The following is a 451006-nucleotide window of genomic DNA, read 5'->3' on the forward strand; positions in this document are numbered from 1 at the left end:
TCGAAGGCCGGTACCAGGAGCAGATCGCCCAGATCAAGAAATTGGTGGATGTCGAGAACACCACCGTCAATGTCATGCAGGGCAATCAAGGGGTGTTCTACGTCACCCACACCTATGGCGGTCTCGGCAAGATCCTGCGCGACGCCGGCTTCACCTTCCCTGAAGCGGTCGAAGCCCTGGGCGAAGGTGGCGAGGGCGAGTTCACCGGCGAGCGCCTGCCTGAACTCGATGCAGACGTCATCTTCGTCACCTATCGCGCAGAAGGGGGCGAGACAGCCGCTATCGCCGAACAGGCCCTCGAAGCCGTCATGCCGGGCTTCTGTGATTTCCTCCACGCCTGCCGCGAGGGGCAAATTCTCTACCTGCCGCGCGACGAGGGACATTCCAGCTCCTACGCCGCCCTCAGCATGACCAGCTTTGCCGTGCTCACCCAGCTCTCCGGCCGCAACGTCGTCCGCCGCCAGCAATAGCAGGTGTCAAATGAGCGAAATGATCATTGGGCGCATTGCGCCCGGTGATTGATGTGAGTTGACCACGAACAAGCACCAGCGCCGCGTGACCTTAATGGTTTGGGGGCGCTGGTGCGTTTGCGGTTAGTTCGGCGTTTCGTCGGTGAACGGATCGCCTTCAGAGTGAACTTCGCAAATCGTGCCGACCTTCCTTCCGTTATCGTCTGTCAGGTCGATGACGCCGGGTTCCAGATCGCCGTGAGCACGGTGCTGATGATGCCAGCGTAAGCGGCCAGCGTGAGAAATTGGGTAAGGTCCAAGTGCTACCTCCCCTCAGGAGGCACATACTTGCGTAACTCCGTATGACCGCAGCTTGAATTGTCACAAGTCAAGGTTCTCTCCTGGTGGCCGAATACGCCAAACTGTGGGTGCGCGTTGGATGCCGTGACTTTGAGGCGTCCGGACTGGCAGATCGGGCAGCTTTCTCCGGACTTCAACGTGGCAATTTGTGCCTTGAGGGCGGCGATCTCTCGGTCGCGTGCTCTCAGCTCCTCTCGCGCATCGGTCAGTGCAATCTTTGCATCGCCTAGGTTGCTGTAAAGCTCAGCCATCTGGGCCTTGTAGGTGGAAGAGTCCAAGTCGCGCTCAATGTCGCGAAGGGCCTTGGCGATCTTGGTCGCCTCGCCCAGTGCCGTGAGGCCGGTCATCAGGTCCATAGAGGTATCTCCATCTCCGAGAAGAATGGACGATTCACGCAAGTCAGCCCAGCCGCTTTTCCACACCTCGAAATGCTAGCGAAAGGTGCTAACGAACCCTGCGAATGGGTTTGGCTAAGCCGTCGATTTCACCGCGAAGAAAAAGATTGGCTGGGGAACCTGGACACTCCCAATGTCGATAGTAGTATAGTCTTTTCAATGGGTTATCAAGATCATCGTTCAGAAAAGTGGGCCAAAGTGGGCCACCTTTGTGAGACGCTCTCTAAGGACGAAGAGCGCCGATTGGCACGGCAAAAGATGGATTCGGCACCCTACTTTGCATTCCGTAATTGACAGACAAGGGGCTTTCTAGAAGGTTAGAATTCTTATTCTTCCCAATTGCTTAAGCACTAGGGGGCTTGAGTTACGAAGTATTGTCGGCACGAGAGGGGGCACAGTGCGTCGAATAATCAGCTCATCGGCCTTATTATCACTAGTCTGTGTCGCTTGTGCACCCGCTTCAAAGGTCGTTGCCTTCGAAGGGTTTTTTCCTATCGCCGAGACGGTCTTCATCTCCGATTCTCACGAACGAGAGGATCGAAGACTTAATTTCGGAGGCGGCATTAGAATTGTCCAGATGACAGTAATCAACGCGGTTGCTGGAGGTGGCGAAGGTTCCCAGATCACAAGAGTCGAGTTTATCTGTGAAACAGGCGAGGGACGCATCCTGTCCGGTCTTAACTATAGCGGTCCAAATCTGACTGGCGCCAGTAGCGCGATGCGTGAAGAGACCCCGTTTGAGCGGCGTCAATTTGATGAGCGAACAGCAATAAAGCTTGCAATCGATTTTGGCCGTGATTCTGACGCTATATGTCAGAGAGAATGAACATAATGGAAGTTCGATGACTTTGTTTTGGGTGGGCCAATGAGTGATCCTTATCAAATAATAAAAGAACGTCTTGCTAGGGGCGAGATTACAGCCGCGCAATATGATGATCTGGCGAAACAGCTGAGAGAACGAGAGGGTAAAGAACCGTTGCCGCCGGGAGTGACGGTTTACAATGCTCTATGGTGCTAATCGGGGGGCCTCTGGTTGCCTTCTTCGGCTATACGTCTTTGCCAGGCGTCCTTGGGCTTGGCCTTGCCGTGATTGGGGGGGCACTGTTCGTCGTAGGCGGGATCGCGATGGGAATGATCGAGAACAAAAAACGCTAAATTTCCACTATGGGAGATTCACATTTCGTTCTCGCTCAGGCATAGTGCGGTATTAGAATACCGCAAGATCAGAGAATTTGCCGTTACCGAAGCCTATTGCAGGCCTATTCCGAAAAGCCGACCCTGAGCCGACCACACCCGCGCCGGTGAGCCTCACCGACCCTCTGGCCGCTTGGATATTCGGTGCCCAGTCGGCCTATTCGAATATTTCGGTGACGCCCAAAACGGCGATGCAGGTGCCAGCCGTCTCGCTGGAAGTGCAGCCCATCGCCAATGACTTAGGGAGAATTGGCTGGGGAACCTGGATTCGAACCAAGATCGACGGAGTCAGAGTCCGCTGTTCTACCGTTGAACTATTCCCCAGCATGAGCCTCATGGCTGGGCGGCGCGCGGGGCAGCGGGGCTGTTTGGCGCGGCGCGGGGTCTCATTAGACAAACTGGCGCCGGATTGCAAGCGGCCAGCGTGCCGCAGTTGGGGACATCGTTTTCATTGCGCTGCGGCCCCCCTTGCTCTACCGTCACCGGTGACACGTAACGCGAAGTGCATTTCGGGCGCGGCCAGCTAGGGCCTGGCGACCGGGCACGAAGGAGACTGAAGTGACCGAGTCTGATCGGTCCGCCGCTGACTCGGCCGTTTTGGCCGGGGCAGGGTCCGGTGAATCGTCCGGGACGCCCCGGAGCGATCGCGGCGCCTTGGCGCCTCCGCCGGCCGGTTCGCGGCAGACCCATAATTCAGCGCCACGCCGCGCCCGGGGCCCGCTTTATGCGGCACTCGACCTGGGCACCAACAATTGCCGCCTCCTGATCGCTCGCCCCCACGAACGCGGTTTCCGCGTCATTGATGGCTTTACCCGAATCGTCCGGCTGGGCGAGGGCGTCTCGGTCACCGGGCGGTTGTCCGACGCGGCCATGGAGCGCACCATCGAGGCTTTGCGCCAATGCCGCAACAAGCTGCGTGACCACCAGCCCGCGCGGATGCGCCTCATTGCCACCGAAGCCTGCCGCGCCGCCGAGAACGGTCCCGCCTTTCTGGCGCGGGTCAGGGATGAGCTTGGCATCGAGCTCGAAATCGTCGATCGCCGCACCGAGGCCGAACTTGCCGTCACCGGATGCGCCGATCTCATCGATGCGGGAGCCGATGGCGCCCTGATGTTCGATATCGGCGGCGGCTCTTCGGAATTGGCCTGGCTCGATTTCCGCGGCGGCCGTCCCAAGCAGCAGGGGCGCATGTCGGCATCCATCCGCTCCTGGCAGTCGCTGCCCGTGGGCGTGGTTTCCATTGCCGAAAAATTTGGTGGCGTCGATGTGACGCCGCAGGTCTTCGAGGCCATGGTGGCCTATGTCGCCGAGCAGTTGCGCCAGTTTCGCGGGCGCGAAAAGCTGCGGCAGATGATCAGCACCAACCCGGTGCATCTGATCGGCACATCTGGCACGGTGACCACCCTTGCCGGTCTTCACCTGGGCCTGGAGCGCTATGAACGCCAGAAGGTCGACGGGCTCTGGCTGCGGCGGGACCAGGTGGACGACACCATGCGCATCCTTTTGGGCATGCCCTTCGAGCGGCGCGTGGCCCATCCCTGCATCGGCAAGGATCGTGCCGACCTGGTGCTCCCCGGCTGCGCCATTTTCGAGGCGATCCGGCGCGAATGGCCGACCGAGAGGGTGCGTGTGGCCGATCGCGGACTGCGCGAAGGCATCCTGATCTCGCTCATGGACCAGGATCGGCCTTACAAGCGGCCCAACCGTTATCCGAGGAGGCAGTCCAATGGCCAATAACAAGGCGCTGGGGACCGGCGGCCGCAAGTCCGACAAGGACCTCAAGATCCGCGTGAAAACGGCCAAGGGGCGCACGGTCGCCTCGACCAAATGGCTCGAGCGGCAGTTGAATGATCCCTATGTGGCGCGCGCGCGCTCAGAGGGTTATCGCTCCCGAGCCGCGTTCAAGATCAAGGAAATCAACGACAAGCACCGGCTCTTCAAGAAGGGCATGCATGTCGTCGATCTCGGCGCGGCGCCGGGCGGTTGGTCGCAGGTGGCCGCGGCCGCCGTCGGATCGACCGTCGAAAATCCCCTTGTGGTCGGCATCGACTATCTCGACATGGACCCGATTGCCGGGGTGACCCTGCTCAAGAAGGATTTTACCGAGGATGACGCGCCCGCCATGCTGATCGAGGCCATGGGCGGGCATAAGGCAGATGTGGTGATGAGCGACATGGCCTGGCCCACCACCGGCCACCGCGCCACCGATCACCTGCGCATCGTCCATCTCATCGAGATCGCCGCCGAATTCGCCATTGAGGTTCTCAAGCCCGGCGGTTCTTTCGTCGCCAAGGTGTTTCAGGGCGGCACGGAGCACGAGCTCCTGCACATGCTCAAGCGGCATTTTGCCACCACCTTCCACGTCAAGCCGCCATCGAGCCGCAAGGATTCGGCGGAAGCCTACCTCGTCGCCAAAGGCTTTAAGGCTTCGCAGCCGGTCCGCTCTGCGGACGAATAGCCCCGGTGGGGCTATTCGAGGCAAGAAGGCCATGAGAGCTGTGCTCGAATGGCAGCAGCCGGTTCGCTCTGCGGACGAATAGCTCCAGTGGAGCTATTCGAGGCAAGAAGGCCATGAGAGCTTTGCTCGAATGGCAGCAGCCGGTCCGCGAAGCGGATGAATAGCCCCGGTGGGGCTATTCGAGGCAAGAAGGTCATGAGAGCTACGCTCGAATGGCAACAGCCCATTCTCTTCACCACCGCTTGACACCCATAGCTGATCAGCTATAAGTCAATTCATAGCCAATTGTGCATGGATTGAAATGTCCGAGCAGGAAGACGCCATTTTCAGGTCTCTGGCCGACCCAACCAGGCGGGCGCTGTTCGTGCAGCTCTGTCGCGGGGGCGAGCAGACCGTCGGCGCGCTCACCCGGTGGGCGGGCGTGTCCCAGCCGACCGTGTCCAAGCATCTCGCCGTATTGCGCGACGCTGGCCTCGTATCCGACCGGCACGAGGGCCGGCAGACCCATTATGTCGCGCGTCAGGCGGCCCTGGCGCCGCTGCTCGATTGGACGCGCACCATGGCCGGCTTTTGGGAAAGCCGGTTCGACGACCTCGAAAACCTCTTGAAAAGGATGGATCAATGATCGCCAAGTGGATGAGGCAGAGCCACCGCTGGTTCTCCATGGCCTTTACCTTCGGCTTCCTGGCCAATGTCGTGGCCATCATGCTGGCGGGCAGCGAGCCCGTGCCCACCTGGGTCTATTTCCTGGCCCTGGTGCCGCTGTTCCTGCTTTTCGGCAGCGGGCTCTATTTGTTTGCCGTGCCATATCTGTCGCGCTGGCGGTCCGCCCGCCGGGTGGCGAGCTGATCCATGCCCGGCAAATCCGATACGTCCCGCAAGACCCCGCCGCAGCGGCAGCCCGATGGCACCGTCCTGCTCTCCGGCGGCAATCCCCAGATCGCCAAGGGCTATGGCGACGCCGTGGTGCAGAGCTATATCGCCGCCATGCCGGGCTGGAAACAAAAGGTAGGCCGCCAACTGGACACCATCATCACCGATGCCGTTCCAACGGTACAAAAGGCGGTCAAATGGAACACACCGTTCTACGGCATCGAGGGGCAGGGCTGGTTCATGGGCTATCACTGCATGACCAAATACGTGAAAGTCTCGTTCTTTCGCGGCCAGAGCCTCGATCCGATCCCGCCCGGCGCCTCAAAGCAGGCCGAGGTCCGCTATCTCGATATCTATGAGGATGACGAGATCGACGCGGAGCAGATCGCCGATTGGGCTGTCCAGGCCAGCCGCCTGCCCGGCGAAAAGATGTAAAGCGGGAGAAACAGATGCCTTCAGAAAAGACGGCCGCACAGCATATCGACGACCGTATCGCCAAATACGACGATTGGCGTGGTCAGACGCTGGCGCGGCTTCGCGCCCTGATCCTCGAGTCCGATCCGGCTATAGTCGAAGAATGGAAATGGGAAAATCCCGTTTGGTCCTGCGACGGCATCATTTGCACCGGCGAGGTCTATAGGGCGGCGGTAAAGACCACTTTCGCCAAGGGCGCAGCGCTGGACGATCCCACTGGCCTGTTCAATTCCAGCCTCACCGGCAATGTCCGCCGGGCCATCGACTTTCGCGAGAAGGACAGCATCGACGCCGCGGCCTTCAAGGCTCTCGTGCGCGCTGCCATCGCTCAAAACCGGAATCCAAAATGACAGAACACACCGATCTGCGCACCGTCACCATCGAGCGCGAATTTCCCTATCCGGCCGCGAAGCTGTGGCGGGCCCTGACTCAGAAGCATCTCGTCGCCGAGTGGCTGATGAACAATGACTTTGCGCTCGAAACCGGCCACGAATTCAAGCTGCGCGGCGAGTGGGGCGGGGTGCTCGACTGCAAGGTGCTGTCCTTCGAGGAAGAGCGCAGCCTCTCCTATTCCTGGGATTTTCCCAATGATGACCCGCTCTATGCGCTGAAGAGCACCGTGACGTTCACGTTGACGCCCTCCGGCTCGGGCACGCATCTGCGCGTCGATCAATCCGGATTCCGTCCGGACCAGAAGCAGGCCTATGGCGGCGCCCATGCCGGCTGGAAGCAGTTCCTCGACAATCTGGAGCCGGTCCTCGGCAAGCTGGACTAAACAACGGGATTTGCGGCATTCGCCCCCCTGCTGTTGACGAAGAGGCCATAAGCCCGATCGTCAATGCAGGTGCGGGTTGTTGCGCAGCTGGTGACCGGCATTGTTGGGCAGGCGCAGGAACAGGAAGGTTGCCACCGTGCCCACTGCCGCGACCACATAGAAAGCAATGTGGAAGTCGGACAATTCCAGCGAGCCGCCGCCCCGCAGGCGGTGCGCCAGCTCCAGCGTGCCGCCGCCCAGGGCAACGCCCATGGCGAACATCAGCTGGCCCCACACCTGGCTCATCACATTGGCCTGTCCCGCATCCTTGTCCTCGACATCGGCAAAGGTAAAGGCGTTGGATCCGGTCCAGAAGGTCGACTGCCAGAAGCCGGTAAAGACCAGGATTGCCAGCATGAGCGGTATGGGCGTGCCGGGATAGTAAAAGCCCATGACCAGAATGCCGGCCGCTGAAATCGCCGTCGAAATCACCAGCGGATACTTGAAGCCCCAATGCGCGAAAATCCAGTTCGCCACAAACTTGGCGACCAGGGCCCCCACGGCGCCGGCAAATGTCACCATGCCGCTTTCAAAAGGCGTCAGGCCGAAGCTCAGTTGCAGCATCAGGGGAAACAGGAACGGCGTGGCGCCCTGTCCCAGCCGGAAGAACGTGCCAGCCACCATGGTGATGCGGAAATTGCGCACCGCCAGCAACCGCAGGTCCAGCAGCGGGTATTCCGTCGAAAGCGCGTGCCGGACATAGAGATACCCCAGCCCGATCCCCACCGACGCGGCAATCACCCCATAGATCGGCGGCAGCGCCGGCAGGCTCACCACCGAGCAGCCGAAGGCGAAGAGCGCAAAGGCAAGGCCTGCCAGCACAAAGCCCCGTCCATCGATATTGCGCGGCTTGTTGCGCTGGTCATTGGGCAGCGCGAAGCCCACCAGCGCGATCCCAAGCAGGCCGATTGGAATGTTGATGATGAAGATCCAGTGCCAGGAGAAGAACGTGGTGAGGAAGCCCCCGAATGGCGGCCCCACGATCGGGCCGATCAGCCCGGGAATGGTCAGCCATGCCATGGCGTCGACGAGTTGATGGCGCGGGGTCATGCGCACGAGCACAAGGCGCGCCACCGGGCCCATCATCGCCCCACCCATGCCCTGGATGAAGCGGGCGACCACGAATTGCGCCAGTGAATCCGACAGGGCGCAGCCGATTGAGCCGAGCATGAAGACCAGCATGGCAATCCGGAAAACCTTGCGCGCGCCGAACCTGTCCGCCATCCAGCTGGAAATCGGAATGAAGATGGCCAGCGCCACGAGATAGGCGGTCAGGGCCAGCTTGAGCGAAATCGGATCGCTGCCGATGTCTGCGGCGATGGCGGCCAGCGAAGTGGCGATCACTGTGGAGTCCATGTTCTCCATGAAGATCGCGGTGGCGAGGATCAAAGGGGTAGCGCGTGACACTGTTCATCCGGCCCGGAATAGGGGCCATTTACTCCCTGGCAACGGCGCGATGGCCGGAAACATTGCTGCCCGCGTCTGCCGGCAGGAACCAATAGATCAAACCCGCCAGCGCGCTCAGCCCGCCAACGGTGAAAAAGGCAATCTGAAAATTGAAGAGGCTCAGGTGGCCGCCGGTCATGCTGCTGGAAATTTCTAGCACGGCGCCGGCCACCGCCACCCCGAAGGCCACGGAAATCTGCTGCGCCACGGCCACGATCGCCGTGGCCTGACTGGCCTCTTCATCGCTGATATCGGCATAGCCGATGGCGTTTGAGCCGGTAAAGAACATGGACCGCAGCACGCCACCAACGAGCAGGATCAGCATGATGACCGGCACGGGCGTTTCAGTTGAAAACAGTCCATGGGCGCCGATGAGCAGACCCCCCAGGGTTGCGGCGAAACCCAGGAGACGCGGAAAGCCGAACCGGGCGAACAGGCGTTCGACAAAGAGCTTGCTGATAATCGCGCCGATGGCCGAAATGAAGGTAATCGCGCCCGACTGGAACGGGTTGAGACCGAATCCGAGTTGCAGCATCAGCGGCAAAAGGAACGGCACCGCGCCCACCCCGACCCGGAACAGCGAGCCGCCGGTGATCGAGGACCGGAACAGCCGATGGCGAAACAGCTTTGGGTCGAGCAGCGGATACTTTGTCCGCCTGGCATGGAGCAGATAGAGCAGGGCGGCTGTGGCCCCCACGGCAAGCGTCAGGTAGCCATAGATGATCGGCAGCGCCGGCAGGCTCACCACCGACAGTCCGAAGACGAGACCCGAAAAGGCCACGGCCGCGATCACGAAACCCACGAGGTCCACCGGCCTCGGCGTGCGCTCGTCCGGCACGTCGAGATAGATTCCGGCGAGGATGATCCCCGCAATGCCGATGGGAATATTGATCCAGAAGATCCAGTGCCATGACAGGTAGGTGGTGAGAAATCCGCCGATGAGCGGGCCTGTTACCGGTGCCACCAGCGCCGGTATGGTCAGCCAGGCCATGGCGCTCACCAGCTCGTTGCGGGGCGTCGAGCGCACCAGCAGTAGTCGGCCCACCGGGGTCATCATCGATGATCCAATCCCCTGGAAGAACCGGGACAGGACGAATGTTTCCAGCGAGAACGCGAAGGAACACGCCAGCGACCCCAGCATGAAGACGAAGATGGCAAGCCGGAAGATGTTCTTGGCGCCAAACCTGTCCGCCATCCATCCGCTGATCGGAATGAAGATCGCCAGCGCCACGAAATAGGCGGTCAGCGCCAGCTTCAGCGCAATGGGGTCCGATCCGATATCGGTAGCAATGGCCGGCAGCGAGGTGGCGATGACGGTCGAGTCCATCTGTTCCATGAACAGGGCGACCGCCAGGATGAGCGGGGTAACGCGGATCAAGGCAGGGAACCGAAGTGAGTCGGAGGGGCCCGCGAATGCGAGCCCACTTACTATGAACCCATAACGTGCAGAGGCAAAGTCAAAACCGGCTGGGCCGCGGCTCAGCGCATCCAGTCGGGGGCTATGTTGCGGCAGGCTTTCCCGGTGACGGGGTGCAGCAGGAACGTCTTGTCGTCGACGCCAGCTTCGAGCGGAAACGTATCCGCCTCATCCCCGCCCGCGCATTCGCCGTCCAAACGGATATAGCCATAGTGCTCGAGGTCGACGAGCACCGATCCGTCATCTCGAATGCCGACGGCTACGCCACCGCCGTCGCAGTCGATGCCGCACACCATGCCGGTACCATCGCCCGAAGGCGTGCAGGTGCCGCTGCCATTGCCGGATTTGCCGCCGCGCAACGTCGCGTCGAGACTGAAATCGTAAAAGCTGGAAAACTCGCGTGCTTCCGCTTCGGTCGGAAAATCGACCACGAGGCTCATATTGGTGACCAGCTGGTCCGGATGGCTGGCCAGATGGGCCGCATCATAATCGCGCTTCCAGCAGGCATAATTGCCGCTCTCGGTCGGCCCGAAGACGCCCAGTTCCTGGGCTGTCACCGGCGCCACCACAAGGGTCAGGAGCAGGCTCAACTTCACGTGCATTGCCGTCATTGTCAGTCTCCTCACATCCGGGCCAGATCGGCGACAAACGAAGCCCGCACCCGCCCCATGGCCGCGTCGGTGCTGCTCAGCATCGCTTCTAGCATGCCGATGGTTGCCGCGCACAGATGGGGATCGGCTCCGTCCATCTGCGCCAGGGCTGTGAGCGAGGGAGCGCCATGCCCTGCCTCTCCCATTGCGCTCATCAACCCGTCCCAGTCCGCGTCCTGCGCCAGCTTCCGCTTGATCCCGTCGGCTCGCCCAGAGGCGATGGCGCGCATCACATCCCTGATCGAAGCCGTGTGCAGGTCGCCAAATCGATCCAGTTCTGCCGCGGTCAGTGCAGTCGCCCCACCCAGAGCGTAGCGGTTGCAGGCGTCCTGCGCGCCGATCGAATGCAGCAGGCGCAATGTCTGCAGATTGCCCGCGATCACCTGGCGCAGAATGTTGTCATCGGCTCGCTGGATCAGGTGGGCATTGGTCTGCCGTAGGGACACCAGATGCCGGGTCGTGGTGGCCGCGATGCTGGCGCTGTCCTGTGGTCCCGACACCAGCTCGGCGAGATAGGTGTCGTATTCTGCAGGAAACGCTGTTTTGAAAAGGCCGAAAACCTCCGGTACGCTTCCCTGCACGATCTCGTCCATCCGCTCCGCAGATGGCGCGCCCCGGGCGTCCACCACCTTGATGATCAGCAGCGCCAGTAGCGCGCCCACGGCGCCCATGGCCAATCTCACCCAGACATTGCGACTCTTGAGCATGGTCTTGTTCTCCGGCAGCCCCAACAGCGGGGCGCGATCACAATCCCATCTGGCGCAGGGCAGGGCTGTTCCGTGGGGAACAGTTGGGCTCTAGGCAAAGCCTGTCCCCGGTGCTATTGACCCTCGCCAACCTGAGCCGGCCTCTCCATCTTCCGGCTCGCATTCCAATATCTCTGGTTTCATCAGAAGGCAGGAAGGGTCTGGCCTTGGCGAAGATTATTACCACCATCACTGGCGATGCGGCGCTCACCTTCGATGACGTGCTCCTGCAGCCGGCGCGCTCCGACGTCCTGCCCACGGCGACCGACATTTCGACCTATGTCACCAAGGACATAGCGCTCAATCTTCCCATCCTGTCTTCGGCCATGGATACGGTCACCGAGGGCCGCATGGCCATTGCCATGGCCCAGGCCGGCGGTCTCGGCGTCATCCACAAGAACCTGACCCCGTTCGAACAGGCCGAACAGGTGCGCATGGTCAAGAGCTTCGAATCCGGCATGGTGGTGAACCCCATTACCATCGGCCCCGACGCCAAGCTTGCCGACGCTTTGGCACTCATGGAGCAGAGCCGCATTTCCGGCATTCCAGTGGTCGAAAATGGCGGCAGCGGCGGCCGGGCGATCGGCAAGCTGGTCGGCATCCTGACCAACCGCGATGTCCGCTTCGCCTCCAATCCCAATCAGCCCATTTCCGAGCTGATGACCCATCAGGATCTCATCACGGTCCGCGAAGGCGTTTCCAAGGAAGAAGCCAAGGTGCTCTTGCACCGTCACCGCATCGAAAAGCTGCTGGTGGTGGACGAAGACTATCGCTGCATCGGCCTCATCACCGTCAAGGACATCGAGAAGGCCCAGCTCAATCCCAATGCCGTCAAGGACGAGCAGGGGCGCCTGCGCGTCGCCGCGGCCTCGACCGTCGGTGATGGCGGCTTCGAGCGCTCGCTGGCGCTGATCGACGCGGGCGTCGATCTTCTCGTGATCGACACCGCCCACGGCCATTCGGTGCGCGTCGCCGAGGCGGTCGAGCGCGTCAAGCGCGAAAGCAATTCGACCCGCATCGTCGCCGGCAATGTCGCGACTTCGGAAGCCACAAAGGCGCTCATCGATGCCGGTGCCGATGCGGTCAAGGTCGGAATCGGGCCCGGTTCGATCTGTACGACCCGCATTGTCGCCGGTGTCGGCGTGCCCCAGCTTGCCGCCGTCATGGCTTGCGCCGAGGAAGGCGCCAAGGCCGGCATTCCGGTCATTGCCGATGGCGGCATCAAGTTTTCCGGTGACATGGCCAAGGCCCTGGCCGGTGGCGCCTCCTGCGTCATGGTCGGCTCGCTGCTGGCGGGTACCGACGAAGCGCCCGGCGAGGTTTATCTCTACCAGGGACGCTCCTACAAATCCTATCGCGGCATGGGTTCGGTCGGCGCCATGGGTGCCGGTTCGGCCGACCGTTACTTCCAGCAGGACGTGCGCGACCAGATGAAACTCGTGCCCGAAGGCATCGAAGGCCAGGTGCCCTACAAAGGCTCGGTCGGCGCGGTGCTCCATCAGCTTGCAGGCGGTCTCAGGGCCTCAATGGGTTATACCGGCGCGCACACCCTGCAGGAATTCCGCGACAATTCCGTCTTCGTGAAAATCTCCGCCGCCGCTCTCGGCGAAAGCCACGTCCACGACGTGACCATCACCCGCGAAGCCCCCAACTACCGCAGCGGCCGCTAGCAGCGGTGCCGGGTCTGCAATGTACAACGCCCCCCGCCAACACCGGGGTGCGGCCGGGTGATTGTTAGTCCATGCCTCTTCTCTGCAGCATCAGCTCATCGCCTCCCTCCCCTTGATGGGGAGGGACCGAGGGTGGGGTGACTGAGCGTCAGAAAGTCTCTGGCATATGGCGGACCCACACTCGCGCGACAGCGAAAGTCCCGACAAACTAAATTCGCCAAAAGGCGTTGCTAGAAAAACCTGCCCATCGAGCCGAGCTGAGCCATGCCCCTGATCGAAAAACTGCTGATCCTTGCCATCACCTTCCAGGCGTTGCTGGCAGTGATCATCCTTGTGCTCATGGGGCGGGAACGTGTCCCGCGCGTCATGTCCGGCGAGATCGCGGTGAAGGACATTGCTGTCGACCGATCGGCCTATCCGCTCAAGGCGCGGCTCCTGTCCAACAGTTTTGACAACCAGTTCCAATTGCCGGTGCTGTTCTATGTTGTGGCCATTTTCGCGCTGTGGTCCGGCGGCACCAATTGGTCGGAGCTGGCCCTCGCCTGGGGTTTCGTAGCCCTGCGCTACGCCCATGCGGCCATCCACGTCACCACCAATCGCGTCCATCGGCGCTTCATGGTGTACTCCGCCGGCCTTGCAGTGCTGTGCCTGCTTTGGCTATTGGTCCTGCTCCGTCTCCTGCTGTCCTGAGGACATTCCATGCGCCTTCCCGGCCGTCTTGCCGCCGCCATTGAGGTTCTGACCGATGTCGAGCAGCGCAAGCGCCCGGTATCCGAGGCTCTCAAGGCCTGGGGCATCAACAATCGCTTTGCCGGTGCAGGCGACCGCGCCGCCATCGGTAACCTGGTTTACGACGCCCTGCGGCGCCGCGCCTCCCATGCCTATGCCATGGGCAGCGACAGCCCGAGGGCGCTGGTCCTGGCCGTGGCCATGTGGGATTGGGGCGAAACCCCAGACGCCCTGAACACTGCATTTTCCGGCGACGCTCACGCACCCGGGGCCTTGAACGAGGAAGAAGCGCGGGGCGCAACGGCCGATCTTTCCGCCGCGCCCGCTACCACCCGCGCCGATTTTCCGGATTGGCTTGCCCCCTCGCTCGAGCGGGCCTTTGGGCCGGACTGGGTTGCCGAAGGGCAGGCCATGGCAGGACGGCCTTCGCTCGACCTGCGCGCCAATGCGCTCAAGGCGGCGCCCGAAAAGGTGATGAAGTCGCTGGCCAGGTTTTCGCCGCAGCCGACCACCATCGCCCCATTCGGCATCACCATGCCGGCCGGTCCGCGCGACGCCCGCACGCCCAACGTCACCACCGATGAGGCCTATCTCAAGGGTTGGTTCGAAGTGCAGGACCAGGGCAGCCAGATCGTTGCGGCCCTCGCCGGCGCGCGCGAGGGCGAACAGGTGCTCGACCTCTGTGCCGGGGCAGGGGGCAAGACCCTGGCCCTTGCGGCGGCGATGGGCAATTCCGGGCAGGTCTTCGCCTATGACAGCGATCGCAATCGCCTGGCGCCGATTTATGACCGGCTCAAGCGCAATGCCGTCCGCAATGCGCAGGTGCGGGCGCCCAATCCGGGGGCGCTGGACGATCTTGTCGGGCGCATGGACCGGGTAGTCATCGATGCGCCCTGCACGGGCACCGGCACCTGGCGCCGGCGGCCCGATACCAAATGGAAATTGTCGGCAGACCTGCTCGCCCAGCGGCAGTCCGAGCAGGCTGCGCTGCTGGTCGAAGGCATGCGCTATCTCAAGCCGGGCGGCACCCTGGTCTATATCACCTGTTCCATTCTGCCCGAGGAAAACGACGACCAGATCGCCGCTTTCCTCGCCAATCATGCCGATATGCAGTCTGAGGACGTGGCCCAGGCCTGGCGCACCGCGCTGATCACCGACATGCCGGCTGGCCTCGGCACCCCGCTCGGCGGTGTCTGCCTCACGCCGCATCGCACCGGTACCGATGGCTTTTATTGCCACCTGCTGAAAAAGGCCTGATCCCCACCAGCAGGTGAACCACGAAGGCGGCTGCTCCGTTCAAGGTTGAGAACAGCATACGGAGCTCGCAATGACCGCCCTTGCACACGACTACCGCACCCCCCGGGCCTGGATCGCCCTGGCCGTTTTCCTCGCCCTGGTGATCGGCATCGGCGCCCTGATCGGCACACAATCGGTCCCTGGCGTCTGGTATGAATCGCTCACCAAGCCACCGCTCAATCCGCCCAACTGGGTCTTCGGCCCGGTCTGGTTCGCGCTCTATGTGATGATCGCCGTCGCCGGCTGGCGCATCTGGATCGCGGCCCCGGCGTCTTCGGCGATGAAATTCTGGGGCGCCCAGATGCTGCTCAATTGGGCCTGGTCACCAATCTGGTTCCTGGCCCAGCTCCCCTGGGTTGCCTTCGCCGTATTGGTTGCCATGTGGCTGGCGATCCTGGGTTTTATCCTCACCGGCCGCTGCAACGATCACATCGCGCCGTGGCTGTTTGCCCCCTATCTGGCCTGGGTCAGCTTTGCCGGTTATCTCAACCTCTCCATAGCCATTCTGAACTAGTCCGGGAACCGGCGGGTCAGCTCCCGCCATTTGTGCATGGCGGGTTCCGCAACACCCATCTTGCGGAATCCGCGCTGTCTGGCTAAAGCCTCGCCATGCAGCACCCAGACACCGCCCTCCGCAACGACACCATCCTGATCGTCGACTTCGGTTCGCAGGTCACGCAATTGATCGCGCGCCGCATCCGGGAGACGGGGGTCTATTGCGAAATTCACCCCTTCCAGTCCGCTGGCGAAGCCATGGCGGCGCTCAATCCGAAGGGCGTGGTGCTGTCCGGCAGCCCGGCATCGACGCTGGACGAAAACGCCCCCACGATTGACCCGGCGGTCCTCGCCGCCAATGTCCCCATCCTGGGCATCTGCTACGGTCAGCAGGCCTTGTGCATGGCGCTGGGTGGCAAGGTCGAAGCCGGCCACCACCGCGAATTCGGACGCGCCGAGCTCACCGTGCAAAAGCCGTCCTCGCTTTCCGAAGGCGTTTGGGACGTGGGCACATCCCACCAGGTCTGGATGAGCCATGGTGACCGCGTCGTGCAATTGCCCGAAGGGTTTGAAGTTGTCGGCACTTCGCCCAACGCGCCCTTTGCCATGATCGCCAACGAAGCGCGCCGCATCTGGGCGGTGCAGTACCACCCGGAAGTGGTTCACACGCCCGATGGCGGAAAGCTCTACGCCAATTTCGTGCACCACATCTGCGGCATTGCCAGCAATTGGACCATGTCCGCCTATCGGCAGAAGATGGTCGAGAAGATCCGTGAGCAGGTCGGCTCCGGCCGCGTGATCTGCGGTCTGTCCGGCGGGGTGGATTCGTCCGTCGCCGCTGTCCTGATCCACGAGGCCATCGGCGATCAGTTGACCTGTATCTATGTCGATCACGGCCTGATGCGGCTGAACGAGAGCGAACAGGTCGTCACCATGTTCCGCGATCAGTTCAACATCCCGCTCGTGCATGTCGATGCCGCCGGCAAGTTCATCGGCGAGCTCGAAGGCCAGTCGGATCCCGAAACCAAGCGCAAGATCATCGGCCGCCTGTTCATCGAAGTTTTCGAGGAAGAAGCCAAGAAGCTCGGCGGTGCCGATTTCCTGGCCCAGGGCACGCTCTATCCGGACGTCATCGAGTCGGTGTCGTTCAGCGGCGGTCCCTCGGTCACCATCAAGAGTCACCACAATGTCGGCGGGCTGCCCGAGCGCATGAACATGAAGCTCGTCGAGCCCCTGCGCGAATTGTTCAAAGACGAAGTCCGGGCGCTGGGCCGCGAACTCGGCATTCCCGACAGCTTCATCGGCCGCCACCCATTCCCGGGCCCGGGCCTCGCCATCCGCTGTCCGGGCGGCATCACCCCCGAAAAGCTCGACATCCTGCGCCAGGCCGATGCGATCTACCTCGATGAAATCCGCAAGTCGGGTCAATATGACAAGATCTGGCAGGCCTTCGCGGTTCTGCTGCCGGTGCAGACCGTCGGCGTCATGGGCGATGGCCGCACCTACGAATTCGTCTGTGCCCTGCGCGCCGTAACCTCCGTCGACGGCATGACGGCCGATTTCTACCAGTTCGACATGAACTTCCTTGGAAAGACCGCCACCCGCATCATCAACGAAGTCCGCGGCATCAATCGCGTCGTCTATGACGTGACCAGCAAGCCGCCCGGCACCATCGAGTGGGAATAAGCCCGCGCATCCATTGCCTCTAACCCGCCGCAAAGGTAGCGACGAAATGGACCAGCTCGCTTTGGCGTGAGGTGTCCGTTTTCTGGAAGATGTGCTGCAGATGCGTGCGGACGGTGGATTTGGCCACCTTCAGCGCCGAGGCGACTTCGACGGTGTTGAGGCCCTTGAAGATCAGGTGCAGCACGTCGGTTTCCGCGCCCGTCAGTCCGCAGCGAGAGCGGATCTGAACCAGCGGGTCCGGCGCCACGTCGCGCTTCTGCAGCAGGATGACCGCGCGTCCGCCCGTCCGTTCTCCCGGCACGGTCACCGGCAGCACCGTCAGGTCCATGCCCAGTCGCGGCAGGGTCATCCGGGCACTGAGGCCAGACCGCACATGCACGGATAGCTCGGCGTCGAGTTGCGCGCTGCGCAAGGTGACCTTGCCAAAGACAATCCCGAGCGGTCCGAGCTCGATACAGGCATCGGGCCTGCCCCCCTCTACGTGCAGGTGTGCATCCACCACCAGGGTCAGCACGGGCCCGGCGTCATTGTGATGGACGCTGGGAATGCCCGGATCGGTTGCAAGCGCGGTGTTGAACATGGTGCCCTTCCTCCTGGGGTTACACCAGGGAAGACGGGAACGGGTGCCCCAATCCGGACATGACCGGCGCAATTTTTTCGTTCGCGACCATCTGCCTCCTTCATATGGATGATCCCCGGCCCGGCGGGCGTGTCTAACCTCAGGCTCGACAAGGAGGGGACTGATGGCCGAGCCACCCAACAATGCCTGGCGACAATTGAGCGCTGTCGATCGGGCCCGCCTGCAGGACAAGCTTCAGCGCTACCTGCCGATGGTCCTGATCTCGGTGCTGGCCGTGCCGGTCATCGGCTTTGTCATCGCCGCGACGACAGGAAACATTTTTGCCGCACTGCCTTTCATGCTGATCGGCGTCCTTGGCCCTGTCGGCCCCTTCATCCTGGTCGGCGTGGTGATGTTCGTTTTCGCCAAGAAATTCATGGCCGCGCGAAGCGGCGGTGGCGGCGATGCGGCCGACCTTGGGCTGCCCATTCCAGAGGCGCCGCAGCCATCCGGGCAGCCCGGTGAGGAGCCTCCTCTCGCCCCGGAATCTGCCGCGCTTCTGGCCGGTATCGACGGGCGGCGCGCCGCTCTCGGCGAACAGGCGCAGGCCATGTCCCGGCTGATCGATCTGGCGGCCATGGTGCTCGTCCCCTGTGCCCTGGCGCTGGGACTGTTCACCGATGGCGGCAACAATCTCCTGCCGGCCGCCATCATCTCCGCGGTCTGCTATTTCCTCGCACGGGGCCTCACGACCCAGCATTTCCAGAAACAGTTCAGCGCCCTGTTCAAGCAGACCATGCTGCCCCAATTGCTGGACCGCCATGACCTTGCCGCTCTCGATGCTGCCGAGCCATTGGCCCTCGAGGGAGCGACGCAGTTCGGCCTCATCCCGGCCTACGATGTCATTCGTCGGGACGATGCCTTTCGCGGGGCCCATCGCGGCGCAACGGTCACCATCGCCGAGTTCGCGGCCCTTTATGGCAGCCGTGTTGCCAAGCCGGGCCAATGGCGCCCCAAAGGTGCGCATGTGGTTGCGCAGGGCCTCCTGGTTCAGGCGCAGTTTCCCGGCAACGTCGCGGCCGTCACCATCGTCAAGCGGGCCCTGGACAAGCCTCCGCCGGACCTGCAGCGCATCGGTCTCGAAGACCCCGAGTTTGAGGAAATCTATCGGATCTGGGGCAGCGACCAGATCGGCTCCCGGGCCGCGTTGACCCCGGCCGTGATGCAGCGCCTCAAGCTCATGGCCAACAGTACCGATCTTTTGCCGCCGATCCTCCTATTGGAAAGCGACACACTGACCCTGATCTTCGGCAAGGCCAATGCCCGCAACCTCTTCGAGCCGGGTGATGTCACCGACGCGGACATGTCGCGCCACCTCAAGCAGATCGTCACCGATCTGGACGAAGCCATGATGCTGGTGGACGAGCTGCTCGATGTCATCGCGCAGATGCCGGGCGTTCGCCTCGATCAGACCCCCACGGAGATACATCCATGACCACCATCCTGATCATCGTCGCGGCCCTCGCCGCTATCCTCTACGGCTGGTACGCCGCCGTCATTGCCGCCCGCAACAAGGTGGGTGAAGCCCTTGGCGGCATCGATGCGCAATTGCAGCAGCGCCACGATCTCATCCCTAATGTGCTCACCATTGCCCGCCGGTTCATGGAGCACGAGGCGACCCTGCTCGAGGAGATCACGAACCTCCGCGCCCAGGCCCAGCCCCGGATCGGCGAGCGGGATTTTTCGCGCATTGCCGAAAAATTCCAGACCGAAGCGGCCTTGACCGCCGACATGACGCGCTTCTTCGCCCTGGCCGAGAATTACCCGCAACTGACCTCGTCAGGCCCGATGATGGAGGCCCAGCGGACCTATCGCGAGGTCGAGGCCCATATCGCGGCGGCCCGGCGCTTCTACAACAATGCCGTCAACACGCTGAAAAACCGCGTCGAGACTTTCCCGGGACCTGTGGTTGCCGGAGTGGCCGGGGTGCGCACCCTGCCGCCCTTCTATGAGGCGGTCGAGGGCGCCGAAAAACCGGTGGCAGCGGCCGATCATCTTTAGTCCTTGCTGGCGGGCAGGTTCTGCGACACAGTCGCTTCATGTCTGCCGCAAGTGCCGTTTCAGCCGACGATCTGGTCGGACAGCTCTATAACAGCCTGCGCGAAATCGCCCATCGCGAGCGGCTGCGCGCGGGCCGTCCGCAGACCCTGCAGACAACCGCGCTGATCAGCGAGACATATGTCAAGCTCAGCCGCCATGGCCACTGGGAGAGCCGCGAGCATTTCCTGGCTACCGCCGCCAAGGCCATGCGCCATGTGCTGGTGGACAATGCCCGCGCTCGACTTGCGCAGAAGCGCGGTGGCGGCCAGATCGCGGGGGACCTCGAGGAGGCCGAGGAGGCGACGGGCATTCAGGATCTGGAACTGCTGAAGCTCGATGAAGCCCTGGCCGCTCTTGAACAGCAGGATGCCCGCCTCGCCGCCGTGGTGGAGTGCCGGTTCTTCGCCGGCTACACCGATGAGGAAACAGCCAGGGTTCTCAAGGTCAGCGACCGCACGGTCCGCCGGGACTGGCTGCAGGCCCGCGCCTGGCTTTTCCGCGAAATGACCAGCGAGGATTAGGCTCGCTCGGTCAGGGCTGGTTGTTGTCGATCAGTGACTGCAACATGTCGAGACCATCGAGATATTGCTGGCCGGAAGGCCCCATGGCCGCGAAAAGCGGCCGTGCCGCGTCGATGGCTGATTGGGCCACGCCATTGTCGCCCTTGAGGACGGCAACATTGGCCCGCGCCATCAGCGCCAGCCCGTAATACTGGCTTTGTTCGCCAAAGGTCGCGGCAACGCCGGCAATGGCCGCCTCGGCATCGGCTTCGGCCTCCGCCACCTGGCCCAGCGACGCATGGGCGATGCTGCGCTGCGCCAGCAGCACCAGGTGGATGGCCCCATTGGCCGTGCCCGATGTCTCCGATACAGCAATGGCTTCGTCAAATACCGGCAGGGCCTCCTCGAACCGGCCAAGCCCGGCAAGTCCGCGCGCATAGTTGAGCTCGAGTGCGGCCAGGGATGCCGAAGGTGGAAAGATCTGCTTTCGCACCGTGACAGCCTGGCCGTAGAGATCGACCGCAAGTTCGACATTGCCGCCAAGCTGGGCGATCTGGCCGAGGGCGGAGATGGAGGCCAGGGCCACCGGGCTGCGCTCGCGCCCGGTCTGGCGCAGCATGTCCATGACATGTTCCAGCGTCACCGACGCCCTGTCCCTCTGACCATTGCTGAGGTAATGGACGCCCAGGTTCTGCTCCAAGGTCAGCACATCAAGGCTCGTTTCGCCCAGCCAGGTCTTGAGTTCGGCAATCGACTCCTCGAGCAGGGCAATGGCGCTGTCCCGTTCGCCCCGCTCACGCAGCATGGCGGCGCGAAAGGCATTGAGCTCGGCCCTTTCCCGCGCATAGAGGCCGGGATTGCCATCAAAGAAGGCCGTGGCTTCTGCGATAAAGTCATCGGCAGCCTCAAGATCACCGCGCCGCAAGGCTCCGGCGGCCAGCAATCGTTGCGTTTGCGCCGCCAGCGCGGCATCGCCCGTCCGGTTGGCCGTCCCGATGAACTGTTCGAGGAACGGCGTAGCGGCCGAAAATTCCTCCACCTCGAAATAGAGCTCGCCCAAGGCCCGCACCGCCTGCGAATCCACCCGCCCGGCGGCAGCATCGGCCTCGAGTTGCTCGGCCGCGACATCGAGCAATTGTCTGGCGTCGCGGACGCCCTCGTCGCGATGGGCGTAGATGCCGCGAAACAATACGGCCATGAAATCCCGCAGCGACTCGCCGCGCAGGGCCTCGACCCGGGCCTGCACGCGATTGCTTTCTGCCCGCTGCATGTTCCAGCCGATCCCGATGGAGCCGGCGACAAGTGCCAATACCAGTGCCGCAGCCATGCCAACGGGCAGGGCATTGCGGCGCAGGAAGCGTCCAGTGCGATAGAGGGCATTGCCATGGCGCGCCTGCACCGGTCGATGGGTGAGGTAGCGCTCGATATCCTCGCTCATCGCGGGCACGGTCGCGTAGCGGGCCTCGGGTTCCGCCCGCAAGGCACGGGCGGTTATGGCGTCGAGATCGCCTTTCAGCTTCTGCGCCGGGATTGCAGGCAGCAGGCACCTGGTACTGGCAAGAGGTGGTTCGTCGTTGAGAATCCGGGACGCCCAGGACACCGGCACGTCGGCCATCTGCCAGGCTGGTCTGCCCGTGAGCAGCTCGAACAGCACCGCGCCAAGCCCGTAGATGTCGGTCGCCGTGGTCGCGCGCGCCCCGATCAATTGTTCCGGCGCGGCATAAGCGGGCGTCGACAGCGCCGTCGTCGTGCGGCCGGCCAGGTCTTGCGCTGCAAGAACCCGCGCAATGCCGAAGTCGAGCAGTTTTGCCGCGCCGTCGCGGTTGACCAGAATATTGCCGGGCTTGATGTCGCCGTGGACAATCAACTGCCCATGCGCATAGCCGACGGCAGCCGCCACCTCTTGTATCAGCCTGAGGCGGGTTTCGAGGCCGGCGCCTGTGCGCGCGCACCAGGCATCCACCGGCTCGCCATCGATGAAATCCATCACCATGTATGGCCGCCCGTCCTGGGTCACGCCGCCATCGATCAATCGGGCAATGGCGGGGTGATCGAGACTGGCGAGCAATTGCCGCTCGGCCCGGAACCGGTCGAACTGCGCCAGAGCCTCCGGGCGCAGCAGTTTGACGGCTACACTCTGCTCGAACTGCCCGTCGTCGCGCTCGGCGCGATAGACTTCACCATGCCCGCCACGACCGATCAGCTCGGCAATCCGAAAGGGTCCCAGCATGGTTCCCTGGGGCAGGGACTGATAGTCGGATTTGATCTCCCCATTTGCGTCGAACAGCGGCAGGAACCCTTGGGCCCCATCCATGGCCGCGAGCAGGTCGCGTGTTTCCGCCAGCACGGCAGGCTCCAGAAACAGCGCCGACAATCGCTCATGTTGTTCCGGTGGCGACAGGTCCGAAAGGTCATCCAGAAGCTGGCGCACCTGCGACCATTGGGTCGGCTCGAGTGTGTTTTGCCTGCGCATTGAGCACTCCGATCAATGCACCAGTCTATCACCCGCGCGCTCGAGGAAACCATGCATATGCAGGAGGTCGACTGCGCGCGCATGGCTCAGAATGATGGCCACCGCAATCACCGCAGGATTTCCACCATGGTCATCACAAATCGTCTGGGGTGCCTCTGCGCCCTCCTTGCCGGTACGGCCCTCACGACGCCCCTGTTGGCGCAGGAAGGGCTCGACGCCGCCGCCAGTGCCTATGTCTCGGAAAAGGCCTATGAACCCATGGCTCTCGAACACATCGAGGGTGCCCTCCAGGATCTGCTGGGCGGTGACATGGACGCCATGATCCCTGCCGATCGGGATATCTCGCCCATAGAAAAGGCCATGCTGCTGATCGACACTCAGGAAGAACCTCTGACCCGGGTCCGCTACGTGCTGCGCTATCACTGGCAGACCTTTGAAAATGTGGAGGCCTCCTTCGTCGACGTTCAGCGCTTCAACCTCGGGCCGGTGACGCGCCTCGAGGCCATCGAGGCCTATGGCGAAGAAAACGTCGCTGACCCTGAAATTTTCGGGATTGGCCCCAATGTCGGCTGGCGCTTCGTCACCGTACCCAGTGCCAAGTCGGCCTCTGTGCTGCTGGCAGCAGGGCGGCGCGAGATCGCGGACGACGTCGCGGCAGCCACCAGTTGCCTTGCCAGAACATGCCTGTCGACCGAAACCGTCGACGGCCTTGCCGAATGGCAGCAATGGGAAGAGTGGCCGGAGGCGGTTCTGCCCGTCGCCTATCCCGCCGCGATCAATGTCGACGGCGAAGAGGTGTCTCCGGCCTATCTGGCTCTGGAACTGGGCGTCGCAGCGCGGCTTGCGACCGTCGATGACAGCGGCATCACCTGGGACATGCCTCGCCCGATGGGCCCTGAAACCAGCGAGCCCAGCCTGATCATCATCATCGACCGCAATCTCGGGCAGGAAATCATGTCCGACGGAATCCTGGGCATAGCGCCCCTCGACAAGAAGGACGACATGGATTGGACCCGCATTTCCGGTGGTGTCTATGCCGGCACATTCCGTCAACAGGAGACCCGCGCCACCGGACCACTCTGGCCGGAGGACAACTGATATGCGCCGTCCCATCCTATCCCTGCTCGTGGGTCTGCTGGTCGCGAGCCCTGTGCTCGCACAATCGTCCGCTGACCCGCGCATGACAGTCGGGCACCTCTCCGGCAATTTCACGCTTCATTATTACGGTCAGCTCGATAGCGGCACACCCTGTCCGCCCGCACCCAATTTGCTCAAATACGGCATCGAGCAGAATGGCCGGGTGACCTATGTCCATAATGCCGGACTTGACCCAGCGACCGATCCCCACCTGGCACCCGCCTTTACTCGAGGTTCATTCTGTCACCTGGAGTTTTCCGGGGAGGTGATCATCCGCACCCATCACGGCAGTCAGGCGACCATCCTGCCGGCGTCGGTGGGTACCGTCGACGCCACCACCCGCCCGCCGGATTATTCCGGCCCGTTTCAGGTCGAATTTGCGCCCATCATGTGCCAGATCCCACCCTGTCCCCCCGGCAAATATGAGATCGACACTGGGGCAGGGGACATCGTGCGCGTCGACGCCCTGGTCGTCGTCGACCCCACGGGGCTGACCCGGCGCTACCAGGACAGCTTCCCTGATTTCGGTGGCACCGTGCGCGGCGCATTATGGCTGGCTTCTGGCGGCCGTGAGGCCTTCATCCGCCTTGACGACGCCGGCAACGGGAACTGAGAGCAAGAAAAAACCGGCCGGAAACTCCGGCCGGTTCGAGGGGATTTGGAAGCGGCTATTGCCGGTGCATTTCAAAGTCCATGGTCGAGAACGTATCCTCGTCCACCTTGACATAGCTGCTGGTCGAGCTGCCGGACACCGAAAAGCCTTCGCCCTCCTGCACCGTTTCCATGGTGACGCTGCAGGCCTCGATCGCGCTGGGATCAATATCCTCGGGCAGGGGCCCATCGACTTCCGGGTCATAGACTTCCAGTTCGGTGGTCCAGGTGCCCGTGGCCACCTGCTCGGTCCAGTCATCGTCGCCCGATTTGTAGCGGTTGACCGTCTCGAATGTGCCGTCGTCGTTGAACGTGTAGCGATTGTCCAGTTCGACGCTCTGGCCGAAGCCGGAGAATTCGCCCTGGCCCACCCATTCTCCAACCATGAAGCTCGTGCAGTCGAGCGGCGCCGGCGCGGCGTCCTGGGCCATTGCCGGGACGCATAGCGATGCCAGGGCGGCAGTCGCCAAGAGGAAGCTGTTGAGCTTAGCCATGGATCGTCCCCCGGAACACGATATAGGCATCGGTCATGAAGCCTGTCGGGCCGCCGTCCTGCTGCTGGATGACGCACCAGCCCCGCGAACAACTCTTGACGATGAAGAACTCCCCCCGGCCGATCGTGTCGATCTGCGGGAAAAAGCTTCCGGGCCCGGCCCGGAGTTTGACGGTGATCCCGCCCGCAGTCGCCCCGAGCTGGGGATACTGGCGGACCACGGTCAGTGACGCTGATGCCGGGATGGCCCATAGCGGAAATGTGGCCAGACCGAACAGTGCGGCGGCCCTGAGGCAAGTTTTGAACATCTGGCACTCCTTTGGCGTGCATTGCGATGAATGCAGGCTAGACCGCCGCCACGGGCCTTTCGTCCTTCAAGTGAAGGAGTGGAAACGTGCGGGAGGAGCTTTGATCCTTCACTTGAAGGACGCGGGACGCGGCGGGGAGGAGCAGCATGGACCCATCGAACGACAATCGGAGGTGTTCCAAATGAAACTACGTCAAACCATGCTGCTTGTTGTGGCCCTGGCCGGATTGGGTGCTGGCGCCGTCCAGGCGCAGCAGATCATGCTGCCCGGCCAGATGAGCCGCGATTTCGTCATCAAGCCCATCCCCGGCACCATGCCCATGAGCATGCGCAACAAGGGCTGTACCTTTTACGAGCACGCCAATGGTGGCGGCGAAAGCTGGAAGAAAAATGTCGGCTGGCTCGCCCAGCGCTACGACAACCAGGACAGTTATGCCGAGTATGTCACCACGGTCGGCGAGTGGTGGGACAACCGCATTTCCTCGCTGAAATGCGACGACAGTGCGGCCGTGCGCTGCTCGATCGGCGTCTATCGCGACCCCAACAAAGGCGGCGGCGAAGCCATCTTCTGGGGCTCCCAAGGCATGGTGAACCTGGCTTCCTACGGCTGGGACGACACCATCTCGAGCTACATGATCTTCTGCAACCTGATGAAGTGAGTTGCGCCTGGCAATCCTTCCGTCCGCGCCTCGGCGACGGCACCGCTGTTGCCAGCCCAAAAACGAAAATGGCCGCCTCTCGGAGGCGGCCATTCATCGTTGACGGTTCGAACGAGCTCTGCGGCTAGAGCAGAAAGTCCGCAGCGCTCAGCAGGTTCTTGTCGAAGTCCTTGAGGACAATGACATCGGTTGCCGAGAGGCGGATTTCAACGTCGTCGCCGACCTGGAAGGCCTTGGCGAGCACGCTGCTCAGGCTGGAGAAATTGTACGACCGCAGGTTGATATCATCGATATTGTTCTCAAAGTCGGTGATGGTGTCGCGGCCATAGCCCTTCTTGAAATAGAAGTCGTCGGCGCCGGCCCCGCCGGTCAGGGTGTCGTTGCCCTTGCCACCGGAAATGCTGTTGGCCCCGCTGTCGCCGATGAGGCGATCGGCATAGCTTGTGCCGCTAAGGTTCTCGATCGAGAAATATGTGTCGCCCTTGGCATTGTTGGTATTGATCGACGGGTCGGCAAGGCTGGCAACGACACCCTTCGAACTGCCGCCATAGGCAGCCGTGTCACGGCCCGAGCCGCCGTCGAGTCGATCCCCGCTGGAGCCACCATACAACCAATCATTGCCCGACCCGCCGAAGAGCCGGTCGGAACCGCTATTGCCGTACAGGCGATCATCGCCGTTTCCGCCGCTCAGACTATCGTTTCCGCCGTTGCCATAGAGGCGGTCATTGCCGCTCTGACCCCAGATCAGGTTGCGGATATTATCGCCATAAAGCCGGTCTCCATAGGAGGTGCCGCTCAGGTTCTCGATGGAATTGTAGGTATCGCCCGCCGCATTGTTGGTGTTGATCGAACGATTGATCAGGCTGGCGACCACTCCTCGGGAACTGCCGCCATAAGCGGCGGTGTCGGAGCCGGAACCGCCGATCAGCGCATCGGCACCCGATCCGCCATACAACCAGTCATTGCCCGAGCCGCCATCAAGCGTGTCGTTGCCGCTATTGCCGTAGAGCTTGTCATTGCCGGCAAGGCCGCTGAGGTCATCGGCACCGCCATTGCCATAGAGCTTGTTGGCGACCTGGTTGCCGGTAATGGAGTCATCGCCGCTGCCGCCCTTGGCGTTTTCGATCAGGGACCTGAGATCACCTTCGAACAACAGGGCGTTGAAAATATTACCGCGCGCGAACCCGCCGTTCGGACCGCCGCCGAGATAAGCCAACTGGGCAGCGCCGAACTTCGAGAAGCCGCCCGCATTGAGGTCAAGGCTAAGATCGCTGCTATAGGCGGTGAGGTCATAGGTGTCGTTGCCGCCGCCATCCCAGATGGTCGCGAAAATCCGGTTGCCGCCGGCGTCGATCCCAACCTTGCCGTTGACCAGTGTGTCACCGCTTCCCGGGTTCCACTTGTAGACGGTATTTCCGGCATTGGTGCTGTAGTCCGCGCCATACATGGCTTGCAGGGCGGCAATGTCCAGCATCATAAAGGTCTGGGCGAAGCCGTACTGTTCGTTGACATAGCCCGAACCGTCCGACGCACCGATATAGGACCGGTAACTCATGACGGAAAATTCCATCGAGTTCTTGTCAAAAGACAGGTTCGGAAAATCGCCACTGACTTCGTGAGTATGCTTCAGACCCAGCGCGTGCCCGATCTCATGGATCATGGTCAACCAGGCATAATCCCCGGCCTGCGGCTTGGTATAGTCGTAGTTTCGCCCGAACCAGACGTCGCCGCCCCTTTCGAGGGTGCTTGGATAATAGGCGTGCGCCGTTCCGGAATCGTCCGTTTGGGCGAACCGGAGGTTGGACGTGTTTGCAGAGCCTTCCGAAACGCCTAGACCTGTGAAGCCTTCCACCGAAAAGCCATCGTTGGCGGCGGTGCCAAACGACTTGTCGAGCGCAAACCGCGCGGCAGCTTCCATCTCCGGTGTGAAGATGCCGAAATTGTCATCCGGCTCGCCCGTATAGTCATAACTAACGCTCGACAGCGGGAACGCATAGGTGATGCTGCCGTCCCAGGCGCGCCCGGAAAGGATGCCGTCGATATCGGCATTGCCGGTCGGAGTCATGGTCTTGGTCGTCTTGCCAATGCCAGTCATATATGGATGTCCCCATCGCTGTTTTGCGTCGCCCTACGGCGCGCATGCCCGCCCGCTATTCTGGGATATTTCGCCCTTGACCATAAAATTGGTACAATTCGGTAGTATTGGCAAACAGAAAATCGCCACGACAAGTCTAAAGACGAAGATGTGATCGCCGGAGAGTAATCATGGAACGGAAGCCTCAAACCTCGTCGAATGACGTTCGCGGCGGTGTCGTTCCGCCTGCGCGTGATCCGGATGTCGCGGTGACCGAAGAATACGCGCACTTCAAGGCGCTTGGAACGCGCGAAGCCCTCGAACTCTTCATCCAGCGACACCCGAAACACAGGCTTGCCGAGCAGGCCCGCCAGGATTTGAAGCTTCTGGACTGACCCCGCCTACTGCTCGGCGCCGTCCTTGCCATAATAGTTCTGCCCCAGAACGATCCGCTCGCGACCGGTCGCCACGCGGTGTTCGTTGGTGTCGCGCAGGGAATAGACGCAGCCGCAATATTCCTGCTGGTAGAACTCTTCGCGCTTGGAGATTTCGATCATGCGGGCCGAGCCGCCGCCCTTGCGCCAGTTGTAGTCCCAATAGCTGAGGCCCTCATAGGGCGACGCCGCGCGGTGACCGCAATCGTTGATCTGCGCCATGTTCTTCCAGCGCGAAATCCCCAGCGACGAGGTCATCACCGGAAAATCGTGCTCGTGGGCATAAAGCGCGGTGCGCTCGAAGCGCATGTCAAAGCACATCGTGCAGCGGATGCCGCGCTCGGGCTCGTGTTCCATGCCTTTGGCCCGGGCAAACCAGTTGTCGCGATCATAGTCGGCATCGACGAAGGGCACGCCGTGCTTTTCCGCAAACCGGATGTTCTCGTCCTTGCGCAGCAGATATTCGCGCTTGGGGTGAATATTGGGATTGTAGAAGAAGATCGTGTACTCGACCCCCGAAGCCAGCATCGCCTCCATCACCTCGCCGGAGCAGGGCGCGCAACAGGAATGCAGCAGCACTTTCTTGTGGCCGTCGGGGGGCAGCAGTTCTGGGCGTTCGAAATCACTCATGAGGCGCTGACTAGCAGGTTTGGCGAGCCGATTCCAGCGTCGCGCACCGGGGGCTATTCGGCCGGTCGTGCCATGGGCGCCACGCGCAGCCCGGAAAGCGGCCGGATGGAGCGGCCCACCCAGTCGAGGCCAGCCACCGCCAGGCGTTCGACCGGCTTGCGGAAGCGCCATTCGAACAGGCTGGCAAAGACCAGTGCGATGAGAAATGTCGACACGAGGACCAGGACCAGCGTGACCCCGGCGGGCAGATAGAGGTTGAGCGTCGCCAGCATGCTCATGCCGATATTTTCGTGGATGAGATACCAGGAGAAGCTGAGTAGGCCGATGTGCGATACCGACCAGGTCACCCCGGCAATACTGGGCACCGACCAGCCGCGCACGAACCGCACGAACAAGAGCGCCAGGCCGAGATAGACCAGCGCGCAGACGCTGGCGGTGATCCAGCCATCATGCAGTTCGAACGAATAGGCCTCGATCCAGACAACCACGGTGGAGACCGCCACATTTGCCGCCAGCAGGCGGCCCGCACCGGCAGTTCCCGATTCATATTGGCGGCCGAGGATACCGACCGCGAAGAAGCTGAGATAGGGCGCGATGGCCAGAAATTTCAGCATGGATTGCGGTGTGATGGCACCGGCACCCGAGATCAGCGTCGAGAAGGCCCAGATCGGCGCCATGATCAGCGCCAGCCAGGCGAAAAACAGCGTGAAGCGGCGCTTGTCGTGGATGAAGCCGGCGAGAATGGCGACGAGCACGTAGAATTTGACCTCGACGGCAATCGACCAGAATGCCCCGTCCACCCACTCGCCGATTTCCCCGATGAACAACAGGTTGAGGATCACGTCGAACGGCCCCGGCGCGACCTCGTGGAAATTGGCCTCGGGCACGGACGGGACGTAAAACACCATGCCGAACACGAAAAGCGCCAAAACGGCCGCAGCAAAGGCCGGATAGATACGCGAGAAGCGCCGCGCCAGATAGATGCCAACGGTTTCTGACCGCTCCAGCGTCATGAAGATGCAGTAGCCCGAGATGATGAAAAAGAAATAGACCCCGACCCAACCGAAGAACAGGGGCAGGGGGGCGCCTTCGGTGATGTTGAGGGCATAATCCGGCAAGCGCGCGGTAAAATGAAACAACACGACCAGGAGGATGGCCGTGCCTCGAAAGAAGTCGATGGTCTGGTCGCGCTGGCCGCTCATTCGGGCACCCCGGTCAAGTGAGCCAATCTACCGCGTATCCGGGCGTTCGCGGCATCCGGAGTGCTCCCAAGGTTAATGCGGCGCTGCCGCTGCGCGCGGTTTGCATTCCGGGGGGCGCATGATAAAGCTGCCGCGATTTCAAACCGTTTCGGACCGCTCATGTCGCAGGACAATCTATTTCGCGAGATCGATGAAGAGCTTCGCTCAGACCGGATGCGTGCGCTCTGGCGGCGTTTCGCGCCCTTCGTCATCGGTGGCGCCATCGCCATTGTTGCCCTGGTCGCGGTCAATGAAGGCTGGGCCTGGTACACCAACAGCCAGTCCGCGCAATCGTCCGAAAAGCTCTACGCTGCCCTCGATACGGCCGAAAGCGGGGACCTCGCTGGCGCGACGGCTGCGCTCGATACCGTCGTTGCCGAAGGGTCCGGTGGCTATCCGGTTCTCGCTGAGTTCCGCAAGGCCGGCCTTCTGGCCGAGCAGGGCGACAGTGCCGGTGCCGTCGCGGCCTATGATGCGCTGGCCAATACGCAGTCCAATCAGCGCCTGCGCGAACTGGCGCTTGTGCTGGCCGCGAGCCTGCTTGTCGACAACGGCACCCTGGCCGATGTCGAGGCGCGCGTCGGCACGCTTGCCACCCAGGACAGCGCCATGCGCCGCGTGGCGAACGAACTGATCGGCCTCGCCCAATACAAGGCAGGCGACTTTGCCGCTGCCCAGGCCAGTTTCGAAACCGTGCTCAATGATCCGCTGACGCAGAACGCGGCGCGCAACCGCATGGCTTACTACGTCGCTCAGTTGACCTCCTCCGGAGCTGTTGCGGCGCCGGAAACCGAGGCCTCGGCAGACGCAGAGGCGGAAGCCGCCAGCCCCGAGCTGGAAGCAGCCCCGGCCGAAACGCCGGCCGCCGACGCTCCGGCCGCAGAACAGTAGGCGCATCAGCGCCGGGAACACACCATGACGGTTACGCTTGCCATTGTCGGTCGCCCCAATGTCGGCAAGTCGACCCTGTTCAACCGGCTGGTCGGCCGCAAGATCGCTCTCGTGGACGATACGCCGGGCGTTACCCGCGATCGCCGCGAGGCCGAGGGCCGCATTGCCGATCTGACCTTTCGGGTGCTCGATACGGCTGGCTACGAGGACGTCAAGGACGGCAGCCTCGAAGACCGGATGCGCCAGCAGACCGAGCTAGCCATTCGCGAAGCCGACATTATCCTATTCATGATCGACGCCCGCGCCGGGGTTGTGCCCCTCGATCAGCGCTTTGCCCAGGTTCTGCGCAAGGCCGGCAAGCAGGTGCACCTGGTTGGCAACAAGGCCGAGAGCTCTTCGGCCGAAGCGGGTCTGGTGGAAGCCTTCAAGCTCGGCTTTGGCGAGCCTATTCCCTTGTCCGCCGAGCATGGCCTGGGCCTGTCCGAGCTCTACTCCATCGTCTCGGCCGCAATCGACAGGGCCGAAGAGCAGAAGGCAGAGGCCGAAGCGTCGGGCGCCGACGATCTCGATATCCTGCCCCAGGTGGATGTCGACATCACCCCGGACATGCTTGAAGGAGAGGGCGACGAGGCCACCCTGCGCTGGAACCCCCGGCGCTATCTCAATGTCGCCATTGTCGGCCGTCCCAATGCCGGCAAGTCGACCCTGGTCAACCGCATGGTGGGTGAAGATCGCGTTCTGGTCGGTCCGGAAGCCGGTATCACGCGCGACAGCATCCTCGTCCCCTGGGAGTGGGAGGGGCGCACCATCAACCTGGTCGATACCGCAGGTATCCGCCGCCGTTCCCGCGTGACCGAGAAGCTGGAAAAGCTGGCGGTCAGCGACAGCCTGCGCTCCATTCAATATGCCGAAGTCGTGGTGCTGCTGCTCGATGCCACCATCCCCTTCGAAAAGCAGGATCTTGCCCTGGCCGATCTCGTCGAGCGCGAGGGCAGGGCCATGGTCATCGCCCTGAACAAGTGGGATCTGATCGAGGACAAGAACCGGGCCCTGTCGGAACTGCGCGAGGCCTGTGAGCGTCTGCTGCCGCAATTGCGCGGCGTGCCGCTGGTGACCCTTTCCGGCCTCACCGGACGCAATATTGACCGGCTGATGGACGCCATCTTTGCCATTGAGCGCAGCTGGAATTCCCATGTGTCCACCGCGCGCCTCAATCGCTGGCTCGCCGGCATGACGGAGAGCCATCCGCCTCCGGCCGTGTCCGGCCGCCGCCTCAAGATGCGCTATATGACGCAGGCCAAGACTCGCCCGCCCAGCTTCATCGTCTTCGCCTCGCGTCCGGATGCCGTTCCCGCCTCCTATCAGCGCTATCTGGTCAATGGCCTGCGTGAAGCCTTCGATATTGCCGGCACGCCGATCCGGCTTTGGATTCGCGGCGGCAAGAACCCGTACGCCGACAAGAAGAAGTCTTAGGCCGCACGACGTCTGCCGTTGATGGGCGGTCTGGGAGAAGCAGGGCGGCTTGCCGCAGGCCAATCGCCCGGCGGCCCCTTCACATCACCGCGCCATCCCCTATAGTGCGCCCGTCGTAGCACCCCGCCATTGGTCGCGGCGTGTCAATATTGCACTTTGTTGCTTACAGAAATCATCATCGTCGTCGTTCTGATCCTCGTGAACGGCGCCCTGGCCATGTCCGAACTGGCCGTCGTTTCATCCCGTCCCGCCCGCCTCAAAGTCATGGCCGATTCCGGCAATCAAGGTGCGGCAACCGCCATCCGCCTGGCGGAAGATCCGGGCAAATTCCTTTCCTCCGTACAGATCGGCATCACCCTGGTCGGCATCCTGTCCGGTGCCTTCTCCGGCGCAACGCTGGGCCTGCGGCTCAGCGAGGGCCTGCGGGCCGCTGGCGTGCCCAGCAATATCGCTGATGTCGGCGGCGTTGGCGTCGTCGTCGTGCTCATCACCTATTGCTCGCTGATCCTGGGCGAACTCGTCCCCAAGCAGATCGCCCTGCGTAATCCTGAGGGCGTTGCGTCGCGCGTGGCCATGCCCATGTCCATCCTGGCGCGGATCGGCACGCCCGTCGTCTGGCTGCTCGATATTTCGGGCAAGGCGGTGCTGCGCCTTCTGGGTCAGAGCGGGCAATCGGAGGAATCGGTGACCGAAGAAGAGGTCCGCACCATCATCGCCGAGGCGACGACGGCCGGTATCCTTGAGACCGAGGAGCATTCGATGATTTCGGGCGTAATGCGCCTGGCCGACCGCTCGGCCCGGGGCATCATGACGCCCCGGCTCGATGTCGTGGCCATCGACGTGACCGACTCCTACGACGACAATCTCAAGATCATCCTCGAAAGCCGCCATTCCCGCGTGCTCGTGCAGGATGGTGACGCCGATTCCATTCTCGGCGTGCTCGAACTGTCCGACCTGCTGCCGTCCCTCGCCGGCGGCGCGCAGCCCGATCTGCGCAAGCTGGTAAAATCCATTCCCGTGGTCATGGAACACGCCGAGGCGCTCGACGTTGTGGAAACCATCCGCAAGTCCGATTCCCAATTGGCGCTTGTGGTGGACGAGTACGGGCACTTCGAGGGCATCGTCACCTTCGGCGACGTGCTTGAGGTCATTACCGGCGTCTATAATGGCGATCCCGGTGACGAACCCGCCCTCGTCCATCGTCAGGACGGCTCATGGCTGGTCGCCGGGTGGATGCCCGTCGACGACTTCAGCGAGCGCTTCAAGGTCGCCGTGCCCAAGGATGCCCGCTACGAGACCCTGGCAGGCTATGTCCTGGCCCAGCTCAATCATCTGCCCGCGGTCGGGGAGACGTTTGACCGCGACGGCTGGCGGTTCGAAGTGATCGATCTCGATGGCCACCGCATCGACAAGATCCTGCTCGCCCCGCTGGTCGTACCAAGCTGACGATCCCCGTCCCGTCGCCCCCCCTGCAGCTACCAAGCCACCGGCTCCATCGCCCCCTCGCCCCTTAGGGGAGAGGGTAGCGATGCCGGAAGCGTAGCGACCTGGCAAAGCTGGGGTGAGGGGTGAAGGCCCCTCGCTTGTGGCAACAGGCCCATTCTTGTTCCGCTGTGCAATCCGGATCAGGTTCGGTTTCACCAATCACGTGAACCACCGGCTCCATCGCCCCCTCGCCCCTACGGGGAGAGGGTAGCGACGCCGGAAGCGCAGCGACCTGGCAAAGCTGGGGTGAGGGGTGAAAACCCCTTTGCTGCCGCGACATGGCGCACTCATTCGACGCGTCCCGCCAAACAGGCTCCAGGATCAGAGACGCATCCCGAACCACACCGCGCCGTCCTCGCGCAACCGCTCGAACGACTTGCCCCAGAAGGCGATGCCTCCGGCATTGCTGCGGCTGGCCCCGAGGTGAATGCCGCTCACCCCCGCGTTTCTTGCCTGGTCGACCCACATGTCGAGCAGGCGCGATCCCACCCGCTGCCCGCGCAGGCGCGGCAGCAGGTTCATATGGATATGGGCTGGATAGTCGGCGACGATGTCTGCGGGGTTCTTGTGCGGCCGCATAATCGTGGCAATCCGGTTCCGGTCGGCTTCGGTCATGCCGTGGGCATCCGCATAGCGCGTCCGCAATTCTGGCCACCACTCGGCCTCGAGCCGCGCCACGAAAGCATCGGTATCGTGCGTGCCCACGAGATAGCCGGCCACGCCCTGCTCGTCCTCGGCGACAAGTGCATTGCCGGGCTCCAGCACGCCATAGGGCGCCGCATAGACATGGCCCACAAGCTGCGGGTCATTGTGCAGCGGGGTAGCGTCGGCGCCGGCATCCCCGGTTTGCACGCAGATGCGGTAGAGCGCATCGAGGTCGCTTGGCTGATACCGGCGCAGCACGACCATGTCAGATATCTTCGAACCGGCCAGTATCGACGTCGAACAGGCGTCCGTTTTCGTCAAGGCCCGGATCGAGCAGGTCCAGCAGCTTTGGCGCGATTTCGGCCGGTGCCGGCAGGGTGTCCGGGTTTTCGCCCGGCATGGCCTTGGCCCGCATGGCAGTCCTGACCGCGCCGGGATAGAACACGTTGGCCTTGACCCGGGTCTGGGCAATTTCCCCTGCATAGGATTTGGCCAGCGCGTCGAGCGCGGCCTTGCTGGCCGCATAAAGCCCCCAGAACGGGCGGGCCGAGCGCGCCGCGCTGGACGATACGAAGACCGCCCGCCCGGCCTCGGATTGCCGCAACAGCAGGTCGAGCGACCGCAGCAGGCGATAATTGGCGGTCACATTGACCGCCAAAACCTTGTCGAACTCGTCTGGCTTGATGTGCGACACCGGGCTCAGTACGCCCAATTGGCCGGCATTGGCAATCAACCCGTCAAGGCGTCCCCAGCGGTCGAATATGGCAGCGCCCAGCCGGTCGACGGCCTCTCCGTCACGCAGGTCGAGCGGCACCAGCGTGGTCGACCCGCCGCCGCCCTGGATTTCGTCGTCGAGTTCCTCGAGTCCGCCCACCGTGCGCGCCACGGCGATCACATGCGCGCCGCGCTTTGCCGCTTCCAGCCCGGCCGCATAGCCGATGCCGCGCGACGCCCCCGTGACCAGCACGACCTTGCCGGCCAGTTCCTTGTTTTCGCTCATCAACCCGCTTCCTTGAGCAGCGATATCTGCTTGGGGTCGCTCATGGTCCGCCCGTGCAGATCGGTCAAGACCGTGGGATAGTCGCCGGTGAAATAATGGTCGGTAAATTGCGGCGCCTGCGCATTGCGCTTTTCGCCGCCGACGGCCTGGTAGAGCCCGTCGATGGACAGGAACTGCAACGAGTCCGCGCCGATGAACCGGCACATGGCGTCGAGGTCGGTATATTGATTGGCCAGGAGCTTGTCCGGGTCCGGCGTGTCGATGCCGTAATAGTCCGAATGGAAGATCATCGGGCTGGCGACGCGAATGTGGACTTCGGTTGCGCCGGCGTCGCGGATCATCTGCACGATCTTCACCGATGTGGTGCCGCGCACGATCGAATCATCGATCAGCACTACGCGCTTGCCGGCAATTTCGGCGCGGTTGGCCGAGTGCTTGAGGCGCACGCCGAAAGCACGGATGGATTGGGTCGGCTCGATGAAGGTCCGCCCCACATAATGGTTGCGGATGATCCCGAGCTCGAACGGAATGCCGCTGGCCTGGGCAAAACCGATGGCCGCTGGCGTGCCGCCATCGGGCACCGGCACCACCACGTCGGCGTCGACGGGCGCTTCCTTGGCCAGGTTAATGCCCATGTTCTTGCGCGCCACATAGACGCTGCGGCCCGAGACCACCGAATCCGGGCGGGCGAAATAGACATATTCGAACAGGCACGGCCGTTCCGGCGCCTTGCGGGCAGGCTTGCGCGCATCGATGCTGATCGAGCCATCGGCCTGCATCTCGCAGATGATGACTTCGCCATTCTCGACATCGCGCACATATTTCGCGCCGATGATGTCGAGGGCGCAGGTTTCCGAGCAGAAGATCGGCTTGCCGTCGAGTTCACCCATGACCAGCGGGCGGATACCGATGGGGTCGCGCGCCGCAATCAGCTTGGTGCGGGTCATGGCCAGCATGGCATATCCGCCCTCCATCTGCCGGATGGCGTCGATGAAGCGGTCGGTGCTGGAGGAATGTCGCGAGCGGGCGATGAGATGCAGCACGACTTCTGTATCGGAGGTCGACTGGCAGATGGCGCCGGTGGCGATGATCTGCCGGCGCAGGGTCAGGCCATTGGTGAAATTGCCGTTATGGGCGATGGCGATGCCGCCGGCTTCGAGTTCGGCAAACAGCGGCTGCACATTGCGCAGCGCCACCTCGCCCGTGGTCGAATAGCGGGTGTGGCCGATGGCGATATGGCCGGGCAGCTTCGCGAGGACCGCCGGGTCGGTATAGTGGTCGCCCACCAGCCCCATGCGCTTTTCCTGATGGAATTGTTGGCCATCGAAGCTGACGATGCCGGCCGCTTCCTGGCCGCGATGCTGCAGTGCATGCAGGCCCAGCGCGGTCAGCGTTGCCGCGTCGCTATGGCCCAGAATGCCGAACACGCCGCACTCTTCATGCAGCGTGTCACCGTCGAGATCAAAAACCTCATCGCTCGCAGGAATCACCGGGGTCTCCATGCCAATCATGCCGCCTGTTCGTGCGTTTTAGAGAGAAAGAGGATACCACTCTTCTGCTTCGAAAACGTCCCAACTCAAAGACTTGGAGCACCTGCTCTGACCCAATCAGATCACAGAACGCTCCCGCCCAAGGTCGCCTCCCGGAAACGGGAAGCGCTCTGGGCCCGCAAATAGCGCATTTTCCGGCCCCGCACCAATGACAAGTGCGACCAGCGGGTTTGAGGCGGATGCGCATCTCCCGCCTGCAGTGTTTCAGGCTCCGGTGAGCGGTCTTAGGTCTGTGTCTCGGTTTCGGGCACGGGATCGGTGGGGTCCACGGTGCCGTCCATGCTCGGGTCGACCGGCTCGGTCCCTTCCAGCGGCGTTGCCGGCACGTCGGGATCCTCGGTCAGGTTGGCGCCGCCGCCCTGGATGATGTCGGTGACCTGCTGCTCCAGGCCATCGGGCAGCATGGAGATCAGCGTGTTGCCCATGTTCTGCAGATAGGGCAGGGACTGCGACCGCGCGGCCCAGTCCGGCAGGTTTGTACCCAGCAGCCAGACGCCGAAAATGGTGATGACGATGGCGATCAGGATGCCGCGCAACACGCCGAACACGAAGCCCAGCGTGCGATCGATCGGGCCGACGCGGCTGTCGACGACGAAATCGGCGATGCGCATGGTGAGCAGGTGCAGCACGATCAGCGAGACGATGAAGCTGACGACGACGGTGGCGATATCGGCCACCAGCGGCTCGTCGATATAGCCGCGGGCGATTTCGGGGTGGAACTGCCAGGCATAGACGGCAATTGCCGCCGAACCGGCCCAGGTGGCCAGCGACAGGACCTCGCGGGTCAGGCCACGGGCCGTCGCCAGAATTGCCGAGATCAGCACCAGTACGCCCACACCAACGTCAAACGCAGTCAGCATATGTCTTTTCGCCTGTTTCTAGCCGCCCCGGCTTTCCCTGGCATCGCCCCGACGGGCACGTCCGCCACTGGGTGCCGATGCGCAACACATGAAAACGCTCCCCAATGCCCCGTGTCGAGGCCCGGATGACGCTCCTGCGCGACCTTTAACGATTTTGAAACGCCCTGCCAAGGGCGGGTGCAGTGCGCAAGGGCGATCTCCCCGAAAACTGATGATTTACCATGAATCCGGCTCCGGTTCGGGAATGGCTCTCTTGCCCTGCGCCGCGATCCGGCTGACCATGTCGCTCAAGAGAGCATATTCGGTCACCGCGAGGCCCCCGCCACGGTCGGCATTGCCGAGCTTGCCGGTCACCACCGATCCGAAGCCGAGCTTTTCCGCCTCGCGCAGCCTGAGGCCGGCATGGACCACCGGCCGCACGCCACCGGCCAACGAAATTTCCCCGAAATAGACGGCATCGGCGGGCAGGGCGGACCCCGTCAGCGAAGAAATCAGCGCTGCCGCCACCGCGAGGTCGGCCGCGGGTTCATTGATTTTGAGGCCACCAGCGACATTGAGATAGATGTCGTTGGCCCCGATCCGCACCCCACACCGCGTCTCCAGCACAGCCAGCACCATCGACAGGCGCGAAGAATCCCAGCCGACGACGGCGCGGCGCGGCGTGCCCAGCGGCGAGGGCGCGACCAGCGCCTGGATTTCGATCAGCAGCGGCCGCGTCCCTTCCATGCCGGCAAAGACGGCCGAGCCCGCCGCGTCCTTGTCGCGCTGGTCGAGAAACAGTGCAGAGGGGTTGGCCACCTGCTCCAGTCCGCGTTCGGTCATGGCAAAGACGCCGATCTCGTCGGTTGCGCCATAACGGTTCTTCACCCCGCGCAAAATGCGGAATGTGTGGCTGCTGTCGCCCTCAAAATAGAGCACGGCATCGACCATGTGCTCGACGACGCGCGGCCCGGCGATCTGCCCATCCTTGGTGACGTGGCCGACCAGTACAACGGCCGCCCCGGTCTTCTTGGCGACGCGCGTCAGCGCCTGTGCGGAGGTGCGCACCTGGGTCACCGTGCCGGGCGCCGAATCCACCCGGTCGGTCCACAGCGTCTGGATCGAGTCGATGATGACGAGGTCCGGCGCCGGGCCGCTTTCCAGCGTCGCCAGGATGATCTCGACATTGGTTTCCGCCGCCAGCAAGACGCCCGCTTCCCCCAGTCCCAACCGCTGCGCCCGCAGTCGCACCTGCGCCACCGCCTCCTCGCCCGACACATAGATGACGCGCTTGCCCCGGGCCGCCAGCGCCGCAGCCGATTGCAACAGCAGGGTGGATTTGCCGATGCCCGGATCGCCGCCGACGAGCAGGGCCGAGCCCTTGACGAAGCCGCCGCCCGTCACCCGGTCCAGCTCCGCAATGCCGGTGACGACACGGGCCGCGCTCTCGGTTTCCCCGCTCAGGGGCACCAGGTTCGCCGGCCGTCCTCCCGCCTTGGCGGCCTTGGGCCCAGCACCGACGCCGGAATCCACCAGTTCCTCGACGATGGTGTTCCATTCCCCGCAGGAATCGCATCGGCCCTGCCAGCGGCTCGATACCGCCCCGCAGGATTGGCAGATGAAGGAGGATTTGGATTTCGCCATTACGCTAACGTGCCACCTGAATTGAAACGTCTTTCCCGGCCCACCGGGGCATTCCCCAGCACTGGCTCATTTCCGGCCACCGGGTCATTCCCGACCGCCGGTTCATTCCCCGCCTCCGTGTCATTCCCGCGAAAGCGGGAACCTCCGTTTCGCGACACCGCCGGGGAAAACAGGAATCCCTTTCCACAGCAATGACAGCCTTCATCCGAGACGTTTCGAACCGGCCCCATTATTACCCCTCTCTGTCCCGCGCCATGACCCGCTCGGCCAATTTGCGCGTCGTGTTCCAGTTGCGTGACGTATTGAGCCCGCAATGCTTGTCGATCTTGCGGATCAGCTTGCCGGACTTGGCCACATCCTGCGAAAAATCGACAATGAGGTGATCGGCGATGATATGGATCGCTTCCGGTCCGTCATGTTGCTCTGCCCAGCCAAAGTCGGGCTTTGCAGCGGCAAAGAAATAGACCCCGGTTTCGCTTGGCTTTGTCGCTGCGTCAGAAATCGGGTCGGCCTTGACCAGGCGCCGAAGCTGATTGGGTGTCCTGATGATGGCCGCGACGTTTTCACCAAGCCCGAACCCGCGCAGCACCGGCTCCATGGCCTTTCGCGCCGCCCCCGCACCAGCGGCAAATCCGGCGATCATGTTGCCGGTATTGACCACAGTCTCCGGCCGGACGAATCCGGCCCGCTCGGCCGCGTCGCGCCAGTCCGCCATGCTCATGAGCCGATGCGTCGCCGGCCCGATGGCGCGCAGCAGAATGATGTAGAGGGGCACAGAATTGGCCAAGGCTGTCTCGTATCGTCAGTCCGTAAGGTTTAGCAGCAGGTCGGACGATCGACAAGAACAAATAAGGAACAAGGTGTGCCCGCCTATTGGGGGGCGAGGATCGCGTCTATCACCTGTTCAACGCTCATCTCGGAACTGTCCAGCCATAGGCCAATTCTTGGCGTTTCGCGCACCAGCGCTTCGGCGAGGACGCTGGGGGAAAAATTGTCCGAATATCCGGTCTTGGGCCGATCGCGATCCCGCTGGGCGAGCACGTCCGCTGACGGTGTCAGGACAACGACGCGCGGTTCAAAGTCGCTGAGCCGATCGACGGCGCTTCTCAGGTCATCCCCGATCAGGATGTCCTCATAAACTACGGCAAATCCCGCCTCTGCGAAGCGACGCACACTATCGGTGGCGGCTTGCTGCCGAAGGCTGAGCTGGGCGCGCGCATCGGCATCGAGAACTGGTCCCATGACGGCCTCGCCGCGCACGATCATCCGCAGAAAGGCGTCGCCTTCGACGTAGGCGGCTCTGTTGAACCTTTGGGCCAGGGCTTTGGCTATGGTGGATTTGCCGGCCGCCATGGCGCCGGTAATGATGAATACGGGCTCGGTCATATGCGCTACTCCGGCACGTGCCCGTCGCCGACATAGATGCGGTTGTAGCGGCCCTTGAGGCTGGTCAGCAGTTCGTAGCCGATAGTACCGGCCGCGTCGGCCTGGTCATCGACCCGCACATTGGGCCCGAAAACCTCCGCGCCCTCGCCGGGGCCGGGCAGGTCGGGGCCGAGTTCGGTAATGTCGACAATGGTCAGGTCCATTGAGATCCGCCCGACAATGGGGCAGAGCTGGCCACGGATGAACACCTTGCCGCCCGGCCGCTGATTGGTGCCGGAGAGGGATCGCAATCCGCCATCGGCATAGCCATAGCCGAGCACCGCCAGCCGCGAATTGCGGTTGAGCGTGTAGGTGGCGCCATAGCCGACCGTTTCCCCGGTGCGCCCTTCGGTGACCTGCAGAATGGGCACGTGCAGCGTCGCCACCGCCTGCATGGGGTTCTTGCGTCCGGCCACTGCACGGCCGCCATAGAGCGCAATGCCCGGGCGCACCATCTGGAAATGATAGTCGCGCCCCGTCATCATGCCGGCCGAATTGGCCAATGATGCCGGAATGCCAGGGAATTGCGCCATCACCGAGCCGAACAGGGCCAGTTGGGTGCGGTTCTTTTCGTGGTTGGGCGTGTCGGCGCAGGCCAGGTGGCTCATGATCATCTGCGGCGCATAGCCCAGTTGCTCGATGCGCTGGCGCACGGCCGAAACCTCGCCCAGCCGGAACCCGAGCCGGTTGATGCCGGTATCGAAGTGAAAAGCGGCGCGATAGGCTTCGTTGCGCTCGATGCATTTGGCGAGCCATTCTTCGAGCATCGACATCGAGGAAAGCACCGGCATCAGGTTTTGCCGGATATAGAGATTGGCCGCGCCGGGATAGAGCCCGTAGAGAATGAAGATATGCGCATCGGGCAGGGCGGCGCGCACAGCCATGCCTTCATCCGGCGTCGCCACGAAGAAGAAACGGGCCCCGGCGGCGTGCAGCGCCTTGGCCGCCATGTCGATGCCCATGCCATAGGCGTCTGCCTTGACCACGGCAGCGGTCAATGCCCCCGCGCTGATCTTGTCCAGCGCGCGCCAGTTGCGGGCCAATACGCCCAGGTCGATGCTCAGTTGGCCGCCCAGGCCAGAAGTCAGCGCCATGCCTATTCCATGCGTTCGGGCAGGTAGTCTGCCCGAGCAAGGTTACCAAAGCGGGTAAACTGCGCCTCGAAACTCAGCTGGACCGTGCCGGTGGGGCCGTGGCGCTGCTTGGCGATGATGACCTCCGCCTTGCCGTGCACTTTCTCCATTTCCCCCTGCCAGGCCAGATGCTCGGGCGTACCCTCCTTGGGCTCCTTGTTCTTGAGATAGTATTCTTCGCGATACACGAACAGAACCACGTCCGCGTCCTGCTCGATAGAGCCCGATTCGCGCAGGTCTGCCAGTTGCGGATGCTTGTCGTCGCGCGCTTCCACCTGTCGGGACAGCTGGGAAAGCGCGATGATGGGCACTTCCAGTTCCTTGGCCAGCGCCTTGAGCGTGGTGGTGATTTCGGTCAGTTCCTGCACGCGGTTCTGGCTCGACGCCTTCGACGAGCCCGAGAGCAATTGCAGGTAGTCGACGATCAGCAGGTCGAGCCCTCGCTGCCGCTTGAGGCGCCGGGCACGGGCCGCAAGCTGCGCCACCGAAATGCCGCCGGTATCGTCGATATAGAGCGGCACCTTGCTCATCATGTTGGAGACGTCGACCAGCTTGGCGAACTGGTTGTCGTGGATGCGCCCGCGCCGGATATCGGAGGATGAAATCTCCGCCTGTTCGGCCAGGATACGGGTGGCGAGCTGTTCGGAACTCATTTCGAGGCTGAAAAAGCCCACCATGCCGCCATTGACGGTCTTGCTGTGCCCGTCGGGCGTCACGTCGCCGCGCCAGGCCTTGGCGACATTGTAGGCGATGTTGGTCACGAGCGAGGTCTTGCCCATGGCCGGGCGGCCGGCCAGGATGATCAGGTCGCTGCGCTGCAACCCGCCCATCTGCCGGTCGAGATCGTGCAGGTCCGTGGCAATGCCCGACAGGCCTCCGTCGCGCTGGAAGGCCTCGCCGGCCATCTGGATCGAGGCGCTGAGGGCCGACGAGAAAGCCTGGAAGCCGCCATCATAGCGGCCCTTTTCGGCCAGCTGGAACAGCTCGCCTTCCACCTTTTCGATCTGCCTGACCGGCGTCATCTCGACATCGCTGTCATAGGCGACCGAGACCATTTCCTCGCCCACCATGATCAGATTGCGGCGAATGGCCAGGTCATAGATGGCCTGGCCATAGTCGGCCGCGTTGAGCACCGTCGTCGCTTCCGCCGCCAGCCGCGAAAGATATTGCATCATGGTCACGTCGGGCAGCAGCTGGTCGGGCAGGTGGGTCTTGAGCGTGGCCGGTTCCGCCGCCTTGCCGGCCCGGATGATCTTGCCCGCCAGCTCATAGATTTCGCGGTGGACTGGCTCGTAGAAATGCTCTGGCAGCAGGAAATCGGCCACCCGGTAGAACGCGTCATTGTTGATCAGGATCGCGCCCAGCAGCGCCTGCTCCACATCCACATTGTGCGGCGCGGTGCGAAAGGACTTGTCTTCGGCAGGGTGAAGGCGTGCGATCTCGGCCATGGGTCTTTCCGGGGTGTTAACCTTTCTTAATCACGCGACTCGGCGCGGAGTCTTGGGCTAGCGGCGATCCGGTTAATGTACTGGAAACGTTCTGTGTGAACAGCGGGGACAACGGGGATTGTGATCATAAGCGATTGCCCGCCCAAAGCGCGATTCTCTCTCGCCCCCCACCGCGACATTCCCGCCTTCCTCATGTCATTCCCGGCTCCCCACCATGTCATTCCCGCGAAAGCGGGAACCCCACGAACCGCACCAAAACAAAAAAGGCCGGGCACCGGGCCCGGCCTTTCAATCTCGATCGTGGGCTGGAGCCTACTCTTCGAAGCGGTCGTCCTGTGCGGCGTCCTGCTGGCCGGCGGCGAAATCGCCACCTTCATCGGCCTCGAACGTATGCACGGTCACGTCTTCACCGGCAGCCTGGCGCTCGGCTTCGTCGGCCGAACGGGCAACGTTGACGGTCACGGTGACTTCAACTTCCGGATGCAGCGACAGGGCCACGGTGTGAACACCGACCGACTTGATCGGATCAGGCAGTTCGACCTGGTTGCGCTGGATGGTGAAGCCGTCCTTGGCCAGGGCCTCGACGACGTCACGGGCAGCGACCGAACCATAGAGCTGGCCGGTTTCGCCGGCCTGGCGGATCATCACGACGGCGTGGCCGTTGAGACCCTCGGCAATGCCAGCAGCGGCATTGCGGCGCTCTTCGTTGCGCTGTTCGATATGGGCGCGCTCGTTTTCGAAACGCTTGCGGTTGGCTTCCGTGGCGCGCAGGGCCTTGCCCTGGGGCAGCAGGAAGTTACGGGCAAAGCCGTCCTTGACGTTGACTTCGTCGCCGATGGTGCCGGTGCGGCCAACGCGCTCGAGCAGAATGACTTTCATTTGGGTATTCCTTGTGGCTGTCCCGCCTGTGGGGCGGTTAGGAGCCGCGGACCATTCCGCGACCCCAGCGATTCACCCGTGTGGGTGAGGGGGCAAGAAGCCGTCGGGACGCCGCTAGATCGCCGTCCCAGCGCGCTTATTGCACGGCGTACGGCATCAGGCCGATGAAACGGGCACGCTTGATGGCACGGGCCAGTTCACGCTGCTTCTTGGCAGAAACGGCAGTGATGCGGCTCGGCACGATCTTGCCGCGCTCGGACACGTAGCGGCTCAGCAGACGCACGTCCTTGTAGTCGATCTTGGGCGCGCCCTCACCCGAGAACGGGCAGGTCTTGCGACGACGCTGGAACGGGCGGCGGGCCTGGGAAGTGGTAAGGTCTTTAATGGCCATAACTATCGTTCCTTATCTTAGAACCGGCGGGGACGACGGTCGCCCGAGGGGCCGCCACGATCACCACGGCCGCCGTCACGGTCGTCGCGGTCACGCTTCTGCATCATGGCCGACGGGCCTTCTTCCAGCTCGTCGACGCGCACGGTCATGAAGCGCAGGATGTCTTCATTGATGCGCATCTGGCGTTCCATCTCGGCAATGGCCGGGGCCGGAGCTTCGATGTTGAGCAGGGTGTAGTGCGCCTTGCGGTTCTTGCGGATGCGGTAGGAGAGGCCCTTGAGGCCCCAATATTCGTTCTTGGTGACCTTGCCGCCGCCCTGGGACAGGACTTCGGTCAGCTGAGCGGTCAGCTCTTCCACCTGCTGCTGGGACACGTCCTGGCGAGCGAGATAGATGTGTTCGTAAAGGGCCATCGATGCGCCTTCCTTTGCGGTTTCCATAAGCAATGCCTGGCGCGGAGCCTCCTTGAAGCCGGAAAGGCGTCAAAGCAGTCTTGCAAAGAGCGGGAACACGGGAGGCCGGGTTCGATGAACCCTATCCGGCAAAGCCGAACCCTCCGTTCAGCCCCCGGCCAAACGAATTGCTGGCGTCCCTATAGGGGAACGCTGCCCACAAAGCAAGCCTGGCTCACCGCGTGGCGATGGTGCGCTCTACAATGTCGACGGCACTGGCCGTGCCGTCTTCGGCACGGATCAGCCTGCCGAGTGCACTGGCCCGGTCTTTCACTGCTTCGTCGTCCATGAAGGTGATGGCGGCGGCGATGTCTTCGGCACTGAGACGGCGCTTGTCCAGCGCATCGGGGCCCACCCCCAGCCGGGCCACCTGGCGCCCCCAGAACGGCTGGTCGCCCAGGAACGGGCAGATCGTGGTCGGCTTTCCTGCCCGGAGGGAGGCACCGGTCGTGCCGGCTCCGCCGTGGTGTATGGTCGAGGCCACCAGCGGAAACAGCGCGTCATGCGGCGCGCTCTGGATGAAGTGGATGTCCTCCCCGGCAGGGATCTCGGTCAGCGCCCCGCCGACAATGCCGAGCAGGCCGCGCTTGCCCGCCAGCCTGACACCGTCGATCACGCGGCGCGTCAGGCCCTCCGGGTCGGCCTCGGGCATACTGCCGAACCCGATATAGACAGGCGCCTCGCCTGCTTGAAGAAACCTGGCGAGGCCGGGGTCCGGGGACCATGCCGGCGCGGTCAGGGTCCAATATCCGGTCACCGCGACATCTGCACCCCAATCGGCCGGTTTTGGCAGCACGCTTGGGCTATATCCAAAAAGCACGGCGGCAGGCGGATTGATGCGCCCGCGCGGCGGCAGGCCGAGGCTGTCCACCCGCCATTTGCGGATGGCCTTGCCGAACAGGACGCCACCGCCATGGATCATCAGGCCATGGCTGAGCCGGTTGAGCGGCCCCAGATTGCCGAAGGGCAGGATAGGCGTGGGAAAAGCCGAGGTGGGGGTAAAGCCGGGCAGGGGTGAGGCCAGAATGGCCGGAATGCCCAGCTTTTGCGCAATGTGCGGGGACACCAGCGATTTGGGGTGAAACAGGATGGCGTCGGGTCCGAAATCGCGCGCGGCGGCCCATTCGCGGTCAAATATCTCGCTCATCATGCCCACATAGTGCTTGATGAGCTTGAGGCCGGCGCCGAACCCGCCACCTGACCCCCCAATGACCGACTTCGCCTCCGATGATTCCAACGTTTCCAGGAACTCCGCGGGCAGTGGGGCAAACCCGATCTGTTCGGCCGCCGCCATGTCGGCAAACTGGGCTGGAGCCACCAGCATCACCTCGTGGCCGCGGCTGCGCATTTCGCGCGCCAGCGCCAGATAGGGCTGAACGTCCCCCCGCGTCCCCAGAGTATGGATTGAAACGCGCATGATGCATCCTCCGTGTGGGACGCTACCCGAGGCGAGCCGACCGCCTTTCGGGGGGTGGCCCAGGCTCCGGAGCCAAGGGCACGGCGACCCGGTTGCGCCCGCTGTTCTTGGCGACATACAGAGCAGCGTCCGCCTCGGACATCAAAGCCTCGAGTGAGCTGGCCTCGTTGCTTTCGGCCACGCCGATGCTGACGGTCATCCGCAGCGGCGGGTTGCCGGGAGAGTTGATCGATCGGGTCTGTACCGCAATGCGCAGCCGCTCGGCCGTGGCCAGCGCGCCGATCAGGTTGACGCCGGGCAGGATGATCGCGAATTCCTCCCCGCCGATCCGTGCCACCACGTCGCCTTCGCGCAGGTTGCCGCGGAGCGCATTGGCCGCGGTCACGAGCGCCTCGTCCCCGGTGGCATGTCCGTATGTATCGTTGATGGCCTTGAAGTGGTCGATGTCCACCATCAGCACGCTGACTGGATAGCGCCGCTCGATATCCGCAAAGATTGACCTGGCGCTGTCGAAGAACGCCGCGCGGTTGAGCAGGCCCGTCAGCAGGTCATGGTTGGCCGAGTGGCGAAGGGATTCGTGCACGTGGCGCCAGGCCTGGTTGAGCCCGGCGACGATGAACGGCATCAGGGCCACCATGGCGACGCCGAGCCGGAATGACGACGTCTCCGTCGTGCTGGAAAAGTCGAAGCCCAGCGCAATGAAACCGGTTTGGCCTGAGATCAGCAGCAGGACGGTCACGATCAGGGTTATGGCCGTGCTGGCGACAGGCCGGAATCGCAGGGCGCACCAGACCAGGCCCGGCATCAGCAGCAGGATGGCGCCCGGTCCCCCCAGCAGATGTGCCGCAAAGTATGAAACCGCAAGGAAGAGAAGCGAAGCCACCTGCCGCATGGCGACGCGGGAACTGCGCGAAAATATGCGCCAGCGGTCCTGGCCCGGGCCGGTGATGGCCAGGACGAGCGGGAAGACCACGATGTAATTGACGAATTCGGTCGAGAACCACAGCAAGCCGCTTTCCGCCAGCGGCACGTCGAACAGGAGCGGGCCGGTGGCCGCGCCGACCAGTGCCGCACCACCAGAAGCCGCCGAAACCAGCACGAGCACGACGATGGCGCTGGCCGGGTGATGGCTGCCCACCAGGTGATAGGGTATGGCCCGTGCTGTCATCACGCCCACGGCGACTCCCGCCAAGTTGGCTGCCGTCAGCAGCAGCAGCGCCGGGGCCGGTGTGCCGGCCAGCATGTCTGCCGCGAGGAAAGCCAGCGTCGCGGCAATCCAGGTCATGGGCCGGTTGATTGCCGGTCTTTGGGTAAGGATGCCGAGAAGCAGGGCATTGGCCGGCCAGAAACTGGCCAGGTCGAGAAACCAGCGCGTCCCGATACCGACGATGCAGGCGCCAAGAACCAGCAACCCGACAACGGCGGATTGCCCGGAAGGCGTGTCTGGCAGGTATCTGTTCTGGGAGGCGGTCTGGCTCATTTGCCGGTAGTAAAACTTGTCTGACGAATTCACCTTCGCCCGGCAATGTTAATATTCTCTCGTTTCGACGCCTGCAACTCGCCGAAATCTCCCTTAGCCTTGACTCTGCCACACAGTCCCTGCAATGCCCGAACAGCACCTGCAAGCCTCAATGAGCCAGCAGCGGTCAACGAAACGAGGGGGACGAGCATGTCCAGTTCTGCATTCACCTTTCCCGGCCAGGGCAGCCAGGCCGTGGGCATGGGCAAGGATCTGGCCGCAGCCTTTCCCGAAGCGCGCGCCGTTTTCGAAGAGGTCGATGACGCGCTCGGCGCCAGCCTTTCCACCATCATGTTCGAGGGCCCCGAGGACGAGTTGCGCCTGACCGAGCACGCGCAGCCCGCCCTCATGGCCGTCAGCGTCGCCGTGGTCCGCGTGCTTGATGCGCATGGCATCGCCCTGCGCGATCACGCCAAATATGTCGCAGGCCACTCTCTGGGTGAATATTCGGCCCTCTGCGCTGCCGGCACCTTTTCCCTGGCTGACGCCGCCCGCCTGTTGCGGACACGCGGCCAGGCCATGCAGAAGGCGGTTCCCGTCGGCCACGGCGCCATGGCCGCCTTGCTGGGGCTCGATCTCGCAACCGCCCGCGCCGTTGCCGCAGAAGCCGGGCAGGGCGAAGTCTGCGAAGTTGCCAATGACAATGCGCCCGGCCAGGTCGTCGTCTCCGGCGCTACCGGCGCAGTCGAGCGGGCGCTCGAACTGGCCAAGGCGCAGGGCGCCAAGCGCGCTCTGCTGCTGCCTGTTTCCGCGCCCTTCCATTGCTCGCTGATGCAGCCCGCCGCCGAAGCCATGCAGGCCGCCCTGGCCGAGGTGGACATGCAGGCTCCGGTCGTGCCCGTTGTGTCCAACGTGCTGGCGGCGCCGATTTCCGACCCGGCCGAAATCCGCCAGCGCCTGGTCGAACAGGTTACCGGCGTGGTGCGCTGGACCGAGAGCGTGACCTGGCTCACGAGCGAGGGCGGCGTGACCAACCTGGTTGAACTGGGGTCGGGCAAGGTGTTGACCGGCCTTGCAAAACGCATCGCGCCGGAAGCCAGCGGCCGTGCCCTGGGCACCCCGGCAGACATCGAGGCCTTCGTGGCCGAAACCAAAGCCTGAAGCAGCGGAATCAATTTCCGAAGCCGTTGAATCACTTTCTCCCCGGAGGAGACCTAAATGTTTGATCTTTCTGGCAAACGTGCCCTTGTTACCGGCGCCAGCGGCGGCATCGGCCGCGAAATCGCCAAGGCATTGGCAGACGCTGGTGCCACCGTCGCCCTCAGCGGCACCCGTGTCGGTGCGCTCGAGGAAACCGCTGCTGCCATCGGCAAGGATTGTCCGATCCTCGTCGCCAATCTCAGCAAGCTCGACGAGGTCGACAAGCTCGTGCCGGCAGCCGAGGCGGCCATGGGCGGCGTCGATATTCTGGTGAACAATGCCGGCATGACGCGCGACAACCTGTTCATGCGCATGAAGGACGAAGAGTGGGATGACGTCATCGCGGTCAATCTCACCGCCGCCTTCCATCTCAATCGCGCCGTTCTGCGCGGCATGATGAAGGCCCGCTGGGGCCGCATCATCGGCATTTCTTCCGTTGTCGGCGTGACCGGCAATCCCGGGCAGGGCAACTATGCCGCCTCCAAGGCCGGCCTCATCGGCATGAACAAGGCGCTGGCCCACGAAGTCGCCAGCCGCAATATCACCGTCAATTCCATTGCACCCGGCTTCATCGCCTCGGCCATGACCGACGAGCTCAATGACAAGCAGCGCGATTCCATCTTGGCTTCCGTGCCCATGGGCCGCCTGGGTACGGCTCAGGAAATCGCTGCCTGCGCCGTATTTCTGTCCAGCGATGCTGCCGCCTATATCACCGGTCAGACCCTCAACGTGAACGGTGGCATGGCGATGATCTGAGGGGTAAAACCCTTGGAAACCCGCGGCATTGCGGCTGGATATGGCGAAAGAAACATGATAGTTCGCGCCCCGGTTGCACATGCCGGTTCGCCTTGCAGGCGCTGGCAAGGCCGCTTACATTGCCCCGGTGCGGGCCAACACAGTGCTTGATGATTTGGCGCTGCGCCAATAAGAAGCGAAACGAAACCTCGATTTCTAAAAGGGAAGTCTAATATGAGCGATGTCGCTGATCGGGTCCGCAAGATCGTTGTGGAACACCTCAATGTGGATGCCGAGAAGGTCACCGAAAAGGCCAGCTTCATCGACGATCTGGGTGCAGACTCGCTCGACCAGGTTGAGCTGGTCATGGCTTTCGAAGAAGAGTTCTCGGTTGAGATCCCCGACGATGCCGCTGAGTCGATCCAGACCTTCGGCGATGCGGTTGCCTTCCTGACCAAGGCCACCAGCTAAGCCAAGGGATTAGGCCGCTGACCATGCAATTGCGCCGAGTTGTCGTAACCGGGCTGGGACTTGTCACGCCTCTTGGGTGTGGTGTTGAATCCACCTGGACCAATATCCTCGCCGGCAAGAGCGGTGCCAAGCGCATCGACGACTTCGAGATCGACGATATTGCGTGCCAGATCGCCCACCGCATTCCGCTCGGGGACTATGCCGATGGCAAGTACAACCCCGACGAATGGATGGAGGTGAAGGAACAGCGCAAGGTTGATCCTTTCATCGTCTATGCCATGGCTGCGGCTACCCAGGCCATCGAAGATGCCGGCGTCGAACCCAAGACCCCTGAAGAGCAGGAGCGCACCGGCGTTCTGATCGGTTCGGGGATCGGTGGTGTCGGCGGTATCTATGATGCGTCAATCACCCTGCATGAAAAGGGGCCGCGTCGCATCAGCCCCTTCTTCATTCCCGGCCGCCTGATCAACCTGGCCTCCGGCCAGGTCTCGATCCGCTTCGGGCTCAAGGGTCCGAACCATTCGGTGGTCACCGCCTGTTCGACTGGCGCGCACGCCATCGGCGATGCTGCCCGGCTCATTGCCCTCGGCGATGCCGATGTCATGGTCGCCGGCGGCACCGAAAGCTGCGTCAATCGCCTGGCCCTGGCAGGTTTCTCGGCCGCTCGCGCCCTGTCCACGGGCTTCAACGACAATCCGGTCGCCGCATCCCGCCCCTATGACAAGGACCGCGATGGTTTCGTCATGGGCGAGGGCGCCGGTATCGTCGTGCTCGAGGATTACGAGCGGGCCAAGGCCCGCGGCGCCAAGATTTATGGCGAAGTGATCGGTTATGGCCTGTCCGGCGATGCCTATCACATCACCGCGCCGTCGCCCGATGGCGATGGCGGGTTCCGCGCCATGAGTGCTGCCGTCAAACGCGCCGGCATTTCGGCCTCGGAGATCGACTACATCAATGCCCATGGCACCTCGACGCCGCTTGGCGACGAGATCGAACTGGGCGCGGTGACCCGCGTTCTGGGCGATGCCGCCTCCACGGCCGTGATGAGTTCCACCAAGTCCGCTGTTGGCCACCTGCTGGGTGCCGCCGGGTCTGTCGAAGCCATCTTCTGCCTTCTGGCCATGCGCGACAATATCGCGCCGCCCACGCTCAATCTCGACAATCCCTCCGTCGAGACCGAGATCAATCTGGTGCCGCACAAGGCACTCAAGAAGGAAATCAACGTGGCCCTGTCCAACAGCTTCGGCTTTGGCGGTACCAATGCCACCCTGGTGATGCGCAAGGTCAGCTGACGGCGTCCGGGCGATCACTTTTCCACGAATTGTCAGGGGCATGTCGCCGGAACAGGTGACGTGCCCCTTGTCATTCTGGCCGGGCTTGCAAATTATGCCGATGCTTCGCCATAGTTCGGCGCAACGATAAAACAAACGGGCGCCTGCCAGATGGGTGGCCCAATGCGAGTGATGCACTATCCATGAATGAACGCAGAAGGCGGCGCCGCCGGCGCAGCAATGGCTTGATCGACATTCTCAATGGCCTGTTGACCCTGGTTGTCATCGGCCTTGTCGTTCTCGGTGGCGGTTTCATCTTCATCGCGTCGCAATATTATGGCGATGGTCCGACCGCCGAAGAACGGGTGTTCCGGGTCGAATCGGGGAGTTCGCTCACCACCACCGCCGGCCGGCTGGAAGATCAGGGCTTCATCACCAATGCGCTGATTTTCACCCAGTTCGGCAGCCGCGTGGAGCAGAGTTCGGTGGTCAAGGCCGGTGATTTCAGCATTCCGGCCGGCGCCAGCATGTCCGAAATTCTGGTCGAACTGACCGAGGGCAACCCGATCCGCTATGCCGTGACCGTTCCGGAGGGCTGGACCGTCTGGCAGGCCGTGCAACGTCTTCAGGACAATGACGAGTTGACCGGCCAGATCGGTACCCTGCCGCAGGAAGGCTCGATACTGCCGGGCAGCTATGATTATACGCCCGGCGATACCCGCCAGTCCGTGCTTGAAAAGATGCAGCTGGCCATGACCCAGGCCCTGGCCGAAGTCTGGGAGACCCGCCAGCCCGACCTGCCGATTGCCTCGGCGGCGGAAATGCTCATTCTCGCCTCCATCGTCGAAAAGGAAACCGGCGTGGCCAGCGAGCGCCCACAGATTGCTGCGGTGTTCGTCAATCGCCTGCGCGTGGGCATGCGCCTGCAGTCGGACCCGACGATCATCTACGGCATCACCCTGGGGCAATCGACGCTGGATCGCGGCATTCGCCGCTCCGAGATCGAGGCGACGACGCCCTACAACACCTACCAGATCGACGGCTTGCCGCCGACGCCGATTGCCAATCCGGGCATCGAGTCGCTGCGGGCCGTGGCCAACCCGGATAGCCACGATTACCTCTACTTCGTGGCCAAGGGGGCGACACCCAGCGAGGGCCATGTCTTCGCCGAGACCTATGCCGAGCACCAGCAGAACGTGGCCAGGTATCGCGAGATCGCCGCCGAAGCTGCTGCCCAGGCCGAAGCGGAAGCGGCCCGGCAGGCATTGGAAGCAGAAGAGGCCGAACAGGCCGGAAGCGGCGCCGAGCAGTGAGCGCAGCCCTTTCGAGCATGACCGGTTTCGCCCGCGCCGAGCGGCAGGCCGGCGGCCTGCGGGTGCGGCTCGAACTCAAGTCGGTCAATGGACGCGGCCTCGACATGCGCCTGCGCCTGGCGCCGGGTCTCGACGCGGTCGATATCCCGCTGCGCCAGATCGTCTCCCGCGCCCTGAGCCGGGGGTCCATCAATCTCGTCGTCACCCTGGATCAGCCCAGGGGCGGCGGCGCACCCCGCATCAACCAGAAGGTGCTTGGGGCCGTGCTGCTGGCCCTCGACGACCTCAAGCACAGCATCGAGTCCGCGCCGCCTCGCGTCGACGGGATCCTAGCCCTTCCGGGGGTACTGGAATTCGACGATGGGGCCGGCGATCTCGATGAAGACGAACTGTCGGCGCTGATCCTCGCCTGCGCTGGGGAAGCCGTCGACGCCCTCAAGGCCGCCCGCTGCGAAGAAGGCGCGGCCATTGCCGGTGTCCTTTACAGCCAGCTGGATGTCATTGCCGAACTGGTTGAACGCGCCGCCGTCCACCCCGCACGGTCCCGCGAGGCCATCGAGGCGCGCCTCCGCCAGCAGGTGTCCCTGTTGCAGCAGGAGGCGGGCCTGCCGCTCGAACGCATCGCCCAGGAAGCGCTGCTCCTGGCTACCAAGGCCGATATCCAAGAAGAACTCGACCGCCTGCGCGCCCATATCGAGGCCGCCCGCAAACTCATTGCCGAAGGTGGTCCGGTTGGCCGCCGCCTCGATTTCCTGGCCCAGGAATTCAACCGCGAGGCCAATACGCTCTGCTCCAAGTCGAACGCGGTGGACCTCACCGCCATCGGCCTTGACCTCAAGGCGGTGATCGATCAACTACGCGAGCAGGTTCAGAATATCGAGTAGAGTGGGGATCATGGAATTTCAGCGCCGCGGTGTCATGCTGGTGATTGCCTCGCCATCGGGTGCAGGCAAATCCTCCATCTCGCGGTCGCTGTTCGGCGCTGATCCCAATATTCGTCTGTCGGTCTCGGTAACGACGCGCGCCCGCCGCACCGATGAGGTGCACGGCAAGCACTACTATTTCATCGACGTGCCCACCTTCCAGAAGATGGCCCGCGATGGCGAACTGCTGGAAAGCGCCGAAGTCCACGGCAATTTCTACGGCACGCCCCGCGCGCAGGTCGAGGAGCAGTTGGCCGTCGGCAACGACATCCTGTTCGACATCGACTATCAGGGCACGCTGCAGCTTTATGAAAAGTGCCGCGCCGACATGGTGACCGTGTTCATCCTGCCGCCCTCGATCAAGGAATTGCGGGCCCGTCTCGAACGCCGGGCCCAGGACAGCGTCGGCACCATCGAAAAGCGCCTGCGCAATGCCCGCGTCGAGATGGAGCACTTTGACGAATACGACTATGTCATCGTCAATCGCGACCTCGAAGAATCCGTCGCCCGCGTCCGCGCCATCCTGGCCTCGGCCCGTCTCAAGCGTGAGCGCCAGGTGAATTTGGCGAGCTTCGTCAAAGACTTGCAGAGCCAGATAGATTCTCTCTAGCAACTTGAACATGTCCCCCTGTCCAGTCCACCAAGCCGTCATCCCCGCGAAAGTGGGGACCCCTGTTTGGAGCCGCAGGATGACGGAGGTTCCACCCTTCGCGAGGCTGATCCGGTGAGCGATCAGGCCCCCGCCATCCGCCGTGGCACGCTGGAATTTGTCCGGGCCAATATCGCGTTCTTCCTCTCCGCCTTCTCCGTTTTCGCCTCGCTCTATTCCGTGCAGCCATTGCTGCCCATGTTTGCCGAATATTGGGTGCGCGATGCCGGCACTGCCTCGCTGGCGCTCTCGGCAACCACCGCCACCATGGCCGTCGCGCTGATACCGGCCAGCATGCTGGCCGACCGCCTGGGGCGCCGCCGGCTCATCGTCGGCGCCCTGCTGATCACCGCCGCTTTGGGCATGCTGCTGCCGCTGGCCCAGGTCTGGTGGCAATTGATCACCCTCCGCACCCTGATGGGATTTACCCTCGCCGGCATCCCCGCCGTCGCCATGGTCTATCTTTCCGAGGAGATGGACCCCGAAGCGCTGGGCTTTTCCATGGGGCTCTATATCGGCGGCACCGCCATTGGCGGCATGGCCGGGCGGGTGATTTCGGGCATTCTTTCGGATCTGCTCGGCTGGCGACTGGGCACCGGCATCCTGGCCGGAATGATCCTTGTTGCCGCCATTGCCGTTGCCTTCCTCCTGCCAAGGCCGCGTCACTTCGTGCGTGATCCGATCCGGCTCACCGAACTCTGGCGCCGCTGCCGCGCCAGCTTCGACGACGCCGCCTTGCCGTGGCTCTTTGCCGCTTCGTTCCTGCTCATGGGCGGCTTTGTCACGCTCTACAATTATGCCGGCTTCCGCCTGGCCTTGCCGCCCTTCGCGCTCAGCCACTCGGCCATTGCTGCCATTTTCCTCGTCTATCTCTTGGGCAGCGCCAGTTCGACCTGGGCGGGCAGCCTGTCGCAGCGGCTGGGCCGCAGGCTTGTATTCTGGGCGCTTGTGGCCTTGATGACCTCCGGCATGCTGATCACCGCTGTGCCCTCGACCCCGGTCATCATCCTCGGACTCGCCATCGCCACCATGGGGTTTTTCGCCGCCCATGGCGTCGCCAGCGCCTGGGTCACCCGCCGCGCCCGCATCGGCAAGGCCCAGGCCTCGGCCATGTATCTGGTCGCCTATTATCTCGGCGCCTCAATTCTGGGGACCTTGGGCGGCTATGCCTGGACGGCCTGGGGCTGGGCCGGCGTGCTCGCCGTCTGTGGCGGCGCCGCCATCCTCGCGCTTCTGGTCGCCATCCGCCTCGTCTTCGTCGCGCCCTTACCGCTCCCGGAGCGGGCGGCTCCTGCACACCCTCCCCCTTGAGGGGAGGGTAGCGAAGCTAGGCCCAAAGGGCCCTAGCACAGCTAGGGAGGGGGATTCAGCGCAACGCGGTTGCGCGCAGGTATTTCCTGGCTACCGCAACCCCGGCAGCGCCCGTGCCATGGCCAGAAACGCCTCGATCGGCAGGTCCTCGGCCCGCTCGTCGCCCTTGAGCCCGGCAGCGGCAAGCAGCCCCTCGACCGGTACGCCCAGCGATTTGAGCGATTGCCGAACCATCTTCCGACGCTGCCCGAAGGCGGCCTTCGTCACCTGTTCCACCAGTTTGACCGGCAATCCGGCCTCCACCGGCTTGGGCACGATATGCACCACGGCCGAGGTCACGTTGGGCGGCGGCACGAAAGCCTGCCGGCCGACATTGAAGGCGATCCGGGCCTCGCTCCGCCACCCGGCCAGAACGCCCAGGCGTCCATAGGCATCATCGCCCGGCCGCGCCACGATCCGCTCGGCCACCTCCCGCTGGAACATCAGCGTCAGGCTCTCGAAAAACGGCGGCCAGGGCTCCATGGTCAGCCACCCGGTCAGCAATTGCGTGCCGATATTGTAGGGCAGGTTGGCCACGATCCGGGTCGGGCCATCGGCCAGCAGCCGGTAGTCCATTTCCATGGCATCGCCGCCGATCACCGTCAGCCGGCCCGGATAGGCGTCCGAGATTTCCGCCAGCGCCGGCAGCGCCCGCGCATCGCGCTCGATGGCGATCACCTCGCGCGCCCCTTCGGCCAGCAGGGCGCGGGTCAGGCCACCCGGGCCGGGGCCGACTTCGATGATCCGCACGCCCTCGAGCGATCCGCCCACCCGCGCGATCCGGGCGGTGAGGTTGAGATCGAGCAGGAAATTCTGCCCCAGCTCCTTCTTGGCGCGCAGGCCATGCGCCGCGATCACCTCGCGCAGGGGCGGCAATGTATCGATCTGGCTCATAGGTCCTTCGCCGTCATCTGGTGTGCCATGGATATGGCGGCCTCAAAGCTCGATGTCGAGGCCTTGCCGGTTCCGGCCAGGTCGAATGCCGTGCCGTGGTCGGGCGAGGTGCGTACGATCGGCAGGCCCAGCGTGACATTGACCCCGGAGTCGAAAGCCACGGTCTTGATCGGGATCAGCGCCTGGTCGTGATACATGGCCAGAACCGCATCATATTGCCGCCAGTGCGGCGGGTAGAACAGCGTGTCGCCGGGCAGGGGACCCATGGCCTCGATACCCTCAGCCCGCGCATCGGCAATGGCGGGTCCAATGACCTCCACGTCCTCGCGACCGATCGTGCCGCCTTCCCCGGCATGGGGATTGAGCCCCGCCACGGCAATGCGCGGCATGCCGATGCCAAAGCGCTGGCGCAGGTCGTGCGCCATGATCCGCAGCGTGTCGAGGATCAGCCTGCGGCTGATCAGCCCCGGCACGTCGCGCAGCGGCACATGAATGGTCAGCGGCACGGCGCGAAGATCGTCATGCGCCAGCATCATCACCGGCAGCCGTGCCGGGCCGGAACCGGCGCAGAGATCGGCCAGGAACTCGGTATGGCCGGGATGCCGGAAACCGGCGGAATAGAGCGCACCTTTGTGGATTGGAGCAGTGACCACGCCCCGGCTCTTGCCGGTCAGCACCGAGGCCACCGCGGCCTCGATGGCGCCGATGACCACGCGCGCCGAGAGCGGACTGGTCTGCCCCGGATGATCCGGCACCAGGCCCTCGATACTGCGCACGGGCAGGGCGCTGGCGAATGCGTCAGGGGCGCCGGCTTCATCCGTCTCCACCACGGCGATGTCGAGCCCCAGCCGCTGAGCCCGGCTGGCGAGAAAGTCGCGGTGCCCGAAAACGATGAAGGGCGGGAGCTTCAGCGCGGCGCGGCGCGCGAAAACGGAGAGGATGAGGTCAGGGCCGATCCCCGCCGGCTCTCCCATGGTCACGGCCAATGGCTTGGTCATCTTCGCCCCCGAATGTGAAGAGCCGCGCCTCTTGGGCGCGGCTCGCAATGGCTTGGCGCTGGCACCAGCGTCAGATCAGTTGAAGATGATCTTGGCGCTGCTGCGCAGGCGGGCCAGCAGGGCGTCGGCTTCGCGTTTCACGGCATCGCCACCGCTGGCTTCGCGGATTTCGTCCTTCACGAAAGTCAGGTCCTGCGCCTGCACCTTTTCACACACGGCGAGCATGGAAACCCCGTTCTCGACGACGCGCGGCTTGGTGATGCCGCCCACATTGAGCCCGGCCAGTTCCTTGGCGATTGCATCGGGAACCTGGGTGGCGTGGCGGCGGCCCACATCGACGACTGCCGCGTCGGTAAAGGCCAGCGACAGTTCAACGGCGCTGTCGCAGCCGGCAAAGCTGGAGCGGTAGCGATTGGCCTGGCCCTGGCGGCCGCTGCCCACGAAGATGATTTCCTTGAGGATATAGTCGAAGTTCTGATAGGCGGCGACCTGCTGGGCGGCCTGCTGGTCGAGTTCGAGCTCGGAGATCTGGGCGCTCGAGGCCACGGTCTGCTGCACCACGCTGTTCCAGGCAATGGCTGCGCGCAGCCGGACCTTGAGCGTGTCGATATTGACGCCCTGCTGGGTCAGCATCTGTTCGAGCCGGTCCCGGCTCACCTTGACGTTGCGTGCCACCTGCAGGAAGGCCTCGTCCACCTGCGAATTGGAAACGCTGATGCCAAGGCGGCTGGCTTCCTGCAGCTGGATGGCCTCGTTGATCAGCTGCTCCATGGCGCCGTTGCGCCCGGTGCTGTTGCCTTCCAGCCGGAACAGGCGCAGGCGCTGGTCGATCTGCACGTCGCTGATCGCCTCGCCATTGACGGTCACCACCGTGGCGGCGAATGCCGGCAGCGCTGCGGTCAGCGCCAGCGTCAGTCCGAGAACCAGGGCGCCGACAGCGCGCCGAAAATCAGCAAAGGTCATGATAGTTTCCGCTCGTTCCTGAGAACGCCTTCAATGCGGCGTCCGTCCCTCGGTGTCAATTGCCGCACGAATACGGCCAAAATCGGTGTGGCGCGGGCCATCGGGCCCGGTCATCACGTCCATCCATCTTCCTTGTACAACAGCACGGACAGGCCCGCCACTATCGCGACCAGTGCCGGGCCCACGGCCGCAAAGGTCGGGTTGAGCACGCCGGACGTGCCCGCCCGGTCTGCCATTTCCGTGATGATGAACACCAGAAACCCCAGCACGATGCCATAGAGCACCGAGGGCCCGAGTTGCGTATTGCGGCTATAGCCCGCGGTGAAGGCGAAGGCGATGAACAGCGAGCCGGTCAGCACCAGCGGCAATGCCAGAAGTTTGATCAGCCGCATGCTGGCCGCGGCCAAGATGTCGGGGTCTTCGACGCCCTCGGCCAATAGGGCCGAAAGCTCGAAGAACGTCATGTCCTCGGTCGAGGCAAGTTTCAGGCTGATCTCGGCGGCGGTGGAGCTAGTGGGAATGCGGTAGTCGCTGACGACAGTCGCCGGCCCGTCCGAACGCTGGATCGCGGCGACCGGAAACACCCAGTTCCCGCCTTCGAGCGTGGCGGTCGTTGCTTCCAGCCGGGGGATGTTGCTCTCGCCCAGCGGAAAGACCTGCACATTCTGCAATTCCTGCCCGCCATTGACCATGGCGAGCGCCATCAGCACGTAGTTGGCATCGCCGCTGCGCTGTTCCAGCCAGACTTCGCCCGTCGGTGTCGCCTGCGATGTCTGGCCGGGCGGCGTCGGGCTGAGTTGCCGGTTGATCTGGGTACTGACTGTCTCGGCCCCGAGCGCGATGGCGAAACTGGCCAGCACCAGCGCGATGGTGGGCGCGCGGATGATCTTCCAGATGGAAATGCCCGTCGCCTTGATCACCGTCAATTCGCGGCGCAGCTTGAGATCGACAATACCCAGAATGGCCCCGAGCAGCACCGTCACCGGCAGGGTCTTGATGGTCCAACGCACTGCGCTCATCGCCACCATCACGATAGCCATGAAGGTGCCGTTCTCGCGCGACACCACGGTGAAGCGCCAGGTGTCGAGCGACTCCACCAGCGCGATGATGCCGTAGAAGATGAATACGGTGGCGCCGATGCGCGAGGCCAGCCGGGCCAGTACCAGTCGGTCGATACGGGTCATGCCGGCACCGCCTCTTCGGGAATGGGTCTGCGCGGCCAGAGACGCATCGCCAGCACACCGCCCGATCCGATGATGAGCAGCACGGAGCCCGTCGCGACCCCCAGGGGACTATACGAACCGATGCCCCGCTCGGCGAAGGCGACCAGGAGGACGATGGCCTCGAGCGGCAGCCGGAAGCGGGCGCGCCGGCCGCTGGGAAAAGCCGCGAGTGCCAGGACGAACATGCAGATGCCGATCACCCGCACGGCCTCGGCATTCCGGGTCGTCAGGCGCTGCACCACCGATTCCCGCCACTTCCCTGATTCCATCGTCTCGGCGACGATGTCGAAGGAGTTCATCTGCCCGAGACGGTCGGCAACCGCGACCTGCTGGGCCAGGCTTTCGACGCTCAGATTATAGCGGGAGAACCGCACCTCCGAATAAGCCCCGTCCTTGTCCTCGGATTGGATGACACCATTGCGCAGCTCCAGCAGATACTTGTCGCCATCGGCCAGCACGCGGGCGCTTTCGGCGACATAGGTCCGGCGCTGGTTCTCGACCCGCCGGTCGTCGGCAAAGAAATTGACGATCTCGCCGTCCATTTCGCGCCCGCCGATCAGCAGCACCACATTGGGCGTCACCTGGGTGAAGCGGTTGGGACGCAGGGTCGAACTGACCAGGTCCGCGGCCACGCTTTCATTCAGCAAGTTGAGTTGTCGCTTTGCCATCGGCTCCACGAAATTGGACAGGAACAGCACGAATACCGCAGCCAATACTGCCACCAGCGCCGTGGCCCGCCAGATGGCGCCAATGCCCCCGCTGGTGTGGATGATGTGCAGTTCATGGCTGGTCTGCAGCGCCGACAGCGCCCGCGCCAGTCCGATGCCGACGCAGATGTAGAAGAAGGAGATAGCCAGCTCCGGCATGGCGTAGAGGGCCTGAATGGCCAAGGTATCAAAACCCTGGCCCTTGACCGACACGATGTCGAAAGCGCGCAGGCAGTTCACCAGCCACAGCAGCAGGCAGACGATGGCAAACAGGGCCAGCGCGTCGATGGCAAAGAGCCGCGTCAGGTAGAGGGTGAGCTTCTTCATGCAGGCGGCGGGGCGTCCGTTCGGATGTGGCGCGAGTCGGCGCAGACCTTGCTGGTTTTCGCCGTCGTGGGCAAGATCGCGTCAAACCGCGGCCAAACAAAGTCGCATCCTCGACATGCGCTGGGCCATATGGAGAATCCATGAGCCTGACGCTATGGTCCGCGCATGGCTGAGATCTTGTTCTATCATCTGGAAGCGCGCCCGCTGGAAGCTGTGGTGCCGCAATTGCTTGAAAAGACCCTGGAGCGCGGCTGGCGGGCCGTGGTCGAGGTGGGATCGAGCGAACGCGCCGAAGCGCTCGATGCCCATCTCTGGACCTTTCGCGACGATGCCTTTCTGCCCCATGGCCTGGCGGGAGAAGAGCATGAGGCCAGCCAGCCCATCCTGCTCACCACCGGCACCGACAATCCCAACGGTGCCAATGTGCGTTTCTTCGTCGATCGCGCCGTGCCGCAGGACGCCGGCACCTATGAACGCCTCGTCTATCTGTTTTCCGGGCACGATCCCGACGCGCTGGCCGAGGCCCGCCTCGCCTGGAAGGCCCTGCGCGACGGCAATGCCGTGACCTACTGGCAGCAGGAAGGCGACGGCCGCTGGGTGAAAAAGGCATGACGCCGGACCTTACCTCCCCCAGCCACCATCGCTGGTACGAAGACATTTTCGCGATTTTCATCGGCACGACGCTGGTGTCGCTGGGCATCGCCTTCTATGCCGAAGCGCAGCTGACCACCGGCTCCAGCGCCGGTCTCGCCCTGCTGCTGCAATATGTGACGGGCATTCCCTTCGGCTGGCTGTTCTTTGCCATCAACCTGCCGTTTTACGGCCTGGCCTTCATGCGCATGGGCTGGCCCTTTGCGGTCAAGACCATCGCCAGCGTTGCCATCGTGTCCTACTTCAGCGGCCAGTTCCCCGGCTGGATCGGCATTGATCGCATCGATCCGCTCTTTGCCTCGCTTGTGGGCGGGGGCCTGATGGGCCTGGGCATCCTGTCCCTGTTCCGTCACAAGGCCAGCGTTGGCGGCATCAATATCCTGGCGCTCTATCTCCAGGACAATTTCGGCATCCGCGCCGGCTATTTCCAGCTTGGGGTCGATGCCGTCATCCTGGTCGCGGCCTTCTTCATCCTGCCCTTCGATCGGGTGATCTATTCGATCCTGGGGGCGCTTGTGCTCAACATGATCATCGCCCTCAACCATCGTCCAGGGCGATATGTCGGGTTCAGCTGAAGCCTATTCCCGCAGGTCGGCCGCATAGAGATCGATAAAATCCTGCATCAGCTCGTAGCAGAAGATGATCTCGATGGTGTTGGGGTCATAGAAGGCATTGGCCTCGTCGCAGCGCCGGGCGGTGAAGGTCACCGGATTTTTCAGGCGATAGCCGTGCCGCAGGTGGTCGGCCACCTTGTCGAAGACGCCGCTGGCCCGAAAGGCGCGCTCTGCCAGCCGCAGCCGCCGCCCGCCATCGCGATAGGTCACATTGACCTCGGTGCCGCCATTGGCCCCCGCCACCTTGTCGGCGAGCAGAGAGGCCAGGCTCCGGTCCACCAGGTCATAATCCCAGCGGCATGAATCCTGGCGCTCGCGCGGGATCTGGTGGAAGGTGGCCATCTCGCGGAAGGCGGCGCCATTGCTGCCGACCATGAGACACAGGATCTGCATGGCCCTTTCCTTGTCGAGGCTGTAGCCGTCCGAATAATCTTCTTCATAGGTGCCGCTGCCATAGGCCACCCCCGAAAGCAGCCAGCCCTTGATCGACCGCTCCAGCGTGTCATAGGCATCCGGCGTGCCCTCGCTGATCAGCGTCCAGGTCGCGTAATTGTCGGCGGCGTCTTCCTCATAGCCGAGAACCGGCAGGCCCAATTGGTCGATCAGCACATGGCCGACTTCGTGATAGAGCACGAACAGGCTGTTGCTCTCGGCAAAGCGCAGGATATCGGCGCGCTCCGCCTTGCTGAAGCTGGAGAGGTCCTGCGCTTGCGCCGGCGCTGCGAGCATCATCGCCTGAACGGCGAAAACCAGGGCAGTAAGCAGACGCATGGACTAGTCTCCGGTCTTGGGAAGCATCATCAAGAGGGTAAGGTCACGGACCTGTCAACGCGCGTCCCCGGGTTTGGTGAAGGCGCCCGGTTCCCAGCCGGGCGGCGCCATCTCGAAGCCGGAAAAATCGAAACCCGGCGCCACGGTGCAGCCCACCAGTGTCCAGTCCCCGGTGCTGCGCGCCGACTGCCAGATACCCTTTGGCACCACAAATTGCGGACGCTGCCCCGCGCCCAAGTCCGGGCCCAGCTGGCAGGTGTCGAGGCTCACCCCATCGGACACGCGCAGGTCAAGCGGCGCCCCCGAATAGAAATGCCAGACCTCCACCGCATCGACCCGATGCCAGTGCGATTGATCTCCGGATTCCAGGAGATAATAGATCGCCGTGGACTGCGCACGCCCCGCGCCATTGGCTTCATCCTTGAAGGTTTGCACGAACCAGCCGCCTTCCGGGTGGCGCTCCATGCCCAGGGTAAAGATGATGTCCTTGGCGGTGAGCCGGGTCATGCACGCTCCGCGGTTTCGAGCTCGGCGCTCAGCGCCAGCCAGTTTTCTTCGGTGGTCGACAGGTCGGCGCTGTAGCGCGCCTTGTCCTTGCCCAACGCAATCACGCGCTCGGGCGATCCGTTGTAAACTTTGGGATCGGCCAGCTGCGCCTCGATTTTCTCGATTTCCCCGTTCAAACGGGCCATTCTGGTTTCCGCATCCTTAATGGAGGCCTTGAGCGGCGCCAGTTCGGCCCGCCGGGCCGCCGCCTCCTGCTTGGAAAGCTTGCGCGCGCCGGTGCCGCCACCGCTGCCCTTGCCATCCTTGCTCGACGTGATGCTGCGCTGGTAGCTGTCGAGATCCTCGTCCAGTTCGCGGATCGTGCCGCCCTCGGCGATCCACAGCGTGTCGCAGGTCGCTTCGATCAGGTGCCGGTCGTGGCTGATGATCAGTACCGCGCCCTCATATTCGTTGAGGGCGTGAACCAGCGCGTCGCGGCTATCGATGTCGAGATGGTTGGTCGGTTCGTCCAGGATCATCATCGAGGGGCCCGAAAAGGTGATGAGCCCCATCAGAAGCCGCGCCCGCTCGCCGCCGGAGAGGTTCTTCGCCTTGGTGTCCATGCGGCTGGTGGTCAGCCCCATCTGGGCCAGCCGGCTCCGGCGCTTGGCCTCGTTGTCCATCGGCATCAGCGAGGCGACGTGTTCCAGCGGCGTCTGCTCGGGCACCAGCTTGTCCATCTGGTGCTGGGCGAAATGGGCAATGTCGAGCTTCTTGTTGATCCGCATCGTGCCATCGATGGCCGGAATGTCGCCGGCCAGCAGTTTGGCGAAAGTCGATTTGCCATTGCCGTTGACGCCGATCAGCGCAATGCGGGCATCGGGGTCGATGCGCTGGGTGACATGGCGCAGGATGACCTTGTCGCCATAGCCGGTGGAAACACCGTCCAGCGTGATCATCGGCGTCGGCAGCTCGACCTTGGGCTGCTGGAAGCGGAACGGGGCGGAATGCTCGTCGAACATGGCCGCGGGCGGGCGAAGCTTTTCGATCATCTTCACGCGCGCCTGCGCCTGCTTGGCCTTGCTGGCCTTGGCCTTGAAGCGGTCCACGAACTTCTGCAGATGCGCGATCTGGTCCAGCGTCTTTTCGCGGCTCTTGTTGTTGAGCTCCATCTGCATCCGGCGGGTTTCTTCAAACGTGTCGTAATTGCCCTTGTAAAAGGTCAGCTTGCGATGCTCGAGATGCACGATGGAATTGACCGCCTTGTTGAGCAGGTCGCGATCATGGCTGATGAGAAAGACCGTATAGGGGTAGGTGGCCAGGTACTTTTCCAGCCACAGCGTGCCTTCGAGGTCGAGATAGTTGGTCGGCTCGTCCAGCAGCAGCAGGTCCGGCTGGCTGAACAGCACCGCCGCCAGCGCCACGCGCATCCGCCAGCCACCGGACAATTCGCGCGTCGGCCCGTTCTGCCGGTCCTGCTCGAAGCCGAGCCCCTTGAGGATCGCCGAGGCCCGCGCTTCGGCGGTGTGGGCATCGATATCGGCCAGGCGCGTATAGATTTCCCCGATCCGGTCCGGATCGGTCGCCGTCTCTGCCTCGGCCATCAGCGCCGTACGTTCCTTGTCGGCGGCCAGAACCACGTCGAGCACGGACTCATCCCCGGCCGGGGCTTCCTGCGCCACGGCCCCGATCCGCGCCTTGCGGTTGACGTCCGTCGAGCCTGCGTCCGCAGCCAGATGCCCCTGGATCAGATGGAACAGCGTGGTCTTGCCAGTGCCGTTCTTGCCGACGAAGCCGGCCTTGGTGCCATCGGGCAGCGTCAGGTTGGCGTCTTCGAGCAGCACGCGGCCCTGGATGCGATAGGTGAGGTTATTGATGGTCAACATGGCGAAAGGCACGATCCGGAAATGGCGTGTCGGCAGGCGAAAGCGCTGGCAGGCAGCGGAGCCGCGACATCTGGTGCTGGCTGGATACGGTTATCCCGCGGCTTAGGCAACCGCCGGACACGCTATCGCCGAATTTGCCGCGCATCCAAGTGATGGGGCGGGTGTTTTGAACGCAAAACCATTTCGACAGGAAAACCCATGTCTGCCAATCGCATCGCCGCCATCGCACTTGCAGCAACGGCCCTGGCCCTGCCGGCTCTGGCCCAGGACAAGTCCCCCGAAAAATCCAAGGACGCACCCGCGCCGGCAGAGACAATGCCCCTGCGGGACCTCGACGCCACCCGCATCAATCCCAATCAGATCACCATCGAATTCGAATATGACGGCGGCGCCTGCGAGGAGGTTGGTCCCGCAGAAGTCGGTGAACTGGTCGATGGCACGCTGGCCGTGACCTTCCCGACCATTTCCACCGCCGAAGTCTGCACCATGCAGGTGGTGGAAATCGAAGTCGAACAGACCATCCAGGCCGAGCACATCATCTCGCTCATCGACGTAACCCTCACTCGCCCCGACGGCTCGGTTCTGGCCACCGGATCAACCGACGTCGACGCGGACTGATCACAGCAGTCCCCAAACGCGCCCGGATGACACAACAAGCACCGGACTCTACCTCCCCCTCGATGGGGGAGGTAGCGCAGCTTGGCCAACGGCCTAGCAAAGCTAGGTGGGGGTGCTCTGAGGGGCGCCCACCCGCACCAGCAACATACAACCCCTGCCAAAGCCCCGTCTTGCGCGCGACACAAGCTCCCGCTAAAAGGCGCCACCTTTCCCAAGAAAAACTAGGACTGACCGCCATGGCGATCGAACGCACCTTCTCCATCATCAAGCCCGATGCCGTCCGCCGCAACCTGATCGGCAAGATCGTCGCCAAGTTCGAAGAGAACGGCCTGCGCCCGATCGCGATGAAGAAGATCCACATGACCCGCGCCCAGGCCGAAGGCTTCTACGCGGTTCACAAGGAACGCCCCTTCTTCGGCGAACTGGTCGAGCAGATGATTGCTTCCCCGGTTGTCGTGCAGGTCCTCGAAGGCGAAGGCGCGATCCTCAAGAACCGTGAGATCATGGGCGCCACCAATCCGGCCAACGCCGCCGAAGGCACCATCCGCAAGGAATTCGCCCTGTCCGTCGGTGAAAACTCGGTCCACGGCTCCGACGCCCCGGAAACCGCCGCCCAGGAAATCAAGTTCTTCTTCGGCGATGATGAACTGGTTGGGTGAGACCCGACGGCTGGTTCTGACCAGCCGGCAAATCGCTCCGGTGGAGCGATTTGAGGGTCGAACGCCCTGAGCCCTGCGAAGGGCTGGGGCGATCTTTCCTCCAGCACCAAATCCCAGGCCGCCCGCCGGGCGGCCTTTTTGCTTGCTTGCGCAACAAATGTCATAGTCACCCACACCGAGCGGAAATGCGCATTTCGCGCAGCACCGAAAGCCCCTGATGTCCCTGCCCGAAACCATTTCCGCCCCCATCGCGCTCGCCCTTGCCGCAAAAGGCTATGACAGCCTGACGGCGGTCCAGTCCGCCGTGCTCGAAGCGGAAGCCGATGGTCGCGACCTGCTCGTCTCCGCCCAGACCGGTTCGGGCAAGACCGTCGCCTTCGGCATGGCCATTGCCCCCACGCTGCTCGGCGCCACCGATATGCCGCCGCCGCCCGGCGCGCCGCTGGCCCTTGTCATTGCCCCGACACGCGAGCTGGCCATGCAGGTTCGGCGCGAGCTTGACTGGCTCTATGAAAAGACAGGCGCCCAGACTGCGGCTGGCGTCGGCGGCATGGATCAGCGGACCGAGCGCCGGGCGCTCGAACGCGGCGCCCATATCGTCGTCGGCACCCCCGGCCGCCTGCGCGACCACATCACCCGCGGCGCCCTCGACATGTCCGAGTTGCGCGCCGTGGTGCTGGACGAGGCCGATGAAATGCTCGACCTGGGCTTTCGCGAAGACCTCGAATTCATCCTCGCCGCCGCGCCGGAAGATCGCCGTACCCTGCTGTTTTCGGCGACCGTGCCGCGCCCCATTGCTGAACTCGCCAAGACCTTCCAGCGCGATGCCCTGCGCATTTCGGCGACAAGCTCCAGCGAGCAGCATGCCGACATCGACTACAAGCTCATGGCCGTTCCCGCCGCCGAGCGCGAAAATGCCGTCATCAACACGCTGCTCTGGTACGAAAGCACCAATACCATCGTCTTCGCCTCCACTCGTGAGGCGGTGAAGCATCTGTCGGCCCGCCTCCACAATCGGGGTTTTGACGTCGTCACGCTGTCGGGCGAACTGACCCAGGCCGAACGCACCAATGCACTGCAATCCATGCGCGATGGCCGTGCCCGCATCTGCGTCGCCACCGACGTCGCTGCGCGCGGCATCGACCTGCCCAATCTCGATCTGGTCATCCATGCCGACCTGCCGATGAATGCCGAAACGCTCCTGCATCGCTCCGGCCGAACCGGCCGGGCAGGGCGCAAGGGTACCTGCGTCGTCATCGCGCCCGCTCATCGCAAGCGCGTCGCGCTCTCCATTCTCCGGACTGCAAAAGTCGAGGCCGAGACCATCGCGCCGCCCTCGGCTGAGGCCATCGACACGCGCTATCGCGAGTCCATTCTCACAAATTCGCTTTTGAGTGACCAAATCACCGAAGATGAGCAGGTCAGTGTTAGCAGTCTGCTAGCCAAATGGGCCCCGGAGGCACTGGCTGCTGCCTACCTGCGCCTGCAATTGGCGGCCCGCCCGATCCCCGAAGAGGTCACCGAACTGGCGCTCGACGACCAGCGGACGCCCCGCACCCGCGAGGCATTTGCCGGGGGGTCGTGGTTCAAGATCAATGTCGGCCGCAAGCAGCGCGCCGAGCCGCGCTGGCTCCTGCCGATCATCTGCAAGGCGGGCGGGGTCACCAAGCAAGCCATTGGTTCCATTCGTATTTTCGACACCGAAACGATTTTCGAGATCGCCGCCGACAAGGTGGATTCCTTCCTGCGTTCGGTCGGCAAGAACGGCACAGGCGAAAAGGGCGTTTATATAAACGGCGTCGATGGCCCCGGTGAACGCCCCGAGCGTCCTCAGTCCCGCCGCCGCCCGCCCGGCCCGCCGGAAAAATACGACCCGATGAAGCCGCGACCGGAAAAGGCCGACCGCAAGGAACGCTACGCAAAACCGAAGTCCGATGACTTCGAAAGCTTCATGGAAACGCCGCGTCCGCCGCGTGAGGCGAGGCCTGCGAAAGCCGCAAAGCCTTATGCGGCAAAGGAAAAACCCGTATCCAAGGACAAGGGCAAGCCGAAATGGTCAAAGCCCACGGCCGAGGGCGAACCACGCCCGCCCAAGAAAAAGCCGGCCAAGTCCAAGGATCACAAGAAGAAGCGCGCAGACGACTGAGGGGGAACTTATCCCCCTCGTAAACGCTCGCATTAGAGTGCGGGCCAAAAACGGATCAGGGCTCGTGGTGATCAGGCCGCAGCATCGGCTCCCGCGCCGGCTGGCGAAAGTGCCGCTATTTCCGCCGCGTATTTCTCCGCTGCCGCATCAATGCCGTCTGTCCAGCCGGCAAACCGCTTGAGTAGCGGCACGAAACTGGCGACGTCCTCCGCAGGCCATGCGTTGAGAAAATCACCCATGATCAGGTACTTATAGGCCCGCACCGCCTCCACCACAGCGCGGCCCTTGTCGGTTAGCTCGATGATCGTCCGCCGCGCGTCAGCCTGGCTGACGGCCCTGCGGGCAAAACCCAGTTCGACCATTTCGCTGACCAGCCTGCTCGCCCGGGACGGGTCGATGTTGAGCCGCTCGGCCACGCTGGCCACCATGGTTTCCCCTTCCACGGCGCCGAATTCCGGTGTCGGCCCTTCGATGGCCACCAGCACGTCAAGCTGCGCCAGATCGATGCCGATTTTCAGGTCGGTAAGAGCCTTGTGACCCAATTCGCGCTTCATGGCCCGCCGTCGCCATTGCTGCAACATGCCGTCGATATCCATGACGGCCTCGGCCGTTGCGGCATCGATACCAGCATTGCGCAGCAGCGCGTTCAGTTCGGTCTTGTCACTCAAAGGCATGGCAGCTCTCGCTGATTTGCATGAAACGAGCAATTACGTGCTATTGACATGTAATTGCCGAGGGCACATGTATGCCCGCACATGATTTTCCGCAAGGGCCGACGCCGCACGCCGACCCATTCGTGCCAAGGATTGCCCTAATGTCCCAAACCGTTCAACCGGCCGAAGAGCCGCAGGACCAGTCTGTTCGGCTGGTCATCGGCGCTGTCGCCGTCACTCTCCTGCTCGCCTCGCTGGGCCAGACCATCGTGTCCACGGCGCTGCCGTCCATCGTCGGACAGCTCGGCGGGCTCGATCACCTCACCTGGGTCGTGATCGCCTATCTGCTGAGCTCCACCGTTGTGGCACCGATCTACGGCAAGCTCGGTGATCTCTACGGTCGTAAGATCGTGCTGCAGGTGGCCATCGTCATCTTCCTCGGCGGCGCCGTGCTCTCGGCCATGGCAACATCCATGACCTTCCTGATCGTGGCGCGCGCCATCCAGGGCCTGGGCGGTGGTGGCCTCATGGTGGTAGCGATGACCGTTGTCGCCGACATCATCCCGCCCCGTCAGCGGGGCAGGGTGCAGGGCCTGTTCGGCGCGGTCTTCGGCGTCGCAACGGTGGTCGGCCCGCTGCTGGGTGGTTTCATCGTCGAACACCTGTCCTGGCAGTGGATTTTCCTCATCAACCTGCCGCTCGGCATCATCGCGCTCGCTGTCATCGCCGTGGCCCTCAGGCCCCGCGCCGACAGGGTGAAGCACGCGATCGACTATTCCGGCTTCGTATTGCTTTCGGGTGGCCTGACCGCATTCGTGCTGGCCACGTCCCTGGGCGGCAATACCTTTGCGTGGGCATCCGTCGAAATCATCGGATTGATCGTGGTCGCCCTGGTGTTTCTCGGCGCCTTCCTCTGGGTCGAGTCTCGCGCGCCAGAGCCGGTTCTGCCGCTAAACCTCTTTGCCAACAACACCTTTTCCGTCACCAGCGCCGTCGGTTTCCTGGTCGGCATGGCCATGTTCGGCTCCATCACCTTCCTGCCCATGTATCTGCAATTGGCCAAGGGCGTGTCGCCCACCGATTCAGCGCTGCAACTGGTGCCGATGATGGTTGGCCTGATTGGCGCTTCCATGCTGTCCGGCTTCCTCATGACCCGCACCGGCCGCTACAAGCTGTTGCCACAGGTTTCGACCTTCGTGCTGATCATCGGGCTGGCCCTGCTGGCCAATATGCAGCTCGATACGCCTTCCTGGCAGGTCGCCATCTACATGTTCCTGGTGGGCGCCGGCATTGGCCCGGTCAACAGCGTCAGCGTGACCGCCACGCAAAACGCCGTGTCGCGCGATCAGGTTGGCGTGGCCACAGCGGGCAATACCCTGTTTCGGCAGATCGGCGGCTCCATAGGCGTCTCGGCCTTCGGGGCGATCTTTTCGAGCGGTCTCGCAGCGCGGATGGGCGAACTGCTGCCGGCCGGCAGCAGTGGCGGTACCGGCAGTTTCAATGCCCAGATGGTCGCTGCGCTGCCCGAACCCACGCGCAGCCTGGTGCTCGAAGCCTTTGCCAGCGCGCTGCACCCGGTGTTTTATACTGCGGCCGGCGCGGCCCTGCTGGCCTTTGCGCTGACCTTCTTCCTCGAAGAGCGCCCGCTGTCCAACAGCCTCCGGCAGGAGCCGGAAGCCGAGATCGACGCCGAGGAAACCGCCGCCGCATCTGTCGTTGGCGCACCGGCAACTGCTATGCGTTGATCGGCCTGTTCGCCGAGGCCGCTACTTCTTCGCCTTCGGCTCGACCGGTGACGACTGGGTTACCGATGAGGCCAGTCCATCCAGCGTGCCGCCGCTGAGGCCGAGTTCCCCCATCAGGGCGTCGATCAGCGGCGCCTGGCTGCGATAGCGCAGGGCGGCGGCGACGGCCTGGTCGGCCAGTCCGCCATTTCCGGCAGCGCTTTCGCCGCTGCCGCCATTGGCACCGGCGCCGTTAAGCCCATCGACATGCAGGATCTTGATCCCGTCGATATTCTGCATCGGCTTGACGCTTTCGGCGATGATCTGCGGCAACGCCTCGATCAGGCGCATACGCACCTGCATCGCGATCTGCTCGGCGCTGAGGGTGTTGCTGGCTTCGTTGACGGACCGCTTGCCTTCCGCTTCCACCTTGTAGGTCGCGGCCAGAGCGTCGGCCTTGAGCTTTTCCGCCTCGGCCTCACCCGATGCGCGCAACCTGGCCTGCTGCGCTTCTGCCTCTGCTGCGATGCGCAGGGCTTCGGCGCGGTCGGCAGCAGCCTGCTTTTCGGCTTCAGCGGCCACGGTCACCGAAATCGCCTGCTGCTCGGCCGCCTTGCGCGCCTCGATGAGCTGAATGGCCTTTTCGCGCTCCGCTGCGGCGGTCTGGCGGGCCGTGTTGACCTCTTCGGCAGCCTTTGCCGCCACGGCGCGCGCCTCGTCGGCCGCTGCATCGGCCACCGACTTCTCCTTGCTCTTCACCGACACGGCGATGTCGCGCGCCTGCTCGGCCAGGGCGATCTGCTTGGCCTTGTCGACGGCGGCGGCCTCCACGGCCAGTGCGGTGGCGATTTCGCGTTCCTTGACGACCTGGCCGGAGGCGATGTCGGCCTCACGCACCTTCTGGTCGGCAACGATGCGCGCCTGTTGGGCCTCGCGGTCGCGGTCCGCCTGTTGCTGCGCGATCAGCGCCGCCTGCTCGGCCGTGCGGATCTGGATTTCCCGTTCCTGCTCCAGCCGCGCAAACTCCTTGTCGCGCGAAATCTGATACTTCTGCTGCTCGGCATCGAGGTTCTTGCGCTCGATCAGGACCTGGGTTTCCTGCTCGATATCGTTGCGTGTCTTGCGGCGTTCTTCGATCGCCTGCGTCAGCTTGGTCAGACCCTCGGCGTCAAAGGCATTGTCCGGGTTGAAGAATTCGCGATTGGTCTGGTCGAGGCCGGTCAGCGAGACCGATTCCAGTTCGAGACCATTCTTGAGAATGTCTTCGGATACGGCCGCCTGCACCTTCTGTACGAAGTTGACCCGCTGCTCATGCAGTTCTTCCATGGCCATTTCGGCAGCCACGGCACGCAGGGCGTCGACGAACTTGCCCTCGACCAGTTCCTTGAGGGCCGAAGGCTCCATGGTGCGCCGGCCCAGTGTCTGGGCGGCATTGGCGATGGATTCGACCGTTGGCTGCACCCGCACATAGAACTCGGCCTGCACATCGACGCGCATCCGGTCCTTGGTGATGAGGGCCTGCTCATTGGCGCGGCGGACTTCGAGCCGCAGCGTATTCATGTTCACCGGGATCTGTTCGTGCAGCACCGGAAAGACCAGCGCGCCGCCGTTCATGATCACCTTCTGCCCGCCAAAGCCGGTGCGCACGAAACTCACCTCCTTTGAGGAGCGGCGGTAGAGGCGGGCGAAGATCAGGCCGATGGCAAACAGCGCCACCACGATCACCACAATGATGATCAGGACGTCGTACAGGGACTGGAACATTGCGGCGGGCTCCTCTGCGGGCAATGGCGGCGGTGAAATCTCTTGAATGGGTTGATCGTCTATGGGGGCGATGGCCGGCGGATCGGGGTCGATCATCGCCGGGGTGGTTTCGGACGGGTTCTGCCCGCCCGGCGGTTCCTGTTCCCCTTCATCCGGGGGCGGGGTCTTGGTCTTGACCTTGGTGACCATCAGTCCGCCGGTTTCAGGCGGGTGATGGCCCTGTAGATGCTTCCCTTCTGGCGCACGATCACCACTTCCGAACCGGTTGGCAGGGTTTGCTCATGGTCGTCCGGTTCGACCAGCACGTAATGCGTATGGCCGTGAATATCGGTCAGCTTTGCTTCTGCCGGATGACCGGCGCTGGCGGAACCCCTGAATATGGTGGCCACCCGGCCAATGAAGGCCGAGGTGCTGACGGCGTCGCTTTCCTCGCGCGGCATGATGCGGGCCAGGCCGTGACCGATAAAATGGGTGGTATAGAGGGCGCCGATGGCGGCCGGAACGCTGGCAATCCAGGGCTGGAGTGCAAAGCCGAAGACATTGCGCAAGCTCTGCTGGCCAAAGAGGCCCAGAAGCCCGAAACTGGTGAGAAAAAGGATCAGAACCACAAGGGCAGGGAGCCTGCCGAACGATATCCAGCTGAGAAACTGGCTGAGCGGCGCCAACTCGATCTCAGGCGCGTCGACGTCCACATCGACGTCGAGGTCGGGCAGGCTGCTGTCGATGGCCGCGCTCGGATGCAGGCCCATCATCAGGCCGCCGAACTCAAGGATGGCGAGTGCGATCGTGATGCCGATTGCGGCCGTGAACGGCACCATTTCGGGCGTGAAAAAGTCCATCGTGTCCCTCCTACGATGGGCGCTCGGGCAGCTCGACCCCGATCGCTTCCTATATTGTTTTCCTGGTGTTGCCGGTCAAGCACGCATACCCGATTTCGTGCCAAGGCGACATATTGACTGACCCGGACTGCGCAAATTGTCCAGCCAATACAACAAGTTGACGCAATATCCAGAATCGCATGTCCAAGCCCTTGAATCGATCTGCCAAGAACTTGAATCGCCGTGTGAGGCTGGCCCAGGGCCAACCGCGCCAATTCTGGCGAAATTGTGAATGGCCAAATCAGACCGTTCCGGCAATATCTTGGATGTTAGCAGCCGATTTAGCGTCACCGGCCTTCATATGGAGACTTACGCGTGCCCTTGCGTTGGCAGGAAGTGGCTTTGCCGCTGTTCACGATCCTCGTGCTGATTACCCTCAAATACATTCCCATGACCGCCCATCTGCCCTTGTCCCGCGCCGCCGGCGTCGTGGCATTCGGCTATGCGGCTTTCCTGGCCCTGCGCCTGGTGCAGCCGGAGGATGGGGTCATGGTTGAAGGCGGTTGGGCCGAGCTGCGCCCCTCGCTGGTGGAATATTTCGCCTGCTATGGCGCTGCGGCGCTCGCGGCCGTCCTGCTGTTTGCCGTGATCGTCATGGGCAGCGTGGCGGACGCCACCCAGCTGATTGCCACCTATGTGGCCGTGCTGCTCCTGGCGCTTGGCTCGGTGGGCATCGGCATGGCGGGCCTGTTTACGCAGACGCGCTGGGACAACCGCCAGGTGCGCCACCGCTCGGCAACCGGGCGGGAAACGGTGCTGGATTGGGCCGATGTCCGGGCAGTGCGCCCCAACTGGCGCGGCGTGACCATTGCCGGCCCCACCGGCCGTATCACTTTTTCGCAGTTCCACGGCGGCGCCGCCCAGTTGGCCACCCACGCAGCCACCCGCGCCCGGCGCAATGCCGAAACCGCGACCAGGGCGTTTGCGGCCTGACTGACGCATTGCAGGATCGGGGCGTGTATCCATCACTCGCCCTGATCCAACCCATCACCACAATCCGTTTGCCCCCATGCCGCCGCTCATCTAGCCTCTCGGCATGAACGCCCCCACGCCCGCCCGCACCATCCGCTCCGTCTGCCCGCATGACTGTCCATCGGTCTGCGCGCTCGATGTCGACATTCTCGCCGATGGCACTGTCGGGCGCGTCCGCGGTGCCAAGGACGACCCCTATACCGCTGGCGTGATTTGCGAAAAGGTCGCCCGCTACGCCGAGCGCATCCACCATCCCGATCGGCTTCTTTACCCGATGCGCCGCATCGGTCCCAAGGGCGCAGGGCAGTGGCAGCGCATATCCTGGGATGACGCGCTCGACGAGATTGCGACGCGCTTTCTGGCCGTTGAAGCAGAGCAGGGGCCCGAAGCTGTCTGGCCCTATTTCTATGCCGGCACCATGGGCCATGTGCATCGCGACGGCATCGAGCGCCTGCGGGCCGTCCGGGGCTATTCGCACCAGTATGACACGATCTGCGTAGGGCTCTCCTGGCCCGGCTATATCGCCGGAACCGGCTATCTTGGCGGCGTCAATCCCGAACAGATGGCCGAGGCCGATTGCGTGGTTATCTGGGGCACAAACGCCGTGCATACCCAGGTCAATGTGATGACCCACGCCATGCGCGCCCGCAAAACGCGTGGCGCCAAGGTGGTTGTCATCGACATTTACCGCAATGCCACTATGGAACAGGCCGATATGGGGCTCGTGCTCCGGCCCGGTACCGATGGCGCCCTTGCCGTCGCCGTCATGCATGTGCTCCTGCGGGATGGATTGGCGGACCGGGACTACATGGCCCGGTTCACCGACTTCGGACCTGAATTCGAGGCCCACCTGCAGTCCCGCACCCCGCAATGGGCCGCCGGTATCACCGGCCTCACCGTCGCGGAAATCGAAGCCTTCGCCCATCTGGTCGGTAAGACTGCACGCACCTTTTTCCGCCTCGGATACGGCTTTTCCCGCCAGCGCAACGGCGCCACGGCCGTTCACGCGGCCCTGTGCATCCCGGCCATGACGGGGGCCTGGCAGCACCGGGGTGGCGGCGCTTTCCACTCCAATTCAGGCACCTGGGCCCTGGACAAGTCGCGGCTTGAGGGGACGCATCTGCAAAAGGGCACGCCGCGGGTGCTCGACATGTCCGAGATCGGCCCCATTCTGACCGGCGACGCCAAGGCCCTGCAGGGCGGGGCCCCGGTTCGTGCCATGATCGTGCAGAATACCAATCCCGCCGTTGTTGCCCCGGACCAGTCCAGGGTGCGCCAGGGGCTGATGCGTGATGATCTGTTCCTCGTCGTCCACGAGCAGTTCATGACCGAAACGGCGGAGCTTGCCGACATTGTCCTGCCCGCCACCATGTTCCTCGAGCACAACGACTATTACACCCGCGGCGGCCATACCCGCGTCCTATACGGTCCGCAGGTGATCGATGCGCCGGGTGAAGCTCGCTCGAACCACGACGTCATCAACGCCATCGCCTTGCGTCTGGGCAGCGACGATCCGAGCTTCCACACCAGTGACCGGGATGTCGTCGCCGACACCTTTGCCCGCTCGAACTATCCGCCGCTCGCCGTGGTGGAAGAAACCGGCTTTGTTGACCGGGAACGGCCCGATGAGGCCGCCCGCTTTGCCACCGGCTTCGGCTGGCCCGATGGGCGCTTCCGTTTCGCGCCGGATTGGCAGGCTGTTGCTGATAAGAAGGGCTATCGCTGGAGTTGCGATCCGGCCGATATGCCGCGCTTCGCCGATCATTGGGCGGTCAATGAGGCGATCAATGCCGAACACCCGTTCAAACTGGCGACCAGCCCGGCGCGCGCCTTTCTCAACTCGTCTTTCAATCAGACTGCCGGGAGCCTGAAGCGCGAGGGTGAACCTTCCGTCTTCATTCACCCCGAAGACGCTGTCCGCCTCGGCATTGTCGAAGGCGATATGGTGCTTGTTGGCAATCGCCGCGGACAGGTGCCGCTCATGGCCCGCTTGCATACGGGCCTGTGCACCCGCGTGCTCATCGCCGAGGGGCTGCACCGCAACAAGGCACATCGCGGCGGGCAGGGCATCAACATGCTCACCAGCGCCACCCCGGCTCCCCCCTTCGGCGGCGCCGCCTTCCACGACGCGGCAGTGTGGATCAGAAAGGCTTGAGGAAGTGCGGTAGCCCACAAGCAGGCGTTCTTCTCAGGCGCTGGCGCCACAATTATCGCGATGTCATCCCCGCGAAAGCGGGGACCTCCGTTTTCTGAACAGAGGTTCCCGCTTTCGCGGGAATGACCCATAGCAGGTGAGGGGGCCTGTTCGATCCTCCCAAGTTTTAGGTAGCCCAACCAGGGCCTGGCGTCGCTCGGGAGAGGGTTTTGCTAGCCTGGGACCTGCCGCCTCCAGCTACGCATACGCGGTCCAGAAAAAATACCCTGTCATGCCAATGCCATAGACGATCACCCCGATGCGGATCCATTGCGTCGGAATATACTGCGCCAGACGGGCAGCCGCGTATCCGCCGATCGTCACCCCCACAAGCGCGATCGAGCCGTGATACCAGTCGATTGAGCCGCTGATGGCGAAGCGCACGACGGCCACCAGGGCGACCACCGTCGAAACATAGAGTTTCAGCCCGTTCATGGCGTGGATATCGGTCATGCCGGCCATGGCCAGAAAGGCCAGCAACAGAATGCCGAGGCCGGCATTGAAGAAACCACCATAGACACAGACGGCCGCCAGCAGCGCCAGCAACAAGACTGTGCCCAATGTCTTCATGCCGCGCCGCTCACCCGTGCGGGCGCGTAGCGCAGCATTGATGCGATTGCCAAACACGAAGAGGGCCACGGCAAAACCCATCAGCCAGGGCACCGCCTTGGAAAACACCTCATCGGAGACCACCAGCAGCAATTCAGCGCCGACATAGCCGAACACCACGGAAATGATCCCATAGAGCACCAGCCGGTCCTTGTAGCCGGCCATGGCCTTCCAGTAGCCCAGGGCGCCGCTGGCATAGCCCGGCAGGGCCGCATAGGTATTGGAGGCATTGGCGAGGATCGGCGGTACGCCCGAAAACAGCAGCGCCGGAAAGACGATGAACGAGCCGCCACCCGCCAGCGAATTCAGGGCACCACCCAGGATGCCGGCCACAAACAGCAGGAATTCGGTCATCTGCCTCCCCCTTTGGTCACGCCTCTCCTAGCCGTTTCGCGCCGCTGCGCCTAACGCATTTGCCTGATCGGCTCATCACCGTGATTGATCGGCCCCTGACTTGGCCCCTTGACTTGGCCAACCGGCGGGCGCATTTAGCGCTTCGGTTGCTGGCGCCTGCCGCTCGCGGATCGTCTGATCCATGGTGAAGCCCAGCCTCGAAATGATCCCTTTGGTTGTTTTCTCCCAGGGCGCATCATGGCAAAGCGGGCACCCATGGTTAATGTCGCCTCCTTCTTGGAGAGACCAAAGATGTCTTTTTCCCTCGATACCCCCTCCGCCCAGACTCTGAAGTCCGAGGCCAAATCCCTGCGTGAAGAACGCGCCCGTCAGGGCGAGACACTGACGCATGGCGCCGCTCTCGAAGCCGTTGCCCGCGCCCATGGCTACCGCGATTGGAACACGGCCCGCGCAGCGTTGCCGGAAAGGGTGGCCGTGCCCTTCCAGGTCGGCATGCGCGTCAAGGGTTTCTATCTCGAGCAGCCGTTTCGTGGCCTGCTGATCGGGGTGCAACTGTCGGGCAATCGGCAGTATTTTACCGTCACCATCCAGTTCGACGAACCGGTCAATGTGACGCCGACCTTCATGTTTGCCGCCCATCGTCACCGCGTAACCGCGACGGTCGATATACGCGGCATCTCGCCGGACCTGCGCGGCAATGGCGCGCCGGTCATGCAGCTCCTGCGGGACTGATCAACTCCCCGAAGCGGCCGCCGCCGCTTCGGCCTCGAACCGCAATTGCAGTTCTTCGGCCGGCACCCGTGTCCAGTCCTCGCCCCGGCAGATCGTATTGAACAGCACGCAGCCATTCAGCCGCACGGTGTCCGGCCCCACCATTTCGAGATAGCCCGAATAGGTATTGCCGTCCTCCGGATTGTAGATCTCGCCGTCAAAAATGTTCGGCTTGTCGGCAGGGCGCAGGGTCAGGATCTGTAGGCCCAGCATGGGCCTGTTGCGCAGGTTCGGATCCTTGTTGCGCTGGTCGGTGAATTCTTCCACGGCCATGCTAGAGGCAGCAGCGGCCTCTTCCGGGCTCAGGTTCTCGGTCGGCACCACGATACGGGTCAGATGCCCACAGTATCCTTCCGGGCAAGGATAGATGGTTACTTCCGATTCCAGCACGGTGCGCCAGACGCCTTCGATCGCGCTCTGGGCCTGTGCCGAAGGGGCCCAGCCCATTGTCGCGACAAGTCCGGCAAGGCCGGCCCATCCCCATGCTTTTCCCATTCCATGCTCCTGCAACTGCGCTGCGGACCGGCATTGAAGGTGGAATCGAGTGGCCGCCGCCGAAGGCTATGCGCCCGGCAACGATTGCACCAGCCCCCGCCGGCGGATCGCCGCTGTCCACGCGTTGCCCGCCCCACTGGGGAAATTGCCCCCTCCGGCGACAAACCCCTTGCCTTGTGCCAAGGTTATCCCGTATCAGCCTCGTGCCGGAGAGGTGGCCGAGTGGTCGAAGGCACACCCCTGCTAAGGGTGCAGATCGGGAACGGTCTCGAGGGTTCGAATCCCTTCCTCTCCGCCACTCCATCCCGATGCGCTTTATTCGAAAGCCTGTGTAGGACGAACCGTGGTCGCGGCCGCGCCCGGTGGGCAAGGCTTCCCATTTCGGTCACCGCAACCGGTCAGCCGGTGCCCAAAGCGCAGCCGGGCTTCCGCCTCTTCTTCGCAGATGGTCGCGGTGCCTCAACGGCCGCTCAGGTTCCGACGTCAATCTGGAGCATCAACCACGACCCCGCCCGGGGTGAAGTTGAAGACTTCCAGGCGCATTTCCTCTTCTCCGGGCTTGCTGGCGAGCATTGAAAGGCTGGCCGGCCCTACGGGGATGATGCGCTTGGGTGGAAGACCAAGCAGTGACTGCAGCAAGGCCCGGATGACGCCACCATGGCAGACAACGAGCAGCCGTTCGGAGCTCTCGAAGGCAGTCCGTGTGACGGATACGGTGCGCGCCACGAATTCATCCCAACTTTCGCCGCCCGGGGGCGCGTAAGTGCCAGCGCGCCAGTCGCGATAGGCCTGCGGCTGCTCGGCAGTCAGCTGGCTGATCTCCAGACCCGTCCAGTCGCCAACATTGACCTCACGAAGCGCTGGCTCGTCTTGAGCACTGGAGAAGCCCAGCAGTTCAGCCGTGCGTCTGGCGCGTTTGAGGTCCGAGCAAATTACCCGGTCTGGCCCGAGCTGCGCGAGGGTCGGCTTGAGAGCCAGAGCCTGCTGCTCACCCCGAGCGGACAAATCTATGTCCGCCTGGCCCTGCAGACGGCGGGAGGCATTCCATTCGCTTTCGCCGTGGCGAACAAGCAGCAGACGCCTCATGGCAGCACCTCGCCATCGGCGCCAAAAAGGGCGGCCGGTGTTTCCGGCAGCACCATATGGACCGTGTCGCCGACAGTGAACGATGGGGCGGCGTCAACAACGGCAGTCAGGCGGAGGGCGCCCTTGATGCCTGTCAGCATGGCGCGGCCCGCGACCGGGCTGGCTTCGGCAAAGTCGAACGCCATGCTTCCCGGAACAGGTGTGGCGCTGACCGAAACGTCCTCCGGCCGATACATGGCCAAGGCATTTGGCGGCAAGCCGTCCCCACGCTCGGGCGGCAGCAGGTCGACCGGCACGAGATTGGCCGGCGGTGTGCCGACAAAGGTTGCCACGAAGGCGGTGGAGGGGCTCCGGACCAACTCCTCGGGCGTTCCAAACTGCTCGACCCGACCGTTGTTGAGCACGGCCACATGAGTGGCCATGGTCATGGCTTCCACCTGGTCGTGGGTGACATAGACCGAGGTGGCGCCGGTCGCGCGGTGGACCCGGAGCAGTTCGGTACGCATCTCCACGCGTAGCTTGGCATCGAGATTAGACAGCGGTTCGTCAAACAGGAGGATGGAGGGGCGCGGCGCGATCATGCGGGCAATGGCGACCCGCTGCTGCTGGCCGCCCGAGATTTCGTTGGGATAGCGGGTCGCCAATGCCTCGATGCCCAACATGCGCAGCACTTCGGTGACCCGGGCCTGCCGCTCTGGCTTGGCCAAGCCTGCCACTTTGAGCGGCCAGTCGACATTTCCGGCCACGGTCATGTGCGGCCAGAGCGCGTAGGACTGGAATACGAGCCCGGTATCGCGCTGGGCCGGATCGATGGTCCAACCCTTGTTTCCGTCGGATACGACCTTGTCACCGAAGGACACGGTGCCGCCGCTGGGCTGCTCAAGCCCGGCCAGCATGCGCAGCATGGTCGACTTGCCGCAGCCGGAGGGGCCGACGAGGACAAGGAAGGCGCCCTGCGGCACTTCGAAGGAGATGTCATCGACTGCGTTGTGCAGGCCGAAGGTTTTGACGAGATTTTGGATGCGGATCATGGGCGCAACTTACGATTTGAGCCAGGGCTGCGATTTGGCCTGCAACTGATTTGCAAGCAGGGTCGCAGCGATCGAGATCACGAGGATCACGACGGTTATGGCATTGGCGAATTGGGTGAATCCTTCCGAGGCGTAGCGGTAGGCAAGGACCGAAAGCACCGGCATGGTGGGGGTGAACAACAGCACGACGAGCGAGAGGTCGCGCATGATTTTGACGAAGACGATCAGCCCGCCTGCCGCGAGCCCCCGGCTGGCCAGCGGCACGGTGATGGCGGTGAGACGGCGCAGGAAGCCCGCGCCGGTCATGCGGGCACTCTCGTCGAGATCGCCCGAGACCTGCTGGATGACGGCGCGGCCGGTCTGCACCGAGAAGGGCAGGAGATAGGCCGTGCCGGCAATCAGCAGCAGCGCAAAGGTGCCGTAGAGGGCCGGGAATGGACCGATGGGCGCGCCGAACAGGGCAATATAGGCGGCGCCGAAAGCGATCCCGGGCACAAGAAGCGGAAGAAAGCTCACCTGGTTGATAATGCCGCCCAGCGGACCCTTGCCGTCCCGCGCCAGCACCAGGGCGACGATCAGACCGATCGCCGTCGTTGTGATGGCGACCGCGACACCCAGACTCATGGTGAGGCCAGTCGCCGAGACAATGAACGGGTTGGAGAAGATGCCAGCCTGCCCCTGTGCGATGGACGGGTCGGATGCACCGGTCCAGTAGTGAAGGGTCCAGTTGGAGAACAGTGCTGAGGACGAGGGTGCCAGCGAGGAGGCGATCAGGATCCCAACCGGCACGACGGTGGTCAGAATACAAATCAGCGCGGCCAGTGAGAACAGTGGCAGTCGGCCGGAGCCAAGGGTGAAGCGCTTGGCGCGGCCGCCTTTGCCAGTGATCGTGGCATAGGAGCGGCGACCAGAAATCACCTTATTGCCCAACCACAGGAACAGGGCCGAGACAAGGATCAGCAGGATGGCAATGACATAACCACGCGCCGTCTGCCCGACCTCGATTAGGCCATAGAGGCGCGTGGCCATCGTCTGCATGCGGACCGGCAGGCCGAGCAAGGCAGGGGCGGCGAAGTTGGAGACCGCACCGGCAAAGGTCAGCGAGGCACCGGCAACCACGGCGGGCAAGGCCACGGGCAGGACAATGCCCATCAGGATGCGCCCGCGCTTCGCGCCGGCCATCTGGGCGGCTTCAACGAGATCGGAATTGACGGTCGCGAGGGCGGCCGCAATGACAGTGAATGCGAGCGAATAATAGTGCGCGATCAGAACGATCAGGGTCGGCACCATGCCCCAGGACAGCCAGTCGGGAATGGTGAGGCCGAGACCTTCAAGAAAGCCGGATTGTCCGCCAACGCGTGAATTCCTGAACAGAGATCCCCATGCGAGCGAGGTGGCGAAGCTGGGGATCATGAAGGGCAGGGTGGCCATCAGTCCGATCGTGCGACGGAACGGAACATCGGTCATCACCACCAGCCAGGCGAGGAACCCACCGATCAGCACGCAGCCGCAGGCGACCCCCACGCCCAGGATGAGCGTATTGCCCAAGGGTACCCAGAGCAAATTGCGCGCGAGGCGGCCGGAAGTGACATCGCTCCAGGCCTCGATGGCATCCGGCGAGAGCGTTTCGAAAAGGATGCGCAGCAGCGGCGCGACGATGAGCACACCCAGTATGGCCAGGACGGCCAGCTTGAGCACCAGCCGGCCATCAAGGCGAAGGGGCCGCGCCGCAGCGCGCGAAGAAACAGTAGGCATTGGAATGAACCGCCGAACGTGGCTCCCGGCCGTGCCGGGAGCCGTTGCAGGGACTATTGCAGACTACTGCAGGGAGAGGACCAGGTCGCCCACTTCCTGGCGCAGGTTGGAGGTCGCGACCGGGTCAATCGACCAGGCGCTGAAATCTTCCAGCGGCACGGCATCGGGATGGCTGACAATGTCGCTGCGGGTGGCGTAGTCGCCCGCCACGTAGAACGGCTTGAAGCCTTCGCCACCGGTCTCGCTGTCGTCGCCCATCAGGAAGTCGATGACGAGACGCGCCGCTGCAGGATGGGTCGCGGTGGACGAGATGCCCAGTACCGCCGGGAAGATGATGCCATTTGACGGGGTTACGTCATTGGCCACCTGCAGCGCCCAGCCTTCGTCTTCATTGTCGCGGCGATCGGAATAGGAGGTGAAGCCGACCGGCGGATTGTCCTGGCCGAGCGCGCCGACCGCGGCGTTGACGTCATCGGTCGAGGATACAAGGATCAGGTCGTTTTCAAACAGGTCGACAATGAACTGCTGGCCGGCATTTTCGACGCCGTCATCGAGGGCGATGGGCGAGCCGAACTGAGCCTCATAGGCGCTGGCCATTTCATCCGAGCGCAGCACGATTTCGGTCATCAGGTCGAGATAGTCTCCGCGCTGCAGCGGATCCACCATGATGACGCGGCCGGTCCAGTCGGGCGTGGTGAGTTCCCATAGATTGCTGACTGGCGCGCCGTCGGGATTGGCTTCCTCATTGTACATCAGCACCTTGGTCGACAGGCGCTGGGCGAGGAGCGGCTCGCGCTCCTTGGTATCGAGCAACGGCACGACACGTGGCGGCACATAGGGCGTGACAAGGCCGGGGCCGAGCAGTTCAGCAAAAACCACCGGGGCATCCGAAATATACACCACGTCGGCGCTGGCGATCCCGGCAGCCGCTTCGGCCTTGAGGCGGGTGATCTGTTCGGTCGAGCTCATGTCGTGGCTGACCATGTCGATTCCAGGATAGGCGGCTTCGAATGCGGCCTCGACTGCGGCGATGCGGCTGGTAAAGGCATAAACCGTGACTGTGCCTTCTGCCTGCGCAAGCGGCAGCAAGTCTTCGGCGCTCATCGCGTCGAGTGCGGGATCATATGACTGCGCCAGTGCCGGGGTCGCCAATGCGACGAAAGCCGTGGAAAGCAGAAGCAGTTTCTTGTCCATTTTTTCCTCCTCAGGATGGTGCCCCATGCACCCATTTGACGCAAATCCACTTGCACAACTAATATAACATGCATGTGAACTTGCAGGATTTAGGCGTGCAAGATCCTCTTCTCGCGCTGCCCCTAGTCGAAAGCGTCGATCAGTTGCCCCAGTGTTTCGAGGCGTTCAAGTGAAGCGGTCGTATTCTCGTTGACCATCGCCAGCACAAGGCCATTGCAGATCGCCATGGGCACGGTGAGTGTCTGGAACGCATCTTTCGATCCAGCGCGCGGCGCGAACAGAAGATGGTCGGCGGCCGGCACCAGTGACGGCCCGACGCTGCCGGAAACCATGACAGATTTGGCGCCGAGTGCGCGCGCATGATTGAGCAGAGCCGCCAGATGCCGGGGCTGCCGCCGGAAGGCAAAGGCGATTATGGCATCGTCGCTGGTCATGCCAACGATCTGCTCAGCGATGTCGCGTCCTTCGCCGTGCAGCATGACGGTATTGAGACCCATGCGGCGCAGGCGACGGTCGACCAGCACCGCGAGCGCGGCGGCATTGCCGCGCGCAAACACAAATATCCGGCGCGCTTTGTACAGGTCGCGGGCCGCGCCCAGCAGGCGAGCGTCGTCGACATAGTGCTGCAAGTTTGCCAGCGCCTCGATTTCACGCGCGACCAGATCAGTCAGAAAGCCCGCCTCGGACGTCTGCTGCAGGGTATTGCGCACGCGTGTCGCCGGATCGGTGCGGACAATGAACTCGTCCTGGATTGCTGTGCGGAACCCGGCAAAGTTGGGATAGCCAAGCTTCTTTGCGAGCCTGGACACCGTGGCCTCGTGTACGCCGATGCGCTGTGCCAGATTGTTCGCGGTCCCCAGCGCAATGTCGCGGGGGCTGGCGATCACCTGCTTGATCAGCAATTGTTCAGCAGGCGTCAGCGAATCGGCTGCGTCCTTGACGCGATCCAGCACAGACATCGGTTCCTCCAATGGAATGCCAACTTAAGGTTGTGCATGAAAAATTGCAACAACTAAATGATATGCAAGTTTTCTTGCGTTGCAGGCCTGTCAACCTGGCGCCCGGCATCGGGTAGGGCAGGCGAGTGCCGCGTGGGTGTCAGCCTGGCATTGAGCTGAGGTGGGACAATAGCTCGGCCACGTTGTGGGCATTGTATTTCTTGAGGAGGCGCGCCCGGTAACTCTCCACCGTGCGTGGGGAAATATCGAGCGTGCGGGCGATTTCCTTTGATGTGCGGCCTTCGCCCAGATGCATGACGATCTGCCGTTCGCGGCCTGACAGATTGAGCACATTGCGGGTTTCCGACAGGTCGGCAAAGCTCCAGACCGCACGGCGCAGCGGATCGTCGTCGCGGGTCAGTGAATGGCCACGCACCCGGCACCAGAAAAGGGTGCCATTCTTGCGAGCCATGATGCGCTCGTCCGAGTAGCGATTGGTGCGTTTGAGGGGTTCCACTCCGACATCGCGGATACGCTCGAACTCTTCCATCGACGGATAGAGGATGGCGAAGGATTTCTCGATCAACTCATCCGGGCCATAGCCAAACATCGCGGCAAAGGCCGGATTGCAGCCTTTGATGACGCGGCTTTCGGTGACCACCAGGCCGATCGGCGCATTCTCGAAGGCCAGAAGGCCAAGCTCATGTGGATCGATCATGTGGTGTGTTTCTACGGTATTGTCCGTGGTCGAGGGGCTCAAGAATAATAGCCAGCAATTCGCTCCGCGCCAGTCAAAGCCGAAACCGGCACGCCGGGGCGAACCAGAGGAGAGGCATTTGGCGGGATGTGATTCCGCCCGGGTGTCACTGGGATTGCAGAGGGTTGGACCGGGCGCGAGGCGCCGGGAAAGACCCAAGTGGGAGGAAAGACATGAAGACCATTCTGGCCGCATTGGCCCTTTCGACGGCGCTGACAGGGGGTGCCCTGGCGCAGGATGCGGCGCGCATTGCGCTGCTGCACGGCCTGTCGGGTTCGCCGCTTGAAGCCTATTCCAAGCAGACCCATACGGGGTTCGAAATGGGGCTTGAATACGCGACCGGCGGCACGATGCAGGTCAAGGGCAAGCCCATTGAGCTGATCATCAAGGATACCCAGTTCAAACCCGATATTGCCCGGGCGCTCTTGGCGGAAGCCTATGGCGACGACGATGCGCTGATCGCAGTGGGCGACACGTCGTCTGGCGTGGCGCTCTCCATGTTGCCGGTTGCCGAGGAATATGAGCGCATCCTCCTGGTCGAGCCGGCCGTGGCCGATGGCCTCACGGGGGCGGACTCGAACCGCTACGTGTTCAAGACGTCACGCAATTCCTCCATGGACATGCAGGCGCAAGCCCTGGCGCTGGCGCCGGACGAAAATCTCTACGTCGCCACCCTGGCGCAGGATTATGCCTTTGGCCGCGATGGTGTGGCAGCTTTCAAGGCGGCGCTTGAGGGCACCGGGGCGAACCTGGTAGCGGAAGAATATGTGCCGCAACAGACAACGGACTTCACCGCCACGATCGAGCGGCTGTTCAATGCGCTCAAGGATCAGCCGGGCCGCAAGGTGATCATGATCTACGTGGCGGGCATCGACGCGATGACGCCGCTCGCCTCCGCCGACCCGGGGCGGTTTGAGATCGAGCTTTCGACCGGTGGCAATATCCTGCCGGCCTTGGCGGCCTACAAGCAGGTGCCAGGCATGGAAGGGGCGATCTACTACTACTACGAAGCGCCCGACAACGAGGTGAATGACTGGCTGGTCGAGGAGCACATGGCGCGCTTTGGCACGCCGCCGGACTTCTTTACTGCCGGCGGCATGGCTTCGGCCATGGCGGTGGTCAAGGCGCTCGAAACCGCACCGGATTGGGAAACCGAGACGCTGATCGAGACCATGGAGGGCATGAGCTTCGAAACGCCCAAGGGCACCATGACCTTCCGGCCTGAAGATCATCAGGCGCTCCAGGACATGTATCACTTCAAGATCAAGGTCGAGGACGGCGTCGATTGGGCCATCCCCGAACTGGTCCGGGTAATCGCTGCCGACGAGATGGATATTCCGGTCGGCCGCAACAACCAGGAATAGACTGCGCCAAACGCAGCCTTGACGATGCGCCCGGCGGGGTTCCTCCTCCCCGCCGGACGTGTCCTTCACATGGGGATCCCGTGAACACTTCGCCTTCCATCCGCACTGAAAACCTGACCATCCGCTTTGGCGGGCATGCTGCGGTGAACAACGTCACCTGTGCCTTTCATCCGGGCGAACTCACCGTGATTGTCGGGCCCAACGGGGCAGGCAAGACCACGTGGTTCAATCTGGTTTCAGGGCAGTTGAGGCCGACTTCGGGCAGGATATTTCTCGGCGAGAAAGAGATATCCGCGCTGTCACCATCGGACCGGGCCAAGGCGGGGATCGGCCGGGCGTTTCAGCTGACCAATCTTTTCCCAAAGCTCACGGTTTTCGAGAATGTCCGGCTGGCTGTGCAGGCGCGTGCGCGGCAGGGGCATCGGATGTTTGCGCGAGCCGGATCGCTGAAGGGGCTGGCCGGCAAGGCCATGAACTATCTGGAACAAACCAATCTGGCAGCGCTTGCCGATCTGCCGGCCTCGGCGCTGCCGCACGGGGACCAGCGCAAGCTCGAAGTCGCGATGCTGCTTGCCATGGAGCCGGATATTTTCATGTTCGACGAGCCGACGGCAGGCATGTCGGTGGACGAGGCACCTGTAATTCTCGACCTCATCGCGCAAATCAAAAAGGACACCACGCGGACCGTGCTCCTGGTCGAGCACAAGATGGATGTGGTCCGCGCATTGGCCGACCGGATCGTGGTGCTGCACAATGGCGAACTGGTGGCCGATGGCGATCCGGGCGAGGTGATGGCGCTTGACCTGGTGCGCGACATTTACCTCGGCGTCGGCGCCGAGGAGGTGGCGTGATGGCCCCCATCCTCTCACTCAGCGGCGTTCACACCAATATCGCACAATATCAGATCCTGCATGGCGTCAGCCTCGACGTGCCCGAAGGAGGCGTGCATGTGATCCTCGGGCGCAATGGTGCAGGCAAGACCACGACCCTGCGTACCATCATGGGCCTCTGGAAGGCGCGGCAGGGCGAAATCCAGTTTCGCGGCACCGATATTACCCGTCTTGCCACGCCGGACATCGCGCGGTTGGGCATCGCCTTCGTGCCGGAAAATATGGGCATCTTCGGCGGTCTCACCGTCGAGGAGAACATGCGGCTGGCCTCCAATACCGGCAGTTTCGATGCAGACCGGCTCGAACGCATTTATTCCATTTTTCCGGCCATCAAGCAGTTCTGGCAAAAGCCGGCGCACGCCCTTTCGGGCGGACAGAAGCAGATGTTGGCCGTTTCGCGCGCCATTGTCGAAAAGCGCGACCTTATCCTGATCGACGAGCCGACAAAGGGCCTGGCGCCCTCGATCATCCGCAACATGATCGCGGCGTTTCGCGAGATCGCTGAGGAGACCACCATTCTGCTGGTCGAACAGAATTTCCACTTTGCCAGTGCGCTGGGGCAGAGCGTCGCGGTGATCGACGACGGTCGCATCGTCCATAGCGGATCGATGAGCGAACTCGTCAATGATCCGGCTTTGCAGAGCCGTTTCCTCAGCCTGTCGCTCGAAGCCCATTGAGGAGAGCATGACCGATACTTCGCTTCCATTTCGGGCCAGGGTTTCGGCCGGAATCGACCGCTTTGGCGGCGTTCTGCTGCTGCCCTTCGCCCTGGCAGGCATCGCCCTGCTTCTCATCGGCCAGCCCTCGACCTGGGCGACGCTGACCATTGCCGGGCTTGCCATGGGCATGATGATCTTCCTCATGGCCTCTGGCCTGTCGCTGATCTTCGGGCTCATGGATGTTCTGAATTTCGGTCATTCGGCCTTTGTCACTGCCGGCGCCTTCATCGGTGCGACCGTTTTGGGTTGGCTGGGCTTCTGGGTCACGGGGGGCAATCCGGCCCTCAATCTCACAGGCCTCCTATTGGCCATTGCGGCAGCGACGATCTTCGGGGGGCTGGCAGGCTGGTTCTTCGAGCGCGTGGTTATCAAGCCCGTCTATCAGGACCACCTGCGGCAAATCCTGATCACCGTCGGTGCGCTGATCGTCGCCGAGGAATTGATCCTGCTCATCTGGGGTGGGGCGCCCATTCCCGTGCCGCGTCCGGCGGTGCTGACGGGTTCAATCATCCTGGGCGGGGTTTCGGTCGAGATTTACCGCATCTTCGCCTTCGCACTGGGGCTGATCGTCTATATCGCCATGCATATCGTGCTCAACCGCACGCGATTGGGCCTTCTGATCCGGGCAGGCGTCGAGAACCGCGAAATGGTCGAGGCGCTGGGCTTTCGCATCGACCGCTTGTTCATCCTGGTCTTCATGGCCGGATCGGCACTGGCCGCCATGGGTGGGGCGATGTGGGCAGGATATCAGGGTCTGATCACCGCGGCCCTGGGATCGGAAATGATGATCCTGGTCTTCATCGTCGTCATCATTGGCGGCCTTGGTTCGATCCAGGGCTCGCTGTTAGGCGCAATCCTGGTTGGCCTCATGGCCAATTACGTGGCCTTCCTCGTTCCGAAAATGGCGCTGGCCTCCAACATGCTCCTGATGATGGCCATACTGCTCTGGCGGCCCTATGGGCTGTTGCCGGCAGTCAAGCGGTGAGGCGGCGATGACCATGGCACAAACCAATCCCGCACTGGCCTCGACCGATTTGCGCAAGGCAGCGCGAACAGGCCGTCCTGCCGCGCGCCTCGTTGTCTATGGGGTCGTCTTCCTCATCGGGTTGGCGCTGGCCTTCGCGCCCTTCCTGTTCCCCGATATCCGCAGCCAGGAAGTGGCGGCGCGCATCTGCGTCTTCATTGTGCTGGTTGCCAGCTACGATCTGCTCATCGGCTATACCGGCATCGTGTCCTTCGCCCATACCATGTTCTTCGGTCTGGGCGCCTATGGCACGGCCATTGCGCTCAAGACCATGGGGCCGGGTTTTGAGGCCATCCTGGTGGGTGGCGGGCTCGGGATTGTCGCCGCCCTCGTCCTGGCGCTGCTGATCGGGCTCCTTTCGCTGCGGGTCAAAGCCATATTCTTCGCCATGGTGACGCTGTCGGCCGCCTCGGTGATGATGGTTCTGGCCAGCCAACTCTCGGACTTTACCGGCGGTGAGGATGGCATCACCTATTCCATCCCGAAGCTCTTTTCGCCTGCCACCGAGTTGCTGACCGATGCTGATGGCAAGGCCCTGCGTGTGTTTGGCGTGGCTCTCAACGGCAAGCTGGCGCTCTACTATTTTGTCTTCATCTCAGCTCTGGTCCTGTTCCTCGCGATGATGCGCGTGGTTGCCTCTCCGCTAGGCTCAGTGTTGCAGGCCATCCGCGAGAATGAGATGCGTGCCGAGGCGATCGGCTATCGGGTGGTGTTCTACCGCACGACCATTTTCTGCATCGCCGCCGGGATTGCGGCCAGTGCCGGCATACTGCGCGCCGTATGGCTCAAATATACCGGGCCAGATGTCGTGCTCTCGTTCGATATCATGATCGACATCCTGCTCATGGTTGTGATCGGTGGCATGGGCACCATGCTTGGTGCCGTCATCGGCGTCGTCCTGATGACGCTGGCGCAATACTACCTCAAGGACCTCATGGCCCTGGGCGCCGAGGCGACCGCCAATATTCCGCTGGTACCCGACCTGCTCAATCCCGAACGCTGGCTGCTCTGGCTGGGTCTGGGGTTCATCCTGCTCGTTTATTTCTTCCCCTCGGGGATAGTCGGCACGCTTCTGGGCAAGGGAGGCCAGAAATGACCTCTCCGCGTTCCACCTTCATCACCGCCGCCGGCTTTGAAATGCACGTCACCGAATGGGGCGAGGTAACCAATCCCGCCCTGGTCATGTGGCACGGGCTGGCCCGCACCGGTCGCGACTTCGACGAGGCGGCGCGGGCATTGTCGTCCGATTATCTGGTGCTGTGCCCCGATACGCTGGGCCGGGGTCTCTCGGCCTGGGCCCAACGGGGCGCCGCCGACTACACCTTTGCCACCTATGGCGCCATGACCGAGGCCATGCTGGATCACTACGGGATCGAGCGGCTTCGCTGGGTGGGCACGTCTATGGGCGGGCTTCTTGGCATCACCCTCGCCGCCAGTCTCCTGCGTGACCGCATTACCCACCTGGTGATCAATGATGTTGGGCCCGACATCCCGCTCAACAGCGCCAAACGCATCGCGGACTATGTCGGCAACCCGCCGCTTTTCGATACGATGGGCGAATACGAGGTTTGGCTGAGGCGCACCTATGCGACCTTTGGCGACAATTCCGACGCCTTCTGGCGCCGTATGGTCGATACCTCCATGCGCCGCACTGATGCGGGCAAGGTGACGGTGCACTATGATCCGGCGATTGTGTCCACCATGGCGGAGAACAAGGCCGATCTCGATGTCTGGAATGCCTATGATGCGGTGGTTGCCCGGACCCTGCTCATTCGCGGCGAGAATTCCGATGTGCTGCCGCCCACCGTTGCCAGCGCCATGCGCATGCGTGGGCCATGTCCGCAACTGGTCACCGTGCCCGACTGCGGACATGCCCCAACGCTTTCCGATGAAAAACAGATCCAACTGCTGCGAACGTTCCTGCGGGGCTGAAGACGGCGGCAGAAGTTGGCTCCCCCACTCAGAGATTTACCAGACCGCTTAGCCGTCGGGAGTAGGCTGGTCTGTGGGGCGCCCGGCCATGGCCGGGCGCCCATGACGATTAGTGCGCGATCATTTCTTCGACGATCTCGTCGGCGCTGAGCGCGGACGGGTAGTAGGTCGGCCAGTTGGTCAATTCGTCCAGGAGGGCAGCGCGATCATTGCCCCAGTAGAGGTGATAGTGGCCTGCCTCCTGCGGTGCGATGGCGTGGTCGCTGAACTGAATGAACTTTGGAGCCGCCTCGTCACCCCCGGTCTTGGCAAAGATGAAGCGAACGCCGCGATTGCCCTTTTCGTAAGTCAGCACTTCATAGCCGTCATAGGCATATTGGGCCGCGGCAGGTTCACCTGTACCGAAGAAGGTGACGGTATCGCCTTCGATGGTGATCCGGTTGACGTCCGTCTTGTAGCCAACATCGTAATAGGCGGTGTACTCCTCGGCCGTCATCGTGCCAGCCTCGGCCTTGTGTTCCATCACCGGGGCGAGTGTGCCTTCGAGCAGCAGCGGATAGACCGACTGCCAATCACCCTCCCAGTCGGAAAGGGTCCGGTCCGCAATCTGGCTGTCCTCGAAGTAGCCCTGATAAACCTTGTCGTCGTGATCGTGGCCGTGCCCTGCGTGGTCATGGTCGTGATCTTCGCCATTGTCGTGATCCGCACCTGAGCCTCCAACGGCGACAAGGTTGAACGGCTTGCCCTCGACGGCGATCTCGCCGTCCTCGACAAAGCTCTCGGCATCGATGACATGCAGCTTTCCGGCCAGCGGGTCGCTGACATAGATGTGGTCGCCGGCGACGGCGACGCGCGGACGCGGATCGCTCCAGTGACCGTCCATGGAATAGGGCTCTGTCAGGGCGAGCGAGTTGGTGATCTCCCCGGCAATGACGTCAAGCTGGTGAAGCTGGCCATCTTCAGTGAACACATAGGCAAAGCGGGGCCGCACGGGGTCAACCACGAAGTGGACGCGGCGGGTCGGCAGGTCGACGAGGCGATAGGGTTCGTCGGCCTCCGGTTCAATGAGCGAAACCGTGTCCGCGTCCCAATTGCCTAGGAAATACTGCAGGCCCCGGCCACCGATAATGGTCGAAACGCGACCTTCGCCCAAGCCTTCCTGGAACGGCAGCAGTTCGGCGTGCGGCTGGCCGCCCACTTCGGAGATCACCAGAATGCCGCCCTCGCAGCCGCCGATGACGCCCAGATTGCCCGAGAAGGCTTCGCCGTGGAGGCCAACGCATTCGACCACGTCACCGACCGGATTGCCTTCGGCATCGACGATCTGCACGCCTGCGACTGAGCCATCACCCTCGGGGTTCCAGACGGAAACCACCGAATAGTCATGGTAAGGCACAACGACGCCATGATGCGGCGCATTGGCCTTGACCTCGGTGAACTCGGCGTGGCTTTCGAGCGCGTCCCTTTCGCTGAAGACGCGGGCGATGCCCTCGCCATCGAAGAAGGCGGCGAAATGGCCGTCATGTTCGACGAAATGCGAGGGGCTCTGGCCTTCGACCGCAAACCCGGGCAGACCCGGTTCGGACACCGAAATATCGGCATGGTCGCCGTGGTCATCGAGGCGGATGCCGCTCGAAATGGCGGTCACCGTGTTAGCGGCGCCCTGCACGGCATAGACAGTGGCGCCGCTCTCGCTGCGATAAAGGCTTGCCGGACCCGCGATGTCGAAGTGGGTCAGTTCCTCATTGGTGAGCGCGTCAAAGACATGCACGATCGGTTCGGCATGGTCGGAAACGAAGAGGCGCCAGGCGGTGACACCTTCCTCGGCCAGTGCGGTACCGCCGAGCCCTGCACTCAGCGCCAGGGCGGAAACACCCAAAGCCAGTTTTTTCATTGCTTTTCTCCAGTTGGATAGGGGGGACGACGCACCCCGCGCCGTCAGGGGACGCTCACCCGGCCGCAATGGCTTGGGTGATCGTGGAAACATTGCTGCGCATCATCTCGACATCGGTCGGCGCCGGGGCACCGGGCTCGGACAGCGCGTCTGAACAGCACGCGGCGCCCAAATCTGGCCCGCGCGAAACCCAAAACAAATGATATAACAGAACAGACTTGGGCCAGCTTTGGGCGCGATACATGGCAAAGTCCGGTCAAGCGGTGCTATGCGCCGCGCGCGGCGCGAGGGTGGAAATAACGTCGCCCGGCCCGCAAGGATCGAGATGGCATAGGCGGCGCCGGTCAGAGACTGTCTCGCTTGCAGCCTGCAAGGCGATCCAGAATCCGGCTCGAAAGTTGTGACGTTATTACATTACGTTTTGTCGCTGGCAAGACCGGAATTGATGTGAACAGCGCGTGGCTCTCGCGCCGAACCAACACCAGGTTTGAACCCTGCTGCTCGCTGCCGGGGTGCTTGTTCCGAGCTTCTTCGCCCCGGCGGCCGAAGTATGGGCAAGACCAGCCACTATCAAAAGTCGCTGGAAAGCTTGCTGCGGACGCCCAGGCCTGGCGGCCCTAGCCGTGGAGATATCGGCGCATGCAATAGAGCAGCGTTGCCCGCTCTTCGTTCTCGCGAATGTTGACGACGCGTCCGAAGAGAACCCGGTGGGTTGCCTCATCGACCGCATTGGTCAGTTCGCATTCGAAATTGACCGATGCATTGGCGAGCAGAGGAGCGCCGGTGAGGCCCGTTCCCCATTCGCCATGCGCGAAGCGGTCCGTGCTCGATATCTTGCCACCGAACACGTCTGAGATCTCTTCCTGGCCGGGCATCAGGGTGTTGACGCAGAAATGGCGGGCCCCGTCGAAGGCCGGGAATGAGGAACTCGACCGGTTGATGCAGACGAGCAGTGTCGCCGGGGAGTCGCTGACGCTGCAAACCGCCGAGGCGGTAAAGCCATAGCGCTTGCCATCCGAAAGCGTGGTGACGACACTCACGGCCGAGCCGAGCCGCGACATGCCATTGCGATAGGTGGCCTTGTCGACGATGTCGAAACGATGGTTCAGCATGGTCATGGCGGTCTCTCGAAAACTTGCAGGATGGACGAGGCCGAAGCCTTGCCACATCCAGCGATGGTAATTGGGCGCAGCAAGGCACCCGGCGGCCGCGGACGACCGTCGTTAGATTGCAGAAGGTGAAATCTAGTATTCCCCGCCGTGCCCATGGGGCAGGGCGGTGGGCATCATCCCATGAGTTCTTTGCGCACGATTGCCGCGCCGGCGCTCAGGGCATTGAGCTTGCCGGTGGCTACCTTGCGTGACAGCGGCGCCATGCCGCAATTGGTTGCCGGATAGAGATTGGCCGCATCGACGAACTGCAACGCTTTGCGCAGCGTATCGGCCACTTGTTCGGGCGTCTCGACGGTGTTGGTGGCCACATCGATGGCGCCGACCATGACCTTCTTGCCGCGAATGAGCTCGATCAGGTCCATGGGGACATGCGAGTTCTGGCATTCGAGCGAGACCATGCCGATGCTCGACTTCTGCAGCTTGGGGAAGGTGTTTTCATACTGGCGCCACTCTGCCCCCAGCGTGTTCTTCCAATCCGTATTGGCCTTGATGCCGTAGCCGTAGCAGATGTGCACGGCGGTCTGACACTTGAGACCCTCGGCCGCACGCTCCAGCGTGGCGATGCCCCAGTCATTCACTTCATCGAAGAACACGTTGAAGGCTGGCTCATCGAACTGGATGATGTCGACGCCTGCGGCTTCGAGTTCCCTGGCTTCCTCGTTGAGGATTTTTGCAAACTCCCAGGCCAGTTTTTCGCGGCTTTTGTAGTGCGCGTCATAGAGCGTATCGATCATCGTCATCGGGCCAGGCAGGGCCCATTTGATGGGCTGGCTGGTCTGCTTGCGCAGGAATTTTGCATCTTCGACAAAGACCGGCCGCGGACGCGACACGGCGCCGACGACCGTGGGCACGCTTGCATCGTAGCGATTGCGAATGCGGACCGTTTCGCGCTTCTCGAAGTCGACGCCATCGAGATGCTCAATGAAAGTGGTGACGAAGTGCTGGCGCGTCTGCTCGCCGTCGCTGACGATATCGATGCCCGCTTGGCTTTGATCGGCGAGGGTCACACGCAGGGCATCCTGCTTGCCCTCGATCAGTTCATCGCCCTCCAGTTTCCAGGGGGACCAGAGTTTTTCCGGTTGCGCCAACCAGGAGGGTTTGGGCAGGCTGCCGGCGGTTGAGGTGGGAAGCAACTTGTTCAAGATGGTATGACCTTGTCTGTCTGTGTCGATCAGGCGGCGCAGCTCGCCGACCACTGCTCAAGAATGGCCTTGTGCGGCTTGATGAAATGCTCTTCGGCAAACTTGCCCTGCTCGACCCCCAGCCGGCTGCGCTCTTCGCGGTCGTAGACGATGCGGGTGGTCGAAAAGTCCTGGTGCTTGAGGTTGGGCTGGTAGATCGCCCCGGCAACGGAATTGGCGTTGTAGATTTCGGGACGATAGATTCGCTGAAATGTCTCCATCGTGCTGATCGTACTGATCAATTCGAGATTGGTGTAGTCGCCCAGAAGGTCGCCCGCGAAATAAAAGGCCAGTGGCGCAACGCTGCCTTCGGGCATGAAGAAGCGCACTTTTAGACCCATCTTGCCGAAATACTGGTCCGTCGACGAGGGCTCGTCCTGCAGATATTCGGTGCCCATGATCGGGTGATGGTTTTCTGCACGGCGATAGGTTCTGCTGCTCGAGGCGCTGATGCAGATGACCGGCGTCTTGCCGAAATGCGACGTGAAAGCGCTTGAGTTCAGGAAAGCCTTGAAGAGGTTTCCATGCAGATCCCCAAACCCCTGGGGGATGCTGAACTTGGGCTGGTCCCTGTTGTGCTCGGGCAGTACGACGCTGAAATCGTAGTCGCGCACATAAGACGAGAAATTGTTTCCCACGATGCCGTCGGTGCGCAGGTTCGTCACCCGGTCGAGGACGCTGGTCTTGAGCATTTCGATCAGGGGGAAGGTGACGGTTTCTGCGCCAAAGCCGATCTCGACGGAAATGATCTCGAGGCCAACGCCATAGCGGTCGCCCCTGGGATTATCCCAATGCGCCAGCGCATTGAACCGGTTGTCGATCATCCGCAGGGCGTTGCGCAGATTTTCCTGACGGTGCTCGCCCCGGGCCAGATTGGCGAAGTTGGTGGTGAGCCGCGTATTTTCGGCCGGGCGATAGTTCTCGTCGAACAGGACGCTCTTGATGGCAAAATTGAGTTGGCTGGTCATGCTCTGGTGCCCCAAGCGGCTTGAATTTCAGTCTGGGACGCAATGGCCCCAATGAGTTGGGACGGGTCGGCGGACGCATAGCAGAGCAAGCCGGAAAACGGCTTCTGCTGCGACACACCGGGACACCCCGCCCGTGGACGTTATCGTGCCTCAGGCAGGTCTCCTGACTCACGGGTCACCGCCTCGATCCGTCTTCCCGGGGGCCTCCCAGTGACATTGTGGACGTCGGCTCGCCGCTTACAGTTGCGGGGGCAGCGTCGGCTTTTCCGGCAGTTCCGGAGCACCGACTTCCCTCTTAGCCCCGGCACGCTGCATGCACCGACCGGGGAACCTTGGCAGGTGGACATTCCCGCAAAAGGTGGATCGTGTCAACTGGAATATAAAGATATCTTTATATCATGATATAATGGCCAAAATGAGCGAAGGCATGGCCCTCCAAGGAGCCGATCCCTTGATCGCCATGTTTGCTACTGCTGACGTCGGATTTGATCTCGGCATTCGCCGGGCGCACGACCCACAAATGGAAACACGCGCTTGGCCGGTCGAACGGAGCCTTGAGCCATCCCCCGGATGGATGCCCGGAGGAACACCGCTAGCGCTTTGGCCGGATGACCGAACTAGGTATTGGCCCAGCCTGCATCCACGAGAAACTGCTGCCCGGAGATCATTTTGCTGTCCTCGGCGGCGAGGAACAAAGCCATGCGGGCAATGTCGTCCGGATAGACCCGGCCGGTCAGCGGCTGGCTCTGGTCGATGAGGCGTTCCGCAGCCTGATCAATCCATTCGGCCAACTGTCGCTCGGTCATCACCCAGCCGGGAACCAGCGTATTCACGCGGATGCCGTGGCCGCCCAGTTCGCGCGCCATGGAACGGGTGAGGCCATGCATCGCCGCCTTCGCCGTCTCATATACGGGCAGGCGCGGCACCATGATCATCCAGCTGATCGAGCCCATATTGATGATGGAACCGCGCCCGGCTCCTATCATGCCGGGTGCGACCGCCTGCGTGGCGAAGAAACCGTGCTTGAGATTGGTGGCCATGTGCTGGTCCCAATCCTCAGGCGTCACTGCATTCCAGTCGTGCCGGTCGTCGTGGGCCGCGTTATTGACGAGGACCAGGGCGTCGCCATGTTCTTCCGCGAACGCAGCAATGGCGTCCTGATAGGCGGCGATGTCGCGAATATCGCAGGGCCTGAATGCAACGGTCTGGCCTGTTGCGGTCAGTTCTGCGGCAAGGTTTTCTCCGGCTTCGGCCTGAATATCGACAAAGCCAACCCTGGCGCCCTGAGCTGCAAAATTGCGCACCAGCGCCGCGCCAATCCCCGAGGCGCCCCCGGAGATGATGACCGGGGTGTCGCGCAGGCTGGGATAGGAAGCGTAAGAACTCATGGCCGTCTAGACGAACAGGCTTGCATGCTTGGTTTCAAGGGTAGGCAGCTGATCGAGTATGCTGCCCAGATGCGTGGCCATGGCCGCCTTGGCACCCTCGACGTCGCGCGCGTCGATCGCGGCCATGATGGCGCGATGTTCCCTGACCCGGCGGGCCATGTCCGCCTCGTTCTGCAGTGTGAGATTGCACACACGGTCCATGTGCGACTTCATGTCGGCAATGGCGATCCATGCAATCCCCACCCCGGCGCCCTTGGCGATGGCAATGTGGTAGGCCTCGTCATGCTCGCGAAACCCGGCGTGGTCGAGCTTGGCTGCATCCTCTTCCTGCTGCGCCATCAGTGTTTCGATGCGCTTGCGCTCCCAGGGGTCAAAATTCTGCGCCGCCCGCTCGACGACTGAAATCTCCACCGATTGCCGGACGAACAGAGCCTCTGTCATTTCCCGGGCCGAAATCCGGGCGACGACCGTGCCTCTATGCGGACGAATCTCGATCAGCCGCGAATTGGCCAGGCGAATCATGGCTTCGCGCACGGGCTGGCGGGAGACGCCGAGCCGCGTCGCTATATCCTGCTCGGACAGCCGCATGCCGGGCAGCATGTCGAGTTCGACTATGGCGCGCCGGAGATCTTTTTCGATCGATGCAGCGGCGCTCTCAGCCGTCTCAGCCACCGGAAAATCGAGGGTCATATGACAACACACTCCGCCCATTGACATCCAAAAGCAGGATGCCATACGGTACCATACAATTCCATACAGGTCGTAAATGCAACGGCCGGATCGATCAGGAGGGGCGGGCTTGGGCCCACCGATGCAATGACTTCACAGGCGCGCATTCAGGACAGTTTCGTTGTGCCGAACCTTAGTGATCCGCGGCTGGGCAATCAACGCACCTATCGCATGCTGATCGACGGAAAATCCCGCGATGCACTGTCCGGGGAAACCATCGAACGGCGCAGTCCGGGCCACCGAACCAGTGTCATAGCCAATTGGCCGGCGGGATCGACCGCCGATGCTGAACTTGCCATAGCCGCGGCTCGCAGGGCCTTCGACGGCGGCCCATGGCCGAAAATGAGCGGCGCGGAGCGCTCGGCCATCATGCATGCGGTGGCCGCCGGCATTCTCGCCAATCTGGATGAACTCGCCCTGGCTGAGTGCCTTGAAACTGGCAAGCCCCTGGCTCAGGCCCGTGGTGAGATCGACTATTGCGCCGACATGTGGCGCTACGCTGCCGGTCAGGCTCGGGGTCTGGAAGGGGACACCCACAATGCGATCGGGGATAACCGCCTCGGCCTCGTATTGCGCGAGCCCGCGGGTGTCGTGGGCATCATAACCCCTTGGAACTTCCCCTTCATCATCGTCTCCGAACGCGTTCCATGGGCACTGGGAGCGGGTTGCACCGTTGTCGTCAAACCCAGTGAGTTCACCTCCGGGACCACAGTGCGCCTTGCCGAAATCGCTCTTGAGGCCGGCGTTCCACCGGGTGTTTTCAACGTCATCACCGGCACCGGCCCGTCAGTGGGTCAGATCCTTGCCGAAGATCCGCGCGTCGATGTTCTGGCCTTTACCGGCTCGGTGCGCGTGGGCCGGCAACTGGCCGGCATCGCCGCGTCCAACATCAAGCGCGTCGGCCTGGAACTCGGCGGCAAGGGACCGCAGGTTGTCTTTGCCGATGCCGATATCGAGGCGGCGGCCGATGGCATCGCCTATGGCGTCTATCACAATGCGGGTCAGTGCTGCATTTCCGGCAGCCGGCTCATTGTCCACAATGCGGTGCGGTCCGCACTACTGGACCGGTTGCTCGAAATTTCCCGGCAGCTGCCCTATGGCGATCCCCTGGGGGCGACGACGCGCTACGGCGCCATGGTTTCGGACCAGCACCTCGACAAGGTGAGTGCCTATGTCGAAAAGGGCGTGGCCGAGGGTGCTGAGCTGCTGTTGGGCGGCACGCGTATGGCTGCGGAGGCCGGCAATTTCTTTGCGCCGACCGTCTTCGACAAGGTTCAGCCAGGCATGGCCATTGCCCAGGAAGAGATATTCGGGCCGGTTCTTGCCACGATTGGTTTCGACACGCCTGAGGAGGCGGTGGCGCTGGCCAATGGTACGCCCTTTGGGCTTTCCGCCAGCGTCTGGTCGCGCGATCTCGAAACGGCCATCCAGACGACCCGCCGCATTCGCGCCGGGCGCTGCTGGATCAACTCGGTCATCGACGGCACGCCGGAAATGCCCATCGGCGGCTACAAGAAAAGTGGCGTGGGCCGCGAACTCGGCCGCTACGGCTTCGATGAATACAGCCAGTTCAAGGGTCTGCACATGACCCTTGGGCGGCCGCAGCCATGGTTCGAGACCCCATAGCGGAGACTGAGCCATCGGAGGGATTGGGTGCTGCGCTCTCTGGTCAGACGCATCACTCGAAGCGGGGTCAGAGGAGACCCGCATCTGAATCCAAGGGAGGATCATGCGATGCAATTGACCAAATCAAAGACGGCCCTTTTGGCTGGCTGCGCTCTGTTTCTGAGTGTCGGTGCGGCGATAGCTCAGGATCAGGAGCCGGTGTCGGCCACCATGATCATCTATCTCGACCCGTCCGTGCAGTTCTTCAATCCGGTGGTGAAGGGGGCCCAGGATGCTGCCGCGGCCTTCAATGTCGATCTCGACGTGCAATATGCCAACAATGACCCGGTGCGCCAGAACGACCTGATCGAAAGCGCTATCGCGACCGGTGTCGATGGCATCGCTGTGTCCATTTCGAGCTCCGACGCATTTGATGACAGCATTTGCAACGCGGTCGATGCGGGCCTCATCGTCATCGGTTTCAACAATGACGATCTTGAAGGTGCCGACGGGAACTGCCGCCAGGCCTATGTGGGCATGGACGAGGAGGCGTCGGGCTACGAGCTGGGCAAGCGCATGATCGAGGAGTTCGGCCTCAAGGAAGGCGACGTGGTTTTCAACCCGCGCGAAATTCCTGAAGCCAGCTTTGCGGTCGCGCGCGGTGGCGGCATCGAGCGGGCCATGGGCGAGGTGGGGATCACGGTTGAAACTGTGCGGGCGGGGCTCGATCCGGCCGAGGCCCAGAACATCATGGCCCAGGCCCTCATTGCCAATCCGGACATCAAGGCCGTCTTCGGCACCGGCTCAGTGACCTCGACTGTGGGCGCGGGCGCTATCCGCGATGCGGGTGTCGACGTGCCCTTCGGTGGGTTCGATCTGGCCGTTGAAATCGCCGATGCGGTTGAGTCGGGCGAAATGTTCGCCACCATGGATCAGCAGCCCTATCTGCAGGGCTATCACCCGATCGCCATGATCGCCCTGGCCGCCCGCTATGGCCTGACGCCCACCGATGTCGATACCGGCCAGGGCGCGTTCCTCGACCAGTCCCGTATCGGGGCAGTCAAGCCGCTGATCGGCACCTATCGCTGATCGCTTCAGACCCCGGTCAAGTCCTCCGGCCGGGGTCGCTCCTTCATTGGACCTGGACATGACCGTGACCGACTATCCCGACGCGCGCGCCGGCACGCAGCGGCGCTCCCCATCCGACTGGCTGCATCAGATCCTGACCATGCCGGCCGGCGCCATTCTGCTGGTTTTTCTCGTCGTGCAGCTGGCCTGCATCCTTGCCGGGCTGCTGTTCCCCGACGACTTCCGTTACCTCTCGAGCCAGAACATGGGCATCATGATGCGCTCGGTCCCGGTGCTTGGTTGCCTGGCTCTGGGCGCCGGCATTCTGATGATAGCCGGTGAGTTCGATCTCTCCATCGGCTCGGTCTATACCTTCACCGCCGTCATCATGGCCGTTCTCGTGGGCAATGGTGTCGATGCTTTCTTCGCGGCCCCCGCCGGGATCGCGGTTGGCGCGCTGATCGGTCTGCTGAATGGCGCCCTGACCCTGCGCTTCAACCTTCCCAGTTTCATCGTCACGCTGGGCGGGCTGCTGTTCTGGCGCGGGGCGGTGCTGCTTATCAATGGCGCCGTGCAGGTTCGGTTCGATCCCAATCCGGTCTTCGACGCCATGTTCGGCGGCACCGTCCTTGGATTCAACGCGGCATTCCTCTGGTTCCTTGGACTATGCGGCGTGTTCTACCTGCTGCTACATCGCCATCGCTTCGGCAATCATGTTTTCGCCACGGGCGGCAATCGTGCTGCCGCCACCGCCATCGGCGTCAACACCGGGCGCATAAAGCTCATCGCCTTCGCCATTGCCGGTGGCATGGCCGCCTTTGCCGGCATTCTGGCCACCACCCGCGTCGGCTCGGTGCAGCCGGGGCAGGGGACCGGGCTGGAATTGCAGGCCATAGCCGCCTGCGTCATCGGTGGACTGTCACTGCGTGGCGGGCGCGGATCGATCCTGGGCGTGTTCCTCGGTGTCATGTTGATCTTCACCATCACCGATGTGTTGCTGCTGATGCGGGCGCCGGGCTTCTATCTCGACATGTTCATCGCCACGCTCATCGTGGTCGCCTCGATCTTCAACCACGGCCTCGACCGTCGCGGAGGTACGCTGTGAGCCTTCTCGCCCTGCACAATGTCAACAAGTCCTTCGGACCGCTAAAGGCCCTCAGTGACCTGAGCTTCGAAATCGGGGAGAACGAGGTCGTCGGGTTGCTCGGCGACAACGGCGCCGGCAAGTCTACGACTGTGAACCTGATCTCGGGCATTCATCAGCCGACTTCGGGTCATATCTCCGTCGACGGCAGGAAACAGGTCTTCACCTGCCGCCGGGACAGCGCCGAAGCCGGCGTCGAAACCATCTATCAGAACACGGCCCTGGTGGATTCGCTCTCGATCTCCCGCAACATCTTTCTGGGGCGCGAAATCACCAACCGGTTTGGTATGCTCGACCTCAAGCAGATGCGCGAGATTTCCATGCATGTCCTGGAAAGCGCAGTGCACATTTCGGGCATCGACAGCCCGGAACAAATGGTCGGCGATCTTTCAGGCGGGCAGAAGCAGGCCGTCGCCATTGCCCGCGCGGTTTACTTCAAGCGCCGCGTTCTGCTGCTGGATGAACCGACATCAGCGCTTTCCGTGCGCGAGACCGAAGCGCTGCTCAACCAGGTTCTGAAACTCAAGGCAGAGGGCGTGTCCAGTGTCTTGGTGACACACAATCTCTATCACGCCTTCCAGGTCTGTGATCGTTTCGTCATCATGAGCCACGGCACCAAGGTCCTGGATGTCGCCAAGGCAGACACCAATATCGAGGAACTCACCCGCCACGTCGTGCTGACGTGAGCGGGTGGCGCTGTCAGATCCGCTCGCTCGAGGACAGAAATTCGAGCACCATGGCTGCGGTCCAGGTGAAGCGTCCACCGCCACAGGGTTCGCCGGTATAGGGGTCATAATATTCGGCGAAGCCTGATTGTTCGATCAGGTCCAGGCTCGACCGGGAGATCAGGTCTGCCTCCTGGTGCCGGCCGGCGCGTAGCAATCCATCAACGATGAGGAAATTGCAGACCAGCCAGACCGGGCCGCGCCAGTAGCGCTTGGCGTCGAACCGGGCGTCGTCCGGGTCATGACTGGCAATGATGTATTTCAGCTTCCGGGCCTGCCTGCTGATAACCGCACCGATGGCCTCGGCCCGGGCCGCCGGAATGGCCGCAAAGACCGGGATCAGCCCGCCAATGGACGCGCTGTCCACAAGCTTGCCTGCCACACGATCGAGGCAGAGATACTGCCCATGCTTGTCGCTCCAGAGTGATTCGAGCGCGGCAAGGCCCTTGGCTGCCCGCTCGCGATTGCGGCGTGCGGTATCGGTGTCTCCCAGGGCTTCGGCGACCGCCGCCAGATCTTCGCAGCCTCGGATCAGGATGGCGTTGAATCCGGGGTCGACGAGTTGGAAAGGCGAAGCATCGTGCAGTTTCGAATTGTCCCAACCGAGGCTCCGGAAATGCTCCACCAGCCAGAGATAGCGGTCATACTGCTCCTTGGTCGGGCGGTGGGCCGGGTCGGCGTGCTGGGTGTCGCGGCGGGTATAGGGCGCAATGCCGTCGGTGGGAACGCGCTCGAAAGCTTCGTCCCAGTCGATTGAGTTGTCGCGACCGGCCTCCCACGGATGCAGGATGGCGACGAGGCCCTCTCCGTGCGGGTCGCGGTTTGCGTAGAACCAGTCTGCCCACTTTTCGATCTTGGGTAGCAGGGCCCGCGCACGCCGATCCGCCATGTCGCGGTCGCTCGTGCGCTCGTAAAGCTGGCGCAGGGTGAACCCGGCAACGGGCGGCTGGGTAATGCCCGAGGTCGGGGTCGGGCGCTTGGTACCCCACACATTGGCCCCCGGAAAGTAGCCATCGTCCAGCACGTGGAACACGATGTGCGGCACCATGCCATCGGGCCATTGGTGCTCGAACAGCGTCTCGATTTCTGTCCAGGCCCGGTCCTCGTCAAAATGCGCCTGCCCGAGGGCCGTGAAACAGGAGTCCCAGTTCCATTGAAAGGGGTAGAGGCCCTTGGTCGGCACCGTATAGTGCCCGCGATCGTTCTCCTTGAGCACGTCAATTGCCAAGGCGCGTATTTTGGTCGTGTCCTGCGCGTTCATGATGGTCTCCAGCGCTGATTCATATCATCTGGGCGGACGCAAAGGCCGCGGCGATGACCGCGTGGCCCTTGTCGTTGGGGTGAATTCCGTCGGGCAGGATCAGATCCTTGCCTTGTGCGGCGGTGGCTTCGTGGACCGGGGCATAGTAAGTGCCGAAGCGTTTGGCGATGGCGCGGACGCTTTCAACATGGCGGTCATATTCGGCCCGGGATTGTCCCGAAAATTCCGCCCCGCCTATGCCAAAACCCTCGTCCGTGACATAGGCCGGGCTGCCAATGCAGATGTCGTCGGGGTCAAATCCGGCAGATAGCAGTCCTGCCACCACGCTCACATAGTCACGTTCCAGTCCGGCCCGGTTGAGAGTTTTCGGCGCGGCGGTGTAGCGGGCGTCGTTGCAGCCATAAAGGATGGCCACGAGATCGCTTCGGTCGGCACCCAGCAGGTCGCTTCGGTATCGGCCGACGCCATTGCCGGGGCGCGGCGCGCCGCTCGCATCGACCGATCCCTGCATGACTGTGCCGCTGATCCCCTTGTTGCGCAGCACCAGTCCCGCCTCTGCGGCGAGCAGGTTGGCCCATCGGGCATTTTCGGAGACGGAAGCGCCTGCGGTCATGCTGTCGCCGAAGGCGGAGAGCGACGACCTGGTTCGCGCGTGGTCGAGAAAAGTCCTCATGTCGCCTGCGCTGTAAATTCCAGCACCATTGCGGCGGTCCAGCTGAACCGACCACCGCCCAGGGGCGCCCCGGTGAGAGGATCGTAGTATTCTGAAAACCCGCCGGCTTCGATCAGCCCCATGCTGTCGGCACTGATGCGGTCGGCCAGATCGTGGTCGCCTGCCTGGCGCAGGCCATCGGCGATCAGGTAGTTGCACACCAGCCAGACAGGACCGCGCCAATAGCGTTTGATATCGAAACGCCCGTCGCGCGGATCGTGGCTGGGGACGAGGAACCGCACATGCTGGCTGATCACAAGCAGGGTTTCCCGCAGGGTCGACGCGCGGGACGCTGGTATGGGCGCGAAGACCGGGATAAGGCCGCCGATCGAGGGACTATCCAGGAGTTCTTTCCCGATCCGGTCATAGGGTTGGTACTGCCCGGCCCCTTCGTCCCACAGGGTTTCCAGCGCATCGAGACCAGAGGCGGCCCATTGCGCATTTCGGCTCGCGATGGCTTGCTCGCCGAGCGCTTCCGCCAGGGCCGCGGTATCGCGGGCGGACCGGATAAGGATGGCATTGAATCCCGGATCAACGATCTGGAACGGTGACGCATCGTGGGTTTGAGTGGAGTTCCAGCCCAGAGACCGGAAATGCTGCACCAGCCAGAGATAGCGGTCGTACTGCGCTTTGGTCGGGCGTGTTTCGGGGTCCGCATGCTTGGTGTCGTTGCGGACATAGGGCATGACGCCCTCGGTCGGCACACGCTCGAGGCCCACATCCCAGTCGATTGTATTGTCGCGCGACTCCCAGGGATGGATGACGGCGACCAGCCCGGTCCTCTTCGGGTCACGCGTCCGGTAGAACCAGTCATGCCATCGGTCCAGCTTGACCAGCAGCGCACGGGCCCGCGCGTCGCGGTCGGGGCGCTGTGCCGATCGTTTCCAGAGTTCACGCACGGCAAAGCCGGCGACAGGCAATTGGGTGATCCCAGATGTCGGCCTGCCGGCACGGTTGGTGCCCCACACATCCGGACCGGGGAAATAACCGGGAGCCGCCTCATGGAACACCATGTGGGGAACCATACCGTCGTCCCACTGGGCCGCGAAAAGGGTTTCGATCTCGGTCCAGGCGCGGTCCAGATCGTAGTGCGATTGTCCGAGCGCGGTGAAGCAGGAGTCCCAGTTCCACTGAAAGGGATAGAGCCCCTTGGTCGGGACCGTGTAGGTTCCCCGGTCGTTCTCGCGCAAAATCTCGATAGCCGTGTCCCGCATGGCGCTTCGGGTGGTCATGCCATGGCTCCCATGGCTGGATTGTCGAGGCGATAGACGACATGCGCCCTGGCAGGATGCGGGCCGTCGAATGTGGGCCGCTGATAGTCATCGGCGCGGTCGTATTGCATCCCGATCTTTTCCATGACCCTGCGGCTTGCCACGTTGACCGCTGCCGTCGTGGCGACGACTTCGGCAAGCCCGATGGACCAGGCATAGTCAAGCCAGGCCGCCGCACCCTGAGGCGCCAGGCCCCGGCCCCAGAATCGGGGTGACAGAACCCAGCCAATCTCCACCTGAGGCCGGCTCGGAATTGCCTCGCGGATAAAATCCGGGATGCGCCCGAGACCAATCAGGCCCACCAGTTCACCTGTGTGCCTCAGTTCGGCTGCCTGGGTGTGAAAACCGTTCACTCTGGCCTTCTCAAGCGCCAGGTCGATGTCGTCGCTGACCTGCTGGTAGGTCATCACCCTGGGAAAATAGCGTCGAACCAGCGGGTCGCCCTGAATGGCGGCCATGGGCGCGCGATCGCGGTCTTCCCATGGCCGCAGGATCAGGTCGGCGGTCTGGAGGACAATGCCGGCGGCTGTGCTCGTGGTCTGCAAGGCTTCAGGCATGGCGCGTGCATGTTCCTCAACTGGCCATCAGGCCCGTTTCAGGGTCGAACCAGCGAATGCGGTCGGCCTTGGGCGCGAGGCGCAATTCGTCACCCGGCGCAATCTTGAGATCGCTGTCGAGCACCGCGCGGAACATCTGTCCGCCGACCTCTGCCGTCACCAGGGTGTGCGCGCCCAGGGGTTCTACGACCCTTACCACCGCGCCGAATCCATCGGCCGAAACCGAGACATCCTCGGGACGAATGGCAAATTCCAAGGCCTCGCCTGCCGCCGGCCCAGCAACATCTAGGCCCGCAACCGACCATTGTCCGCTTGCCGAGCTCTTTGCCGGGAGGAAATTCATCGGCGGATTGCCAATGAAACTACCCACAAACCGCGCCGCCGGGTTGCGATAGACTTCAACGGGGCTGGCCGCCTGCACGATCTTGCCGCCGTTCATCACCGAGATGCGGTCGGCCAGCGACATGGCCTCAACCTGATCATGGGTGACATAGATCGTTGTGGTCTTGGAATTGGCCAGGACGCCCTTGAGTTCGGCGCGCATTTCCAGTCGGAGCAGGGCGTCGAGATTGGACAATGGCTCGTCCATGAGGATGACGTCGGGCTCCATGGCCAGGGCGCGGGCAACAGCCACGCGCTGACGTTGCCCACCGGAGAGCTGGCCCGAATAGCGCTTGAGCAATTGCTCGATATGCATCAGTTCGGCGGTTCGGGTGACGCGCTTTTCCACCTCGGCTTGCGGGAGCTTTTTCATGCGCAGGCCAAAGGCAATGTTCTCGAACACCGTCAGATGCGGAAAGACCGCATAGTTCTGAAAAACCATGGCGATGCCACGCTCGCGCGGCGGCAGATGGTCCACGCGCCGCCCGCCGATCCACACCTCGCCCTGGCTCGGCGTTTCCAGCCCCGCAATGATGCGCAGGAGCGTGGTCTTGCCGCACCCCGACGCCCCCAGCAGCACCATGAACTCCTGGTCGGAAATAGTCAGGTCGATGGAGTGCAGGGCAGTGAAGCTGCCAAAGCGCTTGGCGACATTCTTGATGACGATTTCGGCCATGTGGTCCTCCTTACCGGTTGGCGATGCCCCACATCGCAAACAGGTATTTGCGAACGGCGAAGATGAAGATGAGCGCGGGGATGACCATGGCGGCCCCGCCGGCGAATTTGAGATGGAGCGGCGAAACGTTGAGGTTCTGGATCAGGAACGCCGGGAGCGTCCGGTTCTCGATCGTCAGCACGGCCGCGGCGAATACCTCGTTCCATGAAATGGTGAAGGCAAACACGGCCGACGCCGCAATGCCGGGCAGCACCAGCGGCAGCACGACTTTGTGAAAGGCCTGCCAGCGATTGCAGCCCAGCGTCCAGGCGGCCTCCTCAAGCTCAAGCGGAATGCCGGAGAACAGCGAAAAGGTAATCAGCACCGCAAATGGGATCGCCAGGACCGTATGCACCAGGGCCAGCCCGAAGGCCGTATCGTCCAGGCCGGTGCGGATGAACATCACGGCCAGGGGCAGGGCCAGCAGCGGCAGCGGAAAGGCCCGGGTCATCACCACCAGCATGCGGAACACTTCCTTGCCGGGAAAGTCGAACCGGGACAGGGCATAACCCGCCGGCGCGCCGATGCCGATGGAAAGCGCCATGGTCAGCACTGCCACCAGGATCGAGTTCCACAGGGCTTTGGCCACGCCGGCAAAGCTGGCAAAAAACTGCAATGAGCCAAAGTCGAAGCCCGGCAGGCCAGTCTTCGGAAAGGCGCTGACCTGTTGCGGGGATGACAGGGCATTGACCATCAGCAGGTAGATGGGAACCAGGACCCAGGCGCACAGCAGTACGATGGAGGCCCAGATCAGGAACCGCCCTGCGCCACCCGACGATACGGGCCGCGGCATGTCGACCGGGGAGGTGCTCATATCGTTGCTCCTTTGGGCACGCGCAGCGCGCGCAGGAAGAACAGCGTGGCGGCAATCGAAATGGCCAGGATCACCAGCGCATAGGCCGAGGCCACGTTGCGGTCCTGCAGTGCAAACTGCCAGTTGAAGGTCTCGCCCATGAGGACGGGCAGGGTGGTTCCGCCCAGAGCGGTCACCACGGCGAAAACTTCAAACGCCGCCAGGGTGCGCAGGATCAGCGCCGATTGCAGGCTCGGTCGCAGGAGCGGCAGCGTGATGCGCCAGAAGCGTTGCCAGCCATTGGCGCCGAAAACTTCACCGGCCTCGTAATATTCCTTGGGGATCAGCCCCATGCCCGAGACCAGAATGACCATGACAATGGCGGTGGCGCGCCACAACTCGGCCAGGACCACGGCGAGAAAGATCACCCATATGTTCTGATAGCCGAGGAACAGGATGGGCTGTTCGATCACGCCCAGTCCCGCCAGCATGGAGTTGAGAAACCCCGACTGCTCGAAAATCGCCAGCCAGACGATGCCGGCGGCGAGGTCGGACAGACCCAGCGGGATCGAGAAGATGTAGAGAACGGTGCTGCGCCCGGTCTTGAGCTTGGTGACGATGGTCGCCATCGAGAGGGCCATCACCAGTTGCAGCGGCACAACAACCGCCGCAAGCAGGAGTGTCCAGCCCAGCGCGGTGTTGAACTTCCAGTGCGTGACCATCGTCGTGATCGGCTGCAGCGAGAAACCGCCATCCCGCGTCACCGCCAGAATGGCAATCTGGATGAACGGATAGACGAAGAACACCAACAGGAAGATCGTCGCCGGCAGAAGCATCAGATAAGGCAGGAACCTGGCTGGCATGGCGGCACTCCAAAATGGGGCGGATCACTGCCCGGCGATGAACCGTCGGGCAGTGAGCTTGAAAGGAGGGCGGTTTAGTCGACCGGGCAGGGCCCTTCCGATGCGGCATCAGGCAGCCAGCACGGTGCATTGGCCTGTTCCATGATGCTGCGCAACGTGTCCGCCTGCTGGGGCAGCACATCGGCAACCGGCTGATTGCCCAGCACGATGCGCTCGAACGTGTCGGTATAGACCTGGTTGAACTGGCCACCCATGTCGCCCAGTCCGACCGGAAGAAGCGCCGGCAGCGCGTCAGCCGAGCTGGTCATTGCCGTGATGGCAGGGCCGAGCGCGCGGGCTGAAGCGGGCAGTTCCGCCGGAAGCGCCGCATCGGTGACCGGATAGAAATTGGTGGCCAGCAGCGTTGCGACCTGGGTGTCCGGCTGCAGCATGTACTGAACCAGTGCCTTTGCAGCATCAACGTCCGGCGCGCTGGCGGGAACGGCTACACCGGCCAGCACCGGCATGAAGCCGCGACCCTTGGGGCCGGCAGGCGCAGGGAAGGCGACAAAGTCATCCGGGCGCTGGTTGAAGGCATCGGCCAGGCGGGCAATGTGGTCGAACGCCACCCACACATCGCCACTGAGCAGCGGCTCCTGCATGAAGGAGTAGTTGGTCGAGGCAGGGTTTGTGTACTGCCAGAGTTCCTTGAACACTTCCCAACCGGCGGCAGCATCGTCGGAAGCGAACTTGGTTACGGTCGAGCCCGCGAAAGAGGGCAACAGGAAACCCTGGAAGAAGCGATGCTTGAGACCCTGAGGGCCGGCAGGGAAACCGAACTTCGGCGAGCCGGTGCCTTCGGCCAGGGCCTGGGCCCAGTCGACGAGCTGCTCATAGGTCAGCGCATTGATGTCGGCGCCTTCCGGCAGGTATTCGAGTGCCTGCTTGTTCGCGGCCATGACGTAGTTGGCCTGCATCCAGGGCAGATATTTCTGCTCGTCCGTGCCCAGCTTGCCCAACTCGAGGAAGGCGTCGCTGACTGTTATGCCTGAAAGATCGACGTCGGAAAGATCGACCCACGCATCGGCATAGGTCGACAGGTCGCCGTGCAGGGCGCCAACAACCCCGATATTGCCCGAACCGGAGCTGATTTCAGCTTCGAGACGTGTGATGAAGGGGCCCACTTCCTGCGGCTGGAAGTCCACGCCGCCTTCAAAGCCGGCCAGCACGTCCTCGCGCATTTTCTGGGTTTCTTCGACGGGCGCCGCCTGGGTCGACCAGAACAGCACCTGGGCCTGGGCAGGGGCGGCCGCCATAAGGGCGAGCGCGGCTGCGCCGAGCAGTATTTTTGTCGTCTTCATCAGGATTCCTCCCTTGGCTTTCCTGTTTTTAGATCTCCTTGGGTGCGGGGCCATGGCTGGCTCTGAGCACCAGTTGAGGGCGGACCAGCCGGGTTATCGGCGTCGCCGCGCGTCCCTCAATGACGTCGACCAGCATGTTCGCGATTTCGCGCGCGCTGGTGCGGATATTGGCATCGAAAGTGGTCAGGCCCGGCGGCGCATAGGCCCCGGCAATGATGTTGTCGAAGCCGACGACCGACAGGTCGCGGGGCACCGAAAGACCTGCCCTGGCCGCTTCCTCAAGGATGGTCATGGCGATCTCATCGAAGAGACCGATCATGGCCGTGGGCCGGTCCGGCGAAGCCAGCATCCGGTTGACGGCGGCAACGCTGGCGCCGCGATCAAACCGCGGGAAACTCTCGATGGATAGGCGCACCGAGCGGTCGCCGCGCCGGGCAATGGCATTCTGCAAGCCGGCCTCGCGGTAGTGCCGGAAGGTCATCTTGTCGGAGATGGTGACCAGGCCGATATGGCGATGGCCGTGCTCATAGAGCAGGTCGAAAATCTCGCTGAACGCCGCTTCGCCGTCTGAATCCAGCCAGTTGTAGGAAATGGTGGGGTTCAGCAGGCGCCCATGCGAAACGGCCGGAAAGTCGTGCATTGCCAGATAGGTGAGGCGCGGGTCGTCCTCGGCGATGCGCGGCACCACGATACCGTCGGCCCGGCCGGACTCCACCACATGCCGAAGCACGTCGAGTTCGTTCTGACCCTGTTGAACGGTGGCGAGAAACAGGTCGAGCCCGTGCGAGACGAGACCCTCGCCCAGGCCGGTGACGAATTCTCCAAGATAGGAATCGATGAAATTCGGTCCGCGCAGCGGCATCAGGAAACCGACGAAATTGCTACGCCCGGAGACCAGTTGCCGCGCAGCCCGGTTTGGGATGTAGCCCAGTTCGCGCGCGGCCGCGGCCACCCGATTTCTTGTCTTGAGCGCAATCTGCTCATGCCCGGCAAGCGCACGCGAGACGGTCGTGATCGACACGTCCAGGCGTTCGGCGAGCTCCTTGAGCGTCTTTGCGCGGTTTCCCACCAAGACCAGAAACCTCCCATTTTTTAACGTTTGCATTGTTGTGTTTTTGAAATTGCAAACGCTTTAAATTGATTGCATGAAGGAATTGGCGCTGTCAATACGCGCCCTATCAGCTCAACGAAGCATTGGAGGAGGCCATGACGTCCGGACGATTTCTGGTCACAGGGGCAGGCATGGGCATTGGCGAGGCGGTGGCCCATCGATTGGCTGCGGACGGACATCGCCTGGCCCTCTTTGATATCGATGCGGCAGCGCTGGCGCGCGTTGCTGCCGCCCTGCAAAATGACCCCGTAACCACTGTCGGCTCGGTCGGCGACGAAATGGCCTGCCAGCGGGCCGTTGCCGAAGCCGTCGCTGCCTTTGGTGGCCTCGACGGCGTTTCGCACAATGCTGGAATCCAGCGCTACGGCGACGTGACCACGACCAGTCTCGATCTCTGGAACGAGGTTCTGGCGGTCAATCTCACCGGTGCATTTCTCGTTGCCAAGGCGGCCATGCCGGAATTGCGCAAGTCACGGGGCTCTGTGGTTCTGACCGCTTCCGTTCAGGGCATGGCCGCGCAAAAGGGCGCCCTGGCCTATGTCGCCGCCAAGCACGGGCTGGTCGGCCTGGTCGCCGGCATGGCGATGGACGAAGCGCCAAACAATGTGCGCATCAATGGTGTTGCGCCGGGATCGGTCGACACGCCCATGTTGCGCAATGCCATCGCCCAGGATCCCAATCCGGATCGCCTCAACCGGGAAATCGATCTCATGCATCCACTCGGGCGCCGCGCACGTCCGGAGGAGGTTGCCGATGTCATTGCGTTTCTGCTGTCGCCGCAGGCTTCCTTCATGACCGGCGAAGTCGTGCGGGTCGATGGCGGCTTGCTTTCCAGGATCCCCGGCGCGCCGGAGACGGACTGATGCCCGAGCCAATAGGGCGGATCGGAAACGCCACAGACCAGGTTGGTGAAAGCCCGGTCTGGGATGAGCAGACCGGCAGGCTTTACTGGGTCGACATCGTCGGCAGGGCCGTGCGGCGATGGACTCGGGCCACCGATGTCATCGAGAGCCGCGCTGTTGCCGATTTTCCCAGCGCAGTCGCGCTTTGCCGCTCGGATGCGCGCCTGGTTTTGACGGTCGGTCGGACCTTTGGCTATTTCGACTTTGACGCCAATCGCTTCGCGCCGGAACATTTCCTCGAAAGCCGTGAGGACATGCGGCTCAATGAGGGAAAGTGTGATCCAGCCGGGCGGTTCTGGTGTGCCAGCATGGAAAACAACCTCAACGCCGATGGCTCGCCGCGCCAGCAGGCCCATTGGCGCGGCCGCCTGTTCAGCGTCGCTGGAAATACTGTCACGGGACCAGTCGAAGAGGGGTTCGGCATCCCCAACACGATGGCCTGGTCTCCTAATGGTGACCGCTTCTACTTCGGCGACAGCGCCCGCAATGTCATCTGGACCTGCGCCTACGATGGCCAAACAGGCCGTCTGGGAGAGCGGGAGGTGTTCACTCAGGGCGGTCCGGGTGTCCCGGACGGATCGGCAATCGATGCCGAAGGATGTCTCTGGAATGCCCGCTTCGGCGCGAATTGCATCATACGTTATCGACCCGATGGCCATGTGGATCGCGTGGTCGACCTTCCGGCAAGTAATCCCACCTCATGTTGTTTCGGGGGCGAGACCCTGACAGAGCTTTTCGTCACAACTGCCTGTTATGGCGTTGAAAAACCGACCGCATGGGACGGTGCGGTGCTCCTGGTTCAAACCGGGACCATGGGGCAGGCCGGACATCGCTATCTGTTCACGGCCAGGCCAATAGCCACGCCCGGCTAGAGCGTTTTCAGGAAAAGTGGACACCACTTTTCTCCTCGGGCATCGCCCCGAGGATCGAAAACGCGACAAATCAACAACCTAGAGTACTCGTTTTGATTCAATCAGAACGCGTGCCTAGTACACCTGTACGAATGGTCACAGAGACCGCCTGCGCATACTTACCTGCCATTGCCTGAGTTCAATGGAGGGACGAGAGATGTTGAGCAAATTCGGATCCACGGCCATAGCGGCAGGCCTCGTTTTGGCCACCGCCAGCGCGGCTGTTGCAAGTGATTACTATACTGTCGAGTGTGATGGATCGGGCCAATCCATGGCTACGCTTCAGCCCTCGGCAGACAAGGTGAATCGCCACGAGTTCTGCGGGTACACAATGTTTCTCAGCGACTATCAGGTGAGCAAGATCAACGACATCTGTGCCGGAAAGACCATCTACATTTCCTATGTCAGCAACAACAGGCCGGGCCCTACGCTGTGCCAGCTTGATGTGGGGTACAATTGATCCCGTCGGCCGCCTAAGGTGACCCTGGATCTGCGGGCTGCCGATTTTCAGGCGTCCTGTTTGATCGCCGTGTCAGTCACCACTTTCTGAAGGCCTGCCGCTTGCTGCCCCAAACGAACCCATTTCGAACGGAAACCTGGCAGGTCCGGTATCTGTTCGATCTGGGCTTTCAGGGATGGCTGGTGCATATCGGCGTCGTTGGCCTCACCGGCTGGCTGCTCGTCGGGGCCAACCCCGATGCCATGTGGCCGGTGCTGTGGACCGGCCTCATGCTGGTCCTGTCTGTCCTTATGGCCCTGCTGTGCAAGACCCATGCGTCTGGCACGCGCCATAGCGAATATGAATTCCGGCGGGCAGGCTGGGGCCATACCATCCTGACAGCGCTGGTCGGATTGACCTGGGGCTACGGCGCCATAGTCGTTTATCTGAACAACGACTTCGAAATTCTGGCCGTCTATTCGCTTGCCCTGGGTGGCACTGCTCTGGGCGCCGTGTCTTCGCAGCACGCGGTTCCGCGCTCGGCCTTCACCAGCATCTGGACTTCGGTCCCCTTGTTGGCCCTGGCTCACAAGTTGGAAGCCGGCGATCCAGCCATCGGCGCCATGGTGATGCTCTATGCGCTCATCTTGTCAATTCTGACAGCGCGCATGCACCGGTTCCTGGCCACCAATCACAACCTGACACAGTCCCTCGATGAGAAAGTCGGGCAACTGACGCGCGCGTCCGCCGATCTCATCAAGGCTCGGGAAGAGGCCGAGGAGGCCAATCTGTCGAAATCGCGGTTTCTCGCGCAGGCCAGCCACGATCTGCGCCAACCGATCCATGCAATCGGCCTATTGACGGCATCGCTTGAGGAAACGCGGCTCAACCGCGAGCAGCGGCAGATGGTCGAGAGCATTGAGTCTTCGGTCGAATCTGTCACCAGCCTTTTCGGGTCGCTGCTCGACATTTCACGCCTGGATGTCGGTGGCGTAACCGCAAAGCCGGCGCCCGTGCAACTCGGGGCATTCCTCGACCAACTGGTTACGCAAAATCGGGAACTGGCAGCAAAGGCCAATTGCACCCTTGCGCATGTCCAAACGTCCGCCTGGGTCGAAACCGACGGCAATCTGCTGTTCACAATGGTCCAGAACGTGCTCGGCAATGCGTTCAAATACGCCCCGGGCAGCCGGGTGCTGATCGGGCCGCGGCGGGTTGCTGGGCACTTTGCCCTGCAGATATGCGACACCGGCCCGGGGATAGAGCCAACCCAGATCGAAGCCGTATTCAGTGAGTTTTACCGTCTCGAAACGGCGGAGGCAGGCAACACCACGGAAGGTATGGGCCTGGGACTGGCCATTGTGCGCGGCCTTGGCGACCTGCTGGACCTCGACGTCCGCCTGGCTTCCGTACCAGGCCGGGGCACGTCGGTGATCATATCCGGGCTTGTGCCAACGGTTCCTGCCAGCGCCGCCCCCGCCAGGAAGTCGCGATCCCATTTGCTTTCTGGCAAACGGATTTGCCTGATCGATGATGACGAAACCGTCCGCAATGCAACCGTCGGCCTGTTGGAGCGCTGGGGCTGCATTGTCGATACCGCCGCCTCTTCCGGCGACGTCGCCGGCCGCTACGACGCTATACTGGCCGACATGCAATTAGGCGACGGCCAGACCGGGATAGACGCGATAGAAGCCATTCGCCGGCAGGCAGGCAGGGATATCCCCGCGGTGGTGCTGACTGGCCATAGCGACAGCCAGACCCGGACAGTCATCTCGGCGGCCAACCTGCCTGTTCTGAGCAAACCTGTGCGGCCTGCCGAACTCAGGGCCATGCTGACCCGTCTCTGCCTCGGGCTGTGATTTCCTAGAGGCCAAAATCCTTGGCGGCGGCCACGGCAGCCGCCCGGGATTTGACATTGAGCAGCTTGAAAATCGCTGACACATGCACGCGAACGGTGAACGGAGAAATGCCCAGCTCGCGGGCGATTTCCTTGTTGCTGAGACCAAGGACGAGCTGGCCCAGAATCTGCCGCTGGCGTGGGGAAATGCGTGAGATGTCGCTGCTCTCGGTATCCAGATGGGAACTGGCCGCAGTCTTTGCGTCCACCACCACGATCTCGCCGTCGATCACACTGGCGATGGCGTTGCCGATGGTGGCCGGACTGGCTGCCTTGGACACAAACCCGTCGGCGCCCTCGGCCATCACCCGCTCGATCGTTTCATCCTCGTCATCCATGGAGACGACAAGGATCGAACTGGCCGGATAGTCCCGGCGCAATCCCAGGATCGAGGTTTCCAGTGCGAATCCAGGAAAATGAAGGTCCAGGACAAACAGGCCGGGCGCGTCTGCATTGGCAAGTTCTACCACGCGGGAAAAACTGTCAGCCTCCGACACGCTCGAACCGGGTAATGCCCGCAAGACAAGCCGGCGCAGGCCATCCCGGAAGATCGGGTGGTCGTCTGCAAGAATGATCCTGGTCTCTGTCATGCCGTCCCGTCCCTGGACAGTTCCTATCAATTTGAGGGCGGGGGTGCCATTAGTACACCCGTTCTATGAGACCGGGCTTGTGCGGATGCGCCCGCCTCAGGCTACTCTGGTGTCAGGCCCCTGTGGCAAACGGAACGGATCGCCTGTTCCACCCGGCGCGAGCCGTTCATGGAGAACCTCGCAACCTCCCGGCTGTCCATACTGAGGATGCGCAGGACAGAGGCGCCGCCGAACGAATCAAGCACGCCCGCCTCGAAGTAGAGCGAACCGGTCCAGGCCTTGTCTGGCGCAAAATACCAGACATCCGACCAGCCATCCGCCGCGAAGTCCTTTCCGGTTCCCTCGAACCGGAAGATCAGCTGTGTTTCAGCATCGTCGATACTCTCGAGATGCGGAAACTCATCGGCCACGAATGTCAGCTGATAAACACCAGGGTCATCCCCACTGTCGCATTGAAGGCTGAGGTAAAATCCTGCCTCCTGAACACTTGCCGAGACACGCACGCCACCATTTGGACTTGCGCCCGTGGCATAGTCCCAACCCGCTATCGCGTGAGGGGCGGTCGTCAGGAACAGGCTTGTCGAGAGCCAGATCGCATGGCAACGGACATTCATGGATGTTTCCCCCGTCGTTCGGGTCCATCCTGCCCCCTGTTCGCGGCCAGGGCCACTAGTACAGAAAGACTAGGGCCGCCCGCATCGAAAACAGCAAGACCATCCATAGGAGCCTAGCCCATGCAGCTCGACGACACGACACTCCTGCGCCAGAGCGCGCTTGTCGGAGACACCTGGATCGACGCTGATCCGGCGTCAGGCATTGCCGTGACCAATCCGGCCACCGGCGAGACCATCGGCTATGTGCCCAGGCTCGGCGCGGAAGAAACGCGCGCGGCAATTGCTGCGGCCGAGGCGGCGCAAAAGCAATGGGCTGCCCGCACCGCCAAGGAGCGCTCAGGCATTCTGCGCCGCTGGTTTGAGCTGATGATGGAGAACCAGACCGATCTGGGGCGCATTCTGACGCTTGAGCAGGGCAAGCCGCTGAAAGAGGCAATCGGCGAGATCGCCTATGGCGCCAGTTTCATCGAGTGGTTCGCCGAAGAGGCCCGGCGCGTCTATGGCGATCTTATTCCCGGCCATCGCGCCGATGCGCGCATCATGGTGATGAAGCAGCCGATTGGCGTGGTTGCGGCGATCACGCCGTGGAACTTCCCCAACGCCATGATCACGCGCAAGGCCGGTCCGGCATTGGCCGCCGGCTGTGCCATGGTCCTGAAACCCGCCAGCCAGACACCGTTTTCTGCCATTGCGCTGGCCGTGCTGGCCGAGCGCGCCGGCTTGCCGAACGGCCTCTTCAGCGTCGTCACCGGATCGGCCCGGGAGATCGGCGCGGAAATGACCGCGAGCCCCATCGTGCGCAAGCTGACCTTTACCGGCTCCACCGAAGTCGGTGCCGAGCTCTACAAACAGAGCGCGCCGACCATCAAGAAGCTCGGCCTCGAGCTGGGCGGCAACGCGCCCTTTATCGTCTTCAACGATGCCGATCTCGATGCCGCGGTCGATGGCGCCCTGATCGCGAAATTCCGCAATAACGGCCAGACCTGCGTCTGCGCCAACCGCATCTATGTGCAGGATGGCGTCTATGATGCCTTCGCCGAAAAGCTCGCCAATGCCGTGGGAACGCTCAAGACCGGCAATGGTTTTGACGAAGGCGTCATGCTTGGGCCGTTGATCGACCAGGCGGCGCTCGACAAGGTCGAAGAGCACGTGGCCGATGCCACGGGCAAGGGCGCCAAGGTGTTGCGAGGCGGAAAACAGCACCCCCTGGGCGGCACCTTCTACGAACCGACGATCCTGACGAACGTTACGCCTGATATGGCCGTCGCCCGTGAAGAGACCTTCGGGCCCCTGGCGCCGCTTTTCCGCTTCACCGACGACGCCGACGTCATCGCCCAGGCCAATGACACCGAGTTTGGTCTTGCGTCCTACTTCTACGCCCGTGACCTCGCACGCGTCTGGCGGGTGGCCGAAGCGCTCGAATATGGCATGGTCGGAGTGAATACCGGCCTGGTCTCGACTGCCGAGGCCCCCTTTGGTGGGGTGAAAATGTCGGGCCTTGGCCGCGAAGGCTCGCGCTACGGCATCGAGGATTTTGTCGAGATAAAATATGTCTGTCTGGGCGGTATCGCCTGACCATTCCACTGCGCGCTCGCAGGTAGCGAGGCGGCCAAATTCCGCCTCGCGCCTGTTGCGGCCTACTTGCCGATGAGGGCGTTGGTGTAGAATGCACCCGCGTCGGGCACGCTGGGCAGCGGCTTGCCATCTGCGTCCAGCAGCAGGCCGGCATCGAACAGATAGTCGGCCATCGCCTGCATCTTGTCCGCGTCGATGGTGCCGATCTGGCCATCGGCGCTGCGCAGATAATGCCCATCCACCAGTGCGGCCATTGAGGCGTGCACCAGGGCGGTGTCGGTCAAAACATCGGCATTGGCGGCCAGAAGCAGTTCGGCCGCCTCCTCGGGATGATCGGCCGCATATTCATAGCCGCGTGCGGTTGCGTTGATGAAGGCCCGGCCGGTTTCCTCGTGCTCGGACAGATAGGCGCCGCTGGTGCCTATAAAGGTGGTGTGCTGGTCAGGTACACCGAAATCGGCATATCGGAAGGCACCCTGGGGCCGGCCATCGATTTCGGCTTTCACACCCTCCCAGGTATAGACTTCGAGGGTGAAATCCACAGCGCCATTGGCCAGTGCTTCGTAGGCGGACGTGCCGAGGGTAACCGTTTCATACGCGCCTGAACCGCCATCGTGGCGGATCATTTCCCCGATGAGGGCGTCTTCCCAGGCGCTGCCGAAGCCTGCATAAATCTTGCCGTCGAGATCGGCCGGGCGGGTGATGTCGTCGCGTTCGCCATCAAACACCAGGCGCCCGGTTTCCGTTTGCACGACAGCATAGGTCGCTACCAGGTCCGCCCCCGCCGCACCCAGCGTGAACAGCGATACCCCGCCAAGGATGCCGAAATCGGCCACGCGATTGGCAACCAGCGTCGAGGCGGAGGCGTCCGAATAGGGGAGAATGGTCACGTCCAGCCCCGCATCGGCATAGTAGCCGAGGCTTTCGGCCACATAGATGCCGACATGGTTGGTATTCGGCGTCCAGTCGAGCGCGATGCTCACGCTCCGGTCTTGCGCCCAGGCCGCCGGGGCGAGCAGCGTTGCGGCAAGGGTCAGTGACGGCAGAATAAGTCTGCGGGTCATCGTGTCAGGTCTCCATTTTGAACAGGGAATCGAGGATTTCGCCCTCGATCGCGCCGGCCTCGGGCAGGCGGTCACGCGGTCGGGAAAGGGGGATGGCGATCTCGCGCACGACCCGGGCCGGGCGGGCCGAAAGCAACACGATGCGGTCGGAGAGAGCGACGGCTTCGCGCACGTCATGGGTCACGAGCAGCACCGACCAGCCAAAGTCCGTCCACATGCGCGCCAGCCAGCGTTGCATCTGGATGCGGGTGAGAGCGTCGAGGGCGCCGAAGGGTTCATCGAGCAGCACCGTGTTCCGGCCCTGCACGGCCGTGCGCAACAAGGCCACGCGCTGCCGCATCCCGCCGGACAATTGCGCGGGAAAATGGTGCTCGAAACCCTTGAGCCCGAATGTCTCGATCAGCGGGGCAACCATGGCGCGGGCATCGCGCCGCTTGATGCCCCGCACTTCAAGCCCGACCGTCGCGTTATCGAGAACTGTGCGCCAGGCCATCAGCGCGTCGTGCTGGGGCATGAAGGCGAAGGGGAATTGCCCCGCAGCCAGCGGTGCGCCATCCACAAAAATCTGGCCCTGATCGGGCCGGATTCGCCCTGTGAGAATGTTGAGGATGGTCGATTTCCCGGAGCCGGATGGGCCGAGGATAGAGACGAACTCACCCTTGCCGACCGTCAGGTCGAGATTGTCCAGAACCTTGAGCCCATCAAAGCCTTTGCCCACGCCCTTCAGGGTCAGCGCGCTGCTCATGGCTTTGCCGCCCGCGTGGCGCGCAGCCAGGGCATGGTCAGGGCCTGGATCGCCAGAGTCAGGCCGAACAGGACCAGCGTCAGCGTCGCGCTGACTGCGACCGCCGCCAGCACCAGGTCGGGTCTGAAATTGTTCTTCGCGCTCAGGATATAGATGCCGAGGCCCTTCGCCGCGCCGGCATATTCAGCAAAGATGGCGGCGACGACGGCATAGGTGATCGAAATGCGCAGGCCCGCAAAGAAGTAAGGCAGGGCCGAGGGCAGGCGGGCCATGGTGAACATGCGCCACCGCGGCGCTCCCATGCTGGCAAGCAGGGCGGAAATGTCGCGATCCGTCGACTCGAAGCCTTCGACGAGCGCCACGAGCATCGGAAAAAACGTCACCAGCGCGACGAGCAGGATCTTCGGTGCCAGCCCGAATCCGAACCAGAGCACCACCAGCGGTGCGATGGCGACCAGCGGCAGGGTCTGGCTGATGATGAAGATCGGGAACAAGGCGCGCCGCACACGCGGGTGAAAATCCACCAGGACGGCGAGGAAAAAGGCCGAGAGCAGCGAACACGCAAAGCCGGCCACGGTCGCCTGCATGCTGGCCAGCGCATGATCCGCCAGCGCCAGCCGGTGCTCGATCAACTGCTGGCCGATGCGGCTCGGCGCCGGCAGGACCGTTGGCGCAATTCCCCCCAGGCGCACGCTCGCTTCCCAGGCCAGCAGAACCGCCGCGACGGAGAGTACTGGCGGCAATGCGCGCACCAGAAATGCCGCGCCACCGGCGCGACCATCGGGACTGGTCATGGCTTGCCCCTAGGCCGTAACGGAGGGGCTGTTGGCCGAGACAGTCAGGTCGATGGTGACATGGCCCTGCTTGCTGCCAAACGCGCAGAACGCCTGCTCGAGGGTCGCGAAAACCAGCCCGGCATCGCCCTTGAGCCTGGTGCAGAAATTCTTGGCGCGGTCGAAGGCACCCGACTGCTTGACGAAGTCAATGCAGCCATAGATTTCGTCCATGTGGTGATTACTGCCCAGCACGTAGAGCGAAAACTGGGCGCTCGCGTCTACGCCCTTGTGCGGCGCATCTTTCAAGGCCGCCAGCGCCGTTTCCATCCGCTCCGCAAGCGGTTCTTCAGGGCCGTCGAACCCGGGTGCGTTGCAGATGGCATCATCGGGCTCGCCCGGGCATCCCCGCGAGATTGTGGCCGACAGCACGCAGTGCACGCCGCCCTTGCCGGCAACGCTGTAGAGGTCGCGCATGGCGGCAAAAACCACCTCCGGCGGACCGACGATGAGGGTCGAAATATCGTCCGTCTCGATCCTGAGATGTTCGCGGTAGGGATCGAGTGCGCTCAGCGCATCGGTGATGATCCAGATGAAGTCACTGGACATCGGATAAAGGGAAATTTGTGCGCCTGAAAACATGCCGCCTCGCTCCGCTGGTATTACCCAGATCAGCTTGAGGGTCCGAAGGCATGCCGCCCTCATCTCAGCCCCGACTGTACGGAGCACCCCTGTGGTTGGAGCTTCAGCATAGCGATTCGAATTCTGTCCGCAAGACCCGAAACGCGACTAGAAATCTTTAGAAATTAATGAATGTATATCAATGGCATAGTCGAAGATCAGTAACGGATGGATTGCGGGTTGGGCGGCCCTGGAGCAGCAGGATTTAGCTGCCCAGCGTCGCGAGCGCGGCCCGGATTTTCCCGCCATGACTGGCCAGAAGTTGCGTGGCGTGGCGCGCATCCCTGGCGCCGGACGACAGCAGGATCGCGGCCTTTACCGAGCCCCCGCAGGCGTCGAGTGCGGCGGCGGCCCGAGCCGCGTCCACACCCGTCACTTTCGCGACGATTCCCTGCGCCCGCTCACGCAGCTTTTCGTTGTCGGCAACGAGATTGACCATATAGCCGTCATGCACGTGCCCCAGGTGTATGGCCATCAGCGTCGAGAGCATGTTGAGCGCGATTTTTTGTGCCGTGGCGGCTCCCATGCGGGTCGATCCGGCAATGACTTCCGGCGGCGTCGGCAGGCAGATGGAAACATCGACCGCCTCGAACAGCGGTGCCCCGGAATTGTTCGCAATGCCGATGGTTTTGGCGCCCGCCGCTCGCGCCGTTTTCGCCGCGGCCATGGGGAACCGCGTCTGACCGCTGGCAGTGACCGCGATCAGGCAATCCCGTTCCGTCGGCGCCAGTGCCGTCACTGCCTGTTCTGCGGCCGCTCCGTCGTCTTCTGGCCCACCGCGCATGTCAACGAGGGATTCAGGCCCGCCGGCCAGCACGATATGGATGCGCTCGCGCGACAAACCATAGGTGCCCGGAAGTTCCAGGGCGTCGGCAAGGGCCATCAGCCCGGAGCTGCCGGCTGCCGCGTAGATCAGCCGGCCATCGCTTTCCATCGAGCGCGCCATCAGGGCGGCCCCGGCGCCGATCTGGTCTATGGCGCAGGCGACGCTGGCCGCGGCATCCACCTGGCTTTTGGCCAGCAGGGTGAGGATGTCTCCGTCACCGCGCAGCTCGAGTCCATCGGCATCCGCATGGTGCATTTCCGTCTGCCGCTGCGTCACTCACCCCTCCCGGCCATAATGCCAAAAAAATACCACTTTTCCGAATTTGCTGCGCAATGATCGGGTCGGTAGCCAATTTTGTAAAAGCTATCCAGCCAGATATGCACATCTGCCTGTGCTGCAGACTTGCGAACGGGCGAATGGTATTTTATTGGTATTACACCCGGCATGCGGGTGTCAAAGGCGTTGCCGGTGCCGTTTGCGGCGGCAGGTGTGCCAAGGAGGCAGGGTGTCAGAGCAGTCCGAAGTCTTGTTCGGTAACGGGCCGGTTACTTTGCCGCCGGGCGGTCCGCTCTATCTGCAACTCAAACGCTGGATTGAAGATGCCATAGAACGCGGCACAATCAACCCCGGAGATGCATTGCCGTCGGAGCGTGACTTGGCTCTGCGCGCTGATGTTTCCCGCGTCACCGTGCGCAAGGCCGTGCAGGAGCTTGTGCAGGATGGCGTACTGGTCCAGCGCCACGGCTCGGGAACCTTCGTGGCGCCGCAGACTCAGCGCGTCGAACAGTCCCTGTCACAGCTCACGTCCTTTACCGAAGATATGGCCCGGCGCGGCATGGCCGTGCGGGCGGAATGGCTCGATCGCGGCATCTATACGCCCTCGCCGGACGAAACCGTCATCCTGGCCCTGGGCGCTGGCGAAGACGTCGCGCGCATTGCCCGGCTCCGCCTGACCGGTGACATGCCTCTGGCCATCGAGCGTGCCAGCCTGTCCGCCTCGGTCCTGCCGCGGCCGCAGGAGCTGGGGGACTCGCTCTACAAATACCTCGATCGCTTCGGCAATCGCCCGGTGCGGGCCATCCAGCGTATTCGGGCCGCCAACATCACCGAAGCCGACGCGCATCTCTTGCAGGTGCCCACCGGCGCCGCCGGCCTGCACATCGAGCGCATCTCCTACCTGCCCACGGGCCGTGCCATCGAATTCACCCGCTCCATCTACCGGGGCGATACCTACGACTTCGTCGCTGAGCTGCGGTTGGGCGACGCCAATAATACGAGCAAGAAGAAATGACCGATCAGACCCATATGCGCCGGGAAATCAATGAAATCCCAGACGTCGTCGCGGGATTTCTCTCGAATTCGGCCACGGTCCTCGATGCCGCCGCGAAGCGCCTGCAAGACGTTGATCCGCGCCTCGTGGCCACGGTCGCGCGTGGTTCTTCCGATCATGCCTCGACCTATCTCAAATATGCCATCGAACTGGTGCTCGGCCTCCCGGTTGCTTCGGTCGGGCCGTCCATCGCCTCGATCTATGGCCGCGATCTCAAGCTTGATCGCGCTGCTGCCATCGCCGTGTCGCAGTCCGGAAAGAGCCCGGATATCGTCGGGATGGCCCAGTCCGTGCGCCGCTCGGGCGCCGTCACCATCGCCATCACCAACACGGCCGGCTCGCCCCTCGATCAGGCCTCCGATTTCACCATCGACCTGCAAGCCGGCGTCGAAAAGAGCGTTGCCGCGACCAAGACATTCGTGACCTCGATCGTCGCCGGCCTCGCCCTTCTGGCGCGCTGGGCCGATGATGATGCCTTGACCGCGGCCGTACACAACCTGCCCGAAAGCCTGGCGCGCGCAGTGACCTGTGACTGGTCGGAACTGATCTGCGCGCTCGATGGCCACGACTCTCTATATGTTCTGGGCCGTGGACCCGGATTTGCCATCGCCAATGAAGCGGCGCTCAAGTTCAAGGAGACCTGCGGCATCCAGGGCGAGTCCTATAGCGCCGCCGAAGTCATGCATGGTCCGGTATCCATCGTCACCAAGGGCTATCCGGTTCTCGGCCTTGCGGCCCGCGATGCTGCCGAGGCCTCGGTGGCCGATATGGCGCATAAGCTCGCCGGGCAGGGGGCCAAGGCATTCCTGACCAGCGACAGGCCCGGCGCTGCTGCCCGCCTCGACTTTGCGCCCACCGGTCATCCGATTACCGACCCCCTGGCGCTGATCGTCAGCTTCTACGGCTGCGTTGAAGCCTTGGCCCGGCATCGCGGGCTGAACCCGGACGAGCCCCCCATGCTGAAAAAGGTCACCGAGACGGTATGAGCGAACTACAGGCCATATGCTGCCCCCGGATCTTTGACGGCGAGGTCTGGCACGACAGCGCCGCCCTATTGATCGAATTCGGCTTCGTCTCCGGCATCGTGCCAGCGGATGCCATTCCGGCCGGGGCAACCAGGGTCGATCTCGGGCAGGGCATGATCGTGCCGGGCTTCGTCGATCTGCAGGTGAACGGCGGCGGTGGGGTGCTGTTCAACAACGCGCCCGATCTCGATTCCATCCGCACCATCTGCTCGGCTCATGCCCAGTTCGGCACCACCGCCCTCTTGCCGACGCTGATCACCGATACGGTCGCGGTGAACGTCGCTGCCATGGCCGCCGGCGTTGCTGCCGCTGGTCAATCGGTTCCTGGTTTTCTTGGCCTGCACCTTGAAGGGCCGCACCTGTCACTGGCCCGCAAGGGCACGCACGACCCGGCATTGATCCGTCCGATGGACGATGAGGACCTTGCCCGCCTCGTGTCCGCCGCGGCCGCGTTGCCCAATCTCCTCTGCACAGTCGCCCCGGAATCGGTGTCCCCGGAACAGATCAGGACATTGGCCGGTGCCGGCATCGTCGTCAGCATCGGCCATTCTGACGCGAGCTATGCCGCGGCGCGGGCCGCCTTCGATGCAGGGGCAAGCATGGCCACGCATCTGTTCAACGCCATGAGCCAGATGGGCAATCGGGAACCGGGCGTGGTCGGGGCCGTGCTCGACGCGCCCGGCGTCACTGCCGGCCTCATCGCCGATGGTATCCACGTGCATCCGGCCGCGATCGGCGCCGCCCTCAGGGCCAAGCGCGGTGAAGGCGGGATATTCCTCGTCACCGACGCCATGTCACAGACCGGCACCGATCTCACCAGCTTCACTCTCAATGGCCGCCTCATCACCAGGTCCAACGGCGCCCTGCGCCTTGATGATGGCACATTGGCTGGTGCCGACCTCGATATGATCGACGCCGTCAACTATACGGTCGACACCATTGGCCTGCCGCTCGACGAGGCCCTGCGCATGGCCAGCCTCTATCCCGCCAGAGCATTGGGCGTGGATGAAACGCACGGACACCTGCGCCCGCAGGCCCGCGCGGATTTCGTGATTCTCGATCCATCCCGCAGCGTGAACAGCACCTGGATCGGCGGCGAACAGGTCTGGTCCGCCTGATCAAAACTCTCTGACGACGAACCAAGCCATCGCCTCCATCGCCCCCTCGCCCCTCCGGGGAGAGGGCCGGGGTGAAGGGAGACAGGCGAATATTCCCCGGCTCCGGCCCTCTTCACCTCCCCCTTCAAGGGGGAGGCAAGCGCAGCTTGGCCCGCAGGGCCTTAGCGAAGCTCGGAGGGGGTGTTCGCGCCACCAACTCAACCGCGCGAAATGCCTACCCACGCCCGATATAGGGCATCGTCGTGGCCATGACGGTCATGAACTGCACATTGGCCGCGAGCGGCAGGCTTGCCATGTAGGTGACTGCGTCGACCACATGCTTCAGGTCAAAGGTCGGTTCCGGCATCATGGTGCCATTGGCCTGGAGCGACCCCGCGTTCATCGAACTCGTCATGTCCGTCGCCGCATTGCCGATATCGATCTGGCCGCAGGCGATATTGTAAGCCCGGCCGTCGAGCGAGATCGACTTGGTGAGCCCGGTGATGGCGTGCTTGGTCGTGGTATAGGAGGCCGCCTGTGGCCGCGGCACATAGGCCGAGATCGAACCGTTGTTGATGATCCGCCCGCCTTGCGGAGCCTGCGCACGCATCGTCCGGAAAGCCTCGCGCGCGACATAGAAGGCGCCGTTGAGATTGGTATCGACCATCTCGCGCCAGGTTTCGACCGCCAGATCGCCGAACGGCGTGGCCGGGGCAAAGCGCCCCGCATTGTTGAACACGAGGTCGATGCGCCCGTAGCTGGACCGAATCTCATCAAACAGCGCCGCAACCGAACCCGGGTCGGTGACGTCACACACGGCGCCGTCCAGCCCATGCTCGCTTCGGGCCTGTTCAACCAGTTCCGCCCGCCGGCCGCAGATCATGACCGTCCATCCGGCAAGTTTGAGGCCCTTGGCGCTGGCGAGTCCGATGCCGGATGTGCCGCCGGTGACCAGTGCAAAACGCGTTCCCGCCATCATTGTCTCCACATTTTCACCACTTCGGCGCCCACGATTGGGCGAGAGTGCTGGATCATCGATTTACCCCGCGCGGACGCCACGATGTGCCGGGGCCAGGCGCCAACCCGCGCAAACGCGGGCTTTTTAACCACTTGTTCAGTCGTCTTAACAGTCCGTTTCGAACTGTGTGCTGAATCTGCAACAACCGCTTCGCAACCATATTGTGGCGGCATGAAAAGGGGCTTGCCGCGATTGCGTCGGCTTTCTGCATGCGTAGAGTGGGTCTTGCGAATCCATGCATGGGATCGTTTGTCGGTCGCAACGCGACGGCAACACACTGCACCACGAATAGTGTGGTCGCGTTTCGACAAACCGCTGGGGAACCGGCACCAAAAAATGACTGACTTTGGAGGTCAATTAATGAAACTCAAGAGCCTTATCCTCGGTTCTGTTGCCGCTGCCGGTCTCTCGACTGCTGGCTACGCTGCCGACCTGGGCGTCCTCACCTCGCTGGACGTCTGCGACGCTCTCGGCCTCTCCGGCCTGACCATTTCGTCCGACACCAACTGCCTGCAGATCACCGGCGGCGTCTCCTACTCGTTCGAGTGGGGTGATTACCGTGGTTCCTGGCCGACCGCTGGCGTGCTGCACAGCCCGCGTTCGACCATGGACAACGATGAAATCGCACCGGGCGTGAACAACGACTGGCGCTCGAAGGTTGAAGCCTGGCTGAAGTTCGTCGGCACTGCCGATTCCGAGTTCGGTCCGGCCTCCGTGACCCTGAAGCTCAAGGAAGTCCAGGACGTCCGCGTCACCAACGAAACCGTTGTTGACTCGCCCGATGGCGCTGCCCTGACCTTCGACGAAGCCTTCGTCTCCATCGGTGACACCACTGTCATCATGGCCGGCAAGAAGGGTTCGATCGCCAACTTCGGCGACGACGAGCCGCTGAACTGGCTTGGCACCTTCGGTTCCGACGCTGCCGACAAGGGCGTTCGTTGGGACATGATCGACGGCAACCTCGACACCGGTGGTCACGTGATCCAGGTCGTTTCGAGCCTCGGCAACGGCGTTACCGCCAAGATCGGCCTCGAAAACCTGAACGACTCGCTGCCGGCCTATGCTGGTACGCTGGTTGGCGTTCTCGAATATGCTGGTGACGGCCTGTCCGCTCACGTGACCGGTCTTGCCGGTGGCATCCTCGACGGCGTCGTGGAAGCTTGGTCCGTCCATGCTGGCTTCACCGCCACCCTCGACACCTTCAAGATCGTCGGTGCTGCTGCTGCTCAGCATGACGGTGTTGACACCGACTGGAACGCTCTGCTGTCCGCTTCGGCAACCTTCGACATGTTCACCATTGCCCTGTCGGGTGAAGCTCTGGGTGGCAACATCCACAACACCGACTTCGGCATCGGCGGCTCCATCGGCGCCAAGGTTACCGACACCGTCAGCCTGAACCTCGGCGGCAAGTACTACGACTCCAACAACGGTGGCGACGACGCCTACCAGATCGCCGCTCAGATCGTTGCTGCGGTCACCGAGACTGTGAAGCTCACCGGTGAAGTTGGCGTCTATGGCAACATCACTGCTGCCACTTCCGACTTCTACGGCAAGGCCGAGCTGGCTTGGGCTCCGGGTGGTGACTTCACCTCCTCGCTCGCTGGCGAAGTCCACCAGAACGGTGCCTACAAGGTCACCTTCAAGGCTGCCAAGGAATTCAAGTAATCCTTGGATTACTCCTGAATTGGGAAAGGCCCGGCTTTGCCGGGCCTTTTCTTTTGTCCAGCTGCCGGGGCGAGGGCATTTTTGTTTGTTGCGCCGGGCAAATCATCTACCTTGCAGGCAACGGCGGCTTTCCAACGGATTCGGGATGAAAAAGAACCTGCTTGTGCAGGCAGTGCCAGGCTTGGCAATTGTCTTGGGTTGTTCCATGAGCGTCTTGGCCATGGCGGCTCCCGCGGCGTCGGTGGACGTCGCGCCCGGTCAATTCGCCGGTGGAGGACAGATCGGGTCCCCTTCAAACGACCAGTTTGCGCGCGATTTGCCCCTGTTGCTGGCGCAGTCGTCGACTCCGTCCACATCCGGCTCGGTGATATCGCTCGCGTCCCCGCAGATCGCCGACTACTGGGTGACCGTCAGCCGCCAGGATAGTGGCGTTCTGGTCTTCGATGGCTATGTTCCCGACGAACAGACGCGCCAGGCCTTGGCCAAGATCGCCGGCGCCGACGCGTCCTACCTCAAGCTCGGCCGGGGTGCGCCCGCCAATTACCGGGCAGCCGTCGATTTTGGCGTCACTCTGCTCGCCCGAGTGTCCGAAGGGCGCTTTTCTCTCCGCGGCGGCGCAATGTCACTCGAGGGAACGGCCCGGACATCTGCCGACTACGCGGCATTGACCGCCGATCTTGAAACGGGGGCGCCGGTCGAGCTCGAACTGGCCACATTGGATGTGAAAGCGCCCGCAGTCAGTCCCTACAGGTTTGGCATCGAAAAGACTGAAACTGGCGAAGCCCGGCTGCGCGGTATCTTGCCTACTCCCCAGATTGAGAACCAGTTGCTGGCGCTTGCAGGCGGTAACGCCGTGTCCAATGTGGGATATGCCTCGGGCGAAGCGCCCAATTTTGTCGCCTCCGCCGAACAGGCGGTGCAGTTTCTCCCCCACCTGGCCTCCGGCATGGTTCGATTTGACGGTCAGTCCTGGTCGGTTTCGGGCCAGCCGACCTCCGAGGCCGGCAAAGCCGCCATCGAAACCGAGTTTGCCATTCAGCAATTGGCGCAGGCCGGCTGGACCCTTGACCTTGCCCCGGTCGTTCCAGCCGCGCCGGAGCCGTCCTCTGCCGAAAATGATCAGGCTCCGGCCACGGCCGAGAGTGCGGCAACAGGTTCCGGGCCATATACATGGTCACTTGCTCGATCCGCTGACGGTGCGGTGACTGTTTCCGGCTTCATCCCGGCCGAAACTCTGGGCCGGTTCCTGGACGTTCGCCTGGCCGGGCAGGGCCCGGTAGTCAACACAATGCAGGTGGCCGATGGGGCTCCCGAAGGATTCTCGCGGGACGTCTTGATCGCTTTAGACATGCTGGACCTGTTGGGTTCGGCCCAGATTGATTTTGACGGGCAGGGATGGCGGGTCACCGGCCAGGCCGCCGAAGACACGTTCGAAAGTGACGCCGCTTTGGTTCTTGGCGATCAGGCAGCCAATTGGCAGATCGCGGTCGAACCGGTTGCGGTTGCGCAATCCATGGTCGAAGAATCCGAGCCGGAGATCGCCGAAGCGGTGACGCCAACGGCCGAAGTCGAGCCCGCTGCGGCCTCCACCCCGGTTGTCGAGACTGCCACGGCGCCCGCCGCCGAAAACCCGGCGGCGATTGAACAATGCCGCGCCGAGCTTGCCGAACTCACCTCGCACAATGCCATTCTGTTCCAGTCTGGTGCCGCCATCATCGCCGATAGCGCCCGGAGCGAACTCGATAGCTTCGCTGCCACACTCTCCCTTTGCCCTGAGGCGCCGGTCTATGTGGAGGGCCATACCGACAGCGACGGCGAAGCGACGGCCAATCTGGTGCTCTCGGTGTCGCGTGCTGAATCGGTCGTCCAGGCGCTGATCGAGCGGGGCGTCGACGCCGCGCGCCTCTACGCCATAGGTTACGGCGAGTCGCAGCCGGTGGCCGACAATGCCACCAGCGAAGGCAAGCGCAGCAACAGGCGCATTGTTATTTCGATACCCGATCAGCCGGAATAACGGGAGCTGCCTGCCCTTGCTACACGCGGGGTGTCAGGCGGCTTTTCCGGCTCTGTCGGCGTTTACCGCGAAGACAAATCCGGCAACCGCCTCGATTTCATCCTGCTGGTCAAACAGCGCCGGAGATCCTTGGCCCGACAGGGTGAGGGCTGTGGCATCCGGCCGGCGCCGCACCATTTCGTCAAAGGTTTCGCGCCGCACCTGATCGGTCAACTGGGTCCGCATCAGCATGAGCGGCGCGCAACTCAACGCGTCGAACAGGCGCCATTGCGGAACCAGCACATCGTCGAAGCGGAAGCCGGAGATAGCCTCGATCAATCTTCGATCGAAGAGCGGGCGCGGGCGGTTACGCTTGTCAAACCAGTGGCTTCTATGCGCCAGCTCATCCAGTGCTTCATCTGAATGTCCCGGGTAGTCAGCGCCGAGGATGCGTCTGAATCCGGCGGTGACGGCCTTGCTGCCCCGCAGGCTTTCCACATGGGCCAGGTTGTTTCTCAATCGCACCAGCCCCCGCGAATCCGTGACCGGTCCCGCATCGAGCAGCACTGTCCCGCCAATGAGCAGGGGGTGCGCGGCCGCCAGGGCCATGGCCACCTGTCCGCCATGGCCCTGGCCGACCAGCACGATCGGTCCGGTGCCGAGCGCCGCCAGAATGTCGGCGGTGTCGCGGGCATCACTGAGCGAGCCATAGGCGGTGCCGGCCGGCCTGTCGTCGCCACGGCCGCGACCCGGCAGGTCGATCAGCACCAGCGGCCAGTCACCACCGCTCAGCCTCTGGAACGCAGTCGCAAAATCCGTGAAGTCGCTCATATTGCGGTGATAGCCGGCCAGGCACACAACCGGCATCCGTCCACGGCCGAGTTTGCCGCGCACATGGACAGCGGCACGGGTGGCGCCATCGCTCAGCGTGATCATCTGCACCGGCAGCCCGGCAAAGGCTGGGTGGTCGGCCGGGACCTGGCGGCGTTTGCGCATCAGCTTCATGGGGATTGTTTATCGGGCCGCAGCACTGCGCCACAAGCCCGATTTGCTTCCTTGTCGCTGGGCGTCGATGAAAGTATGGTGCGCGCTGTCCGCGCCGCGTGGTGGCGGATCGATCATGGACGTACCAACCGGCTATGAGCCGGCCATCCAATTGAGGAATTTCGACAAATGCTGCGTGGTTCGATTACGGCTCTCATCACTCCCATGCGCGATGGGGCTGTGGATGAGAAAGCCTTCGCGCGCTTTGTCGATTGGCAGATTGGCGAAGGCACGCATGGCCTGGTGCCGGTGGGCACGACCGGGGAAAGCCCCACGGTGAGCCACGAAGAGCATCACCGCATCGTCGATATCTGCATCGAAGTGGCCAATGGTCGGGTGCCGGTCATTGCCGGGGCAGGGTCCAATGCCACTGCCGAGGCCGTGTCGCTGGCCCAGCATGCTGAAAAGGCCGGCGCCGATGCCGTGCTTTCGGTTGTGCCTTACTACAACAAGCCCAATCAGGAAGGCCTGTTCCAGCATTTTTCCGCCGTGGCGCGAGCCGTCGGCATTCCGGTCGTTCTCTACTCGGTGCCGAGCCGGACGACGGTCGACCTCACCGTCGACACCATCGTGCGCCTGCGCGAGGCCCATTCCAACATCATAGGGGTCAAGGACGCGACTGGCAGCATGGAGCGGGCCAGCATGCAGCGGGTGCGTCTGGGCAAGGACTTTGTGCTTCTTTCAGGCGATGACAGCACCGCCCTTGGCTTCAATGCCCATGGCGGTCATGGCTGCATTTCCGTCACGGCCAATGTCGCGCCGCGCCTGTTCTCGCAAATGCAGGAACTGTCCCTGGCGGGTGATTTCGTCGGCGCGCGCGAAATCAACGACAAGCTGGTTTACCTGCATCGGGACCTGTTCATGGAGCCCAATCCGTCACCGGCCAAGTATGTGGCGAACCGGCTGAACCTCTGCGCCAACGAAATGCGCCTGCCACTGGTGCCGGTCAGCAAGTCCACCCAGGACGCCATGGACTTTGCAATGGGCCACGCAGGCCTTATCTAGGGTCGGAAGGCAACCTTTATTGCCCCCGCGCGTCAGTGTTCGAGCCCTTCGCACACCGCGAAGGGCTACCCATTTACTCAAGCAACCGACCCATGGCCGCCAGCAAGAACGACAAGAACAAGAACGGATGGATCAGCCACGGCCAGGTGGCTGAAAACCGGCGTGCGCGGTTCGACTATGAGATCGGCGACACCATCGAGGCCGGGATTGTCCTCACCGGCACCGAGGTGAAATCGCTTCGCCTCGGCAAGGCGCAGATCGCCGAGTCCTATGCGTCGCCGGAAAAGGGCGAACTCTGGCTGATCAATGCCCACATTCCCGAATACCTCCAGGCGAACCGCTTCAACCACGAGGAAAAGCGGCCGCGCAAGCTGCTGGTGTCCAAAAAGCAATTGTCCAAGCTCGATCAGGAAGTGGCGCGCGCCGGCAATACCATCGTGCCGCTAAAACTCTATTTCAATGACCAGGGCAAGGCCAAGCTGCTGATCGGCATCGGCAAGGGCAAGAAGAACTTCGACAAACGCGCCACCAGCCGCGATCGCGACTGGAACCGCGACAAGGCCCGCATCATGAAAGAAGGCGGCCGCGGCTAAACGAGCCGGCGCGCACGGCCGTCACCTCTTCTCCTCCCCCTCCTTCAGGGGGAGGCCGGGTGGGGGTGCTCCCCGGCACACTCTGAATTCTGTGCCTAAGCCCTCACAATATAGCCGCCACACCAATTCCTCGGCTCCATCGCCCCCTCGCCCCTCTGGGGAGAGGGCCGGGGTGAGGGGTGCAGACCCTCGGCAGAGGCACGACTCTGCCCCCATCCGGCACCCTCGATCCGGCACTATCAGACCAAAAAAGCCTAAGCCTCGACCGGCCTCTGCGCCTGCGGGCGTCCGACGGTCTTCGCCAATTCGGCCACATCCAGGAAGTAATCCGCCTGCCGCCGCAGGTCGTCCGAAATCATCGGCGTGGATGTCGTCAGCGTCGAAACGACTGTCACCCGTTTGCCCTTGCGCTGCAGCGCGGCAACCAGTGCAGTGAAGTCACCGTCCCCGGAAAACAGGATCAGGTGATCGAAATAGGGCGATAGCTCGAGGGCATCCACCGTGAGCTCGATGTCCATGTTGCCCTTGACCTTCCGGCGCCCGGCGGCATCGGTGAATTCCTTGGCCGGCTTGGTCACCACCGTATAGCCATTGTAGTCGAGCCAATCGATCAGCGGCCGTATCGAGGAATATTCCTGATCCTCGACCAGCGCCGTATAATAGTTTGCCCGCAGCAGATAGGCCTTGCTGCCGAACTCGGTCAACAGCTTCCGATAGTCTATGTCTATGCCGATTGCTTTAGAGGTGGCGTATAGATTGGCGCCGTCGATGAAAAGCGCGATCTTTTCTCTCGGATCAATAGCCATGCTGAAATGTGTTCCTGAAAAATGGCTTGTGCGGCAGGTGGATACTTCCATCTACCCTGAAAAATAGCGGCGCAGCCCGCCCTTGCCGCTTAAGTTCGGTATTCGCATATTTTCGCTGCTGCGACAAGTTGGACGCTGGGCGGGGGAGGGCGTCCTTGTGTTTGCTGGCTGCATGATGTATTGCGAGCCTTCATTTCCGAAAAATTTTGGAGACGTTCGTGGCACGCGTCACCGTTGAAGACTGCATTGAGAAGGTCGACAATCGTTTCGACCTCGTTCTGATGGCCGCTCATCGCGCGCGCATGATTTCGTCCGGCGCGCAGATCACCGTGCCGCGCGACAACGACAAGAACCCAGTCGTTGCCCTGCGCGAAATCGGTGATGGCACCATTTCGCCCGAAGACCTGCACGAGGATCTGATCCACTCGCTGCAGAAATATGTCGAGGTCGACGAGCCCGAGAACAGCGCCGCTCCGATGATCGAGAGCGCCGGCGACGATGATTCGATCAATTTCGACACCATCAGCGAAGAAGAGCTGCTGCGCGGCATCGAAAGCCTCGCCCCGCCCGAACGCCGGGATGACTAGTCTGCGTCTTGCAAATCTCTCCAGTGGAGAGATTTGAGCAGACTAGGCCATGAGACTTCGATCCGTGCCGAAGGCAAAATCGTCCCTGTGGGACGATTTTAGGTGAGAAGGCCACGAGAGCTATGCTCGAGTGGCACGCACCAGCCTTGCGGCGCCAGCCGATCCGATTATATCAAGAGCGTCCGGCATGCGTCGGACGCTCTTTTCATTTCCAATCAAAGCGCTAAGCTCATTCCCGAGAGCGAGCGGCTACCCCAATGATGCGTCAGTACGAACTCGTCGAGCGCGTTCAGGCCTATAACCCGAACGCCGACGAGCAGTTGTTGAATAAGGCCTATGTGTACGCCATGCAGAAGCATGGCTCGCAAAAGCGCGCCTCCGGCGATCCCTATTTCAATCACCCGCTGGAAGTCGCGGCCATCCTCACCGAGCTCAAGCTCGATGATGCGTCCATCGCCGTGGGGCTCCTGCACGATACCATCGAGGACACCGACGCCACCCGCGCTGAGATCGATCAGCTGTTCGGTTCGGAAATCGCCGCCATCGTCGATGGCCTGACCAAGATCGAGCGGCTCAATCTGATGTCGCGCGAGGAAGCCCAGGCCGAAAACCTGCGCAAGCTCCTGCTCGCCATCAGCCAGGATGTGCGGGTTCTCCTGGTCAAGTTGGCCGACCGCCTCCACAACATGCGCACCCTGCAATATGTGCCGCCCGAAAAGCAGCGCCGCATTGCCCAGGAAACCATGGATATCTATGCCCCGCTCGCCGGCCGCATGGGTATGCAGGATTTGCGCAATGAGCTCGAGGACCTGTCCTTCCGCATCCTCCAGCCGGATCACTATGAAGCCATCACGGCGCGTCTCGAGCAGATGCAGGCCGACTACCGCGAAACCATCGATACCATCACCGCCGAATTGACCGACCTGCTCGGCGAAGCCGGCATCGCGGCGCGGGTCAAGGCGCGGGTGAAGTCACCCTATTCGATCTTCTCCAAGATCGAGCGCAAGTCGATCGCCCTCGAACAGCTGTCCGACATGATCGGCTTCCGCGTCGTGGTTGGATCGCTCGAAGAGTGCTACCGCACCGTGGGTCTCATCCATACCCAGTGGAAAGTCGTCCCGGGCCGCTTCAAGGACTATATCTCGGTCCCCAAGCACAACGACTACCAGTCCATCCACACCACCATTGTCGGGCCCAGCCGGCAGCGCGTCGAGCTGCAGATCCGCACCGAGGACATGGATCGCATTGCCGAATTCGGCATCGCCGCCCATGCCCTCTACAAGGATGGCGCCTCGGCCAATCTCGGCCGCATCGAGATGGAGTCGCACGCCTATGGCTCCCTGCGGCAGACCATCAGCCACCTGACCTCGGGCATCGCCTCCGAGGACTTTCTCGAATACACCAAGCTTGAGCTGTTTCAGGATCAGGTGTTCTGCTTCACCCCGCGCGGCCGCCTGATCGCGCTGCCACGTGGCGCTACCCCGATCGATTTCGCCTATGCGCTGCACACCGACATCGGTGACACCTGCGTCGGCGCCAAGATCAACGGCCTGATCCTGCCGCTGGTGACCCAGCTGCGCTCCGGCGACGAAGTCGAAATCCTGCGCGATCAGAATCATCGCCCGCCGTCCAACTGGATCGGCATTGCCGCCACCGGCAAGGCCCGCGCCGCCATCCGCCGCGCCGTGCGTCAGGCTGCGGCTCAGCGCGCCTTTGCCCTGGGTGAGCACGTGCTCAACATGATGCTCGAACGCGAAGGCGTCATGCTCGACGAGGCCGAGGGCAAGGCCCTGGCCGAGGCGCTGGCGCAGCCCAGCAAGCGTGACCTGCTGGTCGCCGTGGGCGAGGGCAAGGTCGGCTCGGAACCTCTGGCCACGGCGCTGGAGCAGGTCAAGGGCATCCGCAAGCGCCGCCGCAAACTCGACCTGCCGGTCGCCGATACGGCGGACGGGTGGTTTGCTCTGCGCGCCGTCGAGCATTTCCGCTTCCGCGTGCCGGGCGGCCAGAAAGCCGGGCCCCAGGCGACCGCAGCGCTCAACCAGCTCGATTTCCACACCCCGGTGCAATTGTCCAATGAGGGCGTCGTTCCGGGCGATCGGCTTGTGGGGATCCTGCAGCCTGATGAGCCTCTGCGGGTCTTCCCGATCCACTCCGATGCGCTCAACGCGCTTTACGACAGCGACGTCGCCTGGGTCGATGTGCGCTGGAACCTTACTGGCTCCGAGGAGCGCCTTTACCCCTCGGTGATCTCCATGGAATCGGTGAACAGGCCCGGTTCCCTGGCGCAGATTTCCTCGGCCATTGCCGCCTGCGACGCCAACATCAACAATCTGGTCATGCGGATGATTTCGCCCGACTTCCACCAGATGATCTTCGAAATCGAGGTGCGCGACCTTGCGCAACTCACCGATGTTCTGGCAACCCTCAAGCGCAGCCCCGGCCTTTCCGCCGTCCAGCGGGCGGGACTGCGTGAGGCGGGGATGATCTCCACGCTGGAATGGGATGGCAGTATCGACAGGAGTTCGCGCGATGACTAGGGACGAAGTATTGGATGTCTTCCGCCGGTGCGGCGCCATGCTGGAAGGTCACTTCATTCTGTCCTCCGGCCTGCGCTCCCCGGTTTTCCTGCAGAAGGCCAAGGTGTTCCAATACGCTGCGGAAACCGAAGTGCTGTGCAAGGCGCTGGCCGATCGTGTCCGTGCCGAAGTCCCGGGCGTCACCAAGGTGGTTTCTCCCGCCATTGGTGGCATCATTCCCGGTTACGAGACCGCGCGCCACCTCGGCGTGCCCGCGCTCTACACCGAGCGCGTCGAAGGCCAGTTCGAGCTGCGTCGCGGCTTTGAGATCGCCGCCGATGATGAGGTCGTCGTCGTCGAGGACATTGTCTCGACGGGCCTGTCGATCCGCGAATGCGTTGCCGCCCTGCGTGGTATCGGCGCCAATGTCGTTGCCGCCGCCTGCCTTATCGATCGCTCGGGCGGCGAGGCCGACGTGGGCGTGCCGCTGATCAGCCTCATCGAATTCAAGGTCCCCGCCTATCCCGCCGATCAACTACCCCCCGAACTGGCCGCCATTCCACCCGTCAAACCCGGCAGCCGTGGCATTCAGGGCGTGAAGTAGATGACGATTTCCCCCTCATCCGGCGCTTCGCGCCACCTTCTCCCCGAGAGGGGGAAGAATGGCATCGCGTCCGCCTCTATTCCTCTCCCTCTCGGGGAGAGGGTGGATCGGTCGCAGACCGAGACGGGTGAGGGGGGGGCCTCGCCAAGTACGGAGCCAACCTCATGATCGTCGGCCTCGGCTCGGACCTGATCCAGATTCACCGCGTCCAGGAAACGCTGGACCGCCACGGCGAGCGCTTCACCAATCGCTGCTTTACCGAGATCGAGCGTCGCAAGTCCGACCGGCGCGCCCAGCGAGCCGCATCCTACGCCAAGCGCTTCGCTGCCAAGGAAGCCGTGTCCAAGGCCCTCGGCACCGGCATCAGCCATGGCGTCTATTGGCGCGACATGGGCGTGGTCAATCTGCCGTCTGGCAAGCCGACCATGCATCTGACCAATGGAGCCGCGCGGGCATTGGCCCGGCTTGTACCGGCCGGGCACGAGCCCCATATCCACCTGACCATCACCGATGATGCGGGGCTCGCACAGGCCTTCGTCATCATCGAGGCCCTGCCTACCGCGACCCGTTGACCCGGCGCCGGCAAACGCCTAACCCTTGCCCACCGCATTTTCGGGGACATCCATGAGCCAGCCTGCCGATAAGACCAAGGTAAAATCCGCCGCCAGCGAGTGGTGGGATACCTTTATCGTCATCATCGAGGCGCTGTTGATCGCCATCGTGCTGCGGTTCTTCCTGTTCCAGCCGTTCTCCATTCCGACGGCGTCCATGCAACAGACCCTGATGATCGGCGACTATTTCATCGCCAACAAGTTCGTCTGGGGCTACGGCAAGCATTCCTTCTCGCTCGGCCGCTACGGCGATTTCGCGCTGCTCGATTTCGAACTGCCGATCTCCAACCGCATATTCGGGCGCGAGCCACTGCGCGGTGATGTCGCCGTATTCCGTCCCGTCCCGCAGAACCTTGAATATATCAAGCGCGTCGTCGGCATGCCGGGCGACACCATTCAGGTGCGCGAGGGTCGCCTCTACATCAACGGCACCATGGTCGAGCGTGAACTGCTCGGCACCCGGCTCGATACCGACAGCAATGGTGATACGCGCGAAGTCAGCGTCTATCGCGAAACCTTCCCCGAGGGATCCACGCACGTCATTCAGGAAATCGGCGACAACCTGCCGCTCGACAACACGCCCGAATATGTCGTGCCTGCCGGTCACTACTTCATGATGGGTGACAACCGCGACCGCTCCGCCGACAGCCGCGTGCTCAGCCAGGTCGGCTACGTTCCGGCCGTCAACCTGATCGCCAAGGCCGAGGCGCGCTTCTTCTCCATCGCGGACAACCTGCCGCCCTGGCAGATATGGCAGTGGCCGGCCAATGTGCGCTGGGATCGCATGTTCCAGTCCGTCTATGGCGATCAGCCATATGACACGACGGCAGCGCCGTGAGCCGCCGGGACAAAACCCGCGAAAAGCTCCAGTTCCGCCTCGGCTACAATTTTGCCGATCCCGATCTTCTGGAGCGGGCGCTGACCCATTCCAGCGCCATCTCGCCGGCGCGGCGCGTCGAGCAGTCCTATCAGCGCCTTGAATTTCTAGGCGATCGGGTGCTCGGCCTTGTCGTCGCCGACATGGTCTATCGGCGCTATCCCAAATCCAATGAGGGCGACCTCAGCCGCACGCTCAATACGCTGGTGCGCAAGGAGACCTGCGCGGTCATCGCCCGCCAGCTCGATCTGGGCAGCGAGATGGTGCTGGGCGACAGCGAGGCGCGCTCCGGTGGCGCCGACAAGGACGCCATTCTCGGCGATGTCACTGAGGCGGTGATCGGCGCGATCTATCTTGATGGCGGTCTCGATCCGGCCCGGAAATTCGTCGAAACGCTGTTCGAGGAATTCCTTGCCGATGGCCAGGCCAGCCGCGCCGACGCCAAGACCACCCTGCAGGAATGGGCCCAGGCGCGCGGCCTTGAGCCGCCGGCCTATGAACTGGTCGAGCGCACCGGCCCCGACCACGCCCCCGAATTCACCATCGCGGTCGATCTGTCCGGCTTCGAACGCATCGAGGCAGTAGGGACATCCAAGAAAATCGCCGAACACAAGGCCGCCGAGGCCTTCCTGCTGCGCCAGAAGGTCTGGAAGGAACGCCCATGAACGATCCCGCCGAACTCAGCCAGACGTCCTGCGGCTTCATCGCCCTGGTCGGCGCGCCCAATGCCGGCAAGTCGACGCTGCTCAATGCCCTCGTCGGCACCAAGGTGTCCATCGTCACCCACAAGGCGCAGACGACCCGCAGCCAGGTGCGCGGCGTCCTCACCCTTGATCAGGCCCAACTGGTCTTTGTCGACACGCCCGGCATTTTTGCGCCCAAGCGGCGGCTGGACCGGGCCATGGTCGAAAGCGCCTGGGGCGGGGCAGGGGATGCCGACATCGTCGCCTTCATCCTCGATGCCGATCGCGGCATCACCCCCGAGATCGAAGCCCTTCTCGAAGGCCTCGAAAACATCCGCCAGCCCAAGGTGCTGATCCTCAACAAGATCGACACCGTCAAGCACGAGAGCCTGCTGAGCCTCTCGCAAACGCTCAACGGGCGCCTGCGCTTCGAGGCCACCTTCATGCTCTCCGCGCTCAAGGGCCATGGCGTCAAGGATTTCATCGACTGGTGCATCAAGCACGTGCCGCCGGGCCCTTGGCATTTCCCGGAAGATCACCTGACCGACCTCACCATGGCCATCACCGCCGCCGAGGTTACGCGCGAAAAGCTGTTCCTGCGCGTCCACGATGAAATTCCCTACAATTCCACCGTCGAGACCGAGAGCTTCAAGATCCAGAAGGACGGCTCCTACAAGATCGACCAGGTCGTCTATGTCACCCGCGACAGCCACAAGAAGATCGTGCTGGGCGCCGGCGGACAGACCATCAAGGCCATCGGGGCGGAGTCGCGCAAGGAACTGATGGAGATGTACGAGGTGCCCATCCACCTCTTCCTCTTTGTCAAAGTCCGCCAGAAATGGGCCGACGACCCCGAGCGCTATCAGGAAATGGGGCTGGAGTTTCCCGGTGGGAAGAACTAGCGCGACTGGCTTGCCCCCCTCCCTAACTGCGCTAAGGCCCTGCGGGGCCAGCTTCGCTACCCTCCCCTCGAGGGGGAGGGTGACATGGTGTTCCCGGATGCATCTGGCCTCGGCCACTGCCTCCACCTCCCCCCTTGTGGGGGAGGCAAGCAAAGCTTGGCGCGCAGCGCCTAGCGGCGCTCGGAGGGGGGTATGCCTCCGCACACTCCCGGGCTGCTAGATGGAATGGACCGGTGAAGCCCTGCTGATCGGTGTCCGCCGCCACGGCGAGTCCAGCCTCATTGCCGAGGCCATGGTGGCCGGTCGCGGCCGCTATCTCGGTCTGGTCCGCGGCGGTCGCTCGAGCAGGCTTTCGGCAACCCTGCAACCCGGCAATACCATCCAGCTCACCTGGCGCGCCCGCCTTGAGGATCACCTGGGCACCTTTTCCGTCGAACTGCTGCAAGCCCGCGCCGCCGGCCTGATTGCCGATCGCAAGCGGCTCTACCTGTCCCAGGTCGTGTTCGAGCATCTGCGCCTGCTTGCCGAGCGCGATCCGCATGACCGTTTGCTGGCCATGGCGCTCGATCTCATCGATCACGACCCCGATGGCGCAGCGCTGGCCCGCTTCGAACTGGCGCTGCTCGACGAACTGGGTTTTGGGCTGGATCTCGAAAGTTGCGCCGCTACTGGCGTTACCCAGGACCTCACCCACGTGTCGCCAAAATCGGGGCGCGCTGTGTCCCGGGCCGCCGCCGAACCCTACAAGGACCGCCTGCTGCCGCTACCGGCCTGCCTGGTCGGCCGCGGCAATGGCTCGCCATCCGAAATCGCCGCCGCCTTCCGCCTCACCGGATATTTCCTCGACCAGCATGTCTGGTCAGCCCGCCGGATCGATCCCCCGACCATCCGCGACAAGCTGATCGAACTGCTGACACTTGGATAGGGAACGCCCCGCGTCCACCGGCTACCCTCCCCCTTGAGGGGAGGGGAAGCAGAGCTTGGCGAGGAACGAGCCTAGCGGCGCTCGGGAGGGGGTGTTTGCCACTCGTTCTGCCCCCAAACCCGTGCAAAACCGCGTGTCTCCGCACCGTTCGCGCCCCTTCCGCTATACTCTGCTCCTGATTCGTTCCCCTGAATTGAGCCGAGCATGTCTGACGCCGATACCCTTCCGCCGCCTGACGATCAACGCATCGTCGATCTCAAGCAGGCGCTCGAAGAGCGGTATCTGTCCTATGCCCTGTCCACGATCACCCAGCGCGCCCTTCCCGATGCCCGTGACGGGTTGAAGCCCGTTCACCGCCGCATCCTGCACGCCATGCGCCTGCTGCGGCTCGATCCGAACCAGGGCTACAAGAAATCCGCGCGCATCGTCGGCGACGTCATCGGTAAGTTCCACCCCCATGGCGACCAGTCCATCTATGATGCGCTGGTCCGCCTCGCCCAGGATTTCGCCCTGCGCTATCCGCTGGTCGATGGTCAGGGCAATTTCGGCAATATCGACGGCGATAGCCCGGCCGCCATGCGCTACACCGAAAGCCGCATGACCGACGTGGCCACGCGCCTGCTCGAAGGCATCACCGAGGATGCCATCGACTTCAAGCCGACCTATGACGGCGAAGACGAAGAGCCGGTCGTCCTGCCCTCGAACTTTCCCAACCTGCTCGCCAATGGCTCCACCGGCATCGCGGTCGGCATGGCCACCTCGGTGCCGCCGCATAATCTCGTCGAGCTCTGCAATGCCGCACTCAAGATCATCTACACGCCCGGCGTCGAAACGGCCGACCTGATCCACCCCGATCCGTCCGCGCCGCCCAGCATGGACGACCTAGTGCGCGGCCCCGATTTCCCCACTGGCGGCCAATTGGTCGAAAGCCGCTCCTCCATCATCAATTCCTACGAAACCGGTCGCGGCTCGTTCCGCGTCCGCGCCATCTGGGAAAAGGAGGAAAAGGGCAGGGGCGTCTATCAGATCGTCGTCACCCAGATCCCGTACAGCGTGCAGAAATCGCGGCTGGTCGAAAAGATCGCCGAACTGCTTCTTGCCAAGAAGCTGCCGCTGCTCAAGGACGTTCGCGACGAAAGTGCCGACGACATCCGCCTGGTGCTCGAGCCGCGCGCCGGCACTGTCGATGCCGTCATCCTCATGGAGCAATTGTTCAAGCTCACCGAGCTCGAAGTCCGGTTCAGCCTGAATCTCAACGTCCTCGACCATGGCACGGTCCCCCGCGTCATGAGCCTCGCGGATGCTCTCAAAGCCTGGCTCGATCACCGCAAGGTGGTGCTGGTCCGCCGCTCCGAACATCGCCTGCAGCAGATCGCCAATCGCCTCGAAGTGCTCGAGGGCTACATTGTCGCCTACCTGAACCTCGACGAGGTCATCCGCATCATTCGCGAGGAGGATGATGCCAAGGCCAGCCTCATGGCTACCTTCAGTCTCACCGACAATCAGGCCGAAGCCATCCTCAACATGCGCCTGCGTTCCCTGCGCAAGCTTGAAGAGATCGAACTGCGTCAGGAGCACAAGAACCTGACCGAAGAACAGGGCAAGCTCGAAGCCCTGCTTGCTTCCGACAAGCGCCAATGGGGCGAGATTGCCAAGCAGGTCGAGACCCTCAAGAAGGCCTATCCGCTGTTCGAGGCCGATGGCACCACGCCCCATGCGCTCGGCGCCCGCCGCACCATTCTGGGCAATGCGCCCGCCGCCGATGCTGCCGAGATCACCGAAGCCTTTATCGAGCGCGAGCCGATCACGGTCATCCTGTCCGAAAAGGGCTGGATTCGCGCGCCCAAGGGCCACAACGCCACCATCGACGAAAAGGGTTTCAAGACCGGTGACCGGCTGAAACTGGCGCTCAATTGCGAGACCACCGATAAGCTGTTGATGCTCACCACCGGCGGCAAGGTCTATACAATCGGCGCCGACAAGCTGCCCGGCGGCCGCGGCCAGGGCGAGCCGGTGCGCATCATGGTCGATATCGAAGAAGGGCAGGATATCGTCGATCTTTTCGTCTATCGGCCCGGCCAGAAGCGCATCATCGCCTCGTCGGCGGGCTATGGCTTTGTCGTGGCTGAAGATGACCTGATCGCCAATACCCGCAAGGGCAAGCAGATCCTCAACGTGTCCCTGCCGGACGAGGCGCGGCTGATTGCGCCGGGCGATGGCGACCGTGTCGCCGTCATTGGCCAGAACCGCAAGCTTCTGGTCTTCCCCATGGCCCAGCTCGCGGCCATGAGCCGGGGCAAGGGCGTGCGTCTGCAGCGCTACAAGGACGGCGGCATTTCCGACATCAAGGCCTTCTATGCCGCCGATGGCCTGACCTGGACCGATTCCTCGGGACGCACCTATACCAAGCCAGCGGAAGAACTGACCGACTGGCTCGGCGACCGCGCCTCCGCCGGCCGCCAACCCCCAACCGGCTTCCCCAGAAACAACAAGTTTGTGGGGTGAGGGCCGGCGCACCCGCAAAATTGCTCCGGTGGAGCAATTTTAGGCCCGAACGCCCGAAGCGCTACGCGCGCAGGGCCGGGCCACTTTCCAGTTGAACTTCCCAAATGGGCGCGCGCCCATATGGACGTGTCTGTCAGTCAACGCGCCACACCCACCTACCCACCCACCGGGTCATTCCCGCGAAAGCGGGAACCTCTGTTGGCACGACGCAGGCCCTCACATCGACGACCCAACCGACCCGGATTTGCCACCCCAGACCGGACTCACCCCCTCAGCATCCCCTCCCAACCGATTCAAAGGACTCACGAAAATGATCCGCCACATCGTCCTTGTCCGCTTCCGGCCGGACGTCACGGCCGAGCAACGTCAAGTCATCTATCAAGATCTTGAATCTCTGCGTGAAGTCGTGCCGGGCTTCCTCGGCATGAGCGCTGGGCCCAATCTGTCGCCCGAAGGCAAGGATCAGGGCTTTGCCGAAGCGTTCACCATGGACTTCGCCGACGCCGCAGCCCGCGACGCCTATCTGGTCCATCCCGACCACCAGGCCGCCGGCGGCAGGCTTGTCGCCGCGCTCGAAGGCGGCCGCGACGGCCTGATCGTTTTCGATATCGAAGTCTGACGCAGATCCACACGGGATGGCGACAACATCCGTTGGACAACTACCGCCCGCGCATCGGACCCAGAAACAGACCTCATGGTGAGCTTGTCGAACCACGAGGTCGTGGCACGAATGGCATCCCCACGCCCGACTTCGTGGTTCGACAAGCTCACCATGAGGTCTCTGAAGCGCTGTTGCTCGGCTCAATCGCCCCCCGCCCCTCCGGCGAGAGGGCCGGAATGAGGGGCAAAGGTCCACCAGCCAGCCTAGTCAACCATGTCCGTCCAGCCGAGCGAGCCGCGCTGAACCTGCAGGGGCCGATAGTCGCCCTTATAGGCCATTTTGGGCGAGTCCTTCACCCAATAGCCGAGATAGACATAGGACAGATTGGCCGACCGGACCTGGCTGATATGGTCCAGGATCAGATAGGTGCCCAGGCTTCGATGGGCGTGGTCCGGATCATAGAACGAATAGACCATGGACAGCCCGTCGGGCATCACATCGGTCAGGGCAACGGCCAGCAGCGGCTGATCGGGCAGGTCGCGCAGGCGGTATTCGACCAGCACGGATTGCACCGGCGTGTCCTCGACCATGTACTCATAGTCCTGGTAGGTCATCTGCGTCATGCCGCCCCCATCGTGGCGGGCGCTGAGATAGCGCTTGAACAGCGCGTATTGCTCGCTTGTCGCGACGGTCGGCTGCACCGACACGGCAATATCGGCATTTGCCCGCAAGACCCGGCGGAACCTTTTGTTGGTTGCAAAGCCGCCCGCCACGATGCGGACCGACTGGCAGGCGCAGCAGCCCTCGCAGGCGGGGCGATAGATCAGGTTCTGGCTGCGGCGAAACCCGTTGTCGCTCAGCAGGTGATGCAGCGTCGAAGCCCGCCGCCCCGACAGGTGCGTGAAGAGCTTCCGCTCCATGCGGCCCGGCAGATAGGGGCAGGGCATGGCAGCGGTCAGGAAGAGTTGGGTGGTTTCGGGAGACTGGTCCGTCATCGAAGACCTGTTGGAGCCGGAAAGCCCAGTGTAGCGCTACCCGCTCCCGGCCGCAATGAGTCAGGCGCTGAACTGCCCGGCGCCATGCACGCGCTGCCAGTGACGCATCATCGGCGAGCGCCGCACCATCAGCGTGCCCATGATGAGGTCATGGATCATCTGCCGGCGCGGGGTGAACAGCGCGAAGAGGATGGCGACCGGCCAGGAAATCCAGAAGGTCACCCAGAATAGCAGGGCATGGAAAATCGCCATCCAGCCATCAAGCGGCTGGCCGCGCGCCGGCGTCAGCACAATATCCATCGCCTGCATCCCGACCGTGGCGCGCCGCGGCGAACCCAATGTTGCCGCGTAATAGATGACAACCGCCGCCGGCAGAACCAGCGCCAGGGTCAGCCAGGCCAGACCGAAGGTGAGAAAGCCGAGCACGACACCGACAAGGCCGAGAACCAGCGTCAGGGCGCCGATAATCACCAGGTCGATGAGATAGGCCATCACCCGGCGCGTCAGCAAACCCTCGAACAGTTCGGGGGCCGTATTGGGGTCGGGCAGGTTCGGGCGATTGGCATATTGCTGTGTCATGGACCACAGATTGTCACGACATGCCCGGCTTGCAAGAGGGTAGGGCACGCAAATGTGACCTTGAACCGGTCAGCACGTTTTCCAATAGCGCCTTTGCGCTGTCCAATCCCCGGCGGGGCAACCAGAGCGTTTTCAAGAAAAGTGGACACCACTTTTCTGGTTCGAAAACGCGACCAATCAAAATCTTGGAGCGCTCGTTCTGATTTATTCAGAACGACAAGTGCTCTAGTCTGGCGCATCTCCCGCTCAATCGAGTCGCAATCCGGGTTCGGATTTTCGCTCGCCGGACACCACGACATGCCAGCCCCCACCGTGCCGCCCCCGGCGCTCACCCATCAGCCATTGCGCGGCCTTGTGCTCATCGTCGGCGCAACGCTGCTGTTCGCCTATAACGACACCACCAACAAGCTGCTGATCACCGAATACAACGTGCCCATGGTGACGGCGATCCGCTACATCACCCATTGCCTGCTGATGCTGGCCATTCTGGCGCCCCTGAAGGGGCGCGAACTGGTCCACACCCAGCGGACGGGCCTCGTGATCGTGCGGGGCATAAGTCTGGCGCTGGGCTCGTTCCTCATGAGCCTTGCCCTGCAGCGCATGCCGGTGGCCGAGACCACCGCCATCATCTATCTCTGCCCCGTGCTTGTCGTGCTGCTGTCCGGCCCCCTGCTCAAGGAAAAGGTAACTCCGATTTCCTGGGTCGCGGCCCTGCTGGGTTTTACCGGCGTCCTGCTCATCGCGCGTCCGGGCGGCGGCCTTGATCCGCTGGGCGTCCTGTTCGCGCTGGGCAATGTCGGGCTGGCGCTGGCCTACAATCTGCTGTCCCGCGTGCTGGCTCACACCGAGCGCACCATGGCCATGCTGTTCTATTCGGCTTTGGCCGGCGCCATCGGTTTCGGCATTTTCCTGCCCTGGACGCTCCATGGCGCCGCGCCAACCGGGCTGCAACTCGTCCTCTTCGCCGGGCTCGGCATTTCCGCCTGGCTCGGCCACTATCTCTTCACCCAGTCCTACCGCTATGCCCCCGCGGCGCTGGTGGCTCCTATGACCTATCTGCACCTGGTCTGGGCCGGCATTCTCGGCTGGCTGGTCTTCAACCATGCGCCCGAGCCGATCGCGCTCGGAGGCATGGGGCTCGTTGCCTGCGCCGGCGCGCTCAGCGCCATCCGCCCGCGAAAAGGCAAACGCCCGGCCCAGCTGGCCGCCGAAGACGGAACCACGGAAAGGGCTGGCTAAGCCGTCAGCTTGCGCGCCATTTCCAGCGCGTAATAGGTCAGCACCCCGTTCACGCCGGCGCGCTTGAAGGCCCAGAGGCTTTCCAGCACCGCCGCGTCGCGATTGATCGCTCCGGCGGCGCCCGCCATCTCGATCATCGCGTATTCGCCGCTCACCTGATAGGCATAGAGCGGCACGTTGAATGCGTCTTTCGCGCGCCGGATGACATCGAGATAGGGCATGCCAGGCTTGATCATCACACTGTCCGCGCCCTCGGCAATATCCTGTTCGATCTCGCGCAGGGCCTCGTCGGAATTGGCAAAGTCCATCTGATAGGTGCGCTTGTCGCCCTTGAGCCGGCTGCCCGAGCCGACCGCCTCGCGGAAGGGGCCGTAGAAGCACGACGCATATTTGGCCGCATAGGACATGATCTGAACCTGCTCGTGCCCCTCGGCATCCAGCGCCCGGCGGATCGCGGCCACGCGCCCATCCATCATGTCCGACGGCGCGATGATGTCGGCGCCCGCCGCCGCCTGCACCAGCGCCGACTTGACCATGGCCTCCACCGTTTCGTCATTGAGGATTTCGCCGTCGCGCACCAGCCCGTCCTGCCCATTGGCCGAATATTCGTCCAGCGCCACATCGGCGATCAGCCCGATCTCGGGCACCGCGTCCTTGATTGCCGCCAGCGTCCGGCACATCAGGTTGTTGGCGTTGTAGGCCTCGGCGCCGTCTTCGCTGCGCAGGTGGTCCGGCGTATTGGGAAAAATGGCCAGCGCCGGGATACCGGCATCGCGCGCCTCGCGCGCAGCGCCGATCATCAGGTCGATAGACAACCGCTCCACCCCCGGCATGGTCCGGATCGGCGTCCGCTCGTTCTGTCCCTCGATCACGAAGAGCGGCCAGATCAGATCACGCGGAAGCAGTTCGGTTTCGCGCACCATGGCGCGGCTCCATGCCGTCTGGCGCGTGCGCCGCAGGCGCTGACCAGCCAGAAAGCTCATGTCGTGCCGGGGCCAGTCGTGCGCCATGATGAAAATCCAGTCCTGCAGTCGGTTTCGTGAGCCGGGTGCCCGGCCGTCCGGTCCTAGCAGAGCAAACCGCCCCCACCAAGGCAAAGCTTGTCGCAGCGCATTGGCCGGGCTATCACACCGGCCATGCTTTTCCAGGCCTCCAGTCTCGGCATCTATGTCCGCATCCTCGCCATTCTCGCCCTGTTCCTCGGGCTGAGCGATGCCGCCCGCCTGCTCGGGGTCAATGCCGGTGACACCAGTCCGGTGACCTCCATGGGCTTCACGGCCTTTATCAGCCTCGGCGTGTTCTCGCTGGCCCGGCTGTTTGCGGCGGTGGGTCTATGGATCAAGGCCAGTTGGGGCGCGGTGCTTCTGGTGGGCGCGACGGCCGTCGAATTGCTGCTCAATGTGCTCGGTAGTGGCGACGTGCGGATGAGCGCCCTGGGCTTTGCCATGCGCATCGTGCTGCTCGTCTCGATGCTCGCCATCTTTGCGCTGAGCCTGCGCTTCAGCCGGGCCCTGGCCGACTAACACTCAGCTCCGATCCCACCTCACCCTTGAAGGGGGAGGCAAGCGCAGCTTGGCCCGCAGGGCCTTGGCGAAGCTCGGAGGGGGTGTTCCCGGCCCCGGCTCTGCCGATAGAGCAGAAGGTGCCCGCGCCGCTCGCAAGGTCACCATGACATTCTCCGGCCTCTCCGCCAGTTAGCGTGAAGGCTCCGTAAAGGGGGCTTTCACGCCTTGGAAAGGTTACAGTTTTATCACCAGGTGTAAGGTGCCATTAAGCCAAATTCTCATTGCATTCCAGTAAGATGCTCTTAATCACGCTGCTTAGGGCGATCTTAGAAAGCGTGCCGTAGTTTGGCCTCATGAGATGCGAAAAATCGCACACAAATTGAACAGTGAGGCACAAATGGCAATCAAGTCGAACGCGGCCGAGGCGCTCATCCCGGAAACTGGCGGCAGTCTCAAGCCGCTCTATCTCGAAGCAGTTTCCCGTGTCGAGCGCCTCCACCGGCGCCTGCTCGATCTGATCAAGGACGAGTTCGACCGCATGGGCTGGGATGACATCAATCCCGTTCAGGCCCTGCTGATGTTCAACATCGGCGATGCCGAACTGACTGCCGGTGAGCTGCGGTCCCGCGGCTACTATCTCGGCTCCAATGTGTCCTACAATCTCAAGAAGCTCGTTGAGACCGGCTATATCTTCCAGGAGCGTTCGCGCACCGATCGCCGTTCGGTCCGCATCAAGCTGACCCCCAAGGGCGAGGAAGTGGCCGAGGTCATCGACGAACTCTATGACCGTCACCTCAAGTCCATCGACAAGGTCGGCGGACTGGGCGACGAGGAATTCGACAATCTCAACAAGGCCCTGGCCCGTCTCGAGCGCTTCTGGGTCGACCAGATCCTCTACAAGCTCTGATCCTTCCGCAGGGCGGAAATAAGAAACCGGCTGGTGGTGCGTGTTGCCTCCATGCCACACTTGCTGGGCAGCGCTGACCTCCGGGTCGGCGCTTTCTTATTTGTGCCTTATAGTGCGTGCAGCGGAAATTGGGGTGTTGGAAACCATTTCCCGCTTATATGTGCCGACTTCACAGTGTGGTTCACAACCGGTTGAGACTGTTGTGGGCCGCGCAACGCAAATGATATCGGCGCATTGGGGCGGCGCGATGCTTAGGTGACGGAATGCGGCTGAACAGAAGAAAATTCATCGGATCAATGGCTCTGGCGGGTGCGGCGGCAGCGCTGCCGGCGCGGGCCCAGGAATCCTTGTCGGACATGATGAACCGCAATCGCGTGCTGCGCGATGCGGACCGCGATGGCAATACGGCTGCGGCCGAGGCGCTCATCGCCACCAATGAACCAATTCTGTCCTTCGATACCGTGCACAATCTGCAGCTGGCCATCTCCCAGTACGAGCCCTTCGTGGCCGCCGGTGGTTGGGAAGAAATCCCCCAGCAGGCCTATCAGCTCAATCTGGGCAAGGCGTCCCCGGCGGCGGTTGCGCTGAAGCGCCGGCTGATTTCCTCGGGCGACATGGTGCTCGTGGAATATGCCGACGACGTCTTCGACCAGAACACCGATCGCGCCGTCCGCGCCTTCCAGGCCCGGCACGGCCTGCAGGTAACCGGTGTCGTCGATGAAGCGACCTGGTATGCGCTCAATGTCCCGGCCGCCACGCGCCTCCAGCAGCTCTACCTCAACTTCACCCGCGTTCAGAACATGGCCGCGCAGCTGAGTGAGCGCTACGTCGTCGTCAATATCCCGGCGGCAACGATCGAGGCTGTTGCCGGCGGCATGGTCGAGCAGCGTCACACCGCCGTTGTTGGCCGCGTGGACCGCGCTACGCCGATCCTGGCCAGCAGTATCCACCAGATCAATTTCAATCCCTACTGGCATGTTCCCAAGTCGCTGGTCCGCAAGGATCTGACCAAGTACATGATGGAAAACCCGAACTACCTCGCTGAGCAGAACATCTTCATCTACGATGGCAGCGGCAATACGATTGATCCGTCCACGATCAATTGGGCCAATATCAGCGATTCCGAAGTCAACTACATGTATCGCCAGGAGCCCGGCGCTGCCAACTCCATGGGCCACTGCAAGATCAACTTCCACAATCCCCATGACGTCTATCTCCACGACACGCCGTCAAAGGCGCTGTTTGGTGAAAACGCCCGCTTCCATTCCTCCGGTTGCGTGCGCGTGGAAGGCGTCAACCAGCTGGTCAATTGGCTGCTGCGCGACAATGGCGATTGGGATCAGACCAAGGTCGATGCCACCTTCGACTCCCTGCAGCGTCTCGATGTCGACGTCAGGGGCAAGGTTCCGATCCACACGACATACATCACCGCCTGGGCCAACCGCCAGGGCACCGTCAGCTTCCGCGACGACGTCTACGAATTCGACGCCCAGGGCAAGGTCAGCTTCGGCTAATCGGCCGCAGGTCCGGGTGTGATTTCCATGCGGAGGTTCGCGAGCGCGCGGACCTCCGTTTTCTTTGTGCCGGAATGTTTTGTCGCGCGACTCGGCCCGAAGATTTCGTAAGGTGCCTGGGGGAGGGGAGCGATGCCCGGCGACGTCCTGTTCGAATTCGTCCAGATCGGTCAGCAGATGCGCGTGTCAGCCATTGATGAGGCGACCGGGGTCGAAGTCGTCGTCATCACGCCGCTCAACGCCACGCGCCTGCAGATGCAGCGTGTCGCCATGGCCAAGCTCAAGCGCAAGCTCGAGCAGGACGACACTGGTTCTACCCCGCCGGCGCGCGGCAAGTTCGCCTGACTGCGCTTTCCTCTTTTCACCGCCCCAGTTCTCCGCCATAAAGAACGCGTTCGCGCAACTGGCGAGAAGAGATGGGCAACCATCGGGGAACGCGAACCTCAGTGAGCCGCTCGCCTGGGCACCCATCCGCAACCACGGGAGCCCGATGAACTTCGTTCCACCCCGCATCACTGGCCTTGGAATCGCGGCGAGCCGCGTGATAAAGGCACGGCAGGCCCGAACGCCCTCATCACCCGCGACCCCAACGTTCAGTGAGTAGCGCAATGACCTCTTCGCTTTTCCCGAAATTCTTCACCAATTCCGTTGCCGAGACCGATCCGGAGATCGCCGACGCGATCGCAAAGGAACTGGGTCGCCAGCAGCATGAGATCGAGCTGATCGCCTCGGAGAACATCGTGTCCCAGGCCGTGCTGGAAGCGCAGGGGTCGGTGCTGACCAACAAATATGCCGAGGGCTATCCGGGCAAGCGCTACTATGGCGGCTGCCAGTTCGTCGACATCGCCGAATCCCTCGCCATCGAGCGCGCCAAAGAGCTCTTTGGCACCAGCTTCGCCAATGTGCAGCCCAATTCCGGCTCGCAGGCCAACCAGGGTGTCTATCAGGCGCTGATCCAGCCCGGCGATACTATTCTGGGCATGTCGCTGGATGCTGGTGGTCACCTGACGCACGGCGCCCGCCCCAATCAGTCCGGCAAGTGGTTCAACGCCATCCAGTACGGGCTGCGCCAGCAGGATGGCCGCGTTGACATGGATCAGGTGCGCAGCCTGGCCCGCGAGCACAAGCCGAAGATGATCGTCGCCGGCTTCTCCGCCTATTCGCGCATCATGGACTGGGCCGAGTTCCGGGCCATTGCCGACGAGGTCGGTGCCTATCTCTTCGTCGACATGGCCCATGTGGCCGGCCTTGTTGCCGGCGGCACCTATCCGAGCCCGTTCCCCCATGCGCATGTGGCGACCACCACCACCCACAAGACCCTGCGTGGTCCGCGCGGCGGCCTGATCCTCACCAATGACGAGGACATTGCCAAGAAGATCAATTCGGCCATCTTCCCGGGCATCCAGGGCGGACCGCTCATGCACGTCATCGCCGCTAAGGCCGTGGCCTTCAAGGAAGCGCTGCAGCCCGAGTTCAAGGCCTATGCCCGCCAGGTCGTCGCCAACGCCCAGGTGCTGGCCGAGACCCTGGTAAAGGGCGGTGTCGACATCGTCTCCGGGGGCACCGACAATCACCTGATGCTGGTCGACCTGCGCCCCAAGGGCCTCACCGGCAAGGCCACCGAGAATGCCCTGGGCCGCGCCCACATCACCTGCAACAAGAATGCCGTTCCCTTCGATCCGGAAAAGCCGGCCATCACCTCCGGTGTCCGCCTCGGCACCCCGGCAGGGACGACCCGTGGTTTCGGCGAGGCCGAATTCAAGCAGGTCGGCGAGCTGATCATCGAGGTTCTCGATGGCCTCAAGACCAATGGCGACGACAACAATGGTGCCGTGGAAGCTGGGGTTCGCGAAAAGGTACAAACGCTGACCGAACGCTTCCCCATTTACGGCTAAGTGCGAGAGTAAACGCTAACAATGCGCTGCCCTTATTGCGGCAATGACGATACCCAGGTGAAGGATAGCCGCCCGACCGAAGATTCGGGGGCTATCCGTCGCCGCCGCGTGTGCAATGCCTGCGGCGGCCGCTTCACCACCTTCGAACGCGTGCAGTTGCGCGAGTTGACCGTCGTCAAGAAAACCGGCCGGAAAGTCCCGTTCGACCGGGAAAAATTGACCCGCTCGGTCAGCACCGCCACCCGCAAGCGCGCGGTTGATCCCGAGCGCGTCGAGCGCATGATTTCCGGCATCGTGCGGCAACTCGAAAGCCTGGGTGACGTGGAGATCACCTCCGACCAGATCGGCGAGTTTGTCATGGAGGGGCTGAAGGGTCTCGACGACGTGGCCTTCGTCCGTTTTGCGAGTGTTTACAAGAACTTCGCCTCGGCCGACGACTTCCGGTCCTTCCTTGCCGAGCTGGCGCAGGACGACGCCATTTCCCCCGACGAATACTGACCCCATCGAGACAGGCGGCAACGGATCATTCATTGCCCGCAAGGGTTTGAGTGCTCCCGGTGCATCTTTTGCGCTAGGATGGTTCAATACCCGCCGCACGGGTCAGCATGGAGGTCGCCGTGGATTCCTATGGTGTCAAATTCACCTTGCCCGAAGGCGCCGGCAAGGGATTGCATTTCCTGATCGTCGAGGGCCGATCCTACCCTGCCATCGTCGATGAACTGAAGCGGGGCGCCCAGGCCGTTCTCGAAAAGGCCGGTGCGACGCACGAGTCCGTCGCCGTCCCCAGCGCCATGGAAGTACCGGTCGCTATCGCAATGGCACTTGAGACTGGACGCTTTGACGGCTATGTGGCTCTTGGATGTGTTATTCGCGGCCAGACCAACCACTATGTTGCGGTGGCCGGTGAAAGCATCCGCGCTCTTGCCGAACTCGCCGTCGTTGACGCCCTGCCGCTCGGCATCGGCATTCTGACGGTGGAGAACGAGGCTCAGGCCTGGATCAGGGCGCATGTGAACGATCAGGACAGGGGTGGCGATGCGGCGCGGGCCGCATTGGCCCTGGCCGATGTGAAGGCGAAGCTGAACGATTAGATGACTGAACACCCCAAACGCGACCCCGGCGCCCAGCGCCCGGCCAATCAGCGCGGCGCTGCACGCCTTGCTGCAGTGCAGGCGCTCTACCAGATGGATGTGGGCCGCACGACCCTTGAGGATACGCTGGCCCAGTTCGGCGCCTTTCATCTGGGTCGCGAGATCGAGGGCGAACAGTACCTGCCGGCAGACGCCGACTTCTTCCGGCAGATCGTCACCGGTGTAACGCGCCACCAACTCGACATCGATCCGGCGGTCGACAAGGCCCTTGCCGAATCCTGGCCTATCGAACGCGTTGATGCCACCTTGCGAGCCATTCTGCGCGCCGCCACTTTCGAATTGCTGCGTCGCCGGGACATTCCCGCCCGTGTCGTCATCACCGAATATGTCGACGTGGCCCGTGCTTTCTACGAGGACGACGCCTCGGGCCTGGTGAATGCAACGCTCGACGCGATTGCCAAGCAGGTTGGCTCGGACCTCGTCTGAGAGGGAAATCGGCATTGACGCGATTTGGCCGGCGGCGCACGGTTTGGGCTGCCAGCTAAGGAACAAAGATGCCCGACAGTCGCAGCCAATCCATTCGCAATATCGGCTTGCTGTCGGTCGTCCAGGCGCTGGGCGGCTCGAACTCTTCGATCATCATGTCGGTCGCCGCCCTGGCGGCCGTCAATTTCGCACCTGATCAGGCGGCGGCGACCTTGCCGGTCACGGCCATGATCGTGGGGCTGGCTCTGGCGACCTCCACGGCCACAATGATCATCTACCGCCTGGGGCGCACCCGCGGACTGATGCTGGGCGCCGCCATCGGTATTCCGGCCTCGGTCGTGGCGACAGTGGCGGTGATCCTGGGCCAGTTCTACCTGTTTGCGGCCGGCCTTTTCCTTGTCGGCGTATCGGGCGCCTTCATGCAGCAGGTGCGGTTCGCCGCTGCGGATAGCGTCGCGCCCCAGTTCAAGAGCCAGGCGATTTCCTGGGTCATGTTCGGCGGCGTCGCTGCAGGATTCTTTGGCCCGCAATTGAGCGCATTGACCCGCACCTGGATCCCGGGCGCCGAGTATGCCGCCAGTTTCATGGTCATCGCGGCACTGTCCCTGGTGTCGGTTCTGGTCCTGTCCGGAACCAGACTGGCGCCAACAGTGGCGCCGGGCGGAGCGACAGATGTGGGGCGCCCCCTGTCGCAATTGTTGCGTTTGCCGGAAATCGTCCTGCCGATGCTGGGCGCTTCGCTGAGCTATGCGCTGATGACCCTGATCATGGTCGCGGCCCCACTGGCCATGGTGCATTTGTGCGGGCATTCGCCCAGCGAGGCGGCGGGCGTGATCCAGTGGCACGTGGTCGCCATGTTCGCGCCCAGCTTTGTGACCGGTGCCATCATCAAGCGCCTCGGTGCCGCATTGGTGACGGCCCTGGGATTACTGCTGATCATTGCCTGCGCGGTCATTGCGCTCAACGGCATCACAGTGGCCCATTTCACCGCGACCCTGGTCCTGCTGGGTATTGGCTGGAATTTCGGCTTTATCGGCTCAACGTCCATGCTCGCCGCGAGCTACCGGCCACAGGAGGCGGGCAGGGTGCAAGCGGTCAACGAGCAGGTGGTGTTTGGCGCCAGCGCGATTGCCTCGCTCAGCTCGGGCTTTCTGCTGCAATTGCTGGGTTGGGAAGCCATCAACGTGATCGCCATTCCCGTCGCCTGCCTTGCGATCGTCCTGCTTGGCCTGGGCACCTGGCGCCGCGCCCCCGCCTGAACAAAAAAGGCCCCGGGGGAAGCCGGGGCCTTCATTGAAATCTGTGCGCCGTTCCTAGAACGAGGACATGATCGATTCGATAAATGTCCGGTCTTCGCCGAATGACGGCGTGCGGCGGCTTTCGATGGTCACGACCTTTCCGTCGGTCAGGCCATAGACGGCCTTGTCGACCACCTTCTTGTTCCGGTCGAAATAGACCGCGAGAACGGTGCGTTCCTGCACCATGGTCATGCCGAACGAGGTCTGCTGTACTTTGGTCTCGACATAGTACCACGCGGACTGGTCGCCGAATGTATTGGTCGACTGCGGCGAGCCCAGCACCAGGGTAACGAGTTGCTGGCTCTGGCCGGGACGAATCTGCTGCAGTGCGCTGTCGGGAATCTCATAGCCCTGTGTGCGCTTGGTGACGAGCGACGTGCTGCTGGTGCAGCCGGCAAGGGCAACGGCCAGCACGGCGGCGGCAACGGAAGCTTTGGCAAGACGCAAGGGCATGAATTTGACTTTCCCAGTGGCTCTCGACTATAGGCGTGACAATCAGGCGCGTGCCCAATGGCCGCCGGAATGTGTAGCTGTCAACCTGCTGATCTGGCAAGCTGGCAATGGCCCGGCAGCCTCATTTGCCCGTGTTTGACCCACAAAGGTGCCGAGCGCAATCCCATGATCTGGTCCTTGTTTCGCAAGAACTCTGCCACAGAGCCGGTTTACGCCGTCTATAATTCCATTGTGGCGCAATCCCGGCAGCCGCTTTTCTATGCCGAGTGGGGCGTGCCGGACACGGTCACCGGCCGTTTCGACATGATCAGCCTGCACCTGGCGCTGCTGTTTCGCCGGTTGCGCAAGGAATCCGAGGAGTCCAAGGCCTTCAGCCAGGCGGTGTTCGACCTGTTTTTCAAGGACATGGACCGCTCCCTTCGCGAAATGGGTGTGACCGATCTCGGCATTCCCAAGAAGATTCAGAAGATGGGCAACATCTTCTTTGGCATGTTGGCCGCGATGAGCGAGGCCATGGATAGAAACGATCGCGATGCTTTGGCGGGCGTTTTGGCGCGCAACGTCTTCGACGCCGATCAGCAGGTCCATGCCCAGGAATTGGCGGCCTATCTGTTGGCCCGGGACGCCGATCTGGCCGCACAGAATCCGGCGGGCATTCTCGCTGGGCACCTGAACTTCGGCATTGCCGCATGAGCGAGAAAAACGCACCGCTGTTCGATGCCGTCGTTCGCATCGACAAGCTGCCTGCCTCGGGCAGGTCGGTGTCCATCGACGCGGACGCGGCAACGCGCGCCGCGATTGCCGAGGCGATGAACATTCTCTCGGTCGAGCAATTTGTGGCCAAGCTCACCGTGGTTCCGCTGAGGGGCGGCTTGCGGGCCCAGGGACGGCTTGAGGCGAGGGTCACTCAGGCATCGGTCGTCACCCAGAGCCCGGTGTCCCAAACCGTTTCCGAAGAGATAGACCGCGTCTTCCTGCCCGCCGGCCGGGACAAGCCGGCGGCCCCGGGTTCGGAAATCTATGTCGATCTAGAAGATGATGACTTCCCCGATCATATCGAGGGGCCCGAAGTAGATTTGAGCGCCCTTGTACTCGAGACGCTGGCCCTTGCCCTCGATCCCTATCCGCGCCTTGAAGGCGAATCCCTGACCGATCTCGATCTCAAGCCGGAGGGGCCGGAAGGCGGAGCCTTCGCCAAGCTTGCCGCGCTAAAGCGCGATGATGGCGAGAAATCCTAGAGTTCCCATCCCCCAATTCACTGCAGTGTCTGCCCGGTGGCGGCCGGGGCAGGTGGTCTCCTGGGGATCGGGGCTTGCACCGACTCGATGATGGGATATGTTGCAGGCCTGCCCTAAGGGGCCAAAATACGGGCTGAAATGACCGATTCTATTACGATTTCCGTGGATGCCATGGGTGGCGACAATGCGCCCCGCGCGGTTATCCATGGCGCCCATCTGGCCCTCAAGGAACGCAAGAATACGCGCTTCGTCTTTCATGGCCTGAAAGACCAGATCGATCCCTTGATCGAGGAGTTTCCTGCGCTGAAGCCGGTGTCCACAGTGCGTCACTGTGAGACCGTCATCGCGATGGACGAGAAGCCCAGCCAGGCCCTGCGCAAGGGCAAGGGCACGTCATCCATGTGGATGGCAATTCAGTCCGTGAAGGACGGCGAGGCTGATGTGGCCATTTCCGGCGGCAATACCGGTGCCCTGATGGCCATGGCGACCTTCTGCCTCAGGCCAATGGAGGGGATTTCCCGCCCCGGTATCGCTGCCATCTGGCCGACGCTGCGCTCCGACATCATCGTGCTCGACATGGGCGCGACCATTGGCGCCGACGCCCAGCAGCTCGTGGACTATGCCATTCTCGGATCGGCCCTGGCTCGCGCATTGTTCGATTCTGACAGTCCCTCCGTGGGGTTGCTGAATGTGGGAACCGAGGAAGTGAAGGGCCTTGAGTCCATCAAAGAAGCCGGCCGCGTCCTCACCCAGGCCAGTGGGGCCGGCTTCACCTATCACGGCTTCGTCGAAGGCGACGACATCGGCAAGGGTACTGTCGATGTGGTGGTGACTGAAGGTTTTGTCGGCAATATTGCCCTCAAGACTGCGGAGGGTACGGCCCGCCAGGTCGGCTACTATCTGCGCAGCGCTCTCAAATCCAACCTGATGAGCCGCATCGGCGCACTCTTTGCCACCTCCGCGCTCAATGCGCTGCGGCGCAAAATGGACCCCAGGACCGTCAATGGCGGCGTGTTCATGGGTCTTAACGGCATTGTCATCAAGTCCCACGGCGGAACAGACGAAATCGGCTACAAAAGCGCCCTCGGTTTGGCCTATGAAATGGCGCGCAGCAAGCTCATGGACAAGGTCGGCGACACGATGCAGCGTTTCCCTATCAACAAGGCGGAGCCAGTCCCGCCCAATGATTCCGAGGCAAAGTCGGCGTGACCAGAATACGTTCCGTCATTCGTGGAGTTGGCAGCTACCTGCCGGCACGGGTCGTCTCCAACGAAGAGTTGGCCAAGACCGTCGACACCTCCGACGAGTGGATCCAGCAGCGGGTCGGTATCCGGCAGCGCCACATCGCGGCCGAGGGCGAATTCACGTCCGACCTTGCGGTTGCCGCGGCGCGCAATGCCCTGTCCGATGCCGGTCTGACGCCGGACGACATCGATCTCATCATCGTCGCCACAACGACACCGGACTATACATTTCCCTCGGCTGCGACCCTTGTGCAGAACAAGCTCGGCATGCGCCACGGCTTTGCCTTCGACATCCAGGCCGTCTGCTCAGGATTTGTCTATGCGGTCACGACCGCGGACAGCTACATCAAGAACGGACTGGCCCGCCGCGTCGTGGTCATCGGCGCCGAGACATTTTCGCGGCTGCTGGATTGGACCGATCGCACCACCTGCGTCCTCTTCGGCGACGGCGCCGGGGCGGTTGTCATGGAGCGCGTGGACCTGGCCGAAGATGCGCCCGAGCAGGGGGTTCTTGCATCGGCGTTGCGCTCGGACGGGCAATATTGGGACAAGCTCTATGTAGATGGCGGGCCGTCCACGACCGGCACGACCGGGCACGTCCATATGCAGGGTCCAGAGGTCTTCCGCCATGCGGTCGGCAAGATCACGGACGTGGTCTATGCCACGCTCGAGCAGTCCGGCTACACGGTGGATGATCTCGACTGGTTCGTGCCCCACCAGGCCAATAAACGCATCATCGACGGGGCCGGCGCCAAGCTCGGCTTGCCGACCGAGAAGGTTGTGGCCACCGTTGACCGGCACGCCAACACTTCGGCCGCCTCCGTCCCTCTGGCGCTCAGCGTGGCCGTGGCTGACGGCCGGATCAAGCGGGGCGATTTGGTGATGATCGAAGCCATGGGCGGCGGCTTCACATGGGGTGCCTCCCTCATTCGCTGGTAGCGATCAAACGTGCATTGACCATAGACGTTTCAAGGCGTTAGTCTGATTTCCGGGTGGAACAATTGTGGGCACCAGGCGCTTAAGCGTTTGCGGTCCTCGATCGGGCAGGGTCGTTTCTGGTCGGCGCCACGGAAGGTCACGTGCGTCGTCTGGAGGGAGGTCCTGCCTAAACCGCAAGGCCAATCGATCCAGGCTCACTTGAGGGGGATATGAATGACGCAGAAGACCGTAACGCGGGCCGACCTTGCGGAGGCCGTGTATGGCATGGTTGGTCTGTCCCGAACCGAATCGGCAGAACTTGTGGAGCGCGTGCTCGAACTGGTCACGGACGCTCTGGTTGCCGGTCAGAACGTGAAATTGTCGTCATTCGGGTCTTTTCAGGTTCGATCGAAAAACGAACGAATAGGCCGCAATCCCAAGACTGGCGAGGAAGTGCCGATCCTGCCCCGGCAGGTTCTTGTGTTCAAACCGTCCAATGTGTTGAAGTCCAAGATCAACAAGTCTATGGTCACCTCTGGTAAATAAGGCTTTCTTTCCAGGGGGAGTCGCTGTTTGGACAAGTCGCCGGACGCGTTCCGCACCATTTCGGAGGCCGCTGAGGAGCTCGATCTGCCTCAGCACGTGCTCCGTTTCTGGGAGACACGCTTCGCCACCATCAAGCCACTGAAGCGCGGTGGCGGGCGCCGCTATTATCGCCCTGACGATGTCATGCTGCTGCGCGGCATTCGGCATCTGCTCTACGATCAGGGTTTTACCATCAAGGGTGTCCAGAAGATCCTCAAGGATCAGGGCCCGCGCTATGTGATTGCCGTCGGCGAAGGCAAGGGACTGGATGAAATCCTGCCCCTGATCGAACAGGCCGAGGCCGCGGGAGACGAGGCGGAGCTCGAAGAAGCCACCATGCTCGCCAGTCCTGCCCTGGACGAAGAGTCGCGAAACAAGCTCTCCGAAGTCCTTCGGGACCTGCTGGAATGCAAGCGAATCCTGGAGCGGGCGCGAGAGCACTAGCACTCAAGAACGCCCAAACAGGAAAGGCCCGACTTACCTGCTCGCCATGGAATTTCTGTTCCATTGATCGGCAAAACAGTCTATCTGTTCCATCATGTTTTGGGCGGCAGCGTGCCGGCTCACAGGGTGGAGTTTTCCCCGAATGACTGTTCGTTTTGGGCTTCTGGGCGCCGGCCGCATTGGCAAGGTTCATGCAAAGGCTGTCACGTCCACCCCCCAGGCAAGTCTCGTTGCCGTAGCGGATGCCATGCCCAAAGCGGCATCCGATCTGGCCGCGCAATACGGCGCCGAAGTCCGCACGATAGACGCAATCGAAGCGGCCGCTGATATCGACGCCGTTATCATCTGTACGCCCACGGATACCCATGCCGACCTGATCGAGCGCTTCGCGAGAGCGGGCAAGGCGATCTTCTGCGAGAAGCCGATTGACCTCGATGTCGAGCGCGTCAAACAGTGCCTCAAGACCGTCGATGCCGAAGGCGCCACGTTGATGGTCGGCTTCAATCGCCGCTTCGATCCGCACTTCCAGGCGGTCAAACAGGCTATCGAGGCCGGTCAGATCGGCGATGTGGAAATGGTCACTATCGTTTCCCGCGACCCCGGCGCGCCCCCGGCAGACTATGTGAAGCGGTCCGGCGGCATTTTCCGGGACATGACCATCCATGACCTGGACATGGCACGTTACCTGCTCGGCGAGGAAATCGAGTCGGTTTCCGCGCAGGCCTCGGTTCTGGTGGACAAGGCAATTGGCGAGGCCGGCGATTACGACAGTGCCTCGCTGATGTTGTTCACGGCCTCGGGCAAACACGCGACCATTTCGAACTCGCGCCGTGCCACCTATGGCTATGACCAGCGAATCGAAGTGCATGGGTCAGGGGGCGCTGTTTCCGCCGAAAACCAGCGTCCGGTCTCGATCGAGATTGCCAATGGCAACGGTTATACCCGTCCGCCGCTCCACGATTTCTTCATGACCCGCTACACCGAAGCCTATGCCCGCGAAATCAGCGCGTTCATCGATTGCGTTGAGAGCAAGTCCCCGGCTTCGCCCAGCGGTGCCGATGGGCTGATCGCCCTGGCGCTTGCCGATGCGGCGCTGAAATCGGTGCAGGAGGGCAGGGCAGTCAAGCTCAGCGAAGTCACAGGACCGCTGGCCGATCGTTCGGTCTTCCAGGGACGCTAGCGTCCCGGTTGATCCATTGTGCCGGCAATCATAAAATTGCCGGCAAAGGGAGAACCGCGATGCAGATTGGCGCCTTTTCCGTAAGCCTTGCCGTCAAGGATATTGCCGCCTCGAAAGCCTTCTACGAGAAACTAGGTTTTGTCTCTTACATGGGAGACGAGACCCAAAATTGGCTCATCATGAAGAACGGCGACCACGTAATCGGACTGTTCCAAGGCATGTTCGACAGCAATATTCTTACCTTCAACCCCGGCTGGAACAGCCAGGCGCAACCGCTCGAGAAATTCACGGACATACGAGATCTGCAGTCGCAGTTGGAGCAGCACGGGGTCGAGTTCGTCACCAGAGCAGATCCGTCAACGAAGGGTCCGGCCAGCTTCATGCTTGCAGATCCGGATGGGAATGCCATCCTCTTCGATCAGCACGTCTAGGCGCCAGAGTTACTTCAACATCCACTCATGCTCCGGCGCATTGTGGAATTTCCACACACGCTTCGGTCCGGCCATGACGTTGAGGTAGTAAAGATCGTAGCCCGCGGTCGTCGCCACCGGGTGATAGCCACGCGGCACCAGCGTCACGTCGCCATCGTCAATGGCCATGGACTCGTCGAGGTCGCGCTCGTCGGTATAGACACGCTGAAATGCGAAGCCCTGCGGCGGGTTCATGCGGTGATAGTAGGTCTCTTCAAGCTGGCTTTCATGGGGCAGGTTGTCCTGGTCGTGCTTGTGCGGCGGATAGGACGAGGTATTGCCCTGCGGGGTAATGACCTCCACGACCAGCAGCGAATGGGCCGACCCGTCATCTTCAGGCATGATGTTATAGACGTGACGCACATTGGCGCCCTTGCCCCGGCTGATGCGCGGATGCGTACCCGGGGGAATGACCTTGGCGTGGAAGTCGCCACCGCCCGGCGCCGAACAGATGGCCAGTTCCAGGTCAGTTGACGCAACGACGGCCCAATCGCGGCCTGCCGGAACGTAGATGGCCCAGGGGGCACCATCAAAAGGGCTCATCCGCTCGCCCAGTTCGCCAAAGTTTTCGCCGTCGACGGCAAACCGGCCCTTGCCCGCGACGATCACGAGGCACACCTCTCGCCCGTCGGTGCTCTCGCCATAAGCCTGGCCAGGCGTCAGCCGATGCAGCCCGAAGCCCACATGTGACCAGCCGGCCGAGGCCGGGGTGACGTCATGGATCCTGCCGGTCGTTCTCGTCGGACGGACGAGGAGGGGGGATTTGCTCATTGTTCGGCTCCTCCTTGGGAAACTTGTAGAAGAAATTCCACAGCACATAGGCCAGTGCCAGGCCGACCAGGACCGACCAGAACTGATCGCGCGTATAGAGCAGTTCCCAGCCGAGCCAGACGGCCAGGAAAATGGCCACCGCAGCCCGGCGCCAGAGCGGCCGGAACCAGTTCACGTCATTTTCCTTCAGCGCCATGCTGTCCCCCGAGTGATTCACTTTGGCAGGGCTTTAGCACAAGTGCCTCGAAAGACTCAGCCTTTCGGGAAACCCTCGGTTTCGACGTCATATCCTGCTGCTGTCATCACGCGCATGAGTTCGGCATGGCCGACCTGCGCCATCTTGAGCGGCGGGTTCTTGATCGGGTCCTGCTCGGCTTCGACGACGAACCAGCCCTCATATCCATGACCGGCGAACCGCTGCACAATGGCGCCGAAATCGAGCGAGCCGTCGCCGGGCACGGTGAAGGCGCCCAGCGCCACGGCATCGAGAAAGCTCTGCCGGCTGCGATCGAGACCGTCAACGACGTCCCGACGGATGTCCTTGACGTGGACGTGATTGATGCGAGCGTGGTGATTGTCGATGGCGCGCAGCACGTTCCCGCCGGCAAAGGCCAGGTGCCCGGCATCGAGCAGCAGGGGAATGCCTTCCCCGGAGGCCGCCATGAAAGCATCGAGTTCCGGTTCGGTCTCGACCACGGCCGCCATGTGGTGATGATAGGACAAGGGCATCCCTTGTTCGGCACACCATTCGCCAAATGCGGTGACCTTCCGGCCATAGGCCTTCATATCGTCGTCGGACAGCTTGGGCTTTTTGGCCAGAGGGATATCGCGCTTGCCCTGTATCGAGCGGCCGACTTCGCCATAGACGATGCAGGGCGCATTGACGGCCTTGAACAGCTCGATCATGGGCGCGATGCGATCCTTGTTGGCAGACAGGTCCTCGTCCACCAGGGTTCCCGAGAACCAGCCTCCGCAAAGCGTCACATCGGCCGCCTTGAGGATGGGCAGCATCACGGCCGGATCGTCGGGAAACCGGCGACCCTTTTCCATGCCGGTAAAGCCGGCCGAGCGAGACTGGCGCAGGCACTCTTCCAGCGACACGTCATCGCTCAGTTCAACCAGATCGTCGTTCCACCAGGCGATGGGCGACATGCCAAGTTTGGCTTTCATTCAAGTTCTCCTGCGCCCTTGGCGCTGAAATTCCGCAGACTCAAAGCTGAGGTCGAGGCTTACCCCGCCCGCTGTGCCTTCAGCGCCTTTACATAGGCTTCGCGCGCCGCATTGACCGCCGGTCGCTCGCTGACTTCCGGCACGGCCACGTCCCACCAGTGACCACCGGCTTCCGTGGTGATCAACGGATCGGTGTCGATAACGAAGACATGCACACCGGGCGCACCTTCACTGTCGGCCAGCCCCGCCTCGAGTTCGGCCACGGATGCCACTTTCCTGGCCTTCGCCCCCATGGATGCCGCGTGTGCGGCAAAATCCACATTCGGCAATTCCAGGTGATAGGTGTCGCGGAAGAGATTGTTGAAGTTCGCCCCGCCGGTAGCCATTTGCAGCCGGTTGATGCATCCGAAACCGGCATTGTCGAGCACGACAATGGTGAGCCGCACGCCCATCATCACCGCCGAGACGATTTCCGAGTTCATCATCAGGTACGAGCCGTCGCCAACCATGACGACGACATCCTGGTCGGGCCGGGCAATGGCTACCCCGAGGCCCCCCGCGATCTCGTAGCCCATGGTCGAAAAACCATAGTCCAGATGGTACGTACCCGGTCCATCCGCGCGCCAGAGCTTGTGCAACTCGCCGGGCAGCCCGCCCGATGCGCAGACCAGCGTGGCCCTGCCGCGACCGCGTTGCACGGCGCCGATCACCTGGGCGTCAGAAGGCAGCTCGACATTGGACGCCGCCCGGGCGGCATCCGCGTCTTTCAGCCAATCTTCCTTTGCATTCAAGGCCTTATTGGTCCACGCGGAATCAACCTGCCAGCCCAGCAAAGCAGCATCAAGGGCTTCAAGCCCGACACGCGCATCGGTCACCAGCGGCAGAGCATTGTGCTTATGCGCATCGAAGGGCTGAACGTTGAGGCCCACGATCTGGAGATTTTCGTTCTTGAACAGCGCCCAGGACCCGGTGGTGAAATCCTGAAGGCGCGTGCCGACGGCCAGGACCAGATCTGCCTCCTCGGCCAGGAGATTCGACGCGGAGGTGCCGGTGACACCAACGCTGCCCATGTTGAGCTCGTGCGCATGGGGCAGGGAACTCTTGCCGGCCTGCGTTTCCATGACCGGAATGCCATGATCTTCGGCAAACGCTGCAAGGCTTTCTGACGCCTGTGAATACAACACGCCGCCTCCGGCGATGATCACGGGCTTCCTGGCCAGCTTGAGCGCGGCAGCGGCGGTGGCGAATTCGTCGGCGTCCGGCATGATGCGGCGCGGAACCCACACCTTCTCGGCAAAGAAGCTCTCCGGATAGTCGTAGGCCTCGGCCTGGGTGTCCTGGCAGAGGCTCAACGTAACCGGCCCGCACTCCGCCGGATCGGTTAGCACCTGCATGGCGCGCCGCAGGGCCGGAATGATCTGTTCCGGCCGCGTGATACGATCGAAATAGCGGCTGACCGGGCGGAAGCAGTCATTCGCCGACACGGTGCCGTCGCCAAATGATTCCACCTGCTGGAGGACCGGGTCGGGCAGGCGATTGGCAAAGACGTCGCCCGGCAGCAGCAGCAGCGGGATGCGGTTGACATGCGCCAGCGCCGCGGCCGTCACCATGTTGAGCGCACCTGGTCCGATCGAGGATGTTGCGGCCATGAAGCGCCGCCGGAAATTAGCCTTGGCATAGCCAATAGCCGCATGGGCCATGCTCTGCTCGTTCTGTCCGCGATAGGTCGGCAACTCGTCCTTGACCGCGTGCAGGGCCTCGCCGAGACCGGCCACATTGCCATGGCCGAAAATCGCCCAGACGCCGCCAAAAATCGGCACGGTCTCGCCATCGATCATGGTCTTCTGCGCAGCCATGAACCGCGCGACGGCCTGCGCCATGGTCAGGCGAATAGTGTTCTGGCTCATGGCCGCTCCCAAATCTCCACAAGGGCCCCAAAGCGTTGCGCCATGTCGGCCACGGCGTCGTCGTCGCTCATCGTCCCGTTCAACCATGCTCGGGCGGCATCCGCAAAGATGGTCCGGCCGACTGCAAAGCCTTTCACAGACCGCGCGCTCTTGGCGGCGCGAAAGGCGGATTCCAACTCCGCCTGCGGCGCATCCAGCCCGAGCAGCACCACGCCGCGGCACAACTCGTCGCGCTCCGCGATCACAGCATCAATCCGGGTCCAGGCAGCTTCATCGCCCTGGGGCTCGAGCTTCCACCAGTCCGGCTTGATACCCGCATCATAAATCTCGGTCAGCGCGCGCGCCACCGTGTCGGGCGCCAGAGGGCCATTCTTGCCGGCAATGATCTCGATCAGAATTTCGCGGCCGATCTTGCGGGCGGCATCGAAAGCGGAACGCAGCTTCTCGATCTGCTCATTTCGCAGTTCGGCCGGGTCGTCCGGATGAAAGAAGCACAGAACCTTGATGCAATGGTCCACCGGCCAATCGACCAGCCGCGAGCCGAGATCCTGCGTGAATTCGAATTTTAGCGGACGCGAGCCCGGCAATTCGATTGGTCGGCCCACCCAGAAGTCCTTCAACCCTTCCGCAGCGTAAAGGGCATCGCGGCCATACTTGTCGTCAAGGAGCATTCCGAACCCATCGCGCGCCCCGGCGATCTGGGCGGCAGCCCTTACGGCCAGTACCTTGAATTCCGGTATGCGGGCGAGCTTGCCGGCATCGTCACCGGCCATGTCTTCCAGCTGACTGCGATGGTCGATAGCCAGCGCCATGAGTTTCGGAATAGCCCGTCGGCGGGTGGTTGCCCAATGAACGTGGTTGATGTCCGCATCCTTGCGCAGGGCGCGCTCAGAGCTGCCGCGCTTCAGGAAAAACTGGAGCTCGGTCCAGGTCGGGATTTCCGGCGCGCAGAGAAGGCGCGACACCGCAAATGCCCCGCAGGCGTTGGCCCAGGTGGCACTGGTGGCATGTGGCTCGCCGCGCAGCCAGCCGCGCAGATAGCCGCTCATGAACGCATCGCCTGCGCCCAGAACATTGTACACCTCGATCGGAAAACCCTTCCCGACAATGCTGTCTTCGAGGTTTTCAGGAATGGCGTCGTCATAGACGATGCAGCCCATCGGTCCGCGCTTCAGCACGATCACGGCCTTGGACAGGGACCGGATTGTATGCAGGGCCGCATGGAGGTCGTCGGCACCGGCGGCGATCAGCACCTCTTCCTCGGTGCCCACGATCAGATCGCACTCTGGCAACACCGTCCGCAGATGCGCGGAAACCGCATCCGAGGCAATATAGCGACTGTCGCCGGCATCGTGCCCGGCAAGGCCCCAAAGATTGGGGCGATAATCGATATCGAAAATGACCTTGCCGCCATTCTCCCGCGCGATGCGCATCGCCTTGCGCTGGGCCTTGTCCGTTTGCGGCTTGGCGAAATGCGTGCCTGTGACCAGTACCGCCCTGGCCGAGCGCACAAAGGCTTCGTCGATATCGTCTTCGTTGAGCGCGGCGTCGGCGCAGTTGTCGCGATAAAAGATCAGGGGAAATGACGTATCGGTTTCGACCGAGAGCAGGACGAGAGCGGTCAGTCGTTCCGGATCGGTGACGATGCCGGCTGTCTCCACGCCCTCGCGGGTCAACTGCTCACGAATGAACCGGCCCATCTGCTCGTTGCCGACGCGGGTAATCAGCGCCGACTTGAGTCCCAGTCTCGCTGTGCCAACGGCGATGTTGGTGGGGCAGCCGCCGACGGACTTGGCAAAGCTGCCAACGTCTTCGAGGCGCGTGCCGATCTGTTGACCGTAGAGGTCGACCGAGGCCCGCCCGATGGTGATGACGTCCAGCTTTTTCTCGGGACGGTCGATTTCACCTGCGGCCACGCCAAACCTCCATGCGTAATGACAGGTGCAACGTATATGAAACGGACATTCCCCGGAAGTCCGTTTTGGAACAAAAATTCTAAATATGACCAGATCAATGCTGGCGGCGCTGCTCCGCGACCATGACCGTCAGGGCCATGGCGAAGGCCATGCTTGCTGAAAGCGAACGGAAGCCGGCGTGATCGGTCTCGACCACCTCGAACCACAGGCTGGCGCACTCGGCCAATGGCGAGAAGGCAGAATCAGTCAGCGCCACGATTGGAACGCCACGGGCCGCCAATGCCCGCGCCTGCCCGGCGCTTTCGGAGGCATAGGGGGCAAAACTGACCGCGAAAGCAGCATCGCGCGGTGTGGCAAGCGCAAGCAGGTCGTCGTCGATACCAGCGGCTGAACCGGCGAGTTGGCAGCGGATGCCGAGCTTGCCAAAGGCATAGGCCATGTAACTGGCGATCGGGTAGGAGCGGCGCTTGGCGACGAGGTAGATGGTTTCGGCTTTGGCCAGCAATTCCGCCGCCAGGGCCAGGGTTTGAGGGTCTATGGACGATGCCAGCGTGTCCAGGCTCTGCTGCGCCGCGACAACGAAATTGTGCAGGACTGCGGAGCCATGGGGTAGTCCCGCGCTCCCCTGTTCAAGCTGGCGCAACCGGTCTTCATAGCTGGATGTGCGCTCGCGCAGTCGCAGTCGGAATATCTTTTGCAGGCCCGAAAACCCGTCGAACCCAAAAGTCTGGGCGAAGCGTACGAGGGTGGAGGGCTGCACATGGGCAGCCGCCGCAATCGTGGCGGCCGTGCCAAAGGCAATGTCGTCCGGATGGTCGAGGGCAAAGACGGCGACCTGCATCAGGCGCTTGGGCAATTCGCCCCTGCGCTCAATGATTGCGCTGCGAAGCGCTTCAAAATCCTGAGGGGCTGGCTGTGTGGCGCCGTCCGGCATGGAACCTCCCGATTTCTTCGGTGGTACCATAGGGCAGGGGCGCATTCCAGAAAGTTTGTTCCATTTCTGGAATGCGCTGTTTTGCTCGGCAGACTAGGCAGCGGCCAGTCTTGGGCTGTCCTGACGTTCGGCCCAGAAGATGAAGGCAGAGGCGGCAACGATCAGCAGCGCCCCAGGCCAGAACCACACGGTCGGCACCTGGCCGAGGGCGATCCACGCAACGAGGCCGCCCAGGAACACTTTTACGTCCGAGAACGGCTGCAGATACGTGGCGTCGGCACTGCGATAGGCAAAAGCGAGCAGATATTGCGCGCCGGCAGTGAGCGCGCCCAAAAGCAGCAGGAGCCACAGGCCGGTGCCATCGGGCAGGGCAAACGGAAAGCCCGTCGCAACGCCCGCAGGCAATACGCCGGCAAAGGCGTTGACCAGCAACAGGATCGCCAGATGGTTCGGTGTCATCAGCACCAGCAGGGAAACTGTCAGCGTTTGCGGGCTTTCACCCTTGAGCGACAAATGCTTGGTGAGCACGTCGGTTGTGGCCCAAAGGGCGGCTGCGACAACCGGGATCAGCGCCTGCAGCCCCAGGCCGTCAGTGCCCACGCCCGACACAAAGATGGCGCCTACAAATCCCAATAGGCCAGCGGCGATCCGGGCCACCGAGACCTTTTCGCCGAGGAACAGCACCGAACCGACAATGACGAAGAGCGGACCGGTGGCCAGCAGCGTCACCATCTGCCAGACAGGAACGCCCGAAGCAAAACCATAGACGAAAACATGGACGCCCAGGGCAGAGACAAAGGCCCTGACTTCATGGGCAAGCGGGTGACTGGTGCGCAGATTGCTGACCCCGATCCGCAGGATCAGCGGCAAGGCAAGGATCGAGGCGATCAGGTATTGCCAGAAGGCCATGCCGGTCGAACTCATGCCGAAGCCGCCATATTCGGCGGGTGTCGGCAGAATGGACTGCAGCGTGTTGGAGCCGGCAAACACCAGACTGGCGGCCAGCATGAAGAAAGCGCCGGTTGCGGCGGCATTTCGGGTAGAGGAAATCTGGTTCATGTGTCGTCCTTTCCGTAACCAGTTTCCTCAGGGTTACGGGAGACGACGGGCCGGGAGCAGCGCGGCACGAAGTGGCGCGCGCCCGGCAAGGCGCTTGGTCCCGTTCTCTTTCATCCGGACTATACCGTCGGCCCCGGAATTGCACCGGATCTGCTGACCTCTCGAAGCCGAGAGCGCTCGCGGGCTTGGCATTGCTGCCTTTACCGCCGGTGGGGAATTTCACCCCGCCCTGAGAACAATGCAGGCGAACCTGCGACCGGCAATTTATGCAAGCCAGGCCCGGCGAGCAAGTGCGCACAAAGGTGTAACCGTGCGCAGTTCGCGAACAGCAGAGAAAATTTGTTCGTGATTCTGGCAATGCGCACCGGCCTCCGGAAACGACATCACCTGCTCAACGATTGGGCACTCACCCCTTGCTTTCCTCCCGAAAAAGATTAAACAAGGAATTGCTTGTTTAATAGGACATCATCATGTCGGACACAGTCGAAGGCCGTTGGGCCGAGATTTTCGGACCCCGCTATCTGCCGGTCACCACCATCCTGGCGCTTGGTGTGACCCTGTTTGCGTTCAACGCTTTCCTGTCCGCCGCGGCTTTGCCCTCGGCGGTGCAGGACCTGGGCGGGGTGGAAGTCATCTCCTGGGCGACGACGCTATACCTGGTCTTCGCCATTGTCGGCGGTGCCGCCGCAGCGCTGCTGAAGCGCCGGCTTGGCTCGCGCGCGTCCCTCATTGGCCTGGCCGTGATTTTTCTGGTCGGCACGCTGATCGCCGCCATTGCCAGCGATATGACCCAGGTCCTGATCGGCCGTTCGGTGCAGGGGTTTGGCGAAGGCGTGGTGGCAGCACTTTGCTTTGCCCTCATTCCCGAGCTTTTTCCGAGCCGGCTGGTGCCCAAGGTCTTTGGAATGCAGGCCGTTGTCTGGGCGGTGGCGGCGTTTGGCGGCCCGGCCGGGGCAGGGGCGTTGACCGAGTTGATCTCCTGGCGCGCGGCCTTTTTGATCAATGTGCCGTTCGTGCTGATCTTCGTCGTCATGTGCATGCTGGTGGTGCCGCGTGGTGAAAAGTCTGCCGAAGCCGAGAGCTTTCCCGGCCTGCGCCTGCTGACCATTGGCGCAGGAACCATGCTTGTGGCACTGGCCGCCGTGGCGCCGCCGGTGCAGGCCGTCCTGCTTTTGATCGGTGCTGCGATCCTGCTGGTCATCGCCGTGCTGCTCGATCGCCGGGCGATGCAGCGGCTCATGCCTACGGACGCTTTTTCCCTGCGTACGGCCGTCGGTTCCGGCCTGTGGGTCTTTTTGCTGATGCCGGTGGCAGGGGCTGCGACCGCCGTCTATCTCATCATGCTGCTGCAGCAACTCTGGGGTTTCGGACCCACCCAGGCCGCGATAACCGCCGCCGTTATGGCCGTCGCCTGGAGCCTGTCGTCGGTGACTGTGGCCAATGTCCGCCAGCGCTCGACACGCCGCATTCTGATCCGCACCGGTCCCTTGCTCCTTGGGGCAGGGCTCATTCTGGTGCTTTTGGGCCTCGAATGGTCGCAGTTCTGGGTGCTTGTGGTCGGTCAGGCCATGGTCGGCCTCGGATTTGGCATATCCAATGGCTACATCATGCTGACCATCATGGAGGCCAGCAGCGCCGAGGAACGTGATCGCACATCGGCCCTCCTGCCGACAACCCAGTCGGCCGGAAACGCGCTCGGTGCCGCCCTTGCCGGGGTCGCCGCCAATGCCGCCGGCTATCCCCTCGCGGTCGGCAATGCCGAAGTCCTGGCCTCTATCGTGCCGCTTTTCATCATGGCAGCTTTGTTCGCTGTCCTGGCCTTCCTTGCCGCGCTGCGCCTGGTGCAACTGGCCAAGGTGACGCCTTTGGCAACATTCGCCGAAGAATAACCAAAACGGCCCCCGGACGACTTAGCCGGGGGCCGTTCTTTCTAATGCTGAAGAAGCGGAGGCCGCTAGGCCTCAGCCCTGCTCAAGCCATTTCACCTGTTCTGCCGTCAGCTCGATTTCGAAAGCCTTGAGGCTGTCTTCAAGTTCGACCAGGCGCCGTGGCCCAATGAGCGGAACACTCGGGAAGGCCTGCGCCAGCACATAGGCCAGCGCCACGTGGATCGGCGAGTGGCCCAGTTTTTGTGCAAGCTCGATGGCCCGATCGCGGCGGCCGAAATTCTGGTCGTTGTACCAGCAGCGAACCAGTTCCTCATTGTCGCGCTTGTCCCGCCCGGCCAGATCGGTGAAGAAACCACGCGCCTGGCTGGACCAGGAGAAGTTGGTGATCTGGCGATCGATCAGCCACTGCTTGAAGTCCGGCGTGGAGGCGGTGACGCAACCGGCCCATATCGGGTCGAGCATTTCGGCCAGCGCGAAATTGTTCGAGAGGGCCTGCGGGGCGGTCTTGCCATTGGCCTTGGCATAGGCAATCGCCTCGTCCATGCGTTCGCGCGTCCAGTTCGAGCCACCATAGGGCCCACGGATGCGCCCGGCCTTCACCTCGGCATCCATGGCATCGACGAATTCGCCGACCGGCACGTCCAGGTTGTCGCGGTGCATGAAATAGACGTCGACATAGTCGGTCTGCAGGCGCTCCAGCGATTGGGTCAACTGCTTGGCGATGACGTCGGGATAGACCAGCGGCGAGTGGGCGCCCTTGCCGATCAGCACGGCCTGTTCGCGCACGCCGCTCCGCTTCTGCCAGTCGCCGAAGAGCTTTTCGGTGTAGCCGCCGCCGTAGATAAAGGCCGTATCGAAGACATTGCCGCCCCTTTCCCAGAAGGCGTCGAGCAGGATGGCGCCCGAGGAGAAGGTCTTGAAGTCCTCAAAGCCCAGCGCAACCGCCGAAGCCTGCTTGGAGAGGCCCGGAATGGAGCGCTTGGGAATGACGCCCTGATTGGCGCCGAGCGTGCGGTTGTCGAGCGTCTTGGTACGGACTGCGGGCTTTTCGATCGAGAATTCGATCCCCGCATCGGCGCGCCACTTGTCCAGAACGCGCAGATTGCCAAGTGTGTCGGCCCAGCTCATGCCCGGCGCGTCAAACTCCTGGCGGCCACCGAGAATGGCCAGCGAGGCCGCTTCCGCCTCGAAGGAATAGACATGGGCACTTTCGTTGACGCTGATCGTCTCCGTCTTGCCGCCCTTGACGATATCGATCTGCCCGAGACCCTGATCACGATTGCCGCCGGCAAACCAGAAGTCGGGAACATCGATCCGGCCTTCAGAGCCGTGGATGCGCAGGACATTGTCCAGGTTGGCCATGACGGCGCAGGACACCTGGGCAACCACACCATTTTCGAAGGTGAGGAGCGCCGCCGCGAAATCATCGGTGCCTTCGGCATTGAGTCGGGCGGTACCGGCAATCTTGACCGGGTCTGCGAACGGCTTGCCGGTAATGGCGCCGGCAAGCAGCCGGGCCATGGACACCGGATAGCAACCGACGTCCATGATGCCGCCACCCGCCAGGGCCGAGGCGAACAGGCGGTGCTGCGGCTGGAAAGAGCCCATGTTGAAGCCGAAGCTCGACTGGATCATGCGCACTTCGCCAATCACACCGGACTTCACCAGTTCGAGGATTTTGGCCGTCTGCGGATGCAGGCGATACATGAACGCTTCACCGGCAAAGGTGCCGGCCTTGCGATGGGCGTGGAAGACGGCATCGGCTTCATGGGCTGACAGGGCAAGCGGCTTTTCGACGAGCACATGCTTGCCCGCTTCCGCCGCCTTGATGGCCCATTCGGCGTGGCCCGTGTGCGGCACGGCTATATAGATGGCATCGACGTCCTTGTCGGCCAGCAGAGCCTCATAGCCCCCGACGATTCGGGCGCCCGGAAAGGTTTCGGCCAGGCCCGGGCGGTTCGGGTCGCGCGTGGCGATGGCGACCAGCTCACCATGGGCTGCGGCCGCAACGCCGTCGCGGAATGCCTTGGCAATGCTGCCTGGCCCGATAATGCCCCAACGAACTTTGGTGTCGGTCATGGCAGGTCCTTATGCTTGGGGCGCTCGCCCGCATGGGCGCGCCTCTGGGGAAACTGAAGTGGAGAAGGATAAAGCGGAAAGTGGCCGCAATCCGCCCATGCGGTCGCCGGCATCCCTCCCTTTTTAATTGCTCTTCTCCGGAGCGGTTCATAAGTTAGCGCGCATCTCGTAGGGGTCGCGCCGCAAGGGCACACCGATAGCGCGGAAAGTAAGATGGTCGAGCGTAGTTTTTACGAGCCGTCGGTCAATGGTGTTGAACGCCTGCCAACAGCGCTGCATGTCTTTTACGGTTCGCCCCGCATCATGCTTGCATCCCACTGGCACGCCCAGGTCGAGGTCAACTACATCGTGCGCGGCTGGGCCCATTATCGCATGGGCGGGCACGAGGTTACCTTTTCGGAGGGCGATATCGCGCTGTTCTGGGGCGGCCAGCCACACCTGCTCGACGATGCGTCCGATGATGTCGTCTATGCTGGCGGCCACCTCCCTTTGGTCCATTTTTTCCGGCTGCGCCTGCCTGAAGACGTGCAGACCCGGCTGATGCAGGGTGCGACCCTGGTCAGCCAGGCCACCGACGCCACCGATCCGGTCAATTTTGCGCGCTGGCGCGACTATGCGCGCTCGGGCGATCCCATGCAGGCCAGTGTGGCCGTGGACGAACTTTTGCTGCGCATCGAGCGCCTGCGGTTCTCGCCCTATGCGCTCCTGCCGGACCGCACCCTGCAGCGCGACGCCAGCGGTTTTGACCAGCACGTTTCCCCGATTGTCGTCCGCATCTGCGACTATATTGGGGACAATTTCCGTGAAGAGATCGATTCAACAGACATCGCTGTGGCTGCCGATATCCACCCCAAATACGCCATGACCGTGTTTCGGAAGTGTACGGGCATGACCCTGGCTGACTATGTCACCCTGCTGCGCCTGTCCTATGCACAGGCCCTGCTGATGCGCGATGAGGCCAACGTTCTTCAGGTAGCCATGGACAGCGGCTTTGGTTCGCTCAGCGCTTTCAACAAGTCTTTCCGCAAGATCGCCGGCATGTCCCCGGGGGATTTCCGCCGCGAAGTGCGCACGAGGCCCAGTGTCGGCACCACACCCATGGTGCCCCCGCCCACGCATGTGAACTGAGCCGCCAATGGGTCGGCGCTGGACATCGCTCCTGTTCGGCCTTGCGGTCATCATGGCGCTGGGCGCGCTCAGGATCAGCGATCCCTATCCGGTGCGGGTCGCGCGCGAGACAACCTTCGACCTGTTTCAGCAGATCAAACCCCGTGACACGCCGCCACAACTGCCCATCCGCATCATCGACATCGATGAGGCCAGCCTGGCGGAACTGGGCCAATGGCCGTGGCCACGGGATATGCTGGCCGATTTGACCACCCGCCTGGCCGAGCTTGGCGCCGCCGCCATCGTCTTCGACGTCCTGTTCAGCGAGGCCGACCGGCTGTCGCCAGCCAGGTTCGTCGACCGTGGGACCGATAATGACGAGATCTTCGCCGAAGCGCTCGCCGGCAGTCCCTCGGTCCTCAGCCTGGCGCGCGGAGTCGGTGGCGCACCACCAGACGCCGGGCCCAAGGCGGGCGTTGCCATGACCGGGGAGGACCCCCTGCGTCAGGTGGCAGAAATCGGTGGCGCGGCGCAGCCATTGCCGGACCTGTCGGCAGCAGCGCAGGGCGTTGGCGTCGCCAATCTCGGCCGGGACAGCGCCGGCATTGCCCGCCGTCTGCCGCTCATCTGGCGCCAGGGTGAGCGCGTCTATCCCGCCCTGGCCATAGAGGCCCTGCGCGTGGCCCAGGGGGCCTCGACCCTGGTGGTCCTGGGCGATACCGCCGGGGGCGGCACCGTGGAACAGGTGCGGGTCGGTGACCTCGTCGTGCCGACCGGGCCATCGGGGGACATCTGGCTCTATTACCGGGAGCTGCCGGAGGACCTGGCGCTCCCGGCCCGCGAAATTTTTGTCGATGGCTATGGACAAATGGCAGACCGCATTGCCGGCCACATTGTGCTGATCGGGTCGTCGGCAAGCGGACTTCTCGATATCCGCGTCAACACGCTTGGCGAAGCCGTCGCCGGCGTCACCATCCATGCCCAGGCCCTCGAGCAGATGCTCACGGGAATTTTCCTCCAGCGTGCCGATTGGGTGGTCGGGCTTGAACTGCTGATATTTGCGATAACCGCCATGATCATCGTCCTCGCCGTGGTCATGACCGGGCCCATGTCGGGCCTTGCCGTCTCGCTCACCGCCGGCATCGCCATCGTCGTTGTCTCGTGGGTGGCCTTTGTGGGGCCGCGCCTGCTGATCGACCCGAGCTTTTCCCTCTTTGCAGCACTGATCGTCTATGCGGCCATGGCGTTCTACCGCTTCGCAGTGACCGACGCCGACCGCCGCCGCATCCGCCGGGCCTTTGGTCATTATGTCGAGCCGTCCCTGCTGACCCGCATCGAGGCCGATGCCAGCCTTTTGCGGCTGGGTGGCGATCTCCGGGATCTGACGGTGATGTTTTCCGATGTCCGCAACTTCACCACGCTGGCAGAAAAGACCCCGCCCGCCGAACTTGTCGCCAAGCTGAACCGGCTGTTCGCCATTCTCGGCAAGTCCATCGTTGGCCACCATGGCACGATCGACAAGTTCATGGGCGACGCCGTCATGGCCTTCTGGAACGCCCCCGCGGAACTGGATCGCCATGCGCTGATGGCCTGCCGCGCCGCCCTCGACATGCGCCGGTCGCTGGCCGAGCTCAATGCATCGAGCAATGACCCGATGACCATCGGCATCGGCATCGCGACCGGCCCGGCGCTGGTCGGCAATATGGGGTTCGAACAGCGCTTCGACTATTCCTGCATCGGCGACACCGTCAACGTCGCCAGCCGCATCGAGGGCGCCTGCAGACGCGTGGGCCACGACATCCTGGTTACGCAGCCCACTGCCCAGGCCGCCCCCGAATTTGCCTTCCTCGATCTCGGCTCGGTCGAACTCAAGGGCATGTCCGAACCCGAACCGGTCCTTGCCTTGGTCGGCGACGAAACCATGCGCGCAAGTCCCCCCTTCGCGCGCCTCCTCGACGCGCACGCGGCCCTTCTCGACCTGCTGAGCGCTGGCGGGACGCCTAGCGCAGAAATCGAACCGGCCCTGCACAACTGCGCAAAGCTGGCCGACGCCACCCAACCCGGCCTCAGCGCAATCTATCGGGCCATGCCCGAACGCCTGTCGGATTTCTCTGGCCAGCCTGTACCCCAGGAAACAGACCTAGTAATGCGCGGTGGTCACAATGTCGTTTAGTCGCCGTTGCTTCCAGGCGGTGTCAAACTTACTGCAGAGGGCTGGCCTTGCAAAAACATGTGGCCTTGGTCATTGATCGGGTAACTACTCTGCGAAGGCACGACAACAGGATTGGGCTTTGGCCATAACCAGTTCAGACCAACCCGGATTTCTAAAGTTGCGCCTTACGGGACCGGCTATGGGTCTTTTTGCCGTGAGCATGGTGTCCAACCTGCTCATGCTCACCGGCCCCATGTTCATGCTGCAGATCTATGATCGGGTGCTGGCCAGCCGCTCAGTGCCGACGCTGATCGTGCTGACCGTACTGATCTGCGCGCTTTTTGGCTTCTACGCATTTCTCGAGACACTGAGGAGCCGCATGGCGGCCCGCTTCGCTGACGTCCTGGACGCCAGGATATCAGGGCGGCTTTTCGATGCTTCCGTCCACTACAGGCTTTCCAGCGGCAATGCCCGCTCATCCGACCCGGTTCGCGACAGCGACCAACTCCGCCAGTTCCTCTCTAGTCCCGGTCCGCTCAGCCTTCTCGATCTGCCATGGGTGCCTGCTTATCTTGGCGTCGTCTTCATCCTTCACGTCTGGCTGGGTTGGCTGGCCGTGGCGGGGGGACTGGTGATTGTCGTGCTGATGATCTGCAACGAAGTCGTGTCACGCAAACCGTCCAGCGAACTCACCAGCCATCAGCAGGTCCGTCAGCGCCAAAGCGATGACGCGCGCAACAATGCAGAGACGGTCATGGCCATGGGCATGCTGGACACGCTCCGCACCCGATGGACCGCGCAATCTCGCCAAATGCTTTCGGCCCAGCGGCGGGGCGGTGACCGGGCATCGCTCTTCTCTTCGCTGACCAAGGGGTCGCGCCTGCTTCTGCAGTCGCTGGTCCTGGCGCTCGGCGCCTACCTGGCGATACATGGCGATATCAGTCCGGGCCTGATGATCGCCGCGTCGATTATTACGGCGCGTGCCCTTGCTCCGGTTGAGCAGATCGTGGGTCAATGGCGCAGCTTTGTCGGTGCCCGTCAGGCCTGGGGCCGCATCCGCCGGGTACTTGATATCAAACTCCCGGGCGAGCGGGCCGTCAGCCTGCCGTTGCCGACACGCAGTATTGCCGTGCGCAATCTGGCGACGGCCCCCGCCGGTCTGGATGGTGCGCTGGTGGCCGGCATCAATTTTGAACTGCATGCCGGTGAGGGCCTTGGCATTATCGGCGCCTCTGGCTGCGGAAAGTCCTCTCTGGTGCGCGCCATCATGGGGGTCTGGCCCGCCCGGGCCGGTGAAGTGCGATTCGATGGCGCGCCACTAGGACATTATCGACCCGATCAGGTCGGCCGGATGATCGGATACCTGCCGCAGCGGGTGGACCTGTTCGATGGTACGATTGCCGAGAACATCGCGCGTTTCCGCCCCGACGCGACGAGTGAAAAGATCATTGCGGCGGCGCGGCTTGCCGGCGCCCACGACCTCATCAATGCACTCGAGGACGGCTACAATTCGCCGGTAGGCGAACAGGGAGACCGCCTGAGCGGTGGTCAGAAGCAACGCGTGGGACTGGCGCGGGCCCTCTATGACAACCCGTTCCTGATTGTTCTGGACGAACCCAATGCCAATCTCGATTCCGAGGGCGACGCCGCCATGACCCACGCCATCCAGCAGGCGCGTGCGCGCGGCGCCATCGTCATGGTCATTGCTCATCGCCCGAGCGCCATCGCCGGGGTCGAGAAAGTCCTCTACATGCAGGCCGGTCGCCAATTGGCTTTCGGTGCCAAGCACGATGTCCTCCCGCAGATACTCGAACCAGCCGGAAACGTCCGCCCGATGAAGGCGCCGGGCTCATGACGGGCGATGGGGGCGGCATTCGCGAGGATCTCGGCAGTCTGAGGCGCCATGGTCTGGTGGGCCTGATCGCCGTTGTCGTCCTCTTCGGCGGCATGACGGCATGGGCGGCTGTCACCGAGATTTCGGGAGCCATCATTGCCCATGGCGTGCTGGAAGTCGAAGACAGCGCCAAGCGCGTGCAACATCCCGATGGCGGCGTTGTCGAGCAGGTTCTCGTGCGCAACGAGGACGTGGTCGAGGCCGGGCAGTTGATCGCGGTTCTGGAGCGCACCACCATGCTGGCGGCGGTTGCCCTGGCGGAAAACCAACTGCGCGAGGCCTATGCCCGCGAGGCTCGGCTGGTTGCCGAACTGGCCGGCGCAGCAGAAATAGCGCGTCCGGACGCAGCCCTCGAAATTTTCTCTGAAGCCGAAATGGCTCCCCTGCTTGCCCTCGAGCAGGAGGTGCTGACCGTGCGCCTCCAGGCTCGGGATGGCCGTATCAACCAGCTCAATGAGCAGATCGTCCAGCTTGATCGCCAGCGTGAGGGTATGCAGACGCAGCAGGTGGCGGTGGAAAACCAGATCGCTCTGGTAGAGACGGAGATCGAGGATTTTGAATCCCTGTTCGCTGATCGCCTTGTGCAGGCCAGCCGCGGCTCTGCCCTGAACAAGGAACTGGCGCTGGCGCAGGGGCAGTTGGGGCAGTTGACTGCTTCGATAGCGGCGACCGCGGCCGCCGGAGCCGAGCGGGCTCTGCAGATCGAGCAGATCCGCGCCGAATTCGTGTCGTCGGGCCTGGCAGACCTGCAACAGGCGCGGAGCGTGATCGGAGAGGCCAGTCAGCGGCGGATCGCCGAGCGCGAGCGACTGCGCCGGGCCGAAATTCGTGCGCCCCATGCTGGCGTAGTCCACGAATCTATCCTGCACACGGTTGGCGGCGTGGTCGGCGCCGGGGAAACACTCATGTTGATCGTACCGCAGGACGAACGTCTGCTTGGCGCCGTACGGATCAGTCCGATCGATATCGACAAGGTGGTTGCCGGGCAGGAGGCCGTGGTGCGCTTGCCTGGGCTCAATCCGCGCACGACGCCTGAACTTTTCGCGACTGTAACACGCGTCGCGCCGGACCTGACGCTCGATCGCGTCTCGGGGCAGTCATACTACGCAGCTCGTATCACCATTCCCGCCGAGGAAATCGCACGGCTGCCAACTGGCACCGCATTGCTGCCGGGGATGCCGCTCGATGTCTATGTGCAAACCGGCGACCGGACAGTCCTGTCATACCTGCTTCATCCCGCGACTGAGCAACTCAGCCGCGCGCTGCGCGAGGAATAGGCGAACCTGAAATGAAAAACCCCGCCGTGGCGGGGATTTAATGGTCGGAGCGGCCGGATTTGAACCGACGACCCTTTGTCCCCCAGACAAATGCGCTACCAGGCTGCGCTACGCCCCGACTGCGCGGAGACATAGAGATATAGGTCCGCAGAGGCAAGCCCGTTTTTTGTTCGCGGGGATCAATCTCGTCTGCGGAACCTACTTCGCGGCCGGCATGCCTTGGCTCGCACGGATAGATGGGTATCCGCGACAGTCCCGCCCATCAGCCCTACCACGGTGAGCGCGCCTGGAACGACGACTAGACGAGCACGCGCTCGCCGTTCCGCGCTTTTCCGCCCGCCATGCCCACCGCGCTGGACAATCCCCAAACCAGGCCGATCAACAGGTAGATGTGGCGCCAGTGATCGGAATCGATGATCACCGACTCGGCCATGACGATTGGAAATGTTGCGGCCACGGGAATAGCGAGGAGGCGGTACGGGGAGGGGCGTGCCACCATGGTGAAGCACTTCCACAGCGTGACCGCGATCAGCACGTAAAACATGGCGCCGCCGCCCCACCCATAGACATGCAGGACCGAGACATAGACGTTGTGCGGCTCTTCGACGATCCGCAGGTTGCGGAACTCGCCCGGCCCCAGGCCCCAGGGATTGTTGAGCGCCAGCTCGAATGCATAACCCTGGCGGCCGAACCGACCCGTCTCGCCGGTATCGTAGTTCTGCGAACTTGCCCGCGCTTCGAACAGCGAGCCTACGGCCGGAATCGAGAGCAATCCGCCCAGGGCTATGATGAGCATGAAGCCACCGGCCAGAGCCATCAGCATGATCCGTACCTTCTCGCGGGCATTGGCCTCGAGAAGGAATACCAGCGCCAGCACGATCAGTGAGGAGACGGCGAAATGGCCCCAGGCGGCGCGTGAAAAACTGACAAAGACGCCGACGAACAGCACCATGTAGATGCCGCCCGCCGTGATCACCTGCCAGCCTTTGCCGAGCAGGATGCGCTGCAGCGCAAACATCGCTGGCAGCACGAGGAAGGGACCGAAGACGTTCGGGTCCTTGAACATGGCCTTGGCGCGGCCATAGCGCAGGAACAGGTCGGCCGCCGGCATGAGGCCCAGATAGGCCAGTGTGCCGATGATCGCTGCCATGACGGCGGCGGCCGTATAGCCGATGACCACGATGCGCATGCGCCTTTCGGGGGCTTCGGCGATGTAATTGGCCAGAAAATAGGAGGTGACCATGAGGAAGATGGTCACGATGGTGAAGATCAGCGCGTCGCTGACCGTGCTGTACTTCACCTGGAAGCAGGCGATCAGGGCGAAGGGCGAAAAGGCCAGCATGATGGCCATGAGGCCGAAGGTGGATCGGTAGAGCCCAAGCCCGGCCATCAGCGCCACGGGCAGCAGGAGCAGGAACGTCAACTCATAGGGTGAGGGCTCGAACAGCACCACCCCGCCGGAAAAAATCCAGACGCCGACCAGGATATCCATGAGCCGGGTGGCGCGGCTGTGCATATAGGAGAGGCCGGGTCTTGCGGACCCGGCCCCAACCAGACCGGCATCGAGTGTGCCGGTGGCGGTCAATAGGCGTTCTCGTTCTTGGCGACCAGCGACACCGGCGTCATCACCAGGATGTAGAGATCGAGCAGGATGGACCAGTGCTCGATGTAATAGAGGTCGTGATTGACGCGCTGCATGATCTTGTCGATCGTGTCGGTCTCGCCGCGCCAGCCATTGATCTGGGCCCAGCCGGTAATGCCGGGTTTGACGCGGTGCCGGGCAAAATAGCCTTCAACCGCTTCATAGTAGAGCTTGTTGTCGGCCTTGGCCTGCAGCGCATGGGGACGCGGGCCAACGATGGACAACTCGCCCTTGAGCACATTGAACAGCTGCGGCAACTCGTCAATCGAGGTGCGGCGGATGAACTTGCCAACGCGGGTGACGCGCGGATCGTCCTTGGTCACCAGCTTGGCCGCTGCCGCGTCCAGCATGTCGGTGCGCATCGAACGGAATTTGTAGATGCGGATCAGCTCGTTGTTGAAGCCATGCCGGTGCTGCACGAAGAACACGGGCCCCTTGCTTTCGAGCTTTATCGCAATGGCGGTGATCACCATGATCGGCGACAGCAGGATCAGCGCGGAGAGGGCGACGACCTTGTCGAACACCCATTTGAACACCAGGTTCCAGTCCGAAATAGGCCGGTCGGCCATGTCGAGCACCGGAACATCGCCCACATAGGAATAGGCCTTTTCGGTGAATTTCAGCTTGCTCATATGGGCCGACAGGCGAATGTCCACCGGCAGCACCCAGAGCTGGGTGAGCATGTCGAGCACGCGCTTTTCGGCCGAGAGCGGCATGGAGACGATCACCAGGTCGACCGGCGTGCGGCGCGCAAACTCGATGAGTTCGGCAACCTTGCCCAGCTTCTGGTAGCCCGCAACGAAATCGGGCGAGCGGTCGTCAATGCGGTCGTCGAACAGGCCGAGCAGGTTGATATCGCGATTGGCGCCGGCTTCGATGTGGTGAATGAGGTCTTCGGCATCGGCACCGCCGCCGACAATGACCGTGCGGCGCTTGAGCCGACCCTGGGCCGTCCAGTGCTGCACCATGGTGCGCAGCAACAGCCGGAACGCGATCAGCAGGACTGCGCCGGATGCGAACCAGGTCAGCAGCCAGACGCGCGACACCATGTCGGATGCCTTGAAGAAAAAGATGCCGGCCGTGAGCACCACCATGACCACGGTCCAGGCGCCCAACACCCGGCCGATCTGCGAGAGGAAGGTGCGATAGGCGGCTACGCGGTGCGAGCGCACGGCATTGAACAGGATATTGGCCAGCAGCGTCGTCGCAAGGATGACGGGAATATAGAACGCATCCTGCTGCGGCTCGATATAGGCGGCGTGAATGCCATAGCCGAGCAGGGCCAGCAGAGCGGCTTCCGCCACCTGCGCGACACCGGCAACCACGGCGCTGGACATGGTGCGCTCGACCGGCGCGCGGATAATCGCTTCGGCCTGTGGCCTCAGACGAACAAAACCATCGTCATCGCCGGACGGGCGCGACGCATGGTCGAGAATGGCCTTCTTGGGATCGACGCGAAACATTTTACCCCTGCTGGCACGCAAGTTTGCTGGGGGCATTGTCCACAGGAGGAGTTTAAACTCGGTGAAGCCTGTTCGGGTCTTTGTGCGGATCGCCACGATAGAGGCCTGCTATGGCCTCGGTCATTCGCCCGACCGAGAAGTGCTCGCTGACGCGGGCGCGCAGGAGCTGCATGTCGGCGATTGCGGCATCCGGTGCGGCAAGAACGGCGCCCATGGCAGCGCGAAGCGCCTCAGGGTCGCCGGCCGGAATCAGCCTTTGTGCATAGGGCCCGAAGATTTCGGGAATACCGCCCACGCCCGTCGTGATCACGGGGAGCCCGGCGGCTGCGGCCTCCAGAACGATATAGGGCAGGGACTCGGCCAGCGAGGGCACGACGGCGCAGCGCGCCTGCGCAAACGCCTCCCGGGCAGGGCGGGAGCCGAGAAGGGTCACGCGCTTTGTGAGGCCGGCCTGCTCTAGCCGTGTTTCCAGTTCCGCGCGGTCGGGCCCATCACCAGCCATGACCAGCGTTGCGGGCGTGCCGTCGGGCCGCTTGAGCGGCGCCAGCGCTTCGACCAGCGGAAAGATGCCCTTGAGTGCCCGCAATTCACCCACGAACACGAAGTCTGCTGCATCGGGGCGGATCGTGACAGGCTCGAATTCAGTATCAACCAGGCCATTATGGATGATCGCACTGCGGCAGCTGGGCGCCGCGATCAGACGGGAATAGGCCTCCCCTGCGAAAGCGCTCTCGAAAATGATGGTGTTGGTGAACCCCATGAGCCGGCGTTCGAGCGCATGGAATAAACGGCCGGACATGCCCCTTGGGTCAAAGTGCAAGACGCCGCCATGCGGGGTGTAGAATATCTCGGCCCTTGCACCGGCCAGCTTGGCCAGTCGCGCATAGAAACCGCCTTTGGCGCCGTGGCCGTGCATGATGTCGATGTCGAGACGGCGCGCCAGGCCAGATACCGCAAAGGGCGTGGTGAGGTCGCCGCGACCCAGTACGCGGGGCATCGGATAGCGGTGAATGCCGAGCGCGGCATGAGGTTCAAGCTCTGCCAGCCTGCTCTCGGTCTGCCCATCATTGGCCAGGGTGTCGACGATAAGGCCAATGCTGTGCCCACGCGCCGAAAGGGCGCGGGTGAGGTCGGCGACGTGGCGAAACAGCCCGCCAACAGGCGCGCGCATGACCTGCAGGATCCGCATGGGTTTTTCGGCCACGCCTAGAACCACCGCTCCTCGATGACGATGGTATCGCCCGGCGCAATCGGGAAATCGAGATCGACGACGCCTTTGACCATCTGATTGTTCTGGCGGCGATAGACCACGGCCCGCTCGCGGTCGGCGGTGTCGCTGAAGCCGCCGGCGGTGCTGACGGCGCCCCGGACGGTCATGCCGTAGAGATAGGTAAACTGCCCCGAACTCGTGACCTCGCCCTGGATGAAGAACGGGCGATACTGCTCGATCTCCACCGCCACATCCGGGTTGCGCATATAACCGTTGGCCAGGGCCGAGGCCAGGCGGCCGCTGGCCTGTTCGGTCGTTGCGCCACGGACGGGGACGGGGCCGACCAGCGGAAACGCAATGGCGCCATTGTCGTCCACCCGGTAGGACTTGCTGAGCTCGGCATCGCCATAGACGGAAACGCGCACCACATCGCCCGAGTCGAGCTGATAGGGGCCCTTTGTCTCCACCAGATAGACGTCCGGGCGCGTCGTGGCGCAGGCGCTCAGCGGCGCAGCCAGGGCGATCAGCAATAGCGGCAGAAAGCGCATAGGAATCCCGTGCGTTCGAGATGAGCCGACTGTGGTTACTTATGGTTAAGAATTTCCTTACTCGCCGACCGGATTCACCCGAATTGCCAATTCGATTAACCGATTATTGACTACGCCCGGGCTTAGTTTGTCGGCATCGAGAGGATGGCCATGGCCAATGAGTCGATGGGAAATGGGGATGCGCGCATAGATGTGCGTGCGGTGCTGACGGCGATCGTGCGCCGGCTGCCGCGGATCATCGCCGTTACCCTGCTGCTGCTGGCGGCCACCTTTGTTTTCCTGATGTTCCAGCCCCGTCTCTATGAGTCGTCGGCCTCCATCCTTGTCGAGCCGCGCTCAAATCCCTATGCCCGCGCCTCCGGCGAGCAGGCGCCCAGCCTGACGGGCGGAGAGGCGGGCGTCGTCTCGAGCCAGATCGAGCTGCTGAAATCCCGCGACACGCTGCTGACCGTCATTGACCAGCTGGACCTGCGGTCCGAGGCCGAGTTCAACGGCAGCGGCGCCAGTCTCTCGCCACTCGGTCTCGTCTTTCAGTTGATGGGACGCACCGGCGCGCCCGTCAGTGTCGACGAAACGGTTCTCGCGACACTCTACGATCGGCTCACTGTGGTGCAGGAGCGCGATTCCCGCATCATCTCCGTCCTCGTTCGCTCGACCAGCCCGCAACTGGCTGCCGAAATCGCCAATGCTGTGGCCAATGCCCACGTGAACCGCCGCGCTTCGCTGTCCATCGCCGATACCGCCGATGCCTCCGGCTGGCTGCGCTCGGAAATAGATCGTCTGCGCGTCTCGGTGCAGGAAGCCGAGTCGGCCGTGGCCGAGTTCAAGGTCAACAACGACCTCTTCACCGGCCAGAACAATACCAGCCTGCTCGATCAGCAGCTTTCCACTATCTCCTCGCAGATCACCGCTGCGCAGGAGCGCAAGAACACGGCCATGTCGCGGGCCACCCTGATCCGCGAACTGATCCAGCGTGGCCAGCCCATCGAGGCCATTGCCGATGTGCGCAATTCCGCCGTCATCCAGCAACTGAGCCAGGAAAAGGCCCGGCTGCAGGGTGAGCGGGCGCAGCGTTCGGCGACCCTGTTGTCCAATCACCCGACGATTCGCGCGCTCAATGCGCAGATTGGCGAACTGGACACCCAGATCCGCCTAGAAGCGCAGCGCGTTGCCGATGGATTCGAAGCCGAAGCTGAGATCGAGGCCGATTTGGCGACCTCGCTTGAGGCCGAATTGGCGCGCGCAAAAACCTCCGCCTCCACCGCCACCCGCGATACCGTCGCGCTGGATGGCCTGGAGCGGGAGGCGAAGGCACAGCGCGATCTGCTCGAGGCCTATCTCGCCCGTTACAACGAGGCATCGTCTCGCGTGGAGGCCAATTCGGCGCTGCCCGATGTCCGCGTCGTCTCGATGGCCGCCCCGGCCGTCTCGCCAGCCTCGCCCAAGTCGTCGCTGATCCTGCTGGCCGTCGGACTAGTTGCCGTATTGGGGCAGGTGGGCGCCGTGATTTTCAGCGAACTGATGTCCGGCCGCGCCGTAGTGGAAATCCAGCGCCGGCCCGCAGGTGATGCCGGTTTTGCGCCGGAATTCGTTGCCGAGGCCGAACCTGTCGAAACAGCAGCGATTATTGAGGCAGAACCCGCAGCCGCAGTCGTTGTCACAGCCGAGCCGGCCTTGTCTTCCGCTGCGACTACCGAGCCGCTGCCCGCGGCTGAAAAGCCGGGCAGGGCACGGAGCCTGTTCCGGTCGTTGGGCGCTATCCTGCCGAAACGTTCCGCGCCGCCAGTCGATACTGACGCCGAACAGTCCGTCGCCCCTGCCGTCGAACCGGCACGTCCGGAAGCGCCCGCCCAATCCAATCAGGCCGCTGCAGCTTTCATTCGCACGCTGACGACCCCCCAAGCATCAGATGACGGCCGCTCTCGAGACCACTCTGGTGGTGAACCTCAGCCCTCCCGCAGCGCGCCGCTGATGGCAGACCCAACGCCCCAGGCCGATCAGGAATGGGCTGCTGCCTCGGACTGGCATGATGAAGCCGAGCCACCCACGCCCCCCGCCACCGCTGCATCGCGCCGGGCCACGACCCTGGCCTATGGCGAATTGATCGGCGATCTCGTGATGGGGCGTAACCATCTGCTGCTGCTGGCCGACAATGGCGCCAGCCAGCCCGCTGCCCACCTCGCGGAGGACATCGCGGCCGATGCTCTGGCCAAAGGCCTCAGCGTGGCGCTCATCGATGCCGGCACCGGCCGGCAGAGCGACGAGCCCGGCATCAGCGACCTCAGCCTGGGTCTCGCCGGTTTTGGCGATGTGGTTCAGAAATCCGCCGACAACACCTTTGCCGAAGTGAACTGGGGCGGGGGCGCCCGCATCGATACGACGTCCTCCCGCCCGACGACGCTGGTGGAGGCACTTGGCGATATCTACGAGGTCGTCCTGGTGCTGACCGGTCCATTGAGCCGCGCGTCGACCCTGCCATTGTTTGCCGATCTGGATGGCCGGGTGGTTCTGGTCGGGGCTGACGAGCAGGACGCCGACGCACTCGAAGAGGCGCGCGAACAATTGCAGCGCGCCGGGCTGGGCCGGGTCGATATCGCCACGGTGAATGCGGCGGTCGCGGCCTGATGGTGGCCCCATGTCGCTGAAATATACGGCCATCCGGGCAGCTTTCGACCTGCTCTGGCTGACCGGCGCCCCCCGTTTGAGCCAGATGCTGTCGCGCTCGCGCGGGGTGATCTTCACGCTCCATCGCGTGCTGCCCGGTGAACCGCCGCCATTCTCGCCCAACGCGATCCTCCAGGTGGAGCCGGACTTTCTCGATTACTGCCTTGAGCGGCTGCGCGATCTCGAAATCGATATTGTCTCGCTGGACGAGGCGCTCGACCGGCTGGCGGAAAAATCGAAGCCCCGGCCGTTCGTGGTGCTGACTTTCGATGATGCTTATCGCGACAATCTGCAATATGCGCTGCCCATTCTCCGCCGGCACGAGGCGCCATTCACGCTCTATGTACCCACCGCCTTCGTCGATGGCGTTGGCCAGATCTGGTGGCAGGCGATCGAAGACATCATCGCCAGCCAGGAAGCCGTGGCCTTCACCGAAAACGGGGAGACCGAATATGTCGACACGGCGACGCTGGCGCAAAAGCGCGAGGCCTTCGATCGTCTCTACTGGCAGATGCGCAAGATCGACGAGCCGGCGCGGCTGAAGCTCCTGTCCGAATTCGCGGCCAATTATGGGTATGATCTGGACCGCCAATGTCGTGACCTGATCATGGGCTGGCCGCAGGTCCGCCTGTTCGCCGGCGAACCGCTGTGCACCATTGGCGCCCATACGGTGAACCACTACGAACTGGCCAAGCTGCCGCTGGATCAGGCCCGCAATGAGATCAAGGGCTCGGTCGACGTCATCGAGGCGCAGTTCGGCATCCGGCCGAAGCACTTTTCCTATCCATTGGGCGGGCCCATGTCCTGCGGGCCGCGTGAATTTGACCTGGCGCGGGACCTGGGCTTCCGTTCCGCCGTCACCACAAGGCCGGGCGGCCTCTATCCGCACCACCTGAAAACACCGACGGCGCTGCCGCGCGTGTCGCTCAATGGCTACTTTCAGGAGCGGCGCTATGTCGACGTCTTTGCCAGCGGCGGCCTGTTTACCCAGCTTGGCCGGCTGATGGGCTGACGGTCAGGATTTGGTCGGCGCGTCCGGCCGGCTCATCCAGCGAACCAGCACCATGGCCGGAAAGATCCAGCCCATGCCGGCAACGATGAAATAGGCAATCAGCACCAGTCCCGGCAGGCCCTCGGGAAACAGCAGATAGATCCATGTGGCCAGGATCGACCAGACGACTATCGAGGCCACCAGGGCGAATCCACCGATCAACTTGCGGTTACGCTGGGTCATGTGCGGCATCTCTGCAGTTGCGGGATAGCTGGGGTGGGATTACCACTCCGGCGTCTAGATCGATACCGGAAACAGCGCCGTGACCACAACGCAAGATGCCGCACAGGGCCAGGTTCGCTTTGCCAGTGACAGGCTGCGCCCGGTCCGCATCTGGCTCTACGGCCTTGCCGCCTTCGTGCTGCTGATCGTGGTTGTCGGCGGGATTACCCGCCTCACCGAGTCCGGCCTGTCTATCACGTCGTGGAAGCCGGTTTCCGGCGTCATCCCGCCGCTGAACCAGGCGGAGTGGGAAGCCGAGTTCGAGGCCTACAAACAGATTCCGCAGTACAACGTGCTCAACTCCTGGATGAGCCTGGACGACTTCAAGTTCATCTTCTTCTGGGAGTGGTTCCATCGTCTCCTGGCGCGGGCGCTTGGTATTGTCTTTCTCATTCCCTTCGTTGTTTTCCTGGTTCAGAAGCGGCTGTCACGCGAACTGGCATGGCCGCTCTTCGGCCTTTTCGTGCTGGGCGGCTTTCAGGGCGCTTTGGGCTGGTGGATGGTGACCTCTGGCCTGACCGAGTTGACATCGGTGTCTCAATACCGCCTGGCCGCGCACCTGACGGCGGCATCGCTGCTGTTCATAGCGCTGGTCTATGTCGCGCGCTCCCTCACGCCGGGACGCGTTCTGGGCCACGTCACCCGCTTTCACATGCTCACCGCCGGCCTATTGGCCGTGCTGGTGATCCTGCAGATCGGGGCAGGGGCCTTCGTTGCGGGGCTGGACGCCGGCATGGGCTACAATACCTGGCCGCTCATGGATGGTGCCATCATTCCCAATGGCCTCTTTGCCATGGACCCATTCTGGCGCAACCTGTTCGAGAACGCGCTGACCGTTCAGTTCATTCATCGCGGTATCGCCTATCTCCTTGTCGCCTATGTCGCCTGGCTGATCTGGGTGCGCCATCGCGATGGTGGCTTTTCCGGCGTCCACGGCTGGCTGCCGCGTATCGGCGTGGTCGTGCTGCTGCAGGTGGCGCTTGGGGTGATGACGCTTCTGCACAGCGTGCCCATCTCCCTGGCCGTTGGCCACCAGAGCCTGGCCTTCATGCTCGCAGGTCTCAGCATCGGCTATATCGCCGATATGCGGCGCGCCAGATAGCGCGCCCCAAGCTGCCACAATTACAGAGTCATTCCCGCGAAAGCGGGAATCTCATCCGCCACCATAGTATTGCGGTATTATCATACCGTACATTTAAGGTGTTGATTTAACACACGAAATTATTCGTGCTTGACGGCAATATGAATCTCTCATAGAGACGCCGCCGAACTGGCCGGTTCCTGCGGGAGCCGGCTGCTTGAATCTTAGGGAATTCGATTATGAGCACGTACTCGGCAAAACCGAGCGAGATCGAAAAGAAGTGGGTCCTCATCGACGCCGAAGGGCTGGTCGTGGGTCGCCTGGCCTCGATCATCGCCTCGCGTCTGCGCGGCAAGCACAAGCCGACCTTCACCCCGCACATGGACATGGGTGACAATATCATCGTCATCAATGCCGAGAAGGTGAAGCTGACCGGTCGCAAGCTGGACCAGCACCGCTTCTACTGGCACACCGGCTATCCCGGTGGCATCAAGGACCGCACCGCGCGTGAGCTGCTGGAAGGCCGCTTCCCGAACCGCGTCCTCGAGAACGCCGTGCGCCGCATGATGCCGGGCGGTCCGCTGACCCGCGCCCAGCTCAAGAACCTGCGCGTCTATGCCGGTGCTGAGCATCCCCACGAAGCGCAGAACCCGACCAAGCTCGACGTCGCTGCGATGAACTCCAAGAACGTCCGGGTGAAGTAATATGGCCGAAACCATCAACTCCCTCGAAGACCTCGGCACCACTGCCGCAGCACCTGCTGCCAATTCCGCGCCGATCCATGAGCAGAAGCTCGACAGCCTCGGCCGCGCCTATGCCACCGGCAAGCGCAAGAACGCCGTGGCCCGCGTCTGGATCAAGCCGGGCAAGGGTACCGTGACCGTCAACGGCCGCGAATTCGCCAAGTACTTTGCCCGTCCGGTTCTGCAGCTGATCGTCAAGCAGCCGATCGTCGCCTCCGAGCGCCTCGACCAGTACGACGTCAACGTCACCGTTGCCGGTGGTGGTCTGTCCGGCCAGGCCGGTGCTGTCCGTCACGGCATCTCCAAGGCTCTCACCTACTTCGAACCCGCCCTGCGCCCGGTTCTGAAGAAGGGTGGCTTCCTGACCCGCGACAGCCGCGTGGTCGAGCGTAAGAAGTACGGCAAGGCCAAGGCCCGCCGCTCCTTCCAGTTCTCCAAGCGCTAATCGCTGGACTTATCGACTTTGCGAGGGGCCGGGAAACCGGCCCTTTTGCTTTTGGAGGGGCCGATGTTCAGTCATGTGACGGTAGGCAGCAACGACCTTGATCGTGTTGGACGATTTTATGATGCCGTGCTGTTGCCGATCGGTCTGCGCCAAAGGGCTGTCGAGCCCGATGGCGGTCCGAAGTCCCTCTGTTGGGTGGGGGCGGCTCCCTATCCGCGCTTCTATGTCTATTCGCCATATGATGGACAACCGGCCATCCCAGGCAATGGTGCGATGCTGGCCTTCATCGCGCCAAGCCCGGAAGCGGTGGTCGCAGCCCACTCCGCGGGTTTGATGGCAGGTGGGACGGATGAGGGGGCGCCGGGTCTGAGGCCGCAATATGCCGAGGATTATTTCGGCGCCTATTTGCGCGATCCAGATGGCAACAAGGTCCATCTTGTGCACAGGCCTGCCCTGCTTGGATAAGCCATGCCCAGCCTCGTGTCCCGTTTCCATCTCCTCCTCTTCGGCGTCACCCTGGCCATTGGCGGGGTAGCCCTTGTCCATGTTCCCGAGGGTTATGCGTTTCCGGCCCATTGGCAGGGCAGTGGGGCGGACTGGCTGTGGCCGCGGGATATCGCCCTGGCCACGGCGCCGCTGGCCGAACTCCTGTTGATGGGCGTGTTCTTTCTGCTGGGGCGGGCACTGACAAAAAACCATCTGGCCAAGACGCGGCACATACTGGACCCAGCGCTGACGCTCCTTCTGGCCGTCGCAACCGGCTGCCAGCTCGGACTGCTGCTGATGGGCATCGGGTCCGACTTCGACATGTTCCGGATTACCGCCGGCGGCCTGTCCGTGGTTCTGCTGGTGCTTGCCGTGGTGATTTTCGAGGCCGAGCGGCATTCTTATGCCGGCTTGCGAATGCCCTGGCCAATTGCGTCCGATCGGGCCTGGACCCTCGTCCATCGCATTGCCGGAATCGGCAGCGGCCTCTGCGCGGCCATTTTGGCCTATCTCGCCTGGGCGGACCCCGGCGCCGGCGTGCTGGCAATTGCCCTGGTGGCGAGCCTTGGGGGACTGCCCCTGCTTGCCGCCCTCGCCACTTTGCTCACGCGTGGGCTGCGGTAAGCATTTTCCGGCAACTTGCCGTTTGAGGTAGAAAAGTTTCACCTCCCCTTGCAGCCAAGCAACGCGATACGCTGCAAACCGGCCCGATCAGGCGTAGTGTGCGCTCAATTGTGAGGCGCTATGCTCATCAATGAGCAGGTGAGTCTCGCTCCACCGAAAGGTCAAACCATGCCCACTTCCGTATCGGCGGGTGCTGCACCACGTGCGCCCAAGCCACTTTATCTCAACTTCGGCTTTCAGGTGTTGGCCGCAATGGTCATCGGCCTGATCCTGGGCTTCATCGCCCGGAACATGGGCCCCGATGCGGCCGGCAATGCCAATTGGCTGACCCAGACGCTTTCGACCGTGGGCTCGTCCTTCGTCTCGCTCCTGCGGGCGCTGGTGCCGGTGCTGGTCTTCACCGCCATCGTCGCCTCGATCGCCAATCTGCGCGAGTTGAACAATGCAGCAAAGCTCGTCTGGCAGACGCTGCTCTGGTTCGCGATCACGGCCCTCATTGCCGTCGCGATTGGTATCGCACTCGGGCTGATCATCCAGCCCGGTCTTAATACCGAAGTCGCCGCCGAGGCCGCTCGCGCCCCGTCCTCGACCGGCTCGTGGCTCGATTTCCTCAAGGGTCTAATCCCCTCGAACTTCATCGGGCTGCAGGCTTCGACCCGCGTCACTGATAGCGGCGCGACGACCAGCCTCAACTTCAATGTCCTGCAGATCCTGATCGTCTCAATCGTTGTCGGCGTTGCCGCCCTGCGCGTCGGCCCGGCAGCCGATCAGTTCCTGGCCTTCAACCGGTCGTTCCTCAAGATCATCCACAAGGTGCTCTGGTGGGTCATTCGGCTGACACCGATCGGCACGATCGGCCTTCTGGGCAATGCCGTCGCGGTCTATGGCTGGGATGCCCTGGCGCAACTGGGCTGGTATGCCGCGGCGATCTATATCGGGCTGTTCCTCGTGCTGTTCGTGGTCTATCCGGCGCTGCTCCAGGCCCATGGCCTCAATCCCATCCGCTATTTCCAGAGCGCATGGCCGGCCATTCAGCTTGCCTTCGTATCCCGTTCGTCGATCGGCACGCTGCCGGTCACCGAGCGCGTGACGGAGAAGAACCTCGGCGTGCCGCGCGAATATGCCGCCTTCGCCGTGCCGCTCGGCGCCACCACCAAGATGGATGGCTGTGCCGCCATCTATCCGGCGATCTCGGCCATTTTCGTGGCCCAGTTCTTCGGCGTACCGCTTGGGATCGAGCACTATCTGCTGATCGTCTTTGTGTCGGTCATCGGTTCGGCAGCTACCGCCGGCCTCACCGGCGCCACCGTCATGCTGACCCTGACCCTCTCGACCCTGGGTCTGCCGCTTGAAGGTGTCGGTCTGCTGCTGGCAATCGACCCGATCCTCGACATGGGCCGCACCGCGGTCAACGTCGCCGGTCAGGCGCTGGTGCCCACCATCGTCGCCAAGCGCCAGGGCATGCTCAATCAGGCTGTCTATGACAATGGCAAAACCATCGAAGACCTCGATGCCGAGGCCGTTCCGGCCGAATAGCCTTGGTCTTGCACAAAATTGCTCCTCCCCCGGCTTCGGGGGAGGCTGGGTGGGGGCTCTATTTCCACTCCACCACAAGCTTCTCCAGCCCATGGAAGTGATAGACATTGCCATAGTGGGGTGGCTCGGCAATCCGCAATCGGGGCAGGCGCTCGAACAGAACCTTCATCGACTCCTGCAATTCGATCCGCGCCAGCGGTGCTCCGATGCAGAAGTGGATGCCGGCGCCAAAGCTCACATTGGCGCCATCGGTGCGGAATGGGTCAAAAATGCCCGCATTGGCAAAGCGGGCCGGATCGCGATTGGCCGCTCCGAGCATGAGCCCAACCACATCGCCCTTGCGCAGGGAGATGCCGTCGACTTCGGTGTCCATCAGCGCATAGCGCGTGAACAGGTGCAGCGGCGCGTCGAACCGCAGACATTCCTCGACAGTCTTTTCGGCCTGTTCGGCGGTCACGAACAGGCTTTGCGGGTCGAGCCCGCTTTCGAGGATGGACTTCACGCCGTTTCCGGTCGTGTGCACCGTCGCTTCATGCCCGGCATTGAGCAGCAGGATGGCGGTTGAAATGACCTCTTCGTCGCTCAACACATCGCCGTTGCGGTCGCTGGTCAGCATGTGGCTGAGCAGGTCCTCGCGCGGTGCCCTGCGGCGCTCCGCGATCACATCGCGCAGATGCGCCATGAAATCGGCGGCAGCCTGGTTGGCGTCGAGTTCCGTCTCACGGCTGACATTGTACATGTACATGGTCACCATGCGGTTGGACCAGTTGAGCAACTGCCCTGCCATGTCTGCCGGAAGGCCGATCATCTCGGCGATAACGATCGCCGGAATGGGCGCGGCAAAGGCCTTGATGAGATCGACGCTGTCTTCGCCCTCGAACTGGTCGATCATCTCATGGGCCAATTGGCGAATGCGCGGACGCAACTGCTCCACCTGCCGCGACACGAAGGCCCGGTTGACCAGCGTGCGCAACCGGGTGTGGTCCGGCGGCTCGAGGTTGAGCAGCGAGTATTTTTCCGTCAGGTCGAACTCTGCCGTATGCGCCTTGGGTGCCGGCAGTCCGATTTCCTCGCGGCTGGCCACATGCAGGATATCTCTGCCGAAGCGCTTGTCGCGGAGCAGGGCGCTGACGGCCTTGAAGTCGGCAAAGCACCAATGACCATATTCTTCCCAGAAGAAGGCGGGATGGCTGGCGTGCTGCCGCGCGTAGAAGGGGTAGGGATCTTGGTAAAAGCTCGGGTCCTGCGGCTGAGCGCTCGCCCGCAGCGGCGCTGGAACATCGAGGATCGGCTTGACTTGCAGTATGGCGGCCATAATCGTCCGTAAGGGTCGTTCGCCGCTACAATAAGCATGCGCTGACGCCTTGCAATTGCACTGCGCGACGGGATCGAAAAAAGCTGCGGGAAATAGTCGACCCGGTGAAAACCCATCCGTCGGACAGGTGTTCAACCAAGGAGACTGAACATGAAGTTCCTTTGCCTGTTTCACTTCCGCGACGATGCCTTCGCCGGTGTCACCCCACGGGAGATGCGCCGCATCGACGATGCGACCATCGAGCATGACCAGCGCATGCGTCAGTCGGGGCATCTGATTTTTGGCTCCCCACTCACTGGGCCGGAGGAGGGGGCCGCGATTGATCGCCGTCGCCGCCTGGACGCCGCCGTCATCGACGGACCTTTTCCCGAGGCCAAGGAGGTGGTCGGCGGCTTTGTCCTGCTCGAAGCCCGCGACATGGACGATGCCTTGGCCGTCTTTGCCGATGATCCGATCGCGCGCTATGCTCGCCTGGAAATCCGGCCGCTGCGCAATTCAGACAGTGACCGGCACAGCAAGACCGGCGAGGGACGTCCGGACATCAAGCTGACCTGAGCGTGTGCGTGCGCTAGGAGGCTCTTCATCTCGATTTGCGGCCTCCTAACACTCATTGTCACGCACCTCCTTCAGCGTCATCCCCGCGAAAGCGGGGACCTCCCTTCCCCCAGAACGGAGCCCCGCTTTCGCGCCAGCGCCCCCACTACAAGGCTAAAATCCCTTGGCAAATGGCGCACAATGATGTCTTGAGAGCGCCAAAACGCGACGAAGGAAATCCGCACGTGAGCGACATCACCGTTTCCGCAGCGATCGACGCCATCTACGCCTCGATCAAGAACGACAACGAAGACATCGACCTGCACATCGCCGCCCTCAAGGCGGCCATGGCGCGTGAAGGGGTCAAGCAGGCGACCTTCGAGACTGCAAAGCTCGCCCAGCCCAATCGGCAGGGTCGCAAGCTCATGCAGGCCTATTTCAAGAAAAAGGGCGTTGCCGTCGATTTTGCGTAATCGGCAGCATCACGTTCACCCTAAGCAAGGGGAACCGGCCTGGGGCTATTGAAGAGCGCCTCATTGCCGCCTATCTGTGCCTTTACCGCCCGTTAAGGCGGCGTCGCCTGCAATCGGCCAGTCGCGCTGATTCGAATTTCCGGCATGTCGGTCCGTCCCGCCAGTGTGCGTATGGGGCATCGGCATGATCCAACCAAACAAGCCGGCCTGCGGTCCGCGACCCGCAAGGCCAGGCCAAGGGGCTTTCTTATGCGGGATCCGCACGATCTTTACATGAACACGCTCGTTCCCATGGTGGTCGAGCAGTCGAACCGTGGCGAACGCGCCTTCGACATCTACTCGCGCCTGCTCCGCGAGCGCATCATCTTCGTGACCGGCGTGGTCGAGGACAACATGGCCTCGCTCATCGTGGCCCAGCTTCTGTTCCTCGAATCAGAGAATCCGAAGAAGGAAATCGCCATGTACATCAACTCGCCCGGTGGCGTGGTGACGGCTGGTCTTTCCATCTACGACACCATGCAGTTCATCCGCCCGGCGGTTGCCACCATGGTCATGGGCCAAGCTGCCTCCATGGGCTCGCTCCTCCTCGCCGCTGGTGAGGCCGGCATGCGCACCAGCCTTCCGAATTCGCGCGTCATGGTCCATCAGCCCTCCGGCGGCTTCCAGGGTCAGGTCACCGACATTCTGATTCATGCCAAGGAAGTCGAAGGCTTGAAGCGGCGTCTTAATCAGATTTATGAGAAGCACACCGGCCGCACCTATGAGGAAATCGAGAATGCGCTCGAGCGCGACCGGTTCCTGTCGCCCGAAGAAGCCAAGGCGTTCGGCCTGATCGACACCGTGCTCGAAAAGCGCATCGTGCCGGAAGCATCCGCCTGAGCGTGACCCGCGTTAAGCACAAAGCTGCTGCGCCGTGGACTGTGATCCAAGCGCAATTGCACCAAGCCGGAACGGCCTTTAAGGTCGTTTCGGCTTAGACTTTCTTTATGTCTTGAGCGTTACGATTTGCGGTAACGCTTGAATATGGGGGCGCAAGCTCCCGGGAGTGACTTGATGTCCAAAGAGACAACGAACGGCGAAACCTCCAAGAACACGCTTTACTGCTCGTTCTGTGGCAAGTCGCAGCACGAAGTGCGCAAGCTGATCGCCGGCCCGACCGTGTTCATCTGTGATGAATGCGTCGAACTGTGCATGGACATCATCCGCGAAGAGAACAAGACCTCCATGGTCAAGTCCTCCGACGGCGTGCCCACCCCGGCTGAAATCTGCAAGGTTCTCGATGACTACGTGATCGGCCAGTCGCGCGCCAAGCGCGTGCTCTCGGTGGCCGTACACAACCACTACAAGCGCCTGCACCACGCGACCAAGAACCAGGACGTGGAGCTTTCCAAGTCGAACATCCTGCTCATCGGCCCGACCGGTTCCGGCAAGACCCTGCTGGCGCAGACCCTGGCGCGCATCATCGATGTGCCCTTCACCATGGCCGACGCCACGACACTCACCGAAGCCGGTTATGTCGGCGAGGACGTGGAAAACATCATCCTGAAGCTCCTCCAGGCTGCCGACTACAATGTCGAGAAGGCCCAGCGCGGCATCGTCTATATCGACGAAGTGGACAAGATTTCCCGCAAGTCCGACAATCCGTCCATCACCCGCGACGTCTCCGGTGAAGGTGTGCAGCAGGCCCTGCTCAAGATCATGGAGGGCACCGTCGCCTCCGTGCCGCCGCAGGGCGGGCGCAAGCATCCGCAGCAGGAATTCCTGCAGGTGGACACCACAAATATCCTGTTCATCTGCGGCGGCGCCTTTGCCGGCCTCGAAAAGATCATCTCCGCACGCGGCGAAGGTTCGGGCATCGGCTTCGGCGCGACCGTCAAGGACCCCAATGACCGCCGCGTCGGCGAGCTTCTGGCCGTGGTCGAGCCCGAGGATCTGGTCAAGTTCGGCCTCATCCCCGAATTCATCGGCCGTCTGCCGGTTCTGGCCACGCTCGAAGACCTCGACGTGCCGGCCCTGATCGAAATTCTGACCTCGCCCAAGAACGCCTTGGTGCGCCAGTACCAGCGCCTGTTCAACATGGAAGAGGTCGAGCTCAACTTCCACGAGGACGCCCTCAAGGCCATCGCCGAGAAGGCCATCGAACGCAAGACCGGCGCCCGCGGCCTGCGCTCGATCATGGAAGGCATCCTGCTCGACACCATGTACGACCTGCCTTCGCTCGAAGGCGTCGAGGAAGTGGTGATCTCCGAAGACGTGGTGCGCGGCAAGGACGTCCGCCCGCTCTACATCTATTCCGAGCGCAAGAAGGAAGACGAGCCGGCCTCGGCCTGATCCGCCTCCGAGCGACAAACATGACGCCGGGCCCAGTGCCCGGCGTTTTTTTGCCTTTAGGTGCGGTGACCTGTTTCTGGCTCGGTGTCATTCCCGCGAAAGCGGGAACCTCTGTTGCCGTCAGTGTCATTCCTGCAGTCGCGGGAATGACGCGGTGGCACCCTCCGGGTCGAAATACGCTTGTGTGTCAGGCCTCTCCGGTCACGAACTCCACCGGTCCCGGTTCCTCGCCCATGATCGAGCGGCCGAAAAGGCTGGCGACGAGATCGACCATCAGGGTTGCACTCTTGCCGCCATGGTCGAGGAACGGGTTGAGTTCCACCACATCGAGCGAGCCAACGACGCCGCTGTCGTGCAACAGCTCCATCACCAGATGTGCCTCGCGATAACTCAGCCCGCCGGGCACCAGCGTGCCGCCGCCGGGCGCGATCAGCGGGTCGATGCTGTCCACGTCAAAACTGACATGCAGATGCGCACCGGCCGCCCTGGCCTTGTCGATCACTTTCTGGATACTCGCGACCACCCCATGCTGGTCGATCCGCTTCATGTCGATGACGTCAACCCCGCGCGCCTGCACCAGGCGCCGTTCCTCCCGGTCGACCGAGCGAGCGCCGAAAATGGTGACATTGCGCGGGTCGATCCGGCCCAGCCAGTCGCCCTTGAAACTGTCGTCGAATTCAGGCTCGCCGCAGAGCAGAGCCAGCGGCATGCCGTGCAGGTTGCCGGAAGGCGAGGTCTCGGGCGTATTGTAGTCGGCATGGGCGTCGATCCACAGCACATGAACGGGCCGCTTGTCCTGGGCGCAATGGCGCGCAACCGCAGAGACGGTGCCCATGGCGATGGAATGATCGCCGCCGAGGAACACGGGAAAATGCCCCCGTGCAAGAATATCCAGCCCGGCATCGCTGACGCGCGCGGCGAGATCGAGCACATCGGCCTTGCGCTCTTCCGGCAGGCGGGCGCTGCTCGGATTGGTCGATACCCCGTCTTGCGGCCGCCTCAGGTCGCCATGATCGGCCACGGCCAGATCGAGATCGACCAGCGCCTCGACCAGCCCCGCAACCCGCAGCGCCTCCGGACCCATGCCGCATCCGCGAACGGAGGCCCCTGACGCGGTGGCCACGCCGATGAGATCGATGCGCTTGATGGGGGAGGGATGTGCCATGGATTCTGCCTTCTTCTAGGTGGACACAGTCTAGTTCCATTCCCGCTGCCGCATCAAACGCCGATAGCGCGAGCTGTGTGATACCTGGGCACACAGGTGTTCCCGCCAGCGGGCGCATATCTCCTGTGCGAAGTCCGGACAATGGTCACAAATCCGCAAAGCTTGACTTGCGGCCAGTGCACTCCACCCTATTTATTAACCTGAATCACCCAGCATTTTTTAAGACTGGGTAGTCGCAACGGGCGTGCCACCTCCTTCCTCCCTCCGGCGCGCCCCGGAAAGGAAATGTGATGTCGGAAGTTACCTCCACTGGCGAAGCGAGCCGGGACCGGGTGTATCCGGTTCTGCCCCTGCGCGACATCGTCTGCTTCCCTGGCATGATCGTGCCGCTCTTCGTGGGCCGCGAGAAATCGGTCAAGGCCCTGGAAGAGGTGATGCGCGACGACAAGCACATCCTGGTCGTGACGCAGAAGAACGCGCAGGATGACGACCCCGCTCCGGACCAGATCTATCCCACGGGCACCATCGCCACTGTGCTGCAATTGCTCAAGCTTCCGGACGGCACCGTAAAGGTGCTGGTCGAGGGCCTGCATCGCGCCACCATCGATCGCTACCTGCAGACCGAGGAATATTTCGAGGCCGAGGCCTCGATCCTGCCTGAGCCCGAAGAAGACGCGACTGAAATCGAGGCGCTGGCCCGTTCGGCACAGTCCGAGTTCGAAAACTACGTCAAGCTCAACAAGAAAATCTCGTCCGAGGTCGTGGCCGCCGTCGGCCAGATCGAGGATTCGAGCAAGCTGGCCGATACCATTGCCAGCCACCTGGTCATCAAGATTCCAGAGAAGGAAGATCTGCTGCAGACCGTGTCGGTCATCGACCGGTTGCAGAAGGTCATCGGCCTCATGGAAGGCGAGATCGGTGTGCTGCAGGTGGAAAAGCGCATCCGCTCCCGCGTCAAGCGGCAGATGGAGAAGACGCAGCGCGAATACTATCTCAACGAGCAGATGAAGGCGATCCAGCGCGAGCTGGGCGACGGCGAGGACGGGGTCAACGAGATCTCCGAACTCGAAGAGCGTATCGCCAAGACCAAGCTCAGCAAGGAAGCGCGGGCCAAGGCCGACGGCGAAGTCAAAAAGCTCAAGGCCATGAGCCCCATGTCTGCCGAAGCCACGGTCGTCCGTAACTATCTTGATACGCTTCTGGGCCTGCCCTGGGGCAAGAAGACCAAGGTCAAGCGCGATCTGGCGCTGGCCGAAAAGGTGCTGGACGAAGACCACTACGGCCTCGAAAAGGTCAAGGAACGCATCCTCGAATATCTGGCGGTGCAGGCCCGGACCGGCACGCTCAAAGGCCCGATCCTCTGCCTCGTCGGCCCTCCGGGCGTCGGCAAGACCTCGCTCGGCAAGTCGATCGCCAAGGCCACCGGCCGCGAATTCGTGCGCATGGCCCTTGGCGGCGTGCGCGACGAAGCCGAAATCCGTGGCCATCGCCGCACCTATATCGGCTCCATGCCCGGCAAGATCATCCAGTCGCTCAAGAAGGTCGGAAAATCCAACCCGCTCTTCCTGCTCGACGAGATCGACAAAATGGGCCAGGATTTCAGGGGCGATCCGTCTTCGGCCCTGCTCGAAGTGCTCGATCCGGAGCAGAACAACACCTTTGCCGATCACTACCTTGAGGTTGACTACGACCTTTCGGACGTGATGTTCGTGACCACCTCGAACACGCTCAACATCCCCGGCCCGCTGATGGACCGCATGGAGATCATTCGCCTCTCGGGCTATACCGAGCAGGAGAAGCACGCCATCGCCAAGCAGCACCTCATCCCCGAGGCGGCCAAGGAAAATGGCGTCGCGCACGGCGAGTTCAAGCTGTCTGACGACATGCTGATGAAGACCATTCGCGGCTATACCCGCGAGGCCGGCGTCCGCAATCTCAAGCGCGAAATCTCCAAGCTGATGCGCAAGGCGGTGACGGACATCGTGCGCACCAAGGTCAAATCTATCGAGATCGATGACGAGCGCCTGGCCAAGTATCTCGGCCCCGCCATCTTCAAGCATGGCGAAATCGAAGCCGAATCCCAGGTGGGTCTGGTGACCGGTCTCGCCTGGACTTCGGTTGGCGGCGAGTTGCTGACCATTGAAGGCGTGATGACGCCGGGCAAGGGCCGCATGTCGGTCACCGGCAACATCAAGGAAGTGATGAAGGAATCACTGACTGCGGCCACCGCTTATGTGCGCTCGCGCTCCATCGATTTCGGCATCAAGCCGCCCATGTTCGACACCCGCGATATCCACGTCCATCTGCCCGAAGGCGCCACGCCCAAGGATGGTCCTTCCGCTGGTATCGGCCTGGCCACGGCCATCGTGTCGGTGATGACCGGCATTCCGGTGCGCAACGATGTGGCCATGACGGGCGAGATCACGCTGCGGGGCAGGGTACTGCCTATCGGTGGCCTCAAGGAAAAGCTCCTGGCGGCCCTGCGTGGCGGCATCAAGACCGTGCTGATCCCTGAGGAGAATGTCCGCGATCTCGCCGAGATCCCGGATATCGTCAAGGATGGCATGGAAATCGTGCCGGTCAGCCGCATGGACCAGGTCATCGAGCGCGCCCTGGTGCGCAAGCCCGAAGCCATCGAATGGAACTTTGACGCCGAACCCGCCGTGGCGACCAAGGTCGACCCCGCCGAGGACAGCACTGCCAGCATCACCCACTGATCCTGGTGTCATAATCGCGAAAAGGCCGGGACACATGTCCCGGCCTTTTTCTTTTGATGATCCCAGCAAACCTCGTTTGTGCCACGTCTCGCGCACGCAAATCGCGCCCTGCTCACAATGTCATCCCGGCGCAGGCCGGGATCCATGCACGGTCCTATGGGCGGGCCCTGGCCAACCACCACGCGCCGCCTCGACGAGACCCCAAGCGGGGCGAAGGGCGGAATAAACCCTAAACCGAACGCGGGATGAACAGGTGTTCCACCCCGATCCCCTTCGGAACATATTTGCCCCGATGCAGCCAGAAGGCATTGCCGCAGACATCGCGCGCGAGGTCCACCAGGGCATGCATCATCTCCGCGTTGCGCGATGTCATCTCCACCCAGACAAATCCGCGGCCGGTGGCCGGATGGCGGGTAAAGCGCACGCCGACGCCCTGACCAGGCGGCAGCCGCATGCCCGGAAAAGCCTGGCGCAACCCGGCTATGAATCGTGCCGCACAGGTATCGGGCACGCAGATTTCCATGTTGCGCATACGCCGCCGCCCATTGCGAAACACCCGGCCGACCAGTTGCTTGGCCGGCATCCCGGTCCATGGGGCCAGCACCCGCTCGGACCAGCCGACGATCCGCAGGCGCCCGCGTAGTCTTAGGGTGAGCAGCAGCTTCTGGATGGCGGCCGGCGACCCCCGCAGGGGCGCGAAGGGCCCGCGATCCTTGGGCTGATCCTCGCGGGCGGGGTTGATGTTATAGACCATCAATTCCCGGCTGCGCGGAAACCAGTGCACGGTGGTGCTGTGATTGACGCGATAGCCACCAGCCACAAAGGACTCGAGTTCGCTGTCCGGGCGCCATTCGATGACATTGGCCAGCCTGTAGTTCGGACAGCACTGGAAGGTGACTTCCGTTACCACGATGCCATTGCCCTCGCGCATCCTGTCCCAGGCGACATCATCGCGGGTGGCCACCTTCTCCTCGCCATCGCCGTCGACATAGCGAATGGCGGTGATCAGGTCATAGACCGAGACAAAGTCGGAACTGCTCCCATGCACTTCCGCGAAGAAGCAGGCGCCCGCCGAGATATCGACGAATTCCGGCAAGGTCCCCAGCGTCATCCCATATGGCCCGAGATAGGCGAGGATCGCCCGCAGCGTCGTGCCGGCGCGCACGGTGAGCCTGTCGCCATCGAGGCTGACAATGCCCGCATAGTGCTCCATGACCAATTGATCAGAGGTCAGCCGGTCGTTGAACCACAGAAAATAGCCCCGCCCGATGGCATGGTAGGGCCGGCTGCCGCGAACGGTCTCCTGTATCACCGCCAGCGAATGGGCATGAATGGTCCGCGACGGCGCCTCGAAGAAATCTGCAAGTGTCCGACCGGTGGTAACCCCGCTGAGGCGGCGGACCTTTTCGCTGGCCACCGTCACGTCATGAGACAGAAACCACAGGGTCGAGGGAATGGCCTTGCCGGCCAGGCCGGCCAGCCAGTCCGGCGCAAAGAAGATCGGTCTCTTGGCCAGCCCGGCGGCATGGCGGAAATAGTCGTCCGATGACACATCCAGGTCGCCCAGGTTGACCACGTCATTGACCACGCCGCGCTCGATCAGCGCGAGCAGTTGCTGGGCGAGATCCTCCACATGGATCAGGTTGATGGTGCGCTTGCGCAGCCCCAGCGGCGCCATGCGCATCGCCGCCACGATCCCGCTCGACCACTGCATATTGGGGCCCATCACCACGGTGGGCCGCACGATGAGATAGGCGATATTCTTGGCCCTGCAGGCCGCGATAACCCGCGCTTCCTCGTCGAGCTTGAGCCTTGTGTAATTGTCGAGCCCCGGGCGCGCCGCGAGCGTTGCATCTTCGTCCTGGATCGGGTGTTCGCGGGCGTCGAGCGCCGCATAGACCACCTGTGAGCTGAAATAGACAAACAGCCGGCAGTTGCCAGTGCCGATCAGGTCCAGTAACCGCTCGGTCACGCGATTGTTGGCGGCAATGAAGTCGCGGGATTTGGCCTTGGTATTGAGTGCGGCGTGGACCACGACATCCGCCTGGCCGACGGCCTCTGCAAGCCCGGCCTCATCCTCGAACCGCACAGCCACGCCGGAATCCCCGAACTTCTGCGGCAGGGTGCGATAGACGGGGGTGACGGCGTGTTTGGTGGAAAAGGTCGTCAGCAATTGCCGGCCTATTCCACCACCCGCGCCCACCAGGCAAATCTTCAATACGCTGTCCCTTCTGGTCTGTCGGCGGCGCATTCCTTGGCCGCAATCGGCAATGCCGGCTTAACCGATCACTGGCGACCGGCGCGATCCGGCCTTTGCCCCGTCAATGGTCGCCTCGATGAAGTTGACCGCGGTTTCCAGCCCTTTCTCCTCCGAGAGAGCCTTGCCCACGGAAAGCGCGTTGGCGGCCATGGCCTTGTCCGTCGTCAGTTCACGCAGGGCCTGGGCCAGTTTCTCGGGCGTCAACGTCCGCAGCCGGGCCGGTTTCGGCCCGCAGCCAAGCGCGCGCACGCGGCGGCCCCAATAGCGCTGGTCATAGGCCTGGGGCAGGGTAAAGGTCGGCTTGCCCGCCCGCAGGCCGGCAGCGGTCGTGCCGGCGCCGCCATGGTGCACCACCGCGGCGCAGAGCGGAAACAGCCGGTCATGCGGCGCCTCGGAAACGGCGTGAACCGTATCCGGCAGGTCGTCGGCATTGATACCGCCCCAGCCGCGCGACACGATGGCTCTTCCGCCCCATTGCAGGATGGCGTTGCGCAACAGTTCAGTGTTGCGCTCCGCCCCGAACGGCATGGACCCAAAGCCGATATAGACCGGCGGCGGGCCGGCATCGAGAAAGCGCTGCAGGTCCGGATCAGGCTTCCAGTCCCTGTTGTCGTCGAGGAACCAGAACCCGGTGACCACTGCCGTCTGCGGCCAGTCGCGCGGGCGCGGCGAGACGATGGACGAGAAATTGTAGAGGGTCGGCAGGTTGTTGCCGTAGCTGTCCTTGAACAGCCCACCACGCCGCCGCGGCCCAAGTCCCATGACCTGCTTGCGGACCCGGTCGCGCGGCAGGTCGTAATAGGCCTGCTGGATGTTCATGGCGATATAGCTGAGCTTGTTGAACGTGGGCCCCAGGTCCGGCACCTCATAGGCGCAGATCGGAAATTCCCGCGTCGGATTGAGCGGCTGCATCGCGGTCATGATCACCGGGATGTTCAGCGCCTCGGCGACGTCGATACCAAAGCTGGTATTGATATTGACGATCATGGCGTCGGCGCCCTGCGCCATGGCCCATGAATTGCGTGCGGCGCGTTCCACCAGCGCCTGTCCTTCCCGCAGCAATTGCGGAAAGTGGTGCAGCTTCATCTTGCTGATCGCGTTATCGAATCGCGATTCCTGCAGCCAGTCCTGGATATTGGTGCCCAGGTCGTGGAACTCGATTCCATGGGACAGGACCAGATCCTCGAAATCGGCATTGGAGCCAAGGACGACATTATGTCCCTGTTCCTTGAGGGCGACGGCAAGGGCCAGATAGGGCCTGACATCCCCGGCGGTACCAATGGTGGCGATCGCGACGCGTTTGCTCATGCACCTATCCGAAACACAACTCTGCGGCTTGAACCGATCCGTACATGTAAAGACTTGATGGCATTTACAAGGGACTTCAGAGAACATATTAAGTCTCTGGCCGCGCCTCGACGTGGTACCAGAGTTCTTTTCTCAAGGGCAAGAGACATGCCGTCCCCGTTCGCTTTTGCAGGGTTTGGAGCTTGGCTCGCCGGCAATATTGCGGCGGCCCCAAACGCATTTGCGGCGGCAAGCGCCCGATAGCTCTTCCCAGTGGCCACGAGGTGGCCGGGAAGAGCCGAATATCGATGTCTCCGTCCGATTTTTCGGGCGCTTAACCCGTCTAAAACCATAATTCCGCGATAATCAGCGCCGATCAGATTGGCGCGGCGCCGCATTCGGGCGCATCGCGGTCAGGCACGGTCCCAAGGGGACCTTCGAGGAACTCATGAGCGCAGATTTTCACCGCATTCGCCGCCTTCCGCCCTACGTGTTTGCCCATATCGATCCGATCAAGGCTAAGGCCCGCGCTGAAGGCGTCGACATCATCGACCTCGGCATGGGCAATCCCGATATGCCCACGCCCGATCATATCGTGGCCAAGCTCCAGGAAACGGTGAAGGACGGACGCACCCACCGCTATTCCACCTCCCGCGGCATTCCCGGCCTGCGCAAGGCCCAGGCCAGCTATTATGGCCGCCGTTTCGGCGTAAAGCTCAATCCAGACACCCAGGTCGTCGCGACACTGGGCTCCAAGGAAGGCTTTGCCAACATGGCCTCCGCCATCACCGCTCCCGGCGACGTGGTGCTGGTGCCCAATCCGACCTATCCCATTCATTCGTTCGGCTTCATCATGTCCGGCGGTGTTGTCCGCTCGATGCCCGCCGATCCCAATGAAGATTTCATGCGCTCGCTCGATCGGGCCGTTCGGCACTCGATTCCCAAGCCGATCGCGCTGGTGCTGAACTATCCGGCCAATCCCACCGCTTACACCGCCGACCTCGATTTTTACACCGAGGTGGTGCGCTACTGTAAGGCCAACGACATCTTCATCCTCTCGGATCTGGCCTATTCCGAGATCTATTTCGACGACAACAATCCGCCGCCGTCCGTGCTGCAGGTGCCCGGCGCCATCGACATTTCCGTCGAGTTCACCTCTATGTCGAAGACCTATTCCATGCCCGGCTGGCGGGTGGGTTTTGCCGTGGGCAACGAACGCCTGATTGCGGCCCTGGCGCGGGTCAAATCCTATCTCGATTATGGCGCCTTTACGCCGATCCAGGTGGCCGCCGTCGCGGCGCTCAACGGCTCGGACGAGGTTATTGCCGAAGTCCGCCAGGTCTATAAGCACCGCCGCGACGTGATGGTGGAGAGCTTTGGCCGTTCGGGCTGGACCATTCCGGTGCCGAAAGCCACCATGTTTGCCTGGGCCCCGATCCCCGATCAGTTCGCCCATCTCGGCTCGCTCGAATTCGCCAAGCTCCTGGTGCAGGAAACCGGCGTCGCCGTGGCGCCGGGAGTGGGGTTCGGCGAATACGGCGATCAGTACATCCGCCTGGCCTTCGTCGAAAACGAACAGCGCATCCGCCAGGCCGCCCGCAACGTCAAGAAACTGCTCGGCGGCAAATCGGGTCAAGGCAACGTCGTGCCCCTCAAGGCCTGAACTGCCTCGCCGGTCCTTTTCGAAGCACGCGACTTTGCCGAGGGGCAAGAATGTCTCCGGCGCATCTCACCTGAACGGTGCTGCCCTCGGACGTGATCCGAGGGCCTCCTGCCTCCCAATAGTGAGCCTCGGCGTGAACTCGGTGTGGTCAACGCGTCTAGCCCGGGGACAAAGCAGCGTGCCCGCCTTCCAGCCCCACTTCGCCCTCCCATTTGTGGGGAGGGTAGTGCAGTTCGGCAGCAGGCCGTAGCGGAAGTAGGGCATTTCAACTGTGCACGGAACCACCGGTTCCATCGCCCCCTTGCCCCTCAGGGGAGAGGGCTGGGGTGAGGGGTGAAAGCCTCTCGGTAAGAACCGCGTGTGTCCCCGCACATCTCGCTTGATACGGCGCTGCCCTCGGACCCGATCCGAGGGCCTGTTGCCTCCCAGTAGGGAGCCTTGGCATGTATCCAGCCCCCTTCTCCCTCCCCGTTGTCGGAACTAGGGTGGGGGAATATTACGCAAGAATCTTCAGTCAAACGCCAATCCAGGCGCCGCCCTCTGAACCTCCCACCAAATTATACATGACATTTGAAATCAGCTTTTGTATGGAGAACCATCTCCAAGCAAAGGGTGATCCATGTCGCTCCGTACAATACTGCTCGCCGCTGCCCTGAGCCTCGGCACCGTCGCCGGCGCCTTCGCGCAGGCTTTCCCCGTCACCATCACCCACGCCCATGGCGAGACCGTCATCCCGGCCGAACCCCAGCGCATTGTCACCTGGGGCTGGAGCAACGAAGATGCTGTCATCGCGCTGGGCAAGATCCCCGTTGGCATGCCATTCCAGTCTTATGGCGGCGGCGACAACGGCATTCACAAATGGGTCGAAGACGCATTGGAAGCCGCCAATGCCGAGACCCCGACCATCCTTGACGCATCGGGCGAGCCTCCCATCGAGCAGATCGCCGCGCTGCAGCCGGATCTGATCATCGCCGCATTCTCGGGCATTACCAAGGAACAGTATGAGGTGCTTTCCGGCATTGCCCCGACCATCGCCTATAGCGACGCACCCTGGTCCGCCTCCTGGCAGGACCTGACCCGCGTCGTTGGCAAGGCGCTGGGCAAGGACGCCGAAGCCGAGCAACTGGTTGCCGATACCACCGCCTGGGTCGAGGCCGAATTTGCCAAGTATCCGGCCCTCAAGGACGTCACCTTCGCCAGTGCCAATGACTATGATGGCTCCATGGCCGTCTATGCGCCGCTCGACGCGCGCATGAAGTTCCTGACCGACTTCGGCATGACCATGGACCCGAGCGTGGCTGCGCTCTCGCCGGGCGGCGATGCCTTCTATTATTCGCTGAGCTACGAACTCTTCGACCAGCTCGAGGCCGATATCTTCGTCACCTATTTCGAAGAGCAGGACCTGCTCGACAAGTGGCTCGCCACGCCTTCGGCGCAAACCTATCCACCCATCGTCAACGGCGGCTTGGCTGCGCTTGTCGGCACCGAGAATGTCGCATCGGTGTCCCCGCCAAGCATCCTCTCCCTCCGCTGGGGCGTGCCGGGCTACCTCGAAATCCTCGGCGCCGCCGCCGAGAACGTGGCCGGCAAGTAAGAGGGCAGGGGGCTGGAATCATGAGGAACCTGTTTTCCCGCGTGTTGGCGATTTTGGCCGTGTCAGTCCTTGGGGCCCCGGCCATCGCCGCCGACACGTTCCCCGTCACTATCGAGCATGCACTGGGCACCACCACCATTGAGGCCAAGCCCGAGCGGGTGGTCACCTGGGGCTGGTCGGCGCAGGATGTGGTGATCGATCTGGGCATCGCGCCCGTAGGCATGCCGTTCTTCGCCTATGGCGGCGGTGACGATGGCGTGCTGCCCTGGACCGAAGCCGCGATCGCCGAGCGTGGCTTTTCCATGCCAACAGTTCTGCCCAATGTGACGGAGCCGCCGCTCGAGGCCATTGCGGCACTCGCACCGGACGTGATTATCGCGCCCTATTCCGGCCTGACGCCGGAAGAGTACGAGGTGCTGAGCAATATCGCACCGGTGGTCGCCTATCCCGGCAAGGCGTGGTTCGCGTCCTGGCAGGATGTAGTGACCCTGACCGGCGCTGCACTTGGTTTGTCCGAAGAGGCCGCGGGCCTGATCGCGCAAACCGAGGGTGAGCTCAAGGCCGAGGTCGCCAAGTATCCGGAGGCAGAAGGCGCGGTCTTCGCCAATATCGTCAACCGCAGCGATGGCCAGGTTGCCGTCCGTCTGGCAGGCGATCCACGCGTGCAGTTGTTTGCCGATGTCGGGCTTGTGCCCGCCCCGGTGCCGGACAACATCACGCCCAACGATACCGGCATTTCCTATTTCGTCTCCTATGAGAATTTCGACCGCATTCCCGCCGATCTGCTGGTCAGCTTCTTCAACGACCAGAAGTCTGCGGACGACTTTTTCGGCCTCGATCTCATCGGTCTGTCGCCACTCGTGGCCAAGGGTGCCTATACCAATCTGGTGGGCGAGGAACTGACCATGGCCGTCAGCGGCGCCGTCACGCCGGTCTCGCTGCGCTGGGGCTTCCCGCGGGTCATGGCCGAGGTCGGCCGTGCCGCGGCGGCCGCCAAAGCCAATTAGGCAAGACCGAACAGGCAAGAACGGGGCCGCGCAGCGCGGCCCCAATTCCTCTCAAAACTCCTATTGACGGCTAGGCGAAATCCTATGCACATGTCGCCCACCATGAGCGATATCCAGTCTTTCCGCCAATCCGTCGAATCCTTCATCTCCGCGCGCGGCTGGACGCCCACCCGCTTCGGCCGCATTGTGGCTGGCGATCCGCTCTTCGTGTTCGATCTGCGCGATGGGCGCGAACCGCGAACGGAAACGCGCAGCCGCATTCTCAAGGCCATGGCCGATTTTGGTGAAACAGACCGTCAGGCGCCGCTGCGCATCGGTGTTGCCGGGCTTGGCAATGTCGGAGCGACTCTGGTGCGCATCCTGCAGAAGGATGGCGCCGAGCTGACCCGCAAGCTGGGTCGCCAGCTGGAAGTCGTGGCCGTCGCCGCCCGCTCGCGCTCCCGCGATCGCGGCATCGATATTTCGGGGCTCGAATGGTTCGATGATCCCGTGGCCCTCGCCAAATGGGACGGCATTGACCTGTTCGTCGAACTGATCGGTGGCGAAGACGGTCCCGCCTTTGCCGCCGTCAAGGCTGCACTGGAAATCGGCCGCCCTGTCGTCACCGCCAATAAGGCGCTGCTGGCCAAGCACGGTGTGACCCTGGCACGCCTCGCCGAGGAAGCCGGTGCGCAGCTGGGTTTCGAGGCTGCCGTTGCCGGTGGCATTCCGGTCATCAAGACCCTGCGCGAAGGCCTCGGCTCGGCCCGCATCGCCAAGGTCTTCGGCATCATGAACGGCACTTGCAACTACATCCTGACCCGCATGGGCAATGAAGGCATTTCCTTCGCCGATTGCCTCAAGGACGCGCAGGCGCTGGGCTATGCGGAAGCCGATCCGACCTTCGACGTCGAGGGTTTTGACACGGCCCACAAGCTGGCGATCCTCGCCACACTCTGCTTTGGCTACGAAATCGCCCCGGACAAGATGCGTGTCGAGGGCATTTCCAATATTACCCAGCACGATATCCAGGTGGCCTCCGAGCTCGGCTACAAGATCAAGCTCCTCGGCATTGCCGAGCGCGTCGACAATGGAATCGAGCAGCGCGTGCATCCCACTTTCGTGCCCAAGGGCAGCGCCATTGCCGGCGTCGACGGGGTGATGAACGCCGTGGCTCTGGAAACCGACCACGTCCACGAACTGCTGCTTGCCGGCCCCGGTGCCGGTGGTCCGCCCACCGCCTCATCGGTACTTTCCGACATTCTCGACATCGCCCGCGGCACCCGCGTGCCGCCGCTCGGCGTGCCCAGCGATGAGCTTCTGCCGTTTTCCGGCGCCCCGCTTCGGGCCCATGAAGGCGGGTTCTATATCCGCCTCAGCGCCAAGGACGTACCCGGTGCGCTGGCTGCCATTGCGACCCGTATGGGCGAGAAGGCGATCTCGATCGACAGTGTCATCCAGCGGTCCGATCTCAGTGCGAAAACTTACGACGCGGATGGCTCGCCGACCCGCACCGTGGTGTTGATTACCCAGCAGACTTTGGAATCATCGGTGCGGGAAGCGCTTGCGCAGATCGCCGCGGATGGGTTCATAGTCGGCGAACCGCAATTGATCCGCATCGAACAGCTTTGACCTCCTCAAAAGGGGGCGTGACCACCCCGGGAGGAACCAGCACCATGAAGTTGAGCAAGGCCGAAACCACCAAGGGTCCGGCCAACCTTCATCGCACCCTGACCCTCGAAATGGTGCGCGTCACCGAGCGTGCGGCTATTGCCGCGGCGGCCTGGCGCGGCAAGGGCGACGAACGCGCGGCCGACGAAGCTGCCGTCAAGGCCATGCGCGAGGAGCTGGACCGCGTCCATATTTCCGGTCGCATCGTGATCGGCGAGGGCGAGCAGTTCGAATGTGACGAGCTTTTTGTCGGACAGCCGGTCGGCATGGGCGAGGGGCCTGAGGTCGACATCGCCGTCGACCCGCTCGAGGGTGTCACCCTCTGCGCCAAGAATCAGCCGGACTCTCTGGTGGTTCTGGCCATGGCCGAACGTGGCGGCCTGCTCAACGTGGCCCGCAATGTCTATATGCACAAGATCGCCATCGGCCGGTCCTATGCGCCGGAAACTGTGCATGTGGAGTGGTCGGCCACCGAGAACGTCAATGCCCTGGCCCGGGCCAAGGGCGTGCCGGTCTCCGAGATCACCGCCATCGTGCTCGATCGTCCGCGCCATGCCGGGCTCATCGAGGAACTGCGCACCTCTGGGGCTTCGGTGAAACTGCTCAGCGATGGCGACATCGCCGGCGTCATCCATGCGGTCAACACCGAGGATACGGGCGTTGATATCTATCTCGGCTCCGGCGGCGCGCCCGAAGGGGTTCTGGCGGCTGCGGCTTTGCGCTGCATTGGCGGCCACATGCAGGGCAAGCTCATCCTCGATACGCCCGACAAGCGCCTCCGCGCCAAGGAAATGGGCATCGAGGACGCCAACCGCATCTACACCGTCACCGACCTGGCTTCGGGCGACGTGCTGTTCTCGGCCACGGGCGTAACCGATGGCTCGCTGGCCGAGGGCGTACGCCTGCGTCGCGAAACCGTGGATACCTCCACGGTCGTCATGCGCAGCTGGAGCCAGACAACACGCTGGATCAGGGCCCGCCACGCGCGGTAGCGAAGCCATGGCAGAGAAGCGGTTTCGCTGGATGAGCGTGCCAGGGATGCTTGTTCTGATCGTTGGGTGCGCGATAATATCCAGTGACGATGGCGAAGAGAGAATTCGCCAATTCGTAGTATCGTCGGATATGGCAGATATTCATGCGGAACCCTCTTGGAGATCTACCGTGTTGGCGGAGGTCAGAAGAGGAACGCAGATCAGGGCCACGGGGCGATCTGGCACGTGGTATTCAGTTAGAATGCTGGACGGGACTGTTGGTTGGCTTTCGGCCAAGGTTCTCATCGCAGAAAAGTAGAGCGAACCTTCGAACCGGGCGCCCCGCCATGGCGTTGAGATGAGCGGAGGAGCAAGCATGACCGATCGCCACCTTATTGTCTGCCAGCGCGACAACGCCTGGCTGTTCACCCTCAAGGGCACGATAACCGCGCCGTTTCAGACGCGCGAGGCGGCCGTGAAGGCGGCAATTGCCGAGGCCCGCGCGCAGGATGACCCGCAGATCGAGGTCATCGTGCAGGATCAGGACATGACGCAGGAAACCGTCTGGCGGCGTCAGGACGGCGAATAGGCGTGCGCAGAGGGTCCGGCGGCCTTTTCAGCAGGCGGAAAATCCCCTAACCCTCGCTCATGCCAGAGACGCAGCGCCCTTTTCTCGACGTTTCCCGCTCGGTGACCGGCCGCGCCTGGCAGGATCGTCTCGATCCGGCAACTGCCCGCATCGCCGGCGCCATCGCGCAACGGACTGAAATCCCCGACATTCTGGCGCGCATCATGGCCGGGCGCGGTGTCTCCATCGACGAGGCGCAGTCCTGGCTCGAACCCACCATTCGCGCCCTCATGCCCGATCCCTCGACCCTGACCGCCATGGACGCCCTGGCCGAGCGTCTCGCCAGAGCCATTGCCGACAACGAATCCATAGCGCTCTTTGGCGATTACGACGTCGACGGCGCCTGTTCCTGCGCGCTGATGGCCCGCTATCTCGGCCATTTCGGCATCGACGCGCAGGTCCACATTCCGGATCGGATATTTGAGGGCTACGGGCCCAATATCGCGGCCATGGACAAGCTGATCGATGCGGGCGCCAGCCTCATCATCACGCTGGATTGCGGCACCACCAGCGACGGTCCGATCGCACATGCGCGCCAGCGCGGCGCGGATGTTCTGGTGATCGATCATCACCTGGCCGATCATGACCTGCCGCCCGCCACGGCCCTGGTCAATCCCAACCGGCCGGATGACATTTCTGGCCTCAACTATCTCTGCGCCGCCGGCGTGACGTTCATGGTGCTGGTCGCCGCCAACCGGGTGCTGCGGCAGCGCGGCGATACCGGCCTGCCGGATCTGCTGCAATTGCTCGACCTCGTGGCGCTGGCCACCGTGTGCGATGTCGTGCCGCTGATCGGGCTCAATCGCGCCTTCGTGCTGCGCGGGCTCGAAGTGGCGCGCCGTGGCGAAAAGCCGGGGCTGTCCTCGCTTGCCCTCGCGGCGCGGGTCAGCGGCCCGCTCAATCCCTATCACCTGGGCTTTCTCATCGGGCCGCGCATCAATGCCGGTGGACGCATTGGCGATGCTGCCCTCGGCACAAGGCTGCTCACGCTGGACGACGATCATCAGGCCATGGTCATCGCCGCCCGGCTGGACGAGTTGAACAATGAACGCCAGCGCATCGAAGTCGAGGCGGTTGAACAGGCCACGGCCGTTGCCGAGGCCGAAATCGGCAGCGGGGAGGGGCCCCCGGTCCTGGTTCTGGCGTCGGCCGACTGGCATCCCGGCGTCGTCGGTCTCGTCGCTGCGCGTTTGCGCGAACGCTTCGAGCGGCCCAGTTTTGCCATTGCCTTGCATCCCGATGGCACCGGCACCGGATCCGGCCGCTCAATGCCGGGCGTCGATCTGGGCAGCGCCGTCATCGCTGCCGTCGAGGCCGGCCTCATCCCCAAGGGCGGCGGACACGCCATGGCGGCCGGTATCTCCCTGCGCCCTGGCGACCTCGGACCGCTGCGTGCCTTCCTGTCCGATCAGCTCGGCAGCAGCGTGGCCAGCGCCCGCGCCGCCACGGCCCTCAAGATCGATGCGGCGCTGTCCGCGCGCGGCGCCAGCCTTGATCTGCTGCACAATATCGAGCGCGCCGGTCCCTTCGGTGCCGGCAATCCCACTCCCACTTTCGCTTTTCCCGCCCATAGGGCCCGCTTCCCCCAGATCGTGGGGAAGGGCGGTCATATCAGCTTCTCCCTGACATCGGACGACGGCGCCAAACTCAAGGCCATCGCCTTCCGTGCGGCAGGCACAGCGCTCGGCGATACGCTGATGCGCGACGCTGATCGCCCGCTGCATTTTGCCGGCGGTTTGTCGATCGATCACTATCAGGGGCGCGAGCAGGTTCAGTTCCGCTGCACCGACATCGCAGCCCCCAGCGCCTGACATCGGAAAACACGAAACTTCCTGCTGATCCAACCCGTTGCTTGACCCGTATCCAAAGCGTCATTCATCGGAGTAGCCCCTGCATATGACCCAATCGTCCATTGCCGTCATAGGCGCAGGTATCTCTGGCATGTCAGCAGCTTGGCTGCTTTCCCGGACTCAAAATGTCACCCTGTTCGAAAAGGGCCCCATCCTGGGAGGGCATACCAACACGGTCATGGCCCGCACGCCCGAGGGCATGGTGCCGGTCGATACCGGCTTCATCGTCTATAACGAGGCGAACTACCCCAACCTCACGGCCTTCTTCAAACATCTTGGCGTCGAGACCACGCCATCCTGCATGAGCTTCGCTGTCTCCATCGGCGAGGGCCGCATGGAATATTCCGGCAAGCACCTGGTGGGCCTGTTCGGCCAGCGCCGCAACATCATCCGCCCGGAGCACTGGGCCCTGGTGCGCGATATCATGCGCTTCTTCCGCGAGGCGGAAAAGCAGGTGGCCAAATGCCCCGAAGACATGTCGATTGGCGACTTCCTCAAGGCGCACAAATATTCCAATACCTTCATCGAGGATCACATCCTGCCGATCTCGGCCGCCATCTGGTCGACCCCATCGCGCGGCATGCTGGATTTTCCCGCGAAGACATTCATCGCCTTTTTCGCCAATCACTCCCTGCTCAAGGTCTCGGGCCGCCCGGTCTGGCGCACCGTCCGAAACGGATCGCGCAATTATATCGAGCCGCTCCTGCGCGACAGCCGTATCCAGGCCGTGACCAATGCGCGGATCGCCTCGGTTCGCCGTCACGCACAGGGCGTCGAAATCTACATGACCGACGGCACGCAGCGCCATTTCGATGAGGTCATCTTCGCCTGCCATGCCGATCAGGCGCTGGCCATGATGGCCGATGCCACCGATACCGAGCGCAAGGTGCTATCCGCCTTCCGCTTCACGCCCAATCGGGCGGTTCTGCACACCGACAAGAGCTTCATGCCAAGGCGCAAGCACCTCTGGTCGTCCTGGAATTACCTGCGCGGCGACGAGGGCGAGGACCAGTTGAGCCTCACCTATTGGATGAACCGCCTGCAGCCATTGCCCACAACGACTCAGCTTTTCGTTACCCTCAACCCGCACCGCCCGATTCCCGAGGATCAGGTGCTCTACGAAGCCAATTACGAACACCCGCTTTTCGACGAGCAGTCGGTCAACATGCAGAGCGAGCTTTGGCAGATTCAGGGTCAGAACCGCCTCTGGTTTGCCGGGGCCTGGATGGGCTACGGTTTCCACGAGGACGGCATCCAGGCCGGGCTCGAAGTGGCCGAGCGCCTGGGTTCTGCCACCCGGCCATGGGCCGTCGCCAACCAGCGCAAACGCATTGCGCATAACTGGGCCGGTGGAGACCAGCAGCTTTGGGCAGCCGAGTGACATCCCCGATCGTTGAAGACATCGGCTGCGTATATATCGGCGATGTCGTGCACAAGCGCGCACGGCCGAAAAAGCACGAGTTGCGCTATCGCGTCTTTTCCATGCTGCTCGACGTCGACCGGCTTGAATCGCTGGATGAGAAACTGCGGCTCTTCTCCCTGAACCGATTCAACTTTGTGTCCCTGTTCATCCGCGATTTCGGCCCGCGCAACGGCACCAGCATTGGCGAGTTCATCCGCCACAAGGCGCGCGCTTCCGGCGTGACCGGCATTGCCCGTATCCGGATGCTCGCCTATCCGCGCATCTTCGGCTACGCCTTCAATCCGATCACCGTCTATTTCTGCGAAGACGCGGAAGGGGTGGTGCGATGTCTGGTCCACGAAGTGTCCAATACCTTCGGGGAACACCACTTCTATGTCTCGGCGGTGAGCCCCGCTGTGGATGGAAAACTCCATCACCAGGCGCGCAAGGCCTTCTACGTTTCGCCCTTCAATACCATGGAAGGCAACTACCGCTTTTCCGTCCTGCCGCCCGGCGATTCCGCCTTTGTCGGCATCACCCTGTCCACCGGCGAGGGGGCCTTGCTCACCGCCTGGTTCAAGGGAGAACGGCGCCCGCTCACCGATTCCGGGCTTGCCAAACTGCTGCTTGCATATCCATTTTTGACCGCTAAAGTGGTCCTTGGCATTCATTGGGAAGCGATGAAGCTGCTTCTCAAAGGCTTGCCACTGACGCTGAAATTGCGGCGGCGGCTGCAAGCCGGCCGTCCCCTATCGCGATAGTTGGAATAAGCGGCGCAATGAGCAAAACAGCCGTAGACCAGTCTTCCTCCGGTCCCTCCCTGGGCACCCGTATAGCCTCCTGGTTCGTCGAACGCGTCGGCATGGCGCTGATCGGCCATCCCAGGGTCGGCGCGGTGACCGTGATCTTCCCCAATGGCCGGACGCGCACCGCCGGCAACCCGTCGACCGGTGAACACGCCGTTCTCCGGCTCAACAATCTCCGCGTCATTTCCGAAGCCATGAAGCGCGGCACGGTCGGCTTTGCCTCGGCCTATATGAATGGCGATATCGAGGTCGATGACCTCACGGCGCTGTTCCGCTTCTTCCTGCAGAACCGGGACATGTTCGATCGCGCCAATCTCGGCTTCTTCCGCCGCGCCGCCTCGGATCTGCATTACCACCTGTCCCGCCGCAACACGCTGGAAGGCTCCAAGAAGAACATCGCCGAGCACTATGACCTGGGCAATGATTTCTACGGTCAGTGGTTGGACCCGTCCATGACCTATTCCTCGGCCCTGTTCACCTCCGGCAACCAGAGCCTCGAACAGGCGCAACTGGCCAAGTATCGGCGCGTCGCCGACATGGCCGGCATCACCGAAGGCTCCTCCGTGCTCGAAATCGGCTGCGGCTGGGGCGGCTTTGCCGAGACCGTCGCGCGTGACCACAAGGCCCATCTGCGCGGCATCACGCTGTCCGCCGAGCAACTCAAATATGCGCTGGAACGCCTGGCCAGCCAGGGCCTCGACAGCCACGCCACCCTGGTTTTCGAAGATTACCGCCACACCGAGGGCCAGTTCGACCATATCGGCTCCATCGAAATGATCGAGGCGGTGGGCGAAGACAATTGGCCGAGCTATTTCCAGACCATCCATGACCGCCTGAAACCCGGTGGAACGGCGGCCATCCAGGCCATCACCATCAACGAGGCCGATTTCGAGGGCTATCGCAGCGGCCCCGATTTCATCCAGCGCTACATCTTCCCCGGCGGCATGTTGCTGACCAAGTCGGTGATGAAGGATTTTGGCGACCGCTACGGCCTCGTGCTCGAAAATGTCGAGACCTTCCGCCTCAGCTACGCGAAAACGCTGAAACTCTGGCGTGAGCGCTTCCTCGAGCGCTGGCCGGTCATCGCCCCCATGGGCTATGACGAGTATTTCAAGCGCAAGTGGGTCTATTATCTCAGCTATTGCGAAGCCGGCTTTGCCGAAGGCTCCATTGACGTCGGCATCTACCAATACCGCCGGCCAGCCTGATCTTACCCGCACATAAAGAAAAGCTCCGGATCGCTCCGGGGCTTTTTCTTTGGAACAATTTAGAGCGTTTCACCCGAGAACCGATCTATCGCCTCCATCGCCCCCTCGCTCCTCAGGGGAGAGGGGCGGGGTGAGGGGTGCGCGACTATCGGCCTCGCAAGCCATCACTTCCCAACCATCTTGCCCGTCAGCCAGAAGAACACGGGATAAGGCAGCCAGCGCACCGTCTTCATCAGCCACACCATCCGCTTTGGAAAGGCGATCTCGAACCGGTCCGAGCGGGTGAGCCCATCGACGATGCGCTCGGCCGCGTCGTCGGTTTCCATGAGAAACGGCATCGGAAAGTCGTTCTTGTCGGTCAGTGGCGATTTGACGAAGCCCGGCGCAATCATCCGGACCACAACGCCGCTTGGCCGCAACTCTGTCCGCATGGTCTCGAGCAGGTTGATCAGCGCGGCTTTCGTCGAGGAATAGGCCGCCGAGCGCGGCAAACCGAAATAGCCTGCCACCGAGGCAATCACCGCCAGATGTCCGCCACCCTGCGCCTGCATCTGCCGGATGACCGGATTGGCGAGCCGGATAAAGCCGAGATAATTGGTGTCGACCACGGCGTTGAACTTGTCAAAACTGTAGTCACCCACCTTCATCGGCTGCCAGGCCGCCGCCCCGAAAATGAAGAGGTCGATCCGCCCCAGATCACCGGCGATGCGGGCAGTCGTGGCCTCGCCTGCCTCTGCATCGGTCACGTCGAGCGGGTAGGGGCGAATGGCCGGATCATCCGAGGCGACGGCTGCCAGTTTGGCTTCGTCGCGCCCGGAGATGGCCACCGTCCAGCCGCGCTTTGCCAATAGCCGCGCCACGGCCGCGCCAATGCCCGAGCCGCCGCCGATGATCCAGGCAATTCCCGGTTCCATCGCTCAGATCCCGAAGAGCGGTTGCAGGGCGCGCATCAGACGCCCGCGGAATGTCAGCCGGGCATCGACGGCGACGAGGCATATGCAGTCGGGTCCCGGCTCGGCAATGGGCTGGTGCTCCACGTCCTCGTCATGGTCGGCGATGTCGCCGCGCGCAAAAAGCCCGAACCGGTCGCGATAGGCGCCGGAGAGGATCAGTGTCAGTTCCTGGCCGCCATGGCCATGCTCGGGCACCTGCCGCCCGCCCGCTACCCGCAGCAGCATCAGCCGTGATTTGCCGTCACGGCCCCATGCCAGGTCAGCAGTGGCGACACCGGGCCCGGTCCATTTCCAGCGAACCGCCTCCATGCCGCCGGGCAGGTAGCGCCGCAGGGGCAGGGGGATGTCGTTGTCATTGGCCGCCGGCGCAATCACTGCTGTCTCGGCGTCGTCGTCGAGGCGGTCCATGAGCCGGTCGAGCGCGCCGCTCGCCATGGGCGCTGCGCCTTCGGTCTCCAGAAGCGCCCCGCCGATAGTCTCGAGCTGCCGCAGGGCCCGGCGCCCGGCCTCCGACATGGCCAGATGGGTCGCGATCACGGTGGCATAGGGTTCTTCCAGCGCGCCGGCGCTGAAGGCCATCAGGGTTGCAGGGTCGGGGTGATGATTGATTGTCATTGCAGATCCTCCAGCAGAGGCCGGAGCCGTTCATAGGCCAGTCTAAGTCTTGATTTCACGGTGCCCAGCGGAATGCCGAGCGTTTCCGCGATCTGGGCATGCGCCATGTCGTGCAGGAAGCTCAGCCGCACCACTTCCTGCTGCTCGCTCGAAAGCGCCCGCAGCGCGATCTTGACCTTTTCCACGGCCTCGACCTGCTCGACATGGGCGATGCCGATGGGCTCTTCGCTTTCCAGTTCAACCTGCTCCAGGTCCTCATAGGGCCGGTTGGATTGGCGCCGCACCTGGTCGATGCGCAGGTTGCGGGCAATGGTGAAAAGCCAGGTGCTCGCCGCGCCGCGCTCCGGCGAATAAAGGTGCGCCTTACGCCACACGGCCAGGAATGTTTCCTGCACCAGGTCCTCGGCCATGGCATCGCCGGTGCCCAGGCGCAGCATCATGGATTTGATCCGCGGGCCGAAATGGCCGAATAGCGCCGAAAGCGCCGATCGGTCCCGCAACTCGGCGATGCGCTGCACGAGGCTCGCCGCATCCTGGCTGTCCAGCGGCGCTGCGGACCGCTCCACGTTTTCATGTGTCATGGCCAGTGAATACATCCCCGGCTCCTCTGCTGCCAGCCTCTCTACGCGCAGAATTCTCGGATGGATCACAGATGGCCCGATTTCAATAACATGACTTGACCGCTCTACATTATAGGATGTATCCGTCCGCTCATCGAAAACCGGATATTTCCTGCCATGTTTCGCATTGCTGCAACTGCCCTCATCCTATTGTCGTCGACAGCAATTCCGGCCTTTGCCGAAGGCTGGACCTATACCGGCGGCGATGGCAAAACGGTCACGCTTGACGCGGCGCCCGTGCGCATCATTGCCAGTCAGGATGCTGCCGCAGGCCTGATCCCGCTCGGCATTCGCCCCGTCGGCATCTACGCAGACAGCGCCGTAGCCGATGCCAAGGCATTGCAGGGGCTCGACCTTACGGGCATCGAGATCATCGGTCAGACCTGGGGCGAGGTGGACATCGAAAAGGCCGCGGCCCTCCAGCCCGATATCATCATTGGCGAATATTGGCCGCTCGATACGACCTGGTCCGGCGGCGATGAAGTGGTTGCAGCGCTCAGCCCGCTGGCACCGATTACCGGCCCGATCCAGGGCGATTCCATCCTCACCCTGATCGAAGACTACGAAGCCCTTGCCGAAAGCCTGGGCGCCGATCTGTCGGCTCCGGAAATCGCCGGCCAGAAGGCCACCTTTGAAACATCGCTTGACGGCTTCAAGGCCGCCGTTGCCGCCAAGCCCGATCTGACCGCGCTCGCCGTCTGGGCTGGCCCCGACGCACTCTATGTGGCGGCTACCCCCGGCTCGGCTGAGCTGATGGATTTCGCCAATTGGGGCCTGAAGCTGATCGACCCGGAAGTCGCGGATGATCGCGGCTACTGGGAAACCCTGTCCTGGGAAAATGCCGACAAGTACCAGCCCGATCTCATCCTGGTCGACAACCGCTCCGCTTCGACCATGGAAACGGCTCTTGCCCAGCCGACCTGGACGCTGATGAAGGCCGCCGAAGCCGGTCAGGTGACCGATTGGCCGGCATTCTGGCTGCGCAATTATGCGGTCTATGCGGCCGAGCTCGACAAGCTGACCGCCGCCATCACCGCAGCCGACGCTGAACTGGCACCCTGATCCGGGTCATGGCTGTCGGGGCGACCCATTCCACCACGAGAACGGCCCGGCTGACGCTGGGCCTTCTGGCCTTGATCGTCATGCTCTGCGCGGTTGGTCTGCTGTCGCTGACAACGGGCGCGCGCGCCATCCCGGTGGAAAATGTCTGGGCGGCGCTCACCGCCTATGATCCGTCGGCCACCGAGCATCGCATCATCTGGGATCTGCGTCTGCCGCGGACCGTGGCCGGGCTCCTCGTCGGTGCCGCCCTCGGCCTTGCCGGTTCGGTGCTGCAGGGCGCCACGCGCAATCCGCTGGCCGACCCCTCGATCCTGGGCATTCATGCCGGAGCGTCGCTCTTCGTGGTACTGGGGATTTCGCTCTTCGGCCTTGCCCAGCTCAGCCAATATGTCTGGCTGGCCTTTGCCGGGGCAGGGGCGGCTATGTTCGTCGTCTATTCGGTGGCCTCGCTCGGCCGCGAGGGCGCAACGCCGGTCAAGCTGGCTTTGGCCGGCGCCGCCATTACCGCGCTGCTCCATGCCATCATCAATGCCATCCTCCTCACCAGCCCGCGCACCCTCGACGAGCTGCGGTTCTGGCAGGTGGGCTCGCTCGCCGGTCGCGACATGACCATCGTGCTCCAGGTCGCGCCCTTTCTCGCGGCCGGGGCCGTCCTCGCCTTCGCCACCGCCCGTCTGCTCGATGGCCTGGCCATGGGCGATGATGTTGCCCGCGCCCTGGGCCAGCGGGTCGGCCTGTCGCGTGGGCTGGCGGGCCTCGCCGCCGTCATCCTGGCGGGCGGCAGTACCGCTGCGGCCGGTCCCATCGCCTTTGTCGGCCTCACCGTTCCCCATGTCGCCCGCGCCATAACCGGTCCCAGCTATCGCTGGATTCTGCCCTATTCCATGCTGTTGGCGCCCATTCTCCTGCTGGGTTCCGATGTGATCGGCCGGGTGATCGCACCGCCGGGCGAGGTGCAGGTCGGTATCGTCACCGCCTTCCTCGGCGCGCCCTTCTTCATCGCGCTGGTCCGGCGCCGCAAGCTGGCCACGCTATGACCCTGGCTGCTGCAACCCATCACGTCCTCGCCGCCCGCAGCGGCGCCTCTGCCCGTCGGCGCGCCATCACCACGGGCCTCGTGGTCGCGCTGGTCCTGGCCTTTGCTGGCGCCATGTATTTTGGCGATTACCCGGTTCCGGCCGGGGACATTGTCCGCTCCTTGCTTTCGCCGCTGACCGGCCTGGCCGACCGCTCGGTCGATTTCATCGTCCTCCAGGTCCGCCTGCCGCGCGCCATTCTGGCCCTGCTCACCGGCGCCGCCTTTGGCCTGTCCGGAATCATTTTCCAAACGCTTTTGCGTAACCCCTTGGCCAGCCCCGACATTATCGGCATCGCTCATGGCGCCAGCGCCGGGGCGGTGTTCTGCATCATCGTCCTCGGCTGGGCGGGGCTGGCCGTCTCGCTGGGCGGTTTTGCCGGCGCCGTGCTCACCGCCATCGCCATCTATCTGCTCGCCTGGCGCAATGGCGTCACGGCCTATCGCGTTGTGCTGATCGGCATCGGCATGGCCGCCATGCTGGCCGCCGTCATTTCCTACCTCTTCACCCGCGCCCGGCTGGTCGAAGTGCAGCAGGCGCTCGCCTGGCTGGTCGGCAGCCTCAATGCGGCCCGCCCCGGCGACTCCATCGTCCTCGCCTGCGCCATGCTGGTGCTGATCCCGGCCATGGTGGTGCTGGGTCGTGGCCTTGATGCCATGGAACTGGGCGACGACACCGCCCGGGCCCTTGGCGCGCGCGTCGAAACCACCCGGCTGGGGCTGATGCTCGTGGCCGTGGGCTTTGCCGCCTTCGCGACGGCGGCGGTCGGTCCAGTCGGCTTCGTTGCCTTCGTTTCGGGGCCACTGGCCCGGGTGCTGCTCAAGGGGGCAGGGCGGGGCTTCCTGCAGGCTGGCCTCATCGGCGCCCTGGTGATGATTGTCTCGGACCTCATTGCCCAGCATGCCCTGCCCATGGTGCAATTGCCCGTGGGTGTCGTGACGGGTGCATGTGGTGCCCTGTTCCTGCTATGGCTGCTGATGGCCTCCGGCCGATCCGGCCGCGTCAACTGATCGGAGCGCAGACTATGTCCGCCAATCACCAGCTCATGGCCGCCGGCCTCGATCTTGCCTATGGCGATCGCCAGATCGTTTCGGCGCTGGATCTGTCCGTTCCGGCCGGCAAGCTGACCGTCATCGTCGGCGCCAATGCCTGTGGCAAGTCCACCCTGTTGCGCGGCCTCGCCCGCCTGTTGGTGCCCGCCCGCGGCGCGGTTTATCTCGATGGCAAGCCCATCCATCAGATGCCGACGCGCGAGGTTGCCACGGTGCTCGGCGTGCTGCCGCAGAGCCCGATCGCGCCCGACGCCATTACCGTGACTGATCTTGTCGGCCGCGGCCGCTATCCGCATCAGGGCTGGTTCCGCCGCTGGACGCCTGAAGACGACGCAGCCGTCGCCGAAGCCCTGCGCGCCACCGATACGCTCGAGCTGGCCGAGCGCCCCGTCGATGAACTCTCGGGCGGCCAGCGCCAGCGCGTCTGGATCGCCATGGCCCTGGCGCAGGAAACCGACCTGCTGCTGCTCGACGAGCCCACCACCTTCCTCGACATCAACCACCAGGTCGAAGTGCTCGATCTGTTGACCGATCTGGTCAAGGCCAGCGGCCGCACCGTGGTCGTCGTCCTGCACGACCTCAACCTTGCCTGCCGCTATGCCGATCACATCGTCGCCATGAAGGCCGGCCGCATCGTCGCCGAGGGCCGTCCGGTCGAGGTGATGACCGAGGCCGTGGTCGCCGACGTTTTCGGCATGACCTCGCGCATTGTCGTCGATCCTGTCTCCGACACGCCCATGATCGTGCCCATCGGCCGCCATCACGTCGAGAAGGCGGTCGCCTAACCGGCCGTCACCCGCCTCATCCAGCCCGCGGTTTCCTCGGCCATGGCCCGCAGATGATCCGCCGTCGAAAATCCGGACATGGTCTTTCTCGGCTTCAGGTCATGGTCGCCATCCTCGAGCCATTTGAGCGTGATGGCCGGCGATAGCCCATAGGTCTCGACCTCGGCCCGCGTCCCGAACACATCGCGCGTGCCCTGCACGATCAGCGTCGGCGTCTTCAGCGTTTCAAGATGCGCAGTGCGCAGGTTTTCCGGCTTTTCGGGCGGGTGAAACGGATAGCCCAGGCACACGAGCCCCTTGATCGTCCCGTCGGCATAAAGCGCGTCGGCCACCATGCTCGCCACCCGTCCGCCCATGGATTTGCCGCCGATGAACAGCGCGCCGCCCTGCATATCCAGCGCTTCGACGGCCGCCATGAACTCCGGCATGACCTTTTCCGCCTTGGGCGGCGGCTTGCGCGTGCCCTCCCGCCGCGCCGCCATATAGCCGAACTCGAACCGCGCCACCCGGATTCCAGCCTTTGCCAGCGCCGCGCTCGTCGCCGTCATCGACGCCGAATCCATCGGCGCGCCCGCGCCATGCGCCAGTAGCAGCGTAAAGGGCGCCGCCTCCGGTCCCTCGATCATGAATTCCAGCGCCATAAGCGGCCTCCTGTTGATCGCTCCCTGTCAGCGTTTGTGCGCCGGGTCAATGTCCCTGTGCACAAGGCAACCCCGGCTGCGCCACCGCATTGACTTCCGCCTGCAAAAGAACAAAACTAGAACAAACTTCCGCACGGGGGCCGAAATGGCTGCTGCAGCGAACATCCTTCACGCCGATCTCGATTCCTTCTACGCCTCGGTCGAGCAATTGCTGAACCCCGATCTGCGCGGCAAGGCTATCGCGGTGGGCGGCGGGGTGGTGCTGGCCGCCTCCTATGAGGCCAAGGCCTTTGGCGTCAAAGGCGGCATGTCGGGCCGCCGCGCCCGCGAGCTCTGTCCCCACCTCATCTTCACCGGCGGCCATTTCGCCGAGTACCAGCGCCTCGGCGACGCCGCCATCGATGTCCTGCGCGACTATACCCCCCTGGTCGAGCGCATTTCCATCGACGAGGCCTTTGCCGATGTTTCCGGCTGCACCCATCTCTTCGGCCCGCCCGAGGAGATCGCCCGCACCATTCGCCGCCGCGTGCGCGATGAGATCGGCCTGCCCATTTCGGTCGGCGTGGCCCGCACCAAGCACCTCGCCAAGGTCGCCTCGCAGGTCGCCAAGCCCGATGGGCTGGTGCTGGTCGCTCCTGGCACCGAGCTGGACTTCCTTCACGATCTGCCCGTGGGCCTCATGTGGGGCGTCGGCCCGGTGACCGAGGCCAAGCTTAAGGATCAGGGCATTCTCACCATCGGCCAATTGGCTGCCACGCCCGGCCGCTCGCTGCGCGGGCTCCTGGGCGAGGCGGTGGGCGACAAGCTGTCCGACCTGGCCTGGGATCGTGACACCCGCGTCGTCGCCACCGGCCACCGCGCCCGCTCCGCCGGCGCCCAGTCGGCCCTTGGCCGCCGCCCCGCCACCGAAGCGGTCTATAAACCCACCCTGCGCCATCTGGCCGATCGGGTCACCTCGCGCCTGCGCGCCAAGTCACTGGCCGGCCGCACCATCACCATTCGCATCCGCTTTGCCGATATGCGCTCCATCACCCGCGCCCTGACCCTCGATGCCCCGGTGTCGGCCACCGCCATCGTGGCCGAAGTCGCCGAAGACCTGGTGCGCGCCGCCCTTGCCGAACATGCCCGGGAAAAGGTCATTACGCTCCTGGCCGTGTCAGTCTCCCATATCGACAAGCAGCCCCATATTCAGCTCGAACTGCCCCTTGGCCTGGGCGACGAAAACCGCCGCCCCGGCTCAGCCCGCGGCGCCGCTCGCTGGTCCGCCGACCGCGCCATGGACAAGGCCCGCACCCGCTTCGGCCGCGACGCCATCGGCTACGCCATAACCCAACTCGAAAAACGCCCCACCGTCCCCGACGCCTTCCGCGAGCTGGCGGAAAAGGATATGGGCCGGGCAGGGGGATGAGCAAGGCGAGGGTCGAGCCCGAGGGTGACGTTCGGTGGGGGCTGGAAAGCCGGGAGCCCTGGCAACGAGAGTGGCCGGATTCGATCCACTCTTGCCACTGACGGTCCCCGTGCCTTGGCCTGAAACCTGTCATGAAAATCGAAAGCACGATGGCATCAGGTCAGGCCTTGACCATGTTGCGCTCGATTTGCAGCAGCGGGCGCGAGGCGAAGCCTATCAGCGTGATAAGGCCCCCCGCGGCGCCCATGACAATGAACAGCATTTGGATGCCGATCATCTCGCCAAGCGGGGTGGCGAGAGCAAGCCCGATCGGTGCGCCCAGGCCTACCATGGTATTGAGCAGCGACAGGACGCGGCCCTGCAATTGGTTTGGCACGGTAGTTTGCAGGATGGCGATCAAGGGCCCATTGCCAAGGATATAGAACACGCTGCTCAGGCACCAGAAAGCTGCGGCAAGGCCAATCCAGTTTCCCGGTACCAGAGCCGTAAACGCGACCGAGAAACAGGAAATTGCGAAGCCCCATAGTACCCAGAGGATTTTGCGCTTGGGTGCTATGGCCGCGACGATGATGCCCGCCGCTATCATCCCAGCACCGGACAGGCCTTCCATGAGGGCAACCTGTGGCGCCGCGCCGCCGAAATACTCCTTCACCAGCAGGGGAATGAGCGTGAAAGCAGGCATGATGGCGATGATCGTAACGAACAAAAGCCCATAGAGGCGGCGCAGCCCGCCATTGTGCCAAACGGTGCTGACGCCTTCGCGCAGCTCCTTCCAAACGCCGAGCCGATCCGCGACCGCAATACGCACTTGCGGAATGCGGTAAATCAGCAGCGGCATGATGCCAAATGCCGCCGTGACAATATCGATCATCAGGGCGTAGCCAATAGGCATGACGGAGATCGCGAGCGCCCCAAGAGGGGCTGCGGCCACCAGCATGATGCCGCTCAAGGTCTGGTTCAGCCCGGCAGCGCGAGAAATGAAGCTTTCCGGCACAAGCATGGCCGTGCTTGCCGCTGCTGCGGGTTGCTGGAATGCCTGCATCGAGCTGCGAATAAACATCATGGTGTAGATGTGCCAAAGCTCGATGCTGTTGGTCACGAACAGCGCAATCAGCACCATCATGCACATGGCGCTGATCGCGTCTGCAGTGATCATGATGATGCGCCGGTTGTAACGGTCGGCAAAGGTGCCGCCAATAGGTCCGAGCAGCGCTTGAGGAAGCAGCGCAAACATGCCTGCAAGGGCTAGTGCTGACACGCTTCCCGTTGTGTCGGTGATCCACCAGAGCAGCACAAATTGCGTTAGGGCCGAGCCGATCATAGAGGATGCCTGCCCGCCAAAGATCGACCAATAGCGGCACTGCCAATGCGGCCCCGGATTGCCCATCGACGCGGGATCGGCGACAGATGCTATGGGGATATCGACCACGATAAATCACTTGCTTGATAAGAAACCAACCGAGCGGTATCTTACATATTCCCTTTTGTCCAGTCGATGAGTTTTTGCCGATGCCAGCCAATGCCTATAGCCGCAAAAAGCAGCCTGACTTGGTGCGCCGCGCTCTTTTGGATGAGGCGGCGCAACTCGCTATGGAGGGCGGCCTGTCGGCTGTGACAGTGCAGGCGGTTGCGGCAGCGGCAGGTGTGACCAAGGGTGGCCTCTTCCATCATTTCGCCAGCAAGCAGGCTCTGGTCGAGGCCATGTTTGCCGATGTCATGGAGCGATTTGACGCCGAGATCGACGCGAATTTGCCGGAAGAGGTCGGCGAGTTTGGACGATTTACCCGGGCCTATGTCGAAACCCTGTTAGGCGGCAGCGAAACGAATGTTGGCGAAACCTTTGACATGCTTTCTGCGGCGATGATGACCGATGCCAATTTGGCGGTGTTGTGGTCGGATTGGCTGCGATTGCGAATGGAGCGTCATCGCGACACTGACTCCGACCCCAGCCTGGAAATCGTCCGGTTCGCTGCAGATGGCGCTTGGCTAAATCTCCAATGCCAAGGCCGCGCACGATCTTCAGCAGGCACGATCCGGGAGCGAATTGTCGCGATGATAGGCCAGCAACCCCCTGCGATTGCGTAGCCTGAAGCGCAGAAGTCATGGACCTCTGGTGATGACCGGTGTCGAGGCACGCTTTCCGAGAGCGGACAGTCCGCAAACACGCCAAAACGGCCCACTGGATATGGCCGCCGAGCAAAACAACACAACAATTCCAGGAAAACTGGTACGCCCAAGGGGAATCGAACCCCTGTTTACGCCGTGAGAGGGCGTCGTCCTGACCGCTAGACGATGGGCGCACGGTCATCGCTGTTCCGTCCCGGCTCGCAAGCGGGGAAGGTGGTACGCCCTAGGGGAATCGAACCCCTCTCTGCACCGTGAAAGGGTGCCGTCCTAACCGATAGACGAAGGGCGCATCTGCGCGATGGGGGTCGTATAGTTTGGCGCGTCTGATTGCGCAACCCCATTTTGCGTTGATCCTGTGAGGAAAATTCCCCGCAGGCGGTTTTCAACAGCCCGAAAAGGTCACCGGTCCACGATAACTGCGCGGCCGGTCGCGCACATCCACGTGAATGAAGTTGCGGCCCGGATAGCAGCCCAGCCCCCCGACGCCGTCCACGGTGCGGGCAAAGGCGATCAATTGCTCCTTGGGCACGCCGGGAATGTAGAAATCGGCGGCCATGCACTTGGTGTGATAGGAGTTTTCGGCGCCGCCGGCCTGGGCATTGTGGAAGGCGTTGCGATAGCCCGAATTCATGATGATCTTCTTGCCGAACCGCCCCTCGAACTCCCAGATCACGAAACGCAGCTTTGGCGAGATGCACAGCGCATTGACATTCTTCGAGCTGACAAAGGTGCCCCAGTCCTGCCGGACGCCGGAATAGCCTGATCCGCTGCTGCTGGCGAACATGGCCATGGGCACGCAACCGGCCAGGGCTGCGGCACAGAGGCAGATGGCCGCGATGCGGCGGACGAGGTGTGACATGGCGACCTTCCCGGGGCCGCTGTTACGCGGGCGCAACAGGCAATGGGCGATTGGGTTCGGTCGTTAAAATTAGAGCGTTTTCGCTAACCCCGGCCTAAGCAACACGGTTACCGCCCCCTTAACTCTCGCCTTTTGCATGGCAGGGAGCAGACGGCTCAGTCGCACCCCTAAATTCCGGGTGCAACCCTTCAATCACGCAGTCATCCCCGCGAAAGCGGGGACCTCCGTTTGCTTTTCAAGTTTCCAGGTCAGTGGCGCCAGCGAACGTCAAATGCACCAGCACCCCCCACACCCCGATTGTCACCCCGGCAAAGGCCGGGGCCCATCATGAGATGCCAAGGCGGATCCCGGCGCGCGTCACCAACCACCCACGCTCCCGGCTCAACCTATCGGTCAAGCCACCCGGCGCAGAAAAATCCTCACCAGCTGCCGGTGTTTGGCATCGAGGCCCAGGGTTCCTTGGGGGCCAGGTGCCCGTCCTGGATCAGTTCGACCGAAATCCCGTCCGGGGAGCGCACAAAGGCCATGTGGCCGTCGCGGGGCGGGCGGTTGATGGTGACGCCCATGTCCTGCAGGTGCTGGCACAGCGCGTAGATATCCTGCACCCGATAGGCCAGGTGCCCGAAATTGCGGCCGCCCGTATAGGTTTCCGGGTCCCAGTTATAGGTCAGTTCGACCTCGCCGCCCGCATCGCCCGGGGCGCGCAGGAAGATCAGGGTGAAGCGGCCCTTTTCGTTCTCGGTGCGGCGCACTTCCTCAAGGCCCAGGCCCTCGCAGTAAAAGCGCAGGCTGTCCTCGACATTGGTGACGCGGACCATGGTGTGCAGATACTTCATTTCACTCTCCCTGCGATGTCGTGGCACCGGCCTAACAGGGCGCTGGCCAGGCGTCCAGCCTGCGCCGCCGGCCGGTTTTTCGGCAATCCATCGACGCGGAGAGAAAATCGCAACACCTTCTTAACTTTTGGCGTTGAATCGGCCAGACTGATTTGATCATGTGAAGCGTACCCGCAACGACGGGCGAGTGAAAAAGGCGTTGGAATATGGGGGCCAAGGTCACCGGCGAGGGCAGCGAATCGGAGCGTTCATCCGACATGGGTGAGGGCGCGCGTGCCCATGACCAGGACGCTCAGTCCCAGTCCGGTGTCGACACCATCGAGATCGCCGGCGCGATCAAGTGGTTCGATGCGGGCAAGGGCTTTGGCTTCATTGTTCCCGACAATGGCATGCCCGATGTGCTGCTGCACGTGACCTGCCTGCGCCGCGATGGCTACCAGACCGCCTATGAGGGCGCGCGCATTGTCGTCGAGGCACTCAATCGTCCCGGCGGGCTCCAGGCCTTCCGCATCGTCTCCATGGACGAATCCACCGCCCGCCATCCATCGCAGATGCCGGCCCCGCGCACCCATGTCACCGTCGAGCCGACCTCCGGCATGGTGCGGCTCGAGGTCAAGTGGTTCAACCGCATTCGCGGCTTCGGTTTCCTCTCCGAGGGCGAAGGCCAGCCTGACGTTTTCGTCCACATGGAAACGCTGCGCCGTTTCGGCATCACCGAACTGCGTCCCGGCCAGCATGTTCTGGTTCGCTACGGGCAGGGTCCAAAAGGCCTCATGGTCGCCGAAATTCGCCCCGATGGTTGGGGCGATGCGCCCTCGTCGCACTAATTCCATTCGAAAGGCCGTTCGGCCGTGCCAAATGCTATCAGTCTGCTAACGCCTACGCCCTCAATGCGACGCCATGCGCGCAACCTGGCGGCGGTTTTCGTCGCCGGCATGGTCAGCCTGCCGCTGGCCGCCTGCAGCGATGACGGGCAGTTGACGCTGCACACGCAGGCCGGTGACCACGCCATTTCCGTAGAGGTCGTCGATACACCTGAGACCCGCGCCAAGGGCCTGATGTATGTGCAGGAATTGGCGCCCGACGCAGGAATGTTGTTTGATTTCAAGGAGGAACGGCTCGTTTCCTTCTGGATGCGCAACACCTTCATTCCGCTCGACATGATCTTCATCGCTGCCGATGGCACCGTGCGCAACATTCACGTCAACGCCCGCCCGCACGATGACACCTCGATTCCCTCGGGCGCGCCGGTCCAGTTCGTGTTGGAAATCCCCGGCGGCCGCTCGGAAGAGCTAGGTTTGGAAGTCGGCGACACGGTCTCGCACGATCGCATCAAGTCATTGGAATAAAAGCGTTTTTCAGAGCCTTGTGATGACCATACAGTCGATCACGGCCCACAGGTGCAGGCTGGCGCCCAGCACTACGAAGACGTGCCACAAGGCATTCTGGAATTTCAGCTTTTCCCAGAGATGGAAAATGATGCCGGCCGAATAGGTCACGCCGCCCGCCAGCACCAGCCACAGCGTGCTGGACGGCAGGACCTGGCCAAGCGATTGAAAAACAACGACTCCCGACCAGCCGATGGCCAGATAGAGCGCGATCGCCACCCGTCCGAAACGCTCCGGAACGATCAGTTTGAGCGCGACCCCGATCAGCGAGGCCCCCCAGACCAGGCTCATCATGACAACGCCCACGGGCGACCCGCCAAGTGCCGCCAGGAATGGCGTGTAAGAGCCTGCAATGAAAAGGAAAATCGCTGCCTGGTCGAAGCGCGCCAGCAGCATTTTGATCGGCGAAACCGGCCACATGTTGTAGGCCAGCGATACGCCCAGCACGACCACCAGGGTGCCGACATAGACCAATAGCGCAGGAAACGCTTCGGGTGCGGTCTCCATCAGCGAAATGGCCAGCAGGATCGATCCTGCCGCCACGGCTATGACCAGCCCGACAATGTGAACCGTCGCATCCGCTACGATTTCGGCCAGCGTGAAGGGCCGGTGCTCCCGGCTCCACCACGAATAGCGCGTTTTGGACGATCCAGACATTGCATACCCCTTTGCGCATCATCCTGGGGCAGGGGTGTGACCAGATTATTGCCGAAACAGGCAAACTGCCCACATCGTGAAAGACCGTCAAACATTCCTGGTGAACAGACCATTTCCCGCCGCCACGCCTCTTGACGCGCAGGCACGGCGTTACTTTAACAGGCTGTGATGAGCCGAAAAATCAAACCGCCGATCGAGATCTATTCCGCCCTGGCCGACGCATCCCGTTGTCGGATCATCGAGATTTTGCTCGCCGGACCGCTGCCCGTTCATGCACTCGCCGACGCGTTCGCCATCAGCCGCCCGGCCATTTCGCGGCACCTGCGCGTGCTGAAATCGGCCGGTCTCGTTGCCGAGGTCAAGAAGGGTCGGGAAAACCTCTATGCGCTGAAACCCCGCCGGCTAGGCCGGTCCACGGACTGGATCGACAAGGTCGCCGGGAGTCCGGCCCCCACCGAGCAGGCACTAGTTGAAGCCGCCCTGTCCTCTTCCGCCTTGGCCGTGGAGTCAATCGAGACCACGTCCGATGACCGCAGGGTCACCACGGCTGCGGCAATCGCTGTCGACGCAGAAAAGGCCGTTCCGCGCGCCCGGAAAATCGCGCCGGTCAATCAGATGGGCTTTGATTTTTAGAGCCTTTCGGCTCTGCCCCCTTCACCTCCCCCTCGAAGGGGGAGGTAGCGACGCTCGGCCTGAAGGGCCGTAGCAAAGCTGGGTGGGGGTGATTGCGGCCCTGGTATTCGGACCCTCACAGTCGCATCTCTCCAAGAATTGCGGAACGGCGCCGGCGGCTATCCGGTTCGTGCATGATGTAATCTTGGAAACGCGTTGTGAAACAATCCGAACGCAAAAAATCTAAAGCAGCGGCGCCGGAGTCAGGTCCAGCGTAACAGGCTGTTTGTCGCGCTTCGGAAACATGGCCGAGACCAGCTTGTCAAAGTCGGCCGCGGTCCACATGACCTGCGAAGCGTGAAGCTGCGCCTGGCGCGCGCCACTGGCGGCGCGGGGGCCCAGGGCAAACGGCCGGATCGGGCGGCCCACCACATCGCTCGCTGCCAGCGCCGCCGAAATGTCCTTGCGCTGATCGCCGATGTACCAGATCACGTCATTGGCCCGCAGGTTGCGGCCAATGCTCTGCAGGCTGGCGACGAGAGAATCCGGCGATGGCTTGCCGCGCGAGACATCCTCGCGGAACACGAGGCTGTTGAAGAACCGGCGCAGATCGAACGTTTCAACCACATCGTGGCCATAGCCGCGCCCCAGCCCATTGCTCACGAGACCGAGCAACACGCCTTCGGCGGCCAGCCGCTCCAGCACCGAGCGCATGGTGGCGCAGGGCTGAAGCATCTGCGCGACGCTTTTGCGCCGAAACCTGTGGATGATCCTGTGGACAACCAGGCGCGGCGGAGACTTGCGCGTCGCCCGGGTCTGCCGGCGCAGCAGTCGAAAGCGCGCCACCAGCCGCACGGCCCCGTGCGAAAGGTCGTCCAGCATTTCCAGCGTCTGCAGCACGCGCGGATTGACGTGGTGCACCAATGTCCCATCGAGGTCGAAGAGAACGATGGTGGGTCGTTTCGCGGAATCAGCCAGTGGTGTGCCCCCAATTGCTGCCATACATTGGTCCAGATCAGGTGGCCGTTCAAGTCAGCGGCTAATTCCGCCTGGTCAACCCTTCGGGAGGACTGGCGATCCCGACAGGATTCGAACCTGTGACCAACAGCTTAGAAGGCTGCTGCTCTATCCAGCTGAGCTACGGGACCGCGACGACGGGGTGTTTACAGCATTCTTGCGGAAAAAACACCCGGCCCAGGCCCGGCCGGGCTCACGGGGCAGGGGGTGCCGTGCTGGAGCGCACGATCAGCTCGGAATTGAGTACGATCCGAAGCGGGCTGATATCGGTGCTGCTGCCGTCCAGCAGGTCCATCAGGGCAGAGGCGGCAATACGGCCCAGGGCTTCGCGGGGCTGCCGCATGGTGGTCAGCGGCGGCGCGAAATGCGGCGCGACCGCCAGATCGTCGAAGCCGATGACCGACACGTCATCGGGACAGCGCACACCGTGCTGGCGCAGCCCGGACAGGAAGCCGATCGCCGATTCGTCATTGGCCGCAAAGATTGCGGTCGGCCGCTGCGGCTGGGCGAGGAAACGCGATGCGGCGGCAAAGCCGCTTTCCATGTCGAAATTGCCCTTCAGTACCCATTCGGGCCGGAACGCCAGGCCGTACTGATCGAGCATGGCCTTGAACCCGGCCAGACGCTCTCGCGCAATGATATTGGCTTCAGGGCCCAAAAGATGCCCGATGTCCCGGTGCCCCAACTCGATCAGATGCCGGGTTGCGCGCTCGGCCGCCCGCATATTGTCGGTGACCACGGTATGGAAGCCCGAGGCGGGGATTTCCTCGCAGGCGACAACCAGCGGGATGGCATTTGGCATATTGGACAGTGATCTCAGGCGCAGGGCATCGACCGATCCATCCAGCAGAAGCAGGCCATCGGCCCGGTTGGACAGCAGATATTCCTGCAGGCGGGAAATCGGCTGGTGACCCAGATGTAGGTTCGCGACCAACATGCCGTAGCCGCGCAGCGTCGCCTCGCGCTCCACGGAATCCAGGATGGTGGAGAAGAAGGAATTGCGCATGTCCGGAAGCGCCACGACGATGGTCCTGGTGCTTTTTTGTCTTAGGGACCGCGCGGCCTGATTGATCGTGTAACCCGTTACACGCACCGCCTCCGAGACGCGCTCTCGCGTGGCATCACTGACCCTGTTGGGGGTGGAGAGGGCGCGGCTCACAGTTGCAGTGGAGACTTGCGCGAATCGCGCAACGTCCTGAATTGTCGGATGTTTTCGTTCCTGAACCACGGCTGGCAGCGCCCCCTCTCGCTGTCAGATGTTCACTTGATCTAAAACGATCTTGACATCTGCGCAAGACGTGTATGAAACTCCTGAAATCGATTGCATAAGGTCTGTGATCAGTCAGATGCAATCGATTACATGCAGTTGCGCAATGCACCCAGGTTGGGGCAGGATTGCGCTGACTGCAACGCTGGGGCTCTGCCCCTTGTGTTCGTTGGGAGGACAATTATGAAAAAGTTTGCAGTGGTTGCCGCAATGGCGACCGCTTTCATGGGTTCCACTGCCTACGCAGCCGAACTCGAAGTGACCCACTGGTGGACTTCGGCTGGTGAAGCCGCGGCCATCGCCGAATTCGCCAAGGTCTTCGAAGAAGAAACCGGCAATACCTGGGTCGATAGCGCGCTTGCCGGTTCCGGCACGGGTGCTAACCCGGTGATCATCAGCCGTATCATCGGCGGCGATCCGATGGGCGCCACCCAGATGAATACCGGCCGCGACGCCGAAGAACTCATCCAGGCCGGCCTCATGCGCGACCTGACCGAGATCGTCGGTGACATGAACATCGACGAGTTCTATGTCGACCAGTCGCTGCTCGAGCCCTGCCGCTACGAAGGTGGTCTCTACTGTCTGCCGATCAACATCCACTCCTGGGACTGGCTATGGCTCTCCACTGCCGCCTACGAGAAGATCGGTCAGCCCGTTCCCACCAACTGGGACGAATACGTAGCCTCCTGGCCTGCTCTGCAGGAAGCCGGCATCCTGCCCTTCGGTCTGGCGACCGGCTGGCCGATCTCCGGCGTCCCGGGCGTTCTGATGTCCGGCCTGGGTGGCAGCGATCTCGTGCTCGCCATCAACCGCGACAAGAGCGCCGATGCCGTTCGCGGCGAAGAGTTCCGCAAGGTTGCGGAAGCCATGGACAACCTCCGTTCGGTCATCTCGCCCGAAATGATGGTTCCGTCCTTCGGTGACGTCGGCAACCAGATGCTTGAAGGCACTGCAGCCGGCAACATCCACGGCGACTGGCTCCAGGGTGACCTGCAGATCGCTGGCGGCGTCCCCGGTGAAAACTACGAGTGTCTCCCGGCCCTCGGCCTCGGCGACCAGCTGACCGGTGGCGGTGACTCGTTCTACTTCCCGGTCCTGCCCGAAGGCACCGACCCGGCTGTGATCGAAGCTCAGGAACAGCTCGCACGTATCCTGATCTCGCCTGAAGCCCAGCTCAAGTTCAACCTTGTGAAGGGTTCCATGCCGATCCGTACGGACATCGACCTGTCGCAGGCCAACCCCTGCATGCAGAAGGCTCTCGGCATGCTCGAGAACGGCCTGCTGCCCTCCGGCGACTTCGCTCTGTCTTCCGATACCCAGCAGCAGCTGCAGGATCTGAACACCGAGTTCATCGCCGACGACAGCATCACCGTCGATGACTATGTCGAGCGCTATGCCTCGATCATCGAGTCGGCTGACTAAGCCTTGCTTCTGCCGGGCGGGAGTTCGCTCCCGCCCATGGAAAATCGTGGTCGGCCTTGCTCTACAAGGTCGGCCACTTTCTCTTGGAGAGATACATGGCGGACACTGCCGCTCCCCTTGAGGCGAGTGCCGATGCGGCCCAGCGGCCCGGCCTGCTTCAGAAAATCTTCCTGCACAACCTGTCCGCCAAGGTAGCGGCTCTGCCAATGGTCGTGACAGTCCTGGTGGTTTTCATCGGCTGTACGATCTGGACGGTCTATTATTCCTTCACCAATTCCAGGCTGCTGCCGACCGGCAAGTTTGTCGGCTTCGACCAGTATGAGCGCCTGTTCGCCACCTCGCGCTGGAATGTGTCGGTGTGGAACCTGGTCGCCTACGGCTCGATGTCCCTGGTGATCACACTCGTCGTCGGTTTCCTGCTGGCGGTGCTGATCGATCAGAAGATCCGCTTCGAAAGTGCCTTCCGCACCATAATGCTCTATCCCTTCGCCCTTAGTTTCATCGTGACGGGTCTGGTCTGGCAGTGGATCATGAACCCCACCCTGGGTCTGCAGGGCACGCTGCGCAATCTGGGCTGGGAGAATTTCACCTTCGACTGGATCGCCAATCCGCGCATGGTGCTCTTTGCGCTGCTGATTGCCGGCCTGTGGCAGGGCACCGGCTTCTGCATGGTGCTGATGCTCGCCGGCCTGCGGGGCGTTGACGAGGAAGTCTGGAAAGCCGCCCGCGTGGACGGCATCCCTACCTGGCGCACCTATATTTCCATCGTCCTTCCGATGATGCGCGGCGTCCTGATCACGGCCATCGTGATCCTCGGCTCCGGCATCGTGCGTCTGTACGATCTGGTGGTCGCGCTCACCAATGGCGGGCCGGGCATATCGTCCGAAGTACCGGCCAAATACGTCTTCAACTACATGTTCTCGGGCGGCAATATCGGTCAGGGCCTGGCCGGCGCCACGATGATGCTGCTCACTGTTCTGATCATCATGATCCCGTGGGCCTATCTCGAATTTGGCGGCAAGGGGAAACGCACATGAGCCAGACCGCTACCATGACTGGAACCGCGCCCGACGCGCCTGCCGGCACTGTCGAGGCCCGGGGTCCGCGGCCCAAGCCGTTCTTCACCCCGCGCAAGATCATCATCTATTCGATCCTGGTCTTCTTCTCGCTCTACTACCTGTTCCCGCTCTACGTCATGATCGTGACGTCGATGAAGACCATGCCGGAAATTCGCTTCGGCAATATCTTCGCACTGCCCGAGGCCATCAACTTCGATGCCTGGGGGAGGGCCTGGAGCAGCGCCTGTACCGGCCTTACCTGCCAGGGTCTTTCGCCCGGCTTCTGGAACTCGGTGAAGATCACCATTCCGTCCACGATCGTCTCGATCTTCATTGCGGCCGTAAATGGCTATGCACTGGTGAACTGGCGCTTCAAGGGTTCGGAAGTCTTCTTCTCCATCCTGATCTTCGGCTCGTTCATTCCCTATCAGGTTATGCTCTATCCGCTGGTGATGATCACCCGCGACCTGGGGATTTTTGGCACTCTGCAGGCTGTCATCGTCATCCACACCATCTTCGGCATGCCCATCCTGACTCTGCTGTTCCGCAACTACTTCGCGTCGTTGCCGCAGGAGCTGTTCAAGGCCGCGCGTGTCGATGGGGCAGGGTTCTGGCGCATTTTCTTCGAGATCATGCTGCCCATGTCGCTGCCGATCTTCGTGGTCGCACTCATCCTGCAGGTGACCGGCATCTGGAACGACTTCCTGTTCGGCGTGGTCTTCGCCGGAACGCAGAACTATCCGATGACCGTCCAGCTCAACAATATCGTCAACTCGGCCCAGGGCACGCCCGAATACAACGTGAACATGGCCGCCACCGTACTGACTGGCCTCGTGCCGCTGGTGGTCTATTTCGTATCCGGCAAGTGGTTTGTCCGCGGCGTTGCCGCCGGTGCGGTGAAGGGATAACTGAATGCAACACAGCGTCTCCATTCGCGACCTGTCGCTCAATTTCGGCAATGTGAAGGTGCTTGAGCACCTCAATCTCGACATTGCCCAGGGCGAGTTCATCGTGCTGCTGGGCCCGTCCGGCTGCGGCAAGTCCACCCTGCTAAACTGCATTGCTGGTCTGCTCGACGTCTCCGACGGACAGATTTTCATCTCCGGCAAGAACGTCACCTGGCTCGAGCCCAAGGACCGCGGCATCGGCATGGTGTTCCAGTCCTATGCCCTCTATCCGCAGATGACGGTGGAGCGGAATCTCTCCTTCGGTCTGCGCGTTTCGGGCATGCCCAAGGCCGAGATCGAGCAGCGCGTCAAGCGGGCGGCCGAGATCCTGCAGATCGAGCCCCTGTTGCAGCGCAAGCCGGCAAACCTGTCCGGCGGTCAGCGCCAGCGCGTCGCCATCGGCCGTGCGCTCGTTCGTGACGTGGACGTGTTCCTGTTCGACGAGCCGCTGTCCAACCTCGACGCGAAACTCCGCAGTGACCTGCGCGTCGAGATCAAGCGCCTGCACCAGCGCCTCAAGAACACCATGATCTACGTGACCCACGACCAGATCGAGGCCCTGACCCTGGCGGACCGCATTGCCATCATGAAGAATGGCGTCATTCAGCAGCTTGCCGATCCGCACACCATCTACAACAAGCCGGTCAATCTCTATGTGGCTGGCTTTATCGGCTCGCCCTCGATGAATTTCATCAAGGGCACGCTGGATGGCGCGACCTTCACCACCGAAGATGGCACCAAAATTCCGGTGAACAGCTACGAATATCTGTCGCCCCGGTCGGGTCCGACCAAGGCTGTCCTGGGTGTTCGCCCCGAGCATATCTTTGTCGGGGAGGCCGCGCAGGCCATGCCCTTCAAGACGGAAGCGGAGATCGAAATCGTCGAGCCCATGGGTTCTGAAACCCTGGCCTGGACGAAAGTCGGCGATGTCTCCGTGACGTTCCGCTGTTCCAGCGATATCGAAATCAACGCCGGCGACAAGGTCACCATCGGGTTCGATGTGGCGCGCGGCTCGCTGTTCAGCGCCGAAAGCGAAGAACGCCTCTAGTCGAGGCACGATCTGAGCGGCGCCCCCTGGGGGCGCCGTTCCCAAGGTTTGCGGCACAGTCCTTACTTATGCGGAAGTTCATCTGTCCGGGCGCAACGACACCGGACTTCGGCCGGGCTATTCCCGGCTCCAGCTGACACCGTGTTCCACTATTCGAGATGAGGCAAATCATGGACTTTTCGTACCAGCTTTACAGCGCGCGCAACGAGGCGTCGCTTGATGACACGCTCAAGACCCTGTCCGGCCTGGGCTACACACAGGTCGAGGGATGGGGTGGCCAGTTTGCCGACCCTGCGGCACTCGCACAAAGCCTCAAGAATGCTGGCCTGGCCATGCCGACCGCCCACATGGGCTACGCCCAGCTCGAAGATACCGACGCCGCGCTGAAGATCGCCGATGTCGTGGGCATCCAGACCATCTATTGCCCCGCTCCGCCGTCCGAGGCCTTCCGCACTGGTGGCGGTGACTGGCGTGAATTTGCCGAAGGCCTTGCGCGTATTGCTGCGGCCTTCAAGGCAGCCGGCAAGGGCTTCGGCTATCACAACCACCACTGGGAATTCGCGGCCGGCGCCAATGGCAAGACGCCGATGGAAGTCATCCTGGACGCTTCGCCCGACACGCAGTGGGAAATGGACCTTGCCTGGGTCATCCGTGCCAACGAGGATCCGCTTCACTGGATCGACAAGCTGGGCAGCCGCATCACCGCCGTCCACGTCAAGGATATCGCCCCCGCCGGTGAAAAGCTCGATGAAGACGGTTGGGCAGATGTCGGCACGGGTACTCTGGATTGGCCGAACTACATCAAGGCGATCAAGGCCAAGACCAAAGCAAGCTATTTCGTGGCCGAACACGACAAGCCGAGCGATGCCATTCGCTTCGCGCGCAATGCGGCGGCCGCTCTCAAGGGTTACGGAGTCTAGAATATGAGCAAGACCTATGGCGTCGGCATCATGGGTGCCGGCAATATTTCAGCGGCCTACCTGCGCCTTGCGCCCTTGTTCAAGGGGCTCGAAGTGCGCGCGGTGGCCGACATCGTGCCGGCGGCGGCGCAGAAGCGCGCCGAGGAATTCGGCGTTGCGGCCCAGACCCCCGATGAGCTGCTCAAGAACAGCGAGATCGACGTGGTGGTCAACCTGACCATTCCGGCGACCCACTACCAGGTGTCCATGGACATCGTCTCGGCTGGCAAGCACGCCTATTCGGAAAAGCCCTTCGTGCTCAGCGTCGAAGAAGGCCTGGCACTCAAGAAGGCTGCGGATGCGCGGGGCCTCAAGGTCGGCTCGGCCCCCGACACCTTCCTCGGTGGTGCCCACCAGCAGGCCCGCGAGATCATCGACAGCGGCAAGCTGGGCAAGATCATGAGCGGCACCACCCATGTGATGAGCCGGGGCATGGAGCACTGGCACCCCAATCCGGACTTCTTCTTCCAGCCCGGCGGCGGCCCGATCCTTGATCTTGGCCCCTATTACATCACCGACCTGGTCCACCTTCTTGGTCCGGTCAAGCGCCTGTCGGCCTTCACCAACATGGCCCGGACCGAGCGCGAAGTGACGGCCGAAGGGCCATACAAGGGCACCATGATCAAGGTGGGCACGCCCACCACCATCCACGGGGTTCTTGAGTTCCACAATGGTGCGATCGTCACCATCGGGGCGAGCTGGGACGTGGCGGCGCATGGCCACCACAATATCGAGCTCTACGGCACCGACGGGTCGATCTTCGTGCCCGATCCGAACTTCTTCGGCGGCGACCTGGTGACCAGCGGTCTGGACGGGGCGCGTAGCCCGGTTACGCCCTGGGCCCACCCCTTCGGCCAGCCGAACCAGGATCTCGACAAGGATACGCCGCGCGCCAATTACCGCTGTGCGGGCCTGGCCGATATGATGGCCTCGATCGATAGCGGCCAGACGCCGCGCTGCGGCCTCGATGTGGCGCTGCATGTGGTCGAGGTGATGACGGGTCTGCTCAAGGCTGGCGAGACCGGCCAGGTGCTGACCCTCACCACCACCTGCGAACGCCCCCGCGCCCTCGGCATCGCCGAAGCCAAGGCCCTGCTCAGGGCCTGATGAACGTACATCATTGACAGGTGCCTTATGCCAGTCAACACTATCGCCTAACAGGTCAGGGCGGCGAGAAATCGTCGCCCTGTATCATCAAGGGTGCCCCGGCTGAGGCGGAAAACGGGGCCGCAAGAGGAGAGATTCATGGCCACGACCATCAAGGGTCCCGCGATTTTCCTGGCACAGTTTGCCGGTGACAAGGCGCCTTTCGACACGCTCGACAACATCTGCAAATGGGCGGCCGGCCTCGGCTACAAGGGTGTGCAGATCCCCACCTGGGTATCGAGCTTCATTGATCTCGAAAAGGCGGCCAATTCAAAGGCCTATGCTGACGAGATCAAGGGCGTTGTGAACAGCCATGGCCTGGAGATCACCGAGTTGTCGACCCATCTGCAGGGTCAGCTCGTCGCCGTGCATCCGGCCTATGATACGGCCTTCGACGGCTTTGCCCCGGCCGAGGTTCACGGCAATCCCAAGGCCCGTACGGAGTGGGCTGTTCAGACCATGCTCAACGCCGCCAAGGCGTCCAAAAATCTCGGCCTCAACGCCCATGCGACTTTTTCGGGTGCGCTTGCCTGGCCCTATCTCTATCCGTGGCCGCAGCGCCCCGCTGGTCTTGTCGAAGAGGCCTTTGACGAACTCGCCCGCCGCTGGACGCCGATCCTCAATGCCTTCGACGAGGCAGGGGTCGACGTCTGCTACGAGATCCATCCCGGCGAAGACCTGCACGATGGCGTCTCCTACGAAATGTTCCTCGACCGGGTGAAGAACCACCCGCGCGCCAACCTGCTCTACGATCCGAGCCATTTCGTCCTGCAGCAGCTCGACTATCTGGACTACATCGATATCTACAAGGATCGCATCAAGGCCTTCCACGTGAAGGATGCCGAGTTCAATCCGACTGGCCGCCAGGGTGTCTATGGTGGCTTCCAGTCCTGGGTGAACCGGGCAGGGCGCTTCCGCTCCATCGGCGACGGCCAGGTCGACTTCCCGGCCATCTTCGCCAAGATGGCCGCCAATGATTTCAAGGGCTGGGCAGTTCTTGAATGGGAATGCGCTCTCAAGCATCCGGAAGACGGAGCGCGCGAAGGCGCCGAACTCATCCAGAGCTACATCATCCGCGTCACCGAAAAGGCCTTCGACGATTTCGCCTCCGGTGGTACGGACAAGGCAGCCAACCGCAAGATGCTCGGCCTGAGCTGATCGCTTAGCGTGTCATTGACGCAAAGGCGCCAATGACACTCTCAAGGGTAGCAGTCTGCTAACGTTAGGGAGCCAAAAATGGCTGAAAACGGCGCAAAGCGCATTCGTCTTGGCATGGTCGGTGGCGGCACCGGGGCCTTTATCGGTTACGTGCACCGCGTCGCCGCCCGCATCGACGGGGACTTCGAACTGGTTGCCGGCGCGCTGTCGTCCCGCCCCGAAGTGGCCAGGGAATCCGGCAAAAATCTGGGCCTTGCCGAGGATCGCATCTATACATCCTACGAGGAAATGGCCGCGGCGGAAGCCGCCCGCCCGGACGGGATCGAGGCTGTGGCCATCGTCACCCCCAACCACATGCATTACGGCCCGACCAAGGCCTTCCTCGAAGCCGGCATCCACGTCATCTGCGACAAGCCGATTACCTCGACCCTTGAGGACGCGCGTAAGCTATTGGAAATCAAGCCGAAAAACGGCGCGAAATTCCTGCTGACGCACAATTACACCGGCTACCCGCTGGTGCGCCAGGCTCGAGAACTGGTCGCGTCGGGCGCCCTGGGCAAGCTTCGCGTGGTGCAGGTCGAGTACCCGCAGGATTGGCTGACCGAGCCGACCGGTGATGACAACAAGCAGGCCGCATGGCGTACCGACCCGGCCCGATCAGGCGCCGGCGGCTGCATCGGCGATATCGGTACCCATGCCTATAACCTGGCTCGCTTTGTCACGGGCCTCAAGACAGAATCGGTCGCTGCCGACCTCACGGCCTTCGTCCCCGGCCGCCAACTCGATGACAACGTGCATATCATGCTGCGCTTCGAAGGCGGCGCGAAGGGTATGCTGTGGTCGAGCCAGGTTGCTGTCGGCAACGAAAACGGCCTGCAATTGCGGGTCTATGGCGACAAGGGCGGCCTCGAATGGCGCCAGGACAATCCGAACTACATGTGGTTCACCGAGTTCGGAAAGCCCAAGCAATTGCTCACGCGCGGCGGTTCGATCTCGGTCCCGCCCGCAGCGTCGATGAATGTGCGCATCCCCTCCGGGCACCCCGAAGGCTATCTCGAGGCCTTCGCGACGCTCTACAGCCAGTTTGCCGCCGTTATTCGCGGCGAGGGTGCGGACTATGAAGACCTGCTACCCTCCATGGCCGATGGCATCGAGGGCATGGAGTTCATCACTGCGTCGGTGAAATCGTCCGGCAACAACAGTGCCTGGACGCGGCTCAGCGACGTCTGATCAAAGGTGCGTAAACCGTTCAAGGCCGGCGATGGATTCGTCGGCCTTATTGCATCCGCTGCGCAGAAAAACCTTTGTCTTCCAGCATCTTGACCACGCTGACATCGCCGATTAGATGTGCCGCCCCAACGATGAGAAACGCGCTCTCGTTGTCGGCCAGCATGGTCTCGATCTGCTCGACCCAGTTGCTGTTCCGGATATCGATCAACCGGGCCATTGTATCCTCGTGATAGCCGCCCATCTGGGCCATGAATGCGTCGCCCAGTCCCTCCGGGTGGCCGCCGAGCCAGGCGTCGATCATCGCGTCGATATCGGCCTGCATGGCCGGGGCGGAGTCCAGTGTCGCGACCAGCATGGCCACCTGTTCCTCGTCTGACCCGCCGGCCAGAATACCGATCTGGTCCTCGGGGGATTCGAGATACCCCATGCGTTCCGCCGGTACTTCCGAGGTCACGATCATTTCAACCCCGAGATTGGGATCGTATCCGGCATCTGCCAGCACACCCACGGACAGGGTCGTCGCGGCCATCCATGGGCGCATGGCCAGGAGCAGGGGCATGGGCACGTTGTATTCATTGGCCAGTTCGCGCATGCGATCGATGACATCGCTGGGAACGCGGTCACTCAGCAGCACGCCGCCAGTCGAGAAGCCGAGTTCCATGCTGAGTGGGGTAATGCGCATTTGGGCTTCCGGCCCGATATCGGTTTCGAGGTAAACCCGGTCAGCCTTGGCCAGTACCTTGTCGAAATAGGACGTCCGCCAGTCCGTGCCGGGCGGCAACATGTGCACAGATCCGAACAGCCACACGGAACTGTCGGCGTCCGACACCTTCCAGAGCGCCGGAGCGGCCACGGCCGGAGCCGCGAACGAGAGACCGATCAACAAAGCTAAACACGCGCGAACCATACCACCCTCCGAATAGCTCGAAGGTGCCCGCCCATGATGGCGGTGACAAGGCTGTTTGGGGTCACTTCAGCGTGGAAATTCCGCAAGCACCAAGCAGGCGGAGCTGCCCGGACGTGTCAGTGCGTCCAGGGGGTCTTGCGGTCGGAACGGAAATTGTCCGGATAGCTCACCTTTTTCGGGGTGGCGTCGTGCGCCGCCTGAACCGAATAGGGGATACCGTTTCGCTTTGCATAAGCTTCAGCTTCTTCAAGCGTTTCGAACGACAACTTGATTTGCTGCTGCATGTCGGAGCTGCTCGTATAGCCCATCAGCGGGTCGATGCTGCGCGCAACTTCGGGCTCATAAACGAATACCCAGTTCCGGGACTTGCCCTTGCCCGACTGCATGGCATTGCGTGCGGGGCGATAGATACGAGCGGTCATGCAAAGTCCTCAACACGATGCGAGGCGATTGGTCGGAGTACAAAGATTCGAACTTTGGACCCCCGGTTCCCAAAACCGGTGCTCTACCAGGCTGAGCTACACTCCGAAATCGCGCCTTCCCGTTAGCGCGTTCGTGGTGAAAGGGCAAGCCATTCGCGTGGCTTGTGCAGACTTGACCACGATCCGATACGCGGCACAGATTGCACCATGTTTGATCTGCAGAAGTCCTGGCCGCTTGGCCTCAGCCGAAAATCCTGGCCCTACTTTCTGGTCGGCATGATCGTTATCCTTGCCACCCTGTCGACGATCGACATCGCCGCCTCCCGCGGCGCTATCGCCTGGCCGGACCAATGGCGCGCCCCGTTCTTCTTCATCACCGATTACGGCCTGTCCGACTGGGTGCTGATTCCCAGCCTGGCGCTCATGATCCTGCTGCGCCTGGCGATGTTTCCGATGCAGGGGGTCTGGCGGCAGGCAACCGGCGAGTTGGCGCTGCTTTCCGCATTCATTTTCGTAGGCGTCGGGGGCCCGGGTCTGATGACCAATCTGCTGAAACGCCTGGTCGGGCGGGGCCGGCCAAGTGAATATGACTCCGTCGGTGCCTTTTCATTCCAGAACATTTTCAACGACTGGACGTTTCAGAGCTTTCCCAGCGGGCACTCCGCGACCGCCGTGGCCATGGCCTTTGCCTTTGGCTTTGTGTGGCCGCGCCTTTTTCCGGTGCTGCTGGTCCTTGGCATTGTCGTCGCCATATCGCGCGTGCCGGTGGGGGCTCATTACCCCACCGACGTGTTTGCAGGTGCCGTGGTCGGAATGCTCGGCGCCTATTTGGTCCGCAACCTGTTCGCCCGCAAGGGTTGGCTATTTGCCGTCTCGGCCGATGGGCATGTTGTCCGTAAACCCTTGACGGGGCTACGCCAATTGCTTCAGCGCACCGAGGCGTAGCGGTCCAGGGCCGCGCTGAGGTCGGCCTTGAGATCGTCGATTCCCTCGAAACCGACATGCAGGCGGAACAGATTGCCTGGCTCGCTCCAGGGGACTGCGGTGCGCGCCTTGCTGATCCGCACCGGCAGGCACAGGCTCTCATAGCCGCCCCAAGAATACCCCATGCTGAAGAGCGAAAAGCCATCCACCATGGCGGCGACGGCATCGCGCGGGGCGGGTCTGAGCACCACGCCAAACAGGCTGCCCGAGCCTGTAAAGTCGCGCTTCCACAGGGCATGGTCGGGGTGGCTTGGCAGGGCAGGGTGAAGCACCCGTGTGACCAGGTCGTGCTGCTCCAGCCATAGGGCCAATTCCAGGGCCCGGGACTGGTGCTCCTTCATGCGCAGGGCAAGCGTGCGCAGGCCGCGCGCCACGAGGAACGCATCGTCTCCCGAGGCGAAGAAACCCAGCAGCGTGCGCACGCGCTCGATGCCCGCCCAGGCTTCTTCAGTCGAGGAGATGGTACCGGCAAAAGCGTCCGAATGGCCGACGAACATCTTGGTGCCGGCATGGACCACGATGTCCGCTCCAAGCGCCAGCGGCCGGTGATAGAGCGGGCTCGCCCAGCTGTTGTCGACGATGAGGCGGGCACCACCGGCATGAGCCGCGCGTGCCAGGGCGGGTATGTCCTGCACCTCGAAGGTGAGGGATCCCGGGCTTTCGGCCAGGACCGCCCGTGTATTGGGCTGCATCAGCGCGCTGAGGCCGTCGCCGATCCGCGGGTCGTAGTATCGCGCCGTTACGCCCATGTCTCGCAGGAAGCCATCGGCGAATTTGCGTCCCGGCTCGTAGGCACTGTCGGCGATCAAAACATCGTCACCGGACTTGAGGCAGGAGAGTAGGGCAATGGTGATGGCGGCAAGGCCGGAGGACACCAGTTTCGTCCGATAGGCGCCCTCGAGTTCGGTCACGACCGATTCCACCCCTTCGGTGGTCGGGTTGCCTGCGCGACCGTAGAGGTAGCGCTGTTCCTGCGCTTCGAGGGCGGCCAGAGAAGGAAACAGCACGGTCGATCCGCGATAGATCGGCGTGTTGACGAAACCGAACTGATCGGCAGGATTCCGTCCAGCATGGGTCAAGACGGTTTCGATCGACGAAGTGCCGTTTTCGCCGGTTTTTTGATCAGTCATGCTGTGCTCGATGCTCAAAAAGAAGACAGGGCAAAGGCGCTGGCTAATTTAGCGACAGCTTTCCTGTCTCATTGCGCCATCTACCCTTGACGTTACGGTCAATAGCAGGTTGCATACCTAACAGCATCCAAATCGCATTCAAAGCGATGGTGCTCTCAAACCCGCCGGTCACAATGGCGGGGGCGAAACACAGGGTCAGGAAACAAAAAGGCAAAAAAATGCAAAAAGCGCTCGTATCGATCGCAGTCGCGGCCTCGCTGGGGCTCGGCGCGACGGCTGCACAGGCCGCTATTCTCGACGACGTGAAGGCCAAGGGCTACGTCCAGTGCGGTGTCACCGGCGGCGTGCCGGGCTTCTCCGCTCCCGATTCCAACAATGTTTGGACCGGCCTCGAAGTCGACTTCTGCCGTGCAATGGCCGCAGCGATCTTCAAGGACGCCGACGCCGTTCGCTACACCTCGCTGACCAGCCAGGAGCGTTTCACCGCCCTGTCCGCCGGCGAAATCGACGTTCTGTCGCGCACCACCACCTGGACCATGAGCCGCGATACCCAGCTCGGTATCAGCTTCGTGGGCACAATGTTCTATGACGGTCAGGGCTTCATGGTCCGCGCCGATGATGGCATCGAATCGGCGCTCGATCTGAGCGGCGCCGCCATCTGTATCGAATCCGGCACCACCACCGAGCTGAACGCAGCCGACTACTTCGCTGCCAACGGCCTCGAATTCAACACCGTCGTGTTCGTGGACCAGGACGAAGTCGTGAAGGCCTATGAAGATGGCCGTTGCGACGTCTACACCACTGACTCCTCGGCTCTGGCCGCTGAACGCTCCAAGTTCGCCGATCCTGATGCCCACATCATCCTGCCCGAGATCATCTCCAAGGAGCCCCTTGGCCCGGTGGTCCGCGCTGGCGACACCCAGTGGTTCAACCTCGCACGCTGGACCTATTTTGCTCTGCTCGAAGCTGAAGAACTCGGCGTGAGCTCGGCCAATGTCGATGAGATGCTCGGCTCGGACAACCCGGCCATCAAGCGTCTGCTGGGCGTTGAAGGCGAATTCGGCGTGCCGCTCGGGGTGGAAAACGACTGGGCCTACCAGATCGTCAAGCTCGTCGGCAACTATGCCGAGTCCTATGAAAAGCATGTCGGTCCCGATACGCCGATCGGCCTGGAACGCGGCCTGAACGCGCTGTGGCGCGATGGTGGCATCCAGTACTCGCCGCCGATCCGCTAAGCCGTTCAAAAATGTTCCGGCGCTCCCATGAGGAGCGCCGGACTTTTTGTTCCGTCGCCTGCCGCGCTTTCATGCGCGGGCAGCGGCTCGTTGCGGCCAAGGGACAAGCCACATGACGACACTCGACTCGGAGCAACGCATTGCTCCTCGGGCCAGCTTTTTCAACGATCCGGTGATCCGAGGGATCATCTATCAGGTCGTTGTTGCGGCCGTGCTGGTCGGCTTCATTTTCTGGATCATCGGAAATACTGCCGCCAATCTCGCAGCACAAAACAAGACAACCGGTTTCGACTTCCTCTGGCGGACTGCCGGTTTTGACATCAGTTTCTCGCTCCTTCCATGGTCACGCGCCTCCTACTATTGGGAAGCCTTCCTGGTCGGACTGCTCAACACTTTGCTGGTTGCCGTAATCGGCATCATCTTCTCGACCATTCTGGGCTTTACGATCGGTATCGCCCGGCTCAGTTCGAACTTCATCGTGTCGAGCCTGGCCACGGTCTATATCGAAGTCATCCGCAACATCCCGCTGCTGCTGCAGCTGTTCTTCTGGTACTTCGCCGTGCTCAAGGCGATGCCGGCGGTGCGGAACTCGATCGAGCTGCCCTTCGATTCCTTCATCAACCAGCGCGGCATCATGGTGCCGAAGCCCATTCCCGACGATCAGTTCAGTTTTGTCTGGATCGGGGTGGTGCTTGCCATCGTGGCCATCGTCGCCCTGCGGTATTGGGCGAAGAAGCGGCTCGAAACGACGGGTCAGCGCTTCCCGGTGTTCCTGACCTCGATAGCCCTGTTCCTCGCGATCACGGTTCTCGCCTTCGTCGTCAGCGGTGCCAGCGTCGCGTTCGAAATTCCGGTCCTGGAGCGGTTCAACTTCCGCGGTGGCCTGCAATTGCCGCCCGAGTTTGTCGCGCTGGCTTTCGGTCTGACCATTTATACGGCGGCCTTCATTGCCGAAACGGTTCGTGCCGGCATCCTCGCGGTCAACAAGGGACAGACCGAGGCGGCGCAATCACTGGGCCTCAAGGAAAGCGATCGGCTGCGTCTCGTCATCGTTCCGCAGGCCATGCGCGTGATCGTTCCGCCGCTGACCAGCCAGTACCTGAACCTGACGAAGAATTCGTCTCTGGGTGCCGCCATCGGCTATCCTGAACTGGTCAACGTCTTTGCGGGCACTTCGCTCAATCAGACGGGTCGAGCCATCGAGTGCATTGCCATCACCATGGCAGTGTATCTCTGCTTCTCGCTGCTCACCTCGGCCATCATGAACTGGTACAACGGCCGTGTCCGGCTCGTGGAACGGTAGGGGGTTGCCATGACAGACCTTGGTTACGTCCGAACCGATCTGGTTGAAGCGCGTCCAGCGCCGATGCGCACCTCCGGTGCCATCGCCTGGATGCAGAAAAACCTGTTCTCCACCCCGCTCGACACGGTCCTCACGCTGTTGGGTGTGTTGTTCCTCGCATGGATCATTCCGCCGCTCTACGGGTTCATCTTCGGCAATGCCGTGGGACCGGGCGGAACGGTCGAAGAATGCCGCATGGAAAATGCCGGCGCCTGTTGGGCTTACATTTCTTCGGAAATGGAGTTCTTCATCTACGGCTTCTATGACATTCCCGAGCAGTGGCGCGCCAATATCGTCTTTGCTCTGGGTGCCTTGTTGCTGGTGCCGTTGCTGATCCCCAAGGTGCCCTACAAGCGCCTCAACGCCATCCTGTTCCTGGTGGCATACCCGATCGTCAGCTACTTCCTGCTGGCGGGCGGCGTGTTCGGCTTGCGGGAAATCCCCACCGAGAAATGGGGTGGCCTTCTGGTCACGCTGATCATTTCGGTGATCGGCATTACCCTGTCTTTCCCGATCGGCATCGTGCTGGCCCTGGGCCGGCAATCGCAGATGCCGATCATCAAGACAGTCTGCGTGGCGTTCATCGAACTCATCCGGGCGGTGCCTCTGATCACCATCCTGTTCATGGCGTCGATCATGTTGCCGCTGTTCATGCCGCAGGGCATGACCGTCGATAAGTTCCTGCGGGCGCTTGTGGGCGTGACCCTGTTTACCTCGGCCTATGTGGCAGAGGTGGTGCGCGGGGGCCTCCAGGCCATCCCACGCGGGCAATACGAGGCTGCGGCGGGTCTCGGGCTCGGCTACTGGCAAAGGATGTGGTTCATCATCCTCCCCCAGGCGCTCAAGCACGTGATCCCTGGTATCGTGAACAACTTCATCGCGTTGTTCAAAGATACCTCGCTCGTCTACATCGTCGGCATGAAGGATCTGCTCGAGGCGGTGAAGACCAAGAACGACTCGGCATTGGAATGGCAGTCGGCCAATACGGCGACGACGGGCTATCTCTTTGCCGCAATGGTCTTCTGGGTCTTCTGTTTCGGCATGTCCCGCTACTCCATCTACATGGAGAACCGACTTAACACTGGCTACAAGAGGTAGCTCCATGTCTCAGGTTTCTGAAACCACCGTCGACCGCAAGATCGACACCAGCCACATGCAGGTCTCCAAGACCGAAGTGGCCATCGACGTCGTCAACATGCACAAGTGGTATGGCGACTTTCACGTGCTGCGCGACATCAACCTGCGGGTGATGAAGGGCGAACGCATCGTCATTGCCGGGCCCTCGGGCTCCGGCAAGTCGACGCTGATCCGGTGCATCAACCGGCTCGAAGAGCACCAGGAAGGCCAGATCATCGTCAATGGTACGGAACTGACCGCCGACCTCAAGCGCATCGATGAGGTGCGTCGCGAAGTGGGCATGGTGTTCCAGCATTTCAATCTCTTCCCGCACCTGACGATCCTGCAAAACCTGACTTTGGCGCCGATCTGGGTGCGCGGCATTCCCAAGGCCGAGGCCGAAGCGACCGCCATGCACTATCTGGAACGGGTGAAGATCCCCGAACAGGCCAACAAGTTCCCGGGTCAGCTCTCCGGCGGCCAGCAGCAGCGCGTGGCTATTGCCCGCTCGCTCTGCATGCAGCCCAGGATCATGCTGTTCGACGAGCCGACTTCAGCGCTCGATCCGGAAATGGTCAAGGAAGTGCTCGAGGTGATGATCGGGCTCGCCGAGGAAGGCATGACCATGATCTGCGTGACCCACGAAATGGGCTTTGCCCGCCAGGTGGCGAACCGCGTGATCTTCATGGATCAGGGCCAGATCATCGAGCAGAACGAGCCGGAAGAGTTCTTCTCCAATCCGCAGCATGAGCGGACCAAGCTGTTCCTCAGCCAGATTCTGCATTAGGGGCAGGGCTGATCAATAAAGGTGGGGTCGAGCCGGCGCACGGCTTGACCCCATTTGTCTGCCTGCCGAATATGGCTCCGGAAAGAAAAGGCCGGACCTTTGTCGAAGCTGAACAAGCTCATAGCCGCGCTGGTATATGCCGCCGCCGCGCTAGTCACCTCCCACGCCACCGCCCAGACTTTGGACGCCGTGCGCGAACGCGGATTCTTGATCTGCGGGTCGTCCGGCCCGCTGAGTGGCTTTGCCCAGCAGGATCAGGATGGCCGCTGGTCGGGCTTCGACGTCGACCTGTGCCGGGCCCTGGCGGCCGCGATCTTCAGCAATCCCGACCTTATCGAGTTCCGGGCCTATCGCGGCGAGGCACGGTTTGCGCCGCTGCAGATCGGTGCTGTCGATGTGCTGATGCGCAATGGTGCCTGGACCGAAGGGCGCGATTCCCGCTATGGCGCCCGCTTCGTGACGCCGAGTTTCTTTGATGGCCAGGCCTTCCTCGTGCCCCAGCAGATGGGCGTCGTTTCGGCCTATGAGCTTGATAATGTGAGCATTTGTGTCATTGGCGGTTCGGAGGAACTGCAGGCGCTCGACGAGTTTTTCTTCGCCAACCAGACCCAGTACAGCGCCGTCGTCTATGAGGACATCGCCGATCTGTCGCTCGCCTATCGGGAGGGGCTGTGCCAGGTGGTTTCGGCTTCTGGCCGGCAGCTCCAGGCCATGCGTCGCGACATGGCCGATCCGGCCCAGCACCGGGTGCTGCCGGAGCGAATTTCCAAGGAAATTCTAGGGCCTATGGTGCGTGAGGGGGACGACGACTGGCTCAAGATCGTGCGCTGGACGATCTTTGCGCTGATCTCGGCCGAGGAACTGGGCGTGACCAGCCTCAACATCGATTCCCTCTCGGCAGCCCGGACACCGGCAGTGCGCAGAATCCTCGGCGTCGAGGGCGATTTTGGCACCGATATGGGCCTGCGCCCGACCTTTCTGACCGATGCGATCCGGGCCGTCGGGAACTATTCCGAGCTCTATGAACGTCACTTCGGTGCGCAAACCGGGGCGGCGATGCTGCGGGGACAGAACTCGCTGTGGAGCAATGGCGGGCTGCTCTATGCACCGCCAATCCGGTGATGCCGGCGCCCGCATCGATTAACCGATGCCATGCTTGCGGTTAGCGCATTGCTAGCATTTAGCCGAACAGCACGCTAACGCGCCGGTTCTGCTTTCCCTTCTTCTCGATCTTGCCGAGGACCAGCCGGCCGATCTCGGCGGTGCTGGCAATATGCGTGCCGCCACAAGGCTGTAGGTCGATGTCGCCGATCCGGACGAGTCGCACCCGGCCCTGTCCCATCGGCGGCTTGACCTTCATCGTCTTGATGAGAGCACTATTGGCCTCCATTTCAGCATCGGTGATCCATTCCGCACTCACCCTGTGATCGGCTTCGATCATTGCATTGAGAGCAGCCTCGATTGCCGCAAGATCGTCGGGGACTTCCGGCATGTCGAAATCGAGCCGCCCCTTGTCTTCGCCGATCGACCCACCGGTGACCGGAAACGGAAAAACCACCGAGAGCAGATGTAGTCCGGTATGCATCCGCATGAGCCGGTGGCGGCGGTCCCAGTCGATCTCGGCCGTAACCGTTTCACCCGGATGGGGCAGGAGCTGGCCTTCGGAAGGCAAGTGAGCGATGCGTGACTTGTCGCCACCGGGATGAAGCGCAGTCGCAATGGTGATAACCGTGCCATCGTCCCGGAGGAGACGTCCGCTGTCGCCGGGCTGGCCGCCCGAGGTAGCGTAGAAGACCGTCCGATCCAGGATAACGCCGCCGTCTGCGGTGATTTCGGTCACCAGGGCTTCGGTGCTTTTGAGATAGGCGTCGTCGCGGAACAGAAATTCGGTCATCGGGCCCTCAAAGTACGGGGGAGAGGAGGCGGGCGGCCTGGGTCATGACATAGAGCGGCCATGGACGGCTCTCGACTTCGGCCCGCCCGACCTGTCGGCAGGATTTGAAATCTTCGAGCAGCATGGCTTCGACCCCGGCTATGGTCTCGGCATCGGTGAACCACAAGGTGATCTCGAAATTGATGGCAAAGGACCGGTTGTCGAAGTTGACGCTGCCGATGGTGGCGATCTGGTCATCCATCAGCACCACCTTCTGGTGCAGGAAGCCGTCGGTATAGCGGAACACCGAAATGCCGTGCTCGACCATGGAATCGGCATGGGCCATGCTCGCCAGCCAGACCAGTTTGTGATCGGGATTGTCGGGCAGCATGATGCGCACATCGACCCCGCGCAGCCGCGCGGCGAAGAGCGCCGTGCGGATATCGGTATCGGGCACAAAATAGGGGCTGACGATCCACAGGCGCTCGCGGGCGCGGCCGATCAGATCGGTAAAGGCGATCGCGCATTCCTCAAGCTTGTCGGCGGGCCCGCTGCCCATCACCAGCACGGATTTGTCGCCCGGCGTTTCCAGTTCGGCCGGGGGCCGGTTGGGCAGCAATTCACCCGTCGCCCATTCCCAATCTTCCCGGAACAATAGGGCGCAACCCAGTGCGGCCGGACCGGACACCCGGACATGGGTGTCGCGCCAATGGCCGAAGCGCGGGGACTGGCCGAGATATTCGATGCCGACATTGTGGCCGCCGACCCAGGCGTGCTTGCCATCGGCAACCACGATCTTGCGGTGATTGCGGTAGTTGATGCGGAAGGGGCCGTAAAAGCGCAGCAGCTTGTGCCGGTAATTGAAGCCGGCGACCTTGATGCCGGCTTCGCGCAGTTCCGTGCGAAAACGGCGCGGCATGCCATTGCTGCCGATATCGTCATACAGCAGGAAGATCGCGACGCCCTCGCGCGCCTTGGCGATCAGCCGCTCCGCCAGCTTCTGGCCCAGCGCATCGTCGCGCACGATATAGAACTGGATGAGGAGATAGTCCTTGGCCGCGTCGATGCCGGCAAAGATGGAATCGAAAGTCGCCTCGCCATCGACCAGGATTTCCACCTCATTGCCCTTGAGAAAGGGCAGTTCGGACACATGGGCCTGAACTGGCCAGAGCGCGTCGGTTTCCCGATCGATCAGCGCCAGATCCCGGGCTCGCAGCGGACGATCCGCACGGCCATTCCGCACGCGGTCGGTGGCATAGTCATCGAACAGCTTCCAGCCGAAGATCAGGTAAAGGAAGACGGAGGGGATGGGCAGGAGGACCAGCGAAATCAGCCAGGCGATGGAGCCCTGCGACGTGCGGGAATTGAGGATTTCCCGGATGGCGCAGACGATGGCCAGCAGATAGACGGCCCCCATGATCAGCGCCACGATGTGAAAATCGGCCACGATGAGGCGGATGAGATCGTCGATGCCGAACACTTTGTGCCTTCGTCAGTTTGGGGAGCCAATGTAGCAGCGACGGCGCGCGCGGCAACCTTGACTAACCTGTGGCTGAGCGTAGCATCGTTTACGGCTTCGCGCGGCCGGCCGCTCGCCCCTGTTGGGATGGTGAACGCGCGATCCGCCGATTGGTTTGACCCAAGGATACGGGCGAGCCGTCAGCAAGGCGAGCACTGACCACCGATTTGCCCGTCCGAAAGGATCAGACCATGCATAGCTTCATGGACGCAAAACTCATGGCCAAACTGCTGCGGCAGTCCCTGGCAGAGCGCGGCATTGCACTCACCCACAGCGATTGTCTCGAACTCGTGGCCCGCCAATTCGGCCTCGGCAACTGGAATATCCTCAGTGCCCGGATCGAGGCGCTGACCGCGGCACAGAAGCCATTGGCCATGCCGGAAGGCTGGCACGATGCCAGCGTCAATCGCGATGGTTATTTCCGCATGGGGCTCGACCCCGAACGGCCGGGATGCGCGGTGATCGCCAGCACAGCCCTTGCCGACCACGCGCCGGCGGCCCAATTCGGCACGCTGGCCCAGAGCATTGACGCAGACGCCTATGCCGGCGGTTCGGTGCGGGTTTCTGCTCAATTGAGCTGCCAGCATCTGGATGGGGCCGGCTCCATCTGGCTGCGGGTCGACGGCGACAATGGGCGCGGCCTGCGGTTCGACAATCTCATGGACCAACCGGGGATGCCGGTCAGCGGCAGCCACGCGTGGAAGGATTTCTCCATCACGCTCGACGTGCCCGATGCCGCATCGATCATCTATTTCGGGTTCCTGATGCGTGGGCGCGGATCGCTTTGGGCCAGGAATTTTGCGGTGGAGCGGCTGGACAGCGTGACCGAACCGCGCCGGCGCAACGGCTATCGCAACGACCGCCCCACCAATCTGGGATTTGGCGGGTAGGTCGAATTGCATGTGGGGGTCTCGGGGGCGTTGGGGTGGCGTCGGGCGAGCGGCACGTTGGGTTGTTGTCTGAGAGCAACCTCTGCCCGGGGGCATTCCGAGATGCGGACATGGATCCCGGCCTGCGCCGGGATGACATTGTGGTGTCCGACCATACAGTGATCCAGTGAGCCAGTGAGCCAGTGAGCCAGTGTGACCTCATGGTGAGCTTGTCGAACCACGAGGTCGGGCCCGTTGTTCCCGCCACGACCTCGTCCTTCGACGGGCTCCGGATGAGGCCTACTGATAGTTTTGATGGCGGGGTTGGTTCTGAACCAGAGGTTCCCGCTTTCGCGGGAATGACCCGGGGATGGGTCGAAGGGCTGCAGCTGTATTGGGGCTTTCACCCCTCAGCCCGTCCCTCTCCCCAGAGGGGCGAGGGGGCGATGGAGCCGGTGGGGCAGGGCGTCAGAGAGACCTCATGGTGAGCTTGTCGAACCACGAGGTCGGGCCCGTCGATCCCGCCACGACCTCTTCCTTCGACGGGCTCAGAGCCTGCCCCCGCGGAGGCGGGGGTTGAGGTCTACTTTTGAAACCGAGGTTCCCGCTTTCGCCGGAATGACCTGGTGGTGGGTCGCAACGGGTGCCTCGTGACCGTCAAGCCGGTTCGGCCTCCATGACGCTGGCGATGTCGATCGGCTCGCGGCCTTCCATCCAGGGCGGGACCGGCAGGTTCTTGGCGGCGAGGAAGGCCGGATTGAAGATCTTGCTGGCATAGCGATTGCCGTAATCGCACAGCACGGTGACGATCGTGTGCCCCGGGCCGAGGTCCCGTGCCATGCGCACGGCGCCGGCAATATTGATGGCGCTGGAACCGCCAAGGCAGAGGCCTTCATGCTCGAGCAGGTCGAAGATGTAGGGCAGGGCCTCGGCGTCGGAGATCTGGTAGGGCATGTCGACATCGAGCCCTTCCAGATTGGCCGTGATGCGGCCCTGGCCGATGCCTTCGGTGATGGAATTGCCCGAGGATTTCAGGGCGCCATTGGCGAAATATTCGTAGAGCGCGGCGCCTTCCGGATCGGCGAGGCCGATCTTGATGTCCGGATTGCGGGCTCGCAGGGCCTCGGCGACCCCGGCAAGCGTGCCGCCAGAGCCCACGGCGCAGATGAAGCCATCCACGCGGCCGCCGGTCTGCTGCCAGATTTCGGGGCCGGTGGTTTCGACATGAGCCCGGCGATTGGACGTGTTGTCGAACTGGTTGGCCCAGACTGCTCCATTGGGCAGTTCCGCATTGAGCTTTTCGGCGAGGCGCCCGGATACCTTGATGTAATTGTTCGGGTTCCTATAGGGCTTGGCCGGCACCTCGATGAGCTCGGCGCCATAGAGACGCAAAGCGTCCTTCTTTTCCTGGCTCTGGGTATCGGGGATGACGATCACCGATTTGAAGCCGAGCGAATTGGCGACCAGGGTCAGGCCGATACCGGTATTGCCGGCGGTGCCCTCGACAATGGTGCCGCCCGGCTTGAGCGCGCCGGACTTGACCGCATCATGGATGATGAACAGCGCCGCGCGGTCCTTGACGGACTGGCCAGGATTGAGAAATTCCGCCTTGCCCCAGATTTCGCAGCCGGTGAGCGTGGAAACGCGATTGAGGCGGATCAGCGGCGTGTTGCCGATGGCGGAGATAAGGTCTTGGTGCTTGGCCATGTGTCTATGTCGTGGAGGATCAGACACTTATGGTAGGGGGCGCGTCGGGGCGCCGCAAGGGATAAGGGCCCGTCGCGGCAAGCGGTTTCCCTGCCGATGGGCTGCGCGCAAGGGATGATCGGCACCGGGCCGGATGGGGGAATGGTATTGCGCGGACAAGGCGGCCCGGCGAGGTGTCAAAGGTCCCCGATGGCGTCGAGGGCGCGCTGGCGGGTCTGCTTGAGATCGACGATCGGCGCCGGGTAGGTCCTGCCGATGGTGATGCCGGCCTGCTCCAGCACATCGGCAGGGGCCTCGGCGGGCTTGTGGATCACTCTTTCGGGGAGCCCGGCGAGTTCGGGAACCCAGCGCCGCACATAGTCGCCGGCCCCGTCAAAGCGTTCGCCCTGGGTTACCGGATTGAAGATGCGGAAATAGGGTGCAGCGTCGAGCCCGCTGCCGGCGACCCATTGCCAGCTGGCCGGATTGTTGGCTTCGTCGGCATCCACGAGGCAATCCCAGAACCAGTTTTCGCCCTGCCGCCAGTCGATCAGCAGATTCTTGGCCAGGAACGAGGCGACCAGCATCCGCACGCGGTTGTGCATGTAGCCGGTTTCCCAGAGCTCGCGCATTCCCGCATCCACGATGGGAATGCCGGTCTGGCCACGCTGCCAGGCCGCCAGTTGCGCGGGCGCGTGGCGCCATTTGACGCCCTCATATTTGGGCTGCATGGGCACAGTGGCGATGTCGTCGCGATGATAAAGCTGGTGATAGCTGAAATCGCGCCAGGCCAGTTCGGACAGGAATTTTTCCACGGCCGCGGCCTGCTCGGGATGGGCATGGGCAAAGGCCCTCGATCGGTGCCAGACCTGGCGCGGGCTGATTTCCCCGAAGCGCAGATGCGGTGACAGCCTAGAGGTTGCAGGCTTGGCCGGTACGTCGCGGCCTTCGGGATAGGCGGCAACTTCGTCGAGGAAATCGTCAAGGCGATCCAGCGCCGCGGTCTCGCCGATCGTCCAATGGGCGGCAAGTTTTTTGGCCCAATGCGGCTGCCGATAGTCACCGTCCACGCTTTGAGATTTGCGGGCGTTGCCGCTGGGCGCGGGAAGGGGGCGCGCGATGGGCATGTCGCGCAGGGTCTTCCAAAAGGGCGTGAACACCGAATAGGGCTTGCCCTGGCCGGTCTCGATATCCCAGGGCTCGACCAGGACATTGCCGGGATGGGAGGTGACGGCGAGGCCGTCGCCGCGCAGGGATGACTTGATCGTGGCGTCGAGATCGCGCGCCGCAGGGGCATAGCGGCGGTTCCAGTGGACTTCGTCGGCACCGAACGCTTTGGCCACCTCTGTGATCGTGGCTTGCGCCGGGCCGGTTTCCACGCGCAGGTCGACGCCGATGGCGGCAAGATCCCTGGCGAGGCTTTGCAGGCTGTGATGCAACCACCAGCGGGCGGCGGCGCCGATGGGCCGCAGGTTGCCGTCGGTTTCGTGGATGTAGAGGGCCTGCACCTGATCCGCGGTGGCGGCGGCGGCAAGGGCGGGATTGTCGGACAGGCGCAGATCATTGCGCAGCCACACAAGGGCTTTGGACACGGCAAGGCTCCGGATGGTTCCATACCGATACGCGCGGGAACCGGCTCCGGTTCAGGTCACTCCATCAATTCTGCCAGTTGCTCGAGCGCCGCATTCCAGGCTTCCATGGAAAAGATGCGGGTCTGCGCATCGGCATGGGGCAGGCCGCGCTCGACCAGAGTGATGCGGGTGGCGTCCTCGCCCACGGGGGCAAAGGTGATGTCGAGCACGAAGATCATCTCGTCGTCCTCGTCCTTGTGGACCCAGGACATGACGAGGCGCTCATCTTCGACGAATTGCAGCACTTCGCCCGAAACCTCGTGATCGGCCTCGTCGTCCTCTTCGCCGAAGGTCACGTAGTGATAGGTGCCGCCCTCGAAGGCGTCGAACTCGGCCTCGTCCACCTGCCACTGCTCGATCAGGGCCGGATCGGTCCAGGCCGCGAAGACATCGCTGACATTGGCGGCAATGGTGCGCGAGAGGGTGATCTGGCTTTCGCCGTCACCTGCCATGGTATCGCTCATGCCGGGCTCCTTCCGGGATGCAGTTCTGCCGTGCGGGGCAGGAAGATGGTGAGGATACCAAGCGCGGGCAGGAAGGCGCAAATCTGGAACACCGCGATCATGCCGATCCAGTCCGCAAGCGCGCCCATGGCGGCCGCGCCGAGCGCGCCGATGCCGAAGGCGAAGCCGAAGATGAAGCCGGCAATCATGCCCACCTTTCCGGGCACCAGTTCCTGCGCATAGACCACCATGGCCGAAAAGGCCGAGGACAGGATCAGCCCGACAAAAATGCTCATCACGCAGGTCCAGAACAGGTCGAGATAGGGCAGGGCCAGGGTGAAGGGCAGGGCGCCCAGGATCGACACCCAGATGACGGCGAGCCGCCCATAGCGATCCCCTATCGGTCCGCCAAAGAAGGTGCCGGCTGCCACCGCGCCAAGAAAGGCGAAGAGGTAATATTGGGCATCCTGGGCGGACAGCGCGAATTTTTCGATCAGGAAGAAGGCGTAATAGCTCTTGAGCCCCTCGATATAGATGAACTTCGAGAGCAGCAGGGCGCCGATGACGGCGAAGGCCACCACCAGCCGCTGACGCGACAGGACGGGTTTGACCACGACCGGCCGCGGACGGGTGGCGGCCTGGCGCTGGTGTTCGGCAAACCAGCGGCCGACATAGGTCAACAGCATGAGGCCGAGCACCGCGACGCCGAGGAAATAGATGACGCTCGATTGTCCCATGGGCAGCAGGATGAGCGCTGCGGCCAGCGGACCAAGGGCGGTGCCAGCATTGCCCCCGACCTGGAACAGCGACTGCGCAAAACCCAGCCGCCCGCCCGACGCCATGCGGGCGACGCGGGACGCCTCGGGATGGAACAGCGCCGAGCCGGTTCCCACGACAACCGCTGCGAAGAACAAGAGCCAGAAGCCGTTCGCCGCCGCCAGAATGGCAACGCCGACCCCGACAATGCTCATCGACAGCGCCAGCCAATAGGGTTTTGGCTTGAGGTCCCCGGACAATCCGAAGATCGGCTGCAGCAGGCAGGCGGTGATCTGCTGGCCAAGCGTCAACAGGCCGATCTGCAGGTAGGAGAGGCCATAGGTCTCCTTGAGCATCGGGTAGAGAGCCGGCAGCAGGAACTGCAGCAGGTCATTGAGCAGATGCGCGCCGCTGACGGCGAGAATGATCGACAGGGCAGTCCGCTGCGCATCTGGCGCTGCGGTGGGCGAAGCAGTGGTCATGGAAAAGACTTCAAGACAGTTTCGTCCGTCCTAACCCGGCAGGCGCGCGAGGGCAATTGCAACGAGCGAAATATGGCGAGGGGCAACTTGTGCCCCCGCGTTGCGATCACGGGCGCCGGCGGGCTTCGATGAAGAGCAGCCAGGCGAGATAGCCGCCGCCGACCATGACGGTGATGATGCCGACGGGCAAGGGCCTTGGTGCGGCGTGTTGGGCGGCAAAATCTGCGGAGAGGCCGAGCAGGGCACCGACCAACGCAGCGGGCGGAAGCGTTATCCCCGCGGTGCGGGTGAGCCGGCGCGCTATCTGTGGGGCGACGAGGGCAATGAAGGCAATGGGGCCGGATGCGGCGGTGACGGTTGCGGTCAGGGCCACGCCCACCATGATCAGGGCCAGGCGGGTCTGGCCTATGCGGATGCCATGCGAGGCGGCCAGGTCATCCCCGAGTTCCATCTGCCGCATTGGCCGGCTCAATATGAGGGAGAGGAGCAACAGCAGGACCACGCATGTGCCGCCGCCCAGAACCTGATCCCACGAAATGCCGTTCAGCGAACCGGAATTCCAGGCGGATGCGGACATGGCCTGGTTGAGATCGGCCTTGAGGATCAGCCAGGTATTGGTCGATGCCAGCATGGCCGAGACGCCGATGCCGACAATGATCAACCGAAAACCCTGAACCCCGCCCCGAAAGGCAATGAGATAGACGATGACGGCCGTTCCCATGCCGCCGAGGAGGGCTCCTGCGGCCAGCTGGAGGTAGGTGCCATTGATGAACAGCATCACCACCAGCGCCCCGGTATAGGAGCCATCCGAGAAGCCGATCAGGCCAGGGTCAGCAAGTGGGTTGCGCAGCAGCGACTGGAAGATGGCGCCGCTCACGCCCAGTGCGGCGCCGAAGATGATGGCCGCGACCACCCTTGGCAAGCGCCATTCGACGACGATTTCGTGGACAATGCCGCTCTCGCCGCCCGATAAGGCGGAGATGACCTGCAGGGGGGTGAGCTGGTACGAGCCCGTCATCAGGGCGAGCACCGCGAGGGCGAGGATCGCGAGCGCGACGACGACGCAGACGAGAAAGGAACGCCGCGCCAGCCGCGCTGAAACTTTCCAGCGCTTCACCGGGCCCCGTTGGGGGGATGAAATGGATACGCCGCCGCTCATAGCCCGCTGACCCGCTTACGCCGCACCAGGGCAATCAGAACCGGCGCGCCGACAAAGGCGGTGACGATCCCCACTGGAATTTCGCCCGGCCGCATGACCACCCGCCCAAGGATGTCCGATGCCAGGAGCAGGCTGGGCGCGAGCAGCAGGCTGTAGGCAAAAATCCAGCGCTGGTCCGGGCCGACAATCCAGCGGGCGACGTGCGGCACCATGAGCCCGACAAAGCCGATCGGACCCGCAATGGCGGTGGCGCCGCCGGCGAGCAGGGTGATGGCGAGGACGGACAGGACGCGTGCCCTTGCCAGTTTGACCCCGTGGGAGGTGGCCAGATCGTCGCCCAGCGCCAGGGCGTTGAGCGGGCCGGACACCGCGAAGGCGAGGACGCTCCCCAGGACAAGGAAGGGCAGTATCGGCCAGACCACGTCGAGGGGGCGGCCGAGAATGCTGCCGGCGTTCCAGGACCGCATGGCATCGAACGCATCCGGATTGGTGAGTTGCAGGGCCTCGCGGAAGCCGCCGAGCACCGCGCCCACGCAGACCCCGGCAAGCACCATGACGATGGGCGACTGGCCGTGGCGTGTCGAGCCCAGGGCAAGCACCATGAGCGTCACGGCCAGAGCGCCCGCAAAGGCGAACCACATATAGTTTTCGGGGCCACGGACACCAAGCATGCCTACCGCGACGGTGACGGCGAAGGAGGCGCCGGCGTGGACTCCGAGAATGCCCGGATCGGCGAGGGGATTACGGGTCAAAGCCTGGATCAGCGCGCCGGAGAGCCCCAGAGCGATGCCCACCGCCAGGCCGACCACGGTACGGGGGAGCCGGAAATCGCGAACGGCGAAGTGATGGATGCTATCCGATGGATTGACCAATGCGTCCCAGACCGCGTCGGGTGCAATGGTCGTGGGGCCGATCATCATGCTGGCCACGACGAGCCCGACGAGGACCAGAAGTGCGACGACCAGGCCCGGGACACGGCGACGCGCCCGGGGCACAGGAAGTGCGCCCCGGGCGTCAGGATGCGTGGCCTGCGATGTCACTCGGCAGCCGGGAGGGTCGCCAGCGCGGTGTCCAGCGAGTCGAGGTATTGCAGTACGGCGCCGTAGGAGTTGTTGCCGGGGCAGAAGAGGCCCAGCGCGCGGCCCGAAGTGACGGCCGGCAGGGCCTGCCAGGTATTGGTTTCGACCACCGGGACAAAGGGTTCGGTCGGCTGGCCATCGGCACCAACCGGGTAGGTGATCACGTCATACTCCGCGAGGTCGCCAAGCTGTTCGAAGGAATAGGACGTCCAGGCCAGGGGCTCGGCGCCTTCAGCGGCCTCGGGATAGTCGATGCCCACCTCGTCGCGGCCGATTTCGGAGCATCCGATATCGGCGATCGCAAAGGTGCCCGGATCGGAAGACGACCAGCGAATGACGTCCACGAACTTGGTGCCGGAAATGACATCGCCGTACTTCTGCTGGATGCCGGCAAGCTTGGTCTCGAATTCAGCCTTCTGATCACTCAGGGCATCGGTCAGATTGCCTGCGTCGGCAATGCCGTCGGCGAGGGCCTTCCATTCGGTGTCGAGACCATAGAACACGGTGGGAGCGATGGCTTCGAGCTGCTTGCGAATCTGCTCGAACTCGCCGCCGGGCACCTGCACCAGGATGAGATCCGGGGCCAGGCTGGCCAGTGCTTCCATATCAACCTCGTCGGCGCTGGCCGCAAGGATGGTGGCCGACTGGTAGGTCGACTGCTGCTCGTCGGGCAACCGGGCAATGTCCGAATCCGATTCCGCCGTCACGGCAATCGGCTTGCCGCCGATATCGATGAACGGCAGGGTCGTGTTGCCGAGCGTCGCAATGCGCTGCGGTGCGGCCGGAATTTCAATCGAGCCGTTATCGGCTTCGATCGTGCGGGTTTCCTGAGCCGAGACGGCAGAGGTGATGCCCAGGATGGCCACGGCGAACAGGCCGGTCCGCAGCGTCAAGGGCCGGACGGCGCAAGAGGATTTGTTGGTCATTGGTGTGCTCCCAGCAGGACGGGCGCCGAGTTCCTTACCATACCGACCGGTCACCCCTGCTAAGGTGATTGCATAACTCATGTTTTTTTGACCTGCAAGCTCTGTTGAATATCCTTTGAAGGCGGCCTTTTTCCCCGATTTTCGCCCGGGATTGCGGCCGCCGACGGCCAGCCTGCGCAGGCTCAGCTGGTGGCACCTGACGTTCGCTCAGCGCGCAAAATGGCCTGGCTCACGAGCAGTTGATATGCCGGCGGAGGATGGGGGCGTTTGCCATTGCGTCATCGGGCACAAAGCAGAGAACGGATGCCGGGATTGCCGCCGCGCATTCGGAGCGGTCATTGCGGCATCGGGTGGGGGAAATGGCTCCGCGAGTAGGACTCGAACCTACGACCCAGCGATTAACAGTCGCTTGCTCTACCAACTGAGCTATCGCGGAACATTTTGCGTTCGCCGTGGGGCGAAGCGAGGTCCGTGTACCCAAACTGATCCGGTTTGCCAAGCCCCCAATGGACCGCGATGTGAATAACTTGTCATTCGGGCCGCGCGCCGGCGCGCCGGGCCAGGGCGACGAGGTCGGCGGGGGTGTTGAGGTTGGCAAAGGGGTTTGCCGGCTCGGTCCAGGTGACCGGGATAGCGCCCAACTGCCGGAGAGCCTGTCGCGGGCTGTCGGGCTTTGCCTGCTCAAGAAGCGCGACCAGCGCCGGAATGCGCCAGGCCGCATTGGTCGGATAAAAGTCATCGCCCCAGGCGGCGAAGGCCGCATCGGCCTGTTCGAGGGCCGCGACCAGACGCGGGCAGAAATCCGTTGGGAGGAAAGGGGTGTCCACGGCAACGCTGACCAGAATGTCGTCTGCGCCCGCTGTGGGGCGCAGGTGGGCGGCGGCGGCCGCTATGCCGGCCATGGGCCCCAGATGGAAATGCTCGGCATCGGGCAGGCACATGCCCTGCGGCCAGGCCGGTGCGGGGCCGGGGCCTGAGGCAACGAGCAGGGGTGATCCGGCTTGGCGCATGATGGAGGCGGTGCGCTCGAGCAATGTCATGCCGCCGAACCGCAGGAGCGCCTTGCGCACCTGGCCCAACCGTTCGCCACGTCCGCCAGCCAGAATCAGCGCGTGGATCGTCATGCCGGTTTTTGCGAACGCAGGAGCAGAAGCAGGGCGATCCCACCGACAAGGCCCCAGAACGGCGCTCCAATGCCCATAATGGTGATGCCCGAGGCCGTGGCCACGAAGGTGAGTATGGCGGGAAGGCGCGTGTCCTCTTCGGTGAGCGCGCCTGCCAGGGACGAAGCGAGGCTGGAAAAGAGCGCGAGACCGGCCACGGCCTGGATCAGCAGCGGTGGCGAGGCGGCGATGAAGGCGGCGGCCAGGCTCGCCGCGAGACCGAGCAGCAGATACGTGAAACCGGCAGCAACCGGAGCCGGCCAGCGCCGCGCCGGGTCGGGGTGTGCCTCGGGTCCGGCGCAGATCGCCGCGGTAATGGCGGCGAGGTTATTGGCGATGCCGCCGAAAAAGGCTGTGGCCGCGCTGGCCAACCCGGTCAGCACGAAGATCGGGCCCGGTTGCAGGGTAAAACCATTGGCCTTCATCACCGCGATGCCCGGCAGGTTCTGCGAGGCCATGGTGACGATATAGAGCGGGAAGGTGATGCGGATCAGCGCATCGAGGGTGAACGCGGGCATGATCGGCACAAGCGCCGGCCAGGCGCCATCGAACGTGCCGGCCGGCAGATGCGTGGTGGCGACGAGCACGACCGCCGTGGCGGCCACCGCGATCGGCACGGCATAGCGCCGGGCAAACCGCAGCCCCACTGCCCAGGCCAGAAGGATCGGCAGCGCCTGCCAGGGCATTTCGGCAATGGCGGTGATCGGTGCAAGACACAGGGTCAGCAACATGCCGGCCAGCATGGCATTGGCAATGGCGGCGGGTATGGCGGCCACCAGCCGGGCCAGGGGCCTGATGAGCCCCGTCAGGACAATCAGCGCCGCGCAGGCGAGAAAGGCGCCGGCAACGGCGGGAAACCCGCCCACCGGTTCGCCAACCGTCAGCAGGAAGGCCGCGCCGGGCGTGGTCCAGGCGAAACTGATCGGGGTGCGCACGCGCCAGGCGACGACGATATTGAGAACGCCAATGGCCAGGCAAACTGCGAACAGCCCCGACCCGGCCTGTTGCGGACTGGCGCCGGCCCCGGTCAGGGCCGCCAGCATCAGGGTAAAGGTGCTGGCATAGCCGACAATGGCGGCCAGGACCCCGGCAATGACAGGCTGTGCATAGTCGCGGCGCGATGGCGCGGGAGATGGGGTCGTCATGGCGGTCCGGTTATCATCCAGGCGCATTTCTGGCCCGGCGCAGCCCGGCATAGGCTACTTCGGCCCCGGGATATTCCATATCCATTTGCGCAGCGTCCAGCCCCATGGGACGGCACCGGCCACCGCAGTTACCGTTCCGTCACCTGTGGTTGCTAGACTGCGCCCATGACCGAGCGCCACGACATCGACGAGCTGACCCGCATCAACGCCGCCCAGACCGACCTGATCATCCGTCAGGCGGCCGAACTCGACCGGCTCCGGGAAGAACTGGCTGTTCTGCGCAAGCGCCGCAAGGGTTTGATGGTGCTGGCGGGGCTGGCAGACTAATCGCGATTTGGATCGGACGTAGCGACGGTAGGTATATTTGTTCACCCATGTTCGCCGGAGCGGGCCGACGAAGAGGTCGCACTGAACAGGTGTTGTAACAGAAAAATGGGGGCGTTGGCCAGGCTCGCCACCCATGGTAATGCTGAAACGCCAAGGATGATGCAAGTAGCAACGACTGCGAATGGCAAGTTCGCTCCCCACGCGGACACCCCTGTGAGGATCAGGGCACGAATAAAAAATCCGTGCCAGACATAGGCAGACAGGCTCTGCCGCCCGATCTCAGTCCACCAGCCGGCCCGGCTCGGCGTGACTTGTAAGATAGACCAAACCCCGGCCGCCGCGACCAAATAGACTGCAAGCCTGTATGCACCGCCCCATTCGGGCTCCTTTAGTCGGAAATAGCCTTCGCGCCCAAACAGCCATCGCACGTTTGCCTCATGAGCGGGCCCAAAAAACATGAGGAGAATGAGCAGGAGCACTGCAAGAGCCGCACATACGCGCCATACGCTGAGTTGCGGCGCTAGATCCGTATTCCGCAGTCGGTAGCCCACAAGAAAGAATGGCAAGAAAAAGATGGTGCGGCCAATGCTCAGTTCCCCGCCATCCTGAACAACAAACCCTGCCAGTATAGCCACGCCGATAGAAAGTGGGATCGATATATTGGTCACTCGCAGGAATGGGAGAAATGCTCTCCAGATAGCCAAACTGAGTAAGTACCACATTAGCCAATATGGACGGACCAAGTAGTAAATAAGATCAGACCTGCCGCTAAAGGTGATGTCGAGGGATGAGTATAAGAACTGAAACGGAATGTAAACGGAAATTGGGGTTAGAAAAGAGAGTGCCCAAGACGTTCCGAATCTATCTTTACTAGATAGGTAGCCGGAAACAAAAACAAACGCCGGCATGTGGAACGTATATATGAGTCTATATATTTCTGAGTTTGCTCCATCGGCCTTGAATCCGATTTCAACAATGTGACCGAAAACAACCAGTGTGATCAGAATTGCTTTCAGGTTGTCGATGTATGCGGAGCGTGTTGTTGAGGTCGACGATCCGGGCGGTGATGACATGGCGAACTGAGCGACCTGCTAAGACAGTGTTTGTCCGCATGGCACTACTCAGCCAACTGCGGATCGATCTGCAAGACACGCTAAACATGCTGGCACTGTCAGCTCAAGCCCTGGTTTGATAATCAGAGTCGGCAAGTCTTTCCGCAGAGTTCTGAATCATCAGAATATATCGCGGGGAATATAGGTCGGATGAGTACTAGATATTTTGAGGAATTCAATGCTACCGAAACTCACCGCATCATTTGTTTGGGGGGAGTTTCTGGAGGCCTCGTCCGGAATCGAACCGGAGTACACGGATTTGCAATCCGCTGCGTAACCACTCCGCCACGAGGCCTCTAGGCGCAGGTATCTATTGTGCGCTTGGGGGTTATGCAAGCGCAGAGATTTCCGAAGGGTTACTTTCGGCCGGTCGCGGGACGATGCGGACCGGTTTTCCACCAAAGGGTTGGAACGCGGGCCATGGGCGCAGTGTTGCGGTTGTGTCCAGCAAGGGAACCAGCCATGACCAGCAAGACCGATCGCAGCACACCCGCGCCTGAAGAAACCGACCCGGGCGAGCAGAAGGACGACAATATCGACGATCTGGGCCGCAAGCCCGACGGCAGCGCGCTCGACCAGCCCCTGGACGACGAAAAGGATCGCCCGAAGGGCGCGACAAAGTCCTGATTCCGGCCAACCATTTTGTCGCGGCCATGCGAGGCCGCTTGCCAGCGGGCAGGCGGCACTATATTCACGTCCAGCATATGAACCGGGCAGGTACAGGACGCGGCTTTGGACTTCGCACAGGCCAGAAAAGCAATGGTCGACAGCCAATTGCATACCAGCGGCATCTTCGACCGGCGCCTGCTGACGGCCATGGGCACCGTGCCGCGCGAGGCTTTCCTGCCAGCTGAGCGGCGAGCCGTCGCCTATATAGACGACCATCATCGCCTCAACGAAAGCGGCCGGTTTCTGCCCGATCCGTCGACATTCGGCAGGCTGGTGCAGCTGGCCGAAATCAGCGCTGGCGACAGCGTTCTGGTCGTGGGGAGCGGGACCGGTTATTCGCTTTGCGTGATCGCTCGCCTTGCGGCGAGCGTCACCGGGCTTGAGAGCGATCCGGCATTGAATGCCATGGCGCGCCAAGCCTGCGCGGGTATCACGGGCATCGAGATCGTTGAAGGCGAAATGCCAGCGCTCGCGGCGCGGCAGTTCGATGTCATCGTCGTTGAAGGGGCGCTGGAGAGTGTGCCGGCGGACCTCGCCGCACTTCTGCGCCCGGACGGCCGATTGGTGGCGCTGGTGCGCGACAAGGGGGTCGGCATCGCCCGGCTCATGCGCCGCGTGCAGGGCGGGGTTGAGACAACGAGCCATTTCAATGCAACGCTTCCGGTGCTTTTCAAGGGAGCGGGCGAACCGGCATTCATATTCTGAGTGCCGTCAGCTGTTGCCGTCCGGTCACGTCCGGACCTTAACAGCACATTAAAGAACGTTAGGGATTGTCCCGGCCGGTTGTGTAACCCATCTGCCGGGCATTAGTGTGGGTCGCGTCTGGAGGTGGGTTGATGAAGTTCAAGAGTTTTGCGGGCGCCAGCCTGTTGGCTGTCATGGTCGCCTGCGCGCAGACGGGCTTGGCCCAGGCACAGTCGATCACCCAGGCCCTGACGGCCGCCTATGATCACGCGCCGGACCTGCAGATTGCCGTGCTCGACGCCAAGGCGTCGGCGGAAAACATCGTGCAGGCCAAGTCGCGAAAGCTCCCGACGATCGGCGCCTCCATCGGGGCCTCGCAGAGCTACAGCCTGGTCGGCGGCAATTGGTCGGACAGCACGTCCGTGACCACCGGCCTGTCCTATAACCAGACGATTTTTGACAATTTCCAGACCGAAGCGCAGATCGAAGCCGCCCGCGCCGGCGCCGAGGCGGCCGAACACCAGATCCGCAATACCGAGCAGAATGTGCTGATCCAGGTCGTTCAGGCCTATATGGCTGTTCTGACCGGTAACCAGCTCGTTTCGCTTCGTCAGGAGAATGTCAACTTCTTCCAGGCCCAGCTGCAATCGGCCCAGGACCGGCTGGATGTGGGCGAGGGGACGCGTATCGACGTGGCCCAGGCCCAGGCGCGCCTGGCCCAGGGGCAGGCGGCTTACCGCGCCTCGCTGGCCTCGCTCGAAACCAGCCAGGCCACCTTCCAGCGCCTCGTGGGCCAGCGTCCGCAGGGGCTGAGTGCCTCGCACAACTACGGCAATCTCATTCCGCGTTCGCTGGATTCGGCGATTTCCGAGGCCGAGATCGGCCATCCGGCCATCCTGCTCGCCAAGGCCTCGATCCGCGCCGCCCAGGCCGGGAGCGATGCGGCTTCGGCCTCGTTCGGCCCCACCGCCTCGATCAGCGGTCAGGTCGGTTCGCGCTGGACGCCGAGCGGCGGCGGATTGACCGATGGGTTCTCCGGCTCGCTGGGCTTTCAGATCTCCATCCCGATCTATGCCGGCGGCGCTATCGGCTCCAATATCCGCCAGGCCAATATCCAGCAGATAAAGTCCGAAGTCTCGGCCATGTCCACCTATGACCAGGTGCGCGAGGCGGTCATTTCGGCCTGGAGCGGCATCCAGGCCGCCGATGCGCAGATCAGCGCGGCTCAGGCTGCGGTGACCTCGAGCAATACCGTTCTCGATGGCGTCATCCAGGAACGTGACCTGGGCACGCGCACCACGCTCGATGTCCTCAACTCCCAGGCCGACCTGACCAGCGCCCAGGAGACGCTCATCAATGCGTCCAGCAACAAGGTGATTGCCACCTTCTCGCTGCTGAGCGCCATGGGGCGGCTGACGGCCAGCGATCTCGGCCTGCCGGTGACCATCAAGACCGCCGTGCCCTATACGCAGACCGTCGAAGACGTCTGGCAGGAACTGCGCACCGTCGCGGAATAGGCTCGCTGCCGTCCGCAAAATGCGGACGGTCTTGCCCCCGGCCGCAAGTTTTCGTGGAAGAACGCAAACTTGCCGGGTCCGGATGATTCCTAATTCCGCGCTGTGCCGTTAAGCTGCTTGTTACGAATCAGGCGGGGCAGATGCGGATGCCTCTGCGTCTGTCAGGCTCTTGCGTAAGAGGCAGTGATGAACAAGCCGGCACCCAAAGAACCGTCCATGGACGAAATCCTGTCGTCCATTCGACAGATCATCGCCGATGATGATGCGGCAGGCGTGCCGCGCCGGCCATCCATCCAGGCGGCACCGCCACCGATGGAAGCTGCGCCGGCCCGCCCGCTCAATGCCGAGGACGATCGCGACCTCAGCGACATGTTGGACGATATCGAGCCGCTCGCGCTTTCGCCGAGCCAGATTGTCGACGAGGCAGACGGCGCGGGCGACGATTTCAGTTTCGATTCCATCCTGGCCGATACCGAAGGCTCCGAACCGCAGCTGGTCGAGGCCGAGGACATTGCCTTTGACGCCGACGATGAGCTTCCGAGCTTCGACCCGGCGCCGATGCGTGCGCCCGAGCCAGAACCGGAACCGCAACCCGTTGCGGCCCGTCCAGCTCCGCGCCCGGCACCCCAACCGGAACCTGCTCCCCAGCCAGAGCCGGCGCCGAGCGTTTCCGATGTCGCGCCGCTGCCCGATCCGACGCTGACTTCGGACATGGCCGAGGAACTGCTTGAGCCCGCCACCAAGGCCGCCGTCCGGGGCTCCATCGGCAAGCTCAATGCGCTTGGCCTGGGCAATCCCAGCCTCACCATCGAAGCCATGATGCGCGAGATGCTGCGGCCCATGCTCAAGGAATGGCTGGACGAAAACCTGCCCTCCGTCGTCGAGCGCATGGTGGAGAAGGAAATCTCCCGCATTTCGCGCGGCGAGTAGTTTCGGGCCGCGGGCCCTCCCTCGTTAAATTCGGTGTTACCCCCGCGAAAGCGGGGGTTTGCTTTTTTTGGGCGCAGGAAACCAGAGGTTCCCGCTTTCGCGGGAATGACAAGGTGGGGGTGAGGCTCCGTGGTGGTGGCTGGGCGCTCTGGCGGTAGCCGGGTGTTGTGGTGGCAGGTGCTGTCGTGGCGGCAGTTGGCTGATCCACCTACCTGATTGAGCTTCTGTGGCGCACCTTTCGCTCGTTCAATATGGAACCGGGATCGTTGCCCTTCCCTCGGTGTCACCCCCGCGAAAGCGGGGGCCTCTGGTTTGTGTGCAGGAAACCAGAGGTTCCCGCTTTCGCGGGAATGACGTTGTGGTGGTGGGAACGACGTGGTGGTTGCGGGAATGACTTTGTGGTGGTGAGCGCGGCGGGTGGTTGCGGGAGTGACGTGGTGGTCGCTGGGCAACCCCTGCGCTTGCGCAGAGAGTGGGTCGCCTGAACATCGGCACGTCAATGCCCGATCGGCCGTCATGCGCGCTTGGAGTTGACCGTTCGGGCTGCATTTGCTTGAAGTCTGCCAACCTATTCCGGCCCGCCAGGTGCAGCCTGGCGGGTCAATTCCGTTGCGAGTGGCCCAATGCTTGAAAAGACCTATGAACCCGCCGCCGTCGAAGGCCGCATCTATGATGCCTGGCTCGATGCGAATGCCTTTGCGGCCGGGGCAGGGGCGAAACCCGGCGCCGAGACGTTCACCATCGTCATCCCGCCGCCCAACGTCACCGGTTCACTGCATATCGGCCACGCGCTCAACAACACCGTCCAGGACATTCTCGTCCGCTTCAACCGCATGCTGAAAAAGGACGTGCTCTGGCAGCCCGGCACCGACCACGCCGGCATCGCCACGCAGATGATCGTCGAGCGCCAGCTGGCCGAAAAGCAGCAGGACCGGCGCAGCATGGGGCGCGATGCCTTTATCGAGCGCGTCTGGGAGTGGAAGGCCGAAAGCGGCGGCACCATCATGAATCAGCTCAAGCGCCTTGGCGCTTCGGCCGATTTTTCCCGCGAGCGCTTCACCATGGGCGCTGCAGGCGAGCCGGACGACCAGATGGTGCGGGCCGTCATCAAGGTGTTCGTCGAGCTGCACAAGCGTGGCCTCATCTACCGGGCCAAGCGGCTGGTGAATTGGCATCCGGGCCTCGAAACCGCGATTTCCGACCTTGAGGTGGAGAATATCGAGGTCAAGGGCCATATGTGGCACCTGCGCTATCCGCTCGCCGATGGCGTGACTTATGATTTCCCGCTGGTGGACGAAGAGGGTAATGTCACCGGCACCGAGACGCGGGATTACATCATCGTCGCCACGACGCGCCCCGAAACCATGCTGGGCGACGTGGCGGTTGCAGTGCATCCCGATGACGAGCGCTATCAGGGCCTGATCGGCAAGTTTGTCGAACTGCCGCTGGTCGGCCGGCGCATTCCGGTGGTCGCCGATGAATATGCCGACCCGAGCCTGGGCACCGGCGCGGTGAAAATCACCCCGGCGCACGACTTCAACGATTTCGAGGTGGGCGCGCGGGCCGGGGTGGAGCCGATCAACGTCTTCACCACGCGCGGTGCGATCATCGACGCCGATTTCATCCCCGAGGCCTATCGCGGGCTGGACCGGTTCGAGGCGCGCAAGGCCATCGTCGCGGATCTGGCGAAGATGGCAGAGGAAAACCCGCTTCGCGGCCTCAGCCATATCGAAGACAAGAAGATCATGGTGCCGCATGACGAGAAGAGCAAACTCGTCGTCATCGAGCCATTCCTCACCGACCAGTGGTGGGTGAAGGCTGATGTGCTGGCCGAGCCGGCTCTGGCTTCGGTGCGCGAGGGGCGCACAAAGTTCGTGCCGCAGCAATATGAAAACACCTATTTCGCCTGGCTCGAGAACATCAAGCCCTGGTGCATTTCCCGCCAACTGTGGTGGGGACATCAGATCCCGGCCTGGTACGGCCCGGACAACGAGGCCTTTGTGGCCTATGACGAGGCCGAAGCCAAGGCTGCCGCGGAAAAGCACTATGGCAAGGCTGTGGAGCTGACCCGCGACCCTGACGTGCTCGACACCTGGTTCTCCTCAGCGCTGTGGCCGTTCTCGACCCTGGGCTGGCCGGACGAAACGCCGGAACTCAGGCGCTACTACCCCACCGACGTGCTGGTCACTGCATTCGATATCATATTCTTCTGGGTCGCCCGCATGATGATGATGGGGCTCGAATTCCTCGACGAGGAACCGTTCCATACAGTTTACATGCACGCGCTGGTTCTGGACGAAAAAGGCCAGAAGATGAGCAAGACCAAGGGCAATGTCATCGACCCGCTCAAGCTCGTCGACGAATATGGGGCCGATGCCACGCGCTTCACGCTGGCCGCTATGGTTGCTCAGGGCCGCAACATGCGGCTCTCAATCCAGCGCGTCGAGGGCTATCGCAACTTCGTCACCAAGATCTGGAATGCGGCGCGCTTCCTTGAGATGAATGAATGCCGCCGGGTCGAGGGTTTTGACCCCAAGGCCAACACTTTGGCACTGAACCGCTGGATCGTCGGCGCCACGGCGCGCGGCATGGCAGCGGTGCGCGCTGGCATCGAGGACTACAAGTTCAACGAAGCCGCCAATTCGGCTTATGACTTCGTCTGGGGCACGTTCTGCGACTGGTATGTGGAATTCGCCAAGCCGGTCTTCATGGGCGAGGACGAGGCCGCCAAGGCCGAAACCCGCGCCACTGCGGCCTGGGCGCTGGATCAGATCCTGGTCATGCTGCACCCGATGATGCCGTTCGTGACCGAAGAACTCTGGGCCGAGACCGGCAAATTCGGCCCGGCGCGCGAAAACCTCCTGATCCTCACCGAATGGCCGGACCTTTCGGGCCTTGAAGACGCAGCGGCCGATGCCGAACTCGCCTGGCTCGTGGATGTGATCTCCAATATCCGGTCCGTCCGCGCCGAGATGAACGTGCCGGCCGGGGCCAAGTTGCAACTGGTGGTGACCGGGGCCGGCGCGGAAACGCTGCGGCGTCTCGTGGCGGGCACGTCGCTGATCTCGCGGCTGGCGCGGCTGGAGGAAATCTCCCCGCAGAACGCGGTGCCGGGGGAATCGGCGCAATTCGTGCTCGGCGACGCCACCTACGCGTTGCCGCTGGCCGGGGTGATCGACATCGCCGCCGAAAAAGCGCGTCTCGAAAAGGAGGTCGGCAAGCTCGATGGCGAAATCGCGCAGGTCGACAAGAAGCTGGGCAACGAGCAATTCGTGTCCAAGGCGCCCGAAGAGGTGATCGAAGAGCAGAAATCGCGGCGCGAAGCGGCTGTGGACCGGCGCACGCGGATCGCGGCGGCGCTGAAGCTGTTGAGCTGATGCTCGGGCCCGGCAGTGATGCCGGGCCTTTTTTTTGTCGGGTGCGATACGGGTGACATGTCTGCGAAAGCAGGGGTCAAATTGGGGTATGGCACCCCCACCCAACCTCCCCCTGAAGAAGGGGGAGGAGTTCTCTGGTGGCGCTCCAGAATCGAAGCAAACTCGATCCGTTCCTCCCCCTTCTTCAGGGGGAGGTTAGGTGGGGGTTCGGGATGAGCACGGTTTCGGGCTAAATCCGGCCCTGTACTGCGTGCAGGCCGGCATAGACGCCGTCGCGGGCCATGAGGTCGTCGTGGGTGCCTTGCTCGACGATGCCGTCGCCGGTGAGGACGAGAATGCGGTCGGCATGGCGCACCGTGGACAGCCGGTGGGCGATGACCAGCGTGGTACGGCCGTGGGTGAGGCCGAGAAGGGCCTGCTGCACGGCCCGCTCGCTTTCATTGTCGAGCGCACTGGTGGCTTCGTCGAAGATGAGCACCGGCGGGTTCTTGAGAAAGGTGCGGGCGATGGTCAGTCGCTGTTTCTGCCCACCGGACAGCTTGACGCCGCGCTGGCCGATATCGGTGTCATAGCCCTGCGGCAGGCCGGTGATGAAGTCATGCGCATTGGCATCGCGTGCCGCCGCAACCATTTCGGCCTCCGAGGCATCGGGGCGGCCGTAGAGCAGGTTCTCGCGCACCGTGCCGCTGAAGAGATAGACGTCCTGCTGGACGACGCCGATATTGCGGCGAAGGGATGCGAGGGTGATGTCCCGCAGGTCCCGGCCATCGAGGGTAATGCTGCCGTCTAGCACGTCGTAAAAGCGCGGGATCAGCGCGCAGAGCGTGCTCTTGCCCACGCCAGAGGGCCCGACAAGCGCAACGAACTCGCCGGGCGCAATGCCGAAGGAGAGATCGTCGAGGACGCGGGGGCCATCGGCGTCGTAGGCAAACCGCACCGTGTTGAATGCAATGGCCCCTTTGACTGGACCGAGGGGGCTCGCGCCCGGCCGGTCGAGGATGTCGGGTTGCTCTTCGAGCAGTTCCATGGCGCGGACGAAGCCGGTAAAGCCCTCCTGCCACAGGCGGATGAAATTGTCGAAACGTTTGATCGGATCGAGAAGCACGCCGACGCAGAGCAACAGGGTCAACAGGTCGGCCGGCGACAGACTGGCATAGAGACTGCGGATGGCGCCGACGACGATGACGGTCACCGTGACAAGTTGCGCAAAGGCCTCCATGCCGCCCCAGAGCAGCGCCTCGTTGCGATAGCCGTCCTGCCGGGCCCACAGGAAGCGCTGGTTTTCCACCTCGAAGCGGCTCTTCTCGGCGCCCTCATTGGCAAAGGACTGCACCACGCGGATACCGCCCAGGGAGTCCTCGACACGCTCATTGACCCCGGCAATGCGTTCCTTGCTGGTGCGCAGGGCAATATTCATGCGCTTATTGAAGTATAATGCGTAACCAATTGCGAACGGAAGCAGAAGTGCGATGCACAGGGCGATGATCGGGTCGATCCACACCAGGATGGCCATGGCCCCGGCGAATTTCAGCACGCTGATGGCGAGGTCTTCCGGGCCATGATGAAAGAGTTCGCCCAGCCAGAGCGAGTCATTGCTGATGCGGCTCATCAACTGGCCGGTGCGCTGCTGGTCATAGAAGCTGAACGAGAGTTTCTGGCAGTGCTCGAACAGTTCGCTGCGCACCTGCGCCTCGATTTTCGCGCCCATGGAATGGCCGTGGTAATCGACGAAATAGGTGGCCACCGCCTGGACGACGAACACGCCGACCATGACGGCGCCGATGGTCAGCAACTGGTTGAGGGCGGTGGGGTCATCGGCCAGAGCCGGAAGCCGGCTGACGATGTAGTTGGCGAGCAGGGGCAGGGCCGTTGCCGTGGCGGCAACCAGCACAGCCGATGTCAGGATGGCCGCGAGCAGGGGCAGGTGCGGCCGGTAGTAGCTGAGAAATCGGCCAAAGCGGGCACGAAAGCGGTTGCGTGCGACCGGGTCGGCGCCGTTGCGGATGAGGAGGCGGGCGAAAAGGCCGGGTTTAGCTGCCGGGCGCGCGGTGTCGCCGTGAGTTTGAGGATGCATGAACGATCAAGTCCTGAAGAATTCGGGAAAGGCTGGCTTTGGACTGGATCGTTTTCATCGTCGCTCTCCGGCGGATTGTGCGAATGGCCGAATATGACGCCGACATTGGGCGACTGACAACACCTTCAGAGCACATCGCTGTCTCTGTGACGATTCGGCAACAAAGCCCGCGATTCAGTGGGCGGCGGCAACACAGCAACCATTTGGCGATGTTTCCTGCCACAATCTGCCCGTAAACGAGCCTTGCAGGCATTCGGGGGCGGATGCTGGTGCCGGTCTTTTGCGGATAGTTTCAAGTGTCCGCCGAGGCGCAGCCCGTCCCTTCGGTCCAGCCAGGAACGGATGTCTGTGTGTGTTGCAAGGTCGTAAAATGCCTGTGGGCGAATTGAGACTGCGGAGTGCCGAGGAAATGGTGCGTCATGCACCCGGATGTGAAGTGTCTGGCCGAAAACGGACACAATGCCGGTTTACCACTTCTTCATACTTCGCTTTTCCTCAGCCCCACATCAGGGAAAGCTCTTGCACAGAAATCGCGGGTGGACTTGATCGCCCGCAGCGGGCCGGCACAGCCGGATATCCGCACCAATTGCCCGCCCATGGCCTCATGGGCGAAAGGAGTGTTATGCGGATGATCCGGGATATTCCCCTGGCGGCCGCTACAGGTTTGGCTTTGGCGTTCGGCGTCACCATTGCGCCTGCCCAGGCGCAGACGGCGGCTGATGCGGCCATGGATCTGGCTCGTATGCTGGACGGTGGCGGTTCCATCGTGTCCAGCGACGATTATCTGTCCGCGCTCGAAAACGATGCGGCGGCCGGCCGGCCCATGGCCCTCTGGCAGCTTGGCACCATGTATGAGAACGGCGAAGGCGTCGACAAGGACCCGGCCAAGGCTTTTGGCTATTTCGCCCAGATCGCCAACCAGCACGCCGATACGCCGCCGCGCGGCCTTGAGGCCGATATCGTGGCCCGCTCCTTCGTCAAGCTGGGCGAGGACTATTATCGCCTGGGCGCGCCGGAAGCCGGCGTGTCGCAGAACCTCAACGAATATCACCGCGTGCTGATGCACGCCGCCACCTATTTCGGCGATGCGGAAGCCCAGTACCAGGTGGGCATGCTGTACCAGAAGGAAGAGGCCGGGCTGGGCGTGAGCCCGACGCTCAGCGCCCGCTGGCTGCAATCGGCTGCGCACAAGGGGCATTGCCTCGGTCAGGTGCAACTGGGCAACCTGCTGTTCAACGGCCTCGGCGACTACCCGCCACGTCCGGCCGAAGGGCTGGCCTGGCTCGAAGTGGCGCACACGACCTGTCAGGGCACGGCCGATCAGGCCTTTGCCGACGAGGTCCTCAATCGCGCCCTGGCCGGCGTACCGGCGCAGGATCGCGCCAGTATCGTCACCGGCGCACCGGTCTCGACCACGCAGTTTTAGTTGGGTCACGGCAGAGCTGGCCTTGCGGCTGGCACTTTTGCCTTTTGCCCTCGAACGGCGCCGGGAACACCCCCACCTAGCTTTGCTAAGGCCCTTTTGGGCCTAGCGTCGCTACCTCCCCCATCAAGGGGCAGGTGGGGTTGGAGGCGTTGGATCAGGTCACAGGTGTAGCGGACTAGAAGCTGAACGCGCCTTCCACGGGGACGTGATCGCTGGGCTTGTCCCAGCCGCGCACGTCCTTGTGGACGACCACGTCATCGAGCCGGTCCGCCGCTTGCGGCGACAGCATGAGGTGGTCGATGCGGATCCCCGCATTGCGCCGCCAGGCGCCGGCCTGAAAATCCCAGAAGGTGAACGTCTGTTCGGCGGTGACGGCGCGCAGGGCGTCGGTCATGCCCATATTGGTGAGGACGCGGAACCGCTCGAGGCTTTCCGGGCGATAAAGGGCGTCGCCCCACCAGGCGTCCGGATCATGGGCGTCGATGGGCGCAGGAATGAGATTGAAGTCGCCCATCAGCACGAAAGGCTCCTCCAGTTCGAGCCGTTCTGCGACAAAGCGATTGAGGCGATCCATCCAACCCAGCTTGTACGGGAATTTTTCCGTATCCACCGGGTTCCCGTTGGGCAAGTAGATATTGCACACCCTGACCACGCCGCCCTCGACCGAAAACACGCCTTCGATCAGCCGGGCCTGCTCGTCCTCGTCATTGCCGGGCAGACCGCGATGCACCTCATCGAAGGGGAGTTTGGACAGCAGGGCCACGCCGTTCCAGCTTTTCTGGCCATGCGTCTCGATATTGTAGCCCAGCGCCTCTATCTCGGCGCGCGGAAAGGCCTCGTCGATCGACTTGATTTCCTGCAGGCCGACAATGTCCGGCTTCTCCTCGTCGAGCCACTTCAACAGGAGCTCGATGCGGGCCTTGATGCCGTTGATGTTCCAGGTGGCGATGCGCAGGGCCATGACGGGCTCCTCAGAAAAGGTCGGCATAGACCGCGCGGATGAGGTCCTTGGGATATTGCCCCGTGCATCCCTCGAGCGCGGTGTTGCTCATTGACACTATCGTAAGCGCGTTGGCCGGATCGACAAGCCATGAATGGCCATAAACCCCACCCCAATTGACGGTGCCCCGGGCCGATGAAGAATTGGCCGCGACCGGATCGTCGATGATGGCGCCAAGATAGCCGAAGCGCTGCCCGGCATCGTCCCGGTGGATATCGCCAATCCGGTTGGACATGGCGAGGCCAAGGGTTTCGGGCGAGATGACGCCGCCACCGCCGGTGCGCATGGCTTCTAGGAACCGGACGATGTCCTCGGGCGTGCCGGCCATGCCGGCGCCACCGGACTGGAACGCCTTGTCGCTGAAGATGCGCGATGGCGAGAAGGTGACGGGGTCGCCGCGGTCATTGATGACCACATGCGGATCGGCCATGGACATGGGTGGGGTGCCATCGGCATAGGGTTTTGCGAGGCGCGCCAAGTCGGCAACGAAAAAGCCGGTTTCGGCCAGGCCCAGGGGGCCGGTGACATGGGCACGCGCCGCATCGTCAAGACTGCCGCCATGGATGGCAGCCAGTACGGCGCCAAGCACGTCGATGGCCACCGAATAGGACCAGGCAGTACCCGGCGCGAACAGCAGTTTCTGCCGCGCGACCAGGCTGAAATTGGCCTCAAAGCCCTTGTCGGACGGACCAAGGCCGGTCGAGATCGAGGGATCATCGGGATAGGCATAGGCCAGCCCGGCCGTGTGGGTCAGCAGGTGATGGATGGTGATGCCGGCCGGCGTGCCATCATCGCGCTGCGGATCGAAATAGGGCAGGTGGTTGACCACGGGGTCGTCGAGGCGCAACAGCCGCTTGTCGATCATGGCGAGGGCCGTGGCCGCGACGATGGGCTTGGTGACCGATGCCAGCCGGTAGATGGCGTTCGGAAGCATGGCGACATCGGCTTCGCGGTCGAAGTAACCGGCCGTCCGGCGCAGGGCGAGGGTGCCGTGGCGATAGACAATCAGCTCCGCGCCGACGATTTTCTCGGCCGCTATGGCCCCGTCCATGATCGCGTCGACTTGCGCGCCCATGCTTGCCTCCCAATGTGATTTTCTGGTTTTGTCGGTCAGACGGCGAAGCTGGTGCCGCAGCCGCAGGACGCCACGGCATTCGGATTCTTGATCTGGAATGCCTGACCAATGAGATCGTCGACAAAGTCGATCTCCGCGCCGCCCATGAATTCCAGGCTCAGCGAATCGATCAGGACCGTCGCATCACCCTTTTGCAGCACGAGATCGTCGTCATTGGCGGTTTCCTGGACGAGATTGTATTCGTACTGGAAACCCGAGCACCCGCCGCCCGCGACCGAGATCCGCAGCACGGTGCCGGGCACTTCCTTGGAAATGATGCGTGCAACACGCTTGGCGGCGCGGTCCGAAAGGGTTACGGCGGGGCGATCGGCAAGGCTTGCGTCAGTCATGGGAAATCCCGTGCGGTCGTAATGTCATAACAACACCGCTAAGATAGGCGTTCCCAGCGCCGTTGCAAAGGCCCGGACCTGACAGATGAGCGACACAGCACCCTATGCCAGCAGGCCCGACCAGTCGCTCGGCAGGCTGCATGGCACCGGCCCCAGCCCAACTCGCTCGGAATTCCAGCGTGATCGCGACCGGATCATCCATTCGACGGCCTTTCGGCGCCTGCAGCACAAGACCCAGGTTTTCCTGTCCCATGAGGGCCGACACTTCCGCAACCGGCTGACGCATACGCTCGAAGTCAGCCAGATTGCCCGCTCCATCGCTCGCGCCCTGCGCCTCAACGAAGACCTGGCGGAAGCGGTGGCGCTGAGCCATGACCTGGGGCACACGCCCTTTGGCCATGCCGGGGAAAGGGCCCTGCACCGGGCCATGGAGCCCTTTGGCGGCTTTGACCACAATGTCCAGGCGCTGCGGGTCGTGACCCTGCTCGAAAACCGCTATGCCGAACATGACGGGCTGAACCTGACCTGGGAAACGCTTGAGGGCATTCTCAAGCACAATGGTCCGCTGATCGATGCAGAGGGGAACCCCGTTGGCCGCTATGTCCGCGAGGGGCTACCGGCGGGGCTCGAGGCCATTCCGGCACCCGCGCCGCTGCGTCTTGAGACTCATGCCAGCCTTGAGGCGCAGGTGGCAGCGATTGCTGATGACGTGGCCTACAATGCCCATGATATAGACGACGCGCTGCGGGCGGGCCTCGTGACCGTGCCAGATTTTCTCGACGTGCCCATGGCCGGGCCGATCGTTTCGGAGGTGCTGGCCGCTTATCCCGATCTCGCTGCCAAGCGGCAGGCTCACGAAGTTCAGCGCCGCATGATCACACGGGCGGTCGAGGACGTCATCACCACGAGCGCCGCCAATATCGCGCGGGCCGGCGTGGCCAGCGCGGAGGATGTGCGACTGGCCGGTCACACGCTGGTCGGCTTTTCCGAGCAGACTGAAAGCGCCGAGAAGGGGCTAAAACAGTTCCTGTTCTCACGTGTCTATCGGCACGAGGCGGTGATGGTGCCGGTGCGGGAAAGCGAGGCGGTCGTCGAAAGGCTCTTTGCCCGCTACATGCGCGATGCCGACATGCCCGGCCGCTGGGGCGAGGCGGGCCGGGCGCAGGACGGGGCAGGGCGGGCGCGCATTGTCGCCGATTTCATCGCCGGCATGACCGACCCCTATGCCCTGGATGAGCATGAGCGCCTGTTTGACGCTCGCCCGGATTTCCGTTAACCCCGCCGGACCAATCCCATAGGTTTGTCATGGATATTTTTGCTCTTTTCACCACAAGGGTCATCGATGCCCTGCGTGCCGACTATCCCCAGCTCGACAATGAGCTGCTTGCGCGCGTCGTGGTGGAGCCGCCCCGAGATGCGGCCCATGGCGATCTGAGCACCAATGCCGCCATGGTCGTGGCCAAGCCGCTCGGCAAGAACCCGCGCGAAGTCGCGGCCGCCCTTGTCGAGCGTTTCAAGGCCGATGCCGATGTGAGCGCCGTCGACGTGGCGGGACCGGGTTTCATCAATTTTCGGCTGAACGACGCGGTGTGGTTCCGCGTGCTGCGCTCGGTTGCCGCTGCCGGCGCCGATTTCGGCCGGACCGACATCGGCAAGGGCGAGCGGGTCAATGTCGAATATGTCTCGGCCAATCCGACCGGGCCCATGCATGTGGGGCACACGCGCGGCGCCGTGTTCGGCGACGCCCTGGCCTCGCTGATGGCATGGTCGGGCTATGAGGTCACGCGCGAATTCTACATCAACGATACCGGCGGGCAGACGATCATTCTCGGTCAATCGGCGCTGTTGCGGTATCGCGAGGCGCTTGGCGAGACGATAGAAATTCCGTCCGGTTTCTATCCCGGCGACTATCTCGTTCCGGTCGGGCAAGCCCTGAAGGCGCAATATGGGGCCGGGTTGCTCGACATGCCCGAGCAGGAAGCGGTGCTGATCGCCCGCGAGACGGCACTGGCGGCGATGATGGAGCTGATAAAGGCGGACCTGGCGCAGCTCAATATCCACCACGACGTGTTCTTCTCGGAGCGAACGCTGCATGGGCAGGGTGGCGATATCCAGACCACGCTCGACTGGCTGCGCGAGCAGGGCATGGTCTATGAGGGCAGGCTCGAACCGCCCAAGGGCAAGACACCCGAAGAATGGGAAGACCGCGAACAGACGCTGTTCCGCGCCACCGATTATGGCGACGATACGGATCGGGCGCTGATCAAGTCGGACGGCTCCTATACCTATTTCGCCGCCGACATTGCCTATCACCGCAACAAATATCTTCGCGGTTTCAAGCACATGGTCAATGTGCTCGGCGCCGACCATTCCGGCTACGTCAAGCGGCTGCAGGCTGCGGTGAAGGCGGTCTCGCACGGGGAGGCCGATATCGACGTGCGCATCTGCCAGCTTGTGCGCCTGCTCAAGAATGGCGAGCCGTTCAAGATGAGCAAGCGCTCGGGCGACCTGGTCACGCTTTCCGACCTGGTCGACGAGGTGGGATCGGATGCGACCCGCTTCATGCTGCTGTTCCGCCGCAACGACGCCGCCATGGATTTCGACTTTGCGCTGGTCAAGGAACAGACGCGGGACAACCCGGTCTTCTACGTCCAGTACGCCCACGCGCGGGCAAGCTCGGTGTTCCGCACGGCCGCGCGGGACATGCCGGAGCTTGATGTCTCTCCCGCAGCTTTGGCCGCAGCCGATATCGAACTGCTCAGCAGCCCCGCCGACCTGGAGCTGATCCGGCTGATCGGGGCCTGGCCGCGCACGGTCGCGGCGGCCACCCTGGCGCATGAGCCGCACCGGGCCGCCTTCTATGTTCATGAGCTCGCAGCGGCGCTGCACGGGTTCTGGGCCAAGGGCAAGGATGACCCGCAGTTACGATTTGTTAACCCTTCGGACCCGAAGTTGACTTTGGCTCGACTCGCACTCGTCGATGCCGTGCGTCAGGTTATCCGAAATGGTTTGGGTCTCCTTGGGGTTACGGCGCCTGACGAGCTTTCATAATTCGGGCGCATTGATGTGATGACTCGCGACAAAACCCCCAAAGGGTGACGTCGCAATTCAGGGGCGCCGATAGGATATATCGGCGGGACCGCAACCGATGGCCGCACATTTGGACGATACTGACGATCTCATTGCGGAACTGGCAAAACTCATGGCCGACGATGCCCGGCCAGAGGGTTCCGAGTCCAAGGCCAATCCCGAGCCGCAGAAGCCGGTCATTCGCATTCCCGGCGGTGATGAGCGGCCGCCGGAGCCTGTCGCGCCTGCTGCCGCGGCGCCGCTCCCGTCTGTGCGCATACCCGGTCAGGATGCACCCGCGCCGGCGCCTGCCAAGGCGTTGAACGCCGAGCCGTTCCGCTTCGACTTCGATCTCAACCTGAACCGCAAGCCCGCTGGTCCCGCGACCGAACTACCCCCGGCGGCAGCGGCGCCGCAACCGGCAGCGGCCGCGCCGCAACCGGCAGCAGCCGCGCCAATTGTCGAGCCGTTCATTCCGGCATCCCGGCCCGCCCAGCCGAGCCCGCTGCCGCAGGCAACAACCCCGGCTGTGCCTGTTCAAGCTGAACCGGCCGCTGAAGCCAACGCCGATCTGCCCGATCTCGATCAGGATAGCCTTGCCGACCTGATAGCGGCTGAACTGGCCCAGGACATGGCGCCGGAGACGGAGGCCGTCCAGGCTCAGCCGGAGCCGGAAGCATTCGAACCGGAGCCTGCGCCGCAGGACTTCGCACCTCTGGAATCCGAACCGCAGGAACCCGTCGAGGAGATCCCGCAGGTTGATGGCCCGGCTCGCGGCGAGGACAATTTTGTCGTTGCGCCGGTTTTTGGACTTGGTGACCGACAGGCCGAACCCGTTGCCACCCAACCGGACCCCGAGGCGGCCGTGGCATCTGCGGAGGCCGTTTCGAACGACAAGGCGCCCAAGGAGTCCGACGCCCTCGGCGACATCAAGCGGCTCGTGGGTTCAGCGCTCTTTGCCGGTGTGGCCCGGCGTGCCAAGGCTGCCGAGCGGAACAGCGCGGCGCCTGCCGAGCCTGTCATGGACGAGCCGGTTGCCCCGGCGCGCCGGGAGCCGGCCGCTGATGCCGGCGGCAATTTCGACAGTGTCGATGAAGCTATTCTGGCCGCCGCAGCAGCGACGGGCGCCCATGTCGAATGGGTCGATGGCAGCGAGGCCGGAGCCGACGACGCCATGCCCGCCGAAGACCGGCAGCGCCGCTTCGTGCCATCCATGCCGCAATTCAATCGCGCCGTGGTTGGACCACTGGTCGCCGTGGGCCTGCTGGCCGTCGCGGGGCTGGGCCTGTACTGGGTGCTGGGGCAGGGCGGTGGGCCGGAAGGTCCGGCGCCGCTGATCTCTGCCGACGCGACCGCCGTCAAGGAAGTGCCGGAAGTGACCGAGACCGCCGAGACGCAGTCGGTGGTCTTCAATGAGATATCGGGTGCCAACAACCCGGCCGATGAGCAGATCGTGTCCCGCGACCAGTCCGACGAGCAGACGGTCAGCGAGATTGCCGCGACCACCACGGGCGCCGGTACCGGCGGCACCACTGGCGCGGCCGCCAGCGGGTTGATCGATACCAATGCCGAGGGCCTGGTCAACCGCAAGGTGCGGACCGTGACCGTCCGCCCCGATGGGACCATCGTTTCCGGCGATGAAGGCGTGGCTGGCACGACCATGCTGCCGGTCGACCGCCCAGATGTGCCCGAAGTGCCGGGCGCCGACTTTTCCACGCCCGACCTGATCGCCAGTGCCGGTCAGGCCGAGGTCGAACCCACGCCCGCCGTTGCCCCCGCTCCGGCGACGCCGGTGGTCGAAGCCGGTTCCGTGGTGCCGGTGGCAGACGCGGCCGGCAACCCGCTGGCCGGCCGGAGTGTCACCATTCCGCGCGAACGTCCTGGCAATTTCCAGCAGATCGCGACCAGCGCCCTGGCCAATGCCAGTGCCGCGCCTGCCGTGACCACGCCCGATCCGGCAGCGGCCCTCCCGGCAGCTGCGCCTGCGGCGACCGCAACGGCGCCGGGCGCCGCGGCCGCCTATGTGCAGCTGGCCTCTCAGCGCAGCGAGGAAGCTGCCCGCTCGACGGCCCAGCAGATCGTCAGCCGCTTCGGACCGCTGTTCGGCGGGGCCAATCTTGAGATCACCCGGGTCGATCTGGGCGAGCGCGGCATCTATTACCGCGTCCTGGCCCCGGCGGATTCGCGTGCCGCTGCCTCCAATCTCTGCACCAATCTCAAGGCCGCCGGCGGCGACTGCGTGGTTCTTTAGGCGCAACGCCCCGCTTGCTTGACGGAAATCGCGCGAGCGGCCAAGGATGGGGCATGATCCCATTCCTTGCCGCAACGCGATGACCACTGCCCAGGCCGATTGGTTCGATACGCCCGCGCCCCCGGCCGCGGAGGATATTCTGCGCGTCGAGGTGGGTGGCTATGAGGGCCCGCTGGACCTGCTGCTCGACCTGGCGCGGCGCCAGAAGGTCGACCTGTCGGCAATCTCGGTGCTGGCACTGGCCGAGCAGTACCTGTCCTTCATCGACAATATGCGCGAACGCCGGATCGAGGTTGCGGCCGACTATCTGGTGATGGCCGCATGGCTGGCCTATCTCAAGAGCCGGTTGATGGTGCCGCAGGCGCCGGGCGACGAGGAACCGAGCGGGGAAATGCTGGCGGCCATGCTGCAATTCCGCCTCAAGCGTCTCGAAGCCATGCGCATGGCGGCCAATCGCCTGATGAACCGGCCCAGGCTTGGGTTCCAGATCTACCAGCGCGGCGCACCCGAGGCGATCGAGATCGCGCGCCGTCCGATCTGGGAGGCGAGCCTGTATGACCTGCTCAAGGCCTATTCGAGCCAGCGCGAGCGCGGCACTGCCACCGACTACGCGCCCCGCCTGCGCAATGTGTGGTCCCTGCAGGATGCGCGCGACCTGCTGGTGCGCCTGATCGGCGACTCGATGGAGTGGGTGGCGCTCGACGCCTACCTGGTCGACTACCTCGCCCGGCCGGGCGACCGGGCCACCGCGCGGGCGTCAAGTTTTGCATCCAGCCTTGAACTGGTGCGCCAGGGTGAAATCGACATGCGGCAGACCGAGACGTTCGGGCCGCTGTTCTTGCGGCGCCGCCGGGGCGAGACGACATGAACGCGCCCGATCTGGACGATGCGACCGGGGACGTGTTCCGGCGCAACCTGCGCATCCTCGAAGCACTGCTTTTCGCATCTGCCGAACCGCTCAGCCTGGCCGATGTGGCGCCCTATCTCGGCGAAGGGGTCAATCCCGATGCCCTCATGCTAGCGCTGCAACAGGAGTATGCCGAGCGCGGCGTCAACCTTGTCCGGCGCGGACAGGGCTGGGCTTTCCGCACCGCCGAGGATCTGGGCTTTCTGTTGCGGCGCGAAGAACACGAGACCAAGCCCCTGTCGCGCGCGGCGCTCGAAACTTTGTCGATCATTGCCTACCACCAGCCGGCCACGCGGGCCGAGATCGAGGAAGTGCGCGGGGTCACGACCGGCAAGGGGACGCTGGATCTGCTGATGGAGGCCGGATGGATCCGGATGCGTGGCCGCAGGCGTACGCCAGGGCGGCCGGTGACCTATGGCACGACTGAAGCCTTTCTCGATCACTTCGGCCTCGAAAGCCTGAGTGATCTGCCGGGTCTGGATGAACTCAAGGGCGCAGGTCTGCTCTCGGGCCGCCTGCCGCCAGACCTGCAGATACCCTTGCCCTTCGATGGCGCCTTGCGCGATGACGAAGACCCGCTCGATCCGACCGACGCGGGCGAGACGGAACACGAGGACGACCAGGACTGATGATGACTGATCAATCCGCCGGAGAACTGCAGGGCTGGGGCGCCCGCGGTACGGCCGGCGTGGCCTTTGCTGCTTCGCTGGACTTTTCCGACGTCTCGGTATCGCTTGGCGGCAGGACGGTACTCGACCAGTTCAACCTGACGATCCGGCCCGGGGAAATCATCTGCCTTCTGGGCGAATCCGGATCGGGCAAATCGACCGTGCTGCGCGTCGCCGCAGGCATCCAGCCGGTGAGTTCGGGGCAGGTGTCCATCAACGGCGACGTCATGTCGGCGCCGGGACGAACGGTGGCCCCGAACAATCGGGGCATTGGCCTCATGTTCCAGGACTACGCGCTGTTCCCGCATATGAGCGTTTTGGACAATGTGTTGTTCGGATTGAAAGGGCTGGGCCGGAAAGCGGCCCTGGCCCAGGCGCGATCGGCCCTGCTGCGCGTCGGACTGGGCGAACGCGAAGCCGATTTCCCGCATCGATTGTCGGGCGGGCAACAGCAGCGACTGGCCCTGGCGCGCAGCGTGGCGCCGCGTCCGGGGGTGTTGCTGCTCGACGAGCCGTTTTCGAGCCTGGATGCGCGATTGCGCGAAACGGTGCGCGGGGAAACCCTGGCGGTACTGCGCGAAACCCATGCAACGAGCCTCATCGTCACCCACGACCCCGAGGAAGCCATGTTGATGGGCGATCGGGTGGCCCTGCTGCGGGCGGGGCGGATCGCCCAGATCGGCACGGCCTCGGAAATCTATCGCAAGCCGGTCGATCTTGCCGCCGCACGCTTCTTCTCGCCGCTGGCCGAGATTGAAGCGACAGTCCGCAATGGCGCGGCCGAGACGCCGCTGGGGCCAGTGCCGGTCTCGGGCCACGCGGACGGGGCCCGGGTCGTGGTTGCGGTGCGTCCGACCGGCGCGGTCCGGGTCGAACGGAATGGACCGGGCATACCGGGCCGGCTGGTTGCGCGGCGCGACGCGATCGGTATCGACATTTGCGAGGTCAAGGTGAGCGGAATTGACGCGCCCCTTGGGGTCAGGCGCCCCGCTGACGGCAATTTGACCGTGGGAGAGGACGTTTTCGTGACCCTCAACCCGGAACACATCCTTGTGTTTGAACGCGTTTGAACCTATTTCTCGGTCTATCTTTTGCGCGTTTCGCGTAACACGAGTTCTAGGGAGACCATTATGCACGCGCCATCCATCTGGGGCATTCTCGTTGTCGCCGTTGTCGTTATCCTGCTGTTCGGCCGCGGGAAGATTTCCGGCATGATGGGCGAAGTCGCCTCGGGCATCAAAGCCTTCCAGAAGGGCATGAAGGACGACGACAAGCCGGCTGAACGCATTCAGGCCGAAGCGCCGCGTACCGTCGATGCAACTGAAGTGGACAAGAGCAAGGACGCCTGATCGCGTCCTCCTGCTCGACCACTAGGCGGTTCGCCGCCGTTCGGAGACTTTTCCCATGCTCGGCCTAGGCTGGACAGAGATGCTGGTGATCGGCGTCGTGGCGCTGATTTTCATCGGTCCCAAGGATTTGCCGGTCGTCATGGGGCGGATTGGCAAGGTCATCGGCCAGGTTCAACGCATGGGGCGCGAGTTCCAGCGCGAAATCAACCGCACGACCGGGCTCGACGAAGTGCGCAATCTGCGCAGCACCATCACCGATCCCCTGAAAAAGACCGCTGACGAAATCCGCAAGGAATTCAATGCCATCGGCAAGGATGGGCAGCAGTCGCCAACCGGGGCCCTGAAGCCCACGGACCCCAAGACCGAAAGTGTCGTCGACGCCATCAAGGATCAGGCCGGCATGGCCGAGCCGAAGAAGACGACGGACGAGTTGGCGGCGGACTATGGGTTCAAGCCCAGCGTTGCGGCCAAGCCTGTGAAGGGTACGCGGACCACCCCGCCGACTTTTGCCGATACCACCGCCGGAAAGGCCAAGGCAGCGGCCGAGGCGCCGGTCAAGGCCGCCCGCAGCACGGCCAAGCCCGCCAGCGCCAAGAAGACGCCCGCACGGACATCCACCAAGACCGAAGCACCGGCCGGGGAGGCGAAAAAGCCTGTTCGCCGCACGGCCGCAAAACCCGCCGCGGCCAAGGCCGCCAGCGCCAAGCCAGCCAAGGCCACGGCTGCGCCTGCGACCGCCGCGGTCGAGACGCCGGCGACAGAACAAGCCAAGCCCGCCAAACCGCGCGCACCGCGCAAGAAGCCGGCCAAAACGGCTGAGAAGAGCTGATCATGGCCGAGACCACGCCGCAGATCGAAGACAAGAGCGCCGCCAAGCCGGAGCCCGAAGACGAACTGGCCGGTAGCGAAGCGCCGCTGCTCGAACACCTGGTGGAACTGCGCAAGCGCCTGATCCACAGCTCGATCGTCCTGGTCGTGCTGCTGGTGATCTGCTTCATCTTCGCCGGCAATATTTTCGATATCCTGCTCAATCCCTATCGGTCGCTCTATTCCGATCCGGGCGAGATGGAGCTGATCTATACGGCGCCGCAGGAATTCTTCTTTACCCAGCTCAACCTGGCCTTCTTCGGTGCGGTGTTCATCGGCTTCCCTTATCTGGCGACCCAGATCTATGGCTTTGTCGCGCCCGGGCTCTACAAGCACGAGCGCAAGGCGCTGGTACCGTATCTGGTGGCCACGCCGGTATTTTTCCTGCTTGGCGCCCTGATGGTCTATTTCGTGGTGCTGCCCATGGCGCTCGGCTTCTTCGCCGGGATGCAGACCGAGGAGATCAAGCTTCTCGCCAAGGTTTCGGAATATCTCGGCCTGGCGATGACGCTGATCCTGGCCTTCGGCATCTGTTTCCAGTTGCCCGTGGTGCTGACCCTGCTTGCCCAGATCGAACTCATCAATGTCGAGCAGCTGAAAAAGGGCCGGCGCTACGCCATCGTGGGCATTATCGCCGCTGCCGCCTTCATCACGCCGCCCGATCCGATTTCCCAGATCGGTCTTGCCTTGCCGATGTACGGGCTCTACGAACTCGCCATTCTGTCCGTCAGGATGATCGAGAAGCGCCGCGCCAAGGCTCTGGCCGAGGAAGAGGCCAAGGCTTCCGCCGAATCCTGATAGTCACGTTTGCGCCCTGTCCCAGCCGCCATGCCCGGCACGGGGCAGGGCCATTGGTTGTTTGAAACGAGAGGCGGGCTGGACCCCGTAAAGCGATGTTCGATATCAAGTGGATCCGAGACAATCCCGACGCCTTCGATACGGCCATGAGCCAGCGCAAGAATGTCTCCGTCCGCTCGTCCACCCTGCTCGAAATCGACGACCGCCGCCGCCAGATCATCGTGCGCCTCAACGAGGCCCAGGAAAAGCGCAACAGCATGTCCAAGCAGATCGGACAGGCCAAGGCGCAAAAGGACGAGGCCCGCGCACAGGCCCTGATGGCCGAAGTCGCCGCGCTCAAGGAATCCATTCCGGCCGGTGAGGCCGAAGAGCGGGCCGTGGAAAAGGAACTGCGCGACGCGCTGTCGTCCATCCCCAACATGGCGCTCGCGGATGTGCCGGTGGGCGACGACGAAGCCGACAATGTCGAGTATTTCGGGCCCAATGGCTCGGCGGCCACCGTGTCGAAAGTGCGCGCGCCCAAGCCGGCCTTTGCCTTCGCGCCGAAAGAGCATTTCGAAATCGGTGTTGCCGAAAAGGACATGGATTTCGAGATCGCGGCAAAACTCTCGGGCAGCCGGTTCGTGGTGCTCAAGGGGCAGATTGCCCGGCTGGAACGTGCGCTGGGCCAGTTCATGCTCGATATGCACACCACCGAGCACGGCTATCTTGAAGTGCAGCCGCCGGTGCTGGTGCGCGACGATGCGCTGTTCGGGACCGGCCAGTTGCCGAAATTCGAGGACGACCTGTTCTTCACGCCGCATGGCGAGGGGCGCCTGGCGCTGATCCCCACCGCCGAAGTGCCGATGACGAACTTTGTCCGCGAAACCATCCTGGCCGAGGAAGAGCTCCCGCTGCGCTTCACGGCGCTGACCTCCTGCTTCCGTTCGGAAGCCGGTTCGGCCGGGCGGGACACGCGCGGCATGTTGCGCCAGCACCAGTTCAACAAGGTGGAACTGGTGGCGATCACCACGCCGGAAGAATCCGAAAACGAGCATGAGCGGATGCTGGTCGCCGCCGAAGCAGTGTTGCAGCGGCTGGGGCTGCATTATCGGGTGATGAAGCTGTGCACCGGCGACATGGGTTTTGGCGCCCGGCGGACCTATGACATGGAAGTCTGGCTGCCGGGGCAGGATACTTATCGCGAGATTTCCTCGGTTTCGGTCTGCGGCGATTTCCAGGCCCGGCGCATGGAGGCCCGCTACCGGCCGCGCGGCGAGAAACAGGCGCCACGCTATGTGCATACGCTCAACGGCTCGGGCACGGCCGTCGGCCGCTGCCTGATCGCGGTGCTTGAAAACTACCAACAGGAAGACGGTTCGGTTCTGATCCCCGAAGCCCTCAAACCCTATATGGGCGGCATCACCTCGATCGGCGGGCGCTGAGATGGCCCTGCGCATCCTCATCACCAATGATGATGGCGTGGATGCGCCGGGCCTGGCCGTCATGGCCGAGATTGCCCACGCGGTTTCCGACGATGTCTGGATCGTGGCTCCCGATGGCAATCAATCCGGGGCAGGGCACCGGTTCACCTTCGGCCGCGAACTCACCTTCGAGGCCCGCGGGGATCGGCGTTTTGCCGTCAAAGGCGGCTCCCCCGCCGATTGCGTCGTCGCTGGAATGACGCATCTCCTAGGTGACCGGCCGGCAGACCTCGTGTTGTCGGGCGTCAATGCCGGGCAGAACCTGGGCGATATCGTCAATTGTTCGGGTACGGCTGCGGGCGCGCGCGAGGGGGTCCTGCAGGGCGCCATCGGCATCGCCATGAGCCAGTCGATGAACTACGACATCACGCATACGCCCGACTGGGCCAATGCCAGCCGCTTCGGTGCCGACGTGGTCCGCGCCATTCTGGCTGCGCATGACGGGCACGACGTGTTCTACAACGTCAATTTCCCCTATTGCGAACCGGACGCTGTCAGCGGACTGGCCGCCGTGGCGCATCAGCGCTTTTCCCGCTCGCCGATCCGGTATTATTCGAGCGACGACGACGATGGCTTCTATATGGCCATTCCCGAAACGCCGCTGCCGCTCGATCCGGAAGCGGATTTCGAGCGCTTGCGGCGCGGCAATGCCATTACGGTCACGCCCTTTGCCTTGCAACAGACGCACCAACAGGCCCTGGAAGGCCTTGCAGGGATGAGCCTGAAGCCCCGCCACGAGGGCTAAATTCAGGCCCGCGACGGGCACGGCGTCTTAACCTTACTCCATCCTGAATCGGCCGATGACGATTTCACGCAAATCGCATCGGCTTTAAACTCGTCTTTACCTTACCGGCGTAGCGTCACAGTCAGTTGTTGAGTACCTGCGTACGAGTAAGCCGATGAGTATTCGCGTCTCCCCGCGGACCTACAGGAATACGCTGGCTGTTGCCGGTCTTGTGGTTGCCGCTGTTGGATTGTCTGGTTGTTCCAGTCTTGGCAGTCGCACGCTCGGTGATGCCACTGTGACCAATTCAGTCACACAATCCGCCCCCGCTACCATCAATCAGCCGATGCCGGCCAGTCTTGGTGCTCCGCCGACCATGCAGGTCGCCGAGCAGCAGTTCCTGCCGCCCGCGCCGCTTGGCTCCAATACTGCAGGGGGCTGGGGTGGTGGCCAGACGATTTCGCCTTCACCCGTCCAATCCGGCTATGTGCAGCCGGTCGGAACCTCTCCGATCGCACTGGGGGCGGCCACGCCCTCCGTTCAGTCCCAAGACCTTCCTGTATTGAGTTCGTCGCCGACAATGGGAGCTTCACAAGCCATGCCCGCCCAGCAAACCCTCGCCCCGATGCAGCCTGCGCCGGCTGTCGCCGCCCTGGGCGCCACATCCCCCAGCGCCGCGCTGCCGGTCAATTCCGCCGTGCCGGCCGCCGCTCCTGCCGCCAACACCAACGGCTACACCCACACCATTGCCGGTGGCGAGTCGCTCTACACCATCGCCCGCCGCTACGATGTGACCACGCAGGCCATCGTCCAGGCCAATGGCCTGTCCTCACCGGACAAGATCGTGGTTGGCCAGCAAATCATCATTCCCGGCCGTTCGGACCTGATCCGCACGCCGAGCAGCCCCACGGTGCAGATGGCCAGCACAGCTCCGGCAGCCGGCAACCTGACCCTGCCAAATACCCGCCCGGCCGAAGCCGGTGCGCCGGTCGCCCAGGTGGCGACCACGCCCGCTCCGGCTCCGGTACAGGCTGCACCCGCGCAGGCTGCGCCGGTCCAGGTCGCAACGGCGCCGGCAGCAGAGCCGGTCATGTCGGGCAATGACAAGTTCGGCTGGCCGGTCTCGGGCCGCGTCATCACCGATTTCGCGGCCTCGCGCGGCACCGGCATCAATATCGACGTGCCGGAAGGCTCGGCGGTCAAGGCAGCCGAAAACGGCACCGTCATCTATGTCGGCTCCGGCGTGGAAGGATATGGCAATCTCGTGCTCATCCGGCACCCGAATGGCTACGTTTCGGCCTATGCCCACCTCAAGGACATGGGCGTCGCCAAGGGTACCAATGTCAATCGCGGTGACTCGATCGGCACGGTCGGTGCAACCGGTTCCGTCTCCCGCCCGCAACTGCATTTCGAACTGCGCAAGGGCGCGACGCCGGTCGACCCGGTGCCGCTGCTGGCCAGCTAAGAACTGTCACTCTCCAAAGCAGAACAAGGGCCGGGCGTGGTGCACCGGCCCTTGTTGTTTTTAGACCGCCTTGCCTTCCTCGCCCGCCAGGGTGCGCACCAGCTGGATGGCGACACGGCCCGAGCGTGATCCGCGCGTCGCGGCCCATTCGATGGCGCGGGCGCGCAACTGGTCAGGGCTGATAGCCAGGCCATAGAAATCGGCATATCCGGCGACCATGGCCAGATATGTGTCCTGATCCGAATTGTGAAAACCGAGCCACAGGCCGAACCGGTCGGACAGGGAAACCTTTTCTTCGACCGCTTCGCTGGGATTGATGGCTGTGGACCGTTCGTTCTCGATCATGTCGCGCGGCATGAGGTGCCGCCGGTTGGACGTTGCGTAGAACAAGACGTTGTCGGGCCGCCCCTCCAATCCGCCATCGAGAATGGTCTTGAGCGACTTGTAGCTGGTTTCGCCGCTGTCAAAACTGAGGTCATCGCAAAAGACGATGAAGCGGGCCGCTTGCCCGGAAATGGCCCGCATCAGCTGTGGCAGGGTTTCGAGATCCTCCCGGGCAATTTCGATCAGCACCAGGCGCTCGAAGCCCGGGCGCGATTCGATGTCGGCGTGGATAGCCTTGACCAGCGATGACTTGCCCATGCCCCGCGCGCCCCAGAGCAGGGCATTGTTGGCACCGTGACCACGGGCGAACTGTTCGCTGTTGGCAAGCAGGATGTCGCGCACCTGATCGATGCCGCGCAGCATGGCGAGGGGCACACGGCTGACCTGGCGGACCGGGAACAGGGAATGGGTTTCGCCCTGCCAGTGATAGGCATTTTCCGGTCCGAGCACGAATGCGCCGGCGCCATTCCGCTCGCCGATCGAATGGGCGATGGCCTCGAGCGCTTCGGCAATTCGGCCCAGATAGTCTTTCGTCTTCACCCGTCGCGTCCTTGTGTATTATGCCGCAACCTGGCGGCCCGATTGGCTTTGCAATCAATCATACCCAAATGTATAGTCCGCGCGATTTTGGCCCGGACGCAAGTGCATGCAGGCCTGATTGCGTCCATATCCCGAGCCGGCGTGCCGGGGGCACCAATTCTCGAAAAGAAGAAAAATTAGGAGATCGCTTGATGTTTGTAACGCCCGCCTATGCTCAGGATGCGGTTGGGGCCCCTGGCGGCATGGCTGACATTTTCATCCAGCTCATGCCGATCGCCTTGCTGGTGCTGATTTTCTGGCTGCTGATCTTCCGTCCGCAGCAGAAGCGCATGAAGGCCCAGCAGGCCATGCTTTCGGCAATCCGGCGTGGCGACACCGTGGTGACCACCGGCGGCATCGTCGGCAAGGTGACCAAGGCGGTCGACGGCGAGGACCTGGAAGTGGAAGTCGCCCAGGGCGTGAAGGTCAAGGTCGTGCGCGGCATGGTGGCCGATGTGCGGTCCAAATCCGAGCCGGTCAACGACAACAAGCCGGCCTAAGGCCGACAAGAACCGGCCGGAGCCCCAGGGCTCCGGCCTTCTGACTTTTCAGGACGTCTTTTATGAACCAGTCGCCGTTCCGCGTATTCGTCATTCTCTTTGTCGCGATCGCGGGTATCCTGCTTGCAGCCCCCAATTTCCTGCCGAAATCCGTTCAGGATGCGATGCCGGGATGGTTGCCCAAGCCTGGACTGGTTCTTGGCCTTGACCTGCAGGGCGGCTCGCACCTGCTGCTCGAAGTCGATCGCACCAGCATCGTTTCGCAGCGCCTGGCCGATCTGCGCCGCGACGTCCGCAACGTGCTGGCCAACGAAAACGGCATCGGCAACTTGCTGACGACCGACGAAGCCAACAACGCCATCTATATTGAACTGACCGATCCGACGCAGAAGCCGCAGGCCGAAACGGCCATTCGCGGTCTGCAGAACACCCTCACCAATAACCTGTTCAGCGCCGGCGCCGGCGTGGATGAACTGGCCTTTGGCGAGGCTGCGGACGGCAAGCTCTCGGTCAGCCTGACCCAGGAAGGCATCACCCAGCGCATGAGCGCGCTGGTGGCTCAGTCCATCGAGGTCATCCGCTCGCGTATCGACGAGCTCGGCACCACCGAGCCCACCATCCAGCGCCAGGGCGACACGCGCGTCATGGTGCAGGTGCCAGGCTTCGGCGACAGCGAGCGCCTCAAGAACATCATTTCCCAGACGGCGCGCCTGACGTTCCACATGGTCTATCCGGGCATGACGGCCGACCAGGCCGAGGCCCAGGGCCTGCCTGTGGGCACGTTCATCCTGCCCAGCCAGGACGGCACGCGCGAACTGCTCTATGAGGACGTGGCCCTGGGTGGCGAGTCCCTGGTTGATGCCCAGCCGGCCTATGACCAGCAGCGCGGCATCCCCGTGGTGAGCTTCCGCTTCGACACTCGCGGCGCCATCACCTTTGGCGAAATCACCTCGCAGAATGTCGGCCAGCGCTTTGCCATCGTGCTCGACAACACGGTCATCACCGCGCCCGTGATCCAGCAGCCGATTACCGGCGGCTCGGGTCAGATCAGCGGCAGTTTCACCACGGCGTCGGCCAATGACCTCGCCGTGCTGCTGCGCGCCGGCGCGCTGCCTGCCAGCCTCAATGTCATCGAGGAACGCACCGTCGACGCCAGCCTCGGTGCCGACTCCATTCAGGCCGGCTTTACCGCCGGCGTCGTGGCCAGCGTGCTGGTGCTCGCCTTCATGGTTATCGCCTATGGCGTGTGGGGCGTGTTCGCCAATGTCTCACTGATCCTCAATATCGTGCTGATCTTTGCGGCGCTTTCGACCCTGGGGGCGACCCTGACCCTGCCGGGCATTGCCGGTATCGTGCTGACCATCGGCATGGCCGTGGACGCCAACGTTCTCATCTACGAGCGTATGCGCGAAGAGCAGGCCTCCGGAAAATCACCGCTGCAGGCGATCAATGCCGGTTTCCAGCGCGCCTGGGGCACAATCATCGACTCGCACCTGACCCAGCTTGTTGCGGCCGTGGTGCTCTATTTCATGGGTTCGGGCCCCATCCAGGGCTTTGCCGTGACGCTGGGCCTGGGCATCCTGACTTCGCTCTTCACCTCCTACACGGTCACCTCCTTCCAGGTGAACCTGTGGTACAAGCGCGTTCGTCCCAAAACGCTCAACATCCAGAAATTCCGCTTCATTCCGGATGGGACCAAGATCCCGTTCATGAAGATCTCGCGCTACGTGATCGCCGCGTCGATCATCCTGTCGCTGCTCTCCATCGGCTCCGCCGTCACCAAGGGCTTCAACCTCGGCATCGACTTCGTCGGCGGCACCGCCATCGAAATCCAGCATGTCGGCGGCCCGGCCGATGTCGGGCAGGTGCGCGAACGTCTCAGTGGTCTCGAACTGGGCGAAATCCAGGTGCAGGGCTTTGGCACGCCGCAGGACATTCTGGTGCGCGTGCAGGCGCAGGAGGGCGGCCAGTCCGCCGACCAGATCGCGGTCCAGAAGGTTCAGGAGGCCCTGGCCGAGGACGACTACGAAGTGCGTCGCGTAGAGGCGGTGAGCGGCACGGTTTCTGGCGAATTGGCCATGACCGGCACCATCGCCGTTATCATCGCCATGGTCTGTATCCTGCTCTACATCTGGTTCCGCTTCGAGTGGCAGTTCGCCATCGCTGCCGTGACCACAACGTCGCACGACCTGATCATGACCATCGGCCTGTTCTCGTTGACGGGAATGGAGTTCAATCTCAGTTCCATCGCGGCGGTGCTGACCCTTGTGGGTATTTCGCTCAACGAAACCGTGGTTGTCTCCGACCGTATCCGCGAGAACCTGCGCAAGCATCGCAAGATGCCGCTGCCGGACCTGATCGACCTGTCGATCAACCAGACGATCGTGCGGACGTCCTTGACGCAGTTCACCCTGCTCCTGGCGCTGCTGCCGCTGGTGTTCTTCGGTGGCGAAGCGCTGCGCAGCTTCACCATCGCCATGACTTTTGGGTCGCTCGTCGGCATGTACTCCTCGGTCATCATCAATGGCCCCATTCTCATCAATTTCGGCCTCAAGCAGAAATCGGACGAGGACGAGGCAGCCGAGCAGGCCAAGAAGAAGGCGAAGTCCGCGGATGGGGCTTCGGTCTAGACCGAAGCCGGCCGCGCCTGCGGGCAACGCGATCCGGGATTGAAGTTCCCTCTACTGCGGAAACGACGCATTGGCTGAACACGCGGAAAACGGTGGCCACTTCCCCCGGCAGGTCGGCATCGATGCATATGGCAATGGCGGTTTTCGCTTTGCCGAAATGTCGCATCGGGGCTCGCTGCTCTGCCTGCCCACCGGGATGAGCGCCTGGCCGGTTGCCAACACGGTGGGGCTCACCATGGCGTCCTTGCAGCCGGTACTGGACCTGGCCGACACGATCGATGTGCTGCTGATCGGGCTGGGCACCGACATCGTGGCGATCGATCCGGCCATCCGGACGGCTTTTCGCGAGCGCGGCGTCATCGTCGAGCCAACCCAGACAGGGGGCGCGGTGCGCACCTATAATGTGCTGCTGGCCGAGGATCGCGCAGTCGCCGCCGCATTGATCGCCGTCGAGAAGGCGCGGTGATGGCGGGCACCAGCCACGACTTCGCCACGGACTATCTGCGCCGTACCGACCGCGATCGTTACCTGTCGACCCTGGTTCTGCCGGCCGAGGCGCGCCCGCATGTGGCGGCAATTCTGGCCTTCAACGCCGATGTCGCCACGATCCGCGATCGCGTATCCGGCCCGCAGCCGGGAGAGATCCGGTTGCAATGGTGGAATGACGCGCTGTCCGGGGAAGGCCATGGCGAGGTCCGCCAGAACCCGCTTGCCGATGCGCTGCTCGAAACGATGGACCGCTTTGGACTGCCTCCGGGGACCCTGCAGAGACTGCTGGGCGCAAGGCGCTTCGACCTTTACGACGATCCCATGCCCGATCTCGAGACATTTGAGGGCTATGCCGGGGAAACCGCATCAACCCTGCTGCAGCTTTCGGCCATGATCCTCAATGGTGGCGAAACGGTCGAGCCGGGCGATGCGGCGGGGCATCTTGGCGTCGCTCAGGCATTGACCGGACACCTGCGCGCCCTGGGTTTCGTCTCGGCGCAGGGTCGCGTCATGCTGCCCTGGACTATTCTCGAGGCCAATGGCGTGCGCGAGACAGAACTGTTTCGCGGGCAAGACAGCGAGGGGTTGCAGGCGGCCCTTGGGCAGATCGCCGAGCTGGCATCCGGTCATCTGGACAAGGCCCGGGCAGCCATCGCGTCGCTGCCGGGCGCGCTGCGGCCGGCATTTGGGTCACTGGCCCTGGTCGAGCACCAGCTGACTGCCTGGCAGCGCAATTCGGCAAATCCCTTCGCGCCGCCGGGCGATGAACCGGATTGGCGCAAAATCGCGCGGCTTGCCTGGTGGACCTGGCAGAACCGGCGCTAAATCTCGGCCAGGGCAACGAATTGCCCGGAAAATCGCGCGACCAGTTGATCGCCGCTTCGCATTTCGGATGTCAGCGCCATCCGGGCGCGTCCACGGCGCCGCAGCGTCGTGGCGAAATCCGGCCACAGGGCAGGGGCCAGATGGGCCCTGGCCTCGGCAATCCCGGCCACGGGACGGAGAAATTCCGTTTCGCTGCGATGCACCACCAGTTGCGCGGCAATGTCCTGGTCCACGAGGCGCAGGTGGAGAACCGACCAGCAGGCCAACAGGCCCAACGTGGCGATACTGCCGCCGAACATGGTGCCATGCATGTTGAGATTGGGTGGCAGCGGGGCGCGCAGGGCGACCATACCATCGCTGACCTCACCGACCTCCACCGCCATGGCCCGCGCCAGCGGGATGGTCTGGTGAAGATAGTGGGCCAGCGCGTCCGGGGTCATGCCCAGGCCTTGAGGTCTTCCAGGGCCCGGCTGGTGATGGCACGGCGCTTGGCTATGGTCTTTTCCGGGCCGCGCCAGCGCTTGACGCCTTCCGGCTTGGTGATCGTCACCTCCGGGAAGAGCCCGAAATTGACGTTCATGGGCTGGAAGGAGCGGGCGCCGCTATAGCTTTCGGCCTCGATGTGACCGCCGGTAATGTGCCCGATCAACGCGCCGAACGCCGTGGTGGCGGGCGGGATGGACAAGACTCCGCCCTTGGCCTCGGCGGCAGTCAGGCGGCCGGTGATCAGGCCGAGCGCGGCGCTTTCGACATAGCCTTCGACGCCGGTGACCTGACCGGCAAAGCGGATGCGCGGATCAGCCTTGAGTTGAAGATTGGGCGCCAAAACCTTGGGCGAGTTGATGAAAGTATTGCGGTGCAGGCCGCCGAGCCGCGCAAACTGGGCGTTTTGCAGGCCCGGGATCATACGGAAAATATCGGTCTGGATGCCGTAGCGCATCTTGGTCTGGAAGCCGACCATGTTCCACAGCGTGCCCAGCGCATTGTCCTGCCGCAATTGGACGATGGCGTAGGGCTTGACCGTGGGATTGCGCGGATTGGTGAGGCCGACAGGCTTCATCGGTCCGTGGCGCAGCGTTTCCGGTCCGCGTTCCGCCATGACTTCGATAGGCAGGCAGCCATCGAAATAGGGGACCTTTTCCCAATCCTTGAATTCATGCAGCGGTGCGGTCTTCAGCGCCTCGACGAAGCCGTAATACTGGTCACGGTCCATGGGAAGGTTGAGATAGTCGGCGCCTGTGCCGCCTGGGCCGGCCTTGTCATAGCGCGACTGCATCCAGGCGATATCGTGATCAATGCTGTCGTAATGCACGATGGGCGCGATGGCATCGAAAAAGGCCAGCGCGTCCTCGCCGGTCTTGGCCAGGATAGCCGCGGCCATGTCCGGAGAGGTGAGGGGGCCGGTGGCAATGATCACATGCTTCCACTCAGCCGGCGGCCAACCCGCGATTTCCTCACGCAGGACCGTGATATTGGGATGATTGGCAATCGCCTGCGTCACGTCGGCCGAAAAGCCGTGGCGGTCGACCGCCAGTGCGCCGCCGGCGGGCAGCTTGTGCCGGTCTGCGGCCTGCATGATCAGGGAATTGCAGCGGCGCATTTCCTCGTGCAAAAGCCCAACAGCATTCTGCTCGTGGTCGTCGGAGCGGAAGGAGTTGGAACAGACGAGTTCCGCCAGGTCGTCGGTCTGATGCGCGTCGGTGGCCCTGATTCCGCGCATTTCGTGCAGGATGACCGGGACACCGGCCTCCGCAGCCTGCCAGGCGGCTTCCGAACCGGCGAGACCGCCGCCGATGATGTGAATGGGTTCGTGTGACATGGCGCGCAGATATCAAGCGCCGATGCGGCGTGCAACTTGAAAGCCGGATTGGGCGGGCGGCAGAAAAGAAAACACCCGCGTCTCAGAGAGATGCGGGTGTTCGGAACGTGGTCGTTGAGCCGGCGAGATCAGAGCGAGTTGGCATGATCGCGAGCAACACGGCTGATGTCGGTGCGTGCGATGCCCAGATCGTTGAGCTGACGGTTGTCGAGAGCGGCGAGCTCACGGACGGTCTGCTGGTAGGCGGCCCATTTCTTGAAAGTCTTGCGGATGTCCATCGGAAATCTCCTGTTCGTTTACGAGAAGACATATAGGCCTCACCAAGCCGAGTGAGCAGATCGAGATTGATCAAAGAAGCTATGCGATATTTGCAGGGCTTTCACGGCGCTCGTTCATCCACCGTTAAGGCTCGTGGCATGGATATGGCCGCCAGCGGGCAAACTGGCGGCCATTGCAGAGCTGGTCGGACGGAAAAGGCTCAGCGGTCAAAAAGGGACCGCGTCATTTTGGAGAAGTCCGGGCCGGAAATCCCCAATAGGTCGGCATCTCGCGTAGAGGGAACATCCATCTCCCGCAAAGTCTGCCTGATGTCGACAAGGCGCTTGATGCGCCAGACGGCTCGTACAAACATGGGTCCAATTTCCCTGTTGCTGTTGCAGCACGGCGGCGAAGATGCCGCGATTTGGCCCAGGGGTCCATGACCTATACGTCAACAGCATCATGCACTCCATGCATGACGATTTCATCCTACCGTCGCAATTGCCTGTTTTTTGGCAATGCCCATCTGTTAAGCAGATGATATTGCACGGCTTTCACCACCCGGCCTTGGCGTTAGCGCATTGTCAGCACTTGGCGCGAACCACGTGAAAAGGCCGGCGCCCCTTAGGCGCCGGCCCAAAAACGTGATCGAAATGGCTTACTCGGCGGCGCGCGTGGCGTATTCCGGGCGGCGGGCCATGACTTCCTTGAGGAAGCTGCCGGTATGCGAGTGCGGATTGGCGGCCACTTCCTCGGGCGTGCCTATGGCAACAACTTCACCACCGCCATCGCCACCTTCGGGGCCCATGTCGATGATCCAGTCCGCGGTCTTGATGACCTCAAGATTGTGCTCGATGACCACCACGGTATTGCCGCCCTCGACCAGCTCGTGCAGCACATCGAGCAATTTGGCCACATCGTGGAAATGCAGGCCGGTTGTCGGCTCATCGAGCATGTAGAGCGTGCGGCCAGTGGCGCGCTTGGACAGCTCCTTGGAGAGTTTTACGCGCTGCGCCTCGCCGCCCGAGAGCGTCGTGGCCGGCTGGCCGATCTTGACATAGCCCAGCCCGACCCGCTGCAGCGTCGCCAGCTTATCGCGAATGACCGGGACGGCCGAGAAGAACTCGACGCCTTCCTCGATGGTCATGTCGAGCACGTCGGAAATCGACTTGCCCTTGAACTGGACCTCCAGTGTCTCGCGATTGTAGCGCTTGCCCTTGCAGACGTCGCAGGTGACGTAAACGTCGGGCAGGAAGTGCATTTCGATCTTGAGGACGCCATCGCCCTCGCACTTCTCGCAGCGCCCGCCCTTGACGTTGAACGAGAAGCGGCCTGGCCCATAACCACGGGTTTTCGCTTCCGGCAGGCTGGCGAACCATTCACGCAGCGGCGTGAAGGCCCCCGTATAGGTGGCCGGATTGGACCGCGGCGTGCGGCCGATGGGGGACTGGTCGATGTCGATGACCTTGTCGAGATATTCGAGACCCGTCAGGCTTTCATGCGGGGCAGGGACCACGCGCGCGCCGTTCAGACGCCGGGCGATGGCCTGATACATTGTGTCGATCATCAGGGTCGACTTGCCGCCGCCGGAAACGCCGGTGATGGCCACGAACATGCCGAGCGGCACGTCGACGGACACATTCTTGAGATTGTTGCCGGTGGCGCCACGAACCGAAAGCGTCTTGCCCGCCTTGCCCTCGCGCCGCTCGGCCGGCAGCGGAATGCCCATGCGGCCGGAGAGATACTTGCCGGTCAGGGAATCGGGGTGGTTGAGAATATCCTGCGGCGTGCCCTCGGCGACGATGCGCCCGCCATTGACGCCGGCACCCGGGCCAATGTCGAGGACATAGTCCGCAGTCAGGATCGCATCCTCGTCGTGCTCAACCACAATGACGGTATTGCCCAGGTCGCGCAGGCGCTGCAGCGTTTCGAGCAGGCGCGCATTGTCGCGCTGATGCAGGCCAATGGAGGGCTCGTCGAGCACGTAGAGCACGCCGGTCAGGCCCGAGCCGATCTGGCTGGCGAGACGAATGCGCTGGCTCTCGCCGCCCGAGAGGGTGCCCGAATTGCGCGACATGGACAGATATTCGAGCCCGACATCGTTGAGGAATTTCAGGCGCTCGCGAATTTCCTTGAGGATGCGTTCGCCGATCTGGCTCTGGGTGGCATTGAGCTTGCCGGATAGATCATTGAACCACTGCGAGGCCTGGCGGATCGACTGTTCGGTGACCTGACCGATATGCAGGCCATCGATCTTGACCGCCAGCGATTCCGGCTTCAGCCGGTAGCCGCCGCAGGCTACGCAGGGCTTGGCCGACATGTATTTCTCGATTTCCTCGCGCATGCCGGCGCTCTCGGTCTCCTTGTAGCGCCGCTCAAGATTGCCGATGACGCCCTCGAAGACCTTGGACGTCTTGTATTGCCGCAGGCCATCGTCATAGACGAAGTCGATCTTGGTCTTGTCGGTGCCGTAGAGAACGGCGTGCTGCACATCGAGCGGCAGCTCGTTCCAGGCGGTGCCGGTCGAGGCCCCGAAATGCTTCACCACGGCCTGCAGGGTCTGCTGGTAATAGGGTGCACTGGTCTTGGACCAGGGCAGGATGGCCCCGTCGCGCAGGGACAGGGTGGCATCGGGAATGACCTGATCGGGATCGATCTTCTGCTCGGTGCCCAGACCATCGCAGACCGGGCAGGCGCCGAAGGGATTGTTGAAGGAGAACAGGCGCGGCTCGATCTCGGCTATGGTGAAGCCGGAAACCGGGCAGGCGAACTTTTCCGAGAAGGTGATCTGGCGCGGGGTGCCGTCCTCGTTTTTTTCGTCGGCGAACTCGATGAGGGCGATGCCCTCGGCCAGTTTCAGCGCGGTCTCGAAACTTTCGGCCAGGCGGCCGGAAATATCCCGGGATATGACCAACCGGTCCACCACGACCTCGATGTCGTGCTTGAACTTCTTGTCGAGGGCCGGGGCATCCTCGATTTCGTGATACTCGCCATCGATCTTGACGCGCTGAAAGCCCTTGCGCATCAGATCGGCCAATTCCTTCTTGAACTCGCCCTTGCGGCCGCGCGCGATGGGCGCAAGGAGGTAAAGACGGGTGCCGTCTTCGAGCTCCAGGGTGCGGTCGACCATCTGGCTGACGGTCTGGCTTTCAATGGGCAGGCCCGTGGCGGGCGAATAGGGAATGCCGACGCGTGCATAAAGCAGGCGCAGATAATCGTAGATTTCCGTAACGGTGCCGACCGTCGAGCGCGGATTGCGCGAGGTGGTCTTCTGCTCGATGGAAATGGCGGGCGACAACCCCTCGATGTGCTCGACATCGGGCTTCTGCATCATTTCCAGGAACTGCCTTGCATAGGCAGACAGGGATTCGACATAGCGCCGCTGGCCTTCGGCATAGATCGTGTCGAACGCCAGAGACGACTTGCCCGAGCCGGAAAGCCCCGTCATCACGATCAGGCTGTCGCGCGGCAGCTTGACGTCGATGCCCTTGAGATTGTGCTCGCGGGCGCCGCGCACGACGATTTCGCAGTTGAGGCTGGGCTTGTCGGTCATTTTCGGTCCATATGCGTGTCGCGCGGGGAGGGCGGCAGGCGAAGGCCAAGAGATAGGGCTTCGACGGATGGCCCGCAAGTCAACTCACCGCCTCATCAGTGAACGTAACCAGAACATGAGGGAGTCGGTCAAGCCGGGTTTACGCAGACCTGCTGACAGGAGGAGTCAGGAGGGGATTGCCGGGCCCAAGTCTGGACATGACCATGTGGCAATCGGCATTGACCGACAGGGCGTTAGCGCGACAGGAGCAGGAATGGATCGCAGCACGACTTTCACCATGAGCAAGGATGACCTGATGAGCGCAGGCCGCCGGGCGGTGTTTTTCAGTCTCAGCCAACGGCGCACGATGATCCGGCTCGGACTGCTGTGGCTGGCGGCACTGATCATCGTCATCGGCATATTCATGTTGGCGCGGCCGGGGCGCTATGACCTGCTAGGCATTCTGCCGATCGCCTTGCTGATCGCCACCACCGCTGCAGTGGTGGCACCGACCGTCCTGCCGCTGATCAGCCTTCCTATGGTCATCAGGCGGCGCTTCGCGCAGGACGCCACGCTCCGCCGTCCGCTGACCATGAGCTGGACCGACACGCATTTTCGGGCCGAAACAGAAGGGCTGAGCAATAATCTGCCCTGGGCGGACTATGTGAAATGGGCCGAGGGCAAGGAACAGTTCCTGTTCTTCCTCTCGGACTACAACTACCAGATCCTGCCAAAGCGGGTGCTCACCGAAGCGCAGGTCACCGATATCAGGGCTGTGATCCAGGCCGCACGCGATTAGAGCCGGCGATCTGCGCGGGCGGGATTGACGCCGATCAGATTAGAACATAAGAAGAACAAACGAATATGTTCAAAACTGCTTTTCCCCCGGCCAAGCCGTTCGGAAAGGACTATGCTGCGCGCCATGCGGATGGGCGCGCCGGGCCCGGAAAGACGCAGCATGAACAGGAAGCGCCCCGCGACCGCGCAGACCGGGGCTGAATTGGAAGGAATGGTGCCATGGCTGGCAGCGTGAACAAGGTCATTCTGGTGGGCAATCTGGGTGCGGACCCGGAAGTGCGCAACCTGCCCAATGGCGGCAAGGTGGTCAATCTGAGCGTCGCGACGTCGGAAAGCTGGAAGGACAGGAACACCGGTGAACGCCGCGAGAAGACCGAGTGGCACCGCGTGGTGATCTTTTCGGAGGGCTTGACCCGGGTCGCCGAAAGCTATCTGCGCAAGGGCAGCAAGGTCTATCTTGAAGGCCAGCTGCAGACCCGCAAATGGCAGGATCAGTCAGGCCAGGACAAATACTCGACCGAAGTCGTGCTGCAGGGTTTCAACTCCAACCTGACCCTGCTCGATGGCCGCAATGACGGCGACAACGCCGGCGGCGGCTTCCGGGGCAATGACGATGGTGGCTTCCGTGGCGTCCGTGACAATTCGGGCGGCAATGGCGGCGGGCGCCGGCCCTCCAGCAATGCCCCGGCCTTCGAGCCCGGCGGCATGGACGACGATATCCCGTTCTGATCGGCGCGAGCTTCGCCGACCTAGGCGGCGAATTGCCGCCAGGTGCCGCGACCGGCTGATTTCGCGGCATAGAGCGCCGAATCCGCATTGCGATAAAGGGTGTCGGCATCCTCGCCGCCGCGCCGCGCCAGGCCAAGCGAGGCGCCCAGCTTGATCGATTGGCCACCCAGGACAAAGGGTCTGGCGAAGGTCTGAACCAGCTGATGGGACAGGTGCTCGAGCGCGGCCTGGTCGGTTTGCTGCAGCACGATGGCAAATTCGTCGCCGCCAATGCGGGCAATGGTGGCCTGGCGCGGGCAGACATCGCGCAGCCGGCGCGCTGTTTCCACCAGGCACGCATCGCCGGAGGCGTGGCCGAGCGTGTCGTTGACCTGCTTGAACTTGTCCAGATCGAGCAGGAGCAGGGCGCAGTTGCGCGCCGCCTGATCGGGGTGGCAAAGGTCGTCGAGCCGCTGCTGGAACAGGCTGCGATTGGCAAGCCGTGTCAGGCTGTCGGTTTCGGCCAGTTCCCGGGTCTGCGCCGCCAGCTGGCGCTCTATGGTGACATCGCGCTTCATGCCGAAAATACTGGTCGCGCGGCCATCCTGGCTTTCGACCGCCGCCGTGATGCGGATCCACTTGTGGCGGCCCGAGGGGGTGACGATCTCCGCATCGATGGTGAATTCGCCCAGATTGGCTATGGCATCGGCGCGCGCCTTCTGCATGAGCGTGCGGGAAGCGGGTTCGTACATTTCAAGGATCTGCTCGCGCCGGACTTCGGATTCGCGCGGCAATTCAAACAGGTCATAGACGCCATTGGTCCAGATCAGGGATTCATCGGGCAGGCTGCACGACCAGGCGCCGATCTGCGCCGTTGCCGAGGCACGGTCGAAAATGGACCGGCGCCGCTGATCGGCCTGGCGCAGCCGCGCAAAGGTTGCGTGCGTCACAAGTTCGGTGGTGCGCGCCAGCAGCATGTTGGCATCGCGCGGCCGCCACCGCCTGTTGTCCCAGAGCACCAGCCAGAGTGGCGTGGCCATATCGAGCGCCGGCACGGGGACGATGACCGACAGCTTGCCGGCGCGGCCGCCCGGCCCATGAACGACCTGGCCAATGGCTGTCAGCAGCTTCAATTCCGGACGTGCCGGCATGCCCAGGGAGCCGATCCAGCTGCCATCGGCGCGCATGAGCCCACAGGCCGCCACACCCGAACAGGCGCGCAGGCGAGCCAAAAACGCTTCCGAAAACGATGCAAACATCGTCTGCGCGTCAAGAAGGGACGATGAAGCGCGAATGGACGACTGAGGCATGGGCTATTCTCCGCCGCACAGCCTAACCAGCGCCCGTTAAGACAATGTAATAGAAAAGAAAAAGGCGGCCGAAGCCGCCTGGTTCAATGTGTCGCCGATCAGCGCGAAAAGGGCACTTCGGCGCGCAGGCTGTCGCCGGATTCGACGTAAACGACTTCGAAGACGACCTTGATGGCGTCACCGGCCAGCACGATCTGGGCCGAAATGTTCATGTCCTTGCCTTCTTCATCCGGCGTGCGTTCGCGCAGGTTGAAGATGAGGTTGTTGCCGCGCTTCTGGCCGACCGCGATGCCGCTGAACGTGGCATTGGAGGTCATGGCCGCCTCGAAGCGCCGGCTCTGATCGATATAGGCCATGGTGCCGGCAACGGACAGATTGGTCCCGGCCATGGTGCAGCGGCCGTTGTAATTGACCTTGTCCTGGTTGCCCTGGGTCAGGGCCAGGCGGCAGACGACCGATTCCGTGCTGGCCCCCACCAGCGTGCCGCGCCCGCGCCAGTCCCCGATATAGGACTTGAGCAGGGCGACGTCGGCCGGAGCGGCCATGGCCGGACCTGGGCCGGCGGCGAATGCAGTCAGCAGGAGACCTGCCAGTGCGCCAGCACGGGTCAGGGGTCCGAATTTCGTCATGGCGTTGCGCCTCCTAGAATACAGAACATGCCCCCCGGCAGGTTCGTCCCCGGCATGGCTGCGGCGCGCCGCCCCACCCGAAATTGACATTGAATCAGCGCGAAAATGTAGCCTTTTCCGCCCCTTTCAGGCAAGCGGCTGCGCATCACATGGATGTGGTGCCCGGCCGGCCCGTGCTGGTGTCTCCGGTCGGATCGTCCGGCGTGGCCACATGGTCGGCCGTCTGCACCTTGAGGCGCGACAGCGTGTCGAAAAATGCCCCCCCCGCCACCAGCAAAGCCGGCAGGATGAAGAGGTCGCCGACCAGCGCCAGCACCAGCGACAGAACGAACAGCGTGCCGAACAGGGCGACCTGCGGCAGATCGGAGAAGGCAACGATGATGGTGCCGGCGCACAGGATCACGGTGGTGGCGACAATGGCCCCGCCGATACGGCTCATGGTGTGGCGCACCGAGTCGATATGGGCGCGATGTTCCTCGCGGCGGCCGTGCACGTAATGCGACAGCATGTGAATGGTGTCGTTGACGGCCACGCCAAAGGCAATCGTCAGCGCCAGCATGGTGGTGAGCTGCAGGCCGCCATGGCTGAACCACAGCCAGGCGATCGTGCCCAGGATCGGAAACATGTTGGGAATGGCCGAGACCAGGCCGACGCGCCAGGAGCCGAAGGCCAGCCCGATCAGGACAAGGTTGAGCACGATGCTGGTGGCCAGTGAGATCTGCAGCGATGTGACGATGTCGTCGGTGGCGAATGTGGTCAGCACGCGGAATCCGCCGACCTCGACTTCGCCGATCCCCTCGGCCGCAATGCGGCTTTCGATACGGGCCACGGTATCCTTGAGCGCCTGGCTTTCGACGATGGTGGGCATGAAGCCGGTGACCAGGGCCTGCCCGCCATCGTCGGTGACGAAGCGCTTGCGCATGAACGGGCCGACGGCGTTGAACACCTCTTCGCGGGTAAAGCCGCTTTCGGTGTAATTGGTGAGGCTGGCTGCGGAGATGACCTTGTTCTCGCCCAGCTCGGACTCGACGATGTCGTGAACCTTGCGAATGGTCTCGAAATCTTCCGGGCCCACATTGGGGTCCATTTCCTTGAGCGGCACCTGCACATAGATCGGCGCCACGCCGCCCACGCCCTGGTCGATGCTCTCGGCCGCCATCAGGGCCGAGGAATCCTTGGTCATGTAGTCTTCAAAGGAGAAACGGGGCTGGATGAGCCAGGCGGGGATCATCAGAGCGATGGTCAGCACGATGGCCAGGACGGCGATCGGCCGGCCGAAGCGGGTCGCCAGGGCCAGCGCCGCCGGAACCGGGGCATTGAGGGCGAAATTGGGTGCCTTGGGCAGCTTGAAACCCAAGCGCAGCGCAGCCTTGAGCAGCAGGGGCATGACGGTCATCAGGCACAGGAACATGATGACGCAACCGGCAATGCCGGCCAGCGCAAATTCCTGCACGCCCTGACCCGGCGAGAAGTAGAGAGAGGCAAAGGCAACGATGGTGGTGAGCGTCGTCAGCGACGTTGCCGGGCCGACCAGCTTCAGCGTCGCATCCACGGCCTTGTGCGGCTCCATGCCGTCGCGCCAATAGGCCAGCCAGTTGAAGACGAAGAACATGGATTCGGCAAAGGCCATCACCAGCACCAGGGTGGTGACGATGATGGTGAGGAACGAGAAGGACCCGAACAGCATCAGGATGGTGCCGATGGACCACATGACGGCAATGAACGGCGTGGTGGCGACCAGGATGGCGCCGGGCAGGGAGCGCAGGGCGAAGAGGGCGATGAGCGCGCCCAGGCCAAACCCGTAAATGGTGAACTTGATCTGGTCGTCGACGGCGGCATTGAGCATCTCCGAGGTCCACACGGGCGGACCGGTGATCTCGATGCTCAATTCGCCACCCTGATAGGGCGCAATGGTGGCTCGGAGGTTATCGATCATGGCCTTGGCGCCATCGGCGCGCACCATATCCTGATTGGGGAAGAGGATGAGCACCACGCCATCGAGATCGGGCGTGATCAGATTGCGCATCATCGGATCGTTCTGCTGAAGATCCATGAGGGCAAAAGCGACTTCGTCTCCTGTCTGCATCCCTTCTGGTACGGCCGGCACCGAGCCGCCGCTGCCATCCGGCTTGCGCAGGGTGAAGGGCGACATGGTGCCCACGGCGTAGTCGCTGAGCTCGAGATCGAACGCGAGGTTGCGAACCTGCTCGATGATCTCAGGGTCGACGAGCCGCGGCGAGTTCACCAGAACATAGATGTCGTTCTCGAAGGTGCCGAAGGTCTGCGACAGCTTTTCGTAGGCGTCGTAGTGGCGGCCGGAATGGGCATAGACCCGCAGCAAATCGCCATCGACATTGGCGCGCGGCACCTGCCACAGCGCCAGGATCGAAAAGGCGAGCACCGCCAGAGCCATGATGCGGGGAAAGCGAAGTGTGGTCAGGCCGACATATTCAAGTCCGAACCCAATCGAGCGCTTGTAAACAATGCGGTCGATCACGCGCTTAAAAATAGAATCAGACGACACCAGAACCCGACTCCCCCGTTGGGCCGCAACAGGGCCGTTTTACTACGGGTTTACAGGGCTTGCGTCCAGTTTACGCGGACCGCCCGCCGATTTGTGGCGGGCGATCCGGCATGAATGTGGCATCAAGGCGACAGTGTTGCCACTGGCCGGGTGCGTTTGGGGGGCAGAGAGCAAGCTCCGTCCGGTGCTTGCCAGAGATCCGGAGATGGATCCCGGCCTGCGCCGGGATGACATCGGGGAAGGCGGGCCATAACGGCTGGGCCGCGGGGTGAACGCTTAGACCACTTCACGATAGGATTGAAACGACGGAGCCTTTCCCTTCTCCCCTGAGGGGAGAAGGTGGCGCGAAGCGCCGGATGAGGGGTTCACACTCACGTGTTTGCCGAGAGGCATTCACCCCTCACCCCATCCCTCTCCCCCGAGGGGAGAGGGGGCGATGAAGGCGATGGTTCAGTCTAAGGGTGAACGCCTAGTTGCCGAAGGCGGCCGCTTGCGTGCGGATGAAATCGGCAAAGGCCTGTGGCTTGCGGCCGGAATATTTCTCGACCACCGATGTCACGACGCCGTGGTGGCCCGTCACCGCATCGCGCTGGAAAGCCACAAGGGCCTCCGCAAAGCCTTCCGGCAGGCCGGAAGCAACCATGCCGGCCTTGAGGTCGGCCGGGGCGAGTGCGACGAGCGTGACGGACTTGCCCGATACTTCTGCGAAGAGGGCAGCGCGTTCGCTGTTCCCGACCGGTGCAGGGCCGGTGACGTCTTCAACCGTGTTGCCTTCGGCAGTGAGCAGGGCCCCGGCGGCGGTGCGGGCCGCATCGATGCGGGCGACATAACTGGTGCCCCTGTCGCCGACGAGGCCGAAAAGCTGCCCGCTCGCGGCCGCGCCCGGGCCGTCCATGAGATTGTTTTCCGCATACATGTGGTTACGCAGGATGGTGAACCCGAGACCGGAATTGGCAAGCGCCACCTCCGTCCAGAAATGCTCGGCACCGAGGCCGGCATCGGCATCGGGCCGGGCGGCAGGGGCAGACGTATAGACCACGTGTTTGACGCCGGCCGTCTTGGCCGCAGCGATGGCGGCCGTCTGCTGGGCAACGCGCTTGCCGATGCCATCGGTCGAAACGATCAGGGCGCGTTCGATGCCGGCAAAGGCCGTGGCAAGGGTTGCGGCGTCGTCAAAGTCGAGCCGGCGGATCTCGACGCCGCGGGCGGCCAGATCGGCGAGCTTGGACGGATCGCGCGTGCCGGCAACGACGTGCTTTGCACCGCGCGCCAGCAATTCCTCAACGGCCAGGCGGCCGAAATTGCCGGAGGCTCCGGTGACGAGAAGGGGGGCGTTCGAAAATGTGGTCATCAGGCACTCCTTTGCTGGACCGAACCATTGCCTGCCTTGCGCTGGGCTACGGCAGAGAGTAAGTATCGAATGGTAAGTGCCTATCTAGTCGCTGCCCGCATGGCTGAAAAGGAGGCACTTTTTCGGTCGAACGTTACCTGGAGGTAAGTCCATGCAGTCTGGCCTGGCCGCTGCCGAAATCTATGTCGAACGCTGGAACCAGGCGACCTCAGGCGCTGCCAGTGGCCCTTGTCCGGTACGGGACGTGCTCGACAAGATTGGCGACAAATGGAGCATGTTGCTGGTGATGACCCTGGCTTCGGGCGCAAAGCGCTTCAACCAGCTGCATCGCGACGTTCCCGACATTTCCCAGAAAATGCTGACGCAGACCCTTCGCGATCTGCAGCGCGACGGTCTGGTGGCCCGGCAGGTGTTCGACACCAAGCCACCATCGGTTGAATATCGCCTGACCCCGCTCGGACATTCGCTGATTGTTCCTTTTGGTCATCTCATCGAATGGGCCAATGAGAGCATTCCCGATATAGCCGCGTCTCGCATGGCGTTCGATGACGTGGCCACGGCCTGAGAGTTCCTCGACACTCCAAACTTGGGCTCGCTTGCTCCCGCGCGGCCAATTCGCCAAGGCATCTTGGTCGTTGATTCTAAAGACTAAACGCTGTCTGGGGCCATTCTGGCATTCGGAGATGGATCCCGGCCTGCGCCGGGATGACATCAAGATTTGGACGCGCCATTGGTTTGCCAGTAAGCGAAAACTGCACCCAGATTAGTTTGCAAACATATGTTTGCAAAGAAACGTTTGTGATATAGTCTGCCCCGCAGAATATGCGGAGGCACGATCATGGGCGAAAAGCGAAATGTCAGCCGGATAGAGCCCGGCGCCATGGCGTTGCGGGCCCTGGCGCATCCGCAACGCATGCGTATGCTCGGCCTGTTGCGCGTCGATGGACCGGCGACGGCAACGAGCCTTGCGGCCCGGCTCGGTCTCAACTCCGGGGCGACCAGCTACCATCTGCGGCAATTGGAACGGCATGGCTTCATCGAGGAGGATGCCGGGCGCGGCAATGCCCGCGAGCGGTGGTGGAAGGCGAGCCACGAGTCGACGATCACCTCGACCTCCGGCGCCGATGAAGACGCAGTCGACGCCGCGGTGGCCTTTGGGCAGGCGGCGTTGCAATGGCAGGCGACGCAGATGCAACGTGCGCTCGACCGGCACATGCAATTGTCGCCGCAATGGCGTGAAGCTTCGACTGCCAGTGACTTCATCATCCCCATGACCCCCGGCCAGGCCAAGGCCCTGACCGAGCGTCTCATGGCGGTGCTCTGGGAAGCCAAGGAAGCGGCGCCGGAACTGGGGGGCGAATACCCCGAGGGCGTGGAGCCGGTGACCGTGATCCTGCACAGTTTTCCATGGCCCGGGGACGAGGAGGGCGGGGCATGAGCCGCCATGGCCCGCTGGCCGCTGTGGCTGCCGCGACGGTGTTCTCGGTCGGCGGCACGCGCCTCTCGGTCATCGCCATACCCTGGCTGGTTCTAACCCTGACAGGGAGCCCGGTGCTGACCGGGCTCGTCGGCTTTGCCGAATTGCTGCCCTATGTGCTGGTCAAGGCGCTGTCCGGCCCGCTCATCGACCGGCTCGGCGCGCGGCGCGTGGCGATCTGGTCCGACGGGCTGTCGACCATTGCCGTATTGCTGGTGCCGCTGAGTTTCTGGCTCGGATGGCTCTCGGTCTGGGCGCTGCTGCCGGCCGTGGCCGTGATCGGCGCCCTGCGGGCCCCGGCGGACACGGCCAAGCAGGCCCTGACCCCCGATATTGCAAAACTCTGCGCCGTGCCGCTGGAGCGCGTCACCGGCATCATGGGCGCCAGTGACCGGCTGGCCGGCACATTGGGTGCGGCCGCGGGCGCCGCACTGATCGGCTTCATCGGGCCGGTCCCGGCTCTGCTGGTCAACGCGCTCGGCTTTGCAATGTCCGGTATCATTCTGGCCGTCGGGGTTCCCCCCGCCGGAGTGGCGGGGGCAGCCGGCGCCACCGGCCCGGCACCGGCCGGCTATGTCACTGCTTTTCGCGATGGCTGGGGCGTGCTGCGGCGCGACCCGGTTCTGGTCAGCCTGGTGATCATGATCGCTTGCACAAATCTGTTCGACCAGGCCTATGCCATCGTGCTGTTGCCGGTGTGGGTCAAGACATCCGGGCTGGATGTGGCCTGGGTCGGGATCCTGCTGGCGACTTTCTCCGGTGGCGCCATTGCCGGGGCTGCCATCGCAGCGGCCATCGGCAGCCGATTGCCGCGATTGATTGTCTATACGGTGGGTTTTATCTGCGCCGGACCTGTCCCCTATGTCCTTCTGGCACTGAGCGTGCCGCTGCCGGTTGTCATCGGCGTCTTCGTATTCAGCGGGTTCGCGGCCGGATTTATCAACCCGATCATCGGCGCCATCCTGTTCGAGCGCATCCCTGGGCCTATGGTTGGGCGGGTCATCGCGCTGGTTGGGGCGCTGGCATGGACGCTGATGCCATTTGGCGGGCTATATGCTGGCGTACTGGTGGAGAGTTCCAATATTCAGACTGGTCTGCTCGTATCGGCAGCGCTCTATTTTCTCGCCACACTGGCGCCCGTCTTTGTACCGAGCTTCAGGCAGATGAACAGACAGCCCGTTGCCGCACAGTGAGTTGAACGATGCCCGACCTGGCCACGCCGAACCTGCCATCCCGTAACTTTGACGTTACCGAAAAATTCTATGCCGCGCTGGGCTTCGAGCGGCATTGGCGCGACGATGGCTGGATGATCCTGGGGCGGGGCGATCTCTTGATCGAATTCTTCGCCTTTCCCGAGCTGGACCCGGCGACCAGCTCATTCAGCTGTTGCCTGCGTCTTGACGATCTGGACGCTTTTTACCGGACCTGCCGCATCGCAGGTCTGCCGGAGCAGGATAAGGGCTGGCCACGGTTGCATCCTCCCAGGCAGGAGGCCTGGGGTGGGCGTGTGGGGGCGCTGATCGATCCAGACTGCACGCTGCTCCGCCTCATCCAGAACTGAACCTATTCTCTCCACAGGTGAAATCCCCGCAAAATTGGCATTTGCAGCCGGAATCGCCTATCTATCGGTCACGAAAACCAACGTAGAATCACCCCGTGACAGATACGCCTGAAGATGTGAGCGGCCCGGCGCCGTCCTCCGACATCGCCCCGATCTATATCACCGACGAAATGCGCAAGAGCTATCTCGATTACGCCATGAGCGTGATCGTCAGCCGCGCGCTGCCCGATGTTCGGGACGGGCTGAAGCCGGTGCATCGCCGTATCCTGTTCTCGATGAGCGAGAATGGCTACGAGTACAACAAGCCGTTCCGTAAATCGGCCCGCGTGGTCGGCGACGTGATCGGTAAGTATCACCCCCATGGCGACAGCGCGGTCTATATGGCGCTGGTGCGCATGGCCCAGGATTTCTCCATGGGCCAGATGCTGGTCGAGGGCCAGGGCAATTTCGGTTCCGTGGACGGCGATATGCCGGCCGCCATGCGTTACACCGAAGTCAGGATGCAGCGGATCACCAATTCGCTGCTCGATGACCTCGACAAGGACACGGTCGATTTCCGCGACAACTATGACGGCTCCGAGCGAGAACCGACGGTGTTGCCGGCGCGGTTCCCCAACATGCTGGTCAATGGCGGCGGCGGTATCGCGGTGGGCATGGCCACCAATGTGCCGACGCACAACCTGGCCGAAACCATCAATGCGGCGCTGGCCGTGCTCGACAACCCCGCCATCCTTACCGAGGAACTGCTTGAACACCTGCCGGGCCCGGATTTCCCGACGGGCGGCATCATCCTGGGCCGGGCCGGCATCCGGCAGGCCTATGAGACGGGCAGGGGCTCGATCATCATGCGCGGGCGGACCTCGATCGAAGAGGTGCGCAAGGAACGCGAAGCCATCGTCATCACCGAAATTCCTTACCAGGTGAACAAAGCGGCGATGGTCGAAAAGATCGCCGAACTGGTGCGCGACAAGCGCATCGAAGGCGTGGCCGACCTGCGCGATGAATCCAGCCGCGAGGGCATGCGCGTCGTCGTCGAGGTCAAGCGCGATGCCTTGCCCGACGTGGTGCTGAACCAGCTCTACCGGTTCACGCCGCTGCAGAGCTCGTTCGGCTGCAATTTCGTGGCGCTCAATGGCGGCAAGCCGGAGCTTATGAATCTCAAGCAGATTCTGGATGCCTTCATCACCTTCCGCGAAGAGGTGGTGACGCGGCGCGCCCGGTTCCTGCTCAACAAGGCCCGCGACCGCGCCCATGTGCTGGTCGGCCTTGCCGTGGCCGTCGCCAATATCGATGAGATCATCGCCCTGATCCGCACTGCGCCCGATCCGGCAACGGCGCGCGAACAGCTGATGACCCGCCGCTGGCCGGCGGCCGATGTCGAACCGCTGATCCGGCTGATCGACGATCCGCGCCACCGCATCAACGAAGACGGCACGTTCAATCTTTCCGAAGAACAGGCCCGCGCCATTCTCGAACTGCGCCTGGCCCGGCTGACGGCGCTGGGCCGCGACGAAATCGGCGAAGAACTGAACGGCCTGGGCGCTGAAATCGAGGATTATCTGGACATCCTGCGCTCGCGCGAACGGGTGCGCGACATCATCCGGCAGGAACTGGAAGACATCCGCGAGCAGTTCGGTTCGGCTCGCCGCACCGAAATTTCCGACCACGCCGCCGATTTCGACGACGAGGACCTGATCGCCCGCGAGGACATGGTCGTGACCGTCAGTCACGCCGGCTATATCAAGCGCGTGCCGCTCTCGACCTACCGGGCGCAGAACCGGGGCGGCAAGGGCCGCTCGGGCATGGCCACCCGCGAGGAAGATTTCGTGGCGCGGCTGTTCGTCGCCAATACCCATACGCCGGTGCTGTTCTTCACTAGCCGGGGCATTGCCTATAAGCTCAAGGTCTGGCGGCTGCCGCTTTCGGCAGCCAATGCGCGCGGCAAGGCGCTGATCAATATCCTGCCGCTCGAACAGGGCGAACGCATCACCTCGATCATGCCGCTGCCGGAGGACGAAACCTCCTGGGGCAATCTCGACATCATGTTCGCCACGACGCGCGGCACGGTGCGTCGCAACTCGCTGGCCGATTTCGTCGAGGTGCGCCAGAACGGCAAGATCGCCATGAAGCTCGACGAGGGCGATGAAATCGTCGGCGTGGAAACCTGCACGGTCAACAATGACGTGCTGCTGACCACCGCGCTCGGCCAGGCCATCCGCTTCCGCGTCGATGACGTGCGCCTGTTCAAGGGCCGCGACTCCATGGGCGTGCGCGGCATCCAGTTGGCCAGCGGCGACCTGGTGATCTCCATGGCGGTGATCAACCATTCCGACGCCACCGCCGAGGAACGGGCCGCCTATCTCAAGATGAGCCGCGCGGTGCGGGGCGAGGCCGAGACCGAGGAGGCCGGTTCGGACGAGGCCGATGTCGTGGCCGGCGCCCTCAGCCCCGAACTCTATGCGGCGATGAGCGCCACCGAGCAGTTCATTCTCGCCATTTCCGAGAATGGCTACGGCAAGCGCACCTCGAGCCACGAATACCGCATCACCGGGCGGGGCGGTAAGGGCATCGTCGCCATGGCGGTCAACAAGCGCAACGGCAATCTCGTCGCCAGCTTCCCGGTGGAAGACGACGACCAGATCATGCTGATCAGCGACGGCGGGCAGACCATCCGCCTGCCGGTGGGCGGCGACAAGCCGATCCGCATCGTCAGCCGCGGGTCGCAGGGCGTGATCGTCTTCGACACGGCCGAGGACGAAAAGGTGGTCTCGGTCGAACGCATCAGCGAGCCGGAAGGCGAAGAAGGCGACGAGCCCGACGCACCGGAGGCGCCCGACGCACCGCCGGAAAGCCCGGCGACGGAATAAAAAAGAGGCGCTTCGGCGCCTCTTTTGGTTTGGGGGGTGTGTGGCGGAGGAGGGGTGGCTTGCGGACTGTCTGCTTCTGGGCAGGGGGACTGGGAAAGCCGCCGTTCAGGTGCCCACACACTTCGACTGCAATGCGCCCCGTTCAGGACACTGCATGTGCTGCGCGCGGATCTGCCGGAGCTCAATTTCCGGGGCGTCGAAGATGCGGAAATGTCCCCGGTCGGCGAGGAAGAGGAAGCTTACGGCGTAGGCGGTACCCGCTAGACGTGGACTGGCTGCGCGGGCACCTGATCCATCACGCTGGCGAGCTCTCTGAGCGAATCGACCAACGCTGCATGATTATCCTTTGGATCATAACACAAGCACTTCAAATTCCGATTAGCCCGCAAAGACTTCACCATGTCGGGCGCGATGCGGGACGAGGTAACAAGATAATGTGGTCGCGAATTTGGAAAGTTGAAGCGCTGGTTTTCCAGAAGCATTGTCAGGTCGGGGTCCGATATCCCGCAGCCGACAATAAGAAAAGTGTGCGACAGCAAACAGGCATCCAGAACGTCGTAGAATGCCGAGTGCGCCACTCTGGCTTTCGCATAGTCGTGATTTGAGAATATCAGTTCACTTGGATGATCAATCGATCCATGAACCTTTATGATGTGAGTTCGGTCTTCGCGAAGAAAATTATGCACATCCTGATCTGAGTGCTTTTTTATCGTGACCAACCCTCCAGTCTCGGCGATGACATAGTTTTCGAATATTTGGTCAAAATTAGGCGTGAGATATATTCTTTGATCCAAATTGAAGATCAGCTTGTGTATCTCAGATGGTGTATAGCCCGGGTCGATAAAGCACTCCCTGAGAAAGGGCTCCCACTCCTCTTCCATCCGGCTTTTGATCCACTCGCAGGCGTGTAGGAGATCATTGCCGCTGATTGCCCGCTTGATGTGAGCGGTACCCTTCTTCTCAACTTTCGCCAAACCCCTTTCAAGGAATTCGTTCCAAAGGGGTGGACGCGTATTTCCGTCCTTGCCGACGGAGTTTTTGCTTACGCCGCTACCAAGGAAAACGACGACCCGTCTTGATAGAAGATCGCGCTTCAGTTGCTCTGGCCATGCGATCATATGAGGCCCACCCGGTCGAGTATCTCTTCTGCAACGATGCCGAAGGTCTCCTTGGCATCCTTTACTTTAGAGAAGTGGGCACCCCTCACGCCATCACCCGCTTTTAGGCCGAACACTGGAGCCCGGGCCGATTGCGACATGGGGATCAGGCTGTGGAGGTTGGGAATTGCGCCCAGCAGGTAGTGACCAATTTTGTTGGGCGAGGGAGCGACCGTTGAGAGTTCCGATGCAACGATACTTTCGAACTGCTTCATGATTTTCTCATAAGCGTTCACAGCTCGCTTTGTACCAGAGCCATCCGTTTTGGCGATGTAGTGCTGAGATGCATAGCCTAGGAAGCCTAGGCTCCTAGCCAGATTTGTCCCCACATCGTCTGGATCATCAACATTCTCTACCCCGACATTCCATTGCTTTCGCCACCGAGACATCCAAGCGGCGATGTTGTCGATCGCTTTCACGCTAAAGATGTCGATGGACATCGGTGCTACAAAGTAGTCGCTTGCCAGCAACACAGCGCGATTGATCGACCCAAGGGAGGGACCTACGTCGAAAAACACTAAGTCGTAATCGTCGCAACGCTTCATGAGTTCGGCAAACATCAGTGTAGTTCGCATGCCACGTGGATCGCCGCCGATCGCCGAACCCCAATCCTTTGCGAGCAAATCTTCCGTCAGGGCGAGCCTGGGATCGCCAGGCAACACGTCGACACCGAAACGTGGGCTTTTGGTAACGGTGAGTTCTTTGCTGTAGCCTTTGCCTAGCGAAAGAGGACGTATGACGTTGTGGATGGTGAACGATGATGTCTCTTCGTAAAAATACGCGAGTTTCTTATCATCGAACATGTACTGCGTGGCATTGCACTGAGGGTCTGCGTCGATAACTAAGACCTTAAGTCCATGTTCTTCCGCTGCATAGGCAGCGACGTTGCAAAGCAGCGTGGTCTTGCCGACGCCTCCCTTGTTATTGAAGAACGCGATTGATGTCGCCATTTCACCCTCCGGGACACTCGTCTGAACCGTGATAGCGGAATCTAGATTTGATTCAAGCCAAGGACTTAGTCCGTTTGCCTGTCCACCGAAGTGCTCCCTGGCGCGCTGTAAGAATTACAAATCAGTTGCTTCAGACCGAGAAGGATGTTCGCCTATAGAATAAGGCAAATAGTTCACTTCGTAGAGCCTAAGGTGGCTTGTCCGCTGTCGACGGCATTTTGACAAAAACCGCTAGTCCCCTTCCGACCCTAACATGCCGATATATGGGCATCGTGGGAATGACAGCTTTCGGGAGGCTGTCAGCAAATATGGAATGATAAAAATGGGGTCGAAAAGCTGACCTGTTGCGCTATTTCACAACAGTCCCTCGGTTCAAGACCTTGGGTGACGCTCAATGGTGGTGGACCGATGCTTGTTCCGGCCGTGCCAGATGTGTCTGCCGTTTGGCATGAGAACTGTCGGACCGTGGCGCACCCGTCAGGGGTTGAAACCAGAGGTTCCCGCTTTCGCGGGAATGACCTGGTGGGTGTTGGGATGCCGTCGTGGGATGCGGGAATGCTGAGGCGCAGCGTTTCCGATGTGGCATCCTGCGCACCGGCACGGCCTGTGCGTTTGGTGGCGCAATGGGCTAGTGACCCGGTGCAGGTGATGATGCGGGAGGTGTGACGGCATGGCAGTGGACGAAGAGGCTCAAGTCGACATCCTCGACCTGCGCGATGCGCCGCAGGTGGTCGACCTGGTTGCCGACCGCATCTGGCGCGCATGGTGGGCGCCGGAGGGCCGGTCGCTGGAGGATGTGCAGGTGGCGCTCGGGGCCGTGGTGGCGGCGCAGGGTTTTCCGTTCACGCTGGTGGCGATGCGCGCGGGGCGGTTCGTGGGGACGGTGACCAGCATCATGGACGATATCGGCGCGCGGCCGGACTGGGGGCCGTGCCTGGCGGCGCTGTGGGTCGAGCCCGATGCGCGGGGGCAGGGGATCGGTGCGGCACTGGCGGAGGCGCTGATGGCCCGGCTGGCCGGGCTGGGTTTCGAGCGGGTCTATCTGTCGGCCAAGCCGCATATGCGGGACTATTACCTGCTGCGCGGCTGGACCATGATCGACAGCGATATCGACAAGGATCGCCAGGACGTTTTCCTGCGGCTCCTGCCCCGGCAGTAAGCCGCCCGCCGCCTCGCTTGCCAAATCGCCGGACAGCATGACAAAACCTATGCACCAATAAGGGGGAGCACATGCACGGATTGGTCGGCTTTTATCCGGGATCGTTCGATCCGCTGACAAACGGGCATCTCGATGTCATCGAACGCGCCTGCAAGCTGGTGGATACGCTGGTCGTGGCCGTCGGCATCAGCGCCACCAAGAAGAACCCGCTGTTCACGCATGAGGATCGCATCGCCATCCTCGAACAGGTGCTGCCGGCCATCGGGTTGCGCACCAATACCGAATTCAGGATTGTCGATTTTTCCGGCCTCATGGTCGCGGCGGCGCGCGACAATGGCGCCAAGCTGATCATCCGCGGCCTGCGCGACACCACCGACTACAATTATGAAATGCAGATGGTGGGCATGAACGCGCAGATGGCGCCGGACCTGCAAACGGTTTTCCTGCCCTCCAGCCCGCCCGTGCGGCATATCTCGGCCACATTGGTGCGGCAGATCGCTGAGATGGGTGGAGACATTTCCGCCTTCGTTCCGCCAATCGTCCTCAAGGCTATTCAGAACAAATGACCCAGATCACCCGTCGTACCTTCGCAGCCCTCGCTCTGGGCGCGGCCCTTGTCGCGGCCACGCCGCTCCTGGCCCAGGACGGCACGCCGCACTTGATCCTGACGCTGGAAGACGGCGTGGTGGATATCGAGCTCCTGCCCGAAATCGCTCCCAAACATGTCGAGCGCATCGTGACCCTGACCGAAGAGGGCGCCTATGACGGGGTGGTGTTCCACCGCGTGATCGATGGCTTCATGGCCCAGACCGGCGATGTCCGCAACGGCAAGTCGGACAGCCCGGACTATAACCTGCAGTTGGCCGGAACCGGCGGTTCGGACCTGCCCAATGTCGAAGCCGAGTTCAATGCCGAGAGTTTCCAGCGTGGCGCCGTCGGCGCGGCCCGATCGCAGGACCCGAACTCGTTCAACTCCCAGTTCTTCATCACGACGGCCGATGCCAGCTTCCTCGACGGGCAGTATACGGTGTTCGGCAAGGTCGTGTCGGGCATGGAAGCCGTCGACGCGCTGGAAAAGGGCCCGCAGGAGCGCAATGGCGCGGTCGAAAACCCCGACAAGATCGTCAGCGCGGTGATCGAGTACAAGTAACGCGGATCTGGGGGATTCCCACGATTGCGGGAATGCTCCCGATGTGGGGCGAACGGCGCAGCCTGCCTTGCGCCGGGCGCTCATTGGCCTTACATCCGGGCCACGATTTTTCTGCAAACAAGGTTTTACGCCATGGCCTATGCCGATCCCGAAAACACTCTCGTCATCGAAACCACCAAGGGCAATGTCGTCATCGCCATGAAGCCCGAGGTCGCGCCCGGCCATGTCGAGCATATCAAGAAGCTGGCCCGCGAAGGCGCCTATGACGGCGTGGTGTTCCACCGCGTGATCGACGGCTTCATGGCCCAGACCGGCGACGTCAAGTTCGGCAATTCCAACCTGACCGACTTCAACCCCTCGCGCGCCGGCACCGGCGGCTCGAAGTATCCGAACCTGAAGCAGGAATTCAACGAGACCCCGCACAAGCGCGGCACCGCCTCGATGGCCCGCGCCCAGGATCCGAACAGCGCCAATTCGCAGTTCTTCATCTGCTTTGCCGATGCGCCTTTCCTCAACCGGCAGTACACTGTCTGGGGTGAAGTCATCGAGGGCATGGAGAATGTCGACCAGATCAAGCGCGGCGAACCCGTTATCAACCCGGACAAGATGGTTTCGGTCAAGGTTGCGGCCGATATCGCCGAGTAAGCTGGCCGCTGTCAGTTTTGCTGCAAGCATTGCCCTCGCATCGCCAGCCCTGGCGAGCGGGGGCATTTTTTGTGAAGGCGAGGGGGCGTCGATCGAGATCGCCATGGGCCGGCTGGTCGTGATGCAGGTGATCGGCGCATCGGCCGAGATCGGCGGCGTGGCCTATGTCACCGGACCGGAGCGCGGCACGGGCAAGCCATTCGTCATCGGCCAGGCCTTTGCCGAGGGCGACGCGATCATGGCCGATTTCGTCGACCCCAATTTCGAGCGCATCCTGGTGAGCCTGCGCGTGACCTGGGATGGTTCGGAGAGCTGGACCGGTACGCTGTTCACGCCGGACCTGACTGTTCCCGTGACCTGCTGGGAAGGGTAGAGGCGGCTGGCACTACCCTGGTGAGGCCTTGACGGCCCGGGGCGGGACGGGTCACCCCTTGCTGCCTGCAGACCACCGTTTGAGTCTGCCGAGCTGGGTGTTGCCTTGAAAATGGATAGTGTTCTCTGGGCGCTGATGGGCGTCATCGCTGGAGCTTGCGTTGCCGCGCAGGCGCCGATCAATGCCAGTCTGGGGCGGGCGCTCGAGGTGCCGATTGCGGCGGCGGCCGTGTCGTTCCTTGCCGGTGGCGTGGTGCTCTGGGTGCTGGCATTCCTGTTCAGCCAGCTTTCGGCGACGCCGATCAACTTTGCGGCCCCCGCCGCCTGGACATTCGTTGCCGGTGGCCTGCTCGGGGCCTTCTACGTGTTTTCCAACCTGACGCTGACCCCGATCATGGGGGCGGCAGCGGTGATGGCGCTTTCGGTGACGGGCCAATTGCTGGCCGGATTGTTCCTCGACAAGATCGGCTTCATGGGCATGGCGGTGCGCGAACTATCGGTCGGCCGCATTGCGGGGGCTGGCTTTCTGGTGCTCGGGGCGGTGATGATCCGGGTGCTCTAGCAACCGGCTGAGTGGATTGGCCGTTCACCTCGGCAAGGCCACATGCTAACGAGCCGTCCATGCGCGTTACAGAATTCGACTTCGATCTGCCCGAAAAACTCATTGCACTGCACCCGGCCGAGCCGCGGGACAGCGCCCGCCTGCTGGTGGTGCGGCCGGGCGAACCGCTTGCCGATCAGCACATTCCGGACCTGCGCACGCTGCTCAGGGCAGGCGATGTTCTGGTGGTCAACGACACACGGGTGCTGCCCGCAGAGCTCAAGGGCACACGGCTGCGGGGCGAGAACCGGGCCAATGTCTCGTTCAATCTGCACAAGCGCGTGGACGCCCATACCTGGCGCGCCTTTGCGCGTCCGGCCAAGAAACTGGCTTTGCTGGACCGGCTCGAACTGGGCAATGGCGTCGGCGAACCTCTGATCGCAACCGTGGCCGGGCGCGGCGATACCGGTGAGGTAACGCTGGAATTCGCGCTCGGCGGTGCCCAACTCGATGAAGCCATCAAGGCGCAGGGCGCCATGCCGCTGCCGCCCTATATCGGGGCGAAGCGCGCGGTCGAGGAGCGGGACAAGACCGACTACCAGACGGTCTATGCCGCCGAAGACGGTGCCGTCGCGGCTCCTACTGCGGGCCTGCATTTCACCGAAAAGCTGCTGCAGGATCTCAGCGACATGGATGTGGCCATGGAACGGGTGACGCTACATGTGGGGGCAGGGACCTTTCTGCCGATGAAGGTGGACGACACCGAAGACCATGTCATGCATTCGGAATGGGGCGAACTCGACCAGGCCACGGTCGAGCGGATCAATGCCCGCCGCGCCGCCGGTGGGCGAGTGATCGCGGTGGGTACCACCAGCCTGCGCCTGCTCGAAACCGCATCGCGAGCCTCGGGCGAATTGCGCCCGTTCATCGGCGACACCGACATCTTCATCACTCCCGGCTTCCGGTTCCGGACGGTGGACGTGCTGATGACCAATTTCCACCTGCCGAAGTCGACGCTGTTCATGCTGGTGAGCGCCTTCAGCGGGCTCGATACCATGAAGGCAGCCTATGCCCATGCGATCGCCCAAGGTTACCGGTTCTATTCCTACGGGGACTCGTCGCTGCTGCATCGCGCGCCCCATCCCGAGGACGATGCGTGACGGCACGCCCGTCGCCGATCACCCGCTATGCGCGGCGCATTTCCTCGGCGCTGCGGCGGGCGGCGGATACTGATCAGTCGCACCTGACGCTGACCGGGCTGATCGACCTGCTCGGAGCCCGGGCGCACCGGCTCTTGCTGCTGGTCGTCTCGCTCTTCAACATGCTCCCCGGGCCACCCGGATATGGCGGGGCCATAGCCTGGACCACCTGTGCCATTGCCCTGGCCATGCTGCTCGGCAAGCCGATCCGGTTGCCGCGCTTTCTCGGCAAGCGAAAGCTGCCGCTCGATCTTCTGGTGCGCGCCAGCGAGCAGGTGGTGAAGGTGGCCGGCATCCTCTCGCGCTTCTCCCGGCCACGATTGCGCTGGCTGACCAGTGCGGCGGCCAATCTGCCCTATGCGCTCCTGGTGATGGCGGTCAGCGTCGTGATGTCGCTGCCGATCCCCTTCATCAATGCCATCCCCAATGTCGGCCTCTGCATCATCGCCTTTTCCATGCTGAACCGCGACGGCGCCGGGGTTGTCGTCGGGCTGGTGGCCACTGCAATCGGCCTCGTTGTTGATGCAGCGATCATCTTCGGGGTGTTCCGCCTGGGCATGGCGGCCTGGGGGTCGATGGGCTGAATTACTCGGATCAAGGGTCGGATACCGAGAAAGTACGGCGAATTTACCCCTCACCCCGTCCCTCTCCCCGGAGGGGCGAGGGGGCGACGGAGCCGGTATGTCGGTTTACAGGCGAAGCACTCCTGGGTCTAAAGTGACGGCGTTTTTCTATAGTCCTGCGGCGTCATGCGCGACGGTGCCGGAGAAGCCGCAGGCAGCGCCGTGATAGTAGAGGCAGCCCTGCTGTTCTTCGAGGACGAGCGAGCCGTCGTCGTTAAAACGCAGGGTGACCTCGCAATAGCGCTGGTTGAAGCCCGACGTTTCCTCTTCGGGGTCGTAGCCTTCGTTCTCGGTGGAGAAGGTGCCGCCTTCGGCGGTCAGGGCGACCTCGCCGGAAACGCCGCCGGCGCAACCGCCACCCAGATCGGAAATGGGAACGACGGTGCTCAGGGACAGCTTGTACACATCACCGTCGAGATGGGAGAGGTGCAGTTCCAGTTCACCCTCGCCTTGCCCTGTCCACAGGCCCTCATAGTCCTGCGCCAGCGCCGGGCTGGAAACAAAAGCAGCGACCGTGGCCGCGACCAGGATGGAACGAAACATGCAAGCACCTCTCAAGTCACAAGAATGCGTGCATCAGAGGGGTAAAGAATGGCAGAAGTTCGGTACGAGTCGCCAATTGGCCCGTTTCCCGTGACCTGACTGCGGCAGCCACATCTAGTCCCGTACCTGCAAGGAGCCTGCCTTGAACAATACTGACCTTCTCGGTGTCTCAACGGCATGGATTCTCGCCAATGCCTGGTCGGCGCTGGTCGCCATTCTCGTGCTGGTCGCGGGATGGATGCTGGCCAATATCCTGTCGCGCACACTCGTGACCCTGTTGTCCACGCGCGTGCGCAGTAGCGGCACCGTGGCGCCGCTGATCGGCCAGGCACTGCGCTATGCAATCCTGTTCGTCACCGTCATCGTGGTTCTCGGTCAGTTTGGCGTGGAAACGGCATCCATTCTCGCCGTGCTCGGCGCGGCGGGCCTCGCCATTGCCCTGGCCCTGCAGGGCACGCTGGCCAATATCGCCGCCGGTATCATGCTGGTCTTCCTGCGGCCCTTCAATGCCGGTGACTATATCGACGCCGATGGCATTGTCGGCACCGTGGTCGAGATCGGGCTTTTTGCCACCCAGATGCGCACCATTGATGGCGTCTATCTGTTCGCGCCGAACTCGAAACTCTCCAATGCCAAGATCCTCAATTACAGCCGTGAATCCGATCGGATCGTCGAGGTCCGGTTCAACGTGCCGCGCGGGGCCGACCTGGGACACGTCCGCTCGCAGCTGATCGGTGCCATGCGCACCGACTTTTCCTCGCCCGAGGCCAAGTCGGAAATCCTGCTCGACACGCTGTCGGATTCGACCATGACGCTTGTGGCGCGCGTGCCGGTGCGCAGCGGCGACTGGTGGCGCGCCCGCTCCGAGGTGCAGGAGCGCATCAAGGCGATCCTGCAAGCCAACAAGGACTTTGCACCGGGAGATGAAGCCTGACATGCCGGTGATTGTCGCGGGCCGGGCAAACGGCTAGAACCCGCGCCATGAACACGACGCACGCGACCAAGCAGGTCACTTTCTCACTCCTGGCCAGCGACGGCATGGCGCGGCATGGCCGCATCGACACGCCGCGCGGGGAAATCAACACGCCCGCCTTCATGCCGGTCGGCACTGCCGGCACGGTCAAGGCCATGTATCCCGAACAGGTTCGCGAGACCGGCGCCGATATCCTGCTCGGCAATACCTACCACCTGATGCTGAGGCCCGGTGCCGAGCGCGTCGCTTCGCTTGGTGGTCTGCACACCTTCATGGACTGGCAGCGTCCGATCCTCACCGACAGCGGCGGCTTCCAGGTGATGTCGCTGGCCAAGCTGCGCAAGCTCACCGAGAAGGGCGTCACCTTCAAGTCCCATATCGACGGCTCCAGCCATGAGCTGACGCCGGAGCGCTCCATCGAAATCCAGACGCTGCTCGACAGCGATATCATCATGCAGCTTGATGAGTGCATCGCCCTGCCGGCGGAGCGCAAGGAGATCGAGCGGGCCATGGAACTGTCGCTGCGCTGGGCCGACCGGTCCAAGACGGCGTTCAACAACCAGGCCAACCGCGCCCTGTTCGGCATCGTGCAGGGCGGCGACGACCCCGAACTGCGCGCCAGATCGGCCGCGGGGCTGCAATCCATCGGCTTCGATGGCTATTCGATCGGCGGACTGGCCGTGGGCGAACCGCAGGAGGTGATGTTCCGGGTGCTGTCCGACATCACACCGGAATTGCCCTGGGATCGCCCGCGATATCTCATGGGCGTAGGCAAGCCGGACGACATCCTGGGTGGCATCGAGCGCGGCGTCGACATGTTCGACTGCGTCCACCCCACCCGCGCCGGCCGTCACGGCCATGCCTATACGCGGTTCGGCGTCATCAACCTGAAAAATGCCCGGCATAAGGATGACCACCGGCCGCTGGACGAGCAGTCGCCCAACCCCAATTGCCGCCGCTGGAGCCGGGCGTATCTACATCATCTCGTTAAGACAGAAGAGATTTTGGGCGCGATGGTCCTTTCGCAGATCAACCTCGCCTATTATCAAGAGCTCACCGCCGGGGCGCGCAAGGCGATCTCGGATGGCGGCATGACGGGTTTTGCCGCAGAAACGCGGGCCGCATGGGCGGCCGGCGACCTTCCACCGCTATGATTTCAGGAGTTTGACTGATGGCCAAATCGGGGCGCAAGGCCGGTTTCGAGACGCTGGGCAAGCTCAGGAAAAGCATGGAAGACCAGCCCATGCGGCTGCTCTTCGCCGAGGATCCCAATCGCTTCCAGCGGTTTTCGGCAAGCGGGGCCGATATCCTGCTCGACTATTCCAAGAACCGCATCGATGAAGCGGTGATGGATGCCCTGTTCGACCTGGCGCGCGCCGCCGGCGTCGAGGAGCGCCGCACCCAGATGTGCGAAGGCGAGCATATCAACATCACCGAAGACCGCGCCGTCATGCACATGGCGCTGCGCTACCAGGGCGGGCAGCCGGTCGAGGTTGATGGCAAGGATGTCATGCCCGATGTGCGGGCGGTGCTGAAGGCCATCGAAAATTACACCAATGCCATCCGCAATGGCGAGATTCGCGGGCATGGCGGCGAGCAGTTCACCGATGTGGTCAATATCGGTATCGGCGGGTCCGATCTGGGCCCGGTGATGGTGACCCTGGCGCTGGCGCCCTATACGCGGCCCGACCTGCGGGCGCATTACGTGTCCAATGTCGATGGCGCCCATATCCACGATACGCTCAGGGGCCTCGACCCGAAGAAGACGCTGTTCATCGTGGCGTCGAAAACCTTCACCACCGACGAAACTATGACCAATGCCCATTCGGCCCGCGACTGGATTGCCGATACGCTGGGCGAAGAGGCAGTGCCGAACCACTTTGCGGCGGTCTCGACCAATATCGAGGCCTGCGCCAAGTTCGGCATCCGCGAAGACCGCATTTTCGGCTTCTGGGACTGGGTCGGCGGGCGCTACTCGGTGTGGTCTGCCATCGGCCTGCCGGTGGCGCTGGCGGTCGGTTATGACAATTTCGCCAGATTCCTGGCCGGCGCCGACGCCATGGACCGGCATTTCCTGGAAACACCGCTGGAAAACAACCTGCCGGTGATCATGGGGCTGCTCGGCGTCTGGTATCGCAATGCCTGGGGCTTCTCGACCCATGCCGTGCTGCCCTATGACCAGCGGCTCAGCCGCTTTCCGGCCTATCTCCAGCAGCAGGACATGGAAAGCAACGGCAAGTCGGTGACGCTCAACGGCAAGCCCGTGGGCTGGTCGACCGGCCCCATCGTGTGGGGCGAGCCGGGCACGAATGGCCAGCACGCCTTCTACCAGCTGATCCACCAGGGTACCGATGTCATCCCCTGCGATTTCCTTATCGCTGCCCAGCCGCATGAGCACCTGCCGCCGCATCACGACAAGCTGGTGGCAAACGTCCTGGCCCAATCCGAAGCGCTGATGCTCGGCAAGACCGAGGAAGAGGTTGTCGGCGAACTCAAGGCGCAGGGGCTTGGCAAGGACCAAATCAAGGCGTTGACCCCGCACAAGGTGTTTCCCGGCAACCGGCCCTCGAACACCCTGTTCTATCCCAAGCTGACGCCGGAAATTCTCGGCTCTCTCGTGGCGCTCTACGAGCACAAGGTGTTCGTCCAGGGCGTCATCTGGAACGTCAATTCCTATGATCAGTGGGGCGTGGAACTGGGCAAGCAACTGGCCAAGGCCCTGTTGCCCAAGGTGCAGGGACAGCAGAGCGGCGAGGGCCACGATGCCTCCACGCAGGGTCTGCTCGGCTATTACCTCGCCAACAAGGGGTGAGCCGTGACCATCACCACCGATGAACAACTCGAAAAGCTCAAGGCCATCGGGCGCATCTGTGCGGTGGCGCGGGACGCCATGGCGGCAGCGATGCGGCCGGGGATGACAACGCTCGAGTTGGACGAGATCGGTGCAAGGGTACTGGCTGAGAACGGGGCGCTCTCGGCGCCGGTCGTCACGTACGATTTTCCCGGCGTTACCTGCATTTCCGTCAATGAAGAGATTGCCCATGGCATCCCCGGCGACCGGGTGTTGCACGAGGGAGATCTGGTCAATATCGATGTGTCGGCAGTCAAAGATGGCGTTTTTGCCGATTGTGGCGCGTCGTTCGTGCTCGGCAAGGGCGACAGGCGGCTCGATGCGCTGTGCCGTGATGGCAAGAAGGCCATGTGGGCCGGAATCGGTGCCGTCAAGGCCGGCGCGCCGCTGGCCGACATCGGCACGGCTATTGGCAAGGTGGCAAAAAAGGGTGGCTATACGCTGATCCGCAACCTCGCCAGCCACGGCGTCGGCGACAGCCTGCACGACGAGCCGGGCGAAATCCCGACCTGGCCGGACCGCTCGGAACGGCGCACCATCGGCAATGGGCTGGTGTTCACCATCGAGCCCTTCCTGTCCATGGGGGGGCGTTCTGCCGAGCAGATGTATGAGGACGACGAGTGGACGCTGACGGCCGAGCCGCTGGCCCCCACGGTGCAATATGAACACACCGTGGTCGCGACCCCGCGCGGGGCCGTGGTGGTGACGCTGGCGGGCTGAGGGTTTAGCGCCAGAGGATCAGGAGCGGTCCGATCAGGATCAATCCCAGAGCAACCGGCAGGCGCAGCGCTCCCAGCCGGCGCAGGGCGGGTACGCTGAGCAGCGATGACAAGAGCAGGAAGCCGGCCAGCGCAATTACCGCCGGCGTGATGGCCGAGACGCGCAACGGCGCGGATTCGGTCAGTTGCAGATAGATCATGTGGCCGCCCGAAAAGCCGATCAGCGCCGTAATCACCACGGCGGCAGCCTTGGCGACGATCAACAGCGCGGTATCGAGCGTGTGACTGGTCAGCACCAGCACGAAGCCACTGGCCACCACATGCACGGCGGCCAGTGTCGAGAACAGCCGGCTATCGGCGAGAAGCGGGATCAATTCCGGCGGGGCGGCGAGCGGTAGCGACCCCACCATTGGCAGATTGCCGCCATATTGGGCCAGAAGCGCAATGCCGTAGAGCATGACGAGGGTACTGGCCGCGAAGATCACCACGGTGACCATCAGAACCTTGATCAGTTCCATCGTATCCTGAGACATGGGCCGACGCTTTCAGTGTTTGGCAAATATTGGAGCATTTCTCGTTCCGATTGAAGCAGAACGAGGCTCTAATTCTTTGATTGGTCACGTTTTCGAACCATAAAAGTGGTGTCCACTTTTCTTGAAAACGCTCCAGCGGCCCCAGCCGATTCTCACACGCGGCCACCGGCGCGGCCGGCGCGAAAAACCGGAAAGCGGACCCGCCGGTCCGCGCCCGGGCGCGTTTGGGTGCGCGGTCGGAACTCCTCGGAAAGCTCGCCTGCATCGGCCCGGAAATCGAGCTCTGCATAGGGATCGGGGTCGGTCGAGATCAACGGCATGGCATGACCCGGGACATCGGATTGGCAACCTGCGGTGTGCCGCAAGAGGTGACCCGAGGATGGCGGCAAAGGGAAATGGTACGCCGGGAGGGGGTCGAACCCTCGACCATTCGATTAAAAGTCGAATGCTCTACCACTGAGCTACCGGCGCCCTTGCAAACGCCGTCTGGCGTTGCGGCGGAAAATAGCTGGACTTGCCCTTGTGTCAACCGCCTTCGGAAGCCGAAACGGCGCTATCCAGAGGAAGACCGGCATAGGGCGTTGGCAGGCAGGCCACGGAAACGCGCTCGACCCGTTCGCAAAGCGCGCGAGCAGCGACGATGTCGGCAATCGGCCCGATGATGATGCGTTGCTGTCCAGGTTCTGTGTCGTCGCTGACCAGCGGGGTCATGCCGAACAGCAGCGGCCCCAATTTGACGTTGAGATCCCGCCAGAGGGCAGGGGCGGTTTCCCCGTCAATCGGCGCACCGATCGCAACGCCATAGCCGCTGGCCGACGCGGTCGTGCTCTCGACCAGCGCAGGCAACGGTTGCTGCGCTGCTGCTGGCGTGGCAAGGCCCGGCATCGGGAACTGTCTGACGGCAACCGAGCCCCCCTCGGCATCAAAGGTCAGGGTTTCGTCGCCGCCAACCGAGGCCGTCAGGTTGGCCCTGTCCACCAAGGCGCCGGCGGGAATGGCCTCGAGCAGTTTTGGCACGCTGACTTCCAGGGCCCCGACGCGGCGCACCACCTCGTTGCTGGTCCGCTCCTGCAATCCGAATCGGCTGGAGAGCTGTTCATTTTCCCGCTTGAGGCGCAGGGTTTCTTCGGTCAGCCCGCTCACCTGCAACCGGATACTGTCGAGCGAGGACGAGGTTACCCGAGGCTGATGCAGGGCGCCGAGCAGGCTCTGGGGCATGAGCGCGGAGACGTTGGCGCCGAAAACGGCCAGCCCAAGGGAGACGAGGGCGGTGACGCCCCAGAGCGTCACATCCGACTGCCTGAACTGCTCGGAAGCCTTGGCCATCGCCCCATTTTCCCGAAAGGCCGCGAATCGTGCGGCTCCACTGGGCAAAGCATGGGCCCTTTGTTATCGGTTCGCCAACTGTTCGCTGCCATAAATTTGTGAAAATGCGGGCCAATAGACCGCAAATGGACCAGAGACTTTCATGACCGAACTACTGACCATCATTCTCGCGGCGGGCGAAGGCACCAGAATGAAGTCGGCCATGCCCAAGGTGCTTCACCCTGTGGGCGGCATGCCGATCATCGGCCATGTGGCACGGGCGGCAAGGGAGGCGGGCTCCGGCGCGATTGCGCTCGTCACCGGGCCGCGCCATGCCGCGATCCGCGAGACGGTGACGGCCATCGATGCGGATGTGGTGCATTTCGAGCAGACCGTGGCCAAAGGTACGGCCCATGCCGCTTCCATGGCGCGGGCCCTGTTCGAGAAGGCGACAGGTTACGTCGCCGTGGTCTATGGTGATCATCCATTGCTGCGTGGCACCAATTTTCGCGCCGTGCTTGATCGGCTCGATGCCGGGCTGGACGTTGCCATCCTCGGTTTCGAACCGCGCGATCCGACGGGCTATGGCCGTTTCATCACCGACGGTGACACGCTGCTGGCCATTCGCGAGCACAAGGATGCCAATGAGGACGAGCGGCGCATCCGCCTCTGCAATGCCTGCATCCTGGCGTTCCGTGCCGAGGTGTTCCGCGACCTGATCGACAAGGTTGAAACCAATAATGCCCAGAGCGAATACTACCTGACCGACCTTGTCGGCCTTGCCAATTCGGCGGGCAAACGCGTCGGCTACGGGCTGGCGCCAGAAAACGACGTCATGGGCGTCAATGACCGCAGCCAGTTGGCGCGGGCCGAGGGCCTGTTCCAGGACGTACGCCGGGATGACTTCATGAAAGCCGGCGTGACACTCAAGGACCCGGCCAGTGTCTGGTTCTCCTACGACACCGAAATCGGCAAGGACGTCACGATTTTTCCGCATGTGGTGTTCGGTCCGGGCGTCAGCATCGCCGACAATGTCGAGATCCGGCCCTTCTGCGATATCGAAGAGGCCGTGATCGGCGAGGGCGCGACCATCGGGCCCTTCGCGCGCATCCGTGGCGGTGCGGAACTGGGGCCGGACGTGCACCTGGGCAATTTCGTCGAGGTGAAGAAATCCAGGATCGGTGCCGGCACCAAGGCAGGCCATCTGAGCTATCTCGGCGATGCGGAAATCGGCACCAAAACCAATATCGGTGCGGGCACCATCACCTGCAATTACGACGGCGTGAACAAGGACAAGACGGTCATCGGCGACAATGTCTTTATTGGCTCAAACGCCTCGCTGGTGGCGCCGGTGACCATTGGCGATGGCGCCTATACGGGCTCTGGCAGCGTCATCACCAAGGATGTCCCTGCCGATGCCCTGGCCGTTGGCCGGGCGCGTCAGGAGAACAAGGTGGGCTATGCGCCCAGGCTGAAGGAACGGGCGCTGGCCAAGAAGGCCGCCAAGGGGAAGTAAGACATGTGCGGGATCGTTGGAATCGTTGGTGATGCACCGGTCGCGGGCCGGTTGGTCGACGCCCTGAAACGCCTCGAATATCGCGGCTATGACAGCGCCGGGGTGGCCACTCTCGAAGGCGGGACCATCGCGCGCCGCCGCGCCGAGGGCAAATTGGGCAATCTGGCCAGCAAGCTGGGCATGGAGCCGCTGGATGGCCATATCGGCATCGGCCATACCCGCTGGGCCACGCATGGCGCGCCGACCGAGAACAATGCCCATCCCCATGCGACCGAGCGGGTTGCCATCGTCCATAACGGCATCATCGAGAATTTCCGCGAGCTACTGGAAGACCTGGCCCGGGACGGCTACCACCCGCAGACGCAGACGGACACGGAGTCCGTGGCGCTTTGGGTGACGCGTGAGATCGACAATGGCGCCGATCCGGAACTGGCGGTTGCCCGCACCCTCAAGAAACTCCGTGGTGCCTTTGCCCTGGCCTTCCTGTTCAAGGGCGAGAACGGGCTGCTGATCGCCGCCCGCCATGGTGCTCCCCTGGCCGTCGGCTATGGCACGACCGAGATGTATCTCGGGTCCGATGCCATGGCGCTGGCCCCCTTCACCTCGCGCCTGACCTATCTCGAAGACGGCGACTGGGCAGTGATCACCCCATCCGGCGTGACGATCCGGGACGGCAAGGACGCCGTGGTGCAGCGCGAGCAATTGTTGTCGCAGGCTTCGGCGCTGATGGTCGACAAGGGCAATCACCGCCATTTCATGGCCAAGGAAATCTACGAACAGCCCGAAACCATTTCGCACACGTTGAGCCGCTATGTGGATATGGGCGCCGAAAAGGTCGCGATCCGCGAAAGCCTGCCCTTCGACTTCGCGGACCTGTCGCGGCTGACCATGAGTGCGTGCGGGACTGCCTATTTTGCTGGGGCAATTGCCAAATACTGGTTCGAGCGCGTTGCGCGGCTGCCTGTCGATATCGACGTGGCCAGCGAGTTCCGCTACCGCGAACCGCCTCTGGAAAAGGGTGGGCTGTCGCTGTTCATCTCGCAGTCGGGCGAAACGGCCGATACGCTGGCCGCCCTGCGCTATTGCGCCGGGCAGGGTCAGCATGTGGCGAGCCTGGTCAATACGCTTGAATCCACCATTGCCCGGGAATCGGGCGTGGTGTTTCCCATTCTGTGCGGACCGGAAATCGGGGTGGCCTCGACCAAGGCGCTGACGGCGCAACTGACGGCGCTGGCAAGCCTAACGATCGCCGCCGGCCGGGCGCGGGGCGTGCTCAGCGCCGAGCAGGAAACAGACCTGGTCCGGGCGCTTGTTGCCCTGCCATCGGCGGTATCGGCGGCGCTGTCGGCGGAAAGCCAGATCATCGACATCTCCAAGCGCCTCTCCAAGGCCAAGGATGTGCTCTATCTCGGGCGTGGCGCGATGTTCCCCGTGGCTATGGAAGGCGCGCTAAAGCTGAAGGAAATCAGCTATATCCACGCCGAAGGTTATGCAGCAGGTGAGCTGAAGCACGGCCCCATCGCGCTGGTGGACGAAGCCATGCCGGTGATCGTGGTCGCCCCATCGGACGAGTTGGTCGACAAGACTCTGAGCAATATGCAGGAGGTTGCCGCACGCGGTGGCAAGATCATCCTGATCACCGATGCCGAGGGGGCGAAGACCGTCGGGCATGGCGTCGCCGACATCATCGAAATTCCCCACGTGCATTCCTTCGTGGCGCCGATCCTGGCGACCATTCCGGTGCAATTGCTGGCCTATCATACGGCTGTATTCATGGGCACCGACGTCGATCAGCCGCGTAATCTGGCGAAATCGGTGACGGTGGAGTAGGCGGGCTCGGTTGGGCGCTTCAATTGCGGCCACCCCTTCTCAGGGTCATTCCCGCGAAAGCGGGAACCCCCGTTGAACTTGGATCCCTGCTTTCGCAGGGGATGACACCGTGGTGTGGAGAGATCCCAGAGCCTCCTGTGCTCCCGACCTCGTGGTTCGACAGGCTCACCATGAGGTCCCACTGGCAACCTGGAGCCTTCCACCCCAAATCGAACCATCGCTTTCATCGCCCCCTCGCCCCTCAGGGGAGAGGGATGGGGTGAGGGGTGAATGCCTCTCGGCAAGAACGCAAATGTGAACCCCTCATCCGGCGCTTCGCGCCACCTTCTCCCCTCAGGGGAGAAGGGAAATGAGCCATCGTTTCAGTCCAGTCGTAAGGGGGTTTAGCCCGCGCGGATCAGCGGGATCGCCTGCTGTTTCCTGAACAGGTAGAGCAGGGTGCGGATGGCTTCGCCTTCGGGGCCGGTGAGGCCGGGATTGCGGGCCATCAGGGTTTTGGCGTCGTCATGGGCGAAATCGAGAAGGTGCCGGTGCACATCGGGCACGGCCAGGCGGTAGCCCGGCATGCCGGACTGGCGTGTGCCCAGCACGTCGCCCTGGCCGCGCAATTCGAGGTCGCGCTCGGCAATGATGAAGCCGTCTTCGGTGGATTTGATGGTTTCGAGGCGCGCCTTGGCCGTTTCGCTCAATGGCTCCTTGTAGAGCAACAGGCAGGCCGAGCGCTGATCGCCGCGCCCGACGCGGCCGCGCAACTGGTGGAGTTGGGCCAGCCCGAAACGCTCGGCGTGCTCGATGATCATGATCGTGGCATTGGGCACGTCGACGCCCACTTCAATGACCGTGGTGGCCACCAGAAGTTGGAGTTCATTGGCCTTGAACCGGTCCATCACGTCCTGCTTGGCCGCCGCCGACATGCGCCCATGAACAAGGGCGACGCGATCACCGAAAACCTTGCGGAGTTCGGCGAAGCGGTCCTCGGCACTGACGACATCCAGTGTCTCGCTCTCTTCGACCAGCGGACAGACCCAATAGGCCTGCGCGCCCTCGTCCAGGCGGGACTGCAGGCGCGCGATGACCCGGTCATAATCCTGGATGGACATGACTGCCGTGTCGATGGGCTGGCGGCCCTTCGGCTTTTCGCGCAGCACGCTGACGGCCATGTCGCCGAAATGGGTGAGCACCAGGGTGCGGGGAATGGGTGTGGCGGTCATCACCAACAGATCGGTATGACGGCCCTTGTCGGACAATGCCAGCCGCTGATGCACGCCGAACCGATGCTGCTCATCAACGACCGTCAGGCCTAGATCCTTGAATTCTATGTCGGACTGGAACAGGGCGTGGGTACCCACGGCGATCGACACGCTGCCATCCGCCAGTCCGGCGAGAATTTCGCGCCTCTGTGCTGCCGGCATCTTGCCGGTCAACAGGGCGCACCCGATGCCGGCCGCTTCGCAGATCGGGGCAATGGTCCGGAAATGCTGGGCCGCCAGGAGTTCCGTGGGCGCCATGAGTGCCGATTGCGCCCCGGATTCGGTCATGGCGGCCATGGCCATGAGTGCGACGACGGTTTTGCCGGAGCCGACATCGCCCTGCAGCAGGCGGCTCATGCGGTCGGGCGCAGCAAGGTCGGCCATGATGTCGCCAAGCGCATCCTTTTGGCCCTGGGTCAGGGAAAAGGGCAGGTGACCGCTCACCCGCCCGGTCGCGGCACCCGTGAATGTGCGGGCAATGCCCCGCGCCGACACCATGCTGGAGCGCACCAGTTGCAGCGTAATCTGCCCGGCCAGGTATTCGTCGTAGGCGAGGCGCTGCCGGGCAGGGGACCACAGTTCGGCATCATCGGGCCGTTCGGGCAAATGGACCTGCTGCATGGCATGGGCAAATGCCGGCCACGTTCTCTCCGTCATGGTTGCGGGATCGATCCACTCGGGAAGGGCGGGCACGGCCTCGACCGCCTGCCGCACCAGCTTGGACAGGGCCTTGGATGAGAGCCCGTTCGTCAGGGGATAGACCGGCTCAACCAGCGGCAGGGTGGCGAATTTTTCGGGCTCGACCACGTAGTCGGGATGCGTGATCTGCTTTTCGCCATTGAAGAAGCCGATCTTGCCCGAAACGTAGCGGTCTTCGCCCACCGGGAGGGATTTTTCCACCCAGCCGCCCTGGGCCCGGAAAAACACCAGCTGGATGTCGCCGCTGTCGTCGTGGGCGAAGACGCGATGCGGAATATGCGGCTTGCCGCGGGGCGGCGGCTGGTGCCGGTCGATATGCAGGCGCAGCGTCACCACCTGATTGAGATAGGCCTCGGCAATGCCGACCTGCCGGCGCCGGTCGACCACGCCGGTCGGCATGTGCATGAGAATGTCGAGGACGATGGCTTCCTGGCCCTCAGGCGCGCCGAAATAGCGGTTCAGCAGCGCGGCCAATTTGTCGCCCACGCCCTTGACGGCGTGCAGCGAGCGGAACAGCGGTGCAAGGACTTCTGGGCGGGGCACGACGATTCTCCTCCCAGGAAAGTGGCACAGGCTTGCCCTGCATGTCTCCCATCCGAGCAATGGTGCGCAATTCGGGCAAACCATGGGCTGACAATGGCGTCGAAGCCGCGTAATAAAGCGTCCAAATCGGGAACAAACGGGATCATGGTCGTCAAATGACAGCCGGTGAGGACATTGCTATTCGCCGCAAGCGCCTGCGGTATCGGGCCTGGCACAGGGGCACCAAGGAAATGGACCTGATCCTGGGCCCCTTCGCCGATGCCAATATCGAGGGTTTCGGCACCGCCGAGCTCAATCGGCTGGAACAGCTGATGGACGAGGAAGACCCGCCATTGCTCAAATGGGTCATGCGGCAGGAAGAGCCGCCGGCCCATGTGGATCGCGATTTTCTCGAGAGCGTCATCGCCGATCACCAGGAGCGGATCGGCAAATGAACGACCTGAGCGCAGCCGCACCGCCGGTCCGCACACTGTCCAACGTGCCCGACGGCATGCAGCCGATGGTGCTGGCACGCCTGATCGAGGAGCGCTTGAAGGCGGCTCCGGACGATGCGGCAAGCCTGGTTTTCGTTGCCCGGGATGGGCGCCGGCTGCAACGCATGGCCGACGTGCTTTCGGCCATGCTGCCCGGACACACGATCCTGACGTTGCCGGCCTGGGACTGTCTGCCCTATGACCGCGTCTCGCCCAATACCGTAACCGTGGCCGCGCGGATGAGCACGCTCGCCGCGCTGACCTGCGAGGGCAAAGGGGCCGTGGTGCTGACCGCGGTCAACTCGCTGATCCAGAAACTGCCGCCGCGCGACGTGGTCGAGACCATGAGTTTCTCGGCCATGGTCGGGCGGGTGGTGGACAGCGACAAGCTGGTGGCCTGGGCCAGCAATAACGGCTATCTGCGCGTGCCGACGGTGCGCGAAAGCGGCGAATATGCCGTGCGCGGTGGCCTGGTCGATCTGTTTCCCGCCGGGGCCGAGGCGCCGCTGCGTTTCGACTTTTTCGGCAGCCAGCTCGAATCCATCCGCACCTTCGATCCGGACAGCCAGAGGACCACTGGCACGCTCAAGCGCATCGACCTGACGCCGATGAGCGAGGTGGTGCTGAACGAGACGACCATACGTCGCTTCCGGCAGAATTATACGGCTGCCTTCGGCGGCAACACGGTCGATGACACGCTCTATGCCTCGGTCAGCGGCGGGTCGCGTTATTCGGGCACCGAACACTGGCTGCCGTTCTTCTACAACCACATGGACCGTCTTGCCGATTATACCGGCGACGCGCCCTTTGTGTTTGACGACCAGGCCGCCGAGGCTTTTGCCGAGCGCGTGACGCAAATCCGCGACTACTACGAGGCCCGCGAGGCCGCGCGGCTGACGCCGCAGGTGGCGGGGGCAGGGGCGCCTTACAAGCCGATCAACCCCGACCTGCTTTACGATCTGGGCGCCGCCCCGGCGTCGCTCGCTGGCGCCTCGGTCATCCAGTTCTCGCCCTTCCTGTCGCCCAATGCCGGGCGGGGCGACGACATCGGCGGGCATATCGCCCCCAGTTTTGCGGCCGAACGCGCCGCCTCCGACGTCAATCTCTTCGAGGCGGTTGTCGAGCGGTTGCTGGCCGAGCGGCGGGCCGGACGCCGGGCCATTATCGCCTGCTGGAGCGCCGGTACGCGCGACCGCATGGCCCAGGTGCTCAAGGATCACGGGCTGACCAATCCGCGCCTGGCGGAGAACTGGCGGGACGCCGAGACCACGAGCGCAGCCACCACCTCGCTGGTGGTGTTGCCACTCGAGACCGGGTTCGAGACCAAGGACCTGCTGGTCCTGTCGGAACAGGACATTCTGGGCGAGCGCATCCTCCGCCCGCAGCGCAAGAAGAAGGCCTCGGACGCCCTGACCGAGGCAGCCTCGCTTTCGGCGGGCGACCTTGTGGTGCATGTCGATCACGGTATCGGCCGGTTCCTCGGCCTCAAGGTGATCGAGGCTGGCGGCGCGCCGCATGAATGTGTCGAACTGCAATATGCCGGAGACACAAAGCTCTACCTGCCGGTTGAAAATATCGAGCTATTGACGCGCTATGGCTCGGACGACGCTTCGGTCACGCTGGACAAGCTGGGCGGCGTGGCCTGGCAGGCCAAGAAGGGCAAGCTCAAGAAGCGCATCCGCGAAATGGCGGAACAACTCATCAAGCTGGCCGCGCAGCGCCTGCTGGTGAAAGCCGACGTGGTTGATCTCAACCCCGGCGCCTATGAGGAATTTGCCGCGCGCTTCCCCTATGAAGAGACGGAAGACCAGCTCAATGCCATCGAGGCCGTTTTCGACGACCTGACCTCCGGCAAGGTCATGGACCGCCTGGTGTGCGGCGATGTCGGCTTTGGCAAGACCGAAGTGGCCCTGCGTGCCGCGTTCGGCGTGGCCCTGAGCGGCAAGCAGGTGGCCGTGGTGGTGCCGACCACGCTGCTGGCGCGCCAGCACTTCAAAACCTTTTCGGAGCGGTTCAAGGGCCTTCCGGTGCGGGTGCGGCACGCCTCGCGCATGGTGCCGGCGGCCGAGCTCAAGGCCACCAAGGACGGGCTCGCCGATGGCCAGGTCGACATCGTGGTGGGCACCCATGTGCTCCTGAGCAAGTCCATCAAGTTCAATGACCTCGGGCTGCTCATCATCGACGAGGAACAGCATTTCGGCGTGGGCCACAAGGAGCGCCTCAAGGAGCTCAAGGCCAATGTGCATGTGCTGACGCTGACGGCGACGCCGATCCCGCGGACGCTGCAACTGGCGCTGACAGGCGTGCGCGACCTGAGCCTCTTGGCCACGCCGCCGGTGGACCGGCTCGCCATCCGCACCTTCATCTCGCCCTTCGATCCGCTGTCGATCCGCGAGGCGCTGCTGCGCGAGAAATATCGCGGCGGGCAGAGTTTCTACGTGGTGCCGCGCATCAAGGACCAGCCGGATATCGCCGAGTTCCTGCGCCAGCAGGTGCCCGAAGTGTCGTTCGTGGTCGCCAATGGGCAAATGCCGCCGGGCGAGCTCGACGACATCATGAATGCCTTCTACGACAACAAGTTCGACGTGCTGCTGGCCACCACCATCGTCGAATCGGGCCTCGACATTCCCAATGCCAATACGCTGATCGTTCATCGCGCCGACCAGTTCGGCCTGGCCCAGCTTTACCAGATCCGCGGCCGCATCGGCCGGGCCAAGGCGCGCGCCTATGCCCTGTTCACCGTGCCGCCCGATCGCAAACTGACCGATACCGCCGAACGGCGGCTGGGGGTGCTGCAATCGCTCGAGAGTCTGGGCGCCGGTTTCCAGCTGGCCAGCCACGATCTAGACATTCGCGGGGCAGGGAACCTGCTCGGCGACGAGCAGTCGGGCCATATCCGCGAAGTCGGGTTCGAACTCTACCAGGCCATGCTCGAAGAGGCGGTGGCGGCGCTGAAATCCGGCGAAGAAGAATACGAGGATCGCAACGAGTGGAGCCCGACGATTTCGCTCGGCATGCCGGTGATGATCCCCGAGCACTATGTGCCGGACCTGCAGCTGCGTATGCAGCTCTATCGCCGGCTCGGCGATTTGACCGATATCCGCGACATCGACGCGGCCGGGGCCGAACTCATCGACCGCTTCGGGCCCTTGCCCGAGGAGGTTGAGGCGCTGCTCAAGGTGATCCTGGTCAAATCCTTGTGCCGGCAGGCCAATGTCGAAAAGGTCGATGCCGGCCCCAAGGGCGCGGTGATCACCCTGCGCAATAGCGAGTTCCCGAATCCGGCGGGGCTGGTGAAGCTGGTGAGCGATCCGGCCAACCAGGTTCGCATCAAGCCCGATCAGAAACTCGTGTTCGTGCGCAATTGGCCAACGCCCGAACATAGGCTCAAGGGGGCGGCAGCAATCCTGTCAAAGCTGGCAAAACTGGCCGAAACCGGGGCCTAGAACCCCCGGTGTTGCCGCTAGGGCGCATAATCTTTTGGCAAGGGTCGTCGGTCATGTTATTGCCCGATTTGAGCCCTTGAAGGGCTGTTCAGATTTTTGGTGGCACGCAGCTGCCGGGACCGCCAAGGAAGGCAAGGACATTTTATGAACCTCAGGAAACCAATCGTCGCCGGTGTTGCGGTGGCCGCGCTGATGCTGTCCCCACTCTCGGCATTCGCCCAGGACACCACCACGACCACCGAAACCACGACCGAGACGACGGAGACCCCGGCCACCGAGACGCCGGCAACCGACGCGCCCGCCACGGACGCGCCTGCCGCCGATGCCGGTACTGCCGGTGTTGCCGCCGCTGTCGAAGGCCTGCCGTCGCAAAACTGGCTCAAGGTCTGTGACCCGCTGGAAAATGGCCAGAAGGCCTGCATCATGCGCCAGGTCGTTCTGGCCAATGGGCAGTTCCTCGGCTCCTTCCTGCTCCGTGACGATCCGGGCCAGGAAAGCCGCCTCTTGGCCGTTGCCGCCGTTCCGCTCGGGGTGCTGCTGCCCTTCGGCCTGACCTGGCAGATCGACAATTCCAAGCCGGTGCGCGTGCCCTACATGCTGTGCGACACCCAGTCCTGCTCCACGCAGTTGGTGATCAACGAGCAGTATGTCAATTCGCTCAAGCGCGGCGCCAAGCTGACGCTGACCGCCAAGAACCGCCAGAACGAAGATCTTGCCATCGAGATCAACCTGGCCGGCTTCACCGCAACCTATGACGGCGAAGCAGCGCTGACCTTCGAGCAGCTGCAGCAGGAAACCTCCGGCCAGAATGCCCTGGAACAGGTTCTGCAGGACCGGGCCGAGCAGCTCCGCCAGGAACTGACCACCCAGCCTGGTACGGACGCTCCCGCAACGCCGGAAACGCCGGCCACCGAGGAAGCTCCGGCTCAGTAAGACCGGTATCGGTTCTACCGAATTGGAAAGGGCGCCCACGAGGCGCCCTTTTTCTTTGGGGGTTAGCGGCGGCCCATGCCCATGTCGAAGGCCTGCCGCCGGAGGCCCGGCATGAGTTTGAGGGCCCAGAGGCCTCCGGCACGCAGCGCCTGGCTCGGCAGCATATCGGCCAGCAGGGAGCGGAACAGCGTATCCACCATGCTTCCCGTGCGGATGAGGTCGCCGGAGCGCAGGTCGGCATAGGCGGCACTGGCGGCGAGGCCCCAATCGTCGCGCGCCCGATCCGCATCGGCCACGACGGCAACGAGATCGGCGACATCACGCAGGCCCAGATTGAGCCCCTGGGCGCCAATGGGTGGGAAGGCATGGGCGCTTTCGCCCACGAGAGCCGTGCCGTCGACGCCGGCCGTTTCAACGCTCAATGTGCTCAAGGGAAAGATGAAGCTGGGCGAGGCAAGCTCGATCCGGCCGAAGAGGTTCTGCGACTGCCTGCGAATGGCGGCAAGCAGACTTTCGGGGCCCGAGGATTGCGCTTCGCGCAGCACTGACTCTTCGTCGATCCACACCAGATTGGCGCGATTTCCGCCCGCCGGGACCAGCGTGAACGGCCCATGGGGGTAGTGGAACTCTATGGATGTGCCCTGGATGGAGCGCCCAAGCGTCAGGTCGCACACAAGCGCCGACTCGGCAAAACTGTGCTCGCGCGTGCCGATACCGGCCTCAGCGCGGATCAGCGACTTCTTGCCATCGGCCCCGACGACCAGCGGCGCCGACAGGGTGGCGCCATCGGCGAGCGTGACGGTGCCCAAAACCCCATTGCGCTGATAGTGGGTGACGGCCTCGGCGCGGGTTGTGATCCGTTCGTCGGGTGCCGCGGCCTGGAAGCTTTCCAGCAGGCTGGCATTGGAAAAATTCCAGCCGAAGGCATCCAGCCCCACCTCGGCGGCCTCGAACAGCGTTTCGGGTGCACGGATCAGCCGGGGGGTCGCATCGATGATGCGAATGGCGGTCAGTGCGTGACCGAGACTGGCCGGATCCGCGATGAGGCCGCTCCCGGTCAGGAAATCGACGCTGGGCATCATCAGGGCTGACGTGCGCCGGTCCACCGGCGCCTTGGGCGCAACGTGAATGATGTCGAGGCCGATACGGGCAAGGGCAGCGGCGGCAGCAAGTCCGGCGAGGCCCCCGCCGACGACGATGATGTCGGCATCCTGGCTCATGCCATGGCATCCTTGAGGCGCCGATCGTGGCCACTGGGGGCGATCAGGCTGCCTGCCCAGGAGCCGACGAACATGGCCACGAGGAAGAACCACAGCCCGTCGGGCTGGAAGGCGATGAGCGAAATGGCCGGGCCCGGGCAAATGCCGGACATGCCCCAGCCGACGCCGAACAGAGCTGCTCCGCCGACCAGCCTTGTGTTGATTTTCTTGTATTCCGGTTCGTGGAAGGTCTTGTCGAACAGGGGCGCCTGGCGCGTCCGGCCGATGCGGATGGCGATGAACATGACCAGGATTGCCGGGACGATGACGAAGGCCAGGCTCGGGTCCCAGCCGCCGCTCGGGATGGCGGTGAAATCGAGGAAGCGCAGGACTTTGAGCGGGTCGACCATCTGTGAGACGTAGAGACCAGCGCCGAACAGGGCGCCGCTGAGGGCGGCAGTGGCCAGATAGGGCAGCCTTACGCTCATCAGACAATCCCCGTGATGGTGACGGTCAGAATGGCGACCGAGAAGAAAACCAGCACTGCAACGAGCGAACGCAGGGACAGGCGGGCCAGGCCGCACACCCCGTGACCCGAGGTGCAGCCATTGCCGATCTTGGTGCCGAAACCGGTCAGCAGGCCGGCAATCACAAGCCATACCGGCATCGGCATGTTCCAGCCGGCGGGCGCTTGGGCCAGAAGCGATGGCTCGGCTCCGCCAGCGCCAAGCTGCGGGAACAGCCGGGCGCAAAGCCAGGCCGAGCCGACAAGGAAAGCCAGGAAGACCAGGCGCCAGACCACGGTCTGCGCCGGGGGCAGCAATTGCCCGAATATGCCGGATATGCCGGCAATCCGGCCATTTCCAAGCCAGAGCACGGCCGAGGCAAGGCCGATCAGGGCGCCGCCCAGCGCGGCAGTCAGGGGCGTAAAGGATTCCATGGGCATGACCTCTCGGACAACGTCTTGGCTTTGAAACTAGACCGACCGCGCGGGGCATACCAGCGCCGCCGCCTTGCGGCCATTCCCAATGCGGTCGCAGCAACCGAAAATCTTGGCGCAAGCCCTTCACCACAAGGAACACGCACCCTAGATTGGTGCCGCACCTGACTCGAATCCGAGGGAACCGAGATGCTTGAACTGTTGGCCGACCCGAATGTCTGGATCGCCTTCGCCACCCTGACGGTCATGGAGATCGTTCTGGGGATCGACAATATCGTCTTCATCTCTGTTCTCGTGTCGCGCTTGCCGCGCGAGCAGGCGGAGTTTGCCCGCAAGCTCGGTATCGGGCTGGCGCTGGTCTTCCGCATCGTGCTGCTGTTCCTCATCAGCTGGATCGTGCAGTTGCAGGATCCGGTGTTCGAGGCCTTTGGCCACGGGTTCTCCTGGAAGGATATCATCCTGGTCGCCGGTGGCGGTTTCCTCATCTACAAGGCCACCCACGAAATGCATGCGGCAATCGAGGATGACCACGAGGTCACCGCATCGTCGGCGGGGCAGGCGACGCTTCAGGCCATTCTGCTGCAGATCGTCGTCATCGACATGGTGTTCTCGATCGATTCGATCATCACCGCCGTCGGCATGGTGCCGGCCGATCAGGTCGCCGTCATGGTGGCGGCCGTTCTTGTCGCGGTGGCGGTGATGTTCGTCGCCTCGGGCCCGATTGCAAAGTTCGTGGCCGAGCACCCCACCACCAAGATGCTGGCCCTTGCCTTCCTGCTGCTGATCGGCGTGACGCTTGTGGCCGATGGCATGGGCTTCCACATCCCCAAGGGTTACATCTATTCGGCCATGGCGTTCTCCGTCCTGGTGGAAGCCATCAACGTCATCGCCAAGGGGCGCAAGCAGAAGCGTCAGGGTGCCCATGGCAAGGCCGATTTCACACCCTTCACCGGCGACACCGGTTCCGTCTCCACCGAGGAAGCGCTTGCCGCGATCCAGGGTGCTCCGGCGCCGGCCGTAAAGCCGGTGGCCGCGCCCGCTGCGCCGGCCAAGCCGCGGGCCAAATCCGGTCCGACCTCTCGCCCCAAATCTGCCCCTCGTAAGCCGAAAGCGCCCAAATGACCCGTGTCGTTGCCGTTCACCAAACCGGTGGTCCTGAAGTTCTGTCGGTTGAGGACTGGCAAATCGGGGCGCCCGGGCCGGGCGAGGTGCGCGTGCGCCAGACTGCCATCGGCCTCAATTTTATCGATACCTATCAGCGCTCCGGGCTCTACCCGCTGCCCTTGCCCTTCGTGGCCGGCAACGAGGCGGCCGGTGTGGTCACCGCCATCGGCGACGGGGTGACCGAGGTCAAGGTCGGCGATCGGGTCTGCTACCAGGGCACGTCCGGGGCCTATGCCGAGGAGCGGTTGGCGCCGGCCGCCAAGCTGGTCCCCATTCCTGACGGCATCGACGACCAGAGCGCCGCCGCGATCATGCTCAAGGGGCTGACGGCCTATTACCTGCTGTTCAAGACCTGGCCTGTGCAAAGCGGCGAGACCATCCTCTGGCACGCCGCCGCAGGCGGCACCGGGCTGATCGCCACGCAATGGGCCAAGTCGCTCGGCGCAACGGTCATCGGCACCGCCGGTGGCCCCGAAAAGGTGGCGCTGGCCAAGGCGCATGGCTGCGACCATGTCATCGACTACCGGGCCGAGGATTTTCCCGCACGCGTCAAGGAGATCACCGGGGGCAGGGGTGTCGACGTCGTCTATGACGGGGTCGGCAAGCAGACGTTTGAAGGCTCGCTCGACTGCCTGCGGCCGCGCGGCCTGCTGGCCAGCTTCGGCAATGCATCCGGCGTCGTCAGTGTTCCCGATCTGGGGCTTCTGGCCCGCAAGGGATCGCTCTACGTCACCCGTCCGACCGGCGCCCACTATTTTGCCCGGCGCGAAGACCTGCTCGAGGGCGCGAGCGCCCTGTTCGCCGCCGTCAGTTCCGGCGCCATCAAGGTCGAAATCGGCCGCACCTTCGAACTGGCGGCAGCAGCAGACGCGCATCGCGCGCTGGAAGGCCGGGAAACCACCGGGTCGGTGGTGCTGGTTCCCTAGCGGCGAACAATCAGCGGCGCGCGGGGCTGGACACTTTTCCCGCGCGCCGCTAAAGGCTCAGGCACGGGCAGGTGGCAGAGCGGTTGATTGCTCCGGTCTTGAAAACCGGCGAAGGTGCAAGCCTTCCGGGGGTTCGAATCCCTCCCTGCCCGCCAAAACAGCAGGACGACACCGATGAGCCGCAAGGAATTTGACGCTTCGCGCATGCGGCGCATGAAACGGGTGGCCGGCCGGCATGGGCTGACCATTCTCACATCCGACAAGATCAAGGTGCTTGGGCAACCGGGCGGGCACGCGCTGCGCGAGGATGCTTCGTTCAAGGTGATTTACGGGGATGTGCCCAAGCCATTTTCGGCCTCGCTCGACGACATAGAATCTTATCTCGACAAGCTCGAAGCGGGCGAAGAGTAAGAGCTACTGTCTTATCCGGCAAGGTACTCCGTGAACCGGATCGGGACAATTCGTTATTCAAACGGTAACGGGAATCGCCGCACACTGGGATCGTAGGCTCGCCTGAGGCGTTGCGCTCTCAGGTTTTTGTGGTCGCGGGATCCCTGCGGAAACCGGTACCCTACTTCCGCAGCCCCGCCCTGTGTGGAGGCGCGTTACCGTGTTTACCCTGATCAACGCCGACGCCGAAGAAGACGACGCCGAAATCACCGACCCCCAGGAAATCGCGGAACTGTTTGCCGCCATCGCCGCCGTGGCCATCGAGGCCATCGGTGCGGGCAATGTCCGTGACCTGTTCGAGGCCGTGGTTGAGCAGGAGGGCCGTGACCCCAATTAGCGCATTCCGACCTGCCGAATTGACCTCGCGTTCCGGACCGGCATAGTGCCGCACTAGCCGATTTTGCGGCCACTGGCCGCCAGGAAGCAGTGGGGCACGATGCCAACGAGATCAGAACCCGTCGGACGACCTGTGCTGTCGCCGCTCGGCGACAGCGCCATTATGGTCCGGTTCGGACTGGTGCTGGACGATGGAGCCAATCGCGATGCCATCCGCTTCGCGCAGGCCGTGTCGGCCGATCCGGTGAGCGGCGTGGTCGAGGTGGTGCCGAGCCTGGTTTCTGTGCTGGTGCGCTACGATGCGCGAGCGATCAGTTTTGACCGGCTGCGGGGGGAATTGACCCTGCGCATCGGCCGGCAGCCGGACGAAGAGCGGTGCTCCCTCTGGACTATGGACATTGATTTCGGCGGCGAGGCCGGTCCCGACCTGAACGAGGCGGCCGAGTCACTGGGCATGAACAGCGCCGCATTTATTGCCCGACACAACCGGGAGCCACTGCGCGTCCTGACGACTGGTTTCGCCCCGGGTTTCGTCTATTGCGGCTTCCATGGCGAGGACATGGTCCTGCCGCGCCGCCAGACTGTTCGCGCCTCGGTGCCCGCCGGCAGCATTCTCTTTGCAGCCGGGCAGACTGCGGTCACGGCCACCGATCTGCCAACCGGCTGGCATGTCATCGGCAGCACGGATTTTCGCAACTTTGACGCGTCGCGCGAGCCGCCCACGCAGTTGCGCGCCGGGGATCGGGTACAGTTCAGGACTGTCCGATGACCCGGCTCAGGATCGAGAGGGCGAGCCCGCTTGCCACCATTCAAGACAAGGGCCGTTTTGGTCAATTGGCGCAGGGGATCAGCGCATCCGGGCCGATGGATGAAGCAGCTTACCGCCGGGCGGGGTTGATGGCGGGGTCAGCAGACCACGCGGCTATCGAATTCACGCGGGCCGGGCTGGATATGCGCATCCTCGAGGGAGAGGTGCGCCTGGCCTGGGATGGCGGACAGTTTCTGGCGCGAAGCGGCGGCGAAGCCTTGCCCTGGCCGGGATATGCGCTGTTCCGGGCGGGCGACAGGCTAGGCATCGCGCCGGGCCCAGCGGGTAATTACGGCTATCTGCGGTTCGGTGCCGCCCTCGATCTCGCGCCGGTTCTGGGCAGCCGCGCCACCAATAGCCGGGCTGGATTCGGTGGCCTCGACGGACGCGCGCTGTTGGCGGGTGACGAGCTTGTCCTGACGGGGCCGGGTGTGGCGCAAGAGGCGCCTGAACAGCCAGAAAGGCAAGATGGTCCCCTGCGGTTCATCTGGGGCATTCATGCGGATCGGTTTACCCACGAGGTGCGGACAGCGTTTCTGCAGGCGCAATTCGACGTCACCACGATGATGGACCGGATGGGTGTGCGGCTCGCCGACAGGGCCGGCGTCTTTGCGGGAGCGAGCATCCTCTCACTGGTTTCCGACCCGGTGCTGCCCGGCGACATTCAGATCCTGGGCGATGGTACGCCCATTATCCTGATGCGGGATCATCAGCCCACAGGTGGCTATCCGCGGATCGGCACGATCATCCCCCGGGACCTCGACCGGTTTGCGCAGGTGCGGCCGGGTGGCCGGGTGACGTTTGAACCAGTGAGCGTCGATCATGCCCATCGGATAATGGAGGGCAGGGCGTGACTGAGCAGATCGATCTCAATGCCGATATGGGCGAGGGGATAGGCGATGACGGCGCGCTGCTCGAGATCGTCTCAAGCGCCTCGATTGCCTGTGGCGGGCACGCGGGCGACGCGGCGACCATGCACGCCGTCCTCAGCCAGTGCCGTGACCTCGGCATTTCCGCGGGAGCCCATCCGGGCTATGCGGATCGCGAGAATTTCGGGCGCAAGCGGCTGGATGTCGCGCGCCCCAAATTACTGGAGCAGGTAAAGGTTCAGCTCGAAGCCATTCTGGAAATTGCGAAATCTTTTGGTTACGGATTGCGCTATGTCAAACTGCACGGCGCCCTGGCCAATGTCGCGGCAGAGGACGACGACCTGGCCTTTGACCTCTTCTCAATGGTGCGTGACATTGATCCGGCGCTCGCCATTCTGGCACTCGACCAGAGCGCGCAGGTGCGGGCGGCCGAACGATTGGGCCTGGATGTCACCCTGGAGGCCTATGCCGATCGTGCCTATACGCGCGAGGGCTTGCTGGTGCCGCGTAGCGTCAGTGGCGCGGTGATCCATGACGAAGCGGTAGTGGTCGAACGCTGCCTGAGACTGGCCGAAACCGGCGAGATCGTGGCGATCGACGGAACCATTGTCCGCAGCCGGGCCCGCTCGATCTGCCTGCATGGCGATACGCCCGGCGCGGTACGGCTTGCGCGGCGCGTGCGGGCCGCACTCGAGGCGCGGGGGATCGCAATTCGCGGTTCGAAATGAAGGCATGTACCCCGGGTCCTTCGGGGGAGAGTGAGATCGGCGACATGCCTTTTCCAAAGAACCCGGGGTATTCCAGCCGGCCGTGGGGGCCGGTTGAAGTCAGATCGCCAGATATTCGTGGCGCAGTTCGGCGTTATCGAGCACTTCCTTGGCGCTGCCAGAGAAGACGACCTCGCCGGTATCGAGAATGACTGCGCGGTCGGCCAGTTTGAGCGCGGCCACGGCGTTCTGCTCGACGATGATCGTGGTGATGCCCATGGGCTTGATCGAGTGGAGAATGCGCTCGATTTCCTGGACGATCACCGGGGCCAGGCCTTCATAGGGCTCGTCAAGGAGCAGGAGTTTCAGGTCGCGGGCGAGGGCGCGGGCGATGGCCAGCATCTGCTGCTCGCCGCCCGACAGAGTCACGCCTTCCTGAGTCCGGCGTTCGGCCAGGCGCGGAAAACTCTCGTAGATCTGCTCGAGGCTCCAGCCATTGCCGGGCGCTACCTTGGCGAGGGTGAGATTTTCCTCGACCGTCAGGCCCTGGATGATGCGGCGATCTTCGGGCACGAGCTGAATGCCGCTGCGCGCCGCCTCGAAATTACGCATCTGGTGGACAGGCTGGCCATCGAGCCAGATTTCGCCCTGCCGCATTTGCGGATCGTCGGTGCGGGCAATAGTGCGCAGCGTCGAAGTCTTGCCGGCGCCGTTGCGGCCAAGCAGGGCCAGGATTTCGCCCTTGCGCACGTCCAGGGACACGCCCTGCACGATGTAGCTTTCCCCGTAATAGGCGTGCAGGTCGCGCACCGAGAAGAAGGGGCGGGTGGTTTCGATTTCGGCAGCCTGCGCGCCAGCCACTGTTTCGGATGTCATGGCTATCGAACTCATCAATGGGTTCCTCCCAGATAGGCTTCCTGCACCTTGGGATTGCCGCGCACGTCGTCGGGCGAACCGTCGGCGATGATGCGGCCCTGGGCCAGCACGGAAATCTTGTCGGCCAGCGAAAACACCACATGCATGTCGTGCTCGATGATGACCTTGGTCATGCCGCGCGCCTTGATCTTCTTGAGAAGTTCGATCGTGGTGTTGGTGTCGTGGCGGCTCATGCCGGCCGTGGGTTCGTCGAGCAGCAGCAGACGCGGGTGCTGGATCAGGCACATGGCCAGCTCCATCCGCCGCTTGTCACCGCGGCTGAGACTGCCCGCCAGCATGTCGCGGCGGTTGATCATGCCGACGTCTTCCAGCATGTGCTCGGCTTCCTGGCGGATGCCGGTTTCGCTGTCGAGCGAACGCAGCATGTTCAGCGTGAAATTGCCGTCGCGCTTGGCAAACGCCGGGATCATCACGTTGTGCAACACGCTGAGGTCGGCGAAGATTTCGGGCGTCTGGAAGACGCGAGAAATGCCGAGCTGGTTGATCTGGTGCGGCTTGCGCCCCGTCAGCACCGCGCCGTCGAACACCACCTGGCCACTGGTTGGCGCCAATTTGCCGATGATGACATTGAGCAGGGTCGACTTACCGGCGCCATTGGGGCCGATAATCGCGTGGGTCTTGCCTTCCTCGACCTGCAGGTCGATGTCGGCCAGGGCGTGCAGGCCGCCAAACCGCTTGTGGACGTCCGCTACGTGCAGGACAATGTTTCCATTGGACATTTCTGGTTCCTACTCGGCAGCTTGGGTCTGAGATGAGGACTGCGGGGTGGCGCCGCGATTGCGGAAGAGCGCGGCGATCCGCCGGACGCCCTCCATGATGCCGCCGGGCAGGAAGATCACGATGATCACGAACAACAGGCCCAGCGTCAGGTGCCAGCCGTCACCCACGAACTTGCTGGTGACCTTGACCACCACGTCGGCGACGCCATCGGGCAGGAAGCTCCAGAAGCGCGCCAGGATGTTGTCATTGAGCGCGGATAGAATGTTCTCGAAGTACTTGATGATCCAGGCGCCGATAACCGGGCCCACCAGCGTACCCACGCCGCCAAGAATGGTCATCAGCACGACTTCGCCCGAAGCGGTCCACTGCATCCGCTCTGCCCCGGCGAGCGGGTCGGTGACCGCGAGGAGGGCACCGGCGAGACCGGCATACATGCCCGAGATCACGAAGGCCGAGAGCGCATAGGGGCGGGTGTTGAAACCGGTGAACTGCATCCTGGTCTGGTTCGACTTGATCGACTTGAGCATCATGCCGAAAGGCGATCCGGCGATGCGCTGGGCAAAGAAGAACGACAGGATGAGGAAGCCGGCGCAGAAGTAGAAGCCTGCATAGCCGCCCAGCTGCTGGCCGAACAGGGTCGGCACAGGCTGGCCAACAAAGGTCTGGCCCAGGGCCGCATCGAGGACGCGGGCATCACCCAGCGTCAATTGCAGTCCCGTTTCACCATTGGTGATGGGCGTCAGCACCGAATAGGCGAGGTTATAGCTCATCTGGGCGAAGGCCAGCGTGAGGATGGAGAAGTAGATGCCGGTCCGGCGCAGGCACAGGAAGCCGATGACAAGGGCAAAGAGGCCCGAAACGATGACTGCGAAGATCATCGCGGGAATGGCATCGAGGGTCAGCAGCTTGAACGACCAGACCGCCGCATAGGAGCCGACGCCGAAGAAGGCGGCGTGGCCGAAGCTGAGATAGCCGGTGAGGCCGAACAGGATATTGAAGCCTACGGCGAAGATGCCGAAGATCATGAAGCGCTGCAGCAGGTCCGGATAACCGGCGCCGAACGGGGCCAGCCAGATGGGCATGGCCAGGACGACAATGGTGAAGCCGAGGAACAGCAGCAGATCGTTGCGGGACATGAAATTGGCCATGTCAGGACTCCATCACGCCGCGGCGGCCGAGCAGGCCACGGGGGCGAACGAGCAGAATGATGACGGCGACGAGATAGATGATGATCTGGTCGATGCCGGGGAAGAAGGCCTTGATCTGCGTCATCGAGGCGAAGGACTGCAGGATGCCGAGGAGGAACCCTGCGGCAACGGCGCCGGGGAGCGAGCCCATGCCGCCAACCACCACGACCACGAAGGACAGCACCAGGAAGTCCATGCCCAGGTGATAGTTGGGCGGGAGCAGGGGCGTATACATCACGCCTGCCATGCCCGCGACGACAGCAGCCAGGCCGAACATGATGGTGAAGCGCCGGTCGATATTGATGCCGAGCAGGCCCACGGTTTCACGATCAGCCATGCCGGCGCGCACAACCATGCCGAAGGTGGTGAACTGGAGGAAGGCAAAGACGCCGCCGATGATCACCACCGAGAAGGTGAGGTAGATCAGGCGCCAGAGCGGGTAGGTAATGACATTGGCCTGCATGCCCAGCCAGGCGCCGATATCGGCGGCACCGCGCAGGTCGGTGGGCATGGGCTGCGGAATGGGATTGGGACCGAATACGGACTTGATCACTTCCTGCGCCACGATGGCGAGGCCGAAGGTGACCAGGATCTGCTCGGCGTGCGGGCGCTTGTAGAAGTGCTTGATGATGCCGCGCTCGAGCGCAATACCGACAAGCAGCATGATCGGGATGGTGATCAGCAGCGACACCGGCACGGAATAATTGACCAGAACCGCGCCGAAATCGCCGAACCAGGCCTGGACAAGCGGTTCGCGGATTTCCAGCGGCGAGCCCCAGGGGGACAGTTTTTCCGGATCGATGGTGACCGTTTCAAGGGTCAGGAACTGGCGGAACATGACGGCGCAGAAGGCGCCCAGCATGAACAGGGCCCCATGGGCAAAGTTCACGACCCCCAGTGTTCCGAACACCAGGGTCAGCCCCAGGGCGATCAGCGCATAGGCAGCGCCTTTATCGAGCCCGTTGAGAAATTGCAGAAAGATGACTTCGAACATGGGATGCTCCGGGGTCCACCGAAAGAGCGGCAGCCTCATGGTGAGCCTGTCGAACCACGCGAGGCGGCACGACAGGCATCGGAGGCTGGACCTCGTCCTTCGACAGGCTCAGGATGAGGTGTACTGATGCAAGGTTGCCCGCCCGTGGGGGCGGGCATCAGTCAGGTGCTATGCGCACATCGGAACGGGTTCTGCCGGGCCGAGCTCGCCGCCGAAGATCGCCGGGTCATAGTTGACCGTTTCGCGATCGACTTCCTGGACGACGTTGAGCACGTCGAACTCGCTGGTCGGGCTCTCGTTGCCGCGCACCACAAGCACCGACTTCATGCACTGGTGGTCTTCGGCACGGTAGAGGGTCCGGCCATTGCCCATGCCATCGAATTCGTGGCCTTCCAGGGCCTTGATGACTTCCGGCGGATAGAAGGTGCCGGCGCGTTCCACGGCATCTGCATAGAGCAGGGCCTGGACATAGGCGGTGTGGGCGGCCTGGGACGGCGGGGAGCCATAGGCGGCGCCGAACGACTTGGTGAAGGCCACCGAGCCGGGATCCTGCAGGTTCCAGTGCCAGTTGGACGTGCCGAAGATGCCCTTGACGTTTTCGCCGGCGCCCTTGGCCATAAGCTCGGAGATGAGCGGCGTAACGATCTGGAAATCCTTGCCATTGGCCTGGCGGTCGCGCATGCCGAACTGAACGGCCTGGGTGAGCGAGTTCACCATGTCATTGCCGTAGTGGTTCAGGATCAGCACGTCGGCACCCGAGTTCAGCACCGGAGTGAGGAACTGCGAGAAGTCGCCGGCGCCAAGCGGCGTGCGGACGGCTTCCACGGTTTCCCAACCGAGCGCTTCGGTTGCGGCCTTGATCGACTCTTCCTGGGTCCAGCCCCAGGTATAGTCGGCGGTCAGGTGATAGGCGCGGCGGTCACTGCCGTATTCCTGGCCGAGAACCGGACCAAGGGCCACACCGGACTGGTAGGCGTTGAAGAAGTGGCGGAAACCGTAGCGGCGCTTGTCCTTGCCGGTCGTGTCGTTGGAATGGGTCAGGCCCGCCATGAAGATGACGCCCATTTCCTGGCACAGGCCCTGCACGGCAATGGCTTCACCGGAGGACGAACCGCCCGTGATCATGATGGCGCCATCGCGCTCGATCATGCGGGTCGCGCCGGCACGGGCCACGTCGGACTTGGTCTGGCTGTCGGAGGACACGAAGGCGACCTTCTTGCCCAGGATGCCGTTGCCCTTGAGCGCGGACGGCTGCAACACGTTCAACAGGCCGCCATCGCCTTCGCCGTTCAGGTGAGCAATGGCCAGCTCATAGGCCTTCTGCTCGTCAGCGCCTTCTTCGGCATAGGCGCCGGTCAGGGGCAGGTTGAGGCCGAAGGTGACGGTGTCACCGGTGGGATTGTTGCAGAACTCCTGCGCCCAGGCCCCCTTGGTGAACATCATGGGTGCAACGCCGGTGCCGATGATACCGGCCATACCAGTCTGCAGAACTCTGCGGCGGGACAGCCCGCGCTTCAAAAGTGTCATTGATCTCCTCCTTGTGGCACGGGGCCGTCGATACATTGCCGACAGCTCACCGCACTCGCCAAATATTCGACACATTTGAAAACGGCATCAATATGCCATTGTAATAAAACCACAATTTTGTAAAATGTTGATCTGTAGATGACTAGTTTTTGTCAATACGTTGACACCGGGGAGGGGTGTGATGCGGGCACCAATCGGCTTCAGGATCAGCAACAGGCGGAAATCGTTGAGGATTTCCCAGGCCGCGTTGGCGCGTCTGGCCGGCATTTCGCCGAGTTATCTGAACCTTATCGAGAACAATAAGCGCGACGTGGGCGGCTCTCTCTTGCAGCGGCTGGCCCAGCACCTGCAGATCGGTATCGAGGATTTGACCGGTCAGGCCGAGCAGAAGCTGCTGCAGGACCTCGAAGAGGCCTATGCCGACCCCATGATCGAGTCGCTGCCATTTCAGCCCGATGAGCGGCGGCACCTGGTGGCGCAATATCCGGCCAGCGGCATGGCTTTGGCCCGGTTGCATCGCGCCTATACGGGTGCCGTTGCCAGCGCCGATGCCTATGCGGACCGGCTGCGCTCCGATCCATTGCTGAGCCAGTTGCTGCACCAGATCCTGTCCGGCATCACGGCTGTGCGCTCCAGCGCGGAAATTCTCGACGACGTGCCCGATCTCGACGAGGGCGAGCGGCAGCGGTTTGTGGCGGCCATCAGCCGCGAGACCCGTATGTTGGGCGAGGTGACCCGAACCCTCATCGGGCAGTTTGAAACCTCCAGCGCCCAGAGGCGCTCCGTCTCGCCAGCGCGTGAGATCGACGATCTGATCATCGAGCAGAGCAACTATTTCCCGGCGCTCGAAGCAGTGGCCGTCGCGTTGCGGCACGAAATCGACGGAGCCGGCAGGTTTGGTCTCGATCTCCTGGCTGAGATGCTGAGCGTGCGGTTTGGTGTCAGGTCCGTCGTTGGCGAACGCACGGCAGGCCTGGATGCGGATTTCCCGGGCCAGTACCGCTACCTGCCGGAGCACAAGGTGATGTGGTTCCGGGGGTCTGCGACACTGGCGACCCGCCAGTTCCAGATGGCCAGGCTCTATGCCCAGTTGGCCGCGCCCGATGCCGTGGATGCGGTGCTCGACGAAGCCGCGCTGTCTTCCGCCACCGCCATGCGGCAGGCCCGGAGCGCCCTGGGGTCGTACCTGGCAGGCGCCATCGTCTTTCCCTATTCGCGGTTCCTCGAGGATGCGGAACGGTGCGCATATGACATCGACTTTCTGCGGCAGAGCTACAATGCCAGCCACGAGCAGGTGGCCCACCGGCTGGTGACCCTGCGGCGCCCGGGCGAGGAGGGACTGCCCTTCGGGTTCCTTCGCTCCGATCCGGCGGGACGTCTGACGAAACACTTTCCGCTGCCCGGCCTGCTGCTGCCCAATTCGGGCCATGCCTGCCCGCTCTGGGCCATTTATGGAGCCTTTCGGACCCCGGATCAGGTCATGCGGCAGGTGGTGCGGTTCTCCGATGGGTCGCGATACCTGTTTGTCGCCCGCACGGTGCAACGGCGCTCGTCCGCCTATGGGCAGCCGGCCGTTCCGTCATCGATCATGCTGGCCTGTGACGTATTGCACGCCGACAGAACCGTCTATGCCCGCGATCTCGATCTCAATCGGCCTGAAACGGACGTGCGGGTGGGGCCAAGCTGCCGCCTCTGTCCCCGCACCGACTGCTCGGCGCGCCAAGAGGAAGCGCTGGCGCCGAACAGCACCGCGGTTCAAGCGTGACGTGATGATGTTTGCACTTGGCGATATCGGTCGATTGCGGTTTAGTACGGGGGCTCGCAGGGGGAGACTGCGGGCAGGCTGGGGGGAATTTGGCCATCGACATTCTGATTGCGGAAGACGAGCCAAGTATCTTGGAATCGCTCGACTTCATCCTGCGACGGGCCGGTTGGAGCATTGAATCGGTCACGGACGGGGATGCAGTGCTTGAAGCCGTTCGCCGCCTGCGGCCGCGGATGCTTGTGCTCGATGTCATGATGCCCAAGCGCGGTGGTTTCGATGTGCTCAAGCAATTACGCGGCGATGCCGAAACCCGCGACCTGCCAGTGCTTATCCTGACGGCCAAGGGACAGCAGCAGGACCGGCGCATTGCCGAGGAACTCGGCGCGGACGGCTTTGTGACCAAACCCTATGCCAATGCCGAAGTGGTCGGCACCGTGCGCAGCCTTTTGGGCGAAGATGCCGGAGAAGCGTAGGATCGTCGGCAGCATGCTCGTGCTGACCGTAGTGGGCACGCTCTTGCTGGTGCCGCCGCTGGTGCATCTGTTCAATCACGACATCACCGTTCTGGGCGTGCCGCAGATCGTGTTCTATCTGTTCGGCGTATGGCTGGCGCTCATTGCCGCAACGGCACTCCTGACCAGCCGGTTGGCGCCGGAGCGGACTTTTACCGGCGACAAGGACGAGAGCTAGATGCTGTCGGCCGATTTTGTCATTGCGACCGCCATTGCCTATGTCGGCCTTCTGTTCGTGCTCGCCTATTTCGGCGACCGCCGGGCGAGGCTGGCCAAGAAGTCATGGCTCAATTCACCCGCCGTCTATACGCTGTCGATTTCCGTTTACTGCACCAGCTGGACCTTTTACGGCGCCGTCGGCAATGCCGCGCGAAGTGGCCTTGAGTTTCTGACGATCTATCTCGGCCCCACCATCGTGTTCGTCGGCTGGTATTTCCTGCTGCGGCGGCTGGTGCGGATCAGCCATATCTATCGCATCACTTCGGTCGCCGACCTCTTGTCTTCTCGGTTCGGCAAGTCCAACCGGCTCGGCGTTCTGGTGACCTGCATCGCGGTCATCGGCATCGCCCCCTATATCGCCCTGCAGCTCAAGGCCGTGACGTCGTCGATCCAGGCCGTTGCCGGATCGTCCGAGTTCGGGCGCGGCAGCCTGCGCGGCATTGACGATGTGGGGCTAGCCCTGGGCGTTGCCGCCGGCATGGCGCTGTTCACCATCCTCTTCGGCACGCGCCATGTCGATGCCAAGGAGCACCACCATGGCGTCGTGGCGGCCATTGCCTTTGAGGCCGTGGTGAAGCTGATGGCGCTGGTGGCGGTCGGCATCTTCGTGCTGTTCATCGGCGGCGGATTTGAGGGTATTTTCGAGCAGGCGGCTGCAAGAGGTGTTGTGGTCGAAACCACCGCCAGCTTCGACAGCCGCTGGCTGACGACCCTGGCGCTGTCCATAGCCGCCATTGTCTGCCTGCCTAGGCAGTTTCAGGTGACGGTGGTCGAGAACTCGGACGAGAACCATCTGCGTGTCGCCGGCTGGGCTTTTCCGGCCTACATGCTGCTGATGAGCATCTTCATCCTGCCCATTGCCGTTTATGGCCTGGCGGTGATGCCAGAAGGCTCCAATCCCGACATGTTCGCGCTCACCCTGCCGCTGGCGGCCGGGCAGAACGGGCTCGCGCTCTTCGCCTTCATCGGCGGTTTTTCCTCGGCCACCTCGATGATCATCCTGGAGTCCATCGCGCTGTCGATCATGGTCTCCAACCACATCATCATGCCGCTGGTTCTGCGGTTTGCGCCGGTCAATCAGTCCGGCGACGGGCAGGGGGTGAGCCGCGTGCTGCTGGTGGCTCGCCGGTTCTCCATCATGCTCATCCTGTCCCTGGGCTTCTTCTACTTCTTCTTCACCCGCGATTCCGACGCCCTGGCGCCGATCGGGCTGATTTCATTTACCGCGATAGCCCAGTTCTTCCCGGCACTGCTGGCGGCGATTTTTTGGAAGGATGCCTCGCTCAAGGCCGTGTCCTCGGCAATCCTGCTCGGCTTTGTGACGTGGGCCTGGTGCTGCTTCCTGCCGTCCTTCGACTCGGTGTGGCCGGCGGTGTCCGAACTTTTGAGGCAAGGCCCCTGGGGCATTTCCTGGCTCCGGCCGCAGGCCATGTTCGGGCTCGATGGCTGGGACCCGCTGGCGCATGCGGCCTTCTGGAGCCTCTCCGTCAACATCCTGACCCTGACCATCGGCTCGCTTGTCACGACGCCTTCGGCCCTGGAGCGCATCCAGGCGACCGCATTCGTCGATGTCTTCCGCCGCCCCAATCTGCCGCAACGCAGTTTTGCGCCGGGCTCCACCACTGCCAACGATCTCTATTTCGTGGCCGAGCGTGTCCTGGGTGAGCAGCGGGCGGCGGCCCTGTTCGAGTCGGCGGCGCGAGAAAGCGGCGTCGATCCGATCGGGTTCGAGCCAACACCGGAGTTCGTGGGGCACCTCGAGCGCGAGCTGGCCGGTTCGATCGGCGCCGCCTCGGCGCATGTGATGGTGTCCAAGGTGGTCGCGGGCAGCGACGTTTCGCTCGAAGAGATGATCCAGATGGCCGACGAGGCCCAGCAAGTCATCGAATACAGCCAGCAGCTCGAAAAGACCTCGGCCGAACTCCGGGTAACGGCCCGCAAGCTTGAAGACGCCAATACGCAATTGCGTGAGCTCGATACCCGTAAGGACGAGTTTCTCAGCCAGGTCAGCCACGAGGTCCGCACGCCGATGACCTCGATCCGCTCGTTCTCCGAAATCCTGCTCGATCCTGCGCCCCTGGACGAGGGCCAGCGGCAGCGCTTCGTCTCGACGATCCACACCGAAAGCCTGCGACTGACCAAGCTGCTCGATGAAATTCTCGATCTCAGCGCACTCGAGCGCGGCGAGCGCAGCTGGGACAATGCGCCATTCGACGCCGAAGAGGCGCTCGATCGCGCCGTGTCGGTCTGCGACGCCCTGTTGCGGCAGAAGGGGATGCGGGTCGAATTCAGCGATCGGGCCAAATCCACCATGATCGATGGCGACGCGGACCGGCTGTGCCAGGTGCTGATCAACCTCGTCTCCAACGCCGTGAAATATAACGACGCCGAAAGCCCGGTCGTGGTGATCTCGTCGAAAGTGCGCGGCGGCAATTACTATGTCGAAGTCGCCGACAACGGACCCGGCATCCCCCGCAAGCATCGCCATCTGATCTTCGACAAGTTCTGGCGCGGCGTCGAAGGGGCCGGGGATCAGGGCGGGGCAGGGCTTGGCCTCGCCATCAGCCGGCAGATCGTCAGCCGTATGAACGGCTCGCTCGAACTGGTCCAGGGACCATTCCTGGGCGCCTGCTTCCGTATCCGGCTGCCGATTGTGGGCAGCGTGCAGACCGATCGCGCTTAGAGCGTTTCCCCTTAAACTGAACCATCGCCTTCATCGCCCCCTCTCCTCTCAGGGGAGAGGGATGGGGTGAGGGGTGAATGCCTCTCGGCAAGAACGAAAATCTGAACCCCTCATCCGGCGCTTCGCGCCACCCCGGATCAAGTCCGGGGCAGGCTCTTCTCCCCTCAGGGGAGAAGGGAAAGGCTCCGTCGTTTCAGACCTATTGTGAAGTGGTCTAGTGCGCGCCCTCGTCAGGAATGGCGAGGATATGGCCGCAGGCCTTGCAGTGAACGGCATCGGGTTCATGCTTGTGCAACCCGCATTGCGGGCAGGGAAACGTCACCTTGGCCGGACGGAAGATGAGTTGGGCCAGGCGCACGAACAGCGAGATACCGAAGATCATCACGACGATCGAGACCAGCTTGCCGAACGTGCCGGGCAGCACGATGTCGCCAAAGCCCGTCGTGGTCATGGTCGCGACGGTGAAATAGAGGGCGTCGACATAGCCGTCGATGCCTTCCCCGCGATAGGAAAAGGCCGTGTAAACGAAGCCGGTGACCACGAACAGAAAGACCAGCAGGTTGATGACCGCCTGCACGGTCTGGCGGTATTCGCCAAAACCGCGCCGATCCAGCGGGCGCCAGAACAGGCTGGATCGGGTCATGGTCCAAAGCCTGAGAATACGCAGAAAGCCCAGATTGAAGAACCATGTCGGCGCAAGCAGCGTCACGAGGATGAACACATCGACGATAACCGGCAATTGCCGCAGCCATCGCAGCGGATGCGTCGAAGCCAGGCCCCGCGCCGCAAGGTCCAGCACCAGGATTGCGGCGATCGAATAGTCGATCCAGAGGAAGCTGGATGTATCCTTGAGCAGGGGGCTGGCGATGAAGAAGGCAATGATCGCAAGGTCAACGATCAGAATCGTCGCCTGGAAACGAAGCGCCTTGGGCGACTGGCTGTGATAGAGCAGCCGAAGTTTTTCCCGCACACGCTCGAGCCGCCCCCGCGGCTCTTCGGCGGCATCGTCGACTGCCTGCTTGCTATCGGTCAAGGCGGGCCGGACCGGTGGATGCTGGCAACACGATTAGGCGACCCGCGGGGTCAGTCATCATTGGTGTAATCATACTGATATTCGTAGGTATAGGGGGTCTCGTTCTGCGGTGCTTCGACAAGGCTGTCGAGCGACTGGACCGGAGGCGGCTCGGTGCAGGCGTGCGCGCCTGAAACGCGGAACGCCGGCTGCAGGATCGACTGCAGGCGTGCAAAGGGGAAATTGCGGACCATGCCGCTGCGCTGGTCACTGTCCCAGCCGAGCAGGCCCGGTTGCGATGCGCCTAGTGCACCGATGTCGCAACGCTTGGCGAGCTCGATGCAGGTGCTACCCTGGCAGAGGCTCAAGGCGCCTTCATAGAGCATTGCCTGGGTGAAATTGCGCGTCACCGCCAAGTCGAACCTGGTACCCCGAACCGCGATGGATGCTGTCGGCGTCTTGATGGAATAGGCGGATTTGGGGCTGTTGCCGGAAATGAACCGGAATGTGCCGGCCAGGGCATTGACGGTGAATTTGTCGACCGTATTGCCCTTGAGCAGATAGGCCTCGATGGTCAGCGCACTGCCGGGCCCGACCACCAGCTTGGTTTGATCGTCGAACAGCAGTTGCACGCGGCCTTCAGGCCCCGTGGTCACCCGATCGCCGACCGACACATCGGCGCCGACCACCAGGGTCCGTTCCGCGCCGCCGGATGTGTTGACGGCCTGGGGCACGACATCGACAGCCTTGCCTTCATTGGCGGCGACGGCCGGGGCGCACAGCAAAATCGCAGTAATCGCGGCAGACACAAGTGATTTCATGGTGGAACTCTGTTGCACACACCGGTTGAACACAATGTGAATAGGGTGACCTGAGAGTATCGTAGCAGGATTTTTTGTGGCCCGAAACGGCACTGTCGCGGTCGATGGAGCCGCCCCCAGCGGTTGATGCGGCGCAGCGGGCGCGCTATGTGCTGCCGGATATGGTCGGTTATGGCCAGGAGACAATCGATGAAGCTCGCATTCGTGATCCCGGCCTACAATGAGGAAGCCCTGATCGGCAAATGCCTCGAGTCCGTCCTCGCGGAGATCAAGCGGTCCGGCGTCGATGCCGATGTCATCGTCGTCAACAATGCCTCCACCGACCGCACCGGGGAAATCGCCCGCAGCTATGAAGGCGTGCGCGTGGTCGATGAACCCAAAAAGGGGCTTGTGAACGCGCGCGATGCCGGATTTGCGGCCAGCGCCGGCTATGAACTGGTCGCCAATATCGACAGCGACACCATCGTGCCCGAGGGATGGCTCGATGTGGTCATGCGGGAATTCGGCAAGAACCCGAAGCTGGTTTGCCTCAGCGGCCCCTACATCTACTACGACATGGCCTGGCACAACCGGATGCTGATCGGCCTCTTCTACGGCCTGACCTATCTGATCTACCTGCTCAACCGCTTTGTGCTGCGGGTTGGGTCGGTGGTGCAGGGCGGCAACTTCGTCTTCAAGCGCGAGGCCTGGGAACGGGTCGGCGGATACGACCGGTCGATTACCTTTTTCGGCGAGGACACGGACGTGGCGGTGCGCCTGTCACGGGTGGGGGCGGTCAAATGGACATTTGCCCTCAAGATGAAGACATCGGGCCGACGGCTTGAAAAGGAAGGCGTATTCCGCACCGCCGGAACCTATACGCTCAATTTCTTCTGGGTGACGTTCAAGGGCAAGCCGCTTTCCAAGGACTATGACGACGTTCGCCCGCAATAGGATGCCGGGCACGATTTTTCTTGCGGGCTGACGAGTTTGGCCTGATGCGCTAGATTGTCTCCGTGCTGCGTGATGTGTTGCGGCCGGAGGGAAGATGAGTATCTCGTCGCAGCTTCCGCCTTTGTCCCTGGGTCAATACGGACCCGCCCTGCGCGCGCTCGGCCTGCAGGCGGGGCAGACGGTCGAGGCGCGGGTTGTGGCAACGGCGCCGAACGGCACCGTGCAGGTCCAGATCGGCAAGCAGACTCTCAGCCTGCAAATGCCGTCTCCGCCCCCCCTGGGGTCAGCGCTCTCGCTTTCGGTCTTGCAGACGGATGGGCAATTGCGGCTTGCGCTCGTGGGCATCAAGCCTCCGGCGACGGCCGCCTTGCCTGCCACTGCGCCAGCACTCAATGCGTCGATCGCTGCAAGCGTCCAGCTTTCGCCAGCCGCGCAGGCCAGCACATTGGCGCCACCGGTTTCGACCAGTTCGACCGCCACGCCCGTCGCCGCGGCGCCCCAGCAAGGGGCTGCGTCTGCGGCCGCAGCGGGCCCGGCCGTGGCGACAGCCGCGCCGACGGGTGCCACGCCCGTTCCGACGACTGCATCAACGGCGACGCCTGTGCAGCCCGGATTGTCGGGGGGGCCGGCGAGCGGGCCCGCAGTCGCTCCGGCCCCGGCGGGCACGGCCCCCGCCATGGCGCCTGCAACTCAGGCACAGACCGCCGCGACCGCTCCTGCAACTGCGCCGCCAACGACCACTCTTGCGTCTGCGGCGCCCATTGGCACCGCGAGCGCACCGCCGACCAATCAACCAGTGACCGGCACTCCCGCCCAGGCGCCGGCCGGCCCGACGACCAATGCCGGCACCCCCGCACCGGCCACGACCGCTTCGCCGGCGACCGGGCCGGCGGCAGGCATGTCCGTACCTGCAGCCGGTGCCGCACCCAGAGCGGCGGTTCCCTATGCCGTGGCTGCTCCGGCCGCCGGGGCCGTAATCGCAGGCGTTGATCGCCTCAACCCGACATCGTCCACCGCGCTTCCGCCGGTGCAGCAAGCCGGGCCGAGCACGCAGGTCGGCCAACATGCGGGGCAGGGTTCTGCTCCCTTGCCCCAGGCTCAGCCGGGCGTGGCGACGAGCCCGACGCAGACGCCGCAGGCGGCGCTGACGCAGATGGCGCAACACGCCCTGCCCCAACAGGGGAGCGTGGTTGCGCTCACCACCGCAATTGCCGGGCTGGCCGCAACCGCGTCCCTGCCGGAGCCGGTGAAGAAGGCCCTGCAGCAGGTCATGGCCCATCGGCTCTCCCTCGATGGCGCGAAGATGGATGGCAAGGCTTTGCAGACCGCCATCCGCGGCTCAGGCATCTTCCAGGAGGCATTGCTGGCCAACGGCCAGGCGAGGGTCGCGTCCGGCGATATGAAATCGGCGCTGTTGAACCTGCAGGGCAAGCTGACCGCCTGGCTGGGCGATCAGGCGCCGGTGCAGCAGGTGACGCAGATCGCGCCGCCTGTTCGTGGTCAGCTGCCGCGCGCCAGAACGTCGCCCATGGGGACCGCAGAATTGCCCGTAGATCCGGTCGAAGCCGGCAAGGTCCTGCTCGAACGCACCGAATCGGCGCTCTCCCGGCTGCGTCTGCATCAACAGGCGTCCTTGCCGGACGCGCAGGCCCGCCACGAAGGCGCGCAATGGAGCCTCGACCTGCCGGTATCGCTTGCCGGGCAGCAGTCGCTGTTGCAGATGCAGATTCATCGTGATGCCGAGGGCGGCGAGGAAAATCCCGAGGACCGGGGCTGGCAGGTGCGATTTGCCATGAACCTGGCCGGGATCGGTGAAGTGGGCGCACAGGTCTCCCTGCGGTCGGGGACCGCCGGGATCATGCTCTGGGCCGACCAGAAAGAGACCGCGGACCTTCTGGCGAGCGGCGTCGAAGACCTGCGCGACGAACTCGCCACGCTCGGCCTCGTGCCCGGCGCCATCGTGGTGCGCAACGGGGCCCCCAGCCTTCCTTCGGCCAATCAGCCAGCCGGCGCCCGTCACATACTGGATGCCATGCGATGAGCGGGGACCGGCCAGATCCGCAATCGCTCGCCGTGGCGCTGCACTATGAGAAGGATTCCCGCGAGGCGCCGCGCGTCGTCGCCAAGGGGAGGGGGCTTGTCGCCGAAAAGATCATTGCGCTGGCCGAGGAGAATGGCGTGGTGATCGAGGCCAATCCGGTCCTCGCGGAGGCCCTGAGCGGTGTTGAACTGGACGAAACGATCCCCATTGAACTCTATGACGCGATAGCCGTCGTCATCGGCTACGTGCTTCGCCAGACTCGCGGTTCTGGCCGCTGAACCGATTCTGAACAGGGGAGCCAGCACCGGTTCAATCGCAATCGCGCATGACTGCAGCAGTGCAATGCCAATGAGGGATCTGGCCATGCGTACTGCCCGTCACCGCCGTCTGTTCGTTCGTAACCTGTCCATACTCGCCGGCCTTGCCACCCTGGCCGTGCTGCTTGGCACGCCGGCGCAGGCCTATGAATTGCAGGCCATGCAGCCAAACGCCCATGGGCAGGTGGAGTTTGTCATGCCCTCGGGCAATATCGGCTGCATTTATACGCCCGCCGGCGGCACGCCCGTCTATCAGACGGCCGATGGTGGCGCCGAAATCCAGTGCGACCGGGTTGAACCTGCCTATATCCGTGGTGTTCTCGGCGCCACCGGTGGCGGGCGCGTGTTCAGCAATGTCGGGGATCAGGGCTGCTGCGGAGCAGGCCAGGTATTCCGCTACGACCATGTGGTCGAACTGGGACCGTTCCAGTGCCTGTCAACGCGGAAGGGCTTAACCTGCGCGCGTGCCGATGGCCACGGCTTCTTTCTCAGCCGCGCAATGGTCGAGGCCAGGTAGGTTTTAGCGGGTCGAGCGCTTCTCGTAGAACTCGTTGCCGCCTGCCTCGAGCACATAGAACATGTTGTTATAGGGGAAGCGCAGGCCCGCCGTGTGGAAGTGCTGCGCCTCCTGCACCCCGGGATGGCGGGCGCCGCGCAGCACCTGGTCGGCGACCTGGCTGGCCAGGACGGCGCCACTATCGGTCATGGGGCGGGTGAGGACGCCGGCGGCGAACTGATTTTTCTGCCCGACAACGCCGCAGACCGACTTGGGATAGCGCGGATCTTCGAGCCGATTCATAACCACGGTGCCGACGGCCAGCATGCCCTCGGCGCTCGACCGGTTCGATTCGAAATACATGGCCCGCATCATGCATTCCTTCGAACTCATCGTGTTCATGGCGAGATTGGTGCCCAGCATGCCGCAGCCGGCAAGACTCGATCCGGCAACGACAAGGGCTGCCAGTTTCAAGAGTGTGCGGGTGACTGGACGCATGACCGTGCTCCGGGATGTGACGAAAATATCGCTTGGCCCGAAAATGCGCCCATAGACTTAAGGAAAGCCTCAGGCAGAAGGTAAACCAGGTCCTAACGCCGGATGAGGCGGGCCAGCAGCAAGGCTGTTCCCAGGACCGCGAGGGCAGGCAGCGGATCGCGACGGACGGCCAGGGCGCCGCGCTTGGCCTGCTCACCGGCCAATTCTGCCATGTGAATGCCCTGACGGGAAGCCTCCTTGCCGAAATCGGCCAGATGCTCGGTCCAGTCCTCCGCTGCATGTCCGGCACGGCGGGAAAGAGACCGGGAAATGCGATCCACTTCCTGGCGCATGGCATGGAGCTGGGCCTCAAGGCCCTGACGGGGTGGTTCGGCAAGGCCCAGCTGGGATAGTAGGGACTGGATAGACATGACGCCTCCTGATGTTCACGGCAAAACGGAAAACTCTGCCAGAGAGTTCCCAAATCGCCCTTGAAACGCCACAGGCGCACGCCATCTCATGGGGGACGGAGTGTGTCGATGAACAAGAGCGAAAACCGGCTCAACCGCCAGTTCAACAAGATCGAGCGCCGCATCCCCCAGACGGCGGCCGGGTGGTTGTCGCGCCTGCGCCGGCCGGGGGCACGCTGGATACGCATACCCCTCGGTATCCTGCTGGTGCTGGGTGGAATTTTCAGCTTCCTGCCGGTGCTCGGCATCTGGATGCTGCCGCTGGGCCTGCTGTTGCTGGCTGTCGACCTGCTGTTCCTGCAGGGGCCGGTGAATTTCGGCATCGTCCGCGGCACACGGTGGTGGACCAATTGGCAGCGCCGTCGCCGGGACAAGAAGGCCGGCAAGTAGGCAGCACATCCGCAAGAAAAAAGGCCGCCTATTGGCGGCCTTGTCGTATCAGGTCAGGGACTTCGGTGTGCGTCGGGCTGTCCGGCGCGGCGCCTTGTGCGTTTCGCCGGGCCGGGTCGAGGGTTCGCGCTCGCCGTCCGGACCGGTATGGGGCAGGGGCTCGGTCGCCGGGGTGATATATTCGTCGGCCTCGGCATAGTCGGCCTCCTCCCCCTCTTCGGCCAGATCGCGAATGGCGTCGCGCACTTCGTCGAGCAGCGAAGCCGAATAGCGCGACCGCTGGACGTTCTCGCCGGTGGTTTCATGGTCCTTGAACCACACCAGCAGCGCTTCGCAGCCGATCCGCAGCCCGACAAAAGACAAAAGGCCGAAGACCACGATTTCGAGAATGCCCCAAAGGCCGTCGCCAAAGCCCATGCCGAAGCGGAAGAAGAAGTGATTGATGGCCCATAGCAGGATGGCCGCCAGGCCCAGGGCATAGAGAATCGGCACCAGGCGTGGCGAGAGAATCGCATCGAGCCTGAACAGCGTCTGGCGCGTCAGCAGGCGTTTGAGATCGTCCAGGGTCATTTCAGGCTCCTCGATTCCGTTGCGGGCATATTAGGCAAGGCCGGCCCGGAGGAAAACAGTTGGCAAGACCGATAGTGGCCGTCATGCACGCATTGCAACCCTGGCCTCGCGCTGCGCGGTCGGGCCGAAAATGGCTTCAAACCGGTCGCGCAGCACCGAGTCGACTTCCGGCAGAGACAACAGCACGCCCAGATCCTCGAAGCTGGTCACGCCCTGGTCGGAAATACCGCAGGGCACGATCCCGTCATAATGGCTGAGGTCCGGCGAGACGTTGAGCGAAATGCCGTGAAAAGTCACCCACTTGCGCACGCGCACGCCGATCGCGGCAATCTTGTCCTCGCGGCCAAGCCCGCGATCCGGCCGAGCAACCCAGACCCCGACGCGTCCCTCGCGCCGTTCGCCGTGCAGGTTGTAGGCTTCGAGCGTGTCGATGACCCATTGCTCAAGGCCCTGAACCAGACAGCGGATGTCGCGGCCGCGCCGGGTCAGGTCCAGCATGACGTAAGCCACGCGCTGGCCAGGGCCGTGATAGGTATATTGCCCGCCGCGCCCGGCCGCAAAGACCGGAAAGCGCGGATTGAGCAGATCCTCGGTCCGGGCCGAAGTGCCGGCCGTATAGAGGGGCGGGTGCTCGAGCAGCCACACGGCTTCGGGGGCGGTGCCGGCAGCAATCGCGGCCACGCGCGCGTCCATGTCCGCGAGGGCCTGTTCATAGGCATAGGGGGTGTCGAACACCGACCATTCGACCGACGCTCCATCCTCGTGGTGGAGTTTCGTGTCCATTTTGCAGGCCGGAGACGGGCTTGTTAACGGTTCCATAACCAAGGTTGATCCAATTTTTACCAATCGAATCCGCCCGAACGGGCAGAAAGCGCCTAGCCCTTATCTATGAGCACACTGGACAATATTGAAGTCGATGTCACGGTCGAGCTTGGAGCGACCACGATGCCGATCCACCACCTGCTTCGCATGGGCCGCGGCGCCGTGATCGAACTGGACGCCACCGAGCATGATCCGCTGCGCATCTATGCCAATAGCACGCTCATTGCACGCGGCGAGGTCAATGTCGAAGAGGGGCACCTCAAGGTCATGGTGACCGAAAAGGTACTTCGCCTCGGATAAGGCGGCTGGTCGCCGACCCGCGCTCACGTCGATTGGTCTCCACAGTCTCTGAGAGAATTGCGATTTATGCGCTTGAGGTTGTGTGCGAGCTTTGCTACACCCCCACTCGCTTCGGGGCCGCTGGCTGCGAGGCTTCTACCACACAGTGCGGTCGTGGCGGAATTGGTAGACGCGCAGCGTTGAGGTCGCTGTGCCGCGAGGCGTGGAAGTTCGAGTCTTCTCGACCGCACCAGTCACTCCGGTGACGAACAAGAAGCTGCCGCAAGGCGGCTTTTTTGTTGTCTTGGGCCCGGCGTCGCGCCGGTCAAGCACCAACTTTCTGAGTAATCTCGATCTTGGGAACCTTGAAGCCCATGGCGATCCAGGCGACGAGGAGCTTGGCGTAAAATCCGGCCGTCGACATGGCCCCGGAGGGCAGGCTGTCGTCGAGCGTGGTGCCAGCCGGCACATCGCCGGTCTGGGTGCGAATCTGCATCGGGGGACGCGTTTCGTCGGGCCACATGGCGGCAAAGAGGCTGAGCCAGTGGCCCCCGGAAAATTCCGTGAAGACCGGCGTCTGGCAGCAACTGGTGACGACGCGGCGGGTTGGTGCGCCCTCGCTCAGGCGAAACTCCGCCAGTCCGGCCGTGCCATCGGGGAAGCTGACGCGGTCCTTGCGGTAAAGGACATAGGGAACCCCGCCATTGCTGGCCGTCATGGGGCGCGACAGAGGCAGTGCCGCCAGGCGCTGCGCTGCGGCCCGACAGGACGAGCAATGGCATTCCGCCGTGATGAACGGTCCGCCGCTCACCTCGAGATGGAACTGGCCGCAGGCACAGCTGAGCGTGGTTGATCTGGTCATGCAAGGCTCCCTGAAATTCAGACTCACCCCAACGACGAATGCCGCCGCCACGCTTCGACATCATCGTTGCTGGGCAGGCGAAGGGTGTTGGCGATGTGACTGCATCGGTCCGCAAACTGTCAACCTTGGCCTGTGCGGTGTCACGGGACTGACACCAAACCTTCAATGCATCGTCAAGGCGGCTCACTAGACGGGGCGGGCAATCGTTGGCCCTGGGGGCAGGCGGCTTGCGCGCCGGTGGGTTCGGATAGTTTCGTTTGCTTTCGTCTCTCCGCCCCGGCGTTCACACAAAAACCGGTCTGGCAGGCGCCGGACGGCCATGAGGCCGCTCCGGCCCGTTGGGAGACAAACATGACCTATCCGATCCGTTCGGCGGCACTGGCCGCCCTGACGCTTGCACTGTCCACGTCCACTGCCTTTGCGCAGACGGAAATCAACTGGTGGCATTCCATGGGTGGCGAACTGGGCGAGCGCCTCGAAGCCATCGCGGCCGACTTCAACGCCAGCCAATCCGACTATGTCGTAGTGCCGAGCTATCGTGGTGAATACGAAGAATCCATGGTCAACACCATCGCCGCCTTCCGCGCCGGCGAGCAGCCGCACCTGGTGCAGGTCTATGAAGTCGGCACCGGCACGATGATGGCCGCCAAGGGCGCCGTCTATCCGGTCTATCAGCTGATGGCCGACCACGGCAGCAACTTCGATCCTGCCGCCTTCCTGCCGGTGGTGACGGGCTATTACACCGACACCGAGGGCAACATGCTCTCGATGCCGTTCAACTCCTCGACGCCGATCCTCTACTACAACAAGGCTGCCTTCGAGGCTGCGGGCCTTGATGCCAATACCCCGCCCAAGACCTGGGAAGAGGTTGAGCAGTTCAGCCAGCAGATCCTGGACGCCGAAGCGGCCCAGTGCGGCTTCACCATGGCCTATACCGCCACCTGGACTGGCACCGAAAACCTGTCGGCCTTGCACAATGTTGCCTATGGCACGCTGGAAAACGGCTTTGGTGGCCTGTCGAGCGAATTGACCTTCAACCACCCGATCGCCGTTCGCCTGTGGGAAAAGCTGGCCGAATGGCAGGCTTCGGGCATCTACGCCTATGGCGGTCCGGCAGGCGGCGCCGACAATGCGCCAAAGTTCTATTCGGGCGAATGCGCCATGTACATGAACTCCTCCGCCTCGCGCGCCGGCGTTCTGGCCAATGCCGAGGGTTTTGAGGTTGGTTTCGGCATGCTGCCGGTCTTCGGTGACGTTGCCGGTGCACCGCAGAACTCGATCATTGGTGGCGCGACCCTCTGGACGCTGTCCGGTCATGAGGATGCCGAATATGACGGCGTTGCTGCCTTCCTGACCTACCTGTCCTCGCCGGAAGTCCAGGCTGCCTGGCACCAGGCCACCGGCTACCTGCCGGTTACGCTTGCCGCCTATGAACTGAGCCAGGAACAGGGTTATTACGAAGCCAATCCGGGCTCGGACATTGCCATCAAGCAGATCAACCTCAACCCGCCCACCGAGAACTCCAAGGGCCTGCGTTATGGCAACATGCCGCAGATCCGCACCGTTCTCGATGAGGAACTGCAGGCAGTGCTGAACGGTCAGAAGACCGCCCAGGAAGCCCTCGACTCCGCCGTCGAGCGTGGCAACCAGATCGTCCGCGAATTCGAAGCCGCCAACCAGTAAGCGCTTCTGCACACCAGGGAAGCCGGCTCGACGGGCCGGCTTCCGCTTTCCGGACGGCGGACATGGATACCAAACGCACTGTTTTTCCGAGCAAGGGCCTGCCATATCTTCTGGTGGCGCCGCAGCTTGCGATTACCCTCATTTTCTTCATCTGGCCGGCGAGCCAGGCGGTAAAATCCTCCTTCGAGCGGCAGGATCCCTTTGGCCTGTCCACCCAGTTCGTCGGGCTGACCCACTACCTGCGCCTGTTCCAGGACCCGCTCTACCTCACCTCCATCGGACGAACCGCCCTGTTTGCGGTAGCCGTTACCGCCATATCCATGGGCGTGGCGCTGCTGCTCGCGGTCGCCGTCAGCCGGGTCATCCGCACGGCCAATGCCTATACGACCATGCTGGTCTGGCCCTATGCAGTGGCGCCCGTCGTTGCGGGCATGCTGTTCTGGTTCCTGTTCAACAGCGCCACGGGTCACCTGGCCTATCTGCTGCGCTATTTCGGCGTGGTCTGGAATGCCAATCTCAACGGCGACCACGCCATGATCCTGGTGATCCTGGCGGCGAGCTGGAAGCAGATATCGTACAATTTCCTGTTCTTTCTCGCCGGCATGCAATCGGTGCCGCAATCTTTGACCGAAGCCGCGGCAATCGACGGGGCAGGGCCTCTCAAGCGCTTCTGGACCATCGTCTTCCCGCTGCTGTCGCCGACGACCTTCTTCCTGTTCATCGTCAACGTGAACTACGTCATGTTCGACACCTTCGGCATCATCGCCGCGACCACCAATGGCGGGCCGAACCAGGCCACCAATGTGCTGGTCTACAAGGTCTATTCGGACGGGTTCATCGGCCTCAACCTGGGGTCGTCCTCGGCCCAGTCGGTCGTGCTGATGGCCTTCGTCATCCTCCTCACCATCGTGCAGTTCCGCTATGTGGAACGGCGCGTTCAGTATTGAGCGCATCATGGTCGAAAACCGCCCATTCCTTGCCGTCCTCACCCATCTCGTCCTGATCGTTGGCGTCCTGGTCATAGCCTTCCCGGTCTATGTCGCGGTCATTGCCATGACCCATAGCAAGGAGACGCTGTCGCTCTCGGCGCCGCTCCTCCCGGGGGGCGAACTGTTCACCAATATCGCGCTGGTCTGGAACTACGATCCGCCCGGGATGCCACCATTCTGGCGCATGGTCTGGAACTCCACCTGGATGGCCCTGATCATCATGGCCGGCAAGATTTCCATCTCAATCATCTCCGCTTACGCCATCGTCTATTTCCGCTTTCCGTTCAGGACCCTTGCCTTCTGGCTGATCTTCATCACGCTGATGCTGCCCGTGGAGGTGCGCATCATCCCAACCTATGAGGTTGTCGCCAATCTGGGCCTGCTCAACTCCTATGCCGGCCTCACTGTGCCCCTCATCGCCTCGGCGACGGCAACCTTCCTGTTCCGGCAGTTCTTCATGACCATTCCGGACGAGATGATGGAGGCCGCGCGGGTCGACGGGGCAGGGCCGGTCAAGTTCTTCTTCGATATCCTGCTGCCGCTCAGCCGCACCAACATCGCCGCCCTCAGCATCATCCTCTTCATCTATGGCTGGGTGCAGTACCTCTGGCCCCTGCTGGTGACGACGCGCGAGGAGCATTTCACCCTCATGGTGGGCGTGCGTAGCATGATCGGCCTGGTCGATGTGGACCCGCAGTGGAACATGATCATGGCCGCCGCCGTGCTGGCCCTGCTGCCGCCCGTCCTCATCGTCATCTTCATGCAGCGCCTGTTCGTCAAAGGCCTGGTCGAAACGGAGAAATAACAAGAATGGCTAGCATCGACCTCAAAGGCGTCCGCAAGGTCTATCCCGGCAATGTCACCGCGATCCATGCACTCGATCTGTCCATCGCGGATGGAGAGCTTGTGGTTCTCGTCGGGCCCTCGGGCTGTGGCAAGTCCACCCTGCTGCGCATGATCGCGGGTCTCGAAACCATCACGGACGGCTCGGTCAACATTGGCGACGAGGTCGTCAATCGCCGGGAGCCGGCGGAGCGGGACATCGCCATGGTGTTCCAGAATTACGCGCTATATCCGCATATGAGCGTCCGCCAGAACCTCGAATACGGGCTGCGCAATCGCCGGACGCCGCGCGACGAAATCGAGCGCCGGGTGACCGAGGCCGCGCGGGTGCTCGAAATCACGCCCTTCCTCGACCGCAAGCCGCGGCAGCTTTCAGGGGGGCAGCGCCAGCGCGTCGCCATGGGGCGGGCCATTGTCCGCCAGCCCAAGGCGTTTCTGTTCGACGAGCCCCTGAGCAATCTCGACGCCAAGCTGCGCGGGCAGATGCGCATCGAAATCCGGCGGCTGCAGCGGTCGCTCCAGACAACCAGCGTCTATGTGACCCATGACCAGCTCGAAGCCATGACCCTGGCGGATCGCCTCGTGGTGATGAATGCCGGGCGGATCGAGCAGGTCGGCAGGCCCATCGACCTTTACGAGCGCCCCGCCTCGCTGTTCGTGGCGGGCTTTATCGGCTCGCCGCCGATGAACCTGCTGCCGGTCGAGACGCTGGCGGGCATCGCCCAATCGGCCCTGCCAGAACTGCCATCAGGTGCGGACATCATCGGTATCCGGCCGGACCAGATCGTGATGGGGCGTGGCGATGGTATCGTGCTGTCGGGCACGGTCGAGCTGATCGAGCCGGTTGGCGGCGAAAGCCATCTCTATGTCCGGGTCGAAGGGCTCGACCAGGCTCTGACGCTGGTTCAGCAGGGCAGGACAATGCTGGTCGAGGGCGACCGCGTGGACTTCAGCCTCCCGCCTGCAGTGCTGCATCCCTTCAATCGCGCCAGCGGTGCGCGCGTCGGGTAAGGTGATCGACGGCTAATGCGCCTTCAGCTTTGCCGGGGCCTTAAACGTCCAGGCATCCTGAAGGCGCAGGGCCAGTTCTTCGTCCGATATCTTGTCGAGGCGGATGAGCACGGCATCGTAGCCGACAAAATGGTCGGTCTCGAAATAGATGCCGGGCGAAATCTCCATCAAGAGCACCTTCTGGTCCGTCGGGCATTGCAGCACCGCCGTGGATTCATCGAGCAGGCGCACAAATGTGCTGCCACCGACTTTGAGGGCCGGTGTGCCGTAGCTTGTGGAGCTCTCGACGGCGTCGAGGCTGTGGGTGCCGGCCAGTCGCAGCAGTCTGTCGAGGGCGGCATTGAGAGCGGCTTCGGTTGTCATTTGGCTGACTTCTCCGTGGGTCGATCAAAAACCCATGTCACCAGGCTGGCGCGTCGCCCGCCGATTGGTTACATGCTTGTCCTGCCCCTGAAACCCCCAGGACACGAAAAGGGCTCCCGATGAGCGAAGATTCCGCAATGGCGCCCGGCGACGACACCGGGATGGAGCACGATGCCTTCCGCGACGAGGAGGGGCGGATCAGCGCGCTCTGGCTCGAGCGTCTGCGCGCTTTCCTCGATGCCGGCCGGTCGGAAGACGTCACCTTGGTCATGGAGCCGCTGCACACCGCCGATGTTGGCGACGTGCTCGAGCAGCTCGATCACGATGAGCGTCTCAACCTGGTGCACATGCTGGGGGAAAGCTTTGACTTCTCGGCCCTGACCGAAGTCGACGAAAGCATCCGCCTCGAAATCATGGAGGCTCTGCCCAACGCCGACATCGCCCGCGGGGTTGCCGAGCTGGACAATGACGATGCGGTCTATCTGCTCGAAGACCTGGAGCAGGAAGACCGCGACGAAATTCTCTCGGCGCTCCCGACCTTCGAGCGCCTGTCGCTCAAGCGCAGCCTGGATTTCCCCGAAGACTCCGCCGGCAGGCGGATGCAGACCGATTTCATCGCCATTCCCCCGTTCTGGACGGTGGGCCAGACCATCGACTACCTGCGCTCCGAAAAGGACCTGCCGGACGAATTTTACCAGATCTATGTGGTGGACGCGGCCTACAAGGTGCTCGGAACCCTGCCGCTCGACAAATTCCTGCGCACGCCGCGCGCCACCAAGATCGATGCCATCATGAACACCACGCTGGTGCTGGTGAACGCCGAGGAAGACCAGGAAGAGGCCGCCCGCAGCTTTGAGCGCTATGACCTGGTCGAAGTCGGCGTGGTGGATGAAAACGGCCGCCTGGTAGGCGTATTGACCATCGACGACATCGTCGACGTCATCCAGGAAGAGGCCGAGGAAGACATCCGCCTCATGGCCGGCGTTGGCGACGAGGACGTCTCGGATACCACCCTCGACACCGTGAAAAGCCGCGTGCCCTGGTTGGTCGTCAATCTGGTGACGGCGGTGCTGGTGTCGCTGGTCATCGGCCTGTTCAATGCCACCATCGAGCAGATGGTGGCCCTTGCCGTGCTCATGCCCATCGTCGCCTCCATGGGCGGCAATGCCGGCGCGCAGACCATGACCGTGACCGTCCGGGCCCTGGCCATGCGCGAACTCGATGGCGGACGCCTGCGCCGCCTGATTCGACGCGAAATGGTGGTCGGCTTCGTCAATGGCGTGATCTTCGCCGTGCTGATCGGGATCGTCACGGCCTTCCGCTATGGCAATATCGAGCTCGGCGTGGTCATCGGTCTGGCCATGGTCATCAATATGATCGTTGCCGGCACTTTCGGAATTCTCATCCCCCTGACCTTGGACAAGCTCAAGGCTGATCCGGCCATCGCCTCTGCCGTCTTCGTGACGACGATCACCGATGTCGTTGGTTTCTTTGCCTTTTTGGGCATTGCGGGGCTCTGGTTCGGGCTGTTCTGAGCGCATTTTCTGCACATTTCAGACCTGTGGACTGTTGCTTTTTGGTCGCTTGCTTCCCATTTGCGGGCCGGTTAACGATTCATCTACCGGCTCGGCGGACATGTCCCGGCGGGTCGGAGTGGACGACTGACAAGGAGCGATCTATGCGCAGTCAACTGAAGTCCAATGTCTGGCAGACGATGAGCTGGGCGCTGGTATGCCTCGTATCCATGGGGCTGGTTTTCTCCGTAGTTGCTGGTGTCTGATCGGGTTTGAGAACGGCCCGGATCAGGCGTGCCGGGATCGGCCCAGCCTGAAGCGCTTTGGCAGAAGCTAGAGTTTTTCACTGATATTACCGAAGGGCGCCCCGGCCACAGGGCGCCCTTCTTTTCCGGAAGGAAGGCCACGATGAAACTGCTGATCGGGAACCGGAACTATTCGACCTGGTCGCTGCGCCCCTGGCTGGTCCTGCGCCATTTCGACATCGCCTTCGAGGACGAGGTGCTGCAGCTCTCGGGGCCCCATTGGCGCGAACGGCTGCGGGAGCGCTCGCCCACCGGCAAGGTGCCGGTGCTTCTCGATGGCGACCTGGTGCTTCCCGAAACCATTGCCATCATCGAATATCTGGCCGACCTCTTTCCGGAAAAGCCGATATGGCCCGCCGACAGGGTGGATCGCGCCCGGGCGCGCGGGGCTGCGGCGGAGATGCATGGTGGTTTTTCTGCCCTGCGCGGGCACGCGCCCATGAACCTGCGCGCGTCTCACCCGGGTCGGATCGATCTCGACACCGTCAGCGCCGATCTGCACCGGGTGGAAACGCTCTGGGGCGAACTGTTGGGCAAGTCGGGCGGCCCATACCTCTTCGGCGCCTTCTCGGCGGCAGACGCCATGTTTGCGCCGCTGGCGACGCGTTTGCGCACCTACGACCTGCCGGTCTCCGACACGACGGCGCGCTATGTCGAGGCCATCTACTCACTGCCCGCTTTCCAGGAGTGGCTGGCCATGGCGCTGCAGGAGCCCTGGATCGTCGATGACGACGAGATCGATGTCATCCAGGGCCGCGTCCAGCCGGGGACGCTGGCATGATCCACATGGTCAAGCTCTGCGTCGGCGTGTCCAGCGTCGAGGAACTGGAAAGCTATCGCGATGAGCGTGCACATTGGTGGGGCGCCGACTATGGCGAGGCCGTTCATGTCCATCGCACGCGCATGATGCCCAAGCGCCGCGAGGAGATGGAGGGGAAGGCCTCGATCTATTGGGTCATGTCCGGCGCCATTGTCTGCCGGCAGCCCATCCTGCAGCTTGCGCCCTATACCGATGCCGAGGGCAAGGATTTTTGCGACATCATCATGGCCCCGGAAATGGTGCGAACCGTTCCCTATCCCAAGCGGCCGTTCCAGGGGTGGCGCTATCTGCGCCCTGAGGACGCTCCGCCCGATCTTGGGGCCAATTCCAACGAAAACTCTGCTGAAATCGCCGCGGATCTCGCCAAACTCGGCCTGATCTGACCACCGCCTGGTCTGCGCCTGCACCATGGCCGGACACGGCGTTAAGCCTTTAACCTTTGTTCACCATATTTTCCTTGTCTGCGACGCCGGCTATGCTCAAAATCCGGCCAACTGATTTGGGGTGTTTGCCGTGCGACAGGGTGCGCATGTCATCGTTGTGGGCAATGAGAAGGGCGGCTCCGGCAAGTCCACGACGGCCTTTCACCTGGCCGTCTTCCTGCTCTATCAGGGCCACAAGGTCGCTTCCATCGACGTGGACAGCCGCCAGCAGACCCTGACCCACTATGTCCGGCACCGCCGCGATTGGGCCCGGGCCAAAGGCCTGAGCCTGCCGCATGCGACCCATTTCCACCTGCCGCGGGCCCGGGGCGACTCGGCCCGCGAAAACCACCGCATCGAGTTCGATCTGTTTCGGCAAGCGCTGGGGGAGGTCGAGGACAAGGCCGATTTCATCGTCGTCGATACGCCGGGCTTCGATACCAATCTGGCACGGCTGGCGCATTCCCTCGCCGATACGCTGATCACCCCGGTCAATGACAGCCTGATTGACCTGGCCGTCATGGCGCAGGTCGATCCGGTGACCGGCGAGCCGCGCGAACTCAGCCACTATGCACGTTTGGTGCAGCGGGCGCGCTCCGAGCGGCTGGCGATTGATGGCAAGAACATCGATTGGGTTCTGGTGCGCAACCGCATCTCCATGCTGTCATCGCGCAATATGCGGCAGGTGCAGACCATGCTGGAGCGCATTGCCATGCGTCTGGGATGCCGCGTGGCCGATGGCATTGCCGAGCGCGTCATCTTCCGCTCGCTCTTTGCCACCGGCATGACCGTTTTCGATCCGCTGGATGAAGACCTGCTCGGGGGCGTGCCGTCCATGTCCCATATGAGCGCGCGTCAGGAGTATCGAAACCTCGTCTCCGCACTCAACCTGCCGGCCCGTTCACGCACCGACGCCCGCAATGCCGTCCGGTCCAATCTGCCGGACGACATCAATCGCTTCGTTCACATGGCCCGGGGCGACGTGTAGGGCCGGCGCTGAGCCGGGTATTCAGCCCCGTGCGTAGGCGATGCGGCGCGGTTCTTCTGCAGTGGCAGCGCTTTCGCGGGCGTCATAGACGCTGCGGGCTTCGATGATCGAGGCATGATTTTCCGCAGACCAATCCCACAGCGCGCCGATCGGCCCCTCGAGCGTCTTGCCCAGGGCCGTCAGGCTATATTCCACCCGCGGCGGCACTTCGGGATAAATCGTGCGGGTCACGAGGCCGTCGCGCTCGAGATTGCGCAGGGTCAGGGTGAGCATGCGCTGTGACACGCCATTGATCAGCCGCTTGAGCTCGTTGAAGCGCAGCGTGCCATTGCGGCCGAGCATCCCCACGACCATCACGCTCCACTTGTCGCCAATGCGGTTGAGCACGTCCGACATGGCCGAGCAGTTCGAGACCTGCGAGGTGTCCTGAAGTGACATTTTTGTGCCTTCTTGCATGAGTGACTTGGTAACAAATATAAACACAGTTACTCAATGTTACTAGGGGCACAGGAACGCAATGTCCGCATCCACCAACAAGGTTCTCCATATTGGGCTTTGGCTCGCACAAATCGCTCTCGCTGCCGTCTATCTCGCGGCGGGATTCATGAAGATTTCCCAACCCATCGATGCTCTGGTCGCGTCGGGCATGGCCTATGCCGGCGACTATCCGGAACTGCTGACGCGATTCATCGGCACGGTAGAGATCCTTGGCGCCATCGGCCTCATCCTGCCGGCGCTCACGCGCATCCTGCCGGTCCTGACGCCGCTGGCCGCGCTGGGACTTTCAACAATCCAGGTACTGGCCTTTGTCCTGCATCTGTCGCGTGGCGAATACTCGGTCCTGCCGGTGAATGTCGTGCTTCTGGCCCTGTCGCTCTTCGTGCTGTGGGGGCGCTTGCGCAAGGCACCCATCGCCGCACGTGCCTGAAATCTATTCGGGCAGGTGCTCGGCCGCATGCAGGCCCGAATAGAAGTCGAGATCGTTATTGCGACGTCCCAGCGATTCCAGCACCGCGCCCATGAAGCTGACAGGCGCGGTGCCGGGCGCGGTGATGATGGTCCCATGACGCACAGCCCGGGCGCTGCTCACAAAATTGGCCGCCCCGGCATAGCCGGTATCCGGCAGGCTCTCGGGGCCGTTGGCCGTATGGCGCACGTTGTCGAGCAGCCCGGCGCGGGCCAGGGCAAGCACGCCGTCGCAGATGCCTCCCACCGTGCGGCCCGCCGCGTGGGCAGAGCGCAACAGGGGCCCGATGTCCGGCGCCGCCGGCGTCGACCAGACCGTGCCGCCATTGACCAGGATTGCCTCGGCATTTTCGACATCGATGTCTTCGACCGCCAGGCTCGGGCTGACACGCAGGCCGCCCAGCGATGTCACAGGCTCACCGCCGGGTGAGGCATAGATCGTGTCGATGCGGTAATATTCGCGCGCCGTAGCGTTGAGCAGTGCCGTTTCCCAGTCAGCATAGCCGGGCGTCAGGATGGTGATCATTGTGGTCATTTGGAACTCCCGTTGTTTCCGCCACAATTGACCCCTAGTGCGACATCGCGTGTCAGCACGTTCACCCCTGCGTCATCCGACCCAGTTTCCTTGAGATTGCTCGGCTCGGCTGCTAGAAAGCCGCCGTTTCCGATATTTCCGGAGTTGCCTGCTCTTGCCTTTGGTTCGCCGTCTCCTCTTGGCCCTGATCCTTTTCCTGGGCGCCATTGCGCCCTCATGGGCCATGCCGATGCTCGTGGTCGACCGCGCGACGCTCGATGTGCTCTACGCCCAGGATGCCGGTCAGCCCTGGCATCCGGCGTCCCTGACCAAGCTCATGACGGCCTATGTCGCCTTCGAGGAAATCGCCAAGGGCACGGTGACCCTCGACACGACGGTGACCATCTCGCGCAATGCGGTCAACCAGGCGCCGAGCAAGTCCGGCCTGCCGGTGGACAGCGCCATCACTCTGCGCGACGCGCTCTATATTCTCATCGTCAAGTCCGCCAATGACGTCGCCGTGGCCATTGCCGAAACCGTTGGCGGCAGCGAGCCGCAATTCGTCGGCATGATGAACGACGTGGCGCGGCGCATGGGCCTGTCGGCGACCCACTTCGTCAATCCGCACGGGCTGCACAATGCCGCGCAGGTGACCACGGCACGGGATCTCGCCATTCTGGCGCTCTATATCGAGCAGAACTTCCCGCAATACATGCCCATGTTTGCAACGGGCGTCGTCAATCTGGGCAAGGCGAAGCTTGAGAGCAATAACGGCCTGTTGGAAGGCTTCGTCGGGACCACCGGCATGAAGACGGGCTATGTCTGCTCGTCGGGCCTCAACATCGTCGCGACGGTTGATCGCAATGGACGCAGGCTGCTGGCGGTCGTGCTCGGCGGTTCATCGGCCCGCGAACGCAATGAGCGCGCCGCCGAGCTTTTCCTCAAGGCCCTGTCCGGTCAGATGCAGGCCAGCGGCCAGTCGGTCCTGTCCCTGAACAATGCCGTCGGTGCCGCACCGACTGATATGCGTCCGCTGATCTGCGGCAAGGATGCCCAGACCTATGTCAAGGCGCAGGAAGCCGCCTTCCCGATGGGTATGAAGGACCAGCCGACCTATCTGACCGATACCGTGGCGCAGCGCGAATACACGGCCGTCGACCTGGGCCGCCTGCGCACCGGCATCGCCCTGCCGCGGCCACGTCCGGCGCACGTGCCCGTCTTTGCCGCCCCGGCAACCCAGCCGCCGATCGAGAATGCTGCCCTGGACGGAGATTTGCGGCCGGGCGTGCCGATTTCCCTCGGCTTCGATGTTCCCATGCCAAGGCCGCGCCCCGCCGGGCTATAGTTCCCTGCTAAGATTGCGCAGCGACGATGTCGAAGCGCAACTCTTCTCCGGCCTGCGAGACCTGGCAGTCATGCCCGTTCTGACGGCAGAACAGGGGAATGTCGATCTTTGCCATGGGGTCGGTCGCGAGCACGACCAATCGCTGTCCGCCGGCAAGCTGTGACAGCCGCTTTTCCATCCTGAGGACGGGCAGGGGGCATTTGAGCCCCCTGGCGTCAATGATGTCAGGCTCAGTTTCCAAGCACGAGAACCCAGTACACGCCGTAGCTCGACGAGGGGTTGTAGGCCACGGCGACGCCCGCCTTGCTCGCACTGGCGGCCAGGGCAGCCGCGTCTGCGGCCGAATTGCGCCATCCCGAAAAGGTCTCGGCAAAGGTGGAATAGCCGGCGCTGAGCTTCATCTGCGGCAGCGATTGCGGCTTGGCGGGTGCATTGCCAGTCTGGGCATATTGATTGACCAGTGCCTGGGCAGTGCCGCTGAGCCCCTCGTCGAGGGTCAGGGGCGCAGCGCCGCGCGTCGCCCGGTAGGCATTGATGAGGCCAATGGCCTGCTGGCGGTCAAGGACGGCGCCGGGCTGGTCCATCCGCGCACTGAGGGCTGGCGCCAGTGCCGCTGGCGCCGAGGAGCCCGACATGGACGAGCAGCCCGCAATTGCGGCGCCGAGTCCGATGAAAACGGCCAGTGCGGCAATCCTGTTCGATTGAAATACCATCATGTCTCTTTCTTTTCCGCGAGCCCTTGCAGGCGAAATAGCAGACAGGCGTTCCAATGATCTTAATCGGCGCAGCCGCGATCATTTGCATGAAGCCTTTTGCCACGCCACGCGTTGACGACTAACGTTGGGGGCCTGCTGGTGAAAACCATCTGAAACCGCCAATCTGGGCGTCATTGGGGAGGCGGGACTGTTCGGGGGATTTTTCAGGCGGCTCAAGAACGTTCGCGCGACCAATGTGGCCATTGGTCTGCTGACCCTTTGCCTCGCGACGTTTGTGGTGATCTTCACCTATTTTGTCTTGGAAGCTGCCCAGCAGACGCGTAACCGGCTTGAAGAGCGGTCGCGGGCCGCCGTCCAGGTGGTGGCTACCAATGCAGGCTGGATCGCGGCCACGGCGCAGCAAACGCTGCGGCGAGTCGACAGTGTTCTTGGAGACGACATGTCGGGTGGCGCCGAAGCGCTGCAGCAGACAGTCGATTCACTGCCCGCCGGGGTCGATGTCTATATTATCGACAAGAACGCCGACACGATCTTTGCCACCATTCCTGAGGCCAGTGCGGTCAATGTCTCTGACCGGGAATACTTTACTGCCCTCAAGGATGGTGCGCTATTTTACACGTCGGGCCTGATCGTCAGCCGCCTGACCGGCGACAACATCTTCGTCTTCTCCCGCCAGATTCGTCGACAGGGAGAATTTGCCGGGGCCATCATGGTCTCGTTTACCGATGCCATCATGCAGGACTTCTGGTCTTCCCTCGAAATGCCGGCCGGCTCGACTGTCAGCCTGATCCGCTCCGATGGCGAACTGATGGCGCGGTTCCCGCGCCCGGACGGTCCCCTCAACCTGGCAGATCACCCGCTCATCACCCAATATCTCCCGAAAAGCGCCTCAGGCAGCTATTTCTCGGATTCGTCCCTGGTCGACCAGATGAGCCGCGTGGTGAGCTACCAGCGGGTGCTCAATACCCAGATCATCGCCGTGGCCGGCATTGCCACCAACACCACCTGGGATGGGTTCCGGCACGCGATATTCGCAGTTCTGCTCATCCTGGCCCCGGTCGTGCTCGGGCTCATTGGTGGCGGGCTTTGGGTTGTGCGGCTTTTGCGGCGCGATGCAGCGCGGCGCGATGAACTGCAATCGGCCCTCGACACCAACACGCTGCTGTTCCGGGAAATCCACCATCGCGTGAAGAACAATCTACAATCGGTGCAATCGCTCGTGCGGATGCAGGATATGCCGCGCGGCGCCAAGCTGGACCTGCAAAGCCGTCTCGGCGCCATGGCTGCGGTCCACCAGTACATCTATCGCCACGACAGCTATGCCGATATCGACGCCCACGACCTCATCCCCGTGGTCGCCGATGAGGTGGCCCATGCCTATGGCGCAGAAATCGGCCTCGACTTCGATATCGACCATGTGGCCGTGGACCATGATCACGTCACGCCGCTATCGCTGCTGCTGAGCGAACTGATCACCAATGCCCTCAAATATGCCTTTGCCGATGGCAGATCGGGGCGCATCGCCATTGGTCTGGATGACCAGGGGCAGGGCCGGGCCAGGCTGACTGTCTCCGACAATGGCGTCGGCATGGGCGAGCAGCCGGAGACGCCGGCCAGCATGGGCATGCGCCTCATTCGCGGCGTCGTTCATCAGATGGGCGGCAACTATGCATTCACCAGCGATGGCGGCACCCGCTTTGAGGCCGACCTGGCGCTGACCAATGCAGGGCACGCGGTCGAGCCCACGAACGACCAGACATAAGCAGCGCCGCGCCAGATGGGGCGGTACTCATCGGCGCGTGCATCGAGCCAACAAAAAAGGCGCCTCGCGGCGCCCTTTGCATTTCGGTGGAACAGGGATCAGAAATCCCAGTCTTCGTCCTCGGTCGCGATGGCCTTGCCGATGACGTAGCTGGAGCCGGAGCCCGAGAAGAAGTCGTGGTTCTCGTCGGCGTTCGGCGACAGGGCCGAGAGGATGGCCGCGTTGACTTTGCAGGCTTCGGGCGGGAACAGGGCTTCGTAGCCCAGGTTCATCAGCGCCTTGTTGGCGTTGTAGTGGAGGAACTTCTTGACGTCTTCGGCGAGGCCCACGCTGTCATAGAGGTCCTCGGTGTAGCGGGCCTCGTTGTCATAAAGTTCAAGCAGAAGATCGAAGGCGAAATCCTTGATTTCCTGCCGCTTTTCTTCGCTAAGGCGCTCGATTTCGCGCTGGAACTTGTAGCCGATATAATAGCCGTGCACGGCCTCGTCGCGGATGATGAGGCGGATCAGGTCGGCCGTATTGGTCAGCTTGGCGCGGCTCGACCAGTACATGGGCAGGTAGAAGCCGGAATAGAACAGGAAGCTTTCGAGGAAGACCGAGGCGACCTTTTTCTTCAGTGAGTCGCCGCTGTCATACTGCTGCATGATCAGCTTGGCTTTCTGCTGCAGGAACGGGTTTTCCTCGCTCCAGCGATAGGCATCGTCCACATCCGGCGTCAGGCACAGTGTCGAGAAGATCGACGAGTAGGAGCGGGCGTGTACCGCCTCCATGAAGGAGATGTTGGACAGCACCGCTTCTTCATGCGGCGTCGCGGCATCTTCCATCAGCCGCACCGAACCGACGCCATTCTGGATGGTGTCGAGCAGGGTCAGGCCGGTGAAGACGCGAATGGTGAGCTGCTGTTCCTGCGGATTGAGAGTGGCCCAGGAGGGGATGTCGTTGCTGAGCGGCACCTTTTCGGGCAGCCAGAAATTCGAGGTCAGGCGGTTCCAGACCTCGAGATCCTTGTCATCCTGGATGCGGTTCCAGTTGATGGCGCGGACGCGCGACAGGGTCTTGACGTGAACGTTCATTTTCTTTTCCCCGATCACAGCGCGCAGGAGACGCAGCCCTGCACTTCAGTGCCCTCGAGGGCGAGCTGGCGCAGGCGGATGTAGTAGATGGTCTTGATGCCCTTCTTCCAGGCATAGATCTGCGCCTTGTTGATATCGCGCGTGGTCGCGGTATCGCGGAAGAACAGGGTCAGCGACAGGCCCTGGTCGACGTGCTGGGTGGCCGCGGCATAGGTGTCGATGATCTTTTCCGGACCGATTTCATAGGCATCCTGGTAGTAGTCCAGGTTGTCATTGGTCATGAAGGCGGCGGGATAGTAGACGCGGCCGATCTTGCCTTCCTTGCGGATCTCGATCTTGGAGACGATCGGGTGGATCGAGGACGTCGAGTGGTTGATATAGGAGATCGACCCGGTCGGCGGCACTGCCTGCAGGTTCTGGTTGTAGAGGCCGGTCAGCATGACCTTGGCCTTCAAATCCTTCCAGTCTTCCTGGGTCGGAATGTGGATGCCGGCATCCTCGAAGAGCTTTGCGACCTTCTCGGTGGCAGGGACCCATTCCTTGTCGGTGTATTTGTCGAAATAGGTGCCGTCGGCATATTTCGATTTCTCAAAACCCTTGAACGTCTCTTCGCGCTCGGTGGCGATCAGGTTGGAGGCGCGGATGGCGTGATAGGTCACCGTGTAGAAATACATATTGGTGAAATCGACGCCTTCTTCCGAACCGTAGAAGATGCGTTCGCGGGCGAGGTAGCCGTGCAGGTTCATGGCGCCCAGGCCAATGGCGTGGCTATCGGCATTGCCCTTGGCGACCGAGGGGACCGAGGAGATATTGCTCATGTCCGAAACGGCGGTCAGCGCCCGGATCGAGGTCTCGATGGTCTTGCCGAAATCGGTCGAATCCATCGCATTGGCAATGTTGAGCGAGCCCAGATTGCAGGAAATGTCCTTGCCCAAATGCTCGTAGCTCAGGTCCTCGTTATAGATCGAGGCATCGCTGACCTGCAGGATTTCCGAGCAGAGATTGCTCATGGTGATGCGGCCGTCGATCGGGTTGGCCCGGTTCACCGTGTCTTCGAACATGATGTAGGGATAGCCGCTCTCGAACTGGATTTCGGCAATCACCTGGAAGAATTCGCGCGCCTTGATCTTCTTCTTCTTGATGCGCTTGTCTTCGACCATCTCGCGGTATTTTTCGGTGACCGAAATCTCGGTCATCGGCACGCCATAGACCTTCTGCACGTCATAGGGCGAGAACAGGTACATGTCCTCGTTGTTCTTGGCGAGTTCGAAGGTGATGTCGGGAATGACCACGCCCAGCGACAGGGTCTTGATGCGGATCTTCTCGTCGGCATTTTCGCGCTTGGTGTCGAGGAAGCGCATGATGTCGGGGTGGTGCGCATTGAGATAGACCGCGCCGGCACCCTGGCGGGCGCCAAGCTGGTTGGCATAGGAGAAGCTGTCTTCGAGCAGCTTCATCACCGGCAGCACACCCGAGGACTGGTTTTCGATCTGCTTGATGGGGGCGCCCATCTCGCGGATATTGGTGAGGCTCAGCGCCACCCCGCCACCGCGCTTGGAAAGCTGCAGGGCTGAATTGATGGCGCGGCCGATGGACTCCATATTGTCCTCGACGCGCAACAGGAAGCACGAAACGAGCTCGCCGCGCTGCTTCTTGCCGGCATTGAGGAAGGTCGGGGTCGCCGGCTGGAAGCGGCCAGTAATGATCTCGTCGACCAGTTCACGCGCCAGCTGTTCGCTGCCACGGGCCAGCGACAGGGCGACCATGCAGACGCGGTCTTCGTAGCGCTCGAGATAGCGCTTTCCGTCAAAGGTCTTCAGCGTATAGCTGGTGTAATATTTGAACGCGCCCAGGAATGTGGGGAAGCGGAACTTCTTGTCGTAGGCGTAATCATAAAGATCGCGCACGAAATTGAAGCTGTAGTGGTCGAGAACGTCCTGCTCGTAATAGCCCTCTTCGACCAGATAGGTCAGCTTTTCGCGCAGGTTGTGAAAGAACACGGTGTTCTGGTTCACGTGCTGCAGGAAATACTGGTGCGCCGCCTGCTTGTCCTTGTCGAACTGGATCTGCCCCTTCTCGTCATAGAGATTGAGCATGGCGTTGAGCGCATGATAATCCAGGCTCTGGTCCTGGGTCTGACCCTTGCTGGCGGGGCGTTCTTCGGTGCGGTCTAGTGTGAGCGTGTCCAAAACCGTTCGAGTCCTTGTTTGACGTTTGTCACATCCTCATCCGTTCCGAGCAGTTCGAACCGGTAGAGGAGGGGCACGGCGCATTTTTGCGAGACGATGTCACCCGCAAGGGCATATCCGCTGCCGAAATTGGTGTTTCCAGCCGCAATCACCCCACGGATGAGATCGCGATTGGCGGGATTGTTGAGAAACCGGATGACCGGCTTGGGTACGGCGCCCTTGCCGTTGCCTGACCCATAGGTGGGCAGGACAAGCACGAAGGGCTCACTCACCACCGGCGCCTCGGTGCCGGCGTCTACAGGTAGGCGGAGGCTGGAAACACCCAGCCTCTGCACGAAGCGATGGGTATTTTCGGAACTGCTGGAATAATAGACGAGACCGCTCATCCGTCCCAAGCCTCCGGGCGCGCCAGTCGGCGCGCCGATGCCGCCAGAATTACGAGAGCGTGCCGATCATGTCCGGGCGGAAGCCAGCCCAGTGCTGATCACCGGCCACGACGACCGGCACCTGGCGATAGCCCATCTCTTCGACGCGGGCATAAGCCTCCGCATCCTCGGAAATATCCACGACAGTGTACTCGACACCCTTGCGGTCGAGGGCGCGGGTGGTGGCGGTGCACTGTACGCAGGCGGGCTTGCTATAGACGGTGATGCTCATTTGTATCCTCGCAGGCGTCCGATGGTCGGCCTTCAAACCAGAAAGCCGGCACAGCCGGACTGTTGTGACGTCGTTGGGACCAGTTCAGTAGAACGGCTGTCGATCTGCATGGTCGTCCTTTCAAACTCCATGGGCACGCAAGTGCCCTTCAGCCGCCGAAACGGCTTCGCCCGATCTGACTTTGACGCTTTACTGCCCGTGTCCGCAGGGAGGTGCGGACCTGGGCCTTGCCCCGTGCCCCGGTGCGCGCAGCGATCTGAACTGTCGCTGCTTCGTTCCGAGGTCTTGCCGAGACTCTTGCGAGCCCCAAACCGAGGATCAGATCACTCCGATTCACCGGCCGCGTCAACGCCAGAAAATAACAACACCTTGTGCCTCGCCTTGCCCCAAACACGAGGGATAGTGTGTGTAATATGTGGATTGTGGGGACAAAATGCAAGGAAAACAGAGCCTTTTGACCGCCATCTCGATTCTGCTTGAAGCGGGTATTAACGAAAGACGCGGGACGCGAAATTGACCCGCTAACGCGCGGAGATTCCACGCTGTTCGACGCAAGTTTGGCCGCATTAATCGGTCGCTAACCATGTCCCGATTTGCGGGAATCGCCCGGCCTGACCGTGTCAAGATCAGATATTTTGACCGCATTGCGACAGCACCGATATAGGCTGGGGATATTGTGTTCCCCACCACATCTTGTGCCCCGGGAGTGGGGAACACGGGCAAAGTGTGCCCGGCCCCTTAACCGCCTCGCTGCGACAGGTAGCGGCCCGTCAGTGACTTTTCTGATTTTGCCAGGTCGGCGGCCAGGCCCTCGAACTGTACCCGCCCGCCGTCGTGCCCCGCGCCGGGGCCAAGGTCGATCACCCAATCCGCCCGCGCGATGACGTCCAGGTTGTGTTCGATGACGATGACTGTCGAGCCTTCGTCGACCAGCCGGTCGAACAGGCCAATCAGGGTATCGACATCGTTCATGTGCAGGCCCGTCGTGGGCTCGTCGAGCACATAGATATTGCCCTCCTTGCCGAGTTCGGCCGCGAGTTTCAGGCGCTGCCGTTCGCCGCCCGACAGCGTCGAGAGCGGTTGCCCGAGCGTCAGGTAGCCGAGGCCAACATCGTCCAGTCCGCGCAGGGTGCGGGCGATGGCGGGCTCGGTGAAAAATCCGACCGCATCGGCAATGCTCATCTCATAGACGTCCGCGATCGACGCCCCGCGCAGCTTGTGGTCGAGCACCTCGGGCTGGAATCGCTTGCCGTGGCAGGTCTCGCAGGTCGTGACCATGGGGTCGAGATGGGCGAGGTCGGTGTAGATGACCCCCAGCCCGTTGCAGTCTGGGCAGGCGCCCTTGGAGTTTGCCGAAAACAGCGACGGCTCCACCCCATTGCTCTTGGCAAAGGCCTTGCGCACGGCATCGAGGATGCCCGTATAGGTCGCCGTATTCGACCGCCGCGACCCGCGCGCCAGGTTCTGGTCGATGATGATGGTTTCCGGGTAGATCTCGGGCAGGCAGGTCTGGATGAGGCTCGACTTGCCCGAACCGGCCACGCCGGACACCACCGTCAGCACATTGCGGGGAATATCGACCGACACGTCCTTGAGATTGTTCACCTTGGCATGCGTGACGCGCAGCGGTTCGCCCTTGGCCTTGCGCACCTTGTCCTTGATCGGCTGATGCGCCTTGATGTGGTTGCCGGTCAGCGTGCCCGAAGCGAGCAGGCCCCAAAAATCGCCCTCATAGACGATCTCGCCGCCCTTGGAGCCGGCCAGCGGCCCCATGTCCACCACATGGTCGGCAATAGCGATCATGTCCGGCTTGTGCTCGACGATGAGCACGGTATTGCCCTTGTCCCGCAATTGCTGCATCAGCCCGGCGAGCCGCCCCACATCGTGCGGATGCAGGCCCACTGAGGGTTCATCGAACACATAGGTAATGTCGGTCAGCGATGAGCCCAGGTGCCGCACCATCTTGACGCGCTGGCTTTCCCCGCCGGACAGGGTCGAGCTTTCGCGGTCAAGGCTCAGATAGCCGAGCCCGATGGTGACGAGATTGTCGAGACGGGCCGCCAGCGCCGAGAGGATCGGACCTACCTGCGGTGCCGTAATAGTGCGCACGACATCGGCAAGGTCACTGACCTGCATGGCCGACAGCGCGGCGATATTGTGCCCCTCTATGGTGCTCGCCAAAACTTCGGGCTTCAACCGCGATCCGCCGCAGACCGGGCAGGTGGCACGGGTGAAGATGCGCTCGTATTCGACCCGCACATGCGGCTGCAACTGCTCGGGATCCTTTGAGCCGAGACCCTTTTTGAGCTTGGCGACCACGCCCTCATAGGTCAGCCCGATTTTGCCGACCTTGATCTTGCGACCATCATCGAGGTGCAGCAGGTTTTCGCGTTCCTCGGCGGAATACTTTGCGATGGGCTTGTCCATGTCGAACAGCCCGGAATTCTTGTAGATTTCCCAGTACCAGCTATCGACCGCGAAATCCTTGGCCAGCAGGGCGCCACCATTGAGCGACTTGCTCTCGTCGATCACCGCCGACATGTCCATGGCCGCAACCTGGCCGATTCCCTCGCATTCGCCGCACATGCCCCGCGGGTCATTGTACGAATAATAGCCCGGAGCCGGCAGGCGCGGTTCGGCCAGGCGCGAAAACAGCACGCGCAGCATCTGCGCCGTATCGGTGACGGTCGCCACCGTTGAGCGCGAATTGCCGCCCAGGCGCTGCTGGTCGACAATGATGGCGGCCGAAATGTTTTCGAGCACGTCGGCCTCTGGCTGGCCATAACTGGGCATGAACTGCTGCACGAAGGCCGGGTAGGTCTCGTTGATCAGCCGCTGGCTCTCTGCCGCTATGGTGCCGAACACCAGCGAAGATTTGCCCGAGCCCGAAACACCGGTGAACACGGAGATCTTGCGCTTGGGAATATCGAGCGAGACTCCCTTGAGGTTATTCTCGCGCGCGCCGCGAATGATGATCGCGCCATAGTCGGGTTCACTCATGTCTGTCTCCGTCGTCGGCTTGGACCCTAACTGGATCGGCCCCTCTTGTCGCCGGAGCATCGCCCGGTTTCCCGTCACGACGTGTCAGCACCCCGCGCTTCGACGCGGAAATTGCGCGGGGGACACACTGACGTGAATTTTAAAGCGGAGTCTGAGACTCATATATAGAACATAACTAAATTTCCAGAGACAAAATCCGACTTTAATATGATTTATAGAGTCCACTTTAAAGCGGGAAACGTTCATGCCTCCGTCGTCACTGTGACCTACCGCCTGGGGGCTATATTAAATGCGTCTACCCGTTCTGCTGTTGGCAACGACAGCCCTGGCAATGCCTGCCGCCGCCGCTGATCTCGGCGTCCTCACCACTCTCGATGTGTGCGATTCACTGGGACTGTCGGGCCTCACCCTGTCTTCGGACAGCAACTGCCTGAAAGTGTCGGGCGAAGTGGAATATGCCTTCCACTGGGGCGACTACAAGGGCGCATTGCCCGTGCTCGGATCGGCCTATAGCGGCACCATCGACTGGACCGACGACAATGGCGGCGCCAATGACTGGGACAGCTTTGTCGACGCCTACCTCACCTTTGTCGGCACCGCCCCGAGCGATGTCGGTCCGGCGAAGGCCACCCTGCGCATCTATGGCTACAACTACCAGGAAGTTGACAACCTGGTTGGGGCCCCGTCCCAGGATGGGGAAGTCGACGAAGCCTACATCTCGATTGGCGATCAGACCGTGCTGACTGCCGGCCTCGTGGCCGATTCCATCTTCAACGAGGATGATGACAAGGCCTTCGGCTGGCTTGCGAGCTTCATTTCCGACGAGACCGGTGGCGTGGCCTTTGACGGCGGTGCCGGCACGTATGGTACGGGTGGTCATTCGATCCAGCTCGTCTCCAAGCTGGGCAACGGCGTGTCGGCCGGCATTGCACTCGAAGACCTCGATGGCGACGGCTCGCTGGTTGGCGTCGTCTCCTATGCCGGTGAATCGCTATCCGCTCATATCTCCGTGCTTGCCGGCGACATCCTCGACGGCACATTCGACGATCTTGCCGTGCACAGCGGTTTCACAGCGACCCTCGACAAGTTCAAGATCCGTGGTGCCCTGGCCGCCAACAACAGCGGCTGGTGGAATGCACTGGGCAGTGCGGAAGCAACGCTCGACATGTTCACCCTCGCGGCAACAATCGATGCGACCTCGGAACGTGAAGTGGGACTGGTGGGTTCGGGCGAGGCCAAGCTCAACGAGTCCTTCACCGTCAAGGTCGCCGCGCGTTACCTCGATCCCGATACTGCCCTCGCCAATGACGAAGGAACCGAACTGCGGGGCCGGGTGGAATATGCGGCGCCCGAAACCGTCACGCTTGCTGCCGAAGTCGGCCATCTGTGGACAGGCGTTGCTGCAGTCAGTGGCGCGCAGTCGATCACCGACGGCCTTTTGGAGCTGACCTGGAAGCCGGGTGGCGACTTTACGAGCACCGCCGCCATCGCCGCCAATACGCTGGGCGCCTACAAGCTGACTTTCGAGGCCTCCAAGTCCTACTGACCGCCTCCCATGCATGATTTTCGGGGCGGCGTACGCGCCGCTCCGGGCCAGGGCTGCCGATGCCCGTGTCGGTCCCCTTGAGCAGACTATAGAAGCCTGCGCCGTGTTTTGGTGCTTGTCCTCGCGTCACCGATCGGGCATGGGTAACCGGACATAAACACTCAGATTATTCATGCTCCGCCGCTTCTTTTCATACTACGCGCCCTATAAGGGCCTCTTCGTTCTCGACTTCGGCAGCGCCGTCACCGCCGGCCTGCTCGAGCTGGCCTTTCCTCTGGCCGTTGCCTACTTCATCGACTCGCTGCTGCCGCAGGGTGATTTCAACATCATCGTGCTGACGGGCCTCGTGCTGCTGGTCGTCTATTGCCTCACCGCGGTGCTGCGCGGCGTGGTGAACTACTTTGGCCACATGCTCGGCATCCATATCGAGACCGATATGCGCCGGCAGGTCTTCAATCACCTGCAAAAGCTCAGCTTCCGCTTCTTCGACAACCACAAGACCGGCCACCTGATCACCCATGTGACCAAGGGCCTCGAGGACATCGGGGAAGTGGCCCACCACGGTCCCGAAGACCTGTTCATCGCCGTCATGACCTTCCTTGGTGCGTTCATCCTGATGTTCGTGACCAATTGGCAGCTGGCCTCGGTCACCGTGGTGCTGGTGCCGGTCATGACCTGGCTGGTCGCCACCTATGGCGCACGCATGAACCGCAATTGGCGCGAGCTCTATGGCCGCGTTGGCGACTTCAATACCCGCGTCGAGGACTCCATCGGTGGCGTGCGCGTGGTCAAGGCTTTCGCCAATGAAAGCCACGAGGAAAAGCTCTTTGCCGGCAATAACGAGGCCTATCGCGTCACCAAGCTGCGCGCCTATGCGCTGATGACCGCCAGCAATGTCGTGACCTTCCTCAGCACCCGCCTGGTGCAACTGGCGGTGATGCTGTTCGGCGCCTGGCTCGTGACCACGGACCAGTTGTCCTACGGCGGCTTCGTCAGCTTCCTGCTTCTGGTCAACGTCTTCATGCGCCCCATCGATCAGATCACCATGGTGCTCGAAATGTATCCCAAGGGCATTGCCGGCTTCACCCGCTTCGCCCAGCTCATCGACACCGAGCCCGATATTGCCGATCGGCCGGGCGCCAGGGTGGTGGACCATCTGCGCGGCGATATCGCCTTCAAGGATGTCAGCTTTTCCTACGAGCACGGCGCCCGCAAGGTGATCGACGGCCTCAGTCTTGAGGTGTCCGCGGGCGAAACTGTCGCCATCGTCGGCCCGTCGGGCGCAGGCAAGACCACGCTCTGCGCGCTGTTGCCGCGCTTCTACGAAATCGACTCCGGCGCCATCACCGTGGACGGTATCGACATCCGCGACATGACGCAGGCCAGCCTGCGCAATCAGATCGGCATCGTGCAGCAGGATGTCTTCCTGTTCGGCGGCACCCTGCGCGAGAACATTGCCTATGGGCGCCTGGGCGCATCGGACGCGGAGATCATCGAGGCCGCGCGGCAGGCACGGCTCGAAAGCGTCATCGCCAGATTGCCGGATGGGCTCGACACCGTGGTCGGCGAGCGCGGCGTGAAGCTCTCCGGTGGGCAGAAGCAGCGCGTCGCCATTGCTCGCATCTTCCTCAAGAATCCGCCCATCCTGGTTCTCGATGAGGCCACCTCCGCCCTCGATACCGCCACTGAACTGGCCATCCAGCAATCGCTGACCGAGCTGTCGCAGGGCCGCACCACTCTGGTCATCGCCCATCGCCTCGCCACCATCCAGCACGCCGACCGGATCGTCGTGGTCGATGAGACCGGCATTGTCGAACAGGGCCCGCATGCCGAACTGCTGGCCCGCCAGGGTGCCTATGCGCATCTGCACCGGGCCCAGTTCGGCGGCCTCGTCGATACCGCCGTGTCCCAGTGAATGCCGCCCATTTGTCAGGAAACGCCATGAGCCAGATGTTTTTCAATGCAACGGTTCTCGATCGCCGGGCGCTGACCCCCGGCATGGTGAGGCTCACCTTTGGCGGTCCCGACCTCGCCGCCTTTGCCGGAACGGGCGTGCCGGATGAATATCTGCGCCTGTTCTTTCCGGATGCGGCGAGCGGCAGGCTCTACCTGCCGGTGATCACCGAAGACGGCCGCTGGACCTACCCGGATGGCCAGGATGTGATCCGCTGCTCCACTTATACGGTCCGCAATCACCGCCAGGACAAGGGCGAGATCGATATCGACTTCGTGGTGCATGAAGGCGGTCTGGCCAGCGAATGGGCGCAAAAGGCCGCCCCCGGCGACACGATCACCATCAACCGCCCACGCGGCCTTTATACGCCGCCCGGGGACGCGCGATGGCAGCTCCTGATGGCCGATGCGACGGGTCTGCCGGCACTGGCACGGATTCTCGAAACCATGCCCGAGGGTATCGAAACGCGGGTTTTCGTTGAAGTGGCCGAGCCCGCGCACGAGCAGCCCCTCGCGCAAAGGCCCGGTGTATCGATCACCTGGCTTCATGGCAGCGGCAATGGCATTGCCGCCAGCCGCATGGAAGAGGTGATCCGCTCGCTGACGCTGCCGGCAACGCCCGGCTATATCTGGGTGGCTGGCGAGCAGAAGGTGTTGCGGGCGATCCGCAGACATGTGCGCAAGGATCTGGGCTACGCGGCCGAAAATTACGAGCTCGTCGGCTACTGGATCCATGAGGGCGAGGCCTGGGAAGCCCGCTGGAAGGCGCTCCCGGAAAGTGTCAAGGCAGCGATCGACGCGAGTTGGGATTCCGGTCGCGACCGCGAGGAACTGGTGGACGAGTATCACGAGACCCTCGACAAGTTCGGTCTCTAGCCGCACTGCCGCCGCATCCGTGTTTCCTGTGCAGGCACAACGTCTTATTGTGCTGCCCACGAATCCGCGGAATATCCTCTCTCCATGACCTTGCCGCCTTTGGCCCTGACGGCCGATTTTGACCTCACCGGCCACAATACCCTTGCCCTCAAGGCGCGTTCCCGCTTCGGCTGCGTGCTTGAGCGTGCCGAGCAGGTGCCGCATCTGTTTGCCCTGGCCGCGGCCGACGGCCTGCCGGTGCGCATCCTGGGCGGCGGCAGCAATGTGGTGCTGTCCGAGACCTTCGATGGCATCACCGCCGTCATTGGTCTCAGGGGCCTAAATATTGTCACGGCCGGTGCCGACTCGGTGCTGATCGAAGCGGCGGCCGGAGAGCTCTGGGACAACCTCGTCCGCTGGACTGTGGGGCAGGGCTATGGCGGCATCGAAAATCTCGTCAGCATCCCCGGCACGGTCGGCGCCGCTCCGGTTCAGAATATCGGGGCCTATGGCGCCGAACTGGCCGACGTCTTTGAAAACCTCGTTGCCTTCGATCGCGAACGGGGTGCCGAAGTCACCCTCGACCGCGCCGATTGCGCCTTTGGCTATCGCGACAGCCTCTTCAAGCGCCAGCCCGGCCGCTATGTCATCACCCTTGTCCGCCTGCGTCTCAACACGGCCTGGGCTGCTAATCTCGGCTTTGCCGGTCTGGCAGACCTGGCAGGCGAGGCGACCCTGTCTCCGGCCATGGTCATGGAGCGCGTCGCCGCCATTCGCGCCAGCAAGCTGCCGGATTGGCGTGTCGAGCCCAATGCCGGCTCCTTCTTCCAGAACCCCATCGTTCCGGCCGATCTGGCTGAAGCGATCGTTGCCGCCCATCCCGGCGCCCCCAATTTCGTCCAGCCCGATGGCCGCCGCAAACTGTCGGCGGGCTGGCTGATCGAGAATGCGGGGCTCAAGGGGTTCGAACTGGGCCCGGTCGGGACATCGGCTCGCCATGCCCTGGTCGTCGTCAATCGCGGCGGCGGTTCAGCAGAAGACATTCGCACCCTGGCCGGCCACATTCGCACCACGGTTTTCGACAAATTCGGGGTGACTTTGGCAGAAGAACCGATCTTCTTCTGACCCAACACAATCTGTAGGGAGCGAGCACATGACATTTGAGGCCCTGGTGACCAGCCGCAGCGAGGATGGAACCGTCTCCTCGGCGCTGGAGACCCTCGACAATTCGCGTTTGCCCGAGGGCAACGTCACCGTCGCGGTCGAATGGGCCGGCCTCAACTACAAGGATGGTCTCTGCCTGACAGGCGGCGGCGGCCTCGTCCGTACCTATCCTCATGTGGCGGGTATCGATTTTGCCGGCACGGTCGAGGACAGCCAGGATGGCCGCTACGCCCCGGGCGATCGCGTCGTCCTCACGGGCTGGCGTGTCGGTGAAGTCCATTGGGGCGGCTATGCGCAGCGCGCCCGGGTCAACGCCGATTGGCTGGTGCCGCTGCCCGATGGCATGTCCACGCGCGACGCGATGATTGTTGGCACGGCAGGATTTACCGCTATGCTGGCCATCGACCGGCTGGAAGGCCTCGGCCTCGAGCCTGGGTCCGGTGAGGTCCTGGTCACCGGCGCGGCAGGTGGCGTCGGTTCCATTGCCATCTCCCTGCTCAAGCGGCTCGGCTATCAGGCCGTGGGTCTTTCAGGCCGCCCCGAACATGCCGATCATCTGGTGGCGCTTGGCGCGGCCAGCGTTCTCGACCGTGCCGAATTCCTCGGCCAGCCTGACAAGCCGCTGGAATCGGCGCGTTGGGCCGCTGTCATCGACAATGTCGGCGGCAATGTGCTGGGCAAGGTGTTGCGGCAGGTCAAATATGGCGGCAGCGTCGCGGCCATCGGCAATGCCGGCGGCATCGGTCTTGATACCAATGTCCTGCCGTTCATCCTGCGCGGCGTCACCCTGACCGGCATCGACAGCGTCATGCAGCCCTTCGCGGCCCGTCAATCGGCCTGGGCCCGCATCGCCGACACGTTCGATCTTGCCGGTTATGGCAGTCTCGTCACCGAGATCGGCCTTGCCGGACTGCCCGATGCGGCAAAGCAGATTTTGGCCGGCCAGGTCCATGGCCGCACCATCGTCTCGCTGCAATAGCTGTTCACGCCCTCTGAGGGCCCCTCGTCACGGGACGATGTGGCCGCCCGCGCGGAACAGCCGGTACCACTCTTCGCGCGTCAGCGTGATATCGGTGCCGGCTGCGCTTTCTCGCACCCGTTCAGGGCGCGTCGTGCCCAGCACGACCTGGATATTGGCCGGGTGGCGGGTGACCCACGCCACGGCGATGCCCGTCGGCGTCACGCCATAGGCCGCTGCCAGTTTCTCGATCTCGTCATTGAGCTCGGCATGATTTTCGCGGTCGCCGAGAAACACCCCGTCAAAGAACTTCTTCTGGAACGGCGACCAGGCCTGCAGCATCATGCCCTTGAGCCGGGAATAGTCGAGCAGACCATTGTCGCGCGAAATCGACTGGTCGCTGCCATCCATATTGGCCGCCACGCCCTGCGCGAACAGGTTGGCATGGGTGATCGACAGTTGCACCTGGTTGAACAACAGGTCCTGGCGCACCGCCGTCTTGAGCACCTCGATCTGGCCCGGCGTATGGTTGGACACCCCGAAATGGCGCACCTTGCCGGCCGCGTGCAGCGCGTCGAAAGCCTCGGCCACTTCCTCGGGCTCCACCAGCGTATCCGGCCGGTGCAGCAGCAGGACATCGAGATAGTCGGTCCGCAGCGCCGAAAGGGATTCGTCCACAGTGCGCAGGATGTGTTCCTTGGAAAAGTCGAACCACCCCCGCCTGATCCCGACCTTGCTCTGGATCATGATCATCTCGCGGCCAGCGGGCGAAAGGGTAACCGCTTCGGCGAAGCGCTCCTCGCACTTGTGCCGTTCGCCGCCATAGATGTCGGCATGGTCGATGACGGTCACGCCGGCCTCGATAGCCGCGTCGAACAGCGCCCGGATATCGGCATTGTCCATCTTGGCGATGCGCATCAGCCCGAGCACGATGCTGGACACGTCCAGGCTGGAATGGGGAACTCGATACGTCTTCATCGCCGGCATCCTTGTTCGGTCACGGACCGGCCGAACCGGCTGTGTCCTGATGAATATCGCGTGGTTGGAATGGTGATCTCGGCGGGATTCGAACCCACGACCCCAGGATTAGGAATTCCGACATCGATCCATATCCTGAGGCTCTCGGATACAATGGATTGATACCGTAATCCATCTAACTTCAATTGGATTAACGAAGAATCTGCGACAGGCCTTGAAACAACGGCTTCCTGCGTATTTTCTGGAGGTCGTCCCAATGTCGTCCCAATCGACTTCGTTGGGACGGAAAGGTCGTCCCAATGCCCGCTACCATTAATGCCGCCATCGTTGCCAAGGCCAAAGCCGATGCCCGCCCCGGTGCCAAGCGATATGAAGTGTCCGATTCCCGCGCAAAGGGCCTCGTTCTGCGAGTCGGCCCTTCCGGGGCTGTCTGGCAATTCCGCTATGCCGTAGACAAGCGCGATGTTCGGCTGGCCATTGGCGATGTTGACACATGGACGATCGCCGAGGCGCGGGATCTGGTAGTCCGGGGACAAGCCATGTTGCGTGACCGATCCGGTCTGCCAAACGCCGAGTGGATCGAGAGGATGCTGGTCCGAACCGGCAAGATCGCTGAGGCCACGATGGCACCGGCACCTGAAAAACCTCGCGACGTTTTCCGGTGGACCTTCGAGCAGGGCAGGGCGGCTTTCCTCTACGAGATGAAGCGTACCAAATCTCCCGTCACGGCCGCCGACTACCGCCAGAAGATCTGCGCCGCCGAATTCGAACCGTTCCAGAAGCGGCCACTGCCGACAATCGCGCGCACGGAGATGGCCGGCGTGGTCGGCAAAATCCATCGCAGCGGCCGCGAGACCCATGCGGCCAACACTGCACGGGTCATTTCGGCGGCGTGGAGCTGGTTTGAAAAGGATCAGCAGATCAGCGACGCCGGAGTGATCCCGGGGGTGATGAGAGGGTTGAAGGCCCCCGAACGGACACGCCGACCGTCGAAGAGGATGGTTGCTGACCCAACGCTCGAAGACCTCGGCCGCGTCATCGCCATTGCACGGTCCGGTGCCATCGATCCGATCATCGGCTGCGCTGTCGAGTTCGTCGTTTGGTCGGTCCAACGGCGTCGCGCCGTAGCCAGCGCCAAGATCGAGGACTTCCGACCGCTCGATGGCGATGAGGAAGGCCTGTGGTACGTGTACGCCGACGATAGGAAGCGCAGCGACGGCGACGCCCACGTGGTCCCGCTGCCGGCGGCGGCATGGGCATGCGTGAAGCGGGCGGTGGCAATCGTGGAAGCTGACTGGCAGGGACGGCTGGCTAGCGATCCTGATGTGCCTCGACCCGAGTATCTATTTCCCCAAACGCGAGCGCGACGGCGTGGCATGCCGCTGACCCATCTTAATCCGTCGACGCTCACTCATGCCATGGGCTTCATGCCGGGCGTGACATCAAGCCCGCACCACGTCCGCGCTATCTTCGGGACTTATGGGGAGCGAATTTTGGGGTTCAGCCGGCCAACGACGAGATTGATCCTCGATCACTCAGAGGGCGGGACGCGCAGCGATGTGACCGGGCGACACTATAGCCTGCACGACGGAACGCATGAAAAATGGCCCGTGATGCGGAAATGGGCAGCGGCGATCGATGCCGATGTCGCGAGGGCGATTGAAGCCCTCGAGCCCGTTGACGAGCTCAAGCTGGCGATTGCGGCAGCGCGATACGGCGAGGCCTAGAAGTTCGGAGGCCAAATGAGCGGGAAGCGAGCGCGGGTGTTGATTCCACGTCGCCTGCGTTCACGCGCCAACCAGTTCCTCGTCGTGCCTGTTGGGCTGAACGTCAAATACTGGATGAAACGAGAGAAACTCGCGGGCGGCCGGGACGCAGACTGCATTGCCGTAACCCCTGAGCAGCTCCACTCGGGCGGGTACCCCATGAGCCAGCGGCTCAGATCCGGGTTCAATGGGACGATATCGTCCATCTGAGCAAACGACCCAGTCGGGATGTCGCCATGAATGTGAAAGGGCGCCGTCTGGGCGACGTCCTCGATCCTGCCCTGCTTCGCCCTCGACGCCTTCCCTCGGCCACCGCTCTTCCCCAAACGCGGCGTCGGCCATCCAGTATATGCGGTCGCGGATTTGGGGCGAGCCGACGCCAGCAGCCGGAAACGCCGTGGCCCCAAAGGCGTAGCCCAGCGCCTCCAAGTCAGCTTGTACAAGGTCGAGCCAAGGATTTGCGTCCTTGCTCGCAACCTGCTCTCCAACGATTGTTGGAGGCTGACACTCTTGGATGAGCCAGTGCCAGGCGGGCCAAAGGTGCCGCTCGTCAGCAAACCCAGTTCTCGCGCCCGCTTGGGAGAAAGGCTGACACGGGCAACTGCCTGACCAAAGCTCTCGGTCGGCGGGCCATCCAGCCTGCTGGGCTGCGAGGGCCCAGCCCCCGATGCCGGCGAAGAAGTGGCACTGTCGATAGCCATCGAGTTCTCCCGGGGTGACGTCTTCGATTGAACGAGTGTCGACATCGCCTGCTGGAAGATGTCCATCTGCGATGAGCTGCTTGAGCCAGCGCGAGATCTTGGGGTCATGCTCGTTGTAATAGACTTTGCCATTCATTTTCCGTCCTCTCCACGCGCTTTCACGCGAAGTGAAGCCGTCGTGCACCCATCAAGCCGACGTCGACATCTCGCTGCAAGCAGAGGCGTGAATCTTCATTAAGCCGACGTCTACGCCGGGCTCAGGCAGCTTTGGTCAGCCGTTCCCATGCCGCTCGTTCTTCGGCCTCAGCTTCGTCGCGCTGCTCATTGATGCGGTCGAGTTCGGCTTGGACGGACGCATAGAATTCAGCCGAGAGGCCGGCGGTGAACAAGTTTTCCTGCACCCGCATCCACTGCCGGCTGAGTTGCCCACTCTTGTCGGCACGGACAATTTCGTGGTCACGCTGGCGGGCGGCTTCGAGCTGCTTCTTCTGTGCACGCGTCATTTCTTCAGCCTTCATCTGTTTGGGTTACAGGGCATCGCCGTCTTCGAGGGTCGAAAGGTCCTCCAAGTGACTTGTGTAGTCGCCCTTGCCGACGTTTGGCCGGTTTTCCGTCCAGACAACGAACTGCGAGTTGAGTTCCGCGAAAACCTTGCCTTCCGGGGCAATCAGCTGAAACACGACTTCTCCCCAAGGCCCGGGGGGCTCACGTTCGACAACGACGCCGACCTTTGCCGCAGCCTTCTTCAATTGTGCAAGCGTGACGGTCATTTCTTGTTCCCTTCGTCCCAGTCGAGGTCGGCAAACTGCCGCAACACTCGCTGATCACTCCCCAACTCAGTCTTCGGTTTTGGCCCCGGCTTCTGTCGTCCCGGGGCACCTTCGATCCATTTCTCGGGCACACCATGGTGGAGAAACATCACGGCCAGTCTCGCTAGCAATCGCGGAACGGCCTGCTGACCACTTTCGTATTTTCGAATGGTCATGGCGGCTATGGCGTTGCTGCCGCCGTAGCCGGCCGCGCGAGCCATTTGAGTGGTCGAGAGATAGGTGAGCTTGCGTATCGCCTGCAGTTCCTCGCCAGTCATTGTCGCCGGGTCATAGTCGGGGCTTAGAACATCCCTGATCGTCATTCTTTTTGGCCCTGCTCGAAGTGGCATCGCTGCCAACGACGAAAAGATAAGGTAGATAAATATCCACTTCAATAGTGTCGCCACCAAAAATCGACACTGCAATGCATTATATCTAGAACGCGTGCAAAATCAGTGCGTTAGCGACCGCTCATTCTGCCGACGCTCAGGTCGATAAAATGCCGTCGAAGAAATCCCCGGACAGCGCGAACAATCCGGGGTAGCCATGGCTGCAGGTCGCCATCGTCGCGGCCACGTATCCCTAGGCCCAGCCCGCATAAGCGGAGTGCCATAGGGCAGGGTGCCGGAACCGGCCCGCTTCATTCCCACCATGACATCAAAGGATTCCACCCGCGCCAGCGACGGCGCTCGCGAGCACTATGTTGCTCGCCAAAAGTCACACCACGCATTCAGCACGGGCACCCGGCCCGACGTTGACGATCTATTGTCGGGCGCGCCATTCATGAGCGACGACATCAGGATCGATGCGCGTTCGTGGGCGGAGTTCATGCTGCGAGACGCCGCCGAATTGCGGGCCTATCAGTCCATGGTGCGCGACACAGGCTGCAGCGTGAATCTGCGCCGCGCATTGAGGGCGTTGCGCGACAGCGTAAGCCTGCAGACGGTTGCGCCGGTCGAGCAAGCGGCGCGGGCAGTAAGCGACGACGATGCGATCACTCGCATGCTCGTCTACAGATCGTGTCTGCGCGATGAAGCTGCTCGCCGCGAGCTGTCGAAGATCGCCGGCGAAACTCAATACGGCCACAGCAGCTACATGCAGGCGCAGCGCAATGCAGTGTCGATCGGGCTTGTGCACAGCTACAGCTGCCGCTCAATGCGAGATTACCACTCGCGCGGCCGGCACTGGATCGCCAGCCAAGCCGCCGTGCTGGAAGACCTGCGCCTCGCCGCCCTCGAAGCGAAGGCAGCGGAGTTGCTCGGGCAGCTCGTCGGAAAGACAAAGTCGAAAATGGACGAGGACCGCGAGTGGATCGATCGTGTCATCGGCGAGGACCGTGGCGAGATCGCGGAGACTTTGCCGCCGCGCGAGACCTTCGGCATCGTCGTGGTGCCTGCGCTGCCGGAGGGCGGGACGTCGTGGCGCAAGGAAATCGTCAAGAGCTGGCACTCTCTCGCCGGCACTCGTTTGCCTGCGGTCCATCGCGGAGATATCGCTGGGCATCGCCGTTCGCTGGTCGAACGCTGGCCGCATGCCGACGATCTGATCGACATCATCCTTGGCGACCTCGCCGCCACCCCAGCCGTGCGCTTCCGACCGACCCTGCTCGTCGGGTCCCCGGGGTCAGGCAAGTCGAGCTTCGCCCGCGCCATTTTCGACACCGTGGGCCTGCCTTGCGAGTTGCAGTCGTTCGCCGGCCTGCATGACGCTGCGTTGATGGGCACGTCTGCCCAGTGGTCCAGCGCTCGCGAAAGCGCGCCGCTGCAGCTCATCAAGCGGTCGGGCAAGGCATCGGTGGGCATCATCTGGGACGAAATCGAAAAGGCCTCGAGCGACCGCCGCAATGGCGCGCCGGCTGATGCCCTTCTGCCAATGCTCGAAGTCGACCAAGCCCGAGCGTATCGCGACCTCTGTCTCGAAGTCGAAGTCGATCTGTCGCTCGTCAGCCATTTCGCGACGGCGAACAGCCTCGAAGGCGTGCCGGCCCCAGTCCGCGACCGCATGCGGATTCTCACGATGCCGGAACCAGGCTGGGAGCACCTGGGCACGCTGTCGAGGCAAATCGTCGATCGCATCGCTCGCGAGCGCGGCGTCGATAGCAGATGGTTCGCGCCGCTGGCTGAAGACGAGATGGACCTCGTTCGGCAGGCGTGGCCGGGCGGGTCTCTGAGGCAGCTCAGCCGCATCATCACGACGCTGCTCGACGGCCGCGATCGGCTGATCGGGAGGTGCTGATGGACGATCTCATGAAGCGCCTCATGTCGTTGGCAGTGTTGAGCGGCATCACGCCGCGACCGTCCGAGCGCGAGTTGGACGCGGCACCGGTGCTGTCGAACTGGTCGCTGGCGCGCGTGCCTGGTGATGCCGGATTGGCATTGGTGGGCAGCGTGGTGGGGCATCCGCGCCTCGGCGACAGGCCGGCGATCGTCACGTCCGAGCTGATCGCTTTCTATCCGGCTGACGGATGGGCGCGCACACGGTCGCGGGTCTATCGGCTCGCCCCGCAGGATGGGGGGCGCGATGGTCATCCGTGAAAGCGACCGCCGCCTCGCGCGCGGGGCCTATCAAGTCGCCGTTGGCATGATCGGCCAGCGCGATCCGTCCGTCGCGGACATCGCCGCGGCGGCGCTGGAGCACCCGTCGCCAATCACTGTCCGCGCACCGCTGTCTGCAGGTGCCGGCAAGCCATGGTTGCCGATGTTGCTCGAAGCGCTGGCGCAGGTCGGCGTGGCCGGCGCCGAAGACGTTCTGAAAGGAGAATGACATGCACTACGACGACATCATCATCAGAAACAGTGCGCAGTGTCTGAGCTGCGGCGACGAAATCGAATCCACGCACGGTCATGATTTCCGTTCGTGCAGCTGCGGCAATCTCTGCGTCGACGGCGGGAAGCAATACCTGCGGCGCGTTTTTAAGCCCGGAGCGCTGTGGCGGGACACGTCGATCACACGACCGCGCGAGGGCGGCGAATGAGCAGTTGGGCAGACAATGAAAGCGCTCTCGACCGTGCGCGCGAGCTGCTGGCCAATCGCTATCCGAACTCGTTCCCCGCGATCATCGACACGTTCGACATCGCATATTGCGGCTGGGAATGCGACTATATGGGGGCGCTGATCACAGTCGACGGCGTGCCCGAGATCGTCGTCATTGATCGGTATTCGGGCGATCGCCGGCCGGACATCGAGCAGGTCCGAGAGCAGCTCGCGGAGTACCGGCGCTTGATCGCGGAGACTGAGCGCGTGCTTCGGCGATATGGCGAGCTTGCGGGGACCGTTGATCACGTGGACATGCACGGCGCCGAATGGCAGCTGCAGCGCGATCCGGGGGAATCCGACGAAGACTACGCAGCGCGACGGTTGCTCTTCGGCGATGGAACCGGCCGGCTCTATCAACTGCGCCGGCGTGGCGGCGAGACCGACGACGCATACGTCGCGCGCGTGCAGAGCTTCGCGAAAGTCACTATCAAAATCATCGAGCGATCGCCGACGTTCGAGCAAGTCGGCTTCGTCGAGCAAGATCGCCGGCATCTCAAATCCGAGATCGCGGAGCTTCAGCGTAGGCTCGCGGACGCACGTGAGCAGCTGGCAAAAGCTGAGAAGTATCTCGCCGGCGGCGACGACGAGGACGGCGAATGAGGCTATGGATCGTGAGCGACCTGCATTGCGACAGCACGTTCTGGGTGCCTGACCGCATCCCGCCCCATCATGCAATGATCATCGCAGGCGACGTCGACAAGGCCGCCGCCGAGACCGAACAGACGTTGCTGATGCTGGCCAGATGGTCGCCGGCGCCGATCGTTTTCGTGCCCGGCAATCATGATGTGATGAGCGCCGGGTTGGATGCCTGGGATAGCGGAAACGGGGACCTTCTCGATCGTGGCATCCACGTGCTGTCGTCAGGTCAGACCGTCGTCATCGAAGGCGTTCGCTTCGTCGGCGCAACTCTGTGGACCGACTTCAGCCTTGCCGATGATGTCTTTGGGTCTGAAGCTTGGGCAGCGAAACACATGCCGGAATATCAGCGCGTCAAGAAACCGGACGGCACTGCCATCTGGCCAGCGGACACCCGGGCTGCCCACGCACAGCACCGCGCGACGATCGATGCCGCGCTGTCGCAGCCATTCGCCGGCCCGACCGTCGTGGTCACGCATCATGCCCCCAGCCGCCGATCCATCGCCGGCAGCGTCGAGGTCAGCGATGCCGCCTTTGCCTCCGATCTCGAGCCGATGATCATGCGACATCAGCCGACGCTCTGGGTGCATGGGCATGTCCACCAGCACCACGACTATCTGATTGGAAACACACGGATAATCGCGAACCCCAGAGGATATCAGGGGCCGGATCACGGCGAGGACAGTGGTTTCATCGAGGATTTGGTCGTCGAAGTCTGAGGGGTAGCGCGTTGAATTTGATAGCTAATTCAGGATGCGGGCGCGAAATGACCTGCTGGCGATCTGCGGGCAGGTCGGTAGCAGGTTAACGGCTTAATAACCTATTTTTGTGCATGTTCTGTTCTTGTCAGCGAGGTGGAAACCTGGCAACGTGACAAAAAAATACCCAGAGGGCGAAATGACCGATTCCATCTCCGAATTCTCGAGACTGCGTCAGCAGGTCGGCATCTCCCTTGAAGAGCTGGCTCCGATCGTAGGATTTTCGCTCTCGACAGTGTATCGTTGGGAGCGCGGACAGCAGGAGCCCCGGGCTGCGGCAATGGTCGTGTTGCAGGGCATGCTCGGTGCCCGGCCGCAGATCGTCAACAACGACCCCAAGTTTACCTTCATCGACCTTTTCGCCGGCATCGGCGGAATCCGTCGCGGCTTCGATCATATCGGCGGCAAGTGCGTGTTCACCAGCGAGTGGGACAAGTACAGCCAAGCGACCTACAAGGCCAACTATCGCAACGACGACCACGATGTCACCGGGGACATCACGAAAGTCGAGGCCGCCGACATTCCCGCGCATGACATCCTGCTGGCAGGCTTCCCTTGCCAGCCTTTCAGCATCGCCGGTGTTAGCAAGAAAAACGCGCTTGGCCGCGCTCATGGATTCGCCGACGAGACGCAGGGTACGCTGTTCTTCGACGTCGCGCGTATCATCGATCATCATCGCCCGAAGGCATTCGTCCTCGAGAACGTGAAAAACCTCGTCAATCACGACAAGGGGCGCACGTTCGAAATCATCATGGACACGTTGAAGAACAAGCTCGATTACGACGTCGTCGCCAAGGTCATTGACGCCAAGGGGTACGTGCCCCAGCACCGCGAGCGCATCTTCATCGTGGGCTTCCGCAAAGACCTGAAAGCTGGTTTCTCGTTCAACGATTTCGACATGGCCGATCCGTTCTCTGGCCCCAAGTTGAAGACGATCCTTCATCCCGAGGACGGCAGTGAAGGCCCCGACAAGCACTATACCGTGGGCAACATCGCGTCCGTCTCTGATCGCTACACGCTCACAGATCATCTCTGGCAGTACCTGCGGAATTATGCCGCCAAGCACCAGGCTGCTGGCAATGGATTCGGCTATGGCCTCGTCGGTCCGAACGACGTCGCGCGCACGCTGTCGGCTCGCTATTACAAGGACGGCTCCGAGATCTTGATTGATCGCGGCGCCGGCAAGAACCCTCGTCGATTGACGCCCCGGGAGTGCGCCCGCTTGATGGGCTTCGACGAGCCCGGCAAGGCCGAGTTCGTGATCCCCGTGTCGGATACGCAAGCATATCGGCAGTTCGGGAACAGCGTCGCCGTGCCGGTGGTAAAGGCCGTCGCCAGCCACATGCTGCCATTCATCGAGAAGGCGCTGGCGACCGCCGCGACGTTGGAGCCGATGAAGCTCAGCGCCTAATGCGTTGTCTTGGTGATCTCGGCGCTGGTGCCAAAAAGGTCGATCGCTCGGTTGACTACCAGCGGCGGGCCCTCGAATTTGAAGCCCCAACCGAGGTCTTGGCCGTCGTCCTCGGCATAGATGACGACCTTCAATTCCTCGATGCCCTCGGCGCCGTCGAGCGCAGCTTTCAGCTTCGCGACAAGTGGTCCGACGATCTGGGCGAATTCCTCGCTCCAGACGCGGTCCATGGGCAATCGCTGCCCTTCGAACTCTACAAGCCATTCCATGCGACAACCATCGCCTGTGGCCAGCGGGTCAGTCAACATGGCTGACGTCGTCGACAGCGTGACCAGATCACGCATGATGTCTGGCATTCGCGGAAAGAACACCAAACCGGAATTGCTGATCCGCACCGGCCTTCACGCGCTCGGCTTCAGGTATCGGCTGCATCCAAAAGAGATACCCGGCAAACCCGACCTTTGGCTGCCGAAGCATCGAGCAGCAATCTTCGTGCACGGCTGTTTCTGGCACGGCCACGACTGCTCTCTTTTCAAACTCCCGGGGACGCGGCAAGACTTCTGGCAGCAGAAGATCGATACGAATCGCGCTCGAGACGTGAAGGTCGATAGTCTGCTCGGCGAACGTGGCCTCCGTCGCCTCGAGATTTGGGAGTGCGCTTTCCGTGGGCCGGGGCGCATTGGCTTGGAAGAGACCCTGACGCGCACTGCCGAATGGCTGAAAAGCGAGGAGGGTCGAGGCGAGATCAGGGGGACGATCTAGGATGATGGAACTAAGCGACTGGCTGGCCGAGTACAGCGGGCTGTCGTACACGTGGTACGTGAAACGGCTGTCTGGCAATGACACTTTGGCCAACGGCTCGCATCAGGCCGGCCCCTACATCCCTAAGCAGCTGCTCTTCGAGGTGTTTCCGGCGATCAACCGGATCGACGTCGACAATCCAGATCTCTGGATCGACCTGTTCATCGACAGTCATGCCGACGCTCGGCAGGTCCGGCTGATCTACTACAACAGCAAGCGCGCCAAGGCCCAGAAGAACGGGCGAGACGAAACACGCTTGACGAATTTCGGCGGTGCGGAATCCGCGTTGCTCGATCCCGACAGCACCGGTGCTCTGACCGTTTTCGCGTTTCCGGTGTCGCAGGGCGAAACGCCCGAGTGCCACGTTTGGGTCTGCCGTCACGGGACAGAGGAAGACGTCGTCGAGGATCGCGTCGGGCCGATCGAGCCGGGCAAGTCCGTCATCCTGCCGGCAGGCGGCACGATACAGGGCAGCCTTGCTTTGGTGGCGCCGGTCCGTGCCAACTGCTGGCTCAATGCCACGGAAATCCCGCCGGCGTGGCTGACGAAATTTCCTTCTGGCATGGAGATCATCGCGAAGGCCGCTGAGCTGCAGTCGCACGCGTCGCTCATGCCCGATCAGCGGCTCATGCGCCGGCGCACGTGCGAGTTCGAGATCTACCAGAGCGTCGAGCAGGCGATCGAACTGCCGCTGATCATGCAGGGCTTTACGACCGTCGACGCGTTCATCGCGCGGGCGCAGACAATACTGCAGCGCCGCAAGTCGCGCTCTGGTCGATCGCTCGAGCTGCACGCGCGCGAAATCTTCACGGAAGAAAAGCTCGTCGAGGGCACGCATTTTTCGCACCAGCCAGTGTCCGAACCCGGCAAGAGCCCTGACTTCCTGTTCCCATCGCAGACCGCCTATCAGGACCCGTCATTCCCTGCTTCGAAGCTACGGATGCTGGCGGTCAAGACGACGGTGAAGGATAGGTGGCGGCAGATCCTGAACGAGGCCAACCGCATTCCCGAGAAGCATCTGCTGACGCTGCAGGAGGGCGTGTCGGAAACACAGTTCAAGGAGATGGTGGACGCGAACGTCAAGCTCGTCGTCCCTCAGCCGATCATCGAGAAATTCCCGAAATCGGTGCAGCCGCATCTGCAGACGCTGGAATCGTTCATCGGCGACATCAGGGTCTTGAACACCTGAGGCTACAGCTTCAGGCTGGACCTTCCGACCACTCGTCGCATGTCGGTGCCGAAGATCGAGTGAGGGCGATAGAGCGGGGTGCCGTTGATGTTCACTGCCTGCGCCGCCGACCCATTCAGCGTCACGTGATCCATGACAGCCGTGTGGGTTTCGTCAGGCATATAGATGGCTGAAAAGCCCATGCGCTTGTAGAGATTCATCCGACTGGTGGTCCAGAACTCCTCCGGCTCCTTGAAGAAGCCAAAACCGATGCCCTCGATGGAATTGGAGGAATAGAGCAGGCGTTCGCGGGCCACTTCGCTCTTCACGGATATGACGAGGTTCGTCGGACCGCAGGGGATAAGGATATCGCCGAATGCCTGCAGCTCGGACATGTTGCCTTCATTGAGAAGAGCGTGGCCAGGCATCGTCCAGACAGGCCACCGTTCAACGTCCAGTTCCATCTCGGGGATGCCTTCATTCGTCAGCACGTCACTGCAGAGCAGTTCCATGATGGTGCCGCCGTTGCCGCCACGGTCGAGCATGGGATAAGCGAACGGCGGGGGCAGGTTAGGATGCTGGACCCTGAATGCCTCATTCACGTTCGTCGACACTATCCGTGTGCCTAGCGTCAGCTCGCAGAAGTGGACGACCGCTCTGGACGTCGATTGCATCGCCACTTGGTTGAACAAGCAGGGGCAGAGCTTCAGAAGCGCCTTGTATTGACCGACCGTCATCTTGGGCAGCGGCTGCGGCACTGGTGAGACCGAGATCGGGCCGAAGGACGAAAGGCCCGCAAGGATTGTCGCTCGGTCCTTGGCCTACACCTTCATTGCCGGGTGGTCGACCACCTCGTCCCATGACGCGGCGCCATGACCCATAGGGCAGTGTGGATGTAGACAACGCATTCTGATCCCCCAATTTTTCGGGGCACCGTAGGCGAAAAACGTAAACGCTTAGAATGCGATCTACTATTCGGCAGCGATATTAACGCTTGCTCGTCTAGACCCCGCGTCCGCTCAAAAACAGGGCGGCTGCCGGATCGAGCGGCAGAAGCAATACGATGAAGTCGATCGACTGAAGCCCCACCGCCATCGGCCCGGCAGGGTCATGATACAGCTCACCTGCACGCATGACGACGCAATGATCGCCATCAGGGTGGCCTGCAGGGCCGACTGCAAGATACATGCCTTTCGGCGTCCACGTTGGCTTCTGATACTGCCAGATCTGGAAGCCGCGTGCCTCGATCCATTGCCACCACGCATGGAACCAATCGGGGTGCCCAGGCGATGCTGACATTGCCCTTGAAGCGACGGACCGACACGACGTGCGCGGGTTGATGTAGACCGAGCGGTCGGCCGGCGACTTGAACTGCAGAAGATTCATGACTTCACTCCATGAGTGGGTATCGCTGCCGGCGCCGGACGGACGGTCTTGCCGGCAGCTATGGGGGAGCCAGCTTTCGCCAGCGATCTGTTGATCCGAGCCTTGAGACGGCGCTTCTGGGTCTCGTTGGCTTCGCGGATGGGGGCGGCCTTCAGCCACTGCTCGGTGCCGATCAGCAGCACGCCGGCATCGACCTCGTCCTCGCAGCCGTCGAGGAGATAGATGCGCTGGGCATTGGCGACGGCGATGTCTTTCGGCGTGCTGCCACCACCAACGCCGGCGAGCTTGCGGGCCTGCGAGGCATCGAGATCGTCGACGACGCAGATGCCGAGGTGGGCGGCTTTCAGGTGGACGATGGCGCGATAGCCTGCCAGCAGAGCGGAGGTGGCTTTGTTGCGGCCGGTGTCGTTCTCGATGGAGAAGACATCGATCTGGCCGACGAGCTCCATGTCGACCATCAAGTCGCCGATCAGGCGATAAAGGGCAGCAAACAGCTTCGAGTGCTCGCGGGCGGCATGGCTTTTCTTGATTCCGGCCATCTCACGAAGGTCGATCGCACGCGTGATGATGCTGCCGAAGTCGTCGCGCCAGGCGACGCCGGCGAAGGTGGCCAGATCGAAGGCGAGGACGCGGGTCATGACGACACCGCCTTGCCTTTCGGCACGATCTCGACCTTCACTTCGTAGCCAAGGGCCTCGACGCAGCGGAACAGGAACTCGACGCCGATGTCCTCGAACTCTCCGCGATTGGTTTTGCTGAGTTTCTTCGTCAGCAGCTCGCGGTCGATACCGATTCGTCGCGCCAGCTCAGCAGACTTGAGCCGCTGCTTCGTGCGTTCGCGATTCACGAAACCAGCGGCTTGCTCGCGAATCGGGTCCCAGCATTTTGGGCGGGGGCGGGTGCGGACGGCGTCCTGCAGAACGGTCATGCTGCGGCCCTCATTTCGAGTGCCGCAAGGATCGATGACTCTATTCGAGATAGTCTTTCCACGCCGAGGCGATCGATGTTGTGATTGAAGAGATACGTGATCTCGGACGGCTTCAGAGAAGGATCAATGGCCCTGATCGACTGCGACGTGACGCCATTCGACTTGAACAGATACGTAATCCTGTCGATCAATTCGTCCTTGTGAACGCGTTTTTCGACGGAATTATTGAATTGACGATGAGACTGAAGGCGCTGCACCGAAGACGATCCCTGCTATTTTGCAGAAGATCACGGCGTGCTTTGCTTAGGTCAACGCGAACGATTGAAAATAGTCGCGCATGGATTGGCGTTTCAATCCATCGGATGGTGTCAACATTGGTGTCAACATTGGAAGCTTGACGAATAAAAACTGTCCGGGGTGTTGATTCGTGCGCCGCCTTGCGTATCTTCAATCGTGCGAGCCGACGCTAGATCGGCAGCACAAATGCATAGATACGGAACGAGACAATGCCGAAATGGCAGGACCCGAGAGGGTCGAAATCACCGACAGCACAGGCACGTCCGAGTGGCGGCATCGTCCTCAAGCCGACACCGCATCTTCCGGTGTGGGCGCCTGATCCTGCGTTCACCTTCGGACGAATCGGTCTCGCATTGCACGACCGCGGCTGGGCTGTGATCCCGCAGACTGACGGCCGCGACGGCGAGGATCGAAAGCCCGGCTTCCATCGCATGTACGTCGGCACGCCGCATCACGGGCAGATTCGTTACAAGAACCAGTATCGCATGCACGAAGCGATGCCCGACCGCCAGGTCGTCGAGATGTGGGCGAAGGGCGATGGGTGGAGGAAAAACGAAAAGCTCAAGGACTTGAACGTCGCTGGCGTGACCGGCGATTCCCCGGGGACCCATGGCTGGTTCTGCCTCGATCTCGATATTCTCGACCGCGACCTGATGCGGCAGGTGCAGGAGGCCGCGGACCGGCGTTTCGGTCGCACCCCTCTGATGCGTGGTCGCCTGTCGACGCCGAAGGCCGCGCTCTTCTTCAAGCGCAAGCTCGGCGCTCTCCGGCTGAAGCGGAAGAACTTCGAACTGCTCCAGCCCTTCGGTACCGAGAAGCAGCAAATCGAACTCAAAGACGACGGCACGCTCATTACTCTCTACGGACGGCACCACGCGCAGGGCGAGGTCTATTCGTGGCTACGCGAAGCCGAGCCGTTCACGATGTCGCCGGACCAGCTGCCGGAGGCCGACGAAGAACAGATTATTCAGTTCATCGGCGATGTGCATGACCTAGCCGGGATCGTCAAATACGACTCTATCCGCAGGGACTACGGCAAAGCGCTGGTCCAGTGGTTCGATACCGATGTTGGTGAGATCCGCACGCCGCCAATGCCGAAGGCAATTTCGGAAGCACCTGTGCTGACGGATACCCGCCGCCACTGGTTGCTGGTGAGATCTAAGCCTTGGGCGCGGTACAATGCCGGCATCGTTGCCCCAATCGTAGGCGATAGCCGTGCAGTCGATTATGCCGGTGTGAACGCCATCGCCAAAGCGCTCTTTGACGAGTCCGTCGACTATCTCGACTACACCGCAAATGACAAGCTGCCGCCATCGACGGCAATGCGCGTGATCCGCGAGATGATCCGGGGCGACGCGACGAAGATCGCTGCCGGCGCCCCTGATTTCGCGCCCATTGGCACCCGACGTCTAAATGCCGAAAGCAAGAAGCCCGAGCCGAAAGTCAGGCAGGGCGTCGTCCAGTACGACGACGAGCTGTCCTGGCTGCCGCCACCGAAGAACCGAAAGCGTTTGCCGGACGATATTTATCGCCGCACGGATCCCGACGCCGCGGTAGCCAAAACGCTGGCGCTGAAGCCGAACGACGTCGAGACCACCGCTCGGGTATCGCGTGAAATCAAGGCCGCGATCATGCAGTGGCTGGATGCAGTCTGGATGTTCCAGAACTCCAGTGGCGACAACCTCCCGCCGGCCCATTTGCTCAAAGCGCCGACCGGTTCAGGCAAGACGACGATGACGGCAAAATGCCTGTGTGAGTGGAAAGCGCTCCATCCCGATCGCAAGCTTAAGCCGATTTTGATGCTGCTGCCCAGCTACACCAACATCGACGAGATCGCTGGCCGTGAGGATCTGGGTCTTTGGACAAAGGCGACAGAGCACAGGGCAGCGGACATCATCGCCGAGGCCGGCTCGGGCCTGCACGTGGCCTTCTTCAAAGGCAAGCTCGCTGCCGGGTGCAACCAGAAGGAAAAGGTGGAGCTCCTGCAGGCCGCAGGTATGCCAACTTCGCGCCTATGCAAATCGGACGTCATGGAAGAGTTCGAACAGGATGGCGAGAAGGTCACAACCAAAGTCCCGCGGTATTGCCCTTTCCATCCCAACAACCCAGAACTTGAAGACAAGGACCTCGCTTGCGGCGCGATGAAGCAGCTGCTTGAGCTGCCGGTCGCCGACCTCATCCTGTCGCCGCATGCGTTCGTCACTTCAAATATCCCGAAGGCTCTGAAGGATGTCGTCGGGGCCGTCGTGATCGATGAAAAAATCTGGGACAAGACGTTCGGCGTGCGGAAATTCCCGCTGCGGACATTCACGGCCGGCCGTCCTGAGCCAGAGGCCACCAAGGCCGAGAAGAAGAAGGGCGTCGATGCCAAGGCCCGTTTCGGGTCGCGCGAGTTCCTCGGTCCCATCATTGCCAAAGCCATCGAGGAACGGACAGACATTGCCCGCGCCATTGTCGCCGTCGACCACGGCAAAGATCGGCTAGACGACGTCCGCTGGGTCACCGGCGCTTTGCAAAGGATTGTCGTCGAAATCCATCCCGACATCCCAGTCACCGACCTTCGCGCCCACGTTGGCAAGCAGAAAACCAAGTATTTGGTCGACGAGCACATCGCCATCGGTTTGCTGCAGGAGCGAGTCAACGCCATCAGCGAGAACGTGGAAGTTCATGGCGAGAGAGATGCTCGCATCAAGCTGATCGACGACGGGGTCAATGTGTGCGTGAGCTGGCGCAAGAAGCTCAATTTCGGTGGTTGCCCGGTCATGTGGCTCGATGCTTCCGGCAACGCGCAAATCCTCGAGCGCATCTGGGGCTGCGAGATCACCATCCACGACATCGATGCGCCGCTGCTGGTCAAGACTGTGATGATCCCGGACGGTTCCTACGCCAAATCCCGTCTATTGCCGCATCGCGACGATTCCAGCGAGACGGTCATGGCGAAGGCGGCGAGGCAGACGCTGCTGCGCGAGGCAATCAGCACACTCTCCATTATGCACGGCGACAGCGCCGTGGTTTCGGGCAGCGCCATGTCCGTCCGCAAGCACATCTTCGCAGGCTGGCAGCAGCCTACCAATGTCCATGGGATGCATTTCGGCGCAGTCCGGGGATTGGACTTCGCGAAACATCACGCAGCGGCCTTCAGCATCGGTCAGCTCGAGATGCCGCCGGCTGATGTCGATGCATATACTGGCGCGCTCACGTTCGACCTGCCCGAGCCGGAAAAACCCATCGACTATTGGGGCAACGGTCGAGAAGGGCTCGAAGAGGACGCGCCGAAATTGCAGCGGACCATGGTCGACCGCGAATATCGCCTGCGCGACGGTGGCATTGCCACGGTCCCTGTCTACGAACCAGATGGAGCATGGGCGAAGCTATTGGTAGAGCAGGTCCGCGAAGAAGAGTTGTCGCAGTTCCTCGGTCGCCTCCGTCCCGTCTACCGCTCGGGTACTATACCAGTCTGGTACCATGCCGGCCGCGCGCTACCGAAGAATGTCGTCATCGACGAGGTCATCGGCCTCGAAGATCTGGCGCGGCCATTCGGACGGTCGATCCCCGTGCTGCATGAGATGGCCATCGGTGGATTTCTGGGCGGCGGCCGGCTGGGCCACTTCCACACGTCTGGTGTCAGCGATGCCGCGCTGGCGGCGACCGAGGAGCGGTTCCGCAATTCCGAGCGCCTGCAGCGCGGTGTCGATGTCATCGAGTTCTCTGTCGATGGACAGAAGCACGTTGGCTTCGTGCCGGCGTGGTCGGGCGACGCGGCGGTAAAGGTCTCCGAAGTCTTTCATGAGCCGACCGACGTTCGAGTGACACGGCAGGCTCGCGTGCGGACGTTTGGCTTGCCGAGGGCCGACAAAGTCGATGACGAGATCGGCGATGCCGCCAAGCGCACTGGCGAGTTCGACGAGGCGATGGGCATGATCACGACGCGCGTGCTCAAGGGCATGTTCACATACGACGACAAAAGGTCCGGCATCGTCTGGCAGGGCAGGGCTCAGGCGCCGCACTTCGTCGTCGCGGTCGAGCAGATGCAGAAAGCTGTCGCCGATTTGAACACCCCGGACGATCCGCTGGCCGGCGTCGACGAGGACCATCTGATCCTCGACGGCATGACGGCCGAGATGATTGCGCCGATGCTCGAAAGTTACGACGACACCGTCGTCGAGGCGATCCTCGTCGCGGCGAAGGTCGCAGAACCGATCGCGGACGCGGTGCGAAAAGCGCGGACGCCAAAGCCGGCGCCGGCAGAGGTGACGTTCGGCAAGACCGTGGCGGTACCGACGCCGGCGAACAGCGCCGATCCGGTGCCGGAGTTGCCTCCGAATGTCGTGCGGTTTAACCGACCGTTGTTCGGGATCAGGGGGAGTGTCAGGATTTTCGTGTGTGGTCGGGCATAATGGGTAAACAAGGAGTCCCATATGTCTCGACGCAAAGAGCCTGCCATCCCAAATGAACTTCTCGATCAGCTTCTGGCTGGTGGCGCTGCCAGTGCGGCCTTTGAGCAAGGCGGTTTGCTGGATTCGCTGAAGAAGGCGTTGACCGAACGCGCTTTGAACGCAGAGATGGACCACCATCTGTCCGGCGAAGATGGCGCCGGCAACACGCGCAACGGTTATGGCCGCAAGACGGTGACGACCGAGACCGGCAAGCTTGAGATTGATGTGCCGCGTGATCGGCAGTCCAGCTTTGATCCGCAGCTGATTGCCAAGTACCAACGCCGCTTTCCAGGCTTCGACGACAAGATCGTGTCGATGTATGCCCGCGGCATGAGCACCAGGGAGATCGCGGGCCACCTGCGCGACCTGTATGGTATCGATGTGTCGCCGGCCCTGATCAGTACGGTGACCGACGCTGTCCTCGATGAGGTTGCCACCTGGCAGCAGCGGCCGCTCGATCCGATTTACCCTCTGGTCTTTTTCGATGCCATCCGGGTCAAGATCCGCGACGAGGGCATGGTGCGCAACAAGGCGATCCATATCGCCCTGGGGGTGCGCGCCGATGGCGCCAAGGAAGTGCTGGGCCTGTGGCTCGAGCAGAATGAAGGCGCCAAGTTCTGGCTGCGGGTGATGAACGAGCTCAAGAACCGCGGCACCGAGGATATCCTGCTGGCAGTCGTCGATGGCCTCAAAGGCTTCCCTGAAGCGATTACTGCCGTATTCCCCGAGACGGTGGTTCAGACCTGCATCGTCCATCTGCTGCGCAACTCGATGGACTTCGTCTCCTGGAAGGACCGCAAGGGGTTGGCGAGTGCGCTCAAGCAGATTTACCGCGCCACCGATGCCGACGCCGCCGAAAAGGCCCTGACGGACTTCGACGCCGGCTTCTGGGGCCAGCGCTATCCCGCCATCGGCCAGAGCTGGCGGCGCGCCTGGAGCGAGGTTATCCCGTTCTTTGCCTTCCCTGATGAGGTCCGCAGGATCGTCTACACCACAAACGCCATCGAGGCGCTGAACTCAAAGCTGCGGCGGGCGGTCAGGGCCAGGGGCCACTTCCCCAGCGACGATGCCGCCACCAAGCTGCTGTATCTGATCTTGAACCGGTCAGAGAAAGAGTGGAAAATGCCGCCACGTGAGTGGTCCATGGCCAAGGCGCAGTTCGCCGTCATCTTCGGCGAGCGCTTCATTCGCGCCATGGCGGCGTAATAGTGCAATCGCCCGCCACACACGAAATTACTGACAGTCCCGGATCAGGTTAGTGCCCAATTCATCGTCACGCTCAGATCAGCAGCGGCACCAGCCGTAGACGGTGATGTCTGACCGGCCAGAGTTGCCACTGATGCGCGCGAACGTGGCTGCTCCCCCAGATGGGTAGCGATGGCCGCTACTGAATAAGCCGACGATCAGCAACGCGCCCCAAAAGGGACATTTTGAAGTAGGTTGTCCCTTTCCTGATAGTTGCCACAGGCACGGCGCAGAGGCCACCGAGAAAACCGCTGTACTGCGATGCATTCTTCTGAAATTGCGACCGACGCCGGAAGTTCAATAATTGCAACTTTCAAAGGGGCCGCCGGACTTAGTCGGAGCGCCGCAGTTTGGCGATCTGGGCTCTTCGCCGATTTCCCCCTGTCGCTGCCGTTCCAAACCGCAATACACGGCTCACCTGTCTTAGGAACGCGGAACCAGCGAGGTCAAAGTGGTGAGCGCATCTTGATGCGGCCAGTTAACTTTGGGTTCCGATCTCAATTGGTCCAGACAAGTCTATTCGGTTAAGTGCTCGCGCAGTAGAACAACAAACTCCTTAGCTATCTCGGAAAGTTCCTCAAAAGGTGGACGAAGTACGGCGATGTCGTAGTTGATCGTTGGAAGAAATGGCCTCTTTACGACGTTTCCAGAAAACGGGTTGCTTACTACTGGATCAATTATCCCCACCCCGCATCCTGCTTCAACTAGCTCACACGCGGTAGAGAAAAATTCTGTTTCGGCGACCACATTCCATTTCGCGCCATACTTCGAGAACGCCGCGGCCAATTGCTGGTATATGGGGTCTCCTCGAAAGAGGCTAACAAACGGCACTCCGTCCAGATCTGCCGGTGTGATAACTGCCTTCTCCGCAAGCGGGTGGTCCGGCGGTATCATGCACTGACACTCATAGGAAAAGACCTCCATGCGATTGCCGGGATAGTCGAGCGGCAGTTCGGCGATGGCTAGGTCAAATTGCTGGGTCGAAATCAGCTGGCGCACCGTTTCGGACGGTCGTGAAATGATCTTTACCCTCACGTGGGGGCGATGCGCCGTGAACAGCGAAACGATACGCGGCAGAAGGCTGATCGACATGCTTGCATAGGCGGCGATGGATAAATGGCCTCGCTGCCCCAGACGGATTTCCTCAGCCGCGTGAGACGCGCGTTCCAATGCCTCGACCGCACGATGGGCATGGTCGTGAAACAGCCTTGCTTCAGGTGTGGGCTGCAATCGGCCTGACCGCCGGACAAACAGGAGGAAGCCCAGCTGCTCTTCCAGATTGGTGATCGTGTGGCTGACCGCTGGTTGCGAAATACCCAGCATCTCTGCAGCACGGGTCATTGTACCGTGGCGCATCAAGGTGAGAAAGCATTCGAGTTGCCGAGTGTGCATGGCCAACAATAAGTTTTGTTTATATTTGGCGCAACCCAGATTATTTGCATTTTGGTACGTCTCATGGCTGCAATGCTCTGGCGCTGTCACATCCAGCGCCAATAAGGGAGAGAGACCATGATGGACCCAAAGCCTTCACGCCGTTCGCTGCTGAAGTACGGTCTTGCAGCATCGGCCGTTTTGGCAACGCCGAGCATTCTGCGTGCTCAACAGACCCGGGAACTGACGATGCTGACCTGGGCGGGTCATGCGACCCCGGAGGTGATCGGACCTTTTGAAGAGGCCCACAACCTCCGCATCCGCGCCAAGGAATATGTCGGCGGGGACCAGATGCTGGCGCAGATCGCCCAGTCACCTGTTGGAACCTATGATGTTGTTTTGGCCGATTCCGAATATGTCTCGCAGCTTTACCAGGCCGATTATATCGAACGCCTCGACCCGGAAGATTATCCGCTGGATGACTTCTTTCCCGAATTCGAGAAGTTCGAGGGCCATTGGTACGAAGACGGCATGTACGCCGTCTTTTTGCGCTTTGGCTTTCTCGGCCTCTCGCACAATCTTGATGCCATCAGTGCCGAGCAGGCGCGCAGCTATCGCGTGATGTGGGAAGATTCTGTTCGGAACAGGATCGGACAGTTCGATTGGCACCTGCCCAATTTCGGCGTGATGAGCCTGATCGAGGGCAATGCAGCAGCCTTCGACCTTTCCCAGGAGGCCTGGGATGGGGTTCAGGCCAGCGCCATGACGCTGCGTCCGCAGGTGAAGGGTTTTTATGACTATGGTGGCACGCTGTCGGCCCTGCGGTCTGGCGAGATCGTCGCGATGCCGGGAATCGGTGACTGGATCACCGGTGTTCTTCAGCGCGACGGCGGCAATGTCGCAACCACCATCCCCGAACAGGGCGGCCTGCAGTGGACCGAGTCACTGTCGATCGGCAAGGGCTCCCGCAATCAGGATCTCGCCAGGGAGTTCATCCGCTACATGCTGAGTCCCGAGGGCCAGGTGGCGACGGCAACCTTGCGTGCCTATCCGGCCATGGTGCCCACCCGAGGCGGCTGGGCCCTGCTTAACGAACTGCACCCTGCCGAGGCGGCGCGCCAGAACATGAACCTTGTCGGCGGCAATGCCCTTGATGAGATCCGGGCGGGGCGCATCCAGCTCCGGCGGCTTCCGGTGCACCAGTCTCTGGAAACCTGGAACGACGCCTGGGTTCGCTACAAGAACGCCTGAGGGCGTCGGCCAATCCGCATTGGCGGTGCGCTGGCTCCGGCCAGGCACTGCCAATGCCGGGATCTTTCCTCATGCTCAGGATCACCTGATGTCTAGCTTTTCTCTGCATACGCGGCTGGGACGGCGTGCCTGGTTTTCGCTCTGGGCGGCGCCGATGCCGATCTGGTTCACGACCTTCTTTCTCGGGCCGCTGGCCCTTTTGATCGCGATCTCCTTCTGGTCCGTCCAGAACTATCGCTTGACCCCTGATTTCAGCGGCTCGGCCTGGCAATATGTGCTCGGCCTCGAGTTTTTATGGGCAACGTTCTGGCGAACCTATGGGTTGGCCCTACTCAGTGCCGTGCTCGTGTCCCTGTTGGCTTTCCCTGCCTCTTACGCCATGGCCTTTCTCGTGGCCCCGCGCCTGCGCCTCATGCTGCTCGGCCTCGTTCTGGCCCCATTCTTCACCAGCTATCTGGTCCGCGTCTATTCCTTGCAGGTGTTTCTGGCCGAAGGCGGGGTCCTGCCGCGGCTGACCGAGGGTCTGGGGTGGTCCGGCGCGAGCATGCTCAATACCTATCCCGCTTTGTTTCTGGGGCATGCAACACTGACGCTTCCCGTCGTGCTGGTGCTTCAGACGCTTGCGCTTGCCAATGTGGACCGGACCGAACTTTCGGCTGCGGCCAATCTTGGTGCGCGGCCTGTGCACGTTCTTTTCCGGGTGATCCTTCCCGCCGCCAGGGCAGGGCTCGCGCTGGGGGCGCTGTTCGCGTTCCTTTTGTGCTACGCGGAGTTCGTCAGCGCCACCTATCTGGGGGGAGGGCGCTTTCAGACCCTTCCCATCCTACTGACCGATCTGGTCCGCGGCGGCCAGCAGTGGCCACGCGCTGCGGTGGTGTCGGTGCTGATGATCGCTGTGTTGCTGCTCACATCGCTGGCCGCGGTCCTGTGGGCCTATCGGCAGAGGGGGCGTTGATGGATCGCGATCTAAAACACGCCCTGCCTGCGTGGGTCTGGTTTGGTGGCCTGGGACTTGTCTTTGTCATCCTCTATGCCCCGATCCTCTCGGCCCTGGTCTTTTCGCTCAGCGCCGACCGGTTCCCCAGCCTCGATATCTCGGGATTGAGCACGCGCTGGTATGGGGATGTCCTTGCCGACCCGCGCAATGGAGCGGCTCTATCAAACAGCCTTGTGATTGCCCTCGCCACGGCCCTCATCGCCACCACGCTGGGCTTTGCAGCGGCCTATGCCGACTTCCGGTTTCGCTTCTTCGGACAGCGTGCCATCCTCGCCCTGGCTCTTTTGCCACCCACCGTGCCCGTCGTGGTTCTGAGCTTAGCCATGCTGGCCTACTTCTCGAGAGCCGGGATATCGGGCTCGGTGGCCGCCATCATTTTCGGGCACGTCGTTCTGGCAACCCCATTCGCAATGGCGATCTGTCGACTGCGATTGGAGCAGATGCCATCCGAACTCGAGATAGCGGCGCAAAATCTGGGTGCGGGTCCGGCCCGCGCCCTGGGCCTGATCGTGCTTCCCCATGTGGCTCCGGCGCTTGTGGCTGCCCTGCTCATCACCTTTGCCGTGTCGCTGGACGAGTATGCAATTGCCTGGTTCGTCGGCGGTTTGGAACAGACGGTTCCTGTCGTTGTTCTCAACACGCTGCAAGGACAGGTCAACCCAACAATTCACGTGATCGGGACGCTGACCTTCACGGTCACGCTGACACTGGTGTTTGCTGCCCAGGCACTGCTGCTGCGCAAAGCTTCACCGACAAAACAGAACAAGGTGTCGACATGACCCAGCCCCTGCTTCAACTCGACAAGATTTCCAAAACCTACGGCCAATTCTCGGCGGTGAAGGGTATTGATCTCGTCATCGCCTCGGGCGAGTTCGTCGCCATCATGGGCCCCTCCGGCTGTGGCAAGACCACAACCCTGCGCATGATGGCGGGGCTGGAGGAGCCGAGTGAGGGCGAAATCCTGATGCAGGGCCAGCTGATCAACGATCTGCCGGTGTGGCAGCGGGAGACACCGCTTGTGTGGCAGAATCTGGCCCTGTTTCCGTACATGACGGTTCAGGAGAACATTGAGTTCGGCCTGAAGATGCGCAAGGTCGCGGCGGCCGAGCGTCGTCGTCGTAGCGCCGAATGGCTGGAGCGGCTGGGCATTTCGGCCTTTGCGGACCGCAATGTTTCCAAGCTCTCGGGCGGTCAGCGCCAGAGGGTGGCATTGGCGCGCTGCCTTGTCCTTGAGCCCAAGATCCTGCTTCTGGACGAACCCTTGTCCGCTCTGGATACGCATATGTCCATCCGCATGCAGGGCGAGCTCAAGCGCCTCCAGCGAGAGCTGGGCATCACCTTCATCTATGTCACCCACAGCCATTCGGAAGCGTTTTCGCTGGCCGATCGTGTGGTCATCATGAATGGGGGCAAGATCGAGCAGCACGGCAGCCCACAGGATATCTTCCTGCGGCCCGCGACGCGGTTCGTGGCCCAGTTTGTCGGTGGCATCAGCATTTTCAGCGGGCCTGCCCGCCAGCACCGTGATGCCCACTCTGTCATCGAGAGCCAGGACGGGGTCCTGCATTTGCCGGCGATGGACTCCAGGCTTGCCCCGGGGCCTGTCGATCTGGCCGTGCGCGCAGACCGGATTGCCGTCGCACCCCGGCCGACTGGCGCGACCAACGAGATCTCCTGCACGCTGATGTCGGAGGAGTTCGCTGGCGCTGTCGTCAATCTCCATCTTGAGACATCTGCGGGAACTGCCATTGTTGCCCAGTTGCAGCAGCGCGATCTGGATCTTCTTGAGGCGCGCCCCGGGCAACCCGTGTTCGCCTCGTGGTCGCCGCAGGATGGCGTGGTGCTGGGAATGAACGGAAGCGGGGCGCCGGGACAATGACGGCAGATGGTCTGATCGACATCGAAAACAGGCTGGAGCGTTCGAAGGCCGCCCCTGAGGTGTTTCTGGCCGTTACGGATGCGCGGGCGCGAGGCGAGGCGGCGGCCTATAGAGCGCGGCTCCAGGCCGGCGGTTCGCTTGGCCCGCTGGACGGGGCAACCGTCTCCTGGAAAGATATGATCGCCGTCGCAGGTGTGATCACGACCGCGGGCTCGCGCACCCGTCTGGGAATGCCCACGGCTAGTTGTGACGCGCCAGTCGTCCAGCGCGGCGCATCGGCCGGGCTGATTACCATCGGCACGACCAATCTGTCGGAGTTCGCGTTTTCCGGTGTTGGGCATAACCCGCATTTCGGCACCCCCCTTGTGGATGGTCGGGTGCCGGGGGGCTCTTCATCCGGTGCTGCGGCCTCTGTCGCGCGCGGGCTTGTGCGGCTGGCGGTGGGGACGGATACGGCGGGCTCCTGCCGGGTGCCGGCAGCGTTTCATGGCTTGTTCGGATTTCGCCCCACACAGGGCCGCTACCCGATGGACGGGGTGCTGCCGCTAGCGCCCGATTTCGATACGGTCGGCCTGATCACCGGCACCGCTGAGGATCTGCGCGATCTCGATGCGGTGTTGAGCGGCGACCACTCCATCCCGGACCAGCAGGCCCAAATCGTGCTGGATGCCCACGCCACTGATCGTGCCTCGCCCGAGATCGCCCATGCCGTCTCCGAGACACTGGCCGAGGCAGGGAGAGCCGGTTTCAGTTGCACCAGGCAGCCAAGCACCCTTCTGTCCGAAGCGATCACGCTTATCGATAAGCAGGGCTGGCCGGGTGGCATCGATGCGGCGCGGACCCATGCCGAGCTTATGTCCTCCGATCAGTTTGCACTGGTTGATCCCCTGGTGGCCAGCCGCCTGCAGCGCGCTGAGGGTGCTGACCGGGCGGCGATGGATGGCGTGCGCTGCGCGGCGCAGAATTTGCGGCAACGCTGGCCGCAGCAGAGTATTGTCGTGGCTTTGCCGACCGTCGCGCTCATGGCGCCTAATGCGGAACCGCTCCTGTCAGATCCGAAGCTCTATAGCCGGGTCAATGCGGACATTTTGCGCCTGACCATGGCGGCGAGCCTTCTGGACCTGCCGGCGGTAACGCTGCCTGTCGCCCAGCTAGCGCCGGGCCAATGGTGCGGCCTTCAGCTTGTTGGCGCGCCCAACACAGACCGAGCCTTGCTCACTCTTGCCTGCGCCCTTGCAGGTCGCCTTTGCATCAAAGGACATAGAATTGATCCGTAATCCAATTGCCTGGCCCAATGGGGCCCGCTGCGCCTGCGCTATCACCTTCGATGTCGACGCCGATAGTCTGATCCATATGGCCCGTCCGCAGGATAGCCATCGCCGGCTCTATCCGATCAGCATGGGGCGCTATGATCCGAACGTCGGTGTCCCGCGCATTCTTGAGACATATCGTCGACTTGGGCTCAAACAGTCCTTCTTCATTCCCGGCTGGGTGGTTGAAACCTACCCCCATATGGTGGACGCCATTCTCGAGGGTGGCCACGAAATCGGGCTGCACGGATATCTGCACGAAGATCCCTCCGAACAGGATAGCGTCGAACAGGCCTATTGGTTTGAACGCTCGCTGGAGGTGTGCCGCAAGGCCACGGGGCAAAACCCGCGGGGCTATCGGGCGCCGGTCTACAATGTCACTCCCGAGGTCATCGACCTCGCCATTCGGCACGGTCTCACCTACGACTCCTCGATGATGGCGGACGATTTGCCTTATCTTGTCAAAAGCGAGCAGGGCGCGCTGATCGAAATTCCGGTGCATTGGGGCAGCGATGACTGGCCGCCCTTCGCCCACTATCCCGAAATTGGCTACATGATGCCGGTGATGAGCCCTGAGCGGGGGCTGGAATCGTCCTTTGCCGAGTTCGAGGCGCAATATGCGGTGGGCGGCCTGTGGGTCGGGATCTGGCATCCCTTCCTCACTGGCCGTCTGGCGCGGTGGCGCGTCGTCGAGTCCTGGCTCGAACAGGTACTTTCTCGTGGCGATGTCTGGTTTGCACCACTGGAAGAGATCGCGGCCCATTTGGCGCATCTGCGCGCCAGCGGGGCCTGGGAGCCCATGGTCGAGCCGGCCCGGCCCTATCCTGGCCCCCTTCTTGAGGGCTATCGGAAATGAGTGAGCTTCTTTGCCGATACGCAGCACACCATCCGGACGGCACCAATAACTCCGCCCACCAGGTTCTGGGCGATGCAGGGCGGATTGAACAGGGGGTCTTGCACGTCGTGCCTGCTCGCGAAGGCCGGGCAATTCGCGTTCGTAGGGGCGAACGCCTCAAGGTTATCAATACCCATGGCAGTCAGGTTGGGGATTTCTGGGCATTCTCCGAGGCCGATCCCGGCGAGCATCTCTCAATGGAGCATCTGCGCCCCGATCTGCGCCGGCTGACGCCTGGCCCTGGGGACGCAATGGTGACGAACCGGCGGCGTAATATTCTGACCTTGCTGGAGGACACTTCGCCAGGTGTACACGATACACTTGTCGCCTCCTGCGACATCCATCGCTACCACAAGCTTGGGCATGCGGGTTATCACGACAATTGCACCGACAATCTCCGCATGGCCTTGGCCGCTGTCGGGATCGCGCTTCCAGAGGTGCCGTGTCCGCTCAATTTGTGGATGAATACGCCTCCGCAGGAGAACGGGGACATGCTGTGGTTGCCACCGGTGTCCCGCCCGTCCGACTTCGTCACCTTCCGCGCCGAGATGGACCTGATTGCCGTGATTTCGGCCTGCCCGATGGACCTGCTGCCCATCAATGGTGCGGACTCCACACCGCGCAGTCTCTCGGTCACGGTTCTGGCCTAACCGAAGGTAAGCGCCAAGGAGATCCCGTCTGACCTGAAGTCGGCGACTGAGGTATTGGCACCGTGGTTTTGATGACGGTGTGAGTTCCTATGTCTGCGCATATGCCCAGTGATAGAAGTTTCCAGTTGCTCGAGGTCGTGCCGAGCAGGATGGAGAACAGTCCTGCGGTGGCGCGGCGCAACTGGCCTGACGAGACCAAGGCGCGGATTGTGGAGGAAGCGCTGGCCCCGGACGTAAACGTTTCGGCGGTGGCGCGGCTATACGGGATGTCGCCGTCGCAACTGTTCGGCTGGCGCCGCAAAGCCATCGCCAAGGGCCAGGTTGAACGACGGGAAGAGCCTGGCGAAGAGGCTGGCGCTTCGGGCGGGGTCATCGAGATCGGCATCGCGGATGCTACCGTCCGCGTTGGCCCGATGGTCAGCGAGGATCATCTACGCCGTGTCCTCCGCGCCGTCCGCTCGGCATGATCCCCTCGGGTGTAAAGGTGTTCCTGGCCAGCCAGCCGGTGGACTTCAGGAAAGGACCCGATGGCCTGGTCGGCCTGGTTCGGGATGCGGGTGCCGATCCGTTCAACGGTTCGCTTTATGTGTTCCGGGCAAAACGGGCGGACCGGATCAAGATCGTGTGGTGGGATGGCACTGGCCTATGCCTTTACGCCAAGCGGTTGGAAAAGGCCGCGTTCTGCTGGCCCCGGATTGGCCATAGCCGGGTTCAGTTAGGCCATGCCCAACTGCTTGCCTTGGTGGATGGTATGGACTGGAAACGGGTTCGCTCGGTGCCGATGAGCCGACCACAATCGGCTGGGTAAAAGCCTGCGGCAGTCTGACTCACTGACACAAAAACTGAGGCAATCCGGGGTGTTTTATGCCATTGTTCGGGCATGGAACCCGCCGATTTACAGAAACTTCCCGATGATATCGCCGCCCTAAAGGCGATGATCTTGGCTGCCCATGCCAGGGAGGCGTCGGCCGATCAGAAGCGTCTGGCGCTTAAAGCCGAGGTTGCTGCCCATGAAGCCGCAATCGCCCAGATGATTGCTGCCAAGGTGGCCGATGCCGAAAAGATCGCTCGGCTGGAATCGATCGTTGCCATGCTCAAGCGGGCACAGTTCGGGACACGCTCGGAAAAGCTGCGGATCGATCCGCTCGATGCCGAGCAGATGGCCTTCGTGTTCGATGAGCTGCAGACGGGCCTCGGCGAGATCCGGGCCGAACGCGACAAGCGCGCTGGAACTGCTGCCCCCCGTCCGCCGCGGCCGCGCAAGGGCTTTGCGCCGCATCTGGAACGCATCGAGCAGATTATCGAACCAGAGGTCCCGGCAGACTGCGTAGGCCTTGAAGCTGTTCGCATTGGCGAGGACGTCTCCGAGCGCCTCGATGTGACCCCGGCCACGTTCCGCGTCATCGTCACCCGCCGCCCAAAATACGCCTACCGCCTGGCTGACGGCGAAGACCGCATCGTGCAGGCGCCGGCACCCGATCACCTGATTGCCGGCGGCATCCCGACCGAGGCGCTGTTGGCCCAGGTGGCGGTCAGCAAATATGCCGATGGCTTGCCGCTCTATCGCCAGGAAGAGATCTACGCCCGCGATGGCGTGGAACTGGATCGCTCGCTGATGGCTCAGTGGATGGGCCGGGTCGGCTTCGAGCTCGAGCCGCTGGCCCAGTATGTTCTGCACACCATCAAACAGGGCGAGCGGGTCTTTGCCGATGAGACCCGATTACCGACGCTGGCGCCGGGCTCGGGCAAGGTGAAGACCGCCTGGCTATGGGCCTATGCCCGGGATGATCGACCGTTCGGTGGATCAGGACCGCCGATGGTGGCTTATCGCTTCGAAGACAGTCGGTCCGGCGACTGCGTCGCCCAGCATCTGGATGGCTATCGCGGTATCCTGCAGGTCGACGGCTATGCCGCCTATAATCGGCTGGGCAAGGATCGTGGCGCCAATGACGCCATGACCCTGGCCGGGTGCTGGGCCCATTCGCGGCGCAAGTTCTTCGACCTGCATGCCAGCGATGGCTCGCCCTTTACCAGTGCCGTGGTCAAGGCCATGGCGCCGCTCTGGGCTATCGAAGAAGAGATCCGCGGCTATGGCGCCGAACTGCGCACCAGCATCCGGGCCGAGCGCTCCCGCCCCATCGTCACCGAGCTGTTCGCCATGCTGGACCGGGAGCTGCCGCGCCTGTCGGGTAAATCTAAACTGGCTGAGGCCATCCGCTACACCCTGAGCCGCCGGGCGACCTTCGAGCGCTTTCTTGCCGATGGTCGTATCGAGATCGACTCCAACATCGTCGAACGCGCAATCCGTCCGCAGACCATTACCCGCAAGAATGCGCTCTTTGCCGGCTCCGATGGTGGTGGGCGCGCATGGGCCACAGTCGCAACGCTGCTCACTACCGCCAAGATGAACGGCGTCGATCCTAATGCCTGGCTGACACAGACCCTCGAACGCATCGCAGCGGGCTGGCCAAACAGCCAGATCGCCGACCTCATGCCATGGAACTTCAGGCAGTAACGGCCTCGGCTACCCGCTTACAACCGAAGGGCTGATCCGGCAGCATCAATTGTGCTGCCGGATCCACCCGAGCAGGGTGATCAGCCGGTCGCGCTGGGGATGGTCGGGCAGAAATACGGCCCAATAGCTCCTGCCCGGCAGGGCGATATCGGAGAGCCGGACCAGTTCTCCGGTTCGCAACAGGCCAGAGACGAGCACTTCGGAGGCCAGCACCGCGCCATGGCCGGCTGCTGCGGCGTCGATGGCGTGAATTTCCTCGGAAAAGTTCTGCGCGATGGGTGGCGCACGCCCCTCGATCCCGGCCAGCCGCTGCCAGTGAGACCAGTCCGGGGCCAGGCCTGCGCCTATTTTCCAGCGATAGCTCAAAAGGGGCAGGGCCAGTATCGCCTCGGGGGTGGGAGGCTTGGCAGCCTGCACAAGGCTGGGCGCGGCGACAGCAATGGAGCGGTCGGGAAACAGCCGGTGCCATTCCGCGTCGGCGGTGGGCTTTTCGGCATAGCGAAAGGCGATGTCGATCCCAGAGCTGTGTAAATCAGCTGGCTTGTCGTCGGCTTCCACGTCTATCGACAGTCCGGTCTCGTGCCGCAGCTTTGCCAGACGGGGCATCAGCCAGCGGCTGGCAAAGGCGAGTGTCACCGACAGGCGCAAGGGCGTGTCACCCTCATTTGCGCTCAATTGCCCGATTGCAGCGGCAATTTGGTCCAGGCTGTCCCGCAGCACCGGGTATAGCCGCGCGCCTTCCTCGGTCAGCCGGATTGGGCGGGGATAGCGCTGAAACAGGCTGGTTTTCAGTACCTCTTCAAGATGGCGAACCTGATGGCTGATGGCGGTAGGCGTCAGCCCGAGTTCATCGGCCGCCTTGGTAAAGCTCAATTGCCGTGCCGCCGCTTCAAAGGCCCGCAAGGCATGGAGAGGGGGCAATTTTCGCAAAGGCGGTGGTCCGATCCGAAATGGCTGCGGTGAGGGTGAATTTCATTCATCTTACGCCTGAAACATTCGCTTTGGCCAGCGCGTCGGCGAACCAATATCTCCTTGAAATCAAGAGTTTCGAGTTCACCACACCAGGAGATAACAATGGCAACTTTGCTCCGCGTTGACGCCAGCGCCCAGTTGGAGGAGCGCTCGCTCACCCGCAAGCTGACCGGGATTTTCACCAGCGCATTTGTGGCGGCAGACGCCGAAGCGCATGTCATCACCCGTGATGTCGGCGCCGATCCGGTGCCGAACATTGACCATCGTTTCATCCATGCCGCGTTCACGCCTCCGGATCAGCGCGAGGATTGGATGAACCAGCGTCTGGCCCTCTCGGACGAGTTGATCGACGAGGTTGCGAGTGCCGATGTCATCATTCTGGGTGCGCCGATGTATAATTACGGCATGCCATCAACGCTTAAAGCCTGGATCGACCACATCTCGCGCATTGGGCGCACCTTTTCGTTCGATCTAGCGCGGGGGGATTTCCCGATTGAGCCCATTCTGAGCGGAAAGAAGCTAGTGGTCCTCTCGGCGCGTGGCGAGTTCGGGTTTGAACCAGGGGGGATTCGGTGCAGCATGAACGCGCTCGACCCTGGAATTGCTGCTTGTGCCCATTATCTGGGTGTGGCGCGTGAAGACATAGACACCGTCGCAATCGAGTATCAAGAGTTCAAGGATCACCGTTACATTCAATCCGTAACGCAGGCCGAACAACGAACGCGAGAACTCGCAAAATTCTGCGTTCATGCAAGAGCGGCCGCTTGAAACTTGCCAGGGTCAGATTGGAGCTGACAAGAGACTCGGCTGATTTTCTCTAACTACTCGGGTCGGGTGAGTTTGCTTTGTTCGGTTTCCTTCCAAGAGTTGACAACTGCTTCCAGGACTGTCGGTTTTCTTAGGTTGTCCGCCTAAACTGGACAGTCCGCCAACGGCCCCAAATCGGTCAGTGAACACCCGGTTACTGGTAGGCCCGCGACCAGCACTGCTTTCATAGGCTGCTGCTTTTCGAAGGACAAAATTTCATTAATATCAACATTGATCTTTGATCTTCCCGAAACAGGTGCCAAGTATGTCTTCGCGCTGCCCAAACGGGCAACCTGCCGCTTGCGCGGCTGATAGACTTCGCGCACCGTTGCCTTCCAGAGGAGACGGCCAGAAGGGCTCGGTTAACTGCCGAGCCCTTCTTCTTTCAGCTAACCCTTCGGTGGCATCAATTGAAGCTGGGCGCCCTACACTTCACTTTTGTTGCACTGGGTTCGAGGGGGAGGGGAGGCACTACGCGATAAGTGAAGGTTTTCGAGTAGTGATGTTGCCGCCATCCTTAGCGTCGTACCGGTGTCCGTCGTCAGAAGCTTTGGCCCAGACGGGCGTTTTGATTAACGGAGAGTTCTGCTCGTCATTGGGTTAATGTTATGCGGCGATGCTTTGGTGCAGCAAGCGCCGATGTTGGATGGTCTGTCGTTTGATCCTTTCGCGGTGTTTGATGATGGCTTCGGCCCTGCCGAAGTAGGTGTCGGCGGGTGTCACATTGTCGAGGCTCTCGTGATAGCGCCGATGATTGTAGTGCTCGATGAAGGCCTCGATCTGGCTTTCGAGATCACCGGGCAGGAAGTAGTTTTCGAGCAGGATGCGGTTCTTGAGCGTCTGATGCCAGCGCTCGATCTTGCCCTGTGTCTGAGGATGCATCGGGGCGCCGCGAACATGATCCATGCCATTGGCAGCGATATAGTCGGCCAGGTCCTGGGCGATATAACTGGGGCCATTATCGCTGAGCAGGCGCGGCCGGTGCTGCACATGGGCCTGATCACAGCCTGAAGCTGCCAAGGCCATGTCCAGCGTGTCGGTGACGTCCTGGGCCCGCATGGTCGAGCAGAGCTTCCAGGCGATGATGTAGCGGGAGTAATCGTCCAGCACGGTGGACAGATACATCCAACCCCAGCCGATGGAGCGCACCCCATTTTGACCGGACAGCCGGCATAGCCGATAAGGCATAGGCATGCGCCTATGAGTACGACTATGTCCAAGAGTTCTGACGAGCCGTTTCGACGGGTCGAAGTCATCACCTCCGTGCAGCGCCGCCGGCGCTGGTCAGTGGCCGAGAAGGTTCGGTTGGTGGAGGAAGCCATGCAGCCGGGTATGAGGGGAGTGTCAGGATTTTCGTGTGTGGTCGGGCATAATGGGTAAACAAGGAGTCCCATATGTCTCGACGCAAAGAGCCTGCCATCCCAAATGAACTTCTCGATCAGCTTCTGGCTGGTGGCGCTGCCAGTGCGGCCTTTGAGCAAGGCGGTTTGCTGGATTCGCTGAAGAAGGCGTTGACCGAACGCGCTTTGAACGCAGAGATGGACCACCATCTGTCCGGCGAAGATGGCGCCGGCAACACGCGCAACGGTTATGGCCGCAAGACGGTGACGACCGAGACCGGCAAGCTTGAGATTGATGTGCCGCGTGATCGGCAGTCCAGCTTTGATCCGCAGCTGATTGCCAAGTACCAACGCCGCTTTCCAGGCTTCGACGACAAGATCGTGTCGATGTATGCCCGCGGCATGAGCACCAGGGAGATCGCGGGCCACCTGCGCGACCTGTATGGTATCGATGTGTCGCCGGCCCTGATCAGTACGGTGACCGACGCTGTCCTCGATGAGGTTGCCACCTGGCAGCAGCGGCCGCTCGATCCGATTTACCCTCTGGTCTTTTTCGATGCCATCCGGGTCAAGATCCGCGACGAGGGCATGGTGCGCAACAAGGCGATCCATATCGCCCTGGGGGTGCGCGCCGATGGCGCCAAGGAAGTGCTGGGCCTGTGGCTCGAGCAGAATGAAGGCGCCAAGTTCTGGCTGCGGGTGATGAACGAGCTCAAGAACCGCGGCACCGAGGATATCCTGCTGGCAGTCGTCGATGGCCTCAAAGGCTTCCCTGAAGCGATTACTGCCGTATTCCCCGAGACGGTGGTTCAGACCTGCATCGTCCATCTGCTGCGCAACTCGATGGACTTCGTCTCCTGGAAGGACCGCAAGGGGTTGGCGAGTGCGCTCAAGCAGATTTACCGCGCCACCGATGCCGACGCCGCCGAAAAGGCCCTGACGGACTTCGACGCCGGCTTCTGGGGCCAGCGCTATCCCGCCATCGGCCAGAGCTGGCGGCGCGCCTGGAGCGAGGTTATCCCGTTCTTTGCCTTCCCTGATGAGGTCCGCAGGATCGTCTACACCACAAACGCCATCGAGGCGCTGAACTCAAAGCTGCGGCGGGCGGTCAGGGCCAGGGGCCACTTCCCCAGCGACGATGCCGCCACCAAGCTGCTGTATCTGATCTTGAACCGGTCAGAGAAAGAGTGGAAAATGCCGCCACGTGAGTGGTCCATGGCCAAGGCGCAGTTCGCCGTCATCTTCGGCGAGCGCTTCATTCGCGCCATGGCGGCGTAATAGTGCAATCGCCCGCCACACACGAAATTACTGACAGTCCCGGTATGAGCGTTTCCTACGTGGCACGCCGCGCCGGCATTTCTCCCTCCCAGCTCTTCGCCTGGAAGCGCCGCATGCTTGAGGGCGGTCACGCAGCCGTTCAGGCCGATGAAGATGTTGTTGGCGCCTCCCAGGTGCGCGATCTGGAAAAGCGCGTGCGTGACCTCGAGCGCATGCTCGGCAAGAAGACCATGGAAGCCGAGATCTTGAGGGAGGCCCTGGATCTCGCCCGCCCAAAAAAACGGACCTCGCCCTTGCTGTCGTGGAGCAATCCCGAGGACGATACCCAATGAGCGTTATTGCCCGCACTCTGGGCGTCTCCAGGTCCAACCTCATCGAGCGCGCCAGCAAGCCATCCAAGCCGCGCGGACCTTATCGGAAGGCCGATGATGTGGCTCTTCTTGCCGAACTGCGCCCGATCATCGACCAGCGACCCACCTATGGCTATCGCCGCGTGACGGCATTGCTCAACAGGCAGCGGCGCAAGGAGGGCAAGCTCACCGTCAACACCAAGCGTGTCCTCAGGGTCATGCAGCAGAACGGGCTTACCCTTCAAAAGCATACCGCTCTGCGGCCCACGCGGACCCACGACGGCGTCGTCGTTGCCCTGCGATCCAACATCCGCTGGTGCTCCGATCATCTGGAGATCCATGCCCGCAATGACGAGGTGGTGCGCATCGTCTTCGTCATCGACGCCTGTGACCGGGAGATTATCGCCTGGTCGGCGGTCGCCAATGCTGGCATCTCCGGCGAGATGGTCTGTGATCTGATGATCGCCGCCGTCGAACGCCGCTTCCAGGCCCTCAGGGTCCCGCACCGGCTCGAATGGCTCTCGGACAATGGCAGCGCCTATATCGCCAGGCAGACCGCGCAAGTGGCCGCCGCTCTGGGCATCGAGCTGCTCTTCACCCCGGTTCGAAGCCCGCAGAGCAACGGCATGTCAGAAGCCTTCGTCAAAACTCTGAAAAGGGACTACGCCTCAACCGTCATCCTTCCAGACGCCGAGACCATCCTGGCCTTGCTGCCCGAATGGATCGACGATTACTGTGAGGTCCACCCGCACTCCGGGCTCAAGTATCGCTCACCACGCGAGTTCCTGCGCCTCAGTGCCTAAACCCAACCGCCGGCTGTCCGGTGAAATGGGGTCCACTCCAGCCGATGATCTTGAAGTAAGTGAAGTCGGTCTGCCACATCTGGTTGGGACGGCTGGTCCTGGTGTGGAACTGATCCGTCGCCTTGATCACAACATAGGCGGGGCTGGTGATCAGATCATGAGCCTTGAGAAGCCTGTAAACGCTGGCTTCCGAGATGAAGTAGCCCCTCTCGTCGGTGAACCGTACCGCCAGTTCCCGCGGGCTCAGCTCGGAGTGCTCCAGGGCCATCTCGATGATCTGGTCATGGATATCGGCAGGGATGCGGTTCCACACCCGGCTGGGGGCTGAGGATCGATCTTCCAGTGCCTCGGGGCCCCCATTGAGGTAGCGATCATACCAGCGATAGAAGGTGCGGCGGGGAATGCCCAGCCGGTCCAGTGTCTGTTTTGTTGGCAGGTGCGATTGTTCGACTAGCCGGATGATCTCGAGCTTTTCGGAAGCGGGATATCTCATTCCTGGTCGTCCCCATCCCCGATCATGCTTTTTTTGAGCAGGCGGTTTTCCAGCGTGAGATCGGCCACGCATTCCTTCAGAGCGCTCGCTTCCCGACGCAAATCCTTGACCTCGTCACTGGTGGCTGCACGGGCCGTATCACCGGCCAGGCGGCGCTTGCCCGCCTCCATGAACTCCTTGGACCAGGTATAGTAAAGGCTCTGGGCAATGCCCTCGCGTCGGCACAGCTCGGCAATGCTGTCCTCGCCACGCAGGCCGTCCAGCACAATCCGGATCTTGTCCTCAGCGGAAAAATGCCGCCGCGTCGCCCGGCGGATATCCTTGACCACCTGTTCGGCAGGCTTCTTCGTCTTCGTAGGTTTCGTCGTCATTCTGGCTCTTTCGTCACTCAGACGAGACCAGAACTCTCCTTAAATCTCAAACCTAATTCTGTGACAAAGGTGCTGAGGCCGGACAGGTTGTGGCATATCCCGCCGCGATCGATGAAGGGCAGGTCGAAGAAGGCCAAGCGCCGACCGCACACGATCCCACTTCCGCCGGCGGCGTGGTCGGTGGTGCAGCGGCAGCTCGATATCGAGACCACTTCGCCCTGGCTGTTTCCGCAGATTAGGGCGCGCCGCGCCGGCGAGGAGCTGACGCATATCAATCCGAGCACGCTGACGCACATGCTGGGTTGGCTGCCGGGCGTCTACGCCTCGCCGCATGATGTCAGGCGCGCTTTCGCCACGCATGGCGAGACGACGTTGGGCTTGCTGCGAACGGACACTGCGGCGATCCTCGATCACAATCCCGACGCCCGCGACGTGACGGGGGCGCACTATGCGCTGCACAACGGGACGCATCGGACGTGGCCGATCATGCAAGCGTGGACCGATGCCGTCGATGCCGAGATCGCCGGTGCCATGGCAGAGCTGGAATCGGTCGAGGCGCTGAAGGCGGCGGTGACGGCGGCGCGGAAGCTAGGTGCCGGTAAGGTATTGCTGGCAGCGGAATAGGAGAGGGTCCCGGAGGGTCCTCATCAGTCGCGCGGCAAAGGGTTCTCGGCGTGATGCGAGACGAAATCGCCGTCGCGCGTCGTCCAATACCCGCCCGCGAGCGGGTGCTTGAACACGTCATATCCACGTTGCTGGCCAAGAAAGATCAGACGCGTTTTATCGAGAGCGCGGAATTCGATTTCTTTCTCGGAGCGTTCGTAGGTGTCGTCGTTGGGCTGCTGTCTATCCATCTTTCTTCTCCTCAAACCTTAGGCCTGGGCGCAATCACCCAACAATCTCGCCCGTCGACGAGAACGTGCTTTTCGTCCCAGCTCGAGAAGCACTGCGCTCGAGCATTCTCACCCCCAAAAGTCGGCAGCCTGTCGCGATCGTAGAGTGACGCCGGCAGGCCGTGCCGAGCCGAATATTCGTCGGCGGCATTGAGCGCTGCGCACAGAGCCGGCAAGTCGCGGGCCTGGGTGAGGTCGCAGTCGGACCATGGAGTTTCTTTCAACGAGAGGAACTCCCCATGGTTTCGTCACCGACTGCCGCTCCCATCACGCCGCTCCGCCAACGCATGCAGCAGGACATGCTGATGCGCGGCCTGGGCGTCCACACCAGCACGATTATGTGCGTCACGTCCGGCGCTTTGCCGCCTTCTTAGGGCAGAGCCCTGATGTGGCCACGCCAGACGATATCCGCCGCTACCAGCTCTTTCAGCATGAGAACGGTGTCAGTCCCTCCACCATCAACGGCGCGGTCTCGGCTCTGCGCTTCTTGTTCGACGTGACGCTGAAGCGGCGGGATCTGTCGCGGGCCCTGGTGATCACCCGTTATCAGCGCCAGCTGCCCGACGTGCTCAGCATCGAGGAGGCGGCCCGGCTGCTCGAGGCGGCGCCAGGCATCAAGTACAAGGCCGCGCTCGGGGTCGCTTATGGCGCGGGCCTGCGCGTCTCTGAGGTCGCCCACCTCAAGGTCGACGATATCGATAGCGCCCGCATGCTGATCCGGATCGAACAAGGCAAAGGCCGCAAGGATCGCAATGCCATGCTCTCTCCCCAGTTGCTGGAGCTACTGCGACTTTGGTGGCGCGAGGGCAAGCAGCGGGGCGTCATGCTGCCCCATGGCTGGCTGTTTCCGGGGCGCTCGCGCACCGATCCGATCTCGTCGCGGCAACTGCATCGGGCGGTGCAGGAGGCGGCCGAGGTCGCCGGCATCCGTAAAAGGGTCAGCCCGCACACCTTGCGACACAGCTTTGCCACGCACCTGCTGGAGGAGGATGTCGATATCCGGGTCATCCAGGTGCTGCTCGAGCACTCCAAGCTTGAGACGACTGCGCTCTACACCAAGGTCTCGACCCGCACGATCCAGGCGGTCGCCAGCCCCCTCGACCGGTTAATGGCCCTGATGGAGGACAAGCCTCCGCCCGCCTGATCCGGTGCGTCACACCATCGAGGTAGCCGATATCTTCCGTTCTGCCGGTCCTGCCTATCGCGCCGTCCATGCCGGACACCTGAGCCTCAGCCAGCTCAAGGTGATGTCGGCGATCGAGACCTGCCGCACCGCTGCTCTGGGAGGTCATGTCGAAGCCTGTTCCGACTGCGGGCATCAGCGGATTGCCTACAACTCCTGCCGCAACCGGCACTGTCCGCGGTGCCAGGGCGCGGCAGCACGCATATGCTGCCGGTTGGTCGTCGGCTTCCCTGCTATGGTGTAAAATCGTACTGCGCGAGGACAGTCCCCTGAACATCACTGATGTGAGCGCTCATGAGCGCGACTGCAGCGGCGACGTCCCGCCTGCGGAAAGCGTACAGGATGGCATCACGTTCGCGTTCCGCATCCTGCACAAGATCCATCGATTCATTGGCGACGCGTCTGCCCAGTTGGATCTGTAGCGAAAGGCGCGATAGGGTCTCGACCAGAGCCTCGTTTTCCGAGAGCTTGGCAATCCGCTCGTGGAACATGCGATCTGCCTCGGCATACTGGTCCATGTCACCCTGTCTTCTCGCCGAAACAGCGCGCTCGAGTATTTTCTCGAACTCGGCGATGTCACGATCACTCATATTGGGGACGGCCAGTTCCACCGCGAAGCATTCCAAGCGCTTGCGCAGTTCGTACAGATCGTTTGTTTCTTTGCGCGAAAAAGTGCGCACGAAAAACCCGCGATATGGCCTGATCTCGATCAGGCCCTCCTTGGCCAGCGTGCCCACAGCCTCCCGGAACGGCGTGCGGCTCACGTTCAGGCGCCCGATCAATGCCTTTTCGTCCAGAGGGGCACCCGCCGGTATCTCCCCGGATATGATCATCCGGACGATTTCCTGGTAGGTGCGCTCCCGGAACGTCAGGTGTTGAACCGCACTCATGGCGAAGTTCGTTTGCACATTGTATGCAATTCCGATATTAAATACGCTAATTCTACTCGCTCCTCGCATTACACGGGAATCGGAGGAATTGAAATGGCAATTGTGTATATTGTAGGCACCTATGACACCAAGGGTGAAGAGATTGCCTACGCTGCCGAGCGCGTTCGCGAGGCAGGGGGGCAGCCGCTGATCGTGGACGTTTCCACCGCCGTTCCGGCCAGCGCTGGGGTCGATGTGACCGCCGCGGAGGTCGCTTCGTGTCATCCCGGGGGCGCCGGGAGGGTCTTGGGGTTGAAGGACAGGGGCGAGGCTGTTTCGGCGATGGCCGACGCCCTGACGGCGTACCTGTCCGCACGAACCGACATAGGCGCCGTACTCGGCCTCGGCGGCTCCGGAAACACAGCACTTGTAACCCGAGCCATGCGCGAGTTGCCCGTCGGTACGCCCAAGATCATGGTGTCGACGGTCGCTTCCGGCAACGTGGCGCCCTATGTCGGGCCCACCGACCTGACGATGATGTACTCGGTGGTCGACATTGCCGGCCTGAATGCGATTTCACGCCGCGTCGTCGGCAACGCCGCACATGCTGCCGTGGGAATGGCGAACCACACGGTGCCGCGTGCCCGGACGGACAGACCTGGACTGGCGATGACCATGTTCGGTGTGACGACGGAATGCGTCGCGCAGGTCCGTACAGAGTTGGAGCAAGACTATGAAGTGTTTTGCTTCCATGCGACGGGTGCCGGCGGGCAGTCCATGGAGAAACTTGTCGATTCCAGCCTGGTGGCGGGCGTGATCGATGTGACCACTACGGAGATCGCCGACCTGCTGGTGGGGGGCGTCTTTGCAGCTACGGACGACAGGCTCGGTGCGATCATCCGGAAGCGGACGCCCTATGTTGGCTCGGTTGGGGCGTGCGACATGGTGAATTTCGGCGCGAAGGACAAAGTGCCGGAACGATTTGCCGACCGTCTTCTCCACGTCCACAATGCCCAGGTCACCCTGATGCGCACCACTCCCGAAGAAAACCACCAGATCGGACGTTTCATCGTCGAGCGGCTCAATCGTATGGAGGGTCCGGTCCGTTTTCTGCTGCCGCTGCAGGGTGTCTCTGCCATCGATCGGCAAGGTCAGCCCTTTCACGATCCCCAGGCCGACCAGGCGCTTTTCCAAGCGATACGGGACGGCTGGAAACCGGCGCCCGACCGGCAGCTCTGCGAGTTGGACGCTCACATCAACTCGCAGGAATTCGCAGCGGCGCTCGTTCGTCATTTCCGTGACATAACCTGAGGACTCTTCATGACAAGAAAAACGCGTACCGCGATACTGGCGGACCTCCGCAATAAGATTGCGTCGGGGCTCCCCATTATTGGTGGAGGAGCCGGCACGGGTTTGTCGGCAAAAAGCGAAGAGGCGGGGGGAATCGATCTCATCGTGATCTACAATTCCGGCCGTTATCGTATGGCCGGGCGAGGCTCGCTGGCAGGCCTGCTTGCCTATGGCAACGCAAACGACGTTGTGGTCGAAATGGCGCGGGAAGTTCTCCCGGTGGTCAAGCAGACGCCCGTTCTTGCGGGCGTCAATGCTACCGATCCCTTCATGATGACCGATCACTTCCTTGAGCGCCTCAAGGCCATGGGATTTGCTGGCGTGCAGAACTTTCCCACGGTGGGCCTGATCGATGGTGTGTTCCGTGCCAACCTTGAAGAGACCGGCATGAGTTATGACCTCGAAGTGGACATGATCCGGCAGGCGGCAGCCAAGGATTTACTGACAACGCCCTATGTGTTCTGCGAAGCTGAGGCCCGCGCCATGACGCTGGCCGGCGCAGACGTGATTGTGTGCCACCTGGGTTTGACTACGGGCGGCACCATCGGCGCAGAAACGGCGGTGACGCTTGATCAGTGCATCGAAACGATTGACTCATGGAGTGCTGCAGTCAGGCAGGTACGGGACGACGTCATCGTGCTCTGCCATGGCGGGCCGATCGCCACGCCCGAAGATGCGGCCTATGTCCTTCAGCGCACCGACCGTTGTCACGGCTTTTACGGCGCCAGTTCGATGGAACGCCTTCCGACAGAGCAAGCCATTCGTTCTCAGGTCGAGGAGTTCCGGGCCATATCGATGGGCTGATCCGTCGTGGCGCTCAAAAAGTGCTGATCTCCGAGGAGGAGATCAGCATCGCCATTAGTTCAGAACGATGCGTTTGCCTTGGGAATAGGCAACCGCTTCCCACACCTTGGTGAGATGATGGGCGAACTCGAGTGTGCCAATGCTAACCGGCTGCTGCGAGAGTACGCAATCGAAAAAGTGCTTCAGTCCACCGAATAGTCCCTGTGTCATAACAGGCATGTTCTCTGGCGAATTCAAATGGTTCTGGGCCGCCCAGACCTGGGCTCCTTCACCTGTCAGGTAGCTGGTCGCATGAGAATATTTGAATTCGATACCGCGCTGGTGGATCAATTCACGAGAATTGACTATCTCGATGCTTGAGCTGCCCGCAACGGCAAAATATCGCTCGATCGGCTGAGACCCCGGTGCGTGCGCGGCCAGATGGAGATTGGAGATGGCGCCGCAGGCGTGCTCGATAATGGCCGCTCCACCGTCGTGGCGTCCCCTGTGCATTGTCACTGCCGTCGCAGGCCCCGCCAGTGTGAGCAGCGCCGACAAGGGATGACACCCATTGGCGAGCCACGCGTTCGGCTCGCCGGCTTCCACCAGCTCCACTATGTTTTCCGGCAAAGAGATCGGATAAAGACCCATCAGCGTCCTCAGCGGCGCGTTCTGGGCATCGCCGATGATTTCGAGTGCCTTGCGCGTGGCCGGCATGAAGGCCTTCTTGTACCCCACGACGCAGACGCGGTCACCGCGAGCCGCAAGCATGTGCTCGACCTGCTCCGCACGAGCGGCGGCCGGCTTTTCCATGTAGACGTGCAGTCCGTGACGGAACGCTGAAATGGCGAGTTGCGGATGCAGCCCGGCGGACACAACGAGCAGCACAGCTTCGATGTCCGCGTTGGCGTACATGTCTTCGGCGCTTTGATAGACGGCTCCGACACCGAACTGGCGAGCCACCTTCTCGGCGCGCGCGACGTCGACATCCGCGATGGCAGTAAGCTCGACAGGCAGGTAGCTCAGGGTGGGAAGGATGTTCCGGTAGGCATGGGATCCGACACCCACTATGCCGATCCGAAGCCGGTGTTGCGCATCAATCTGGTATTGCACCTTACTCGCCTCGTTCTCTGGATACTGTATGCATTAAGCCACGGGTCTGATCGTGAAGACGCAGCCTCGTCAAGTGACGATCTGCATAATCCTACACAAAGTTCGACCAGCTCAAAATACCAATTGCACACACTCAGCAACATTGTATATTGTATCTGAAAACCTGAGACGATTGGATGATCGGAACTCCCTTGAAGCTGACGATGCTGAACTCGATGGCAGGATCCGACTTTCCAGCGGCGCTGGATCGTCAGCGTGCACTGGGCATGTCGTGGCTCGATCTCAAGGATCAGATCTTCGGCACGCGGCTCGAGTTACTTTCCGACGAGCAGGCAAAGACCGTGCGCGAACTGGTTTCCGAACGCGCATTGAGCATTTATTGCCTCTCATCCGGGCTGGGCAACTATCCCCTGGAGATGGGCGAGAGCGCCTGGAGGGCAGAAGCCAATTCCTGCCTGGACAGAGTGCTCGCCGTGGCCAGGATCCTGCAGCCGACAGTTGTCAGGCTTCTGTGCGCCAGGACACATGAAGGATCTCCACAGGGACTTGGCGACATTCTGCGACGCTATCCGTGGATGGCCGCCGCATATGCGGACCTTTCAAAACGTATCGCCGACGCCGGCTTTCGGCCATTGGCAGAGAATGAAGCACACCACTGCGTGGTGGCAACGCCCCGCGACGCAGTGGATTTCATCGCTGCCTGCGATGCAGACGCCGACCTGGGGTTCATCTGGGACGTCCAGAACATGTGGCAGGTCGGAACTTTTCCCACCGTCGCCGACGTCGGCCTGTTGATGCCCGTTCTTGCGGGACTGCATCTCAAGGGCGGCGTTGCCGATGAGCACGGACGTCTCGCCAGGGCCAGCAATCTGCAAAGCGCCACCTGGCCGGTTCGAGAGATCGTGCGTGCGGTAATAGACACAGGCCTGGTGGACGTTGTCTGCCTCAACCCCTCGCATGGGGCCAAGGAGGCGGATTTCGACGTGTTCGCCGTGGCCGTCCAGGACGCGACCTTTCTGCGAAGCAATTTTCCCGAATTCGCTGCCTGATTAGCGGTTTGGGCCCAGCACATCTCCAGGGTGGGAATATGAACGAAGTGGTACTCGACGCAATTGGTGACCGGCACACAAGGGCGGTGGGCAGTGGCCTGGCCCATGACTTTGCCTGGGGCAAGATCGAATGGTTGGTGTCCGACAGCCTCAATCAGAATGCCGCCCTGACGCTCGGTCATGTCGAGATCAAGCAGGGCGCCAAGAATCCGCTCCACCTGCATCCCAATTGCGACGAGGTGCTGTACCTGCTCGAGGGTGAACTCGAGCACAGCGTCGACGGCGAAACTGTGCGCCTGACGCCAGGGTCAGCCATCTTCATTCCCGCCAACGCCAAGCATGACGCCCTGAATGTAGGGCAACAGACGGCGAAGATGATCGTCGCTTACTCTTCAGGCGACCGCCAGACGATAATGTTGGAGGAAGGAGAGGAATAGTAAGATAGAATACAATCAAACAATAAAAATAAGACATCCAAATTGGATGAGATGATCCGTAAATTCAGATCAGGAGGAGATACCATGAAGAACAAGGTTATTTGTATTTCTTTGGCAGCCATTGCTTTGTCGTCGACGGCATATGCTCAGGATTACACCCAGGCTCCCATGCTCGACGCTCTGGTGGAGCAGGGCGAACTTCCGCCAGTGGAGCAACGCCTTCCCACCAATCCGCTGGTCGTTGAGCCCGTCGACAGCATAGGTGTCTATGGCGGCACATGGCGCTCCGGACTGCGCGGGGGCAACGACACGGCCTGGATCGGCCGCACCGTCGCTTATGACGGCCTGTTGCGCTACCAGCGTGACTCTCGTGTGATCATCCCGAACCTTGCAGAGAGCTGGGAAGTGAGCGAGGACGCGCGTCGCTATAGCTTCAAGCTGCGCGAGGGCCTTCTCTGGTCGGACGGCTCGCCGTTCACAAGCGCTGACGTCGAATTCGCGGTGATGTTGCTGCAGGATCCGCAGTATCCCGCAACTTTCGGCTCGGTCTCCAGCACCGCCAACCCCATGACGATCGAAATCGAAGACGCGACTGCCTTCACACTCGTCTTTGAGGAGCCGAACGGGCTGTTGCTGGATGAACTCGCGAGCATCAACGGCTTCCAGATCGCATCCTTCAACAAGCAGTATTGCGGTCAGTTCTATCCTGGAGTGAACCCGGACGCTGCCGAGCTCGCGCAGGCGAATGGCTTTGAGACCTGGGCCGAGTACCTGGAAGACAGGTGCGCCTGGTTTGTCGAGCGGGAACGCTGGGCCAATCCCGAGCTGCCCATGATGACGGCCTGGGTTGTCGATGAGCCGCTTTCGCCCACCTCTACCCGCGTCACCTTCGAGCGCAATCCCTATTACTGGAAGGTCGACACGGAGAACCAGCAGCTACCGTATATCGACAGGCTCGAGATGCGGATCTCCGAAAGTATCGAAGAACTCACGCTCATGGCGCTCGGTGGCGAGATCGATTTCCAGGATCGCCACATCAACACCATCAACAACCAGCCGCTGTTCTTTGACGGACAGGAAGAGGGCGACTATCGGCTCGGCACCAGCGTTTCCGCCAGTTCCAACACGATGGTGCTGATGCTGAACCTGAACCACGACGATCCCCAGAAGCGGCAGCTTTTCCAGTCACGCGAGTTCCGCATCGGGCTGTCCCACGCCATCGATCGCCAGGAGATCGTGGACGTGGTCTATACTGGACAGGGCAGGCCCTTCCAGATGGCTCCGCGTCCGGAGTCGGTGTTCTATGACGAGGAAATGGCGACCCAGTACACCGAAGTGGATCTGGATAGGGCCGAGGAGCTCTTCCAGGAAGCCGGCCTGGTGAAGAACGAGTCCACCGGATACTATGAGTTCGAGGACGGCACGCCCTTTGAACTGACCATCGACTCCATCGCCGCCTATCAGCCCCAATGGGTCGACGTGCTGGAACTGATCCAGATCCAACTGGATCAGGTCGGCATCCAGATGCAAGTCAACAACATCGACCGCTCCCTCTATTACGACAAGAGGCCGGGCAACCAGTTTGACGCCCAGATCTGGGAGGGCAGCAGCATCGATTTCATGCAGGACCCTCGCCACTATCTGGCTGCCAATCCGGAAAGCGTCTGGGCGTATCGCTGGCAGGCCTGGTACAACGGCACAATGCCCGAAATCGCAGAAGAGCCTGTCGATTGGGCCAAGGAGCAGATGGAACTCTATAATCAGGTCAGGTCCGAAGCAGATCAGGATCGCCGCGAAAGCCTGATGCGCGAGATACTCGAAATCACCAAGGAGCAGTTCCCGGTCATAGGTATTTCGCTGCCGCCGAACGGGTACTACGTTGCACGCAACGAGCTCCGGAATGTCTTAGAGCCCATGCTTCACGCCTATATTTCTCCCACTCCGGCGTCTTATGAACCGTATCAGTGGTACTTCGCTCGGGATTGATACCCGCTCGGACCCGCCGCGGCCTCTCGCCAGGGAGGCCGCGGTCGCCATGGTTTCCTGTCTTGCAATGCCTGACGACTTTGGCACGTTGCCGCCACCTGTTCACCGATAGCTTGGCCGCCCGTGTCCCTACCGTAAACTTGGCCGCCGTTGCAGCCCGGGTCTGCGCCACACCGATCAATCCATCTGGGCCGGCCCTCTTCCGAAGGAGATACCTGTGGTGAGTTTTGTTGCACACCGTCTCATCGCCATGCTGCTAACCCTGTGGGCATTAAGCCTAGTGGCCTTTGCGATTATCCAGCTTCCGCCAGGTGATTATCTTACGACCTATGTGGCCACACTGAACGCCAGTGGCGACTACGTCGACCCGGCCACAATCGAAGCGCTTCGCCAGAGATACGGCTTCGGCGAGCCTTTCCTGACGCAATACTGGAAGTGGATGTCCGGTATCTTTACGCGAGGAGACTTCGGCCAGAGCTTCGAATGGAAGGCGCCGGTGACGGACCTGATCTGGGGTCGACTTGGCAATTCCATCCTGCTCGAAGGGCTGGCCGTAATGCTGATGTGGCTGGTCGCCCTGCCGATCGGCATCTATGCGGCGGTGCGCAAATACTCCCTGGGCGACTATCTCGCGACCATCGGCGGCTTTGTCGGCCTGGCCATTCCCAATTTTTTCTTCGCGCTGATCCTGATG

430 protein-coding genes, 12 tRNA genes, 10 pseudogenes and 4 riboswitches (2 of these 456 running past the window's edge) are annotated in these 451006 nt (G+C 62.7%); of the genes and pseudogenes, 262 read left to right on the forward strand and 190 right to left on the reverse strand.

Translation table 11 applies throughout. The features are described 5' to 3' along the window. A protein-coding gene (locus KIT02_RS00815; protein ID WP_297581001.1) for an ABC transporter substrate-binding protein crosses the window boundary here: on the forward strand, nt 1-470 show its final stretch. The gene continues 496 nt to the left of window position 1, outside the view; 470 of the gene's 966 nt are visible here — the last part of the coding sequence; its start codon lies beyond the left edge, outside the window; the stop codon is at nt 468-470. Nucleotides 471-772: 302 nt separating this feature from the next. On the opposite strand, the gene KIT02_RS00820 is transcribed toward KIT02_RS00815, so the two are convergent. Further along, on the reverse strand, nt 773-1165 hold the full coding sequence (locus KIT02_RS00820) for a hypothetical protein (protein ID WP_297581004.1): 393 nt from the start codon (nt 1163-1165) through the stop codon (nt 773-775). Nucleotides 1166-1781: 616 nt separating this feature from the next. Between KIT02_RS00820 and KIT02_RS00825 the strand changes: the two genes are divergently transcribed. Beyond that, nucleotides 1782-2030: a hypothetical protein gene (locus KIT02_RS00825; protein WP_297581007.1), complete on the forward strand. Its 249-nt coding sequence runs from the start codon at nt 1782-1784 to the stop codon at nt 2028-2030. Nucleotides 2031-2648: 618 nt separating this feature from the next. Here the strand turns inward: KIT02_RS00825 and KIT02_RS00830 are convergent. Further along, nucleotides 2649-2722: transfer RNA gene (locus tag KIT02_RS00830), tRNA-Gln, on the reverse strand. 234 nt (nt 2723-2956) lie between these two features. Between KIT02_RS00830 and KIT02_RS00835 the strand changes: the two genes are divergently transcribed. From KIT02_RS00835 to KIT02_RS00865, 7 genes are all read left to right on the forward strand, one after another. Further along, nucleotides 2957-4135 (forward strand): Ppx/GppA phosphatase family protein, encoded by a 1179-nt coding sequence (locus KIT02_RS00835; protein ID WP_297581009.1) that lies wholly within the window; start codon nt 2957-2959, stop codon nt 4133-4135. After that, nucleotides 4125-4856 carry an RlmE family RNA methyltransferase gene (locus KIT02_RS00840; RefSeq protein WP_297581011.1) on the forward strand — a complete coding sequence of 244 codons (732 nt, stop codon included), beginning with the start codon at nt 4125-4127 and terminating at the stop codon, nt 4854-4856. Before KIT02_RS00835 ends, KIT02_RS00840 begins: the two co-directional genes overlap by 11 nt. A 301-nt stretch (nt 4857-5157) precedes the next feature. Continuing rightward, nucleotides 5158-5481: a metalloregulator ArsR/SmtB family transcription factor gene (locus KIT02_RS00845; RefSeq protein ID WP_297581013.1), complete on the forward strand. Its 324-nt coding sequence runs from the start codon at nt 5158-5160 to the stop codon at nt 5479-5481. Then, a complete protein-coding gene (locus KIT02_RS00850; RefSeq protein WP_297581015.1) occupies nt 5478-5705 on the forward strand; it encodes a hypothetical protein in 228 nt (75 codons plus the stop codon). Before KIT02_RS00845 ends, KIT02_RS00850 begins: the two co-directional genes overlap by 4 nt. Before the next feature lie 3 nt (nt 5706-5708). Next, on the forward strand, nt 5709-6164 hold the full coding sequence (locus KIT02_RS00855; protein ID WP_297581018.1) for a DUF1801 domain-containing protein: 456 nt from the start codon (nt 5709-5711) through the stop codon (nt 6162-6164). Nucleotides 6165-6178: 14 nt separating this feature from the next. Then, nucleotides 6179-6553, forward strand: a complete 375-nt coding sequence (locus KIT02_RS00860; RefSeq protein ID WP_297581020.1) for a DUF1801 domain-containing protein — start codon at nt 6179-6181, stop codon at nt 6551-6553. Then, nucleotides 6550-6978, forward strand: coding sequence for an SRPBCC domain-containing protein (locus KIT02_RS00865; RefSeq protein ID WP_297581022.1), 429 nt, complete (start codon nt 6550-6552; stop codon nt 6976-6978). The genes KIT02_RS00860 and KIT02_RS00865 overlap by 4 nt, the downstream gene beginning before the upstream one ends. Nucleotides 6979-7038: 60 nt before the next feature. Here the strand turns inward: KIT02_RS00865 and KIT02_RS00870 are convergent, their stop codons facing one another. The 4 genes from KIT02_RS00870 to KIT02_RS00885 all read right to left on the reverse strand — a co-directional run bounded on the left by KIT02_RS00870 (nt 7039) and on the right by KIT02_RS00885 (nt 11237). Further along, nucleotides 7039-8424, reverse strand: coding sequence for an MDR family MFS transporter (locus tag KIT02_RS00870; protein ID WP_297581024.1), 1386 nt, complete (start codon nt 8422-8424; stop codon nt 7039-7041). Between the two features lie 28 nt (nt 8425-8452). Next, on the reverse strand, nt 8453-9841 hold the full coding sequence (locus tag KIT02_RS00875) for an MFS transporter (RefSeq protein WP_297581026.1): 1389 nt from the start codon (nt 9839-9841) through the stop codon (nt 8453-8455). Nucleotides 9842-9942: 101 nt separating this feature from the next. Beyond that, nucleotides 9943-10491: a hypothetical protein gene (locus tag KIT02_RS00880; protein ID WP_297581029.1), complete on the reverse strand. Its 549-nt coding sequence runs from the start codon at nt 10489-10491 to the stop codon at nt 9943-9945. A gap of 11 nt (nt 10492-10502) precedes the next feature. After that, nucleotides 10503-11237: a hypothetical protein gene (locus tag KIT02_RS00885; protein WP_297581032.1), complete on the reverse strand. Its 735-nt coding sequence runs from the start codon at nt 11235-11237 to the stop codon at nt 10503-10505. A 206-nt stretch (nt 11238-11443) separates the two neighbouring features. On the opposite strand from KIT02_RS00885, the gene guaB reads away from it, so the two are divergent. The 5 genes from guaB (at nt 11444) to guaA (ending at nt 17152) form a co-directional block, all read left to right on the forward strand. Continuing rightward, entirely contained in the window at nt 11444-12946 is a 1503-nt protein-coding gene (gene guaB, locus KIT02_RS00890) for an IMP dehydrogenase (protein WP_297581034.1), read from the forward strand. A 264-nt stretch (nt 12947-13210) separates the two neighbouring features. Then, the gene (locus tag KIT02_RS00895) at nt 13211-13636 is read left to right on the forward strand and encodes an MAPEG family protein (protein WP_297581037.1); all 426 of its coding nucleotides are present in this window, start codon (nt 13211-13213) and stop codon (nt 13634-13636) included. Between the two features lie 9 nt (nt 13637-13645). Beyond that, nucleotides 13646-14932, forward strand: coding sequence for an RsmB/NOP family class I SAM-dependent RNA methyltransferase (locus KIT02_RS00900; protein WP_297581040.1), 1287 nt, complete (start codon nt 13646-13648; stop codon nt 14930-14932). A gap of 70 nt (nt 14933-15002) precedes the next feature. Next, nucleotides 15003-15485, forward strand: coding sequence for a TspO/MBR family protein (locus KIT02_RS00905; protein ID WP_297581043.1), 483 nt, complete (start codon nt 15003-15005; stop codon nt 15483-15485). Nucleotides 15486-15580: 95 nt separating this feature from the next. Further along, nucleotides 15581-17152 carry a glutamine-hydrolyzing GMP synthase gene (guaA, locus tag KIT02_RS00910; protein ID WP_297581046.1) on the forward strand — a complete coding sequence of 524 codons (1572 nt, stop codon included), beginning with the start codon at nt 15581-15583 and terminating at the stop codon, nt 17150-17152. A 19-nt stretch (nt 17153-17171) separates the two neighbouring features. Here guaA and KIT02_RS00915 read toward each other — a convergent pair whose 3' ends face one another. Continuing rightward, nucleotides 17172-17732 carry a helix-turn-helix transcriptional regulator gene (locus KIT02_RS00915; protein WP_297581048.1) on the reverse strand — a complete coding sequence of 187 codons (561 nt, stop codon included), beginning with the start codon at nt 17730-17732 and terminating at the stop codon, nt 17172-17174. A gap of 163 nt (nt 17733-17895) precedes the next feature. On the opposite strand from KIT02_RS00915, the gene KIT02_RS00920 reads away from it, so the two are divergent. From KIT02_RS00920 to KIT02_RS00930, 3 genes are read left to right on the forward strand one after another with little or no spacing between them, the layout of a single operon-like run. Then, nucleotides 17896-19206: a DUF3137 domain-containing protein gene (locus KIT02_RS00920; protein WP_297581050.1), complete on the forward strand. Its 1311-nt coding sequence runs from the start codon at nt 17896-17898 to the stop codon at nt 19204-19206. Next, complete coding sequence (locus KIT02_RS00925; RefSeq protein WP_297581052.1) at nt 19203-19772, forward strand: LemA family protein; 570 nt, start codon at nt 19203-19205, stop codon at nt 19770-19772. The genes KIT02_RS00920 and KIT02_RS00925 overlap by 4 nt, the downstream gene beginning before the upstream one ends. A gap of 38 nt (nt 19773-19810) precedes the next feature. Next, nucleotides 19811-20332, forward strand: a complete 522-nt coding sequence (locus KIT02_RS00930; protein WP_297581054.1) for an ECF-type sigma factor — start codon at nt 19811-19813, stop codon at nt 20330-20332. Between the two features lie 10 nt (nt 20333-20342). Here KIT02_RS00930 and KIT02_RS00935 read toward each other — a convergent pair whose 3' ends face one another. Further along, nucleotides 20343-22784: a serine/threonine-protein kinase gene (locus tag KIT02_RS00935; protein ID WP_297581056.1), complete on the reverse strand. Its 2442-nt coding sequence runs from the start codon at nt 22782-22784 to the stop codon at nt 20343-20345. A 15-nt stretch (nt 22785-22799) separates the two neighbouring features. Here KIT02_RS00935 and KIT02_RS00940 point away from each other — a divergent pair, with 15 nt between their 5' ends. Both KIT02_RS00940 and KIT02_RS00945 read left to right on the forward strand, forming a co-directional pair. Further along, the gene (locus tag KIT02_RS00940; RefSeq protein WP_297581059.1) at nt 22800-23882 is read left to right on the forward strand and encodes a hypothetical protein; all 1083 of its coding nucleotides are present in this window, start codon (nt 22800-22802) and stop codon (nt 23880-23882) included. Between the two features lies 1 nt (nt 23883). Then, nucleotides 23884-24534, forward strand: coding sequence for a hypothetical protein (locus tag KIT02_RS00945; RefSeq protein WP_297581061.1), 651 nt, complete (start codon nt 23884-23886; stop codon nt 24532-24534). Nucleotides 24535-24589: 55 nt separating this feature from the next. On the opposite strand, the gene KIT02_RS00950 is transcribed toward KIT02_RS00945, so the two are convergent. Together KIT02_RS00950 and KIT02_RS00955 are read right to left on the reverse strand one after the other, a co-directional pair. Then, entirely contained in the window at nt 24590-25066 is a 477-nt protein-coding gene (locus KIT02_RS00950; protein ID WP_297581063.1) for a hypothetical protein, read from the reverse strand. Next, nucleotides 25059-25373: an SH3 domain-containing protein gene (locus tag KIT02_RS00955; protein ID WP_297581065.1), complete on the reverse strand. Its 315-nt coding sequence runs from the start codon at nt 25371-25373 to the stop codon at nt 25059-25061. Before KIT02_RS00955 ends, KIT02_RS00950 begins: the two co-directional genes overlap by 8 nt. A 181-nt stretch (nt 25374-25554) precedes the next feature. Here KIT02_RS00955 and KIT02_RS00960 point away from each other — a divergent pair, with 181 nt between their 5' ends. Next, nucleotides 25555-26031, forward strand: coding sequence for a hypothetical protein (locus KIT02_RS00960; RefSeq protein WP_297581067.1), 477 nt, complete (start codon nt 25555-25557; stop codon nt 26029-26031). A 124-nt stretch (nt 26032-26155) separates the two neighbouring features. Here the strand turns inward: KIT02_RS00960 and KIT02_RS00965 are convergent, their stop codons facing one another. Beyond that, entirely contained in the window at nt 26156-28126 is a 1971-nt protein-coding gene (locus tag KIT02_RS00965; protein ID WP_297581069.1) for a M10 family metallopeptidase, read from the reverse strand. Between the two features lie 170 nt (nt 28127-28296). Between KIT02_RS00965 and KIT02_RS00970 the strand changes: the two genes are divergently transcribed. Further along, nucleotides 28297-28500 (forward strand): hypothetical protein, encoded by a 204-nt coding sequence (locus KIT02_RS00970; protein WP_297581071.1) that lies wholly within the window; start codon nt 28297-28299, stop codon nt 28498-28500. Between the two features lie 6 nt (nt 28501-28506). Here KIT02_RS00970 and KIT02_RS00975 read toward each other — a convergent pair whose 3' ends face one another. Continuing rightward, entirely contained in the window at nt 28507-29169 is a 663-nt protein-coding gene (locus KIT02_RS00975; protein ID WP_297581073.1) for an epoxyqueuosine reductase QueH, read from the reverse strand. Nucleotides 29170-29222: 53 nt separating this feature from the next. Further along, on the reverse strand, nt 29223-30371 hold the full coding sequence (locus KIT02_RS00980) for an acyltransferase (RefSeq protein WP_297581075.1): 1149 nt from the start codon (nt 30369-30371) through the stop codon (nt 29223-29225). Nucleotides 30372-30530: 159 nt separating this feature from the next. Here KIT02_RS00980 and KIT02_RS00985 point away from each other — a divergent pair, with 159 nt between their 5' ends. The 3 genes from KIT02_RS00985 to KIT02_RS00995 all read left to right on the forward strand — a co-directional run bounded on the left by KIT02_RS00985 (nt 30531) and on the right by KIT02_RS00995 (nt 34220). Further along, complete coding sequence (locus tag KIT02_RS00985; protein WP_297581077.1) at nt 30531-31301, forward strand: tetratricopeptide repeat protein; 771 nt, start codon at nt 30531-30533, stop codon at nt 31299-31301. Nucleotides 31302-31325: 24 nt separating this feature from the next. Next, on the forward strand, nt 31326-32774 hold the full coding sequence (der, locus tag KIT02_RS00990; RefSeq protein WP_297581079.1) for a ribosome biogenesis GTPase Der: 1449 nt from the start codon (nt 31326-31328) through the stop codon (nt 32772-32774). Between the two features lie 174 nt (nt 32775-32948). Next, nucleotides 32949-34220, forward strand: a complete 1272-nt coding sequence (locus KIT02_RS00995) for a hemolysin family protein (RefSeq protein WP_297585420.1) — start codon at nt 32949-32951, stop codon at nt 34218-34220. 360 nt (nt 34221-34580) lie between these two features. Here KIT02_RS00995 and KIT02_RS01000 read toward each other — a convergent pair whose 3' ends face one another. The 14 genes from KIT02_RS01000 to KIT02_RS01065 form a co-directional block, all read right to left on the reverse strand. Beyond that, nucleotides 34581-35168 (reverse strand): GNAT family N-acetyltransferase, encoded by a 588-nt coding sequence (locus KIT02_RS01000; RefSeq protein ID WP_297581081.1) that lies wholly within the window; start codon nt 35166-35168, stop codon nt 34581-34583. A 1-nt stretch (nt 35169) separates the two neighbouring features. Further along, nucleotides 35170-35904 carry an SDR family NAD(P)-dependent oxidoreductase gene (locus KIT02_RS01005; RefSeq protein ID WP_297581083.1) on the reverse strand — a complete coding sequence of 245 codons (735 nt, stop codon included), beginning with the start codon at nt 35902-35904 and terminating at the stop codon, nt 35170-35172. After that, nucleotides 35904-37394, reverse strand: coding sequence for an amidophosphoribosyltransferase (purF, locus tag KIT02_RS01010; protein ID WP_297581086.1), 1491 nt, complete (start codon nt 37392-37394; stop codon nt 35904-35906). The genes KIT02_RS01005 and purF overlap by 1 nt, the downstream gene beginning before the upstream one ends. A gap of 284 nt (nt 37395-37678) precedes the next feature. Then, on the reverse strand, nt 37679-38314 hold the full coding sequence (locus KIT02_RS01015; protein WP_297581089.1) for a CvpA family protein: 636 nt from the start codon (nt 38312-38314) through the stop codon (nt 37679-37681). Nucleotides 38315-38530: 216 nt separating this feature from the next. Then, entirely contained in the window at nt 38531-39937 is a 1407-nt protein-coding gene (radA, locus tag KIT02_RS01020) for a DNA repair protein RadA (protein ID WP_297581091.1), read from the reverse strand. Nucleotides 39938-40169: 232 nt separating this feature from the next. Beyond that, complete coding sequence (locus KIT02_RS01025; protein ID WP_297581094.1) at nt 40170-40724, reverse strand: DUF1697 domain-containing protein; 555 nt, start codon at nt 40722-40724, stop codon at nt 40170-40172. Nucleotides 40725-40807: 83 nt separating this feature from the next. Next, nucleotides 40808-41323 (reverse strand): AAA family ATPase, encoded by a 516-nt coding sequence (locus KIT02_RS01030; protein WP_297581097.1) that lies wholly within the window; start codon nt 41321-41323, stop codon nt 40808-40810. Nucleotides 41324-41328: 5 nt separating this feature from the next. Further along, complete coding sequence (gene alr, locus KIT02_RS01035) at nt 41329-42456, reverse strand: alanine racemase (RefSeq protein ID WP_297581099.1); 1128 nt, start codon at nt 42454-42456, stop codon at nt 41329-41331. A 2-nt stretch (nt 42457-42458) separates the two neighbouring features. Beyond that, nucleotides 42459-43943 carry a replicative DNA helicase gene (locus tag KIT02_RS01040; RefSeq protein WP_297581102.1) on the reverse strand — a complete coding sequence of 495 codons (1485 nt, stop codon included), beginning with the start codon at nt 43941-43943 and terminating at the stop codon, nt 42459-42461. A gap of 312 nt (nt 43944-44255) precedes the next feature. After that, nucleotides 44256-44822, reverse strand: a complete 567-nt coding sequence (gene rplI, locus KIT02_RS01045; protein WP_366520574.1) for a 50S ribosomal protein L9 — start codon at nt 44820-44822, stop codon at nt 44256-44258. 136 nt (nt 44823-44958) lie between these two features. Continuing rightward, a complete protein-coding gene (gene rpsR / locus KIT02_RS01050) occupies nt 44959-45207 on the reverse strand; it encodes a 30S ribosomal protein S18 (RefSeq protein ID WP_109442249.1) in 249 nt (82 codons plus the stop codon). Nucleotides 45208-45230: 23 nt separating this feature from the next. Next, complete coding sequence (gene rpsF, locus KIT02_RS01055) at nt 45231-45626, reverse strand: 30S ribosomal protein S6 (RefSeq protein ID WP_297581105.1); 396 nt, start codon at nt 45624-45626, stop codon at nt 45231-45233. Between the two features lie 214 nt (nt 45627-45840). Further along, a complete protein-coding gene (locus tag KIT02_RS01060) occupies nt 45841-47082 on the reverse strand; it encodes a glycosyltransferase (protein WP_297581108.1) in 1242 nt (413 codons plus the stop codon). A gap of 22 nt (nt 47083-47104) precedes the next feature. Continuing rightward, nucleotides 47105-48562, reverse strand: coding sequence for a sensor domain-containing diguanylate cyclase (locus KIT02_RS01065; RefSeq protein ID WP_297581112.1), 1458 nt, complete (start codon nt 48560-48562; stop codon nt 47105-47107). A gap of 189 nt (nt 48563-48751) precedes the next feature. Here KIT02_RS01065 and fabD point away from each other — a divergent pair, with 189 nt between their 5' ends. The 8 genes from fabD (at nt 48752) to KIT02_RS01105 (ending at nt 56414) form a co-directional block, all read left to right on the forward strand. Then, the gene (fabD, locus tag KIT02_RS01070; protein ID WP_297581115.1) at nt 48752-49702 is read left to right on the forward strand and encodes an ACP S-malonyltransferase; all 951 of its coding nucleotides are present in this window, start codon (nt 48752-48754) and stop codon (nt 49700-49702) included. Between the two features lie 57 nt (nt 49703-49759). Next, nucleotides 49760-50497: a 3-oxoacyl-[acyl-carrier-protein] reductase gene (gene fabG / locus KIT02_RS01075; RefSeq protein WP_297581118.1), complete on the forward strand. Its 738-nt coding sequence runs from the start codon at nt 49760-49762 to the stop codon at nt 50495-50497. A 213-nt stretch (nt 50498-50710) separates the two neighbouring features. Further along, nucleotides 50711-50947, forward strand: a complete 237-nt coding sequence (locus KIT02_RS01080) for an acyl carrier protein (protein WP_046103861.1) — start codon at nt 50711-50713, stop codon at nt 50945-50947. Nucleotides 50948-50976: 29 nt separating this feature from the next. Then, nucleotides 50977-52239, forward strand: coding sequence for a beta-ketoacyl-ACP synthase II (gene fabF, locus KIT02_RS01085; protein WP_297585429.1), 1263 nt, complete (start codon nt 50977-50979; stop codon nt 52237-52239). Between the two features lie 182 nt (nt 52240-52421). Further along, complete coding sequence (mltG, locus tag KIT02_RS01090) at nt 52422-53531, forward strand: endolytic transglycosylase MltG (protein WP_297581130.1); 1110 nt, start codon at nt 52422-52424, stop codon at nt 53529-53531. Then, a complete protein-coding gene (locus KIT02_RS01095) occupies nt 53528-54415 on the forward strand; it encodes a YicC/YloC family endoribonuclease (protein ID WP_297581133.1) in 888 nt (295 codons plus the stop codon). The genes mltG and KIT02_RS01095 overlap by 4 nt, the downstream gene beginning before the upstream one ends. Before the next feature lie 10 nt (nt 54416-54425). Further along, nucleotides 54426-55064 carry a guanylate kinase gene (gmk, locus tag KIT02_RS01100; RefSeq protein ID WP_297581136.1) on the forward strand — a complete coding sequence of 213 codons (639 nt, stop codon included), beginning with the start codon at nt 54426-54428 and terminating at the stop codon, nt 55062-55064. A gap of 114 nt (nt 55065-55178) precedes the next feature. Next, nucleotides 55179-56414 (forward strand): MFS transporter, encoded by a 1236-nt coding sequence (locus tag KIT02_RS01105; RefSeq protein WP_297581139.1) that lies wholly within the window; start codon nt 55179-55181, stop codon nt 56412-56414. A 90-nt stretch (nt 56415-56504) separates the two neighbouring features. Here KIT02_RS01105 and rsmA read toward each other — a convergent pair whose 3' ends face one another. The 5 genes from rsmA to KIT02_RS01130 all read right to left on the reverse strand — a co-directional run bounded on the left by rsmA (nt 56505) and on the right by KIT02_RS01130 (nt 61565). Then, entirely contained in the window at nt 56505-57347 is an 843-nt protein-coding gene (gene rsmA / locus KIT02_RS01110; RefSeq protein WP_297581141.1) for a 16S rRNA (adenine(1518)-N(6)/adenine(1519)-N(6))-dimethyltransferase RsmA, read from the reverse strand. Beyond that, complete coding sequence (gene pdxA / locus KIT02_RS01115; protein WP_297581144.1) at nt 57344-58345, reverse strand: 4-hydroxythreonine-4-phosphate dehydrogenase PdxA; 1002 nt, start codon at nt 58343-58345, stop codon at nt 57344-57346. The genes rsmA and pdxA overlap by 4 nt, the downstream gene beginning before the upstream one ends. A gap of 75 nt (nt 58346-58420) precedes the next feature. Beyond that, nucleotides 58421-59308, reverse strand: coding sequence for a SurA N-terminal domain-containing protein (locus KIT02_RS01120; RefSeq protein ID WP_297581146.1), 888 nt, complete (start codon nt 59306-59308; stop codon nt 58421-58423). Nucleotides 59309-59421: 113 nt separating this feature from the next. Further along, on the reverse strand, nt 59422-60492 hold the full coding sequence (locus KIT02_RS01125) for an LptF/LptG family permease (protein WP_297581149.1): 1071 nt from the start codon (nt 60490-60492) through the stop codon (nt 59422-59424). Beyond that, nucleotides 60489-61565 carry an LptF/LptG family permease gene (locus KIT02_RS01130; RefSeq protein ID WP_297581152.1) on the reverse strand — a complete coding sequence of 359 codons (1077 nt, stop codon included), beginning with the start codon at nt 61563-61565 and terminating at the stop codon, nt 60489-60491. The genes KIT02_RS01125 and KIT02_RS01130 overlap by 4 nt, the downstream gene beginning before the upstream one ends. Before the next feature lie 165 nt (nt 61566-61730). On the opposite strand from KIT02_RS01130, the gene KIT02_RS01135 reads away from it, so the two are divergent. Both KIT02_RS01135 and KIT02_RS01140 read left to right on the forward strand, forming a co-directional pair. Next, nucleotides 61731-62177: a DNA polymerase III subunit chi gene (locus tag KIT02_RS01135; protein ID WP_297581156.1), complete on the forward strand. Its 447-nt coding sequence runs from the start codon at nt 61731-61733 to the stop codon at nt 62175-62177. Continuing rightward, the gene (locus KIT02_RS01140) at nt 62174-62791 is read left to right on the forward strand and encodes a YitT family protein (RefSeq protein WP_297581159.1); all 618 of its coding nucleotides are present in this window, start codon (nt 62174-62176) and stop codon (nt 62789-62791) included. The genes KIT02_RS01135 and KIT02_RS01140 overlap by 4 nt, the downstream gene beginning before the upstream one ends. Nucleotides 62792-62794: 3 nt before the next feature. Here KIT02_RS01140 and KIT02_RS01145 read toward each other — a convergent pair whose 3' ends face one another. From KIT02_RS01145 to KIT02_RS01155, 3 genes are read right to left on the reverse strand one after another with little or no spacing between them, the layout of a single operon-like run. Beyond that, nucleotides 62795-63601 carry a DUF4344 domain-containing metallopeptidase gene (locus tag KIT02_RS01145; RefSeq protein ID WP_297581162.1) on the reverse strand — a complete coding sequence of 269 codons (807 nt, stop codon included), beginning with the start codon at nt 63599-63601 and terminating at the stop codon, nt 62795-62797. A gap of 54 nt (nt 63602-63655) precedes the next feature. Then, complete coding sequence (locus KIT02_RS01150) at nt 63656-64108, reverse strand: cupin domain-containing protein (RefSeq protein WP_297581164.1); 453 nt, start codon at nt 64106-64108, stop codon at nt 63656-63658. Then, the gene (locus KIT02_RS01155; protein ID WP_297581167.1) at nt 64105-65973 is read right to left on the reverse strand and encodes an ABC-F family ATP-binding cassette domain-containing protein; all 1869 of its coding nucleotides are present in this window, start codon (nt 65971-65973) and stop codon (nt 64105-64107) included. The genes KIT02_RS01150 and KIT02_RS01155 overlap by 4 nt, the downstream gene beginning before the upstream one ends. Nucleotides 65974-66171: 198 nt before the next feature. On the opposite strand from KIT02_RS01155, the gene KIT02_RS01160 reads away from it, so the two are divergent. The 3 genes from KIT02_RS01160 (at nt 66172) to KIT02_RS01170 (ending at nt 69396) form a co-directional block, all read left to right on the forward strand. After that, a complete protein-coding gene (locus tag KIT02_RS01160) occupies nt 66172-66591 on the forward strand; it encodes a hypothetical protein (RefSeq protein ID WP_297581170.1) in 420 nt (139 codons plus the stop codon). A 236-nt stretch (nt 66592-66827) separates the two neighbouring features. After that, nucleotides 66828-67250, forward strand: coding sequence for a nucleoside-diphosphate kinase (gene ndk, locus KIT02_RS01165; protein WP_297581173.1), 423 nt, complete (start codon nt 66828-66830; stop codon nt 67248-67250). Nucleotides 67251-67467: 217 nt separating this feature from the next. Next, entirely contained in the window at nt 67468-69396 is a 1929-nt protein-coding gene (locus KIT02_RS01170; protein WP_297581176.1) for a DEAD/DEAH box helicase, read from the forward strand. Between the two features lie 71 nt (nt 69397-69467). Here KIT02_RS01170 and KIT02_RS01175 read toward each other — a convergent pair whose 3' ends face one another. Beyond that, a complete protein-coding gene (locus tag KIT02_RS01175) occupies nt 69468-70070 on the reverse strand; it encodes a MarR family winged helix-turn-helix transcriptional regulator (protein WP_297581180.1) in 603 nt (200 codons plus the stop codon). Nucleotides 70071-70210: 140 nt separating this feature from the next. On the opposite strand from KIT02_RS01175, the gene KIT02_RS01180 reads away from it, so the two are divergent. After that, on the forward strand, nt 70211-71794 hold the full coding sequence (locus KIT02_RS01180; RefSeq protein WP_297581183.1) for an MDR family MFS transporter: 1584 nt from the start codon (nt 70211-70213) through the stop codon (nt 71792-71794). A 21-nt stretch (nt 71795-71815) separates the two neighbouring features. Here the strand turns inward: KIT02_RS01180 and KIT02_RS01185 are convergent, their stop codons facing one another. Together KIT02_RS01185 and KIT02_RS01190 are read right to left on the reverse strand one after the other, a co-directional pair. Next, nucleotides 71816-73726: a flotillin domain-containing protein gene (locus tag KIT02_RS01185; protein WP_297581186.1), complete on the reverse strand. Its 1911-nt coding sequence runs from the start codon at nt 73724-73726 to the stop codon at nt 71816-71818. Then, nucleotides 73726-74376, reverse strand: coding sequence for a YqiJ family protein (locus KIT02_RS01190; protein ID WP_297581189.1), 651 nt, complete (start codon nt 74374-74376; stop codon nt 73726-73728). Before KIT02_RS01190 ends, KIT02_RS01185 begins: the two co-directional genes overlap by 1 nt. Before the next feature lie 354 nt (nt 74377-74730). Between KIT02_RS01190 and KIT02_RS01195 the strand changes: the two genes are divergently transcribed. After that, entirely contained in the window at nt 74731-75348 is a 618-nt protein-coding gene (locus KIT02_RS01195) for a hypothetical protein (RefSeq protein WP_297581192.1), read from the forward strand. A 103-nt stretch (nt 75349-75451) separates the two neighbouring features. Then, complete coding sequence (locus tag KIT02_RS01200) at nt 75452-77542, forward strand: molybdopterin-dependent oxidoreductase (protein ID WP_297581195.1); 2091 nt, start codon at nt 75452-75454, stop codon at nt 77540-77542. Nucleotides 77543-77779: 237 nt separating this feature from the next. On the opposite strand, the gene KIT02_RS01205 is transcribed toward KIT02_RS01200, so the two are convergent. Continuing rightward, the gene (locus tag KIT02_RS01205) at nt 77780-78544 is read right to left on the reverse strand and encodes a sulfite exporter TauE/SafE family protein (protein WP_297581198.1); all 765 of its coding nucleotides are present in this window, start codon (nt 78542-78544) and stop codon (nt 77780-77782) included. A gap of 291 nt (nt 78545-78835) precedes the next feature. Between KIT02_RS01205 and KIT02_RS01210 the strand changes: the two genes are divergently transcribed. Then, nucleotides 78836-79276, forward strand: a complete 441-nt coding sequence (locus KIT02_RS01210) for a glyoxalase superfamily protein (protein WP_297581201.1) — start codon at nt 78836-78838, stop codon at nt 79274-79276. Here KIT02_RS01210 and KIT02_RS01215 read toward each other — a convergent pair whose 3' ends face one another. Next, nucleotides 79277-79810 carry a DUF2147 domain-containing protein gene (locus KIT02_RS01215; protein ID WP_297581205.1) on the reverse strand — a complete coding sequence of 178 codons (534 nt, stop codon included), beginning with the start codon at nt 79808-79810 and terminating at the stop codon, nt 79277-79279. A 208-nt stretch (nt 79811-80018) separates the two neighbouring features. On the opposite strand from KIT02_RS01215, the gene KIT02_RS01220 reads away from it, so the two are divergent. Then, nucleotides 80019-80108, forward strand: a tRNA-Ser gene (locus KIT02_RS01220). 185 nt (nt 80109-80293) lie between these two features. On the opposite strand, the gene KIT02_RS01225 is transcribed toward KIT02_RS01220, so the two are convergent. The 6 genes from KIT02_RS01225 to KIT02_RS01250 all read right to left on the reverse strand — a co-directional run bounded on the left by KIT02_RS01225 (nt 80294) and on the right by KIT02_RS01250 (nt 86532). Continuing rightward, nucleotides 80294-80896, reverse strand: coding sequence for a histidine phosphatase family protein (locus KIT02_RS01225; RefSeq protein WP_297581207.1), 603 nt, complete (start codon nt 80894-80896; stop codon nt 80294-80296). Beyond that, nucleotides 80893-81927, reverse strand: a complete 1035-nt coding sequence (locus tag KIT02_RS01230; protein ID WP_297581209.1) for an ABC transporter ATP-binding protein — start codon at nt 81925-81927, stop codon at nt 80893-80895. The genes KIT02_RS01225 and KIT02_RS01230 overlap by 4 nt, the downstream gene beginning before the upstream one ends. 9 nt (nt 81928-81936) lie before the next feature. Continuing rightward, a complete protein-coding gene (locus KIT02_RS01235; protein WP_297581211.1) occupies nt 81937-83682 on the reverse strand; it encodes an iron ABC transporter permease in 1746 nt (581 codons plus the stop codon). A gap of 63 nt (nt 83683-83745) precedes the next feature. Continuing rightward, nucleotides 83746-84876 (reverse strand): ABC transporter substrate-binding protein, encoded by a 1131-nt coding sequence (locus KIT02_RS01240; RefSeq protein ID WP_297581213.1) that lies wholly within the window; start codon nt 84874-84876, stop codon nt 83746-83748. A 122-nt stretch (nt 84877-84998) separates the two neighbouring features. Beyond that, nucleotides 84999-85835, reverse strand: a complete 837-nt coding sequence (locus KIT02_RS01245) for a MurR/RpiR family transcriptional regulator (RefSeq protein ID WP_297581215.1) — start codon at nt 85833-85835, stop codon at nt 84999-85001. 139 nt (nt 85836-85974) lie between these two features. Beyond that, nucleotides 85975-86532, reverse strand: a complete 558-nt coding sequence (locus KIT02_RS01250; RefSeq protein WP_297581217.1) for a PAS and helix-turn-helix domain-containing protein — start codon at nt 86530-86532, stop codon at nt 85975-85977. Nucleotides 86533-86744: 212 nt separating this feature from the next. Here KIT02_RS01250 and KIT02_RS01255 point away from each other — a divergent pair, with 212 nt between their 5' ends. The 6 genes from KIT02_RS01255 to KIT02_RS01280 all read left to right on the forward strand — a co-directional run bounded on the left by KIT02_RS01255 (nt 86745) and on the right by KIT02_RS01280 (nt 92500). Then, the gene (locus KIT02_RS01255; RefSeq protein ID WP_297581219.1) at nt 86745-87935 is read left to right on the forward strand and encodes a substrate-binding domain-containing protein; all 1191 of its coding nucleotides are present in this window, start codon (nt 86745-86747) and stop codon (nt 87933-87935) included. A gap of 80 nt (nt 87936-88015) precedes the next feature. After that, entirely contained in the window at nt 88016-88786 is a 771-nt protein-coding gene (locus tag KIT02_RS01260) for an ABC transporter ATP-binding protein (protein ID WP_297581221.1), read from the forward strand. Beyond that, nucleotides 88786-89502, forward strand: a complete 717-nt coding sequence (locus KIT02_RS01265; protein ID WP_297581223.1) for an ABC transporter ATP-binding protein — start codon at nt 88786-88788, stop codon at nt 89500-89502. Before KIT02_RS01260 ends, KIT02_RS01265 begins: the two co-directional genes overlap by 1 nt. A 7-nt stretch (nt 89503-89509) precedes the next feature. Next, nucleotides 89510-90529, forward strand: a complete 1020-nt coding sequence (locus KIT02_RS01270; protein ID WP_297581225.1) for a branched-chain amino acid ABC transporter permease — start codon at nt 89510-89512, stop codon at nt 90527-90529. Between the two features lie 7 nt (nt 90530-90536). Beyond that, nucleotides 90537-91664 carry a branched-chain amino acid ABC transporter permease gene (locus KIT02_RS01275; RefSeq protein ID WP_297581227.1) on the forward strand — a complete coding sequence of 376 codons (1128 nt, stop codon included), beginning with the start codon at nt 90537-90539 and terminating at the stop codon, nt 91662-91664. Continuing rightward, a complete protein-coding gene (locus KIT02_RS01280; RefSeq protein WP_297581229.1) occupies nt 91661-92500 on the forward strand; it encodes an alpha/beta hydrolase in 840 nt (279 codons plus the stop codon). Before KIT02_RS01275 ends, KIT02_RS01280 begins: the two co-directional genes overlap by 4 nt. Nucleotides 92501-92609: 109 nt before the next feature. Here KIT02_RS01280 and KIT02_RS17555 read toward each other — a convergent pair. The 6 genes and pseudogenes from KIT02_RS17555 to KIT02_RS01310 all read right to left on the reverse strand — a co-directional run. Then, nucleotides 92610-93146: pseudogene (locus KIT02_RS17555) on the reverse strand (metal-binding protein ZinT); the annotation flags it as partial. Between the two features lie 1865 nt (nt 93147-95011). Continuing rightward, nucleotides 95012-95512: a flavin reductase gene (locus KIT02_RS01290; protein WP_297581240.1), complete on the reverse strand. Its 501-nt coding sequence runs from the start codon at nt 95510-95512 to the stop codon at nt 95012-95014. Between the two features lie 167 nt (nt 95513-95679). Beyond that, nucleotides 95680-96708: a methionine synthase gene (locus tag KIT02_RS01295; RefSeq protein WP_297581242.1), complete on the reverse strand. Its 1029-nt coding sequence runs from the start codon at nt 96706-96708 to the stop codon at nt 95680-95682. Between the two features lie 29 nt (nt 96709-96737). After that, nucleotides 96738-97715 (reverse strand): DUF1852 domain-containing protein, encoded by a 978-nt coding sequence (locus KIT02_RS01300; protein ID WP_297581245.1) that lies wholly within the window; start codon nt 97713-97715, stop codon nt 96738-96740. A 135-nt stretch (nt 97716-97850) separates the two neighbouring features. Next, nucleotides 97851-98065: riboswitch (cobalamin riboswitch) on the reverse strand. A 267-nt stretch (nt 98066-98332) separates the two neighbouring features. Then, complete coding sequence (locus KIT02_RS01305; RefSeq protein ID WP_297581250.1) at nt 98333-99103, reverse strand: SDR family oxidoreductase; 771 nt, start codon at nt 99101-99103, stop codon at nt 98333-98335. A 6-nt stretch (nt 99104-99109) separates the two neighbouring features. After that, nucleotides 99110-99793: a GntR family transcriptional regulator gene (locus KIT02_RS01310; RefSeq protein WP_297581253.1), complete on the reverse strand. Its 684-nt coding sequence runs from the start codon at nt 99791-99793 to the stop codon at nt 99110-99112. Nucleotides 99794-99937: 144 nt separating this feature from the next. Here KIT02_RS01310 and KIT02_RS01315 point away from each other — a divergent pair, with 144 nt between their 5' ends. The 4 genes from KIT02_RS01315 (at nt 99938) to KIT02_RS01330 (ending at nt 104335) form a co-directional block, all read left to right on the forward strand. Continuing rightward, the gene (locus KIT02_RS01315) at nt 99938-101458 is read left to right on the forward strand and encodes an aldehyde dehydrogenase family protein (RefSeq protein WP_297585060.1); all 1521 of its coding nucleotides are present in this window, start codon (nt 99938-99940) and stop codon (nt 101456-101458) included. A 108-nt stretch (nt 101459-101566) separates the two neighbouring features. Beyond that, nucleotides 101567-102526 carry a substrate-binding domain-containing protein gene (locus KIT02_RS01320; protein WP_297581256.1) on the forward strand — a complete coding sequence of 320 codons (960 nt, stop codon included), beginning with the start codon at nt 101567-101569 and terminating at the stop codon, nt 102524-102526. 58 nt (nt 102527-102584) lie between these two features. Further along, a complete protein-coding gene (locus KIT02_RS01325) occupies nt 102585-103610 on the forward strand; it encodes an ABC transporter permease (RefSeq protein WP_297581258.1) in 1026 nt (341 codons plus the stop codon). Continuing rightward, complete coding sequence (locus tag KIT02_RS01330) at nt 103607-104335, forward strand: ATP-binding cassette domain-containing protein (protein WP_297581260.1); 729 nt, start codon at nt 103607-103609, stop codon at nt 104333-104335. Before KIT02_RS01325 ends, KIT02_RS01330 begins: the two co-directional genes overlap by 4 nt. A 13-nt stretch (nt 104336-104348) precedes the next feature. On the opposite strand, the gene KIT02_RS01335 is transcribed toward KIT02_RS01330, so the two are convergent. From KIT02_RS01335 to KIT02_RS01375, 9 genes are all read right to left on the reverse strand, one after another. Then, the gene (locus KIT02_RS01335) at nt 104349-105635 is read right to left on the reverse strand and encodes a trehalase family glycosidase (protein ID WP_297581263.1); all 1287 of its coding nucleotides are present in this window, start codon (nt 105633-105635) and stop codon (nt 104349-104351) included. A 19-nt stretch (nt 105636-105654) separates the two neighbouring features. Then, nucleotides 105655-106308 (reverse strand): SGNH/GDSL hydrolase family protein, encoded by a 654-nt coding sequence (locus tag KIT02_RS01340; protein WP_297581266.1) that lies wholly within the window; start codon nt 106306-106308, stop codon nt 105655-105657. After that, nucleotides 106305-107579 carry a trehalase family glycosidase gene (locus KIT02_RS01345; protein ID WP_297581269.1) on the reverse strand — a complete coding sequence of 425 codons (1275 nt, stop codon included), beginning with the start codon at nt 107577-107579 and terminating at the stop codon, nt 106305-106307. Before KIT02_RS01345 ends, KIT02_RS01340 begins: the two co-directional genes overlap by 4 nt. Beyond that, the gene (locus tag KIT02_RS01350) at nt 107576-108175 is read right to left on the reverse strand and encodes a GNAT family N-acetyltransferase (RefSeq protein WP_297581272.1); all 600 of its coding nucleotides are present in this window, start codon (nt 108173-108175) and stop codon (nt 107576-107578) included. The genes KIT02_RS01345 and KIT02_RS01350 overlap by 4 nt, the downstream gene beginning before the upstream one ends. A gap of 16 nt (nt 108176-108191) precedes the next feature. After that, nucleotides 108192-109232, reverse strand: a complete 1041-nt coding sequence (locus KIT02_RS01355) for an ABC transporter ATP-binding protein (RefSeq protein ID WP_297581275.1) — start codon at nt 109230-109232, stop codon at nt 108192-108194. Nucleotides 109233-109242: 10 nt separating this feature from the next. Beyond that, nucleotides 109243-110085, reverse strand: a complete 843-nt coding sequence (locus KIT02_RS01360) for a carbohydrate ABC transporter permease (RefSeq protein WP_297581278.1) — start codon at nt 110083-110085, stop codon at nt 109243-109245. Continuing rightward, nucleotides 110082-110927, reverse strand: coding sequence for a sugar ABC transporter permease (locus KIT02_RS01365; RefSeq protein ID WP_297581281.1), 846 nt, complete (start codon nt 110925-110927; stop codon nt 110082-110084). The genes KIT02_RS01360 and KIT02_RS01365 overlap by 4 nt, the downstream gene beginning before the upstream one ends. A gap of 74 nt (nt 110928-111001) precedes the next feature. After that, nucleotides 111002-112267: an ABC transporter substrate-binding protein gene (locus tag KIT02_RS01370; RefSeq protein WP_297581284.1), complete on the reverse strand. Its 1266-nt coding sequence runs from the start codon at nt 112265-112267 to the stop codon at nt 111002-111004. A 28-nt stretch (nt 112268-112295) separates the two neighbouring features. Continuing rightward, nucleotides 112296-113336: a LacI family DNA-binding transcriptional regulator gene (locus KIT02_RS01375; protein ID WP_297581286.1), complete on the reverse strand. Its 1041-nt coding sequence runs from the start codon at nt 113334-113336 to the stop codon at nt 112296-112298. 137 nt (nt 113337-113473) lie between these two features. On the opposite strand from KIT02_RS01375, the gene KIT02_RS01380 reads away from it, so the two are divergent. From KIT02_RS01380 to KIT02_RS01395, 4 genes are all read left to right on the forward strand, one after another. After that, nucleotides 113474-114241 (forward strand): SDR family oxidoreductase, encoded by a 768-nt coding sequence (locus tag KIT02_RS01380; RefSeq protein WP_297581288.1) that lies wholly within the window; start codon nt 113474-113476, stop codon nt 114239-114241. After that, nucleotides 114241-115152 carry an SMP-30/gluconolactonase/LRE family protein gene (locus tag KIT02_RS01385; RefSeq protein ID WP_297581290.1) on the forward strand — a complete coding sequence of 304 codons (912 nt, stop codon included), beginning with the start codon at nt 114241-114243 and terminating at the stop codon, nt 115150-115152. The genes KIT02_RS01380 and KIT02_RS01385 overlap by 1 nt, the downstream gene beginning before the upstream one ends. A gap of 310 nt (nt 115153-115462) precedes the next feature. Next, nucleotides 115463-115651, forward strand: a complete 189-nt coding sequence (locus KIT02_RS01390) for a hypothetical protein (protein ID WP_297581292.1) — start codon at nt 115463-115465, stop codon at nt 115649-115651. A gap of 101 nt (nt 115652-115752) precedes the next feature. After that, nucleotides 115753-117489, forward strand: coding sequence for a hybrid sensor histidine kinase/response regulator (locus tag KIT02_RS01395; protein ID WP_297581294.1), 1737 nt, complete (start codon nt 115753-115755; stop codon nt 117487-117489). Between the two features lie 4 nt (nt 117490-117493). Here the strand turns inward: KIT02_RS01395 and KIT02_RS01400 are convergent, their stop codons facing one another. Next, nucleotides 117494-118117, reverse strand: a complete 624-nt coding sequence (locus KIT02_RS01400; protein WP_297581296.1) for a response regulator transcription factor — start codon at nt 118115-118117, stop codon at nt 117494-117496. Nucleotides 118118-118218: 101 nt separating this feature from the next. Next, nucleotides 118219-118731, reverse strand: coding sequence for a hypothetical protein (locus KIT02_RS01405; RefSeq protein WP_297581298.1), 513 nt, complete (start codon nt 118729-118731; stop codon nt 118219-118221). Nucleotides 118732-118851: 120 nt separating this feature from the next. Here KIT02_RS01405 and gabD point away from each other — a divergent pair, with 120 nt between their 5' ends. Beyond that, entirely contained in the window at nt 118852-120306 is a 1455-nt protein-coding gene (gabD, locus tag KIT02_RS01410) for an NADP-dependent succinate-semialdehyde dehydrogenase (RefSeq protein ID WP_297581300.1), read from the forward strand. 62 nt (nt 120307-120368) lie between these two features. On the opposite strand, the gene KIT02_RS01415 is transcribed toward gabD, so the two are convergent. From KIT02_RS01415 to KIT02_RS01435, 5 genes are all read right to left on the reverse strand, one after another. Next, complete coding sequence (locus KIT02_RS01415) at nt 120369-121370, reverse strand: ABC transporter substrate-binding protein (protein WP_297581302.1); 1002 nt, start codon at nt 121368-121370, stop codon at nt 120369-120371. A 4-nt stretch (nt 121371-121374) separates the two neighbouring features. After that, entirely contained in the window at nt 121375-122115 is a 741-nt protein-coding gene (locus tag KIT02_RS01420; protein WP_297581303.1) for an ABC transporter ATP-binding protein, read from the reverse strand. Then, nucleotides 122112-122909: an ABC transporter permease gene (locus KIT02_RS01425; protein WP_297581305.1), complete on the reverse strand. Its 798-nt coding sequence runs from the start codon at nt 122907-122909 to the stop codon at nt 122112-122114. The genes KIT02_RS01420 and KIT02_RS01425 overlap by 4 nt, the downstream gene beginning before the upstream one ends. Nucleotides 122910-122918: 9 nt before the next feature. Beyond that, nucleotides 122919-123530 carry a YkoF family thiamine/hydroxymethylpyrimidine-binding protein gene (locus KIT02_RS01430; protein WP_297581307.1) on the reverse strand — a complete coding sequence of 204 codons (612 nt, stop codon included), beginning with the start codon at nt 123528-123530 and terminating at the stop codon, nt 122919-122921. Next, nucleotides 123519-123631: riboswitch (TPP riboswitch) on the reverse strand. Its footprint overlaps the gene before it by 12 nt. 143 nt (nt 123632-123774) lie before the next feature. Beyond that, the gene (locus KIT02_RS01435; RefSeq protein ID WP_297581309.1) at nt 123775-124671 is read right to left on the reverse strand and encodes an N-acetylmuramic acid 6-phosphate etherase; all 897 of its coding nucleotides are present in this window, start codon (nt 124669-124671) and stop codon (nt 123775-123777) included. A 229-nt stretch (nt 124672-124900) separates the two neighbouring features. On the opposite strand from KIT02_RS01435, the gene KIT02_RS01440 reads away from it, so the two are divergent. From KIT02_RS01440 to nagA, 3 genes are read left to right on the forward strand one after another with little or no spacing between them, the layout of a single operon-like run. Further along, a complete protein-coding gene (locus tag KIT02_RS01440; protein ID WP_297581311.1) occupies nt 124901-125686 on the forward strand; it encodes a GntR family transcriptional regulator in 786 nt (261 codons plus the stop codon). Next, nucleotides 125683-126711, forward strand: a complete 1029-nt coding sequence (locus tag KIT02_RS01445; protein ID WP_297581313.1) for an SIS domain-containing protein — start codon at nt 125683-125685, stop codon at nt 126709-126711. Before KIT02_RS01440 ends, KIT02_RS01445 begins: the two co-directional genes overlap by 4 nt. Next, a complete protein-coding gene (nagA, locus tag KIT02_RS01450; protein ID WP_297581316.1) occupies nt 126708-127868 on the forward strand; it encodes an N-acetylglucosamine-6-phosphate deacetylase in 1161 nt (386 codons plus the stop codon). Before KIT02_RS01445 ends, nagA begins: the two co-directional genes overlap by 4 nt. A gap of 214 nt (nt 127869-128082) precedes the next feature. Here the strand turns inward: nagA and KIT02_RS01455 are convergent, their stop codons facing one another. Continuing rightward, the gene (locus KIT02_RS01455) at nt 128083-128826 is read right to left on the reverse strand and encodes an SDR family oxidoreductase (protein WP_297581318.1); all 744 of its coding nucleotides are present in this window, start codon (nt 128824-128826) and stop codon (nt 128083-128085) included. A 399-nt stretch (nt 128827-129225) separates the two neighbouring features. Here KIT02_RS01455 and KIT02_RS01460 point away from each other — a divergent pair, with 399 nt between their 5' ends. Then, nucleotides 129226-130530: a hypothetical protein gene (locus KIT02_RS01460; RefSeq protein ID WP_297581326.1), complete on the forward strand. Its 1305-nt coding sequence runs from the start codon at nt 129226-129228 to the stop codon at nt 130528-130530. A gap of 19 nt (nt 130531-130549) precedes the next feature. Next, on the forward strand, nt 130550-132544 hold the full coding sequence (locus KIT02_RS01465) for an OmpA family protein (protein ID WP_297581328.1): 1995 nt from the start codon (nt 130550-130552) through the stop codon (nt 132542-132544). Between the two features lie 33 nt (nt 132545-132577). On the opposite strand, the gene KIT02_RS01470 is transcribed toward KIT02_RS01465, so the two are convergent. Then, nucleotides 132578-133528, reverse strand: a complete 951-nt coding sequence (locus KIT02_RS01470; RefSeq protein WP_297581331.1) for an alpha/beta hydrolase — start codon at nt 133526-133528, stop codon at nt 132578-132580. A 168-nt stretch (nt 133529-133696) separates the two neighbouring features. On the opposite strand from KIT02_RS01470, the gene dapA reads away from it, so the two are divergent. Both dapA and smpB read left to right on the forward strand, forming a co-directional pair. Next, entirely contained in the window at nt 133697-134572 is an 876-nt protein-coding gene (dapA, locus tag KIT02_RS01475; protein ID WP_297581334.1) for a 4-hydroxy-tetrahydrodipicolinate synthase, read from the forward strand. 92 nt (nt 134573-134664) lie between these two features. Continuing rightward, nucleotides 134665-135165 carry an SsrA-binding protein SmpB gene (gene smpB, locus KIT02_RS01480; protein ID WP_297581336.1) on the forward strand — a complete coding sequence of 167 codons (501 nt, stop codon included), beginning with the start codon at nt 134665-134667 and terminating at the stop codon, nt 135163-135165. Nucleotides 135166-135419: 254 nt separating this feature from the next. On the opposite strand, the gene KIT02_RS01485 is transcribed toward smpB, so the two are convergent. Further along, the gene (locus KIT02_RS01485; protein WP_297581338.1) at nt 135420-135971 is read right to left on the reverse strand and encodes an NYN domain-containing protein; all 552 of its coding nucleotides are present in this window, start codon (nt 135969-135971) and stop codon (nt 135420-135422) included. A 218-nt stretch (nt 135972-136189) separates the two neighbouring features. Between KIT02_RS01485 and rpoZ the strand changes: the two genes are divergently transcribed. From rpoZ to KIT02_RS01535, 10 genes are all read left to right on the forward strand, one after another. Next, nucleotides 136190-136558: a DNA-directed RNA polymerase subunit omega gene (gene rpoZ / locus KIT02_RS01490; RefSeq protein ID WP_297581340.1), complete on the forward strand. Its 369-nt coding sequence runs from the start codon at nt 136190-136192 to the stop codon at nt 136556-136558. 257 nt (nt 136559-136815) lie between these two features. After that, nucleotides 136816-139095 (forward strand): bifunctional (p)ppGpp synthetase/guanosine-3',5'-bis(diphosphate) 3'-pyrophosphohydrolase, encoded by a 2280-nt coding sequence (locus tag KIT02_RS01495; RefSeq protein WP_297581342.1) that lies wholly within the window; start codon nt 136816-136818, stop codon nt 139093-139095. Further along, nucleotides 139088-139678 carry an orotate phosphoribosyltransferase gene (pyrE, locus tag KIT02_RS01500; RefSeq protein WP_297581345.1) on the forward strand — a complete coding sequence of 197 codons (591 nt, stop codon included), beginning with the start codon at nt 139088-139090 and terminating at the stop codon, nt 139676-139678. The genes KIT02_RS01495 and pyrE overlap by 8 nt, the downstream gene beginning before the upstream one ends. A 164-nt stretch (nt 139679-139842) precedes the next feature. Further along, nucleotides 139843-140250 (forward strand): holo-ACP synthase, encoded by a 408-nt coding sequence (gene acpS, locus KIT02_RS01505; protein WP_297581348.1) that lies wholly within the window; start codon nt 139843-139845, stop codon nt 140248-140250. Nucleotides 140251-140302: 52 nt separating this feature from the next. Then, a complete protein-coding gene (gene lepB / locus KIT02_RS01510) occupies nt 140303-141127 on the forward strand; it encodes a signal peptidase I (RefSeq protein ID WP_297581351.1) in 825 nt (274 codons plus the stop codon). Further along, nucleotides 141124-141831, forward strand: a complete 708-nt coding sequence (gene rnc, locus KIT02_RS01515; protein ID WP_297581354.1) for a ribonuclease III — start codon at nt 141124-141126, stop codon at nt 141829-141831. Before lepB ends, rnc begins: the two co-directional genes overlap by 4 nt. Further along, nucleotides 141828-142751: a GTPase Era gene (gene era, locus KIT02_RS01520; protein ID WP_297581357.1), complete on the forward strand. Its 924-nt coding sequence runs from the start codon at nt 141828-141830 to the stop codon at nt 142749-142751. The genes rnc and era overlap by 4 nt, the downstream gene beginning before the upstream one ends. A 220-nt stretch (nt 142752-142971) precedes the next feature. Continuing rightward, nucleotides 142972-143676, forward strand: a complete 705-nt coding sequence (gene recO / locus KIT02_RS01525) for a DNA repair protein RecO (protein ID WP_297581359.1) — start codon at nt 142972-142974, stop codon at nt 143674-143676. A 204-nt stretch (nt 143677-143880) separates the two neighbouring features. After that, nucleotides 143881-146181, forward strand: coding sequence for a DNA topoisomerase IV subunit A (gene parC / locus KIT02_RS01530; RefSeq protein ID WP_297581361.1), 2301 nt, complete (start codon nt 143881-143883; stop codon nt 146179-146181). A gap of 310 nt (nt 146182-146491) precedes the next feature. Beyond that, nucleotides 146492-146800, forward strand: coding sequence for a Dabb family protein (locus KIT02_RS01535; protein WP_297581363.1), 309 nt, complete (start codon nt 146492-146494; stop codon nt 146798-146800). A 245-nt stretch (nt 146801-147045) separates the two neighbouring features. On the opposite strand, the gene KIT02_RS01540 is transcribed toward KIT02_RS01535, so the two are convergent. Together KIT02_RS01540 and KIT02_RS01545 are read right to left on the reverse strand one after the other, a co-directional pair. Beyond that, on the reverse strand, nt 147046-147777 hold the full coding sequence (locus KIT02_RS01540) for an arginyltransferase (RefSeq protein ID WP_297581365.1): 732 nt from the start codon (nt 147775-147777) through the stop codon (nt 147046-147048). A 60-nt stretch (nt 147778-147837) separates the two neighbouring features. Beyond that, nucleotides 147838-148356 carry an RDD family protein gene (locus KIT02_RS01545; protein ID WP_297581367.1) on the reverse strand — a complete coding sequence of 173 codons (519 nt, stop codon included), beginning with the start codon at nt 148354-148356 and terminating at the stop codon, nt 147838-147840. A 297-nt stretch (nt 148357-148653) separates the two neighbouring features. Here KIT02_RS01545 and KIT02_RS01550 point away from each other — a divergent pair, with 297 nt between their 5' ends. Further along, nucleotides 148654-149595 carry a DMT family transporter gene (locus KIT02_RS01550; RefSeq protein ID WP_297581369.1) on the forward strand — a complete coding sequence of 314 codons (942 nt, stop codon included), beginning with the start codon at nt 148654-148656 and terminating at the stop codon, nt 149593-149595. On the opposite strand, the gene hemB is transcribed toward KIT02_RS01550, so the two are convergent. After that, nucleotides 149592-150605: a porphobilinogen synthase gene (gene hemB, locus KIT02_RS01555; protein ID WP_297581372.1), complete on the reverse strand. Its 1014-nt coding sequence runs from the start codon at nt 150603-150605 to the stop codon at nt 149592-149594. The genes KIT02_RS01550 and hemB overlap by 4 nt on opposite strands. Nucleotides 150606-150731: 126 nt before the next feature. Between hemB and KIT02_RS01560 the strand changes: the two genes are divergently transcribed. From KIT02_RS01560 to KIT02_RS01600, 9 genes are all read left to right on the forward strand, one after another. Further along, on the forward strand, nt 150732-151118 hold the full coding sequence (locus tag KIT02_RS01560) for a hypothetical protein (RefSeq protein ID WP_297581375.1): 387 nt from the start codon (nt 150732-150734) through the stop codon (nt 151116-151118). A 379-nt stretch (nt 151119-151497) separates the two neighbouring features. Then, nucleotides 151498-152007 carry a winged helix DNA-binding protein gene (locus tag KIT02_RS01565; RefSeq protein WP_297581378.1) on the forward strand — a complete coding sequence of 170 codons (510 nt, stop codon included), beginning with the start codon at nt 151498-151500 and terminating at the stop codon, nt 152005-152007. Between the two features lie 263 nt (nt 152008-152270). Then, a complete protein-coding gene (locus KIT02_RS01570) occupies nt 152271-153521 on the forward strand; it encodes a L,D-transpeptidase family protein (RefSeq protein WP_297581380.1) in 1251 nt (416 codons plus the stop codon). A gap of 132 nt (nt 153522-153653) precedes the next feature. Beyond that, entirely contained in the window at nt 153654-153866 is a 213-nt protein-coding gene (locus tag KIT02_RS01575) for a serine hydroxymethyltransferase (protein ID WP_297581384.1), read from the forward strand. 44 nt (nt 153867-153910) lie between these two features. Then, a riboswitch (ZMP/ZTP riboswitch) is annotated at nt 153911-153993 on the forward strand. 136 nt (nt 153994-154129) lie between these two features. Further along, nucleotides 154130-155416, forward strand: coding sequence for a serine hydroxymethyltransferase (glyA, locus tag KIT02_RS01580; protein WP_297581386.1), 1287 nt, complete (start codon nt 154130-154132; stop codon nt 155414-155416). 21 nt (nt 155417-155437) lie between these two features. Continuing rightward, a complete protein-coding gene (nrdR, locus tag KIT02_RS01585; protein WP_297581388.1) occupies nt 155438-155914 on the forward strand; it encodes a transcriptional regulator NrdR in 477 nt (158 codons plus the stop codon). Nucleotides 155915-156033: 119 nt separating this feature from the next. Next, nucleotides 156034-156507 (forward strand): 6,7-dimethyl-8-ribityllumazine synthase, encoded by a 474-nt coding sequence (gene ribH / locus KIT02_RS01590; protein WP_297581391.1) that lies wholly within the window; start codon nt 156034-156036, stop codon nt 156505-156507. Further along, nucleotides 156508-156993 (forward strand): transcription antitermination factor NusB, encoded by a 486-nt coding sequence (gene nusB / locus KIT02_RS01595; RefSeq protein ID WP_297581394.1) that lies wholly within the window; start codon nt 156508-156510, stop codon nt 156991-156993. A gap of 68 nt (nt 156994-157061) precedes the next feature. Then, entirely contained in the window at nt 157062-158252 is a 1191-nt protein-coding gene (locus KIT02_RS01600) for an MFS transporter (RefSeq protein ID WP_297581397.1), read from the forward strand. A 54-nt stretch (nt 158253-158306) separates the two neighbouring features. Here the strand turns inward: KIT02_RS01600 and bamE are convergent, their stop codons facing one another. Then, the gene (gene bamE / locus KIT02_RS01605; protein ID WP_297581400.1) at nt 158307-158744 is read right to left on the reverse strand and encodes an outer membrane protein assembly factor BamE; all 438 of its coding nucleotides are present in this window, start codon (nt 158742-158744) and stop codon (nt 158307-158309) included. Between the two features lie 57 nt (nt 158745-158801). Here bamE and KIT02_RS01610 point away from each other — a divergent pair, with 57 nt between their 5' ends. The 8 genes from KIT02_RS01610 (at nt 158802) to KIT02_RS01645 (ending at nt 164784) form a co-directional block, all read left to right on the forward strand. After that, nucleotides 158802-159437, forward strand: coding sequence for a ubiquinol-cytochrome C chaperone family protein (locus KIT02_RS01610; RefSeq protein ID WP_297581404.1), 636 nt, complete (start codon nt 158802-158804; stop codon nt 159435-159437). Continuing rightward, complete coding sequence (locus KIT02_RS01615; RefSeq protein ID WP_297581407.1) at nt 159434-159982, forward strand: DUF177 domain-containing protein; 549 nt, start codon at nt 159434-159436, stop codon at nt 159980-159982. Before KIT02_RS01610 ends, KIT02_RS01615 begins: the two co-directional genes overlap by 4 nt. Nucleotides 159983-160120: 138 nt before the next feature. Beyond that, entirely contained in the window at nt 160121-161191 is a 1071-nt protein-coding gene (gene plsX, locus KIT02_RS01620; protein WP_297581410.1) for a phosphate acyltransferase PlsX, read from the forward strand. A 5-nt stretch (nt 161192-161196) separates the two neighbouring features. Then, entirely contained in the window at nt 161197-162165 is a 969-nt protein-coding gene (locus tag KIT02_RS01625; RefSeq protein ID WP_297585063.1) for a beta-ketoacyl-ACP synthase III, read from the forward strand. A 213-nt stretch (nt 162166-162378) separates the two neighbouring features. Continuing rightward, nucleotides 162379-162690, forward strand: coding sequence for an integration host factor subunit alpha (locus tag KIT02_RS01630; RefSeq protein ID WP_297581412.1), 312 nt, complete (start codon nt 162379-162381; stop codon nt 162688-162690). 27 nt (nt 162691-162717) lie between these two features. After that, entirely contained in the window at nt 162718-163173 is a 456-nt protein-coding gene (locus KIT02_RS01635; protein WP_297581414.1) for a MerR family transcriptional regulator, read from the forward strand. Nucleotides 163174-163315: 142 nt separating this feature from the next. Next, nucleotides 163316-164353: an inositol 2-dehydrogenase gene (gene iolG / locus KIT02_RS01640; protein ID WP_297581416.1), complete on the forward strand. Its 1038-nt coding sequence runs from the start codon at nt 163316-163318 to the stop codon at nt 164351-164353. Nucleotides 164354-164412: 59 nt separating this feature from the next. Continuing rightward, complete coding sequence (locus tag KIT02_RS01645; RefSeq protein WP_297581418.1) at nt 164413-164784, forward strand: VOC family protein; 372 nt, start codon at nt 164413-164415, stop codon at nt 164782-164784. A 9-nt stretch (nt 164785-164793) separates the two neighbouring features. Here KIT02_RS01645 and iolB read toward each other — a convergent pair whose 3' ends face one another. From iolB to KIT02_RS01680, 7 genes are all read right to left on the reverse strand, one after another. Then, the gene (gene iolB / locus KIT02_RS01650; RefSeq protein ID WP_297581420.1) at nt 164794-165594 is read right to left on the reverse strand and encodes a 5-deoxy-glucuronate isomerase; all 801 of its coding nucleotides are present in this window, start codon (nt 165592-165594) and stop codon (nt 164794-164796) included. Then, on the reverse strand, nt 165539-165790 hold the full coding sequence (locus KIT02_RS01655; protein WP_297581424.1) for a hypothetical protein: 252 nt from the start codon (nt 165788-165790) through the stop codon (nt 165539-165541). The genes iolB and KIT02_RS01655 overlap by 56 nt, the downstream gene beginning before the upstream one ends. Nucleotides 165791-165846: 56 nt before the next feature. Next, nucleotides 165847-166764 carry a myo-inosose-2 dehydratase gene (iolE, locus tag KIT02_RS01660; RefSeq protein ID WP_297581427.1) on the reverse strand — a complete coding sequence of 306 codons (918 nt, stop codon included), beginning with the start codon at nt 166762-166764 and terminating at the stop codon, nt 165847-165849. Nucleotides 166765-166823: 59 nt separating this feature from the next. Beyond that, nucleotides 166824-168671: a 3D-(3,5/4)-trihydroxycyclohexane-1,2-dione acylhydrolase (decyclizing) gene (gene iolD, locus KIT02_RS01665; protein ID WP_297581430.1), complete on the reverse strand. Its 1848-nt coding sequence runs from the start codon at nt 168669-168671 to the stop codon at nt 166824-166826. After that, a complete protein-coding gene (gene iolC, locus KIT02_RS01670) occupies nt 168668-170587 on the reverse strand; it encodes a 5-dehydro-2-deoxygluconokinase (protein WP_297581433.1) in 1920 nt (639 codons plus the stop codon). Before iolC ends, iolD begins: the two co-directional genes overlap by 4 nt. A 94-nt stretch (nt 170588-170681) precedes the next feature. Then, on the reverse strand, nt 170682-171521 hold the full coding sequence (locus KIT02_RS01675; RefSeq protein ID WP_297581436.1) for a MurR/RpiR family transcriptional regulator: 840 nt from the start codon (nt 171519-171521) through the stop codon (nt 170682-170684). A gap of 93 nt (nt 171522-171614) precedes the next feature. Then, nucleotides 171615-172580 carry a DMT family transporter gene (locus KIT02_RS01680; RefSeq protein WP_297581439.1) on the reverse strand — a complete coding sequence of 322 codons (966 nt, stop codon included), beginning with the start codon at nt 172578-172580 and terminating at the stop codon, nt 171615-171617. A 98-nt stretch (nt 172581-172678) separates the two neighbouring features. Beyond that, nucleotides 172679-172821: riboswitch (FMN riboswitch) on the reverse strand. 229 nt (nt 172822-173050) lie between these two features. On the opposite strand from KIT02_RS01680, the gene KIT02_RS01685 reads away from it, so the two are divergent. After that, the gene (locus KIT02_RS01685; protein WP_297581442.1) at nt 173051-174469 is read left to right on the forward strand and encodes an MFS transporter; all 1419 of its coding nucleotides are present in this window, start codon (nt 173051-173053) and stop codon (nt 174467-174469) included. A 72-nt stretch (nt 174470-174541) separates the two neighbouring features. Here the strand turns inward: KIT02_RS01685 and KIT02_RS01690 are convergent, their stop codons facing one another. Then, nucleotides 174542-176548: an aldo/keto reductase gene (locus KIT02_RS01690; RefSeq protein WP_297581445.1), complete on the reverse strand. Its 2007-nt coding sequence runs from the start codon at nt 176546-176548 to the stop codon at nt 174542-174544. 213 nt (nt 176549-176761) lie between these two features. On the opposite strand from KIT02_RS01690, the gene KIT02_RS01695 reads away from it, so the two are divergent. From KIT02_RS01695 to KIT02_RS01710, 4 genes are all read left to right on the forward strand, one after another. Continuing rightward, complete coding sequence (locus tag KIT02_RS01695) at nt 176762-177676, forward strand: helix-turn-helix domain-containing protein (RefSeq protein ID WP_297581448.1); 915 nt, start codon at nt 176762-176764, stop codon at nt 177674-177676. Between the two features lie 7 nt (nt 177677-177683). Then, on the forward strand, nt 177684-179828 hold the full coding sequence (locus KIT02_RS01700) for an adenylate/guanylate cyclase domain-containing protein (protein ID WP_297581451.1): 2145 nt from the start codon (nt 177684-177686) through the stop codon (nt 179826-179828). Nucleotides 179829-180006: 178 nt separating this feature from the next. Next, nucleotides 180007-181662: a type I secretion system permease/ATPase gene (locus KIT02_RS01705; protein WP_297581454.1), complete on the forward strand. Its 1656-nt coding sequence runs from the start codon at nt 180007-180009 to the stop codon at nt 181660-181662. Then, the gene (locus KIT02_RS01710) at nt 181659-182978 is read left to right on the forward strand and encodes an HlyD family type I secretion periplasmic adaptor subunit (RefSeq protein ID WP_297581457.1); all 1320 of its coding nucleotides are present in this window, start codon (nt 181659-181661) and stop codon (nt 182976-182978) included. Before KIT02_RS01705 ends, KIT02_RS01710 begins: the two co-directional genes overlap by 4 nt. A 41-nt stretch (nt 182979-183019) precedes the next feature. Here the strand turns inward: KIT02_RS01710 and KIT02_RS01715 are convergent. From KIT02_RS01715 to KIT02_RS01735, 5 genes are all read right to left on the reverse strand, one after another. Continuing rightward, a tRNA-Pro gene (locus tag KIT02_RS01715) sits at nt 183020-183096 on the reverse strand. Between the two features lie 180 nt (nt 183097-183276). After that, nucleotides 183277-184563, reverse strand: coding sequence for an O-antigen ligase family protein (locus tag KIT02_RS01720; RefSeq protein WP_297581460.1), 1287 nt, complete (start codon nt 184561-184563; stop codon nt 183277-183279). After that, entirely contained in the window at nt 184560-186083 is a 1524-nt protein-coding gene (locus KIT02_RS01725) for an undecaprenyl-phosphate glucose phosphotransferase (protein ID WP_297581471.1), read from the reverse strand. Before KIT02_RS01725 ends, KIT02_RS01720 begins: the two co-directional genes overlap by 4 nt. A 52-nt stretch (nt 186084-186135) precedes the next feature. Continuing rightward, nucleotides 186136-187287 carry a glycosyltransferase family 4 protein gene (locus KIT02_RS01730; RefSeq protein ID WP_297581474.1) on the reverse strand — a complete coding sequence of 384 codons (1152 nt, stop codon included), beginning with the start codon at nt 187285-187287 and terminating at the stop codon, nt 186136-186138. 2 nt (nt 187288-187289) lie between these two features. Further along, nucleotides 187290-187841 carry a polysaccharide biosynthesis/export family protein gene (locus tag KIT02_RS01735; protein ID WP_297581480.1) on the reverse strand — a complete coding sequence of 184 codons (552 nt, stop codon included), beginning with the start codon at nt 187839-187841 and terminating at the stop codon, nt 187290-187292. A gap of 150 nt (nt 187842-187991) precedes the next feature. Between KIT02_RS01735 and KIT02_RS01740 the strand changes: the two genes are divergently transcribed. Together KIT02_RS01740 and KIT02_RS01745 are read left to right on the forward strand one after the other, a co-directional pair. Then, nucleotides 187992-190466: a Wzz/FepE/Etk N-terminal domain-containing protein gene (locus KIT02_RS01740; protein WP_297581487.1), complete on the forward strand. Its 2475-nt coding sequence runs from the start codon at nt 187992-187994 to the stop codon at nt 190464-190466. Between the two features lie 10 nt (nt 190467-190476). Next, nucleotides 190477-191517 (forward strand): polysaccharide deacetylase family protein, encoded by a 1041-nt coding sequence (locus KIT02_RS01745; protein ID WP_297581490.1) that lies wholly within the window; start codon nt 190477-190479, stop codon nt 191515-191517. Nucleotides 191518-191520: 3 nt separating this feature from the next. Here KIT02_RS01745 and KIT02_RS01750 read toward each other — a convergent pair whose 3' ends face one another. Then, nucleotides 191521-191739: a DUF2842 domain-containing protein gene (locus KIT02_RS01750; protein WP_297581493.1), complete on the reverse strand. Its 219-nt coding sequence runs from the start codon at nt 191737-191739 to the stop codon at nt 191521-191523. Between the two features lie 79 nt (nt 191740-191818). Here KIT02_RS01750 and KIT02_RS01755 point away from each other — a divergent pair, with 79 nt between their 5' ends. The 6 genes from KIT02_RS01755 to KIT02_RS01780 all read left to right on the forward strand — a co-directional run bounded on the left by KIT02_RS01755 (nt 191819) and on the right by KIT02_RS01780 (nt 196693). Then, nucleotides 191819-192880: a COX15/CtaA family protein gene (locus KIT02_RS01755; RefSeq protein ID WP_297581496.1), complete on the forward strand. Its 1062-nt coding sequence runs from the start codon at nt 191819-191821 to the stop codon at nt 192878-192880. Nucleotides 192881-193098: 218 nt separating this feature from the next. Further along, nucleotides 193099-193563: a 50S ribosomal protein L13 gene (rplM, locus tag KIT02_RS01760; protein WP_297581499.1), complete on the forward strand. Its 465-nt coding sequence runs from the start codon at nt 193099-193101 to the stop codon at nt 193561-193563. Between the two features lies 1 nt (nt 193564). After that, the gene (gene rpsI, locus KIT02_RS01765) at nt 193565-194047 is read left to right on the forward strand and encodes a 30S ribosomal protein S9 (protein ID WP_297581502.1); all 483 of its coding nucleotides are present in this window, start codon (nt 193565-193567) and stop codon (nt 194045-194047) included. A gap of 63 nt (nt 194048-194110) precedes the next feature. Beyond that, nucleotides 194111-194512, forward strand: coding sequence for a VOC family protein (locus tag KIT02_RS01770; RefSeq protein WP_297581505.1), 402 nt, complete (start codon nt 194111-194113; stop codon nt 194510-194512). A gap of 3 nt (nt 194513-194515) precedes the next feature. Beyond that, a complete protein-coding gene (locus KIT02_RS01775; protein ID WP_297581508.1) occupies nt 194516-195157 on the forward strand; it encodes an SdpI family protein in 642 nt (213 codons plus the stop codon). A gap of 168 nt (nt 195158-195325) precedes the next feature. After that, nucleotides 195326-196693 carry a dicarboxylate/amino acid:cation symporter gene (locus KIT02_RS01780; protein ID WP_297581511.1) on the forward strand — a complete coding sequence of 456 codons (1368 nt, stop codon included), beginning with the start codon at nt 195326-195328 and terminating at the stop codon, nt 196691-196693. A 58-nt stretch (nt 196694-196751) separates the two neighbouring features. Here the strand turns inward: KIT02_RS01780 and KIT02_RS01785 are convergent, their stop codons facing one another. Next, a complete protein-coding gene (locus KIT02_RS01785; protein ID WP_297581514.1) occupies nt 196752-198008 on the reverse strand; it encodes a cytochrome P450 in 1257 nt (418 codons plus the stop codon). 150 nt (nt 198009-198158) lie between these two features. Between KIT02_RS01785 and KIT02_RS01790 the strand changes: the two genes are divergently transcribed. From KIT02_RS01790 to clpX, 4 genes are all read left to right on the forward strand, one after another. Next, nucleotides 198159-198563 carry a YciI family protein gene (locus KIT02_RS01790; protein WP_297581517.1) on the forward strand — a complete coding sequence of 135 codons (405 nt, stop codon included), beginning with the start codon at nt 198159-198161 and terminating at the stop codon, nt 198561-198563. Between the two features lie 224 nt (nt 198564-198787). Beyond that, on the forward strand, nt 198788-199015 hold the full coding sequence (locus KIT02_RS01795) for a hypothetical protein (RefSeq protein ID WP_297581519.1): 228 nt from the start codon (nt 198788-198790) through the stop codon (nt 199013-199015). Nucleotides 199016-199264: 249 nt separating this feature from the next. Next, entirely contained in the window at nt 199265-199894 is a 630-nt protein-coding gene (locus tag KIT02_RS01800; RefSeq protein ID WP_297581522.1) for an ATP-dependent Clp protease proteolytic subunit, read from the forward strand. A 174-nt stretch (nt 199895-200068) separates the two neighbouring features. Further along, the gene (clpX, locus tag KIT02_RS01805; RefSeq protein ID WP_297581525.1) at nt 200069-201346 is read left to right on the forward strand and encodes an ATP-dependent Clp protease ATP-binding subunit ClpX; all 1278 of its coding nucleotides are present in this window, start codon (nt 200069-200071) and stop codon (nt 201344-201346) included. 187 nt (nt 201347-201533) lie between these two features. On the opposite strand, the gene rocF is transcribed toward clpX, so the two are convergent. Then, entirely contained in the window at nt 201534-202511 is a 978-nt protein-coding gene (gene rocF, locus KIT02_RS01810) for an arginase (RefSeq protein WP_297581528.1), read from the reverse strand. Between the two features lie 290 nt (nt 202512-202801). On the opposite strand from rocF, the gene lon reads away from it, so the two are divergent. Then, nucleotides 202802-205228 (forward strand): endopeptidase La, encoded by a 2427-nt coding sequence (gene lon / locus KIT02_RS01815; protein WP_297581531.1) that lies wholly within the window; start codon nt 202802-202804, stop codon nt 205226-205228. Between the two features lie 229 nt (nt 205229-205457). Here the strand turns inward: lon and KIT02_RS01820 are convergent, their stop codons facing one another. Together KIT02_RS01820 and KIT02_RS01825 are read right to left on the reverse strand one after the other, a co-directional pair. Continuing rightward, nucleotides 205458-207446, reverse strand: coding sequence for an NAD-dependent epimerase/dehydratase family protein (locus KIT02_RS01820; RefSeq protein ID WP_297581533.1), 1989 nt, complete (start codon nt 207444-207446; stop codon nt 205458-205460). A 60-nt stretch (nt 207447-207506) separates the two neighbouring features. Continuing rightward, entirely contained in the window at nt 207507-208796 is a 1290-nt protein-coding gene (locus KIT02_RS01825) for a glycosyltransferase (protein ID WP_297581535.1), read from the reverse strand. Nucleotides 208797-209223: 427 nt separating this feature from the next. Between KIT02_RS01825 and KIT02_RS01830 the strand changes: the two genes are divergently transcribed. The 11 genes from KIT02_RS01830 to KIT02_RS01875 all read left to right on the forward strand — a co-directional run bounded on the left by KIT02_RS01830 (nt 209224) and on the right by KIT02_RS01875 (nt 221554). Further along, nucleotides 209224-210438 (forward strand): LL-diaminopimelate aminotransferase, encoded by a 1215-nt coding sequence (locus KIT02_RS01830; RefSeq protein ID WP_297581537.1) that lies wholly within the window; start codon nt 209224-209226, stop codon nt 210436-210438. A 619-nt stretch (nt 210439-211057) separates the two neighbouring features. Then, nucleotides 211058-212032 carry an iron-siderophore ABC transporter substrate-binding protein gene (locus KIT02_RS01835; RefSeq protein WP_297581539.1) on the forward strand — a complete coding sequence of 325 codons (975 nt, stop codon included), beginning with the start codon at nt 211058-211060 and terminating at the stop codon, nt 212030-212032. Between the two features lie 20 nt (nt 212033-212052). Further along, complete coding sequence (locus KIT02_RS01840) at nt 212053-213039, forward strand: ABC transporter substrate-binding protein (RefSeq protein WP_297581541.1); 987 nt, start codon at nt 212053-212055, stop codon at nt 213037-213039. Between the two features lie 270 nt (nt 213040-213309). Beyond that, entirely contained in the window at nt 213310-214650 is a 1341-nt protein-coding gene (locus KIT02_RS01845) for a homoserine dehydrogenase (RefSeq protein WP_297585066.1), read from the forward strand. Nucleotides 214651-214694: 44 nt separating this feature from the next. Then, nucleotides 214695-215681 (forward strand): class II fructose-bisphosphatase, encoded by a 987-nt coding sequence (gene glpX, locus KIT02_RS01850; protein WP_297581543.1) that lies wholly within the window; start codon nt 214695-214697, stop codon nt 215679-215681. A 130-nt stretch (nt 215682-215811) separates the two neighbouring features. Then, nucleotides 215812-215979: an SH3 domain-containing protein gene (locus KIT02_RS17560; protein WP_366520598.1), complete on the forward strand. Its 168-nt coding sequence runs from the start codon at nt 215812-215814 to the stop codon at nt 215977-215979. 57 nt (nt 215980-216036) lie between these two features. After that, the gene (locus KIT02_RS01855; RefSeq protein WP_297581545.1) at nt 216037-216249 is read left to right on the forward strand and encodes a DUF2188 domain-containing protein; all 213 of its coding nucleotides are present in this window, start codon (nt 216037-216039) and stop codon (nt 216247-216249) included. 59 nt (nt 216250-216308) lie between these two features. Beyond that, nucleotides 216309-218099: a single-stranded-DNA-specific exonuclease RecJ gene (gene recJ / locus KIT02_RS01860; protein ID WP_297581547.1), complete on the forward strand. Its 1791-nt coding sequence runs from the start codon at nt 216309-216311 to the stop codon at nt 218097-218099. An 85-nt stretch (nt 218100-218184) separates the two neighbouring features. After that, nucleotides 218185-219519: an FAD-dependent oxidoreductase gene (locus tag KIT02_RS01865; RefSeq protein ID WP_297581550.1), complete on the forward strand. Its 1335-nt coding sequence runs from the start codon at nt 218185-218187 to the stop codon at nt 219517-219519. Next, complete coding sequence (locus KIT02_RS01870; RefSeq protein ID WP_297581553.1) at nt 219516-220301, forward strand: DUF1365 domain-containing protein; 786 nt, start codon at nt 219516-219518, stop codon at nt 220299-220301. The genes KIT02_RS01865 and KIT02_RS01870 overlap by 4 nt, the downstream gene beginning before the upstream one ends. A 17-nt stretch (nt 220302-220318) precedes the next feature. Next, nucleotides 220319-221554 (forward strand): cyclopropane-fatty-acyl-phospholipid synthase family protein, encoded by a 1236-nt coding sequence (locus KIT02_RS01875; protein WP_297581556.1) that lies wholly within the window; start codon nt 220319-220321, stop codon nt 221552-221554. A 164-nt stretch (nt 221555-221718) separates the two neighbouring features. On the opposite strand, the gene KIT02_RS01880 is transcribed toward KIT02_RS01875, so the two are convergent. Genes KIT02_RS01880 through KIT02_RS01890 form a run of 3 tightly spaced genes read right to left on the reverse strand, consistent with a single transcriptional unit; the run spans nt 221719 to nt 223703 of the window. Continuing rightward, nucleotides 221719-222468, reverse strand: a complete 750-nt coding sequence (locus KIT02_RS01880) for an SDR family NAD(P)-dependent oxidoreductase (protein ID WP_297581562.1) — start codon at nt 222466-222468, stop codon at nt 221719-221721. 3 nt (nt 222469-222471) lie between these two features. Beyond that, nucleotides 222472-223122, reverse strand: coding sequence for a ChrR family anti-sigma-E factor (locus tag KIT02_RS01885; protein WP_297581564.1), 651 nt, complete (start codon nt 223120-223122; stop codon nt 222472-222474). Then, nucleotides 223119-223703, reverse strand: a complete 585-nt coding sequence (locus tag KIT02_RS01890) for a sigma-70 family RNA polymerase sigma factor (RefSeq protein ID WP_297581567.1) — start codon at nt 223701-223703, stop codon at nt 223119-223121. Before KIT02_RS01890 ends, KIT02_RS01885 begins: the two co-directional genes overlap by 4 nt. A gap of 156 nt (nt 223704-223859) precedes the next feature. On the opposite strand from KIT02_RS01890, the gene KIT02_RS01895 reads away from it, so the two are divergent. From KIT02_RS01895 to KIT02_RS01910, 4 genes are read left to right on the forward strand one after another with little or no spacing between them, the layout of a single operon-like run. Next, the gene (locus KIT02_RS01895) at nt 223860-224804 is read left to right on the forward strand and encodes an ABC transporter substrate-binding protein (RefSeq protein ID WP_297581570.1); all 945 of its coding nucleotides are present in this window, start codon (nt 223860-223862) and stop codon (nt 224802-224804) included. Between the two features lie 8 nt (nt 224805-224812). Further along, nucleotides 224813-225841, forward strand: a complete 1029-nt coding sequence (locus tag KIT02_RS01900) for an iron chelate uptake ABC transporter family permease subunit (protein WP_297581572.1) — start codon at nt 224813-224815, stop codon at nt 225839-225841. Continuing rightward, nucleotides 225838-226890 (forward strand): iron chelate uptake ABC transporter family permease subunit, encoded by a 1053-nt coding sequence (locus KIT02_RS01905; RefSeq protein ID WP_297581574.1) that lies wholly within the window; start codon nt 225838-225840, stop codon nt 226888-226890. Before KIT02_RS01900 ends, KIT02_RS01905 begins: the two co-directional genes overlap by 4 nt. Nucleotides 226891-226904: 14 nt before the next feature. Next, nucleotides 226905-227717 (forward strand): ABC transporter ATP-binding protein, encoded by an 813-nt coding sequence (locus KIT02_RS01910; RefSeq protein ID WP_297581577.1) that lies wholly within the window; start codon nt 226905-226907, stop codon nt 227715-227717. Here KIT02_RS01910 and KIT02_RS01915 read toward each other — a convergent pair. Continuing rightward, nucleotides 227714-228358 (reverse strand): alpha/beta family hydrolase, encoded by a 645-nt coding sequence (locus tag KIT02_RS01915; RefSeq protein WP_297581580.1) that lies wholly within the window; start codon nt 228356-228358, stop codon nt 227714-227716. The two genes, KIT02_RS01910 and KIT02_RS01915, sit on opposite strands and share 4 nt — an antisense overlap. Before the next feature lie 145 nt (nt 228359-228503). On the opposite strand from KIT02_RS01915, the gene dinB reads away from it, so the two are divergent. Further along, entirely contained in the window at nt 228504-229766 is a 1263-nt protein-coding gene (dinB, locus tag KIT02_RS01920) for a DNA polymerase IV (protein ID WP_297581583.1), read from the forward strand. Nucleotides 229767-229926: 160 nt separating this feature from the next. Here the strand turns inward: dinB and KIT02_RS01925 are convergent, their stop codons facing one another. Then, on the reverse strand, nt 229927-231195 hold the full coding sequence (locus tag KIT02_RS01925) for an MFS transporter (RefSeq protein WP_297581587.1): 1269 nt from the start codon (nt 231193-231195) through the stop codon (nt 229927-229929). An 80-nt stretch (nt 231196-231275) separates the two neighbouring features. Here KIT02_RS01925 and KIT02_RS01930 point away from each other — a divergent pair, with 80 nt between their 5' ends. Next, nucleotides 231276-231851 carry a TetR/AcrR family transcriptional regulator gene (locus KIT02_RS01930; protein ID WP_297581589.1) on the forward strand — a complete coding sequence of 192 codons (576 nt, stop codon included), beginning with the start codon at nt 231276-231278 and terminating at the stop codon, nt 231849-231851. A gap of 140 nt (nt 231852-231991) precedes the next feature. Here the strand turns inward: KIT02_RS01930 and KIT02_RS01935 are convergent. The 4 genes from KIT02_RS01935 to KIT02_RS01950 all read right to left on the reverse strand — a co-directional run bounded on the left by KIT02_RS01935 (nt 231992) and on the right by KIT02_RS01950 (nt 233588). Beyond that, a tRNA-Glu gene (locus KIT02_RS01935) sits at nt 231992-232066 on the reverse strand. A 41-nt stretch (nt 232067-232107) separates the two neighbouring features. Beyond that, a tRNA-Glu gene (locus tag KIT02_RS01940) sits at nt 232108-232182 on the reverse strand. 93 nt (nt 232183-232275) lie between these two features. Beyond that, entirely contained in the window at nt 232276-232752 is a 477-nt protein-coding gene (locus tag KIT02_RS01945; RefSeq protein WP_297581591.1) for a D-Ala-D-Ala carboxypeptidase family metallohydrolase, read from the reverse strand. Between the two features lie 419 nt (nt 232753-233171). Then, complete coding sequence (locus tag KIT02_RS01950) at nt 233172-233588, reverse strand: VOC family protein (RefSeq protein WP_297581593.1); 417 nt, start codon at nt 233586-233588, stop codon at nt 233172-233174. 257 nt (nt 233589-233845) lie between these two features. On the opposite strand from KIT02_RS01950, the gene KIT02_RS01955 reads away from it, so the two are divergent. Continuing rightward, nucleotides 233846-234415, forward strand: a complete 570-nt coding sequence (locus tag KIT02_RS01955) for a cold-shock protein (RefSeq protein ID WP_297585069.1) — start codon at nt 233846-233848, stop codon at nt 234413-234415. 108 nt (nt 234416-234523) lie between these two features. Continuing rightward, complete coding sequence (locus tag KIT02_RS01960; protein WP_297581596.1) at nt 234524-234937, forward strand: DUF192 domain-containing protein; 414 nt, start codon at nt 234524-234526, stop codon at nt 234935-234937. A 9-nt stretch (nt 234938-234946) separates the two neighbouring features. On the opposite strand, the gene KIT02_RS01965 is transcribed toward KIT02_RS01960, so the two are convergent. Then, complete coding sequence (locus KIT02_RS01965) at nt 234947-235633, reverse strand: hemolysin III family protein (protein ID WP_297581598.1); 687 nt, start codon at nt 235631-235633, stop codon at nt 234947-234949. Between the two features lie 168 nt (nt 235634-235801). Here KIT02_RS01965 and KIT02_RS01970 point away from each other — a divergent pair, with 168 nt between their 5' ends. After that, nucleotides 235802-236266, forward strand: a complete 465-nt coding sequence (locus KIT02_RS01970) for a metalloregulator ArsR/SmtB family transcription factor (protein ID WP_297581600.1) — start codon at nt 235802-235804, stop codon at nt 236264-236266. 222 nt (nt 236267-236488) lie between these two features. Here the strand turns inward: KIT02_RS01970 and KIT02_RS01975 are convergent, their stop codons facing one another. From KIT02_RS01975 to KIT02_RS17565, 4 genes and pseudogenes are all read right to left on the reverse strand, one after another. Then, nucleotides 236489-237247, reverse strand: coding sequence for an HAD hydrolase-like protein (locus KIT02_RS01975; RefSeq protein ID WP_297581602.1), 759 nt, complete (start codon nt 237245-237247; stop codon nt 236489-236491). Nucleotides 237248-237316: 69 nt separating this feature from the next. Further along, nucleotides 237317-237393: transfer RNA gene (locus KIT02_RS01980), tRNA-Arg, on the reverse strand. A gap of 62 nt (nt 237394-237455) precedes the next feature. Beyond that, a complete protein-coding gene (locus tag KIT02_RS01985) occupies nt 237456-238283 on the reverse strand; it encodes a substrate-binding domain-containing protein (protein WP_297581604.1) in 828 nt (275 codons plus the stop codon). 57 nt (nt 238284-238340) lie between these two features. Then, nucleotides 238341-238490, reverse strand: a pseudogene (locus tag KIT02_RS17565) (LacI family DNA-binding transcriptional regulator); the annotation flags it as partial. A gap of 222 nt (nt 238491-238712) precedes the next feature. Here KIT02_RS17565 and KIT02_RS01990 point away from each other — a divergent pair. The 8 genes from KIT02_RS01990 (at nt 238713) to KIT02_RS02025 (ending at nt 247497) form a co-directional block, all read left to right on the forward strand. Next, nucleotides 238713-239951 (forward strand): ABC transporter substrate-binding protein, encoded by a 1239-nt coding sequence (locus KIT02_RS01990; RefSeq protein ID WP_297581606.1) that lies wholly within the window; start codon nt 238713-238715, stop codon nt 239949-239951. A 95-nt stretch (nt 239952-240046) separates the two neighbouring features. After that, nucleotides 240047-240988: a sugar ABC transporter permease gene (locus KIT02_RS01995; RefSeq protein ID WP_297581609.1), complete on the forward strand. Its 942-nt coding sequence runs from the start codon at nt 240047-240049 to the stop codon at nt 240986-240988. A 14-nt stretch (nt 240989-241002) separates the two neighbouring features. Beyond that, nucleotides 241003-241917 (forward strand): carbohydrate ABC transporter permease, encoded by a 915-nt coding sequence (locus KIT02_RS02000; RefSeq protein ID WP_297585071.1) that lies wholly within the window; start codon nt 241003-241005, stop codon nt 241915-241917. A gap of 4 nt (nt 241918-241921) precedes the next feature. Next, nucleotides 241922-243004, forward strand: coding sequence for an ABC transporter ATP-binding protein (locus KIT02_RS02005; protein ID WP_297581612.1), 1083 nt, complete (start codon nt 241922-241924; stop codon nt 243002-243004). A 167-nt stretch (nt 243005-243171) separates the two neighbouring features. Further along, entirely contained in the window at nt 243172-243924 is a 753-nt protein-coding gene (locus KIT02_RS02010; RefSeq protein WP_297585073.1) for a sugar phosphate isomerase/epimerase, read from the forward strand. A 3-nt stretch (nt 243925-243927) separates the two neighbouring features. Further along, nucleotides 243928-245070 carry a Gfo/Idh/MocA family oxidoreductase gene (locus tag KIT02_RS02015; protein ID WP_297581615.1) on the forward strand — a complete coding sequence of 381 codons (1143 nt, stop codon included), beginning with the start codon at nt 243928-243930 and terminating at the stop codon, nt 245068-245070. 138 nt (nt 245071-245208) lie between these two features. After that, complete coding sequence (locus KIT02_RS02020; RefSeq protein ID WP_297581618.1) at nt 245209-246267, forward strand: sugar phosphate isomerase/epimerase; 1059 nt, start codon at nt 245209-245211, stop codon at nt 246265-246267. Between the two features lie 78 nt (nt 246268-246345). After that, a complete protein-coding gene (locus KIT02_RS02025) occupies nt 246346-247497 on the forward strand; it encodes a Gfo/Idh/MocA family oxidoreductase (protein WP_297581621.1) in 1152 nt (383 codons plus the stop codon). A gap of 46 nt (nt 247498-247543) precedes the next feature. Here KIT02_RS02025 and KIT02_RS02030 read toward each other — a convergent pair whose 3' ends face one another. The 3 genes from KIT02_RS02030 to KIT02_RS02040 form a co-directional block, all read right to left on the reverse strand. After that, nucleotides 247544-248380, reverse strand: a complete 837-nt coding sequence (locus tag KIT02_RS02030; RefSeq protein ID WP_297581624.1) for a TraB/GumN family protein — start codon at nt 248378-248380, stop codon at nt 247544-247546. A gap of 140 nt (nt 248381-248520) precedes the next feature. Continuing rightward, entirely contained in the window at nt 248521-248826 is a 306-nt protein-coding gene (locus tag KIT02_RS02035; protein WP_297581626.1) for an ETC complex I subunit, read from the reverse strand. A 29-nt stretch (nt 248827-248855) separates the two neighbouring features. Beyond that, nucleotides 248856-248932, reverse strand: a tRNA-Pro gene (locus KIT02_RS02040). Between the two features lie 101 nt (nt 248933-249033). Between KIT02_RS02040 and KIT02_RS02045 the strand changes: the two genes are divergently transcribed. Further along, nucleotides 249034-249771: a phosphatase PAP2 family protein gene (locus KIT02_RS02045; RefSeq protein ID WP_297581629.1), complete on the forward strand. Its 738-nt coding sequence runs from the start codon at nt 249034-249036 to the stop codon at nt 249769-249771. Here the strand turns inward: KIT02_RS02045 and metC are convergent. Further along, nucleotides 249753-250940 (reverse strand): cystathionine beta-lyase, encoded by a 1188-nt coding sequence (metC, locus tag KIT02_RS02050; RefSeq protein WP_297581631.1) that lies wholly within the window; start codon nt 250938-250940, stop codon nt 249753-249755. The two genes, KIT02_RS02045 and metC, sit on opposite strands and share 19 nt — an antisense overlap. A 218-nt stretch (nt 250941-251158) precedes the next feature. On the opposite strand from metC, the gene KIT02_RS02055 reads away from it, so the two are divergent. The 5 genes from KIT02_RS02055 to KIT02_RS02075 all read left to right on the forward strand — a co-directional run bounded on the left by KIT02_RS02055 (nt 251159) and on the right by KIT02_RS02075 (nt 256542). After that, the gene (locus KIT02_RS02055) at nt 251159-252175 is read left to right on the forward strand and encodes an amino acid ABC transporter substrate-binding protein (protein ID WP_297581634.1); all 1017 of its coding nucleotides are present in this window, start codon (nt 251159-251161) and stop codon (nt 252173-252175) included. Between the two features lie 112 nt (nt 252176-252287). After that, a complete protein-coding gene (locus KIT02_RS02060; RefSeq protein WP_297581637.1) occupies nt 252288-253478 on the forward strand; it encodes an amino acid ABC transporter permease in 1191 nt (396 codons plus the stop codon). A 9-nt stretch (nt 253479-253487) separates the two neighbouring features. Then, on the forward strand, nt 253488-254615 hold the full coding sequence (locus KIT02_RS02065) for an amino acid ABC transporter permease (protein ID WP_297581639.1): 1128 nt from the start codon (nt 253488-253490) through the stop codon (nt 254613-254615). Nucleotides 254616-254619: 4 nt separating this feature from the next. Continuing rightward, nucleotides 254620-255420 carry an amino acid ABC transporter ATP-binding protein gene (locus tag KIT02_RS02070; protein ID WP_297581642.1) on the forward strand — a complete coding sequence of 267 codons (801 nt, stop codon included), beginning with the start codon at nt 254620-254622 and terminating at the stop codon, nt 255418-255420. A gap of 99 nt (nt 255421-255519) precedes the next feature. Beyond that, a complete protein-coding gene (locus tag KIT02_RS02075) occupies nt 255520-256542 on the forward strand; it encodes a transporter substrate-binding domain-containing protein (protein WP_297581645.1) in 1023 nt (340 codons plus the stop codon). A gap of 58 nt (nt 256543-256600) precedes the next feature. Here the strand turns inward: KIT02_RS02075 and KIT02_RS02080 are convergent, their stop codons facing one another. Beyond that, nucleotides 256601-257314 carry an alanyl-tRNA editing protein gene (locus KIT02_RS02080; protein WP_297581648.1) on the reverse strand — a complete coding sequence of 238 codons (714 nt, stop codon included), beginning with the start codon at nt 257312-257314 and terminating at the stop codon, nt 256601-256603. 7 nt (nt 257315-257321) lie between these two features. After that, nucleotides 257322-258773: a cardiolipin synthase gene (gene cls / locus KIT02_RS02085; RefSeq protein ID WP_297581651.1), complete on the reverse strand. Its 1452-nt coding sequence runs from the start codon at nt 258771-258773 to the stop codon at nt 257322-257324. Between the two features lie 230 nt (nt 258774-259003). Here cls and KIT02_RS02090 point away from each other — a divergent pair. Continuing rightward, a pseudogene (locus KIT02_RS02090) lies at nt 259004-259159 on the forward strand (glyoxalase superfamily protein); the annotation flags it as partial. Nucleotides 259160-260338: 1179 nt separating this feature from the next. Here the strand turns inward: KIT02_RS02090 and KIT02_RS02095 are convergent. The 10 genes from KIT02_RS02095 to KIT02_RS02140 all read right to left on the reverse strand — a co-directional run bounded on the left by KIT02_RS02095 (nt 260339) and on the right by KIT02_RS02140 (nt 270151). Then, nucleotides 260339-261388: a cysteine synthase A gene (locus tag KIT02_RS02095; protein ID WP_297581654.1), complete on the reverse strand. Its 1050-nt coding sequence runs from the start codon at nt 261386-261388 to the stop codon at nt 260339-260341. A gap of 176 nt (nt 261389-261564) precedes the next feature. Continuing rightward, nucleotides 261565-262959: a deoxyribodipyrimidine photo-lyase gene (locus KIT02_RS02100; RefSeq protein ID WP_297581657.1), complete on the reverse strand. Its 1395-nt coding sequence runs from the start codon at nt 262957-262959 to the stop codon at nt 261565-261567. A gap of 56 nt (nt 262960-263015) precedes the next feature. Beyond that, the gene (locus KIT02_RS02105) at nt 263016-263462 is read right to left on the reverse strand and encodes an SRPBCC domain-containing protein (protein ID WP_297581660.1); all 447 of its coding nucleotides are present in this window, start codon (nt 263460-263462) and stop codon (nt 263016-263018) included. Continuing rightward, a complete protein-coding gene (locus KIT02_RS02110; RefSeq protein WP_297581662.1) occupies nt 263459-264679 on the reverse strand; it encodes an MFS transporter in 1221 nt (406 codons plus the stop codon). Before KIT02_RS02110 ends, KIT02_RS02105 begins: the two co-directional genes overlap by 4 nt. A 106-nt stretch (nt 264680-264785) precedes the next feature. Then, nucleotides 264786-265796: an iron chelate uptake ABC transporter family permease subunit gene (locus tag KIT02_RS02115; protein ID WP_297581664.1), complete on the reverse strand. Its 1011-nt coding sequence runs from the start codon at nt 265794-265796 to the stop codon at nt 264786-264788. 38 nt (nt 265797-265834) lie between these two features. Next, nucleotides 265835-266833 (reverse strand): iron chelate uptake ABC transporter family permease subunit, encoded by a 999-nt coding sequence (locus tag KIT02_RS02120; protein ID WP_297581667.1) that lies wholly within the window; start codon nt 266831-266833, stop codon nt 265835-265837. A gap of 41 nt (nt 266834-266874) precedes the next feature. Further along, a complete protein-coding gene (locus tag KIT02_RS02125; RefSeq protein ID WP_297581670.1) occupies nt 266875-267843 on the reverse strand; it encodes an ABC transporter substrate-binding protein in 969 nt (322 codons plus the stop codon). 360 nt (nt 267844-268203) lie between these two features. Beyond that, nucleotides 268204-268279 (reverse strand) — tRNA-Asn (locus tag KIT02_RS02130). Between the two features lie 94 nt (nt 268280-268373). Further along, complete coding sequence (locus KIT02_RS02135) at nt 268374-268967, reverse strand: molybdenum cofactor guanylyltransferase (RefSeq protein WP_297581674.1); 594 nt, start codon at nt 268965-268967, stop codon at nt 268374-268376. Continuing rightward, nucleotides 268964-270151 (reverse strand): benzoate/H(+) symporter BenE family transporter, encoded by a 1188-nt coding sequence (locus KIT02_RS02140; RefSeq protein ID WP_297581677.1) that lies wholly within the window; start codon nt 270149-270151, stop codon nt 268964-268966. Before KIT02_RS02140 ends, KIT02_RS02135 begins: the two co-directional genes overlap by 4 nt. A gap of 165 nt (nt 270152-270316) precedes the next feature. Here KIT02_RS02140 and KIT02_RS02145 point away from each other — a divergent pair, with 165 nt between their 5' ends. Next, a complete protein-coding gene (locus KIT02_RS02145) occupies nt 270317-270478 on the forward strand; it encodes a hypothetical protein (protein WP_297581680.1) in 162 nt (53 codons plus the stop codon). A gap of 41 nt (nt 270479-270519) precedes the next feature. On the opposite strand, the gene KIT02_RS02150 is transcribed toward KIT02_RS02145, so the two are convergent. Continuing rightward, the gene (locus KIT02_RS02150) at nt 270520-271551 is read right to left on the reverse strand and encodes an acyltransferase family protein (RefSeq protein ID WP_297581683.1); all 1032 of its coding nucleotides are present in this window, start codon (nt 271549-271551) and stop codon (nt 270520-270522) included. Nucleotides 271552-271811: 260 nt separating this feature from the next. Further along, nucleotides 271812-271885, reverse strand: a tRNA-Cys gene (locus KIT02_RS02155). Between the two features lie 167 nt (nt 271886-272052). On the opposite strand from KIT02_RS02155, the gene KIT02_RS02160 reads away from it, so the two are divergent. The 5 genes from KIT02_RS02160 to KIT02_RS02180 all read left to right on the forward strand — a co-directional run bounded on the left by KIT02_RS02160 (nt 272053) and on the right by KIT02_RS02180 (nt 278767). Beyond that, nucleotides 272053-272217: a hypothetical protein gene (locus KIT02_RS02160; RefSeq protein WP_297581686.1), complete on the forward strand. Its 165-nt coding sequence runs from the start codon at nt 272053-272055 to the stop codon at nt 272215-272217. A gap of 105 nt (nt 272218-272322) precedes the next feature. Next, on the forward strand, nt 272323-272964 hold the full coding sequence (locus tag KIT02_RS02165) for a methyltransferase domain-containing protein (RefSeq protein WP_297581688.1): 642 nt from the start codon (nt 272323-272325) through the stop codon (nt 272962-272964). Between the two features lie 131 nt (nt 272965-273095). Beyond that, nucleotides 273096-274460, forward strand: a complete 1365-nt coding sequence (locus tag KIT02_RS02170; RefSeq protein ID WP_297581691.1) for a TolC family outer membrane protein — start codon at nt 273096-273098, stop codon at nt 274458-274460. Nucleotides 274461-274646: 186 nt separating this feature from the next. Next, nucleotides 274647-275390: a DUF2497 domain-containing protein gene (locus KIT02_RS02175; protein WP_297581694.1), complete on the forward strand. Its 744-nt coding sequence runs from the start codon at nt 274647-274649 to the stop codon at nt 275388-275390. Between the two features lie 623 nt (nt 275391-276013). Then, nucleotides 276014-278767 (forward strand): valine--tRNA ligase, encoded by a 2754-nt coding sequence (locus KIT02_RS02180; RefSeq protein WP_297581697.1) that lies wholly within the window; start codon nt 276014-276016, stop codon nt 278765-278767. Between the two features lie 229 nt (nt 278768-278996). Here the strand turns inward: KIT02_RS02180 and KIT02_RS02185 are convergent, their stop codons facing one another. Beyond that, nucleotides 278997-280841: an ABC transporter ATP-binding protein gene (locus tag KIT02_RS02185; RefSeq protein ID WP_297581700.1), complete on the reverse strand. Its 1845-nt coding sequence runs from the start codon at nt 280839-280841 to the stop codon at nt 278997-278999. 628 nt (nt 280842-281469) lie between these two features. Here KIT02_RS02185 and KIT02_RS02190 point away from each other — a divergent pair. Beyond that, nucleotides 281470-282267 carry a tetratricopeptide repeat protein gene (locus tag KIT02_RS02190; RefSeq protein WP_297581703.1) on the forward strand — a complete coding sequence of 266 codons (798 nt, stop codon included), beginning with the start codon at nt 281470-281472 and terminating at the stop codon, nt 282265-282267. 175 nt (nt 282268-282442) lie between these two features. Here KIT02_RS02190 and xth read toward each other — a convergent pair whose 3' ends face one another. From xth to erpA, 3 genes are read right to left on the reverse strand one after another with little or no spacing between them, the layout of a single operon-like run. Beyond that, complete coding sequence (gene xth, locus KIT02_RS02195; RefSeq protein ID WP_297585076.1) at nt 282443-283222, reverse strand: exodeoxyribonuclease III; 780 nt, start codon at nt 283220-283222, stop codon at nt 282443-282445. Nucleotides 283223-283238: 16 nt separating this feature from the next. Continuing rightward, complete coding sequence (locus KIT02_RS02200) at nt 283239-284342, reverse strand: serine hydrolase domain-containing protein (protein ID WP_297581707.1); 1104 nt, start codon at nt 284340-284342, stop codon at nt 283239-283241. Between the two features lie 35 nt (nt 284343-284377). Continuing rightward, nucleotides 284378-284731 carry an iron-sulfur cluster insertion protein ErpA gene (gene erpA / locus KIT02_RS02205; protein WP_297581709.1) on the reverse strand — a complete coding sequence of 118 codons (354 nt, stop codon included), beginning with the start codon at nt 284729-284731 and terminating at the stop codon, nt 284378-284380. Between the two features lie 85 nt (nt 284732-284816). Here erpA and KIT02_RS02210 point away from each other — a divergent pair, with 85 nt between their 5' ends. From KIT02_RS02210 to KIT02_RS02265, 12 genes are all read left to right on the forward strand, one after another. Continuing rightward, nucleotides 284817-286007 carry a deoxyguanosinetriphosphate triphosphohydrolase gene (locus KIT02_RS02210; protein ID WP_297581711.1) on the forward strand — a complete coding sequence of 397 codons (1191 nt, stop codon included), beginning with the start codon at nt 284817-284819 and terminating at the stop codon, nt 286005-286007. Nucleotides 286008-286036: 29 nt separating this feature from the next. Further along, the gene (gene argS / locus KIT02_RS02215) at nt 286037-287782 is read left to right on the forward strand and encodes an arginine--tRNA ligase (protein ID WP_297581714.1); all 1746 of its coding nucleotides are present in this window, start codon (nt 286037-286039) and stop codon (nt 287780-287782) included. Between the two features lie 97 nt (nt 287783-287879). Further along, nucleotides 287880-290051: an SPOR domain-containing protein gene (locus KIT02_RS02220; protein ID WP_297581717.1), complete on the forward strand. Its 2172-nt coding sequence runs from the start codon at nt 287880-287882 to the stop codon at nt 290049-290051. A 79-nt stretch (nt 290052-290130) separates the two neighbouring features. Beyond that, a complete protein-coding gene (locus KIT02_RS02225) occupies nt 290131-290919 on the forward strand; it encodes a ScpA family protein (protein WP_297581720.1) in 789 nt (262 codons plus the stop codon). Then, complete coding sequence (scpB, locus tag KIT02_RS02230; protein ID WP_297581722.1) at nt 290916-291587, forward strand: SMC-Scp complex subunit ScpB; 672 nt, start codon at nt 290916-290918, stop codon at nt 291585-291587. Before KIT02_RS02225 ends, scpB begins: the two co-directional genes overlap by 4 nt. Nucleotides 291588-291589: 2 nt before the next feature. Then, complete coding sequence (locus KIT02_RS02235; RefSeq protein ID WP_297581725.1) at nt 291590-292696, forward strand: ABC transporter ATP-binding protein; 1107 nt, start codon at nt 291590-291592, stop codon at nt 292694-292696. A gap of 60 nt (nt 292697-292756) precedes the next feature. Beyond that, entirely contained in the window at nt 292757-292975 is a 219-nt protein-coding gene (locus KIT02_RS02240; RefSeq protein ID WP_297581727.1) for a twin-arginine translocase TatA/TatE family subunit, read from the forward strand. Between the two features lie 55 nt (nt 292976-293030). After that, the gene (tatB, locus tag KIT02_RS02245) at nt 293031-293804 is read left to right on the forward strand and encodes a Sec-independent protein translocase protein TatB (RefSeq protein WP_297581730.1); all 774 of its coding nucleotides are present in this window, start codon (nt 293031-293033) and stop codon (nt 293802-293804) included. A 2-nt stretch (nt 293805-293806) separates the two neighbouring features. Next, nucleotides 293807-294640 (forward strand): twin-arginine translocase subunit TatC, encoded by an 834-nt coding sequence (gene tatC, locus KIT02_RS02250; protein WP_297581733.1) that lies wholly within the window; start codon nt 293807-293809, stop codon nt 294638-294640. A gap of 95 nt (nt 294641-294735) precedes the next feature. Then, nucleotides 294736-296064, forward strand: a complete 1329-nt coding sequence (serS, locus tag KIT02_RS02255) for a serine--tRNA ligase (protein ID WP_297581736.1) — start codon at nt 294736-294738, stop codon at nt 296062-296064. Between the two features lies 1 nt (nt 296065). Then, a complete protein-coding gene (surE, locus tag KIT02_RS02260) occupies nt 296066-296848 on the forward strand; it encodes a 5'/3'-nucleotidase SurE (protein ID WP_297581739.1) in 783 nt (260 codons plus the stop codon). Between the two features lie 577 nt (nt 296849-297425). Further along, nucleotides 297426-298292 (forward strand): M23 family metallopeptidase, encoded by an 867-nt coding sequence (locus tag KIT02_RS02265; RefSeq protein WP_297581742.1) that lies wholly within the window; start codon nt 297426-297428, stop codon nt 298290-298292. A 60-nt stretch (nt 298293-298352) separates the two neighbouring features. On the opposite strand, the gene KIT02_RS02270 is transcribed toward KIT02_RS02265, so the two are convergent. Further along, nucleotides 298353-299216, reverse strand: a complete 864-nt coding sequence (locus KIT02_RS02270; RefSeq protein WP_297581745.1) for an ATP-binding protein — start codon at nt 299214-299216, stop codon at nt 298353-298355. 191 nt (nt 299217-299407) lie between these two features. On the opposite strand from KIT02_RS02270, the gene yajC reads away from it, so the two are divergent. The 4 genes from yajC (at nt 299408) to KIT02_RS02290 (ending at nt 303699) form a co-directional block, all read left to right on the forward strand. Beyond that, nucleotides 299408-299755: a preprotein translocase subunit YajC gene (yajC, locus tag KIT02_RS02275; protein ID WP_116590279.1), complete on the forward strand. Its 348-nt coding sequence runs from the start codon at nt 299408-299410 to the stop codon at nt 299753-299755. A 62-nt stretch (nt 299756-299817) separates the two neighbouring features. Further along, a complete protein-coding gene (gene secD, locus KIT02_RS02280) occupies nt 299818-302385 on the forward strand; it encodes a protein translocase subunit SecD (protein ID WP_297581751.1) in 2568 nt (855 codons plus the stop codon). Nucleotides 302386-302455: 70 nt separating this feature from the next. Then, nucleotides 302456-302851, forward strand: a complete 396-nt coding sequence (locus tag KIT02_RS02285) for an MTH938/NDUFAF3 family protein (protein WP_297581754.1) — start codon at nt 302456-302458, stop codon at nt 302849-302851. Then, nucleotides 302851-303699, forward strand: coding sequence for a phytoene/squalene synthase family protein (locus KIT02_RS02290; protein ID WP_297581757.1), 849 nt, complete (start codon nt 302851-302853; stop codon nt 303697-303699). The genes KIT02_RS02285 and KIT02_RS02290 overlap by 1 nt, the downstream gene beginning before the upstream one ends. On the opposite strand, the gene KIT02_RS02295 is transcribed toward KIT02_RS02290, so the two are convergent. The 4 genes from KIT02_RS02295 to uvrA form a co-directional block, all read right to left on the reverse strand. Further along, nucleotides 303696-304139 (reverse strand): YiiD C-terminal domain-containing protein, encoded by a 444-nt coding sequence (locus KIT02_RS02295; RefSeq protein ID WP_297581761.1) that lies wholly within the window; start codon nt 304137-304139, stop codon nt 303696-303698. The two genes, KIT02_RS02290 and KIT02_RS02295, sit on opposite strands and share 4 nt — an antisense overlap. Then, nucleotides 304136-305518: a methylenetetrahydrofolate--tRNA-(uracil(54)-C(5))-methyltransferase (FADH(2)-oxidizing) TrmFO gene (gene trmFO, locus KIT02_RS02300; protein WP_297581763.1), complete on the reverse strand. Its 1383-nt coding sequence runs from the start codon at nt 305516-305518 to the stop codon at nt 304136-304138. Before trmFO ends, KIT02_RS02295 begins: the two co-directional genes overlap by 4 nt. Before the next feature lie 128 nt (nt 305519-305646). After that, nucleotides 305647-305796: a DUF1127 domain-containing protein gene (locus tag KIT02_RS02305; RefSeq protein WP_082903686.1), complete on the reverse strand. Its 150-nt coding sequence runs from the start codon at nt 305794-305796 to the stop codon at nt 305647-305649. Nucleotides 305797-306434: 638 nt separating this feature from the next. Further along, the gene (gene uvrA, locus KIT02_RS02310) at nt 306435-309329 is read right to left on the reverse strand and encodes an excinuclease ABC subunit UvrA (RefSeq protein ID WP_297581767.1); all 2895 of its coding nucleotides are present in this window, start codon (nt 309327-309329) and stop codon (nt 306435-306437) included. Nucleotides 309330-309582: 253 nt separating this feature from the next. Here uvrA and KIT02_RS02315 point away from each other — a divergent pair, with 253 nt between their 5' ends. Both KIT02_RS02315 and ssb read left to right on the forward strand, forming a co-directional pair. Then, nucleotides 309583-310107, forward strand: coding sequence for a YcxB family protein (locus KIT02_RS02315; RefSeq protein ID WP_297581769.1), 525 nt, complete (start codon nt 309583-309585; stop codon nt 310105-310107). A gap of 218 nt (nt 310108-310325) precedes the next feature. After that, on the forward strand, nt 310326-310835 hold the full coding sequence (ssb, locus tag KIT02_RS02320) for a single-stranded DNA-binding protein (RefSeq protein WP_297581771.1): 510 nt from the start codon (nt 310326-310328) through the stop codon (nt 310833-310835). Nucleotides 310836-310855: 20 nt separating this feature from the next. On the opposite strand, the gene KIT02_RS02325 is transcribed toward ssb, so the two are convergent. The 4 genes from KIT02_RS02325 to KIT02_RS02340 form a co-directional block, all read right to left on the reverse strand. Beyond that, nucleotides 310856-312046 (reverse strand): diguanylate cyclase, encoded by a 1191-nt coding sequence (locus tag KIT02_RS02325; protein WP_297581773.1) that lies wholly within the window; start codon nt 312044-312046, stop codon nt 310856-310858. 176 nt (nt 312047-312222) lie between these two features. After that, nucleotides 312223-312753, reverse strand: a complete 531-nt coding sequence (locus KIT02_RS02330) for a hypothetical protein (RefSeq protein ID WP_297581775.1) — start codon at nt 312751-312753, stop codon at nt 312223-312225. Between the two features lie 145 nt (nt 312754-312898). Beyond that, the gene (locus KIT02_RS02335; RefSeq protein WP_297581777.1) at nt 312899-315277 is read right to left on the reverse strand and encodes an efflux RND transporter permease subunit; all 2379 of its coding nucleotides are present in this window, start codon (nt 315275-315277) and stop codon (nt 312899-312901) included. A 469-nt stretch (nt 315278-315746) separates the two neighbouring features. Then, entirely contained in the window at nt 315747-316628 is an 882-nt protein-coding gene (locus KIT02_RS02340) for an NAD(P)H-binding protein (RefSeq protein WP_297581779.1), read from the reverse strand. 151 nt (nt 316629-316779) lie between these two features. Here KIT02_RS02340 and KIT02_RS02345 point away from each other — a divergent pair, with 151 nt between their 5' ends. The 5 genes from KIT02_RS02345 (at nt 316780) to gyrA (ending at nt 322533) form a co-directional block, all read left to right on the forward strand. Then, nucleotides 316780-317193 carry a helix-turn-helix domain-containing protein gene (locus KIT02_RS02345; RefSeq protein ID WP_297581781.1) on the forward strand — a complete coding sequence of 138 codons (414 nt, stop codon included), beginning with the start codon at nt 316780-316782 and terminating at the stop codon, nt 317191-317193. Between the two features lie 273 nt (nt 317194-317466). Further along, the gene (locus KIT02_RS02350; protein WP_297581783.1) at nt 317467-318066 is read left to right on the forward strand and encodes a helix-turn-helix domain-containing protein; all 600 of its coding nucleotides are present in this window, start codon (nt 317467-317469) and stop codon (nt 318064-318066) included. Beyond that, the gene (locus tag KIT02_RS02355) at nt 318063-319298 is read left to right on the forward strand and encodes an MFS transporter (protein ID WP_297581785.1); all 1236 of its coding nucleotides are present in this window, start codon (nt 318063-318065) and stop codon (nt 319296-319298) included. Before KIT02_RS02350 ends, KIT02_RS02355 begins: the two co-directional genes overlap by 4 nt. An 8-nt stretch (nt 319299-319306) precedes the next feature. After that, nucleotides 319307-319666: a bleomycin resistance protein gene (locus KIT02_RS02360; RefSeq protein ID WP_297581788.1), complete on the forward strand. Its 360-nt coding sequence runs from the start codon at nt 319307-319309 to the stop codon at nt 319664-319666. A 95-nt stretch (nt 319667-319761) separates the two neighbouring features. After that, the gene (gyrA, locus tag KIT02_RS02365) at nt 319762-322533 is read left to right on the forward strand and encodes a DNA gyrase subunit A (RefSeq protein ID WP_297581791.1); all 2772 of its coding nucleotides are present in this window, start codon (nt 319762-319764) and stop codon (nt 322531-322533) included. 260 nt (nt 322534-322793) lie between these two features. Here the strand turns inward: gyrA and KIT02_RS02370 are convergent, their stop codons facing one another. The 3 genes from KIT02_RS02370 to KIT02_RS17570 all read right to left on the reverse strand — a co-directional run bounded on the left by KIT02_RS02370 (nt 322794) and on the right by KIT02_RS17570 (nt 325613). After that, entirely contained in the window at nt 322794-323651 is an 858-nt protein-coding gene (locus KIT02_RS02370; protein ID WP_297581794.1) for an SIR2 family protein, read from the reverse strand. Next, nucleotides 323648-324640 (reverse strand): ParA family protein, encoded by a 993-nt coding sequence (locus tag KIT02_RS02375; RefSeq protein WP_297581797.1) that lies wholly within the window; start codon nt 324638-324640, stop codon nt 323648-323650. Before KIT02_RS02375 ends, KIT02_RS02370 begins: the two co-directional genes overlap by 4 nt. A 628-nt stretch (nt 324641-325268) precedes the next feature. Continuing rightward, entirely contained in the window at nt 325269-325613 is a 345-nt protein-coding gene (locus tag KIT02_RS17570; RefSeq protein WP_366520599.1) for a Scr1 family TA system antitoxin-like transcriptional regulator, read from the reverse strand. On the opposite strand from KIT02_RS17570, the gene KIT02_RS17575 reads away from it, so the two are divergent. The 8 genes from KIT02_RS17575 (at nt 325497) to KIT02_RS02415 (ending at nt 330290) form a co-directional block, all read left to right on the forward strand. After that, nucleotides 325497-325799, forward strand: coding sequence for a GNAT family N-acetyltransferase (locus KIT02_RS17575; protein ID WP_366520600.1), 303 nt, complete (start codon nt 325497-325499; stop codon nt 325797-325799). The genes KIT02_RS17570 and KIT02_RS17575 overlap by 117 nt on opposite strands. Nucleotides 325800-325870: 71 nt before the next feature. Then, complete coding sequence (coaD, locus tag KIT02_RS02385) at nt 325871-326365, forward strand: pantetheine-phosphate adenylyltransferase (protein WP_297581803.1); 495 nt, start codon at nt 325871-325873, stop codon at nt 326363-326365. Continuing rightward, complete coding sequence (locus KIT02_RS02390) at nt 326362-326949, forward strand: peptidylprolyl isomerase (RefSeq protein ID WP_297581805.1); 588 nt, start codon at nt 326362-326364, stop codon at nt 326947-326949. The genes coaD and KIT02_RS02390 overlap by 4 nt, the downstream gene beginning before the upstream one ends. A 132-nt stretch (nt 326950-327081) precedes the next feature. Beyond that, complete coding sequence (locus tag KIT02_RS02395) at nt 327082-327594, forward strand: peptidylprolyl isomerase (RefSeq protein ID WP_297581808.1); 513 nt, start codon at nt 327082-327084, stop codon at nt 327592-327594. A gap of 103 nt (nt 327595-327697) precedes the next feature. Continuing rightward, nucleotides 327698-327967 carry a hypothetical protein gene (locus KIT02_RS02400; protein WP_297581810.1) on the forward strand — a complete coding sequence of 90 codons (270 nt, stop codon included), beginning with the start codon at nt 327698-327700 and terminating at the stop codon, nt 327965-327967. A 111-nt stretch (nt 327968-328078) separates the two neighbouring features. Then, nucleotides 328079-328528 (forward strand): DMT family transporter, encoded by a 450-nt coding sequence (locus tag KIT02_RS02405; protein WP_297581812.1) that lies wholly within the window; start codon nt 328079-328081, stop codon nt 328526-328528. Between the two features lie 59 nt (nt 328529-328587). After that, nucleotides 328588-329667, forward strand: a complete 1080-nt coding sequence (queA, locus tag KIT02_RS02410; RefSeq protein WP_297581814.1) for a tRNA preQ1(34) S-adenosylmethionine ribosyltransferase-isomerase QueA — start codon at nt 328588-328590, stop codon at nt 329665-329667. Then, on the forward strand, nt 329664-330290 hold the full coding sequence (locus tag KIT02_RS02415; protein ID WP_297581816.1) for an exopolysaccharide biosynthesis protein: 627 nt from the start codon (nt 329664-329666) through the stop codon (nt 330288-330290). Before queA ends, KIT02_RS02415 begins: the two co-directional genes overlap by 4 nt. A 147-nt stretch (nt 330291-330437) precedes the next feature. Here KIT02_RS02415 and KIT02_RS02420 read toward each other — a convergent pair whose 3' ends face one another. After that, a complete protein-coding gene (locus tag KIT02_RS02420; RefSeq protein ID WP_297581819.1) occupies nt 330438-330872 on the reverse strand; it encodes a hypothetical protein in 435 nt (144 codons plus the stop codon). A gap of 142 nt (nt 330873-331014) precedes the next feature. On the opposite strand from KIT02_RS02420, the gene KIT02_RS02425 reads away from it, so the two are divergent. From KIT02_RS02425 to map, 4 genes are read left to right on the forward strand one after another with little or no spacing between them, the layout of a single operon-like run. After that, nucleotides 331015-331806, forward strand: coding sequence for a mechanosensitive ion channel domain-containing protein (locus KIT02_RS02425; protein WP_297581822.1), 792 nt, complete (start codon nt 331015-331017; stop codon nt 331804-331806). Between the two features lie 47 nt (nt 331807-331853). After that, the gene (gene tgt / locus KIT02_RS02430; protein ID WP_297581824.1) at nt 331854-332999 is read left to right on the forward strand and encodes a tRNA guanosine(34) transglycosylase Tgt; all 1146 of its coding nucleotides are present in this window, start codon (nt 331854-331856) and stop codon (nt 332997-332999) included. Nucleotides 333000-333016: 17 nt separating this feature from the next. After that, the gene (gene pgi, locus KIT02_RS02435; protein WP_297581826.1) at nt 333017-334657 is read left to right on the forward strand and encodes a glucose-6-phosphate isomerase; all 1641 of its coding nucleotides are present in this window, start codon (nt 333017-333019) and stop codon (nt 334655-334657) included. A 3-nt stretch (nt 334658-334660) separates the two neighbouring features. Continuing rightward, a complete protein-coding gene (gene map / locus KIT02_RS02440) occupies nt 334661-335416 on the forward strand; it encodes a type I methionyl aminopeptidase (protein WP_297581828.1) in 756 nt (251 codons plus the stop codon). A gap of 4 nt (nt 335417-335420) precedes the next feature. Here map and KIT02_RS02445 read toward each other — a convergent pair whose 3' ends face one another. The 4 genes from KIT02_RS02445 to KIT02_RS02460 all read right to left on the reverse strand — a co-directional run bounded on the left by KIT02_RS02445 (nt 335421) and on the right by KIT02_RS02460 (nt 337274). Continuing rightward, the gene (locus KIT02_RS02445) at nt 335421-335948 is read right to left on the reverse strand and encodes a hypothetical protein (RefSeq protein WP_297581830.1); all 528 of its coding nucleotides are present in this window, start codon (nt 335946-335948) and stop codon (nt 335421-335423) included. Nucleotides 335949-336100: 152 nt separating this feature from the next. Next, the gene (locus tag KIT02_RS02450) at nt 336101-336268 is read right to left on the reverse strand and encodes a hypothetical protein (RefSeq protein ID WP_297581832.1); all 168 of its coding nucleotides are present in this window, start codon (nt 336266-336268) and stop codon (nt 336101-336103) included. A gap of 76 nt (nt 336269-336344) precedes the next feature. Continuing rightward, a tRNA-Lys gene (locus KIT02_RS02455) sits at nt 336345-336419 on the reverse strand. A 54-nt stretch (nt 336420-336473) separates the two neighbouring features. After that, nucleotides 336474-337274, reverse strand: coding sequence for a hypothetical protein (locus KIT02_RS02460; protein ID WP_297581834.1), 801 nt, complete (start codon nt 337272-337274; stop codon nt 336474-336476). A 142-nt stretch (nt 337275-337416) separates the two neighbouring features. Between KIT02_RS02460 and glmU the strand changes: the two genes are divergently transcribed. Then, a complete protein-coding gene (gene glmU, locus KIT02_RS02465; RefSeq protein WP_297581836.1) occupies nt 337417-338769 on the forward strand; it encodes a bifunctional UDP-N-acetylglucosamine diphosphorylase/glucosamine-1-phosphate N-acetyltransferase GlmU in 1353 nt (450 codons plus the stop codon). Between the two features lie 3 nt (nt 338770-338772). Further along, nucleotides 338773-340599, forward strand: a complete 1827-nt coding sequence (gene glmS / locus KIT02_RS02470; protein ID WP_297581838.1) for a glutamine--fructose-6-phosphate transaminase (isomerizing) — start codon at nt 338773-338775, stop codon at nt 340597-340599. 383 nt (nt 340600-340982) lie between these two features. Here glmS and recG read toward each other — a convergent pair whose 3' ends face one another. Then, nucleotides 340983-343097: an ATP-dependent DNA helicase RecG gene (gene recG / locus KIT02_RS02475; protein ID WP_297585080.1), complete on the reverse strand. Its 2115-nt coding sequence runs from the start codon at nt 343095-343097 to the stop codon at nt 340983-340985. A gap of 149 nt (nt 343098-343246) precedes the next feature. On the opposite strand from recG, the gene KIT02_RS02480 reads away from it, so the two are divergent. From KIT02_RS02480 to KIT02_RS02490, 3 genes are all read left to right on the forward strand, one after another. Then, nucleotides 343247-343525 (forward strand): succinate dehydrogenase assembly factor 2, encoded by a 279-nt coding sequence (locus tag KIT02_RS02480; RefSeq protein WP_297581840.1) that lies wholly within the window; start codon nt 343247-343249, stop codon nt 343523-343525. Next, on the forward strand, nt 343522-347010 hold the full coding sequence (gene mfd / locus KIT02_RS02485) for a transcription-repair coupling factor (protein WP_297581842.1): 3489 nt from the start codon (nt 343522-343524) through the stop codon (nt 347008-347010). The genes KIT02_RS02480 and mfd overlap by 4 nt, the downstream gene beginning before the upstream one ends. Before the next feature lie 144 nt (nt 347011-347154). After that, on the forward strand, nt 347155-347943 hold the full coding sequence (locus tag KIT02_RS02490; protein ID WP_297581845.1) for an invasion associated locus B family protein: 789 nt from the start codon (nt 347155-347157) through the stop codon (nt 347941-347943). Nucleotides 347944-348005: 62 nt separating this feature from the next. Here KIT02_RS02490 and KIT02_RS02495 read toward each other — a convergent pair whose 3' ends face one another. From KIT02_RS02495 to KIT02_RS02505, 3 genes are read right to left on the reverse strand one after another with little or no spacing between them, the layout of a single operon-like run. After that, nucleotides 348006-349163: an FAD-dependent monooxygenase gene (locus KIT02_RS02495; protein WP_297581847.1), complete on the reverse strand. Its 1158-nt coding sequence runs from the start codon at nt 349161-349163 to the stop codon at nt 348006-348008. Continuing rightward, a complete protein-coding gene (locus tag KIT02_RS02500) occupies nt 349160-349630 on the reverse strand; it encodes a DUF6691 family protein (protein WP_297581849.1) in 471 nt (156 codons plus the stop codon). Before KIT02_RS02500 ends, KIT02_RS02495 begins: the two co-directional genes overlap by 4 nt. After that, nucleotides 349630-350082: a YeeE/YedE family protein gene (locus KIT02_RS02505; RefSeq protein WP_297585082.1), complete on the reverse strand. Its 453-nt coding sequence runs from the start codon at nt 350080-350082 to the stop codon at nt 349630-349632. The genes KIT02_RS02500 and KIT02_RS02505 overlap by 1 nt, the downstream gene beginning before the upstream one ends. A gap of 189 nt (nt 350083-350271) precedes the next feature. Between KIT02_RS02505 and KIT02_RS02510 the strand changes: the two are divergent. The 8 genes and pseudogenes from KIT02_RS02510 to KIT02_RS02545 form a co-directional block, all read left to right on the forward strand. Beyond that, nucleotides 350272-351006: pseudogene (locus KIT02_RS02510) on the forward strand (TerC family protein); the annotation flags it as partial. 194 nt (nt 351007-351200) lie between these two features. Beyond that, complete coding sequence (locus KIT02_RS02515; RefSeq protein WP_297581851.1) at nt 351201-352172, forward strand: quinone oxidoreductase; 972 nt, start codon at nt 351201-351203, stop codon at nt 352170-352172. A gap of 65 nt (nt 352173-352237) precedes the next feature. After that, a tRNA-Ser gene (locus KIT02_RS02520) sits at nt 352238-352327 on the forward strand. Nucleotides 352328-352346: 19 nt separating this feature from the next. After that, nucleotides 352347-352583, forward strand: a complete 237-nt coding sequence (locus tag KIT02_RS02525) for a hypothetical protein (RefSeq protein ID WP_297581853.1) — start codon at nt 352347-352349, stop codon at nt 352581-352583. 199 nt (nt 352584-352782) lie between these two features. Next, nucleotides 352783-352959, forward strand: coding sequence for a hypothetical protein (locus KIT02_RS02530; protein WP_297581855.1), 177 nt, complete (start codon nt 352783-352785; stop codon nt 352957-352959). Between the two features lie 132 nt (nt 352960-353091). Then, the gene (locus tag KIT02_RS02535; RefSeq protein ID WP_297581858.1) at nt 353092-353727 is read left to right on the forward strand and encodes a carboxyltransferase domain-containing protein; all 636 of its coding nucleotides are present in this window, start codon (nt 353092-353094) and stop codon (nt 353725-353727) included. Beyond that, nucleotides 353724-354620: a biotin-dependent carboxyltransferase family protein gene (locus KIT02_RS02540; protein ID WP_297581861.1), complete on the forward strand. Its 897-nt coding sequence runs from the start codon at nt 353724-353726 to the stop codon at nt 354618-354620. Before KIT02_RS02535 ends, KIT02_RS02540 begins: the two co-directional genes overlap by 4 nt. Then, nucleotides 354617-355363: a 5-oxoprolinase subunit PxpA gene (locus KIT02_RS02545; RefSeq protein WP_297581864.1), complete on the forward strand. Its 747-nt coding sequence runs from the start codon at nt 354617-354619 to the stop codon at nt 355361-355363. Before KIT02_RS02540 ends, KIT02_RS02545 begins: the two co-directional genes overlap by 4 nt. A 99-nt stretch (nt 355364-355462) precedes the next feature. On the opposite strand, the gene KIT02_RS02550 is transcribed toward KIT02_RS02545, so the two are convergent. From KIT02_RS02550 to KIT02_RS02570, 5 genes are all read right to left on the reverse strand, one after another. Next, nucleotides 355463-356218, reverse strand: coding sequence for an ABC transporter ATP-binding protein (locus KIT02_RS02550; protein ID WP_297581867.1), 756 nt, complete (start codon nt 356216-356218; stop codon nt 355463-355465). A gap of 14 nt (nt 356219-356232) precedes the next feature. Then, nucleotides 356233-356997 (reverse strand): ABC transporter ATP-binding protein, encoded by a 765-nt coding sequence (locus KIT02_RS02555; protein WP_297581874.1) that lies wholly within the window; start codon nt 356995-356997, stop codon nt 356233-356235. A gap of 9 nt (nt 356998-357006) precedes the next feature. Continuing rightward, on the reverse strand, nt 357007-358146 hold the full coding sequence (locus KIT02_RS02560) for a branched-chain amino acid ABC transporter permease (protein WP_297581876.1): 1140 nt from the start codon (nt 358144-358146) through the stop codon (nt 357007-357009). A gap of 1 nt (nt 358147) precedes the next feature. Then, complete coding sequence (locus tag KIT02_RS02565; protein ID WP_297581879.1) at nt 358148-359179, reverse strand: branched-chain amino acid ABC transporter permease; 1032 nt, start codon at nt 359177-359179, stop codon at nt 358148-358150. Between the two features lie 168 nt (nt 359180-359347). Beyond that, nucleotides 359348-360706 carry a substrate-binding protein gene (locus tag KIT02_RS02570; RefSeq protein ID WP_297581882.1) on the reverse strand — a complete coding sequence of 453 codons (1359 nt, stop codon included), beginning with the start codon at nt 360704-360706 and terminating at the stop codon, nt 359348-359350. 181 nt (nt 360707-360887) lie between these two features. Between KIT02_RS02570 and KIT02_RS02575 the strand changes: the two genes are divergently transcribed. From KIT02_RS02575 to KIT02_RS02590, 4 genes are all read left to right on the forward strand, one after another. Beyond that, nucleotides 360888-362471, forward strand: a complete 1584-nt coding sequence (locus tag KIT02_RS02575) for a short-chain fatty acyl-CoA regulator family protein (protein ID WP_297581885.1) — start codon at nt 360888-360890, stop codon at nt 362469-362471. 89 nt (nt 362472-362560) lie between these two features. Next, entirely contained in the window at nt 362561-362944 is a 384-nt protein-coding gene (locus KIT02_RS02580; RefSeq protein ID WP_297581888.1) for a response regulator, read from the forward strand. A 13-nt stretch (nt 362945-362957) separates the two neighbouring features. Then, nucleotides 362958-363161, forward strand: a complete 204-nt coding sequence (locus KIT02_RS02585) for a hypothetical protein (protein WP_297581890.1) — start codon at nt 362958-362960, stop codon at nt 363159-363161. Continuing rightward, entirely contained in the window at nt 363162-365885 is a 2724-nt protein-coding gene (locus tag KIT02_RS02590) for a sensor histidine kinase (RefSeq protein ID WP_297581893.1), read from the forward strand. A gap of 214 nt (nt 365886-366099) precedes the next feature. Here the strand turns inward: KIT02_RS02590 and KIT02_RS02595 are convergent, their stop codons facing one another. Continuing rightward, a complete protein-coding gene (locus tag KIT02_RS02595) occupies nt 366100-366918 on the reverse strand; it encodes an ion channel (protein WP_297581895.1) in 819 nt (272 codons plus the stop codon). 50 nt (nt 366919-366968) lie between these two features. Beyond that, nucleotides 366969-367718 carry a FecR domain-containing protein gene (locus KIT02_RS02600; RefSeq protein WP_297581897.1) on the reverse strand — a complete coding sequence of 250 codons (750 nt, stop codon included), beginning with the start codon at nt 367716-367718 and terminating at the stop codon, nt 366969-366971. A 189-nt stretch (nt 367719-367907) separates the two neighbouring features. Between KIT02_RS02600 and KIT02_RS02605 the strand changes: the two genes are divergently transcribed. The 4 genes from KIT02_RS02605 to KIT02_RS02620 all read left to right on the forward strand — a co-directional run bounded on the left by KIT02_RS02605 (nt 367908) and on the right by KIT02_RS02620 (nt 371526). Beyond that, nucleotides 367908-368651: a glycosyltransferase family 2 protein gene (locus KIT02_RS02605; protein ID WP_297581899.1), complete on the forward strand. Its 744-nt coding sequence runs from the start codon at nt 367908-367910 to the stop codon at nt 368649-368651. Between the two features lie 94 nt (nt 368652-368745). Further along, the gene (locus tag KIT02_RS02610; RefSeq protein ID WP_297581902.1) at nt 368746-370692 is read left to right on the forward strand and encodes a flagellar hook-length control protein FliK; all 1947 of its coding nucleotides are present in this window, start codon (nt 368746-368748) and stop codon (nt 370690-370692) included. After that, entirely contained in the window at nt 370689-370970 is a 282-nt protein-coding gene (locus tag KIT02_RS02615; protein ID WP_297581904.1) for an EscU/YscU/HrcU family type III secretion system export apparatus switch protein, read from the forward strand. Before KIT02_RS02610 ends, KIT02_RS02615 begins: the two co-directional genes overlap by 4 nt. Nucleotides 370971-371055: 85 nt before the next feature. Beyond that, nucleotides 371056-371526, forward strand: a complete 471-nt coding sequence (locus KIT02_RS02620; protein WP_297581905.1) for a hypothetical protein — start codon at nt 371056-371058, stop codon at nt 371524-371526. Nucleotides 371527-371538: 12 nt separating this feature from the next. Here KIT02_RS02620 and KIT02_RS02625 read toward each other — a convergent pair. Both KIT02_RS02625 and KIT02_RS02630 read right to left on the reverse strand, forming a co-directional pair. Then, nucleotides 371539-371889 (reverse strand): annotated as a pseudogene (locus KIT02_RS02625) (cell wall hydrolase); the annotation flags it as partial. 206 nt (nt 371890-372095) lie between these two features. Continuing rightward, on the reverse strand, nt 372096-372413 hold the full coding sequence (locus KIT02_RS02630; protein ID WP_297581908.1) for a hypothetical protein: 318 nt from the start codon (nt 372411-372413) through the stop codon (nt 372096-372098). Between the two features lie 108 nt (nt 372414-372521). Between KIT02_RS02630 and KIT02_RS02635 the strand changes: the two genes are divergently transcribed. Further along, on the forward strand, nt 372522-372842 hold the full coding sequence (locus tag KIT02_RS02635) for a hypothetical protein (RefSeq protein WP_297581912.1): 321 nt from the start codon (nt 372522-372524) through the stop codon (nt 372840-372842). A gap of 48 nt (nt 372843-372890) precedes the next feature. Here KIT02_RS02635 and KIT02_RS02640 read toward each other — a convergent pair whose 3' ends face one another. Continuing rightward, nucleotides 372891-373412 (reverse strand): DUF4282 domain-containing protein, encoded by a 522-nt coding sequence (locus KIT02_RS02640; protein ID WP_297581915.1) that lies wholly within the window; start codon nt 373410-373412, stop codon nt 372891-372893. Nucleotides 373413-373493: 81 nt separating this feature from the next. Next, the gene (gene lipB, locus KIT02_RS02645; RefSeq protein WP_297581918.1) at nt 373494-374195 is read right to left on the reverse strand and encodes a lipoyl(octanoyl) transferase LipB; all 702 of its coding nucleotides are present in this window, start codon (nt 374193-374195) and stop codon (nt 373494-373496) included. Between the two features lie 105 nt (nt 374196-374300). Here lipB and KIT02_RS02650 point away from each other — a divergent pair, with 105 nt between their 5' ends. Further along, a complete protein-coding gene (locus KIT02_RS02650) occupies nt 374301-374534 on the forward strand; it encodes a FliM/FliN family flagellar motor switch protein (protein WP_297581921.1) in 234 nt (77 codons plus the stop codon). A gap of 147 nt (nt 374535-374681) precedes the next feature. After that, nucleotides 374682-374766: transfer RNA gene (locus KIT02_RS02655), tRNA-Leu, on the forward strand. 72 nt (nt 374767-374838) lie between these two features. Here the strand turns inward: KIT02_RS02655 and KIT02_RS02660 are convergent. Continuing rightward, on the reverse strand, nt 374839-375375 hold the full coding sequence (locus KIT02_RS02660) for a hypothetical protein (RefSeq protein ID WP_297581924.1): 537 nt from the start codon (nt 375373-375375) through the stop codon (nt 374839-374841). A gap of 351 nt (nt 375376-375726) precedes the next feature. Between KIT02_RS02660 and ugpB the strand changes: the two genes are divergently transcribed. From ugpB to ugpC, 4 genes are all read left to right on the forward strand, one after another. Further along, nucleotides 375727-377058, forward strand: a complete 1332-nt coding sequence (gene ugpB / locus KIT02_RS02665) for a sn-glycerol-3-phosphate ABC transporter substrate-binding protein UgpB (RefSeq protein ID WP_297581927.1) — start codon at nt 375727-375729, stop codon at nt 377056-377058. 62 nt (nt 377059-377120) lie between these two features. After that, the gene (gene ugpA / locus KIT02_RS02670; RefSeq protein ID WP_297581929.1) at nt 377121-378005 is read left to right on the forward strand and encodes a sn-glycerol-3-phosphate ABC transporter permease UgpA; all 885 of its coding nucleotides are present in this window, start codon (nt 377121-377123) and stop codon (nt 378003-378005) included. A gap of 7 nt (nt 378006-378012) precedes the next feature. Beyond that, nucleotides 378013-378852: a sn-glycerol-3-phosphate ABC transporter permease UgpE gene (ugpE, locus tag KIT02_RS02675; protein WP_297581931.1), complete on the forward strand. Its 840-nt coding sequence runs from the start codon at nt 378013-378015 to the stop codon at nt 378850-378852. Nucleotides 378853-378857: 5 nt separating this feature from the next. Next, nucleotides 378858-379901, forward strand: coding sequence for a sn-glycerol-3-phosphate ABC transporter ATP-binding protein UgpC (gene ugpC, locus KIT02_RS02680; protein ID WP_297581933.1), 1044 nt, complete (start codon nt 378858-378860; stop codon nt 379899-379901). Nucleotides 379902-379913: 12 nt separating this feature from the next. On the opposite strand, the gene KIT02_RS02685 is transcribed toward ugpC, so the two are convergent. Next, entirely contained in the window at nt 379914-380264 is a 351-nt protein-coding gene (locus KIT02_RS02685; RefSeq protein ID WP_297581935.1) for an MmcQ/YjbR family DNA-binding protein, read from the reverse strand. A 119-nt stretch (nt 380265-380383) separates the two neighbouring features. On the opposite strand from KIT02_RS02685, the gene mgtE reads away from it, so the two are divergent. The 4 genes from mgtE (at nt 380384) to KIT02_RS02705 (ending at nt 384313) form a co-directional block, all read left to right on the forward strand. Further along, nucleotides 380384-381799, forward strand: a complete 1416-nt coding sequence (gene mgtE, locus KIT02_RS02690) for a magnesium transporter (protein ID WP_297581941.1) — start codon at nt 380384-380386, stop codon at nt 381797-381799. Nucleotides 381800-382186: 387 nt separating this feature from the next. Then, nucleotides 382187-382864: a glutathione S-transferase family protein gene (locus KIT02_RS02695; RefSeq protein ID WP_297581943.1), complete on the forward strand. Its 678-nt coding sequence runs from the start codon at nt 382187-382189 to the stop codon at nt 382862-382864. Continuing rightward, nucleotides 382861-383286, forward strand: coding sequence for a DUF1489 domain-containing protein (locus KIT02_RS02700; RefSeq protein WP_297581946.1), 426 nt, complete (start codon nt 382861-382863; stop codon nt 383284-383286). The genes KIT02_RS02695 and KIT02_RS02700 overlap by 4 nt, the downstream gene beginning before the upstream one ends. Before the next feature lie 130 nt (nt 383287-383416). Beyond that, complete coding sequence (locus KIT02_RS02705; RefSeq protein WP_297581948.1) at nt 383417-384313, forward strand: division plane positioning ATPase MipZ; 897 nt, start codon at nt 383417-383419, stop codon at nt 384311-384313. 21 nt (nt 384314-384334) lie between these two features. Here the strand turns inward: KIT02_RS02705 and KIT02_RS02710 are convergent, their stop codons facing one another. After that, nucleotides 384335-384751 (reverse strand): helix-turn-helix domain-containing protein, encoded by a 417-nt coding sequence (locus KIT02_RS02710; protein ID WP_297581949.1) that lies wholly within the window; start codon nt 384749-384751, stop codon nt 384335-384337. A gap of 79 nt (nt 384752-384830) precedes the next feature. On the opposite strand from KIT02_RS02710, the gene KIT02_RS02715 reads away from it, so the two are divergent. Further along, nucleotides 384831-385241 carry a DoxX family protein gene (locus KIT02_RS02715; protein ID WP_297581951.1) on the forward strand — a complete coding sequence of 137 codons (411 nt, stop codon included), beginning with the start codon at nt 384831-384833 and terminating at the stop codon, nt 385239-385241. A gap of 3 nt (nt 385242-385244) precedes the next feature. Here KIT02_RS02715 and KIT02_RS02720 read toward each other — a convergent pair whose 3' ends face one another. After that, on the reverse strand, nt 385245-385814 hold the full coding sequence (locus KIT02_RS02720) for a DJ-1/PfpI family protein (protein WP_297581952.1): 570 nt from the start codon (nt 385812-385814) through the stop codon (nt 385245-385247). 154 nt (nt 385815-385968) lie between these two features. On the opposite strand from KIT02_RS02720, the gene KIT02_RS02725 reads away from it, so the two are divergent. Beyond that, nucleotides 385969-387138: a D-alanyl-D-alanine carboxypeptidase family protein gene (locus KIT02_RS02725; RefSeq protein WP_297581956.1), complete on the forward strand. Its 1170-nt coding sequence runs from the start codon at nt 385969-385971 to the stop codon at nt 387136-387138. A 7-nt stretch (nt 387139-387145) separates the two neighbouring features. Here KIT02_RS02725 and KIT02_RS02730 read toward each other — a convergent pair whose 3' ends face one another. Both KIT02_RS02730 and KIT02_RS02735 read right to left on the reverse strand, forming a co-directional pair. Next, complete coding sequence (locus KIT02_RS02730) at nt 387146-387451, reverse strand: sulfurtransferase TusA family protein (RefSeq protein WP_366520575.1); 306 nt, start codon at nt 387449-387451, stop codon at nt 387146-387148. After that, the gene (locus KIT02_RS02735; protein ID WP_297581962.1) at nt 387369-387854 is read right to left on the reverse strand and encodes a CAP domain-containing protein; all 486 of its coding nucleotides are present in this window, start codon (nt 387852-387854) and stop codon (nt 387369-387371) included. Before KIT02_RS02735 ends, KIT02_RS02730 begins: the two co-directional genes overlap by 83 nt. A gap of 235 nt (nt 387855-388089) precedes the next feature. Between KIT02_RS02735 and KIT02_RS02740 the strand changes: the two genes are divergently transcribed. Next, nucleotides 388090-389616, forward strand: coding sequence for a histidine kinase dimerization/phosphoacceptor domain -containing protein (locus KIT02_RS02740; RefSeq protein WP_297581963.1), 1527 nt, complete (start codon nt 388090-388092; stop codon nt 389614-389616). Nucleotides 389617-389714: 98 nt separating this feature from the next. On the opposite strand, the gene nrdF is transcribed toward KIT02_RS02740, so the two are convergent. From nrdF to KIT02_RS02765, 5 genes are all read right to left on the reverse strand, one after another. Beyond that, entirely contained in the window at nt 389715-390689 is a 975-nt protein-coding gene (gene nrdF, locus KIT02_RS02745; protein ID WP_297581964.1) for a class 1b ribonucleoside-diphosphate reductase subunit beta, read from the reverse strand. Nucleotides 390690-390703: 14 nt separating this feature from the next. Further along, nucleotides 390704-392809, reverse strand: coding sequence for a class 1b ribonucleoside-diphosphate reductase subunit alpha (gene nrdE / locus KIT02_RS02750; protein ID WP_297585086.1), 2106 nt, complete (start codon nt 392807-392809; stop codon nt 390704-390706). A 50-nt stretch (nt 392810-392859) separates the two neighbouring features. Beyond that, nucleotides 392860-393264, reverse strand: coding sequence for a class Ib ribonucleoside-diphosphate reductase assembly flavoprotein NrdI (gene nrdI / locus KIT02_RS02755; protein ID WP_297581965.1), 405 nt, complete (start codon nt 393262-393264; stop codon nt 392860-392862). Nucleotides 393265-393313: 49 nt separating this feature from the next. Beyond that, on the reverse strand, nt 393314-393535 hold the full coding sequence (gene nrdH / locus KIT02_RS02760; protein ID WP_297581966.1) for a glutaredoxin-like protein NrdH: 222 nt from the start codon (nt 393533-393535) through the stop codon (nt 393314-393316). A 738-nt stretch (nt 393536-394273) separates the two neighbouring features. After that, nucleotides 394274-396535 (reverse strand): excinuclease ABC subunit UvrA, encoded by a 2262-nt coding sequence (locus KIT02_RS02765; RefSeq protein WP_297581967.1) that lies wholly within the window; start codon nt 396533-396535, stop codon nt 394274-394276. A 289-nt stretch (nt 396536-396824) separates the two neighbouring features. Here KIT02_RS02765 and KIT02_RS02770 point away from each other — a divergent pair, with 289 nt between their 5' ends. The 5 genes from KIT02_RS02770 (at nt 396825) to KIT02_RS02790 (ending at nt 403032) form a co-directional block, all read left to right on the forward strand. Next, nucleotides 396825-398081: a hypothetical protein gene (locus tag KIT02_RS02770; protein WP_297581968.1), complete on the forward strand. Its 1257-nt coding sequence runs from the start codon at nt 396825-396827 to the stop codon at nt 398079-398081. Nucleotides 398082-398253: 172 nt separating this feature from the next. Continuing rightward, nucleotides 398254-399996: an ABC transporter ATP-binding protein gene (locus tag KIT02_RS02775; RefSeq protein WP_297581969.1), complete on the forward strand. Its 1743-nt coding sequence runs from the start codon at nt 398254-398256 to the stop codon at nt 399994-399996. A 26-nt stretch (nt 399997-400022) separates the two neighbouring features. Then, nucleotides 400023-400910 carry a siderophore-interacting protein gene (locus tag KIT02_RS02780; RefSeq protein ID WP_297581971.1) on the forward strand — a complete coding sequence of 296 codons (888 nt, stop codon included), beginning with the start codon at nt 400023-400025 and terminating at the stop codon, nt 400908-400910. Between the two features lie 84 nt (nt 400911-400994). Further along, complete coding sequence (gene murB, locus KIT02_RS02785) at nt 400995-402014, forward strand: UDP-N-acetylmuramate dehydrogenase (protein WP_297581976.1); 1020 nt, start codon at nt 400995-400997, stop codon at nt 402012-402014. Between the two features lie 28 nt (nt 402015-402042). Beyond that, a complete protein-coding gene (locus KIT02_RS02790) occupies nt 402043-403032 on the forward strand; it encodes an MDR family oxidoreductase (protein ID WP_297581979.1) in 990 nt (329 codons plus the stop codon). Between the two features lie 27 nt (nt 403033-403059). On the opposite strand, the gene KIT02_RS02795 is transcribed toward KIT02_RS02790, so the two are convergent. Then, nucleotides 403060-403989 (reverse strand): aldo/keto reductase, encoded by a 930-nt coding sequence (locus KIT02_RS02795; protein ID WP_297581981.1) that lies wholly within the window; start codon nt 403987-403989, stop codon nt 403060-403062. Between the two features lie 299 nt (nt 403990-404288). On the opposite strand from KIT02_RS02795, the gene KIT02_RS02800 reads away from it, so the two are divergent. Further along, nucleotides 404289-405716, forward strand: coding sequence for an integrase family protein (locus tag KIT02_RS02800; RefSeq protein ID WP_297581983.1), 1428 nt, complete (start codon nt 404289-404291; stop codon nt 405714-405716). Between the two features lie 60 nt (nt 405717-405776). On the opposite strand, the gene KIT02_RS17580 is transcribed toward KIT02_RS02800, so the two are convergent. From KIT02_RS17580 to KIT02_RS02815, 4 genes are all read right to left on the reverse strand, one after another. Then, nucleotides 405777-406592, reverse strand: coding sequence for a DNA cytosine methyltransferase (locus KIT02_RS17580; protein ID WP_366520576.1), 816 nt, complete (start codon nt 406590-406592; stop codon nt 405777-405779). 121 nt (nt 406593-406713) lie between these two features. After that, a complete protein-coding gene (locus KIT02_RS02805; RefSeq protein ID WP_297581985.1) occupies nt 406714-406959 on the reverse strand; it encodes a hypothetical protein in 246 nt (81 codons plus the stop codon). A 24-nt stretch (nt 406960-406983) separates the two neighbouring features. Continuing rightward, nucleotides 406984-407226: a hypothetical protein gene (locus KIT02_RS02810; protein WP_297581987.1), complete on the reverse strand. Its 243-nt coding sequence runs from the start codon at nt 407224-407226 to the stop codon at nt 406984-406986. Further along, the gene (locus KIT02_RS02815) at nt 407223-407588 is read right to left on the reverse strand and encodes a helix-turn-helix transcriptional regulator (RefSeq protein ID WP_297581989.1); all 366 of its coding nucleotides are present in this window, start codon (nt 407586-407588) and stop codon (nt 407223-407225) included. Before KIT02_RS02815 ends, KIT02_RS02810 begins: the two co-directional genes overlap by 4 nt. Before the next feature lie 460 nt (nt 407589-408048). On the opposite strand from KIT02_RS02815, the gene KIT02_RS02820 reads away from it, so the two are divergent. The 7 genes from KIT02_RS02820 to dcm all read left to right on the forward strand — a co-directional run bounded on the left by KIT02_RS02820 (nt 408049) and on the right by dcm (nt 413106). After that, complete coding sequence (locus KIT02_RS02820) at nt 408049-409500, forward strand: AAA family ATPase (RefSeq protein WP_297581991.1); 1452 nt, start codon at nt 408049-408051, stop codon at nt 409498-409500. After that, a complete protein-coding gene (locus tag KIT02_RS02825; RefSeq protein ID WP_297581993.1) occupies nt 409500-409799 on the forward strand; it encodes a DUF6634 family protein in 300 nt (99 codons plus the stop codon). Before KIT02_RS02820 ends, KIT02_RS02825 begins: the two co-directional genes overlap by 1 nt. Beyond that, nucleotides 409786-410028 (forward strand): hypothetical protein, encoded by a 243-nt coding sequence (locus tag KIT02_RS02830; protein ID WP_297581995.1) that lies wholly within the window; start codon nt 409786-409788, stop codon nt 410026-410028. Before KIT02_RS02825 ends, KIT02_RS02830 begins: the two co-directional genes overlap by 14 nt. 1 nt (nt 410029) lies before the next feature. Further along, nucleotides 410030-410239 (forward strand): hypothetical protein, encoded by a 210-nt coding sequence (locus tag KIT02_RS02835; RefSeq protein WP_297581997.1) that lies wholly within the window; start codon nt 410030-410032, stop codon nt 410237-410239. Next, a complete protein-coding gene (locus tag KIT02_RS02840; protein ID WP_297581999.1) occupies nt 410236-410901 on the forward strand; it encodes a hypothetical protein in 666 nt (221 codons plus the stop codon). The genes KIT02_RS02835 and KIT02_RS02840 overlap by 4 nt, the downstream gene beginning before the upstream one ends. 11 nt (nt 410902-410912) lie before the next feature. Beyond that, nucleotides 410913-411656 (forward strand): metallophosphoesterase, encoded by a 744-nt coding sequence (locus KIT02_RS02845; RefSeq protein WP_297582001.1) that lies wholly within the window; start codon nt 410913-410915, stop codon nt 411654-411656. Between the two features lie 178 nt (nt 411657-411834). Continuing rightward, entirely contained in the window at nt 411835-413106 is a 1272-nt protein-coding gene (gene dcm / locus KIT02_RS02850; RefSeq protein ID WP_297582004.1) for a DNA (cytosine-5-)-methyltransferase, read from the forward strand. On the opposite strand, the gene KIT02_RS02855 is transcribed toward dcm, so the two are convergent. Then, nucleotides 413103-413414 carry a hypothetical protein gene (locus KIT02_RS02855; RefSeq protein WP_297582006.1) on the reverse strand — a complete coding sequence of 104 codons (312 nt, stop codon included), beginning with the start codon at nt 413412-413414 and terminating at the stop codon, nt 413103-413105. The two genes, dcm and KIT02_RS02855, sit on opposite strands and share 4 nt — an antisense overlap. Here KIT02_RS02855 and vsr point away from each other — a divergent pair. Both vsr and KIT02_RS02865 read left to right on the forward strand, forming a co-directional pair. Then, a complete protein-coding gene (gene vsr, locus KIT02_RS02860) occupies nt 413413-413868 on the forward strand; it encodes a DNA mismatch endonuclease Vsr (RefSeq protein WP_297582008.1) in 456 nt (151 codons plus the stop codon). The genes KIT02_RS02855 and vsr overlap by 2 nt on opposite strands. Before the next feature lies 1 nt (nt 413869). Next, nucleotides 413870-415096: a type II restriction endonuclease gene (locus KIT02_RS02865; protein ID WP_297582009.1), complete on the forward strand. Its 1227-nt coding sequence runs from the start codon at nt 413870-413872 to the stop codon at nt 415094-415096. A gap of 2 nt (nt 415097-415098) precedes the next feature. Here the strand turns inward: KIT02_RS02865 and KIT02_RS02870 are convergent, their stop codons facing one another. The 4 genes from KIT02_RS02870 to KIT02_RS02885 all read right to left on the reverse strand — a co-directional run bounded on the left by KIT02_RS02870 (nt 415099) and on the right by KIT02_RS02885 (nt 417389). Next, nucleotides 415099-415833 (reverse strand): hypothetical protein, encoded by a 735-nt coding sequence (locus KIT02_RS02870; RefSeq protein WP_297582011.1) that lies wholly within the window; start codon nt 415831-415833, stop codon nt 415099-415101. Nucleotides 415834-416077: 244 nt separating this feature from the next. Next, complete coding sequence (locus KIT02_RS02875; RefSeq protein WP_297582013.1) at nt 416078-416461, reverse strand: hypothetical protein; 384 nt, start codon at nt 416459-416461, stop codon at nt 416078-416080. Continuing rightward, nucleotides 416458-417099, reverse strand: coding sequence for a hypothetical protein (locus KIT02_RS02880; RefSeq protein ID WP_297582015.1), 642 nt, complete (start codon nt 417097-417099; stop codon nt 416458-416460). Before KIT02_RS02880 ends, KIT02_RS02875 begins: the two co-directional genes overlap by 4 nt. Next, nucleotides 417096-417389, reverse strand: coding sequence for an XRE family transcriptional regulator (locus tag KIT02_RS02885; protein ID WP_297582017.1), 294 nt, complete (start codon nt 417387-417389; stop codon nt 417096-417098). Before KIT02_RS02885 ends, KIT02_RS02880 begins: the two co-directional genes overlap by 4 nt. A gap of 506 nt (nt 417390-417895) precedes the next feature. On the opposite strand from KIT02_RS02885, the gene KIT02_RS02890 reads away from it, so the two are divergent. Then, nucleotides 417896-422083, forward strand: coding sequence for a bifunctional DNA primase/polymerase (locus tag KIT02_RS02890; protein WP_297582020.1), 4188 nt, complete (start codon nt 417896-417898; stop codon nt 422081-422083). 21 nt (nt 422084-422104) lie between these two features. Further along, complete coding sequence (locus KIT02_RS02895) at nt 422105-423328, forward strand: IS256 family transposase (protein ID WP_297582023.1); 1224 nt, start codon at nt 422105-422107, stop codon at nt 423326-423328. 555 nt (nt 423329-423883) lie between these two features. Here KIT02_RS02895 and KIT02_RS02900 read toward each other — a convergent pair. Then, on the reverse strand, nt 423884-424849 hold the full coding sequence (locus KIT02_RS02900; RefSeq protein ID WP_297582025.1) for a LysR family transcriptional regulator: 966 nt from the start codon (nt 424847-424849) through the stop codon (nt 423884-423886). Between the two features lie 27 nt (nt 424850-424876). Between KIT02_RS02900 and KIT02_RS02905 the strand changes: the two genes are divergently transcribed. The 10 genes from KIT02_RS02905 to KIT02_RS02950 all read left to right on the forward strand — a co-directional run bounded on the left by KIT02_RS02905 (nt 424877) and on the right by KIT02_RS02950 (nt 434235). After that, entirely contained in the window at nt 424877-425989 is a 1113-nt protein-coding gene (locus KIT02_RS02905) for a spermidine/putrescine ABC transporter substrate-binding protein (RefSeq protein WP_297582028.1), read from the forward strand. An 88-nt stretch (nt 425990-426077) separates the two neighbouring features. Continuing rightward, complete coding sequence (locus KIT02_RS02910; protein WP_297582029.1) at nt 426078-426944, forward strand: ABC transporter permease; 867 nt, start codon at nt 426078-426080, stop codon at nt 426942-426944. Continuing rightward, nucleotides 426944-427765 (forward strand): ABC transporter permease, encoded by an 822-nt coding sequence (locus KIT02_RS02915; protein ID WP_297582031.1) that lies wholly within the window; start codon nt 426944-426946, stop codon nt 427763-427765. The genes KIT02_RS02910 and KIT02_RS02915 overlap by 1 nt, the downstream gene beginning before the upstream one ends. Further along, nucleotides 427762-428865, forward strand: coding sequence for an ABC transporter ATP-binding protein (locus tag KIT02_RS02920; RefSeq protein WP_297582034.1), 1104 nt, complete (start codon nt 427762-427764; stop codon nt 428863-428865). Before KIT02_RS02915 ends, KIT02_RS02920 begins: the two co-directional genes overlap by 4 nt. Beyond that, nucleotides 428862-430142: an amidase family protein gene (locus tag KIT02_RS02925; protein ID WP_297582036.1), complete on the forward strand. Its 1281-nt coding sequence runs from the start codon at nt 428862-428864 to the stop codon at nt 430140-430142. The genes KIT02_RS02920 and KIT02_RS02925 overlap by 4 nt, the downstream gene beginning before the upstream one ends. Beyond that, a complete protein-coding gene (locus KIT02_RS02930; RefSeq protein ID WP_297582039.1) occupies nt 430132-431031 on the forward strand; it encodes a polysaccharide deacetylase in 900 nt (299 codons plus the stop codon). Before KIT02_RS02925 ends, KIT02_RS02930 begins: the two co-directional genes overlap by 11 nt. Beyond that, a complete protein-coding gene (locus KIT02_RS02935) occupies nt 431028-431720 on the forward strand; it encodes an urea carboxylase-associated family protein (RefSeq protein ID WP_297582041.1) in 693 nt (230 codons plus the stop codon). The genes KIT02_RS02930 and KIT02_RS02935 overlap by 4 nt, the downstream gene beginning before the upstream one ends. 125 nt (nt 431721-431845) lie before the next feature. Continuing rightward, the gene (locus tag KIT02_RS02940) at nt 431846-432187 is read left to right on the forward strand and encodes a transposase (RefSeq protein ID WP_297582044.1); all 342 of its coding nucleotides are present in this window, start codon (nt 431846-431848) and stop codon (nt 432185-432187) included. Nucleotides 432188-432204: 17 nt separating this feature from the next. Beyond that, the gene (gene tnpB / locus KIT02_RS02945; protein ID WP_297582051.1) at nt 432205-432528 is read left to right on the forward strand and encodes an IS66 family insertion sequence element accessory protein TnpB; all 324 of its coding nucleotides are present in this window, start codon (nt 432205-432207) and stop codon (nt 432526-432528) included. Between the two features lie 72 nt (nt 432529-432600). Then, entirely contained in the window at nt 432601-434235 is a 1635-nt protein-coding gene (locus tag KIT02_RS02950; RefSeq protein ID WP_297582054.1) for an IS66 family transposase, read from the forward strand. 45 nt (nt 434236-434280) lie between these two features. On the opposite strand, the gene KIT02_RS02955 is transcribed toward KIT02_RS02950, so the two are convergent. Then, nucleotides 434281-435165, reverse strand: a complete 885-nt coding sequence (locus tag KIT02_RS02955) for a LysR substrate-binding domain-containing protein (RefSeq protein ID WP_297582055.1) — start codon at nt 435163-435165, stop codon at nt 434281-434283. Between the two features lie 144 nt (nt 435166-435309). Between KIT02_RS02955 and KIT02_RS02960 the strand changes: the two genes are divergently transcribed. Beyond that, nucleotides 435310-435975 carry an NAD(P)H-dependent oxidoreductase gene (locus tag KIT02_RS02960; protein WP_297582056.1) on the forward strand — a complete coding sequence of 222 codons (666 nt, stop codon included), beginning with the start codon at nt 435310-435312 and terminating at the stop codon, nt 435973-435975. Between the two features lie 143 nt (nt 435976-436118). On the opposite strand, the gene KIT02_RS02965 is transcribed toward KIT02_RS02960, so the two are convergent. Continuing rightward, nucleotides 436119-436340: a hypothetical protein gene (locus tag KIT02_RS02965; protein ID WP_297582058.1), complete on the reverse strand. Its 222-nt coding sequence runs from the start codon at nt 436338-436340 to the stop codon at nt 436119-436121. Nucleotides 436341-436620: 280 nt separating this feature from the next. Continuing rightward, a pseudogene (locus KIT02_RS02970) lies at nt 436621-437154 on the reverse strand (DDE-type integrase/transposase/recombinase); the annotation flags it as partial. A gap of 60 nt (nt 437155-437214) precedes the next feature. Here KIT02_RS02970 and KIT02_RS02975 point away from each other — a divergent pair. The 3 genes and pseudogenes from KIT02_RS02975 to KIT02_RS02985 all read left to right on the forward strand — a co-directional run. Continuing rightward, a pseudogene (locus KIT02_RS02975) lies at nt 437215-437346 on the forward strand (IS3 family transposase); the annotation flags it as partial. A 62-nt stretch (nt 437347-437408) separates the two neighbouring features. Beyond that, nucleotides 437409-438632, forward strand: a complete 1224-nt coding sequence (locus KIT02_RS02980; RefSeq protein ID WP_297582023.1) for an IS256 family transposase — start codon at nt 437409-437411, stop codon at nt 438630-438632. 38 nt (nt 438633-438670) lie between these two features. Then, nucleotides 438671-439785 (forward strand): annotated as a pseudogene (locus tag KIT02_RS02985) (IS3 family transposase); the annotation flags it as partial. Between the two features lie 37 nt (nt 439786-439822). Here KIT02_RS02985 and KIT02_RS02990 read toward each other — a convergent pair. Then, nucleotides 439823-440649: pseudogene (locus tag KIT02_RS02990) on the reverse strand (transposase); the annotation flags it as partial. A 111-nt stretch (nt 440650-440760) separates the two neighbouring features. Here KIT02_RS02990 and KIT02_RS02995 point away from each other — a divergent pair. After that, nucleotides 440761-441273 (forward strand): hypothetical protein, encoded by a 513-nt coding sequence (locus KIT02_RS02995; RefSeq protein WP_297582060.1) that lies wholly within the window; start codon nt 440761-440763, stop codon nt 441271-441273. 23 nt (nt 441274-441296) lie between these two features. Here the strand turns inward: KIT02_RS02995 and KIT02_RS03000 are convergent, their stop codons facing one another. After that, nucleotides 441297-441503, reverse strand: coding sequence for a hypothetical protein (locus KIT02_RS03000; protein ID WP_297582061.1), 207 nt, complete (start codon nt 441501-441503; stop codon nt 441297-441299). A gap of 427 nt (nt 441504-441930) precedes the next feature. Between KIT02_RS03000 and KIT02_RS03005 the strand changes: the two genes are divergently transcribed. Continuing rightward, complete coding sequence (locus KIT02_RS03005; protein ID WP_366520578.1) at nt 441931-442686, forward strand: tyrosine-type recombinase/integrase; 756 nt, start codon at nt 441931-441933, stop codon at nt 442684-442686. Nucleotides 442687-442690: 4 nt separating this feature from the next. Continuing rightward, nucleotides 442691-442927, forward strand: a pseudogene (locus tag KIT02_RS03010) (transposase zinc-binding domain-containing protein); the annotation flags it as partial. A 31-nt stretch (nt 442928-442958) separates the two neighbouring features. Here the strand turns inward: KIT02_RS03010 and KIT02_RS03015 are convergent. After that, nucleotides 442959-443615, reverse strand: a complete 657-nt coding sequence (locus KIT02_RS03015) for a GntR family transcriptional regulator (RefSeq protein WP_297582062.1) — start codon at nt 443613-443615, stop codon at nt 442959-442961. Between the two features lie 93 nt (nt 443616-443708). Here KIT02_RS03015 and KIT02_RS03020 point away from each other — a divergent pair, with 93 nt between their 5' ends. Beyond that, complete coding sequence (locus KIT02_RS03020) at nt 443709-444905, forward strand: Tm-1-like ATP-binding domain-containing protein (RefSeq protein WP_297582064.1); 1197 nt, start codon at nt 443709-443711, stop codon at nt 444903-444905. Between the two features lie 9 nt (nt 444906-444914). Further along, nucleotides 444915-445748 carry a phosphoenolpyruvate hydrolase family protein gene (locus KIT02_RS03025; RefSeq protein WP_297582066.1) on the forward strand — a complete coding sequence of 278 codons (834 nt, stop codon included), beginning with the start codon at nt 444915-444917 and terminating at the stop codon, nt 445746-445748. A gap of 54 nt (nt 445749-445802) precedes the next feature. Here KIT02_RS03025 and KIT02_RS03030 read toward each other — a convergent pair whose 3' ends face one another. Next, nucleotides 445803-446840: a Gfo/Idh/MocA family oxidoreductase gene (locus KIT02_RS03030; protein WP_297582069.1), complete on the reverse strand. Its 1038-nt coding sequence runs from the start codon at nt 446838-446840 to the stop codon at nt 445803-445805. 191 nt (nt 446841-447031) lie between these two features. On the opposite strand from KIT02_RS03030, the gene KIT02_RS03035 reads away from it, so the two are divergent. From KIT02_RS03035 to KIT02_RS03050, 4 genes are all read left to right on the forward strand, one after another. Beyond that, on the forward strand, nt 447032-447889 hold the full coding sequence (locus tag KIT02_RS03035; protein WP_297582071.1) for a TIM barrel protein: 858 nt from the start codon (nt 447032-447034) through the stop codon (nt 447887-447889). Nucleotides 447890-447927: 38 nt separating this feature from the next. After that, on the forward strand, nt 447928-448326 hold the full coding sequence (locus KIT02_RS03040; RefSeq protein ID WP_297582073.1) for a cupin domain-containing protein: 399 nt from the start codon (nt 447928-447930) through the stop codon (nt 448324-448326). Nucleotides 448327-448410: 84 nt separating this feature from the next. Beyond that, the gene (locus tag KIT02_RS03045; protein ID WP_297582076.1) at nt 448411-450312 is read left to right on the forward strand and encodes an ABC transporter substrate-binding protein; all 1902 of its coding nucleotides are present in this window, start codon (nt 448411-448413) and stop codon (nt 450310-450312) included. Between the two features lie 217 nt (nt 450313-450529). Beyond that, nucleotides 450530-451006 carry the beginning of an ABC transporter permease gene (locus tag KIT02_RS03050; RefSeq protein ID WP_297582080.1) on the forward strand. The gene runs 516 nt beyond the window's last position, so only the first 477 of its 993 coding nucleotides appear in the window; the start codon lies at nt 450530-450532; its stop codon lies off the right edge, out of view.

Source organism: Devosia sp., assembly GCF_025809055.1.
GTDB lineage: Bacteria > Pseudomonadota > Alphaproteobacteria > Rhizobiales > Devosiaceae > Devosia.

Bases quoted from the DNA above. Each gene is read 5' to 3' on its own strand.
- KIT02_RS00820 (WP_297581004.1), bottom strand. From the start codon at position 1,165: ATGGACCTGATGACCGGCCTCACGGCACTGGGCGAGGCGACCAAGATC.
- KIT02_RS00825 (WP_297581007.1), top strand. From the start codon at position 1,782: ATGACAGTAATCAACGCGGTTGCTGGAGGTGGCGAAGGTTCCCAGATC.
- KIT02_RS00840 (WP_297581011.1), top strand. From the start codon at position 4,125: ATGGCCAATAACAAGGCGCTGGGGACCGGCGGCCGCAAGTCCGACAAG.
- KIT02_RS00845 (WP_297581013.1), top strand. From the start codon at position 5,158: ATGTCCGAGCAGGAAGACGCCATTTTCAGGTCTCTGGCCGACCCAACC.
- KIT02_RS00850 (WP_297581015.1), top strand. From the start codon at position 5,478: ATGATCGCCAAGTGGATGAGGCAGAGCCACCGCTGGTTCTCCATGGCC.
- KIT02_RS00855 (WP_297581018.1), top strand. From the start codon at position 5,709: ATGCCCGGCAAATCCGATACGTCCCGCAAGACCCCGCCGCAGCGGCAG.
- KIT02_RS00860 (WP_297581020.1), top strand. From the start codon at position 6,179: ATGCCTTCAGAAAAGACGGCCGCACAGCATATCGACGACCGTATCGCC.
- KIT02_RS00865 (WP_297581022.1), top strand. From the start codon at position 6,550: ATGACAGAACACACCGATCTGCGCACCGTCACCATCGAGCGCGAATTT.
- KIT02_RS00880 (WP_297581029.1), bottom strand. From the start codon at position 10,491: ATGACGGCAATGCACGTGAAGTTGAGCCTGCTCCTGACCCTTGTGGTG.
- KIT02_RS00885 (WP_297581032.1), bottom strand. From the start codon at position 11,237: ATGCTCAAGAGTCGCAATGTCTGGGTGAGATTGGCCATGGGCGCCGTG.
- KIT02_RS00895 (WP_297581037.1), top strand. From the start codon at position 13,211: ATGCCCCTGATCGAAAAACTGCTGATCCTTGCCATCACCTTCCAGGCG.
- KIT02_RS00900 (WP_297581040.1), top strand. From the start codon at position 13,646: ATGCGCCTTCCCGGCCGTCTTGCCGCCGCCATTGAGGTTCTGACCGAT.
- KIT02_RS00905 (WP_297581043.1), top strand. From the start codon at position 15,003: ATGACCGCCCTTGCACACGACTACCGCACCCCCCGGGCCTGGATCGCC.
- guaA (WP_297581046.1), top strand. From the start codon at position 15,581: ATGCAGCACCCAGACACCGCCCTCCGCAACGACACCATCCTGATCGTC.
- KIT02_RS00915 (WP_297581048.1), bottom strand. From the start codon at position 17,732: ATGTTCAACACCGCGCTTGCAACCGATCCGGGCATTCCCAGCGTCCAT.
- KIT02_RS00920 (WP_297581050.1), top strand. From the start codon at position 17,896: ATGGCCGAGCCACCCAACAATGCCTGGCGACAATTGAGCGCTGTCGAT.
- KIT02_RS00925 (WP_297581052.1), top strand. From the start codon at position 19,203: ATGACCACCATCCTGATCATCGTCGCGGCCCTCGCCGCTATCCTCTAC.
- KIT02_RS00930 (WP_297581054.1), top strand. From the start codon at position 19,811: ATGTCTGCCGCAAGTGCCGTTTCAGCCGACGATCTGGTCGGACAGCTC.
- KIT02_RS00935 (WP_297581056.1), bottom strand. From the start codon at position 22,784: ATGCGCAGGCAAAACACACTCGAGCCGACCCAATGGTCGCAGGTGCGC.
- KIT02_RS00940 (WP_297581059.1), top strand. From the start codon at position 22,800: ATGCACCAGTCTATCACCCGCGCGCTCGAGGAAACCATGCATATGCAG.
- KIT02_RS00945 (WP_297581061.1), top strand. From the start codon at position 23,884: ATGCGCCGTCCCATCCTATCCCTGCTCGTGGGTCTGCTGGTCGCGAGC.
- KIT02_RS00950 (WP_297581063.1), bottom strand. From the start codon at position 25,066: ATGGCTAAGCTCAACAGCTTCCTCTTGGCGACTGCCGCCCTGGCATCG.
- KIT02_RS00955 (WP_297581065.1), bottom strand. From the start codon at position 25,373: ATGTTCAAAACTTGCCTCAGGGCCGCCGCACTGTTCGGTCTGGCCACA.
- KIT02_RS00960 (WP_297581067.1), top strand. From the start codon at position 25,555: ATGAAACTACGTCAAACCATGCTGCTTGTTGTGGCCCTGGCCGGATTG.
- KIT02_RS00965 (WP_297581069.1), bottom strand. From the start codon at position 28,126: ATGACTGGCATTGGCAAGACGACCAAGACCATGACTCCGACCGGCAAT.
- KIT02_RS00970 (WP_297581071.1), top strand. From the start codon at position 28,297: ATGGAACGGAAGCCTCAAACCTCGTCGAATGACGTTCGCGGCGGTGTC.
- KIT02_RS00975 (WP_297581073.1), bottom strand. From the start codon at position 29,169: ATGAGTGATTTCGAACGCCCAGAACTGCTGCCCCCCGACGGCCACAAG.
- KIT02_RS00980 (WP_297581075.1), bottom strand. From the start codon at position 30,371: ATGAGCGGCCAGCGCGACCAGACCATCGACTTCTTTCGAGGCACGGCC.
- KIT02_RS00985 (WP_297581077.1), top strand. From the start codon at position 30,531: ATGTCGCAGGACAATCTATTTCGCGAGATCGATGAAGAGCTTCGCTCA.
- der (WP_297581079.1), top strand. From the start codon at position 31,326: ATGACGGTTACGCTTGCCATTGTCGGTCGCCCCAATGTCGGCAAGTCG.
- KIT02_RS01000 (WP_297581081.1), bottom strand. From the start codon at position 35,168: ATGGTCGTGCTGCGCCGGTATCAGCCAAGCGACCTCGATGCGCTCTAC.
- KIT02_RS01005 (WP_297581083.1), bottom strand. From the start codon at position 35,904: ATGAGCGAAAACAAGGAACTGGCCGGCAAGGTCGTGCTGGTCACGGGG.
- KIT02_RS01015 (WP_297581089.1), bottom strand. From the start codon at position 38,314: ATGCTGACTGCGTTTGACGTTGGTGTGGGCGTACTGGTGCTGATCTCG.
- radA (WP_297581091.1), bottom strand. From the start codon at position 39,937: ATGGCGAAATCCAAATCCTCCTTCATCTGCCAATCCTGCGGGGCGGTA.
- KIT02_RS01030 (WP_297581097.1), bottom strand. From the start codon at position 41,323: ATGACCGAGCCCGTATTCATCATTACCGGCGCCATGGCGGCCGGCAAA.
- alr (WP_297581099.1), bottom strand. From the start codon at position 42,456: ATGGCGCTGACTTCTGGCCTGGGCGGCCAACTGAGCATCGACCTGGGC.
- KIT02_RS01040 (WP_297581102.1), bottom strand. From the start codon at position 43,943: ATGGCCGAGATCGCACGCCTTCACCCTGCCGAAGACAAGTCCTTTCGC.
- rplI (WP_366520574.1), bottom strand. From the start codon at position 44,822: ATGAAAGTCATTCTGCTCGAGCGCGTTGGCCGCACCGGCACCATCGGC.
- rpsF (WP_297581105.1), bottom strand. From the start codon at position 45,626: ATGGCCCTTTACGAACACATCTATCTCGCTCGCCAGGACGTGTCCCAG.
- KIT02_RS01060 (WP_297581108.1), bottom strand. From the start codon at position 47,082: ATGCGCGTTTCAATCCATACTCTGGGGACGCGGGGGGACGTTCAGCCC.
- KIT02_RS01065 (WP_297581112.1), bottom strand. From the start codon at position 48,562: ATGAGCCAGACCGCCTCCCAGAACAGATACCTGCCAGACACGCCTTCC.
- fabD (WP_297581115.1), top strand. From the start codon at position 48,752: ATGTCCAGTTCTGCATTCACCTTTCCCGGCCAGGGCAGCCAGGCCGTG.
- fabG (WP_297581118.1), top strand. From the start codon at position 49,760: ATGTTTGATCTTTCTGGCAAACGTGCCCTTGTTACCGGCGCCAGCGGC.
- KIT02_RS01080 (WP_046103861.1), top strand. From the start codon at position 50,711: ATGAGCGATGTCGCTGATCGGGTCCGCAAGATCGTTGTGGAACACCTC.
- mltG (WP_297581130.1), top strand. From the start codon at position 52,422: ATGAATGAACGCAGAAGGCGGCGCCGCCGGCGCAGCAATGGCTTGATC.
- gmk (WP_297581136.1), top strand. From the start codon at position 54,426: ATGGAATTTCAGCGCCGCGGTGTCATGCTGGTGATTGCCTCGCCATCG.
- rsmA (WP_297581141.1), bottom strand. From the start codon at position 57,347: ATGAGCCAGATCGATACATTGCCGCCCCTGCGCGAGGTGATCGCGGCG.
- pdxA (WP_297581144.1), bottom strand. From the start codon at position 58,345: ATGACCAAGCCATTGGCCGTGACCATGGGAGAGCCGGCGGGGATCGGC.
- KIT02_RS01120 (WP_297581146.1), bottom strand. From the start codon at position 59,308: ATGACCTTTGCTGATTTTCGGCGCGCTGTCGGCGCCCTGGTTCTCGGA.
- KIT02_RS01125 (WP_297581149.1), bottom strand. From the start codon at position 60,492: ATGACCCGTATCGACCGACTGGTACTGGCCCGGCTGGCCTCGCGCATC.
- KIT02_RS01130 (WP_297581152.1), bottom strand. From the start codon at position 61,565: ATGAAGAAGCTCACCCTCTACCTGACGCGGCTCTTTGCCATCGACGCG.
- KIT02_RS01135 (WP_297581156.1), top strand. From the start codon at position 61,731: ATGGCTGAGATCTTGTTCTATCATCTGGAAGCGCGCCCGCTGGAAGCT.
- KIT02_RS01140 (WP_297581159.1), top strand. From the start codon at position 62,174: ATGACGCCGGACCTTACCTCCCCCAGCCACCATCGCTGGTACGAAGAC.
- KIT02_RS01145 (WP_297581162.1), bottom strand. From the start codon at position 63,601: ATGCGTCTGCTTACTGCCCTGGTTTTCGCCGTTCAGGCGATGATGCTC.
- KIT02_RS01150 (WP_297581164.1), bottom strand. From the start codon at position 64,108: ATGACCCGGCTCACCGCCAAGGACATCATCTTTACCCTGGGCATGGAG.
- KIT02_RS01155 (WP_297581167.1), bottom strand. From the start codon at position 65,973: ATGTTGACCATCAATAACCTCACCTATCGCATCCAGGGCCGCGTGCTG.
- KIT02_RS01160 (WP_297581170.1), top strand. From the start codon at position 66,172: ATGTCTGCCAATCGCATCGCCGCCATCGCACTTGCAGCAACGGCCCTG.
- ndk (WP_297581173.1), top strand. From the start codon at position 66,828: ATGGCGATCGAACGCACCTTCTCCATCATCAAGCCCGATGCCGTCCGC.
- KIT02_RS01170 (WP_297581176.1), top strand. From the start codon at position 67,468: ATGTCCCTGCCCGAAACCATTTCCGCCCCCATCGCGCTCGCCCTTGCC.
- KIT02_RS01175 (WP_297581180.1), bottom strand. From the start codon at position 70,070: ATGCCTTTGAGTGACAAGACCGAACTGAACGCGCTGCTGCGCAATGCT.
- KIT02_RS01180 (WP_297581183.1), top strand. From the start codon at position 70,211: ATGTCCCAAACCGTTCAACCGGCCGAAGAGCCGCAGGACCAGTCTGTT.
- KIT02_RS01185 (WP_297581186.1), bottom strand. From the start codon at position 73,726: ATGGTCACCAAGGTCAAGACCAAGACCCCGCCCCCGGATGAAGGGGAA.
- KIT02_RS01190 (WP_297581189.1), bottom strand. From the start codon at position 74,376: ATGGACTTTTTCACGCCCGAAATGGTGCCGTTCACGGCCGCAATCGGC.
- KIT02_RS01200 (WP_297581195.1), top strand. From the start codon at position 75,452: ATGAACGCCCCCACGCCCGCCCGCACCATCCGCTCCGTCTGCCCGCAT.
- KIT02_RS01205 (WP_297581198.1), bottom strand. From the start codon at position 78,544: ATGACCGAATTCCTGCTGTTTGTGGCCGGCATCCTGGGTGGTGCCCTG.
- KIT02_RS01210 (WP_297581201.1), top strand. From the start codon at position 78,836: ATGTCTTTTTCCCTCGATACCCCCTCCGCCCAGACTCTGAAGTCCGAG.
- KIT02_RS01215 (WP_297581205.1), bottom strand. From the start codon at position 79,810: ATGGGAAAAGCATGGGGATGGGCCGGCCTTGCCGGACTTGTCGCGACA.
- KIT02_RS01225 (WP_297581207.1), bottom strand. From the start codon at position 80,896: ATGAGGCGTCTGCTGCTTGTTCGCCACGGCGAAAGCGAATGGAATGCC.
- KIT02_RS01230 (WP_297581209.1), bottom strand. From the start codon at position 81,927: ATGATCCGCATCCAAAATCTCGTCAAAACCTTCGGCCTGCACAACGCA.
- KIT02_RS01235 (WP_297581211.1), bottom strand. From the start codon at position 83,682: ATGCCTACTGTTTCTTCGCGCGCTGCGGCGCGGCCCCTTCGCCTTGAT.
- KIT02_RS01240 (WP_297581213.1), bottom strand. From the start codon at position 84,876: ATGGACAAGAAACTGCTTCTGCTTTCCACGGCTTTCGTCGCATTGGCG.
- KIT02_RS01245 (WP_297581215.1), bottom strand. From the start codon at position 85,835: ATGTCTGTGCTGGATCGCGTCAAGGACGCAGCCGATTCGCTGACGCCT.
- KIT02_RS01250 (WP_297581217.1), bottom strand. From the start codon at position 86,532: ATGATCGATCCACATGAGCTTGGCCTTCTGGCCTTCGAGAATGCGCCG.
- KIT02_RS01255 (WP_297581219.1), top strand. From the start codon at position 86,745: ATGAAGACCATTCTGGCCGCATTGGCCCTTTCGACGGCGCTGACAGGG.
- KIT02_RS01265 (WP_297581223.1), top strand. From the start codon at position 88,786: ATGGCCCCCATCCTCTCACTCAGCGGCGTTCACACCAATATCGCACAA.
- KIT02_RS01270 (WP_297581225.1), top strand. From the start codon at position 89,510: ATGACCGATACTTCGCTTCCATTTCGGGCCAGGGTTTCGGCCGGAATC.
- KIT02_RS01275 (WP_297581227.1), top strand. From the start codon at position 90,537: ATGACCATGGCACAAACCAATCCCGCACTGGCCTCGACCGATTTGCGC.
- KIT02_RS01280 (WP_297581229.1), top strand. From the start codon at position 91,661: ATGACCTCTCCGCGTTCCACCTTCATCACCGCCGCCGGCTTTGAAATG.
- KIT02_RS01290 (WP_297581240.1), bottom strand. From the start codon at position 95,512: ATGACCATGCTGAACCATCGTTTCGACATCGTCGACAAGGCCACCTAT.
- KIT02_RS01300 (WP_297581245.1), bottom strand. From the start codon at position 97,715: ATGACCAGCCAACTCAATTTTGCCATCAAGAGCGTCCTGTTCGACGAG.
- KIT02_RS01305 (WP_297581250.1), bottom strand. From the start codon at position 99,103: ATGAGTTCTTACGCTTCCTATCCCAGCCTGCGCGACACCCCGGTCATC.
- KIT02_RS01310 (WP_297581253.1), bottom strand. From the start codon at position 99,793: ATGACCCTCGATTTTCCGGTGGCTGAGACGGCTGAGAGCGCCGCTGCA.
- KIT02_RS01320 (WP_297581256.1), top strand. From the start codon at position 101,567: ATGCAATTGACCAAATCAAAGACGGCCCTTTTGGCTGGCTGCGCTCTG.
- KIT02_RS01325 (WP_297581258.1), top strand. From the start codon at position 102,585: ATGACCGTGACCGACTATCCCGACGCGCGCGCCGGCACGCAGCGGCGC.
- KIT02_RS01335 (WP_297581263.1), bottom strand. From the start codon at position 105,635: ATGAACGCGCAGGACACGACCAAAATACGCGCCTTGGCAATTGACGTG.
- KIT02_RS01340 (WP_297581266.1), bottom strand. From the start codon at position 106,308: ATGAGGACTTTTCTCGACCACGCGCGAACCAGGTCGTCGCTCTCCGCC.
- KIT02_RS01345 (WP_297581269.1), bottom strand. From the start codon at position 107,579: ATGACCACCCGAAGCGCCATGCGGGACACGGCTATCGAGATTTTGCGC.
- KIT02_RS01350 (WP_297581272.1), bottom strand. From the start codon at position 108,175: ATGCCTGAAGCCTTGCAGACCACGAGCACAGCCGCCGGCATTGTCCTC.
- KIT02_RS01355 (WP_297581275.1), bottom strand. From the start codon at position 109,232: ATGGCCGAAATCGTCATCAAGAATGTCGCCAAGCGCTTTGGCAGCTTC.
- KIT02_RS01360 (WP_297581278.1), bottom strand. From the start codon at position 110,085: ATGAGCACCTCCCCGGTCGACATGCCGCGGCCCGTATCGTCGGGTGGC.
- KIT02_RS01365 (WP_297581281.1), bottom strand. From the start codon at position 110,927: ATGCCAGCCAGGTTCCTGCCTTATCTGATGCTTCTGCCGGCGACGATC.
- KIT02_RS01370 (WP_297581284.1), bottom strand. From the start codon at position 112,267: ATGAAGACGACAAAAATACTGCTCGGCGCAGCCGCGCTCGCCCTTATG.
- KIT02_RS01380 (WP_297581288.1), top strand. From the start codon at position 113,474: ATGACGTCCGGACGATTTCTGGTCACAGGGGCAGGCATGGGCATTGGC.
- KIT02_RS01385 (WP_297581290.1), top strand. From the start codon at position 114,241: ATGCCCGAGCCAATAGGGCGGATCGGAAACGCCACAGACCAGGTTGGT.
- KIT02_RS01390 (WP_297581292.1), top strand. From the start codon at position 115,463: ATGGCTACGCTTCAGCCCTCGGCAGACAAGGTGAATCGCCACGAGTTC.
- KIT02_RS01400 (WP_297581296.1), bottom strand. From the start codon at position 118,117: ATGACAGAGACCAGGATCATTCTTGCAGACGACCACCCGATCTTCCGG.
- KIT02_RS01405 (WP_297581298.1), bottom strand. From the start codon at position 118,731: ATGAATGTCCGTTGCCATGCGATCTGGCTCTCGACAAGCCTGTTCCTG.
- gabD (WP_297581300.1), top strand. From the start codon at position 118,852: ATGCAGCTCGACGACACGACACTCCTGCGCCAGAGCGCGCTTGTCGGA.
- KIT02_RS01415 (WP_297581302.1), bottom strand. From the start codon at position 121,370: ATGACCCGCAGACTTATTCTGCCGTCACTGACCCTTGCCGCAACGCTG.
- KIT02_RS01420 (WP_297581303.1), bottom strand. From the start codon at position 122,115: ATGAGCAGCGCGCTGACCCTGAAGGGCGTGGGCAAAGGCTTTGATGGG.
- KIT02_RS01425 (WP_297581305.1), bottom strand. From the start codon at position 122,909: ATGACCAGTCCCGATGGTCGCGCCGGTGGCGCGGCATTTCTGGTGCGC.
- KIT02_RS01430 (WP_297581307.1), bottom strand. From the start codon at position 123,530: ATGTTTTCAGGCGCACAAATTTCCCTTTATCCGATGTCCAGTGACTTC.
- KIT02_RS01445 (WP_297581313.1), top strand. From the start codon at position 125,683: ATGACCGATCAGACCCATATGCGCCGGGAAATCAATGAAATCCCAGAC.
- nagA (WP_297581316.1), top strand. From the start codon at position 126,708: ATGAGCGAACTACAGGCCATATGCTGCCCCCGGATCTTTGACGGCGAG.
- KIT02_RS01455 (WP_297581318.1), bottom strand. From the start codon at position 128,826: ATGATGGCGGGAACGCGTTTTGCACTGGTCACCGGCGGCACATCCGGC.
- KIT02_RS01460 (WP_297581326.1), top strand. From the start codon at position 129,226: ATGAAACTCAAGAGCCTTATCCTCGGTTCTGTTGCCGCTGCCGGTCTC.
- KIT02_RS01470 (WP_297581331.1), bottom strand. From the start codon at position 133,528: ATGAAGCTGATGCGCAAACGCCGCCAGGTCCCGGCCGACCACCCAGCC.
- dapA (WP_297581334.1), top strand. From the start codon at position 133,697: ATGCTGCGTGGTTCGATTACGGCTCTCATCACTCCCATGCGCGATGGG.
- smpB (WP_297581336.1), top strand. From the start codon at position 134,665: ATGGCCGCCAGCAAGAACGACAAGAACAAGAACGGATGGATCAGCCAC.
- KIT02_RS01485 (WP_297581338.1), bottom strand. From the start codon at position 135,971: ATGGCTATTGATCCGAGAGAAAAGATCGCGCTTTTCATCGACGGCGCC.
- KIT02_RS01495 (WP_297581342.1), top strand. From the start codon at position 136,816: ATGATGCGTCAGTACGAACTCGTCGAGCGCGTTCAGGCCTATAACCCG.
- pyrE (WP_297581345.1), top strand. From the start codon at position 139,088: ATGACTAGGGACGAAGTATTGGATGTCTTCCGCCGGTGCGGCGCCATG.
- acpS (WP_297581348.1), top strand. From the start codon at position 139,843: ATGATCGTCGGCCTCGGCTCGGACCTGATCCAGATTCACCGCGTCCAG.
- lepB (WP_297581351.1), top strand. From the start codon at position 140,303: ATGAGCCAGCCTGCCGATAAGACCAAGGTAAAATCCGCCGCCAGCGAG.
- era (WP_297581357.1), top strand. From the start codon at position 141,828: ATGAACGATCCCGCCGAACTCAGCCAGACGTCCTGCGGCTTCATCGCC.
- recO (WP_297581359.1), top strand. From the start codon at position 142,972: ATGGAATGGACCGGTGAAGCCCTGCTGATCGGTGTCCGCCGCCACGGC.
- parC (WP_297581361.1), top strand. From the start codon at position 143,881: ATGTCTGACGCCGATACCCTTCCGCCGCCTGACGATCAACGCATCGTC.
- KIT02_RS01535 (WP_297581363.1), top strand. From the start codon at position 146,492: ATGATCCGCCACATCGTCCTTGTCCGCTTCCGGCCGGACGTCACGGCC.
- KIT02_RS01540 (WP_297581365.1), bottom strand. From the start codon at position 147,777: ATGACGGACCAGTCTCCCGAAACCACCCAACTCTTCCTGACCGCTGCC.
- KIT02_RS01545 (WP_297581367.1), bottom strand. From the start codon at position 148,356: ATGACACAGCAATATGCCAATCGCCCGAACCTGCCCGACCCCAATACG.
- KIT02_RS01550 (WP_297581369.1), top strand. From the start codon at position 148,654: ATGCCAGCCCCCACCGTGCCGCCCCCGGCGCTCACCCATCAGCCATTG.
- hemB (WP_297581372.1), bottom strand. From the start codon at position 150,605: ATGGCGCACGACTGGCCCCGGCACGACATGAGCTTTCTGGCTGGTCAG.
- KIT02_RS01560 (WP_297581375.1), top strand. From the start codon at position 150,732: ATGCTTTTCCAGGCCTCCAGTCTCGGCATCTATGTCCGCATCCTCGCC.
- KIT02_RS01565 (WP_297581378.1), top strand. From the start codon at position 151,498: ATGGCAATCAAGTCGAACGCGGCCGAGGCGCTCATCCCGGAAACTGGC.
- KIT02_RS01570 (WP_297581380.1), top strand. From the start codon at position 152,271: ATGCGGCTGAACAGAAGAAAATTCATCGGATCAATGGCTCTGGCGGGT.
- KIT02_RS01575 (WP_297581384.1), top strand. From the start codon at position 153,654: ATGCCCGGCGACGTCCTGTTCGAATTCGTCCAGATCGGTCAGCAGATG.
- glyA (WP_297581386.1), top strand. From the start codon at position 154,130: ATGACCTCTTCGCTTTTCCCGAAATTCTTCACCAATTCCGTTGCCGAG.
- nrdR (WP_297581388.1), top strand. From the start codon at position 155,438: ATGCGCTGCCCTTATTGCGGCAATGACGATACCCAGGTGAAGGATAGC.
- nusB (WP_297581394.1), top strand. From the start codon at position 156,508: ATGACTGAACACCCCAAACGCGACCCCGGCGCCCAGCGCCCGGCCAAT.
- KIT02_RS01600 (WP_297581397.1), top strand. From the start codon at position 157,062: ATGCCCGACAGTCGCAGCCAATCCATTCGCAATATCGGCTTGCTGTCG.
- bamE (WP_297581400.1), bottom strand. From the start codon at position 158,744: ATGCCCTTGCGTCTTGCCAAAGCTTCCGTTGCCGCCGCCGTGCTGGCC.
- KIT02_RS01610 (WP_297581404.1), top strand. From the start codon at position 158,802: ATGGCCGCCGGAATGTGTAGCTGTCAACCTGCTGATCTGGCAAGCTGG.
- KIT02_RS01615 (WP_297581407.1), top strand. From the start codon at position 159,434: ATGAGCGAGAAAAACGCACCGCTGTTCGATGCCGTCGTTCGCATCGAC.
- plsX (WP_297581410.1), top strand. From the start codon at position 160,121: ATGACCGATTCTATTACGATTTCCGTGGATGCCATGGGTGGCGACAAT.
- KIT02_RS01630 (WP_297581412.1), top strand. From the start codon at position 162,379: ATGACGCAGAAGACCGTAACGCGGGCCGACCTTGCGGAGGCCGTGTAT.
- iolG (WP_297581416.1), top strand. From the start codon at position 163,316: ATGACTGTTCGTTTTGGGCTTCTGGGCGCCGGCCGCATTGGCAAGGTT.
- KIT02_RS01645 (WP_297581418.1), top strand. From the start codon at position 164,413: ATGCAGATTGGCGCCTTTTCCGTAAGCCTTGCCGTCAAGGATATTGCC.
- iolB (WP_297581420.1), bottom strand. From the start codon at position 165,594: ATGAGCAAATCCCCCCTCCTCGTCCGTCCGACGAGAACGACCGGCAGG.
- KIT02_RS01655 (WP_297581424.1), bottom strand. From the start codon at position 165,790: ATGGCGCTGAAGGAAAATGACGTGAACTGGTTCCGGCCGCTCTGGCGC.
- iolE (WP_297581427.1), bottom strand. From the start codon at position 166,764: ATGAAAGCCAAACTTGGCATGTCGCCCATCGCCTGGTGGAACGACGAT.
- iolD (WP_297581430.1), bottom strand. From the start codon at position 168,671: ATGAGCCAGAACACTATTCGCCTGACCATGGCGCAGGCCGTCGCGCGG.
- KIT02_RS01675 (WP_297581436.1), bottom strand. From the start codon at position 171,521: ATGCCGGACGGCGCCACACAGCCAGCCCCTCAGGATTTTGAAGCGCTT.
- KIT02_RS01680 (WP_297581439.1), bottom strand. From the start codon at position 172,580: ATGAACCAGATTTCCTCTACCCGAAATGCCGCCGCAACCGGCGCTTTC.
- KIT02_RS01685 (WP_297581442.1), top strand. From the start codon at position 173,051: ATGTCGGACACAGTCGAAGGCCGTTGGGCCGAGATTTTCGGACCCCGC.
- KIT02_RS01690 (WP_297581445.1), bottom strand. From the start codon at position 176,548: ATGACCGACACCAAAGTTCGTTGGGGCATTATCGGGCCAGGCAGCATT.
- KIT02_RS01695 (WP_297581448.1), top strand. From the start codon at position 176,762: ATGGTCGAGCGTAGTTTTTACGAGCCGTCGGTCAATGGTGTTGAACGC.
- KIT02_RS01700 (WP_297581451.1), top strand. From the start codon at position 177,684: ATGGGTCGGCGCTGGACATCGCTCCTGTTCGGCCTTGCGGTCATCATG.
- KIT02_RS01705 (WP_297581454.1), top strand. From the start codon at position 180,007: ATGGGTCTTTTTGCCGTGAGCATGGTGTCCAACCTGCTCATGCTCACC.
- KIT02_RS01710 (WP_297581457.1), top strand. From the start codon at position 181,659: ATGACGGGCGATGGGGGCGGCATTCGCGAGGATCTCGGCAGTCTGAGG.
- KIT02_RS01725 (WP_297581471.1), bottom strand. From the start codon at position 186,083: ATGTTTCGCGTCGATCCCAAGAAGGCCATTCTCGACCATGCGTCGCGC.
- KIT02_RS01735 (WP_297581480.1), bottom strand. From the start codon at position 187,841: ATGCGCTTTCTGCCGCTATTGCTGATCGCCCTGGCTGCGCCGCTGAGC.
- KIT02_RS01740 (WP_297581487.1), top strand. From the start codon at position 187,992: ATGGCCAATGAGTCGATGGGAAATGGGGATGCGCGCATAGATGTGCGT.
- KIT02_RS01745 (WP_297581490.1), top strand. From the start codon at position 190,477: ATGTCGCTGAAATATACGGCCATCCGGGCAGCTTTCGACCTGCTCTGG.
- KIT02_RS01750 (WP_297581493.1), bottom strand. From the start codon at position 191,739: ATGACCCAGCGTAACCGCAAGTTGATCGGTGGATTCGCCCTGGTGGCC.
- rplM (WP_297581499.1), top strand. From the start codon at position 193,099: ATGAGCACGTACTCGGCAAAACCGAGCGAGATCGAAAAGAAGTGGGTC.
- rpsI (WP_297581502.1), top strand. From the start codon at position 193,565: ATGGCCGAAACCATCAACTCCCTCGAAGACCTCGGCACCACTGCCGCA.
- KIT02_RS01770 (WP_297581505.1), top strand. From the start codon at position 194,111: ATGTTCAGTCATGTGACGGTAGGCAGCAACGACCTTGATCGTGTTGGA.
- KIT02_RS01775 (WP_297581508.1), top strand. From the start codon at position 194,516: ATGCCCAGCCTCGTGTCCCGTTTCCATCTCCTCCTCTTCGGCGTCACC.
- KIT02_RS01780 (WP_297581511.1), top strand. From the start codon at position 195,326: ATGCCCACTTCCGTATCGGCGGGTGCTGCACCACGTGCGCCCAAGCCA.
- KIT02_RS01785 (WP_297581514.1), bottom strand. From the start codon at position 198,008: ATGGCCGCCATACTGCAAGTCAAGCCGATCCTCGATGTTCCAGCGCCG.
- KIT02_RS01790 (WP_297581517.1), top strand. From the start codon at position 198,159: ATGAAGTTCCTTTGCCTGTTTCACTTCCGCGACGATGCCTTCGCCGGT.
- KIT02_RS01800 (WP_297581522.1), top strand. From the start codon at position 199,265: ATGCGGGATCCGCACGATCTTTACATGAACACGCTCGTTCCCATGGTG.
- clpX (WP_297581525.1), top strand. From the start codon at position 200,069: ATGTCCAAAGAGACAACGAACGGCGAAACCTCCAAGAACACGCTTTAC.
- rocF (WP_297581528.1), bottom strand. From the start codon at position 202,511: ATGGCACATCCCTCCCCCATCAAGCGCATCGATCTCATCGGCGTGGCC.
- lon (WP_297581531.1), top strand. From the start codon at position 202,802: ATGTCGGAAGTTACCTCCACTGGCGAAGCGAGCCGGGACCGGGTGTAT.
- KIT02_RS01825 (WP_297581535.1), bottom strand. From the start codon at position 208,796: ATGAGCAAACGCGTCGCGATCGCCACCATTGGTACCGCCGGGGATGTC.
- KIT02_RS01830 (WP_297581537.1), top strand. From the start codon at position 209,224: ATGAGCGCAGATTTTCACCGCATTCGCCGCCTTCCGCCCTACGTGTTT.
- KIT02_RS01835 (WP_297581539.1), top strand. From the start codon at position 211,058: ATGTCGCTCCGTACAATACTGCTCGCCGCTGCCCTGAGCCTCGGCACC.
- KIT02_RS01840 (WP_297581541.1), top strand. From the start codon at position 212,053: ATGAGGAACCTGTTTTCCCGCGTGTTGGCGATTTTGGCCGTGTCAGTC.
- KIT02_RS01845 (WP_297585066.1), top strand. From the start codon at position 213,310: ATGGCCGATTTTGGTGAAACAGACCGTCAGGCGCCGCTGCGCATCGGT.
- glpX (WP_297581543.1), top strand. From the start codon at position 214,695: ATGAAGTTGAGCAAGGCCGAAACCACCAAGGGTCCGGCCAACCTTCAT.
- KIT02_RS17560 (WP_366520598.1), top strand. From the start codon at position 215,812: ATGGCAGATATTCATGCGGAACCCTCTTGGAGATCTACCGTGTTGGCG.
- KIT02_RS01855 (WP_297581545.1), top strand. From the start codon at position 216,037: ATGACCGATCGCCACCTTATTGTCTGCCAGCGCGACAACGCCTGGCTG.
- recJ (WP_297581547.1), top strand. From the start codon at position 216,309: ATGCCAGAGACGCAGCGCCCTTTTCTCGACGTTTCCCGCTCGGTGACC.
- KIT02_RS01865 (WP_297581550.1), top strand. From the start codon at position 218,185: ATGACCCAATCGTCCATTGCCGTCATAGGCGCAGGTATCTCTGGCATG.
- KIT02_RS01875 (WP_297581556.1), top strand. From the start codon at position 220,319: ATGAGCAAAACAGCCGTAGACCAGTCTTCCTCCGGTCCCTCCCTGGGC.
- KIT02_RS01880 (WP_297581562.1), bottom strand. From the start codon at position 222,468: ATGGAACCGGGAATTGCCTGGATCATCGGCGGCGGCTCGGGCATTGGC.
- KIT02_RS01885 (WP_297581564.1), bottom strand. From the start codon at position 223,122: ATGACAATCAATCATCACCCCGACCCTGCAACCCTGATGGCCTTCAGC.
- KIT02_RS01890 (WP_297581567.1), bottom strand. From the start codon at position 223,703: ATGACACATGAAAACGTGGAGCGGTCCGCAGCGCCGCTGGACAGCCAG.
- KIT02_RS01895 (WP_297581570.1), top strand. From the start codon at position 223,860: ATGTTTCGCATTGCTGCAACTGCCCTCATCCTATTGTCGTCGACAGCA.
- KIT02_RS01900 (WP_297581572.1), top strand. From the start codon at position 224,813: ATGGCTGTCGGGGCGACCCATTCCACCACGAGAACGGCCCGGCTGACG.
- KIT02_RS01905 (WP_297581574.1), top strand. From the start codon at position 225,838: ATGACCCTGGCTGCTGCAACCCATCACGTCCTCGCCGCCCGCAGCGGC.
- KIT02_RS01910 (WP_297581577.1), top strand. From the start codon at position 226,905: ATGTCCGCCAATCACCAGCTCATGGCCGCCGGCCTCGATCTTGCCTAT.
- KIT02_RS01915 (WP_297581580.1), bottom strand. From the start codon at position 228,358: ATGGCGCTGGAATTCATGATCGAGGGACCGGAGGCGGCGCCCTTTACG.
- dinB (WP_297581583.1), top strand. From the start codon at position 228,504: ATGGCTGCTGCAGCGAACATCCTTCACGCCGATCTCGATTCCTTCTAC.
- KIT02_RS01930 (WP_297581589.1), top strand. From the start codon at position 231,276: ATGCCAGCCAATGCCTATAGCCGCAAAAAGCAGCCTGACTTGGTGCGC.
- KIT02_RS01945 (WP_297581591.1), bottom strand. From the start codon at position 232,752: ATGTCACACCTCGTCCGCCGCATCGCGGCCATCTGCCTCTGTGCCGCA.
- KIT02_RS01950 (WP_297581593.1), bottom strand. From the start codon at position 233,588: ATGAAGTATCTGCACACCATGGTCCGCGTCACCAATGTCGAGGACAGC.
- KIT02_RS01955 (WP_297585069.1), top strand. From the start codon at position 233,846: ATGGGTGAGGGCGCGCGTGCCCATGACCAGGACGCTCAGTCCCAGTCC.
- KIT02_RS01960 (WP_297581596.1), top strand. From the start codon at position 234,524: ATGGTCAGCCTGCCGCTGGCCGCCTGCAGCGATGACGGGCAGTTGACG.
- KIT02_RS01965 (WP_297581598.1), bottom strand. From the start codon at position 235,633: ATGTCTGGATCGTCCAAAACGCGCTATTCGTGGTGGAGCCGGGAGCAC.
- KIT02_RS01970 (WP_297581600.1), top strand. From the start codon at position 235,802: ATGAGCCGAAAAATCAAACCGCCGATCGAGATCTATTCCGCCCTGGCC.
- KIT02_RS01975 (WP_297581602.1), bottom strand. From the start codon at position 237,247: ATGGCAGCAATTGGGGGCACACCACTGGCTGATTCCGCGAAACGACCC.
- KIT02_RS01990 (WP_297581606.1), top strand. From the start codon at position 238,713: ATGAAAAAGTTTGCAGTGGTTGCCGCAATGGCGACCGCTTTCATGGGT.
- KIT02_RS01995 (WP_297581609.1), top strand. From the start codon at position 240,047: ATGGCGGACACTGCCGCTCCCCTTGAGGCGAGTGCCGATGCGGCCCAG.
- KIT02_RS02000 (WP_297585071.1), top strand. From the start codon at position 241,003: ATGACTGGAACCGCGCCCGACGCGCCTGCCGGCACTGTCGAGGCCCGG.
- KIT02_RS02005 (WP_297581612.1), top strand. From the start codon at position 241,922: ATGCAACACAGCGTCTCCATTCGCGACCTGTCGCTCAATTTCGGCAAT.
- KIT02_RS02015 (WP_297581615.1), top strand. From the start codon at position 243,928: ATGAGCAAGACCTATGGCGTCGGCATCATGGGTGCCGGCAATATTTCA.
- KIT02_RS02020 (WP_297581618.1), top strand. From the start codon at position 245,209: ATGGCCACGACCATCAAGGGTCCCGCGATTTTCCTGGCACAGTTTGCC.
- KIT02_RS02025 (WP_297581621.1), top strand. From the start codon at position 246,346: ATGGCTGAAAACGGCGCAAAGCGCATTCGTCTTGGCATGGTCGGTGGC.
- KIT02_RS02035 (WP_297581626.1), bottom strand. From the start codon at position 248,826: ATGACCGCTCGTATCTATCGCCCCGCACGCAATGCCATGCAGTCGGGC.
- KIT02_RS02045 (WP_297581629.1), top strand. From the start codon at position 249,034: ATGTTTGATCTGCAGAAGTCCTGGCCGCTTGGCCTCAGCCGAAAATCC.
- metC (WP_297581631.1), bottom strand. From the start codon at position 250,940: ATGACTGATCAAAAAACCGGCGAAAACGGCACTTCGTCGATCGAAACC.
- KIT02_RS02055 (WP_297581634.1), top strand. From the start codon at position 251,159: ATGCAAAAAGCGCTCGTATCGATCGCAGTCGCGGCCTCGCTGGGGCTC.
- KIT02_RS02060 (WP_297581637.1), top strand. From the start codon at position 252,288: ATGACGACACTCGACTCGGAGCAACGCATTGCTCCTCGGGCCAGCTTT.
- KIT02_RS02065 (WP_297581639.1), top strand. From the start codon at position 253,488: ATGACAGACCTTGGTTACGTCCGAACCGATCTGGTTGAAGCGCGTCCA.
- KIT02_RS02070 (WP_297581642.1), top strand. From the start codon at position 254,620: ATGTCTCAGGTTTCTGAAACCACCGTCGACCGCAAGATCGACACCAGC.
- KIT02_RS02080 (WP_297581648.1), bottom strand. From the start codon at position 257,314: ATGACCGAATTTCTGTTCCGCGACGACGCCTATCTCAAAAGCACCGAA.
- KIT02_RS02095 (WP_297581654.1), bottom strand. From the start codon at position 261,388: ATGGCCAAGCACCAAGACCTTATCTCCGCCATCGGCAACACGCCGCTG.
- KIT02_RS02105 (WP_297581660.1), bottom strand. From the start codon at position 263,462: ATGAGCGATACCATGGCAGGTGACGGCGAAAGCCAGATCACCCTCTCG.
- KIT02_RS02110 (WP_297581662.1), bottom strand. From the start codon at position 264,679: ATGACCACTGCTTCGCCCACCGCAGCGCCAGATGCGCAGCGGACTGCC.
- KIT02_RS02125 (WP_297581670.1), bottom strand. From the start codon at position 267,843: ATGACCAACAAATCCTCTTGCGCCGTCCGGCCCTTGACGCTGCGGACC.
- KIT02_RS02135 (WP_297581674.1), bottom strand. From the start codon at position 268,967: ATGACGATCCACGCGCTGATTCTGGCTGGCGGACGTGGCGAACGGTTG.
- KIT02_RS02140 (WP_297581677.1), bottom strand. From the start codon at position 270,151: ATGACGACCCCATCTCCCGCGCCATCGCGCCGCGACTATGCACAGCCT.
- KIT02_RS02145 (WP_297581680.1), top strand. From the start codon at position 270,317: ATGACCGAGCGCCACGACATCGACGAGCTGACCCGCATCAACGCCGCC.
- KIT02_RS02150 (WP_297581683.1), bottom strand. From the start codon at position 271,551: ATGTCATCACCGCCCGGATCGTCGACCTCAACAACACGCTCCGCATAC.
- KIT02_RS02160 (WP_297581686.1), top strand. From the start codon at position 272,053: ATGACCAGCAAGACCGATCGCAGCACACCCGCGCCTGAAGAAACCGAC.
- KIT02_RS02170 (WP_297581691.1), top strand. From the start codon at position 273,096: ATGAAGTTCAAGAGTTTTGCGGGCGCCAGCCTGTTGGCTGTCATGGTC.
- KIT02_RS02175 (WP_297581694.1), top strand. From the start codon at position 274,647: ATGAACAAGCCGGCACCCAAAGAACCGTCCATGGACGAAATCCTGTCG.
- KIT02_RS02180 (WP_297581697.1), top strand. From the start codon at position 276,014: ATGCTTGAAAAGACCTATGAACCCGCCGCCGTCGAAGGCCGCATCTAT.
- KIT02_RS02185 (WP_297581700.1), bottom strand. From the start codon at position 280,841: ATGCATCCTCAAACTCACGGCGACACCGCGCGCCCGGCAGCTAAACCC.
- KIT02_RS02190 (WP_297581703.1), top strand. From the start codon at position 281,470: ATGATCCGGGATATTCCCCTGGCGGCCGCTACAGGTTTGGCTTTGGCG.
- KIT02_RS02200 (WP_297581707.1), bottom strand. From the start codon at position 284,342: ATGGGCGCGCAAGTCGACGCGATCATGGACGGGGCCATAGCGGCCGAG.
- erpA (WP_297581709.1), bottom strand. From the start codon at position 284,731: ATGACTGACGCAAGCCTTGCCGATCGCCCCGCCGTAACCCTTTCGGAC.
- KIT02_RS02210 (WP_297581711.1), top strand. From the start codon at position 284,817: ATGAGCGACACAGCACCCTATGCCAGCAGGCCCGACCAGTCGCTCGGC.
- argS (WP_297581714.1), top strand. From the start codon at position 286,037: ATGGATATTTTTGCTCTTTTCACCACAAGGGTCATCGATGCCCTGCGT.
- KIT02_RS02220 (WP_297581717.1), top strand. From the start codon at position 287,880: ATGGCCGCACATTTGGACGATACTGACGATCTCATTGCGGAACTGGCA.
- KIT02_RS02225 (WP_297581720.1), top strand. From the start codon at position 290,131: ATGACCACTGCCCAGGCCGATTGGTTCGATACGCCCGCGCCCCCGGCC.
- scpB (WP_297581722.1), top strand. From the start codon at position 290,916: ATGAACGCGCCCGATCTGGACGATGCGACCGGGGACGTGTTCCGGCGC.
- KIT02_RS02235 (WP_297581725.1), top strand. From the start codon at position 291,590: ATGACTGATCAATCCGCCGGAGAACTGCAGGGCTGGGGCGCCCGCGGT.
- KIT02_RS02240 (WP_297581727.1), top strand. From the start codon at position 292,757: ATGCACGCGCCATCCATCTGGGGCATTCTCGTTGTCGCCGTTGTCGTT.
- tatB (WP_297581730.1), top strand. From the start codon at position 293,031: ATGCTCGGCCTAGGCTGGACAGAGATGCTGGTGATCGGCGTCGTGGCG.
- tatC (WP_297581733.1), top strand. From the start codon at position 293,807: ATGGCCGAGACCACGCCGCAGATCGAAGACAAGAGCGCCGCCAAGCCG.
- serS (WP_297581736.1), top strand. From the start codon at position 294,736: ATGTTCGATATCAAGTGGATCCGAGACAATCCCGACGCCTTCGATACG.
- surE (WP_297581739.1), top strand. From the start codon at position 296,066: ATGGCCCTGCGCATCCTCATCACCAATGATGATGGCGTGGATGCGCCG.
- KIT02_RS02265 (WP_297581742.1), top strand. From the start codon at position 297,426: ATGCCCGCCCAGCAAACCCTCGCCCCGATGCAGCCTGCGCCGGCTGTC.
- yajC (WP_116590279.1), top strand. From the start codon at position 299,408: ATGTTTGTAACGCCCGCCTATGCTCAGGATGCGGTTGGGGCCCCTGGC.
- secD (WP_297581751.1), top strand. From the start codon at position 299,818: ATGAACCAGTCGCCGTTCCGCGTATTCGTCATTCTCTTTGTCGCGATC.
- KIT02_RS02290 (WP_297581757.1), top strand. From the start codon at position 302,851: ATGGCGGGCACCAGCCACGACTTCGCCACGGACTATCTGCGCCGTACC.
- KIT02_RS02295 (WP_297581761.1), bottom strand. From the start codon at position 304,139: ATGACCCCGGACGCGCTGGCCCACTATCTTCACCAGACCATCCCGCTG.
- trmFO (WP_297581763.1), bottom strand. From the start codon at position 305,518: ATGTCACACGAACCCATTCACATCATCGGCGGCGGTCTCGCCGGTTCG.
- KIT02_RS02305 (WP_082903686.1), bottom strand. From the start codon at position 305,796: ATGGACATCCGCAAGACTTTCAAGAAATGGGCCGCCTACCAGCAGACC.
- uvrA (WP_297581767.1), bottom strand. From the start codon at position 309,329: ATGACCGACAAGCCCAGCCTCAACTGCGAAATCGTCGTGCGCGGCGCC.
- KIT02_RS02315 (WP_297581769.1), top strand. From the start codon at position 309,583: ATGGATCGCAGCACGACTTTCACCATGAGCAAGGATGACCTGATGAGC.
- ssb (WP_297581771.1), top strand. From the start codon at position 310,326: ATGGCTGGCAGCGTGAACAAGGTCATTCTGGTGGGCAATCTGGGTGCG.
- KIT02_RS02330 (WP_297581775.1), bottom strand. From the start codon at position 312,753: ATGACGAAATTCGGACCCCTGACCCGTGCTGGCGCACTGGCAGGTCTC.
- KIT02_RS02340 (WP_297581779.1), bottom strand. From the start codon at position 316,628: ATGACCACATTTTCGAACGCCCCCCTTCTCGTCACCGGAGCCTCCGGC.
- KIT02_RS02345 (WP_297581781.1), top strand. From the start codon at position 316,780: ATGCAGTCTGGCCTGGCCGCTGCCGAAATCTATGTCGAACGCTGGAAC.
- KIT02_RS02350 (WP_297581783.1), top strand. From the start codon at position 317,467: ATGGGCGAAAAGCGAAATGTCAGCCGGATAGAGCCCGGCGCCATGGCG.
- KIT02_RS02355 (WP_297581785.1), top strand. From the start codon at position 318,063: ATGAGCCGCCATGGCCCGCTGGCCGCTGTGGCTGCCGCGACGGTGTTC.
- KIT02_RS02360 (WP_297581788.1), top strand. From the start codon at position 319,307: ATGCCCGACCTGGCCACGCCGAACCTGCCATCCCGTAACTTTGACGTT.
- KIT02_RS02370 (WP_297581794.1), bottom strand. From the start codon at position 323,651: ATGATCGCATGGCCAGAGCAACTGAAGCGCGATCTTCTATCAAGACGG.
- KIT02_RS02375 (WP_297581797.1), bottom strand. From the start codon at position 324,640: ATGGCGACATCAATCGCGTTCTTCAATAACAAGGGAGGCGTCGGCAAG.
- KIT02_RS17575 (WP_366520600.1), top strand. From the start codon at position 325,497: ATGCGCGCGGGGCGGTTCGTGGGGACGGTGACCAGCATCATGGACGAT.
- coaD (WP_297581803.1), top strand. From the start codon at position 325,871: ATGCACGGATTGGTCGGCTTTTATCCGGGATCGTTCGATCCGCTGACA.
- KIT02_RS02390 (WP_297581805.1), top strand. From the start codon at position 326,362: ATGACCCAGATCACCCGTCGTACCTTCGCAGCCCTCGCTCTGGGCGCG.
- KIT02_RS02395 (WP_297581808.1), top strand. From the start codon at position 327,082: ATGGCCTATGCCGATCCCGAAAACACTCTCGTCATCGAAACCACCAAG.
- KIT02_RS02400 (WP_297581810.1), top strand. From the start codon at position 327,698: ATGGGCCGGCTGGTCGTGATGCAGGTGATCGGCGCATCGGCCGAGATC.
- KIT02_RS02405 (WP_297581812.1), top strand. From the start codon at position 328,079: ATGGATAGTGTTCTCTGGGCGCTGATGGGCGTCATCGCTGGAGCTTGC.
- queA (WP_297581814.1), top strand. From the start codon at position 328,588: ATGCGCGTTACAGAATTCGACTTCGATCTGCCCGAAAAACTCATTGCA.
- KIT02_RS02420 (WP_297581819.1), bottom strand. From the start codon at position 330,872: ATGTTTCGTTCCATCCTGGTCGCGGCCACGGTCGCTGCTTTTGTTTCC.
- tgt (WP_297581824.1), top strand. From the start codon at position 331,854: ATGAACACGACGCACGCGACCAAGCAGGTCACTTTCTCACTCCTGGCC.
- pgi (WP_297581826.1), top strand. From the start codon at position 333,017: ATGGCCAAATCGGGGCGCAAGGCCGGTTTCGAGACGCTGGGCAAGCTC.
- KIT02_RS02445 (WP_297581830.1), bottom strand. From the start codon at position 335,948: ATGTCTCAGGATACGATGGAACTGATCAAGGTTCTGATGGTCACCGTG.
- KIT02_RS02450 (WP_297581832.1), bottom strand. From the start codon at position 336,268: ATGCCGTTGATCTCGACCGACCCCGATCCCTATGCAGAGCTCGATTTC.
- KIT02_RS02460 (WP_297581834.1), bottom strand. From the start codon at position 337,274: ATGGCCAAGGCTTCCGAGCAGTTCAGGCAGTCGGATGTGACGCTCTGG.
- glmU (WP_297581836.1), top strand. From the start codon at position 337,417: ATGACCGAACTACTGACCATCATTCTCGCGGCGGGCGAAGGCACCAGA.
- glmS (WP_297581838.1), top strand. From the start codon at position 338,773: ATGTGCGGGATCGTTGGAATCGTTGGTGATGCACCGGTCGCGGGCCGG.
- KIT02_RS02480 (WP_297581840.1), top strand. From the start codon at position 343,247: ATGACAGCCGGTGAGGACATTGCTATTCGCCGCAAGCGCCTGCGGTAT.
- mfd (WP_297581842.1), top strand. From the start codon at position 343,522: ATGAACGACCTGAGCGCAGCCGCACCGCCGGTCCGCACACTGTCCAAC.
- KIT02_RS02490 (WP_297581845.1), top strand. From the start codon at position 347,155: ATGAACCTCAGGAAACCAATCGTCGCCGGTGTTGCGGTGGCCGCGCTG.
- KIT02_RS02495 (WP_297581847.1), bottom strand. From the start codon at position 349,163: ATGAGCCAGGATGCCGACATCATCGTCGTCGGCGGGGGCCTCGCCGGA.
- KIT02_RS02500 (WP_297581849.1), bottom strand. From the start codon at position 349,630: ATGAGCGTAAGGCTGCCCTATCTGGCCACTGCCGCCCTCAGCGGCGCC.
- KIT02_RS02505 (WP_297585082.1), bottom strand. From the start codon at position 350,082: ATGGAATCCTTTACGCCCCTGACTGCCGCGCTGGGCGGCGCCCTGATC.
- KIT02_RS02515 (WP_297581851.1), top strand. From the start codon at position 351,201: ATGACCCGTGTCGTTGCCGTTCACCAAACCGGTGGTCCTGAAGTTCTG.
- KIT02_RS02525 (WP_297581853.1), top strand. From the start codon at position 352,347: ATGAGCCGCAAGGAATTTGACGCTTCGCGCATGCGGCGCATGAAACGG.
- KIT02_RS02540 (WP_297581861.1), top strand. From the start codon at position 353,724: ATGACCCGGCTCAGGATCGAGAGGGCGAGCCCGCTTGCCACCATTCAA.
- KIT02_RS02550 (WP_297581867.1), bottom strand. From the start codon at position 356,218: ATGACATCCGAAACAGTGGCTGGCGCGCAGGCTGCCGAAATCGAAACC.
- KIT02_RS02555 (WP_297581874.1), bottom strand. From the start codon at position 356,997: ATGTCCAATGGAAACATTGTCCTGCACGTAGCGGACGTCCACAAGCGG.
- KIT02_RS02560 (WP_297581876.1), bottom strand. From the start codon at position 358,146: ATGGCCAATTTCATGTCCCGCAACGATCTGCTGCTGTTCCTCGGCTTC.
- KIT02_RS02565 (WP_297581879.1), bottom strand. From the start codon at position 359,179: ATGTTCGAAGTCATCTTTCTGCAATTTCTCAACGGGCTCGATAAAGGC.
- KIT02_RS02570 (WP_297581882.1), bottom strand. From the start codon at position 360,706: ATGACACTTTTGAAGCGCGGGCTGTCCCGCCGCAGAGTTCTGCAGACT.
- KIT02_RS02575 (WP_297581885.1), top strand. From the start codon at position 360,888: ATGCGGGCACCAATCGGCTTCAGGATCAGCAACAGGCGGAAATCGTTG.
- KIT02_RS02585 (WP_297581890.1), top strand. From the start codon at position 362,958: ATGCTCGTGCTGACCGTAGTGGGCACGCTCTTGCTGGTGCCGCCGCTG.
- KIT02_RS02590 (WP_297581893.1), top strand. From the start codon at position 363,162: ATGCTGTCGGCCGATTTTGTCATTGCGACCGCCATTGCCTATGTCGGC.
- KIT02_RS02600 (WP_297581897.1), bottom strand. From the start codon at position 367,718: ATGAAATCACTTGTGTCTGCCGCGATTACTGCGATTTTGCTGTGCGCC.
- KIT02_RS02605 (WP_297581899.1), top strand. From the start codon at position 367,908: ATGAAGCTCGCATTCGTGATCCCGGCCTACAATGAGGAAGCCCTGATC.
- KIT02_RS02610 (WP_297581902.1), top strand. From the start codon at position 368,746: ATGAGTATCTCGTCGCAGCTTCCGCCTTTGTCCCTGGGTCAATACGGA.
- KIT02_RS02615 (WP_297581904.1), top strand. From the start codon at position 370,689: ATGAGCGGGGACCGGCCAGATCCGCAATCGCTCGCCGTGGCGCTGCAC.
- KIT02_RS02620 (WP_297581905.1), top strand. From the start codon at position 371,056: ATGCGTACTGCCCGTCACCGCCGTCTGTTCGTTCGTAACCTGTCCATA.
- KIT02_RS02630 (WP_297581908.1), bottom strand. From the start codon at position 372,413: ATGTCTATCCAGTCCCTACTATCCCAGCTGGGCCTTGCCGAACCACCC.
- KIT02_RS02635 (WP_297581912.1), top strand. From the start codon at position 372,522: ATGAACAAGAGCGAAAACCGGCTCAACCGCCAGTTCAACAAGATCGAG.
- KIT02_RS02640 (WP_297581915.1), bottom strand. From the start codon at position 373,412: ATGACCCTGGACGATCTCAAACGCCTGCTGACGCGCCAGACGCTGTTC.
- lipB (WP_297581918.1), bottom strand. From the start codon at position 374,195: ATGGACACGAAACTCCACCACGAGGATGGAGCGTCGGTCGAATGGTCG.
- KIT02_RS02650 (WP_297581921.1), top strand. From the start codon at position 374,301: ATGAGCACACTGGACAATATTGAAGTCGATGTCACGGTCGAGCTTGGA.
- KIT02_RS02660 (WP_297581924.1), bottom strand. From the start codon at position 375,375: ATGACCAGATCAACCACGCTCAGCTGTGCCTGCGGCCAGTTCCATCTC.
- ugpB (WP_297581927.1), top strand. From the start codon at position 375,727: ATGACCTATCCGATCCGTTCGGCGGCACTGGCCGCCCTGACGCTTGCA.
- ugpA (WP_297581929.1), top strand. From the start codon at position 377,121: ATGGATACCAAACGCACTGTTTTTCCGAGCAAGGGCCTGCCATATCTT.
- ugpE (WP_297581931.1), top strand. From the start codon at position 378,013: ATGGTCGAAAACCGCCCATTCCTTGCCGTCCTCACCCATCTCGTCCTG.
- ugpC (WP_297581933.1), top strand. From the start codon at position 378,858: ATGGCTAGCATCGACCTCAAAGGCGTCCGCAAGGTCTATCCCGGCAAT.
- KIT02_RS02685 (WP_297581935.1), bottom strand. From the start codon at position 380,264: ATGACAACCGAAGCCGCTCTCAATGCCGCCCTCGACAGACTGCTGCGA.
- mgtE (WP_297581941.1), top strand. From the start codon at position 380,384: ATGAGCGAAGATTCCGCAATGGCGCCCGGCGACGACACCGGGATGGAG.
- KIT02_RS02695 (WP_297581943.1), top strand. From the start codon at position 382,187: ATGAAACTGCTGATCGGGAACCGGAACTATTCGACCTGGTCGCTGCGC.
- KIT02_RS02700 (WP_297581946.1), top strand. From the start codon at position 382,861: ATGATCCACATGGTCAAGCTCTGCGTCGGCGTGTCCAGCGTCGAGGAA.
- KIT02_RS02710 (WP_297581949.1), bottom strand. From the start codon at position 384,751: ATGTCACTTCAGGACACCTCGCAGGTCTCGAACTGCTCGGCCATGTCG.
- KIT02_RS02715 (WP_297581951.1), top strand. From the start codon at position 384,831: ATGTCCGCATCCACCAACAAGGTTCTCCATATTGGGCTTTGGCTCGCA.
- KIT02_RS02720 (WP_297581952.1), bottom strand. From the start codon at position 385,814: ATGACCACAATGATCACCATCCTGACGCCCGGCTATGCTGACTGGGAA.
- KIT02_RS02735 (WP_297581962.1), bottom strand. From the start codon at position 387,854: ATGATGGTATTTCAATCGAACAGGATTGCCGCACTGGCCGTTTTCATC.
- nrdF (WP_297581964.1), bottom strand. From the start codon at position 390,689: ATGAACGTTCACGTCAAGACCCTGTCGCGCGTCCGCGCCATCAACTGG.
- nrdI (WP_297581965.1), bottom strand. From the start codon at position 393,264: ATGAGCGGTCTCGTCTATTATTCCAGCAGTTCCGAAAATACCCATCGC.
- nrdH (WP_297581966.1), bottom strand. From the start codon at position 393,535: ATGAGCATCACCGTCTATAGCAAGCCCGCCTGCGTACAGTGCACCGCC.
- KIT02_RS02765 (WP_297581967.1), bottom strand. From the start codon at position 396,535: ATGAGTGAACCCGACTATGGCGCGATCATCATTCGCGGCGCGCGCGAG.
- KIT02_RS02770 (WP_297581968.1), top strand. From the start codon at position 396,825: ATGCGTCTACCCGTTCTGCTGTTGGCAACGACAGCCCTGGCAATGCCT.
- KIT02_RS02775 (WP_297581969.1), top strand. From the start codon at position 398,254: ATGCTCCGCCGCTTCTTTTCATACTACGCGCCCTATAAGGGCCTCTTC.
- KIT02_RS02780 (WP_297581971.1), top strand. From the start codon at position 400,023: ATGAGCCAGATGTTTTTCAATGCAACGGTTCTCGATCGCCGGGCGCTG.
- murB (WP_297581976.1), top strand. From the start codon at position 400,995: ATGACCTTGCCGCCTTTGGCCCTGACGGCCGATTTTGACCTCACCGGC.
- KIT02_RS02790 (WP_297581979.1), top strand. From the start codon at position 402,043: ATGACATTTGAGGCCCTGGTGACCAGCCGCAGCGAGGATGGAACCGTC.
- KIT02_RS02795 (WP_297581981.1), bottom strand. From the start codon at position 403,989: ATGAAGACGTATCGAGTTCCCCATTCCAGCCTGGACGTGTCCAGCATC.
- KIT02_RS02800 (WP_297581983.1), top strand. From the start codon at position 404,289: ATGCCCGCTACCATTAATGCCGCCATCGTTGCCAAGGCCAAAGCCGAT.
- KIT02_RS17580 (WP_366520576.1), bottom strand. From the start codon at position 406,592: ATGAATGGCAAAGTCTATTACAACGAGCATGACCCCAAGATCTCGCGC.
- KIT02_RS02805 (WP_297581985.1), bottom strand. From the start codon at position 406,959: ATGACGCGTGCACAGAAGAAGCAGCTCGAAGCCGCCCGCCAGCGTGAC.
- KIT02_RS02810 (WP_297581987.1), bottom strand. From the start codon at position 407,226: ATGACCGTCACGCTTGCACAATTGAAGAAGGCTGCGGCAAAGGTCGGC.
- KIT02_RS02815 (WP_297581989.1), bottom strand. From the start codon at position 407,588: ATGACGATCAGGGATGTTCTAAGCCCCGACTATGACCCGGCGACAATG.
- KIT02_RS02820 (WP_297581991.1), top strand. From the start codon at position 408,049: ATGAGCGACGACATCAGGATCGATGCGCGTTCGTGGGCGGAGTTCATG.
- KIT02_RS02825 (WP_297581993.1), top strand. From the start codon at position 409,500: ATGGACGATCTCATGAAGCGCCTCATGTCGTTGGCAGTGTTGAGCGGC.
- KIT02_RS02830 (WP_297581995.1), top strand. From the start codon at position 409,786: ATGGTCATCCGTGAAAGCGACCGCCGCCTCGCGCGCGGGGCCTATCAA.
- KIT02_RS02835 (WP_297581997.1), top strand. From the start codon at position 410,030: ATGCACTACGACGACATCATCATCAGAAACAGTGCGCAGTGTCTGAGC.
- KIT02_RS02840 (WP_297581999.1), top strand. From the start codon at position 410,236: ATGAGCAGTTGGGCAGACAATGAAAGCGCTCTCGACCGTGCGCGCGAG.
- dcm (WP_297582004.1), top strand. From the start codon at position 411,835: ATGACCGATTCCATCTCCGAATTCTCGAGACTGCGTCAGCAGGTCGGC.
- vsr (WP_297582008.1), top strand. From the start codon at position 413,413: ATGGCTGACGTCGTCGACAGCGTGACCAGATCACGCATGATGTCTGGC.
- KIT02_RS02855 (WP_297582006.1), bottom strand. From the start codon at position 413,414: ATGTTGACTGACCCGCTGGCCACAGGCGATGGTTGTCGCATGGAATGG.
- KIT02_RS02865 (WP_297582009.1), top strand. From the start codon at position 413,870: ATGATGGAACTAAGCGACTGGCTGGCCGAGTACAGCGGGCTGTCGTAC.
- KIT02_RS02875 (WP_297582013.1), bottom strand. From the start codon at position 416,461: ATGAATCTTCTGCAGTTCAAGTCGCCGGCCGACCGCTCGGTCTACATC.
- KIT02_RS02880 (WP_297582015.1), bottom strand. From the start codon at position 417,099: ATGACCCGCGTCCTCGCCTTCGATCTGGCCACCTTCGCCGGCGTCGCC.
- KIT02_RS02885 (WP_297582017.1), bottom strand. From the start codon at position 417,389: ATGACCGTTCTGCAGGACGCCGTCCGCACCCGCCCCCGCCCAAAATGC.
- KIT02_RS02890 (WP_297582020.1), top strand. From the start codon at position 417,896: ATGCCGAAATGGCAGGACCCGAGAGGGTCGAAATCACCGACAGCACAG.
- KIT02_RS02895 (WP_297582023.1), top strand. From the start codon at position 422,105: ATGTCTCGACGCAAAGAGCCTGCCATCCCAAATGAACTTCTCGATCAG.
- KIT02_RS02905 (WP_297582028.1), top strand. From the start codon at position 424,877: ATGATGGACCCAAAGCCTTCACGCCGTTCGCTGCTGAAGTACGGTCTT.
- KIT02_RS02910 (WP_297582029.1), top strand. From the start codon at position 426,078: ATGTCTAGCTTTTCTCTGCATACGCGGCTGGGACGGCGTGCCTGGTTT.
- KIT02_RS02915 (WP_297582031.1), top strand. From the start codon at position 426,944: ATGGATCGCGATCTAAAACACGCCCTGCCTGCGTGGGTCTGGTTTGGT.
- KIT02_RS02920 (WP_297582034.1), top strand. From the start codon at position 427,762: ATGACCCAGCCCCTGCTTCAACTCGACAAGATTTCCAAAACCTACGGC.
- KIT02_RS02925 (WP_297582036.1), top strand. From the start codon at position 428,862: ATGACGGCAGATGGTCTGATCGACATCGAAAACAGGCTGGAGCGTTCG.
- KIT02_RS02935 (WP_297582041.1), top strand. From the start codon at position 431,028: ATGAGTGAGCTTCTTTGCCGATACGCAGCACACCATCCGGACGGCACC.
- KIT02_RS02950 (WP_297582054.1), top strand. From the start codon at position 432,601: ATGGAACCCGCCGATTTACAGAAACTTCCCGATGATATCGCCGCCCTA.
- KIT02_RS02960 (WP_297582056.1), top strand. From the start codon at position 435,310: ATGGCAACTTTGCTCCGCGTTGACGCCAGCGCCCAGTTGGAGGAGCGC.
- KIT02_RS02980 (WP_297582023.1), top strand. From the start codon at position 437,409: ATGTCTCGACGCAAAGAGCCTGCCATCCCAAATGAACTTCTCGATCAG.
- KIT02_RS02995 (WP_297582060.1), top strand. From the start codon at position 440,761: ATGAAGGGCAGGTCGAAGAAGGCCAAGCGCCGACCGCACACGATCCCA.
- KIT02_RS03000 (WP_297582061.1), bottom strand. From the start codon at position 441,503: ATGGATAGACAGCAGCCCAACGACGACACCTACGAACGCTCCGAGAAA.
- KIT02_RS03015 (WP_297582062.1), bottom strand. From the start codon at position 443,615: ATGAGTGCGGTTCAACACCTGACGTTCCGGGAGCGCACCTACCAGGAA.
- KIT02_RS03020 (WP_297582064.1), top strand. From the start codon at position 443,709: ATGGCAATTGTGTATATTGTAGGCACCTATGACACCAAGGGTGAAGAG.
- KIT02_RS03025 (WP_297582066.1), top strand. From the start codon at position 444,915: ATGACAAGAAAAACGCGTACCGCGATACTGGCGGACCTCCGCAATAAG.
- KIT02_RS03040 (WP_297582073.1), top strand. From the start codon at position 447,928: ATGAACGAAGTGGTACTCGACGCAATTGGTGACCGGCACACAAGGGCG.
- KIT02_RS03045 (WP_297582076.1), top strand. From the start codon at position 448,411: ATGAAGAACAAGGTTATTTGTATTTCTTTGGCAGCCATTGCTTTGTCG.